Annotated in this window: 405 protein-coding genes, 14 tRNA genes and 8 pseudogenes (1 of these 427 cut by a window edge); 210 read left to right on the top strand and 217 right to left on the bottom strand. The window is 59.3% G+C overall.

From position 1 onward, the window contains the following. Positions 1-83 precede the first annotated feature (83 nt). The 13 genes from BLU01_RS03420 to ccoN (BLU01_RS03360) form a co-directional block, all read right to left on the bottom strand. Complete coding sequence (locus BLU01_RS03420; RefSeq protein WP_092270835.1) at positions 84-767, bottom strand: sulfite exporter TauE/SafE family protein; 684 nt, start codon at positions 765-767, stop codon at positions 84-86. Continuing rightward, positions 760-978 carry a cbb3-type cytochrome oxidase assembly protein CcoS gene (gene ccoS / locus BLU01_RS03415; RefSeq protein ID WP_077183979.1) on the bottom strand — a complete coding sequence of 73 codons (219 nt, stop codon included), beginning with the start codon at positions 976-978 and terminating at the stop codon, positions 760-762. Before ccoS ends, BLU01_RS03420 begins: the two co-directional genes overlap by 8 nt. Positions 979-1,002: 24 nt before the next feature. Continuing rightward, on the bottom strand, positions 1,003-3,453 hold the full coding sequence (locus BLU01_RS03410; RefSeq protein WP_092270832.1) for a heavy metal translocating P-type ATPase: 2,451 nt from the start codon (positions 3,451-3,453) through the stop codon (positions 1,003-1,005). A 189-nt stretch (positions 3,454-3,642) separates the two neighbouring features. After that, positions 3,643-4,182 carry a FixH family protein gene (locus BLU01_RS03405; protein WP_092270828.1) on the bottom strand — a complete coding sequence of 180 codons (540 nt, stop codon included), beginning with the start codon at positions 4,180-4,182 and terminating at the stop codon, positions 3,643-3,645. A gap of 11 nt (positions 4,183-4,193) precedes the next feature. Continuing rightward, on the bottom strand, positions 4,194-5,609 hold the full coding sequence (gene ccoG, locus BLU01_RS03400; RefSeq protein WP_092270825.1) for a cytochrome c oxidase accessory protein CcoG: 1,416 nt from the start codon (positions 5,607-5,609) through the stop codon (positions 4,194-4,196). A gap of 279 nt (positions 5,610-5,888) precedes the next feature. Further along, positions 5,889-6,872: a cytochrome-c oxidase, cbb3-type subunit III gene (ccoP, locus tag BLU01_RS03395; protein WP_092270822.1), complete on the bottom strand. Its 984-nt coding sequence runs from the start codon at positions 6,870-6,872 to the stop codon at positions 5,889-5,891. Continuing rightward, positions 6,869-7,054, bottom strand: a complete 186-nt coding sequence (locus BLU01_RS03390) for a CcoQ/FixQ family Cbb3-type cytochrome c oxidase assembly chaperone (protein WP_003175465.1) — start codon at positions 7,052-7,054, stop codon at positions 6,869-6,871. The genes ccoP (BLU01_RS03395) and BLU01_RS03390 overlap by 4 nt, the downstream gene beginning before the upstream one ends. 5 nt (positions 7,055-7,059) lie before the next feature. Next, on the bottom strand, positions 7,060-7,668 hold the full coding sequence (gene ccoO / locus BLU01_RS03385) for a cytochrome-c oxidase, cbb3-type subunit II (RefSeq protein ID WP_018925301.1): 609 nt from the start codon (positions 7,666-7,668) through the stop codon (positions 7,060-7,062). Next, a complete protein-coding gene (gene ccoN, locus BLU01_RS03380; RefSeq protein ID WP_092270819.1) occupies positions 7,668-9,110 on the bottom strand; it encodes a cytochrome-c oxidase, cbb3-type subunit I in 1,443 nt (480 codons plus the stop codon). The genes ccoO (BLU01_RS03385) and ccoN (BLU01_RS03380) overlap by 1 nt, the downstream gene beginning before the upstream one ends. Positions 9,111-9,592: 482 nt before the next feature. Then, on the bottom strand, positions 9,593-10,546 hold the full coding sequence (gene ccoP / locus BLU01_RS03375; protein ID WP_092270816.1) for a cytochrome-c oxidase, cbb3-type subunit III: 954 nt from the start codon (positions 10,544-10,546) through the stop codon (positions 9,593-9,595). Continuing rightward, a complete protein-coding gene (locus BLU01_RS03370) occupies positions 10,543-10,743 on the bottom strand; it encodes a cbb3-type cytochrome oxidase subunit 3 (protein WP_092281452.1) in 201 nt (66 codons plus the stop codon). Before BLU01_RS03370 ends, ccoP (BLU01_RS03375) begins: the two co-directional genes overlap by 4 nt. Positions 10,744-10,764: 21 nt before the next feature. Continuing rightward, positions 10,765-11,373: a cytochrome-c oxidase, cbb3-type subunit II gene (gene ccoO / locus BLU01_RS03365; RefSeq protein WP_092270813.1), complete on the bottom strand. Its 609-nt coding sequence runs from the start codon at positions 11,371-11,373 to the stop codon at positions 10,765-10,767. 10 nt (positions 11,374-11,383) lie between these two features. Further along, entirely contained in the window at positions 11,384-12,808 is a 1,425-nt protein-coding gene (gene ccoN, locus BLU01_RS03360; RefSeq protein WP_092270808.1) for a cytochrome-c oxidase, cbb3-type subunit I, read from the bottom strand. Positions 12,809-12,917: 109 nt separating this feature from the next. On the opposite strand from ccoN (BLU01_RS03360), the gene BLU01_RS03355 reads away from it, so the two are divergent. Then, positions 12,918-13,595: an alpha/beta family hydrolase gene (locus tag BLU01_RS03355; protein WP_092270805.1), complete on the top strand. Its 678-nt coding sequence runs from the start codon at positions 12,918-12,920 to the stop codon at positions 13,593-13,595. Between the two features lie 196 nt (positions 13,596-13,791). On the opposite strand, the gene BLU01_RS03350 is transcribed toward BLU01_RS03355, so the two are convergent. Together BLU01_RS03350 and acnA are read right to left on the bottom strand one after the other, a co-directional pair. After that, a complete protein-coding gene (locus tag BLU01_RS03350; protein WP_092270802.1) occupies positions 13,792-15,357 on the bottom strand; it encodes a methyl-accepting chemotaxis protein in 1,566 nt (521 codons plus the stop codon). Positions 15,358-15,950: 593 nt separating this feature from the next. Further along, complete coding sequence (gene acnA, locus BLU01_RS03345; RefSeq protein WP_092270799.1) at positions 15,951-18,692, bottom strand: aconitate hydratase AcnA; 2,742 nt, start codon at positions 18,690-18,692, stop codon at positions 15,951-15,953. A 222-nt stretch (positions 18,693-18,914) separates the two neighbouring features. Between acnA and rlmM the strand changes: the two genes are divergently transcribed. Together rlmM and tusA are read left to right on the top strand one after the other, a co-directional pair. After that, the gene (gene rlmM / locus BLU01_RS03340) at positions 18,915-19,988 is read left to right on the top strand and encodes a 23S rRNA (cytidine(2498)-2'-O)-methyltransferase RlmM (protein ID WP_092270796.1); all 1,074 of its coding nucleotides are present in this window, start codon (positions 18,915-18,917) and stop codon (positions 19,986-19,988) included. Positions 19,989-20,174: 186 nt separating this feature from the next. Beyond that, entirely contained in the window at positions 20,175-20,426 is a 252-nt protein-coding gene (gene tusA, locus BLU01_RS03335; protein WP_045062389.1) for a sulfurtransferase TusA, read from the top strand. Here tusA and BLU01_RS03330 read toward each other — a convergent pair. Further along, the gene (locus BLU01_RS03330; RefSeq protein WP_092270793.1) at positions 20,423-21,829 is read right to left on the bottom strand and encodes an MATE family efflux transporter; all 1,407 of its coding nucleotides are present in this window, start codon (positions 21,827-21,829) and stop codon (positions 20,423-20,425) included. The genes tusA and BLU01_RS03330 overlap by 4 nt on opposite strands. A gap of 536 nt (positions 21,830-22,365) precedes the next feature. Here BLU01_RS03330 and pdxB point away from each other — a divergent pair. After that, positions 22,366-23,508 (top strand): 4-phosphoerythronate dehydrogenase PdxB, encoded by a 1,143-nt coding sequence (gene pdxB / locus BLU01_RS03325; protein WP_092270790.1) that lies wholly within the window; start codon positions 22,366-22,368, stop codon positions 23,506-23,508. 176 nt (positions 23,509-23,684) lie between these two features. Here the strand turns inward: pdxB and BLU01_RS03320 are convergent, their stop codons facing one another. Beyond that, complete coding sequence (locus BLU01_RS03320; RefSeq protein WP_092270786.1) at positions 23,685-23,864, bottom strand: PA1571 family protein; 180 nt, start codon at positions 23,862-23,864, stop codon at positions 23,685-23,687. A gap of 316 nt (positions 23,865-24,180) precedes the next feature. Between BLU01_RS03320 and BLU01_RS03315 the strand changes: the two genes are divergently transcribed. Beyond that, on the top strand, positions 24,181-25,968 hold the full coding sequence (locus BLU01_RS03315; protein ID WP_092270783.1) for an ABC transporter transmembrane domain-containing protein: 1,788 nt from the start codon (positions 24,181-24,183) through the stop codon (positions 25,966-25,968). Between the two features lie 118 nt (positions 25,969-26,086). On the opposite strand, the gene BLU01_RS03310 is transcribed toward BLU01_RS03315, so the two are convergent. Continuing rightward, positions 26,087-28,015: a transglycosylase SLT domain-containing protein gene (locus tag BLU01_RS03310; RefSeq protein ID WP_092270780.1), complete on the bottom strand. Its 1,929-nt coding sequence runs from the start codon at positions 28,013-28,015 to the stop codon at positions 26,087-26,089. A 213-nt stretch (positions 28,016-28,228) separates the two neighbouring features. Here BLU01_RS03310 and BLU01_RS03305 point away from each other — a divergent pair, with 213 nt between their 5' ends. Further along, entirely contained in the window at positions 28,229-30,145 is a 1,917-nt protein-coding gene (locus BLU01_RS03305) for an ATP-binding cassette domain-containing protein (RefSeq protein ID WP_092270776.1), read from the top strand. A 194-nt stretch (positions 30,146-30,339) separates the two neighbouring features. Here the strand turns inward: BLU01_RS03305 and BLU01_RS03300 are convergent, their stop codons facing one another. Next, on the bottom strand, positions 30,340-30,777 hold the full coding sequence (locus BLU01_RS03300; protein WP_092270773.1) for a universal stress protein: 438 nt from the start codon (positions 30,775-30,777) through the stop codon (positions 30,340-30,342). 104 nt (positions 30,778-30,881) lie between these two features. Here BLU01_RS03300 and BLU01_RS03295 point away from each other — a divergent pair, with 104 nt between their 5' ends. The 7 genes from BLU01_RS03295 to BLU01_RS03265 all read left to right on the top strand — a co-directional run bounded on the left by BLU01_RS03295 (position 30,882) and on the right by BLU01_RS03265 (position 39,445). Further along, the gene (locus tag BLU01_RS03295) at positions 30,882-31,319 is read left to right on the top strand and encodes a hypothetical protein (protein WP_092270770.1); all 438 of its coding nucleotides are present in this window, start codon (positions 30,882-30,884) and stop codon (positions 31,317-31,319) included. Positions 31,320-31,960: 641 nt separating this feature from the next. Continuing rightward, a complete protein-coding gene (gene fadB / locus BLU01_RS03290; protein ID WP_092270767.1) occupies positions 31,961-34,108 on the top strand; it encodes a fatty acid oxidation complex subunit alpha FadB in 2,148 nt (715 codons plus the stop codon). A 32-nt stretch (positions 34,109-34,140) separates the two neighbouring features. After that, complete coding sequence (gene fadA / locus BLU01_RS03285) at positions 34,141-35,316, top strand: acetyl-CoA C-acyltransferase FadA (protein WP_007944141.1); 1,176 nt, start codon at positions 34,141-34,143, stop codon at positions 35,314-35,316. A 99-nt stretch (positions 35,317-35,415) separates the two neighbouring features. Continuing rightward, a complete protein-coding gene (locus BLU01_RS03280) occupies positions 35,416-35,652 on the top strand; it encodes a DUF1653 domain-containing protein (RefSeq protein ID WP_092270764.1) in 237 nt (78 codons plus the stop codon). A 114-nt stretch (positions 35,653-35,766) separates the two neighbouring features. Further along, complete coding sequence (gene topA / locus BLU01_RS03275; RefSeq protein ID WP_092270761.1) at positions 35,767-38,394, top strand: type I DNA topoisomerase; 2,628 nt, start codon at positions 35,767-35,769, stop codon at positions 38,392-38,394. A 142-nt stretch (positions 38,395-38,536) separates the two neighbouring features. Beyond that, entirely contained in the window at positions 38,537-39,061 is a 525-nt protein-coding gene (locus BLU01_RS03270) for a DUF6586 family protein (protein WP_092270758.1), read from the top strand. A gap of 150 nt (positions 39,062-39,211) precedes the next feature. Next, positions 39,212-39,445 carry a hypothetical protein gene (locus BLU01_RS03265; RefSeq protein WP_092281450.1) on the top strand — a complete coding sequence of 78 codons (234 nt, stop codon included), beginning with the start codon at positions 39,212-39,214 and terminating at the stop codon, positions 39,443-39,445. A 92-nt stretch (positions 39,446-39,537) separates the two neighbouring features. Here the strand turns inward: BLU01_RS03265 and sulA are convergent, their stop codons facing one another. Together sulA and lexA are read right to left on the bottom strand one after the other, a co-directional pair. After that, positions 39,538-40,011, bottom strand: coding sequence for an SOS-induced cell division inhibitor SulA (gene sulA / locus BLU01_RS03260; protein WP_092270755.1), 474 nt, complete (start codon positions 40,009-40,011; stop codon positions 39,538-39,540). A gap of 10 nt (positions 40,012-40,021) precedes the next feature. Further along, the gene (gene lexA / locus BLU01_RS03255) at positions 40,022-40,630 is read right to left on the bottom strand and encodes a transcriptional repressor LexA (RefSeq protein WP_092270751.1); all 609 of its coding nucleotides are present in this window, start codon (positions 40,628-40,630) and stop codon (positions 40,022-40,024) included. 229 nt (positions 40,631-40,859) lie between these two features. On the opposite strand from lexA, the gene BLU01_RS03250 reads away from it, so the two are divergent. From BLU01_RS03250 to BLU01_RS03235, 4 genes are all read left to right on the top strand, one after another. Beyond that, a complete protein-coding gene (locus BLU01_RS03250; protein WP_092270749.1) occupies positions 40,860-41,567 on the top strand; it encodes a TetR/AcrR family transcriptional regulator in 708 nt (235 codons plus the stop codon). 158 nt (positions 41,568-41,725) lie between these two features. Next, the gene (nagZ, locus tag BLU01_RS03245; protein WP_092270746.1) at positions 41,726-42,736 is read left to right on the top strand and encodes a beta-N-acetylhexosaminidase; all 1,011 of its coding nucleotides are present in this window, start codon (positions 41,726-41,728) and stop codon (positions 42,734-42,736) included. A 12-nt stretch (positions 42,737-42,748) separates the two neighbouring features. After that, entirely contained in the window at positions 42,749-43,486 is a 738-nt protein-coding gene (locus BLU01_RS03240; protein ID WP_092270743.1) for an S-methyl-5'-thioinosine phosphorylase, read from the top strand. A 56-nt stretch (positions 43,487-43,542) separates the two neighbouring features. Next, positions 43,543-46,839, top strand: coding sequence for a DEAD/DEAH box helicase (locus BLU01_RS03235; protein ID WP_092270740.1), 3,297 nt, complete (start codon positions 43,543-43,545; stop codon positions 46,837-46,839). A 132-nt stretch (positions 46,840-46,971) separates the two neighbouring features. On the opposite strand, the gene BLU01_RS03230 is transcribed toward BLU01_RS03235, so the two are convergent. The 3 genes from BLU01_RS03230 to mfd are packed head-to-tail and all read right to left on the bottom strand — an operon-like array spanning position 46,972 to position 53,706. Further along, complete coding sequence (locus BLU01_RS03230; RefSeq protein WP_092270737.1) at positions 46,972-49,665, bottom strand: DEAD/DEAH box helicase; 2,694 nt, start codon at positions 49,663-49,665, stop codon at positions 46,972-46,974. 11 nt (positions 49,666-49,676) lie between these two features. Next, positions 49,677-50,246 carry a CsiV family protein gene (locus BLU01_RS03225; RefSeq protein WP_092270734.1) on the bottom strand — a complete coding sequence of 190 codons (570 nt, stop codon included), beginning with the start codon at positions 50,244-50,246 and terminating at the stop codon, positions 49,677-49,679. 10 nt (positions 50,247-50,256) lie between these two features. Next, positions 50,257-53,706, bottom strand: a complete 3,450-nt coding sequence (gene mfd / locus BLU01_RS03220; protein ID WP_092270731.1) for a transcription-repair coupling factor — start codon at positions 53,704-53,706, stop codon at positions 50,257-50,259. A gap of 378 nt (positions 53,707-54,084) precedes the next feature. On the opposite strand from mfd, the gene BLU01_RS03215 reads away from it, so the two are divergent. After that, complete coding sequence (locus BLU01_RS03215; protein WP_092270728.1) at positions 54,085-55,533, top strand: glyceraldehyde-3-phosphate dehydrogenase; 1,449 nt, start codon at positions 54,085-54,087, stop codon at positions 55,531-55,533. 176 nt (positions 55,534-55,709) lie between these two features. Here the strand turns inward: BLU01_RS03215 and tcuC are convergent, their stop codons facing one another. Continuing rightward, positions 55,710-57,011 (bottom strand): MFS transporter, encoded by a 1,302-nt coding sequence (gene tcuC / locus BLU01_RS03210; RefSeq protein ID WP_092270725.1) that lies wholly within the window; start codon positions 57,009-57,011, stop codon positions 55,710-55,712. Positions 57,012-57,366: 355 nt separating this feature from the next. Between tcuC and BLU01_RS03205 the strand changes: the two genes are divergently transcribed. Next, complete coding sequence (locus tag BLU01_RS03205) at positions 57,367-58,356, top strand: FAD:protein FMN transferase (protein WP_092270722.1); 990 nt, start codon at positions 57,367-57,369, stop codon at positions 58,354-58,356. 208 nt (positions 58,357-58,564) lie between these two features. Then, positions 58,565-59,959 (top strand): Si-specific NAD(P)(+) transhydrogenase, encoded by a 1,395-nt coding sequence (sthA, locus tag BLU01_RS03200; RefSeq protein WP_092270719.1) that lies wholly within the window; start codon positions 58,565-58,567, stop codon positions 59,957-59,959. Positions 59,960-60,001: 42 nt separating this feature from the next. On the opposite strand, the gene BLU01_RS03195 is transcribed toward sthA, so the two are convergent. Beyond that, on the bottom strand, positions 60,002-60,724 hold the full coding sequence (locus BLU01_RS03195; RefSeq protein WP_092270717.1) for a glycerophosphodiester phosphodiesterase: 723 nt from the start codon (positions 60,722-60,724) through the stop codon (positions 60,002-60,004). A gap of 13 nt (positions 60,725-60,737) precedes the next feature. Further along, positions 60,738-61,319 (bottom strand): PilZ domain-containing protein, encoded by a 582-nt coding sequence (locus BLU01_RS03190; RefSeq protein WP_092270715.1) that lies wholly within the window; start codon positions 61,317-61,319, stop codon positions 60,738-60,740. Between the two features lie 94 nt (positions 61,320-61,413). Here BLU01_RS03190 and BLU01_RS03185 point away from each other — a divergent pair, with 94 nt between their 5' ends. The 3 genes from BLU01_RS03185 to BLU01_RS03175 all read left to right on the top strand — a co-directional run bounded on the left by BLU01_RS03185 (position 61,414) and on the right by BLU01_RS03175 (position 64,666). After that, a complete protein-coding gene (locus BLU01_RS03185; RefSeq protein ID WP_092270712.1) occupies positions 61,414-62,664 on the top strand; it encodes a lipoprotein-releasing ABC transporter permease subunit in 1,251 nt (416 codons plus the stop codon). A 7-nt stretch (positions 62,665-62,671) separates the two neighbouring features. Next, entirely contained in the window at positions 62,672-63,355 is a 684-nt protein-coding gene (lolD, locus tag BLU01_RS03180; RefSeq protein ID WP_167370415.1) for a lipoprotein-releasing ABC transporter ATP-binding protein LolD, read from the top strand. 66 nt (positions 63,356-63,421) lie between these two features. Beyond that, positions 63,422-64,666 carry a lipoprotein-releasing ABC transporter permease subunit gene (locus BLU01_RS03175; protein WP_092270706.1) on the top strand — a complete coding sequence of 415 codons (1,245 nt, stop codon included), beginning with the start codon at positions 63,422-63,424 and terminating at the stop codon, positions 64,664-64,666. A 124-nt stretch (positions 64,667-64,790) separates the two neighbouring features. Here BLU01_RS03175 and BLU01_RS03170 read toward each other — a convergent pair whose 3' ends face one another. Both BLU01_RS03170 and BLU01_RS03165 read right to left on the bottom strand, forming a co-directional pair. After that, on the bottom strand, positions 64,791-66,140 hold the full coding sequence (locus BLU01_RS03170; protein WP_092270703.1) for a heavy metal sensor histidine kinase: 1,350 nt from the start codon (positions 66,138-66,140) through the stop codon (positions 64,791-64,793). Continuing rightward, entirely contained in the window at positions 66,140-66,820 is a 681-nt protein-coding gene (locus tag BLU01_RS03165; RefSeq protein ID WP_092270700.1) for a heavy metal response regulator transcription factor, read from the bottom strand. Before BLU01_RS03165 ends, BLU01_RS03170 begins: the two co-directional genes overlap by 1 nt. Positions 66,821-67,007: 187 nt before the next feature. Here BLU01_RS03165 and copI point away from each other — a divergent pair, with 187 nt between their 5' ends. Both copI and queF read left to right on the top strand, forming a co-directional pair. Beyond that, positions 67,008-67,544 (top strand): copper-resistant cuproprotein CopI, encoded by a 537-nt coding sequence (copI, locus tag BLU01_RS03160; protein ID WP_092270697.1) that lies wholly within the window; start codon positions 67,008-67,010, stop codon positions 67,542-67,544. Between the two features lie 61 nt (positions 67,545-67,605). Next, the gene (gene queF, locus BLU01_RS03155) at positions 67,606-68,436 is read left to right on the top strand and encodes an NADPH-dependent 7-cyano-7-deazaguanine reductase QueF (protein WP_092270694.1); all 831 of its coding nucleotides are present in this window, start codon (positions 67,606-67,608) and stop codon (positions 68,434-68,436) included. Positions 68,437-68,607: 171 nt separating this feature from the next. Here queF and BLU01_RS03150 read toward each other — a convergent pair whose 3' ends face one another. Beyond that, positions 68,608-68,871 carry a DUF4404 family protein gene (locus BLU01_RS03150; RefSeq protein ID WP_092270691.1) on the bottom strand — a complete coding sequence of 88 codons (264 nt, stop codon included), beginning with the start codon at positions 68,869-68,871 and terminating at the stop codon, positions 68,608-68,610. Positions 68,872-68,996: 125 nt separating this feature from the next. After that, positions 68,997-69,617: a phosphatase gene (locus tag BLU01_RS03145; protein WP_092270688.1), complete on the bottom strand. Its 621-nt coding sequence runs from the start codon at positions 69,615-69,617 to the stop codon at positions 68,997-68,999. A 199-nt stretch (positions 69,618-69,816) separates the two neighbouring features. Here BLU01_RS03145 and BLU01_RS03140 point away from each other — a divergent pair, with 199 nt between their 5' ends. Then, positions 69,817-70,506 (top strand): MlaA family lipoprotein, encoded by a 690-nt coding sequence (locus BLU01_RS03140; RefSeq protein WP_092270685.1) that lies wholly within the window; start codon positions 69,817-69,819, stop codon positions 70,504-70,506. Positions 70,507-70,567: 61 nt separating this feature from the next. On the opposite strand, the gene BLU01_RS03135 is transcribed toward BLU01_RS03140, so the two are convergent. Then, positions 70,568-70,867 carry a PilZ domain-containing protein gene (locus tag BLU01_RS03135; RefSeq protein WP_092270682.1) on the bottom strand — a complete coding sequence of 100 codons (300 nt, stop codon included), beginning with the start codon at positions 70,865-70,867 and terminating at the stop codon, positions 70,568-70,570. A gap of 276 nt (positions 70,868-71,143) precedes the next feature. Between BLU01_RS03135 and rssB the strand changes: the two genes are divergently transcribed. After that, complete coding sequence (gene rssB, locus BLU01_RS03130) at positions 71,144-72,325, top strand: two-component system response regulator RssB (protein ID WP_092270679.1); 1,182 nt, start codon at positions 71,144-71,146, stop codon at positions 72,323-72,325. Further along, positions 72,325-72,807, top strand: coding sequence for an anti-sigma factor antagonist RssC (rssC, locus tag BLU01_RS03125; RefSeq protein WP_092270676.1), 483 nt, complete (start codon positions 72,325-72,327; stop codon positions 72,805-72,807). Before rssB ends, rssC begins: the two co-directional genes overlap by 1 nt. A 164-nt stretch (positions 72,808-72,971) precedes the next feature. On the opposite strand, the gene tal is transcribed toward rssC, so the two are convergent. From tal to BLU01_RS03110, 3 genes are all read right to left on the bottom strand, one after another. Further along, on the bottom strand, positions 72,972-73,898 hold the full coding sequence (gene tal, locus BLU01_RS03120; protein ID WP_092270673.1) for a transaldolase: 927 nt from the start codon (positions 73,896-73,898) through the stop codon (positions 72,972-72,974). A gap of 178 nt (positions 73,899-74,076) precedes the next feature. Then, positions 74,077-75,072, bottom strand: coding sequence for a tRNA dihydrouridine(20/20a) synthase DusA (dusA, locus tag BLU01_RS03115; protein WP_092270670.1), 996 nt, complete (start codon positions 75,070-75,072; stop codon positions 74,077-74,079). Positions 75,073-75,167: 95 nt separating this feature from the next. After that, complete coding sequence (locus BLU01_RS03110) at positions 75,168-75,872, bottom strand: murein L,D-transpeptidase catalytic domain family protein (RefSeq protein WP_092270667.1); 705 nt, start codon at positions 75,870-75,872, stop codon at positions 75,168-75,170. Between the two features lie 77 nt (positions 75,873-75,949). Between BLU01_RS03110 and BLU01_RS03105 the strand changes: the two genes are divergently transcribed. Then, the gene (locus tag BLU01_RS03105) at positions 75,950-77,683 is read left to right on the top strand and encodes a L,D-transpeptidase family protein (RefSeq protein ID WP_092270664.1); all 1,734 of its coding nucleotides are present in this window, start codon (positions 75,950-75,952) and stop codon (positions 77,681-77,683) included. A 49-nt stretch (positions 77,684-77,732) separates the two neighbouring features. Here BLU01_RS03105 and BLU01_RS03100 read toward each other — a convergent pair whose 3' ends face one another. Further along, positions 77,733-78,218: a hypothetical protein gene (locus BLU01_RS03100; RefSeq protein WP_092270661.1), complete on the bottom strand. Its 486-nt coding sequence runs from the start codon at positions 78,216-78,218 to the stop codon at positions 77,733-77,735. Positions 78,219-78,376: 158 nt separating this feature from the next. Here BLU01_RS03100 and BLU01_RS03095 point away from each other — a divergent pair, with 158 nt between their 5' ends. The 5 genes from BLU01_RS03095 (at position 78,377) to BLU01_RS03075 (ending at position 82,710) form a co-directional block, all read left to right on the top strand. Beyond that, positions 78,377-78,988, top strand: coding sequence for a ribonuclease T2 (locus BLU01_RS03095; protein WP_092270658.1), 612 nt, complete (start codon positions 78,377-78,379; stop codon positions 78,986-78,988). A 189-nt stretch (positions 78,989-79,177) separates the two neighbouring features. After that, on the top strand, positions 79,178-79,675 hold the full coding sequence (locus tag BLU01_RS03090; RefSeq protein WP_092270655.1) for a PAAR domain-containing protein: 498 nt from the start codon (positions 79,178-79,180) through the stop codon (positions 79,673-79,675). 3 nt (positions 79,676-79,678) lie between these two features. After that, positions 79,679-80,407 (top strand): alpha/beta hydrolase, encoded by a 729-nt coding sequence (locus tag BLU01_RS03085; RefSeq protein WP_092270652.1) that lies wholly within the window; start codon positions 79,679-79,681, stop codon positions 80,405-80,407. 1 nt (position 80,408) lies between these two features. Next, complete coding sequence (locus BLU01_RS03080; RefSeq protein WP_092270649.1) at positions 80,409-80,939, top strand: hypothetical protein; 531 nt, start codon at positions 80,409-80,411, stop codon at positions 80,937-80,939. A gap of 202 nt (positions 80,940-81,141) precedes the next feature. Continuing rightward, positions 81,142-82,710 (top strand): sensor domain-containing diguanylate cyclase, encoded by a 1,569-nt coding sequence (locus BLU01_RS03075; protein WP_092270647.1) that lies wholly within the window; start codon positions 81,142-81,144, stop codon positions 82,708-82,710. Between the two features lie 58 nt (positions 82,711-82,768). On the opposite strand, the gene BLU01_RS03070 is transcribed toward BLU01_RS03075, so the two are convergent. Next, on the bottom strand, positions 82,769-83,110 hold the full coding sequence (locus BLU01_RS03070; RefSeq protein WP_092270644.1) for a hypothetical protein: 342 nt from the start codon (positions 83,108-83,110) through the stop codon (positions 82,769-82,771). Positions 83,111-83,349: 239 nt separating this feature from the next. Between BLU01_RS03070 and xth the strand changes: the two genes are divergently transcribed. Both xth and BLU01_RS03060 read left to right on the top strand, forming a co-directional pair. Continuing rightward, positions 83,350-84,144 carry an exodeoxyribonuclease III gene (gene xth, locus BLU01_RS03065; protein ID WP_092270641.1) on the top strand — a complete coding sequence of 265 codons (795 nt, stop codon included), beginning with the start codon at positions 83,350-83,352 and terminating at the stop codon, positions 84,142-84,144. 111 nt (positions 84,145-84,255) lie between these two features. Next, a complete protein-coding gene (locus BLU01_RS03060) occupies positions 84,256-85,092 on the top strand; it encodes an arylamine N-acetyltransferase family protein (RefSeq protein ID WP_092270638.1) in 837 nt (278 codons plus the stop codon). Between the two features lie 21 nt (positions 85,093-85,113). Here the strand turns inward: BLU01_RS03060 and BLU01_RS03055 are convergent, their stop codons facing one another. Beyond that, positions 85,114-85,455, bottom strand: coding sequence for a BrnA antitoxin family protein (locus BLU01_RS03055; RefSeq protein ID WP_219930933.1), 342 nt, complete (start codon positions 85,453-85,455; stop codon positions 85,114-85,116). A 2-nt stretch (positions 85,456-85,457) separates the two neighbouring features. Then, positions 85,458-85,739, bottom strand: a complete 282-nt coding sequence (locus tag BLU01_RS03050; protein WP_092270633.1) for a BrnT family toxin — start codon at positions 85,737-85,739, stop codon at positions 85,458-85,460. 255 nt (positions 85,740-85,994) lie between these two features. Here BLU01_RS03050 and BLU01_RS03045 point away from each other — a divergent pair, with 255 nt between their 5' ends. Continuing rightward, positions 85,995-87,512, top strand: a complete 1,518-nt coding sequence (locus tag BLU01_RS03045; protein WP_092270630.1) for a nucleobase:cation symporter-2 family protein — start codon at positions 85,995-85,997, stop codon at positions 87,510-87,512. A gap of 174 nt (positions 87,513-87,686) precedes the next feature. On the opposite strand, the gene BLU01_RS03040 is transcribed toward BLU01_RS03045, so the two are convergent. Then, positions 87,687-87,762 (bottom strand) — tRNA-Asn (locus BLU01_RS03040). A gap of 227 nt (positions 87,763-87,989) precedes the next feature. Between BLU01_RS03040 and BLU01_RS03035 the strand changes: the two genes are divergently transcribed. Then, positions 87,990-88,220, top strand: a complete 231-nt coding sequence (locus BLU01_RS03035) for a hypothetical protein (protein ID WP_092270627.1) — start codon at positions 87,990-87,992, stop codon at positions 88,218-88,220. On the opposite strand, the gene BLU01_RS03030 is transcribed toward BLU01_RS03035, so the two are convergent. Beyond that, positions 88,217-88,420: a hypothetical protein gene (locus tag BLU01_RS03030; protein WP_092270624.1), complete on the bottom strand. Its 204-nt coding sequence runs from the start codon at positions 88,418-88,420 to the stop codon at positions 88,217-88,219. The genes BLU01_RS03035 and BLU01_RS03030 overlap by 4 nt on opposite strands. Positions 88,421-88,656: 236 nt before the next feature. Continuing rightward, a complete protein-coding gene (locus tag BLU01_RS03025) occupies positions 88,657-89,853 on the bottom strand; it encodes an amino acid aminotransferase (protein ID WP_092270621.1) in 1,197 nt (398 codons plus the stop codon). Between the two features lie 337 nt (positions 89,854-90,190). On the opposite strand from BLU01_RS03025, the gene uvrB reads away from it, so the two are divergent. From uvrB to BLU01_RS02960, 13 genes are all read left to right on the top strand, one after another. After that, positions 90,191-92,206 (top strand): excinuclease ABC subunit UvrB, encoded by a 2,016-nt coding sequence (gene uvrB / locus BLU01_RS03020; RefSeq protein WP_092281448.1) that lies wholly within the window; start codon positions 90,191-90,193, stop codon positions 92,204-92,206. A gap of 274 nt (positions 92,207-92,480) precedes the next feature. Continuing rightward, positions 92,481-93,962, top strand: a complete 1,482-nt coding sequence (gene gltX / locus BLU01_RS03015; RefSeq protein WP_092270618.1) for a glutamate--tRNA ligase — start codon at positions 92,481-92,483, stop codon at positions 93,960-93,962. Between the two features lie 273 nt (positions 93,963-94,235). Beyond that, positions 94,236-94,311: transfer RNA gene (locus tag BLU01_RS03010), tRNA-Ala, on the top strand. Positions 94,312-94,391: 80 nt separating this feature from the next. Beyond that, positions 94,392-94,467: transfer RNA gene (locus BLU01_RS03005), tRNA-Glu, on the top strand. Between the two features lie 68 nt (positions 94,468-94,535). Beyond that, a tRNA-Ala gene (locus tag BLU01_RS03000) sits at positions 94,536-94,611 on the top strand. A gap of 79 nt (positions 94,612-94,690) precedes the next feature. Next, a tRNA-Glu gene (locus tag BLU01_RS02995) sits at positions 94,691-94,766 on the top strand. Positions 94,767-94,949: 183 nt separating this feature from the next. After that, a complete protein-coding gene (locus tag BLU01_RS02990) occupies positions 94,950-95,489 on the top strand; it encodes a TetR/AcrR family transcriptional regulator (protein WP_092270615.1) in 540 nt (179 codons plus the stop codon). A 58-nt stretch (positions 95,490-95,547) separates the two neighbouring features. After that, positions 95,548-96,381, top strand: a complete 834-nt coding sequence (locus BLU01_RS02985; protein ID WP_092270612.1) for an alpha/beta fold hydrolase — start codon at positions 95,548-95,550, stop codon at positions 96,379-96,381. Positions 96,382-96,429: 48 nt separating this feature from the next. Beyond that, on the top strand, positions 96,430-96,867 hold the full coding sequence (locus BLU01_RS02980) for an acyl-CoA thioesterase (RefSeq protein ID WP_092270609.1): 438 nt from the start codon (positions 96,430-96,432) through the stop codon (positions 96,865-96,867). 201 nt (positions 96,868-97,068) lie between these two features. Then, a complete protein-coding gene (locus tag BLU01_RS02975) occupies positions 97,069-98,028 on the top strand; it encodes a tRNA dihydrouridine synthase (protein ID WP_092270606.1) in 960 nt (319 codons plus the stop codon). A gap of 121 nt (positions 98,029-98,149) precedes the next feature. Continuing rightward, positions 98,150-98,596, top strand: coding sequence for an Hsp20 family protein (locus BLU01_RS02970; protein ID WP_092270603.1), 447 nt, complete (start codon positions 98,150-98,152; stop codon positions 98,594-98,596). A 190-nt stretch (positions 98,597-98,786) separates the two neighbouring features. Beyond that, positions 98,787-99,485 (top strand): DUF1266 domain-containing protein, encoded by a 699-nt coding sequence (locus tag BLU01_RS02965; RefSeq protein WP_092270600.1) that lies wholly within the window; start codon positions 98,787-98,789, stop codon positions 99,483-99,485. After that, the gene (locus BLU01_RS02960) at positions 99,482-102,163 is read left to right on the top strand and encodes a J domain-containing protein (RefSeq protein ID WP_092270596.1); all 2,682 of its coding nucleotides are present in this window, start codon (positions 99,482-99,484) and stop codon (positions 102,161-102,163) included. Before BLU01_RS02965 ends, BLU01_RS02960 begins: the two co-directional genes overlap by 4 nt. On the opposite strand, the gene BLU01_RS02955 is transcribed toward BLU01_RS02960, so the two are convergent. The 3 genes from BLU01_RS02955 to BLU01_RS02945 form a co-directional block, all read right to left on the bottom strand. Continuing rightward, positions 102,160-103,851, bottom strand: a complete 1,692-nt coding sequence (locus BLU01_RS02955) for a molecular chaperone HscC (RefSeq protein ID WP_092270593.1) — start codon at positions 103,849-103,851, stop codon at positions 102,160-102,162. The two genes, BLU01_RS02960 and BLU01_RS02955, sit on opposite strands and share 4 nt — an antisense overlap. Before the next feature lie 239 nt (positions 103,852-104,090). Next, a complete protein-coding gene (locus BLU01_RS02950; protein ID WP_092270590.1) occupies positions 104,091-107,369 on the bottom strand; it encodes a sensor domain-containing protein in 3,279 nt (1,092 codons plus the stop codon). A 70-nt stretch (positions 107,370-107,439) separates the two neighbouring features. After that, a complete protein-coding gene (locus tag BLU01_RS02945) occupies positions 107,440-108,330 on the bottom strand; it encodes a LysR family transcriptional regulator (RefSeq protein ID WP_092270587.1) in 891 nt (296 codons plus the stop codon). A 154-nt stretch (positions 108,331-108,484) separates the two neighbouring features. On the opposite strand from BLU01_RS02945, the gene leuC reads away from it, so the two are divergent. The 26 genes from leuC to BLU01_RS02815 all read left to right on the top strand — a co-directional run bounded on the left by leuC (position 108,485) and on the right by BLU01_RS02815 (position 138,976). Then, positions 108,485-109,903, top strand: coding sequence for a 3-isopropylmalate dehydratase large subunit (leuC, locus tag BLU01_RS02940; protein WP_092270585.1), 1,419 nt, complete (start codon positions 108,485-108,487; stop codon positions 109,901-109,903). Between the two features lie 10 nt (positions 109,904-109,913). Then, complete coding sequence (leuD, locus tag BLU01_RS02935) at positions 109,914-110,555, top strand: 3-isopropylmalate dehydratase small subunit (RefSeq protein WP_092270582.1); 642 nt, start codon at positions 109,914-109,916, stop codon at positions 110,553-110,555. Between the two features lie 157 nt (positions 110,556-110,712). After that, entirely contained in the window at positions 110,713-111,480 is a 768-nt protein-coding gene (locus BLU01_RS02930) for a class I SAM-dependent methyltransferase (protein ID WP_092270579.1), read from the top strand. Between the two features lie 107 nt (positions 111,481-111,587). Then, the gene (gene leuB / locus BLU01_RS02925; RefSeq protein WP_092270576.1) at positions 111,588-112,670 is read left to right on the top strand and encodes a 3-isopropylmalate dehydrogenase; all 1,083 of its coding nucleotides are present in this window, start codon (positions 111,588-111,590) and stop codon (positions 112,668-112,670) included. A gap of 69 nt (positions 112,671-112,739) precedes the next feature. Beyond that, on the top strand, positions 112,740-113,852 hold the full coding sequence (gene asd / locus BLU01_RS02920) for an aspartate-semialdehyde dehydrogenase (protein WP_092270573.1): 1,113 nt from the start codon (positions 112,740-112,742) through the stop codon (positions 113,850-113,852). Between the two features lie 260 nt (positions 113,853-114,112). Beyond that, the gene (locus tag BLU01_RS02915; RefSeq protein ID WP_092270570.1) at positions 114,113-115,123 is read left to right on the top strand and encodes an aspartate-semialdehyde dehydrogenase; all 1,011 of its coding nucleotides are present in this window, start codon (positions 114,113-114,115) and stop codon (positions 115,121-115,123) included. Positions 115,124-115,294: 171 nt separating this feature from the next. Next, on the top strand, positions 115,295-118,048 hold the full coding sequence (locus BLU01_RS02910; protein ID WP_092270567.1) for a FimV/HubP family polar landmark protein: 2,754 nt from the start codon (positions 115,295-115,297) through the stop codon (positions 118,046-118,048). A 927-nt stretch (positions 118,049-118,975) separates the two neighbouring features. Then, complete coding sequence (truA, locus tag BLU01_RS02905; RefSeq protein ID WP_092270564.1) at positions 118,976-119,800, top strand: tRNA pseudouridine(38-40) synthase TruA; 825 nt, start codon at positions 118,976-118,978, stop codon at positions 119,798-119,800. A 63-nt stretch (positions 119,801-119,863) separates the two neighbouring features. After that, positions 119,864-120,493, top strand: coding sequence for a phosphoribosylanthranilate isomerase (locus BLU01_RS02900; RefSeq protein WP_092270561.1), 630 nt, complete (start codon positions 119,864-119,866; stop codon positions 120,491-120,493). Positions 120,494-120,681: 188 nt separating this feature from the next. Continuing rightward, positions 120,682-121,602, top strand: a complete 921-nt coding sequence (accD, locus tag BLU01_RS02895; protein WP_092270558.1) for an acetyl-CoA carboxylase, carboxyltransferase subunit beta — start codon at positions 120,682-120,684, stop codon at positions 121,600-121,602. Then, positions 121,599-122,906 carry a bifunctional tetrahydrofolate synthase/dihydrofolate synthase gene (gene folC / locus BLU01_RS02890; RefSeq protein WP_092270555.1) on the top strand — a complete coding sequence of 436 codons (1,308 nt, stop codon included), beginning with the start codon at positions 121,599-121,601 and terminating at the stop codon, positions 122,904-122,906. Before accD ends, folC begins: the two co-directional genes overlap by 4 nt. Further along, complete coding sequence (locus tag BLU01_RS02885) at positions 122,890-123,567, top strand: SPOR domain-containing protein (protein WP_092270552.1); 678 nt, start codon at positions 122,890-122,892, stop codon at positions 123,565-123,567. Before folC ends, BLU01_RS02885 begins: the two co-directional genes overlap by 17 nt. 264 nt (positions 123,568-123,831) lie before the next feature. Beyond that, positions 123,832-124,392: a CvpA family protein gene (locus tag BLU01_RS02880; RefSeq protein ID WP_092270549.1), complete on the top strand. Its 561-nt coding sequence runs from the start codon at positions 123,832-123,834 to the stop codon at positions 124,390-124,392. A gap of 41 nt (positions 124,393-124,433) precedes the next feature. Then, the gene (gene purF, locus BLU01_RS02875) at positions 124,434-125,939 is read left to right on the top strand and encodes an amidophosphoribosyltransferase (protein WP_092270546.1); all 1,506 of its coding nucleotides are present in this window, start codon (positions 124,434-124,436) and stop codon (positions 125,937-125,939) included. A gap of 173 nt (positions 125,940-126,112) precedes the next feature. Beyond that, complete coding sequence (locus BLU01_RS02870) at positions 126,113-127,324, top strand: O-succinylhomoserine sulfhydrylase (RefSeq protein WP_092270543.1); 1,212 nt, start codon at positions 126,113-126,115, stop codon at positions 127,322-127,324. Next, positions 127,321-128,097: an SDR family oxidoreductase gene (locus BLU01_RS02865; protein ID WP_092270540.1), complete on the top strand. Its 777-nt coding sequence runs from the start codon at positions 127,321-127,323 to the stop codon at positions 128,095-128,097. Before BLU01_RS02870 ends, BLU01_RS02865 begins: the two co-directional genes overlap by 4 nt. Positions 128,098-128,324: 227 nt before the next feature. Then, positions 128,325-128,400, top strand: a tRNA-Val gene (locus BLU01_RS02860). A gap of 55 nt (positions 128,401-128,455) precedes the next feature. Next, positions 128,456-128,532, top strand: a tRNA-Asp gene (locus BLU01_RS02855). Positions 128,533-128,625: 93 nt separating this feature from the next. After that, positions 128,626-128,702 (top strand) — tRNA-Asp (locus tag BLU01_RS02850). A gap of 261 nt (positions 128,703-128,963) precedes the next feature. Continuing rightward, positions 128,964-129,473: a sigma-70 family RNA polymerase sigma factor gene (locus BLU01_RS02845; RefSeq protein WP_092270537.1), complete on the top strand. Its 510-nt coding sequence runs from the start codon at positions 128,964-128,966 to the stop codon at positions 129,471-129,473. 35 nt (positions 129,474-129,508) lie between these two features. After that, positions 129,509-130,420, top strand: a complete 912-nt coding sequence (locus BLU01_RS02840) for a FecR domain-containing protein (RefSeq protein WP_092281446.1) — start codon at positions 129,509-129,511, stop codon at positions 130,418-130,420. 67 nt (positions 130,421-130,487) lie between these two features. Then, positions 130,488-132,911 carry a TonB-dependent receptor gene (locus tag BLU01_RS02835; protein ID WP_092270534.1) on the top strand — a complete coding sequence of 808 codons (2,424 nt, stop codon included), beginning with the start codon at positions 130,488-130,490 and terminating at the stop codon, positions 132,909-132,911. Between the two features lie 490 nt (positions 132,912-133,401). Then, positions 133,402-136,233, top strand: coding sequence for a xanthine dehydrogenase family protein molybdopterin-binding subunit (locus tag BLU01_RS02830; RefSeq protein ID WP_092270531.1), 2,832 nt, complete (start codon positions 133,402-133,404; stop codon positions 136,231-136,233). Then, positions 136,226-136,765, top strand: coding sequence for a (2Fe-2S)-binding protein (locus tag BLU01_RS02825; RefSeq protein ID WP_007982256.1), 540 nt, complete (start codon positions 136,226-136,228; stop codon positions 136,763-136,765). The genes BLU01_RS02830 and BLU01_RS02825 overlap by 8 nt, the downstream gene beginning before the upstream one ends. Before the next feature lie 2 nt (positions 136,766-136,767). After that, positions 136,768-138,003, top strand: a complete 1,236-nt coding sequence (locus tag BLU01_RS02820) for a c-type cytochrome (RefSeq protein ID WP_092270528.1) — start codon at positions 136,768-136,770, stop codon at positions 138,001-138,003. 1 nt (position 138,004) lies between these two features. Then, on the top strand, positions 138,005-138,976 hold the full coding sequence (locus BLU01_RS02815; RefSeq protein WP_092270525.1) for an XdhC family protein: 972 nt from the start codon (positions 138,005-138,007) through the stop codon (positions 138,974-138,976). A 113-nt stretch (positions 138,977-139,089) separates the two neighbouring features. Here BLU01_RS02815 and BLU01_RS02810 read toward each other — a convergent pair whose 3' ends face one another. Beyond that, positions 139,090-140,373 carry an NAD(P)/FAD-dependent oxidoreductase gene (locus tag BLU01_RS02810; RefSeq protein ID WP_092270522.1) on the bottom strand — a complete coding sequence of 428 codons (1,284 nt, stop codon included), beginning with the start codon at positions 140,371-140,373 and terminating at the stop codon, positions 139,090-139,092. Between the two features lie 183 nt (positions 140,374-140,556). Here BLU01_RS02810 and BLU01_RS02805 point away from each other — a divergent pair. After that, positions 140,557-140,633: transfer RNA gene (locus BLU01_RS02805), tRNA-Val, on the top strand. Positions 140,634-141,252: 619 nt separating this feature from the next. Then, complete coding sequence (locus tag BLU01_RS02800) at positions 141,253-141,621, top strand: DUF6124 family protein (RefSeq protein ID WP_092270519.1); 369 nt, start codon at positions 141,253-141,255, stop codon at positions 141,619-141,621. Positions 141,622-141,830: 209 nt separating this feature from the next. Here the strand turns inward: BLU01_RS02800 and BLU01_RS02795 are convergent, their stop codons facing one another. From BLU01_RS02795 to BLU01_RS02785, 3 genes and pseudogenes are all read right to left on the bottom strand, one after another. After that, on the bottom strand, positions 141,831-142,175 hold the full coding sequence (locus BLU01_RS02795) for a hypothetical protein (protein WP_231987128.1): 345 nt from the start codon (positions 142,173-142,175) through the stop codon (positions 141,831-141,833). 156 nt (positions 142,176-142,331) lie between these two features. Next, a protein-coding gene (locus BLU01_RS02790) for an IS3 family transposase (RefSeq protein ID WP_092270516.1) occupies positions 142,332-143,482 on the bottom strand; the annotation gives its coding sequence in 2 pieces (ribosomal slippage) (positions 142,332-143,248 and positions 143,248-143,482; 1,152 coding nt in all). A 234-nt stretch (positions 143,483-143,716) separates the two neighbouring features. Further along, positions 143,717-144,268 (bottom strand): annotated as a pseudogene (locus tag BLU01_RS02785) (U32 family peptidase); the annotation flags it as partial. Between the two features lie 163 nt (positions 144,269-144,431). Between BLU01_RS02785 and BLU01_RS02780 the strand changes: the two are divergent. After that, a complete protein-coding gene (locus BLU01_RS02780; protein WP_092270513.1) occupies positions 144,432-145,496 on the top strand; it encodes an AI-2E family transporter in 1,065 nt (354 codons plus the stop codon). Here BLU01_RS02780 and BLU01_RS02775 read toward each other — a convergent pair. The 3 genes from BLU01_RS02775 to BLU01_RS02765 form a co-directional block, all read right to left on the bottom strand. After that, on the bottom strand, positions 145,493-145,675 hold the full coding sequence (locus BLU01_RS02775; RefSeq protein WP_092270510.1) for a hypothetical protein: 183 nt from the start codon (positions 145,673-145,675) through the stop codon (positions 145,493-145,495). The genes BLU01_RS02780 and BLU01_RS02775 overlap by 4 nt on opposite strands. A gap of 100 nt (positions 145,676-145,775) precedes the next feature. Then, positions 145,776-145,970, bottom strand: coding sequence for a hypothetical protein (locus BLU01_RS02770; protein WP_092270506.1), 195 nt, complete (start codon positions 145,968-145,970; stop codon positions 145,776-145,778). A gap of 251 nt (positions 145,971-146,221) precedes the next feature. Continuing rightward, entirely contained in the window at positions 146,222-146,584 is a 363-nt protein-coding gene (locus BLU01_RS02765) for a hypothetical protein (protein ID WP_092270503.1), read from the bottom strand. A gap of 243 nt (positions 146,585-146,827) precedes the next feature. On the opposite strand from BLU01_RS02765, the gene BLU01_RS02760 reads away from it, so the two are divergent. After that, a complete protein-coding gene (locus tag BLU01_RS02760) occupies positions 146,828-147,646 on the top strand; it encodes a shikimate 5-dehydrogenase (protein ID WP_092270500.1) in 819 nt (272 codons plus the stop codon). Positions 147,647-147,794: 148 nt separating this feature from the next. Here BLU01_RS02760 and BLU01_RS02755 read toward each other — a convergent pair whose 3' ends face one another. Beyond that, on the bottom strand, positions 147,795-148,442 hold the full coding sequence (locus BLU01_RS02755; protein ID WP_092270497.1) for a YceH family protein: 648 nt from the start codon (positions 148,440-148,442) through the stop codon (positions 147,795-147,797). A gap of 142 nt (positions 148,443-148,584) precedes the next feature. Between BLU01_RS02755 and BLU01_RS02750 the strand changes: the two genes are divergently transcribed. Continuing rightward, positions 148,585-149,094, top strand: coding sequence for a DUF1993 domain-containing protein (locus BLU01_RS02750; protein ID WP_092270494.1), 510 nt, complete (start codon positions 148,585-148,587; stop codon positions 149,092-149,094). 139 nt (positions 149,095-149,233) lie between these two features. On the opposite strand, the gene sstT is transcribed toward BLU01_RS02750, so the two are convergent. Further along, positions 149,234-150,460: a serine/threonine transporter SstT gene (gene sstT, locus BLU01_RS02745; RefSeq protein ID WP_092270491.1), complete on the bottom strand. Its 1,227-nt coding sequence runs from the start codon at positions 150,458-150,460 to the stop codon at positions 149,234-149,236. A gap of 373 nt (positions 150,461-150,833) precedes the next feature. Between sstT and BLU01_RS02740 the strand changes: the two genes are divergently transcribed. Beyond that, the gene (locus tag BLU01_RS02740; protein WP_092281442.1) at positions 150,834-151,994 is read left to right on the top strand and encodes an MFS transporter; all 1,161 of its coding nucleotides are present in this window, start codon (positions 150,834-150,836) and stop codon (positions 151,992-151,994) included. A gap of 34 nt (positions 151,995-152,028) precedes the next feature. On the opposite strand, the gene nhaR is transcribed toward BLU01_RS02740, so the two are convergent. Then, positions 152,029-152,925 carry a transcriptional activator NhaR gene (gene nhaR, locus BLU01_RS02735; RefSeq protein WP_092270488.1) on the bottom strand — a complete coding sequence of 299 codons (897 nt, stop codon included), beginning with the start codon at positions 152,923-152,925 and terminating at the stop codon, positions 152,029-152,031. Positions 152,926-153,060: 135 nt separating this feature from the next. Here nhaR and BLU01_RS02730 point away from each other — a divergent pair, with 135 nt between their 5' ends. Together BLU01_RS02730 and BLU01_RS02725 are read left to right on the top strand one after the other, a co-directional pair. Continuing rightward, positions 153,061-153,303: a hypothetical protein gene (locus BLU01_RS02730; RefSeq protein WP_092270485.1), complete on the top strand. Its 243-nt coding sequence runs from the start codon at positions 153,061-153,063 to the stop codon at positions 153,301-153,303. 30 nt (positions 153,304-153,333) lie between these two features. Further along, a complete protein-coding gene (locus BLU01_RS02725) occupies positions 153,334-154,083 on the top strand; it encodes a TerC family protein (RefSeq protein ID WP_092270480.1) in 750 nt (249 codons plus the stop codon). Between the two features lie 246 nt (positions 154,084-154,329). On the opposite strand, the gene BLU01_RS02720 is transcribed toward BLU01_RS02725, so the two are convergent. Further along, positions 154,330-154,524 carry a hypothetical protein gene (locus BLU01_RS02720; RefSeq protein WP_092281440.1) on the bottom strand — a complete coding sequence of 65 codons (195 nt, stop codon included), beginning with the start codon at positions 154,522-154,524 and terminating at the stop codon, positions 154,330-154,332. A gap of 202 nt (positions 154,525-154,726) precedes the next feature. On the opposite strand from BLU01_RS02720, the gene BLU01_RS02715 reads away from it, so the two are divergent. The 3 genes from BLU01_RS02715 to BLU01_RS02705 all read left to right on the top strand — a co-directional run bounded on the left by BLU01_RS02715 (position 154,727) and on the right by BLU01_RS02705 (position 155,955). Beyond that, positions 154,727-155,398, top strand: coding sequence for a peptidase C39 family protein (locus tag BLU01_RS02715; RefSeq protein WP_092281438.1), 672 nt, complete (start codon positions 154,727-154,729; stop codon positions 155,396-155,398). A 111-nt stretch (positions 155,399-155,509) separates the two neighbouring features. Next, entirely contained in the window at positions 155,510-155,731 is a 222-nt protein-coding gene (locus BLU01_RS02710; protein WP_092270477.1) for a DUF6021 family protein, read from the top strand. 8 nt (positions 155,732-155,739) lie between these two features. Continuing rightward, positions 155,740-155,955, top strand: a complete 216-nt coding sequence (locus tag BLU01_RS02705) for a hypothetical protein (RefSeq protein WP_092270474.1) — start codon at positions 155,740-155,742, stop codon at positions 155,953-155,955. Between the two features lie 71 nt (positions 155,956-156,026). Here the strand turns inward: BLU01_RS02705 and pbpG are convergent, their stop codons facing one another. Next, positions 156,027-156,965, bottom strand: coding sequence for a D-alanyl-D-alanine endopeptidase (gene pbpG / locus BLU01_RS02700; RefSeq protein ID WP_092270472.1), 939 nt, complete (start codon positions 156,963-156,965; stop codon positions 156,027-156,029). Positions 156,966-157,211: 246 nt separating this feature from the next. Further along, positions 157,212-158,066, bottom strand: a complete 855-nt coding sequence (folD, locus tag BLU01_RS02695) for a bifunctional methylenetetrahydrofolate dehydrogenase/methenyltetrahydrofolate cyclohydrolase FolD (protein ID WP_092270469.1) — start codon at positions 158,064-158,066, stop codon at positions 157,212-157,214. Positions 158,067-158,340: 274 nt separating this feature from the next. On the opposite strand from folD, the gene BLU01_RS02690 reads away from it, so the two are divergent. The 4 genes from BLU01_RS02690 (at position 158,341) to BLU01_RS02675 (ending at position 158,820) form a co-directional block, all read left to right on the top strand. Further along, positions 158,341-158,417: transfer RNA gene (locus BLU01_RS02690), tRNA-Arg, on the top strand. A gap of 32 nt (positions 158,418-158,449) precedes the next feature. Then, positions 158,450-158,525: transfer RNA gene (locus BLU01_RS02685), tRNA-His, on the top strand. Positions 158,526-158,581: 56 nt separating this feature from the next. Continuing rightward, a tRNA-Leu gene (locus BLU01_RS02680) sits at positions 158,582-158,666 on the top strand. A 78-nt stretch (positions 158,667-158,744) separates the two neighbouring features. After that, positions 158,745-158,820, top strand: a tRNA-His gene (locus BLU01_RS02675). 20 nt (positions 158,821-158,840) lie between these two features. Here BLU01_RS02675 and BLU01_RS27495 read toward each other — a convergent pair. Continuing rightward, the gene (locus tag BLU01_RS27495; RefSeq protein WP_157720139.1) at positions 158,841-159,077 is read right to left on the bottom strand and encodes a hypothetical protein; all 237 of its coding nucleotides are present in this window, start codon (positions 159,075-159,077) and stop codon (positions 158,841-158,843) included. A 145-nt stretch (positions 159,078-159,222) separates the two neighbouring features. Here BLU01_RS27495 and tig point away from each other — a divergent pair, with 145 nt between their 5' ends. The 7 genes from tig to BLU01_RS02640 all read left to right on the top strand — a co-directional run bounded on the left by tig (position 159,223) and on the right by BLU01_RS02640 (position 168,885). Beyond that, positions 159,223-160,533: a trigger factor gene (gene tig / locus BLU01_RS02670; protein WP_092270466.1), complete on the top strand. Its 1,311-nt coding sequence runs from the start codon at positions 159,223-159,225 to the stop codon at positions 160,531-160,533. A 93-nt stretch (positions 160,534-160,626) separates the two neighbouring features. Beyond that, complete coding sequence (gene clpP, locus BLU01_RS02665) at positions 160,627-161,262, top strand: ATP-dependent Clp endopeptidase proteolytic subunit ClpP (RefSeq protein WP_092270463.1); 636 nt, start codon at positions 160,627-160,629, stop codon at positions 161,260-161,262. 112 nt (positions 161,263-161,374) lie between these two features. Then, positions 161,375-162,658: an ATP-dependent Clp protease ATP-binding subunit ClpX gene (gene clpX / locus BLU01_RS02660; protein WP_007901798.1), complete on the top strand. Its 1,284-nt coding sequence runs from the start codon at positions 161,375-161,377 to the stop codon at positions 162,656-162,658. Between the two features lie 161 nt (positions 162,659-162,819). Further along, positions 162,820-165,216, top strand: a complete 2,397-nt coding sequence (lon, locus tag BLU01_RS02655; protein WP_092270461.1) for an endopeptidase La — start codon at positions 162,820-162,822, stop codon at positions 165,214-165,216. A 150-nt stretch (positions 165,217-165,366) separates the two neighbouring features. After that, positions 165,367-165,639: an HU family DNA-binding protein gene (locus BLU01_RS02650; protein WP_002552737.1), complete on the top strand. Its 273-nt coding sequence runs from the start codon at positions 165,367-165,369 to the stop codon at positions 165,637-165,639. 234 nt (positions 165,640-165,873) lie between these two features. After that, on the top strand, positions 165,874-167,745 hold the full coding sequence (locus tag BLU01_RS02645) for a SurA N-terminal domain-containing protein (protein WP_092270458.1): 1,872 nt from the start codon (positions 165,874-165,876) through the stop codon (positions 167,743-167,745). Positions 167,746-167,973: 228 nt separating this feature from the next. Continuing rightward, positions 167,974-168,885: a DUF2242 domain-containing protein gene (locus BLU01_RS02640; RefSeq protein WP_092270455.1), complete on the top strand. Its 912-nt coding sequence runs from the start codon at positions 167,974-167,976 to the stop codon at positions 168,883-168,885. Positions 168,886-169,242: 357 nt separating this feature from the next. On the opposite strand, the gene BLU01_RS02635 is transcribed toward BLU01_RS02640, so the two are convergent. After that, positions 169,243-170,283 (bottom strand): AraC family transcriptional regulator, encoded by a 1,041-nt coding sequence (locus BLU01_RS02635; RefSeq protein ID WP_092270452.1) that lies wholly within the window; start codon positions 170,281-170,283, stop codon positions 169,243-169,245. A 3-nt stretch (positions 170,284-170,286) separates the two neighbouring features. Continuing rightward, a complete protein-coding gene (locus BLU01_RS02630) occupies positions 170,287-171,417 on the bottom strand; it encodes a carbon-nitrogen hydrolase family protein (RefSeq protein WP_092270449.1) in 1,131 nt (376 codons plus the stop codon). A gap of 208 nt (positions 171,418-171,625) precedes the next feature. On the opposite strand from BLU01_RS02630, the gene BLU01_RS02625 reads away from it, so the two are divergent. The 3 genes from BLU01_RS02625 (at position 171,626) to BLU01_RS27840 (ending at position 175,451) form a co-directional block, all read left to right on the top strand. Beyond that, positions 171,626-173,665, top strand: coding sequence for an NADPH-dependent 2,4-dienoyl-CoA reductase (locus tag BLU01_RS02625; protein WP_092270446.1), 2,040 nt, complete (start codon positions 171,626-171,628; stop codon positions 173,663-173,665). A 51-nt stretch (positions 173,666-173,716) separates the two neighbouring features. Beyond that, positions 173,717-174,640 (top strand): 1-aminocyclopropane-1-carboxylate deaminase/D-cysteine desulfhydrase, encoded by a 924-nt coding sequence (locus BLU01_RS02620; protein ID WP_092270443.1) that lies wholly within the window; start codon positions 173,717-173,719, stop codon positions 174,638-174,640. A gap of 181 nt (positions 174,641-174,821) precedes the next feature. Beyond that, a complete protein-coding gene (locus BLU01_RS27840; RefSeq protein ID WP_197675579.1) occupies positions 174,822-175,451 on the top strand; it encodes a hypothetical protein in 630 nt (209 codons plus the stop codon). Positions 175,452-175,517: 66 nt separating this feature from the next. Here BLU01_RS27840 and phnX read toward each other — a convergent pair whose 3' ends face one another. Together phnX and BLU01_RS02605 are read right to left on the bottom strand one after the other, a co-directional pair. Then, the gene (gene phnX / locus BLU01_RS02610) at positions 175,518-176,345 is read right to left on the bottom strand and encodes a phosphonoacetaldehyde hydrolase (RefSeq protein ID WP_092270440.1); all 828 of its coding nucleotides are present in this window, start codon (positions 176,343-176,345) and stop codon (positions 175,518-175,520) included. 215 nt (positions 176,346-176,560) lie between these two features. Further along, positions 176,561-177,670 carry a 2-aminoethylphosphonate--pyruvate transaminase gene (locus BLU01_RS02605; protein WP_092270437.1) on the bottom strand — a complete coding sequence of 370 codons (1,110 nt, stop codon included), beginning with the start codon at positions 177,668-177,670 and terminating at the stop codon, positions 176,561-176,563. A 109-nt stretch (positions 177,671-177,779) separates the two neighbouring features. Between BLU01_RS02605 and BLU01_RS02600 the strand changes: the two genes are divergently transcribed. Both BLU01_RS02600 and BLU01_RS27920 read left to right on the top strand, forming a co-directional pair. Next, the gene (locus BLU01_RS02600; protein ID WP_092270434.1) at positions 177,780-178,643 is read left to right on the top strand and encodes a LysR substrate-binding domain-containing protein; all 864 of its coding nucleotides are present in this window, start codon (positions 177,780-177,782) and stop codon (positions 178,641-178,643) included. A 142-nt stretch (positions 178,644-178,785) separates the two neighbouring features. Then, a pseudogene (locus BLU01_RS27920) lies at positions 178,786-178,890 on the top strand (hypothetical protein); the annotation flags it as partial. Between the two features lie 159 nt (positions 178,891-179,049). On the opposite strand, the gene BLU01_RS02590 reads toward BLU01_RS27920, so the two are convergent. Continuing rightward, the gene (locus BLU01_RS02590) at positions 179,050-180,447 is read right to left on the bottom strand and encodes a type VI secretion system Vgr family protein (protein WP_092270428.1); all 1,398 of its coding nucleotides are present in this window, start codon (positions 180,445-180,447) and stop codon (positions 179,050-179,052) included. Positions 180,448-180,679: 232 nt separating this feature from the next. Here BLU01_RS02590 and BLU01_RS02585 point away from each other — a divergent pair, with 232 nt between their 5' ends. Next, positions 180,680-181,387, top strand: coding sequence for a YebC/PmpR family DNA-binding transcriptional regulator (locus BLU01_RS02585; protein WP_092270425.1), 708 nt, complete (start codon positions 180,680-180,682; stop codon positions 181,385-181,387). A 172-nt stretch (positions 181,388-181,559) separates the two neighbouring features. Here BLU01_RS02585 and BLU01_RS02580 read toward each other — a convergent pair whose 3' ends face one another. The 17 genes from BLU01_RS02580 to BLU01_RS02500 form a co-directional block, all read right to left on the bottom strand. Beyond that, positions 181,560-182,252 (bottom strand): GNAT family N-acetyltransferase, encoded by a 693-nt coding sequence (locus BLU01_RS02580; RefSeq protein ID WP_092270422.1) that lies wholly within the window; start codon positions 182,250-182,252, stop codon positions 181,560-181,562. Positions 182,253-182,368: 116 nt separating this feature from the next. Further along, positions 182,369-183,160 (bottom strand): ChbG/HpnK family deacetylase, encoded by a 792-nt coding sequence (locus BLU01_RS02575; protein ID WP_092281436.1) that lies wholly within the window; start codon positions 183,158-183,160, stop codon positions 182,369-182,371. Beyond that, positions 183,132-184,337 carry a GNAT family N-acetyltransferase gene (locus tag BLU01_RS02570; RefSeq protein ID WP_092270419.1) on the bottom strand — a complete coding sequence of 402 codons (1,206 nt, stop codon included), beginning with the start codon at positions 184,335-184,337 and terminating at the stop codon, positions 183,132-183,134. Before BLU01_RS02570 ends, BLU01_RS02575 begins: the two co-directional genes overlap by 29 nt. A 3-nt stretch (positions 184,338-184,340) precedes the next feature. Continuing rightward, positions 184,341-185,030, bottom strand: a complete 690-nt coding sequence (locus BLU01_RS02565; protein WP_092270416.1) for a GNAT family N-acetyltransferase — start codon at positions 185,028-185,030, stop codon at positions 184,341-184,343. Positions 185,031-185,116: 86 nt separating this feature from the next. Then, complete coding sequence (locus BLU01_RS02560) at positions 185,117-187,072, bottom strand: hypothetical protein (protein WP_092270413.1); 1,956 nt, start codon at positions 187,070-187,072, stop codon at positions 185,117-185,119. Next, a complete protein-coding gene (locus BLU01_RS02555; RefSeq protein ID WP_092270410.1) occupies positions 187,069-188,373 on the bottom strand; it encodes a lipopolysaccharide biosynthesis protein in 1,305 nt (434 codons plus the stop codon). Before BLU01_RS02555 ends, BLU01_RS02560 begins: the two co-directional genes overlap by 4 nt. After that, on the bottom strand, positions 188,370-189,371 hold the full coding sequence (locus BLU01_RS02550) for a polysaccharide deacetylase family protein (RefSeq protein ID WP_092270407.1): 1,002 nt from the start codon (positions 189,369-189,371) through the stop codon (positions 188,370-188,372). The genes BLU01_RS02555 and BLU01_RS02550 overlap by 4 nt, the downstream gene beginning before the upstream one ends. A gap of 12 nt (positions 189,372-189,383) precedes the next feature. Further along, positions 189,384-190,520, bottom strand: coding sequence for a glycosyltransferase (locus tag BLU01_RS02545; RefSeq protein WP_092270404.1), 1,137 nt, complete (start codon positions 190,518-190,520; stop codon positions 189,384-189,386). After that, positions 190,513-191,481 carry a glycosyltransferase gene (locus BLU01_RS02540; protein WP_092270401.1) on the bottom strand — a complete coding sequence of 323 codons (969 nt, stop codon included), beginning with the start codon at positions 191,479-191,481 and terminating at the stop codon, positions 190,513-190,515. The genes BLU01_RS02545 and BLU01_RS02540 overlap by 8 nt, the downstream gene beginning before the upstream one ends. Further along, on the bottom strand, positions 191,478-192,845 hold the full coding sequence (locus tag BLU01_RS02535; protein ID WP_092270398.1) for an O-antigen ligase family protein: 1,368 nt from the start codon (positions 192,843-192,845) through the stop codon (positions 191,478-191,480). Before BLU01_RS02535 ends, BLU01_RS02540 begins: the two co-directional genes overlap by 4 nt. Further along, positions 192,842-193,936: a glycosyltransferase family 4 protein gene (locus BLU01_RS02530; protein WP_092281434.1), complete on the bottom strand. Its 1,095-nt coding sequence runs from the start codon at positions 193,934-193,936 to the stop codon at positions 192,842-192,844. Before BLU01_RS02530 ends, BLU01_RS02535 begins: the two co-directional genes overlap by 4 nt. Then, entirely contained in the window at positions 193,933-195,525 is a 1,593-nt protein-coding gene (locus BLU01_RS02525) for a GumC family protein (RefSeq protein ID WP_092270395.1), read from the bottom strand. Before BLU01_RS02525 ends, BLU01_RS02530 begins: the two co-directional genes overlap by 4 nt. Positions 195,526-195,542: 17 nt before the next feature. Beyond that, the gene (locus BLU01_RS02520; RefSeq protein WP_092270393.1) at positions 195,543-196,568 is read right to left on the bottom strand and encodes a polysaccharide biosynthesis/export family protein; all 1,026 of its coding nucleotides are present in this window, start codon (positions 196,566-196,568) and stop codon (positions 195,543-195,545) included. A 22-nt stretch (positions 196,569-196,590) separates the two neighbouring features. Beyond that, complete coding sequence (locus BLU01_RS02515; RefSeq protein WP_092270390.1) at positions 196,591-197,238, bottom strand: CpsD/CapB family tyrosine-protein kinase; 648 nt, start codon at positions 197,236-197,238, stop codon at positions 196,591-196,593. Next, positions 197,239-197,985, bottom strand: coding sequence for a sugar transferase (locus BLU01_RS02510; RefSeq protein WP_092270387.1), 747 nt, complete (start codon positions 197,983-197,985; stop codon positions 197,239-197,241). It lies immediately after the preceding gene. Positions 197,986-198,003: 18 nt separating this feature from the next. Further along, a complete protein-coding gene (locus BLU01_RS02505) occupies positions 198,004-199,050 on the bottom strand; it encodes an NAD-dependent epimerase (protein ID WP_092270384.1) in 1,047 nt (348 codons plus the stop codon). Beyond that, on the bottom strand, positions 199,047-200,399 hold the full coding sequence (locus BLU01_RS02500) for a UDP-glucose dehydrogenase family protein (RefSeq protein ID WP_092270381.1): 1,353 nt from the start codon (positions 200,397-200,399) through the stop codon (positions 199,047-199,049). The genes BLU01_RS02505 and BLU01_RS02500 overlap by 4 nt, the downstream gene beginning before the upstream one ends. A 389-nt stretch (positions 200,400-200,788) precedes the next feature. Here BLU01_RS02500 and BLU01_RS02495 point away from each other — a divergent pair, with 389 nt between their 5' ends. Further along, positions 200,789-202,486: a sulfatase-like hydrolase/transferase gene (locus BLU01_RS02495; RefSeq protein ID WP_092270379.1), complete on the top strand. Its 1,698-nt coding sequence runs from the start codon at positions 200,789-200,791 to the stop codon at positions 202,484-202,486. A gap of 73 nt (positions 202,487-202,559) precedes the next feature. Here the strand turns inward: BLU01_RS02495 and BLU01_RS02490 are convergent, their stop codons facing one another. Beyond that, positions 202,560-204,500, bottom strand: coding sequence for a PDDEXK family nuclease (locus tag BLU01_RS02490; protein ID WP_092270376.1), 1,941 nt, complete (start codon positions 204,498-204,500; stop codon positions 202,560-202,562). A gap of 118 nt (positions 204,501-204,618) precedes the next feature. Continuing rightward, on the bottom strand, positions 204,619-205,572 hold the full coding sequence (locus BLU01_RS02485; protein WP_092270373.1) for a YncE family protein: 954 nt from the start codon (positions 205,570-205,572) through the stop codon (positions 204,619-204,621). Positions 205,573-205,750: 178 nt separating this feature from the next. Here BLU01_RS02485 and BLU01_RS02480 point away from each other — a divergent pair, with 178 nt between their 5' ends. The 4 genes from BLU01_RS02480 (at position 205,751) to BLU01_RS02465 (ending at position 210,274) form a co-directional block, all read left to right on the top strand. After that, complete coding sequence (locus tag BLU01_RS02480) at positions 205,751-206,419, top strand: ABC transporter ATP-binding protein (RefSeq protein ID WP_092270370.1); 669 nt, start codon at positions 205,751-205,753, stop codon at positions 206,417-206,419. Position 206,420: 1 nt separating this feature from the next. Then, positions 206,421-208,892: an ABC transporter permease gene (locus tag BLU01_RS02475; RefSeq protein WP_092281432.1), complete on the top strand. Its 2,472-nt coding sequence runs from the start codon at positions 206,421-206,423 to the stop codon at positions 208,890-208,892. After that, on the top strand, positions 208,882-209,970 hold the full coding sequence (locus tag BLU01_RS02470) for a lipocalin-like domain-containing protein (protein WP_092270368.1): 1,089 nt from the start codon (positions 208,882-208,884) through the stop codon (positions 209,968-209,970). Before BLU01_RS02475 ends, BLU01_RS02470 begins: the two co-directional genes overlap by 11 nt. 61 nt (positions 209,971-210,031) lie before the next feature. Then, entirely contained in the window at positions 210,032-210,274 is a 243-nt protein-coding gene (locus BLU01_RS02465; RefSeq protein WP_092270365.1) for a hypothetical protein, read from the top strand. Positions 210,275-210,740: 466 nt separating this feature from the next. On the opposite strand, the gene BLU01_RS02460 is transcribed toward BLU01_RS02465, so the two are convergent. The 8 genes from BLU01_RS02460 to BLU01_RS02425 all read right to left on the bottom strand — a co-directional run bounded on the left by BLU01_RS02460 (position 210,741) and on the right by BLU01_RS02425 (position 215,631). Then, positions 210,741-211,184 carry an immunity 22 family protein gene (locus BLU01_RS02460; RefSeq protein WP_231987127.1) on the bottom strand — a complete coding sequence of 148 codons (444 nt, stop codon included), beginning with the start codon at positions 211,182-211,184 and terminating at the stop codon, positions 210,741-210,743. Between the two features lie 139 nt (positions 211,185-211,323). Next, entirely contained in the window at positions 211,324-211,659 is a 336-nt protein-coding gene (locus BLU01_RS02455) for a DUF7716 domain-containing protein (RefSeq protein ID WP_092270360.1), read from the bottom strand. 261 nt (positions 211,660-211,920) lie between these two features. Continuing rightward, positions 211,921-212,193: a hypothetical protein gene (locus BLU01_RS02450; RefSeq protein ID WP_092270356.1), complete on the bottom strand. Its 273-nt coding sequence runs from the start codon at positions 212,191-212,193 to the stop codon at positions 211,921-211,923. A gap of 10 nt (positions 212,194-212,203) precedes the next feature. Beyond that, a complete protein-coding gene (locus tag BLU01_RS02445; RefSeq protein ID WP_092270353.1) occupies positions 212,204-212,455 on the bottom strand; it encodes a polymorphic toxin type 46 domain-containing protein in 252 nt (83 codons plus the stop codon). A gap of 272 nt (positions 212,456-212,727) precedes the next feature. Next, positions 212,728-213,153, bottom strand: coding sequence for a hypothetical protein (locus tag BLU01_RS02440; protein ID WP_092270350.1), 426 nt, complete (start codon positions 213,151-213,153; stop codon positions 212,728-212,730). 374 nt (positions 213,154-213,527) lie between these two features. Next, positions 213,528-214,055: a CPCC family cysteine-rich protein gene (locus tag BLU01_RS02435; RefSeq protein ID WP_092270347.1), complete on the bottom strand. Its 528-nt coding sequence runs from the start codon at positions 214,053-214,055 to the stop codon at positions 213,528-213,530. 790 nt (positions 214,056-214,845) lie between these two features. Then, the gene (locus BLU01_RS02430; RefSeq protein WP_092270344.1) at positions 214,846-215,118 is read right to left on the bottom strand and encodes a hypothetical protein; all 273 of its coding nucleotides are present in this window, start codon (positions 215,116-215,118) and stop codon (positions 214,846-214,848) included. A 144-nt stretch (positions 215,119-215,262) separates the two neighbouring features. Further along, on the bottom strand, positions 215,263-215,631 hold the full coding sequence (locus tag BLU01_RS02425) for a polymorphic toxin type 46 domain-containing protein (protein WP_231987155.1): 369 nt from the start codon (positions 215,629-215,631) through the stop codon (positions 215,263-215,265). A gap of 408 nt (positions 215,632-216,039) precedes the next feature. Here BLU01_RS02425 and BLU01_RS02420 point away from each other — a divergent pair, with 408 nt between their 5' ends. Continuing rightward, positions 216,040-216,468, top strand: a complete 429-nt coding sequence (locus BLU01_RS02420) for a hypothetical protein (RefSeq protein ID WP_092270338.1) — start codon at positions 216,040-216,042, stop codon at positions 216,466-216,468. A 116-nt stretch (positions 216,469-216,584) separates the two neighbouring features. Beyond that, positions 216,585-216,989, top strand: coding sequence for a hypothetical protein (locus tag BLU01_RS02415; RefSeq protein ID WP_157720136.1), 405 nt, complete (start codon positions 216,585-216,587; stop codon positions 216,987-216,989). A gap of 73 nt (positions 216,990-217,062) precedes the next feature. On the opposite strand, the gene BLU01_RS02410 is transcribed toward BLU01_RS02415, so the two are convergent. From BLU01_RS02410 to BLU01_RS02355, 12 genes and pseudogenes are all read right to left on the bottom strand, one after another. Then, complete coding sequence (locus BLU01_RS02410) at positions 217,063-218,925, bottom strand: hypothetical protein (RefSeq protein WP_092270332.1); 1,863 nt, start codon at positions 218,923-218,925, stop codon at positions 217,063-217,065. Positions 218,926-219,046: 121 nt separating this feature from the next. Then, positions 219,047-219,733: a hypothetical protein gene (locus tag BLU01_RS02405; protein WP_092270329.1), complete on the bottom strand. Its 687-nt coding sequence runs from the start codon at positions 219,731-219,733 to the stop codon at positions 219,047-219,049. Between the two features lie 102 nt (positions 219,734-219,835). Continuing rightward, positions 219,836-220,876, bottom strand: a complete 1,041-nt coding sequence (locus BLU01_RS27910) for a hypothetical protein (RefSeq protein ID WP_231987126.1) — start codon at positions 220,874-220,876, stop codon at positions 219,836-219,838. 12 nt (positions 220,877-220,888) lie between these two features. Next, complete coding sequence (locus tag BLU01_RS27905) at positions 220,889-221,941, bottom strand: DUF6708 domain-containing protein (protein ID WP_231987125.1); 1,053 nt, start codon at positions 221,939-221,941, stop codon at positions 220,889-220,891. A gap of 735 nt (positions 221,942-222,676) precedes the next feature. After that, positions 222,677-223,620, bottom strand: a pseudogene (locus tag BLU01_RS02390) (DUF6708 domain-containing protein). 44 nt (positions 223,621-223,664) lie between these two features. Beyond that, positions 223,665-224,582, bottom strand: coding sequence for a DUF6708 domain-containing protein (locus BLU01_RS02385; RefSeq protein WP_092270323.1), 918 nt, complete (start codon positions 224,580-224,582; stop codon positions 223,665-223,667). Positions 224,583-224,794: 212 nt separating this feature from the next. Then, on the bottom strand, positions 224,795-225,424 hold the full coding sequence (locus tag BLU01_RS02380) for a hypothetical protein (protein ID WP_408003137.1): 630 nt from the start codon (positions 225,422-225,424) through the stop codon (positions 224,795-224,797). Between the two features lie 596 nt (positions 225,425-226,020). Further along, positions 226,021-229,293, bottom strand: a complete 3,273-nt coding sequence (locus tag BLU01_RS02375) for a hypothetical protein (RefSeq protein WP_092270320.1) — start codon at positions 229,291-229,293, stop codon at positions 226,021-226,023. Next, positions 229,290-231,383, bottom strand: coding sequence for a type VI secretion system Vgr family protein (gene tssI, locus BLU01_RS02370; RefSeq protein ID WP_092270317.1), 2,094 nt, complete (start codon positions 231,381-231,383; stop codon positions 229,290-229,292). The genes BLU01_RS02375 and tssI overlap by 4 nt, the downstream gene beginning before the upstream one ends. A gap of 132 nt (positions 231,384-231,515) precedes the next feature. Next, positions 231,516-232,031 (bottom strand): Hcp family type VI secretion system effector, encoded by a 516-nt coding sequence (locus BLU01_RS02365; RefSeq protein WP_054051032.1) that lies wholly within the window; start codon positions 232,029-232,031, stop codon positions 231,516-231,518. A gap of 311 nt (positions 232,032-232,342) precedes the next feature. Continuing rightward, a complete protein-coding gene (locus BLU01_RS02360) occupies positions 232,343-232,648 on the bottom strand; it encodes an ArsR/SmtB family transcription factor (protein ID WP_092270313.1) in 306 nt (101 codons plus the stop codon). A 97-nt stretch (positions 232,649-232,745) separates the two neighbouring features. After that, positions 232,746-233,876, bottom strand: a complete 1,131-nt coding sequence (locus tag BLU01_RS02355) for an alkene reductase (RefSeq protein ID WP_092270310.1) — start codon at positions 233,874-233,876, stop codon at positions 232,746-232,748. Between the two features lie 253 nt (positions 233,877-234,129). Here BLU01_RS02355 and BLU01_RS02350 point away from each other — a divergent pair, with 253 nt between their 5' ends. Next, on the top strand, positions 234,130-234,810 hold the full coding sequence (locus BLU01_RS02350) for a type 1 glutamine amidotransferase domain-containing protein (protein WP_092270307.1): 681 nt from the start codon (positions 234,130-234,132) through the stop codon (positions 234,808-234,810). Positions 234,811-234,967: 157 nt separating this feature from the next. Here BLU01_RS02350 and hglS read toward each other — a convergent pair whose 3' ends face one another. From hglS to BLU01_RS02320, 6 genes are all read right to left on the bottom strand, one after another. Beyond that, entirely contained in the window at positions 234,968-236,356 is a 1,389-nt protein-coding gene (gene hglS, locus BLU01_RS02345) for a 2-oxoadipate dioxygenase/decarboxylase HglS (protein ID WP_092270304.1), read from the bottom strand. Positions 236,357-236,443: 87 nt separating this feature from the next. Further along, positions 236,444-237,664 (bottom strand): glycolate oxidase subunit GlcF, encoded by a 1,221-nt coding sequence (gene glcF, locus BLU01_RS02340; RefSeq protein ID WP_092270301.1) that lies wholly within the window; start codon positions 237,662-237,664, stop codon positions 236,444-236,446. Position 237,665: 1 nt separating this feature from the next. Next, positions 237,666-238,715, bottom strand: a complete 1,050-nt coding sequence (glcE, locus tag BLU01_RS02335) for a glycolate oxidase subunit GlcE (RefSeq protein ID WP_092270298.1) — start codon at positions 238,713-238,715, stop codon at positions 237,666-237,668. After that, positions 238,715-240,214: a glycolate oxidase subunit GlcD gene (gene glcD / locus BLU01_RS02330; protein WP_092270295.1), complete on the bottom strand. Its 1,500-nt coding sequence runs from the start codon at positions 240,212-240,214 to the stop codon at positions 238,715-238,717. Before glcD ends, glcE begins: the two co-directional genes overlap by 1 nt. A gap of 218 nt (positions 240,215-240,432) precedes the next feature. Further along, on the bottom strand, positions 240,433-241,359 hold the full coding sequence (locus tag BLU01_RS02325) for an alpha/beta fold hydrolase (protein ID WP_092270292.1): 927 nt from the start codon (positions 241,357-241,359) through the stop codon (positions 240,433-240,435). A gap of 21 nt (positions 241,360-241,380) precedes the next feature. After that, positions 241,381-242,835, bottom strand: a complete 1,455-nt coding sequence (locus tag BLU01_RS02320) for a flavin-containing monooxygenase (RefSeq protein ID WP_092270290.1) — start codon at positions 242,833-242,835, stop codon at positions 241,381-241,383. A gap of 265 nt (positions 242,836-243,100) precedes the next feature. On the opposite strand from BLU01_RS02320, the gene BLU01_RS02315 reads away from it, so the two are divergent. Further along, on the top strand, positions 243,101-244,174 hold the full coding sequence (locus BLU01_RS02315) for a diguanylate cyclase (RefSeq protein WP_092270287.1): 1,074 nt from the start codon (positions 243,101-243,103) through the stop codon (positions 244,172-244,174). A gap of 253 nt (positions 244,175-244,427) precedes the next feature. After that, the gene (locus tag BLU01_RS02310; protein WP_092270283.1) at positions 244,428-245,669 is read left to right on the top strand and encodes a M20/M25/M40 family metallo-hydrolase; all 1,242 of its coding nucleotides are present in this window, start codon (positions 244,428-244,430) and stop codon (positions 245,667-245,669) included. Between the two features lie 75 nt (positions 245,670-245,744). On the opposite strand, the gene BLU01_RS02305 is transcribed toward BLU01_RS02310, so the two are convergent. The 8 genes from BLU01_RS02305 to BLU01_RS02270 form a co-directional block, all read right to left on the bottom strand. Continuing rightward, positions 245,745-246,614, bottom strand: a complete 870-nt coding sequence (locus tag BLU01_RS02305; RefSeq protein ID WP_092270280.1) for an isocitrate lyase/PEP mutase family protein — start codon at positions 246,612-246,614, stop codon at positions 245,745-245,747. Positions 246,615-246,963: 349 nt separating this feature from the next. After that, positions 246,964-247,998: an arginine N-succinyltransferase gene (astA, locus tag BLU01_RS02300; protein WP_092270277.1), complete on the bottom strand. Its 1,035-nt coding sequence runs from the start codon at positions 247,996-247,998 to the stop codon at positions 246,964-246,966. A 61-nt stretch (positions 247,999-248,059) separates the two neighbouring features. After that, entirely contained in the window at positions 248,060-249,076 is a 1,017-nt protein-coding gene (locus BLU01_RS02295) for an arginine N-succinyltransferase (protein ID WP_092270274.1), read from the bottom strand. Between the two features lie 120 nt (positions 249,077-249,196). Continuing rightward, positions 249,197-250,546 (bottom strand): APC family permease, encoded by a 1,350-nt coding sequence (locus tag BLU01_RS02290; protein ID WP_092270271.1) that lies wholly within the window; start codon positions 250,544-250,546, stop codon positions 249,197-249,199. Positions 250,547-250,624: 78 nt separating this feature from the next. Further along, positions 250,625-251,377 carry an N-formylglutamate amidohydrolase gene (locus BLU01_RS02285; protein WP_092270268.1) on the bottom strand — a complete coding sequence of 251 codons (753 nt, stop codon included), beginning with the start codon at positions 251,375-251,377 and terminating at the stop codon, positions 250,625-250,627. After that, positions 251,361-252,692, bottom strand: a complete 1,332-nt coding sequence (locus BLU01_RS02280) for a glutamine synthetase family protein (RefSeq protein ID WP_092270265.1) — start codon at positions 252,690-252,692, stop codon at positions 251,361-251,363. The genes BLU01_RS02285 and BLU01_RS02280 overlap by 17 nt, the downstream gene beginning before the upstream one ends. Further along, on the bottom strand, positions 252,689-253,333 hold the full coding sequence (locus tag BLU01_RS02275; protein ID WP_092270262.1) for an isochorismatase family cysteine hydrolase: 645 nt from the start codon (positions 253,331-253,333) through the stop codon (positions 252,689-252,691). The genes BLU01_RS02280 and BLU01_RS02275 overlap by 4 nt, the downstream gene beginning before the upstream one ends. A 2-nt stretch (positions 253,334-253,335) precedes the next feature. Continuing rightward, positions 253,336-254,190: a MurR/RpiR family transcriptional regulator gene (locus tag BLU01_RS02270; RefSeq protein ID WP_092270259.1), complete on the bottom strand. Its 855-nt coding sequence runs from the start codon at positions 254,188-254,190 to the stop codon at positions 253,336-253,338. Between the two features lie 316 nt (positions 254,191-254,506). On the opposite strand from BLU01_RS02270, the gene BLU01_RS02265 reads away from it, so the two are divergent. Both BLU01_RS02265 and cobF read left to right on the top strand, forming a co-directional pair. Then, positions 254,507-255,079 carry a histidine phosphatase family protein gene (locus tag BLU01_RS02265; RefSeq protein ID WP_092270256.1) on the top strand — a complete coding sequence of 191 codons (573 nt, stop codon included), beginning with the start codon at positions 254,507-254,509 and terminating at the stop codon, positions 255,077-255,079. Then, complete coding sequence (gene cobF, locus BLU01_RS02260) at positions 255,079-255,834, top strand: precorrin-6A synthase (deacetylating) (RefSeq protein WP_092270253.1); 756 nt, start codon at positions 255,079-255,081, stop codon at positions 255,832-255,834. Before BLU01_RS02265 ends, cobF begins: the two co-directional genes overlap by 1 nt. A 108-nt stretch (positions 255,835-255,942) precedes the next feature. Here cobF and ftrA read toward each other — a convergent pair whose 3' ends face one another. Beyond that, positions 255,943-256,917 (bottom strand): transcriptional regulator FtrA, encoded by a 975-nt coding sequence (gene ftrA / locus BLU01_RS02255; protein ID WP_092270250.1) that lies wholly within the window; start codon positions 256,915-256,917, stop codon positions 255,943-255,945. Between the two features lie 101 nt (positions 256,918-257,018). Between ftrA and BLU01_RS02250 the strand changes: the two genes are divergently transcribed. Both BLU01_RS02250 and BLU01_RS02245 read left to right on the top strand, forming a co-directional pair. After that, a complete protein-coding gene (locus BLU01_RS02250) occupies positions 257,019-257,444 on the top strand; it encodes a rhodanese-like domain-containing protein (protein WP_092270247.1) in 426 nt (141 codons plus the stop codon). Between the two features lie 428 nt (positions 257,445-257,872). Beyond that, on the top strand, positions 257,873-258,652 hold the full coding sequence (locus BLU01_RS02245; protein ID WP_092270244.1) for an ABC transporter substrate-binding protein: 780 nt from the start codon (positions 257,873-257,875) through the stop codon (positions 258,650-258,652). 109 nt (positions 258,653-258,761) lie between these two features. Here the strand turns inward: BLU01_RS02245 and BLU01_RS02240 are convergent, their stop codons facing one another. After that, the gene (locus tag BLU01_RS02240) at positions 258,762-260,075 is read right to left on the bottom strand and encodes a leucine-rich repeat-containing protein kinase family protein (protein ID WP_092270241.1); all 1,314 of its coding nucleotides are present in this window, start codon (positions 260,073-260,075) and stop codon (positions 258,762-258,764) included. Between the two features lie 126 nt (positions 260,076-260,201). After that, entirely contained in the window at positions 260,202-261,359 is a 1,158-nt protein-coding gene (gene zapE / locus BLU01_RS02235; protein ID WP_092281426.1) for a cell division protein ZapE, read from the bottom strand. A 319-nt stretch (positions 261,360-261,678) separates the two neighbouring features. Here zapE and BLU01_RS02230 point away from each other — a divergent pair, with 319 nt between their 5' ends. From BLU01_RS02230 to BLU01_RS02200, 7 genes are all read left to right on the top strand, one after another. Then, positions 261,679-262,173: a Csu type fimbrial protein gene (locus BLU01_RS02230; RefSeq protein ID WP_092281424.1), complete on the top strand. Its 495-nt coding sequence runs from the start codon at positions 261,679-261,681 to the stop codon at positions 262,171-262,173. Positions 262,174-262,368: 195 nt separating this feature from the next. Further along, positions 262,369-262,863 carry a Csu type fimbrial protein gene (locus BLU01_RS02225; RefSeq protein ID WP_231987154.1) on the top strand — a complete coding sequence of 165 codons (495 nt, stop codon included), beginning with the start codon at positions 262,369-262,371 and terminating at the stop codon, positions 262,861-262,863. Positions 262,864-262,883: 20 nt separating this feature from the next. Then, positions 262,884-263,420, top strand: coding sequence for a Csu type fimbrial protein (locus BLU01_RS02220; RefSeq protein WP_092270235.1), 537 nt, complete (start codon positions 262,884-262,886; stop codon positions 263,418-263,420). A gap of 4 nt (positions 263,421-263,424) precedes the next feature. Next, a complete protein-coding gene (locus BLU01_RS02215; RefSeq protein WP_092270232.1) occupies positions 263,425-263,925 on the top strand; it encodes a Csu type fimbrial protein in 501 nt (166 codons plus the stop codon). A 42-nt stretch (positions 263,926-263,967) separates the two neighbouring features. After that, positions 263,968-264,741 carry a fimbrial biogenesis chaperone gene (locus BLU01_RS02210; protein ID WP_092270229.1) on the top strand — a complete coding sequence of 258 codons (774 nt, stop codon included), beginning with the start codon at positions 263,968-263,970 and terminating at the stop codon, positions 264,739-264,741. A gap of 136 nt (positions 264,742-264,877) precedes the next feature. Further along, a complete protein-coding gene (locus BLU01_RS02205; protein WP_092270226.1) occupies positions 264,878-267,235 on the top strand; it encodes a fimbria/pilus outer membrane usher protein in 2,358 nt (785 codons plus the stop codon). 20 nt (positions 267,236-267,255) lie between these two features. Beyond that, positions 267,256-268,224 carry a Csu type fimbrial protein gene (locus BLU01_RS02200; RefSeq protein WP_092270223.1) on the top strand — a complete coding sequence of 323 codons (969 nt, stop codon included), beginning with the start codon at positions 267,256-267,258 and terminating at the stop codon, positions 268,222-268,224. A gap of 204 nt (positions 268,225-268,428) precedes the next feature. Here BLU01_RS02200 and BLU01_RS02195 read toward each other — a convergent pair whose 3' ends face one another. The 4 genes from BLU01_RS02195 to BLU01_RS02185 all read right to left on the bottom strand — a co-directional run bounded on the left by BLU01_RS02195 (position 268,429) and on the right by BLU01_RS02185 (position 270,984). Further along, positions 268,429-269,253 (bottom strand): IS3 family transposase, encoded by an 825-nt coding sequence (locus tag BLU01_RS02195; RefSeq protein WP_231987151.1) that lies wholly within the window; start codon positions 269,251-269,253, stop codon positions 268,429-268,431. 8 nt (positions 269,254-269,261) lie between these two features. Further along, positions 269,262-269,564 (bottom strand): transposase, encoded by a 303-nt coding sequence (locus tag BLU01_RS27900; RefSeq protein WP_231987094.1) that lies wholly within the window; start codon positions 269,562-269,564, stop codon positions 269,262-269,264. 164 nt (positions 269,565-269,728) lie between these two features. Further along, positions 269,729-270,481 carry an anti-sigma factor family protein gene (locus BLU01_RS02190; protein ID WP_092270221.1) on the bottom strand — a complete coding sequence of 251 codons (753 nt, stop codon included), beginning with the start codon at positions 270,479-270,481 and terminating at the stop codon, positions 269,729-269,731. After that, positions 270,478-270,984, bottom strand: a complete 507-nt coding sequence (locus BLU01_RS02185; protein ID WP_092270218.1) for an RNA polymerase sigma factor — start codon at positions 270,982-270,984, stop codon at positions 270,478-270,480. The genes BLU01_RS02190 and BLU01_RS02185 overlap by 4 nt, the downstream gene beginning before the upstream one ends. Before the next feature lie 157 nt (positions 270,985-271,141). Between BLU01_RS02185 and BLU01_RS02180 the strand changes: the two genes are divergently transcribed. Together BLU01_RS02180 and BLU01_RS02175 are read left to right on the top strand one after the other, a co-directional pair. Beyond that, positions 271,142-272,227, top strand: a complete 1,086-nt coding sequence (locus BLU01_RS02180) for a catalase family peroxidase (protein ID WP_092270215.1) — start codon at positions 271,142-271,144, stop codon at positions 272,225-272,227. Then, a complete protein-coding gene (locus BLU01_RS02175; RefSeq protein WP_092270212.1) occupies positions 272,224-272,769 on the top strand; it encodes a cytochrome b in 546 nt (181 codons plus the stop codon). Before BLU01_RS02180 ends, BLU01_RS02175 begins: the two co-directional genes overlap by 4 nt. A 92-nt stretch (positions 272,770-272,861) precedes the next feature. Here the strand turns inward: BLU01_RS02175 and BLU01_RS02170 are convergent, their stop codons facing one another. Further along, positions 272,862-274,058 (bottom strand): MFS transporter, encoded by a 1,197-nt coding sequence (locus BLU01_RS02170; protein ID WP_092270209.1) that lies wholly within the window; start codon positions 274,056-274,058, stop codon positions 272,862-272,864. Positions 274,059-274,153: 95 nt separating this feature from the next. Here BLU01_RS02170 and BLU01_RS02165 point away from each other — a divergent pair, with 95 nt between their 5' ends. Continuing rightward, positions 274,154-274,600, top strand: a complete 447-nt coding sequence (locus BLU01_RS02165; RefSeq protein ID WP_092281422.1) for a winged helix-turn-helix transcriptional regulator — start codon at positions 274,154-274,156, stop codon at positions 274,598-274,600. A gap of 54 nt (positions 274,601-274,654) precedes the next feature. On the opposite strand, the gene BLU01_RS02160 is transcribed toward BLU01_RS02165, so the two are convergent. Together BLU01_RS02160 and BLU01_RS02155 are read right to left on the bottom strand one after the other, a co-directional pair. Then, positions 274,655-275,806 (bottom strand): M14 family metallopeptidase, encoded by a 1,152-nt coding sequence (locus tag BLU01_RS02160; protein ID WP_092270206.1) that lies wholly within the window; start codon positions 275,804-275,806, stop codon positions 274,655-274,657. Between the two features lie 481 nt (positions 275,807-276,287). Then, positions 276,288-276,629 carry a DUF6124 family protein gene (locus BLU01_RS02155; RefSeq protein WP_092270203.1) on the bottom strand — a complete coding sequence of 114 codons (342 nt, stop codon included), beginning with the start codon at positions 276,627-276,629 and terminating at the stop codon, positions 276,288-276,290. Positions 276,630-276,758: 129 nt separating this feature from the next. On the opposite strand from BLU01_RS02155, the gene BLU01_RS02150 reads away from it, so the two are divergent. Continuing rightward, positions 276,759-277,409, top strand: a complete 651-nt coding sequence (locus BLU01_RS02150; protein ID WP_092270200.1) for a LexA family protein — start codon at positions 276,759-276,761, stop codon at positions 277,407-277,409. Between the two features lie 44 nt (positions 277,410-277,453). Here the strand turns inward: BLU01_RS02150 and BLU01_RS02145 are convergent, their stop codons facing one another. From BLU01_RS02145 to BLU01_RS02130, 4 genes are all read right to left on the bottom strand, one after another. Next, complete coding sequence (locus tag BLU01_RS02145; protein WP_092270197.1) at positions 277,454-279,403, bottom strand: acetyl/propionyl/methylcrotonyl-CoA carboxylase subunit alpha; 1,950 nt, start codon at positions 279,401-279,403, stop codon at positions 277,454-277,456. Continuing rightward, the gene (locus BLU01_RS02140) at positions 279,403-280,215 is read right to left on the bottom strand and encodes a gamma-carboxygeranoyl-CoA hydratase (RefSeq protein ID WP_092270194.1); all 813 of its coding nucleotides are present in this window, start codon (positions 280,213-280,215) and stop codon (positions 279,403-279,405) included. The genes BLU01_RS02145 and BLU01_RS02140 overlap by 1 nt, the downstream gene beginning before the upstream one ends. A 107-nt stretch (positions 280,216-280,322) precedes the next feature. After that, entirely contained in the window at positions 280,323-281,930 is a 1,608-nt protein-coding gene (locus tag BLU01_RS02135) for a carboxyl transferase domain-containing protein (protein ID WP_092270191.1), read from the bottom strand. Positions 281,931-281,941: 11 nt separating this feature from the next. Further along, complete coding sequence (locus tag BLU01_RS02130; RefSeq protein ID WP_092270188.1) at positions 281,942-283,105, bottom strand: isovaleryl-CoA dehydrogenase; 1,164 nt, start codon at positions 283,103-283,105, stop codon at positions 281,942-281,944. Positions 283,106-283,443: 338 nt separating this feature from the next. On the opposite strand from BLU01_RS02130, the gene BLU01_RS02125 reads away from it, so the two are divergent. Next, complete coding sequence (locus tag BLU01_RS02125) at positions 283,444-285,162, top strand: AMP-binding protein (protein WP_092270185.1); 1,719 nt, start codon at positions 283,444-283,446, stop codon at positions 285,160-285,162. A 1,118-nt stretch (positions 285,163-286,280) separates the two neighbouring features. On the opposite strand, the gene BLU01_RS02120 is transcribed toward BLU01_RS02125, so the two are convergent. The 3 genes from BLU01_RS02120 to BLU01_RS02110 form a co-directional block, all read right to left on the bottom strand. Continuing rightward, a complete protein-coding gene (locus BLU01_RS02120) occupies positions 286,281-287,180 on the bottom strand; it encodes a hydroxymethylglutaryl-CoA lyase (RefSeq protein ID WP_092270182.1) in 900 nt (299 codons plus the stop codon). 140 nt (positions 287,181-287,320) lie between these two features. Then, entirely contained in the window at positions 287,321-287,722 is a 402-nt protein-coding gene (locus BLU01_RS02115) for a MerR family transcriptional regulator (RefSeq protein WP_092270179.1), read from the bottom strand. A 188-nt stretch (positions 287,723-287,910) separates the two neighbouring features. Continuing rightward, the gene (locus BLU01_RS02110; protein ID WP_092270176.1) at positions 287,911-288,840 is read right to left on the bottom strand and encodes a LysR family transcriptional regulator; all 930 of its coding nucleotides are present in this window, start codon (positions 288,838-288,840) and stop codon (positions 287,911-287,913) included. A gap of 193 nt (positions 288,841-289,033) precedes the next feature. Between BLU01_RS02110 and BLU01_RS02105 the strand changes: the two genes are divergently transcribed. Next, positions 289,034-290,263 carry an acyl-CoA dehydrogenase gene (locus BLU01_RS02105; RefSeq protein ID WP_092270173.1) on the top strand — a complete coding sequence of 410 codons (1,230 nt, stop codon included), beginning with the start codon at positions 289,034-289,036 and terminating at the stop codon, positions 290,261-290,263. 156 nt (positions 290,264-290,419) lie between these two features. On the opposite strand, the gene BLU01_RS02100 is transcribed toward BLU01_RS02105, so the two are convergent. Both BLU01_RS02100 and xthA read right to left on the bottom strand, forming a co-directional pair. Continuing rightward, positions 290,420-291,760, bottom strand: coding sequence for a substrate-binding domain-containing protein (locus tag BLU01_RS02100; protein WP_092270170.1), 1,341 nt, complete (start codon positions 291,758-291,760; stop codon positions 290,420-290,422). A gap of 192 nt (positions 291,761-291,952) precedes the next feature. After that, positions 291,953-292,765, bottom strand: coding sequence for an exodeoxyribonuclease III (gene xthA / locus BLU01_RS02095; RefSeq protein ID WP_092270166.1), 813 nt, complete (start codon positions 292,763-292,765; stop codon positions 291,953-291,955). A 293-nt stretch (positions 292,766-293,058) separates the two neighbouring features. Here xthA and BLU01_RS02090 point away from each other — a divergent pair, with 293 nt between their 5' ends. The 7 genes from BLU01_RS02090 (at position 293,059) to BLU01_RS02060 (ending at position 304,291) form a co-directional block, all read left to right on the top strand. Continuing rightward, positions 293,059-293,709 carry a GNAT family N-acetyltransferase gene (locus tag BLU01_RS02090; RefSeq protein WP_092270163.1) on the top strand — a complete coding sequence of 217 codons (651 nt, stop codon included), beginning with the start codon at positions 293,059-293,061 and terminating at the stop codon, positions 293,707-293,709. 65 nt (positions 293,710-293,774) lie between these two features. Then, positions 293,775-295,502, top strand: coding sequence for an autotransporter assembly complex protein TamA (locus BLU01_RS02085; protein WP_092270160.1), 1,728 nt, complete (start codon positions 293,775-293,777; stop codon positions 295,500-295,502). Then, positions 295,499-299,167 (top strand): translocation/assembly module TamB domain-containing protein, encoded by a 3,669-nt coding sequence (locus BLU01_RS02080; protein ID WP_092270157.1) that lies wholly within the window; start codon positions 295,499-295,501, stop codon positions 299,165-299,167. Before BLU01_RS02085 ends, BLU01_RS02080 begins: the two co-directional genes overlap by 4 nt. Positions 299,168-299,423: 256 nt before the next feature. After that, complete coding sequence (locus tag BLU01_RS02075; RefSeq protein WP_092270154.1) at positions 299,424-299,897, top strand: MarR family winged helix-turn-helix transcriptional regulator; 474 nt, start codon at positions 299,424-299,426, stop codon at positions 299,895-299,897. Then, positions 299,894-301,363, top strand: coding sequence for an efflux transporter outer membrane subunit (locus BLU01_RS02070; RefSeq protein WP_092270151.1), 1,470 nt, complete (start codon positions 299,894-299,896; stop codon positions 301,361-301,363). Before BLU01_RS02075 ends, BLU01_RS02070 begins: the two co-directional genes overlap by 4 nt. Before the next feature lie 15 nt (positions 301,364-301,378). Further along, the gene (locus BLU01_RS02065) at positions 301,379-302,581 is read left to right on the top strand and encodes an HlyD family secretion protein (protein WP_092270148.1); all 1,203 of its coding nucleotides are present in this window, start codon (positions 301,379-301,381) and stop codon (positions 302,579-302,581) included. Between the two features lie 180 nt (positions 302,582-302,761). After that, positions 302,762-304,291, top strand: coding sequence for a DHA2 family efflux MFS transporter permease subunit (locus tag BLU01_RS02060; protein WP_092270145.1), 1,530 nt, complete (start codon positions 302,762-302,764; stop codon positions 304,289-304,291). Between the two features lie 590 nt (positions 304,292-304,881). Here BLU01_RS02060 and lpxH read toward each other — a convergent pair. Next, positions 304,882-305,634 (bottom strand): UDP-2,3-diacylglucosamine diphosphatase, encoded by a 753-nt coding sequence (lpxH, locus tag BLU01_RS02055; RefSeq protein WP_092270141.1) that lies wholly within the window; start codon positions 305,632-305,634, stop codon positions 304,882-304,884. Continuing rightward, positions 305,631-306,137 carry a peptidylprolyl isomerase gene (locus BLU01_RS02050; protein ID WP_092270138.1) on the bottom strand — a complete coding sequence of 169 codons (507 nt, stop codon included), beginning with the start codon at positions 306,135-306,137 and terminating at the stop codon, positions 305,631-305,633. The genes lpxH and BLU01_RS02050 overlap by 4 nt, the downstream gene beginning before the upstream one ends. 265 nt (positions 306,138-306,402) lie before the next feature. On the opposite strand from BLU01_RS02050, the gene BLU01_RS02045 reads away from it, so the two are divergent. Both BLU01_RS02045 and cysS read left to right on the top strand, forming a co-directional pair. After that, positions 306,403-308,103: a glutamine--tRNA ligase/YqeY domain fusion protein gene (locus BLU01_RS02045; RefSeq protein WP_092270135.1), complete on the top strand. Its 1,701-nt coding sequence runs from the start codon at positions 306,403-306,405 to the stop codon at positions 308,101-308,103. A gap of 18 nt (positions 308,104-308,121) precedes the next feature. Then, the gene (gene cysS, locus BLU01_RS02040) at positions 308,122-309,504 is read left to right on the top strand and encodes a cysteine--tRNA ligase (protein ID WP_092270132.1); all 1,383 of its coding nucleotides are present in this window, start codon (positions 308,122-308,124) and stop codon (positions 309,502-309,504) included. Between the two features lie 213 nt (positions 309,505-309,717). On the opposite strand, the gene BLU01_RS02035 is transcribed toward cysS, so the two are convergent. Beyond that, entirely contained in the window at positions 309,718-311,550 is a 1,833-nt protein-coding gene (locus tag BLU01_RS02035) for a sigma-54-dependent Fis family transcriptional regulator (RefSeq protein ID WP_092270129.1), read from the bottom strand. 362 nt (positions 311,551-311,912) lie between these two features. Here BLU01_RS02035 and BLU01_RS02030 point away from each other — a divergent pair, with 362 nt between their 5' ends. From BLU01_RS02030 to BLU01_RS02005, 6 genes are read left to right on the top strand one after another with little or no spacing between them, the layout of a single operon-like run. Continuing rightward, positions 311,913-313,007, top strand: a complete 1,095-nt coding sequence (locus BLU01_RS02030) for an ABC transporter ATP-binding protein (RefSeq protein ID WP_092270126.1) — start codon at positions 311,913-311,915, stop codon at positions 313,005-313,007. Beyond that, positions 313,007-314,155 (top strand): ABC transporter ATP-binding protein, encoded by a 1,149-nt coding sequence (locus BLU01_RS02025; RefSeq protein WP_092270123.1) that lies wholly within the window; start codon positions 313,007-313,009, stop codon positions 314,153-314,155. The genes BLU01_RS02030 and BLU01_RS02025 overlap by 1 nt, the downstream gene beginning before the upstream one ends. Then, the gene (locus tag BLU01_RS02020) at positions 314,152-315,018 is read left to right on the top strand and encodes a carbohydrate ABC transporter permease (protein ID WP_092270120.1); all 867 of its coding nucleotides are present in this window, start codon (positions 314,152-314,154) and stop codon (positions 315,016-315,018) included. The genes BLU01_RS02025 and BLU01_RS02020 overlap by 4 nt, the downstream gene beginning before the upstream one ends. Positions 315,019-315,026: 8 nt before the next feature. Beyond that, positions 315,027-315,827 carry a carbohydrate ABC transporter permease gene (locus tag BLU01_RS02015; protein WP_003232361.1) on the top strand — a complete coding sequence of 267 codons (801 nt, stop codon included), beginning with the start codon at positions 315,027-315,029 and terminating at the stop codon, positions 315,825-315,827. A 10-nt stretch (positions 315,828-315,837) separates the two neighbouring features. Continuing rightward, a complete protein-coding gene (locus BLU01_RS02010; protein ID WP_027925091.1) occupies positions 315,838-316,110 on the top strand; it encodes a DUF2160 domain-containing protein in 273 nt (90 codons plus the stop codon). A 48-nt stretch (positions 316,111-316,158) separates the two neighbouring features. Then, positions 316,159-317,901 (top strand): ABC transporter substrate-binding protein, encoded by a 1,743-nt coding sequence (locus tag BLU01_RS02005; RefSeq protein ID WP_092270117.1) that lies wholly within the window; start codon positions 316,159-316,161, stop codon positions 317,899-317,901. A gap of 288 nt (positions 317,902-318,189) precedes the next feature. Here the strand turns inward: BLU01_RS02005 and BLU01_RS02000 are convergent, their stop codons facing one another. The 25 genes from BLU01_RS02000 to BLU01_RS01880 form a co-directional block, all read right to left on the bottom strand. Next, on the bottom strand, positions 318,190-318,972 hold the full coding sequence (locus tag BLU01_RS02000) for a hypothetical protein (protein ID WP_092270114.1): 783 nt from the start codon (positions 318,970-318,972) through the stop codon (positions 318,190-318,192). Positions 318,973-319,304: 332 nt separating this feature from the next. After that, positions 319,305-319,619 (bottom strand): helix-turn-helix domain-containing protein, encoded by a 315-nt coding sequence (locus BLU01_RS01995; RefSeq protein WP_092270111.1) that lies wholly within the window; start codon positions 319,617-319,619, stop codon positions 319,305-319,307. Further along, entirely contained in the window at positions 319,609-319,959 is a 351-nt protein-coding gene (locus tag BLU01_RS01990) for a type II toxin-antitoxin system RelE/ParE family toxin (RefSeq protein WP_092270108.1), read from the bottom strand. Before BLU01_RS01990 ends, BLU01_RS01995 begins: the two co-directional genes overlap by 11 nt. 251 nt (positions 319,960-320,210) lie before the next feature. Continuing rightward, positions 320,211-321,674 carry an NADH-quinone oxidoreductase subunit NuoN gene (gene nuoN, locus BLU01_RS01985; protein ID WP_092270106.1) on the bottom strand — a complete coding sequence of 488 codons (1,464 nt, stop codon included), beginning with the start codon at positions 321,672-321,674 and terminating at the stop codon, positions 320,211-320,213. 7 nt (positions 321,675-321,681) lie between these two features. Next, the gene (gene nuoM, locus BLU01_RS01980; protein ID WP_092270103.1) at positions 321,682-323,214 is read right to left on the bottom strand and encodes an NADH-quinone oxidoreductase subunit M; all 1,533 of its coding nucleotides are present in this window, start codon (positions 323,212-323,214) and stop codon (positions 321,682-321,684) included. Positions 323,215-323,254: 40 nt separating this feature from the next. Next, the gene (gene nuoL, locus BLU01_RS01975; RefSeq protein WP_092270100.1) at positions 323,255-325,108 is read right to left on the bottom strand and encodes an NADH-quinone oxidoreductase subunit L; all 1,854 of its coding nucleotides are present in this window, start codon (positions 325,106-325,108) and stop codon (positions 323,255-323,257) included. Next, positions 325,105-325,413, bottom strand: coding sequence for an NADH-quinone oxidoreductase subunit NuoK (nuoK, locus tag BLU01_RS01970; RefSeq protein WP_003223790.1), 309 nt, complete (start codon positions 325,411-325,413; stop codon positions 325,105-325,107). Before nuoK ends, nuoL begins: the two co-directional genes overlap by 4 nt. A gap of 2 nt (positions 325,414-325,415) precedes the next feature. Beyond that, complete coding sequence (nuoJ, locus tag BLU01_RS01965) at positions 325,416-325,919, bottom strand: NADH-quinone oxidoreductase subunit J (protein ID WP_092270096.1); 504 nt, start codon at positions 325,917-325,919, stop codon at positions 325,416-325,418. A 9-nt stretch (positions 325,920-325,928) separates the two neighbouring features. Continuing rightward, complete coding sequence (gene nuoI, locus BLU01_RS01960; RefSeq protein WP_178076584.1) at positions 325,929-326,474, bottom strand: NADH-quinone oxidoreductase subunit NuoI; 546 nt, start codon at positions 326,472-326,474, stop codon at positions 325,929-325,931. Positions 326,475-326,486: 12 nt separating this feature from the next. Beyond that, positions 326,487-327,494: an NADH-quinone oxidoreductase subunit NuoH gene (gene nuoH, locus BLU01_RS01955; protein WP_028623953.1), complete on the bottom strand. Its 1,008-nt coding sequence runs from the start codon at positions 327,492-327,494 to the stop codon at positions 326,487-326,489. After that, positions 327,491-330,205, bottom strand: coding sequence for an NADH-quinone oxidoreductase subunit NuoG (gene nuoG, locus BLU01_RS01950; protein ID WP_092270090.1), 2,715 nt, complete (start codon positions 330,203-330,205; stop codon positions 327,491-327,493). The genes nuoH and nuoG overlap by 4 nt, the downstream gene beginning before the upstream one ends. A 137-nt stretch (positions 330,206-330,342) precedes the next feature. Then, entirely contained in the window at positions 330,343-331,698 is a 1,356-nt protein-coding gene (gene nuoF / locus BLU01_RS01945; protein WP_092270086.1) for an NADH-quinone oxidoreductase subunit NuoF, read from the bottom strand. Continuing rightward, entirely contained in the window at positions 331,695-332,192 is a 498-nt protein-coding gene (gene nuoE, locus BLU01_RS01940; RefSeq protein WP_092270083.1) for an NADH-quinone oxidoreductase subunit NuoE, read from the bottom strand. Before nuoE ends, nuoF begins: the two co-directional genes overlap by 4 nt. A gap of 2 nt (positions 332,193-332,194) precedes the next feature. After that, entirely contained in the window at positions 332,195-333,979 is a 1,785-nt protein-coding gene (nuoC, locus tag BLU01_RS01935; RefSeq protein ID WP_092270080.1) for an NADH-quinone oxidoreductase subunit C/D, read from the bottom strand. Positions 333,980-334,051: 72 nt separating this feature from the next. Next, positions 334,052-334,726 carry a NuoB/complex I 20 kDa subunit family protein gene (locus tag BLU01_RS01930; protein WP_008146035.1) on the bottom strand — a complete coding sequence of 225 codons (675 nt, stop codon included), beginning with the start codon at positions 334,724-334,726 and terminating at the stop codon, positions 334,052-334,054. A 10-nt stretch (positions 334,727-334,736) separates the two neighbouring features. After that, the gene (locus BLU01_RS01925; protein ID WP_003223812.1) at positions 334,737-335,150 is read right to left on the bottom strand and encodes an NADH-quinone oxidoreductase subunit A; all 414 of its coding nucleotides are present in this window, start codon (positions 335,148-335,150) and stop codon (positions 334,737-334,739) included. Between the two features lie 680 nt (positions 335,151-335,830). Then, positions 335,831-337,156 (bottom strand): isocitrate lyase, encoded by a 1,326-nt coding sequence (aceA, locus tag BLU01_RS01920; RefSeq protein WP_008032724.1) that lies wholly within the window; start codon positions 337,154-337,156, stop codon positions 335,831-335,833. A gap of 472 nt (positions 337,157-337,628) precedes the next feature. Beyond that, positions 337,629-338,390, bottom strand: coding sequence for a secretin N-terminal domain-containing protein (locus BLU01_RS01915; RefSeq protein WP_092270077.1), 762 nt, complete (start codon positions 338,388-338,390; stop codon positions 337,629-337,631). 215 nt (positions 338,391-338,605) lie between these two features. Then, positions 338,606-339,031 carry a GNAT family N-acetyltransferase gene (locus tag BLU01_RS01910; RefSeq protein WP_092270074.1) on the bottom strand — a complete coding sequence of 142 codons (426 nt, stop codon included), beginning with the start codon at positions 339,029-339,031 and terminating at the stop codon, positions 338,606-338,608. After that, positions 339,024-340,193 carry a ribosomal protein uL16 3-hydroxylase gene (locus BLU01_RS01905; RefSeq protein ID WP_092270071.1) on the bottom strand — a complete coding sequence of 390 codons (1,170 nt, stop codon included), beginning with the start codon at positions 340,191-340,193 and terminating at the stop codon, positions 339,024-339,026. The genes BLU01_RS01910 and BLU01_RS01905 overlap by 8 nt, the downstream gene beginning before the upstream one ends. A gap of 86 nt (positions 340,194-340,279) precedes the next feature. Then, positions 340,280-341,650 carry an adenylosuccinate lyase gene (gene purB / locus BLU01_RS01900; protein WP_092270068.1) on the bottom strand — a complete coding sequence of 457 codons (1,371 nt, stop codon included), beginning with the start codon at positions 341,648-341,650 and terminating at the stop codon, positions 340,280-340,282. 127 nt (positions 341,651-341,777) lie between these two features. Further along, a complete protein-coding gene (gene hflD / locus BLU01_RS01895) occupies positions 341,778-342,401 on the bottom strand; it encodes a high frequency lysogenization protein HflD (RefSeq protein ID WP_092270065.1) in 624 nt (207 codons plus the stop codon). Next, a complete protein-coding gene (gene mnmA / locus BLU01_RS01890; protein WP_092270062.1) occupies positions 342,398-343,543 on the bottom strand; it encodes a tRNA 2-thiouridine(34) synthase MnmA in 1,146 nt (381 codons plus the stop codon). Before mnmA ends, hflD begins: the two co-directional genes overlap by 4 nt. Before the next feature lie 59 nt (positions 343,544-343,602). Next, entirely contained in the window at positions 343,603-344,049 is a 447-nt protein-coding gene (locus BLU01_RS01885) for an NUDIX hydrolase (protein ID WP_092270059.1), read from the bottom strand. A gap of 233 nt (positions 344,050-344,282) precedes the next feature. Next, positions 344,283-346,508 (bottom strand): NADP-dependent isocitrate dehydrogenase, encoded by a 2,226-nt coding sequence (locus tag BLU01_RS01880; RefSeq protein WP_092270056.1) that lies wholly within the window; start codon positions 346,506-346,508, stop codon positions 344,283-344,285. A 493-nt stretch (positions 346,509-347,001) separates the two neighbouring features. Here BLU01_RS01880 and icd point away from each other — a divergent pair, with 493 nt between their 5' ends. Next, positions 347,002-348,258, top strand: coding sequence for an NADP-dependent isocitrate dehydrogenase (gene icd / locus BLU01_RS01870; RefSeq protein ID WP_092270050.1), 1,257 nt, complete (start codon positions 347,002-347,004; stop codon positions 348,256-348,258). An 88-nt stretch (positions 348,259-348,346) separates the two neighbouring features. Here icd and cspD read toward each other — a convergent pair whose 3' ends face one another. Further along, a complete protein-coding gene (gene cspD / locus BLU01_RS01865; protein ID WP_231987124.1) occupies positions 348,347-348,652 on the bottom strand; it encodes a cold shock domain-containing protein CspD in 306 nt (101 codons plus the stop codon). Between the two features lie 224 nt (positions 348,653-348,876). Between cspD and clpS the strand changes: the two genes are divergently transcribed. Both clpS and clpA read left to right on the top strand, forming a co-directional pair. Beyond that, the gene (gene clpS, locus BLU01_RS01860) at positions 348,877-349,260 is read left to right on the top strand and encodes an ATP-dependent Clp protease adapter ClpS (RefSeq protein ID WP_092270045.1); all 384 of its coding nucleotides are present in this window, start codon (positions 348,877-348,879) and stop codon (positions 349,258-349,260) included. 30 nt (positions 349,261-349,290) lie between these two features. Continuing rightward, on the top strand, positions 349,291-351,561 hold the full coding sequence (clpA, locus tag BLU01_RS01855) for an ATP-dependent Clp protease ATP-binding subunit ClpA (RefSeq protein WP_092270042.1): 2,271 nt from the start codon (positions 349,291-349,293) through the stop codon (positions 351,559-351,561). Between the two features lie 376 nt (positions 351,562-351,937). On the opposite strand, the gene infA is transcribed toward clpA, so the two are convergent. The 4 genes from infA to BLU01_RS01835 all read right to left on the bottom strand — a co-directional run bounded on the left by infA (position 351,938) and on the right by BLU01_RS01835 (position 353,929). Then, positions 351,938-352,156: a translation initiation factor IF-1 gene (infA, locus tag BLU01_RS01850; RefSeq protein WP_002553999.1), complete on the bottom strand. Its 219-nt coding sequence runs from the start codon at positions 352,154-352,156 to the stop codon at positions 351,938-351,940. Between the two features lie 111 nt (positions 352,157-352,267). Next, positions 352,268-352,975 carry an arginyltransferase gene (locus BLU01_RS01845; protein ID WP_092270039.1) on the bottom strand — a complete coding sequence of 236 codons (708 nt, stop codon included), beginning with the start codon at positions 352,973-352,975 and terminating at the stop codon, positions 352,268-352,270. A gap of 58 nt (positions 352,976-353,033) precedes the next feature. Further along, the gene (gene aat / locus BLU01_RS01840; RefSeq protein ID WP_092270036.1) at positions 353,034-353,714 is read right to left on the bottom strand and encodes a leucyl/phenylalanyl-tRNA--protein transferase; all 681 of its coding nucleotides are present in this window, start codon (positions 353,712-353,714) and stop codon (positions 353,034-353,036) included. Further along, positions 353,708-353,929, bottom strand: a complete 222-nt coding sequence (locus BLU01_RS01835; protein WP_092270034.1) for a hypothetical protein — start codon at positions 353,927-353,929, stop codon at positions 353,708-353,710. The genes aat and BLU01_RS01835 overlap by 7 nt, the downstream gene beginning before the upstream one ends. A 307-nt stretch (positions 353,930-354,236) precedes the next feature. On the opposite strand from BLU01_RS01835, the gene BLU01_RS01830 reads away from it, so the two are divergent. The 6 genes from BLU01_RS01830 (at position 354,237) to cysG (ending at position 361,865) form a co-directional block, all read left to right on the top strand. Further along, complete coding sequence (locus BLU01_RS01830; protein WP_092270031.1) at positions 354,237-356,642, top strand: DNA translocase FtsK; 2,406 nt, start codon at positions 354,237-354,239, stop codon at positions 356,640-356,642. A 70-nt stretch (positions 356,643-356,712) separates the two neighbouring features. Next, the gene (gene lolA, locus BLU01_RS01825) at positions 356,713-357,336 is read left to right on the top strand and encodes an outer membrane lipoprotein chaperone LolA (protein WP_092270028.1); all 624 of its coding nucleotides are present in this window, start codon (positions 356,713-356,715) and stop codon (positions 357,334-357,336) included. Between the two features lie 139 nt (positions 357,337-357,475). Beyond that, entirely contained in the window at positions 357,476-358,798 is a 1,323-nt protein-coding gene (locus BLU01_RS01820; RefSeq protein ID WP_092270025.1) for a replication-associated recombination protein A, read from the top strand. Beyond that, positions 358,799-359,173 carry a fluoride efflux transporter CrcB gene (gene crcB, locus BLU01_RS01815; protein ID WP_092270023.1) on the top strand — a complete coding sequence of 125 codons (375 nt, stop codon included), beginning with the start codon at positions 358,799-358,801 and terminating at the stop codon, positions 359,171-359,173. It abuts the gene before it with no gap. A 16-nt stretch (positions 359,174-359,189) separates the two neighbouring features. Next, positions 359,190-360,470: a serine--tRNA ligase gene (gene serS / locus BLU01_RS01810; RefSeq protein WP_092270021.1), complete on the top strand. Its 1,281-nt coding sequence runs from the start codon at positions 359,190-359,192 to the stop codon at positions 360,468-360,470. Further along, positions 360,471-361,865 (top strand): siroheme synthase CysG, encoded by a 1,395-nt coding sequence (gene cysG, locus BLU01_RS01805; protein ID WP_092270017.1) that lies wholly within the window; start codon positions 360,471-360,473, stop codon positions 361,863-361,865. A gap of 169 nt (positions 361,866-362,034) precedes the next feature. Here cysG and BLU01_RS01800 read toward each other — a convergent pair whose 3' ends face one another. The 9 genes from BLU01_RS01800 to BLU01_RS01760 form a co-directional block, all read right to left on the bottom strand. Beyond that, complete coding sequence (locus BLU01_RS01800) at positions 362,035-363,036, bottom strand: glutathione S-transferase family protein (protein WP_092270014.1); 1,002 nt, start codon at positions 363,034-363,036, stop codon at positions 362,035-362,037. A 90-nt stretch (positions 363,037-363,126) separates the two neighbouring features. Beyond that, positions 363,127-364,128 carry a glycosyl transferase family protein gene (locus BLU01_RS01795; RefSeq protein WP_092270011.1) on the bottom strand — a complete coding sequence of 334 codons (1,002 nt, stop codon included), beginning with the start codon at positions 364,126-364,128 and terminating at the stop codon, positions 363,127-363,129. Beyond that, positions 364,125-364,460, bottom strand: a complete 336-nt coding sequence (locus BLU01_RS01790; RefSeq protein ID WP_092270008.1) for a TusE/DsrC/DsvC family sulfur relay protein — start codon at positions 364,458-364,460, stop codon at positions 364,125-364,127. Before BLU01_RS01790 ends, BLU01_RS01795 begins: the two co-directional genes overlap by 4 nt. Then, positions 364,457-364,750 carry a sulfurtransferase complex subunit TusB gene (tusB, locus tag BLU01_RS01785; protein ID WP_092270005.1) on the bottom strand — a complete coding sequence of 98 codons (294 nt, stop codon included), beginning with the start codon at positions 364,748-364,750 and terminating at the stop codon, positions 364,457-364,459. Before tusB ends, BLU01_RS01790 begins: the two co-directional genes overlap by 4 nt. Beyond that, entirely contained in the window at positions 364,750-365,112 is a 363-nt protein-coding gene (tusC, locus tag BLU01_RS01780) for a sulfurtransferase complex subunit TusC (protein ID WP_092270002.1), read from the bottom strand. The genes tusB and tusC overlap by 1 nt, the downstream gene beginning before the upstream one ends. 1 nt (position 365,113) lies before the next feature. Next, positions 365,114-365,506: a sulfurtransferase complex subunit TusD gene (gene tusD, locus BLU01_RS01775; protein WP_092269999.1), complete on the bottom strand. Its 393-nt coding sequence runs from the start codon at positions 365,504-365,506 to the stop codon at positions 365,114-365,116. Between the two features lie 202 nt (positions 365,507-365,708). Next, positions 365,709-366,413 (bottom strand): YoaK family protein, encoded by a 705-nt coding sequence (locus BLU01_RS01770; RefSeq protein WP_092269996.1) that lies wholly within the window; start codon positions 366,411-366,413, stop codon positions 365,709-365,711. 35 nt (positions 366,414-366,448) lie between these two features. Then, positions 366,449-366,778: a DUF6388 family protein gene (locus BLU01_RS01765; protein WP_092269993.1), complete on the bottom strand. Its 330-nt coding sequence runs from the start codon at positions 366,776-366,778 to the stop codon at positions 366,449-366,451. 21 nt (positions 366,779-366,799) lie between these two features. Beyond that, positions 366,800-367,045 carry a hypothetical protein gene (locus BLU01_RS01760; protein WP_092269990.1) on the bottom strand — a complete coding sequence of 82 codons (246 nt, stop codon included), beginning with the start codon at positions 367,043-367,045 and terminating at the stop codon, positions 366,800-366,802. Positions 367,046-367,206: 161 nt separating this feature from the next. Between BLU01_RS01760 and BLU01_RS01750 the strand changes: the two genes are divergently transcribed. Next, positions 367,207-367,557 carry a hypothetical protein gene (locus BLU01_RS01750; protein ID WP_092269987.1) on the top strand — a complete coding sequence of 117 codons (351 nt, stop codon included), beginning with the start codon at positions 367,207-367,209 and terminating at the stop codon, positions 367,555-367,557. A 117-nt stretch (positions 367,558-367,674) separates the two neighbouring features. Here the strand turns inward: BLU01_RS01750 and BLU01_RS01745 are convergent, their stop codons facing one another. Further along, the gene (locus tag BLU01_RS01745) at positions 367,675-368,106 is read right to left on the bottom strand and encodes a GNAT family N-acetyltransferase (RefSeq protein ID WP_092269984.1); all 432 of its coding nucleotides are present in this window, start codon (positions 368,104-368,106) and stop codon (positions 367,675-367,677) included. Positions 368,107-368,264: 158 nt separating this feature from the next. Between BLU01_RS01745 and BLU01_RS01740 the strand changes: the two genes are divergently transcribed. From BLU01_RS01740 to BLU01_RS01725, 4 genes and pseudogenes are all read left to right on the top strand, one after another. Continuing rightward, complete coding sequence (locus BLU01_RS01740) at positions 368,265-368,702, top strand: hemerythrin domain-containing protein (protein ID WP_092269981.1); 438 nt, start codon at positions 368,265-368,267, stop codon at positions 368,700-368,702. A 222-nt stretch (positions 368,703-368,924) separates the two neighbouring features. Continuing rightward, complete coding sequence (locus BLU01_RS01735) at positions 368,925-369,566, top strand: lytic polysaccharide monooxygenase auxiliary activity family 9 protein (protein WP_092269977.1); 642 nt, start codon at positions 368,925-368,927, stop codon at positions 369,564-369,566. A gap of 54 nt (positions 369,567-369,620) precedes the next feature. Continuing rightward, positions 369,621-370,667, top strand: a pseudogene (locus tag BLU01_RS01730) (chitinase); the annotation flags it as partial. 96 nt (positions 370,668-370,763) lie between these two features. Continuing rightward, positions 370,764-371,357 carry an NUDIX domain-containing protein gene (locus BLU01_RS01725; protein ID WP_092269971.1) on the top strand — a complete coding sequence of 198 codons (594 nt, stop codon included), beginning with the start codon at positions 370,764-370,766 and terminating at the stop codon, positions 371,355-371,357. Between the two features lie 146 nt (positions 371,358-371,503). Here BLU01_RS01725 and BLU01_RS01720 read toward each other — a convergent pair whose 3' ends face one another. Further along, positions 371,504-372,019: a methylated-DNA--[protein]-cysteine S-methyltransferase gene (locus BLU01_RS01720; RefSeq protein ID WP_092281420.1), complete on the bottom strand. Its 516-nt coding sequence runs from the start codon at positions 372,017-372,019 to the stop codon at positions 371,504-371,506. 150 nt (positions 372,020-372,169) lie between these two features. Between BLU01_RS01720 and ggt the strand changes: the two genes are divergently transcribed. From ggt to BLU01_RS01690, 6 genes are all read left to right on the top strand, one after another. Continuing rightward, positions 372,170-373,897: a gamma-glutamyltransferase gene (gene ggt / locus BLU01_RS01715; RefSeq protein ID WP_092269968.1), complete on the top strand. Its 1,728-nt coding sequence runs from the start codon at positions 372,170-372,172 to the stop codon at positions 373,895-373,897. A gap of 80 nt (positions 373,898-373,977) precedes the next feature. Further along, on the top strand, positions 373,978-374,553 hold the full coding sequence (locus BLU01_RS01710) for a cysteine hydrolase family protein (RefSeq protein WP_092269965.1): 576 nt from the start codon (positions 373,978-373,980) through the stop codon (positions 374,551-374,553). Between the two features lie 94 nt (positions 374,554-374,647). Beyond that, a complete protein-coding gene (locus BLU01_RS01705; protein ID WP_092269962.1) occupies positions 374,648-375,268 on the top strand; it encodes a YajG family lipoprotein in 621 nt (206 codons plus the stop codon). Between the two features lie 501 nt (positions 375,269-375,769). Continuing rightward, complete coding sequence (locus tag BLU01_RS01700; RefSeq protein ID WP_092269959.1) at positions 375,770-376,138, top strand: DUF6124 family protein; 369 nt, start codon at positions 375,770-375,772, stop codon at positions 376,136-376,138. A 116-nt stretch (positions 376,139-376,254) separates the two neighbouring features. Beyond that, complete coding sequence (locus BLU01_RS01695; protein ID WP_092269956.1) at positions 376,255-376,713, top strand: GNAT family N-acetyltransferase; 459 nt, start codon at positions 376,255-376,257, stop codon at positions 376,711-376,713. Positions 376,714-376,812: 99 nt separating this feature from the next. Beyond that, a complete protein-coding gene (locus BLU01_RS01690) occupies positions 376,813-378,258 on the top strand; it encodes a SulP family inorganic anion transporter (protein ID WP_092269953.1) in 1,446 nt (481 codons plus the stop codon). A 21-nt stretch (positions 378,259-378,279) separates the two neighbouring features. On the opposite strand, the gene BLU01_RS01685 is transcribed toward BLU01_RS01690, so the two are convergent. The 5 genes from BLU01_RS01685 to BLU01_RS01665 all read right to left on the bottom strand — a co-directional run bounded on the left by BLU01_RS01685 (position 378,280) and on the right by BLU01_RS01665 (position 388,180). After that, positions 378,280-379,308 carry a hypothetical protein gene (locus BLU01_RS01685; protein ID WP_092269950.1) on the bottom strand — a complete coding sequence of 343 codons (1,029 nt, stop codon included), beginning with the start codon at positions 379,306-379,308 and terminating at the stop codon, positions 378,280-378,282. Beyond that, entirely contained in the window at positions 379,305-380,363 is a 1,059-nt protein-coding gene (locus tag BLU01_RS01680; protein ID WP_092269947.1) for a hypothetical protein, read from the bottom strand. Before BLU01_RS01680 ends, BLU01_RS01685 begins: the two co-directional genes overlap by 4 nt. Next, positions 380,360-385,744 carry an AAA domain-containing protein gene (locus BLU01_RS01675; RefSeq protein ID WP_092269944.1) on the bottom strand — a complete coding sequence of 1,795 codons (5,385 nt, stop codon included), beginning with the start codon at positions 385,742-385,744 and terminating at the stop codon, positions 380,360-380,362. Before BLU01_RS01675 ends, BLU01_RS01680 begins: the two co-directional genes overlap by 4 nt. Positions 385,745-385,850: 106 nt before the next feature. Further along, the gene (locus tag BLU01_RS01670) at positions 385,851-387,257 is read right to left on the bottom strand and encodes a M15 family metallopeptidase (protein ID WP_092269941.1); all 1,407 of its coding nucleotides are present in this window, start codon (positions 387,255-387,257) and stop codon (positions 385,851-385,853) included. A 29-nt stretch (positions 387,258-387,286) separates the two neighbouring features. Then, complete coding sequence (locus BLU01_RS01665) at positions 387,287-388,180, bottom strand: AraC family transcriptional regulator (protein WP_197675578.1); 894 nt, start codon at positions 388,178-388,180, stop codon at positions 387,287-387,289. Positions 388,181-388,340: 160 nt separating this feature from the next. Here BLU01_RS01665 and BLU01_RS01660 point away from each other — a divergent pair, with 160 nt between their 5' ends. After that, entirely contained in the window at positions 388,341-389,084 is a 744-nt protein-coding gene (locus BLU01_RS01660) for an SDR family NAD(P)-dependent oxidoreductase (protein WP_092269935.1), read from the top strand. Here BLU01_RS01660 and BLU01_RS01655 read toward each other — a convergent pair. Further along, a complete protein-coding gene (locus tag BLU01_RS01655; RefSeq protein ID WP_092269932.1) occupies positions 389,081-389,596 on the bottom strand; it encodes a GNAT family N-acetyltransferase in 516 nt (171 codons plus the stop codon). The two genes, BLU01_RS01660 and BLU01_RS01655, sit on opposite strands and share 4 nt — an antisense overlap. A gap of 188 nt (positions 389,597-389,784) precedes the next feature. Between BLU01_RS01655 and BLU01_RS01650 the strand changes: the two genes are divergently transcribed. Then, positions 389,785-394,557 carry a DUF3320 domain-containing protein gene (locus BLU01_RS01650; RefSeq protein ID WP_092269929.1) on the top strand — a complete coding sequence of 1,591 codons (4,773 nt, stop codon included), beginning with the start codon at positions 389,785-389,787 and terminating at the stop codon, positions 394,555-394,557. Between the two features lie 79 nt (positions 394,558-394,636). On the opposite strand, the gene BLU01_RS01645 is transcribed toward BLU01_RS01650, so the two are convergent. Beyond that, positions 394,637-395,953, bottom strand: coding sequence for an MFS transporter (locus BLU01_RS01645; RefSeq protein WP_092281418.1), 1,317 nt, complete (start codon positions 395,951-395,953; stop codon positions 394,637-394,639). A gap of 238 nt (positions 395,954-396,191) precedes the next feature. Continuing rightward, positions 396,192-396,545, bottom strand: a complete 354-nt coding sequence (locus BLU01_RS01640) for a DUF7693 family protein (RefSeq protein ID WP_092269926.1) — start codon at positions 396,543-396,545, stop codon at positions 396,192-396,194. 200 nt (positions 396,546-396,745) lie between these two features. Between BLU01_RS01640 and BLU01_RS01635 the strand changes: the two genes are divergently transcribed. Next, a complete protein-coding gene (locus BLU01_RS01635) occupies positions 396,746-397,126 on the top strand; it encodes a RidA family protein (RefSeq protein WP_054048905.1) in 381 nt (126 codons plus the stop codon). An 82-nt stretch (positions 397,127-397,208) separates the two neighbouring features. Here BLU01_RS01635 and msrA read toward each other — a convergent pair whose 3' ends face one another. Together msrA and BLU01_RS01625 are read right to left on the bottom strand one after the other, a co-directional pair. Beyond that, positions 397,209-397,715 carry a peptide-methionine (S)-S-oxide reductase MsrA gene (gene msrA, locus BLU01_RS01630; protein ID WP_092269923.1) on the bottom strand — a complete coding sequence of 169 codons (507 nt, stop codon included), beginning with the start codon at positions 397,713-397,715 and terminating at the stop codon, positions 397,209-397,211. Positions 397,716-397,721: 6 nt separating this feature from the next. Then, on the bottom strand, positions 397,722-398,228 hold the full coding sequence (locus BLU01_RS01625; protein ID WP_157720135.1) for a hypothetical protein: 507 nt from the start codon (positions 398,226-398,228) through the stop codon (positions 397,722-397,724). A gap of 349 nt (positions 398,229-398,577) precedes the next feature. Between BLU01_RS01625 and BLU01_RS01620 the strand changes: the two genes are divergently transcribed. Next, positions 398,578-399,057 carry a VOC family protein gene (locus tag BLU01_RS01620; protein ID WP_092269920.1) on the top strand — a complete coding sequence of 160 codons (480 nt, stop codon included), beginning with the start codon at positions 398,578-398,580 and terminating at the stop codon, positions 399,055-399,057. A gap of 7 nt (positions 399,058-399,064) precedes the next feature. Here the strand turns inward: BLU01_RS01620 and BLU01_RS01615 are convergent, their stop codons facing one another. Continuing rightward, a complete protein-coding gene (locus BLU01_RS01615) occupies positions 399,065-400,456 on the bottom strand; it encodes an aldehyde dehydrogenase family protein (RefSeq protein ID WP_092269916.1) in 1,392 nt (463 codons plus the stop codon). 100 nt (positions 400,457-400,556) lie between these two features. Between BLU01_RS01615 and ptrR the strand changes: the two genes are divergently transcribed. The 4 genes from ptrR to map all read left to right on the top strand — a co-directional run bounded on the left by ptrR (position 400,557) and on the right by map (position 403,431). Further along, entirely contained in the window at positions 400,557-401,435 is an 879-nt protein-coding gene (gene ptrR / locus BLU01_RS01610) for a putrescine utilization regulator PtrR (protein ID WP_092269913.1), read from the top strand. A 97-nt stretch (positions 401,436-401,532) separates the two neighbouring features. Continuing rightward, positions 401,533-401,871, top strand: a complete 339-nt coding sequence (locus BLU01_RS01605; RefSeq protein WP_092269910.1) for a hypothetical protein — start codon at positions 401,533-401,535, stop codon at positions 401,869-401,871. A 511-nt stretch (positions 401,872-402,382) separates the two neighbouring features. Next, positions 402,383-402,634, top strand: coding sequence for a ParD-like family protein (locus BLU01_RS01600; protein ID WP_092269907.1), 252 nt, complete (start codon positions 402,383-402,385; stop codon positions 402,632-402,634). Continuing rightward, positions 402,631-403,431 carry a type I methionyl aminopeptidase gene (map, locus tag BLU01_RS01595; RefSeq protein WP_408003127.1) on the top strand — a complete coding sequence of 267 codons (801 nt, stop codon included), beginning with the start codon at positions 402,631-402,633 and terminating at the stop codon, positions 403,429-403,431. Before BLU01_RS01600 ends, map begins: the two co-directional genes overlap by 4 nt. A 65-nt stretch (positions 403,432-403,496) precedes the next feature. Here map and BLU01_RS01590 read toward each other — a convergent pair whose 3' ends face one another. From BLU01_RS01590 to BLU01_RS01575, 4 genes and pseudogenes are all read right to left on the bottom strand, one after another. Beyond that, positions 403,497-405,182 (bottom strand): sensor domain-containing diguanylate cyclase, encoded by a 1,686-nt coding sequence (locus BLU01_RS01590; RefSeq protein ID WP_092281414.1) that lies wholly within the window; start codon positions 405,180-405,182, stop codon positions 403,497-403,499. 126 nt (positions 405,183-405,308) lie between these two features. Continuing rightward, positions 405,309-406,082, bottom strand: a complete 774-nt coding sequence (locus BLU01_RS01585; protein ID WP_092281412.1) for a nucleotidyltransferase domain-containing protein — start codon at positions 406,080-406,082, stop codon at positions 405,309-405,311. A gap of 26 nt (positions 406,083-406,108) precedes the next feature. After that, entirely contained in the window at positions 406,109-406,582 is a 474-nt protein-coding gene (locus BLU01_RS01580; protein WP_092269904.1) for a hypothetical protein, read from the bottom strand. Positions 406,583-406,685: 103 nt separating this feature from the next. Then, a pseudogene (locus BLU01_RS01575) lies at positions 406,686-406,898 on the bottom strand (LysR substrate-binding domain-containing protein); the annotation flags it as partial. Here BLU01_RS01575 and BLU01_RS01570 point away from each other — a divergent pair. Together BLU01_RS01570 and BLU01_RS01565 are read left to right on the top strand one after the other, a co-directional pair. Further along, positions 406,899-407,303: pseudogene (locus tag BLU01_RS01570) on the top strand (agmatine deiminase family protein); the annotation flags it as partial. It lies immediately after the preceding pseudogene. An 87-nt stretch (positions 407,304-407,390) separates the two neighbouring features. Next, a tRNA-Gln gene (locus BLU01_RS01565) sits at positions 407,391-407,465 on the top strand. A 77-nt stretch (positions 407,466-407,542) separates the two neighbouring features. On the opposite strand, the pseudogene BLU01_RS01560 reads toward BLU01_RS01565, so the two are convergent. Beyond that, positions 407,543-407,803, bottom strand: a pseudogene (locus BLU01_RS01560) (helix-turn-helix transcriptional regulator); the annotation flags it as partial. Between the two features lie 188 nt (positions 407,804-407,991). Here BLU01_RS01560 and BLU01_RS01555 point away from each other — a divergent pair. Together BLU01_RS01555 and BLU01_RS01550 are read left to right on the top strand one after the other, a co-directional pair. Then, positions 407,992-408,393 (top strand): VOC family protein, encoded by a 402-nt coding sequence (locus BLU01_RS01555; protein ID WP_092269899.1) that lies wholly within the window; start codon positions 407,992-407,994, stop codon positions 408,391-408,393. Beyond that, the gene (locus BLU01_RS01550) at positions 408,390-408,587 is read left to right on the top strand and encodes a hypothetical protein (RefSeq protein ID WP_092269896.1); all 198 of its coding nucleotides are present in this window, start codon (positions 408,390-408,392) and stop codon (positions 408,585-408,587) included. Before BLU01_RS01555 ends, BLU01_RS01550 begins: the two co-directional genes overlap by 4 nt. A gap of 30 nt (positions 408,588-408,617) precedes the next feature. Here BLU01_RS01550 and BLU01_RS01545 read toward each other — a convergent pair whose 3' ends face one another. Then, a complete protein-coding gene (locus tag BLU01_RS01545; protein ID WP_092269893.1) occupies positions 408,618-409,502 on the bottom strand; it encodes a LysR family transcriptional regulator in 885 nt (294 codons plus the stop codon). Positions 409,503-409,637: 135 nt separating this feature from the next. On the opposite strand from BLU01_RS01545, the gene BLU01_RS01540 reads away from it, so the two are divergent. The 8 genes from BLU01_RS01540 (at position 409,638) to BLU01_RS01505 (ending at position 417,029) form a co-directional block, all read left to right on the top strand. Further along, a complete protein-coding gene (locus BLU01_RS01540) occupies positions 409,638-410,951 on the top strand; it encodes an NAD(P)/FAD-dependent oxidoreductase (protein WP_092269890.1) in 1,314 nt (437 codons plus the stop codon). Positions 410,952-410,996: 45 nt separating this feature from the next. Then, positions 410,997-412,085: a polyamine ABC transporter substrate-binding protein gene (locus BLU01_RS01535; RefSeq protein ID WP_092269887.1), complete on the top strand. Its 1,089-nt coding sequence runs from the start codon at positions 410,997-410,999 to the stop codon at positions 412,083-412,085. A gap of 213 nt (positions 412,086-412,298) precedes the next feature. Continuing rightward, on the top strand, positions 412,299-412,592 hold the full coding sequence (locus tag BLU01_RS01530; RefSeq protein ID WP_092281410.1) for a hypothetical protein: 294 nt from the start codon (positions 412,299-412,301) through the stop codon (positions 412,590-412,592). 74 nt (positions 412,593-412,666) lie between these two features. Further along, positions 412,667-413,053 carry a c-type cytochrome gene (locus BLU01_RS01525; protein ID WP_092269884.1) on the top strand — a complete coding sequence of 129 codons (387 nt, stop codon included), beginning with the start codon at positions 412,667-412,669 and terminating at the stop codon, positions 413,051-413,053. 152 nt (positions 413,054-413,205) lie between these two features. Beyond that, on the top strand, positions 413,206-414,633 hold the full coding sequence (locus tag BLU01_RS01520) for an iron-containing redox enzyme family protein (protein WP_092269881.1): 1,428 nt from the start codon (positions 413,206-413,208) through the stop codon (positions 414,631-414,633). Further along, positions 414,630-415,604, top strand: coding sequence for a methyltransferase (locus tag BLU01_RS01515; RefSeq protein WP_092269878.1), 975 nt, complete (start codon positions 414,630-414,632; stop codon positions 415,602-415,604). Before BLU01_RS01520 ends, BLU01_RS01515 begins: the two co-directional genes overlap by 4 nt. Before the next feature lie 49 nt (positions 415,605-415,653). Then, a complete protein-coding gene (locus tag BLU01_RS01510; protein ID WP_092269876.1) occupies positions 415,654-415,929 on the top strand; it encodes a hypothetical protein in 276 nt (91 codons plus the stop codon). A gap of 101 nt (positions 415,930-416,030) precedes the next feature. Then, a complete protein-coding gene (locus BLU01_RS01505; RefSeq protein WP_092269873.1) occupies positions 416,031-417,029 on the top strand; it encodes a bile acid:sodium symporter family protein in 999 nt (332 codons plus the stop codon). 42 nt (positions 417,030-417,071) lie between these two features. On the opposite strand, the gene BLU01_RS01500 is transcribed toward BLU01_RS01505, so the two are convergent. Continuing rightward, positions 417,072-417,719: a TetR/AcrR family transcriptional regulator gene (locus BLU01_RS01500; protein ID WP_092269870.1), complete on the bottom strand. Its 648-nt coding sequence runs from the start codon at positions 417,717-417,719 to the stop codon at positions 417,072-417,074. Positions 417,720-417,848: 129 nt separating this feature from the next. On the opposite strand from BLU01_RS01500, the gene BLU01_RS01495 reads away from it, so the two are divergent. The 3 genes from BLU01_RS01495 to BLU01_RS01485 all read left to right on the top strand — a co-directional run bounded on the left by BLU01_RS01495 (position 417,849) and on the right by BLU01_RS01485 (position 420,378). Then, positions 417,849-419,066 (top strand): MFS transporter, encoded by a 1,218-nt coding sequence (locus tag BLU01_RS01495; RefSeq protein WP_092269867.1) that lies wholly within the window; start codon positions 417,849-417,851, stop codon positions 419,064-419,066. A 62-nt stretch (positions 419,067-419,128) separates the two neighbouring features. Beyond that, positions 419,129-419,356, top strand: a complete 228-nt coding sequence (locus BLU01_RS01490) for a hypothetical protein (RefSeq protein ID WP_092269864.1) — start codon at positions 419,129-419,131, stop codon at positions 419,354-419,356. Positions 419,357-419,451: 95 nt separating this feature from the next. Then, complete coding sequence (locus BLU01_RS01485; protein ID WP_092269860.1) at positions 419,452-420,378, top strand: Gfo/Idh/MocA family protein; 927 nt, start codon at positions 419,452-419,454, stop codon at positions 420,376-420,378. Between the two features lie 3 nt (positions 420,379-420,381). On the opposite strand, the gene BLU01_RS01480 is transcribed toward BLU01_RS01485, so the two are convergent. After that, a complete protein-coding gene (locus BLU01_RS01480) occupies positions 420,382-420,849 on the bottom strand; it encodes a metallophosphoesterase family protein (RefSeq protein ID WP_092281408.1) in 468 nt (155 codons plus the stop codon). A gap of 240 nt (positions 420,850-421,089) precedes the next feature. Between BLU01_RS01480 and BLU01_RS01475 the strand changes: the two genes are divergently transcribed. Next, positions 421,090-421,785, top strand: coding sequence for a tRNA (adenine(22)-N(1))-methyltransferase (locus tag BLU01_RS01475; protein WP_231987123.1), 696 nt, complete (start codon positions 421,090-421,092; stop codon positions 421,783-421,785). Here the strand turns inward: BLU01_RS01475 and BLU01_RS01470 are convergent. After that, positions 421,766-422,674, bottom strand: a complete 909-nt coding sequence (locus BLU01_RS01470) for a LysR family transcriptional regulator (RefSeq protein WP_092281406.1) — start codon at positions 422,672-422,674, stop codon at positions 421,766-421,768. The genes BLU01_RS01475 and BLU01_RS01470 overlap by 20 nt on opposite strands. Before the next feature lie 143 nt (positions 422,675-422,817). Here BLU01_RS01470 and BLU01_RS01465 point away from each other — a divergent pair, with 143 nt between their 5' ends. Continuing rightward, the gene (locus tag BLU01_RS01465; protein WP_157720133.1) at positions 422,818-423,975 is read left to right on the top strand and encodes an aldo/keto reductase; all 1,158 of its coding nucleotides are present in this window, start codon (positions 422,818-422,820) and stop codon (positions 423,973-423,975) included. A 459-nt stretch (positions 423,976-424,434) separates the two neighbouring features. Continuing rightward, positions 424,435-425,838, top strand: coding sequence for an MFS transporter (locus BLU01_RS01460; RefSeq protein WP_092269854.1), 1,404 nt, complete (start codon positions 424,435-424,437; stop codon positions 425,836-425,838). Positions 425,839-426,014: 176 nt separating this feature from the next. Here the strand turns inward: BLU01_RS01460 and BLU01_RS01455 are convergent, their stop codons facing one another. Next, positions 426,015-427,238: a zinc-dependent alcohol dehydrogenase gene (locus BLU01_RS01455; protein ID WP_092269851.1), complete on the bottom strand. Its 1,224-nt coding sequence runs from the start codon at positions 427,236-427,238 to the stop codon at positions 426,015-426,017. 273 nt (positions 427,239-427,511) lie between these two features. Here BLU01_RS01455 and BLU01_RS01450 point away from each other — a divergent pair, with 273 nt between their 5' ends. Genes BLU01_RS01450 through BLU01_RS01440 form a run of 3 tightly spaced genes read left to right on the top strand, consistent with a single transcriptional unit; the run spans position 427,512 to position 429,423 of the window. Then, on the top strand, positions 427,512-428,162 hold the full coding sequence (locus BLU01_RS01450) for a hypothetical protein (RefSeq protein WP_092269848.1): 651 nt from the start codon (positions 427,512-427,514) through the stop codon (positions 428,160-428,162). Continuing rightward, on the top strand, positions 428,162-428,593 hold the full coding sequence (locus BLU01_RS01445; protein WP_092269845.1) for a phage holin family protein: 432 nt from the start codon (positions 428,162-428,164) through the stop codon (positions 428,591-428,593). The genes BLU01_RS01450 and BLU01_RS01445 overlap by 1 nt, the downstream gene beginning before the upstream one ends. After that, the gene (locus BLU01_RS01440; protein ID WP_092269843.1) at positions 428,590-429,423 is read left to right on the top strand and encodes a DUF3618 domain-containing protein; all 834 of its coding nucleotides are present in this window, start codon (positions 428,590-428,592) and stop codon (positions 429,421-429,423) included. The genes BLU01_RS01445 and BLU01_RS01440 overlap by 4 nt, the downstream gene beginning before the upstream one ends. Before the next feature lie 246 nt (positions 429,424-429,669). Here BLU01_RS01440 and BLU01_RS01435 read toward each other — a convergent pair whose 3' ends face one another. From BLU01_RS01435 to BLU01_RS01420, 4 genes are all read right to left on the bottom strand, one after another. Continuing rightward, complete coding sequence (locus BLU01_RS01435) at positions 429,670-430,848, bottom strand: cystathionine gamma-synthase (protein ID WP_092269840.1); 1,179 nt, start codon at positions 430,846-430,848, stop codon at positions 429,670-429,672. Further along, a complete protein-coding gene (locus BLU01_RS01430) occupies positions 430,845-432,221 on the bottom strand; it encodes a pyridoxal-phosphate dependent enzyme (RefSeq protein WP_092269837.1) in 1,377 nt (458 codons plus the stop codon). Before BLU01_RS01430 ends, BLU01_RS01435 begins: the two co-directional genes overlap by 4 nt. A gap of 212 nt (positions 432,222-432,433) precedes the next feature. Then, entirely contained in the window at positions 432,434-434,734 is a 2,301-nt protein-coding gene (locus BLU01_RS01425) for an FdhF/YdeP family oxidoreductase (RefSeq protein ID WP_092269834.1), read from the bottom strand. A 143-nt stretch (positions 434,735-434,877) separates the two neighbouring features. Continuing rightward, on the bottom strand, positions 434,878-435,276 hold the full coding sequence (locus BLU01_RS01420) for a RidA family protein (RefSeq protein WP_092269830.1): 399 nt from the start codon (positions 435,274-435,276) through the stop codon (positions 434,878-434,880). Positions 435,277-435,413: 137 nt separating this feature from the next. Here BLU01_RS01420 and BLU01_RS01415 point away from each other — a divergent pair, with 137 nt between their 5' ends. After that, on the top strand, positions 435,414-436,340 hold the full coding sequence (locus tag BLU01_RS01415) for a LysR family transcriptional regulator (RefSeq protein ID WP_092269827.1): 927 nt from the start codon (positions 435,414-435,416) through the stop codon (positions 436,338-436,340). Between the two features lie 506 nt (positions 436,341-436,846). Here the strand turns inward: BLU01_RS01415 and BLU01_RS01410 are convergent. The 3 genes from BLU01_RS01410 to punR all read right to left on the bottom strand — a co-directional run bounded on the left by BLU01_RS01410 (position 436,847) and on the right by punR (position 438,402). Continuing rightward, a complete protein-coding gene (locus tag BLU01_RS01410) occupies positions 436,847-437,044 on the bottom strand; it encodes a helix-turn-helix transcriptional regulator (protein ID WP_092269824.1) in 198 nt (65 codons plus the stop codon). Continuing rightward, positions 437,041-437,415 (bottom strand): hypothetical protein, encoded by a 375-nt coding sequence (locus BLU01_RS01405; protein WP_092269820.1) that lies wholly within the window; start codon positions 437,413-437,415, stop codon positions 437,041-437,043. Before BLU01_RS01405 ends, BLU01_RS01410 begins: the two co-directional genes overlap by 4 nt. 66 nt (positions 437,416-437,481) lie before the next feature. After that, positions 437,482-438,402, bottom strand: a complete 921-nt coding sequence (gene punR, locus BLU01_RS01400) for a DNA-binding transcriptional activator PunR (protein WP_092269817.1) — start codon at positions 438,400-438,402, stop codon at positions 437,482-437,484. A gap of 122 nt (positions 438,403-438,524) precedes the next feature. Here punR and punC point away from each other — a divergent pair, with 122 nt between their 5' ends. Beyond that, positions 438,525-439,724: a purine nucleoside transporter PunC gene (gene punC / locus BLU01_RS01395; RefSeq protein ID WP_092269812.1), complete on the top strand. Its 1,200-nt coding sequence runs from the start codon at positions 438,525-438,527 to the stop codon at positions 439,722-439,724. A 156-nt stretch (positions 439,725-439,880) separates the two neighbouring features. Here punC and BLU01_RS28245 read toward each other — a convergent pair whose 3' ends face one another. Together BLU01_RS28245 and BLU01_RS28240 are read right to left on the bottom strand one after the other, a co-directional pair. Then, a complete protein-coding gene (locus BLU01_RS28245) occupies positions 439,881-440,381 on the bottom strand; it encodes a methyl-accepting chemotaxis protein (RefSeq protein WP_231987152.1) in 501 nt (166 codons plus the stop codon). Between the two features lie 372 nt (positions 440,382-440,753). Next, a pseudogene (locus tag BLU01_RS28240) lies at positions 440,754-441,908 on the bottom strand (FIST signal transduction protein); the annotation flags it as partial. Between the two features lie 199 nt (positions 441,909-442,107). Between BLU01_RS28240 and BLU01_RS01385 the strand changes: the two are divergent. Both BLU01_RS01385 and BLU01_RS01380 read left to right on the top strand, forming a co-directional pair. Next, a complete protein-coding gene (locus tag BLU01_RS01385) occupies positions 442,108-444,693 on the top strand; it encodes a bifunctional diguanylate cyclase/phosphodiesterase (protein ID WP_092269804.1) in 2,586 nt (861 codons plus the stop codon). A gap of 126 nt (positions 444,694-444,819) precedes the next feature. Continuing rightward, the gene (locus BLU01_RS01380) at positions 444,820-445,185 is read left to right on the top strand and encodes a hypothetical protein (RefSeq protein WP_092269801.1); all 366 of its coding nucleotides are present in this window, start codon (positions 444,820-444,822) and stop codon (positions 445,183-445,185) included. Positions 445,186-445,260: 75 nt separating this feature from the next. Here BLU01_RS01380 and BLU01_RS01375 read toward each other — a convergent pair whose 3' ends face one another. Continuing rightward, positions 445,261-445,740, bottom strand: a complete 480-nt coding sequence (locus BLU01_RS01375) for a phage infection protein (RefSeq protein ID WP_092269799.1) — start codon at positions 445,738-445,740, stop codon at positions 445,261-445,263. Positions 445,741-445,958: 218 nt separating this feature from the next. Here BLU01_RS01375 and BLU01_RS01370 point away from each other — a divergent pair, with 218 nt between their 5' ends. Both BLU01_RS01370 and BLU01_RS01365 read left to right on the top strand, forming a co-directional pair. Continuing rightward, positions 445,959-447,497: a DUF2235 domain-containing protein gene (locus BLU01_RS01370; protein WP_092269796.1), complete on the top strand. Its 1,539-nt coding sequence runs from the start codon at positions 445,959-445,961 to the stop codon at positions 447,495-447,497. Further along, positions 447,497-448,153, top strand: a complete 657-nt coding sequence (locus BLU01_RS01365) for a DUF2931 family protein (RefSeq protein WP_092269793.1) — start codon at positions 447,497-447,499, stop codon at positions 448,151-448,153. The genes BLU01_RS01370 and BLU01_RS01365 overlap by 1 nt, the downstream gene beginning before the upstream one ends. A gap of 82 nt (positions 448,154-448,235) precedes the next feature. Here BLU01_RS01365 and BLU01_RS01360 read toward each other — a convergent pair whose 3' ends face one another. The 4 genes from BLU01_RS01360 to BLU01_RS01345 all read right to left on the bottom strand — a co-directional run bounded on the left by BLU01_RS01360 (position 448,236) and on the right by BLU01_RS01345 (position 449,699). Next, entirely contained in the window at positions 448,236-448,637 is a 402-nt protein-coding gene (locus BLU01_RS01360) for a GFA family protein (RefSeq protein WP_092269790.1), read from the bottom strand. A 156-nt stretch (positions 448,638-448,793) separates the two neighbouring features. Then, positions 448,794-449,150 (bottom strand): DUF7079 family protein, encoded by a 357-nt coding sequence (locus BLU01_RS01355; RefSeq protein WP_092269787.1) that lies wholly within the window; start codon positions 449,148-449,150, stop codon positions 448,794-448,796. Between the two features lie 67 nt (positions 449,151-449,217). Beyond that, positions 449,218-449,325 carry a GFA family protein gene (locus BLU01_RS28445; protein ID WP_456238996.1) on the bottom strand — a complete coding sequence of 36 codons (108 nt, stop codon included), beginning with the start codon at positions 449,323-449,325 and terminating at the stop codon, positions 449,218-449,220. 101 nt (positions 449,326-449,426) lie between these two features. Further along, positions 449,427-449,699: a hypothetical protein gene (locus BLU01_RS01345; RefSeq protein WP_092269784.1), complete on the bottom strand. Its 273-nt coding sequence runs from the start codon at positions 449,697-449,699 to the stop codon at positions 449,427-449,429. 343 nt (positions 449,700-450,042) lie between these two features. Between BLU01_RS01345 and BLU01_RS27485 the strand changes: the two genes are divergently transcribed. The 5 genes from BLU01_RS27485 (at position 450,043) to BLU01_RS01325 (ending at position 455,318) form a co-directional block, all read left to right on the top strand. Further along, on the top strand, positions 450,043-450,402 hold the full coding sequence (locus BLU01_RS27485; protein WP_149086457.1) for a hypothetical protein: 360 nt from the start codon (positions 450,043-450,045) through the stop codon (positions 450,400-450,402). A gap of 248 nt (positions 450,403-450,650) precedes the next feature. Then, on the top strand, positions 450,651-452,009 hold the full coding sequence (locus BLU01_RS01340) for an MATE family efflux transporter (protein ID WP_092269781.1): 1,359 nt from the start codon (positions 450,651-450,653) through the stop codon (positions 452,007-452,009). A gap of 150 nt (positions 452,010-452,159) precedes the next feature. Next, the gene (locus BLU01_RS01335) at positions 452,160-453,572 is read left to right on the top strand and encodes a saccharopine dehydrogenase C-terminal domain-containing protein (RefSeq protein WP_092269778.1); all 1,413 of its coding nucleotides are present in this window, start codon (positions 452,160-452,162) and stop codon (positions 453,570-453,572) included. A gap of 359 nt (positions 453,573-453,931) precedes the next feature. Beyond that, the gene (locus BLU01_RS01330) at positions 453,932-454,495 is read left to right on the top strand and encodes a YceI family protein (RefSeq protein WP_092269775.1); all 564 of its coding nucleotides are present in this window, start codon (positions 453,932-453,934) and stop codon (positions 454,493-454,495) included. Positions 454,496-454,595: 100 nt separating this feature from the next. Then, positions 454,596-455,318, top strand: a complete 723-nt coding sequence (locus BLU01_RS01325) for a GNAT family N-acetyltransferase (RefSeq protein ID WP_092269772.1) — start codon at positions 454,596-454,598, stop codon at positions 455,316-455,318. Between the two features lie 643 nt (positions 455,319-455,961). On the opposite strand, the gene BLU01_RS01320 is transcribed toward BLU01_RS01325, so the two are convergent. Next, positions 455,962-456,903, bottom strand: coding sequence for a class I SAM-dependent methyltransferase (locus BLU01_RS01320; RefSeq protein ID WP_092269769.1), 942 nt, complete (start codon positions 456,901-456,903; stop codon positions 455,962-455,964). 218 nt (positions 456,904-457,121) lie between these two features. Here BLU01_RS01320 and BLU01_RS01315 point away from each other — a divergent pair, with 218 nt between their 5' ends. From BLU01_RS01315 to BLU01_RS01305, 3 genes are all read left to right on the top strand, one after another. Further along, on the top strand, positions 457,122-457,529 hold the full coding sequence (locus tag BLU01_RS01315) for a response regulator (protein WP_092269766.1): 408 nt from the start codon (positions 457,122-457,124) through the stop codon (positions 457,527-457,529). 105 nt (positions 457,530-457,634) lie between these two features. Then, entirely contained in the window at positions 457,635-458,303 is a 669-nt protein-coding gene (locus BLU01_RS01310; RefSeq protein ID WP_092269763.1) for an HAD-IA family hydrolase, read from the top strand. A 265-nt stretch (positions 458,304-458,568) separates the two neighbouring features. Further along, complete coding sequence (locus BLU01_RS01305; protein ID WP_092269761.1) at positions 458,569-459,507, top strand: cyclase family protein; 939 nt, start codon at positions 458,569-458,571, stop codon at positions 459,505-459,507. Positions 459,508-459,914: 407 nt separating this feature from the next. Here BLU01_RS01305 and BLU01_RS01295 read toward each other — a convergent pair whose 3' ends face one another. Further along, on the bottom strand, positions 459,915-460,246 hold the 3' end of the coding sequence (locus BLU01_RS01295; RefSeq protein WP_092269756.1) for a LysR substrate-binding domain-containing protein. It continues 571 nt past the right edge of the window; 332 of the gene's 903 nt are visible here — the last part of the coding sequence; its start codon lies beyond the right edge, outside the window — the gene reads right to left on this strand; it ends in the stop codon at positions 459,915-459,917.

Here is a 460,246-nt window from a genome sequence, read left to right as displayed (position 1 = left end):
GACACACCGCACTGCCTGATTTCACGACGGCTGCGCCGCCGAACGCAGCCTCGCAGGCTCGGCAGCTGCTACAGGGCTGGGAGTTAGTGACCCATCAACCAATGCTGATGCGGGCCGGGCAGTGTCCAGATGCCGAAGATAATCACCAGCAACCCGCCCGCCATGCGCACGCTGCGTTTGCGCAGCAGCGCCGTCACCCGTTCTGCCGCCAGCCCGGTGGCCAGTAACACCGGCCATGTACCGAGCCCGAACGCCAACATCAGCAACGCACTGTCGAGCGCATTACCCTGGCTCGCCGCCCACAGCAACGTGCTGTAAACCAGCCCGCACGGCAACCAGCCCCAGAGCGCGCCCAGCAGCAAGGCGCGGGGCAGGCTCGACACCGGCAGCAGTTTGTTCGCAACCGGCTGAATATGCCGCCACAAGCCGCGACCGAGGCTTTCGATGCGGGTCAGGCCGCTCCACCAGCCGGCCAGGTACAAACCCATGGCGATCAGCAGCAGCCCGGCAAGCACGCGCATGAACATCGCCGCCGGGCTGTTGGCCACCGCCCAACCGGCCAGACCGATAAGCAGGCCGGCGGTGGCGTAGCTGAGAATCCGTCCGAGGTTGTAGGCCAGCAGCAAACGGAAACGGCGGCTGCGTTGTTCCTTGGGAATCGCCAGGGTCAACGCGCCCATCAAACCGCCGCACATGCCCAGGCAATGGCCGCCGCCGAGCAGGCCGAGGATCACCGCAGACACCAGCAATGGCGCCAGTTCAAGCATGGGGTGGCGCCTTGTCGTCGGGTTTTGTCGGGTGGCCGCTGGCCTCGTCGACGGCGGCGGTGTGGTTCGGGTCCTGGTCGTCGAACAGGATGCTATGGGCCGGACCGTCGAGGTCGTCGTACTGGCCGCTGTCGACCGCCCAGAAGAAAATGTACACGGCGATGGCCACGATCAGCAGCGCGGCCGGGATCATCACGTAAAGAGCTGGCATCGGTAGACTCCATGCCCGCGCGGCTCAGGCCGGCAGCGGACGGGTTTCAGGCGTGGCGCCGGCGCCGGGCGCGCTCGGCATCCGAGTCAGGCGCAGGGCATTGAGCACCACGGTCAACGAACTGATCGACATGCCGACTGCGGCCCACACAGGAGTGATCCAGCCGAGGGCGGCGAACGGCAACATGAGGCCATTGTACAACCCGGCCCACAGCAGGTTCTCGATGATTACCCGACGTGTGCGCCGCGCGAGGCTGAAGGCTTGCACCAAGGCATCAAGACGATTGGACAGCAGCACCGCGTCGGCGCTGGTTTTCGCCAGATCGGTGGCCGACCCCATCGCCACGCTGATGTCGGCGGCGGCCAGCACCGGCACGTCATTGACGCCGTCGCCGAGCATCAACACCTTGCGACCTTCTTTATGCAGTTGCTGCAGCACCTGCAACTTGTCGTCGGGACGTAAGCCGCCACGGGCTTCGTCGATGCCCAATTCGGCGGCGACGCTGGCGACCATCGGCGAACTGTCGCCGGACAGCAACAACGTGCGCCAGCCACGCGCCTTGCACGCGGCCAGCAGCGCCGGGGCGTCGGCGCGCAAACGGTCGTCGAGGACAAACCACGCCAGCGGCCCGAAGCTGTCGCCGAGCAGCAGCCATTGGCCCGCTTCATTCGGCATCAGCGGCACCGTGGCGCCACTCAGTTCACAGACAAAACCCGGCTGGCCGATGCGCAGACGTTGCTCGCCGACTCGACCTTCAAGGCCCAGTCCCGGCGTGCTCAGCACCTCTTCGGCGGCCAGCGGCGCACGACCGAATGCACGTGCGATCGGGTGTTCGGAACGGTTTTCCAGGGCGGCGGCGAGGCCCAGGCACTCATCGCTGCCGAGTGGCCCGAGCGGGCGAATCGAGCGCAACGCCAAGCGTCCTTCGGTGAGCGTGCCGGTCTTGTCGAAAATCACCGTGTCGATCTGGTTCAGGCCTTCCAGCACATGGCCGCGAGTCAGCAGCAAACCGAGTTTGTGCAACGTGCCGGTGGCGGCGGTCAGCGCGGTCGGCGTCGCCAGCGACAAGGCGCACGGGCAGGTCGCTACCAGCATCGCCAGCACAATCCAGAACGCGCGCGACGAATCCAGCTCCCACCAGAGCAAGCCGATGACGGCGGCGGCAATCAGCGATAACAGCAAGAACCACTGCGCGGCGCGGTCGGCGATTTCCGCCAGGCGCGGTTTTTCCGCCTGCGCGCGGTCGAGCAGGCGGACGATGGCGGACAGTCGGGTGTCGTGGCCCAGCGCGAGGACTTGCACGGTCAGCGCGCCTTCGACGTTCAAGGTGCCGGCGGTAACCGCATCGCCCAAGGTGCGCGGTTGCGGCAGGTATTCGCCGGTGAGCAGCGATTCGTCGATGCTCGACTGGCCGTCGAGGATCTTGCCATCGGCCGGAAGAATCGCGCCGGGGTGCACCAGCACTTTGTCGCCGAGGCGCAATTCGCTGAGCAGGATACGTTCGCTTTGGCCGTCGGCAGTCAAGCGCAGGCACGACGCTGGCAACAGATTGACCAGTTGCGCAGTGGCGGCGGCGGTGCGTTCGCGGGCGCGGCGTTCGAGGTAGCGCCCGGCCAGCAGAAACAACGCGAACATGCCGACCGCATCGAAATACAACTCGCCAACCCCGGTGATCGAGGTCCAGATCCCGGCGAGGTAGGCGCTGCCAATTGCCAGTGACACCGAGACGTCCATGGTCAGGTGGCGGGTGCGCAGGTCGCGCATGGCACCCTTGAAAAATGGCGCGCAGCTGTAGAACACAATCGGCGTGGTCAGGAACAGCGCAACCCAGCGCAGGATCGTGTGCAACTCGGGGCTGAGGTCAATGTTGAATTCCGGCCAAGTGGCCATGGTTGCCATCATTGCCTGGAACCACAGCAGCCCGGCGACGCCGAGCTGGCGCAGGGCCAGGCGATTTTCACTGGCCAGTTGTTCGCTGGCGCGATCGGCTTGATAAGGATGCGCTACGTAGCCGATGTGGCGCAGTTCGCTGAGCACTTGGCTCAGCGGCAATTGCGCGTCGGCCCAGCGCACATGCAAGCGATGGTTGGACAGATTGAGTCGCGCCTCGGCCACGGCCGGTAACGTGCGCAGGTGTTTCTCGATCAGCCAGCCGCACGCCGCGCAACTGATGCCTTCCATAAGCAGGGTGGTTTCGGCGAGTTCGCCTTCGTGGCGGACGAAGGGCTTTTGCACGTCGGCGCGGTCGTACAGCGCCAGTTCATCGACCAGTTGCACCGGCAGCGACTCGGGGTTGGCCGAGGCTTCGCTGCGATGCTGGTAATAACTGTCCAACCCGCCCGCGACAATCGCTTCGGCCACAGCCTGACAACCCGGGCAGCAGAACTCGCGGGTTGCACCGAGGACGACAGCGGTGAAGCGGCTGCCGGCCGGTGAGGGCAGGGCGCAGTGGTAGCAGGGGGTTGGGGTGGTCATGTCTGTCGCCATGGAAACGATTGTCGCTGATTCAACTCGGACCCTGTGGCGAGGGGGCTCGCCCCCGTTGGACCGTGAAGCGGTCCCAAACCCTGAGACCACGATTTACCGTCGATCGAGTGCACAGTTCTGGTGGCTGCTGCGCAGCCAAACGCGGGCAAGCCCGCTCGCCACAAGGGATCGCAGTAATTACTTGTTCAAATCTTCGGCACCTTGCAGCGGCTCATCGCCCAGCAGCAGGTCTTTGTCCTGGCTGATCTGTTCTTCTTCGAACATGCGCCAGGTCTTGTCGTCTTGCACACCGAGCAGTTCGACAAACCGGCGGCCTTCAACCTGGTCGCTCATCTGGCCAATGTACCGGCCCTGTTCGGTTGCGCTGCGGGTCAGGGTGATCTTGCGATCCTTCTCAGGCTGGGTCGGCGAGATCAGGTTCAGCTCCAGCGTCTGCGGCTGGCTGTTGCCTTTGAGGCGCAAATCGACCTCGCCGGTGACGTCGTCCAGGTGCACGCTGGCGCGCAGCAACAGGGTTTGCGCCAGCAATTCGCGGTCCAGCGAGCGGTTGATGCCTTTGCCGGCCTCGTAGTAGTTATCGTTGACCAGATTGTCCGGGTTGTTCACCGCGATGGTCACCATCGACAGGGTCAGCGTCACCGAACAGGCGAGAATCGCGATGATGATCCACGGCCAAAGATGTTTGTACCAAGGGCTTGCGCCAGTTGCTGCGGGCATGATCACTTCTCTCAACGAATTTGTGGGCCGATGAATCGGCTCTTGGCTTCAACGTGAATGCTGTCGTCATCGGCGTCCTTGAGGATGAATTTCACCTCGTTGGTGCTCGATGGCAATTGCTCCGGCGCGCTCGACAGCTCGACCGGCTGGCTGAAAATTTCCCCGGCGGCGACTTTGATCTCGCGTTTGCCTTGCAGCTTGAGGTCCGGCAGGCCGCTGGCTTCGAGCAAGTAGGTGTGGTCGCGCTGGTCCTTGTTCATGATTTTCAGGCTGTAGACGTTTTCGATCCGGCCTTCGGCGTTCTCGCGATACAACACACGGTCCTTGCTGACGTCGAATCCGACCAGCGAACGCATGAAGAATGCCGCCATCAGCAAGCCGATCATGGTCAGCAGCACCAGTGCATAGCCGATCAGGCGCGGCCGCAGTTTATTGGTTTTCTGCCCGGACAGGTTGTGTTCGGTGGTGTAGCTGATCAGGCCGCGCGGGTAATCCATCTTGTCCATGATGGTGTCGCAGGCATCGATACACGCGGCGCAACCGATGCACTCGACTTGCAGGCCATCGCGAATGTCGATGCCGGTCGGGCAGACCTGCACGCACATCGTGCAATCAATGCAATCGCCGAGGCCGAGTGCTTTGTAATCCACACCTTTTTTACGCGGGCCGCGGGATTCGCCACGGCGCGGATCGTAGGAAACGATCAGCGTGTCCTTGTCGAACATTACGCTCTGGAACCGCGCATACGGACACATGTAAATGCACACTTGCTCGCGCAACCAACCGGCGTTGCCGTACGTGGCGAGGGTGAAAAAACTGACCCAGAAGTACGACCAGCCATCGGCCTGGCCGGTGAAGAAATCAATGGTCAAGTCGCGGATGGGCGAGAAGTAACCGACGAAGGTCATGCCGGTGGCGAAGCCGATCAACAGCCACAACGTGTGTTTGCCGAATTTGCGCACGAACTTGTTGGCGCTCATCGGCGCCTTGTCGAGCTTGATGCGCTGGTTGCGGTCGCCTTCGGTGACCTTCTCGCACCACATGAAGATCCAGGTCCAGACGCTTTGCGGGCAGGTATAACCGCACCACACGCGCCCGGCGTACACGGTAATGAAGAACAGGCCGAAGGCACTGACGATGAGGATGCCCGAGAGCAGGATGAAATCCTGGGGCCAGAAGGTCGCGCCAAAAATGAAGAATTTGCGCTCCGGCAAATTCCACCAGACGGCCTGGTGACCGCCCCAGTTCAGCCAGACGGTACCGAAGTACAGCAGGAACAATCCGGCGCCGCCCATCATCCGCAAGTTGCGGAACAGGCCAGTGAAAGCGCGGGTGTAGATCTTTTCTCGAGAGGCGTAGAGGTCGACGCTGTTATTCGCGTTTTTGCCAGGCGGAGTAACGTCGTGTACCGGAATCTGATTGCTCATCATTGCATCCCACGGCAGTGGAAAAATGCCTCGGTCAGTACATGCCGACCGCGGTCAGAAAGGGTGTTGCAGTGGCGCAATGATACGCCTGTAGCTCTGGCGCAAGGGTGCGACCTTTGGTCGCGTTGGGGGATTTCAATTGATGGTGTAATGACTTGAATCAATTGACTTATGAATTATGGACGGTTTTTCCCAGCATGCTGGTCAGTCTCGCCGAACAAAACGGCCCCGCCAATTCTCATTGGCGGGGCCGTTTTTTTGTTGCCTCAAGCGTTTGCCTTACTGGGCGTCTTCCGCCGGAGCCTTCTCGCCGTGCGACAGGCTGTAGACGTAAGCGGCCAGCAGGTGAACCTTATCGTTGCCTTGCAGCTGTTCTTGCGCAGGCATCTGGCCCTGACGGCCGTAACGGATGGTCTGCTGCAGTTGAGCGAAGCTCGAACCGTAGATGAACGCTGCCGGGTGCGTCAGGTTAGGTGCGCCCATGGCTGGCGTGCCTTTGCCTTCCGGACCGTGGCACACCGCGCAGTTGGCGGCGAACAGTTTCTGGCCGTTGACCGGATCTGCCTTGGTGCCTTCCGGCAGCTTGCGGCCGTCGAGGTTGGTCAGGACAAACCCGGCCACGTCCGCCACGCCTTGCTCGCCGATCACTTCAGCCCAAGCCGGCATCACGGCGTGACGACCGCCCATGATGGTGGTCTTGATGGTTTCCGCTTCACCGCCCCAGCGCCAGTCAGCGTCGGTCAGGTTAGGGAAGCCATAAGCGCCCTTGGCGTCAGAACCGTGGCAAACCGAGCAGTTGGAGGCGAACAGACGGCCACCCATCTTCAAGGCTTGCGGGTCTTTGGCGACTTCTTCAATCGGCATCGAAGCGAATTTGGCGAAGATCGGGCCGAAACGCGCGTCCGACTTGGCCATTTCCTTTTCCCACTCGTGAACGCCGGTCCAGCCAGTCTGGCCGTTGGCGAACGCGGTCTGCTTTTCGGTATCCAGATAGTTGTAGCCCGGCAGCAGGCCTTTCCAGTTACCCAGACCCGGGTACAGCACCAGGTAGCCCAGCGCAAAAATGATGGTGCCCACGAACAGCATGAACCACCATTTCGGCAGTGGGTTGTCGTACTCCTCGATCCCGTCGAAGGAGTGGCCAACAGTCTCTTCGGTGGCTTCGCTGCGCTGGCCCTTGCGGGTCGACAGCAACAGCCAGGTCAGGGCGAAAATTGTGCCCAGACTGAGGACTGTGACGTACAGACTCCAGAACGTACTCATTCTTTGTTACTCCTAGAAGCTTGCTCGACGTGCTTGATGGCTTCGGGATCATCCGCGAAAGGCAGCAAGGTCGCGTCTTCAAACTCCGACTTGCGCTTGGGGCTGAACACCCACAACGCCAGACCGATAAAGGCCACCATCACAACAACGGTGCCCAGGCCACGAATCATCCCGATATCCATCTAAATCACCGTTTGCTTTTGATGATGGTGCCCAGGCCTTGCAGATAGGCCACCAGCGCGTCCATTTCGGTTTTGCCCTTCACAGCATCCTTGGCACCGGCGATGTCTTCGTCGGTGTAAGGAACGCCGAGCGTGCGCAAGACTTCCATTTTCTTCGCGGTGTCTTTGCCGTCGAGCTTGTTTTCCACGAGGAACGGGTAGGCCGGCATTTTCGACTCAGGCACGACGTTGCGCGGGTTGTACAAGTGCGCACGTTGCCAGTCATCGGAGTAACGACCGCCGACACGGGCCAGGTCCGGGCCGGTACGCTTGGAACCCCACAGGAACGGGTGATCCCAGACGCTTTCACCGGCGACCGAGTAGTGGCCGTAACGTTCGGTTTCAGCACGGAACGGGCGGATCATCTGCGAGTGGCAGCCGACACAACCGTTGGCGATGTAGATGTCGCGACCTTCCAGTTCAAGCGCGGTGCGAGGCTTCATGCCTTCGACCGGCTTGTTGGTGACGTCCTGGAAAAACAGCGGAACAATTTGTGTCAGGCCGCCGATGCTGACGGCGATGACCATGAAGAAGGCCAGCAGGCCAATATTCTTCTCGACTGCTTCATGCTTCATCAGTGAGCTCCAACTACAGCAATCTGAGCGGCGGCTTCGGCTTCAACCGGGTTCGAGGCACGTACGGTACGCCATACGTTGTAGGCCATGAACAGCATGCCGCTGGCAAAGAACGCACCGCCCAGGGCGCGAACGATGAAACCTGGATGGCTGGCTTGCAGCGCTTCCACGAACGAGTAGGTGAGGGTGCCGTCGTCGTTGATTGCACGCCACATCAGACCCTGGGTGATGCCGTTGACCCACATCGAAGCGATGTACAAAACGGTACCGATGGTCGCGAGCCAGAAGTGCGCGTTGATCAGGCCGATGCTGTGCATCTGCGCGCGACCGAACAGTTTCGGGATCATATGGTAGATCGCGCCGATCGAGATCATCGCCACCCAGCCGAGCGCGCCGGCGTGTACGTGGCCGATGGTCCAGTCGGTGTAGTGCGACAGCGAGTTGACCGTCTTGATCGCCATCATCGGACCTTCGAAGGTCGACATGCCGTAGAACGCCAGCGAGACCACGAGGAAGCGCAGGATCGGGTCGGTGCGCAGCTTATGCCAGGCGCCCGAGAGGGTCATCATGCCGTTGATCATGCCGCCCCAGCTTGGCGCGAGCAGGATGATCGACATCGCCATGCCCAGCGACTGAGCCCAGTCCGGCAGAGCGGTGTAGTGCAAGTGGTGCGGACCGGCCCAGATGTACAGGGTGATCAGCGCCCAGAAGTGCACGATCGACAGACGATAGGAGTAGATCGGGCGTTCGGCCTGCTTCGGTACGAAGTAGTACATCATCCCGAGGAAACCGGTGGTCAGGAAGAAGCCCACCGCGTTGTGCCCGTACCACCACTGGATCATCGCGTCAGTCGCCCCGGCGTAAGCCGAGTAGGACTTGAAGAAACTCACCGGCAGGGAGGCGTGGTTGACGATGTGCAGCATCGCCGTCACGACGATGAAGGCACCGTAGAACCAGTTGCCGACGTAGATGTGTTTGGTTTTGCGCTTGGTGATGGTGCCAAAGAACACCAGACCGTAGGAAATCCAGACAATGGCCAGCAGAATAGCCAATGGCCATTCCAGTTCCGCGTATTCCTTGGTGGTGGTGTAACCCAGCGGCAAGGTAATGATCGCGCCGACAATGACCGCTTGCCATCCCCAGAAGGTGAAGGCTGCGAGGCTGTCGGAAATCAGTCGCGTTTGGCAGGTTCGCTGCACGACGTAATAAGAAGTGGCAAACAATGCACATCCACCGAAGGCGAAAATCACCAGGTTGGTGTGCAACGGGCGTAAGCGTCCAAAGCTCGTCCACGGTAAACCGAAGTTCAATTCCGGCCATACCAGTTGCGAGGCGATGAAGACACCAAGCCCCATGCCAAGGATCCCCCAGACCACCGTCATGATGGCGAACTGGCGGACTACCTTATAGTTATAAGCAGTCGGACTGATTGCTGTGCTCATTCTAAGGTTCCACGGTTTGGGTGTTTTATTAGGAGTAAAAATCGGCCGCAAGTATGGATAAAGAAGGGGGTCATTGCAACGCACCATGACCTGGGTCAATGCTTTCAAAAGCTGATTCTGCGGCCTTTCCATGCGCCGCGTAAGGACAAAATTGCCCCCGGACAAAATGCCGCAGCGGATGAAAAAGGTAAGGGCTTCAGGTCAGTTGTTACGGGGTGTGTTCAAACCCGACAAATTGCCGATCGAGGGCATTTCGCATGACAGCCGGTATCTACCAGCCTTTGCGGCCTGTCACCGAGCAGATTTGTCTGACACATCGGCTGATTTCGACCTTGAACCGGTACTTTGCCAGTCCACATCGATCAAGCGTAGACCCGAATCCGGGTAACCGAAAGGACGACGGGGGGAGGGTGCGACAATGGGTCGCAAAGAAGCAGGGAACTGCCGCATCCGGGAGAATGCGGCAGCAGAGCGGTCGAGAATTATTCGCTTTTGCTTTCAGCCTGCAAGCGCTCGGTGCTGACACCCTGCGAGAGGCTGTACACGTAAGCCGCGAGCAGTTGAACCTTGTCGTTGCCTAGCAGCTCGTTCTGCGCCGGCATATGGCCCTGACGACCATGGCGAATGGTCTGCTGCAATTGCGCCAGGCTGGCGCCATAGATGAAGCCGGCCGGGTGCGTCAGGTTTGGCGCGCCCATCGCTTCAGTGCCTTGGCCGTTGGCGCCATGACAGGCGACGCAGGTGGTGCTGAACGCTTGCTGACCGGCGAGCAGATCGGCAGTGCTGTCAGCCGGCAGCGGCAGGCCGGCCAGTTCGTGACGCACGTAAGCGGCGACGTTTTTCACCCCGGCCTCGCCGAGAATCTCGCCCCAGGCCGGCATTGCCGCTATCCGCCCACCCATGATGGTGGTCTTGATGGTGTCGGCGTTACCGCCCCAGCGCCAGTCGCTGTCCGCCAGGTTGGGGAAACCGAAGGCGCCCTTGGCATCCGAGCCGTGGCACACCGAGCAGTTGGAGGCGAACAGGCGACCGCCCATCTTCAACGCTTGCGGGTCCTTGGCCACTTCTTCCACGGGCATTGCGGCGAACTTGGCGAAGATCGGGCCAAATCGCGCGTCAGCCTTGTCCATTTCCTTTTCCCATTCGTGAACGCCGGTCCAACCGTCCTCGTAGCCGGGCAGGATGCCTTTCCAGTTGCCCAGGCCCGGATAAAGCACCAGGTAACCGATGGCAAACACCAACGTGCCGGCGAACAGCATGAACCACCACTGCGGCAACGGGTTGTCGTACTCCTCGATGCCGTCGAAGCTGTGGCCCATGGTCTGGTCGACGCTGCCCTTGGTTTCGCCCTTGCGCGTGCCGATCAGCAGCCAGGTGAGGCCGATCAGGCTGCCGATGGTCAGTACGCAAATCCACGCACTCCAGAAGGTGGTCATGGGCGGGTGCTCCTTGTTTCAGGTTCTTGAGTGGCGTCAGCGGACAACGGTTCATCGGCGAACGGCAGCAAACGCGCTTCGGCGAATTGCGCGCTGCGCTTGCCGCTGAATACCCACAGCGCCAGGCCGACGAAGGCCAAAAACACCACGACTGTGCCGAGGCCGCGGATCATCCCACTGCTCATCACGCTGACTATTTCAAAGGGAATGGCCATGGCTCACCTCTTGCTCTTGATGGCAGTGCCGAGCACTTGCAGGTAGGCGACCAGCGCGTCCATTTCGGTTTTGCCCTTGAGCGAAGCGACGGCACCGCTGATGTCATCGTCGCTGTACGGCACGCCGAGGGTGCGCATTGCCTTGATCTTGGTTTCGGTGTGGCTGCTGTCGAGCTGATTAGCGACCAGCCATGGGTAGGCCGGCATTTTCGATTCCGGCACGACGTTGCGCGGGTTGTACAAGTGCGCGCGGTGCCAGTCTTCCGAATAGCGACCGCCGACCCGCGCCAGGTCCGGCCCGGTGCGCTTGGAGCCCCACAGGAACGGGTGATCCCAGACGCTTTCACCGGCCACCGAGTAGTGCCCGTAACGTTCGGTTTCGGCGCGAAATGGCCGGATCATCTGCGAATGGCAGCCGACGCAGCCTTCGCGGATATAGATGTCGCGACCTTCCAGTTGCAGCGCGGTGTAGGGCTTCATGCCTTCGACCGGTTTATTGGTCACGTCCTGGAAGAACAGCGGCACGATCTGTGTCAGGCCGCCGATGCTCACAGCAAAGATCATCAGCAACAGCAGCAGGCCGACGTTTTTCTCGATTGTTTCGTGTTTCATGGCGGACTCCTCAGGCCATCTGCGCGGCAGCGGCGGCTTCGGCAGGCTGCGAGGCCCGCACGGTGCGCCAGGTGTTGTAGGCCATCAGCAACATGCCGCTGAAGAAAATCGCCCCGCCGACCAGCCGCACGACGAAGCCCGGATGGCTGGCCACCAGGGTTTCGACGAAGGAATAAGTCAGCGTGCCGTCTTCGTTCACCGCACGCCACATCAGGCCCTGGGCGATGCCGTTGACCCACATCGAAGCGATGTAGAGCACGGTGCCGATGGTCGCGAGCCAGAAGTGCGCGTTGATCAGGCCGATGCTGTGCATCTGCGCGCGGCCGAAGATTTTCGGGATCATGTGGTACAGCGCGCCGATGGAAATCATCGCCACCCAGCCGAGCGCGCCGGCGTGGACGTGGCCGATGGTCCAGTCGGTGTAGTGGGAGAGGGCGTTGACGGTTTTGATCGCCATCATCGGCCCTTCGAAGGTCGACATGCCGTAGAACGCCAGCGAGACCACGAGGAAGCGCAGGATCGGGTCGCTGCGCAACTTATGCCAGGCGCCCGACAGCGTCATCATGCCGTTGATCATCCCGCCCCAGCTCGGTGCCAGCAGGATCAGCGACATCACCATGCCCAGCGACTGCGCCCAGTCCGGCAGCGCGGTGTAGTGCAAATGGTGCGGGCCGGCCCATATGTACAACGTGATCAGTGCCCAGAAGTGCACGATCGACAGGCGATACGAGTACACCGGGCGCTCAGCCTGTTTCGGCACGAAGTAATACATCATCCCGAGGAAGCCTGCGGTCAGGAAGAAACCTACCGCGTTGTGCCCGTACCACCATTGCACCATGGCGTCGGTGGCGCCGCCGTACAGCGAGTAGGACTTGGTCCAGCTGACCGGGATTTCCATGTTGTTGACGATGTGCAGAATCGCCACGGTGACGATGAACGCCCCGAAGAACCAGTTGCCGACGTAGATGTGCTTGGTCTTGCGCTTGGCCAATGTGCCGAAGAACACGATGGCGTAGGCGACCCAGACGATGGTGATCAGGATGTCGATCGGCCATTCCAGCTCGGCGTATTCCTTGGAGCTGGTGTAACCCAGCGGCAGGCTGATGGCCGCCAGCAAGATGACCAACTGCCAGCCCCAGAAGCAGAATGCGGCGACTTTCGGTGCAAACAGTTGAGTCTGGCAGGTGCGTTGCACCGAATAGAACGAACTGGCGAACAGGGCGCAACCGCCGAAAGCGAAGATCACCGCGTTGGTGTGCAACGGACGCAGGCGCCCGAAACTGGTCCACGGCAAATTGAAGTTGAGTTCGGGCCAGACCAATTGGGCCGCGAGAAAAACCCCGAGCCCCATGCCGACGATGCCCCATACCACCGTCATAATGGCGAATTGGCGGACCACCTTGTAGTTGTAGGCGGTACTGATAGAAGTGTTCATGGTTCCCCATCCACGGTTCAGCCGAAGTGAAGGCGCGTCTTCGCAACCACGTCGCGAGGCAAGCGCTTCCTTCGCCTGGAGTTATAGGCAGACTAAAAGCGAGGCAAGCATGGACAAACAGCACAAGGCCAGTATTGACGGGGATCAATGGGCGCGGTGCGTGGCCGAACGTGGTTGGCTTTGGGATGCGGCGCTGAAGCCGTCATCGACCACGTTGATCCTGGCCCACGGTGCCGGTGCGCCGATGGACAGTGCCTGGATGAACGACATGGCTGCGCGCCTTGCGGCGTCTGGGGTCAACGTGTTGCGCTTCGAGTTTCCATACATGGCGCAACGGCGGGTGGATGGCGGTAAACGCCCGCCGAATCCGGCGCCGAAACTGCTCGAATGCTGGCGCGAGGTGTACGCCGAGGTGCGACGCCATGTCACTGGGCGTTTGGCCATCGGCGGCAAGTCGATGGGCGGGCGGATGGCCAGTTTGCTCGCCGATGAGTTGGGCGCCGATGCTTTGGTGTGCCTGGGTTATCCGTTTTACGCGGTGGGCAAACCGGAGAAACCCCGGGTCGAGCATTTGGCCGGGCTGCAGACGCCGGCCTTGATTGTCCAGGGCGAACGCGATGCGCTGGGCAATCGTCAGGCGGTCGAGGCTTATGACTTGTCGCCGAGTATCGAGGTGTTCTGGTTGGTGGCCGGGGATCATGATTTGAAGCCGTTGAAGGCTTCGGGATTCAGTCATGAGCAGCATTTGGCGGCTGCGGCGGGGCGGGTGGTTGCGTTTCTTCAGTGATTTTTCCGTGTGGCGAATGGCCCCTTCGCGGGCAAGCCTCGCTCCTACAGGTTAATAGTGTCTGCATGAGTGGCGCATAACCCGTAGGAGCGAGGCTTGCCCGCGAAGAGGCCCGCACAGACATCTGCATTTTCATAGGTGGCAATAAAAAACCCGGAAGCTCTCGCCCTCCGGGTTTTTGTTATCGCCAGTTCAATCAGCGGTTAAACCGCTCCACCAGCGAATACTGGGTATTGGCGGTCTTGGTCAGTTCTTCACTCAGCAACGCCGAGTGCTGTGCCTGTTCCGACGTCTGGTCCGCCAGGTGCGAGATGTTGCTGATGTTGCGGCTGATCTCTTCCGCTACCGAGCTCTGCTCTTCGGTCGCGGCAGCAATCTGCGTGGTCATGTCGGTGATGTGCGCCACCGCTTCGCTGATCCCGATCAACGCCTGATCCGCTTCCAGCACCCGCGCCACGCCTTCTTCAGCCTGACGATGGCCGGCATCCATGGTTTGCACGGCAGTGTTGGCGGTTTGCTGCAGCTTGGCGATCAGCGCATGAATCTGCCCGGTCGACTCGCTGGTGCGTTGCGCCAGTTGCCGCACTTCGTCAGCCACTACCGCAAAACCACGGCCCATTTCACCGGCACGCGCCGCTTCGATGGCCGCGTTCAACGCCAGCAGGTTGGTCTGGTCGGCGATGCCTTTGATCACATCGACCACGCCACCGATTTCGTCGCTGTCCTTGGCCAGTTGCGTCACGGTCATCCCGGTTTCACCGACCACCACCGACAGGCGCTGAATGGCTTCGCGGGTTTCCCCGGCAATGTCGCGACCGCGACCGGTCAGGCGATTGGCTTCCTGCGTGGCATCAGCGGTGCGCTGCACGTGGCTGGCGACTTCCTGAGTGGTGGCGGCCATCTGATTGACGGCGGTGGCCACTTGCTCGGTTTCGACGCGCTGGCGTTCCAGGCCGCTGGAGCTCTTGTGCGCCAGCGAGTCGGATTGCTTGGCTTGCTCGGTCAAGTGCTCGGCGGTGTCTTGCAGCCGGGTCAGGCAGGTTTTCAGGCGTGCTTCCTGGCTGAGAATCGACATCTCCAGACGCGCCTGGGCGCCGCGACTGTCGGTGTACATCTGCGCAATCAGCGGATCGGACGTGGTCTGCCCGGCCAGCACCAGCAACCGCTTGAGGCCGCGCTGTTGCCAGGTCAAACCGAGCAAGCCCAGCGGCACCGACAGCGCCGCCGCCAGGGCAAAACCCCAATGCGAGTTGAGCGAGGCGCCGATCATGAAGCTCAGTTGGCTGACCAGAATGAACGGCACCCAATCCTGCAGGATCGGCAGCCATTTATCCGTCGAAGGAATCGCCGACTTGCCCTGATTGATGCGTTGGTAGAGCGCTTCGGCCCGGCGGATCTGCTCGGCGGTGGGTTTGACCCGCACCGACTCGTAACCGACCACTTGATTGCCTTCAAACACCGGTGTGACGTAGGCGTTAACCCAATAGTGGTCACCGGTCTTGCAGCGATTCTTGACAATGCCCATCCATGGCAAGCCTTGTTTCAAAGTGCCCCACATATGCGCGAACACCGCTGCCGGCACGTCGGGGTGACGTACCAGATTGTGCGGGGCACGGATCAGCTCCTCACGGGAAAACCCACTGATTTCGACGAAAGCGTCGTTGCAGTAAGTGATCACGCCTTTGGCGTCGGTCGTCGAAATCAACCGTTGCTGAGCCGGGAACGTCCGTTCGCGTTGTGTCGTGGGTTGGTTATTACGCATGGCTTTTTCAATCCGTGAGGCTTTGACAGGGTGTCGGCATCGAGTCGGATTTGTTGAAGTTTATTTTTCAATAACCGGCGGTGCGTCGCAGAAATGAGCATTGCGTTGGATTGGATTTCCGTTAAACGCATAACCCCCTTGTAGGAGTGAGCCTGCTCGCGATAGCGGTGGGTCAGTCAACATTTGCAGCGGCTGACGCACCGCCATCGCGAGCAGGCTCACTCCTACAGAGGGCGGTGTTGCACGCATAAACCTTGTGGGAGCGAGCTTGCTCGCGATGGGGCCATTACATTCAGCATCAATATCGCCTGATCCCCCGCCATCCCGAGCAAGCTCGGTCCCACAGTGGATTGGCGGTATTCAGAGAGTTTGTGCTCCACGCAAAACCCCCTTGTGGGAGCGAGCTTGCTCGCGATGGGGCCATTACATTCAGCATCAATATCGCCTGATAAACCGCCATCCCGAGCAAGCTCGGTCCCACAGTGGATTGGCGGTGTTCAGGGAGTTTGTGTTCCACGCATGACCCCTGCGGGCTTAGCGCTCGGCACACACAAAAACACCGCCCGAGGGCGGTGTCTGGTTTGGCGCGTTGGTTAGGAGGCGATCAACTGCCGCAACACGTAATGCAGGATCCCGCCAGCCTTGAAGTATTCCACTTCGTTCAGCGTATCGATCCGGCACAACACGTCGACTTTCTCGCTGCGCCCGTCTTCACGGGTAATCACCAGCGTCAGGTTCATCCGTGGCGTCACTTCCACCCCGGTCAGGCCGAGGATATCCACAGTTTCCTTGCCGGTCAGGTTCAGGCTCTTGCGATTCTGATCCAGTTTGAATTGCAGCGGCAGCACGCCCATGCCCACCAGGTTGGAACGGTGAATACGCTCGAAGCTTTCGGCGATAACCGCTTTTACCCCCAACAAGTTAGTACCTTTCGCCGCCCAGTCGCGGCTGGAACCGGTGCCGTATTCTTGCCCGGCGATCACCACCAGCGGCGTGCCCGACGCTTGATAACGCATCGCCGCGTCATAAATCGGCAAACGCTCGCCGGTCGGAATGTAAATGGTGTTGCCACCTTCCTCACCGCCAAGCATTTCGTTGCGAATCCGGATGTTGGCGAACGTCCCGCGCATCATCACTTCGTGGTTGCCGCGCCGCGAACCGTAGGAGTTGAAGTCGCGCGGCTCGACGCCTTTCTCTTGCAGGTAGCGCCCGGCGGGGCTGTCGATCTTGATGTTGCCGGCCGGCGAGATGTGGTCGGTGGTCACCGAATCGCCGAGCAGCGCCAGCACATTGGCTTTCCTCACGTCCTGAATCACCGGCAACGGCCCGCCGATGTCATCGAAAAACGGCGGATGCTGGATGTACGTCGAATCTTCCTGCCAGACATACGTCGCCGCTTGCGGCACTTCGATCGCTTGCCACTGCTCGTCACCGGCAAACACTTCGGCGTATTCCTTGTGGAACATCGACGTGTTGACCTGACTCACCGCATCCGCAATCTCTTTGGTGCTCGGCCAGATGTCGCGCAGATAAACCGGATTACCGTCCTGGTCATTGCCCAGCGGCTCGCTGCTGATGTCGATGCGCACCGTGCCCGCCAGCGCGTAAGCAACCACGAGAGGCGGGGAGGCCAGCCAGTTGGTTTTCACCAGCGGGTGCACCCGGCCCTCGAAGTTGCGGTTGCCGGACAACACCGACGCCACGGCCAGATCGGCTTTCTGAATGGCTTTCTCGATCGGCTCGGGCAGCGGCCCGGAGTTGCCGATACAGGTGGTGCAGCCGTAACCCACCAGGGCAAAACCCAACTGATCGAGGTATTGGGTCAGACCGGCGGCGTTGTAATAATCGGTGACCACTTTCGAACCCGGTGCCAACGAACTCTTGACCCACGGTTTGCGCGTCAGGCCTTTCTCGACGGCTTTTTTCGCCACCAGACCGGCCGCCATCATCACGCTCGGGTTGGAGGTGTTGGTGCAGGAAGTGATCGCAGCGATCACCACCGCGCCGTTTTTCAGGCGATAGGTGTGGCCATCCGATTCGTATTCCGCTTCGCCGACCAAATCCGCGTTGCCGACCGCAACACCGCCGCCGCCCTCACTTTCCAGGCGACCTTCTTCTTTACTGGTGGGTTTGATTTGCAAGCCAAGGAAGTCACTGAAGGCCTGGGCGACGTTCGGCAGCGACACGCGATCCTGCGGGCGTTTCGGCCCGGCGAGGCTGGCTTCGACGCTGCCCATGTCCAACTCGAGGCTGTCGGTGAAAACCGGTTCCTTGCCCGGCAGGCGCCACAGGCCTTGGGCCTTGGTGTAAGCCTCGACCAGTTTCACCACTTCCGGCGGACGGCCAGACAGGCGCAGGTAATCCAGCGTCACGTCGTCGACCGGGAAGAAGCCGCACGTCGCGCCGTATTCCGGGGCCATGTTGGCGATGGTCGCGCGGTCGGCGAGGGGCAGGTCAGCGAGGCCGTCGCCGTAGAATTCGACGAATTTGCCGACCACGCCTTTCTTGCGCAGCATCTGCGTGACGGTCAGTACCAGGTCAGTCGCGGTGATGCCTTCCTTGAGTTTGCCGGTGAGTTTGAAACCGATCACTTCCGGGATCAGCATCGACACCGGTTGGCCGAGCATCGCTGCTTCTGCTTCGATCCCGCCGACACCCCAGCCGAGTACGCCGAGGCCATTGATCATGGTGGTGTGCGAGTCGGTGCCGACCAGGGTGTCGGGGAACGCGTACGTGCGGCCGTCCTCGTCCTTGGTCCAAACGGTGCGGCCGAGGTATTCGAGGTTCACCTGATGGCAAATCCCGGTGCCCGGTGGCACCACGCTGAAGTTGTCGAAGGCGCTTTGGCCCCAGCGCAAAAAGGCATAACGCTCGCCGTTGCGCTGCATTTCGATGTCGACGTTCTGTTCGAAGGCGCTGGAACTGGCGAATTTATCGACCATCACTGAGTGGTCGATCACCAAGTCCACCGGCGACAACGGATTGATCCGCTGCGGGTCGCCGCCGGCCTTGGCCATCGCGGCGCGCATGGCGGCGAGGTCGACCACCGCCGGCACGCCGGTAAAGTCCTGCATTAATACCCGGGCCGGGCGGTATTGAATTTCGCGGTCGGAGCGACGCTCCTTGAGCCACGCGGCAATTGCCTTGAGGTCGGCGCCGGTGACGGTTTTTGCGTCCTCCCAGCGCAGCAGGTTTTCCAGCAGGACTTTCAACGACATCGGCAGTTTGTCGAGGTCACCGAGGCTTTTGGCAGCGTCGGGCAGACTGAAATAGTGGTAAGTCTTGTCGTCGATTTGTAGGGTTTTAAGGGTTTTCAGGCTATCGAGGGACGGCATTTGAAATGACTCCTTTAAGTCCGCACGGCTACGGACTTGGGGGACGGACAGAGCATTAAACCTAGCCCTGTTTTAAGTAGCTGGCTAATAACTGGACTCTATCGACAAGTCCAAGGTTCCGAACTCGGCTATCATGCGCCGGTTTTCGTGACAGGCTTTGCTTCAACGCAAGCCTGGGCATCGCGCAGTGGCTGAATTCTCGCCATCTGCCCAGGAGTAAGAATGAACACCCTATTTATGCATTGCCGGCCGGGCTTCGAAGGCGAAGTCTGTTCCGAGATTTCCGAACACGCCGCGCGGCTGAATGTGGCCGGTTATGCCAAGGCTAAAACCGCCAGCGCCTGCGCCGAATTCATCTGCACCGAAGAAGACGGCGCTGCGCGCCTGATGCGTGGCCAGCGTTTCGCCGATCTGATCTTCCCGCGCCAATGGGCGCGCGGGATCTTCATCGATCTGCCGGAAACCGACCGCATCAGCGTGATCCTTGCGCACATTGCCGACTTCCCGGTGTGCGGCAGCCTGTGGCTGGAAATGGTCGACACCAACGATGGCAAGGAGCTGTCGAACTTCTGCAAGAAGTTTGAAGTTCACCTGCGCAAGGCCCTGATGGCTGCCGGCAGACTGGTGGAAGACGCAAGCAAGCCGCGCCTGTTGCTGACGTTCAAAAGTGGCCGTGAAGTGTTTGTCGGTCTGGCTGAGTCGAACAACTCGGCGATGTGGCCAATGGGCATTCCGCGCCTGAAGTTTCCGCGTGACGCGCCAAGCCGTTCGACGTTGAAGCTGGAAGAGGCCTGGCACCATTTCATCCCGCGCGATCAGTGGGACGAGCGTCTGCACAGCGACATGACCGGCGTCGACCTCGGCGCGGCACCGGGCGGCTGGACCTGGCAACTGGTCAACCGCGGCATGCTGGTAACCGCCATCGACAACGGCCCGATGGCCGAAAGCCTGATGGACACCGGCCTGGTGCAGCATTTGATGGCGGACGGTTTTACTTTCAAGCCGCGTCAGCCAGTGGACTGGATGGTCTGCGACATCGTCGAGAAACCGGCCCGTAATGCGGCGATGCTCGAAGAGTGGATTGGCGAGGGACATTGCAGCGAAGCGGTGGTCAACCTCAAGTTGCCGATGAAACAGCGTTACGCCGAAGTAAAACGCTTGCTGGAACGGATTGCCGAAGGCTTCAAGGAGCGCGGGATCAAAGTCGAAATCGGCTGCAAACAGCTGTACCACGACCGCGAAGAAGTGACCTGCCATTTGCGCCGGATAGACGTGAAGAAACCTAAATCCCGCTGAGTCGCGCCCGTATTGCGGCGCGCCACCCAACCTTGTGGGAGCGAGGCTTGCCCGCGAAGCTTTTAGCGTCTTCAAGGACGCCTTCGCGGGCAAGCCTCGCTCCCACAAGGGCGGGGCGGTGTTATGAGACAGATGACCGAACACCCGGCAATGCGCGACAATGCCGGCCAGTTTCAGGAGTGAATCATGAGTGAAATGCTTGATACGCCGGTAGACGGCACCCTCGACGCTACCGGCCTCAACTGCCCGGAACCGGTGATGATGCTGCACCAGCACATCCGTGATCTGGTGCCCGGCGGCTTGCTCAAGGTGATCGCCACCGACCCGTCGACCCGGCGCGATATCCCCAAGTTTTGCGTGTTCCTCGACCATGAACTGGTCGGCCAGCACGAAGAGGCGGGCACCTACCTCTACTGGATCCGCAAAAAACTCGCTTAACCGGCCGACTTGCTGATGCGGATCCGCTTGCGTGCACTGCGCGCCAGGCGGATCGACAGCATCAGCGCCGCGCAACTCAGGCCAACGATCAAACCCTGCCACAGCCCGCTCGGGCCACTTGGCGCACCGAACCAGTCGGTCAGGCCCAACGCGTAACCGACCGGCAGGCCAATGCCCCAATAGGCAAACAGGGTCAGGATCATCGTCACCCGCGTGTCCTGATAACCGCGCAATGCGCCGGCCGCCGTGACCTGGATCGCGTCGGAAAACTGGAACAGCGCCGAGTACACGATCAGCATCGCCGCGATATGAATCACCGCCGGGTCCGTGGTGTAAATCGTCGCAATCTGCTCGCGCAGCAACAGCATCATGCTGGCCGACAGGCAGGCATACGCCAACGCACTGCCCATGCCGACGCCCGCCGCGAAACGCGCTTCCCGCGGTTCATTGCGCCCCAGCGCCTGGCCGACGCGCACGGTCACGGCCATGCCCAGCGAATACGGAATCATGAACACCAGCGAACTGACGTTCAGCGCGATTTGATGCCCGGCGACCACGGTCGCGCCGAGGCTGCCGATCAGCAGCGCAATCACTGCGAAGATGCTCGATTCGGCAAACACCGCGATGCCGATCGGCAGACCGATACTCAGCAGGCGTTTGATCACCGCCCACTGCGGCCAGTCGAAGCGGCTGAACAGTTCGCTCGCCTTGTACGCCGGGGCCCAGCGCGTGTACACGGCCATGCCCAGCGCCATGAACCACATGACAATGGCGGTGGCCCAGCCGCAACCGACGCCGCCCATCGCCGGCACACCGAAGTGGCCATAAATGAACACGTAGTTGAGCGGGATGTTCATCGCCAGCGCACACAAGCCCAAAACCATCGCCGGACGTGTGCGGCCCATGCCGTCGCTGTAGCAGCGCAGCACGTGATACAGCGCCACGGCAGGCAAACCGCAAGCGATTCCGCGCAGGTATTCCATGCACGGGCCGATCAGTTCGGGATCAACTTTCATGACGCGCAGGATCGGTTCGGCGCTGAACAGGATCAGCGTCGCCAGCAACCCGACCACCGTCGCCAGCCACAATGCCTGGCGCACCAATGGGCCGATTTCAGTGTGCGTGCCGGCGCCGAAGCGCTGGGCGACTTTCGGCGTGGTCGCCAGCAGCGTGCCGGTCATCAGCAAAAACACCGGCACCCAGATCGAGTTGCCCAACGCCACCGCCGCCAGATCCCGCGAACTGACGCGACCGGCCATCACCGCATCGACGAAGCCCATGGCGGTGGTCGCCAGTTGCGCGATCATGATCGGCAGCGCGAGGGCGAACAGGTTCTTCAGCTCCAGGCGAATCCGCGCGGGGCGGGTGAGGGTGATGGCAACGGGGCGGGTAACGGAAGTCAAGGGCGTAGCGTCCAGGAAAATATGATGCGCAAGGGCCGCGCATTCTACCCGTTGACGCACTGGTCAGGAAAACAGCTGTGTTGGGGATTTGTAATCGTCTTTTGAACGCGACGGGATTCCCGATGCTGAGGTTGTTTCCTGGGACCAAGCTTCCGTTTGATGAAGTTTTTCCCGGGAGAAGGATTCCCTGTAGTGAGGTTATTTGCTGGGACAAAGCTTCCGTTTGATGAAGTTTTTGCCGGGAGAAGGACTCCCTGTAGTGAAGTCATTTGCTGGGACGAAGCTTCCTGTGGCGAGGGGGCTTGCCCCCGTTGGGTCGCGAAGCGGCCCCAGCGTCCTTTCAGAAACCGAGGGGTTTGAATCAGCGACTGCTGCGCAGTCGAACGGGGGCAAGCCCCCTCGCCACAGCAAGCCCTCTTCTCCACAGCAAGCCCCTCTTCCACAGGTGTGGGTGCAGTCTTTGCAGATCCGCAATGCTTGCTGGCTCAGCATGGTCTTCTGCAACTACACTGCCGATCCGCCTAAGGAGCCTCGCCATGCTGATTGTTGCCGACGAAAATATCCCGCTGCTCGATGCCTTTTTCCAGGGTTTCGGCGAAATCCGCCGGGTGCCGGGGCGTTCCATCGACCGCGCCACGGTCGAGCAGGCTGACGTTTTGCTGGTGCGTTCGGTGACCAACGTCAACCGCGCATTGCTCGAAGGCAGCAACGTCAAGTTTGTCGGCACCTGCACCATCGGCACCGATCACCTCGATCTGGATTACTTCAAACAGGCCGGCATCACTTGGTCCAGCGCTCCTGGCTGCAACGCCCGTGGCGTGGTCGATTACGTGCTCGGCAGCCTGCTCACCCTCGCTGAAATCGAAGGCGCCGACCTGACCCGCCGCACGTATGGCGTGGTCGGTGCCGGCGAAGTTGGCGGGCGTCTGGTCAAAGTGCTGCAAGGCCTGGGCTGGAACGTGCTGGTCTGCGATCCGCCACGACAAGCGGCGCAGGGTGGCGATTTTGTCAGCCTCGAGCAGATCATCGAGCAGTGCGACGTCATCAGCCTGCACACGCCGCTGAAGAAACACGGCGCGCAATCGACGTGGCACCTGTTCGATCACGCACGTTTGAATCAACTCAAGCACGGCGCCTGGCTGATCAACGCCAGCCGTGGCCCGGTGGTCGACAACGCGGCGCTGCGTCGCGTGTTGCTCGAGCGCGAAGACCTGCAAGCGGTGCTGGACGTCTGGGAGGGCGAGCCGGAAGTCGATGCGGCGCTCGCCGAGCTGTGCGTGTTGGCGACGCCGCACATTGCCGGTTACAGCCTCGACGGCAAGCAGCGCGGCACGGCGCAGATTTATCAGGCGTATTGCGAGTTTCTCGGTCAGGCGCCGCAGGTCAGCCTCGCCGATTTGCTGCCGGCGCCATGGTTGTCGCAGGTGACTGTGCACGCTGACAGCGACCCGGCCTGGGCGCTGGCGATGATTTGCCGTGGGGTCTACGACCCGCGCCGCGATGACGCCGATTTCCGGCGCAGCCTGGTCGGCACGGTGAGCGAACAGCGCGCGGCGTTCGATGCGCTGCGTAAACATTACCCGGCGCGCCGGGAGATTGATGGGTTGCAGGTGCGGATTGAAGGCGATTCGCCCGTGTTACGGAATATTGTGGCGGCATTGGGTGCAACGGCTGTCTGAGATCGGGTTAGCCCAATCGCGGGCAAGCCTTGCTCCCACAGGTTTTGCGCTGTAGGAGCGAGGCTTGCCCGCGAACGGCCGCACCACAATTCCCAATGTCCACCCATAAAAAACCCGGCCAACCTGGGCCGGGTCAAGAAGACGTTGGCTATATCACTTTTATTCGGCAGGCTTGATCACTTCTGTTCGGCAGGCTTGACTAAGCGCTTTTCCAGTTCGCGGCACGCGTCCTGGATCATGCCTTCAGTGATCGGTACTTCGCGGCCCTGCTCATCGATAATCGAGCAACCCAGAGACTGGTCGGGCTGTGTGCGGATCACTTCAATCTTGTCTTCGCTGCAGTGTTGCAAGGACATGGCCTGTCTCCTCATCAGGTTGTGTGCTTACTCTAAAACCGCCAAGTGACCGGGCTGTGACAACTCCCTGAGGTCCTTCCAGAGCGGCATTGACAGTCCACCAGAAATGCTCCGGCGTTACCACCGGCACTTTAGACCGATAGCATCTAGCCGCTAGCGTCGGCGGGCATAATTAACCTGACTCATTGTGATTTACAGAGTTCCACCTAGTTAATAGTTCCGCCTAATTAATAGCTGCTCCTGATTGATGGTCCTTAGGAACTGTCCGTAACCGCTGGCCCCTGAAACCGCTGCAACCGCGAATCTGGATAACCCAATGCTCTCTTCCCGTCACCGCCGCGCACTTCGCCTGACCAGTCACTTCCTCGCGCCGTATCGCTGGCCGGCGGTTGGCGCGTTGCTCGCGCTGATCGTCACGGCCGGCATTACCTTGTCGATGGGGCAGGGCATTCGCCTGTTGGTCGATCAGGGGTTCATGACGCAATCGCCGCATCTGCTCAACCAGTCCATCGGCTTGTTCATGGTCTTGGTTGCAGGGCTGGCAGTCGGCACATTTGCACGGTTTTATCTGGTGTCGTGGATCGGCGAGCGGGTGGTCGCGGACATTCGTCGCCAGGTGTTCAACCATTTGGTGTACCTGCATCCGGGCTTCTATGAAGACAACCGCAGTTCCGAGATCCAGTCGCGGCTGACCGCCGACACCACGCTGTTGCAATCGGTGATCGGCTCCTCGCTTTCGCTGTTTCTGCGCAATCTGCTGATGGTGATCGGCGGGATCGTGCTGCTGTTTATCACCAACCCCAAGCTCAGCAGCATCGTCGTGATTGCGTTGCCGTTGGTGATCGCGCCGATCCTGATCTTCGGCCGGCGGGTGCGCAGCCTGTCGCGCGAGAGCCAGGACAGGATTGCCGATGTCGGCAGCTACGTTTCCGAAACCCTCGGCCAGATCAAAACCGTGCAGGCCTACAACCACCAGGTTCAGGATGAAAAACGCTTCGCGCTGACTGTGGAAGAAGCGTTCGTCACGGCGCGCAAACGCATCGTCCAGCGTGCGTGGCTGATCACGCTGGTGATCGTTCTGGTGTTGGGTGCGGTCGGCGTGATGCTCTGGGTCGGCGGCATGGACGTGATCGCCGGGCGAATCTCCGGCGGTGAACTGGCGGCGTTCGTCTTCTATAGCCTGATCGTCGGCAGCGCCTTCGGCACCCTCAGCGAAGTCATCGGCGAGTTGCAGCGAGCCGCCGGTGCGGCCGAGCGAATCGCCGAACTGCTGCGCTCGGAAAACATCATCCAGCCACCGAGCACGGGGCTGGTGACGTTGCCCGAACGCGTGCAAGGCAATCTGCAACTGCAAGAAGTGCGCTTTTCCTACCCGTCGCGTCCCGAAAGCTTCGCCGTCGACGGCTTGAATCTGACCATCAATGCCGGCGAAACCCTTGCGCTGGTCGGGCCGTCCGGCGCCGGAAAATCCACCGTTTATGATCTGCTGCTGCGATTTTATGACCCCGCCGAAGGACGCATCCTGCTCGACGGCGTGCCGCTGACCCAGCTCGATCCACTCGACCTGCGCCGCTGCTTTGCGCTGGTCTCGCAAAACCCGGCGCTGTTTTTCGGCAGCATCGAAGAAAACATCCGCTACGGCAACCCGTCCGCCAGCCTCGCCCAAGTCCAGGAAGCGGCAAAAATCGCTTACGCCCACGAGTTCATCGAGCAAATGCCCAACGGCTACCAGACCCACCTCGGCGACGGCGGCCTCGGTCTGTCCGGCGGCCAGCGCCAACGCCTGGCCATCGCTCGCGCGCTGCTGGTCGACGCGCCGATCCTGCTGCTCGACGAAGCCACCAGCGCGCTCGACGCACAAAGCGAACACCTGATCCAGCAAGCCCTGCCAAGCCTGATGAAAAACCGCACTACGCTGGTCATTGCCCACAGACTGGCCACCGTGAAGAACGCTGACCGCATCGCGGTAATGGACCACGGGAGACTGGTGGCGGTAGGCACGCATCAGGAGTTGGTGGCGAGTAATGCGTTGTATGCGCGGTTGGCGGCGTTGCAGTTCAGTGATGGTCGAGATGCGCAGCCCGACCCGCTAGCGACCAAGTAACCGACCAAGTAACCGACCAAGTAACCGTCTAAGTAACCGACCAAGTAGCGCCACAAACAAAAATGCCCGCATCAACCGATGCGGGCATTTTTTTGCGTTGCCGCGTCAGATCAAAACATCATTGATCGTCGAAGTAGCGTTCATGCCAATCCACCAGCGGCTGCGGCGAGTTGAGTTTCTGGCCGTAGATCACTGAGTACGACAACACGTTTTGTACGTATTGGCGGGTTTCGTCGAACGGGATGCTTTCCACCCAGACGTCGAAGCTCAGGTGGTCGGCGCCGCGCAGCCATTGGCGCACGCGGCCGGGGCCGGCGTTGTAGGCGGCGGAGGCGAGGACGCGGTTGCCGTTGAATTGGCTGTGGACCTGGCTCAGGTAGGCGGCACCGAGCTGGATGTTTTTGTCCGGGTCGAGCACTTGCTGCGGCGAGGCCAGGGGAATGCTGAACTTGCGTGCGGTTTCCTTGGCGGTGCCGGGCATCAGTTGCATCAGGCCGCTGGCGCCGACGCCGGAGCGGGCGTCGTCCATGAAGGCGCTTTCCTGGCGAGTGATGGCGAACACCCAGCTCGAATGCAAACCACGAACCTTGGCTTCACGCACCAGTGTTTCGCGGTGAGCCATCGGGAAACGAATATCGAGGTCGTCCCAATACTGCGCCTGACTGATGGTACGGATCGCCGGGAAATACCATTTCAGGTCGTAAGCCAGTTTGGCCTGCGCGACCATCTCGTCACGGTTGAAATGACGGCTGACGTGATACCACTCGCGACGGCCATCGACGATCTGCCCGCGCGCATGGAACTCCAGCGCGCGGCGCACGCCCGGCGTGTTGCGCACTTTATTGATCAGTGCCTGGCTGAGCACCAGCGGTTTGTTGTTCAGCGAATAAGACGATTGCGAGCGGTCGGCGGCGAGGAAACCGTAGAAATCACGTTCGCGCGCCAGGCCCTTGTACAGCGTCTGCGCTTCCGGGTTTTGCGGTTGCGCCAATTCCAGACTGCGGGCCTGCCAGTAGCGCCAGCGGTTGGTCGTGGCGAGGTCTTGCGGCAAGCGCCGGGTCAACTGATAAGCGTCGTCCCAACGGGCGAGGCGCAGCAGCAGGCGCATGCGCCATTCGGAAACGGTGTTGTCGCGCAGTTCCGGGTCGTACTTGGTCATCATGTCCAGCGCGCGCGGGTCGAAACGCTTGGCCAGGGTCAGGCCGATTTCCCGGGCGATCGCGACTTTCTCGTCGCGGGAGAAATGCATGCTGCTGGCATAGCCGTCGAGCATGGCCATGGCTTTGTCCGGATCCTGGCGCGCGAGACGGCGCAGGCCGAGGCTGACAATGTCGGACATCGGCTCGTCGGCCGGGATAAAACGCGAAGGCTGATTGAGCTGTTCCGGTTTTTGCGCCACGTCCACCAACAAGCGTCCGCGCGGGGCGAGGGTGGTCAGGCCACTGACCAGGCTGTTGGCCAACGGATAGTTGCGTGCCTGAGCGGCAAGCTTGGTGCGTTCCCAGCGTTTCTGTTCAGTCAGTTGACCTTCGGCGGCCCAGATGCCGAACAGGCCATCGCAAGCGGCGGGCAGCGATTTGCCGGTCAGCCAGAGTTTTTCTGCACTGGCATAACCAGCGGTTTTCTGGTTATGGCCAATCTGATACTGCGCGTTTAGGCAGTCGAGCTCGGTGAAGTTGAGCTTGGGATCGTAGTACTTGACGAAGGTCGCCCAGTCGCCGCGATCGGCCAGCCAGCGCAACCAGCGCAGCTTCATCCAGTTGGCCTGGGGCAGGTCACCGTGCTCGGCGAGGAATTTCTCGATTTCGGCGTTGCTCGCCGATTTCAGGCGCGCCGTCAGTTCGTCATAGGCCAGGTACGGCTCCAGCGGATAATCGCTGAGCGCCTGGCTGTAACGGAAATACGGGCCTGTGTCGCCCTTGGCCAAGGCACGCTTGGCTTCATCGTAATACTGGCGTTGGGTAGACAAATCCACGGCCTGGACTGATTGGGCGGCAGTGGCGGAAAGAAGCAAACACGAAAAAAGACTGAAAAGGCGACTGCGCATGAGACATCCGGGCAGAAAAATCATGACAAGTGCCGACATCATCAGCACTGAATAATCTGTAGCTTAGCCTTTTGCCAGCAACGGGCGAAAGCTTTGCGGGCCTGTCAGCGCAAGATCGCAACATTTGTTATGCAGAGTGCTTCTAAGGTGAAATTGCCGGCCTTCTGAAGCCTCAAGTCAGGTAGAATGCGCGCCCGGTTTTTGGAGAAGCTCATGACCCTGCTCAAATTCAGCGATGTGTCCCTTGCTTTCGGCTCTACGCCGTTGTTGGACAAGGTGTCCTGGCAGATCGCCCGTGGAGAGCGGGTGTGCATCATCGGCCGTAACGGCACTGGCAAGTCCAGCATGATGAAGCTCGTCAAGGGCGACCAGAAGCCCGATGACGGCTCCGTTTGGCGCGCACCCGGTCTCAAGATTGGCGAATTGCCGCAAGAATTGCCGGTAGCCGACGAGCGGACCGTGTTCGACGTAGTGGCTGAAGGCCTGGACGGTGTTGGCGAACTGCTTGCGCAGTATCACCACCTGAGCCAGAACATCGTCACCGACGCCGACCTGGACAAATTGATGCACGTCCAGCACGACCTCGAAGCCCGCGACGGCTGGCGTTTACAGCAATTGGTCGACAGCACTCTGAGCCGTCTGCAATTGCCTGCCGACAAGACCCTCGCCGAATTGTCCGGTGGCTGGCGTCGTCGCGTCCTGCTGGCGCAGGCGCTGGTTTCCGAACCTGACCTGCTGCTGCTCGACGAACCGACCAACCACCTCGACATCGGCGCAATCGCCTGGCTCGAAGAAGCGTTGAAGGATTTCCAGGGCGCCGTGCTGTTCATCACGCACGACCGTTCCTTCTTGCAGAGCCTCGCCACGCGCATCCTCGAACTGGATCGTGGCGGCCTGATCGACTGGAACGGCGACTACGCCAGTTTCCTCGTGCACAAAGAAGCCTCGCTGGCGGCTGAAGACACCGCCAACGCGCTCTTCGACAAAAAGCTGGCCCAGGAAGAAGTCTGGATCCGCCAGGGCATCAAGGCGCGTCGCACCCGTAACGAAGGCCGCGTCCGCGCCCTGAAAGCATTGCGCAATGAGCGCAGCGAACGTCGCGAGCGCACCGGCAAAGCCAATATTCAGCTGGACACTGCCGACAAGTCCGGCAAGCAGGTCATGGTCCTCGAGAACGTCAGTTTTGCTCATCCGGGCGGCCCGTTCCTGATCAAGGATTTCTCGATGGTCCTGCAGCGCGGCGACCGTATCGGTCTGCTCGGCGCCAACGGCACCGGCAAGACCACCTTGCTGAAACTGATGCTCAACGGTCTGCAACCGACCAGCGGCACAGTGGAAGAGGGCACGCGCATCGACGTCGCTTACTTCGACCAGTTGCGTCATCAGCTCGATCTGGAAAAAACCGTGATCGACAACGTGGCTGAAGGTCGCGACTTCATCGATATCGATGGTCAGAGCCGTCACGTGTTGAGCTACCTCGGTGACTTCCTGTTCAGCCCGCAGCGTGCCCGCACGCCGGTGAAAGCCTTGTCCGGTGGTGAGCGCGCGCGTTTGTTGCTGGCCAAATTGTTCAGCAAACCGGCGAACCTGCTGGTACTCGACGAACCGACCAACGACCTCGACGTGGAAACCCTCGAACTGCTGGAAGAGGTCTTGCTGACCTTTAACGGCACTGTGCTGATGGTCAGCCACGACCGGGCATTCCTCGACAACGTGGTCACCAGCACTCTGGTCTTCGAAGGTGAAGGCAAGGTTCGCGAATACGTCGGTGGTTATCAGGACTGGCTGCGTCAGGGCGGTTCGCCGCGTCTGTTGGGCGTCACCGAGAGCAAATCCGGCAAGGCTGACTTGAACTCCGCAGTGGTCACGGCCGAAGTGGCGCCGGTGGCTGCAGTGGAAGCGCCAGTGGCGAAGAAGAAGCTCAGCTACAAGTTGCAGCGTGAGCTGGAAATGTTGCCGGCGCAGATCGAAGCAATGGAACAGCAGATTGCGGCGGTTGAAGCGCAGATGGCCGATGGCGGTTTCTACCAGCGCCCGGCCACCGAGACAGCGGCAGTGATTGCTCAGCTTGAGCAATTGCAGGCTGAACTCGAAGTCATGGTCGAGCGTTGGGCCGAGCTGGATGCCTGATTGACCCTGCAATAAAAAAGCCCGGCGTTCAGAGATGAACGCCGGGCTTTTGCTATGCAATGCAATCTACAGATTGTTGCAAATCCCTTGTGGGAGCGAGCTTGCTCGCGATGGCGGTCTGTCAGCCAACGTTGATATCGGCTGACAGGGCCTCATCGCGAGCAAGCTCGCTCCCACAGGGGAAGGTGGTGTTATCAGCTTTTGACCAGGCGCACCGCGAGCACATCGCAAGGCGCACCGTGCAGCACGTCGTTGGCGGTGGAGCCAAGCAGCAAGGCCAGGCCGTGTCGCCCGTGGCTGCCGACCACGATCAGGTCGCAGGTCTGTTCCTTGGCCAGATGATGGATTTCCTGGCGCGGCTGGCCGTAAGTCAGGTGGCTGTACTCTTTGGACAGTTCCGGGTATTTCACGATCAGCCGGTCAAGGCGTTCCTTGGCCTGATCGAACTGTTGCTGTTGCAGTTGTGACAGGTCCATCGGTACGTCGCCGCCGAAGGCCATCGCCATTGGCTCGACAATGTGCACCAGGGACAATTTCGCGCCGTTGCTCACCGAGAGCTCGCGAGCGCGGTGGATTACAGGATCGCACTCTTCGGTTAGATCTACGGCGACCAGAATATGGTGGTAGGGCATGAGGTGCTCCTCCTGAGGATTGCAATGTTGGTAAGTATGGCTGGTTTCAAGCGCAATGGTTCCAAAGTGACACATCGCGCTCATCAAGAATCGGGAGTACAGATATGACGGTCTGGATAGTGGTGTCAATCCTGCTGGTAGTACTGAGTCCGCTGGCATGGTTGCGTCCGTCCCGCCATCAGAGCGGCCGCATGGCGTTGCGCATGGAAGCACGGCGCATCGGGCTAGCCATGCAACTGGCGCCGCAGGAGTGGCCGCACTGGCTCAGCCAGGAGCCGCCGAGCCCGTGCGCGCAGTACCACCGGCCGCGTCGGGGCAACCATCCGAAGTGCTGGAGTTATTGGCAGAAAGCGCCGGGCGTGTGGGTCAATCAATGGCAGGAAGCCTGCGAAGATCCGCTGCTGCTCAATCATTTCGAAAAATTGCCGGACAACGTCTACAAGGTCGAAGCCGACAAGCAAATGATCACGCTGTACTGGGGCGAGAAGGGCGAAGCCGAGGTGTTACAGCACATCGATGCAACGCTGAAAGCCCTCGCCTGACATGGTAGCAATCTGTAGCAGCTGCCGAGCCCGCGAGGCTGCGTTCGGCGACGAAGTCGTCGTAATCTCGGAGCACGATGACGACTGCTGCGCAGCCGAACGCAGCCTCGCAGGCTCGGCAGCTGCTACAGGGTTTTGTCCATTTTGTGGGCAATAAAAAGCCCGACATCATCATCGGGCTGGGTTGGCCAGGCAGGCCGGAAACCTTTTTGTGGCGCTGATCTTGCGCCAGGCATTCGCCATTCGCGCTCAGTTTTTGCTGATCGTCCCGCCAGCGTAGCTGCTTCCTCACCGCTTGCCGCGAATTAGGGCGACTTTTCTAACTATTGATTCAATGAATGGCTTGGCATGCGACAGGCTGTCGCAGACGCTGCGGTTGTGGAAGTGACCGGAAAGTCGCGTTTCAACCCGCATTTTGGGCGATTGACAATTGCCGGAAATTCCGTGAAGGTGGCGTACCCAAATCAAACGGGCGTATGAATTGAGCGTTTGTCTGTCAGAGCGCTCCTACAGAATCCCGACTATCGCGTTGGCGGGTGTGCCGGGTGGATTGGCGTTAGCATCGACGAAAAGCGTCCTGCCAAGCCATTCGCCTGCGTCCGACGTGTACTGTTCAGCTTCCATATCGTGGAGATCAGTTGATGATTTACGAAGGTAAAGCCATCACGGTTAAGGCTCTTGAAAGTGGCATCGTCGAACTGAAGTTCGATCTCAAGGGTGAGTCCGTCAACAAGTTCAACCGTCTAACCCTGAATGAATTGCGTCAGGCCGTAGACACCATCAAGGCAGATGCTTCGATCAAGGGTGTGATCGTCAGCAGTGGCAAGGACGTGTTCATCGTCGGCGCCGACATCACCGAATTTGTCGAGAACTTCAAGCTGCCTGATGCAGAGCTTGTCGCTGGCAACCTCGAAGCCAACAAGATTTTCAGCGATTTCGAAGACCTCAACGTCCCGACGGTCGCCGCGATCAACGGTATCGCCCTCGGTGGCGGTCTGGAAATGTGCCTGGCGGCGGACTACCGCGTCATGTCGACCAAGGCCAAAATCGGTCTGCCGGAAGTCAAACTGGGCATCTACCCAGGCTTCGGCGGCACTGTGCGCCTGCCGCGCCTGATCGGTGCCGACAATGCCATCGAGTGGATCGCCGCCGGTAAGGAAAACCGTCCTGAAGACGCGCTGAAAGTTGGCGCCGTCGATGCCGTGGTTGCTCCTGAGAAATTGCAGGAAGCCGCTTTGGAGCTGATCAAACGCGCCATCTCCGGCGAGTTCGATTACAAAGCCAAGCGTCAGCCGAAACTTGAAAAACTCAAGTTGAACGCCATTGAGCAGATGATGGCCTTCGAAACCGCCAAAGGTTTTGTAGCGGGTCAAGCTGGCCCGAACTACCCGGCGCCGGTTGAAGCGATCAAGACGATCCAGAAAGCTGCCAACTTCGGTCGCGACAAAGCGCTGGAAGTTGAAGCCAACGGTTTTGTGAAGCTGGCCAAGACCTCTGCCGCGCAGAGCTTGATCGGCCTGTTCCTGAACGATCAGGAGCTGAAGAAGAAAGCCAAGGTCTACGACGAAATCGCCAAGGACGTGAAGCAGGCTGCCGTATTGGGCGCCGGCATCATGGGTGGCGGTATCGCTTATCAGTCGGCCTCCAAAGGTACGCCGATCCTGATGAAGGACATCAACGAGCACGGCATCGAGCAGGGTCTGGCAGAAGCCGCGAAACTGCTGGTGGGCCGCGTTGATAAAGGCCGCATGACCGCGGCGAAAATGGCTGAAGTGCTCAACGGCATTCGTCCGACCCTGTCCTACGGTGACTTCGGTCATGTCGACCTGGTTGTTGAAGCCGTTGTCGAGAACCCGAAGGTCAAGCAAGCCGTACTGGCCGAAGTTGAAGACAAGGTCAAAGAGGACACCATCCTCGCGTCCAACACCTCGACCATTTCCATCACCTTGCTGGCCAAAGCCCTCAAGCGTCCGGAAAACTTCGTCGGCATGCACTTCTTCAACCCGGTGCACATGATGCCGCTGGTTGAAGTGATTCGTGGCGAGAAGTCCAGCGAGTTGGCCGTTGCCACCACCGTTGCCTACGCGAAGAAAATGGGCAAGAACCCGATCGTCGTCAACGACTGCCCGGGCTTCCTGGTCAACCGCGTGCTGTTCCCGTACTTCGGCGGTTTCGCCAAGCTGGTCAGCGCCGGTGTCGACTTCGTACGCATCGACAAGATCATGGAAAAATTCGGCTGGCCAATGGGCCCGGCATACCTGATGGACGTGGTCGGCATCGACACCGGTCACCACGGTCGTGACGTGATGGCTGAAGGTTTCCCGGATCGCATGAAAGACGATCGCCGCTCGGCCATCGACGTGCTCTACGAAGCCAAGCGCCTGGGCCAGAAGAACGGCAAGGGTTTCTACGCTTACGAGACCGACAAGAAGGGCAAGCAGAAGAAAGTCGCCGATCCTTCGGTGCTGGAAGTGCTCAAGCCGATCGTTTACGAGCAGCGCGAAGTCACTGACGAAGACATCATCAATTGGATGATGATCCCGCTGTGCCTGGAAACCGTGCGTTGCCTGGAAGACGGCATTGTCGAAACCGCCGCCGAAGCCGACATGGGTCTGGTCTACGGTATTGGTTTCCCTCCATTCCGTGGCGGCGCGCTGCGCTACATCGATTCGATCGGTGTTGCCGAGTTCGTTGCCCTGGCTGACCAGTACGCTGATTTGGGCGCGCTGTACCACCCGACCGCGAAGCTGCGTGAAATGGCCAAGACTGGCCAACGGTTCTTCGGTTAAGCGTCCCAACTTTTGAGCGAGAGTGAAATTTTATGAGCTTGAATCCAAGAGACGTCGTGATTGTCGACTTCGGTCGTACTCCGATGGGCCGCTCCAAGGGCGGCATGCACCGCAACACCCGCGCCGAAGACATGTCGGCGCACCTGATCAGCAAATTGCTGGAACGCAACGTCAAGGTTGACCCGAACGAAGTCGAAGACGTGATCTGGGGCTGCGTCAACCAGACCCTGGAGCAGGGCTGGAACATCGCGCGCATGGCGTCGTTGATGACACAGATCCCGCACACCGCTGCCGGCCAGACCGTCAGCCGCCTGTGTGGCTCCTCGATGAGCGCTTTGCACACTGCTGCGCAAGCGATCATGACCGGCAACGGTGACGTGTTCGTCGTCGGCGGCGTCGAGCATATGGGTCACGTGAGCATGATGCACGGTGTCGATCCGAACCCGCACATGTCGCTGTACGCGGCAAAAGCCTCGGGCATGATGGGCCTGACCGCAGAAATGCTTGGCAAAATGCACGGCATCACTCGCGAACAACAGGACGCTTTCGGCGTGCGCTCGCACCAGCTCGCTCACAAGGCGACCCTGGAAGGCAAGTTCAAAGACGAAATCATTCCGATGCAGGGTTACGACGAGAACGGTTTCCTGAAACTGTTCGACTACGACGAAACCATTCGTCCGGAAACCACCCTGGAAAGCCTGGCGGCTCTGAAGCCAGCGTTTAACCCTAAGGGCGGCACCGTGACAGCCGGTACTTCGTCGCAGATCACCGATGGTGCTTCGTGCATGATCGTGATGTCGGCGCAGCGTGCACAGGACCTCGGCATCCAGCCGATGGCGGTGATTCGCTCGATGGCAGTGGCGGGCGTGGACCCGGCAATCATGGGTTACGGCCCAGTGCCAGCGACGCAGAAAGCACTGAAACGTGCGGGCCTGGGGATCAACGATATCGACTTCTTCGAGCTCAACGAAGCTTTCGCCGCACAGGCTCTGCCAGTGCTGAAAGATTTGAAAGTGCTCGACAAGATGAACGAGAAGGTTAACCTGCACGGCGGCGCAATCGCCTTGGGTCACCCGTTCGGTTGCTCCGGTGCACGTATCTCCGGCACGTTGCTGAACGTTATGAAGCAGAATGGCGGCACCTTCGGGGTAGCTACCATGTGCATTGGTCTCGGCCAAGGCATCTCTACCGTCTTCGAACGCGTTTAAGCGTCTCGTTGATGGAAGCCGGGGCCAAGTGCCCCGGTTTTTGTTTTTCTGAAATTATTTTTTATTTTTATTTGAAAAGATTTGAGCGAGGGCCGAAGCATGCCGATACAACCTGGGCTCTACCAACATTACAAAGGTCCGCAATACCGTGTATTTAATGTCGCGCGGCATTCCGAGACCGAAGAAGAAGTGGTGTTCTACCAAGCCCTGTATGGCGATTACGGCTTTTGGGTGCGTCCCTTGAGCATGTTCCTGGAGTCGGTCGAGGTTGACGGCGAACAGGTCCCACGCTTTGCTTTGGTGCAAGCCGAACCGAGCCTTTTTTCCAAGCCATAAGCTGAGTGCGCGCGATACCCTGCGCTTGACCTCACCTTGTAGCCACTATATATAGCGGTGCCGCGTCAGGCGCCAACCGCCTTTCACTTCTAGAATTCAGGAATTTTCTGATCCATGGGCAAATCGCTGGTCATTGTGGAATCCCCGGCTAAGGCCAAGACCATCAACAAGTATCTGGGTAACCAATACGTGGTGAAGTCGAGTATCGGCCATATCCGAGACCTGCCCACCAGCGGTTCGGCTAGCGCCAGCAAAGAGCCAGCCGCCAAGCGCGGCAAGGCTGCCGCGGGTGAAGGTCCGGTGCTCACGCCGAAAGAGAAAGCGCGCAAGCAGCTGGTCTCGCGCATGGGCGTCGATCCCGATCAAGGCTGGAAAGCCAAGTACGAGATCCTTCCGGGCAAAGAGAAAGTCATCGAAGAGCTGCGCCGGCTCGCCAAAGATGCTGACACCATCTATCTCGCAACCGACTTGGATCGCGAGGGGGAAGCCATTGCCTGGCACCTGCGCGAAGCCATCGGTGGTGACGACAGCCGCTACAAGCGCGTGGTGTTCAACGAAATCACCAAGAAGGCGATTCAGGAAGCCTTCTCCAAACCGGGTGAGCTCGATATTGATCGCGTAAATGCCCAGCAGGCGCGTCGTTTCCTCGACCGCGTGGTGGGTTACATGGTTTCGCCACTGCTGTGGGCCAAAGTCGCTCGCGGCTTGTCGGCCGGCCGTGTGCAATCGGTTGCGGTGAAACTGGTGGTTGAGCGTGAGCGTGAAATCCGCGCGTTCAACCCGGAAGAGTACTGGGAAGTTCACGCTGATCTCGGCACCGCGAAAGGCGCCACCGTGCGTTTCGACGTGGCTCGCGAGAAGGGCGAGGCGTTCAAGCCGCTCAACGAAACCCAGGCCATGGCCGCGCTGGAGAAGCTCAAGTCTTCCAGCTACAGCATCGTCAAGCGTGAAGACAAACCGACCAGCAGCAAGCCGTCGGCGCCGTTCATCACGTCCACCCTGCAACAGGCCGCGAGTAACCGCCTGGGCTTCGGGGTGAAGAAAACCATGATGATGGCTCAGCGTTTGTACGAAGCGGGCTACATCACTTACATGCGTACCGACTCCACCAACCTCTCGGTTGATGCCGTGGCGATGGCGCGTACTTATATTGAAGGCGAGTTCGGCAAGAAGTACCTGCCGGAGAACCCGAACGTCTACAGCAGCAAGGAAGGCGCACAAGAGGCTCACGAAGCGATTCGTCCCTCCGACGCCAACACCGAGCCAAGCAAGCTGTCGGGCATGGAGCGTGATGCCGAGCGGCTCTATGAGCTGATCTGGCGCCAGTTCCTCGCTTGCCAGATGCTGCCAGCGCAGTACCTGTCGACCACAGTGACCGTGGGTGCCGGTGATTTCGAGCTGCGTGCCAAGGGCCGCATCCTCAAGTTCGACGGTTATACCCGCGTGATGCCGCAAATCGCCAAGCCGGGTGATGACGACGTGCTGCCAGACATGGCCCAGGGCGACGCGATGAAGCTGATCAAGCTTGATCCGACCCAGCACTTCACCAAGCCGCCAGCGCGTTACTCGGAAGCGAGCCTGGTTAAAGAAATGGAAAAACGTGGCATCGGTCGTCCTTCGACTTATGCGGCAATCATTTCGACCATCCAGGACCGCGGCTATGTCGCGCTGCACAACCGTCGTTTCTATTCGGAAAAGATGGGCGACATCGTCACCGAGCGTCTGGCCGAGAGCTTCTCCAATCTCATGGACTACGGCTTCACCGCCGGCATGGAAGAGAACCTCGATGACGTGGCTCAGGGCGAACGCGACTGGAAAAACGTGCTCGACGAGTTCTACGGCGACTTCAAGAAGAAACTCGAAGTAGCCGAGAGCGCTGAAGGCGGGATGCGCGCCAACCAGCCGGTCATGACGGATATTCCATGCGTGGTGTGCGGCCGTCCGATGCAGATTCGTACCGCATCGACTGGCGTGTTCCTCGGCTGCTCGGGCTACAGCCTGCCGCCGAAAGAACGCTGCAAGGCCACCGTCAATCTGGTGCCGGGCGATGAAATCGCTGCGGACGACGAGGGTGAATCGGAATCGCTGGTCCTGCGCGGCAAGCACCGTTGCCCGATCTGCAGCACGGCGATGGACGCTTACTTGCTGGATGAGAAGCGCAAGCTGCACATCTGCGGTAACAACCCGGATTGCGACGGCTACGAGATCGAAGAAGGCAACTACCGGATCAAGGGCTACGAAGGTCCTAGCCTGGAATGTGACAAGTGCGGCAGCGAGATGCAGCTCAAGACTGGCCGTTTCGGCAAGTTCTTCGGTTGCACCAACCCGACGTGCAAGAACACCCGCAAACTGCTGAAGAGCGGTGACGCGGCGCCGCCGAAGATGGACCCGGTGAAGATGCCTGAGCTGAAATGCGAAAAGGTCAACGACACCTACATCCTGCGCGACGGCGCTTCCGGCCTGTTCCTGGCGGCGAGCCAGTTCCCGAAAAACCGCGAGACGCGTGCTCCGCTGGTGATCGAGATTGTGCCGCACAAGGATGAGATCGATCCGAAGTACCACTTCCTCTGCGAAGCACCGAAGAAAGATCCGGACGGCCGTCCAGCGGTTATCCGCTACAGCCGCAAGACCAAAGAGCAATACGTACAGACCGAAGTCGACGGCAAGCCTACTGGCTGGAAAGCGTTCTACGACGGCGGCAAGTGGACTGTTGAAGACAAGCGGACCCCCGCGAAGGCGTAAACAGCCGCTGCACTGAAAAGGCCGCATGATGACCCTCGGGTTTTCATGCGGCCTTTTTGTTTTGGGCTTGCGGTCGGCAGAGCTGATCCACGACACTGTCCGACCTGCGTGAAGCAATTATTTCGTTGTGGAGGCTGCCGTCATGGCCCACGAACTCTATACACGTACCAACCAGAAGATTTATTTCGCCGGCCTTTCGCTTGAAGCGCTGGCCAGGGCCGAAGAGGGGCGGGCGATGAACTCGCTGGCGCTGATCCAGGCCGGGCGCGAATCCGCGCTGTTTCACCTGTACGGTGCATTGCTCGGGTTGTGCCATGAAATCGCCGGTTTCTACCGTTTACCTCAAGCCAATGCGCCCCGGGCCGAGATGCTGTTGACCCGAGAAGTGCTGGACGCCATTGCCATTCCGGAAATGGCCGAGATGATCGAGTTGGCGGGTAATTCGGAAACCTGGCTGGCCAAATTGCTCGCGGCCCACGCCGCTCTTTTCCAGCCGCCACGGGTGCCACACAAACCCAAGGGCGATGTGACGCAGCCGCTGATCATGGCAGTCAATTTGGACGAAGAAGAAACACCGCAAGAGCTGAGTCGCGAGGAGTTGGAGAGCTGGCGTCAGAACCTCAAAGGTCTGGCAATTCGCTTCCGTGAAGGTTTGAACGAGTGCTAAGGGACTGACGATGTAATGGAGCAGCCGTTCGGCTCTCCATTCAGGGATGAGCGCAACAGATATTTCTTCGCAATGACTGCTGGTCAAGATACCGAGCGAAGCCTGGCCGATGCCTATATAATCCCCGCCTTTCGTGGAGAACAGACCTTTATGCCAACGTCCTTTCTAGAAATTGTCGAGTTACCAGACGGCCGAATCGAGCTGCGCAGGGCCGAGGACGAGGGTTCTCTGGTTACTTTGGATTTCTCCGAGGATGCCAAGGCGTTCCTGCAAGGTAATCATGTGGAAGTCGCCAAGGCAATGCTGAGTGTCGGCGTGCAGATGGCCGGTCGCATGGTTGATGGTGAATTCAACAAAGATGAAGAGCCGCGGATCCTGCACTGATCCCGCTCGTCGGTTACTGCTGATCCCGTCTCAAGTCGGCTTCTCTATCCCTGGAGAAGCCCGGCGCCGTTCCAGGCGCGCATGCTGGTCAATCAACCCAAACGAATATTCAGGCTCTGAGCGTCCCCAATGCGGGCGGCGCTGATCAACTGCTGCCGTGTGGCTGTGTTCAGCGGGTTGAGCCAGCTGACCACCGTGTGACTGCGGCCCAGTCGCAACGCTTCGCACGTCAGCTGTTGCGCACTCTGAGCGCCGCGCGGTTGCAGCAGCAGAATGCGTTCGCGGTTCAGCCCGGCGTCCCGCAGCCAGGCTTGGGTCAGGCTGGCGGGCGGGGCGATCAGAGTCAGCCATCTTGCGTCCTGGTCCTGGCTCAATTCTCGGAGAATCGGCGCCAGAAGGTTCAGGCAGCTCCCCGCTGCACCACGCAGCGACAGTTCGCTGAAAACATCGGGCTCGGCGCTCCAGGGCGACTCGACCACGTCTTTCAGGATCGGCGCCAGCGGTTGGGCCATGAACGCCTCGAACAACGGCAATTGGGCTTGCTGTGGTGTATGTGGGAACTGCATAAAGCCTCCTTTAGCGGCGAATCACGCCGACACTCAAGCCTTCGATCACCAGTTCCTGATCTTTCAGGTTGACTTCAATTGGGGCGAACTCAGGGTTTTCGGCAATCAGCCAGACCTTGCTGCCATCACGCTTGAAGCGCTTGACGGTGACTTCATCGCCAATCCGCGCTACCACGATCTGGCCATTGCGGGCTTCACGAGTGGTGTGCACGGCCAACAGATCGCCGTCGAAAATGCCGACGTCTTTCATGCTCATGCCGTGGACCCGCAACAGGTAGTCGGCACGGGGATGGAAGAAGGTCGGATTGATGTTGCAGGACTCTTCGATGTGTTGCTGCGCGAGGATCGGCGCGCCGGCGGCGACACGGCCAATGATCGGCAGGGTCGATTCGTCAGCCTTGGCTTCGAAACCGGGAATACGAATACCGCGAGAGGCGCCAGGCGTCATCTCGATCGCGCCCTTGCGAGCCAGGGCCTTGAGGTGTTCTTCGGCGGCATTGGGCGACTTGAAACCCAGTTCCTGGGCGATTTCCGCACGAGTAGGCGGGTAGCCGTTATCGTCGAGGCAGCGTTTGATGAAGGCCAGAATCTCTGCTTGGCGTGGCGTCAGCTTTAGCATATTGATCGCTCTGTCTTTTTATACAGTGACTGGGATTATATACAGTGAATTGCGCTTGGCAATGCCCGTTTTTTTGCGCGCCGCTGGACGGTCGTTTACCCGGCCCGTTGAAGCGTTCCGGTTGTATGGTTAAATAGCTGACCGACCATTCCCAAAACGAACCCTCAGGCTTGACAATGCCTGGGCTGAAACGTATGTTTCAAACAAGTGTTTGTCAGGCGGAGTAGCCATGGCCCAGTCGGAAACCGTTGAACGCATTCTCGATGCTGCCGAGCAGTTGTTCGCGGAAAAAGGTTTTGCTGAAACCTCGTTGCGTTTGATTACCAGCAAGGCTGGGGTCAATCTGGCGGCGGTGAATTATCATTTCGGCTCCAAGAAGGCGCTGATCCAGGCGGTTTTCTCGCGCTTCCTCGGACCTTTCTGCCTCAGTCTCGATAAAGAGCTGGAGCGCCGTCAGGCCAAACCGGAAAACAAACCGACCCTCGAAGAGCTGCTGGAAATCCTCGTCGAGCAAGCCCTCGTCGTGCAGCCGCGCAGCGGCAATGACCTCTCTATCTTCATGCGTTTGCTCGGTCTGGCGTTCAGTCAGAGCCAGGGCCACTTGCGGCGTTATCTGGAAGACATGTACGGCAAGGTGTTCCGTCGCTACATGATGCTGGTCAACGAAGCCGCGCCGCGTATCCCGCCGATCGAACTGTTCTGGCGCGTGCATTTCATGCTCGGCGCTGCCGCGTTCAGCATGTCCGGGATCAAGGCTTTGCGCGCGATTGCCGAGACCGATTTCGGCGTCAACACCTCCATCGAACAAGTGATGCGTCTGATGGTGCCGTTCCTCGCGGCTGGCATGCGCGCCGAAACCGGCGTGACCGACACGGCCATGGCCACCGCGCAGCTCCGTCCGCGAAGCAAATCGGCACCGCTTGCCGCCAAGGTTTAACCGCACACGGGTGGGCGCGGCAGCTGACATCCGCTAAGCTAGCCGCCCATGCCGACTATCGTTCTGAACCCGCTTTCCATTGTTGTCGCCGACCTGCCGGGCACCGCCCAGGGTGGCGATTGCGTGCGAACCGGGTTTTTCGTTTTCAAGGAATATCTATGACTGCTGGCCTGCAAGGCTCGTTGATGGTGGACGTCGCCGGTACCTGGCTGACGGCCGAAGATCGCCAATTGTTGCGTCAGCCCGAAGTGGGCGGCCTGATCATTTTCGCGCGCAATATCGAGCATCCACGCCAGGTCCGCGAATTGAGTGCGGCGATCCGCGCCATTCGTCCTGACCTGTTGCTCGCGGTGGACCAGGAGGGCGGTCGGGTTCAGCGTCTGCGTCAAGGCTTCGTGCGTTTGCCGGCGATGCGCGCGATTGCCGACAATCCCAATGCCGAATACCTCGCCGAACAATGCGGCTGGATCATGGCCACTGAGGTTCTCGCCGTCGGCCTCGACCTCAGCTTCGCGCCGGTGCTGGACCTCGATTATCAACGCAGCGCCGTGGTCGGCACTCGTTCGTTTGAAGGCGATCCCGAGCGCGCAGCGTTGCTCGCTGGCGCCTTTATTCGCGGGATGAACAGCGCCGGCATGGCCGCCACCGGCAAGCATTTTCCGGGGCACGGTTGGGCGGAAGCGGATTCACACGTCGCTATTCCGAACGACGAACGCAGCCTCGAAGAAATCCGCGCCAACGATCTCGTGCCATTCGCGCGCCTGAGCAAACAACTGGCCGCCGTCATGCCGGCCCACGTCATTTATCCACAAGTCGACGCTCAGCCGGCCGGTTTCTCCCGGCGCTGGTTGCAGGACATCCTGCGCGGCGAATTGCAGTTCGATGGCGTCATCTTTAGTGACGATCTTTCCATGGCCGGCGCCCACGTGGTCGGCGATGCTGCGAGCCGCATCGAAGCCGCGTTAAGTGCCGGTTGCGACATGGGCCTGGTGTGCAACGACCGCGCCGCCGCAGAACTGGCATTGAGTGCCGCGCAACGAATGAAGGTCAAGCCATCGCCGCGTATCGCGCGGATGCGCGGGCAATCGTTCGCCGGCACTGAATACCGCCAGGACCCACGCTGGCTCGCCGCTGTCGGCGCGTTGAAAGAAGCTCAATTGATTGAATAAGGACTGCACGTTATGACGGTTTACGCGATTATCGGTGGCACCGGCCTGACCCAGCTCGAAGGCTTGAGCATTCGTCAGTCACTGGCGGTGGACACCCCGTACGGCGCGCCTTCAGCCGAGGTGCATATCGGCGAATACGCCGGCAAGGAAGTGCTGTTTCTCGCCCGCCACGGCCACCCGCATCGTCTGCCGCCGCATCAGGTCAACTACCGCGCCAACCTCTGGGCGCTGAAGCAGGCCGGCGCCGAAGCGATTCTCGCGGTAAACGCCGTTGGCGGCATCCATGCGGCGATGGGCACCGGGCATTTCTGCGTGCCACATCAATTGATCGACTACACCAGCGGACGCGAACACACGTTCTTCGCCGGCGACCTCGATAACGTCACCCACATCGATTTCAGCTACCCGTACAGCGAGCCACTGCGCCAGCAATTGATTGCCGCGCTGGCCGCCGAAGGCGTTGGCTACAGCAGTCATGGCGTGTACGCCTGCACCCAGGGTCCGCGTCTGGAAACCGTGGCGGAAATCGCCCGACTGGAACGCGACGGCTGCGACATCGTCGGCATGACCGGCATGCCGGAGGCGGCATTGGCGCGTGAGCTGGACCTGGCTTACGCCTGCCTGGCGCTGGTGGTCAACCCGGCAGCGGGCAAGTCCACGGCAGTAATTACCATGGCCGAAATCGAGCAGGCATTGCACGATGGCATGGGCAAGGTCAAATCGACACTGGCTCGCGTTCTGGCAGGTTGAGTCTGCACGGCCGGGGGCAATCTGCCGGCCGCTCCATTTCCAGCGGCGTTGATCCAATGACCACGTTAGTAGAGCATCTGCAAGCACGGCCCTGGACGCGGGCGTTCAGCCACAGCGCGCTGGAAAAGGCACGTCGCTACGTCGCCGAGGGGCGGGTATCCATCGAGCAGTCGGTTGATCGTCTGGTGCTCGCGTCCTGCGAAGGCTCGAAATCCCTGCCGTATGACCAGTGCATCCAGCTTGAGCGCGATGACGATGGCACCCACCAGCTCTTGTGCGTTTGCAGCTGTCCCGTTGGCAGCCATTGCAAACACTGCGCCGCCGTCATTTATATCCTCACCGGCGATAACCTTGAGGCATCAGACGGCAGCGCTCAGGTTCAATTGAACCGTGAATTGCAGCGCTGGCTCGACGATCTTCCAGACGCCAGCAAAACCACTGATGAACCCTCGCAAAACACTGGCACGCGCCTGGTTTACAAGCTCAGACCGACAAAAGTCGCCGGCAAATTCACCCTCCAGGTGTTCCGGGTTCGTCAACTCAAAAGCGGTGTGATGCAAGACATCACCGCGTTGTATTCGCTGTCCGATCTGTTGCTGCGTCAGCCTGGCTACTTGACCGAACTCGACCTGCGAATCGCCCGATTGGTGGTTGCCGTTCACTCCCATCACGCCCATTACGACGGCTATCCGTTACAGGGCAGCAGTGGTGCAGAGCTGCTGGAGCTGTGTCTGCGTACCTCGCGACTGTTTTTTGATGTCGAACAACTGCAGGTCTTGTCTCCGGGGCAGCCGCGCACTGGCCAGTTCGCCTGGGCGGAACAATCCGACGGCAGTTTCCGTGCGCAGTGGAGCAGCGAAGAGGCGCCGGCGGAGACCATTCTGGCGCTGGAGCCTTTGTATTATCTGGATCGCGAGCGGCTGCAAGTCGGGCCGCTGCGCAACGAAATGGACGAAAAACTCGCCTGCCACTTGTCGTTGGCCCCGGACATTCCGGCGCTTCAGGCGATGCAATTCAGCCACCGACTCAACGCCGTTTCGCAGTTTGTGACGCCACCGCACGCGCTGACCGAACGCGTCATCGATGACGTATTTCCTCAACCTCACCTGACCCTCGCCAGCGGCAAACGCTACGTGCGTTGGCAGCATGAGCCCGAACACCGCGCCGCGTTGGCGTTCACCTACAACGGCCACCCGGCGTCGGACCGAAACCCCGAAGTGCTGGTGCTCGCGGGCACGGAAACCCAGCGCATCCAGCGCAAACCTGCGGTAGAAAAAGTGCTGCGCAGCGCCTTGCAGAAATACGGTTTCAAAAAGGCTACGCGCAAAAGCAACCTGGACCGTCCCGGTGAAATGTTTGCGTTACCGGATGATTCGGCATGGCTGACGTTCGTCCAGGACGGGCTGCCGCTGTTGCGCGCGAAAAACTGGCTGATCGATATCGCCGATGGCTTCGACTTCAATCTGCAGGCAGTGGACGATTGGTACGCCGAGGTCGAGGAAGAGGCCGGGCATCAGTGGTTTGATCTGCAACTGGGCATCGTCGTCAACGGCGAGCGGCACAGCCTGTTACCCATTTTGCTGCAACTGATCCGTCGTCAGCCGCAACTGCTCGACCCCGCGAGCCTGGCCAAGCGCAACGATGACGAACAGCTGTTGATTGAGCTGGGCGGTGTCGGCTTCGGCGCCAAGTCGCTGAGCAAAGTTGCGTTGCCTTACGGCCGAATCAAACCGCTGATGGCCACGCTCGGCGAGTTGTACCTGGGTTCGCACGACGGCGATTCATTGCGTCTGACCGCGCCGGATGCGGCGCGCCTCAGCGGGCTCGAAGGGTTGCCGCTGGTGTGGCAGGGCGGTGAGCGGCTGCGCAGCTTTGCACAGAAGTTACGTCAATCGACCCATGCGCACGTACCGGCGCCCGCCGGGCTCAACGCGACGTTGCGCCCGTATCAGCTCGAAGGGCTGAACTGGATGCAAACCCTGCGCGAGCTCGAAGTCGGCGGCATTCTGGGCGACGACATGGGGCTGGGCAAAACCCTGCAGACCCTCGCGCACCTGCTCACCGAGAAGCATGCCGGTCGCCTGGATCGCCCGGCGCTGGCGGTCATGCCGACCAGTCTGATCCCCAACTGGCTCGATGAGGCGCAGCGTTTTACCCCACAGTTGAAAGTCTTGGCGCTGCACGGCGCGGCGCGGCAAAAAGACTTCGATCACCTCGCCGAATACGATCTGGTATTGACCACCTACGCGCTGCTGCCGCGCGATTTGGAGATTCTGCAAACGCAGGTCTGGAGCGTGCTGATCCTCGACGAAGCGCAGAACATCAAGAACCCGCTGAGCAAAGCCGCACAGGCTGCCCTTGATCTGCAAGCGAGCCAGCGTTTGTGCCTGTCCGGCACGCCGCTGGAGAATCACCTCGGCGAGTTGTGGTCGCAGTTTCACTTCTTGCTGCCCGGCTGGCTGGGCGACAGTAAAACCTTCACTCGCGACTACCGCACGCCGATCGAGAAACACGGCAATAGCCAGCAGATGCAGCACCTGACAGCGCGAATCAAACCGTTTCTGTTGCGCCGCAAAAAAGACCAGGTCGCCACCGAATTGCCGTCGAAAACCGAGATTGTGCATTGGGTCGATCTCAGTGACGGCCAACGCGATGTCTATGAAACCGTGCGCGTGGCGATGGATAAAAAGGTTCGCGACGAAATCGCCCGCAGCGGCGTCGGGCGCGGCCAGATCATCATCCTCGATGCGCTGCTGAAGTTGCGTCAGGTCTGCTGTGATCTGCGCTTGATCAAGGCACCGCTGAGCGCCAAAGCCCTGCGTTCCGGCAGCGGAAAACTCGTCAGTTTGATGGAAATGCTCGAAGAGCTGCTCAGCGAGGGTCGCAAGATTCTGCTGTTTTCGCAGTTCACTTCGATGCTCGCATTGATCGAGGAAGAGCTGCAGCAACGCGCTATCGGCTATTCATTGTTGACCGGCGATACCAGCGATCGGCGCACGCCGGTGAAGGATTTCCAGAGCGGTAACGTGCCGCTGTTTCTGATCAGTCTGAAGGCGGGCGGTACCGGTTTGAACCTGACGGCGGCGGACACGGTGATCCATTTCGACCCGTGGTGGAATCCGGCGGTGGAGAATCAGGCCACCGACCGCGCCTATCGGATCGGGCAGAACAAACCGGTGTTCGTCTATAAGCTGATCGCGCGCGGCACCGTGGAAGAGAAAATTCAGGCGCTGCAGCAGGAGAAAGCTGCACTGGCCGGCGCGGTGCTCGAGGGCGGGACGACGGGAGGCTGGAAGTTGGAGCAGGGTGATATCGAGGCGTTGTTTGCGCCGTTGCCGGTTGCCAAAAGTTGACTGGGTTATTTCAGTGATGGCCTGTTCGCGGGCAAGCCTTGCTCCTACAGGGTATGCGCCAATTTTGAAACCGCACATGGCCTGTAGGAGCGAGGCTTGCCCGCGAAGGCAATCTCCCCCGCGCCGCAAATCTCAACGCTTCTCCAGCTTGTCCGGCAACGGCGCAAACAGCGCTTCAATATCATCGCTCTGCAGTTTCCAGTCGCCCGCCGAACGTCCATCCAGCACGCCCGCCGCGAGGTCGGACTTTTCCTTTTGCAGGTGCTGAATCTTTTCTTCGACGGTGCCACGCGCGATCAGCTTGTAAACGAACACCGGTTTTTCCTGGCCAATGCGATACGCGCGGTCAGTCGCCTGATTCTCTGTCGCTGGGTTCCACCACGGATCGTAATGGATCACCGTGTCTGCTTCGGTCAGGTTCAGGCCGACGCCACCCGCCTTCAAACTGATCAGAAAAATCTGCCGCTTGCCGCTCTGGAAGTCCTTGACCGGCGCGCGGCGGTCACGGGTTTGTCCGGTCAGAATCGCGTATTCGACACCACGCTTTTTCAGCTCTTCTTCGATCAACGCCAGCATCGAAGTGAACTGCGAGAACAGCAGAATCCGCCGTCCTTCTGCGAACAGTTCTTCGAGCATTTCCATCAAGCTGTCGAGCTTGCCTGACGTGCCACCGCGCACCGGCAGCACGGCGTCGTTGACCAGACGCAAATCGCAACACACCTGCCGCAACTTCAGCAGCGCTTCCAGAATGATGATCTGGCTGCGGGCCACGCCTTTGCGGGTGATCTCGTCGCGGACTTTCTTGTCCATCGCCAGGCGCATGGTTTCGTACACGTCGCGCTGGGCTTCGTTGAGGTCGACCCAGTGGATGATCTCGGTTTTGGGTGGCAATTCCGTCGCGACTTGTTCTTTGGTCCTGCGCAGCAAAAACGGTTTGATCCGACCGTTGAGGTGCTGCAGCCGCACTTCGCTGCCGCGCTTTTCGATCGGCACGCGGTAATCGCGGTTGAAGCTTTTCACATCGCCGAGCCAGCCGGGCAGCAGGAAGTGGAACAGCGACCACAGCTCGCCCAAGTGGTTTTCCAGCGGTGTGCCGCTCAGGCACAAACGCTGCCGCGCGTTCAGCTCGCGAGCAGCCTGGGCAGCCTTGCTGTTGGGATTCTTGATGTACTGCGCTTCATCCAGCACCAACACGTGCAGCGGCACGGCGGCGAGGGTTTCGACGTCCTTGGGCAGCAGCGCATAGGTTGTGAGGATCAGGTCGTAATCGGCCAGATTGTCGAAATGCTTTTTGCGCGTGGCGCCGTACAACGCCAGTACTTTGAGCTGCGGCGTAAAGTGCGCTGCTTCATCGAGCCAGTTGGGGATCAGGCTGGTCGGCATCACCACCATGCTCGGCCGATCGAGCCGCCCGGCGATTTTCTCGCTGAGAATATGCGCCAGGGTCTGTAGGGTTTTTCCCAAACCCATGTCGTCCGCCAGAATCCCGCCGACTTCCAGTTGCCGCAGCGACTGCATCCAGCTCAAACCTTCGAGCTGATAGGGCCGCAACGTTGCGTTCAAGCCTTGCGGAGCGGTCGAGGTGAAGTCCTTGATGTCGCGCAGGCGCTGGGCAAAGGTGCGAATCTGCTCGCCACCTTCCCACAACAGCGGCATGCCTTCGAGCGGGTTCAGGCGTATCGCGTCGGCCTTGCTCAGGCGTAGCGTGGTTTCGCCCGGGCCTTGCAGATAGAACTCGCCGAGCGTCGCCAGCACTGGTTTCAAGCGACCGAAGGGCAGGGCGACTTGCAGCGGGCCGTACTCGGAATTCGGCCGATTGGGGATGTTCACCAGAATCAGCTCGTCGTCGCGACGCCGGGCAAGACGTTCCGGGTTGAGGATTTCGGTGTGCGAGCGCATCAGGTTCAACAGGATCGGCAGCAGGCTCAGGCGCTCGCCGTTGACGATGATGCCCAGTTCCAAATCAAACCAGTCGCGCTCCGGCGCTTGTTCGACGGTGGCGTACCAGTCGTCCACCGCGGTCAGGTCGAAACCGAAATCCTCGTCGATCTGCAGTTCCCAACCCTGGCTGCGCAGCTTCGGCAAGTCATTGAGGGTAAAGGTCAGCCAGGCACTGTCGTTGACCATCTCGAACAATTCGCCAGCGCTTTCCGGCAGGGCTTTGCTCTGCCGGGTGGCGATCTTGAAGCCGAGAATTCGCAGCTGTTCCCGGTAGGCCTGTTCGACTTCCGGCTGGCGTTTTATCCGTAAGGTCTGGGTTTCCTGGCGAATCAGCACGTCGGCATTCTTCTGCCCGGACACGTATTCATCCAGATAACTGAACGACAGCGCCGCGCGATGCTGGATGTAGCGCTGCATCTTGCCGTTGCGCGGCTCGAACGCGCTGAACTCGATGCTCGCCAGCCACAGGCGCGGTAGCGGTTGCACGTTTTCCACCAGCACTTGCGGCGGCGCTTTCGGGCTGCGGTTTTCCAGAACCGCCTGGAGTTTTTCCAGCAGTTCGGCGTCTTGCGCGGCGGCGGGGTAGGCGAGGGTTTCCTGCACTTTGAGCAGCACCGCCGCGCAGTGTTTGCAGTTAGTGCGCACCGGGCACGAGCACGTCGCGTCGACCATCAGCAATGTGGCTTTGGCTGACTCGCGCAAGCGAATGGTCTGACGGTAGACGTTGCCGCCCGAGCCTTCACACGCGGCGACGATGGTCGCGTCGCCGGCCTCGACGATCCTGACGCGATTTTCCAAAGCGTAGCGGCGGCCACGCTCCAGGCTCTGCTCCTTGAATCGGCTGACCCAGGAAGGTGCCAGGGGTTTGCTCAGGGTCGCGGCCATAAAGAAGTCAATCAGTCCGGAATTTCATCGGGGACTGGCCGAGGTGCCGGGGCGGTCAACGAGGTGATCTTGATCAGCAGGCCGAGGTGGCCGTTATCGAGGAAATTCAGCTGGCCGTTCTTGGTGTGGCTTTCCTGTTTCAGGCGTTCGCTGGCGGTGACCAGGCCGTTGGCGTCGATCTGATTGACCCAGAAATCGGCATCGACGTCGGTGAAACGCCCGAGTTTCAGGCTCAGCGTGCCCTCGATCGGGAATTGTCCGAACTGTTCCGCGCCGTCGCTGATCGCAATCTTGCTTGGTTGTTCGCCGAGCGTCTGTTGCCAGGCCTTGTGCAGCAACACTGTGTAATCGTTGCTCGCGGTGAGCTTTTCCACTTCGCCGTTCAGGCTCGGCGTGCGCACGTTGTCCGGGCTCAGGCGTTGGGCGCCGCCGGACCAATCTTCCGGGGCGGCACGGCTGACAATCGCCGGCACGGCGTTTTGCCGGACCAGAATCATTTCGACTTGATACAAGTCGTCGGCAAACGCCGTGGGTGTGGCGACCAGTGCAACCAACAAGGTCAGTGAGCGAAACAGGCGCATGCGGCGTCCTTCAAGCAGTTTTCGGGAGAAGGCGCTCGAACAGCGCCTCAACAGTATTAAAGCGCTCTTCCGGGCGCTCCATCGGCACCATGAACTTGAACATCGTGGCACCCTCGAACTTGTAGCGTTTCGGTTGGCTCTGGATCAGTTTGATCAGGGTCAACGGGTCGACCGGTGTCTGCGCAGCGAACTCGATCCGCCCGCCCTGTGGGCCGCCATCGACTTTCTTGATACCCAGCTGTTCGGCCTGCAGTTTCAGCAAAGTGATGCGCACCAGATTCTTGGTCGGCTCCGGCAGCAAGCCAAAACGGTCGATCATTTCTACCTGCAAGTCCTTCAGGCCTTCCTCATCGGTGGCCGAGGCAATGCGCTTGTAGAGAATCAGTCGGGCGTGAACGTCCGGCAGATAATCCTCGGGAATCAGCGCCGGAACCCGCAAGTTGACTTCCGGGCCACCGCCCAGCGGTTGATCGAGGTTGGGCTGCTCGCCTTTGCGGATCGACTTCACCGCGCGTTCGAGCATTTCCATGTACAGGGTGAAACCGACCGCCTGAATCTGCCCACTTTGCCCGTCGCCGAGCAGCTCACCGGCGCCACGGATTTCCAGGTCGTTGGTCGCGAGGACAAAACCGGCGCCGAGGTCTTGGGTGTTGGCGATCGCTTCCAGACGTTTCTCGGCATCGGAAGTGATTTGCTGGCGCGGCGGCGTCAGCAGGTACGCGTAAGCCTGGTGGTGACTGCGACCGACGCGGCCACGCAATTGGTGCAGCTGCGCGAGGCCGAATTTGTCGGCGCGTTCGATGATGATGGTGTTGGCGCTCGGCACGTCGATGCCGGTCTCGATGATGGTCGAGGCGATCAGCACGTTGAAGCGCTTGTGGTAGAAGTCGCTCATCACCTGTTCGAGTTCGCGTTCGCGCATCTGCCCATGACCGATGCCGATCCGCGCTTCCGGCACCAGTTCGGCGAGGTCAGCGGCGCATTTTTCGATGGTTTTCACATCGTTGTGCAGGTAATAAACCTGACCGCCGCGCAGCAATTCACGCAGCAGGGCCTCTTTGACCGTGCTTTTGTTTTGCTCCATGACGAAGGTGCGCACCGACAAACGCCGCGCCGGTGGCGTGGCGATAATCGACAGATCGCGCATGCCCGAAACCGCCATGTTCAGCGTGCGCGGAATCGGCGTGGCGGTCAGCGTAAGAATGTCGACTTCGCTGCGCAGGGCCTTGAGCTGTTCCTTTTGACGCACACCAAAACGGTGTTCTTCGTCGATGATCACCAGCCCGAGATTTTTGATTTTCACATCGTCGGACAGCAGCTTGTGCGTGCCGATGACGATGTCGATCTTGCCTTCCGCGAGTTCGGCGATCGCCGCATTCACTTCTTTGGCCGACTTGAAACGGCTCATCACTTCCACGCTCACTGGCCAGTCGGCAAAGCGGTCGCGGAAGCTGTTGTAGTGTTGCTGGGCGAGCAGGGTGGTCGGCACCAGAATCGCCACTTGGCGACCGCCATGCACCGCGATGAACGCGGCGCGCATGGCCACTTCGGTCTTGCCGAAGCCGACGTCGCCGCACACCAGCCGGTCCATCGGTTTCGGCGCGAGCATGTCGCTGCGCACGGCGTCGATGGTGGTCTGCTGGTCCGGGGTTTCCTCGAACGGGAACCCGGCGCTGAACGTCGCGTAATCGGCTTTCGGGTCAGCAAACGCATGACCTTCGCGGGCCGCGCGGCGTGCATAAATGTCGAGCAATTCGGCGGCGACGTCGCGCACCTGTTCGGCGGCTTTGCGTTTGGCTTTTTGCCAGGTTTCGGAGCCGAGCCGGTGCAGCGGCGCCAGGGCATCGTCGCTGCCGGTGTAACGCGCGATCAAATGCAGGTTGGCCACGGGCACGTAAAGTTTGGCGCCCTCGGCGTATTGCAGCATCAGGAACTCGGCGGCCTGATCGTCGATTTCCAGCGTGGCCAAGCCGAGGTAACGGCCGACACCGTGGTCGATGTGCACCACCGGTGCGCCTTCGCGCAGTTCGGTGAGGTTCTTGATCACCGCGTCATTGTTGCCGTCAGCGCGTTTTTCGCGACGCCGACGCTGCATCACCCGTTGCCCGAACAGCGGGCTTTCGGCGATCAATGCCAGCGCCGGATCATCGAGCACCAGGCCTTCATCCAGCGGCGCAATAGTGATCGCCAGGCGATCCTTGCTCGCGACAAAGTCCGGCCAGCTGTCGACGGTTTTCGGTCGCAGTTTCAGGCGTTCGAGCAGTTCCAGCAGCACTTCGCGACGACCGGCCGATTCGGCGGTAAATAGCACGCGACCGCGGAACTCGCTGAGGAAACCGGCCAGCGCCGCCAACGGCTGAGTCGCCTTGGCTTCGATGGCCAGGTCCGGCAACGCATGCGCCGGGAAGCGCTCGCGGCCGACGCCGGTTTCGACGTCCTGTTGACTGGCGACCACGCGCGGCCAGTTTTTCAGGCGCGCGAAGCAGTCTTCCACCGGCAGGAACAACTCGGCTGGCGGCAATAAAGGACGCGATGGATCGACGCGGCGCTCTTCGTAGCGATTGCGCACGTCGTTCCAGAAGTTCTCGGCAGCTTGCTCGATGCCCGGCAGCGAAAACACTTGGGTGTCTTGCGGCAGGTAGTCGAACAGCGTCGAGGTTTCATCGAAAAATAGCGGCAGGTAGTACTCGATCCCGGCCGGGGTAATTCCGCTGCTCAGATCCTGAAAGATCGGGCAACGGCGGAAATCGACGTCAAACCGCTCGCGGAAGCGCGCCTTGAAGCGGGTGACCGCATCCTTTTGCAGCGGGAATTCCCGCGCCGGCAACAGCCGCACCGTGTCGACTTTGTCGATGGAGCGCTGGTTGTCCGGGTCGAAGGTGCGCAGTGTTTCGATTTCGTCGTCGAACAGATCGATGCGGAACGGCAGTTTGCTGCCCATCGGGAACAGATCAATCAGCGAGCCGCGCACAGTGAATTCGCCGTGCTCGTACACCGTGTCGACGTAGCGATAGCCACTGGCCTCAAGGCGCGTGCGCATCTGCTCGACATCGAGCTTCTGCCCGACGTCCAGCACCAGGCTGCTGCCGAGCAGGAACTTGGTCGGCGCCAAGCGATGCAGGGCGGTGGTGATCGGCACCACCAGTACGCCATGCGTCAGTTCGGGCAGCCGATACAGGCTGGCGATGCGCTGGGAAATGATGTCCTGATGCGGCGAGAACAGGTCGTAGGGCAGGGTTTCCCAATCGGGAAAATGCAGTACGGGCAAATCCGGGGCGAAGAAACTCAGCTCCTGTTCCAGCCGTTCGGCACTTTGGCTGTCGGCGGTCAGCAGCAGGGTAAAGCGCTTGGCAGCGCTGGCAGCCTCGGCGATGGCCAGGCTGAGGGCGGCACCGGGCAGGTTGCCCCAGTGCTGTTTACCTGCCGCAGCAGGGAGTAGCGGTAGACGCAGAACGGGCACGGAAGGTTGAGCTCCAAGCGTTGCGACAAAGTCGGTAATTGTAGCGGCCTCGGGTGCCGGCTGTCAGTTGCAGATCTGTCTATATCGCGGGTTGGACGAAATGTAGTGGTAAAGACAAAATCGAGCGGTTTTTCGTTCAAAAATGCTGATTATGTAGTGGCTAAAACAACACGCGTTACGGAAGGTTACGGACAAGGCAGCGCTGTCCCCAAAAAATTGACTACGCTGGAGGCCGCGGTTTTATTGGGCTTCAGGGCAGCGTAATTTTTTTGAACGGGATTTTGTTACTGCTTGCGCGACAGGCGCGCATTGCTACGAGAGGCAGTCGGCGGCATAATGTAGCCCCTTTTTTCTGCCCCTACATAGTGGAAGGTTCCCGTGACTCAGAAGCCCGACCAGTGTCTTGGTGAATGGATCGACCGTGAAGCACTCGCAGAAGCGATGATTCCGCTTATCGGTCAGCTCTACCGCAATAACAACGTGGTGAGCTCGATCTATGGCCGCAGCCTGATCAACCAGTCTGTCATCGCGATTCTCAAAGCTCACCGCTTTGCTCGCCATCGCTCTACCGACGACAGCGAACTCTCCGTCCACGAAACATTCCCTCTGCTGAAAGCCATGAGCGAGCTCAAGCTCGGCGCGGCTTCGGTAGACTTGGGCAAGTTGGCGTTCAAATTCCGTAACGATGGCAATGGCCGCAGCGCCGAGCAGTTCGTGCGTGAAGAAATGGCTGACGTTGTTGGCCAGCAAAACGCTACGGCGCGCAAAGGCACCGACGTTGTCCTGTACGGCTTCGGTCGTATCGGCCGTCTGCTGGCGCGCATCCTGATCGAGAAAACTGGTGGTGGCGACGGCCTGCGTCTGCGCGCCATCGTGGTCCGCAAGGGCGCCGAAAATGACCTGGTCAAGCGCGCCAGCCTGCTGCGTCGCGATTCGGTTCATGGTTCCTTCAACGGCACCATCACCATCGATGAAGAAAACAACACCATTACCGCCAACGGCAACCTGATCCAGGTGATCTACGCGAAAAACCCGACTGAGGTGGATTACACCCAGTACGGCATCAAAGACGCGCTGCTGGTGGACAACACCGGTGTGTGGCGTGACGCCGAGGGCCTGGGCCAACACTTGGCTTGCCCGGGGATCGACCGCGTTGTGTTGACCGCGCCTGGCAAAGGCAAGCTGAAGAACATCGTTCACGGCATCAACCACGGCGAAATCACTGCTGACGACAAGATCGTTTCTGCCGCTTCCTGCACCACCAACGCCATCGTGCCGGTGCTCAAAGCAGTCAACGACAAGTTCGGCATCATCAATGGTCACGTTGAAACGGTTCACTCGTACACCAACGACCAGAACCTGATCGACAACTTCCACAAGGGCGATCGCCGTGGCCGTAGCGCCGCGCTGAACATGGTCATCACCGAAACCGGTGCTGCCACCGCTGCTGCCAAGGCCTTGCCTGAGCTGGCCGGCAAGCTGACCGGTAACGCGATTCGTGTTCCAACGCCTAACGTGTCGATGGCCATTCTCAACCTGAACCTTGAGAAAGCCGCGACCCGCGAAGAGATGAACGATTACCTGCGTTACATGGCGTTGCACTCCGATTTGCACAAGCAAATCGACTACGTCAACTCGCAGGAAGTGGTTTCCACCGACTTCGTTGGCTCGCGCCACGCAGGCGTGGTGGACGCTGAAGCGACCATCACCCAAGACAACCGCGTTGTTCTGTACGTTTGGTACGACAACGAATTCGGTTACAGCTGCCAGGTGGTTCGTGTGATGGAAGACATGGCCGGGGTCAACCCGCCAGCCTTCCCGCGCTAAGCCTTAGCCGCACATGAAAACGCCCCGATCAGTCGGGGCGTTTTTGTTTGTGGCGTTTGTCTGGCTAGGGTGTGTCGCCTCGGCGGGCCTCTTCGCGGGCAAGCCTCGCTCCTACAGGTTATGCGCGAATATTGATATTGCACGCTACCTGAGCGAGGCTTGCCCGCGAATACGATCTACCTGGCGCCACCAACCGCCGCCGCTTGCGCAGTCCGCAGTTCATGTCGATTGCCTTTGAATAGCACCAACGTCGCAATCAACCCCAACACCGCCGCGCCACTGAGCCAGATCCCCGGCGCAGCCTTGTTGTCCAGCACGTGAATCAGGTAGGTACACGCCGCCGGGGTGAAACCGCCGAACGTTGCGGTCGCCAGACTGTAGGCCAAAGAGAAACCGGTGGTACGCACTTCTACTGGCATGATCTCGGTCAGCGCCACGACCATCGCGCCGTTGTACGAACCGTACAGGAACGACAACCACAACTCGACGATCAGCAAATGGCTGAAGCTCGGGTTCGCCACCAGCCACGACAGCGCCGGATAAGCCGTGAGGATCGCCAGAATGGTCGCCGCGAGCAGTAAGGGTTTACGCCCGATCTTGTCGGACACCGCCCCCATCACCGGCAACCAGAAGAAGTTCGAAAGACCAATGCACACCGTCACCAGCAGCGCATCCAGGTCCGACAGGTGCAGCTCGGCTTTGCCGAAGGTCGGCGTGTAAGCCGTGATCAGGTAGAACGACACCGTGGTCATGACCACCAGCGCCATGCCGGCGATGACGATGCCAAAGTTCTGACCGATCGAGCGGATGATTTCCTGCAGGGTAGGGCGATGTTTGCGCGCCTCGAACTCAGGTGTTTCCTCCAGCGAGCGGCGAATCACGAAGATCACCGGCACGATCATGCAGCCGATCAGGAACGGCACGCGCCAGCCCCATTCGCCCATTTGGTCGGGGCTGAGCCAGTGGTTCAAACCAACGCCAATCAAACCGGCAAACACCACCGCCGCTTGTTGGCTGGCGGACTGCCAACTGACGAAGAAACCTTTGCGCCCCGGCGTGGAAATCTCCGCCAGGTACACCGAGACACCGCCCAGTTCGACGCCCGCCGAGAAGCCTTGCAACAAACGCCCGAACAATACGAGCAAAGGCGCGGCCACGCCCAACGTCGCGTAACCGGGTACGCAGGCAATCAGCACGGTGCCGGCGGCCATCATCGCGAGGGTGATGATCAAACCTTTGCGGCGGCCGTGACGGTCGATGTAGGCGCCGAGGAAAATCGCGCCCAGCGGACGCATCAGGAACCCGGCACCGAAGGTCGCCAGGGACAGCATCAAGGATGCAAATGCGCTGTCGGCAGGGAAGAAGGTCTTGGCAATGGCCGTGGCGTAGAAGCCGTAGACCATAAAGTCGAACATTTCGAGGAAGTTACCGCTGACAACGCGAAAGATCGCTTTGCCTTTGCCCGTTTCGCTGGACATTTGAACGCTCTCACTTTGGCTGTCTTATTGAAATCCCTGGTCTTGACGCCTCCTGACTGCCGGGTTCAAGCACGCAGGCGCTTACCGAACAGTTTTGTAACGATATGTGTATGAAGATAGATAGGCAACCACTAGTTAGCTTGCTGCTTAAACGTTATAGCCATTACGCGGCATGGATTCAGCAGCTGAGCGCATTAGCCCCTGTAGGAGCGAGGCTTGCCCGCGAAGGCGGCGTGTCAGATTGAGCGCCTTCGCGGGCAAGCCTCGCTCCTGCAGGACGGGCATAATGGCCGGCCTTGGCGTTGTGTCTGGGTATTGAGGGGAAGTGAGTGTGTTGAAACGGAAGGGTATTTTCATGGTGCTGTGCGTTGCCCTGTCCGGCTGCGGCAATGGCGATTCCATGGAAAGCCTCAGCGGCCCGACCATGGGCAGCACCTATTCGATCAAGTACGTACGAAAAAGCGACTCGCCGGCGCCGAAACACGTCCAAACCGAAGTCGAAAAAATTCTCGCCGAGGTTGACCGGCAAATGTCCACCTACCGCAGCGACTCGGACATCGAACGCTTCAACGCTCTGCCCGCCAACAGCTGTCAGACAATGCCCGCGCCAGTGCTCGAATTGGTCCGCGTCGCCGAACAGCTGTCGCGCCAAAGCGAAGGCTCCTACGACCTGACCGTCGAACCTCTGCTTAACCTCTGGGGGTTCGGCCCGCAGGCTCGTGACGAAAAAGTCCCGACCGCTGAAGCGCTCGCTGAGGTGATGCAGCGCGTCGGCTACTCGCACTTGCGCATCAGCGGCGATCAGCTGTGCAAAGACGCCGCCGTCGAAGTCGATTTCAACAGCATCGCCGCCGGCTACGCAGTCGATACCATCGCGGCAAAACTGCAAAGCCTCGGTATCCACAATTACCTCGCCGAAGCCACCGGCGAGCTTAAAGCTGCCGGGAGAAAGCTCGACGGTTCAGCGTGGAAGATTGCCCTGGAAGAGCCTCGCGACGATCAGCAAGTGGCGCAACGCATCATCAACGTCGACGGTTACGGCGTCTCGACTTCCGGCGGTTACCGCAATTATTTCGAGCGGAACGGCCGGCGTTATTCCCACACATTCGACGCCCGCAGCGGCGCACCGATTACGCACAATCTGGCGTCGGTCACGGTAATTAATCCTTCAACGTTGATGGCCGACGGCCTATCGACGCTGTTGCTGATTCTCGGCCCTGAACGTGGTTGGGACTACGCGCAAAAACATCAGATTGGTGCATTCTTTGTGATTCGTGCCGATACAGGTTTTGTCACCAGGACCAGCCCGGAATTCGAACGCCTCAGCGGCGGTAAAAGCGAATGATCACGGCGATTTGCGCATTGAAGACTGGCGTTGTAGCGCCGGCAAAAGTAGCCTGTGACGCGACCAAGGGTTAATGTGCGCGGCGTTGACGCTTCTATAGACTGTGTCCCGGGTTCTGCACTGGCCCAAAATTGTTCCTTCACGCCGCAGATCGGCGTGATTTAGCCGCAGGTGCCGATGGCGCCGCGGCCTGTTCTGAGGAGTACGCATGGCTGTCTACAACTACGACGTGGTGGTGCTGGGTTCCGGCCCGGCAGGAGAAGGCGCGGCAATGAACGCCGCCAAAGCAGGGCGCAAAGTGGCGATGGTCGACAGCCGTCGCCAGGTCGGCGGCAACTGCACCCACCTCGGCACCATCCCGTCCAAGGCATTGCGTCACTCGGTCCGGCAGATCATGCAGTTCAACACCAACCCGATGTTTCGGGCGATTGGTGAGCCGCGCTGGTTCTCGTTTCCGGATGTGCTGAAAAGCGCTGAAAAAGTCATTTCCAAACAAGTCGCATCGCGTACCGGCTACTACGCCCGCAACCGCGTCGACGTGTTCTTCGGCAGCGGCAGTTTTGCCGACGAGCAAACCATCGAAGTGGTTTGCGCCAACGGTGTGGTTGAAAAGCTTGTCGCCAAGCACATCATCATCGCCACCGGCTCGCGCCCGTATCGCCCGGCGGACATCGATTTTCATCACCCGCGTATCTACGATAGCGACACCATCCTCAGTCTCGGCCACACCCCGCGCAAACTCATCGTTTACGGCGCTGGCGTAATTGGTTGCGAGTACGCCTCGATCTTCAGTGGTCTGGGTGTGTTGATTGAATTGGTAGATAACCGTGGGCAGCTGCTGAGCTTCCTCGACTCGGAAATCTCCCAGGCGCTGAGTTACCACTTCAGCAACAACAACATCACGGTTCGCCACAACGAAGATTACGAGCGTGTCGAAGGCGTGGACAACGGTGTGATCCTGCACCTCAAGTCCGGCAAGAAGATCAAGGCCGACGCCTTGCTCTGGTGCAACGGCCGTACCGGCAACACTGATGCGCTGGGTCTGGAAAACATTGGCGTGAAGGTCAATGGCCGTGGGCAGATCGAAGTCGATGAAGCCTATCGCACCTGCGTGCCGAACATTTACGGCGCCGGTGACGTGATCGGCTGGCCAAGCCTGGCGAGTGCCGCGCACGACCAGGGTCGTTCGGCAGCGGGCAGCATCGTCGATAACAACAGCTGGCGCTTTGTGAATGACGTGCCAACCGGGATTTACACGATTCCGGAGATCAGCTCGATCGGCAAAAACGAGCAAGAGCTGACCCAGGCCAAAGTGCCGTACGAAGTGGGCAAGGCGTTCTTCAAGAGCATGGCGCGCGCGCAGATTGCCGGCGAGCCTCAGGGCATGCTGAAGATTCTGTTCCACCGCGAAACGCTGGAAGTGTTAGGCGTGCACTGCTTCGGTTATCAGGCGTCGGAAATTGTTCACATCGGTCAGGCGATCATGAGCCAGCCGGGCGAACTGAATACGCTGAAGTATTTTGTGAACACCACGTTCAACTACCCGACCATGGCCGAAGCCTATCGGGTAGCGGCGTACGATGGCCTCAACCGGCTTTTTTGAGCGGCTCCGGCCGGTGGCCTGAGCCGGCCGGGGAGACCGATTTCAGCAATTCTCGAGCGTGGCAGTGGCCAAACCGGGAAAGTCTGTAATCAGGCTGTCAACGCCGAAGTCGGCGAGTCTGCGCATCAGCGCGGGCTCGTTGACTGTCCACACCGACACATGCAGGCCCTGGCGCTGCGCCTTCTGCAGGCGTTCCGGGGTACACAGCGTCCAGTTCAGCGCAAGAAATTCACAGCCGTAGCTTTGCGCGACCTTCAACGGGTCGAGCCAGGCGTACTCGGCAACCAAACCGCGCGACACATCCGGCACCAGATCCAGCGCCGCTTTCAACACTTCGCGTGAACTGGAGGTGATGGTGACTTTGTCGAGCAAGCCATGACGCACGGCCATTTCGCGGATCGCCAGCACCGTAGTCGCGGCGCGCGTGCGTGAAGCGCTTTTGACTTCGAGCTGCCAATGCTCGAAAGCGCATTTCTCGAACAATTCTTCCAGCGTCGGAATCGGGCACGGCTTGATCCAGCCCGGGCCGCCCTTGCGCGCGTCGTAGGTCACCAGATCCTTGGCCGAATGCTCGACCACTTTGCCGCGGCGGTCAGTGGTGCGCTTGAGTGTCGGGTCGTGAATGACCATCAACTCGCCGTCCATGGACAGGTGCAGGTCCAGTTCGCAACGGCGCACGCCGTGCTTGAGACATTCCTGAAAACTGGTCAGGGTGTTTTCCGGTGCTTCGCCTTTGGCGCCGCGATGGCCGTAGATGAGGGTCACGGTTCTTCCTTAATTAAATGCCGGATTCGTTTTGTTCACGGGCCAGGCGTCGTTCCTGGGCCTGCTTCTGCAAGATGTAGCGCGCGAGCAATTGGCGTTGGGCATCGGTCGGGTACTCGAATTCGGTGCCGACGTCGTAACCATCGCCCTTGCTGTCGCAATGCGTGACGCGCGCGCGCAGCAGCAAACCAAGCGCTTGCGGCATCAGCACCATTTTCACTGACAGATGCGCGCCGACCGCAATGGGCGTCGGGTGCTGAAAGTCGATGCCGCCCTCGGAGATAATCACCGGTTGCGGTTCGCCGATCTGCCCGAGCACGGTCAATGCGACTACTTGGCTGAGCAGGTCGATGCGTTTGTTCTGGGATTTCAAGAATGCCGCAATGGCGCGGTCGCGCTCACTGATCTGGCGCAACAGGTGCTGCGACTCGAATTCACTCAGGTGCAATTCACTGAGCAAGTTGAAGAGCGGGGAAGCATCCTGCAACACTTCCTGGCCTGCGGCTTCGGGAGCGGACAGGGACCGAATTTCCAGTGCGATCGCATCTTCGATACGGTAGTATTCGCGGCGATCTTCTTCATCTAATGTCGACATGGCGAACCCATGGTAGCGGCGGTGGTCTGAGTGTAAAGCTGGTTACCGACCCCCGCCACAAGGACGTTCCTTTTCCCTCCGAACAAGCCCCGACATGTTCAGACCTCTCTTCGTATTTATTGGCACGCGTTATACCCGTGCAAAGCGTCGCAATCATTTTGTGTCGTTCATTTCCCTGACTTCAATGATCGGGCTCGCCCTCGGCGTGGTCGTGATGATTGTCGTGCTGTCGGTCATGAATGGCTTCGATCATGAGATGCGCACCCGCGTGCTGGGCATGGTGCCCCACGCGACCATCGAGTCCGGTGAACCGATCAACGACTGGCAGGCCCTGGCCACCAAGGTCAAACAGAACCCGCAGGTGACGGCCGTTGCGCCATTCACCCAGATGCAGGGGCTGCTGACCAATAACGGCAAGGTCTCCAAGGTGTTGCTCAATGCCATCGACCCGACGCTGGAGCGTCAGGTTTCGATCATTGATAACTTCATGAAGCAGGGCAAGCTCGACAACCTAACGCCTGGCAGCTTCGGCATCGTCATCGGTGACAAAGCGGCGGCCAAGCTCGGCGCGGCCATCGGCGACAAGCTGACGTTCGTTGCGCCGGAAGTCACCGTGACCCCGGCCGGGATGTTCCCGCGGATGAAACGCTTTACCGTGGTCGGCATTTTCCATGTCGGCGCTGGCGAGCTGGACGGTTACCTCGGCGTGACCAATCTGCAGGATCTGGCCCGGCTGCATCGCTGGAAACCCGATCAGGTGCAGGGCATTCGCCTGAAGTTCGACGACCTGTTCCAGGCGCCGCGCACTGCGTGGAACATCGCCCAGCAACTTGGCGAAGACCATTACTACGCGCGTGACTGGACCCGCACCCACGGCAATCTGTATCAGGCGATCCGCATGGAAAAAGCCATGATCGGCCTGCTGCTGTTGCTGATCGTTGCGGTCGCCGCGTTCAACATCATTTCCACGCTGGTAATGGTGGTGAATGACAAGAAAAGCGACATCGCGATTCTGCGCACGCTTGGCGCCACGCCCGGTTCGATCATGGCGATTTTCATGGTCCAGGGCACGGTGATCGGGGTGGTCGGAACGCTGATCGGCGCGGTGGTCGGGATCTTCGCGGCGCTCAACGTCAGCGCGGCGATCTCGGCCCTCGAAGGCTTGATCGGGCATAAATTCCTGAATGCCGACGTGTACTTTATTGATTACCTGCCGTCGCAAGTGCAGAGCCAGGACGTGTTGATGGTCTGCGCCGCCGCGTTGGTTCTGAGTTTCCTCGCCACCCTGTATCCAGCCTGGCGTGCCGCGCGCACCCAGCCTGCGGAGGCGCTACGTTATGAGTGAGTCGGGCATGAGTGAAAAAGCAATCTTGAGCTGCCGCAACCTAGGCAAATCCTACGAGGAAGGCCCGGAGTCGGTAGAAGTGTTGGCCGGTCTGCAACTGGAGTTGCACCCGGGCGAACGCGTGGCCATCGTCGGCACCTCGGGCTCGGGCAAAAGTACTTTGCTCAACCTGTTGGGCGGCCTCGATACGCCGACCAAGGGCAGCGTTTGGCTGGACGGCGAAGAGCTTTCGGCGCTGAGCGAGAAAAACCGTGGCCTGCTGCGTAACCGATCCCTCGGGTTCGTCTACCAGTTTCACCACTTGCTGCCGGAATTCACCGCGCTGGAAAACGTCTGCATGCCGCTGCTGATCGGCAAGACCGCCATCCCGGAGGCGCGTCAACGTGCAACGGCGTTGCTGGAGCGGGTAGGGCTGGGTCATCGCTTGCAACACAAACCGTCCGAATTGTCCGGCGGCGAACGTCAGCGTGTGGCCATCGCCCGCGCCCTGGTAAACAAGCCCGGGCTGGTGATGCTCGATGAGCCGACCGGCAACCTCGACTCGCACACCGCGCAGGGCATTCAGGATTTGATGCTGGAACTCAGCACCTCGATGCGCACCGCGTTCCTGGTGGTGACTCACGACATGAACCTGGCTCGCCAGATGGATCGCGTCCTGCATTTGCAGGAAGGTCGCCTGACGCCCATCTGATTGACCGAAACCCGGCGCGGCTGAAAAGCCCGTCGGGTCTTTTATTTTTATACGGTGCCCCAGCGAATGTTCAGACCGTTATCGATCTTCATCGGCGCGCGCTATACCCGCGCCAAGCGCCGCAATCGCTTTGTTTCCTTCATCTCGATGACCTCGATGATCGGCCTCGCCCTCGGTGTGCTGGCGATGATCGTGGTGCTCTCGGTGATGAACGGTTTCCAGCGCGAAATGAGCTCGCGGATCCTCGGCATGGTGCCGCACGCGACCATCGTCGGCGTCAACCCGATCGACGACTGGCGGCCGGTTGCAGCCGCAGCGATGAAAAACCCCGAAGTCACCGCTGCCGTGCCGTTCACCGAAATGGAAGGCATGTTCTCCTACAAAGGCTCGATGCAGCCGATCCAGATCAGCGGCATCGATCCGGCGCAGGAAGGCAAGGTGTCGATCGTTACGCAACATATCGTCCAGGGTCGTCTCGACGATCTGAAGCCGGGCGAGTTTGGCGTGGTGGTCGGTGAAATCACCGCGCGGCGTTTTCGCTTGAATGTCGGTGACAAACTCACCCTGATCGTCCCGGAGATCAGCAGCGCACCGGGCGGCATCACGCCGCGCATGCAGCGCCTGAACGTAGTGGGCGTGTTCAAGGTCGGCGCCGAGCTTGATGGCTCGATGGCGCTGATCCACATGGCCGACGCGGCGCAGATGCAGCATTGGCAGCCGAATCAGGTGCAGAGCGTACGCCTGGCGGTGAAGGACCTGTACGCTGCGCCGCAAGTGTCACACAACGTTGCCACGGGCCTCGGCGCCGCTTACAAGGCTGACGACTGGACCCACACCCAGGGCAGCCTGTTCAGCGCGATGAAAATGGAAAAAACCATGATCGGCCTGTTGCTGCTGATGATCGTCGCGGTAGCGGCGTTCAACATCATCGCGACGTTGATCATGGTGGTGAACGACAAGGGCGCGGACATCGCGATTTTGCGCACCATCGGCGCGACACCACGCCAGATCATGGCGATATTCATGGTGCAGGGCACGGTGATCGGGATTGTCGGCACATTGATCGGCGGCGTGCTGGGCGTGATTGCGGCGCTGAATGTCAGTGAACTGGTGGGTTGGCTGGAGCGCGTGAGCGGGCAGCATATCTTCAGTTCGGACGTGTATTTCGTCAGCAATCTGCCGTCGGAATTGCAGGGCGGCGATGTGTTGTTGATCTGCTCGGCGGGGTTCATTTTGAGCTTTCTGGCGACGGTGTACCCGGCGTGGCGAGCGGCGAAAATCGAACCGGCTCACGCGTTGCGGTATTCGTAAGCCTTAACAGCGCTTTCGCAAGCAAGCTCGCTCCCACAGTTGATCGAGTTGGGCCGCAGATTCATGGCCAACTCCTATCCCTGCGGGAGCGAGCTTGCTCGCGATGAGGCCGGCCCAGCAGGCCTCAATCCTTCCTTGGCAACTCAATCACAAACCGCGTCCAGCCATTTGCCGATTCGCAACGAATCAACCCGCCGTGCGCGCGAATGATTGACTGAGTAATCGCCAAACCCAACCCTGCATGCTCGCTACTGCCTTCCTGCCGCGCCGGATCAGCCCGGTAAAACCGGTCAAACAGGCGCGGCAACAATGCCGGATCAATCCCGCTTCCAGTGTTTTCGACCAGCAACGTCAAGCCTTCGGATTGCTCGACGATCCTCACTCGAACCTCGCCGCCAACCGGGGTAAACCGCAACGCATTGTCCAGCAAATTAGACAGCGCCCGGCGCAACATGCTGCGGTCCCCGAGCATTCGCGCCGAGCCCTCGCGGCTCAACCGTACCTGCGCGTCCTCGGCCAGCGGCGCAAAAAACTCCAGCAACACATCAGTTTCTTCTGCCAATTCCAACGGTTCACGTTTGGGCATCAGCAAACCGTGGTCTGCCTTGGCCAGGTACAACATGTCGTTGACCAGTTGCGCCATCCATTGCAGTTCTTCGAGGTTGCTGTGCAGCGCTTCGCGGTAGTCCTCGAGAGGTCGGGGGCGGGTGAGGGTGACTTGCGTGTGTGTCAGCAGGTTCGACAGCGGCGTGCGCAGTTCATGGGCGATGTCGGCCGAGAACGCTGAGAGCCGCTGAAAAGAGTCGTCGAGACGTCCGAGCATGGCGTTGAAGTTGTGGGCCATTTCCGCAAGTTCCGGCGGCATGTTCTCTTCGGGCAAGCGTGCGTTGAGCGATTGAGCGGAAACCCCACTGGCAACCACGCTCATGCGCCGCAACGGACGCAAACCGCTGCGCGCCGCCCACGCTCCAAGTAGCGCCGTGGCCAACGCCGACAGGCCGACCGTCAGCCAGATCAGATTCTGCATGCGCTGCAGGAAGTGCTGGTGATGCGTGATGTCCAGCAGCAGGGTCAATTGCGGCGAATCGGCTTTGTCCGCAAACAGCGGCGCGTTGAGCACGCGATAGTCGGTGCCGGCATCGTTGACCGTGGACAAACCAAGCTTCTGCGGGAGTTTTTGCGGCAATTTCGACGAGCTGTCAAACCAGCTCTGGCCATCGCTGCCGGTAATGCGCAGCGACAAATCAGCCTGGCGGCTCAGCTCATCCTGCAATTTGACTTCGCTTTCGCTGGACTGGATATCCTGCAAGGCGCGGCGTAAACCGATCAATTTGCCATCGAGTAATTGCTGATCCAGTTCGACAAAATGTGCCTCGCTGGCGCGGCTGAACAGCACCCCGGCGAACAACGAAACCACCGCTGTACACGCCGCGAACAGCAGTGCCAGGCGATTGCTCAAGGACAATCGGCGCATCAGGCGTCACGCTCTTCGAGGACGTAACCCATGCCGCGCACGGTGTGGATCAGTTTGTTCGGGAAGTCGTCGTCGATCTTCAAACGCAGGCGACGGATCGCGACTTCGATGACGTTGGTGTCGCTGTCGAAATTCATGTCCCACACTTGCGAAGCGATCAGTGACTTGGGCAGCACTTCGCCCTGGCGGCGCAGGAGCATTTCCAGCAGAGCGAATTCCTTGGCGGTCAGGTCGATGCGCTGGCCACTGCGTTCGACGCGGCGGCGGATCAGGTCGAGGCGCAAATCGGCGAGTTGCAGCGAGGTTTCCTGCGGCGCGGCGCTGCCCCGGCGCAACAGACTGCGGACTCGCGCGAGCAACTCGGAGAAGGCAAACGGCTTGACCAGATAGTCGTCGGCGCCGAGCTCGAGGCCGTGGACCCTGTCCTCCACCGCGTCGCGCGCCGTCAGAAAAAGTACCGGCGTATCTAGGCCAGCGCCGCGCACCGCTTGCAGAATCTGCCAGCCATCGCGACCGGGCAACATTACATCAAGGATCAACAAGGCATATTCACCGCTCAGCGCCAGTTGCTGGCCGCTGTTGCCGTCAGCCACCAGCTCGGTGGTAAAACCGGCCTCGGTCAGGCCTTGGCGCAAATAATGGCCGGTTTTCGCTTGGTCTTCGACGATCAGCAGTTTCATTGATAGCTCTGTTTATTGATGGCTCTGTTCATTGGTAAGTCGGTTTAAGTGGAACGAGCGCTTTATACCGTGGCTGGCCGAGATGCTGGCCAACCTGACAAAGTTGTAATCTGGCCGTCAGGTTGCGGGCAGGCGTGTCAGTTTAGAGTTTTCCACAGGCTGAACCTTATCTTGTTGGAGTACGACTATGTTTTTGCGCAATCGTCTGGTGCTGGGCGCGTGCTTGCTGGCGCTGAGCTTCGGGCTCGAAGCTTCACCCGCGCAGACTTACGACTTCGGTCAACCGGCGCCAGCGGCCAAAGCCCAGCGCAGTGTCGAGGTGGTAATGGGCGATATGTCGTTCGATCCGAAGGCCATCGATATCAAGGCCGGTGAGACGATTCGCTTTGTTCTGGTGAATAAGGGGCAATTGCTGCACGAATTCAACCTCGGAGACGCGACGATGCATGCCGCGCACCAGCAGGAAATGTTGAAGATGCAGCAGAGCGGCATGCTGACGCCTACCGCCATGAAGGAAATGGACCACAGCGCGATGGCTGGTATGGACCACGCATCGCCAGAGCACGGCATGCAGCACGACGACCCGAACAGCATATTGGTGCCGCCAGGTAAGACGGCCGAGCTGACCTGGACTTTCACCAAGGCCACCAGCCTCGAATTTGCCTGCAACATCCCGGGACACTATCAGGCGGGCATGGTCGGCAAATTGACTGTCAGTCAGTAAGCACTCAAAGGCGCGCGCAAAGGCTGATAGAATCCGCTGATTCTTCAGTCAGGTTTCCGCCATGCATCCCGCAGCCGAACACTCGCCGCTGGGCAAATCCAGCGAATACATCGCCACGTACACGCCGTCCTTGCTGTTCCCGATTCCGCGCACCGCGAAATGGGCGGAGTTGGGGCTGACCGCAGAAACCCTGCCTTATAAAGGCGTGGATTTCTGGAACTGCTTCGAGCTGTCGTGGCTGCTGCCGTCGGGCAAGCCGGTGGTGGCCATTGGTGAATTCACGATTCCGGCGGATTCACCAAACATCATCGAATCCAAGTCCTTCAAGCTGTACCTCAACTCGCTGAATCAGACGCCGTTTGCCGAAACAGCGGGCCTCGAAGCGACGCTGGTCAAAGACCTGTCGGCCGCTGCCGGCAAGCCGGTTGGCGTGCGTATTCGCAGCTTGCGCGAAGTTGAAGCGGAGGGCGTCGTGGCGTTGCCGGGCGTGTGCATCGATGACCTGGATATCAGCGTCAGCAACTACGAGCAGCCGCGCCCGGAACTGTTGCGTTGCGATGCTTCGCGGATCGTCGAGGAGAGCGTGCACAGCCATTTGCTCAAATCCAATTGCCCGGTCACCAGCCAGCCGGACTGGGGCAGCGTAGCGGTGGAATACCGTGGCGCGGCGCTGGATCATGCGAGTCTGCTCGAATACATCGTCAGCTTCCGCCAGCATTCGGACTTCCATGAACAGTGCGTGGAGCGGATTTTCCTCGACTTGCAGCGTTTGTTGAAACCACAGAAATTGACCGTGTATGCGCGGTATGTGCGTCGTGGTGGGCTGGATATCAACCCGTATCGCAGCACTGAAGACGTGCAGTTGCCGAACCATCGTCTCGCCCGTCAATAACAGATCACGGTAGGGGCGAGCCTGCTCGCGATAGCGCTGGGTCAGTCAGAATCTTTGCTGACTGGAAGAACGCTATCGCGAGCAGGCTCACTCCTACGAGGACTGCGTCGCGCCTTCCGGATATGAGAAAGCCCCGCTATTGCTAGCGGGGCTTTTTTGCATCTGGCGGGTTCAGATCCCGATGTTGCCCAGCGTCAGCACGATGTTGCGCAAGGTGCCGGCAATGGCGGGGTGTTCGAGTTCGAAGCGCTCGACGGCCAGATTTACTCCGTCAGACAGGCTTGAATCCTGAGTTTTGGTTTCCAGTTCGATCTCGGCTTCAATTTGCTGCATCAGCACATGAAGGTCCTCGCGCTCGGCTTCGGTCAGCGGCGGATTCTGTTCCAATTGCTCGCGCAGAGTATTGAGCTGTTCTTGCAGTTCGCGGGCAGGCATGGCGTTCTTCCTTTTATCGATAGGCACTGGCATAGACCGCAGCAGCGTGCCAAAGGTCTATGGCTGGGCCCTAGATTAATCCAGTCGCCGGCAAGCTGCATGCTTTCATCGGTATAAGCCTGAAGTCAGGGCTTTTCACCTTTGAGCCGGCGCAGGCTGATGTCCGCCAGACAGGTGTCGAGCTCGCCGAGGTGATCGATGACCGAATGCACGCCGAGGCTGAATAATTGCACGGTCGCTTTGCCGCGCCGTTGTTCGCGATCCTTTTGGCTCAGCGCTTGCCATTCGTTCGGCGCCAACCCGCACAGCGAACCGCAGGACGCCAGGCCAATGGTCCACAAGCCGGCATTCAAACCCGCTTGGAGCAATTGCGGTTCGCCGCTGACCAGCACGCAGCCATCCAGACGATCGACGTTCAGCGCCATCAACGCTTGCCAGCAAGCATTCGGCGCGGGCCACGGATTGATTGTTGCTGGATGTTGCGATGGCTTGATCCACGTCGGCAGGTGAGCCGCCAATGAGTGGCTGAGGGCAGGGGAGAGTTCATCGAGCCAGGCACACGGTATTTGTTGGCGCTGCAGACTGCGCAGGCTCTCCAGCGCACCAGGCGTGACCTCGGCAAACTCTTCGCCAGGCAAACCGGACTGCTGCGTGCGGGCGCCGAAATCCACCAGGCAACCACTGAGGCCAAACAGCACGGCGGTCAGGTTTGGCGCGGTGACTGGCAATGCTTCGGCTTGCGGCATATCAGCGTCCCTGAAATAGCGACAAGCCTAGGGAAGGACGGTGACAGTTGAGTGACAGTTCGCCGAATTGCTGGCCGTCGGCGGCGACTTCTGCACGCCGACTCGCGTGGTGCTGCCTAAACCGACTTTTCCGTCTTATACTAGCCGCCTTAACGCTTGGGCCGCGCGCCCGCGCTCGTACAAATCCAAGGAGTTTTCTATGCGCTGGAGCAATCAATTCGCTCAGCTTTGTGTGTGTGCCAGCGTGTTGCTGGTTCCGTTTGCTGCCCAGGCGGCTACGGAAGAGGATCCTTGGGAAAGCGTCAACCGCCCGATTTTCCAGTTCAATGACTTTGTCGATACCTATGCGCTGAAGCCTCTGGCTCAGGGTTATCAGTTCGTCACGCCGCAGTTTCTCGAAGACGGCATCCACAACATGTTCCGCAACGTCGGCGACGTGACCAACCTCGCCAACAACGTTTTGCAGGCCAAACCGGCTGCGGCTGGCGTTGACACTGCGCGTCTGATCTTCAACACCACGTTCGGCCTGCTGGGCTTCTTCGATGTCGGCACCCAGATGGGCTTGCAGCGCAGCGACGAAGATTTCGGCCAGACCCTCGGCTACTGGGGCGTCGGCAGCGGTCCTTACGTAATGCTGCCATTGATGGGCCCAAGCACGCTGCGTGATGCGCCGTCCAAGTACGTCGACAGCTACACCAGCCCGTACCGCTACATCAACGACGTGCCAGTGCGTAACTCGATTTTCGGCCTGAATATCGTTGATACCCGCGCGAGCCTGCTGTCGGCCGAGAAGCTGATGAATGGCGACAAGTACATTTTCATCCGCAATGCGTACTTGCAGAACCGCGAATTCAAAGTCAAAGACGGCCAGGTCGAAGACGATTTTTGATTCTGTGCGTTAAAACGAAGAAGGCGGCCAATTGGCCGCCTTCTTCATTTGTGCTTCGGGCTTATTTCATCTTCAAGATTGTAAGGCCGAGTTTCTGACTGCCGCCGTCCTGCGCCTTGACCCATACCACTTCGGTGTCGGCTTCAAGGCCGGTCAGCGCCGCGTGATCGGAATCGATTCGCACGCTCAGCCGGTCGCCGACCTTTAACAGGCGGGGCGCCTCCACCTGTATGCCACTGCTGGAAAGGTCGATGCAGACGGCTGGCACCTCATCGCCCTCGTGAATCAGCGACACATCGGCATCGACTCGCATGCGGATGAAATCGCGCTTTTCGCTGTAGTCCCGATCGGTTTGACTCATGGGCTCGATCCTTCCATTGGGTTACGGTTTAGCCTGTTCTTATAACTCCCGGTGATTTGAGAAGTAAAGACGTCAAGCGACCATCGGCGTGTGCTTGAAACGCCCCGCGGATGGGAGTACCGTCTGCGCCTTAGAAGGGCACCTCTGGTGGACTTGTCTGTAGGGCGAACGCTCGAAAACAGTGCAACAGAGAGGCTAGAAAGCGAATCCAGTAGTGAGAGCCGGGTTAAATCCCCTGCCTGCTACGCCAACCTAATTCTGGCGCCGTTTGCCCACATGCCAAAAACCAGTGCCACGCTGCTGATAATCGATGATGACGAAGTAGTGCGCGCGAGCCTCGCCGCCTATTTGGACGACAGTGGTTTCAGCGTCCTGCAGGCCAGCAATGGTCAACAGGGTCTTCAGGTATTCGAGCAAGACAAGCCCGACTTGGTCATCTGCGATCTGCGCATGCCGCAGATGGGCGGACTCGAACTCATTCGCCAGGTCACCGAGCTGTCGCCGCAGACGCCGGTCATCGTGGTGTCGGGTGCCGGCGTGATGAACGACGCGGTCGAGGCGTTGCGCCTGGGCGCGGCGGATTACCTGATCAAGCCTCTCGAAGATCTGGCAGTGCTCGAGCATTCTGTACGTCGAGCCCTGGATCGCGCGCGCCTGATGCTGGAAAACCAGCGCTATCGCGACAAGCTTGAACGAGCCAACCGCGAACTCGAAGCCAGCCTGAACCTGCTCCAGGAAGACCAGAACGCCGGTCGCCAGGTGCAGATGAACATGCTGCCGGTCAGTCCCTGGACCATCGACGAGTTCCAGTTTGCGCACCAGATCATTCCGTCGCTGTACCTGTCGGGTGATTTCGTCGACTACTTCCGAGTCGATGAGCGCCGGGTCGCGTTTTACCTGGCGGACGTTTCCGGTCACGGCGCCTCTTCAGCCTTCGTTACCGTGCTGCTGAAGTTCATGACCACGCGCTTGCTGTTCGAATCCAAGCGCAACGGCACGTTGCCTGAATTCAAGCCTTCAGAGGTACTTGGTCATATCAACCGAGGCCTGATCAGTTGTAAGCTGGGCAAACACGTCACAATGGTCGGTGGTGTCATCGACGAGGAGACAGGTTTGTTGACCTATAGCATCGGCGGTCATTTGCCGTTGCCTGTGTTGTACACGCCAGACAGTGTTCGTTATCTGGAAGGGCGGGGTCTGCCGGTCGGCCTCTTCAATGAAGCCACCTACGAAGATCACGTAATGGAGTTGCCGCCGACGTTCAGCCTGACGCTGATGTCTGACGGTATTCTGGACCTCTTGCCAGAACCTACGCTCAAAGAGAAAGAAGCAGCGTTGCCCCAACGGGTCAAGGCTGCGGGCGGCACCCTGGATGGGTTGCGGCAGGTTTTTGGATTGGCCACGCTAGGGGAGATGCCGGATGATATCGCCCTGTTGGTGTTGAGCAGGAATCTTTAATGAGTACCGGTAGAATCCAGTTCGCCGAGCAGGACGGCACCTTCGTCCTGAAGTTCGTCGGTGAAGTTCGCCTGACCCTGTGTTCGGCGTTGGATGCGACTATTGAGCGGATCTTCACGGCGTTGAACTTCAACGCGATCGTGATCGACCTGACCGAAACCCGCAGCATCGACAGCACCACGTTGGGCCTGCTGGCCAAACTGTCGATCCTGTCGCGGCAAAAGGTCGGACTGCTGCCGACCGTCGTCACCACCCACGAAGACATCACCCGTCTGCTGCAGTCCATGGGCTTCGAGCAAGTGTTCAACATCGTTGACCACCCTGTGCCGTGCCCTGAGTGCCTGGACGATTTGCCGGATCAGGATCAGTCCGAAGAAATCGTGCGGATCAAAGTGCTGGAAGCGCACAAGATTCTGATGGGGTTGAACGACTCCAATCGTGAGGCGTTTCATGATCTGGTGAATGCTTTAGAGCGTCACTGATTCCGAAATCGATGAGTCGTCGACCCCTTACGGTGTTCGACCCAAATCCTGTAGGAGCCGAGCTTGCTCGCGAAGGCGTCCTCAAGACCGCCAATCACACCACGAACACACAAAAAAGGGCGAACCCGTAAGGTTTCGCCCTTTTTGTATGGCGCTGAACTAGATCACAGCTTGGCTTGCAGCAACGCCTCAAGCTTTTCCTGATCGCGGGCAAACTGACGTATGCCCTCGGCCAGTTTCTCGGTAGCCATCGCATCTTCGTTGGACAACCAACGGAACTGCGCTTCATTCAGGCTCAGACGCGCTTCACCGGCATGACCTGGCGCCAATTTACGCTCAAGCTTGCCGTTGTCCGCCGCCAGTTTCTCCAGCAGGTCAGGGCTGATGGTCAAGCGGTCGCAACCGGCCAACTGCTCGATCTGATTGAGGTTACGGAAGCTCGCGCCCATCACGACGGTTTTGTAGTCGTTGGCCTTGTAGTAGTTGTAGATGCGCGTTACCGACTGCACGCCCGGATCATCCGCGCCGGTGTAGTCGTTGCCGTTGGCCTTCTTGTACCAGTCGTAGATGCGACCCACGAACGGCGAAATCAGGAACACCCCGGCGTCAGCGCAAGCGGCTGCCTGGGCGAAGGAGAACAGCAGGGTCAGGTTGGTCTGGATGCCTTCCTTCTCCAGAATTTCGGCGGCGCGGATGCCTTCCCAGGTCGAGGCGATCTTGATCAGTACGCGGTCACGACCAACGCCGGCCTTGTCGTACAGTTCGATCAAACGGTGCGCGCGCTTTAATACGGCGTCAGTGTCGAACGAAAGACGCGCGTCCACTTCGGTGGAAATGCGCCCCGGTACCACGTTGAGGATTTCTTTGCCGACAGCGACACCAAAACGGTCGCTGGCCAGGCCTACATCACCCTTGCAGTCGTGAACGCAAGCGTTCAGCAACTCGGCATAACCGGTGATGGCCGCAGCCTTCAGCAGCAGGGAAGGGTTGGTGGTAGCGTCCACGGGTTTAACGCGAGCGATTGCTTCGAAGTCGCCAGTGTCGGCAACGACGGTAGTCATTTGTTTAAGTTGTTCCAGCTTGGAAGTCATGGGCGTGCTCTGTCCTATGGGTCTGATGACATTACCCGAGCGCTGACAGCCACTCAAGGGCGTACGTGCGTATCGAAGGGCCCAGCGGCAACAACCGGGAAACGGCTGTTTGAATGGCGAGGCGCGGTATCGGTAAATACGATGCCAAATCGGCGCACAGGTTCAAGTCAACTGACGGTTAACGCCCCTCAAGCAACTCTGCCGCTTGATCCAGCAACGCCAAAGGCTCCTTGGCCTTGTGAATATCCACTGACAACAACTGGCGAAACTTGCGCGCCCCCGGGAACCCGGTGCCCAGGCCCAACACATGGCGAGTGATGTGGTGCATCGAACCGCCGGCCTCAATGTGCGCGGCAATATAAGGACGCAATTGCGCCAGCGCCTCTGCGCGCGTGATGACCGGCGCCGTGCTGCCGAACAACTGCTGATCCACTTCGGCCATTACGTAAGGATTGTGATAAGCCTCGCGGCCGAGCATCACGCCGTCGAACGTCTGCAAGTGCTCGTGGCAGGCTTCCAGGGTCTTGATTCCGCCGTTGAGAATAATCTCCAGCTCCGGGAAATCCTTTTTCAACTGCGCCGCCACGTCATAGCGCAGGGGCGGAATGTCGCGATTTTCCTTCGGCGACAGGCCTTCCAGAATCGCAATTCGCGCATGCACGGTAAAACTGCTGCAGCCGGCATCGCGAACCGTGCCAACAAAATCACACAACTGCTCGTAGCTGTCCCGGCCGTTAATGCCGATGCGGTGCTTCACCGTCACCGGAATCGACACCGCATCACGCATCGCCTTCACACAATCAGCGACCAACTGCGGATGCCCCATCAACACCGCGCCGATCATATTGTTCTGCACCCGATTACTCGGGCAACCGACGTTCAGATTGACCTCGTCGTAGCCGTGATCCTCAGCCATGCGCGCGCAGGCTGCCAAGTCGAGAGGCACGCTGCCGCCCAGTTGCAACGCAAGTGGGTGTTCGGCTTCGTTGTGCCGCAGGAAGCGCTCGTGGTCGCCATTGAGGAGCGCGCCAGTGGTGACCATTTCGGTGTAGAGCAAGGCATTCTTCGACAGCAGTCGTAGGAAAAAACGGCAATGTCTATCGGTCCAATCCATCATCGGCGCAACGGAAAAACGTCGTGACAGCGGGGCGGGCGTGGCGGTGATTGGGTGCATTGGGATCTGGGATTGGGGTATGGCTGAGAGGCGCGCAGTTTATCAGGATTGAGTCGCTGAAGCGGGGGCTCTGTTCAGCGACATCCTCAACACGCTTAACGAGTCGTCGATGGCCCGGACGCGTCGGCTACCGTCGAACTGCCGCAATTGACAAAGGAAGACGTCTTCAACCAACGCTGATCCGGATAATACGAAAACAGCAATTGCCCGCCCTTCATCGAGTCAATCAACCGATGAGCAATCGCCGGTCGCACTGCCGGGCAACCCAGGCTTCGGCCGATACGACCATTGGCGCGGGCCAGCACTGGGCTGACGTACGGCGCACCGTGAATCACGATTGCGCGGTCGAACGCGTTGTCATTGAAGCCAGGTTCCAGGCCTTCCATGCGCAACGAGTAGCCGTTTTGTCCGACGTAGCTCGATTGGGTGCGGTATAAGCCAAGGCTGGTGGCGAAGCTTTCGTTCTGATTGGAGAACTTAACTGCCATGTTTTCGCCGCTGTTGCGGCCATGGGCGACGAGTTCATGAAAGAGCAACTTGCGCTTCTTTAAATCGAACACCCAAAGGCGTTGTTCGGTCGAAGGCAATGAATAGTCGATGACGGCGAGTCGCTGGACTGGCGCGGCGCCTCGGGCGATGCTGCATTGGGAGGCGCGTACGGCCAGGCCAATGACTTTTGCGTTAGCGCCAGGGGCCGCTTTGGCGAGGGCGGCGGCGAGAGAATCGGCGTAGGCTGCTGGTATTGACGTTGCCGCCAACAGCAGGACCGAGCATAGAAAGCCAAAGCGGTTTAGCGCCATAGAGATGTCTCATCAAGTTATTTCGAGTTTAGCAGTGCAGACGCCATGTGCTGAGCGCAGGAGATTAAGAATTATCCATGGGGCAACTATCAAGGTTATTCGTCATAAGCCATGCCTTTTTTATGGTCTTTCTGATCGGCGGCACGGCGCACGCGCAAACTTCGTCGATTGAGGGGCAAAATCCGCCGATCAGCATGATCGAGGCGATACCGGACGATAACGTCGCTCAAGAGATTCGCGCGACGCTGGAGCCGCTGATTTCCGCGTTCCCGCCGCTGCAAACACGGCCGAAGCATCAGCGCATCGACGTTAACCGTGTAGTCCTGGATTTCTATACGCATCGCCAGTTTCGCGCGGCGTGGACTAATCCTGACGATGTAGCGCAGTTGTTGAAGAACCTTGACGATACGCAAATCGACGGACTAGAGCCTGCGGACTTTCGAAGTAACGATCTGGTCATGGCGCAGGCGTCGATGCAGAACACTGCGCCAACACCTGCGCAACAAGCCGCTTTCGATCTTGCGGCGACTCGCACTTACCTGACGGCGTTACTGCAATTACGCCGCGGCAAAGTTGATCCGGCGCGGTTGGACATGCACTGGAATTTCGACATTGCCGGTGCCGATCCTCGGGATGACGTGAACAACTTCTTCAACGCGCTGGACACTCACGATGTCGCCCGAGCGTTTGCCGAGGCGCCGCCGCAAGAAGCGGTTTATGTAGGGCTGCGTCAGGCATTGGCGCAGTTGCGGCAGATTCGTGACCGCGGTGGTTGGCCGAAAGTTACTGACGGGCAATCGCTCAAACCAGGCATGGATGGCGCAGCCGTTGCGCAACTTCGAGCGCGTCTGGCAGCGGGCGGTTATCTGGACACCAGAACCAGCAAGAACAACACGTACGACGATGCGGTTATCGCTGCGGTGAAGAAGTATCAAACGGAACAATATCTCGGCGCGGACGGTGTTGCCGGGGCGGCCACCCTCGCTGCGTTGAACGTGCCGGTACAAGCGCGTATCGATCAAGTCAGGGTCAACATGGAGCGCGCGCGTTGGCTGCTGTACAAGCTGCAGGGCACTTTTGTAATCGTTGATATTGCCGGGTACAAAGTGGCGCTGTATCGCGATGGTCAACCCATCTGGCGTTCACGGGTTCAGGTAGGCAAGCCGTATCGAAGTACGCCGATCTTCCAGGCTGAAATTACTTACGTCACGTTCAACCCGACCTGGACCGTTCCGCCGACGATTCTGAAAGAAGACGTGTTGCCGAAAATTCTGAACAACCCGAACTACCTCAGTGCCAATCGGATTCGGCCGCTGGATCGGGAAGGTAACTTGCTGGACCCATCGACCATCGATTGGAGCAACCCGCGCGGCATCACTTTGCGCCAGGACGCCGGGCCGGAAAACTCGTTAGGCCAAGTGGTTATCCGCTTCCCCAATGATTACGCGATCTACTTGCACGACACCCCGCACCGCGAGCTGTTTGCGAAGAATGTTCGCGCCACCAGTTCGGGCTGTATTCGGGTAGAAAACCCGTTGCAGTTGGTTGAGTTGCTGTTCAATGACCCGGTGCGCTGGAGCAGTGCCGGTATTCAAAAGCAATTGGCCAATGGCCGGACGGAAAATATTCGACTCCCGGTGAAAGTGCCGGTGTTGTTGGCCTATTGGACGGTGGATATGGGCAGCAATGGCCGCGTGGCATTCAAGCCGGATGTGTATGGCTACGACAATCCAGTGCTGAAGGCGCTGAACTTGCCAGCGAAGTTACCGCCTCTGGATTTGCAAGCAGCAGTAGGGCAGAACACCCACTAAACCTTGTGGGAGCGAGCAGGCTCGCTCCTGCATTGAAGAGCGTTCGGGCTTAGAGCTCCAAGCCTTCTTGCACTACCGAAAGCAAGTTCACTTCCGTCAGCGCAACCGCATCAGTCTGTTGCCCGGTTTGTTCGATCGATTGCAGCCACCAATGCGACCCGCCGTGTTCGTCAACTGTTCTCAGCAGAGGGATTTCCTTGTCCTTCAAATGAATTTCGACACGACCCTGACCGTCGGCGGTGAACCGCACAATCGGCACGAACGTAATGTTGTGGTGATTACCTTCAATCACCAGTTGGTCGATCGAATAAGCATAAGTTGCGCCGTTGAGATGACGTTCAAACACGTGCGTAGGATTGCGCCGCATGCTCAGGCCGGCTTCAAGCAGAGGCTTCAGCCAGGCTTCGATCTGGTGATACATTTCGTACACTTGGCCGGGCCAACTGTCGATCGCCTGATCGGTAGCGGTGGTCGCGTCCGCGTCGGTGTGCCGGGTTTCTTTCAGTTTTGCGGCGAGTTCTTCTGCCTTGCTCATGTCGATTCCCTGTTGTGATCCAAGTGTGATCATAGCGTTACCAAGGTAATCCACGTTTTGCCTTGCGTCATGCGATTGAAACACCGACATGGCAAAAACCCCTGTGGTCGATCGTCGGCCAAGGATCAAAACCATCATTATTCCCAAGGAGTGGGTCTATGAAAAAGCTGTATGCAGTTGTCGCCATGTTGGCAATCACGTTCGGGCAGATTGGCCTGAGCCAGGCGCGGACGTCGCAACATGGCAAACCTCAGGCTGAGTCAGTGGCGGGGGTGTTTGATTACTACTTGCTGACGCTGTCCTGGTCGCCAACGTTCTGCCTGACCCACAAAGACGATTCGCAGTGTTCCGGTAAAGGCTACGGTTTTGTGCTTCACGGGTTGTGGCCGCAATACGCGAATGGCGGCTGGCCCGAGTCGTGCCCGCCAAAAGTTGCATTGTCACCTGCTGAACAAAAGCGCGGCCTGACGTTATTTCCGACACCAAAGTTGCTTGAACACGAATGGGCCAAGCACGGAACATGCAGCGGTCTTGGTGCCACGGGTTATCTGGACGCGGCAGACAAGGCGGTTGGCGCGGTGAAAATCCCGGAAAAACTGCAGCCGTTCAGTGGCACGGTTTACTTGCCTGCGCAGAAAATCTCCGACCTGTTTCGCGAAAGTAATCCGGGCATTTCAGCGGACGGTATCGCGGTTATTTGCAGCGGCCCAGAGTTGTCGGAAGTGCGCGTGTGCATGGGCAAGGATCTGCAATTCGGCGCGTGTGGCTAAGGTGTGAAAACTCAATGTCGCGCGGGCGATATCCGCGTTCCGCCATCGCGGTAATCGGTTGTTCGGATGGATAGATGGGCGTTATCGGACGGCCATTTTTTGCATTCAGATTTGAACATCTTCGCGGCATCCCTCATCCTTGCGCGCTTGTTCAATGGATTGTCAGAAAAGCCTGCAAGGAGCTTGTTCATGAGCGGAAAACCCGCCGCCCGCCTCACCGATCCCACCGCGTGTCCACTGCCGGGTCACGGCACCAATCCCATCGCCAGCGGTTCTCCCAACGTCAATTTCGACGGCCTTGCGGCTGCGCGCCTGACGGACAAATCGGCATGCGGCAGCCCGATCACCGGCGGCGTATCGGCGACGGTATTCATCAACGGCCTGAACGCCGCAACACTCGACAGCACCGGCGGCCACGGTAATGTGGTGATCGGCGGCTCGGGCACGGTAATCATTGGCGATACGGTGGTCACGGCGCCGTTTACCGGCCTGGTGCCGATGCCGGTCAATTTTACCGACAAGTTGAAACTGGTGAACGCTGTCACTGGCGCCCCGATGCCCGATCACCCGTACATGATCCTGCGCGCCGATGGGCGCCAGGAGCACGGGGTTTCCGACGCAGCCGGTTTCACCCACGCCATCAGCTCGCACCTGCCTGAAAGCGTCAAACTGTTTTTGGAGGAGTGAGGCATGTGTGCTGAAACAGTGACCTGCGCGAAGGGGAAGACTTACAAGCTGCAGGGTGAACATACGCTGACGGACAAAAAAGATGTCAGTGAGAAGACGGTGCCGATTGAGAGTACCAAGGCGATTGTTATATTCGTCGGTGGTGCAGGAGATAAAGAGCGTTATTATTTTTCCGGTCCCTACGAGAATATAAAATTTGCCTGGCAGGATTTTGATGTGCGTGCCCAACCGTTAATAGCTGAAGGAAAATATACCTCTCAATGGTTGGGCTACAACGAAATAAGAGGCAAGCAGGATATTCAAAGGCATGTGTTGAGTCTTATTCCATATAAGAGCTGCCCGGTCTTTATAGTGGGGCACAGTCTAGGCGGGTGGAATAGCGGACATCTGACCAGAATAATGACTGAATGGGGATACAAGGTAAAACTGTTGATTACACTGGATCCGGTTGGGGAAGGCGCTTTGGTTTGGCTGGGTTCGGATATCTATCTGAATCGGCCGGAGCCGGTTTCTGAAGACTGGATCAACGTCAGAGCCACTCCGTCCAGACCTGATGCCTCCGATGGTGTAGCGGACTTTGGAGAAAAATGGTTGATCACCTGCGGGCCGTCGATCAATGCGAACGTTGATACTAACCATGCAAACGCTCCTGACTTATTTAGCGCCAAAATCTCTGGTGGAAAATCTGCGAGTGATCTGCTGTTCGATTCGATTATGAAAGAGTTCTCTTGATATGAAGAAGTCGATTGTCTTATTGCTCATGGTTGTTTGTTCGGGATGCGCGCGGGAGCATGTAAAACCTGAGGCTGATTTGAGTTACATGTCTGTAGAGAGAGACAATCGATATCCTATTTATGATGTCAGTTATAGTTCTAATATTAATCTTCTGGATTTATTTGATCGAGGCGAAGGTGTTGGTTATGCTGCGGCTTTTCTGGTTTGCGCATTGGGAAATGATCAAGATTTTTCGATAGGTCATCATATGCAGTTTGCCGCGCTCGGCTCCATCAAGGGCGACGGGCAGAGTCAGGAAAAAGGAACATTTAACTATGTAACAAGTGCTCTGTTGAGTGAAGTCAGTAACAGTGGCGGATCGAGACGAAACCTTGCTTCAAATGAGTTAAATGAAATTCTGGCTGACAAGAGCAGCATTCCTTGCAGGGTCCGTATCACCGCATACGGCTACGAAACCTACTACTCCAACGCAATGTATATCCCGACCGCGGACCTCCTGCGAGAAATAAACAAACCCAGACTCAAATAGAGAGAGTCGTCCTGCTGGCGAATAAAGACCCGCTGAAACAATTTTCCGAGGAGTTTTTTGTAAGGTTTCTACGCTCGCGGCGGATAACTGGAGGGCGACGCCAAACTGTTTGCCCATTGGCCCCGCTCAACACCGTAGACTACGCTTACAAAAAATAAGGGCTTTGGGCCGTCGCCCATGCCGTGCCCTCCAGGAAACACTTTTGCCTATCCCCATTCACGAATCGCACCACGCACCCGGCGCACTGAAACGTTTGCCCTTGCTCAAGGCTGCGGCGTTATTTATTGCGGCGGTTTGCCTATGCCTGTGCGGCTTGCTGTACTTGCAACTGGAGCAGTCGCGGCGCCACGATCTGGCGTTGGCCGAAGTCGCTTCATCAAACCTCACCCGGGCGATGGCGCAGCAGGCCGAAGACACGTTCATGAAAGCCGATCTGGTGCTGACCAGTCTGGCGGACTGGATTCAGGCCGACGGTTATGACCAGATGCAGTTATCGCGGCTGCAGAAGACCTTCTCTCGGCGCGTGCAATCGCTGCAGCAGTTGCACGGGATTTTCCTGTTCGACCGGCAGGGCCAATGGGTTATCACTTCGTTTGACGATTTGCCTCACGGATCCGGTGTGGCCGATCGCGAATATTTCCAGTTTCATCAACAAAACGTCTCGTCGCTGGCGCACATCGGCCCAGCTATCCGCAGTCGCAAAAACGGCGAGTGGATTATTCCTGTTTCCAAACGCGTCAATGATGATCACGGCAATTTTACCGGTGTGCTGCTGGCCGGGATCAAAATGGCCTACTTCGACGAATTCTTCAAAAGCTTCAGCATCGATGAGCATGGCGCGATGTTCCTCGCGCGCACTGACGGCACGCTGCTCGCTCGACGGCCATTTGTGGAGTCGCAAATTGGTACGTCGGTGGCCCAAGGCGCGATTTTCCAGAAGCACTTGCCGCTGGCGAACGCGGGCAACGCGATGATCAATTCGGTGGTCGATGACACGGTGCGGTTGTACGGCTACCGACAGTTGGAGGCCTATCCATTGGTGGTGTCGGCGGCATCGTCCAGGGACGCGATTCTCAAGGACTGGTACGCCAATGCGTTTCAGGCCAGCGTCATCGTTGCGCTGGTGATTTTGGGGATCGGTTTGTTTGGCTGGGTATTCATTCATCAGGTGCGCGATGGCGGACGAATTGAAGCCGATCTGCGCGCCGCCCAGGAAGCGCTGGAGCTGATCGCCACCCACGACAGCCTCACCGGACTGGCCAATCGGCGCCTGTTCGAGCGCGCGCTCGACATCGAGTTCGGACGCGGCGCGCGGCAGGGCAGCGCGCTGAGCCTGATCATGCTCGATATCGATTTCTTCAAAAGTTACAACGACAACTACGGCCACGTCGCCGGGGATCACTGTCTGGCAGAAGTGGCGCGTGCGCTGAAGAGTTGTTGCCAGCGCAACGCTGATCTGGCGGTTCGTTACGGCGGGGAAGAGTTTGCAGCTTTACTGCCGAACACCGACATTCACGGCGCGATGGTAATTGCCGAGCAGATTCGCCGTAGCGTCATCGACAAAAACATCTCGCACAGCGGTTCGCCGACCGGGCAGGTGACCGTCAGCCTGGGATGTTATTCGTTTGTACCGAGTGGCCGCGACAGCGTGGAAGTGTTCATCCAGCGCGCGGACGCCGCCCTCTACCAAGCCAAACACTCCGGACGTAATCGCACGGCGGTGCTGTCGATGGAGGGCGGCGTCGAGACGCTGATGCGTTCGGATCGATAGAAGGGCGAAAGGGCAGTCCTGATTTTAAATAACCGAATCAGAAACTGCCTTTTCGCGTTCAGCTGCCTGTCCCGCCGCCAGCGCCACCGGTTCCACCGCCCGGCGCACCTGTGCCGCCGCCCGCGCCGGAACCGCTGCTGCCACCGTTACCGCCCGCGCCGCTATTGACGCCAGTTCCCGAACTCGATGAGCCAGAACCGCCGCCAGTGGTGCCCGAACCGTTGCCCGAACTGTTGCCGCCAGAAGGCGCGCCAGGCGTGCTGTTAGGTGGCAACGTCGACCCGCTGACCCCGCCGGATTTAGTCCCGGTGGCATCCGGCGCATCGTTGGCCGCATAGACTGCCGATGCGCTGCAAAGCAAACCTGCGAGCAGCAGCGAAGTAATTTTTTTGGTGATCATGGTACGTCTCCAGAAATGAGTCGTTACCTGATATTGGTGTTTGAGGCTGCGCGGTTGGTGCCGGTCAGGTGACGAATGGTTCACGACTACCCTGGTGAGCGTGCAGTCACATCCACGTCCGACATATCAGCTTTCGCCAACAGTTCCGCTCCCACCCAGGTCCGCCCGCAACGCCAACGCAACCACCGCAATTGCCCGATGTCACACCCTAGACACCTCGCCGCCGGGAGCACGGGTTGATGAAAAACTTGCGAATCGCCACGTTCAACGTCAATGGCCTGCGGGCGCGTTTGCCTAATTTGCTGGCGTGGCTTGAGCGGGAGAAACCGGACGTTGTTTGCCTGCAAGAGCTCAAGTCGGTCGACAGTGCATTCCCTGCTGCCGAACTGGAGGCTGCCGGTTATGGGGCGATCTGGCAGGGCCAGTCTTCGTGGAATGGCGTGGCGATTCTGGCGCGGGACGCGCAACCGCTGGAGAGTCGGCGCGGTTTGCCCGGTGACGAGGCGGACACGCAAAGCCGTTATATCGAAGCCGCGGTGCACGGCGTGTTGGTCGGTTGCCTGTACTTGCCCAATGGCAACCCGCAGCCGGGCCCGAAGTTCGACTATAAACTGGCGTGGTTCGAACGGCTGATCAACTACGCGCAGGCGCTGCAAGCCAGTGATCACCCGGTGGTGCTGGCCGGCGACTACAACGTGGTGCCGACCGACATGGACATCTACAACACGCGCTCCTGGCTCAAGGATGCGTTGCTGCAACCCGAGAGTCGCGAGTGTTACAAGCGATTGCTCGACCAGGGCTGGACCGATTCCCTGCGTCATCTCTATCCGGAAGATCGGCTGTACACCTTCTGGGATTATTTCCGCCAGCACTGGCAGAAAAACTCCGGTTTGCGCATTGATCACTTACTGCTTAATCCGGCGCTAAGCCCTTATCTGCATGAGGCCGGCGTCGATGCCTGGGTGCGCAACGAGCCGCATGCCAGCGACCATGCGCCAACCTGGATCCGCCTGAGTTCGCGCAAGCGGCGTTGATTGTTCGCGGGCGCCGATTGGCGAAATCAATTGTCGGCCCAAGCACTTTGTCCCTTATAAATGGCGACCATCAGCGGAGCGATCCGCGGCCCCGCGCATAAGGACTGAGCCATGAGCGAGCCACGCCTGAGCAATCTCGATCTGTACCTGCAACGACTGGGTTTCAGTACGCCTCCAGCGCCAACCCTGGAAACCCTGCGCCAACTGCAACTGCGCCACACCGGCGCTTTTGCGTTCGAGAATATCGCGACTGTGTTGGGCGAGCCGGTGCTGATCGACTTGCCTTCCATCGAGCAAAAAATCTTCCAGCAGAATCGCGGTGGTTACTGCTATGAGCTGAACGGGATGTTCCTGGTGTTGCTGCAGACGCTGGGGTTTGACGCTCGCGGCATCACCGGCCGTGTGGTGATGGGCCAGCCTGAAGGTGCGTGGACCGCACGCACTCACCGTTTGAGCCTGGTGACCCTGGACGGCGTGCGCTATATCAGCGACGTCGGCTTCGGCGGCATGGTGCCCACTGCGCCGCTGCTCCTCGATACCGAGGCCGAACAACCGACACCGCACGAGCCCTATCGTATCGAGCAGCACGTCGATGGTTACACCTTGCGCGCCAAGGTCGGAGAAGAATGGCGGGCGATGTATATCTTCGATCTGCAGCGTCAGGAGGACATCGATTACACCGTCGGCAACTGGTATGTCTCGACTCATCCAGAGTCGTCTTTCCGTAAACAATTGATGGCGGCGCGTACCGGCGACGGCTGGCGGCGCACGCTGAACAACGGCAGCTTTGCGATCCACCGGATCGGCGAGGAGAGCCAGCGGCGCCAAGTAGCGGACGCCGATGATTTGATCGCGCTGCTGTGGGATGAGTTCGGTATTCGGCTGTCGGTGGATGCCGGAATGAAGCAGGTATTCGAGCAGTTGATCGAGCCGAAACAACCCAACTGACTAGCGCCGCCGCGTCCGGGTTTAAGGCCTGACATCCAACTCCATCACCCGCCGAATTTCGCTCAGCGCGTCGGCGAGTTTTCTCTCGAGATTGTTCAGGTCCATCGCCGTGACGCCCTTTTTCAGATGCCCAAAAGTGGTGCCGCCGTTTGCGTCGGCGCTTGTCGCGTGCCCTCTATCGGTGAGCAATGCCTGGCGCAAAGTGTTGTTGATCACCGTCTGATAACCGAACCCTTCGTTTTCTGCGACCGCGCGGGCCGCTTCGATCACGGCGTCGTCGAGCATGATGGTGATGCGGGTTTTGCCCTTGCTGGAGGCAACTGGCCCACGCTTGGCGTTACTGAAGTCGTACTCATCTTTCATGGTCATGCCTCCCTGTATTGCCGACGCTCGTCTTTGCTGGCGACGCGTGCGGAAATGATTCGAACGAAATTCGGGTCGCGCCACGTGTAGGCAACCACCAGTAAACGACCTTTGGCGTCCTGCCCCATAGTGATCCAACGCTGCTCGTCGTGATCGCGGTCTTGCAGGGTCAGGGCTCGCTCGTCTTCGAACACTGGCTCGGTTTCTGCAAGGCTGATCCCTCGATGCTTGAGTTTGTTAGCCGCGTTTTTGGCTCTGTCGAACTGTATTTCGAATGGCTTCATTATGCATACTTTATATGTATAAGAAAGAGGGCATCCGTGCCGGCGGTCGCCATGAAGACGAAAGGTTAGCGGTAGAAGGGGAATGTGCCGGAATGGATGTATTGCAAGGTTTTAGGGGGCTGGGGCGGACCGCCCGTTGGCGAAAATGGCCAGATGTCCATAATCTGACCGTTCAGTTGTATACAACTCTATAGACATTTGTCCTGAGTCTTGCATACAGTGTGCGCATAACAAAAACCAGGGACTCCCCCAACCATGAAAACGCCCCATGTTTCACACCAACGGCCCGAGGACGAAAATCTTGGGATCGGCGCGAATATGGCTTACGGCCTGCAACACGTTCTGACCATGTATGGCGGCATCGTCGCGGTGCCTTTGATCATCGGTCAGGCTGCCGGGCTGTCGCCGGCGGACATCGGTTTGTTGATTGCTGCTTCATTGTTCGCGGGGGGCTTGGCAACGCTCCTGCAAACGCTGGGTTTACCGTTTTTTGGCTGTCAGTTGCCGCTGGTTCAGGGCGTGTCGTTCTCTGGCGTCGCAACCATGGTGGCGATTGTCAGCAGCGGCGGGGAGGGCGGGTTTCAGTCGATCCTCGGCGCGGTGATTGCCGCTTCATTGATCGGTTTGCTGATTACCCCGGTGTTCTCGCGGATCACCAAGTTCTTCCCGCCGCTGGTGACGGGCATCGTGATTACCACGATCGGCTTGACGCTGATGCCGGTAGCGGCGCGCTGGGCCATGGGCGGCAATAGCCATTCCCCGGAGTTCGGCAGCATGTCGAACATTGGTCTGGCGGCGTTGACCCTGGTGCTGGTGTTGCTGCTGAGCAAAATCGGCAGCGCGACCATCTCGCGTCTGTCGATCCTGCTGGCCATGGTCATCGGTACGGTGGTCGCGGTCGTTCTCGGCATGGCGGACTTCTCCTCCGTCACCCAAGGCCCGATGTTCGGCTTCCCGACACCGTTCCATTTCGGCATGCCGACCTTCCACTTCGCCGCGATCCTGTCGATGTGCATCGTGGTGATGGTGACATTGGTGGAAACCTCGGCGGACATCCTCGCCGTCGGTGAAATCATCGACACCAAGGTTGATTCCAAACGTCTGGGCAACGGCCTGCGCGCCGACATGCTGTCGAGCATAATTGCGCCGATCTTCGGTTCCTTCACCCAAAGCGCCTTCGCCCAGAACGTCGGGCTGGTCGCGGTGACGGGCATCAAGAGCCGATTTGTCGTGGCCACCGGCGGCGTGTTCCTGGTGATCCTCGGACTGTTGCCCTTCATGGGTCGGGTGATTGCCGCAGTGCCGACCTCGGTCCTCGGCGGCGCCGGTATCGTGCTGTTCGGCACCGTCGCGGCCAGCGGCATTCGCACGCTGTCCAAGGTTGATTACCGCAACAACGTCAACCTGATCATCGTCGCCACCTCGATCGGCTTCGGCATGATCCCGATCGCTGCGCCGAACTTCTACGATCAATTCCCGAGCTGGTTTGCAACCATCTTCCACTCCGGCATCAGCTCCTCGGCGATCATGGCCATCGTGCTCAACCTGGCGTTCAACCACTTCACTACCGGCAACTCGGACCAGCAGTCGGTGTTCGCGGCGGGGACCGAACGTGTGCTGCGCTACCAGGATCTGGCAGCGCTACGTGAAGGCGATTACTTCAGCGAAGGCAAACTGCACGACTGCGACGGCAATGAAATTCCCGTGGTGGAAGTGGAGCACGGACATGCGGAACCGCGAGTGGTGCATTCGAAAAGTGGGGAGCATGTTTGACCGCGGCAATTCTTTGATACGACTGTAGATCAGAGGATCGCAGTCTTCGGCAATTACTACAGGTGAATACGAAATCTGTGTAGTTACTGCCGAAGGCTGCGATCTTTTGCATTTCTACCGCCCACAAAAAAGCCCCTGAACCTTTCGATTCAGGGGCTTTTCGTTATTACAGTCTGGCTCCACGACCTGGACTCGAACCAGGGACCCAGTGATTAACAGTCACTTGCTCTACCAACTGAGCTATCGCGGAATGGCGTGTATGTTACTGATTCAAAAAGAGAAGTCAAGCATCTGTTGATGATTGGGTGGATTCGAGGGTGTCAGTGGCAGTTTATCGGTGATTGGCGGTTACCAGAATCGTGCCGGAGGTCTACCATAGTCGCCCGGAAGTGGTTACACGCGCTGCCGGCCATTCGCCGAAAAGGTACGCGCCATGAATCATTCAGCACTTACATCGCACCATTACGGGGTGTTCGCATGAGCATTGCCCAGATCAGCTTGCCGAAAGGCGTCGGTCCTCACGCCGAGAAATTGCTCGACGCTATCACCCAGGCCAGCACCGCCGACGAATTGAACCGCGCTGGCGGCAAGGCTGAAGGTTTCGTCCTTGGCCTGGAAAGCGCCAAGGCGATCAAAAGCCAGATTGCCGAATCGCTTTACGTGGCTTACGACGACGCCGCCAGCCAGCGCGCCACCGAACTGGCTTAACCGCCGAAGGTGAAGGTGCCGAGCATCAGCTTGGCATACAGCGCTGTCGCCGCCAGTTGCACGATCCACAACGCGAGGCCGCCGAGGAACACGCCGGCGGCTACTTGCATCACTAGATTGTTACCGCGTTTGGCCGGCGGGGTGCGGGGCACGAAATCGTCCAGTTCATCCCGGTCAGCGCGTAGGTCATCAATTTTCATGTGGGCTCTCGTAGAAATCCTGGGGTGTACATGAGACCCGCAGGAGTGAAGCTTGCCCGCGAAGGCGTCATTACTGACGCTGAAAGCTTCGCGGGCATGCCTCGCTCCTGCAAGTGCATTGTGCAGTGCATCGCTGCGTGGAGTTTAGAGGGCAGGCACTGCGCTTTGACACATATCTGAGACAAATAAAAAACGGGAAGCGCATTGGCTTCCCGTTTTTTATAGCAATTGCAGACTCAGATCACCGCAACGATGGCCTTGGTCACTGCATCAATGTTGCTCTGATTCAACGCGGCAACGCAGATGCGCCCGGTGTCCAGCGCGTAGATGCCGAACTCGCTGCGCAGGCGCGTCACTTGCTCAACGGTCAGGCCGGAGTAGGAAAACATGCCGCGCTGACGACCGACAAAACTGAAATCCCGATGCGGGGCTTCTTTCGCCAGTTGCTCAACCATCTGCACGCGCATGCCGCGAATGCGCAAACGCATTTCGGCCAGTTCTTCTTCCCACTGTGCGCGCAATGTCGGGCTGTTCAGCACAGCGGCGACGATGCTTGCGCCGTGGGTTGGCGGGTTGGAGTAGTTGGTGCGGATCACGCGTTTGACTTGCGAGAGCACGCGCGCGCTTTCTTCTTTCGATTCGCTGACGATCGACAGGGCGCCAACGCGCTCGCCGTACAGCGAGAACGACTTGGAGAACGAGCTGGAGACGAAGAAGGTCAGGCCCGATTCGGCGAACAGACGCACAGCTGCGGCGTCTTCGTCGATGCCATCGCCAAAACCCTGGTAGGCCATGTCGAGGAATGGCACGTGGCCCTTGGCTTTCACCACTTCCAGCACGTTGTTCCAGTCCGCCGGGCTCAGGTCGACGCCGGTCGGGTTGTGGCAGCAGGCGTGCAGCACGACGATCGAACCGGACGGCAGCGCGTTGAGGTCTTCAAGCAGGCCGGCGCGGTTGACGTCGTGGGTCGCGGCGTCGTAGTAGCGATAGTTTTGGACCGGGAAACCAGCGGTTTCGAACAGCGCGCGGTGGTTTTCCCAGCTCGGGTCACTGATCGCGACGACGGCATTGGGCAGCAATTGCTTGAGGAAGTCGGCGCCGATTTTCAGTGCGCCGGTGCCGCCAACGGCTTGGGTGGTGAGGACGCGGCCGGAAGCGATCAGCGGCGAATCATTGCCGAACAGCAGTTTTTGCACAGCCTGGTCGTAGGCGGCGATACCGTCGATTGGCAAGTAGCCACGGGAAGCGTGTTGAGCGACGCGAATCGTCTCGGCTTCGACAACGGCGCGCAGGAGTGGAATTCGCCCCTCCTCGTTGCAGTAAACACCGACGCCCAGGTTGACCTTGTTGGTACGGGTATCGGCGTTGAATGCTTCGTTGAGGCCCAGGATTGGATCGCGTGGTGCCATTTCGACAGCGGAGAACAGGCTCATTTTTGCGGCGGCTCTGAATGGAGTGTGGAGGGACGTGTCGCGCTCCAGCCGAATGCACTAGAGCGGTGCACAAACGGGGAGCTAGTATAGAGGCCATCTGCGATCGAAGGCGACAGCCGATTCGGTTTTTCCCGCAAGTTTTTCCGATTATTTTTCGACCGTTAGTCGAATGCTGTCGTCAAAGACTTCAAGGGATGTAGGACGTTTGCCTTGAAAGCGACGGCAATCGACTCCACATTGAATGCAATCCAGTTTTTTCCTCGGGCGGCTTCAGCCGTTTGCGGTCTTTCTCGTTGCTGTGCGTTTCACCGTGCAGGCGCGACCCAGAGGTTTTTTCATGTCTGAATTCCAGCTAGTTACCCGCTTCGAGCCCGCCGGCGATCAGCCGGAAGCCATCCGCCTGATGGTCGAAGGCATCGAAGCCGGGCTGGCGCACCAGACGTTGCTCGGTGTGACCGGCTCGGGCAAGACCTTCAGCATCGCCAACGTGATCGCCCAAGTGCAGCGGCCGACGTTGGTGCTGGCGCCGAACAAAACCCTGGCCGCGCAGCTATATGGCGAGTTCAAGGCGTTCTTCCCGAACAACGCCGTCGAATATTTCGTTTCGTATTACGACTACTACCAGCCCGAAGCGTACGTGCCGTCGTCGGACACCTTCATCGAGAAAGATGCCTCGATCAACGACCACATCGAGCAGATGCGCTTGTCCGCGACCAAAGCGTTGCTCGAGCGCAAGGACGCGATCATCGTCACCACGGTGTCGTGCATCTACGGTTTGGGCAGCCCGGAAACCTACCTGAAGATGGTTTTGCACGTGGATCGCGGCGACAAGCTCGATCAGCGTGCATTGCTCCGTCGTCTGGCGGACCTGCAATACACCCGCAACGACATGGAATTTGCCCGTGCGACGTTCCGCGTGCGCGGCGATGTAATCGACATTCACCCGGCAGAATCGGACTTCGAAGCGATCCGCATCGAGCTGTTCGACGATGAAGTCGAGAAGATATCCGCGTTCGATCCGCTGACCGGCGAAGTCACCCGGCAATTGCCGCGTTTCACTTTCTACCCGAAAAGCCACTACGTGACGCCACGTGAAACCCTGCTCGGCGCCATCGAAGGGATCAAGGTCGAACTGCAGGAACGCCTCGATTACCTGCGCACCAACAACAAATTGGTGGAAGCGCAGCGCTTGGAGCAGCGCACCCGGTTTGACCTCGAGATGATTCTCGAGCTGGGTTACTGCAACGGCATCGAAAACTATTCGCGCTACCTCTCGGGCCGCGATTCTGGCCAGGCGCCGCCGACCTTGTTCGACTATCTGCCGGCCGACGCCTTGCTGGTGATCGACGAATCCCACGTCAGCGTGCCGCAGGTCGGCGCCATGTATAAGGGCGACCGTTCGCGCAAGGAAACACTGGTGGAATACGGTTTCCGCCTGCCGTCGGCGCTGGATAACCGGCCGATGCGTTTCGATGAATTTGAAGCGATCAGCCCGCAGACGATTTTTGTTTCGGCGACGCCGGGCAATTACGAAGCCGAACATGCTGGCCGTGTGGTCGAGCAACTGGTGCGTCCGACCGGTCTGGTCGACCCGCAAATCGAGATTCGTCCGGCGCTCACTCAGGTCGACGATCTGCTCTCGGAAATCGGCAAGCGCGTGGCGCTGGAGGAGCGGGTGCTGGTCACCACGCTGACCAAACGCATGTCCGAAGATTTGACCGATTACCTGGCTGATCACGGCGTGCGCGTGCGTTATCTGCACTCGGACATCGACACCGTGGAGCGCGTCGAGATCATCCGCGATTTGCGCCTCGGCACGTTCGACGTGTTGGTGGGCATCAACTTGCTGCGAGAAGGCCTGGACATGCCGGAAGTGTCGCTGGTGGCGATTCTCGACGCCGACAAGGAGGGCTTCCTGCGTTCCGAGCGCTCATTGATTCAGACCATCGGTCGGGCGGCGCGTAACCTCAATGGCCGGGCGATTTTGTATGCCGATCGGATGACCGGTTCGATGGAACGGGCGATCGGCGAAACCGAGCGGCGTCGCGACAAGCAGATTGCGTTCAACTTGGCTAACAACATCACGCCCAAAGGTGTGTTCAAGGACGTCGCCGACATCATGGAAGGCGCGACGGTGCCGGGTTCGCGTAGCAAGAAGCGCAAAGGCATGGCCAAGGCTGCCGAAGAAAGCGCCAAGTACGAAGCCGAATTGCGCTCGCCGGGCGAGATCGCCAAGCGCATCAAAGGGCTTGAAGAGAAGATGTACGCCTTGGCGCGCGATCTTGAATTCGAGGCGGCGGCGCAGATGCGTGATGAGATCGGCAAGTTGCGCGAGCGCTTGATTGAGGTTTGATGTTCAAGGCTTGAGAGTTGCGGTGTCTGGGCGGGCCTCTTCGCGAGCGGGCTCGCTCCTACAGTTGACCAAGTTGTCCGTCCGGACACGGTCTAATGTAGGAGTGAGCCTGCTCGCGATGGCAATCGCCAAAGCACCGCAAAACGACCTGATGCCACGCCGGAATAAACCCAATCCCCGTTAAATCCCCCACTCACTGGAGCCGGGCGGGCATGCCCTGTTACCATTCGCCCCTTGTCTGATCTTCGCTTTCCATTCTTTGTTGAGACTTTCCATGACCACCGTCCGCACGCGCATCGCGCCATCGCCTACCGGGGACCCCCACGTAGGTACCGCTTACATCGCATTGTTCAACTACTGCTTTGCCAAGCAGCACGGCGGTGAGTTCATTCTGCGCATCGAAGACACCGATCAATTGCGTTCCACCCGCGAGTCCGAACAGCAGATTTTCGACGCCTTGCGCTGGTTGGGCATCGACTGGAGCGAAGGCCCGGACGTCGGCGGCCCGCACGGTCCGTACCGGCAGAGCGAGCGCGGCGAGATCTATCAGAAGTACTGCCAGCAACTGGTCGAAATGGGCCACGCCTTCCCGTGCTTCTGCACCGCCGAAGAGCTGGACCAGATGCGCGCCGAGCAAATGGCCCGTGGCGAAACCCCGCGTTACGACGGCCGTGCGCTGTTGCTGTCGGCGGAAGAAGTGGCCCGTCGTCTGGCCGCTGGCGAACCGCACGTGATCCGCATGAAAGTGCCGAGCGAAGGCGTTTGCGTGGTCCCGGACATGTTGCGTGGCGACGTCGAGATCCCGTGGGATCGCATGGACATGCAAGTGTTGATGAAGACCGACGGCCTGCCGACGTACTTCCTCGCCAACGTCGTCGATGACCATTTGATGGGCATCACCCACGTTTTGCGCGGCGAAGAATGGCTGCCATCTGCGCCAAAACTGATCCTGCTTTACGAATATTTTGGCTGGGAACAACCAGAGCTGTGCTACATGCCGCTGCTGCGTAACCCGGACAAGAGCAAGCTGTCGAAGCGCAAAAACCCGACCTCGGTGACGTTCTACGAGCGCATGGGTTTCATGCCCGAAGCGATGCTCAACTACCTGGGCCGCATGGGTTGGTCGATGCCGGACGAGCGCGAGAAGTTCTCGCTGCAGGAAATGGTCGATAACTTCGACCTGAAGCGTGTTTCCCTCGGCGGGCCGATTTTCGACGTCGAGAAGCTGTCGTGGCTCAATGGCCAATGGCTGCGCGATCTGCCGGTCGAAGAGTTCGCTTCGCGCCTGCAGACCTGGGCGCTGAACCCTGACTACATGATGAAAATCGCGCCACACGTGCAGGGCCGGGTTGAGACGTTCAGCCAGGTTGCGCCGCTGGCCGGGTTCTTCTTCGCAGGCGGGGTCAACCCGGAGGCGAAGCTGTTTGAATCGAAGAAGCTCTCGGGTGATCAGGTTCGGCAGTTGATGCAATTGATCCTGTGGAAACTCGAAAGCCTGCGTCAGTGGGAAAAGGACAGCATCACCGCGACCATTCAAGCGGTAGTCGAATCCCTCGAGTTGAAATTGCGTGACGCGATGCCGCTGATGTTTGCCGCGATTACCGGGCAGGCGAGTTCGGTGTCGGTGCTTGATGCGATGGAAATCCTCGGCCCGGACCTGACGCGTTTCCGTCTGCGCCAAGCCATCGACCTGCTCGGTGGCGTGTCGAAGAAAGAAAACAAGGAATGGGAAAAACTGCTGGCCAATATCGCCTGACCCCGACCGTCCTCCTGTAGCAGCTGCCGAAGGCTGCGTTGGGCTGCGCAGCAGCCCTGTAAGGTCGCCACGCGTTCGCCTGAAAGGGCGAGGGCGAGCGCTTCGCACTCGAACGCAGCCTGCGGCAGCTGCTACAGGGATGGGACGGACCTCGGATTTACGGGGTTTGGCGGTAAGTGATTGTTATGTCGGCAAAAAACTTTGAAATATTTTAAAAATAAGTTTGACAGCCTTTCGATGCGCCATTAAGATTCGCCCCGTCCTCAGCGATGAGGGGCTATAGCTCAGCTGGGAGAGCGCCTGCATGGCATGCAGGAGGTCAACGGTTCGATCCCGTTTAGCTCCACCAATTTACATCTTCAAGGTCTGGCCACACCGGCCTTGAAGCGATCAACACTCAGCGTTGATCAGTTGTATAGAAGGGTTTGCGTCCCCTTCGTCTAGTGGCCTAGGACACCGCCCTTTCACGGCGGTAACAGGGGTTCGAGTCCCCTAGGGGACGCCAGTTTTACGGTAGCAATGTTTTACAGAAGCAGTGTCGCAAGATGCTGCTCCGCCGCCAGGCGATAAATCGGGGCTATAGCTCAGCTGGGAGAGCGCCTGCATGGCATGCAGGAGGTCAACGGTTCGATCCCGTTTAGCTCCACCAATTTTACATTTCAAGGTCTGGCCACACCGGCCTTGAATCGATCAGCTCTCAGCGCTGGTCAGTGTATAGAAGGGTTTGTGTCCCCTTCGTCTAGTGGCCTAGGACACCGCCCTTTCACGGCGGTAACAGGGGTTCGAGTCCCCTAGGGGACGCCACGATTACCCGCTCTGCGGGATTTTATAAGGGTCATTCAATTATTGAATGGCCCTTTTGTTTGTCTGGCGTTTGGCCAATTCCTCTCTTTCTTCAAAACTGTTCTTCAGACCAGCGGTCACAGCCATGACTTGCGCAAATTTATTATGTGAATAATATTCTAGTCGTAATATTCGGAGGCAACGATGAACGATAAAAAAGCTCAAACCCGCGAACGCATCCTCAAGGCTGCCAGTGCTGCGCTGATCCAGCGTGGCCCGGCTGAACCGAGCGTGGGCGAAGTGATGGGCGCGGCCGGCCTGACGGTTGGCGGATTCTACGCACACTTCGAAAGCAAGGACGCGATGATGCTCGAAGCGTTCAAGCAACTGCTCGGCCATCGCCGTGGCTTGATTGCCGACATGGACGCCGAATTGACTGGCGAAGAACGTCGCGCGCTGGTGGCTGCGTTTTATCTGTCGCGCAAACACCGTGACTCATCTGATTCAGCCTGCCCGATCCCGGCTTCGGTCGGTGAGTTGGGGCGTCTGCCCGATGAATTCCGGGTTGCGTTGAATGAGCACGTGGAGCTGATGGTCGCGCAGTTGGCGGCCAGCCCCGAAGACACCGATAAAGCCCTGGCCGACATGGCGTTGATGATCGGTGGTCTGGCCCTGGCGCGCGCGCTGGGCCCTGGCGAGTTGTCCGATCGAATGCTGCGCGCCGCCAAGTCGGCGGTCCTGTGAATTGAGCGTTATTAACTGAGTGTTATGTCCTGAAGGCAGCGGCCCGAGGAGTGAAGCGATGAGCACGTTGAAGTGGGTTCGTGGCGTTAATGGCACCTTGGGCTGGTTCGCGCCGAAACTGGTCGCGAGCAAAATGCGTCTGGCCTTCATGACGCCGCGCGAGTTTGCCCCGCGTGACTGGGAATTGCCGCTGCTGGCGAAATCCGAGCGAATTACCTTGCGCTTCGGCCTCTCGGCGTTGCGCTGGGGCCAAGGCCCGACGGTGCTGTTGATGCACGGTTGGGAAGGTCGGCCAACGCAATTCGCCAGCCTGATCACCGCGCTGGTGGAGGCCGGTTATACCGTGGTGGCGCTGGATGGCCCGGCCCACGGTCGTTCGCCGGGCCGTGAAGCCAACGTGGTGTTGTTCGCCCGTGCCATGCTCGAAGCCGCCGCTGAGCTGCCGCCACTGCAAGCGGTGATCGGCCATTCCATGGGCGGCGCCAGTGCGATGCTCGCGGTGCAACTGGGTTTGCGCACCGAGACCTTGGTATCGATTGCCGCGCCGGCGCGGATTCTTGGGGTGCTGCGAGGGTTCGCGCGCATGGTCAAGTTGCCGCCCAAAGCGCGCTCGGCGTTCATCCGCCAGGTCGAGCAAGACGTTGGCATGCGCGCCGCGACCCTCGATGTTGCGCACTATCAGCTCGATATGCCCGGTTTGATCGTGCATGCCGAGGACGACAAATTTGTCTCGGTCAAAGAGTCGCAGATCATTCACGAAGCCTGGTTCGACAGCCGTTTGCTGCGGCTGGAGGAGGGCGGCCATCAGCGCGTGCTCGCCGACCCTCGGGTGATTGATGGGGTGTTATCACTGCTGTCCGGTCGCAGCCTGCAAGCGCGGCAATCGGCCTGAGCATCCGTTACACTGCCCCGGTCGAATTTATCTGACCGGGAGTGGGGCATGGGCTGGGATCGGGCAACGCCATTTATCATTGATCTGGAAGTCGGCGCCGAGGACATCGATGGCCTCGGCCACGCCAATAACGCGGTGTACGTGACTTGGCTGGAACGCTGCGCCTGGCGCCACTCGCAACGCCTCGGTCTGGATCTGGTGGAATATCGGCGGCTGGATCGGGCGATGGCCGTGGTGCGTCACGAGATCGATTACCTCGCCGCCGCCTATGAAGGCGAGGCGCTGCAATTGGCGACATGGATCGTCGATTGGGACCAGCGCCTGAAAATGACCCGCCACTTCCAGCTCAAACGCCCCAGCGACAACACCACGCTGCTACGCGCGCAAACCACGTTTGTGTGCATCGAGTTGTCGACCGGCAAGCCTAAGCGCATGCCGGCTGAATTCATTGAAGGTTATGGCCAGGCGTTGCCAATCTCTGTTTAGGTATCTGCGCGGGCCTCTTCGCGGGCAAGCCTCGCTCCTACATATGTGTCGTGCGCCTAATGTGCATACGCCGCAAAACCTGTAGGAGCGAGGCTTGCCCGCGAAGGCGTCAGCACAATCGCCGCCGCCCCGTCTGAGGAAATACCTTCTGCGCGCCGAAACCTATAAACTGCCGCACGTTTTTCGTTGAGTGTGTTTTCCATGCAAATTGCTTTGGCGCCCATGGAGGGGTTGGTCGACAACATCCTGCGGGACGTGCTGACCCGTGTCGGCGGTATCGATTGGTGCGTGACCGAATTCATTCGGATCAACGATCAACTGCTCACGCCTGCCTATTACCACAAGTTCGGTCCGGAACTGTTGAACGGCGCGCGCACTGCGTCCGGCGTGCCGTTGCGCGTGCAATTGCTCGGCTCCGACCCGGTGTGCCTGGCGGAAAACGCCGCGCTCGCTTGTGAACTCGGCTCCGAAGTCATCGACCTCAACTTCGGCTGCCCGGCCAAAACCGTCAACAAGTCCCGTGGCGGCGCGGTCCTGCTTAAAGAACCCGAATTGCTCAACGAAATCGTCGAAACCGTGCGCCGCGCGGTGCCTGCGCACATTCCGGTTACAGCGAAAATGCGCCTCGGCTTCGACAGCCCGGACGGCGCGCTGGTCTGCGCCACGGCGTTGGCCGAGGGCGGCGCGGCGCACATCGTGGTGCATGCGCGGACCAAAACCGACGGCTACAAACCGCCGGCGCATTGGGAATGGATTCCGCGCGTGCAAGAAGTGGTCAAAGTCCCGGTGTTCGCCAATGGCGACATCTGGAGCGTCGAAGACTGGCGCCGTTGCCGCGAAATCAGCGGCGTCGAAGACATCATGCTCGGGCGCGGCCTCGTGTCCCGCCCGGACCTGGCGAGGCAGATCGCTGCCGCACGCGCTGGCGAAGAAGTCGTCGAAATGACCTGGGCCGAGCTGCTGCCGCTGCTCCAAGACTTCTGGCTGCAAGCCAAGGCACAAATGACCCCGCGCCAATCGCCGGGTCGCTTGAAGCAATGGCTGGCGATGCTCACGCGCAATTATCCGGAGGCGGTCGAGCTGTTTACCGTCCTGCGCCGCGAGACCGAACTCGACCATGTCTCGCGTTTACTGGGTCTGAAGGTCGCCGAAGCGGCCTGAAAAAAATCTGCAGATAATCTCTTGAAATGCAATCAGCGGTCCCTATCTAAGGGTTACGCGATGCCGAATTCGGGTCGCGGAGACAAAAAAACTTGCTGATTGTTTTCAGGAGATTTGAACCATGAGTACTGCATTTTCCCTCGCACCATTGTTCCGTTCCTCGGTTGGCTTCGACCGTTTTAATGACCTGTTCGAAACCGCCCTGCGCAACGAGCCTGGCAGCAGCTACCCACCGTACAACGTCGAAAAGCACGGTGATGACCAATACCGCATCGTCGTTGCGGCCGCTGGTTTCCAGGAAGAAGACCTGGACCTGCAAGTCGAGAAAGGTGTGCTGACCATCAGTGGTGGCAAACGCGACGCCAATGACAGCGTGACGTACCTGCACCAGGGCATCGCCCAGCGGGCATTCAAATTGTCGTTCCGGTTGGCCGATCACATCGAGATCAAAGCCGCCGACCTCAGCAACGGTCTGCTGAGCATTGACCTACTGCGCATTGTTCCGGAAGAGGCGAAAGCCAAACGCATCCCGATCAACGGGACGCAAAAGCCAGCGTTGCAGCACTGATTCATTCGAAGACACACATTCGTCTGAACAGGCTATAACCCGCTGAATGAAGGCCCCGACCTGTCGGGGCCTTTTTGTATCCGGGCGAAAAAACGGCCTCGCAGGCTTTGCCGCCTGGTGACGGTTTCTCTACAATCCGCGACAGTTTTGCCGACTCCCATCCTGCCTGGTCGGCCCGGAGCTTTTTTTCATGGAAGAGATACAACAGCGTTGGCTGTGCGGTCTTTCTGCGCCAATGGTGGCCCTCAATCCTCGTGCCGAATACGACGAGCCCGCTTTCTATTCCAATCCGGAATTTATCGACCTGCAATGCAGCTGGGGCATCAATGACCGGTCGCAGTTGTTGGGCATGCTCGAAAGAATGACCGATAACGGTCACGCCACCCACCTCAAACAGGCGTATCACTCATGGCAACGCTGTTTGCCCGGTGAGTGGCAGTTGTTGCTCGAGACCCTGGAACCCCGTGAGCGCATCTTGCACGAGTTTGCCAGCCGTACCTTCGAGGGCTGCGGTTCGGGCGGTATCCTGGCGTGGGATCTGGGGCGCATGGGGTTTCTGTTGCGGTGTGGCGTGCGCAACGAGTGGATAGATCTTCGCGAAAGTCTCTGGCTGCATTGGCGCCTGGCCGTCAGGGCGCAATATCACTACGACGACTGGTTTTCCTATTTCAACGGATTTCTCACCGGCCGCGCATTCTGGGGCTGCCAGAACAGCAGCGACGAAACGCTTGCTTACGAACTGGACCGACAAGGGGAGTGTTCGAGCAGTCTGCGCATCGCTCGCGGGCTGAGCCGTAACCTACCGACTTTCCTGGCCGGCTTGCCTTGGCACCTTAAGCTTGATCCGCCGCAACGCCCGGCATCCTTAGGGGAGTTCGACTGGTCATGAGTTGCTGGATACGTCTGGGCATAGAGCCCACCACAGACCAGGCACTGATTCGGGATGCCTACCGCGCGCGCCTGCCGCAGCATCATCCGGAAAGTGATCCCGAAGGCTTCCAGGCACTGCGTGAAGCCTATGAAAGCGCCAACCGTTTCGCCCGGCAGGAAGAGGACGAAGTCGACGAAGAGGATGCAGGCGTCCCGGAGATGCCGCAGACCCTGGTGGATTTCTACGCGCTGCTCGAAGACCCGGCGCGGCGTTTCAATCCGCAGGCCTGGCAAGTCTTTGTCAAAGCGCTGGACCAATTACCGCTGGACGCCCTCGATGACCTCAGTTGGGGGCTGTTCCACCCATTGGCCAACGCTGGTCCATTGTCGTACCGCTGCGCGAATCTGCTGGCGCAACGGCTGGCCTGGGAACAGCAGTTGCTGGACCTGGAGTTCGACCAGGCGAAAGAAGTCGAAGCGTTCCTGCAACGCATCAAGGGGCCCGACCCGTTCGACACCACGCTGATGGGCGATTGGCCCGGGCCTGCGCAGATGGAAACCCTCTGGTATGCCCGCAGCCTCGACTACATCTTCCAACATCGTCCTCTGCATGAGTTCGAAGACTTCGCCAGCCACCACACCTGTTTGCCGCTGCCGGCGGACGACGCATTTATCCAGCGTCTGCTGGTGCAGTTCACTCAGGCGGGTATGGGTGGCCCGGGGTTGCGGCAAGTGTGTGTCGAACAACAGGCGCAAGCCCCCGACGATGTCGACTGGCTGTATTTGCTGGCGTGCCAAAACAGCTTGCTGGGCCTGGAGGATCAGGCGTTGCCTTGCTGGATCCGGCTGTGGCAGGAGCATCACCATCCGAAGGCCGAAGGCCGTTTACTGGAGCTGTGCGCCAAGCGTCAGCCGGACTTCTTGGCGCTGCTGATCCAGGCATTTGACCATCAGGAGAATTTCCGCGATTGGTCCGCCGACCTCGCCGATGTCAGCCAAACCTTTGGCAGCCCTGCACAACGTCCCGAGACGCTGGTGCGCTGGCTTGGGGTCGGGCAACTCAACCTGCAAGGCTTGGCGGCTGCGTTTGTCGATTGGCGGATGACCGGGGATGAGCTGCCGCTGCTGGCCTTGCTGCTTGGGCAATCTGCGGATTGCCGTTTGCAGCAGCTGTACCGGCATGCCTGGGCCTTGCACCGTGGCGATGTCGGATTGCTGCAACACATACTTGACGAACCGCAGCCGGTCGATGCCCTTGAAGGCATGGTGCTGAGCGGGTTCAAGTATCAGGCTGCGCAGCAACTCCGCTGGCTGCATCAGGCGCCGATCCCCTTGGCGCTGAAGGCTTTCCTCAGCAGTCGTTCGGTGCAGCCGCAACTGGCCGAGGAGCTGAGAAAGGCCGAACCACACACCATTTGCCGTCTCTGGTTGCGCAGGCTGCGGCCTTACGATCAGGCCGCGCTGGTGCGGATCGATCAGGCGTTTGACCTGCAAGACGCGCAAGCGGACGTGGACTTGCGCGGTCTGAGCCTGTTGGTCCAGTTGGAACAGCGCGGTGTGCTGTTGCCAGCCATGGACCAAGGCGCGACGCCGTGGCAATGGCACGCTCAAACGATGTTCCTGCTGGCATTGCTCGATCAGCCGGAACGTTGGCTATCGTTGATCGATTCGCCCTGCCTGGATCAGCTGGAGGTCAACCCGGCTCATCCGCTGAGTCGGCTTCAACCCTTGCTCCAGCGTTTGCAGCGCGAGCAAGGGAGTTGCGCCGGTTTACTGGGCTGGTTGCAAGCCAGCGATCCGGTGCATGGCTTGCTCGTGCAAAAGCTGTTCAATGTGCAACAGGCCCTCGACAGCGCGACGCTGCCGGGCAACGCGCAACTCTATACCTGCATTGAAAGCGATCCTGACGCCTGCGGCGAAGATGTATTGGGGCTGATGCTGCTTTGGGGTGTGCTGTATCACGATCCGACCCTGAATGCCGAACAGCACCGCGCGCTGTTGCAATCCATCGCCGCCGTCAGTTGCGAAGATGACTGGTTTGAAGGGTTTCGCAATGGCTTGATCAAAGGCGATCCGGTGTGGCCGCCCGAGAAAGTGTTGAAGGATTTCGGTGTCGAGAAACTGGTGGTCTATTCACTCCTCGATACGCTGAAAAGCCTGGTCCGTCATGGCGCGGCCGGGGTGCCGCGGAACAAGGCGCTGAGCATCTTGCAGTACGGCAAAGATAACCCCGAGAACAGCGTGGGCCTGCGTCTGGCGCTAACGGCGCTGTTGTCGTGGAACGAACGCCTGCTGCTGGCCAACGGCGACAAACGTCCCGTGCCGGCCATGGCGTTCTGGCGCTTGGGTTCCCGACTTGGGCGCAAGGCGTTTATCGGGCAAGTGCTGGGGTGTGTGCTACTCACCCCGTATCTGGCGTTGATGAGCGGCACTGCGCTCTCGGGCATTGGCGTGCTGTTGCTGGGCGCCTTGTTGTTGCTCGGCGCGATTCTGCGTCGACTGCATGACATGGGCCGCGGGATTCCCACGTTGCTGATTTTTGGCTGCCTGTCGCTGGTGCTGCCGTTCATGCCTTTGCTGTTGTTTGGCTTTCCCGGCGACAAACTGCCCAACCGTTACGGCGTGCCGCCGGACAGCGGCGGTGAAGACACCTTGTCCGGCGGTTTGCAAACGGCCTTGCGGCGGCTTAACGGCTAGAGGCGCAGTTCATCCAGGGCTTTATTGAGCTGTGACCGATGGCTGGCAATCTCCACCGATTGCTGGCCACCGAGCACGGCGGTAAAGGTATCCAGCCAATCGGCAATCTGCTCGCGCTCATCACCCAGGCTTTGTGTCCAGGCCCGTTCCAGGCGCGCCAGCAAGGTGCGATTGGGCAGGGTGTCGCGGGGGTGAATCTTCAGGGCGCTGAGCCGTTCATGGCTGTTTTGCCGCGATTGCGGGTCGAGCCCGGTGGGGCTGCGATCGATGCTGTGGCTGTGGCGTTCGCCGCTGGCCAGCAGGGTGACGTCGACTTCGAGCAAACCGTTGATGTCGTAGCTGAAGCGCACATCCAGCGCCTGGGTCTGCTCGCTAGGTGTCAGCGCGACGTCGAAGGCATCAATGTAAATGTTGTCGCGCACCCATGGCCGCTCGCCCTGATAAACCTCAATGCGGATCAACGTTTGCTGGGGATGACTGGTGAAAAAGCGCTTCACCCTGGACGTCGGGATCACCGTATTGCGCTCGATGATCGGTGCGAAAGCGCCGCTGACGTCTTCACCGCGATTGGTCGAGATGCCCAGGGTGTAGGGGCAGACGTCGGTCAGGATCAGTTCTTCGATGGCGCTGTCCCGGGCCTTGCAGGCCGCTTGGGTGGCGGCGCCCAGCGCGACAATCGTGTCCGGATCGAGATGGCGATAGGGCAGGCGCCCGAACAGCGTCGCGACCATTTGCTGCACGGCTGGCATTCGCGTGGCGCCGCCGACCATCACCAGGCTGTCGAGGTCCCGTGGCTTGAGTCGCGCATCGCGCAGGGCTTGCTCGATGGGGGCGCGCAACCGCCCAAGCAACGGTTCCCAGATTTTCAACGCCCCGGCTTCATCCAGCGACCATTCACGCAACGCGCCGGCCCCGTTCCAGCTCAGGTGCTGGGTACCTTCGTTGAGTTTGCATTTGAGTTGTTCCAGGGCATCGCCGAGGCTGGCCAAACCCTGGCCGTCGATCATCTGCGAAGTGAGTTGCCAGTCTTTCAGGCAGGCTTGCAGCAGCGCGGCGGTGAAGTCTTCGCCACCGAGGAAGTTGTCGCCGGTGGAGGCATGCACTTCGATCAGCGGCAGGGCGTATTCCAGCACCGTGACGTCAAACGTGCCGCCGCCCAGGTCGAAAATCAGCGTGCGCTCGAACTTCTGCTCATGCAGCCCGTACGCCATGGCGGCGGCTGTCGGTTCGTTGATCAGCCGCGACACGCTCAGGCCAGCCAGCTCGGCGGCAAACAGTGTGCGTTTGCGTTGTTCGTCACTGAAATAGGCCGGAACCGAAATCACCGCCTCGTGCACCGGGTGGCCGAGAAAGGCTTCGGCGTCCTGTTTGAGCGAACCGATCACCAGCGCCGAAAGTTCTTCCGGGCTGAACTGGCGTCCACCCAGTTCAAATTGCTTGTCGCTGCCCATAAAGCGTTTGAATGCCGCCACCGTGCGTTGCGGGTGAGTGGTCAAGCGCGCGCGGGCGGCCTTGCCCACCAGAATGCTGTCGTCTTCATCGAGGCTGACCACGGACGGCGTGAGGACATCGCCGAGGGCGTTGGGAATCAACTGTGCCTGACCGTCCTGCCAGACGGCGATCAGGCTATTGGTGGTCCCGAGGTCGATACCCAGCAAGGCCGGGCGGGGGAGGGTTGCATCCTGCATGGTTGATCTCTTTGAGGCGGCGCAAAAAAAGCGACCCTACAGGCTGAGAGAAAAACTGGCAATTACCGTAAACCTGTAGCAGCTGCCGAGCCCCAGCGAGGCTGCGTTCGGCGGCGAAGCCGTCGTAAACCCAGCGCACGCGGTTTGCCTGATCCACCGCGTCGTCTGATTTCACGACGACTTCGTCGCCGAACGCAGCCTCGCTAGGGCTCGACAGCTGCTACGGAGGGGGCGGTGATTTATTTGAGCAATGTCTGGAAGTCCTCCAACGGCAACGGCCGGCTGTGCAAATAGCCCTGATAAAAATGGCAGCCAAGGCCCTGCAAAAACTCCAATTGCTCCGGCGTCTCAACCCCTTCAGCAATCACTTTCAGCGCCAGGCTGCGCGCCATGGCGACGATGGCGCGGATGATTTCGGCGTCGTTGGGGTCGGTGGTGGCGTCGCGGATGAATGACTGGTCGATTTTCAGCGTGTCCACCGGCAGGCGCTTGAGGTAGGTCAGCGAGGAATAACCGGTGCCGAAATCGTCCATCGCGAAACTGACGCCGAGTTTTTTCAGTCGACGCATTTTGCCGATGGTGTCTTCGAGGTTCTGGATAACGATGCCTTCGGTGATTTCAAGTTTCAGCAGCGAACAAGGCAATCCGTGGTGGCTGAGGCTGCGTTCGATGCGTTCGACGAAGTCGTTCTGGCGGAACTGCCGTGGGCTGATGTTGACGCAGAGGCTGAACATCAGCGGGTCGATCAAGCCCTTGGCGATCAGCTGTTTGAAGGCATCGCAGGCTTCATCGAGGATCCACGTGCCAACCTCCAGAATCAGCCCGCTGTCCTCCAGCACCTTGATGAACTCGGTCGGCGATTGCGCACCGAGCTCCGGGTGGTGCCAGCGCACCAAGGCTTCGGCGCCAACAATGCTGTTGTTGCGGGCATCGATTTGCGGCTGGTAATGCACGCTGAACTCATTGCGCGAGAGCGCCAGACGCAAGTCGGTTTCCATGCGCAAGCGCTCGCTGGCGGCCTTCTGCATGGTGTTGTGATACATCTGCGTGGTGTTGCGCCCGGAATCCTTGGCCCGATAAAGGGCAATGTCGGCGCGCTTGAGCAGGTCGGTCGGGGTCGAGCCGTGATCAGGAATCAACGCGATACCGATGCTCGGCGTGACTTGCAGGCGCTGGCCGTCGAGAAACATCGGTTCCGAAAGCAATTCGCGCAAGGTGTCGGCCAATTCCCGCACCTGTTCGCTGACCTCGCCGCGCGAACCTTCCAGGCCACTGAGCAGCACCACGAACTCGTCGCCACCGAGCCGCGCCACGGTGTCTTCCATGCGCACGCTGGCTTCGAGCCGCGCGGTAATGATCTTCAGCACCGTGTCGCCGACCGGGTGGCCGAGTGAGTCATTGATGTGCTTGAAGTGGTCGAGGTCGAGAAACATCAGGGCGCCGCGCAAGTTGTGGCGCTTGAGCAGGGCGATCTGCTGGCTCAGGCGATCCATCAGCAGCGCGCGGTTCGGCAGGTTGGTCAGCGGGTCGTGGTAGGCCAGATGCCGAATCTGCGCCTCGGCGTTTTTCAACAGGCTGACATCGCGCGCGGTCAGCAGCAGGCAGGCGGTTTCGTTAAGGGTGATTGGCTCGACCGAGACCTCGACGGTGAGCAAATCCCCGCGTTTGTTGCGCCCGAGCATTTCCTGGTGATGCACGCGGCCCTTGATCTGCAGTTCGGCGAGCAGTGCCGAGCGCTGTTTCTCTTCGGCCCAGATGCCCACCTGATACACGGTTTTGCCAACCACCTCGTCGGCGCGGAAACCGGTCAGGCGACAGAAACCATCATTGACCTCCAGATAACGCCCGGTATCGCGTTCGGTGATGGTGATGGCGTCGGGACTTGAGTGAAACGCCTTGGCGAATTTCTCCTCGCTGGCCTTCAGCGCGGCTTCCGAGCGCTGCTGCTGGGTGATGTCGCGCAGGGTGGTGACGATGCACGGCTGGTCGCCGACGCTGATCTGGCGGCTGGAAATCACGCACGTCAGGGATTGGCCGTTCTTGTGCTGGACGATGATCGCGACGTTGCTCAAGCCTTGTTCGCGGATCACCTGTTCAATGCGTTGCAGGCTTTTCGCCGAGGCGTCCCACAAGCCGATCTGGTCGGCGCTGCGGCCAATCACGTCGGCGGCGCTCCAGCCGAAAATCTGGGTGAAACTGGAATTGATCTCGATGAACTGGCCGCTATCCTGGCGAGTGACGCAGATCGGGTCAGGGCTGACCTGAAACAGCGTGGCGAATTTCTCTTCGGAGGCGACCAAACGCTGCTCGCGCTCGACCTGATCGGTGATGTCGAGCAACGTCCCGGCCATGCGCAGCGGCAGGCCGTTGTCGTCGCGGTAGAGGCGGGCGCGGCTCTCGAGGTAACGCGAACTGCCGTCGGGCAATTGCACGCGGTAGGTCAGTTGATAATTGCCCGCCGGGCCTTCGCGCAGGCTGCGGTAGGCGTTGCGCATGCTGTCGCGTTCTTCGCCAGGCACGCCTTCGAAGAACTCGTCGAACGCCTCATGGAATGGTTTGGGTTCCAGGCCATGCAACTGCGCAGCGCGCGCCGAGCCGTAAAGCATGCCGCTGGGAATGTGCCAGTCCCAGGTGCCGAGTTGCGCTGAATCGAGCGCCAGATCCAGCCGTTCCTGACTGTCCTTGAGCGCGTGTTCGGCAGCTTTGCGCTCGGTGGTGTCGAGGAATGTGCTCAATAAATACGGCTGGCCTTCGAGCTCGACCTTCTGCGCGCTGAGAATGCCGTCATGGACCTGGCCGTTGCTCGCACGAAACTGCACCTCCATGCTGATCAATTCGCCCTTGGCTTTGGTTGCCTTGACCAGTACCGCGCGTTGCTCGGGATGAACCCACAGGCCCAGTTCCAGCGTGGTCCGGCCAATCGCGCTTTGCACCGGCCAGCCGAACAGGCTTTCGAAATATTGATTGGCTTCGCTGATCAAGCCGTCTTCCTGGCGGGTCAGCAGCACCATGTTCGGGCACAGGTGAAACAGCGTGGCGAAACGTTTCTCCGAGCTGCTCAGCGCTTGTTCGCGCTGGCGCTGGTGGGTGATTTCGCGGATGACGCCGATCATCCGTGGCCGGCCGTTCTTGTCCGGCAACAGGCTGCCGTTGATTTCCAGCCAATGCAGGCTGCCGTCGGGCCATCGAATGCGGTGATGCATTGCCTGCGCCAGTGGCGCCCCGGCGATCACCTGATGAAACGCGCGAATGGTTTTCGCGCGGTCCTCGGGCGGCAGCAGGTCGAGGTATTCGAGGTCTTTGGGCAGCGGCTGACGCGGATCGAAACCGAACAATGCCTGCGTGCCCCGCGACCAACTGATCTGGCCAAGTTCTATGTCCCAGTACCACGCCCCGAGGCGCGCGCCGTTGAGTGCGGCGAGCAATTGCGGCGCACTTTCCCAGCTCTGCTCTGACCGCTGCGGGTCAATCGCCTGAATACGCGGCATCGGCGGAGTACGGTCAACAGATTTGGGCATTGGCAACAGGCCTTTGGCTGAATGGGGGCGTTAGGCACAGGGGTTTGCAGCTCTATAGATGTAGCACAACTCAGCCGTGGCTCCCTGGCAGATCAATTTGTGCATCCAGCAAGGCCATAAAGGCCCGTGCCGCATTCGATAGCGTCCTTTCCGTGTGCAAGATATAGCCTAGCTGGCGAGTGAGCTGTATGCCCGGCAAAGGTATGCGCGCCACTTGTTCATCGAGCATGGTGCGCGGCAAAACGCTCCAGGCCAGGCCGATCGAGACCATCATCTTGATCGTTTCCAGATAATTCGTGCTCATCGCGATGTTCGGCGTCAGGCCCTGAGCCTCGAACAGGCGCTGCACGATGTGATGGGTAAAGGTGTTGCCGCCGGGGAAGACTGCCGGGTGCAGGGCAATGTCGGCGAGGCTGACCGGGCCGTTGCTGATCAGCGAGTGTTCGGGTGCCACCACGAAATCCAGCGGGTCGTCCCACACTGGCGTGGCTTTGACCAGCGTGTGTGGCTCCGGCGCCAGGGTGATCACCGCCAGTTCGGCGCGGCCATGGAGAATTTCCTCGTAGGCCACTTCCGAATCGAGGAACTGAATATCCAGCGCCACTTGTGGGTAACGGCGGGTGAACTCCCGCAACAGCGGCGGCAAACGGTGCAGGCCGATGTGATGACTGGTGGCCAGCGTCAGACGACCGGTCACTTCGCCGGTCAGGTTGGTCAGCGCGCGGCGGGTGTCGTCCAGCACATTGAGAATCTGATAAGCGCGCGGCAGCAGCGCGCGTCCGGCCTCGGTCAGGCCGACTTCACGGCCCAGGCGGTCAAACAGCCGCACCTTCAATTGCTGCTCCAGCCCGGCGATGCGTTTGCTGATTGCCGGTTGTGTCAGGTGCAAACGTTCGCCGGCGCCGGAGAAACTTCCGGTCTCGGCAATCGCGATAAAAGCGTTGAGGTTGGCCAGGTCCATTGTGGTATTCCAGTTGGTTATCCAAAGCATGAAAAATATGAATTTGAGTTATTTAATGTAACCCCCTAGGATCAGCCTCACAAGCCAAGGGGTTATTGAACCGCTGCACGACCCAAGGCATAGAAAATAGAAACAAGCTGATGAGGACCGTCTGATGGCCGGCAAAACGCTTTACGACAAGCTCTGGGATTCGCATGAAGTGAAACGGCGCGACGATGGCTCGTCGCTGATCTACATCGACCGCCACATCATCCATGAAGTGACTTCGCCCCAAGCTTTCGAAGGCCTGCGTCTGGCCGGGCGCAAGCCTTGGCGCGTCGATTCGATCATCGCCACCCCGGACCACAACGTGCCGACCACCCCGGATCGCAAGGGCGGCATCGAAGCGATCACTGATCAGGTCTCGCGTTTGCAGGTGCAAACCCTTGATGACTATTGCGACGAATACGGCATCACCGAATTCAAGATGAACGACGTGCGTCAGGGCATCGTTCACGTGATCGGCCCGGAGCAGGGCGCAACGTTGCCGGGCATGACCGTGGTTTGCGGCGACTCGCACACCTCGACCCACGGCGCATTCGGTGCCTTGGCCCACGGCATCGGCACATCCGAGGTCGAGCACGTGTTCGCCACGCAGTGCCTGGTCGCGAAGAAAATGAAAAACATGCTGGTCTCGGTCGAAGGCACCTTGCCGTTCGGCGTCACCGCCAAGGACATCGTCCTCGCGGTGATCGGCAAGATCGGCACCGCCGGCGGTAACGGCCACGCCATCGAGTTCGCCGGCAGCGCGATTCGCGACTTGTCGATCGAAGGCCGCATGACCATTTGCAACATGTCGATCGAGGCGGGTGCCCGTGTTGGTCTGGTCGCCGCCGACGAAAAAACCGTCGAGTACGTCAAGGGTCGTCCATTCGCCCCGAAAGGCGCGGAATGGGACATGGCGGTCGAAGCCTGGAAAGATCTGGTGTCCGACGCGGACGCGGTGTTCGACACTGTGGTCAAGCTCGACGCGGCGCAGATCAAGCCGCAAGTCAGCTGGGGCACCTCGCCCGAGATGGTCTTGGCGGTGGATCAGAACGTGCCGGACCCGGCGAAGGAAATGGACCTGGTCAAACGCGGTTCCATCGAACGCGCTTTGAAATACATGGGTTTGAGCGCCAATCAGGCGATCACCGACATTCAGCTCGACCGCGTATTCATCGGCTCCTGCACCAACTCGCGGATCGAAGATTTGCGCGCTGCGGCGGTGATCGCCAAGGGCCGCAAAGTCGCTTCGACGATCAAGCAAGCTATCGTGGTTCCGGGCTCGGGCCTGGTGAAGGCGCAAGCCGAGGCGGAAGGCCTGGACAAGATTTTCCTCGAAGCCGGTTTCGAGTGGCGTGAACCGGGTTGCTCGATGTGCCTGGCGATGAACCCGGACCGTTTGGAGTCGGGCGAGCACTGCGCTTCGACCTCCAACCGTAACTTCGAAGGGCGTCAGGGCGCCGGTGGCCGTACCCACCTGGTCAGCCCGGCGATGGCCGCTGCGGCTGCCGTCAACGGTCGTTTCATCGACGTTCGCGAACTGATCTGAGGAACCGCACATGAGAGCTTTTACCCAACACACCGGTTTGGTCGCGCCATTGGATCGAGCCAACGTCGACACTGACCAGATCATTCCGAAGCAGTTTCTGAAGTCGATCAAACGCACCGGTTTCGGCCCGAACCTGTTCGACGAGTGGCGTTATCTGGACGTCGGGTATGCCTATCAGGACAACTCCAAGCGTCCGTTGAACAAGGATTTCGTGCTCAACGCCGAGCGTTACCAAGGCGCCAGCGTGTTGCTGGCCCGCGAGAACTTCGGTTGCGGCTCCAGCCGTGAGCACGCGCCGTGGGCGCTGGAAGAATACGGTTTCCGCAGCATCATCGCGCCGAGCTACGCCGACATCTTCTACAACAACAGCTTCAAGAACGGCTTGCTGCCGATCATCCTCACCGACGCTGAAGTGGATGAGTTGTTTCAGCAGGTTGAAGCGAATCCGGGTTACCAGTTGACCGTCGATCTGGAGGCACAAACCGTGACCCGTCCGGATGGCAAAACTTACAGCTTTGAACTGGACGAGTTTCGCAAGCATTGCCTGGTGAATGGTCTGGACGATATTGGCCTGACCTTGATGGACCATGAAGCGATTGCGACGTTTGAAAGCAAGCACCGGGCGAGCCAGCCGTGGTTGTTCCGCGATTGATTTTCGGTAGTTTTCGGTAGGCAGTGCCGGCCCCATCGCGAGCAAGCTCGGCTCCCACATTGGATTTGCGTCGCTCACAAAACCCTGTAGGAGCGAGGCTTGCCCGCGAAGAGGCCCGCCAACACACCACAAGGCTAAACCCCAAAAAGGATGTCCCATGACCAGCACCGCCCAGCACTCCCAAGTCGTGCAAAAGCAATTCGGTGAGCAGGCCTCGGCCTACTTGAGCAGCGCGGTCCACGCGCAAGGCACCGAATTTGCCCTGCTACAGGCCGAACTGGCCGGGCGCGGCGATGCGCGGGTGCTGGACCTGGGTTGCGGCGCCGGTCACGTGAGTTTTCACGTGGCGTCGCTGGTCAAGGAAGTGGTCGCCTACGACCTGTCCCAGCCAATGCTCGACGTGGTTGCTGCAGCGGCGAGCGAGCGCGGTTTCGGCAACGTCACCACGGTCAACGGCGCCGCCGAGCGCCTGCCGTTTGCCGATGGCGAGTTCGACTTCGTGTTCAGCCGTTATTCGGCGCACCATTGGAGCGACCTCGGCCTGGCCCTGCGCGAAGTGCGCCGGGTGCTGAAGCCGGGCGGCGTGGCGGCGTTTGTCGATGTGTTGTCGCCGGGCAGCCCGTTGTTCGACACCTACCTGCAAAGCGTCGAAGTGCTGCGCGACACCAGTCACGTGCGCGATTACGATGCCGGTGAGTGGATGCGCCAGGTCAGCGAGGCGGGGTTGCATGTACGCAACTCCAGCCGCCAGCGCCTGCGCCTGGAATACCGCAGTTGGGTCGAGCGCATGCGCACCCCCGAAGTAATGCGCGCCGCGATCCTCGAATTGCAGAAATCGATGGGCAACGAAGTGCGCGAATATTTTGAAATTGAGGCCGATGGTTCGTTCAGTACAGATGTGCTGGTGCTGTTTGCAGAACGCTAAGCGTTGAACGATATCAGCCGCACGATATCAGCCGCACGATAGCGGCCGAACAATAGAATTTTTCCGGGCGTGCCCACGGGCGCGCCGACTGATGACATGAGGAAAGCATGAGCAAGCAGATTCTGATTCTCCCAGGTGACGGTATTGGCCCGGAAATCATGGCCGAAGCGGTCAAGGTGTTGGAGCTGGCCAACGACAAGTACGCGTTGGGCTTTGAACTGAGCCACGACGTCATCGGCGGCGCCGCCATCGACAAACACGGCGTGCCACTGGCCGACGAAACCCTCGATCGCGCCCGCGCTGCCGATGCAGTGTTGCTCGGCGCCGTCGGCGGCCCGAAATGGGACACCATCGAGCGTGACATCCGCCCTGAGCGCGGTCTGCTGAAGATTCGTGCGCAACTGGGCCTGTTCGGCAACCTGCGCCCGGCGATCCTTTATCCGCAACTCGCCGAAGCTTCGAGCCTGAAACCGGAAATCGTCGCCGGCCTCGACATCCTGATCGTCCGTGAGCTGACCGGTGGCATCTACTTCGGCGCGCCGCGCGGCACCCGAACCCTGGAAAACGGCGAGCGTCAGGCGTACGACACGCTGCCGTACAGCGAAAGCGAAATCCGCCGCATCGCTCGTGTCGGTTTCGACATGGCCATGGTTCGCGGCAAAAAGCTCTGCTCGGTGGACAAGGCCAACGTGCTGGCGTCCAGCCAACTGTGGCGTGAAATCGTCGAGCAAGTGGCCAAGGATTACCCGCAAGTCGAACTGAGCCACATGTACGTCGACAACGCCGCCATGCAACTGGTGCGCGCACCGAAGCAATTCGACGTGATCGTCACCGACAACCTGTTCGGCGACATTCTGTCGGACCAGGCGTCGATGCTCACCGGTTCGATCGGCATGCTGCCGTCGGCCTCGCTCGACACCAATAACAAGGGCATGTACGAGCCGTGCCACGGTTCGGCGCCGGACATCGCCGGCAAGGGCATTGCCAACCCGTTGGCGACTATCCTGTCGGTGTCGATGATGCTGCGTTACAGCTTCAACCAGCAGGCTGCGGCCGATGCCATCGAACAAGCCGTCAGTCTGGTCCTCGATCAGGGCCTGCGCACCGGCGACATCTGGTCGAACGGTTGCACCAAAGTCGGTACGCAGGAAATGGGCGACGCAGTAGTCGCCGCGCTGCGGAATCTGTAATCTCTCCGGCCCGCTGCCACTTTCACCCATGAAAGCAGCGGCCCACTTTTTCAAGAAGGTGTAGTTGCGATGAAACGTGTAGGTCTGATCGGTTGGCGCGGTATGGTCGGTTCCGTGCTCATGCAGCGGATGCTGGAAGAGCAGGATTTCGATCTTATCGAACCGGTGTTTTTCACCACTTCCAATGTCGGTGGCCAAGGCCCTTCCGTGGGCAAGGACATTGCTCCGCTCAAGGACGCTTACAGCATTGAAGAGCTGAAAACCCTCGACGTGATTCTGACTTGCCAGGGCGGCGACTACACCAGCGAAGTGTTCCCCAAACTGCGTGAAGCCGGCTGGCAGGGTTACTGGATCGACGCCGCTTCCAGCCTGCGCATGCAGGATGACGCGGTGATTGTGCTGGACCCGGTGAACCGCAAGGTCATCGACCAGCAGCTCGACGCGGGCACCAAGAACTACATCGGCGGCAACTGCACCGTCAGCTTGATGCTGATGGGTCTGGGCGGCCTGTTCGAGGCCGGTCTGGTCGAGTGGATGAGCGCCATGACGTATCAGGCGGCCTCCGGTGCCGGCGCGCAGAACATGCGTGAACTGATCAAGCAAATGGGCGCGACCCATGCCGCGGTCGCCGATCAACTGGCAGACCCGGCCAGCGCGATCCTCGACATCGACCGCCGTGTCGCCGAGGCCATGCGCAGCGACGCGTACCCGACTGAAAACTTCGGCGTACCGTTGGCCGGCAGCCTGATCCCGTGGATCGACAAGGAACTGCCGAACGGCCAGAGCCGCGAAGAGTGGAAGGCCCAGGCCGAGACCAACAAGATCCTCGGTCGCTTCAAGAGCCCGATCCCGGTCGACGGCATCTGCGTGCGCATCGGCGCCATGCGTTGCCACAGCCAGGCGCTGACCATCAAGCTGAACAAAGACGTGCCGATCGCCGACATCGAAGGGCTGATCAGCCAGCACAACCCTTGGGTCAAACTGGTGCCAAACCACCGTGACGCGAGCATTCAGGAACTGAGCCCGACGAAAGTCACCGGCACTCTGAACGTACCGGTTGGGCGCCTGCGCAAGCTGAACATGGGCACGCAGTACGTCGGCGCGTTCACCGTTGGTGACCAGTTGTTGTGGGGCGCGGCCGAACCGCTGCGCCGTATGCTGCGGATCCTGCTTGAGCGTTGATCGACTGAAGTAATGAAAAACCCGCGCCTTGAAAGAGGTGCGGGTTTTTTTATGGGTGATGTGTCGCTGGGGAAGGCCTCTTCGCGGGCAAGCCTCGCTCCTACGGTTGGTATTCATATCCCGCGTGCGACAAAAAAACTGTAGGAGCGAGGCTTGCCCGCGAAGAGGTCGGCACGGGCGCCACAAATCCCCAGTCGAATTGCCTGCACGCCAACCACCCGGTAAAGTGCCGCTCCCCCCGTTTCGCCTGAGGTAGAACCATGAGCCAGTCCTTTGATATTGCCGTGATCGGCGCCACCGGAACTGTCGGCGAAACGCTCGTGCAGATTCTCGAAGAACGCGATTTCCCGGTCGGCAACCTGCACTTGCTGGCCAGCAGCGAATCGGCCGGGCATTCGGTGCCATTTCGCGGCAAAAACGTGCGCGTGCGTGAAGTCGACGAGTTCGATTTCAGCAAGGTGCAACTGGTGTTCTTCGCCGCCGGTCCTGCCGTCACCCTGAGTTTCGCCTCGCGCGCCACGGCAGCCGGCTGCTCGGTGATCGACCTGTCCGGCGCCTTGTCCGCCGAACAAGCGCCGCAAGTGGTGCCCGAAGCCAATGCCCACGTGCTCGCCGGTCTGAAAAAACCATTCATGGTCAGCAGCCCGAGCCCATCGGCAACCACCTTGGCCGTGGTACTCGCGCCGTTGCTGGCAGTGATCGACTTGCAGCGCGTCAACGTCACCGCCAGCCTCGCCGTGTCCGCCCAGGGCCGCGAAGCCGTGACCGAGCTTGCCCGGCAGACCGCCGAACTGCTCAACGTGCGCCCGCTGGAGCCGACTTTTTTCGATCGGCAAATGGCTTTCAACCTGCTCGCCCAAGTCGGTAAACCTGACGAACAGGGCCATACGCTGCTGGAAAAACGCCTGGTGCGCGAGCTGCGTCAGGTCATTGAGCTACCTTTATTAAAGATTTCCGCCACTTGCATTCAAGCCCCGGTGTTTTTCGGCGATAGCTTTAGCGTGACCCTGCAGTCATCCAGCGCCGTCGATCTGGCAAAAGTGAATGCCGCGCTCGAAGACGCGCCGGGCATCGAACTGGTGGAAGCGGGTGATTATCCGACGCCGGTAGGTGACGCGGTGGGGCAGGATGTGGTCTACGTGGGGCGCGTGCGCTGCGGAGTCGACGACCTGTCGGAACTTAATGTCTGGCTGACGTCAGATAACGTACGCAAAGGCGCGGCCCTCAATGCTGTGCAGGTGGCCGAATTGTTGATAAAAGACCTGCTGTAAAAGATACTTGGCAACAATTTGTCGAATGATTCTAGCCGAGCGCTATGCTTGGCGCAGCAGCACCGAAACGATCGCGCGCGACGACCCTTCGCCGCCGCGCGCAATGCCTTACGGCAGCGACTATCAATACCTTCTCGCTGGCCGAGGAATGTTCAAACAAAGGATGAGGCTATGGTTCAAGTTCGCAAACTGGTGTTAGCAATAGCGGCCGCCTCGGCGCTGTCCTCCGGTATGGCGCATGCCCTCGGGCTCGGGGAGCTGACCCTGAAGTCGCAGCTGAACCAGCCGCTGGTAGCCGAAATCGAGCTGCTCGACGTCAAGGACCTCACCGCTGCCGAAGTGGTGCCGAGCCTGGCCTCGCCGGAAGATTTCGCCAAGGCCGGGGTTGATCGCCAGGCCTTCCTCAACGACCTGACCTTCACCCCGGTGCTCAACGCCAGCGGCAAAAGCATCCTGCGCGTGACGTCGAGTCAGCCGCTCTCTGAACCGATGGTGAAATTCCTGGTTCAGGTGATGTGGCCGAACGGTCGCCTGTTGCGCGATTACAGCGTGCTGCTTGATCCTTCGAAATTCTCCCCACAAACCGCCGAAGCGGCTGCGCAACCTGCGCCGGCTCAAACTGTGATCGCGCCATCCACCGGCGCCACGCAATCGCAGACCTACACCACGACGCCGCGCGACACCCTTTGGGAAATCGCCGCGAAGGCGCGCAACGGCGGTTCGGTTCAGCAAACCATGCTGGCCATTCAGGCGCTGAACCCGCAGGCGTTTATCAACGGCAACATCAACTTGCTGAAAACCGGCCAGGTCCTGCGCATGCCGGATCAGGTGCAGAGCACCAGCCTGCCGCAGCCTAAAGCCATCGCCGAAGTCGCCGCGCAAAACGCCGCGTGGCGCGAAGGTCGCCGCTACGTGGCCAAGCCTGGCACTGGCCAGCAGCAACTTGATGCGACCAATCGTGGTCGCGGCGATGCACCTTCGACTCAGGAAGCAAAAGACAACCTGAGCCTGGTCTCGGCCGATGCCGCGAAGAAGGGCGCCAAGGGCGCTGCTGGCGACGCGAAGAATCTCAGCAATAAACTTGCGGTCACTCAGGAAAGCCTCGACACGACCCGTCGTGACAACGCCGAACTGAAAAGCCGCATGACCGATCTGCAAAGTCAGCTGGACAAGCTGCAACGCCTGATCGAGCTGAAAAACAACCAACTGGCCAAGCTGCAGGCTGATGGCGCGGCGGGTGGAGTAGGTGCGGCAGGTGCCGCTGGTGCGGCAGGTGCGCCGGTTGATCCGGCGATCCCGGTCACGCCGGAAGTGGCGACTGCTCCGGCGATTTCCGCTGAGCTGACGCCAGCGCCCGGCACTGCACCTGCTGACGCCTCGACGGCTGAAACGCTGCCGACTGAAGCGGCACCGGGAACGCCGGCGCCGGTAGTGACCGCGCCTGAAGCAGCGCCGGAAGCTTCACCGGTGCCGGCCACTGGCGAGACGCCGGTCGTGCCGACCCCTGCGGTGGACGATGAGCGCACATTCAATGACCTGCTGACCAACCCGATTCTGCTGGGGCTGCTCGGCGGCGGCGCGATTGTGCTGCTGTTGTTGCTATTGCTCCTGGCCCGTCGCCGCAAAGCCCAGCAAGAAGCTGAAAAGCATGTGCGCATGGCCCGCGCGCTGGCGGAAGAGCAGGAGTTTTCCCCTGAGCAAGACCTGCCGGAAAGCAGCTTTGAAGGTCTGGAAGTTCCGCCGCCAGCGGTGAAACTGGCCAAGGCGCCATCACCGATTCCAGCGCCGATTACCCAACCTGTGCCGGCCCCGGCGCCTGTTATTGCACCGGTCATCGTTACGCCACCGATCGCTGCGCCGCTGGTCGCGCCTGCCGGTGAACGCAATGACGACGTGCTGGCCCACGCGCAATCGCACATCAACGCCGGTCGCTTTAATCAGGCCGCCGCGTTGCTCGAAGACGGCATCAAGCAAGAGCCGCAACGCAGCGACCTGCGCCTGAAACTGATGGAAGTGTATGGTCAGCAGGGCGATCGCGATGCGTTCGTCGCTCAGGAGCGTCAACTGGTGGCCACGGGTGATAACTTCGCCCAGGTCGAGCAGTTGAAAAGTCGTTTCCCGGCCATGGCCCTGGCCGCAGCCGGTGGCATCGCAGCCGCCGCCATCGCCGCCGAACTGGACGCGCAGTACGTCAAGGAACTGCTGCTGGATGAGCCAGAAACGCCGGCCCCGGCTGAGGATGATCTGGACAGCGCGTTCGATCTGAGCCTGGATGATCTGGAAAACGCTTCGCCAGCCGTGGTTGCGCCGATCCCGGAACCGACGCCTGCGGCCGAGCTGGACGAATTCCCGCTGGACGACGATTTGAGCTTTGAGTCGGTGCTGCAACAGCAGACTGAAATCAAGGAAAACCTCGACGACCTGTCGGACTTCGATCTGGACCTGGACCTCGGCGCCGAAGCGTCGCCAGCCACTTTGGCCGAAGATGACTTCCTGCTCGACCTCGACGACGGCGTGAAAGACCTGCCCCCCGTCGAAACACCAACGCCGAACGAAGCTGCCCTCGACGATCTGGAATTGCCTGCGGATTTCGACTTGTCGCTGGCCGATGAAATGGACGTCGCTGAACCGAAAGACGCGTTCACCACTGAGCTCGACGACGTCAACGCCGAGCTGGATCGTCTGTCCCAAAGCATCGGCGAACCGAGCTTCACCGAAGCCGACGCCGCGGCATCGATGGATGACGAGCCTGAGTTCGACTTCCTCTCGGGCACCGACGAAGTCGCCACCAAACTCGACCTGGCCCAGGCCTACATCGACATGGGCGACAGCGACGGCGCCCGCGACATCCTCAACGAAGTCGTGACCGAGGGCGACGCCGGGCAAAAGACAGAAGCGCAGGAAATGCTCTCGCGCCTGATCTGATGCAACGGTGAGATGGAAAAAAACGGCAGCCCATAGAGGCTGCCGTTTTTGTTTGCGCGCGAATGCGAAGGCGTCAGGCCTATCGCCATCGCGAGCAGGCTCACTCCTACAGGGGCGAGGCTCACCCCAATCCCCTGTGGGAGCCGAGCTTGCTCGCGATGGCGGTCCATCAGCCACCAAATTTGCTGAATGTGCCACCCCCATCGCGAGCAAGCTCGGCTCCCACAGGTCATCTGTCGGACGGAATTCCAAGCCCCACCACAAACCCCCTGTAGGAGCTGAGCTTGCTCGCGATGGCGGTCCATCAGCCACCAAATTCGCTGAATGTGCCGCCCCCATCGCGAGCAAGCTCGGCTCCCACAGGTTATCTGTTGCACAGGAATTCCAAGCCCCACCACAAATCCCCTGTAGGAGTGAGCCTGCTCGCGATGGCGGTCTATCAGCCACCAAATTCGCTGAATGTGCCGCCCTCATCGCGAGCAAGCTCGGCTCCCACAGGTTATCTGTTGGACGAAATTCCAAGCCCTGCCACAAATCCCCTGTAGGAGTGAGCCTGCTCGCGATGGCGGTCTATCGGCCAACAAATTTGCTGAATGTGCCGCCCCCATCGCGAGCAAGCTCGGCTCCCACAGGTTATCTGTTGGACGAAATTCCAAGCCCCACCACAAACCCCCTGTAGGAGTGAGCTTGCTCGCGATGGCGGTCTATCGGCCAACAAATTTGCTGAATGTGCCGGCCACTTCGCGAGCAAGCTCGGCTCCTACAGTTGTTCTCCCGCAGGTTTTGCTTTGCCTCAACAATCGCCATCAACACCAGCGCAATCCCACTCACCTCTGGCGTCGCGAACCGGCGGCCTTATAATGCCCGCCTTTGCGTTTATCAGCAGGCTGTCACCCCTTGGCAAATATAGATAATCCGGCCGCCGAAATGGCGGCTGACGGTTTTTACCGCATCGCGTTGGGCGTCGAGTACAAAGGCTCGCGTTATCGCGGCTGGCAGCGGCAGGCTTCCGGTGTGTTGACCGTGCAGGAAACCCTGGAAAATGCCCTGTCCAAAGTCGCCGATTCGCCGGTGTCGCTGCATTGCGCCGGGCGGACCGATGCGGGCGTGCACGCCTGCGGGCAGGTGGTGCATTTCGACACCCAGGTCGAGCGCTCGCTGAAAGCCTGGGTCATGGGCGCCAACATCAATTTGCCGCACGACGTCAGCGTCAGTTGGGCCAAGGTCATGCCTGCGGATTTCCACGCGCGGTTCAAAGCCATCGCCCGCCGCTATCGCTACGTGATCTACAACGATCAGATCCGCCCGGCGCACCTCAACGAAGAAATCACCTGGAATCACCGCCCGCTCGACGTCGAGCGCATGGCCGAAGCTGCGCAATATCTGGTCGGCACCCACGACTTCAGCGCCTTCCGCGCCGGGCAATGTCAGGCCAAATCGCCGATCAAGCAATTGCACCATTTGCGCGTGAGTCGTCACGGCAAAATGATCGTGCTCGACATCCGCGCCAGCGCGTTCCTGCATCACATGGTGCGCAACATTGCCGGCGTGCTGATGACCATCGGGTCCGGCGAGCGCCCGGTGGAGTGGATGAAAGAAGTATTGGAGAGCCGCATTCGGCGTTCCGGCGGCGTGACCGCTCACCCGTACGGCCTGTATCTGGTGCAGGTCGAATATCGGGACGAGTTCCCGTTGCCCGAGCGCTACATCGGCCCGCACTTCCTGACCGGCTTCAGCGAACTTGACGGCTGACGCCCTCGAACGCATTTGTTACCATCCGGGACTTTCTCGGATTAGCCCTGAGGTTTTATCGACATGTCAGCCGTTCGCAGCAAGATTTGCGGGATTACCCGCATCGAAGACGCGTTGGCGGCAGTCGAGGCCGGGGCCGATGCCATCGGATTTGTGTTCTACGCCAAGAGCCCACGGGCAGTGACGTTCCAGCAGGCGAGGGCGATCATCAAAGCCTTGCCGCCATTCGTCACTACCGTGGGTTTGTTCGTCAACGCCAGCCGCTGCGAGTTGGGCGAAATCCTCGACGCCGTGCCGCTGGACCTGTTGCAGTTTCACGGTGACGAACCGGCCGAGGACTGCGAAGGCTGGAACCGCCCGTACATCAAGGCGTTGCGGGTCAAGGCCGGAGACGACATTCGCGCGGCGTGCGAGGCCTTCCCGGGCGCCAGCGGCATTCTGCTCGACGCTTATGTAGAAGGCGTGCCGGGCGGAACCGGCGAAGCGTTCGACTGGTCTTTGATACCGCAAGGCCTGAGCAAACCGATCATCCTCGCCGGCGGTCTCAACCCCGGCAACGTCGCCGCCGCCATCGCTCGGGTCCGGCCGTATGCCGTGGACGTCAGCGGCGGGGTGGAGGCGAGCAAGGGCATCAAGGATCACGCAAAGATTCAGGCATTTATCAAAGCGATACGTGATGTGACGGCTGGCTAACTGCCGCCGTCCCAAAATGCACTGCGCTGCACAAAGCAGGCACGGCTGAGGGTTTTTGAGCGGTACGCAGGTCAGTCTCGCTGACCCGGCAACTCAACGATCATCGCCACACACATGAATTTAGCTCAAGGGCATACGCGGGGCTGCGAACCAAAGCGTTCGGGCCGCCGGTACTGGAGAAAGAAAGCATGAGCAACTGGTTAGTAGACAAACTGATCCCTTCGATCATGCGTTCCGAGGTCAAGAAGAGCTCGGTGCCTGAAGGTCTGTGGCACAAATGCCCGTCGTGCGAGGCGGTGCTGTATCGTCCGGAGCTGGAAAAGACCCTGGACGTATGCCCCAAGTGCAACCACCACATGCGTATCGGCGCGCGTGCGCGTATCGACATTTTCCTCGACGCTGAAGGCCGTGCCGAACTGGGCGCGGACCTGGAGCCGGTTGACCGTCTGAAATTCCGCGACGGCAAGAAGTACAAGGATCGCCTGACCGCCGCGCAGAAGGCTACCGGCGAGAAAGACGCACTGATCTCCATGAGCGGCACTTTGCTGGGCATGCCAGTGGTGGTTTCGGCGTTCGAATTCTCCTTCATGGGCGGCTCGATGGGCGCCATCGTCGGTGAGCGATTTGTTCGCGCCGCCAACTACGCGCTGGAAAACAAATGCCCGATGATCTGCTTCGCCGCCTCCGGTGGTGCGCGGATGCAGGAAGCGCTGATCTCGTTGATGCAAATGGCCAAGACCTCGGCGGTACTGGCGCGTCTGCGCGAAGAAGGCATTCCGTTCATCTCGGTCCTGACTGACCCGGTCTACGGCGGCGTTTCCGCCAGCCTGGCGATGCTCGGCGACGTTATCGTTGGTGAGCCGAAAGCCCTGATCGGTTTCGCCGGTCCACGCGTTATCGAGCAAACCGTGCGCGAAAAACTGCCGGAAGGCTTCCAGCGCAGCGAATTCCTCCTGGAGCACGGCGCGATCGACATGATCGTGCACCGTCAGGAACTGCGCCCACGTCTGGGCAACCTGCTGGCACAAATGATGGGCCTGCCGACGCCGAAGTTCGTCGCCGCGCCGATCGAGCCGATCGAGATTCCGCCGGTACCTGCCAACATATGACCCAACGTACCCTTGGCGAATGGCTCGCCTACCTTGAGCAGTTGCACCCTTCGGCCATCGACATGGGCCTGGCGCGCTCGCAAGAGGTAGCGTCCCGCATGGGACTGGGCAAGCCGGCGCCACGGGTGATTACGGTCACGGGCACCAACGGCAAGGGTTCCACGTGCGCATTCGTCGCTGCATTGCTGCGTGCGCAAGGCCTCAATGTGGGTGTCTACAGTTCTCCGCACCTGCTGCGTTACAACGAGCGGGTGCAGGTCAACGGCGTCGAAGCCACTGACGCCGCGCTGTGCGAAGCGTTTGCGGCAGTCGAAGCCGGTCGGGGCGCAACGACCCTGACCTACTTTGAAATGGGCACGCTCGCGGCGTTCTGGCTGTTTCAGCAAGCCAACCTCGATGCCGTGGTGTTGGAAGTCGGCCTCGGCGGACGTCTGGACACGGTCAACGTAGTGGATGCCGACATCGCGCTGGTCACCAGCATTGGCGTCGATCACGTCGATTACCTGGGCGATACCCGCGAGTCCGTCGCCTACGAGAAGGCCGGCATTTTCCGCCAGGGCGCGCCGGCGCTGTGTGGCGATCTCAATCCCCCGCAACCTCTGCTGGACAAGGCGCGCGAGCTGGCTTGCCCGTTGTTTCTGCGTGGGCGCGATTTTGACCTCGGCATCACCGATCACCACTGGCAATGGCGCGGCGTTGACGCACAGGGCCAGGTGGTCGAGCTGCGTGATCTGCCGTTGCTCGATTTGCCGATGGAAAACGCCGCGCTGGCGTTGCAGGCCTATTTGCTGATCGGTTTGCCGTGGCAGCACGCGCAGATTGTTCAAGCGCTGCAAGCGACGCGCATCGTCGGCCGACTCGATCGCCGCCAGTTCAACTGGCACGGCAAGTCGCTGAATGTGTTGCTGGATGTTGGGCACAACCCGCACGCAGCGCAGTACCTGGCGCGGCGTCTGGCCAGTCGTCCGCCGAAGGGCAAACGCCTGTCGGTGTTCGGTTTGCTTGCCGACAAAGACCTCGATGGTGTTGTCGGCGAATTGAATGCTAGTGTCCAGTCGTGGGCCGTGGCGCCGCTGGATTCACCGCGAGCGCGGCCGGTCGAGGATTTACACGCGGCGTTGCAGAACCTTGGCGCGTCGGTAACGTCCTATGGCAGTGTGGCGGCCGCCCTGGAAGGGCAGTGCGCACTGGCGACGAGCGACGACGAGATTCTGTTGTTCGGATCATTTTATTGTGTTGCCGAGGCCCTTGAATGGCTGGCCCGGCGCTCCACGGAGGAAGCGGCAAATGGCTTTGCTGGATAAGTCGTACAAACAGCGCATGGTCGGAGCCCTGGTTCTGGTGGCGCTAGCAGTGATTTTCTTGCCGATGCTGTTCACGCGTCAGGATGAACAGCGTCAGGTCACGGTCGAGGCGCCATCCGCGCCGCAGGCCCCGGTGATGCCGCAAGTGCAGGTCGAACCGGTAGTTGTTCCCGAGCCGCAAGCCTTGCCGCAAGAACCAGTGCCGAGCGACGACGAGATTGCCGATCAGCAAGCCCCGTCGATGCCGATCGCGCCTGCGGCACCTGCCGCACCTGCTGCGCCCGTGGCTGCGGCCCCGGCACCGGCGGCCAAACCGGTTACGCCGCCACCGGCACCTGTCGCCAAACCGGCGCCAGCCCAGCCGATCGCCGCCGCCCCGGCAAAACCCGACACCACGCAAAGCCGCGTCGATGCCAATGGCCTGTCGGTCAGCTGGTCGGTGCAACTGGCCAGCCTGACCAGTCGTGCCAGTGCCGAAAGCCTGCAGAAATCCCTGCGTAGTCAGGGTTACAACGCCTACATCCGCACGGCTGATGGCAAGAATCGGGTGTTTGTCGGTCCGCTGATCGAGCGTGCCGAGGCTGATCGCCTGCGTGATCTGCTCGGCCGCCAGCAAAATCTCAAAGGTTTTGTGGTGCGCTTCCAGCCCGAACGCGGCTAACAGCCGCCCCGCGCCTGATGTAGCAGCTGCCGAGCCTGCGAGGCTGCGTCCGGCTGCGAAGCGGCCGTAAACCGGCACCTGCGGTCAACTTGATAGATCGCGGTGGCTGATGTTGCTACCGTTGCGCAGCCGGACGCAGGCTTCGCCAGCTGCTACAAAGGGTTGTGGCTATCACGCCGATTTGAAATGCACTGACAATCGCAGCTTACCGATAAGCATGGGCTCTGCTAAAATGCGCCGCCTTATCCGTCTGTAGGCTGCACTGTGCCATTTACCTGGGTTGACTGGGCGATCGTTGCAATCGTCGCCATCTCCGCATTGATCAGTCTGAGCCGCGGCTTCGTCAAAGAAGCATTATCGCTGGTGACCTGGATCATCGCAGGAGTCGTTGCCTGGATGTTCGGTGGTTCATTGTCCGAGTACCTCGCCGGATACATCGAAACGCCTTCGGCTCGTGTGATCACGGGCTGCGCCATCATGTTTGTCGCCACGTTAATCGTAGGCGCAATGATCAATTATCTTATCGGCGAATTGGTTCGCGTCACCGGGCTCTCCGGGACTGATCGATTCCTCGGCATGGCCTTCGGCGCCGCGCGTGGCGTGTTGCTGGTGGTCGTGGCGGTCGGGCTGTTGAGCCTGGGGCCGGTACAGCAGGACAGCTGGTGGAAAGAATCACAGCTAGTGCCAAAATTTTTATTGGTCGCAGATTGGTCCAAAAACCTGATTCTGGGGTGGAGCAGTCAGTGGCTTGCCAGCGGTATCAGCGTACCCGCTGAGATACCGTTCAAGGAGCAACTCTTGCCGTCGGCGAAAACGCCACAGTGAGTGTTGTTCAGTTCAGATCCATTAAGTAGGGGTTGCGTCGCATGTGTGGCATCGTCGGTATCGTCGGTAAGTCGAACGTCAATCAGGCGCTGTATGACGCGCTAACCGTGCTCCAGCACCGCGGCCAGGACGCTGCCGGTATCGTCACAAGCCATGATGGCCGCTTATTCCTGCGCAAGGACAACGGTCTGGTGCGTGACGTGTTTCATCAGCGTCACATGCAGCGCCTCGTCGGCCACATGGGCATTGGCCATGTGCGCTATCCGACCGCAGGCAGCTCGACGTCGGCCGAAGCTCAGCCGTTTTACGTCAACTCGCCTTACGGCATCACCCTGGCGCACAACGGTAACCTGACCAACGTTGAACAGTTGGCCAAGGAGATTTACGAATCTGACCTGCGTCACGTCAACACCAACTCCGATTCCGAAGTGTTGCTCAACGTGTTCGCGCACGAACTGGCCCAGCGCGGCAAGTTGCAGCCGACTGAAGAAGACGTGTTCGCCGCCGTGACTGACGTGCACAACCGTTGTGTTGGTGGTTACGCCGTTGTCGCGATGATCACCGGTTACGGCATCGTCGGTTTCCGCGACCCGCACGGTATCCGCCCGATTGTGTTTGGCCAGCGTCACACCGACGAAGGCGTCGAGTACATGATCGCTTCCGAAAGCGTCTCGCTGGACGTGCTCGGTTTCACCCTGATCCGCGACCTGGCACCGGGCGAAGCGGTCTACATCACTGAAGACGGCAAGCTGCACACCCGTCAGTGCGCGAACAATCCTTCGCTGACGCCGTGCATTTTCGAACACGTGTACCTGGCGCGTCCGGACTCGATCATCGACGGCGTGTCGGTCTACAAGGCGCGTCTGCGCATGGGCGAAAAACTCGCCGAGAAGATCCTGCGCGAGCGTCCCGAGCACGACATCGACGTGGTCATCCCGATTCCGGACACCAGCCGCACGGCGGCACTGGAACTGGCGAACCACTTGGGCGTGAAGTTCCGCGAAGGTTTCGTGAAGAACCGCTACATCGGCCGCACGTTCATCATGCCGGGCCAGGCAGCACGGAAAAAATCCGTACGCCAGAAGCTCAACGCCATTGAACTGGAATTCCGCGGCAAGAACGTGATGCTGGTCGATGACTCGATCGTGCGCGGCACCACTTGCAAGCAGATCATCCAGATGGCCCGTGAAGCCGGCGCGAAAAACGTCTACTTCTGCTCTGCGGCCCCGGCCGTTCGTTACCCGAACGTCTACGGCATCGACATGCCGAGCGCCCACGAGCTGATCGCCCACAACCGTTCGACCCAGGACGTGGCTGACCTGATCGGTGCCGATTGGCTGATCTATCAGGACTTGCCTGACTTGATCGAAGCGGTCGGCGGCGGCAAGATCAAAATCGAAAACTTCGATTGCGCGGTGTTCGACGGCAAGTACGTCACTGGCGACGTCGACGAGGCTTACCTGAACAAGATCGAGCAGGCTCGCAACGATGCCTCCAAGGTCAAGACTCAGGCAGTCAGCGCGATCATTGATCTGTATAACAACTGAGTAACCACCGGCCTGTAACTGTGGGAGCGAGGCTTGCCCGCGAAGGCGGTGTCACAGGCAACAGTGATGTTGAATGTGGCGACCCCTTCGCGGGCAAGCCTCGCTCCTACAATAACGGGTGTTCCCTCCAGGCCGGTTTTGTATCTATCAAGAGCAAGGCAAGGAGTGACAGCATGAGTCAGGATTGGGATGCCGGTCGGCTGGACAGCGACCTCGATGGCGTAGCGTTCGATACCCTGGCCGTACGCGCCGGTCAGCACCGTACGCCGGAAGGCGAACACGGTGATCCGATGTTCTTCACTTCCAGCTACGTATTCCGCACCGCTGCCGATGCGGCGGCGCGCTTCTCCGGCGAAGTGCCGGGCAACGTCTACTCGCGTTACACCAACCCGACCGTGCGTGCGTTCGAAGAGCGCATCGCCGCGCTGGAAAGCGCCGAGCAAGCGGTCGCGACGGCCACTGGCATGGCCGCGATCATGGCGGTGGTGATGAGCCTGTGCAGTGCCGGCGACCACGTGCTGGTTTCGCGCAGTGTGTTCGGTTCGACCATCAGCCTGTTCGAAAAATACTTCAAACGCTTCGGCGTCGAAGTCGATTACGTGCCGTTGGCCGACCTGTCCGGCTGGGATGCGGCGATCAAATCCAACACCAAATTGCTCTTCGTCGAATCGCCGTCCAACCCGCTCGCCGAGTTGGTCGATATCGCCGAACTGTCGAAAATCGCTCACGCCAAAGGCGCGATGCTGGTGGTCGACAACTGCTTCTGCACCCCGGCGTTGCAGCAGCCGCTGAAGCTCGGTGCAGACATCGTTGTGCACTCGGCGACCAAGTTCATCGACGGCCAGGGCCGTTGCATGGGCGGCGTTGTGGCCGGTCGCAGCGAGCAGATGAAAGAAATCGTCGGTTTTCTGCGCACTGCCGGGCCGACCCTCAGCCCGTTCAACGCGTGGATCTTTCTCAAAGGTCTGGAAACCTTGAACCTGCGGATGAAAGCGCATTGCGCCAACGCCCAGCAACTGGCCGAGTGGCTGGAGCAGCAGGACGGCATCGAGAAAGTCCATTACGCCGGCCTCAAGAGCCATCCGCAGCACGAACTGGCGCAGCGCCAGCAGAAGGGCTTCGGCGCGGTGGTGAGCTTCGAGGTCAAGGGTGGCAAGGAGGGCGCGTGGCGCTTTATCGATGCGACGCGGCTGATTTCGATCACCGCCAACCTGGGCGACACCAAAACCACCATCACTCACCCGAGCACCACTTCCCACGGCCGTCTGGCGCCGCAGGAACGTGAAGCGGCGGGCATTCGTGACAGCCTGATCCGCATCGCGGTCGGCCTCGAAGACGTAGCCGACCTGCAAGCCGATCTGGCACGCGGGCTGGCTGCCTTGTGATCGAGTTGTCCACGCCAAGCACTGGCAGCCATGGCCGCGTCGCACTGGTAACCGGCGCTGCGCGCGGCATCGGGCTGGGCATCGCGGCATGGCTGATCAGCGTAGGCTGGCAAGTGGTGCTGACTGACCTGGACCGCGCGCGCGGCTCGAAAGTGGCGAAGGTGCTGGGCGACAACGCCTGGTTTATCGCCATGGACGTGTCCAACGAAAGTCAGGTGGCGCTGGGCGTCGCCGAGGTCTTGGGGCAATTTGGGCGTCTGGATGCGCTGGTGTGCAACGCGGCAATTGCCGATCCGCACAACATCACTCTGGAAAGTCTGGATCTGGCGTATTGGAATCGCGTGCTGGCGGTCAACCTCAGCGGCCCGATGTTGCTGGCCAAGCACTGCGCACCGTACCTGCGCGCGCACAACGGTTCGATCGTCAACCTGGCCTCGACCCGCGCCGGGCAGTCGGAGCCAGACACCGAGGCTTACGCGGCGAGCAAGGGCGGTTTGTTGGCGCTGACGCACGCGTTGGCGATCAGCCTCGGCCCGGAGATTCGCGTCAACGCGGTCAGCCCTGGCTGGATCGATGCGCGCGACCCGAGTGAGCGCCGTGCTGAGCCGCTGACCGAAGCGGATCACGCGCAGCACCCGGCGGGTAGGGTAGGGACGGTCGAAGATGTGGCGGCGATGGTGGCGTGGTTGCTGTCGAGGAATGCCGGGTTTGTTACCGGGCAAGAGTTTGTGGTCGATGGTGGCATGACCAAGAAGATGATTTACACCGAGTGATTCGCATAGGCGCATACAGGTATTGAATGTGCCGCCGCCTTCGCGAGCAAGCTCGCTCCCACATTGAAACGCAATCCACTGTGGGAGCGAGCTTGCTCGCGAAGGCGGTCCCACCGTGCTGATGCTGTTGCGAATGACACGATTTTGTCTTTTTCAGAAAAACTTCAATCCTGCTATTGACTTAGGTTCGCTACCTGCGTAAATTTCGCGGCCTCGGAGATGCAAACGGGTGATTAGCTCAGCTGGGAGAGCGTCTGCCTTACAAGCAGAATGTCGGCGGTTCGATCCCGTCATCACCCACCACTTCCGAGAGTCTTGCGCAAGCAAGATGGAAGCCTTTAAAAGCCTCCACCGACGCGCAGCGGTAGTTCAGTCGGTTAGAATACCGGCCTGTCACGCCGGGGGTCGCGGGTTCGAGTCCCGTCCGCTGCGCCATATTTTCCGAATCAGAGTTTTTTCTGGTTCGAGATTGAAAGCCTCGAAGCTTCCAGTCAGACGAGTTACTTGGACGCAAGTCCAAAGCGATACGCAGCGGTAGTTCAGTCGGTTAGAATACCGGCCTGTCACGCCGGGGGTCGCGGGTTCGAGTCCCGTCCGCTGCGCCATATCTGCCTCAAGGCCCACTGAACGCCTTGGAGCTACGAAGAAAAGCAGTTGCTAATACCAGCGCTTGATTCGAGTCGATAGCAAAGACCCTGGTCGAAAGACCGGGGTTTTTTGTGTCTGCGATTTGGCTTTTCCCTCCTTCAATTTCCCTCTGCTCAATCTTTCTGCCCCACCAACGCATAAAGCGCTTCCTTCGCTGCGCCGACATTAATTAGAATCACTCTCATTTGCGCTAACTCCTTGGTACAGGGCTTCTTGAAATGAGTGATGCAGCGATGCCGACGGGACACACTTTCCACGACCTGTACCGCGACCATCGTGGCTGGCTCGAAAGTTGGTTGAGACGCCGCATGGGCAATGGCCATGACGCGGCGGACTTGAGCCAGGACACCTTCCTGCGCCTGCTCGCCAGCTCGCAAAGCATCGCCGACCTGCAAGAACCCCGCGCCTATCTGGCCACCGTCGGCAAGCGCCTGCTGAGCAACTTCTACAAACGCCGCAGCCTCGAACAAGCCTATCTGAATGCATTGGCGCTGTTGCCCGAAGACTGCGTGCCGTCCCCGGAACAGCGCTGGATACTGCTGGAAACCCTGCAAGCGCTCGACGAATTGCTCGACGGTCTGCCACGCCCGGTCCGCCGCGCATTTCTCTGGAGCCAACTCGAAGGCCTTGGGTATCAGGAAATCGCCGAACGCCTGCAAGTCTCCGAACGCACGATCAAACGCTACATGGCCCAAGCGTACGAACATTGCTTGCTGGTGGAATTGTGAATGGTTCTGCACCCTTGGCCGAAACTCGCCAAATCATGCGGGCGGCTGCACGCTGGCTCGCGCTGGTCGAATCCGGTTCCGCCAGTGACCAGGATCGCGCCGAGTTGCAGCGCTGGCGCGACAGCCACAGCACCCACGAACAGGCCTGGCAGAAAGCGCAAATGCTCCGCCAGCGTTTCGCCGATCTGCCGTCAGCCCTCGCCATGGCCAGCCTCGACCGACCGCAGCCAAGTCGGCGCACGGTGATCAAACGCGCGGTCGGTGCGGTGGCGCTGGTGCCGGCAGCGTGGCTGATCAGCCGGCAATTGCCGCTGGACGTCTGGAGCGCCGACCTGCGGACGGCGACCGGGGAAGGCAAAAAAGTCCAATTGACCGATGGCAGTTCGCTGCAACTGAACACCGCGAGCGCCGTAGATATCGATCTGAGCAAGCGTCTGCTGAAACTTGTCGAGGGCGAGATCGCGCTGAATGTGCCGGGGACTAAGCCGCTGACGATCCAGACGCACTTCGGGCAGATTGTCGTCAGCCAAAGCGAAGTCTGCGTGCGCCAGGGTGCAAGCGGCTGCAAGGTTTCGGTGCGCAAGGGCGCGGTGCAATTGCAGCCTCTGCGCGGTCCGGTGTTCTCGCTGCGCGGTGGCCAGCAGGTCAGCCTGCGGGCGGCCGGTGCCGGCAACGTCGAGCCGTTTGATGTGCTGGCTCCCGGCTGGCGCGACGGTGTGCTGATGGCGCAGAACCAGCCGTTGGGCGATTTCCTGCGCGAACTCAGCAGCTATCGACCGGGCGTGCTGCGTTGGGAGCCGGAGCTGGAATCGCTGCGGGTCACTGGCAGTTTTCGTCTCGACGACACCGACCGCATCCTCGCGCTGCTGGCGGCGAGCCTGCCGATCGAGGTGCACTCGCGCACGCGCTATTGGGTAACGCTGCTGCCGCGCAAAAATAGTGTTTAACGCATGTCCCCTTTTTTCGCGTCGCTGGTCATTCAAGGCAAGTGAAACGAAATCAGAGAGACTTTCAATGCCCGCAGTGATGCCCAGCAGTACACGTTCGGCTCCATTCCGCCTGCGCCCGTTGGTGCACTTGAGTCTGTTGCTGAGCCTGAGCGCCAGTCCATTTTTCATCGCCACCGCGTGGGCCGACGACGGCTCCAAACGCAGTTATCAAGTTCCGGCGGGTAGCCTCAGCGCGGCGTTGACGCGGTTTGCCGGGTTGGCCGGGGTCAACTTGTCGGTCGACCCGGCACTGGTTGGCAGTCGCACCAGTCCGGGGCTGTCCGGTGATTTCGCGGTTGAGGAGGGTTTCGCGCAGTTGTTGCAGGGCTCGGGCCTGCAATTGCAGGCCGTCGGCGATCAGGCGTACATCCTGACCCCGGCGCCGGAGGGCAGCAGCCTGCAACTGGCGCCCACCTCGATTCTCGGCGCGACTGGCGGTGTCGAGGGCGAGCCTTACGCTGGCGGCCAGGTTGCGCGGCGCGGTTCGCAGGGGTTGCTCGGCTCGAAAGATTTCATGGAAACCCCTTTCAGCATCACCACTTACACCGCTGAAGCGGTGAAGAATCTGCAGGCGCGGACCTTGGGCGATCTGGTGGCCAGCGATCCATCGGTTCGAGCGACCAACCCGGCGGGCGGGCGCTACGAGCAGTTCACTATTCGCGGGCTCAGCCTGTTCAATAGCGATGTTTCCTACAACGGTCTGTATGGCATCCTGCCGACTTATACCATCGACATGGAAATGGCTGACCGCGTCGACATTCTCAAAGGCCCGAGCCAGTTGATTAACGGCATCTCGCCGCGCGGCAGCGTCGGTGGCGGCATCAACGTGGTGCCGAAACGCGCGACCGATGCGCCGATCACCTCGTTTGCCGGCAGCTATGCGTCGAACAATCAGCTCGGCGGCGCCGTGGATATCGGCCGGCGCTTTGGTGAGGATGACAAGTTCGGCATTCGTTTCAACGGCGTGAAACAGTCCGGCGACACCGAGTGGGATCACCAGAGCGTCGACCGCGACATGGCTGTGTTGGGCCTGGATTTTCGCGGTGAACGGCTGCGCCTGTCGACGGATGTCGGGCACACCGAGCGCGACACCGACGCCCCGCAGGAGCGGGTGATTGTCGGCGCCAACGCCCAGGTGCCACACGCCAGCGACGTGCGCCGCAACTATGCGCAGGCCTGGAGCCAGGCGCGGACCAGGGACACGTTCGGCACGGTCAACGGTGAGTTCGACGTCAGCGATTCGGTGATGCTCTACGGCGGCGTCGGCGCGCGCAAAAGTAACCACGATTTTCTTCGGCATGCGGTTTCGATCACCAATGACCGTGGCGATTTCAGCGTGCAGCCGCGTGATTTTACCCGTGACGAAAACGTGCGCACCGCCAACGCCGGCGTGCGCAACTGGTTTCACACCGGCCCGGTCAGCCATGAGGTGAATCTGGCGGCCAGTTATTTTTATATGGATTTCGAGAACGGTGGCGCCCGTTATGCCGCATCTCCGAGCAATCTCTACAACCCGGTGGCCACGCCGACGCCGAACAATCCGACGCGCCAGGACGCGAAGGTCTACACCGAAAACCGCTTCAGCGGCGTGGCGTTGTCCGACACCCTCGGCTTTTTTGATGACCGCGTATTGCTGACCCTCGGCGCACGCTGGCAGCGGGTGAAGGTCGACGACTGGTCGGACAACGTCAAGGGCGACACCGCTTACGACGAGGAAAAGGTCTCGCCATCGGGCGGCATTCTGTTCAAGGCCACCGACAAGCTGTCGCTGTACGCCAACTACATGGAAGGTTTGAGCCAGGGCAAAATCGCGCCATCGACTTCGGTGAACGAGGACGAAATCTTCCCTCCGTTCATCAGTCGTCAGGTCGAAGTCGGCGCCAAGTATGACGCGGGGCCGTTCGCGGTGACCGCGGCGGTGTTCCGCATCAAGCAACCGGCTTACGAGACCAACGCCAACACCCGCGTGTTCGGCCCGAACGGCAAACGCGAAAACACCGGTGCGGAAATCAGCATGTTTGGCGAGCCGCTCAAAGGTGTGCGCCTGCTCGGCGGCGTGATGTACATCGACAGCGAACTGAAGCAGACCACCAACGGCACCTTCGACGGCAACCGCGCGCCGGCCACGCCGAAATACAACGTCAATCTGGGGGCCGAATACGATATTCCGAACGTTGAGGGCCTGACGCTGACCAGTCGCGGGATCTATTCGAGTTCGCAATATCTGGACCAGTCCAACGTCAAGGAAATCGATGCCTGGACACGCCTGGATGTCGGCGCGCGGTATGCGTTCAAGGTCGACGATAAGCGCATCACCTTGCGCGGCAATATCGAGAACGTGGCGAACAAGCGCTATTGGAGTTCTGCGGGCGCGTCGGATGACAGCGAGCCAGGGTTGACGCTGTCGACACCGCGCACGTATTTGCTGTCGGCGACTGTTGATTTCTGAGTTGGTTGGGTTTTTTGGGGGAGAGGTTTGCTGGCGGGAGTGGTGGTTCAGGGAGCAGTTCAAGGCTGGTCTGACGCCTTCGCGAGCAAGCTCGGCTCCCACAGTGTCAGCGGCGCTTCTCAGGCAGCATGCAGTCCCTGTGGGAGCCGAGCTTGCTCGCGATGAGGCCATCAGCCGCTACATCATAATCACCTGACACACCGCCTTCGCGAGCAAGATCAGCTCCTACAGGGTTCGGTGGTTTCGGGACATGCGCAATCTCTGTAGGAGTGAGCCTGCTCGCGATGGCTTCACCTCGGTTTCTGATTCTTTGGTCAGATATTTGTAACGAGTTGTTTTCTAAAACAGCGCAAACCTTTAAAGTTAACCTTTCGGTCAGCTTTGCACTGTCAATTCAGCCCTTTGCTTCGTCAAGAAGGGCTTCTGCAAGACTCGAGATCCCCAGAAAATAACCAGAAGGGCGGACCTATAACCGTCCAGAGGATGATCCATGTCCAACCGTGATATCTCCCGGCGCTCGTTCCTTCAGGGCGGGTTGGTGGCAGGTGTGAGCGTGACGCTTGCGCCGCTCAGCTCCCAGGCGCTGGCTGCCTTGATGGAAAACAGCGTGACCGTGCCGTCCGAGCAATGGCTCGGCAACAACGGCAAGGCGCGCCAACGCAACGATGCCTTGTCCAAAGTCTGCGGCAGCAAAGTGTTTGCCCGCGACATCCGCGCCAAGGACATGCCGGGCTGGCCGCAGCAGCAGGGCCACGCCATGTTGCTGAAAATCACCAAGGCTGACCGCATCTACGCCGGCTACGACCTGAGCTGGCTCGGCGCCGATTTGCAGCCCGACCGCATCGTCACCGCCGCTGACCTGGACAACGACGGCATCGTCTTTCCGGAAGAGCACGCGCCTGATCCGCTGCTGCCCGAAGGCAAAGTGCCGATGTTCATCGGTCACCCGGTGGCGATCCTGATCTGGAACGATTTCGAGCGATTCCGCCAGGCCAAAGCCAAACTCAAATTCAATGACAAAGCCATCCGCTACGGCGCCCAAGTGCCGTTTTACGAGGGCGATCCCTACGGCAGTTTCCGCTACGTGCGCGTCGGCGGCGCGACGTCGGCGGACGAAGACGAATTCGCCAGCCTCAAGGATTCGATCCTCTTTCCGATGCTGAAAAACCGTCGCCCGGTGTGGAATTCCCAGCCCGACCTGCACGGCAACCTGACCGAGCGCGGATTGTTCTACGCCGATCGCATGAAGCAGCAAATCGACACGCCGCCGGACAACTGGCTGGTCTTCGACGAGCGCTACAAAACGCCGTCGATCGAACCTGCCGCGATGGAGCCGGACAACGGCAACGGCTGGTACGACCCGGCCACCAAAACCCTGCACTTTGTCGTCGCTACCCAATGCCCGCTGGAAACCGCAACCGACACCGCGAAGATGATCGCGCCGTCGCGTTTCGGCCTCGCCAACCTCAACCTGCACCCGGGCTACACCGTGGGTTACGGCTCCAAGGACCACAATATTTTCGTCTACTACGCTGCGCTGGCCGCGTTGTACGGCGCCGGTGTGCCGGTGCGTCTGGCGAATGATCGCTACGAGCAATTCCAGAGCGGCATCAAGCGTCACCCGTTCGACATCCGCTACCAATTGGCCGTGGACAAGACCGATCACAGCTTCAAGATTTTCCGCGCCGAAATGAGCGTCGACGGTGGCGGGCGGATCAACTACAGCCCTTCAGTGGCAGCGGTTGGCGCCACAGCGGCGCAGTCGATCTACTACATGCCGCAGAACGATTTGCAGGTCACGGCCTACCATTCGCGCGCCGTGGAAGCGGGCTCGATGCGCGGTTACGGCACCCTGCAAAGCATGGCGTCGACCGAGATGATGGTCGATGAAATCGCCGGTCGCCTCGGCATCGACGCGATTGATCTGCGCAAGAAAAACGCCATGCTGTCGGGCATGAAGAACACCCAGGGCGCGATCCCTGCCGGTGCTTTGCGTCTGCACGAAATTCTCGACAAGGCTGCGGTCCACGAAGTCTGGAAAAACCGCGACGCGATCAAAAAGCAACGTGAGGCGGCTGACCCGGATCACTGGTATGGCGTCGGTTTCGCGATCTGCCAGAAAGACTTCGGCACCGGTTCCGAAGCGCCGATGGCGAGCATCGAATACACCGCTGACGGGCACGTGACGTTGCGCCATATCGGCATCGAAATCGGCACCGGCATGTCCACCTCGCAAGCCTTGGTGGTGGCTGATTTCATCGGCATCCCGGCGACCGAAGTGAAGACCGGCGAAACCGAGTGGAAAGAGTTGCAGCTGTTCACCGGCGGCAACCCGTACACCATGAGCCAGGCTGAACAGGATGGTTACCTGCGCAACCCGCGCTGGGTCGGCAAACTGGCGTCGGCCTCATCGGCGACCAACTCGGCTTACTACTTCAGCCACGCCACCCGTGAAGCGGCGCGCGTGCTGTTCAACCACGGCTTGTGGCCGGCGGCGTTGCAGATCTGGGGCCAAGGCCCTTACGGCGGCCAGGCCAACCCTTACGTGGTGCGCCGCGAAGACGCGCATTGGGTCGACGGCAAACTCACCGCCAACGGCATGCAACCGCTGAGCTTCGAACAACTGGCCAAACACGCTCACGAAAAAGGTTTGGTGACCGGCGCGACCGTGCACGGTTTCAACCGCTGGAGCTGGGCCGAAGCCGAGTTCAGCATCGACGGTGTGCGCGAGCGCCTGCCACTCGATGGCCTCGCCGTGAAGTACGGCGACGGCGCGCCGAACGCGAAAAAAGCACAGATGACCAGCGCTGGTTTCCATCTGCTCGATCGCCAAAACGCGCATTACCCGGACATCCAGTTGAACAACGCGGCGGTGACTTACTACAGCCCGGTCGCGACGCTGGTGGAATTGAAAGTCAACAAAGGATCGGCCGAAGTGCAGGTGCTCAACCATCACTCATGGGTCGAGTGCGGTCGGGTGCTGGTGGAAGAATTGGTCAGGGGCCAGCTCGAAGGCGGGATCGCCATGGGCATCGGCCATGCGCTGCTCGAAGAAATGCCGCTGTACGAAGGCGGGCCGGGGGAGGGTGACTGGAACTTCAACCGTTACCGTCTGCCGATGGCGCGGCACGTGGCGGTGTGGACGCAAACGGCGGAAATTCTGCCGCCGCTGTCGCCAAGCGACCCGTCCAAAGGCATCGCCGAAGTGGTGATGATCCCGGTGGTCGGCGCCATCGGTAACGCCGTGGCCCATGCCATCGGCAAACGCGTTCGCGACCTGCCTATCACTTCTGCGCGCATCAAGGAGGCCCTCAATGGCTAACCGTCCGCTTCAACTGACCCTCAATGGTCAATCCGTCGGCCCGGTGGACATCCCTGATGACCTGCCGATGATCGACTATCTGCACGAATACAAAAACCTCACCGGCTCGCGCCTCGGCTGCGGCCAAGGCATTTGCCATGCCTGCGTGGTGATCGTCGACAACCCCGACGGCACCAGCGAAGAAGTGCGCACCTGCATCACCGGCGCGCACTATTTCGAAGGCAAGAAAGTCCGCACCATCGAAGGTCACGCGACCCGCGATGAGCAGGGCAAAGTCACCGAACTGAACCCGATCCAACAGCGCTTCGTCGATGAATTCGCCTTTCAGTGCAGCTACTGCGCGCCGGGTTTCGTCAACGCCGCGACCGTGCTGGTGGAGAAGCTGCAACGTCAGCCAATCGTCAAAAGTCAGCTGGAAAAAGTCATCGAGGACAGCCTCGGTCACCACATTTGCCGCTGCACTGGCTACGTGCGTTATTACAGCGCGACGCGCAACGTGCTGACCGATCTCGGCCTGGTCAAGGAGGGTTAACCATGAAGCATTTACTCTCCCGTCTGACCTTGGCGGTCGGCCTGGCTGCGCCGGTGTTGCTGGCGCACGCGGATGATCAGATCAAGCGCGGCGAATACCTCGCCCGCGCCGCCGATTGCGTGGCGTGCCACACCGCACCGGGCGGCGCGCCGTACGCGGGCGGTCTGCCGATCGTCTCGCCGTTCGGCACGATCTACGGCACCAACATCACCCCGAGCAAAGAACACGGGATCGGTTTGTACAGCGACGAAGAATTCTTCGCCGCGCTGACCGAAGGCAAGCGCCGCGATGGCGCAAATTTGTACCCGGCGATGCCTTACACCTCGTATCACTTGATGCCGCGTGCCGATTCCGACGCGATTCACGCGTACCTGAAAACCGTCGAACCGATCGAGCGTGCAGCACCGGTGACCAGCCTGAGCTTTCCGTTCAACGTGCGTTTGGGCCTGATGGGCTGGAACATGCTCTATGGCAAAGACCTGAAACTGGCGCCGACCGACGGCAAAAGCGACGAGTTCAAGCGCGGCGAATACATGGTCGAAGTGCTCGGCCATTGCGGCGAATGCCACACCCCGCGCGGTTTGCCGGGCGCCATGCAGCAAGACAAACGCCTGACCGGCGGCGTGCTCAACGGCTATCTGGCGCCGAGCCTGTTGGCCACTGACCTGGCCGCGCGCGGCTGGAATCATCAGGACTTGAGCACCTTCCTCAAGCACTGCATGAGCGCGCAAGGGACGATGTTCAACGAGATGTTCCCGGTGTTCCACAACAGCACCCAACGCCTCAGCGACCCGGACCTGGCGGCGATGGCCACGTATCTGCTTGGCGATCCGGCACCCGCGGCGAAAGTGTTGACCGAAGTGCCGCTGGCGCAGATGAGCCCGAGCGCCCAGCGCGGTCGTCAGGATTACCTCAACGTTTGTGCCGGTTGTCACGCGCCGGACGGCGAGGGCAAACCGCACATCGCCGTGGCCATGCGCGGCAACACCACGCTGCGCCTGGAAGACCCGCGCAACCTGTTGCGAGTGATCGAGGACGGCATCGGCGAACAGCAATTCGCCGGGTTCGAACGCATGCAACCGATGCCCGGTTTTGCCGACAAACTCAGCCACGAGCAACTGACTGATCTGCTGAATTATCTGCGTCAGGGTTGGGGTGGTCAGCCGGGTGAACTGGCGGTCGGCGATGTGCAGAAGCTGCAGGCTGACGCGCCGCCGGCCGAGCACAAGGCGCACTGACATGCAGCATCTCGATCTGCAAGTGGTGCGCCGCGCGCTCGAATGGTCTTGCGCCGGTCAGCGCGTGTGGTTGTGCACGGTGCTCGCGACTTACGGCTCGGCGCCGCGTGCGCCGGGTTCGTTGCTCGCGGTGAACGTTGACGGGCAATGGATCGGCTCGCTGTCCGGCGGTTGCGTCGAGGAGGATTTCCTCGAGCGCGTTGCCGAAGGTGGGTTCGATCAAGCCGTCAGCGTCGTGCGATACGGCGAGGGCGACGATCCGCGTTCGCGGGTCAGCCTGCCATGTGGCGGCGTGCTCGATGTGCTGGTGGAGAAGCTAGAGGCGGATTGCGAGGTTCAGGGGCACCTGCGCGAATTGCAATCGGCGTTGCTCGGCCAGCGTCGATTGATTCGCGAGGTCGATCTGGCCAGCAGTGCGCGCAGCGTGTTTGCCGACAGCGAGCAGGGCGCGCGCATCGAACGTGAGATCGATCGAGTGCGCGTGCGCATCGGCGCGGCTCAGCGTTTGCTGCTGGCCGGTTATTCCAGCGTCGCCCAAGCGTGCGCGGAGTTTGCCGTGGGTCTGGGGTTCGAGGTGATTCTGTGTGATCCGCGCGATGAAGTGCTGGAAGGCGTGGAGTTGCCGGGCGTCGAGATTCGGCGGCAACTGCCGTCGGTGTTCATCGCCGACGGCGGCTGCCACAGCGACACCGCCGTGGTGGCACTGACGCACGACCCACGCATTGATGACCTGGCGATGATGGAAGCGGTGCGCACCGATGCGTTCTATATCGGCGTAATGGGCTCGATGCAAACCTCGCAGAAGCGCTTTGAGCGGTTGCGTCGGATTGGTGGATTAGGTGATGCCGAATTGGCGCGGATACACGCGCCAATCGGCCTGAACCTGGGCAGCAAAACCCCCGCAGAAATCGCCCTCGCAGTCCTGGCCGACATCCTGCGAATCCGCAGCGGCATCCCCCGCGATCGCCTCTGATCCTTGTAGGAGCGAGGCTTGCCCGCGAAAGCGGTGCGTCAGGTAAAAATGATGTCGTCTGGCACGACCTCTTCGCGAGCAAGCTTCGCTCCTACACGGAACCGCGGTGTTGGTCAGTACCCAAACCTATCTCGCAACCCGTAATACCAAGCCCCCAACGCCGCAAACGGCGTGCGCAGCAGTTGTCCGCCTGGGAACGGGTAGTGCGGCAGGTCCGCAAACGCATCAAAACGCTCAGCCTGCCCGCGCAACGCTTCGGCCAGCACCTTGCCCGCCAGATGCGTATACGTCACGCCATGGCCGCTACAGCCCTGCGAATAATAAATGTTATCCCCCAGCCGTCCGACCTGCGGAAGACGCGACAACGTCAGCAGGAAATTTCCGGTCCAGGCGTAATCAATCTTCACGTCCTTCAACTGCGGGAACGCCTTAAGCATCTTCGGCCGAATGATCGCTTCAATGTTCGCCGGATCCCGCGCGCCATACACCACGCCACCGCCGAACACCAAACGCTTGTCGCCAGTCAGCCGGTAATAGTCGAGCAAATAATTGCAGTCCTCGACGCAGTAATCCTGCGGCAACAAACTCTTCGCCAGCGCCTCGCTCAACGGCTCAGTCGTAATCACCTGAGTGCCGCACGGCATCGACTTCGCCGCCAGCTCCGGCACCAGATTGCCCAGATAAGCATTGCCCGCCACGATGATGAACTTGGCCCGGACCTTACCCTGCGGCGTATGCACCACCGGATTCGCGCCGCGCTCGATGCGCACCGCTGGCGACTGCTCATAAATAGTGCCGCCCAACGATTCCACGGCCGCCGCTTCACCGAGCGCCAGGTTCAGCGGATGAATGTGCCCGCCGCTCATGTCGAGCAAGCCGCCGACATAGTGCTCACACGCCACCACGTCACGAATGCGCGTCTGATCCAGCAACTCAAGCTGCGTATGCCCGAAGCGCTCCCACAAGCGCTTCTGCGATTCCAGATGCCCAAGCTGCTTGGCCGTGATCGCAGCGAACACGCCGCCGTCCTTCAAGTCGCACTGGATATTATATTTGGCGACCCGCTCACGAATAATCCGCCCGCCCTCGAACGCCATCTGCCCGAGCAACTGCGCCTGCCTGGGCCCGACACTGCGCTCGATCACATCAATGTCGCGGCTATAACTGTTAACAATTTGCCCGCCATTACGCCCCGACGCGCCAAACCCGACCTTCGCCGCCTCCAGCACGGTGACCTTGAAGCCGTTCTCCAGCAGAAACAGGGCAGAGGACAGACCGGTGTAACCGGCGCCGATCACGCAGACATCAGTCTCCACGTCATCCTGCAACGCCGGGCGCGGCGGAACCGCATTGGCCGATGCGGCGTAATAGGACTCTGGGTAAGGGGTGTTCGCCATCCTGCTGCCTCTGTTTAATATATTTTACGAGTGCCCTGATCCTACCCGACTTAAAAAACCGCCGCCAGCCACCGGAAAATCCTGGTCGCGGCAGCAAAATTAAATATTTTGCATATTCATAGGGTTAGCTCGAAAAAAGGTGTTGACACCCCTCCGGAATTCCGTAGAATGCCGCCACACAGCAGGCACGTAGCTCAGTTGGTTAGAGCACCACCTTGACATGGTGGGGGTCGTTGGTTCGAGTCCAATCGCGCCTACCAAACAAAATCCGCTCTGCTGGGCGGTCTAGAAGGGCTCACCGAAAGGTGGGCCCTTTTTTGTTGTCTGGGGTTTGCGAAATAAAGGGAACCGTTCTATTTGCCTTTTGGCGGAATTGGCAAACCTTAACGCACTCTCTGTTGGACCCGACTCATTCCGTGCGCTGAAAAGGGACTGAATGAGCGGGGCGGATAACGCGAGATCAACGCCACGTTTGCCGCGATGAGCTAGCAAAATCAATGGAAGCCTTTCTGCGCGTTTAACCATTGCCAGCTTCATGTTTAACGACACCATCTGTTACGTCCCAATGCCTACAAAACCTTGTGCCTTTGCCTACGGGTAAGACAGAATCCGCTGGCTTGTGCGTCTCTGGGGCGGGCTATATCGTCTCCTTGTCACTGAACAGCAGTGATCGGGTTTGGTAGCCCGCTTCTAAGTAGATGCATGGCGACACTGTATGTAGTCCTATTCCTCGGACTCGACTTTATGGTGGTTATGCGTGGGGCTCATTCGTGAGCGCCGGGTTTCCCGCTTAGACCGGTCTACCAACCCACGCATGGCCGCCACCTCTCGTTTGGTAGCGAGGGTGATGGCTCCGTTTATCTAAGTGGAGTTTCATCAATGTTCAAAGTAACCCCGAATCCGCCGCAAACCGATCCAGTACCCTACGACGCCTCTTTCGATCTCGACCCCGAAAAGATCAAAGCAGCCGCCGACCGCGCGCTCAAAATCTACCTGAACCCCGGGGCGACGAAAGCGCAGATAGCGCCCCGCAAACCCAGCAGCATTTTCGCCATCGACCCGTCGGCAGATGACGAGACCTTACTCGTCGATGCGTGCGATGCATTTGCGTCCGCGAGCATCATCGTCAACGACCTTGTCGGCCTGACAGAGAATCCACGACGGCAAACGCTGCTGGTGCTGCAACGGGTGATTACGATGGGCGAGTTAGCGGTCAATCGCGTACTGGATAACCACAAGCCCGGCTAGTCGCCAGGCGATTAACGAGGGGATCGCCCCCTCGTTATTTCGATCAATCAACTATCCCTCCAACACCCGCGCCGGAAAAAACAACTCAAAACACGTCAATCCGTCCGCGCTGGTCACGCCATATGTTCCGCTGTGCATCTGCAAAATCGTATACACAATCGCCAACCCCACTCCGTTCACTTATAGATGGCCGTTCTCTATTCCCCGATTTATTCTTCTCGTTCAAGACGCTCGAAATCCCAAGAGTAGATCTTCATGTCTTTAACCTCTTCACCCACGGTCCCTACGCCAAGACAGGTTTTATCCTTTGTGTAATTAAATCCGCAATACTGAACGCCCATCGTGCAGGATTCGATCTCTATGAAGCCTGCCCTTAAGATTATGTTTTCTACTCCATACTCCCCGGTGTAAGTAGGATTGGGCTGCCAACCATCTTTGATCAGCAGTTTTCGGGCTTTTACAAATGCCATTCCTTCCTTTATCGGCACATCCATAGCGTTCGCATGAAGGCATACGAAACACAGTGAACTGATGAAGATTTTAGTCAGTGTCATTTTTCCGTTCCGCCAAAACCCTTGTAGATATTCGTGACTTCTTCGTATTTGGTGTAAGGCTGACCTGATGGTTTTCCTTTAACTGGACGATTTGCCATGCCCGGCCCCATCGGTAGAGCGTCCCACCTTCGGGAAGCCTGAATCGCCCCGGGTTTTCTAGTCACTCTCCAGGCTCGCTGCGTAACGCTTTTCAAACTCTACCGGTGACAGCTGATTGTTGAAACTGTGGCGTCGTTTTGGGTTGTAAAACATCTCGATGTAATCGAACACATCATCCCGAGCATCCTGGCGTGTAGTGTAGATTTTACGCTTGATCCGTTCCCGCTTTAGCAGCTGGAAAAAGCTCTCCGCCACAGCGTTGTCGTGGCAGTTACCTCGACGACTCATGCTGGCCACCAGGTTGTTAGCTTTCAAGAAGCTTCGCCAGTCTGAGCTGCTGTACTGACTGCCTTGATCTGAGTGGATCATCACCTCTTGCTTCGGCTTACGTCTCCAAACCGCCATCAGCAGTGCATCAATGGCTACGTCGCTGGTCATCTGCGACTTCATTGACCAACCAATGATCTGGCGTGAAAACAGATCGAGCACCACGGCCAAATACAGCCAGCCTTCATATGTTCGGATGTAGGTAATGTCTGTGACCCAGACTTTGTTGGGTTCTCTGACATCGAATTGGCGCTTCAGTAAGTTCGGTGAGGCAACGGCTGGTTTACCGCCATATTTTCCCGGCCTCCGTCGATACCCAGTCTGAGAACGTAAACCCTCAAGGCGCATCAACCTAGCCACCCGGTGACGGCCACAGCTCTCACCAACCTCTCGCAGGTCATCATGGATCTTGCGATAGCCATAAACGCCACCGCTTTCCAGCCAGGAGTGTTTGATCAATCCAAGCAGTCGCTGATCGTCCTTGGCTCGCGCAGATTTTGGTTCTGATAGCCACGCGTAGTAGCCGCTGGGATGAACCTTGAGCGTCAGGCAAAGCCGTCGAATCGCGTAATGACCCGATTGCTGCTTAATAAAGGCGTACTTCAGCCGCACTCCTTGGCAAAGTACGCGGCGGCCTTTTTTAAGATGTCTCGCTCCTCCGTCACCCGTTTCAGCTCGGCACGTAGACGACGAACCTCAGCGCTTTGATCATCCTCCTCAACGCGCTGTTCTTGGGGCTTGGTGTAGCGCTTAACCCAGGCATAGAGGCTGTGCACGGACACACCCAATCGTGCAGCCACCTCCGAGACAGGAAGCTGCTTTTCGGTCACTTGCTTGACCGCCTGGATTTTGAATTCTTCGGGATATCGCTGGTTGCTCATGGCACCTCCTAATGGGCCTCATTTTAAGGCTTGGAGGTGTCTACGAAACTAGGGGCGATTCACTGTTTACCGACCTCATCGTAATAGCTGGCCGTAAGCTTGCCTTCGGCTTCCTTTAAGGTGATGCCCATTTTCCACCTCGCGCGATGTCAATGAGAGGTTGTCAAAAACAGGTATAGAAGATACTGCCGTGAATGCAAGCCTTTGTTTTTTTTGTTTTTTTAACACAGATCTATACGCTGACAGTATTCGATGCTTGGAAAAGTCGCTATGGACGAACACTTCCAGTTCCATGGCCGGCACTTGCTGGCGGATCTCGGCGATTTCTTCCAGCGACAGTTCACGCGAGAGGATGATCCGGCTCAGCCCCTGCTGCTGCCAGAACTCGACGCTCGCCCAATTCACCGTGTTGGCCTGCACCGACAGGTGAATCGGCATCTGCGGGAAGTGCCGGCGCACCAGCATGATCAGGCCCGGATCGGACATGATCAGCGCGTCGGGCGCCATCGCGATCACCGGTTCGAGGTCTTTGAGGAAGGTTTTGAGCTTGGCGTTGTGCGGCGCGATGTTCACCACCACGTAAAAACGCTTGCCCTGTTGCTGCGCTTCGCGGATGCCGAGGGCAAGGTTGGCGTGGTCGAACTCGTTATTGCGCACCCGCAAGCTGTAGCGCGGCTGCCCGGCGTACACCGCATCGGCGCCGTAGGCAAAGGCGTAACGCATGTTTTTCAGGGTGCCGGCGGGGGCGAGCAGTTCTGGGCTGGAGGGCGGCGGCGCTAGGGTCATGGTCGTGTCGATCGCAAAAGTCGGCGAGGTTAAGCGTGTTGCTCCGGGGCTTTATTGATCTGGATCTATGCTTGTTTAACAAACGGATGGCACTCGCGCGAACCGTGGCGGACTAAGCATCTGACGCGAACTTGCGTCCTCTGCGCACTGACATGGATCGGACATGAAAGAAACGACGGTACAAAAAAGAGCACTGCTGTTTTTACTGGGAGCAGTGACGCTGGCCTTTATCTGGATTCTGCTGCCGTTCTACGGCGCGGTGTTCTGGGCGGTGATTCTCGGGATTATCTTTGCGCCCATGCAACGACGGCTGCAATTGAAGTTCGGCTGGCAGCGCAACGTGACGTCGCTGTGCACCTTGAGCGTGTGTCTGGTGATCGCGATTTTGCCGGTGATCATCATCAGTGCGTTGCTGGTTCAGGAAGGCGCGGTGCTTTACGAGAGCATCGAAAGCGGCAAATTGGACATCGCCGGTTACATCACCCAGTTCAAGCATGGCTTGCCTATGTCTTTCCAGCATCTGCTCGACCGCTTTGGTATCGGCGAGTTGAATGGTCTGCAGGACAAAGCCGTGAAAGGCGCGATGCAGGGCAGTCAGTTCTTCGCCTCGCAAGTGGTGACGTTCGGCCAAGGCACGTTTGAGTTCATCGTCAGCTTCTTCATCATGCTGTACCTGCTGTTTTTCTTGCTGCGCGATGGCGCCGAACTGGCGCGTAAGGTCCGTACCGCAGTGCCGTTGCAAGAACAGCAGAAGCGTCGTTTGCAGCTCAAATTCAACCGCGTGGTGCGCGCTACCGTCAAAGGCAACCTGTTGGTGGCGGTTAGCCAAGGTGCGTTGGGCGGGTTTATTTTCTGGTTTCTGGACATCCCGAGCGCGTTGCTCTGGGCGGTGGTGATGGCGTTTCTGTCGCTGTTGCCAGCGGTGGGTGCGGGGATTGTCTGGGCGCCGGTGGCCTTGTACTTCCTGCTCAGCGGTTATATCTGGCAGGGCGTGGTGCTGGCGCTGTTCGGGGTGTTCGTGATTGGCCTGGTGGACAACGTGCTGCGCCCGATTCTGGTGGGCAAGGACACGAAAATGCCCGACTACATGATCCTCATTTCGACCTTGGGCGGCATGGCCGTCTTCGGTCTGAACGGGTTTGTGATCGGGCCTTTGATCGCCGCGCTGTTTATGTCGAGCTGGGCGATCTTCGTCGAAAGCAAGCCACGTATTCAACTGCCTTCTTAAGCGCTGAACGAGCCGTCGCCCATGCGCTGCGACAAGGCCTGGGCGGCGGTCAGCGAAGTGAGCGGGCCGCTGACCGGTTCGCCGTTGAGCACCAAATACCAGCAGGCGAGCAACCCGCACGCTCTGAGCGATGCCGGAACGGCGCTACCAATAACTGACATGATCTGGACCTGATTCATAAGTACCTCCACCAAACGATGGGGCTACCTTACTTATCGTGCCGCGCGACGGACAATCAACGTTCTCGATAGTGGTCATTGATGCGACTGAGCTTTGCGCTCAATCGACCACCAGATCGAGCATGTGCACGACTTCCTGCTCATTGAGCAGGCCTTTGCGCACCAGGTTTTCCGCCAGCAGCGAGAGGAACTTGGCGCTGCGATGGCCTTCCAGGTGCTTGAGTTCAGTCAGTGCGTCATAAACCTTGCTGGAAGTGCACAAGCCGACATTGCGGTGCGGGTTTTGCGTGGGCATGAGCTCGTCCTTCTTGTTATTAGTGGCGGTGATCAACGTTGCTGTACGCCTGCAGATGCAGATTGCGCACCTGTCATGACACAAATATGACGGTTTGCCCCAATGTCAGGGAAGGGCACTCAAGGCATCTTGCCAAAATCGCCGGCGCGCGCTGTCTCGATAACGACCTCGACGCGGTCTATCCAGACCTCGTACACCTCGCGCTCATAAAAAAGCCCCGCGGTTGAGGCGGGGCCTGGTGATTCGATCAATCAGTAGCGCGGGCCGCCGTAATAGCCATGCGGGCGACCGTAATAGCCGCGTGGCGGGCCGTAATAAACCGGCGCCGGGCGGTAATAGATCGGTTGCTGCACGTAGACCGGGGCTGGTTGGTAATAAACCGGTGGCGGCGGTTGTTGTACGTAAACCGGTTGTGGCTGGTAGTAAACCGGCTGCGGCTGTTCAACATAAACCGGTCGATTGGCATTGATCAGGGCCGAGCCGACGATGGCCGAGCCGACAATCGCACCGAACACCGCGGGACCTTGCCAACCGCCACCGCCATGCGCTTCGGCCTGTCCGGCGACTGCCAGTACACCAATCAACAAGGCCACTGTGGGGATTTTACGGATCATGATAATTCCTCGGTTCTTCGACCCGGCGCCTGAGTCTGCAATAGACCCGGGATTGGCGCGGGGATACTTCTAAGACAGCGCTTTTTTGAAAAACTGCACAGCCGCTGGGTAAATTTTGTGTAAGGTCTGTACCGGCTTCTTTACCGTCCTGCAGCGCCGTTTGCAGACCGGATCATGATCGAACAGAACAGGATGGAATGGCTAATCCCGTCCATCTGAAAGTGCATTGAGAGGAGATGTTTCATGCAGATGAACCCCAACAAAGACACGCAGTTGTGCATGTCGCTCTCCGGGCGCCCCGGCAACTTTGGCCTGCGATTTCACAATCATCTGTACGAACAGTTGGGGCTGAATTTCTATTACAAGGCGTTCAGCAGCAAAGACCTGAACGGCGCCGTCGGTGGTATTCGCGCGCTGGGCATTCGCGGTTGCGGCGTGTCGATGCCGTTCAAGGAAGCGTGCATTGCACTGGTCGATGAGCTGGATGCGTCGGCGGCGGCGATTCAATCGATCAACACCATCGTCAACACTGACGGCCATCTCAAGGCCTATAACACTGATTACATTGCCATCGCCCAGTTGCTGGAAACGCATCAGGTGCCGAAAGACTCGACATTCGCCCTGCGCGGCAGCGGCGGGATGGCCAAAGCAGTGGCCAGCGCGTTGCGCGATGGCGGCTACGCAAACGGCGTGATCGTCGCGCGTAACGAGCGCGCCGGGCGGGCGCTGGCGGATGCGCTGGGTTATGAATGGCAAGCGGATTTGGCTGCGCGGCGTCCGCAGATGCTGATCAACGTGACGCCGATCGGCATGACCGGTGGACCGGAAGCGGATCAGTTGGCGTTTGATGCAGAGGTTATTGCGGCCGCGGAAACGGTATTCGATGTGGTGGCGATTCCGTCGGAGACGCCGCTGATCGTGCGCGGGCGCGCGGAAGGCAAACGCGTGATCACCGGGCTCGAAGTGATCGCGATCCAGGCGCTGGAGCAGTTTGTGCTGTACACCGGCGTGCGGCCGACGGATGAGCAGTTTCAGGCTGCGGTGGCGTTTGCACGGAGTTGATAGCCGGGTTTTTGGATGGGCAGTGCCGGCCTCATCGCGAGCAAGCTCGCTCCCACAGGGAAGCTCATGAACGCTGAAATCCTTGTAGGAGTGAGCCAGCTCGCGATAACGGAGTGTCAGCCGACATCGTTTGATCTGTCGCGTCGGGTTATTCCAGGCGCGACAGGCGTTCTTCCAGCGCTGCAATCCGCGCTTCGAGCTCTTCAATGCGCTCCACCGAAACCCCGCCGCTGGCACCACGTTCCGCCGGATGCTGGCGGGCCGCAAGAATCGTCTCGATGTCTGCCGGATCGCCCAGCGCGTGCATGTAGCGGTCTTCGCGCTGCCCGGCCTGACGCGGAATCAACAGCGCCAATCCCCGCGCAATCAGCCGTTCGAGCTGATGAACCACTTGCTCGGCATCTTCAAATTCATGCATGCGGCCGCTGCGGGTCAGCAGTTCATTGACCGTTTGCGGACCACGCAAGAACAGCAAACCGGTCAAAATCACCTGCGCCGGCACCAGTTCCAGCGCCTTGTCGACTTTGTGTTCCCAGCGATCGGCGCGGCTGCCCATCACCAGTTTGCTGAAGCCGCGACCTTCGAGGGCGCGCAGGCTCTGACCAACCTGGCCCTGAGTCAGGTTCATCACCGGTTCGCGGCTGGTTTTCTGGTTGCAGGCAATCACCAGCGCATTAAGGGTCAGCGGGTAGGTTTCCGGGCTGGTCGCCTGTTTCTCGATCAGCGAGCCCAGGATGCGGATTTCCGTGCTGTTGAGGCGCGGCTCGTCGAAGGTCGTCTCTTGCTCAGTGCTCATTCGCGCTTTTCCCTTTGCTGTCGATGCGTGCAGTCGAAGCCGCCTAGCGTAATCCTTGCCAAACAAAAGGCAAGCCGCCCGATGCGCAAAGCATGGCTATAATCGCTCCACGTTTTTACACCCGCCACAACACGAGACTGCCATGACTATTTCCCTGTACGCCGCTTCCGTCCCGGTTTTCAAGCAAATGCTCAACGCCCTGAGCGATGTGCTGAACAAGGCTGAAGCCCACGCCACTGCGAAAAACATCGACCCGAATGCGTTCCTGCAAGCGCGTTTGTACCCGGACATGTTCCCGCTGGTTCGCCAGGTACAGATCGCCGTCGATTTCGCCAAAGGCGTTTCGTCGCGTCTGGCCGAGCTGGAAGTGCCGAAATACGAAGACTCAGAAACCACCTTCGCCGACCTGCAAGCGCTGATCACCAAAGTTCTGGCCTACATCGGCGAGATCAAGCCTGAGCAGATCGATGGCAACGAAGGCATCGAAATCGTCACCCGCCCAGGCACGCCGAAAGAGAAGCGCTTCAGCGGCCAGGCTTACCTGCTGAGCTACGGCTTGCCGCAGTTCTTCTTCCACGTCACCACCGCTTACGCGCTGCTGCGTCACAACGGCGTAGAAGTGGGCAAGCGCGATTACATGGGCGCGTTCTAAACCGTCCGGCAATAAAAAAAATCCCGCCACGGTTAGCGCCGTGGCGGGATTTTTTTGCCTTTGTAGGAGCCAGGCTTGCCGGCGAAAGCGATTTCAAGGACGCCTTCGCCGGCAAGCCTGGCTCCTACAGGAGCGGGGGTTATGCCGGGTTTTTCTGTTCTTCACCCAGACAGGCCGCTGCGGTAAACAGCACGTCGGTGGAGGAATTCAGCGCTGTCTCGGCCGAATCCTGCAGCACGCCGATGATGAAACCGACCGCCACCACTTGCATGGCGATTTCGCTCGGAATGCCGAACAAGCTGCACGCCAGCGGAATCAGCAACAACGAACCGCCGGCCACGCCCGAAGCACCACACGCGCAAATCGCCGCGACGACGCTGAGCAGAATCGCGGTCGGAATGTCCACGGCAATCCCAAGCGTGTGCACGGCGGCGAGGGTCAGCACGGTAATGGTGATCGCCGCGCCAGCCATGTTGATCGTCGCGCCGAGCGGGATCGACACCGAATACGTGTCTTCATGCAGGCCCAGGCGTTTGCTCAATTCCAGGTTGACCGGAATGTTCGCCGCCGAGCTGCGAGTGAAAAACGCGGTAATGCCGCTTTCGCGCAGGCACGTCCACACCAGCGGATACGGGTTGCGGCGCAGTTTCCAGAAAACGATGATCGGGTTCATCACCAGCGCCACGAACAGCATGCAGCCGAGCAACACCGCCAGCAGATGCACATAACCGATCAGCGCGCCGAAACCGGAAGTGGCCAGCGTCGATGCCACCAGGCCAAAAATCCCCAGCGGCGCAAAGCAGATCACCATGCGCACAATCAGCGTGACGCCGTTGGACAAGTCGCCCAGCACCTCGCGCGTGGTGTCACCGGCATGGCGAATGGCTACGCCCATGCCGATCGCCCAGGCCAGAATGCCGATGAAGTTGGCATTCATCAGCGCGCTTACCGGGTTATCGACCACGCTCAGCAGCAGGCTTTGCAAGACTTCGCCAATCCCGCCCGGCGCGCTGATCGCGACGTCGTGGGTCGTCAGCACCAGGTTCGAGGGGAACAGCGTGCTGGCCACGACCGCGACCACCGCGGCGGCAAAAGTACCCAGCAGATACAGATACAAAATCGGCCGAATGTGCGTTTCCTGGCCGACCTTGTGGTTGGCAATCGAAGCCATGACCAGCACGAATACCAGAATCGGCGCGACCGCTTTCAACGCCGTGACAAACAGCTTGCCGATGAGCGTGGTCGACTTCGCCACTTCCGGCGCCAGCAGCGCAAGGGCGATGCCGGCAATCAGGCCGATGATGATTTGCGTAACCAGGCTAATACGTTTCAAACGATGTAATAGGGCAGGGGATGCAGCACTCATAGCGGTATCTCTGATTTTTTTGGGTGCAGGGTTGCGCGTCACGCGGCAATAAACAGGGCAGGCCACAGGAAGGAACCACTGGTAGAAGCTACGGATAGAAACTACGGTTAAGAACTACAGGTTAGTGCGCCATCAGAGCCGCAAAGTGGCCGATGATCAGGGTGTACGAATCGCAGGGCGCGAACTTTATCACAGGGTAGTCCGCATCCTTCAGACCTGTGACGATCTGCCGCCCGTGACGCCCGGGCAATTTGCAGGTTCGTGCAACCCGGCTCGGACACACTCTGTTAAGATTCGCCATCCTCATTTTCAGTTTCTGCCAGTGCGCCCTCGGGCTGTCGCTGCTGTCGTCGTTTTTCTGGAGTTTTGCATGCTGTTGCTGCCCATCATTCTGTTGTCCGCTGCCGGCTTCACGGTGCTGACCACGGAGTTCATCATCGTCGGCCTGTTGCCGGCGATCGCTCGAGACCTTGAAGTCACGATTCCCCAAGCCGGTTTGCTGGTGACGTTGTTCGCGTTCACCGTGGCCGCGTTCGGCCCATTCCTGACCGCCTACTTCGCCCGTTTCGAACGGCGCAAACTGTTTATCTCGGTGTTGATCATGTTCGGCGTGGCCAATACGGTCGCGGCGTTTGCGCCGAATATCTGGGTGATGGCCGCCGCGCGGTTGATCCCGGCGCTGGGCTTGCCGGTGTTCTGGGCCTTGGCCAGCGAGACCGCGGTGGACATCGTCGGACCGGACCACGCCGGTCGCGCCATCGCCAAGATCGGTTTCGGCATCGTCTGCGCCACGGTGTTCGGCATTCCGGTCGGCACGCTGATTTCCGATGCATTCGGCTGGCGCAGCGCCTTCGGCATTCTCGCGGTAATCGCGTTTGCCAAGGCTCTGCTGCTGTTTATCTACCTGCCGAAAACCAGCTTGCATCAGCATCAAGTGAGCTTTCGCTCGCAATTCAAAATCCTCCACAGCCCGTTGATGATTGGTCATGTGCTGTTGTCGATTCTGGTCTTCAGCGGCATGTTTACCGCTTACACCTACCTGGCGGACATCCTTGAACGCCTTGCCGGTTTCAACGGCACCGTGGTCGGCTGGTGCCTGATGGGCTTCGGCGCGGTCGGTTTGATCGGCAATTCGCTGGGTGGCCGCGCGGTGGACCGTCATCCATTGATCGCGTCGATGATGTTTTGCGCGTTCATGATTGCCGGCATGGTCGCGCTGGTGCCGAACATTCACTCGCCGCTGGGTCTGGCGGCGGCGATGGGCATTTGGGGCGTGACTCAAGCCGCGCTGTTCCTGGTCAGCCATGTGCGTTTGATGAAAGCTGCGCCGGAAGCGCCGGCCTTCGCTGCGTCGCTGAACATCGCCGGGGCCAACCTCGGGATTGGCCTGGGCGCGATGCTCGGTGGTCGGGTGATCGACAGTTTTGGCCTGCAAGGGCTGGGTTTTGCCGCCGCCGCGATCATCCTCGCCTCGGTGCTGCTGGCCATGGCCCTGATGACCATGAAGCCGCGCGAGATTCTCACCGTTCAGTAAACAGCTGTTCAGTAAGCAGTCAGTCAGTAAACAGTCAGTCAGTAAACAGCTCGCGTCGGGCACCTTCGGCAATCGCAACGATGCCGGGGTGCTTGACCTTGCGTTCGACGGAAATGGCGTAGAACGACTCGGTGACCGCGTCGGTCTGGCCGATCAATTCGACGCCGCACTGGCGTTGCACCTCGTCGGCAATCACGCTCGGGCCGATGAAAATCCCGCTGCCGGATTGCCCAAACGCTTGCATCAACGCGCTGTCATCGAACTCGCCGACAATCCTTGGCTGAATCTGCTGCTCGGCAAACCAGCGCTGCAAACGGCTGCGCACCACGGTTTCCGGCCCGGGAATCAACAATGGCGCGCCGTGCAGGCTGCGGGGGAAATCCTCGCCGTACTGCGCCGCCAACGCCTTCGTCGCAAAAAAACTGATCCCGCATTCGCCGAGTTTCTGGCTGTAGCCCTTGATGTCGAGGTGCGACGGCATTGGGCTGTCAGAGATGACCAGGTCGAGGCGCTGAATTGCCAGGTCGGCGAGTAACCGTTCCAGTTTGTCCTCGCGACAACTGATGCGCAGCGGCTCGCTCAATTCCATGGTCGGCGCGATCAGGCGATAGACGATGGATTTTGGCACCACGTCTGCGACACCGACGCGAAACAGAATCTGTTGCTCATTTGGTTGGGCGCGCAGCATCAACTCCAATTCGCCACCGAGCTGAAACATCTGCTCGGCAAAGGGCAGCGCCTGGCGCCCGGCCTCGGTGAGCTCAAGATTGCGCCCGACGCGGCGAAACAATTCGATACCGAAAGTTTGTTCAAACAGTGAAATCTGCCCGCTGATGGTCTGCGGTGTCAGGTTAAGTTGCTCGCACGCGCGGACGATGCTGCCGGTCTTGGCGACGACCCAGAAGTAATGCAGCTGTCGGTAATTGAGCATGGCGGCCTGTCAGTTCGTAAAAAACGAAGTATAGCCGCTGAAAATACGAATTTTCCTGAAGTATCTACTTACATAGAATGCCTCGCTATCGACCGCGCGCCGCTGGGCGTTGGTCCGTTATACAAGGAGAGCGTCATGAAATTTACCGCTACGGCCCTGCTGTTCACGTCTTTACTGGTACTGGCCGGGTGTGATCAGGCTGAAAAGAGTGCGCAGCAACTGATGGGCAAGGCTGCCGAATCCGCCAAACAGGCGATTGACGACACGCATAAGGCCGCTGAACAGGCGCTCAGCGATGCCACTGGCGGGCTGATCAGCAAGAAACCATCCTCGGCCGAAGATGAAGAGCAATCGACGTCTTCGTCTCAGGAAATCTAACCCCGAATCACAACGAGTCAGGACTGACCCATGGAATACCTTTTAGAGCTAGCCGCCAGCCCAACTGCCTGGATCGCCCTGGCGACGTTGGTGGTAATGGAAATCGTGCTCGGCATCGATAACCTGATTTTCATCTCGATCCTGACCAACAAACTGCCCGAGCAACATCGGCAGAAAGCGCGGCGCATCGGGATCGGCATGGCGCTGATCCTGCGATTGGGCCTGCTGAGCACCATCGCGTTCATCGTCCAGCTGACCACCCCGGTGATCGAGCTGCTCGGCCACGCGTTTTCGTGGAAGGACATTATCCTGGTCGCCGGTGGCCTGTTCCTGTTGTGGAAAGCGACCACCGAGATTCACCACAGCATGGACCCGGCGCCGGAAGATCCGAAGTCGGCGACGTCTACCGTGACGTTGGGTTTTGCCGCCGCGATCGGGCAGATCCTGTTGCTCGACCTGGTGTTCTCGATCGACAGCATCATTACCGCTGTCGGCATGACCGAGCATTTGCCGATCATGATCATCGCGGTGGTGGTGTCGGTGCTGGTGATGTTGTTGGCGGCTGACCCGCTGGCCAAGTTCATCAACGACAACCCGACGGTGGTGATGCTGGCTCTGGGCTTCCTGATCATGATCGGCATGACGTTGATTGCAGAGGGCTTCGGCGCTCACGTACCGAAAGGCTACGTATATGCCGCCATGGCGTTCTCGGCGACGATCGAGTGCTTGAACATGATGTCTCGACGGGCCAAGCAGAAGCGCAGCGCCGCTAAAGTCTGATCCGCGCCAGAAACCAACGGCCGCTTGTACTCGCGAGAGTTCAGGCGGCCGTTTTGTTAATTGGGTCAGCGTTCTCAAAGAAATCTAGATAAATAAAGATCTCTTGTAGCAGCTGCCGAGGCACGAGGCTGCGTTGCGGTCCGAAGGAGCGCCCTCGGGGGGCCGCTTCGCAGCCCAACGCAGCCTCGCAGGCTCGGCAGCTGCTACATACGCAAAATGCACCTATGGGATTTTGCTAAAGAATGATCAGTGCGCGGTGGCGGGGCGGGGCGGTGTTTGCTCGGTTTTCGCGTCGGGCATCGCTTGTTCTTGCGGGTGATGGTGGCGGCGGGTAATGCGCAGCACGCCCCACAGCATGGCGGCGGCCACGGCCAGCCAGCCACATACGAGCATTATGATTGTCATTGTCAGGCTCATCGGTGCCTCCTCTTCGCCCTGCATCGGGCCCACCACGTCTTTCAAATGACAGTCTAGTCGTTAGCGTGTTTCAGGCTATTGACCAAAGGTCGACTGTCTCCAGCCAGTTCGCTCTATCGAATGCAAACAACTGCCGGTTTAGGCTATACCGCTGCGTCATGGCGACCTATGATCGGTGGCCCAAGCCAGGGGCGTGATTGCCTGGCGTCTGAACAAGCGAGTGATGATGGTGCGGGTAATGTCTGGAATTCGATCTTTAATGCTGGCGATCGGTTGCGTTGCCGCGCTGGCAGGATGCGCGGGCAGCGTGGCGCCAGAGGTTCGGCAACTGCCGGAACGCGTGGAACTCAGCGGTACGTTTTATCGCGGGCAGGCCAATCAGAGTGGGCCGCAGGTGCTGGCCAGCATGTTGTCGCAACAAGGCATCGTGATCACCCCGGGGCTGCTCGAAAAACCGCTGAAGTTACCGGGCGCCGAGGCGCAGTTGCAGCAGAACATGCAGAACCTTGCCCGTGAATACGGCATGGTCGTGTACCCGCTCGACGGCAATCTGTCGGCGCTGCTGACCCAAGTCGCGGCCGGGTATCCGGTGATGGTGCGGTTCACCGAAGGCTCGGCATTCTGGGCCGAACCGCGTTACGCGATCCTCGCCGGTTACAACCGGCAGAAGCAGACCGTGCTGCTGCGTGCCGGGATGAATCGGCGATTGCTGATGGACTTCAATTCGTTTGAGTCTGCCTTCAAGGATGCTGGCGGCTGGGCGGTTTTGATCCAGAAGCCGAATCAGCTGCCGGCCAAGGTCGACGGGCCGCGCTGGCTCAAGGCCGCCAACGATTTAGGCCAGGCCGGGCAGGAACAGGCCGCCGCGCGGGCAAGCAAAGCATTGCAGGCTCAGTAGCTGCTATTTGCGCTGAAGGCTCCGTTCGTCATGTTTCGGGCACCGTCGCGTGCCGCGCGCCTCATATGAGTAAGGCCCGGATTCCTCCGGGCCAGACCCAAGGAGGCGTCCATGGCACATTCCAATTCCCCAGATGGCCCACATTCGTCCGAGCATTCGTCTGGCGATGATCTGGGTTTCGATCCCGATTCGCCCGATGTTGCGGACCCGCAGGTTGACCCTATCGGGCCAGCCAAGGCCCCGAGAGACATCAAGCCGGGCGAGGACGAAAAGAAGCCGGCCAAGCCTTACGATCCGCTGGGTGACCTGAAACCTGACGCGCAATCGCAATGAGGTGACTCATGTCTACCGATTCGAGTTTCAATGACAAACGTCCGGACAGTGTTCCAACCACTCCCGAAGAGGACGTGGGCGGGGCGATGGACCCGAACAGTCCGCTGCGCGATCCGCTGGCCCGGCCGTTGGTGACACCGACTGATCCTGCGCATGGTTCGAAACATCCGAGCGATGGCGATGGCATTCCCAATGACGATGAGATGCCGTTGCCCAACGACTGATCTTTCGTCCACCTGCAAAAAGCCCCGAATGTTCGGGGCTTTTTGTTGGGGGTCTATTGGCGGACGCCCGGCTATTTCGAGGCTTCAACCACGCCGCTCTGGCGCTGTTTGAGATTTTTCGCGGCTTTGTATTGCAAGGCCACCGATGGTGCGTCGACGCTGCGGCCAGTTTCGACCCAACTGCGGATGCGGCTGGCGTCGGCGAAATGCGTGTATTTGCCGAAGGCGTCGAGAATCACCAGGGCCACCGGGCGATTGCCCATGCTGGTCACCAACACCAGACAATGCCCGGCTTCATTGGTGAAACCGGTCTTGGTGATCTTGATGTCCCAGTTGGGCTTTTTCACCAAGTGGTCGGTGTTATTGAAACCCAACGTGTAGTTGGGTTTGCGGAACGCGACGGTGGCTTCCTTGGTGGTGGTCAGCTCGGTCAGCAGCGGATATTTGCGCGCGGCGATCAGCAGCTTACTCAAGTCGCGTGCCGTCGAGACGTTGCGCGGCGACAGGCCGGTGGGTTCGACAAAGTGCGTGCTGGTCATGCCCAGCGCCTTGGCTTTGGCGTTCATCGCGGCAATAAACGCCACGTATCCGCCCGGGTAGTGGTGAGCGAGGGTAGCAGCGGCGCGGTTTTCCGAAGACATCAACGCAATCAGCAGCATCTTCTTGCGCGGCAATTCGCTGTTGAGTTTGACCCGCGAAAACACACCTTTCATTTCCGGCGTGTGGCTGATGTCGACGTTAATGTATTCGTCCATGTTCTGGCGGGCTTCAACCACCACCAGGCCGGTCATCAGTTTGCTCACTGAAGCAATCGGCACGACAACGTCGGGGTTGCTCGAATAGATGACTTTGTTGGTTTGCAGATCCAGCAGCAGTGCGCTGCCGGAAGCGATTTTCAATTGCGAAGCGTCTCGGGGCGCGGCAGTGGTTTCTGCGGCGCTGGCCATTGGCGTGATGAACGTCCCTGTAAATGCAAAAAATAGACTCAGGATGGAAAGACGGATTTTCACGCGGGCGAACTCATAAAGGGTGGATATGCCGTTTTGTTACGGGCTGTTTCATCAAAACGACGCATTTTATGAGTATGAGCCAATAAAGCGCCACACGCCTGTGCGGCACGGGCTTTAGATGAAGAAAATTTAATCTCTGGTGAGGGCGGGGTTGGCGCAATTGATGCGTTTGTTCGCTAAAAATACACACCGCGAAAACAACAAAGCCCCGCACTGGTCGGGGCTCTATGAGCGCAGCAAAACAACTCAGTCGTGCAGGGTTTCTGCCGCGTACAAAGTGTTTTCCAGCAGGCAGGCGCGCGTCATCGGGCCAACGCCGCCCGGCACTGGGGTGATCCAGCCTGCGCGGGGCAGGGCGGTTTCGTAAATCACGTCGCCGACCAGCTTGCCGTCGTCCTGACGGTTGATGCCGACGTCGATCACGATCGCGCCTTGCTTGATCCACTCACCTTTGACCAGGCCTGGCTTGCCCGCAGCGACAACGACCAGATCGGCGCGGCCGACGTGGCCGGCCAGGTCTTTGGTGAAACGGTGGGTGACGGTGACGGTGCAGCCGGCCAGCAGCAGTTCCATCGCCATCGGGCGGCCGACGATGTTGGACGCACCGACGATCACTGCGTCCATCCCGTAAAGGTCGGCGCCAGTGCTTTCGAGCAAGGTCATGATGCCTTTTGGTGTGCACGGGCGCAGCAGTGGAATGCGCTGTGCCAGACGGCCGACGTTATAAGGGTGGAAGCCGTCGACGTCTTTGTCCGGGCGAATGCGCTCAAGCAATTTCGAAGCATCGAGGTGCGCAGGCAATGGCAGCTGCAGCAGCACGCCATCGATGGCCGGGTCGTCGTTGAGGCGATCGATCAGTTCGGTCAGTGCTTGTTGAGTGGTGTCAGCAGGCAGGTCGTAGGCTTGGGATAGAAAGCCGACCTCTTCACAGTCTTTACGCTTGTGCGAGACATAAACCTGAGAGGCAGGATCGCTGCCGACCAGGATCACCGCGAGGCCGGGCGTGCGCAGACCTTGCTGGCGACGCTCGGCAACTCGTTTGGCGATCTGCTGGCGCAGGCTGGCGGCGATTGACTTGCCGTCGATTAGTTGTGCAGTCATTGCGCGTGATTAACCATCGAGAGGGGAAAAAAAGAGGGCGCATTCTCGCATGTCAGGCGCCGAGGGCAAAGGCGCTTGGTCTGCAAATTCCTCTAAGCCCTTTAATTAAATGAATTTTTTTTAAAAAGGATTTGACGGACTTTAGGCCGCTCTATACTATTCGTCGCACTTGTCGGGCACAGCCTAGCACTGGATGAGAAGGTCAAGCGGGATTACGGTTCTGCGAGACTGGAAGCACTTAGTTTGTAGTCCTCCAAGAGTACAGATTAATAAGGCGCCCGTAGCTCAGCTGGATAGAGCATCCGCCTTCTAAGCGGATGGTCGCAGGTTCGAGTCCTGCCGGGTGCGCCATTAGGCAACTTTGGCACAAGTAGCGCAATATGGTGGGCGTAGCTCAGTTGGTAGAGCACGGGATTGTGACTCCCGTTGTCGAGGGTTCGATCCCCTTCGTCCACCCCATATTTCGAAAGGCGCCAGATTAACAGTCTGGCGCCTTTGCTTTAACAGCTTCAAACGCGGATGTGGTGGAATTGGTAGACACACTGGATTTAGGTTCCAGCGCCGCAAGGTGTAAGAGTTCGAGTCTCTTCATCCGCACCAAATAAAGCTTCACTCGGGCCATTGGCCTGGTTGGGGCGCAGCAAGGAAGGTTGTTTGGCTTCTTTGTCAGGCTATATGGTGGGCGTAGCTCAGTTGGTAGAGCACGGGATTGTGACTCCCGTTGTCGAGGGTTCGATCCCCTTCGTCCACCCCATATTTCGAGAGGCGCCAGATTTAACAGTCTGGCGCCTTTTTTGTTTTAGCGGTTCGAGTATTCAGCGGCTGCAATTCCGGGTCGCAGTGGTGGGGTGCTTCGTCGTATTTATGTTTCCCGATGATGCCGCGCCGCCCGCCGGCCTTGCTCGCAAGGTCGGTTGTCAGGGAGATGACTGGCAACTTCTTCTTTATATAGAAGGGTTGGCGCAGAGCCCTGGCTTGATTGGCTGTATTTGCGAACAGGGCGAGGCGCAACCGTTTGTCCCTCGCCTATAAATTGCCTGCTGTTTTTTTACCCTTTTTCAGTAGGGTGACTTCTTGAGTTTGACCCACTAGAATGCATGCCCTTGATTCTGGGGTCGGAAACGGCCGGCTAACGTCTGTGCAACGAGGAATATCCATGCAAGTTTCTGTTGAAAATACTTCTGCTCTTGAGCGCCGCATGAGCATCACCGTGCCGGCTGAGCGCATCGAGACTCAGGTCAACAAGCGTCTGCAGCAGACCGCCCAAAAGGCCAAGATTGCTGGCTTCCGTCCAGGCAAAGTGCCAATGAGTGAAATCAAGCGCCGTTTCGGTGCTGATGCACGTCAGGAAGCTGTTGGCGACGTCATCCAGTCCTCCTTCTACGAAGCTGTAGTCGAGCAGAAGCTGAACCCGGCTGGCGCTCCTTCGATCGAGCCTAAATCGATCGAAGCTGGCAAGGATCTGGAATACGTTGCAGTTTTCGAAGTGTTCCCTGAGTTCACCGTTGCCGGTTTCGAAGGCATCAACGTTGAGCGCCTGAGCGCTGACGTGGCTGACGCTGACCTGGACAAAATGCTCGAAATCCTGCGCAAGCAGAACACCCGTTTTGAAGTGGCCGAACGCGCTGCCCAGAACGAAGACCAACTGAACATCGATTTCGTTGGCAAGGTTGACGGCGAAGTGTTCGCTGGCGGTTCCGCCAAAGGCACTCAGCTGGTACTGGGTTCGGGTCGCATGATCCCTGGTTTCGAAGACGGTCTGGTTGGCGCTAAAGCTGGCGAAGAACGCGTTCTGAACCTGACTTTCCCAGAGGACTATCAGAACCTCGACCTGGCCGGCAAAACTGCCGAGTTCACCGTTACCGTGAACACTGTTTCCGAGCCAAAACTGCCTGAGCTGACCGAAGAATTCTTCGCTCAGTTCGGTATCAAGGAAACTGGCCTGGAAGGCTTCCGCACCGAAGTTCGCAAGAACATGGAGCGCGAGCTGCGTCAGGCGATCAAATCCAAGGTCAAGAATCAGGTAATGGACGGTCTGCTGGCCACCAACCCGATCGAAGTGCCTAAGGCTCTCCTGTCCACCGAAGTTGACCGTCTGCGCGTGCAGGCTGTTCAGCAGTTCGGCGGCAACATCAAGCCTGACCAACTGCCTGCCGAGCTGTTCGAAGAACAGGCCAAGCGCCGCGTTGTACTGGGTCTGATCGTGGCTGAAGTGGTCAAGCAATTCGACCTCAAGCCTGACGAAGCCCGCGTTCGCGAAATGATTCAGGAAATGGCTTCGGCCTACCAAGAGCCTGAGCAGGTTGTGTCCTGGTACTACAAGAACGACCAGCAACTGAACGAAGTTCGTTCGGTTGTGCTGGAAGAACAAGTTGTGGATACTGTTCTGCAGAAAGCTAGTGTGACCGATAAGTCGGTCTCTTACGAAGAAGCAGTCAAACCGGTTGAAGCTCCACAAGCCGACTGATCGTTTTAGCGTTAAGAAGTAATCACCATAAGCCAGCCTTCGCGCTGGCTTATGCGTATTCAAGACATAACTATTTGGGAGTGACTGCAGAGCATGTTCCGTAATTCGTATATTCAGCAGAACTCAGATATCCAGGCCGCTGGCGGCCTGGTCCCGATGGTTGTCGAGCAGTCTGCTCGTGGCGAGCGCGCTTACGACATTTATTCGCGTCTTCTCAAGGAGCGAGTGATTTTTCTGGTTGGCCCGGTAGAGGACTACATGGCTAACCTGATCTGTGCGCAACTGCTGTTCCTTGAAGCGGAAAACCCGGACAAGGACATCCATCTCTATATCAACTCCCCGGGCGGTTCGGTGACAGCGGGCATGTCGATCTACGACACCATGCAGTTCATCAAGCCAAACGTATCGACCACCTGCATCGGCCAGGCCTGCAGCATGGGCGCGTTCCTGCTGACCGCAGGTGCTGCCGGCAAGCGTTTCTGCCTGCCGAACTCGCGTGTGATGATTCACCAGCCATTGGGCGGTTTCCAGGGTCAGGCTTCGGATATCGAAATCCATGCCAAGGAAATCCTCTTCATTCGTGAGCGTCTCAACACGCTGATGGCCAAGCATAGCGGGCACACCCTTGAAGAAATCGAGCGCGATACCAACCGCGACAACTTCATGAGTGCACAAGCCGCGCGTGAGTACGGGTTGATCGATGAAGTGATCGAACAGCGCCCGGCTTAAAATAAGCAGCTCAAAATAAGGCTGGTCGGTTGCTCCGATCACCAGCGGGCTTGAAAAAGCCCGCAATAGCCTTCATCTTGTGTTGCAAGCCTATCGGATTTGGATCGAACGAATGACTGACACCCGCAACGGCGAGGACAACGGCAAGCTGCTCTATTGCTCCTTCTGTGGCAAAAGCCAGCATGAAGTGCGCAAATTGATTGCCGGCCCCTCGGTCTTTATCTGCGACGAGTGCGTCGACCTGTGCAATGACATCATCCGCGAGGAGGTGCAGGAAGCCCAGGCCGAAAGCAGCGCGCATAAATTGCCTTCGCCTAAAGAAATCAGCGGCATCCTTGACCAGTACGTCATTGGTCAGGAGCGTGCGAAAAAGGTTTTGGCCGTAGCGGTGTACAACCACTACAAACGCTTGAACCAGCGTGACAAAAAGAATGACGACGTCGAACTCGGCAAAAGCAACATCTTGCTGATCGGCCCGACAGGCTCGGGTAAAACCCTGCTTGCCGAAACACTGGCTCGTTTGCTGAACGTTCCGTTCACCATCGCCGACGCAACCACCCTCACCGAGGCGGGTTATGTCGGCGAAGATGTCGAGAACATCATTCAGAAGCTGCTGCAGAAGTGCGATTACGACGTGGAAAAGGCCCAGATGGGCATTGTCTACATCGATGAGATCGACAAGATCTCGCGCAAGTCTGATAACCCGTCGATCACCCGGGACGTTTCCGGTGAAGGCGTGCAGCAAGCCTTGCTCAAGTTGATCGAAGGCACGGTCGCTTCCGTCCCGCCGCAAGGTGGTCGCAAGCATCCGCAGCAGGAATTCCTGCAGGTCGACACCCGTAACATCCTGTTCATCTGCGGTGGTGCGTTCTCCGGTCTGGAAAAGGTTATTCAAAACCGTTCCACCAAGGGCGGCATCGGTTTCAACGCAGAAGTGCGCAGCAAGGAAGAAGGCAAGAAAGTCGGTGAATCCCTGCGTGAAGTCGAGCCTGACGATTTGGTCAAGTTCGGTCTGATCCCGGAATTCGTCGGTCGTCTGCCAGTTCTTGCAACGCTGGACGAGCTTGATGAAGCTGCGTTAATGCAGATCCTCACCGAGCCGAAAAATGCTTTGACCAAGCAGTACGCCAAGTTGTTCGAGATGGAAGGCGTGGACCTGGAATTCCGGGCCGACGCACTGAAATCGGTCGCAAAACGTGCCCTGGAACGCAAAACCGGTGCCCGTGGCTTGCGCTCGATTCTCGAAGGTGTGTTGCTCGACACTATGTATGAAATCCCCTCGCAGTCCGAGGTGAGCAAAGTAGTGATCGATGAAAGCGTGATCGAAGGCAAGTCCAAGCCACTGTATATCTACGAAAACAGTGAGCCGACTGCCAAGGCAGCGCCAGACGCTTAAGCGTCACGCTGCTGGAATAAAGAAGGGGCCTTCGGGCCCCTTTTCTTTTAAAGCGTTTTAACACCCTCTTTACGCTTGTTTTTTTTGAAAGCAGCCCCCATCTTGGTTTCAAGCTTACATCCATCTGTTTACGGCCTTATGGCCGCCGTAGAGGCGAAATCATGAAGACAACCATCGAATTGCCTCTCCTGCCATTGCGTGATGTTGTGGTTTATCCGCACATGGTTATCCCGCTGTTCGTGGGGCGCGAGAAATCCATCGAAGCCCTTGAGGCAGCGATGGCCGGCGACAAGCAGATCCTTCTGCTGGCTCAGCGCAATCCTGCTGACGACGATCCCGGTGAAGAAGCACTTTATCGCGTAGGTACCATCGCCACTGTTCTGCAACTGCTCAAGCTGCCTGACGGCACCGTCAAGGTTCTGGTCGAAGGCGAGCAGCGGGGCGCCGTGGAGCGCTTCAGCGAAGTGGACGGCCACTGCCGTGCCGAAGTCTCGTTGATCGACGAAGTCGACGCGCCAGAGCGCGAGTCGGAAGTGTTTGTCCGCAGTCTGTTGGCTCAGTTCGAACAATATGTACAGCTGGGCAAGAAAGTCCCGGCTGAAGTCCTGTCGTCGCTCAACAGCATCGACGAGCCAGGCCGCCTGGTCGACACCATGGCCGCACACATGGCCCTGAAGATCGAGCAGAAGCAGGAAATCCTCGAAATCATCGATTTGTCGGCCCGGGTCGAGCACGTCCTGGCGTTGCTGGATGCCGAGATCGATCTGCTGCAAGTCGAAAAACGCATTCGCGGTCGCGTCAAAAAGCAAATGGAGCGCAGTCAGCGCGAGTACTACCTGAATGAGCAGATGAAGGCCATTCAGAAAGAGCTCGGCGACAGCGAAGAAGGCCACAACGAAATCGAAGAGCTGAAAAAGCGCATCGATGCCGCTGGCCTGCCCAAAGATGCCCTGGCCAAGGCCAACGGTGAGCTGAACAAACTGAAACAAATGTCGCCGATGTCCGCCGAAGCGACCGTGGTTCGTTCGTACATCGACTGGCTGGTTCAGGTGCCTTGGAAGGCTCAGAGCAAAGTGCGTCTGGACCTTGCCCGCGCCGAAGACATTCTCGACGCCGACCACTATGGTCTGGACGAAGTCAAAGAACGCATCCTCGAATACCTCGCCGTGCAAAAGCGCGTGAAGAAGATTCGTGGTCCGGTGTTGTGCCTGGTCGGCCCTCCTGGCGTGGGTAAAACCTCGCTGGCGGAGTCGATTGCGCACGCCACCAACCGTAAATTTGTCCGTATGGCCCTCGGTGGCGTGCGCGATGAAGCGGAAATTCGTGGTCATCGCCGTACTTACATCGGTTCGATGCCGGGAAGATTGATTCAAAAGATGACAAAAGTCGGGGTCCGCAACCCGCTGTTCCTGCTCGATGAAATCGACAAGATGGGCAGCGACATGCGTGGCGATCCGGCGTCGGCGTTGCTGGAAGTGCTCGACCCCGAGCAGAACCACAACTTCAACGATCACTATCTGGAAGTCGATTACGATCTGTCCGATGTGATGTTCCTGTGCACCTCGAACTCGATGAACATTCCGCCAGCGCTGCTGGACCGGATGGAAGTCATTCGCCTGCCGGGCTACACCGAAGACGAGAAGATCAACATCGCGGTCAAGTACCTGTCGCCGAAGCAGATTCAGGCCAATGGCTTGAAGAAAGGCGAGCTGGAATTCGAATCCGAAGCGATCCGCGACATCATCCGCTACTACACCCGCGAAGCCGGTGTACGGGGGCTTGAGCGCCAGATTGCCAAGGTGTGCCGCAAGACGGTCAAAGAGCACGCACTGGAAAAACGCTTCTCGGTGAAGGTCACCGCGGACATGCTCGAGCACTTCCTCGGCGTGCGCAAATACCGCTACGGTCTGGCCGAATCGCAGGATCAGATCGGCCAGGTAACTGGCTTGGCGTGGACTCAGGTGGGCGGCGAATTGCTGACCATCGAAGCCGCTGTCGTACCCGGCAAAGGCCAGTTGATCAAGACCGGTTCGCTGGGTGATGTGATGGTCGAATCGATCACCGCTGCGCTGACCGTGGTGCGCAGCCGTGCGAAAAGCCTGGGGATCCCTCTGGACTTCCACGAGAAGCGCGACACGCACATCCACATGCCGGAAGGGGCGACCCCGAAGGACGGCCCTAGCGCTGGTGTAGGCATGTGCACGGCGCTGGTATCGGCGTTGACCGGGATTCCGGTGCGCGCAGACGTCGCCATGACGGGTGAAATCACCCTGCGTGGCCAAGTGCTGGCCATCGGCGGTCTGAAGGAAAAACTGCTCGCGGCTCACCGTGGCGGGATCAAGACTGTGATCATTCCGGAAGAGAACGTGCGTGATCTGAAGGAAATTCCTGACAACATTAAGCAGGATCTGCAGATTAAACCGGTTAAATGGATTGACGAGGTCCTGCAAATTGCGCTGCAATACGCGCCGGAGCCCTTGCCGGATGTGGCTCCCGAGATAGTTGCAAAGGATGAAAAACGCGAGTCTGACTCTAAGGAAAGAATTAGCACGCATTAGTACGCATTTGCCTGGGGGGCTTCCTTGACAGCTTTTTAGAGCCCTTGTTATAAAGCGGCTCTTAAGTGTCTGTAGGCCATTCAGCACTCGTTTTTTTGCTTTCACCAAAAAACTTAGAATCATACTCAAATAGATATAAGGGGACTTAGAGTGAACAAGTCGGAACTGATTGATGCTATCGCTGCATCCGCTGATATCCCGAAAGCTGCTGCTGGCCGTGCGCTGGACGCTGTAATCGAATCCGTCACTGGCGCTCTCAAGGCTGGCGACTCTGTTGTTCTGGTTGGTTTCGGTACGTTCTCCGTTACCGATCGTCCAGCTCGCATCGGTCGTAACCCACAGACTGGTAAGACACTGGAAATCGCTGCAGCCAAAAAACCAGGTTTCAAAGCCGGTAAAGCACTGAAAGAAGCTGTCAACTAAGTCAGATTCAGGTTTTTGCCTATCCGGGTCGGGGTCATGCCTGACCTGGCAGCGGAGCGGTAGTCCAGTCAGCACATTGCTGGTCTGAGACACCGAGGGTCGCAAGTTCGAACCCCTCGGTCCGCTCCGCCAGTTACGAGAAGGCGCATCCCCGGATGCGCCTTTCTTCTATCCGGATTCTACCCACGCTCCACGGTTGCCTAATTTTGAAGTTCAACCGTTTCTGGGGGACGCATGCTGCAGAATATCAGGGACAATTCACAAGGCTGGATTGCCAAGACCATTATCGGAATCATCGTTGTATTGATGGCTTTCACCGGTATCGAGGCCATTTTCCAGGCGACGACCAACAGCCAGGATGCGGCCAAGGTCAACGGTGAAGAAATCAGTACCAACGAGCTGAGCCAAGCTGTTGACATGCAACGCCGTCAGCTGATGCAACAGCTGGGCAAGGATTTCGACGCTTCGTTGCTCGACGAAAAAATGCTCCGCGAATCGGCCCTCAAAGGCCTGATCGATCGCAAACTGCTGCTGCAAGGCGCAGAAAAATCGAAATTCGCTTTCTCCGAAGCCGCTCTGGACCAAGTGATCCTGCAGACGCCTGAGTTTCAGGTGGATGGCAAGTTCAGCCCTGAGCGCTTCGACCAGGTGATTCGTCAACTGGGCTACAGCCGTATGCAATTCCGCCAGATGCTGGCTCAGGAAATGCTGATCGGTCAGTTGCGCGCCGGTCTGGCGGGCAGCGGTTTTGTTACCGACGCCCAGGTTCTGGCGTTCGCCCGTCTGGAAAAACAGACGCGTGATTTCGCTTCGTTGAACATCAAGGTTGATCCGTCTGCGGTGAAAGTGACCGACGACGAGGTCAAGGCTTACTACGACGAACACGCCAAGGAATTCATGACGCCGGATCAGGTAGTCATTGATTACCTGGAATTGAAGAAGGCTTCCTTCTTCGATGAAGTCAGCGTCAAGGACGAAGAGCTGCAAGCGGCTTATCAGAAAGAAATCGCCAACTTGGCCGAGCAACGCCGGGCTGCGCACATTCTGATCGAAGCGAACGACAAAGTGACCGAGGCGCAAGCCAAGGCGAAAATCGAAGAAGTTCAGGCGCGTCTGGCCAAAGGCGAGAAGTTCGAGGCTCTGGCCAAGGAATTCTCCCAGGATCCGGGTTCGGCGAACAACGGTGGTGACCTCGGTTACGCCGGTCCAGGTGTCTACGATCCAGCGTTTGAAAAAGCCCTGTACGCGTTGACCAAGGACCAGGTATCGGAACCGGTTCGCACTGATTTCGGTTTCCACCTGATCAAGCTGCTGGGCGTTGAAGCGCCTGAAGTTCCGACGTTGGACAGCCTCAAGGCCAAACTGACCCGTGAACTGAAAACCCAGCAAGTCGAGCAGCGTTTCGTCGAGGCGACCAAGCAATTGGAAGACTCCTCGTTTGAAGCTTCCGATCTGGCTCAGCCGGCACAAGACTTGAAACTGACCGTTCACACTTCCGCGCCGTTCGGCCGTGAAGGTGGCGAAGGTGTTGCGGCCAACCGTGCCGTGATCACTGCGGCGTTCAGCCCTGAAGTGCTGGATGAGGGTGCCAACAGCACCGCCATCGAGCTCGATCCGGAAACCGTGATCGTGTTGCGCGCCAAGGAGCACTTGAAGCCTGCGCAGTTGCCACTCGAAAGCGTTGCCGCCAACATCCGCACGCAATTGGCCAAGGAGCACGCGATTGCTGCCGCCAAGACCAAGGCTGATGAGCTGATCGCCAGTTTGCGCGACGGCAAGACGCCGCTGGATCAGGCCATTGACGGCCAGACCTGGAAAGTCACCGCAGCAGCTACTCGCGCTCAGGAAGGGGTTGACCCGACTGTGCTGCAAGCGCTGTTCCGTATGCCCAAGCCTGCCGCCAAGGACAAGCCGACGTTCAACAGCGTGACCCTGGCCGATGGTAGCCTGGTGATCGTGCGTCTGAATGCCGTGAACGAAGCCGCAGCGCCGACCGAAGAAGAGAAGACTCAGTACCGTCGCTTCCTCGCTTCGCGCATTGGCCAGCAAGACTTTGCGGCCTACCGCAAGCAGTTGGAAAGCGAAGCGGACATCAAGCGTTTCTGATGGCTGACTGAGCTGCTCGCTACACAAGAACCCCGGCCGAAACGCCGGGGTTTTTTGTGCATGAAGGAAAAGCTCGGCGCCGGTTTATCGGTAATCCGCGAGGTTGTGCGACTTTTCCGGCTTATCAGGGTCAACTTCCTGTAACAGGTTTAAGACATCAATGGATGCGACGCTAAGCATCGTTCTGTTGCACAATACGCCCCGGACCGTTTTCTCTCAGGATGTTCAATGTTCAGATCAATTCCCATGCGTGTTGTCGGGTTGGCTTTAGTGCTGGCCGTTGCTGCCGGTTGTTCGTCGAAAAAAGCCGCCATCTATGAGCATGAGAACTTCGACGATTCCGGAACGTTTTCGCGCAATTACCCAGTGACCGATGTGCAGACCTGCGAAGCCGCGCGTCGCGCGTTGCTCAGCCAGGGTTACATCATCACCAGCAACGATCCGAAACTGATCAGCGGCCATAAAAGCTTCCAGCAAACCGGCGAGACGCACATGGAGATCAGCTTCAGTGTGGTGTGCGCCGATGATGGTTCCGAAGGGCACCACGCGACCATGTTCGCCAACGCCTTGCAGGACCGTTATGCGTTGAAGAAGACCAACAACTCCGCCAGTCTCGGCGTCGGTGTGTTGGGCTCGGTGTCGATGCCGATCGGCTCGTCTGACGATTCGATGGTCAAAGTGGCCAGCGAAACCGTGTCGTCGGCCAAGTTCTATGAGCGATTCTTTACCCTGGTCGAGCTGTTCCTGCCGGCAGAAGCGAAGAAAGCCGCGCACATCGTCGAGAAGCCAAAAACCGATCTGGGCGTGCCGGAAACCAAACCTGCGCCAGCCGCACCGGCAGCACTGGCGCCCGCACCAGCGGCAGGCACACCGGCCGCAGCAACCCCAGCAGCCGCGCCGACACCGGCCGCAGCACCTGCCGCAGAGCCGGCAGCCGCGCCAGCCGCCGAACCCGCCGCAGTCGACTTCGCGCCTGGGGCCTCGGAGCCCGTCGCGCCGCCCGCGGAATCTGCACCGATCACCCCGGCACAAACCACCGAACCGGCGCCCGCCACGGAAACCAACACCACGCCGTCGCACCCGGACAACATGCCCGCACCGAGCGAGCCGATTCCGGCGATGCCATCCTCGGGCCAGTAACCGACCCTGCCGCAAAAGAGCGGGAACGTGTCAGACGCAACGCTTCCCGCCGCCAACCGACCAATTGATCGACGTCAAAGCAGTGCGTTTTCCTACGCACTGCGGCGAAAAAATCCTGTGATAAATCCCTGATCGACTGCTACGTTTTATTGAGTAGCGGTCAAGTGCGGTGTGAGCGTCATTTTTCTTTCACGCGGGCACTTTATGCTCAAGACGCTGGTCAGTTGATCAGGCCTTTTTTAATGAGCAATCGAGGGGAGATCACCATGGACGATTATCAAGAAGAGTTGCTGGAGTATTCGGCATTTGAACTGGATCCGCTGGAACCAGCCGAAGACGCTACCGAGCTTTAAGCCTTCACGCGGTTTGGCGATGACTTCGGCGAAATTCGCCGGGCGTCTGGCCGTTCCAGCGTTTGAAGGCCCGTTGAAAAGCTTCGGCTGAGGCAAAGCCCAGCAGATAGGCGATTTCGCCGAACGCCAGTTCGGTGTCGCGAATGTACGTCATGGCCAGGTCGCGGCGAGTGTCGTTGAGAATTGCACGAAATTGCGTGCCTTCCTCGGCGAGTTTGCGACGCAAGGTCCAGGTTGGCAGCTTCAGGCGTGCCGCCACTTCTTCCAGGTCGGGTTCCCGGCCACCGTTGAGCAACGGCCCCAACAGCTGAATGATCCGTTCACGCAGGCTGCGGGTGCGCGTCAGTTGTTCCAGCTCGCGTTCACATAATTGCAGCAGGTGCCGCCAAGTGCTCGGGCAATGCTCCGGGTTGCGCTGGGCGAGGCTGGTCAGGCTCAGGCGCAGTTGATTGTGCTCGGCGCCGAACTGGATCGGGCAATCGCCCAATACGCTGTAAGCCTCGCGATACTGCGGTGCTTCAAATTCGATGTCGATGCGTTCGGCTGGCAACGCGGTAGCGCTGACGCTGGACAACTGCCGCAACCAGCCGGAAATGATCGAATCGACGACGAAGCGGTTGTAGGCGTTGTAGGGATTGATCGAATAAAACCGCAACCAGGCGCCGCGTGGGTCTTCGTGAAAGCTCGATTGGCCGCGATAGTTGGAGCCGTACAACGCTTCGAAGCGAATCAGGCAACGCGCCGCCTCGCGAACCGTCGGTGCCTGCGCGGCGGTGACCCCGGCGAGGCCGGCCTGGCTCAACCGACTCAACTGGCCCATGCGCAAACCCAGTGCTGGGTCGGCGGTCAGCTGGATCGCGCCGTGGCCAAGGCGCATGTACCGCGGAATCGACAACCGCGCACCGGCCTCACCGAGGCGGGCCGCGTCCAGGCCGTATTGGTCGAGCAACGGCTGTGGATCGGCGCCGTGACTGCGCACCGCATCGGCCAGGCTGTTAACGAAGCCGACCGACAGATCCCCGAGGCGCATCGGCAGCGGTTTCATGTTTTAAAACCACAGGTTCAACAAACGCGCGCCACGCTGATCGCCGTCAGCGGCGTGCTGGCCATTGCTGCTGAGGAAACTCTGCCCGGCGCTGGCCTTGTCCCAGAATTGCCCGCGCATGAACACACTGACCCCGGCAATCGCCTGACTGCTCGGCGGCTGCGCGATCAGGGTCAAACGATGCCAGGCCTGGCCTTCACTGAGCTCGCCGGCCTTGAGGCTGACCGAACTCGGCGTCGACAGACCTTTATAGCCGCGCCACGGTTTGTCCCACGCGCCGTGGCCGACCACGAAGGCCGGGACTGCCACCAGTTGCACGTTCTGTTCGTCGAGCTTGCGGTAATTGTCCGGATACCAACTGTCGCTGCCGATCAACACGCCAAGGCGCCCGGCCGGTGTGTCGACGACGCTGATGGTGTGCTCGGTGTTGGCGGCGAGGGTGTCCTGATCGGTGAAGATCGGGTGCATCTGCCGCTGCGGCTGGCCGATCGGCAAACCGTCGCGACCGAACACCACGGTGCTGTTGAATAGCGCGCCGTGGCCGATTTTCAGCTCGCCGTCGCGCACACTTGGCTCCGGCAGCACGATGGTGCCGGCCACCAGTGTCACGTTGAATTCTTTCGCCAGGCCACCAAACAACGCCTGGTAATCCTTGGCCATGCTTTTGGCTTTCATGCGCAGATGCGCGTCATCGAGACGGCTGGCGCCCTTGGCACGCAGCAGCGCGCGCGCGAACTGCAGTGGATTGCTCGCCGCCAGCCAGTTCATCGCTTCCTTGAGGGTGCCGGCCTGATACAGCTCGTCTTTTTCGCCGCTGATCATCAGCCATGTGCCCACATGCTCCGGCAGCACGACGACGGTTTTCTCGCTGAGCAGGCCTTGTTCCTGGGCCTTGTGCAGATAGGCGCCGAGCTTGCGCCGCAGGCGTTCGGGGCTTTGGTAATCAGTCGGGAACAGTTCGGGCTGGATGCCGAGCAAGTTGCCGCGATCGGCCGGCGTGCCTTGATCGACCGCCAGATTGATGCGCAGGTCGGACAAATAATGCCCCACCGGACGGTCCGCGGCCCACATCGCGTAGGTCGTCAGGGCGGCGATCAACGCCATGGAAAAGGTCAGGTAGAGAAGTTTGCGCATGGGAAAACAGTCGACAGCCGTGTGCAGGATTCACCGACTAGGGTAGGGCGCATGCCGGCGCTTGCCAAGGGGCGCTGCGCATTTGGATCAATAAGTTGTCAGTTTGGGTCATTGAGTGACACGAGTGCGACTCTTAGTCTGTGCCACATGACTGACGGGGGCCGCAGAGCTTCCGCAATTTCCGTGATCGCTCGATGTGGAGTTACCGATGGCCGCCGCTCATTACCCGCACCTGTTGGCCCCGCTGGACCTGGGTTTTACCACGCTGCGCAACCGCACCCTGATGGGGTCGATGCACACTGGCCTTGAGGAAAAGCCCGGCGGTTTCGAGCGCATGGCGGCGTACTTTGCCGAGCGTGCACGCGGCGGGGTTGGCCTGATGGTCACTGGCGGTATCGGTCCGAATGATGAGGGCGGCGTGTACTCCGGCGCGGCCAAATTGACCACCGAAGAAGAAGCGCTCAAACACCAGATCGTCACCCGCGCGGTGCACGAGGCGGGCGGCAAGATTTGCATGCAGATCCTCCACGCCGGGCGTTACGCCTACAGCCCGAAACAAGTGGCGCCGAGCGCGATTCAGGCGCCGATCAACCCGTTCAAGCCAAAAGAGCTGGACGAGGAAGGCATCGAGAAGCAAATCAGCGATTTCGTCACCTGTTCGGCTCTCGCGCAAAAAGCCGAATACGACGGCGTCGAGATCATGGGTTCCGAAGGTTATTTCATTAACCAGTTCCTCGCGGCCCACACCAACCACCGCACCGACCGCTGGGGCGGCAGCTACGAAAACCGCATGCGCCTGCCGGTGGAAATCGTCCGCCGCGTGCGCGAAGCGGTCGGTCCGAATTTCATCATCATTTTCCGTTTGTCGATGCTCGACTTGGTCGAGGGCGGCAGCTCCTGGGAAGAAATCGTCACCCTCGCCAAAGCCATCGAGCAGGCCGGCGCGTCCATTATCAACACCGGGATTGGCTGGCACGAAGCGCGGATTCCGACCATCGCCACCAAAGTCCCGCGCGCGGCGTTCAGCAAAGTCACGGCGAAACTGCGCGGCTCGGTGAGCATTCCGCTGATCACCACCAACCGCATCAACACTCCGGAAATCGCCGAGCAGATCCTCGCCGAAGGTGACGCGGACATGGTCTCGATGGCGCGGCCATTTCTCGCCGACGCCGATTTCGTCAATAAGGCTGCGGCCGGTCGCGCTGATGAAATCAATACGTGCATTGGCTGCAATCAGGCGTGCCTCGACCACACCTTCGGCGGCAAATTGACCAGTTGCCTGGTCAACCCGCGCGCCTGCCATGAAACCGAACTCAATTACCTGCCCGTGCAACGAATCAAGAAAATCGCCGTGGTCGGCGCCGGGCCTGCGGGTCTGGCCGCTGCCACCGTGGCTGCCGAGCGCGGGCATCAGGTGACCTTGTTCGATTCGGCCAGCGAAATCGGCGGCCAGTTCAACATCGCCAAACGCGTGCCGGGCAAGGAAGAGTTCTTCGAAACCCTGCGTTATTTCAACCGCAAGTTGCAGACCACCCACGTCGAGGTCTGCCTGAATACTCGCGTCGACGTCGCACAACTGGTCGCCGGCGGCTTTGACGAGATCATCCTGGCCACCGGCATTGCGCCACGCACGCCGGCGATTCCGGGCGTCGACAATGCCAAAGTGCTGAGCTATCTCGACGTGATCCTCGAGCGCAAACCGGTGGGCAAACGCGTGGCGGTGATTGGCGCCGGCGGCATCGGTTTCGACGTCTCGGAATTTCTTGTGCATCAAGGCGTGTCGACCAGCCTCGACCGCGCCGCGTTCTGGAAAGAGTGGGGCATCGACACGCACCTTGAAGCGCGTGGCGGCGTCGCCGGGATCAAGGCTCAACCGCATGCGCCGGCCCGCGAGGTGTTCCTGCTGCAACGCAAGAGCTCCAAGGTCGGCGATGGCCTGGGCAAAACCACCGGCTGGATTCACCGCACCGGGTTGAAGAACAAACAGGTGCAAATGCTCAACAGCGTCGAATACCTGAAAATCGACGATGAAGGCTTGCACATTCGCATCGGCGAAACTGGCGAGCCGCAGGTGCTGGCGGTCGACAACATCGTGATTTGCGCCGGGCAGGACCCGTTGCGTGAGTTGCAGGACGGTTTGCTCGCGGCCGGGCAGAATGTGCACTTGATCGGCGGCGCAGACGTGGCAGCCGAGCTCGACGCCAAACGTGCGATCAACCAGGGTTCGCGTTTGGCCGCCGAACTCTAAACCGGCCAGCGTGCTGATAAGATGCCGGCTCTTTATCCAGAGCCGGCATCGATGTTTCTCCCTCCCAGCGACTGGCAAGCCATCGCTCCCCTCGAAACGCTGCACCTCGACTGGCTGACCCGCGCCGGCGTCGACGTGGCGATCCTGCGTCTCGACCAGATCGACCCGCTGATCAGCGGCAACAAGTGGTTCAAACTCACTGAGCACCTCAATGCGGCTGATCTCGCCGGTGCCGAAGGCATCATCAGCCTCGGCGGCGCGCACTCCAATCATCTGCATGCGCTCGCTGCAGCGGGCCAACGTTTCGGTTTCAAAACCGTCGGTTTGCTGCGCGGGCATGCGCAAGACACGCCGACCGTCATCGATTTGCGCGAGTTCGGCATGCAGCTGCATTGGCTCGGTTACGGCGGCTATCGCGCGCGCCACGAGCCGGGTTTCTGGCTGCCATGGCAGACGCAATACCCGACGCTGCACGCGGTGCCGGAGGGTGGTGGCGGGTTGCTGGGGGCGCTTGGCTGTCGGCAGCTCAAAAGTCAGGTGCAGCAACAATTGAGCGGTCTGGGCTGGCGCGATCACGACGGCTGGTGGCTGGCCTGCGGAACGGGCACCACGCTCGCGGGATTGGTTCTGGCCGAGGCCGGCGAGCATCCGGTTTACGGCGCGCTGGCCGTGCCCGACGATCATGGCGTGGCGCAACAGGTTGAGGCGATTGTGCGCGAGGCGGGGTTGGCTGAGTCGCGGTATGAACTGGTCGACGCCAGTCGTGGAGGTTTTGCCAAGGTTGATCCGCTGTTGCTGGCGTTTATACAACAGACTGAACAGCAAAGCGGCATTGCTCTGGAACCGCTGTACACCGGCAAAGCGTTGCTGGCACTCAAACAACATATTGAATCAGGAAGATTTGCGCCGGGTTCGCGTTTGATCTTTATTCATACTGGCGGTTTGCAGGGGCGTCGTGGATTTGCTGTTGCTTAATGAGCTTTTGTTCTGCTAGTTGATAGTTGTTAATTAAACGTTACTCATGTTTTGTATCGCTTGCGGTTTTGCCTTTCCATGCCGGTTATATACTCTGTCGCCAGGCCCTCACTTGTTTAATTCAATTTACTGGTGGCTTTAGTAAAAGTTGATACACCTACTTATATAACTGGAGAAGTTCATGAAAGGATTCATTTTCACCCAAGCACAGAAACAAGGCCCGGCGCGAAAAATGATGGCGGCCAAACCGCCTGCGCCGAAACCCAAACCAGCGCCAAAACCTGCGCCAACCCCGAAACCGGCACCAACACCCAAGCCGGCGCCAAAGCCTGCTCCAAAACCAACGCCGAAACCGGCGCCAAAACCGGCCCCCAAGCCAGCTCCTAAACCAGCGCCAAAACCTGCACCGAAACCGGGTCTGACCCCTAAGCCTGCGCCGAAACCAGCGCCGCGGCCGAGCCCGCGTCAGCCGTTGCCGTGGCCGACCTTCAACATCACGATTGACCCGCTGGGCTGGTACAACCTGCTCACTGCTCCGGGCCTGATCCGCAATGCTGACGGCCGCGGTCAACTGCCGGATGGCAGCCTGATCAGCGAAGATGAGCAATCGGTGACTCGCCCGGACGGCATCGTGCAGTATGCCGATGGCCGAATCGGTTATCCGGATGGTCGTATCGAATGGCCGGACGGTACTGTTGAGTACCTGGATGGGCGAATCGTCTGGGCGGATGGCACCGAACTTCGCGCGGATGGCAGCACCGTTTATCCCGACGGCGTAATCATTGACGCTGACGGTGTGCAGATCAACTAAGCGGTTGTCGATAGTTGCTATAAAAAAATGCCGCGACATCATCCGATGTCGCGGCATTTTAGGTTGTCAGAAACTTTGTGGCATTTCACCATTGGCCAAACGCTTATTGATATCCGCGATGACTTCCGGCAAGTCGGTAATGGTGTCGATCATGTAATGCGGGCGCGAACTTTCGAACAACGCGTGAATCCGTTTGCGTTCGCTGGCCAGTTCTTCACTGCCGAGCGCTTTATAACCGTTGTAGTCCAGCCCCAGCGCGTTGCCGGAGCAGATCAACGCCACGGTCCACATGCCGGCGCGGCGACCCTCAAGAATGCCCGGCACGGTGTCATCGATTTTCACGCAGGCGCCGACGTCGTCGATTCCCAGCGCGATCACGTTGGCCAATGCCTGCGCTGGCCATGGGCGACCGTTTGGCACTTCGTCGGTGGCGACTACGTGGTCGGCGACGTAGCCGTTGGTGGCGGCCAGTTCGACGACTTTGTCCATGACCTGTTTCGGATAACCGGAGCACGAACCGATCTTGATCCCTTGTTCGCGCAGCGCGGCGATGGTTTCCAGAGCGCCGGGGATCAGTGCCGAGTGCTCGGCGATTTTCTCGATCTGCAACGGCATGAACCGTTGATAAATCGCGGTGACGTCATCGTCGGTCGGCGTGCGTCCGAAAGCCATGCGATAACGCTCGGCGACTTGCGGCTGATCGCACAGCGTGCGGATGTGGTCCCACTTGCCCATGCCCATCGGTCCACGGGCTTCTTCGATGGAAACCTGCACGTCAAATTCGGCGAACGCCTCGACAAAAATCTGCGTCGGCGCGAACGAACCGAAATCGACCACGGTGCCAGCCCAATCGAGAATGGCCGCCTGGAGTTTGCTTGGGTTGTTGTAATTCATGTGATGTGATCCTTTTAAATGAGCAAATTCGAGAATGTGCAACGCTGATTTTCTGTAGCAGCTGCCAAGCCCCGGCGAGGCTGCGTCCGGCGGCGAAGCCGTCGTTTACTGGCCACGCAGTCCACCTGAAACACCGAGGTGGATGGTTTTACGACAGCTGCGCTGCCGGACGCAGCCTCGCCGGGGCTCGGCAGCTGCTTCAGGGCCGTAAGTGGTCAGATGTCGAGGACTTCCATTTCGCGCAGCACTTGGGCAATCGCTGCCACGGCCGCATGCATCTCCGCCTCGTTGACGTGGCCGATGCAGCCGACGCGGAAGGTTTCGACCTGGGTCAATTTGCCCGGATAGAGGATGTAACCCTTGGCTTTGACCCGTTCGTAAAACTCCTTGAATTGGTAGCGCGGATCTTTCGGTGCATGGAACGTAACGATGATCGGTGCCTGGATCGCGGCAGGCAGAAAACTGCGCAAACCGAGTTTGGCCATGTCATCAAGCAACACCTGGCAATTGTTCGCGTAGCGCTGATGACGCGCGGGCAAACCGCCTTCTTCGTTGTATTGCAGCAGCGCTTCGTGCAGCGCGGCGACGACGTGGGTCGGCGGGGTGAAGCGCCACTGGCCGGTCTTGGCCATATAGCTGTGCTGGTCGAACAAGTCCATCGCCAGCGAGTGCGAATTGCCCGCGGCTTGCGCCAGCGACTCTTTGCGAGCGAAGACAAAACCCATGCCCGGCACACCTTCCAGGCACTTGCCAGAGGCGGCGATCAGCGCGTCGAACGGCACCTGTTGCGCGTCAATCGGCAGCGCGCCGAACGAGCTCATCGCATCAATGATCAGGCTTTTGCCATGCTGCGCGATGACGGCGGCAATCTCCGGCAAAGGGTTGAGGATGCCGGTGCTGGTTTCGCAATGGATCAGCGCGATGTGGCTGATGCTCGGATCGGCGCGCAACAGGCGATCGACATCGGCAGCGGTGGTCGGCTCGTCTTCGGCGGTTTCGAAGGTGCTGAACGGGCGGCCGAGCACTTCGCAAATCTTCGCCAGGCGTTTGCCGTAGGCGCCGTTGATCAGCACCAGGACTTTGCCGTCGCGCGGCACCAGAGTGCCGATTGCCGCTTCAACGGCGAAGGTGCCGCTGCCCTGCAGAGGCACGCAATGGTGGCTGTGCGCGCCGTTGATGATGGTCAGCAATTGTTCGCAGAGGCTGGCGGTCAGTTGATTGAAGCGGTCATCCCATGAACCCCAGTCGACCATCATCGCCTGGCGGGTGCGGGCCGAAGTGGTCAGTGGGCCGGGGGTGAGCAGGATGGGTTCGGCAATACTCATTCTCGTGTCCTCGCAATCGATGGGATGAAGCTACGGGGCTTAAATTGCAATTTGCCGTTGCATCAATCAAATTGTTTGTTGTTATGCCAACCATCAGCGAGGGTTATTCATGAACCTGTTCCAGCTCCGCGCGTTCGATGCGGTGGCCCGCGAGGGCAGCTTTACCCGGGCGGCTGCGCGGTTGTTCATTAGCCAACCGGCGGTCACTGGGCACATCAAAGCGCTGGAGGAGCATTACCAGATCACCTTGTTGCGGCGCACCGCGCGCCGGGTCGAATTGACCGAGGAGGGCACCAAACTCGCGGCGATCACCCGCGCGATGTTTGGTTTGGCCGAAGAGGCGCAAGTGCTGCTCGAGGCCAACCGGCAGTTGCTCACCGGGCGCCTGGAAGTTGCGGCGGACGGCCCGCACATGGTCATGCCGATGCTCGCCAGTTTGCGCGCGCGGTATCCGGGAATAACGGTGAACCTGCGCCTGGGCAACGCGCAGGAAACCTTGGGCGCGTTGTTGTCCGAACACGCGGATGTCGCGGTGCTGACCGAGGTCGAACCGCGCAAAGGCTTGCATCTGCAAGCGCTGAGCGAATCACGGATTTGCGCGTTGGTGCCGGCCGCGCACCCGTGGGCGCATCGGGTCAAGGATGTGCCGCTGAAGGAACTGGATCAGGTAATCATGGTGCTGCGCGAGCCGAGTTCGATTACGCGGCGCACGTTTGATCAGGCGTGCGCTCAGGCCCGGGTCAGTCCGCGGGTGTTGCTGGAACTGGACAGTCGTGAGGCGGTGACCGAGGCCGTTGCTGCGGAACTGGGGGTTGGCGTGGTGTCGTCGGTGGAAGTCAGCCATGACCCGCGGGTGGTGGCGGTGCCGATTGTCGGCGATGGGCTGGTCAACCGGCACATGATCGGGTGCATGCAGCGGCGGCGGGATTTGCGATTGATTCAGGCGTTTTTTGATTTGGCTCCGGCCAGCTAGACCGAGGCGCGACCCTCGCGGGCAAGCCATGCTCCCACAGGGATTTATGCCAGACACACATTTGGTGCACGACACAAAACCTGTGGGAGCGAGGCTTGCCCGCGATGGGGCCAGACCTGCCTACACCAAACTCTCGCGCACCATCCGCCGCAAGGAACGCGCCGAGGATCACGGACGCCGGCCAAGGCATCTCGACGTGCGCCTGGCGAAGTTCGCGGCAGCGGCGGGCAAGGCTGACAAGGGCTGAGCAACTCTGTAGATCAGACACATAACCCTGTGGCGAGGGGGCTTGCCCCCGTTCGGTCGCGCAGCAACCGTCGCTTTTCCAGGCTCGCTGCGCCGTCCAACGGGGGCAAGCCCCCTCGCCACAAGGGCGGACCTTGCCGCGACCTTCGGCACTCAGTTCTCAAGGGTTATCCGGACAATTGACCAACCAATCCAGCAGCAGCCGCGTATCGCCACGCGGTGTTGCTGCCGGCGGTTTTCGGCGTTTCTGCGGATTAACCTCTGCGCAGACAATCGGCCGATCCGGGTCGCTGTCGAGAAAACTCACGTACACCTCGCTGCCGGCCAGCGGCATGCCGGCCGCGCCCAGCGCCACCGGCAACCATATTCCCTGCGAAAGCTGCGCCGCCGATTCCGGCCACAGGCTGACCTCAATTCGTCCCAATTCATCCAGCGTCGGCGCTTGCCCCGGCACGCCCATCACGCGCCCCGGTTGATAGCCGGGGATAATCGGCCGCGGTTGTTTCAACGCTGGCCTGAACACACTTGACCAGACAATCGCGCTGAACTCATTGCAATAACCTGCCGGCCGCGAGGCACTGTCCCGCGCCAGAATCGACGACTGCCGACCTTGATGGCGAACCTCGGTGAGCAGCCATTGATCATTGAAACTCGCCAGCGGATGTTGTTCGACCTGCACGACACGGCCGCTGAGCAGCGCGGTCTGATCGCTTTTGCCATGCATTTGCCGATGCTGGCAGCGCAACTGCTGCAATGTTCGGCGGCTGCGTTGTTCGCTGTGCATTTGCCCGGCGCCGGGATGCCCGATCAGTCTGGGTTTTTCGCTCGGCGGATGATTGGCCGCGTCAGCGCTGAGCACCTGCATGCCCCGATCATTGGCGCCAGGCAGCGGTGGAATCGGCGGCGAATCCAGGCGCTGGAACATTTCGCGGATTGCAACAAATGACGGTTCATCAAAAGCGTCGCCATGAAACGGCGTGATCACCGGCGCTTGAGGAAAACTCGAACTGTCATCGGCGAACACCACGACATGCCCGGCGATGCTGTGTTCGAAGTGATAGTGAATGCCTTCCTCCTCGCAGAGCCGTTGCAGCAACGCCAGGTCACTTTCCTCGTACTGAATGCAAAACGGCCGCACGGGGTAGTGCCCGGTATTCAGTTCGAGGCGATAGCTGTCCTCGGGCAGGGCGTGTTCCGAGAGCAATTGGCGAACAATCGCTGGCACGTCGAGCTGCTGAAATACCCGTCGCTTGCGTGGTTGCTCGAGCCGTTGCAGGTTCGGCACTAGGACCTGTCGGTAACCGATGCGCTGCGCGCCGCGCTGCTCGCGACTGGCGCTGTGCACCACGCCATGAAAACCCTGGCCATCGCCCAGGCTCAAATAGGCCGGTTGCTGCAACACACGGTCGAGGTTCATCGCCGGGGCGAGGCCGATCACTTCGATGTCGAAGCGGTAAGGCTGGTTGAGGGCTTCGTGGCCGCTGAACTGCAACACTTGCCAACTCAAATCATCCTCGACCAGCGTCAGGGTGAAGGGACTTTCCTTGTCGTTGTGCATCGAGTGCGCTTCTGCCATGGATTACGGGGCGCAGAGGGTACGTAACCGCGCGCAGGAATAGACCCTGCAAAGCGACTTTTCAGATTTGCCCTACAAGCACTGTTGAATAAGTCGACGCGGCTTGGCTAAACAGCATGGAATTTTTGGTCGATTGCCGACTTTAGGCCGTATAAACTTGCCGCCATGCGTCGGCCAATAGATGTCTCGGCGCCACAGATCAAGAGAGTGAGTAATGGGCGCACAGTGGAAGGTTAAACACAAAGAAGCGGCATCCAATGCCAAAGGCAAGATCTTCGGCAAATTGGTGAAAGAAATCACCATTGCTGCGCGTAACGGCGCCGATGTCACCACCAACGCCCACTTGCGTCTGGTTGTTGAGCAGGCCAAGAAGGCTTCGATGCCGAAAGAAACCCTCGACCGCGCGATCAAGAAAGGCGCGGGCCTGTTGGGCGAAACCGTGCAATACCATCGCGTGACCTATGAAGGCTTCGCCCCGCATCAGGTGCCGCTGATCGTGGAATGCGTGACCGACAACATCAACCGCACCGTCGCGGAAATCCGCGTCGCGTTCCGCAAGGGCCAATTGGGTGCTTCCGGTTCGGTCGCCTGGGATTTCAACCATGTCGGCATGATCGAGGCGTCCCCGGACAGCCCTGACGCCGATCCGGAAATGGCCGCCATCGAGGCCGGCGCACAGGATTTCGAGCCGGGCGAAGAAGAGGGCACGACCCTGTTCCTGACCGAGCCTGCGGACCTTGATGCCGTGCAGAAAGCCTTGCCAGAGCAGGGTTTTACCGTGTTGGCGGCGAAGTTGGGCTACCAGCCGAAAAACCCGGTCAGCGGTTTGAGCGATGAGCAAATGGCTGAAGTCGAAGCCTTCCTCGAAGGCCTCGATAACCACGATGACGTGCAGGACATGTTCGTCGGTTTGGCGGGTTAATCTGCTTTCGCAGTGAGACTGCTATCGCGAGCAAGCTCGCTCCCACAGGTGATTTGTTGCGCACACGTAATCAGTGACCAATACAAATCCCCTGTGGGAGCGAGCTTGCTCGCGATGGCGCCAAGCGCCATCCCCCCCTCTCAAGCATTTACCTACCCTTAATTACCACCCCTTAAACAGCCGCCGATACCACCACTGGCCGGCCCGGTTTGCGCAGTGGGTCGAGGCGCGAGCCTTGGTAGCGGGTTTCGCGGAAGAAGCGCCAGCGCCCGCCGAAAAAGCCGTAGACGTGGGTCACCCGACCTTGTTCTTGATAGCCCATGCGGATGTGCAATTTCAGCGCTGGAATGTTGTGGGTTTCGCACACGTCCACCACTTTGTTGCAACCTTGCGCCGCCATCGTTTCCCACAACGCAATCTGCACGTCCACCGACAGGCTGGTGCCGAAGTAGGTGCGGATCATTTCGCCGCCGAATTCGAAGAACTCGCCCGGTTTCACCGGAAACCAGCAACCGTAATAGTGGCGGTCGTGGTAGTTGCGGGTGCTGGCCCAAATGAAGCCGACCGCATCGTCCTGCTCGTCGAGGTACATGTGCCCGGTGTGGCCCTCGGCGGCGAGTTCCGCCATGGTCCCGACGCGGTCGCCAAAATGCTTGGCGAACGCCGTCGCGTTTTCCGGTGTGATGTCGACCTTGCGCAAACCGGAATAGGGCCGCAGTTTGTGCGGCGGCACCGGGCTGACCAGGTCACGTTCCATCCACAACAGCTCCCAATGGAAGAACACATAGCGCTTCCAGAATGCCTTGAAGAGGTTGCCCAAGCCCTTTTGCCTGATGCGTTCGCGAAGCTTTTCGATGACGTTCATGGAGCCCTCCGTGGCCGAAGCCAGGGTGTGGTGTGGTGGTTCTTTTTATGGGTATAGATCAAGGCTGTCGGTTCATATCAAAACGCCAGCTTTGAATATGTTGCAACTTATGTTGCTCATTCCAGTACTGCAGTCCGGGTGGCCAGGTCCCGATGAAACACGCCGTACGACACCCGCTCGATACCCGCAAGGCGCCGCTCTAGCACCTGCGTCAACGACTCCCCGGGGTTCAAATAGGCGTCACCAAAATCGGCGCCCAACTGGTTCGGATGAGCGACGATTTCCAGCAGGCCGTCAGTCGGCATCGGCTGATTTCGCAGGTCCACGGGCGTGCATACATAGTCCGCCGAGGCACCGGCCAAACTGTGCAAACGACGATTGAGCAAACCCTTGAATACCCGCTTCGGCAAACTCAGGTTTTGCCCCAGATTTCGCGCCAGGCGCACCGCCACCCCTTGACTCGCGGCGAACCGCGCGACGATCTCGCCAATCGGCCAGATGTTGTGCACGTGCTGGTGCGAATCGATGTGGCTGGGGCGCATGTCGCGGTCGACGCAGCGCTGCCATTGAGCTTGCAGTTCCTCCAACACCGCCGCGCGGTCCTCGCGACTGAGCCAGAAGCTGTGGCGCCGCAGGTTCAGATCAAACCCGCCCTGGCTGTCGCAAAACGTTGGGCGCGCGCGAATGCTCTGGCTCAACGGCCGGCCATACGTCAGGTTGAAATGCAGGCCGATGCGTCCCTTGAGCAGCGGGTGCTGGGCCATCTGGCACGCAGCTTCGAATGCCGGCATGTTGGCCATGGCTGTCGCCGAACTGATGACCCCGGCCTGAAACGCGCCGAGAATCACCGCGTTTTCGCACGGGCTGAGGCCGAAATCGTCAGCGTTGACTATGACTTGCTGAGGCATGCTCGCCCTCCATTGGTTTCTCGATAATCGCCGCAGGCTTGGCCACCGCAGGTGTGGTCACCACAGCGGCTGCCGCACGTTTCGCCCGCCATTTGTGCAAGGTCGGTTTCAGCTGCTGCCAGACGCGCAACGCCAGCCCCAACACGAGGCCGCTCGGGCGCCAGGAATAGAAACTCCAGCGCCAGTGTTCGAGTTGCCCGGTCATGCGCTCGTGGAGTTGATGACTGGAGTTTTCCAGGCTGACGCGCGAGGCATCGATCCAGCGCCAATTGTCGTCCAGGCCCCAGCGAATCCACTCTTCGAGCAAGACCCGGCCGCTGCCCAGATCAGCGTATTGCGGCAGGAACGCGAGGTTGTAGTCGTACAGCCGACCCTGCTCGAGCAAACCGAGGCGATAGCTGATGCAGCGGCCGTCGAGTTCCAGCACCACCACACGCACCAGACCTTGGGCGGCGAGGGCGGTGAAGGCGCGATTCATCCATTGGCGATGGCGGTCGTCGGCGAAAATGCCCACGCCCTCATCTCCTTTCCAACTCACCGCTTCGACTTCGCTGATGGCCTGCAACAGCGGGCCCATGGTCAAAGCGTCCGGGGTGATGCGCCGCACTTCAGCGCCGCACGCAGCGATACGCTTGCGCGCGCGGCGCAGTTTGTAGCGCGGATCGCCGGACACTTCCTGGCGATCCGCTTCACTGATCAGGTGCACCGGCACCTTGCAACTCAGGCGCCGTTCTCCGGTGGAGCTGTGCGCCATCCACACCGTCAGGGCACTTTCTTCGCCGGTCGGTTCGGACAGCTCGTTAAGTTGCAGCAATGCGTAGGGCAAGCGGCGACGGATCACGATCAGCGCTTTGCGGATGCTCTCGGCATCGAGGCAGGCGAGCAGCGCCAGACGATCAGTCAGCGGGTAGCCGAGGTGATGCACCACCCGAAACGACAGACCGCCGAAGCGTTCGCGGGTGGTCACCAACGGCAGGCACAGCGCCAATTCATCGCCCTGCCAGCCGAGCAGCACGTGCAATTGCTCGCCGGGGTTGAGGACCTTTTCGGCGGCGCCCAGCCAGGCCAGGGTGTTGAACGGCGTGTGGTCGGTCACACGCAGACGCAACGCCTCGTAAGCCGCTGCCGGAAAGTCCGCGGCGCACAGCGAAGTGCGCCATTCGAATCGCGCCGCCATCGGTCAGGCCGCCGACGCGGTGACAGCGGCGGACGCCGGTTTGCGCAAGGCATCCAGGCGCGAACCGCTATAGGTCGTTTCCCGGTAGAAGCGCCAGCGGCCAAACAATGTATAGACGTTCATGATTCGACCTTGCTCCTTGTAGCCCATGCGAATGTGCAATTTGAGGGCGGGAATGTTCTGGTACTCGCAGACGTCGACGACTTTGTTGCAGCCCTGAGCGGCCATGGCTTGCCACAGATTCAGTTGCAGATCGACCGACAGCGTCGTGCCCCAATAGGCGCGAATCTGCTCGCCGCCGAACTCGAAAAACTCGCCGGGGCGCACCGGGAACCAGCAACCGTAATAATGGCGGTCGTGGTAATTGACCTTGCTGCCCCAGATGAAGGCGACCGCTTCGCCCTGTTCATTGAGGTACATGTGCCCGGTGTGACCCTCGGCGGCCAGTTCGGCCATGGTGCCGACGCGGTCGCCGAAGTGTTTGCTGAAGGCCAGCGTGTTGTGCGGCGTAATCGTCTCCAGGCGCAGCGGCGCGTAGGGTCGCAGCTTGTGCGGCGGCACTGGGGTCACCAGATCGCGCTCCATCCATAGCAGCTCCTGGTGGGCAAAAAAGAAGTGCTTCCAGATCTTGGCAAGGGTGGCGCGCAGGCCTTTTTGTTTGATGTGCTCGCTGAGTTTGCGAAAAATACCCATGTGCTGAACTCCTGACGGGATGGTCCGTGGGTGGAGTAATGCGTCGCGCGGCGCAAGACCGGCGCGGCAATTCAATCGACAACTACTCATTGGGCGCTCCAGCTCAGCGCGAACAGGGTTTCACCCGGCAAATCGAAACTGAGGCGACCGTTATCACAGCTGAACGGTGCGTCGCGGCTGCGGTTATCGGCGCCGAAATAGCGCAGCGAACCGTTGGCCAACGGGCACTTCGCCCCGGCCAGGCTGACCCGCTGCAGACGCTTGGCTTTGTTGACGCCGAGCACGCTGCGTTGCAGTTCGCTGGCCATCGCCAACGCATCGACTTCAAACGCGCTGTTCTCCAGGCGCATCACGCTGTGCAACCAATGTTCCTGAATAAACTGCTGCGCCCAGCCGACCGGTTTCATCACGAACTGGTTGTCATTGATGACTTTGAACATGCCCTTGGGGTAGTTCGGCTCGTCGGCGGCCTGGAAAAAATTGAGCATTTCCAGCAAGCCGTCCTGCGATGAATTGATCACCACCGACGCCCACCACAGCGAGGCGTAATGGGTTTCCTGATCGTAAGGGCTGAGGCTGGAGCCGCTGGACATGTTGGTCTGATCGAGCAGCAACGCCTTGCGCGGCCGGCCCTTGGCGTCGAGCCCGACGAGGTCGGCGGCGCGGCGCACGCTGTCGCGGTAGACCCGGGTGGCGAGCAAATCGCGAATCATCCATTCGTGCCACGCCAGCGCATCGACCTGATCGGCGGATTCGGCGAGCAGGCGTTTCGCCCAGTCGATGCCACGCTTGTCCGCCGCGTTGTCGGCGAACGGCCCGTTGACCAGCCGCGAGGTGGCCGGCATGGCGATGCGCACGCCAGCCTTGGCGTTGGCCGGGTTGCTTCGCACTTGTTTGGCCATGCTGTTGAAGATGCTTTGGTAGCTGGCGTAGTCCGGGTAATTGAGGTTCGGCTCGTCGGCGAAACCGATGTAATGCGTGCCTTTGCCGCCGAGCGCGCGGGTGGCGGCGAGCCAGGCGTCGAGGCCGGCATTGCTCATGGTGTCGGCGCGCAAATCGGCCTGGCGTTGGCTGCCGGCGAGCAACGTGATGTCGTGGGTTATGCCAAAACGCTGCTGATAGAGCTGGCGAAATTTGTTCTCGTATTTCGGTTGTTTCTGAGTGACGTCGACAAAGCTGTAGTAGCTCGCCGAGCGTGCCTTGAGCGCATCGAGCACGGCAAAACTCGACGGCGGCGGCATCACGTAGGGCAGGGCGACACCCAGGTTCGGCGTCGGCCCGAGCAGCTCGTTGTGCAAGGTCAATTGGGTCTGGCCAGCGTCCTCGCGCAGCGGCTTGAGTTGCTGCGGATTTTGCGCGAACAGATTAGCCGTGCCGTCGAGCCAGAACGCCGCTTTGCCGCTGCCGCGTAACCGCAGGCGCCAGACTTGTTCGGTCACAGCCACCGGCAGTTCAACCTCATCGAATTGCCAATAAGCGCGATACGGTTTGAGCGGCAGCAGCAATTGCAGTTTGTCGCTCAGCCGTTGCGCTTGCAGGGTGCTGACGCCGCCATGGAACTTGCCGGCAAGCACCGCGCGTTCTCCCGGCGCGACTTTGAAATACAACTCGGTGCCGTCATGGGTTTCGGCGCTGAAATGCACCTTGGCCGGGGCGAATAGCGCGACTGTGCTGTCGTCGTGTTCGACCTTGTAGTGGCGGAAGCTGTAGCCGGGAATTTCCAGTCGATAACTCGCCGCGCCGGGCAGCAACGGCCAGCTCTGCTTGCCGCGCGATTCGGTCGCGGCGATCAGGCGTTCGCCCTGCAGTTTGCCTTGGCCGTCAATCAGATAAATCCGTTCTTCATTGGCGTCGGCCTGCCACGCCGGCGCCCAGCGTACGGTCACCGTGTCAGGGCGATTGGCTTGCAGGTACAGACTGCCGTCACGAATCTCGCCCCAATGCATCGGCGCCGCGTGAGAGCCCAGCGCCCAGCCGAGCAGCAGCCCGAGCGTCAGCCCGCGCGCCAGTCTGCGCGGCAACCGTCGGGCGACGGATTTCATGCCGATTTCCGTTGCAGCATCAGCAGCATCGGCGTGATGTCGCTGGGCAGAATAATCAGGGTTTGCCAGACCGGCACGCCGCTCAAGCGGCAATACAGCACCAGCATCGCCACAGTCACCGCCAGGTAGGCGACGGATGAAGCAGCAGCGGCGCCGACGATGCCGTAAGTCGGGATCAACAGCAGGTTCAGCGCGAGGTTGAGCACCGCACCCAGGCCCATCATCAGCGAGATCGTGCCGGGACGATTTTTGCCCAGCAGGTCGAGGCGCAGGATGCTCGCGTAGCACAAGCCGAACAGCCCCGGCAGCAGCGCCAGCAACGCCGGATACGCCGGTTGATAGGCGGCGCCGAACAACGTGACGATCAGCCATTCGCCAATCACCGCCATGCTCAGGCACGCGCCGAGCATCACCGTCGCGGTCAGGCGCAGCGCCAGTGGCGTGACTTTTTCGATCCCGGCCTCTTGCTGCAACAGGCGTTTCATCAGTGGCGTGGTCACCGCTTCCGGGACGATCAGCAGCAGTTCGGCGGCGGCGCTGGCCATCGCGTAATGCCCCAGCGCGGTGCTGCCGAGCAGGGCGCCGATGAACAGGTAATCGGAACGCAGGATCACTTGTTGGAACAACAAGTCGGGATGGCTGCGCGCGCTGTAGCGCAGCAGTTCATTTTGACTGGCGCGGTCCCATTGCAGCGTCACCGGTTGACTGCGTTTGAGCCAGATCCAACCCGCCAGCACCACCAGACTGATGCCGGCCAGCCAACTGATCACCGCCGCTTCGAGCGCCGCTTCTTTCCACATCCAGAACAGGGCGAGAAACAGCAGCAGCGGCGCCAGCGATTCGATCAGGCGCAAGACGTTGAACGCAACCACGCCGCCGGAAGCATTGTGCAGTGTGAGCAAACCACTTTTGAGCACAGTCAACGGCACCGCCAGCAACAACAGCCAGGCGAGCAAACCGAGCTGCGTGGTGATGTCCAGTTCGCTGCCGAATTCACGGGTCAACGCCACCACCAGCAATGTCAGCAACAGCGCCAGCAGGCAACCGAACACCAATACTTGGCTCAGCAGCAAACCCATCGGCCGTTGCTTGGCGGCTTGATAACCGACCGCCGAATTCAAGCCACCGCTGGTGGCGGCGCTGATCAGGTCGGGCAGGGTGCTGAGCAGGGCAAACAGACCGCGCTCGCTTGGCCCGAGGATCCGCGCGAGCAAAACGTTGCGCAGCAAGCGCAGGCCGATCATTGCCAGTTTGGTGCCCATGCTCAGGGCCAGGTGTTTGAGGTAATGGCTGCGGCTCATGGCCGTGCTCCGCGATAAATGCGCCACGAGAGCAATTCCGGGTTACGCGCGGTGCGTTGGCTGACGCCGAAACGCGGCAAGGCCAAGGGGTCGCTGGCGCCGCGATAAATACCGGTGCCGGTGCCGAGGGCGAACGGAAAATCATGCCCGGCGACGTGCTGGCGCACCCGCGCGTCGTGGTCGCCGTTGGGGTAGCAGTAGACCGGCAACGGCCGATTGCAGCCGAGCAACAACGCCTCGCGGCTGCGGCTGAGTTCTTCGTCGAGGCGCCGATCACTGAGGCCGGTGAGGATCGCGTGACTGGCGCCATGCGGGCCGAAACGCACCAGCCCCGAAGCTTCCAGCGCGCGCACTTGTTGCCAGTCGAGCGCCTGGGGCATCGACTCGTCTGGGCATTCGTAGGTCAGCCGGTTCAAGTCGTCGGGCGACAGGCTTTTCAGACTTTGCAGGTAGTGCAGCAACGTCAGGCTGCGGCGCTCGACGTCGAGGTCATCAAGCAACACCGGCAGCGCTCGACCGACCTGCAGCAGGCTTTCGATCAGATGATGGCGGGCGATTTCGCCATAACTGCCCCACAGGGTTTCGCCGATGCTTTCCCACCAGAAACGCTGGCGGCTGCCAATGAAATCGGTGGAGAGAAAAATGCTCGCCGGCACCTGGTATTTCTGCAGCAGCGGGAAGGCATTGATGTCGTTATCGCGCCAGCCATCGTCGAAGGTCAGGGTGACTTTCGGCCGCTCCGAACGCTGGGTGCCGGGTTGCAGAATGTCCATCAGCGGCACGCAGTCGAAGTGTTTTTTCAGCCACGCCAACAAGTGCTCGAAGGCCTTCGGGCCGACGCACAATTCATTGCGATGCGGCAGGTCGGCGGCGCGGTCGCTGGCCAGCACCCGGTGCAGCATCAGGATCACCCCGGCGCCGTGCAGCTGATTGCGCCCCACCGGTGAGTTGAGGTACAGCCAGCCACTGGTGCGTTTTAATAATTGTTTGATCGCCATGGCGCGCGCCTCTCAACGATTTTGCTCGGGGTTCCACTGGCTGTACCGCTGGCCACGCAGAAACTGCCACAGACCGATGCTCATCCCGGCGAGAGTCACCAGGAGGAACGCGGCGAGGCGAAAGGGTTTCGGTAAACGGTGTTGTGAATCGAGCAGACCGGCGATGGCCACCGCGTAACCGAGCAGTTGCGCCACCAGGCAGAATTGATAAAAACCGTGGTCATCCCACAGCCACAGGTTGCTCAGGAGCAACGGCAGCAAGAGGATCGGCGCCAGACGCCGGATCAGTTTGTGGCTGATCAACGCAATCGAATACAAGCCGTGCTTCAGCGGATTCAGCAGTTCGCGGCGCTGCGCCAGGCTTTGCAGGCCACCGACGGTGACGCGCTGGCGGCGGCGAAATTGCTTGTCGGCTTCGTCGACGCCGTGGTCGATGACTTGCGCCTCGGGCACATAGACGATGCGTTTGAACGCCACGGGCGCGCAGGTACTGATGAAGAAATCGTCGTTGACCTCGGCCGGTACGTTTTCGAACAATTCGCGGCGCAACGCGAGCAGCGCACCGTCAGCGGACACCATGCAACCGGTGCGATTTTCCACGCGGCGCAACCAGCCTTCGTAATGCCGATACAGGCTGTCGCCGACGCTCAAGCCACCGCCGGTCACCGGGATCACCATGTGCCCGGCGCAGGCGCCGACTTTCGGGTCAGTCAGCGGCGCGAGCAAATGCCCGAGGGTGTCGCGCGACCATTGGTTGTCGGCGTCGGTGAACACCAGAATGTCGCCGCTGCTCAAGGCTACGCCGGCATTCAGGGTCGCGGCTTTGCCCTGGCGCGGCAGGTCGAGCACACGAATGCGCGGGTCAACGACTTTATGCGCGCAGGCCACGGTGTCATCGGTGGAGCCGTCGCTGACCAGAATGATTTCCAGCGTCGCCGGTTGATAATCCTGGGCGAGCAGGGTGCGCAACTTGTGCTCGATGTGCCGCGCTTCGTTGTGCGCGGCGATCACGATGCTGATGTTCAGCGGCGGCGCAGCGTCGTGACGGCGCGCGGCGAACAACGGCGCGAGCAGCGTCAGCAGCAGCGGATAACCGAGGTAGGCGTAGACCGGCAAGAGCAGGCACGTCCAGAAAATGAATTCAGCCACGGGCAGGCCTCCTGGCATTCCAACGACACAGACTGAGGACAAACGCGGCGCCGGCCAGGTGCAGGCGCACCCAATGCAGGCCCCACAGTTGCAAGGTCAACAGCACATCGCGATGTTTGATGCTTTGGCGCAGGCTGAGCGCCAGACTCGGCAGCACGGTGATGGTGACCATCACGGCAGCGTGGTGCGGGAAGCCATCAAGCAACGCCGAGATCGCCAGAAAATCCAGCAGCCAGACCAGCAGCGACAACATCGGAAAGCGCAGCAGCCGCACGCTGTAGCCGTGGGTGCGGAGCAATTGCAGATGACTGCCCTGGCGCCACATCTCCTTGCCCATCCATTCGCGCCACGTGGCTTCATATCCCCAATGCAGCGCGACGCTTTGATTGACCGAGAGCAACCGTGCACCGGCGGCGCGCACGCGCATGGTGAAATCCTTGTCTTCTCCGGTGCGCAGGTTTTCATCAAAACCGCCGACCTGATCGAACCAGCTGCGGCGCATCAGCAGATTGGAGGTTGGCAGCCATTGCGCCGCGTAGAGTTTCTGCGTGGTCGGGCGCAAGGTGCGCCGTTGCCAGGCATCGGCATACCACGGCGCCTGGGCCGGGGCGTGCAGGTCGAGACCGAAGACATCGGCCTGCGCGGCGGATTCGAGATTGAACAACAGGCTCAGCCAGTCTTCGGGCATTTCCACGTCGGCGTCGATAAACGCCAGCCAATCGCCGGTTGCAACGGCGGTGCCGCGATTGCGCAATGCGCCGATCAGCACACCCGGTTGCACCAACACCTGCGCGCCGAACTGCCGGGCAATCTGCGGGCCGTGATCGTCGGAGCCGTTATCGACCACGATCAACTCGCACTCGACACCGGCCGCCACCGCAGCTTTTCGCGCGGCGAGCAGGGTGCGGCCAATGTGCCGGGCTTCGTTGTACATCGGGATAACAATGCTGATCCGATTCATGCCTTGGCCCCCGTCAGTGGTGCTTGCTCGGCTTTGAGGCGCAACACGCTGGTCAGCGCGAGCATGATCCACACGTACTTCTGGTTGGGCGCGCTGAGAAACATCAGAAACAACGCCAGCGACAGGAAACTCATGCCCAGGTGCGTCATCAGGTCAGCCTGGTTGCCGTTGTTGCGCAGCATCCACGCGCGCCGGGCGCGGATCATGTTGTAGACGCCGAGGGCGAGCATGCCGACGAACAACAGGCCGGCAGGAATCCCCAGTTCGCTGAAGATTTCCAGGTAGGTGTTGTGCGCGCGGCGATAGAGGTCGCCGACCTTGCGGTTGGCGGAAAACGCCTTGGCATAACCGGTGGTTGCGTAGTGCAGCGGGAAGGTGCCGGGGCCGGTGCCGAGCAGCGGGTTTTCGCTGATCATCTGGCCGCCGACGACGATATAAGAGGCGCGACGGCCGAGGGATTCGTCCTGGCTTTTGGCACCAGCGCTCAAGATGCTCAGCGACTGGATGCGTTCGACGTAACCGGCCGGCATCGCGTAAATCGCCAGCGGAATCACAATCACCAGCCCGAGCATGGCAAAACCCAGATGCCGAGGGCGGATGCGCGTTAGCTCGCTGCGGTAGTGCCAGACGCCAATCATCAGGCTGAGGAACAACACCACCAGCCCGGAACGCGATTCGGTTTTGGTCATGCCGCCCAGCAGCAGCACGAAGCACGCGCCCCAGAACAACCGGTGCCACAGGTTCGGGCTGCGGATCACCAGCAGCAAAGCGAGCGGCACGGCGAAGGCGATCAGCATGGCGAAGGCGTTCGGGTCTTCGAGCAGGCCGGCGGCGCGGCCCTGATCCTGATACTTGCTGGAGAACATCGCCAAGGCGCACGTCGCCGTGACGCTGAGGGTCGCCAGGCGGGCGAACAGGTCGAGGTTCAGTTCGCGGCCGATCAGCAGCGTGATCACGAACAACACCAGGCCGACGCTGAGTTCACGCAGATGCCCCAGCGACATGCCCATGTCATCGGTGTTCAGCGTGCTGAGCAGGTACAAAACCATGAACCAGATCAGGAAACGCCAGATGTTGCTGCGCAGGCGTTCCGAGGGAATCTGGTGCAGCGCCAGTTGCAGCATCAGGATCAGCGCCAGCGAGGCGCCGATGAACTTGGTCCCGGAGAGCGCGTTGTCCTTGAAGAAACCTTCAAAGGGCACCAGCGCAATAATCCCCAACAAACCCCAGGCCGGTTTGCGGTACAGCACCGCGAAGCCGACCAGGCCGAGGACCGCGCCGGGGGCGAGGAATGGATAAGGGCTGGCCAGCAGAGCAAGGCAGACCAGGCCGAAAAGACTGATGATCGAGAGTGGAAAGATCATGCGCGTGCTTCCCGTGCAGTACGGATATAAAGCTGCGACCAGCGTTCGGCGAGGGCCTTGAGGTCATAGCGATCCAGTTGTGTACGTTTTGCGTTGTCACTCAATTCACGGGCCAGTGCCGGTTCGCTCAGCAAGGTGCCGATCTGCCGGGCGAGGGCGGCGCTGTCGGTCGGCGTGGCGAGCAAGCCGTTGTGCCGTTCTTCGAGCACATCGGGAATTCCGCCGACACCAAACGCGACCACGGGCACGCCGGCCTGCATCGCTTCGAGCAAAATCATCGGCGTGCCTTCGGTGCGCGAGCTGATCACCAGCGCATCGAGGCGGCGCCACCACAAGCCCATGTCCGTCTGATAGCCGGGCAGGGTGATGCGGTTTTGCAAACCGGCGGCGTTGATCCTTTCCAGCAAACTCTCGCGTTCCGGGCCGTCGCCGAGCATCACGGCGTCCAGTTGCGGGTGTTGCTGACACAGCGGAATCAGCGCGTCGAGAAACAGGTCGGGGCCTTTTTCACTGCTCAGGCGCCCGACGTAACCGGCGATCCAGCGCTGGCGGTTGATGCTCTGCGGCAACACCCCGTTGGCCGCCGGCAAGCCGTTGGGAATCACCTGCAATTTCTCCGCCCGCACACTGGCCTGACGGCACAGCGTGGCGATGCTTTCAGCGACGCAGACCACCCGGTTCACCGAGGCAGTGCGGCACAGTTGCAGGCTCAGCCAGGTGTAGAACTTCTGCTTGCGACTGCGCGGCGTGAAGCCGTGCTGGGTAATCACCAGCGGCAGACGCAACAGCGTCGCGCCGACCCAGCCAAACAACAGGCCTTTGAAATTGTGCGTATTGATCAGCGGCTGTTCCGCCCGGCGCTGACGCAAATGCGTCAGCAGCGCCCCCAACCCCGCGACGCCCTGGCAATCCACCCCGGCATCGCGGAACCGTGCAATCAGGGCTGGCGGCGCATCGAGAAACAGCACTTGGTGCTGCCCCGGCGTCGCCAGGCAGTGGTCCAGCAACATCCGCTCAGCCCCATAGAAGCCGCCGCTGCTGAGCAAATGAATGATCGGCAGGGCGCTGGTCGGGTTGAGCGGCGCGTTCAATTGCGCACCCAATGCACGAAGCGTGGCACGCTCCAGCTCTTGTGCGGGTTGGTCGGCAGCAGGTGTTGATCGTTGATCACCAGCAGCACCGGCAAGCCCAGTTCGTGGCTGATTTGCGCTGGGTGCTTGAAGCGATGATCAAAGAACTCACGCACGTAGACCAAGGCAATCGCCAGCAACAGACCGGTGAGCAAACCGAACGGAATGATCAGGAACGGCTTGGGAAACGCCGGCGCCGTCGGTTCGAACGGCGGGCTGAGCACCCGGGCGTTGGACAGGTCGTTGTTCAGCGAACTGGTCGCGGTGCTTTCGGCAAAACGCTGGGCGTAGGTGCCGAACGCCGCGTGCAGGGCGTTGATCTCGGTGTCCATCTGACGCAGTTTGCTTTGGGTTTCCTGCAACTGGTGGATGCGATTCTTGAACTCGGCGATGCGCGCGGTTTTCTGGTCGATCACCGAACTGACAATCGCCAGGTCGTTGGTGCGTTCCTGAATCCGGTTGCTCACCACTTTCAAGAACTGCTGACGGGTGCGGGCAATCTGCTCGCGGGTCAGCAGCATCGGTTCGCTGCTTGGCTGGAAAATCGCCAGGTCGTTCATGTAGCGACTGACTTGCGAGGTCAGCGCTTCGCCCATCTGCTTGATCTCGCGATCTTCGAACGCCACGTTGTCGACGGTGGTGGTGAAGGTGTACGGGAAGGTGTAGTCGTTGAGTTTCGAGGCACTCGCGGCGGCCAGGCTGGTTTTCAGGTATTCGAGCCAGCGTTGGCTTTGCAGGCGACGGTCCTGGTACAGGTTGAGCGCTTGTTCTTCGGTGTTGATCGCGTTGAGGCGGAAGGTGATTTCCTCTTTCGGATCAGACGAACCGATGGCTTCGAGCAGCGCCAGGCGATTGCCTTCCAGACCATCGAGGCGCACTTCGTATTGCTGCTTTTTGGTTTCATAGAAACTTTGCGGCAATTCGATCGACTGCAACTGCTGACGGCTGACCAGGTAGTTTTGCAGCAGCGCCGCAACGAACTGCGTGCCCTGATGCGGATCGCCGAAGCTGTAGATGATCGAAATCACGTTGGAGCCCGGCAGGGTCTCGATTTTCAGCTTGGCGATGGCTTCTTCAGTCAGCGCGTCCAGCGTGGTGTCGCGCACTGGATCGGTTTCCATGCCGAGCGCGGCTTTCGCCGGGTTGATCACATACTCGCGCAGCGGCGTGGTGACATAACGCGTCCACGGCTCGGACACCAGTTTGTTGAACGCACCGGGGCTGGGCGTGTACTCGCCTTTTTCCCGCAGTTCGCTGATGGTCTGACGAATCAGCGCCGGCGAACGCAGGATGTTGCTCTCGGTTTCCATGTCGGCCAGTGACGGCGGAATGAAACTGGCGTTTTCCTGGGTCAGCGAGGTGGTCGCGTCGCCCTGGGAGAGTTTTTTCGACTGGACGATGACTTGCGCGGTGATGTCGAAGCTTTGCTTGAGCACCATTGGCAAGATCAGCGCGACGACTGCAAAGATCAGGAAGACTCGTTTCACCAATTGCTTGTTGGCGAAGAAGATCCTGAAGAACTCGTGCAGGTAGTTTTCCTTTGGATTCATGTCAGATCCCCCAAGCGTTAGTTGCTGTCGCTGTCTTTGTTGTCGACGCGGTAGCCGAAGCTGAAACCCACACCCTGGAACAACACGACGTCTGCCAGTTGCCGCGCGAGCTCACCGGCGCTGGCCAGTTTGGTCTTCGGCACATAGAGCATGTCGTCCGGTTGCAGGTAGGCGAATTGCGAAGCGTCACCCGACAGGGCTTTCTCCACGTCGTAGCGCCGGGCCTGAACCTGATTGCCGTTGCGGCGCATGATCACCACCGAATCGAGGCGTGCCTTGATGTTGGTGCCACGGGCCAGGGTCAACGCTTCGAGCACTGAAACCGGCCGGCGAATCGGGTAGGAACCCGGTTGCGCGACTTCGCCCAATACGTAGATTTCGTTGCCTGCCGTGGATTTGAGCAGCACGTCGACGGTCATCCGTCCTGGCAGTTGCGCGTAGCGTTTGTTGAGGAAGGTCTCCAGTTGATTGACGGTCATGCCTTGCAGCGGCACGGCGCCGATTTCCGGGAAACTCGCGTAGCCGTCGGTGCCCACGGTGATCTCCCGGCTCATGCCGGTAGCAGGGTGGTTGAGCGCACTTTTCAGGTTCGCTTCGTTGCTCAGCGGGCTGATGATTTGCACCGTCAGCTGATTGCGGTTGGGCTGGAACAGTTGTTTGCGTTGGTAGACGCGCTGAATTTCGGTGCGCGCTTCCTCGGAGGTCAGCCCGGCGATTTTCACCGAAGTATTGGCCCCCGGCAGTTCGATGGTGCCATCGGGCAGCACCAGTTGATTGCCGTTGAGCTGGCTGGCAGCGGTGAAGTTCAGGCCGATCTGGTCACCGGACTGCACGCGGTAAGCGTCCGAGCCGCTGGTGCTGATGTGGAAGATCACGTCCAGCACATCTTGCGGACGCAAGGTCTGTTCGACGCGGGGCATGTCGGTGGCCTGCGCATTGGCCGGCGATGCGGTGAGGATATTCACCGGCATGTTCTGGGTGTCGGAATTGCTGGAGCAACCTGCAAGCGGCAGCAACAGCAGAAGCAGCATTTTGGCGTTCATGGCGTCATCCTTTTCTGCTGGCTTAGAGGTTTTTGTAGAGCCACTTGGGCATGTAGTACTTGCGTCGGTTGAACACGCTGCCGACCAGTTTTGCCCCGGCCTGAGTCAGGCGCTGGACGGCGGCCTGGGCCACTTCCCAACGCGTGTCTTCGGCGCGAACGACCATGATCACGCCGTCCACCTGGGTGCTGATGACCAGTGTGTCGGCGGCCGAATACACCGCGTCGCCGTCAATCACGACAAAGCGGTAGCGGCTGCCCAACTGGTCGAGCAACGGGCTCAGGCGTTCGGCGGTGAGGTGTTCGGTGCCGCGGATTTGCCGGCCGTTGGGCAGCACGTCGAACGGCAGGCTGGAGGTTTGCACCACGCAATCCTGCAGCAGTGGCGGGGTGCCGCTGCTGAACAGCAGGTCGCGGAAGCCGCGTTCTTTCTGCAAGCCGAGTTGCGCGGTGAAGTTGGTCGCCGACTGGCTGGCGTCGACCAGCAGCACTTGGCCGCTGCTCATTTGTGCCAGTTGGCTGGCCAGCACCAGGGCGCTGGTGGTGGTGCCTGCGCCGGGGTTGGCGGCAGTCAGGAATAGGATCCGCAGATCTTGATCGAGCACGGTCGATGTCAGGTTGGACTCGCTCGGGTTGGCAATGCTCAGGCTTTTATTGGTTGAACCGTCCATTTAACTTGCTCCGTGGCCGCTGAATACTTTGAAGGGGGTTTTCAACAGAATCTTCAGATCAAGCAACAGGCTCTGCTCGGCGATATAGCTGAGGTCCAACTCAACGCGCTGGTCGAAGTCAATGTTGCTGCGCCCGGAGATCTGCCACAGGCCGGTCATGCCGGGGTAGATGCTCAGGCGGGCAAGGTGGTTATCCTTGTAGCGGTAGGCGTTGAACGAGGTAGGCCTGGGGCCGACCAGGCGCATGTCGCCGGTAAAGACGTTGATCAGGTTCGGCAGCTCATCGAGGCTGCTGCGCCGCAGGAACCCACCGATACGGGTGATGCGCGGGTCCTTGTCGATCTTGAAATCAATCGCGTCGGCGCCGTGCTTGTTCAGGTGCCGCAAGGATTCCTTGAGCTCCTCGGCGTTGGCGACCATGGTGCGAAACTTGTACATGCCGAACACGCGGCCGCGATAACCGGTGCGCTTCTGCACGAACATCACCGGGCCCGGGCTGCTCAACTTGATCGCCACCGCGAGACCGAGCAACAGCGGCGAAATCGCTAGCAGAATCACCAGAGCGCCGATGCAGGCGACCACCCGATTGGTGCGCGACAAGGTCCAGGGCCGGCCGCCGTCACGCCCGGTGATCCAGCCGCGACCCTGCATGTGGATCGCGCTGTCGAGGCGCATTCGGTGTTCGGGGTCCAGGCGTTTGTCGCGCCGCAGGTTTTGCAGTGGCACACCTTTTTCATGTCCAGTCATAGACGCCTCCGCTCAAGTTCAGCCCAAAAGCTCAGCCGCAAGCGGCGCGTGGGCAGGCAGTGGGTAGTAATCGCGAAACCAGGCGACGAACCGGCGAAGGCCCTCGTCAAGCTCGATACGCGGGTGGAAACCAGTGTCGCGTTCCAGCTCGTGGACATCGGCACAGGTGTTGAGCACATCCCCCGGTTGCAGGGGAAGCAGCTCGACATTGGCTTTGCGGCCCAGATGTTTTTCCATCAGGGCGAGGTAATCCTTGAGTTCCACCGGGTGTTCGCCACCGATGTTGTAGAGCCGCCACGGCGCCATGCTGGTGGCCGCGTCCGGTTGCTCGCGGTCCCACTGCGGCGAGGCAACCGGTGGCCGCTCGACCAGGCGGGCAATGCTTTCGACGATGTCGTCGATGTAGGTGAAATCGCGTTGATGCTGACCGTAGTTGAACAACTTCAGCGGGCTGCCTTCGACGATCGCCTGGGCGAAGCGGATCGGCGACATGTCCGGCCGGCCCCACGGCCCATAAACAGTGAAAAAGCGCAGGCCGGTGCAGGGAATGCCGAACAGATGGCTGTAACTGTGGGCCATCAGCTCATTGGCTTTTTTCGTCGCCGCGTACAACGACAGTGGGTGATTGACGCCGTGGTGCGTCGAGTACGGTGTTTGTTGATTGGCGCCGTACACCGAACTCGACGAGGCGTAGATCAGGTGTTTGACCGGGTGGTGTCGGCAGCTCTCGAGAATGTTCAGGAACCCGCAAAGGTTGCTGTCCAGGTACGCCTTCGGGTTATCCAGCGAATAACGCACACCGGCCTGGGCCGCGAGGTTGATCACCACCTCTGGTTGTTCACGGGCAAACAAGGCGTCGATGGCCGCAGCGTCGGCGAGGTCAATCTGTGCGAGCGGGAAACTGCCGACTTGCGACTGCACCCAGCGCACCCGATCGTGCTTGAGTTGCGGGTCGTAATAGTCGTTGAAGTTGTCCAGCCCGCAGACCTGATGCCCGTCGCGCATCAGCCGCAACACGCAATGGGCACCGATGAATCCCGCCGCTCCCGTCACCAGAATCTTCATGGGCGCAGCACCTCGGGAACCACGTGGCGCAGGCCGATGCCGCTGTAATGCAGACCGGCGGCGGCGACTTGTTCAGGGTTGTAGAGGTTGCGTCCGTCGACGATCACCCGCGAGCGCAGCTTGCTCGCGAGCACGTCGAAGTCGACCACGCGAAAGTTCTTCCACTCGGTGCAGATCACCAATGCATCGGCGTCTTCCAGGGTGTCGTCGCGGGTCGCGCACAAATGCAGGTCGTTGCGATAACCGTAGATGCGCCGGCATTCGGACATGGCTTCCGGGTCGTAGGCCTGCACGCTTGCACCCTCGGCCCACAGCGCTTCCATCAGGTAACGGCTCGGCGCTTCGCGCATGTCATCGGTGTTCGGCTTGAACGCCAGACCCCAGATCGCGATGGATTTGCCGGCCAGGCCTTGAGGAAATTGCGCTTTGAGTTTGCTGAACAGGATGTGCCGCTGGGTATCGTTGACGTCGGTTACGCTGCGCAACAGCCGCAGCGGCATGCCGTTGTGTTCGGCGGTATGCAGCAGGGCGCGCAGGTCTTTGGGGAAACACGAGCCGCCGAAGCCGCAACCGGGGTAGATAAAGTGATAACCGATGCGCGGGTCGGAGCCGATGCCTTTGCGCACCGCTTCGATGTCGGCGCCGAGCAATTCGGTGAGGTTGGCCAGTTCGTTCATGAAGCTGATGCGCGTGGCGAGCATCGCGTTGGCGGCGTACTTGGTCAGTTCGGCGCTGCGGTTGTCCATGAACATGAGTTTTTCGCGGTTGCGGCAGAAGGGCGCGTAGAGCTCGGTCAACTGGTCGCGCGCCACGTCGTCGTTGGTGCCGACGATGATCCGGTCCGGGCGCATGCAATCGGCAAGGGCGCTGCCTTCCTTGAGGAACTCCGGGTTGGACACCACGCGCACCGCCAGCGCAGCTTTGCCGCGGCGTTGCAGTTCTTCATTGGCGGTGACGATGACCTTGTCCGCCGTGCCGACCGGCACCGTCGACTTGATGATCAAGGTGCGATCGGCTTCCATGAAATTGGCAATCTGCCGCGCCACGTTGAGCACGTGGCTGAGGTCAGCGGAGCCGTCTTCATCGGCCGGCGTGCCGACCGCGATGAAGATCAGCTCGGCGTGCTCGACCGCGTCGCTGGCCTGAGTGGTGAACAGCAAACGACCTGCCTTGATGTTCTCTTCCAGCGTGCTGGAAAGTCCTGGCTCGCTAATAGGCGGAACAGCTTGTTGCAGCTGTTTAATCTTGTTCGGGTCAATATCGACACACAACACTCGGTGTCCGACATCGGCAAGTGCTGCTGCTTGAATCAGGCCGACGTAGCCCGTACCAAATACGCTCACGTCCATATTGGCGTGCCTCGTAAGACGGTTAAAAAATCAGGAATTAGACTGTCAAAAGGGGTATAGCCCAGCCGCAGAAAAACGTGTCAGCAAAATGACATGTTGCACTGTTAGTACACCGCGATATTTACGGGCGAATTGCCATCAAAGGCTTGATGTAGCTGGATTTGCCGCGGTTTTGACGGGTTTTTCACATTTAAAAGAAAACGATAAACGGTCGAAAGCCCCGGCGGGCAAGGGCTGTAGCGCCTTGAGTGTGTCAGATTTGAGTCAACAATTTTTTGACGCTTTTTGAAAATGTCGGACATTTCTTGCGGTTTGATGGCCCGGTGCTAGTGTCAAAAAATGGCCGACAATCTATTGGCCAGACGCCCTCCACGAGACGTGCAAATACTATGAATCGATACCTTAAAGAACTGCTCTTAGTTTTGTACTTACTAAAGAATTATGACTATTACCTCGAACGTCTAAGTGCGTTGGGCATTGGTATTCCATTACTTTTATTTGGCGCCATGTTTGCGGCGCTGGTTATTGCGTTGTTTATGACGGCGTATATCCGTCAAACATTGATTCGGCATCTGTTCGCAGGGGCGATGTTTGCTTCGGCAGTGTTCTTCGACGTCTATACGCGGGTGACCGCTGACTACCTGACGTACAGCAGTTTTGTCTCGCTGGTGTACTCGGGCGGGTTCATTCAGGAAGCGGCGTACCAGTACCGCGATCCGCTGATCAGCGGTTTGCTCGGTGGTTTGCTGCTGCTGTTCGGCATCGGCCTCAAGCCGCGTCGGCGCCTGCGCTTGCCGGGCGCGGTGCTGGTGGCGGCGCCGCTGATGGGCGTGTTGCTATTGAGCGCGGTGCTGTTCGTCAGGGCGGGCGAGGGCGCGCGTGGCTTGCCGATCATGTACACGCCGCTGGCGTATCTGAACCTGTTTACCTACGAGGCCCTGCAAAACACCGTCGGCCCGCGCGAACCGGTAAAACTGGCGCGCAACGAGCAACCGGTCGGCCACGACATCGTGCTGATCATCGACGAAAGCATCTCCGGCAATTACCTCGACATCAACGCGCCGTTCGGCGTGCACAGCAACCTCAAGCAAGCGCGGCCCGGCGTCGATATTTTCAATTATGGCTACGCCGCTTCCATCGCCAATTGCAGCGCCGACACCAATATCACCCTGCGCTACGGCGGCACCCGCGCCGACTACATGCGCATCAACACCACGTTGCCGTCGATCTGGCAGTACGCGAAAAAAGCCGGGCTGCGCACCGTCTACATTGACGCCCAGCGCACGGGCGGCAACCTGCAGAACCTGATGAACGATGCCGAGAAAAAAGACATTGACGAATTTGTGCAATTCGACAAAACCAGCGTGCTCGACCGCGACATGGCGGCCGCGACCAAGCTCATCGAATTGCTCAACGACGGCACGCCGCAATTGGTGGTGATCAACAAGGTCGGCGCGCATTTTCCGGTCCACGACAAATACCCGGACGCCTTCATGACCTATCGCCCGACCTTGCCGCGCGGGCAATTTGTCGAAGTGGCGGATACCAGCAAACGCGATGGCTTCAATGGTCAGCCGGACGATTGGATGCTCTACCGCAACGCCTACAAAAACACTTTGCTGTGGAACGTCGGGGAGTTTTTCTCGCGGCTGTTTGCCCAGGCTGACCTGAGCAATGCGGTGCTGATCTACACCTCGGATCATGGCCAGGATCTGCATGAGCGCGGCAATCCTGGGCTCAATACCCACTGCGGCGGTGATCCGGTGGAAGAAGAAGGGCTGGTGCCGCTGGTGGTGATTCAGGGCAGCGATTTGCAGACGCTCGACTGGTCAGCGCAATTGACCGCGAACAAGGATCGCTCCAGCCACTACAACATCTTCCCGACGATGTTGCAGTTGATGGGTTACGACCTGGCGGGCGTTGAAGCGGTGTACGGCAAACCGCTGAACGTGGCGACGGCGGATGACTTCACTTTCAACTACCGGTTCAACGCGCGGCTGGGGGCGAAACCGCAGTGGAAGCACATCGACCTGAAAACGATTGTCACGCCGGCCGAGTCGGCGACGAGTGTGGCGGCGGGGCAGTGAGGGAATGATGAGCGGGGCGGGCCTCTTCGCGAGCAGGCCTGCCCATTCAACTCAATCTCCATTGGTTGTGCGATCAACGAAACATATCGCAGAGCATGTCTTCGCGCATCCTGAGCCAGACCGGCATCAAGCTGTGAGTCAGCCAGCGGTAATCGGTGTCGGACAAATCATGCGTCGTCTCACAACAACAAATGATCGAGCGCAACGTCATCTCCAGTCTTGCAGCACCGGCGCGACCTTCGAGATTGGCCAGCAGGTGCAAAATCCCTTCGCCCAGCGGGCGGCTGTCCAGGCCTAAATTACCCCTGACATAGTCGTGGTGGCATTCCGGGAGCTTGTGCGCGAGTTCTTCGACACATGCCGTAGCGACCTGAACCAGCGCCGGCTCAATGGCGGCGTCGCGCTGATAAACGCTGAAGTGTGATTGCATCTGATGCAGGCTCTGGATGGTTTCCCGGGCGGAGCGGAACTCATTGAAAGCGCGGGTGGCCATGCCGGCCTTGGAGTAGAAGTGACCCTCAAGCTGATGTCGCGCGGGAGCTACGTTTGATGTAGCTACGTTTGATGTAGCTCCGTTCAAGTCAGCGCCGTTCAAGGTGTGGCGCAGCTTGTTCAGCCACGACAGATTCTGGTACTGCTGGCGTTCATACCAGCGCAGAACGCGCGGTATCAACTGCTCGGCGAACCACTGATGGGTGATCTCGGCATTCCACTGTTTGCGCGGACTGAACTGTACTGCGCCGCCGTGGATTTTTGTCGGTGACCAGCCCAGCGTGATCATGTCTTCACCAAAGCCATTGATGTGGCCACCCTCCTGGAAGACGTAGGCAATAAGGTGATGGCCGGCATCCAGATCGCTGGTTTTACGCGGCACGTACACCTTCAACATGCCACTTCCCGATGATTCAAAAATATGCTCGGGCGAGTCACCGTCATCGGATTGATGCTGCCGGGTGTAATCGCAAATCAAACGCCACAGCGCGCGCGAGATTCGATAGAGGCCATAGGTATTTCCGGCGTCACGGTGCAGGCGTTTGAAACGCAGTACCTGCCATTTTGCTTCGAGGGTTTCGATGGCTGCGCGATAGGGTCCCCAGGCTTGTTTCAATGCCCAGATCAAATCATCCAGCTCCTGTTTCTCCAGAGTCAGCCGCGATTGCTGCGTACTCAGGATATATTTTTGATCATTGTTATAACTGCGATGCCCAAATGGCACCGCATCACCTTCTTGGTAGTGACTCACCCACTGCAGCCACGCCACCACTTCGTCGCGATCCAGACCGAGAATGATGCCGCTGAGGTCGGCTCGCCCAAACGACAAAATGGCTGACGGCCTTGGATTTTCTTGCGTTGGCGTCAGCAGTTCGAGGCGGATCGTGGTGTTTTCCAGCGTGACGAGTGAGTCCTGGATGGAGACGTAACGCGGGCGGAACGTCTGGCTGTCCGGCTCGGGCATCGGCAGCTCGTTGCAAAAACGCTCCTTGATCGCCTTGGAAAAGAACGTTTGCACCAGATGCGGCGCTTCACGCAGAAGCTCGACGATGCAGCTTTTGTCCCACAGTTGCGCGTCAATGCCTTGCGCGGCGAGGCTTTGCTCAGCGGCATCCCAGGCGTGGTAGGCCTTGCGGTCATCATCGACGTCGATCGACAGGCACAGGATGTACTGCTGCGTTTGCGTCGCGAGTTTGCCGTTGCAAAAGTGCGCGACCCACTGCTTGATGTCGCTGGCCTTGATCTGCTTCCAATGCTTGACCTGCGCCACGTGCCTTTTTTGTGCTGCGGGCAAGCGCCAGGTGACATCGATGCCTTCCTGGGCCTGGCCGGGTCGTCCGTATTTGAACGAGCGCACGTCGTAGCGATGCTGGATCAGCCGGGCACAGAGCTTTTCGAAGTTCGGCCACGTCAGATCGTGCAATGGCAACGTTTCGATTTGCGGGTCCAGCACATGACCTTCGAAGGGCGTCGGTTCGGCCAGAAGGTCATCCGGGGACAGGGGATCAAAGGGGGCGGACATGATTGGATCCAGCAATATGAGTGCGCCGATTTAACGACACCTGCCAGCCCTCGCACAACCCGCGGCTCAGTGCGGGGTGGCGGCGACGCTGCAATGCGAGGTCATCGATTAAAACTTCTCAGTCCAGCGCCACCACCCAAACCGCATTGCCAAACGAATCGCAGAGGTACAACCGCGTGCCATCGGCGCTGAACACCGGGCTTTGCGGATAAAGACCTGCCTGAAAGCGGCTGACCACTTGCCAGGTTGCGGTGTCGATGATCGTGACGTTGCGTTCAGCCGCGCTACAGCAACACGCGAGTGCACCATTCGGGCTGAACGTCAGGCCGTGCGGCAGCGGCGGAACCGGCAGCAGGTCGACCACGTCGTAGCTTGCCAGATCGATCTTGGCGACGATCCGCTCATCCGTCCGGTAAGGCGCGTAGCCGAAATCCCCCGCAGGGCTGAGCGCGAATTCCTCGAAGGGATCGGGCAGTGACAGCACCGTAGTGATCTCACCGGTTACGCTATCCAGCACGTTCAGCGCGTGGCGCAGGTAATCGCAGATGAACAGGCGTCCATCGCGACTGAGCACCGCAGCGCTGGCGAACGGACCGGTGATGAAGCGCTTGATCAGCCTGTCGCTCGCGGTATCGATAATGCACAACTGGCCATTGCCGGCGCTGTTGGCGTGCACGTAGAGGCGTTGACTGTGGGTATCGATGGTCATCGCATGCCCTTCGCTGGCAGCGATTTCGCCGACGATTTTGCGCGCCGAAATATCAATCACAATGACTTTCGATTGCCCCAGTCCGCCGACATATGCGCGATTTCTTCGGGCATCGACAACGATCGCCAGTGGTCGGATCGGCAGCGCTATCACCGCGATCACGCACATCGCATCAGTGTCGATCAGCGACAGCGTGCGGTCCTCGGTATTGCACACGAGGGCCAGACAATCGTTGGCGGCCAGCGCGAGGCTGTTGGGTTCCCGACCGACTTCGACCACGCCGATGACCAGCGGCTTGCGCAGGAATTTGCCGACGGTTTTGGCGTCGGTCTTGCGGCTGATGTGCAGTGACGTTTTCATCATTCGAGCCTCTTTCCTGCGCAGCGCTGGTGGGCAAAGCGATGACCATCCCCGGTATCAGACACTCCTTGCATGACATTATTAGATACCCGCGCCTGCGCGCCCGCTACTGTTAGAACTGTCAGGTAACCTGCGGTCGCGTCCGCTATCCTTGCCCCACGCTTATCAAACGGGTTTGCCCATGTTGTCTGTCCAAGGTGTCTACAAAAGCTACGCCACCCCGCAAGGTCCATTGCCAGTGCTGCAAGGCATCGACCTGACGCTGAAACCCGGCAGCAGCCTGGCGCTGATGGGCGAGTCGGGCAGTGGTAAAAGCACCTTGCTGCACCTGATTGCCGGGCTGGACAAGGTCGATCGCGGCAGCATCAGCAGCGGCGAGCATCGGCTCGATCAGATGAACGAAGCGCAACTGGCCAACTGGCGGCGCACTGAAATCGGCTTGGTGTTCCAGCAGTTCAACCTCATCGGCAGTTTACGTGTGGAAGACAACCTGGCGTTTCAGGCGCGGCTGGCCGGGCGTCACGATCCGCGCTGGCAGGCGCATCTGGTGCAGCGGCTGGGTCTGGGCGATTTGCTCCGGCGCTATCCGGAGCAACTGTCCGGCGGCCAGCAACAACGGGTAGCCCTCGGCCGCGCACTGGCCTCGCAGCCAAAATTGCTGCTGGCCGATGAACCGACCGGCAGCCTCGACGAAGCGACCAGCGACGAGGTGTTGAAGTTGTTGCTGGAGTTGCTCGATGACACGCCGACGACCTTGTTGATGGTCACGCACAGTCCGCGGGTGGCCGCGCGGCTGGCGGAAAAAGTCGTGCTGCACCGTGGCCGTCTGGCTGACGCGGACGTGCGCTGAGGTGCGGGTCTTTGCTGAAACCTTGCGCGCGCTGCTCAGCCATTGGCGCCAGCACCCGGTGCAGTTCTTCAGTGTGTTGACCGGGTTGTGGCTCGCCACCAGCCTGCTCACCGGCGTGCAGGCACTGAACAGCCAGGCGCGAGAAAGCTACGCCAAGGCCAGCCAGTTGATCGGCGGCGAACCCCAAGCCAGCCTGAGTGCGCCGAGCGGCGCGGTGTTTTCCCAGCAACTGTTCGTCGACTTGCGCCGCGCCGGTTGGCCGGTATCGCCGGTGCTGCAAGGCCGGTTGACGCTCAAGGAGCACGACGATCAGCGCTTGCAACTGATGGGCATTGAGCCGGTGTCATTGCCGGCCGGTTCGGCGGTGGCGGGGCAGGCCTTGGCAATAGAAGCAATCGTCGAGTTTTTCACCCCGCCGGGCAGCACCTGGATCGCGCCGCAGACGTTGCAGGCGCTGGGGTTGCGCGAAGGTGACCGGCCAGTTGCAGAGAGCGGGCACAGCTTGCCGCCGCTGCACGCGCAACCGGAAATGGCGCCCGGCGTATTGCTGGTCGATATCGGCTTCGCCCAGCAGATCCTCGATCAGCCGGATCAGCTGTCGCGCCTGCTGCTGCCGAAAGACTTCAACGCGCCTTTGCCGGACCAATTCAAAGGCCAGTTGCAGCTCAAAAGCAGTGGCGAAGAAAACAATCTTTCGCGCCTCACCGAAAGCTTTCACCTGAACCTTGATGCCTTGGGATTTCTCTCGTTCGTCGTCGGCCTGTTCATCGTCCACGCGGCGATCGGTCTGGCGCTGGAGCAACGCCGAGGTTTGCTCAGAACCTTGCGCGCTTGCGGGGTCAGCGCGCGGATGTTGATCGCGTGTCTGTCGGTCGAGTTGGGTGGTCTGGCGCTGATCGGTGGCGTCGCCGGGGTCGCCAGCGGTTACCTGCTGGCGAGCGTATTGCTGCCCGATGTCGCCGCCAGTTTGCGCGGTTTGTACGGCGCCGAAGTGGCGGGGCAGCTGAGTTTGAGTCCGCTGTGGTGGCTCAGCGGCGTCGGCCTCAGCCTGCTCGGCGCGCTGCTGGCCGGCGCTAACAGTTTATTGCGAGCGGCGCGACTGCCGCTGTTGGCGCTGGCCAATCCGCAGGCCTGGCATCAGGCGCATGCACGATGGTTGCGTCGCCAAGGTTGGGTCGCTGGCATTGCCGGGCTGATCGCGCTGTCGGCGTGGATCTGGGGTGACAGCCTGGCCAGCGGTTTTGTGCTGATGGCAACGATGCTGCTCGGCGCCGCGCTGGCGCTCCCGGTATTGCTCAACGGCGTGCTCAACCTGGTGCTGCGGCGCAGTCGGTCGGTGCTTGGCCAATGGTTCCTCGCCGATTGCCGCCAGCAATTGCCGGCCCTGAGCCTGGCGCTGATGGCGTTGCTGCTGGCGCTGGCGGCGAACATCGGCGCCGGCAGCATGACCGCCGGTTTCCGCCAGACCTTCAGCGACTGGCTCGAACAACGCCTGACCGCCGAGCTCTACATCAACCCACAAAATCCGGCACAGGCGCGCGAGTTGCAGAGCTGGCTTACACAACAACCGCAGGTCACGGCGGTGCTGCCCAATTGGCAGGTTTCGGTGCAACTGCAAGGTTGGCCGGCGGACGTCTACGGCGTGATCGACCACCCGAGTTATCGTGAACACTGGCCGCTGCTCGAAGCGCTTGGCGACAACCCTTGGCAACGTCTGGCCAGCGACGATACGGTGATGCTCAGCGAACAATTGGCGCGGCGTTTGAAGGTGCGTTTGGGCGATCACCTGGCAATTCCCACGCCGGACGCCACGTGGAGCCCGCGCATCGTCGGGATCTACGCCGATTACGGCAATCCCAAAGGCCACCTGCTGGTCAACGTCGAACACTTGCTGCGCGGCTGGCCGCAGCTCACGCCGAACCGCTTCAATCTGCGCATTGATCCGCCGGCCGTCGCGCCGTTCCTGACTGAGTTGCAGAAGCGCTTCGAATTGGACGACAGCCACATCGTCGATCAGGCGCGGCTCAAGGGTTGGTCGACGCAAGTGTTCGAGCGCACATTCGCCGCCACTGCCGCGCTTAATAGCCTGACGCTGGGGGTCGCTGGCGTGGCGCTGTTCATCAGCCTGCTGACGCAGAGCCAGAGCCGCCTCGGCCAACTCGCGCCGCTGTGGGCGCTGGGTGTGACGCGGCGACAATTGATGCTGCTCAACCTCGGGCAAACCTGGCTGCTGGCGGTGCTGACGCTGATGCTCGCGCTGCCACTGGGCATCGCATTGGCGTGGTGCCTGGACACGGTGATCAATGTTCAGGCGTTTGGCTGGCGCCTGCCGTTGCGGGTGTTCCCGCTGCAATTACTGCAGTTGATGGGGCTGGCGCTGCTCGCCACGCTGCTGGCGTCGGCGTGGCCGTTGTACACGCTGTACCGCACACGCCCGGCGGATTTGCTAAGGACTTTTGCGCATGAGGACTAAGGTTTTCCGGCCGTTATTGGCTTTGTCATTGGCGTGGTTATTGGCGTTGTTAAGCGGCTGCGATAATTCCGCGCCGGTCGAAAAAGGCTTCGCCGGGATGGGTGGCGACGCGGCGGCGTTCACTCCGGTGGTGGCGGGGCGGCCGTTCAGTTTTCCGGCAGACCACGGACCGCACGATGGTTTTCGCATCGAGTGGTGGTACGTCACCGCCAACCTCAAGGACGATCAGGGCGAGGAATTCGGCGTGCAATGGACGCTCTTTCGCAGCGCGTTGAAAGCCATGCCCGAGGCGGCGGGCTGGGCCAACCAGACCATCTGGCTCGGCCACGCAGCGGTGACCTCGGCGACCGCGCATCACGCTGCTGAACGCTACGCCCGAGGCGGCGTGGCGCAGGCCGGTGTAAGCGTGGCGCCGTTCAATGCGTGGATCGATGACTGGCGCTTCAGCAGCGCGAGCGCCGATCCATTGGCTGACATGCAACTCAGTGCCCGCGACAAGGCGTTCAGCTATCAACTACGCCTGACATCCTCTCGACCGCTGGTGCTTCAGGGCGACAAAGGCTTCAGTCAAAAATCCGAACAAGGCCAGGCGTCGTACTACTACAGCCAACCGTTTTTCCAGGCGAGCGGCACGTTGCAAATCGATGGCAAAACCTTCACCGTCAGCGGCCCGGCGTGGCTCGATCGCGAGTGGAGCAGCCAACCACTGACCGCTAATCAAACCGGCTGGGACTGGTTCTCGCTGCACCTGGACAGCGGCGAAAACGTCATGCTCTACCGCATGCGGCAAAAGGACGGCGCGCCTTACCTCACCGGCACCTGGATCGACGCCCAGGGGCAAACTCAATCGCTGCACGGCGACGACATCAGCCTCACGCCGCAAGACACCGCGAAGGTCGCCGGACATCAAATGCCGGTGCGCTGGACCATCAAAATCCCCAGCAAAAACCTCGACATCAGCACCACCGCGCTCAACCCCAACGCGTGGATGGATTTGCGCATTCCCTATTGGGAAGGCCCGGTACGTTTGAGCGGCAGCCACGCGGGGCAGGGCTATCTGGAAATGACCGGGTATTGAGTCGGAACTCTCGCCATCGCGGCGCCCTCCTAAGTTAAGAAACCGATTACTGGAGTGCGCCATGAGCGACGACCTCAAAGCCCCGGACCTCGACACCTGGCAACGTCTGTTCGAGGACAAAGCCTACTGGCAACAATCCCCCGACGCGCATTACAGCGAACTGCTGCGCGTCGCCGACGACTTGCTGGGGCAGGGCGCCATCGACCTCCAACAATGGCAAACCCTGAAAGCCAAAGCCGAGCAATCCCATAAGGATTCGCCGGCCATCAACGTCGCCGAAGAAGTCGACGACCCCGAAGCGTGAGGAGACTCGAATGAAACCGATTAACCAAAGCGAACACCCCGACGAACCACGGCCACCGGGTGAAGTCGAGCGTGATAACGATGCGTTGCGCCCGACTGATCCGAAGAAGCGTGAGGACAGCGGGAAGGGGACTGAGAGTGGAGAATCTACTGCTCAGGAAACTGCGAATACTCCCTGATCAGGGTTTTTGGTCATCGGCGCGCACGGTACTTGACCTTGGTCCGGAGCTGTGCGCTGCCATTCATCACGGGGAATTGTGAGCTCAACGCAGTGGCACACGCCATCACCTAAGGCACCCGTCTGTTCACTGCCTTTGGGGCCTGGGCCGACTTTATCGTAGATGCCAGGATAGGAAATTTCCATATACTTTTATAAGTCGGATTACTGTTCATAGGGAATTCCAAAAGACAGATTTATTTAAGAATGCAGAAATATATCTATTCCTTACGTTCTGTTCTCTGAGAGTTTAGTCTTGGTATTCAAAGCTTCCTCGGTATGTAAAGAGCTTGTTTCTGATTTTAGTATTTTGAGTAGTGCCTGAGAAGGAGTAGTCGTAGATTGCAACTATGGTGTCTATAGCCGCATCGATCAGAGGAGCTTTTTTATCTTTCATGTCAGCCGCGATGTCAAGGTCGTATGAGCATCCGTCAATTGCATTAATTAGAGAATTGGTTGGCTCGATTTTATCTGCTTCGACACTGTCATCGTCAACAAAGCCAAGTGAGAAAGCCTTATCGAACTCAGAACCAAGATAGTCTCCGTCGTCAGAATACTCTGCGCTCATCACATCTCGAAGAGTAGACGGTTCCCAATCGGTATTGGCCGTCCAAATAGAAACGATTTTTTTCGACCCCATTTTTTGTTTCCTCAGTTTTAGTCCTGAAGGTAGAGCATCGGAACCGCCTTCCAATCGCCGTCCAGCCTACTAATTTATGTGTGCAAGTTTATGGGAGCCTATCGTTTCGGCGGGGCAATTTCCGAACCTTGTCTAGCTGCATTCCCATTCAGCAAGCAAAAAGGGAAAGCGGTTATTTTTGTGTGCTGTATTTTCATGGTTTCATGAAGCTGTCGTGCTCATTATAATGTTTAATGGCTTTTAGTATTTCCTCATTTGTAGCAGACATTTTTTGCTTCAGTGCGTTGAATGTAACATCCTCCAAGAGTTCGTCGGTAAACCAAAACTCAAGATTGTTTTGAGTGATGTACTTTGGGAAAATCTCTTCGTCGTCATCGGTAATCTCCGAATATTCATCAATCACGCAGTCGGTTTTCAGCGTCGCTTGGTCCGATGATCCTTTCCCATAAACACAATAGGTCAGTTCTTTTTTCTGAGCCTTTAAGAAATCGATCAGGTCGTTTATCTTGATAGATTGATTGTGTTTCATATCAGTGCTCCAATTATTCCGTTTTTATTTTCCCTTCGCGCCCTTCTCGGCCTCCACCCCAGATGTCTCGTTCGCCTTTGCCAGGGTGCCTCTGCGGCTGTCGTCGATGCCGGCGAGGTTGCCATTGGCATCGTAGGTGTAGCGGCGCTGGAACAGGTTGCGATCCTGCTGGCCAACACTGAGAGAAAAGGGGACAGATTTATTTTCAAACAGAAAATAAATCTGTCCCCTTTTTGTTGACGTCTCGCGGGACTTTACTTTTTAAACGCTTAACAGCCAAGACTCGCACTGGTTCATTTTTTCATTGTCGTCCATGGCATGAGATATTTTCTTATCAATTTCTTTGAATTTATTTGGTTCGTTTTCTTGGTAGAACATCAGCCAGCCGTCTCTACCGTCGTTCTCTATCATGTATTTTTTATCGTCTTTTCTGATGTTTAACGACCAAGATGAAAAGAAGTCTGGATGGTCCGAAAACACCGTTACCTTAAAGCCGCAACGACTTGCCATGTTATATAAATTAGTTTGCTTCATTCGTAGTCTCTTAGATTTTGATAAATAACTGGGTTTTTTCAAAGTTACCTTTAGCGCTGCTAAAGACTTGAGTACCCCCACCTGATGACGGTTGCGTCATTCCTTTTACAGACCACGTATCATCAATCGATTTGGCTGTCGATTTCAATACTGGCGTTTTTTCTGTCGTTCGATAAATGCCTTGCAGTTTTAGTTCCACCGTTCCTGCTGCGCGATTATCTCTGCGAAAAGGGGACGGATTTATTTTGAGAATGGAAAACAAATCTGTCTCCCTTTGTTGGTAAAAGTGTACTGTTTCTCGGTCCTTGCGTTTTACAGTCGGAAGGTAAGTTTACGACTTGGCTTAAAAAGGTACTTTTCCATTTTTGTCTTAAGTAGTGCAACTGTAGCTGTTGAGGAACCGCATCTTTCATTATGTAATGATGCTGCCTTCTATCGCTTTATCCCGATTCGACATGCGTTTAAACGAAATAGAAACACCTTAGCCTTGACTGGAGACCGGTTCGTGCATGGGTGTGCCGTTTCATAAGGGTTTTAGGTGTCTTTTTGGGCGTTGTATGTTCGTAGCATTTCCTCTGAGCCATCCCAGTTTGGGGGCGTCTCCCAATCTTTATTTTTCTTTTTTCCAATTATTGCGCCAATGAGCGTATTTTTCTCATCATAAAAAATGCGACCGTCCCAACTAGTGCTATCAATGAAACGCATTGATAGTATTGCGTCAGGCGCCATATTTGAAATCGCACTTATAAGCTCTTCAAATCCTAGCATTTCCGATGAGGTTGTATTTGCAATTTCTTTTTGAATAGTGAGTTCTTTTTTATACGTGTCGCTAGTTTTATTTATTGTGTAAGCATTTTTAAAAACGAAACTTTCTTTAGCTGATTTTTTTAATAGTTGGGCCGATTTCATCCCGCCGTCTGCGAGATGAAAATGCTGCTGTAAGAAATCTAATATGTTCATGGTTTAAACACCTCAATATCCCCGCTGCGGGGTCCTTTCAAGAGAACTTCTTGCTCCCCCCAACGATCTTCCGAATACTGCCATGACCACTTATCCCCTTCTTTTGGGGCGCCAATTGTACTTCTCAGAATAAGTCCATCCTCTTTGAAAAGAGGGGGCGAATCTATTTTCGAGCGTAGAAAATAAATCTGTCCCTGTTTTTGTTATTATTCGATTTTTTTAGGTTGAATGCCTCGTAGATTTAGGTGTTTTCTTTCCTTGGGAACGAGAGGGTCATACACTCTAAGGTACACCCGTTTGTGTCTTCAACTAAACTTAGTTTTAGTTCAGGACTAAACATTGTATAAAAATAAATCTCAACCTCTCGGTCGTTATCAGATAGCCCATTTATATAAAGGCAGTGTGCACATGCTCTTCGCAAATATCGCTTTCGCTTCCCCGAGTGTCATATGATTTGGGCCGCTGTACTGCTCAGGATCAACTACTCCACTATCTTCCCATCTGCATAGATCACAAATTTCATAGTTTGCCCTTGACGATATCGTTCGGTAGCCACAGCAAGGGCAAGTCTCCAATGGTTCGATAAACCCAACTACCTCATGTTCGCCAAGTCCCATTTTTTTCATGGAGGTAGATAAATATGAGTTTGTCACGCCTTTGTACTCTGAGTACAAAGCAATCAAAAGCAATTCGTCATATAGAGGATTCTGCACATCGCTTGGAGGTTCTTCGTTTGAAACAAGTAGTTCTTGCATCTCTTTTGAAAGTAAGGAGAATTCTTCGTCGCTATCATCAATTCCCCACCAGTTCAGTAGCACTAATTCACGTGTATTATTGTCAAGGGACGCTAAAGCTTGTTTGCTCAGCATGTAAGTCGCATCGGATCGAGATGTTTTTTTCATATTAAAGACCTTTAGCTAAATCAATTGTTGACTTGACGCAACGACGCTTCTTTATCATCTTTATAAAAGTTTTTATTTCTCGATATTTAACGTGGGCGACAAAAACTCTTCCAAACGCTGGATGGTGTTCGATTTTTTATTTTAGTGTTCGTTTTCGTATCACTCCCACTGTATCGTGAATCTGTCCGGGCGTTCTGGTGGGATTTTTACCTTTGTGCCGTTAGAAGAAGTCACATAAATAAAATCTTCGTGGAGTTCTATTTTTTCGAAAGGAATTGTTGTGCTTAATACAATTATGCAAACCAATTCGTCATTGCTTTTTTTGTCAGTGATATGAATCCATCCTCTCCGGATGCTAGACATTCGCCGCACTTTATCTCGTGGCCCTTAAATTTTTCTACCATGTCAAGGGTCGCCAACCCCTCACAGAGCTGATTTCCTCTAATGCATAATCTAGTGCTGGTTGCCAAGATTTGCTTTGTAATGACTGACTTTGCTCAGATATCTCGAATAGGCAGTAAAATCCATTGTAGGACATTATGGAGTTGTTGCGAGGATATATTTCATCCTCCCAGTCATTTTGTATTTTTTGTTTGTCTTCACCAAACATATTATTTTCCTATTCGTTAATTCTTATTTGCTGCGAAAAGGGCGCATGTTTATTTTCTAGGGACCGGAAAGGGGACAGATTTATTTTCGAGCATAGGAAATAAATTTGGCCACTTTTGTTCCCTCTTTTGTTCCTTTTGTTCCTTTTTTCTCTTGTTGATCTCTCGCTGGAATTTGCTTTTTAAACGCTTAACAGCCAAGACTCGCACTGGTTTATTTTTTCATTGTCGTCTATGGCATGAGATATTTTCTTATCAATTTCTTTGAATTTATTTTTTTCGTTTTCTTGGTAGAATATTAGCCAGCCGTCTCTATTGTCGTGCTCTATCATGTATTTTTTATCGTCTTTTCCAATATTTAATGACCAAGATGAAAAGAAGTCTGGATGGTCCGAAAACGCCGTTACCATAAAGCCGCAACGACTTGCCATGTTATATAAATCAGTTTGCTTCATTCGTGGCCTCTTAGATTTTGATAAATTATTTGGTTTTTTCAAAGTTAGCCTTTAGCGCTGATAAGGACTTGAGTGCCCCCACCTGATGACGGTTGCGTCATCCCTTTTACAAACCACGTATCATCAATCGGTTTGGCTGTCGATTCAATACTGTCGTTTTTCCGGTCGTCGATAAATGCCTTGCAGTTTTAGTTCCACCGTGCATGTTGCGCGATTATCTTCGAGCGGACCAATGCCGAGCATTGATTGGCTTGTAGCAGGGTTCAGAGAATAATAGTTGCCTTGTGGGGCTCCGGGTGATTGAAATTGATAAACCGTTTTACCTCGATTCAACGTCTCTACATTTACTGGCTGATTAAAGTCGATTCCGCTCAAGTGGCCCGGAATGTTAGTCTCTTCAAAAACTTGTGTTCGATAGAACTCTGTCGCAGTCTCTTTTCTTCCACCGGCGTTGATATCGTTATTGATATTCCCTGTCCGACAAGAGAGAAAATGGGATGGATTTATTCTCAAATAAATAGAAATTAAATCTGTCCCCTTTTGATGAGGCGGATACGCTGAGTACCCCTCCAACAGAGTAAGAAGCTACCAGGGCGGCCAAGTAGAAATTCAGGTTTGTGGAAGTGGTTTCGGTAAACCCGATGAAGGGGACTTCAAGGCTCGTGGGCCAAGCATTGAATCGCCTCTGATTTCACCACGAACCTGCGCGCCCAAGCTGACGCTTGTGGATTTTTGTTGTATCTCATTAGTCCGGCACGTCGAAAAAGGAAACAGATGTAGTTCTCGCGATTAAGGCGGGCAACTCTGGCATTAAGGAGACTCGCTGTGCAACTCATATAAGGTAAACTGCTCGGCCTTTTTTGCCGATGCCACGCTACGTTTAAAAGACGCGGCTCGGCAGATTGATATGGATATCAGAAGATGAAAAGACTGAGTCGACGTCAACGTTTTTGGCTCTGTATGCCCCTGTTCTGCGCCGGGCTGTGGGCCGCGTCGCAGTGGTGGGAAAAGGGCCTGGCGAAACCAGTCGGCGCCCCTGACATCAGCCCCAACGGGTGTTATCGGGTTCAGCAGTTTCAACCTTTCTGGCTCTTGCCTTGGTTCTTGCACCCAATGGCTTTCCCGGACCCGGAAGCAGAAGTCTATTGGTTTGCACGCTGGGAAATTCCGGCTTTTTTTCGTCTGTACGATCATCGCAACGGCCAACTGATTGGCGAAAGCGAAATCTACGACCTGGTCAATGCTGGCGGGCCTCTGGATTGGGGTGGCCGAACCTACCCCACGGTGTCGGCGGCCATGATCGAGATCGGCCCCAATCTGCCTGATTGCATAGGTGATCAGCCGAACTAATTATTGAGAAACGGACGACAGCTAAGCCTGTTGGCCTTGCTCAAACATGCAACAATCCGCCGCCGCGCACCTGCAGCTGCCGGCGGCGATGTTTTCCGCCAATCTTAAGGATCAAGATGAGCTCCTCTCGCGCAAATATCATTGGCATGAAAGTCCACTGCAACGCCTGTGAAAAGGAATTTCCCATCGGCAAGAAACAGCAAACGCTGTTGCGCGAAGACCACTCCATTGTGTGCAAGGGCTGCAAGGCCGCACTGGTGATATCCGCCGTGGAAAAGCAGCGCTTCCTGAGTTTCGATAACCCTGCTAAACCCATGATGCTGGCCATGATGCTCAGTGGCTTGCTATCGGTGTGTGTGTTCGGCGGTACTTTTCTCGGTTTCCTGAAGTCCGACACCCTGGTGCTGGTGGCCGTGATGATGCTGATCGGCAGTAACCTGATATTGGGGCCGATGATCAGAAGTGCGACCAAGCCTCTGATTGTCAATCTTGACCCCCAAGGCACGCCAGCAGCCGTTTGATATTTGGCTTGCCGGCCTGCCGATGCGGGCTGGACGAAGAGCAGAAGGGTTTTGAATAAGCTGTCGTCTGGCGCTACCAGAACAGCGCTTGTGCGATCTGATTTGCCTCATTCCTGGTTTGCTCACCGCCCATGATTGGCGCCCTTAGCAACGACCGTTCCCCCTCGCGGTCCACGATCCAGAACGCCATCTTTATGGGCGTTTTGCGCTGGACGCCAGCAACGAAGTCGTCGGATACGGCCGCTTCATCGCCAGGCAGCTTCGTAACATCGAACTCCCATTTCTCGCCGGTTGCTGGCGACTTTGCGGGCTCGGCCGACTTGGGCGAAAACTTCGTCCTGCGCACATCCCCGGCTTGCAGTCCCAGCGTTTCCGACATGAACGAACGCAGTATTGATTCAAGCTTTTCGTCCGATGTCTGGGCCGAACCCACGGTGAGGCCAAGTTGTGCCCCTGTTTGCAGATTTTCGTAATAGAAGCGATATTCCGTACCCAATCTCAGGCGGTAGTCGCCCACGCGCAAGGGTAGATGTATGCCCATCGAGCTGTTAACCAGCGCATTTTCATCCTTCGGCACTATCCAGCCGAGCGTAGCATCGCTTTTCTGCCATTCGATGAGCGTCCGGTTCAGGGCGACGGCCTCCTGAGTTCTGCCTTGGCGGTAGGCGATATCAGCGGCGTAATCCAGCGCAGTTCCATAGAGAAGTTGATAGGTAAAGCCATACTCCCAGGCAGGCACGGCCAAACCCAGCGAGCGGCGCGCGGCATCCAGCGCGCCGTGACGGTACTGCGACACGCCGATAAGTGTCTGCACGCGCGCCACTTCCTCCGGGAAAATGGCGTCGGGCAACGCCTGTTTCGCCAGTTCCGCAGCCTTGGACTCGCCGCCCGGAAGCTCCCAGGTTGAATCCATGTATTGGGTCTGCTCGGCCATAGTGCGTTCGCGGAACAGCGGTGGTGCGCTTTGCCAGTTCAGCGCAGCGAACAACTTTTGCATCTGCTCAACGGCCTGGGCCTTGTCCCGCGATTTGAACACCACATCGATGTCCATGCGCCAGTCGCCGCGAAGCGCCGTCCAACGAATATTGGTGCATTGCTCGCCGTCACACTCCTCTTGCCTCCCCAGTTTGACGGCGGCCAGGTCGTCGAAGGGGAGGTCAGGCATCGCCGATGCAACCGCCCGAACTTCACGCTGTTCCTGATAGGGTTTGAGCCAATCCTGGCGTTGCGATGCCGTGTATTTGCGTTGAGCTTCGTCATAAGCCAGCGAAATCTCGGCGCTCAGGCGGCCGTTTGCCAACTCCTGCGTATAGAGGAGGAGGGTGGTGGCTTCGCGTTTTTTTGCGGGTTCAAACTTCGCCAGTTTCCACCGCCCCAGCAGGAGTGGCATCGAGAAGTCAGCTAATTCGTAACGCAAGCGCGGCTCGTCCGGCGACAAGCGCCATAGACCGGGATAGGGACTGACGGCCGCAAAAAGCTTTTCCTCTAGGCGTACGACCTCGGCTCTTTCACCCGCCAGCATGCTTGCCTCGATGGCCAGGCCCAGCATGTTTGTGATGCGCGGGTCGCGCCTGTTAGTCGACCCGACAGAGGCTGCTCGCTGCTCCCAATACGCGATCTGCTCTTCGGCGGCTTTCCGGGCCTCGTCGTATCTCTTCTGCTGATGCAGCAGATTGACGAGCAACACACCCGCCTCGAGGTCCGTGAAATCCATTGCGCCACCCTTGCGGCCTGCCTCCATGGCCGCCCGGGCGGCGACCGTGGCCTCTGGCAGTGAATTTTCACTGCTCAGACGTTGTGCCTCGTGCATCAACTGAGCTGGACTGGGTGGCCGAGCTTTTGCCTGATCTGCTGGCACTGCCCAGGCGGCGGTGCCGGTCGATAGCAGGAAGGCGGCAAAGAGGGCGCAGTGTCGGCGTCGTATCGAGTTCTTCATGGTTGACTCTCTGGCACATGTCTAATGGGCGTCCCGCACAGACACGTAGAAATGCGCTGCTCGGCGTGAGGGCGCCTCGCAATCGGAATGGACCTAACGCTCAGGGTGACGAGCCCCGAACTCACAGGGGCCGTTTGACACCCCATTTTTTTATCGCGGGATCAATAGACTCGTCCGCTTCAACCTGCGCCGGCGTTTGATGGAACGCCATGCCATTGCCACAGAACGCAGTAAACACATCCCCGTTGAAACTGTAGAGCTCGACACTCGTGACAGTCTCACAGGCATCACTCGCCACTACCTTTCGGGCGAGCTTGACCCGAGACGATTGATAAGTGTCGTACCAGTCTTTGAAATAGGCTTTGGATCGGGCCGCGGATGCACCGGGACTCAGGATATTGTTGGCAATCCGGGCGTCGAGCGGGCTCGTCGCGAAACTCGAATATGGCTGGATATCCTGGGGGCTGACAGGGTAGACACGCGCATACCCTTTTTGGATGTCGAGTTTAACCACCTGCAACTGGGCTTCTTCTGGATAAACCTTGTAGACGACATCCAAAATTCCCAGGAGTGGGTGGGGTGTTTCTTTGTCGACGTAGATGAACTTCTCTTCAATGTTCAGGTTAAAGCGCTGGACTATTTCGTCGATTTGGTTGAGCCGCTTTTGTTCTTCCAAGCTGCTTTCCGCAATGGTGACTGGCTTCAGGTTTTTCAGTTGTTCGGGTATTGGCGAGATCTGGACCTGGATATCTGCCTGGGCGCTGAGGGCGGTGGCTGCCAAGATCAATGGGATTATGGGTTTCAACATGCGTCCTGCTCCTTGTGGGAAATCTTCCTGGTTTTGCTGTGTAAGTGTTTACGTCGAAGGGGTGCGCTGGGCAGCTCCGTCAAAGAAAAAAATCTGTCTGCTTTATGTTGGTATTTCGTTCGACTCGCCAAGCTTAATCTTGAAGTAGTCCACCAGGTTCTGTCCTTCTGAAAATGCCTTTCTGATCTCAGCACTTTCATTAATCAGTTCCTTGCTAGGTACTGCATGTTCTTCAATTGGGCGCGGTAGCGACCACTCAAGAACTTCCCTTGGGAAGCCTGTCTTAGGGCGGTTATTGATCCAAGCGGCAAGGTAACAAGGAATCGTCCAACCACTGAAAAATTGAATGATCAGGAAGCCGAAGAGATATCGAAGCAATGAATGATGGGAGCGATAACCTTTTCTACACATATGAAAGTAGGCGACCGAGCCTGCTTCGAATTCATCCGATTGCCCCTCGGGCAAGGCTCGCGGTCCATCTTCCATATAGACACGGATTGCCTCCCACTCAGCGATAGCCTGATTCAAATTTCCACTTGGAACACTGATCCAGAGCACATCGCCATTTTTCGTCTCACGTAGCCCAATCATTAATTTGAATTCAGGAATGACAGCATATTGAGTGATCAATTTGCTGATCGAGACACTCGCAATGACTTCCTCCCACTGTACATAACGTGGGGTCATGCCTTTTTTGGGAACAAAGACGACCTCGCGAAGCTGACGATTGAAGCGTACAGGAGGTTGATGGCTTACCCGACGAATTGCAAAGAAAAAAACGCAAAGGTAGAGAGTGGCCAGCGCCCCCACAAAGCCCCAAACGGCAATGCTTGTGAAGAAGTCCAGCCAGCTACTCCAGAAAGGTTCTATGTCACGTCTTATCCAGGATCCGAAACCCGTTGTGAAAAACAGAAAAATCAACAGGAACATTACCGCCCCGATTCCGGCTCGAGTCATAAACTCAAAGCTTCCTCTAGAAACGGCAAAGTCTAGGACTACTTCATCGGCATAGCGGTGTAGTTGGCGAGCACTGAAGGGTTGCACTCCAGTTGGTACTGGCTTTGGTGATAAATAGATTGTCTCAGTGCCTGATTCTCTCTCGATATCACCTGCGCGGGGCAGTCGGTCGTATCTATTTTCCAAGGGTATTACTCGTCAAGTGGCGGATTCAGACTTTTGAGTCGTTTCGGCAAACTTCACCTTGAAGTAATCCAGCATGTTTTGGCCTTTGGCAAAAGCCTTCCGTATTTCAGTGCTTTCCCGGAGCAGTTCTTCACTAGGCATAGCATGTTGCTCAGTGGGAAGAGGTTGTGACCATTTTTGAACTTCTTTGGGGAAGCCCGCCTTGGTGCGGTTATTGACCCAGCCGGAAATGTAGCAAGGCAATGTCCAGCCGCTAAAAAACTGTATTGTTAAAAATCCCCAAACGTAACGTACAAAGGAATAATTTGCGCGATAGCTCCGACGACTCAGATGGAAAAATTCCACTGTGCCTTCTTCTAGTTCGTCCGGTTCATCGGTTGGTAGGGCAGATGTGCCATCCTCCATATAGGCGCGAATTGCCTCCCACTCAGAAATGGCAAGACTTAAATTTCCGCTCGGTATAACAGACCACAATACGTTGCCGGATTTAGCATCACGTAAGCCAATCATTAGCTTGTAATCTGGCGTTGCCGCATACTGGTTAATATGAGTTCCAGCTGACACGCAGGAAATAACGTCTTCCCATTGCGCATAGAGGGGAGTATCACCTTTTTTTGGTACAAATACGACTTCTCGGCGCTGCCTGTTGAAGCGAATGGGAGGATGTATGGAAACCTGTCGGGCAGCTTGCGTGAAATAATAAAGATATGTCGTCGCGATGGCAGCAATGATCAACCAAAGCACTGGGTTGAAGAAAAAATTTGACCACCCACTCAGGAAAGGCTCAGCGTTGCGTCTTAGATAGGAGGCAAATCCCGAAAAAAAGAATAACAAAGTAATAATAAAATTTATTGATCCAATTCCTGTTCGAGCAAGAAACTCAAAGTTTCCTTGTCCGATAGAGATGTCTAAATATGTTTCATTAATATAACGGTGTAACTGGCGGGTACTAATGGGTGGCATGCCCGTAGGTACTGGCCTGGGGGACAAGTAGACTCTCTCAACACCCGACTCTTTTTCGAAGTCTCCAGCGTGCGGTAATCTCTCATAAGTATCTTTAGACATGCGCGTTCTCCGGCTTAATGTCGATCCATTTAGCTCCGTCCCAGGATTCTCCTTTGAGTCGGTTGTTGCATTCCGAAAAACGGAATGCAACAGCACCCAAAAGGACGAATTTGCTTTTTGCGATTTCATGCCAAGGTAATGCCAACGAGGTAGGCTAAGTTCTTCATATGCTATAGACGCTTTGGTCTGTCCTAGTTTGCCCTGAGTACTACGGTGGTGGTGACGAACACTAATCGAGGGTTTTGTAGGCGCAGGCTTCGAGGTGAGTGCATAACTTAATATCTAGCTCTCTCTCGGAGTCTGCTTGTAAAAAGTCCAGCCAGCTGCTCCAAAATGGTTCTGAATTTCGTCTTATACAGGATCATATCCCTGTAGTAAAAAAATAAAAATCAACAGGAACATTACCGCGCCGACTCAGGCTCGTTCCATCAACTCAAAGCTTCCTCGGGAAATGACAAAGTCTGAGACCACTTCATCGGCCTAGTGGTGCAACCGGTGTGCACTATAGGGCTGTACTCCAGTCATCACTGGCTTTGGCGATGAGTAGATTATCTCAGTGCCCGGTTCTCTCTCGATATCACATGCATGAGGCAACCGATCATATTTTTTCTTAGGCACGTAGATGCTCGGTTCCAAGAGCAAAAAGGGGGCGGATTAATTTTCGAATAAACGGAAAATAAATCTGTCACCTTTTGTTGTTGTCCCCTTTCTTTTCCAAGTTTCTCGACTTTTAATTTAGGGTGTTGCGGACCTTGCTTTGTTTTTCAATTCTTCCTCACGCTTAATAATGGCTGCTTCCAGCTCCGGAGAGCGTTTGGCCCACTGCTCGGCCGGGAGTGCTCGGGACCATTCTTTTATTTCCGGGGCGGTCAAGTCAGGTGGCGGAACCAGCTTGCGTTCTTGCAAATAAAAACCTAAGGGAGCACCTAAAAGACGGTGAAGAAAACATCTTTAATTGCCGATTTAAAGTCGCCCTTGACAGCGGACTTCAATGCGTCGGACAAAATACTAAAGGTCCAGCCGGTCAAGCCTTTTTGGCTATTCTCGCCCTCAAAATTGCACTTCGGAACGGCTTCAGGCCCAACCTCCATGTAGCTGCGCATGCACTCCCAGAGACACATGGCCGTTTCGCCGCCGCCGCAATTGAATCCCAAGCTGAAGTCTCGTTCCTTCTCGGGGGCATCTGGATCTGGGTTGTGAAAGCCCACGACCAATAGGCCTTGGGTGGTTTTACCGTGCTGACCGACGGAGTCCATTGCTACTGCTTGAGCAGTAATCTGCTCCCAAGGGACGATCCAGTAACGGCCGTCATTGAATGCCACACAGACCTCGCGGCGCTGGCGGTTGAAACGCACTGGGAGAGGGACCGGACGGCTCAACATGTAGATGAGGATTAAGATTGGCACCCCACAGAAACACATGAACCCATACCAGTAAGCAGCATTCAGTCCCTCAAAACCAACCGCCTGGGTTAACCATATAAAGATAAGCAGTGCAGGCCAAAGCACGATGACGAAAGAACCGATGCTGTAGGAGCCTATGTCAAGAAATACCTCGTTCTTGCGCCAGATCGTATTGAGTACATCCTTGGGCGTTTGTCCTGTCGGAACGGCCAGTGGTGCCAGGCAGTCCTCTCGTGAGAGCGGTCTGTTGCGGCTACCGGGTTTGGCTGAGTTCATGCCTTATCCTTGGCTTTCTAATAGTTTGGTTCCCAAGTTGGGGGTCACGCGACTTGTGCTTCGATCTCCAGCTCTGTCTCCCGCTGAGCTATGGCCGACTCCAACTCTGGTGAGCGTTTGGCCCATTGGTCGGGGGGAAGCGGTTGGGACCATTCGACGATGGCGGGATCGGTCAGCTCAGGTGGTGGGGCGAGCTTCCAGTTTTGCAATTTTTCGGCCCAGTATGTTCCTAGGAAAATAACGAAAAATAACCCGTGCAATACGTCTAGAAAGTCGCCTTTGAAAAAGCTGGTTACGATGGAGCCGATCTGTGTCTCGGCGTATGGCTTTCGTCCCAATCGGCTATCCGGGATCGCATGTGGCCCCTTCTCCATGTAGCTGCGCATGCACTCCCAAAGGCTCATAGCCGTTTCGCCACCGCCGCAGTTGAATCCTAGACTGAAGTCGCGCTCCTTCTCCGGCGCATCAGGATCGGGATTGCGGAAGCCCACTACCAATAGACCTTGAGTGGTTTTGCCGTGCTGCCCCACCGAGTCCATCGCTACTGCTTGGGCAGTAACCTGCTCCCAAGGCACGATCCAGTATCGGCCATCTTTGAATGGCACACATACTTCGCGGCGTTGACGGTTGAAGCGGATTGGAGGCGGTACGGGACTCATTAAACCTTTCAGTACTAGGAGAATGGGAATGCCAACTATGAAAAGCGAAAGGGCCAATGCTTCCCAGAAAATTACGGAATTGCGCTCGTGATGAATAAGCCAGATACAGAAAAGCAGTACCGGCCAAATGACCATCACTGCCGAGCCAATACTGTAAGAACCGATGTCAAGGCAAACGTCGTTCTTGCGCCAAATGGTGTTTAGGACATCCTTTGGCGTTTGCCCTGTAGAAACGGCCAGTGGTGCCAAATAGTCCTCTCGCGAGAGCGGTCCTCTGCGGCTGCCGGATGTGGCTGAGGTCATGCCTTGTCCTTGGGTTTCAAATAGCAGGGGTTCTGTTGCGGACCTAGGCGGTGAATGCTGGCCCGATCAAGTTCTGGGGTTGGTTCGCCGGAGCGCAAGGTGACGATTTCACCATCGGGGCTCAATAATTCGCCATTGGGTGCCAGCAAAAGGGGGACAGATTTATTTTCTAGTGTAGGAAAATAAATCTGCCCCCTTTGAGCTTTTACTGTTCAACCGCGATGAACATCATCAAAGTCGTCGGCCTTCGGCGTCGCCTGAATGCCTTTGGCTTCTTGGGCTCGGTAGTAAGTTTCGATGCTCAGCGACGGATCAATACGGGCCTTGATGATGCAGGGCTGTTTTTGCCAAGGGTATTGCTGCAATTGTTGGGTCAATTGTTTGAAGCCTGTCGCCAGCCAACCCTTTTCCGATTGGTCGCGCCAGCGTCTCGGGTTACGGCCCGTTTTGCCGTCGTAGGCGGAAGTTACCGGGTCGAGGTGGCGACTTTGCTCCAGCACTGGCAGGTCGGGCAGCGGTTGCGTGACGTCCATGTAACGTTGCAGGCAATCCCAGAAAGCCAAGGCATTCGCCTGGTCGAGGCCCAAGGAGTGGACTTTGGTGGCCAGACAAATCTTATTATCGGTATAGCGGTGGTGTAGCCAGAGGGCGTAGTCGTGGGAGCCATAACCGCTGGGTAGCAATTGCAGCACTGGGTCGAACTCTTCAAAGGGTGCAACGAATTGGCGGCGGAACCGACGTTTGAAGCGAAGCATGCCGTCGATGCGGTTGAATTCGCTGCCGTCATAGGTGCTTATTTTGCTGTGGAGCCAGAGCAGAGCATCTGATCCGATGGTCGCGATGAAATAAAGGAAAGCACCGGCCCATAACGCAGTCTGCATACTGCTGTTGCCCAAGAGAGACCCCTTAAGCCAAAGCACAATGGTGGCACTGGCAATAAATCCACTAACCTGTAGGTAGTGGACTATTTTTTTTCCTGTCATATATAGCGTTAGAGAAGTTAGCATTAAAGCAACAGCGAGAAGCGCAATTAAAAGTGCGACGCCACTTTCCGGTGCTCCATGGCCAAGCTCCGGCTTGATTGATCCGAAGATCCAAACGGTCCACGGTACCCATATAAACGAAATACACACTATCTTAAGTACGAAAAGTAGATGTGGGATCTTACTTGAGTTTTGAAAGCACCAACGCCTAGCATCGCAATATACCTCTTCCCTTTTTCCTTGCTCCTGCTGTCGCTGGTAAATCGTCTGTTCTTCACCTTGAACCTGGGTGGTGACCTCCATCGCCGGTTCCAAGTTGGCATAATTACCAAAAGCAAGGTGGGTATCAAATGCCCCTGAGCGATTCGAATCTTCCGGCCACTTTGGAGGAGGCAAGGGCTCATGACTGTTGCTGCGGTAGGCACCGACAGCGTAAGGAGTATCCATTTGCGTGGTCATACAGAGAGCTCAGTGGTTTCGATCTGCCAATAGGGTGGCGCCTTATCTGTCGGCAGATTGTCTGGTGGCAGGCGGCGGTTGGTTGGGGTGAAGGCTGACCAGCTTTTAGGGCTAGGTTGAGGCAAAACCAACAATTCGCTTGCTTCATCTGCACTTAGTACAAACTGAGCACTGACTTTCAGGCCCTGAGTCACGCGCACATTGTAGCGATCCAGAGGGCTGAGTTGAGCAACGGGTAGACGGGCTGGAAGAATATAAAGCACGCTAGTGGCATCCAGTGAAAGCGCTGCTATCTTGGGGGCAGCAGCGGGGACACGATGATAGCGTTTTACATCGAATAGGCCATTTATGCGCAGACTGCTCTGGAATTCCTGGGCGATTAACTGAAATTGTTGGTCATTCTCGAACATCGACAGAAGGGGAGAAGAGAGAACTATGACCCAGTCTTGCTCTGTTAGGGGTTGTTTTGCGGGCATTACGCATTGCATCCCCGAGTCGGGCAGTGGCGCACGATCGCTATCAGCTTTTTGCAATGTCTTGCGGTGAGCGGCTGGTGCTTTTTTTTGCCAGTCGGCCAATCTCTGTACGAATATTTGCGGTTTGCCAATAATGCCGAGCAATTGCTGGTAGGCAATCTGCTGGTCTTTCAAGTGAGCGAAACGTAGGCTATTGCCCAAGGCCTGATCCAGTATTCCTGCTTCGGCAAACTGTCGACCGAATGGACCTTTTTTTACTACGATTTCCATGTCGCTGTCGGTCAATATATTGGCTGCGATGGTACCACCGATAGTTAACACAACACCTGCCACAAGGGCGTAAGGATTAACAATTAGTCCAAAGCCATATGCACTCCATAGGCCACTTCCGACAGCGGCTACGCCATAGGCTGCGGCTGCATCCGTATCTCCCTGATTCAGCGACCGGTAGCTGTCCCAGCCGCTCAATATTGCTCCCCCAAGGGTTGCAACACCTCCTACAGTTCGAAGTAGCGGTAGTTTCGGGCTGCCAGTCTGCATTTTGAGATTTTTCGCCCAACGAGTAGAAATTTTCTCTACGTTAAAGCGGGGTTTGGTCAGTTGGTGTTCAAAGGTTGGGCCGAACAGTAATTTACTATGGCTACCGAGGGCTGCCAGCAAGTCCAACGAGGCACTTATTTCCCCGACTATCCCACGACCCCATTCGCCCCCCGCCTTAAGATCGTCATATGCTTTAATCTGCACCCACAGGTTATAAGCCGCAAACGCCACCATCAACGTCGGTACAGCTTTGTTCTTCTCCATCGTCTCGGTCACAGCCCCGAAACGAACCCGGAATGTACTGTAGTTGGCCAAGTCTGCATTCCCTTTAGGGATAGCAATGACCGTGACATCGCGCAACGTAGGGCGCCCTGCGCCAGAACCGCGTGGGCTGGTACTGCCCACGGTTGTGCCGGACTGGTCATGCAGCGTCGCATAACGGTAGCTTTTACGGGTCAGGGCCTGCCGTTCAACGTCGGTGAGTCCGCCGCGCAGTCCTGCACCTTCGACCCCGACAACCACGTAGTTCTGAGCCAGTGCTTGGCCCTGCGGCATTAACTTGATCTCGGCCAGTTTTGGCGAGAGCGCAGCCAGGGTCACGAATGTGGGGGAGAATAATCGATCAAGCTGAATTTTCGACGCATCCTGCGACAAACGGCCGATCTGGGCCACGACGCTGGCACCGAAGTTATCGAGTAAGTCGGCGAGAAAATACGCAAAGCCTTTGCCGGCGCTGGGTTGGTCGACTTCACCCGTCAGGGATGCCGTCAGCATCAACGTGCTTAAGCCCATAGCTTCCGGCATTGGCTCTTTACCGCTGTCGCGCAGGGTTTTCAGACGTTTAACCAGGTCGGGTAGCTGGTCGGCGGTTTTTGCCAGCATCAGGGCGCCCAACGGGTGCTGACCCTGGAGCAGGCCTTGTACGAGACGATTGATAGGGCCGATCAGCTCTGGGTAGCCCTTGCCGGTATACATGGCGTCACTGCGGTTGGGGACCTGGTTCAGCGCATCAAGCGCTTCGGTCAGCAGGCAATAAGGTTCCAGCAGCGCTTCGTTGCGACTGTAGCTCCAGTCGAGCAGCACCGGGTGCAGTTTCTTGTCTAGAAGGTCTACGAGGGTAGTTAATCGTTGCGCCAGTTTTTCACGACACTTCTCACGAGCTTCTTCGAAGACGGCTTTCTGCAATTTGGGCAGGTCGACCTCGTCGCTAAGTTTGGCGAGTGGACCGGCGAGGGTGCTGTAGAGCACCTGTGCATAGCGCCCATGAGGTTCGTGGGGTACCAACGCGTTTAGCGTCTGCAAGTAATCAACGCAATCACGAATTCGAGAAGTTGTATGGCGCAAGGCGAACAATGGATCATCGAGAATCATGCCCACCAAATGAGGGTAGTCTCGCAATTTGTTCGGGGCCAGCACGTCTGTCCCGGCTTCAGCAGTGGGTAGCGCCGCTGGCGGAGGGCGCTTGAGTTTCACCGCCAGCTCCTGTTTGCGTTGTTGCAGTTGCAGAATCAGGGCATCAGGTTTGAACGCGGAGAACTCAGGGGTGAAATCTGCAGGATCTTCCAGGGCGCTTTCGATGTTGAAGTCGCGCGCTCGCAACCCTTTGACCAGACTCTTCACAGGCGTCGCTGGATAAATCAAAGAAGCTTTCCAGTGCTGCGTCTCACCCGCAGTCGCCGCCCAGGCCGGCGCCATGTTTTGACTGCGCGCCTTGATCCGTCCCGAGTCCTTTTCAAGCCACTCGATGTATTCCCAGGTCCACGGCACTTCGCTGTAGGCCATGCTCAGTTGGTCGCCAACGAATCGACCCTGTAGAAACATAGGCACCAGAATCAAATGCTGTTTGATACATACCGGATCGCGCTTGTCTGCATCGCCCTTTTTCTCAGCTATTTTGCGCCAGTGGGCCACGTCTACTTCGAACAGCTGGCCTTTACCGTCTGCTTCCAGTTCCCGCCACAATTTATTCTTCAGGAACACGTAGATGCGACCGGGGCGCGGCAGAGCACCTTGTAACGTTTCATTTAGCTTGTCATGTCCCGGCAGTCGCGCCAGCGGAGTGACGGCCAACATCGTATTGTGCTGATACTTTTCTTCTTCTTGGGTGGTCTTGGCGTCGACCATTATCTGAATTTGCAGAATGCTGCCATCGGTGCGTTGAACGTTCAGCGCCAATCGCGATTTCTGCTTGTTCTCGTATTCGGTTTTTTTGCGAGTCCCTTCGCTGATGGGCTTGTCGTTAAAACTGCTCATGCCTTGCCCTCCGGGCCCAGTAGTTGCAATTGGCTGCCCAATTCAGGGTCACCCCAGACATCGACGATTAGAGCTTCTGCGCCTTTTTCACCTGGGGTTTTTCTCGGTGCGGCATCGTTTACCGGTGCATTGCCCAACGTCTGCCCGACCGGCGCGGTGTCTGCGGGTTTAGGTGGTGTCGGGAGAATCGGTGCAGCGCCTGTGCCATTACCGGCGCTGCCGCCAGAATTCATATTTATCACCGGCCCGCTCAGCGTTACACCGCTGCCGTCGATCTTGATGAAGCTTCCCCCGCCAATCAGGGTTAATTCAGTGCCCGCTTCCATCACCACTTTCAGGCCGCTGTCGAGATGGATTTCCTGACCAGCATCGATGAACTGGCCGGTGCCGACCTTGATGTGTTGGTTAACGCCGACCGTGAGGTGGTCGTTGGCGCGCGCCTCGACCTTGCGATCCGCATAAACCGTGTGATGCTCTTCAGCCTTGAATTCCGTGTAGCTGTTCTGCTCAACCGTATCGTGCCGCTCGTTCCCGACGCGAATCTTCTGGTCGTGCTCGACGTTCTCATCCCAGTCGCGCTGGGCGTGCAGGAAGATTTGTTCCTGACCTTTCTTATCCTCGATGCGCAGTTCGTTGTAGCCGCCGCCACCCTTGGAGCTCAGGGTTTTGAAGGTGCTGCGGGTTTTGTTCGCCGGCAGTGGATAGGGGACGAGGTTTTCCTTGTGGTACAGGCAGCCGCTGATTAGCGGTTGGTCGGGGTCGCCTTCAAGGAATGTGACGAGCACTTCCATGCCGATGCGCGGGATGGCGATGCCGCCGTAGTGGGCGCCGGCCCAGGCGGAGGAGACGCGTAGCCAGCAGCTGGTTTTGTCGTCGGCCTGGCCTTCGCGGTCCCAATGGAACTGGACTTTGACGCGGCCGTACTGGTCGCAGTGGATCTCTTCACCTTTTGGCCCAGTGACCACGGCGCTTTGGCTGCCGAGGATTCGCGGTTTCGGGTGGTTCAGCGGCGGGCGGTTCGGCACGTCCCACGGGGTGGCCTGGAAGCGGTTGCGATAACCCTGGTGGAAGTCATCTTTAAGCGCGGTGGTGTCGCTGGTGACCGACTCTTCCAGCACTTGTGGCTGTTTGCCTTCGTGGAAGATTTCGGTGAGCAGCCACAGGTCGTTCCATTTGGCTTTTGGATGTTCGGTCAGGGCCAGGAAGTGGCCGCTGACGAGCAACGGTTGATCGCTTTTGCCTTCGGCGAGCCGGAAGTCGCTGCGGTGGCGTTCGAGGGCGCGTTTGGCCAGATGTTTGCCGCGCTCGCGGTCGATGAAGCGACCTGGATAGTCGTAATCTTCGAGGTCGGGCAGGGCGTCGCCACGGTTTTCCGCTTCGAGGGTCAGGCGTGGTTTTTCGAAGTCGTAGTCGCGGCGGGTGGTGCGGCTGGTGCGGGTTTCCAGGCGCAGGTCGAAGCGCTTGATTACCGGGTCGTTGGCGACCATGCCGGAGTCTTGCAGGTAGGCCAATGGCGCAAGTTTCGGGAACACCGTCTGGTCATCGCCGAACACCAGTTTGTGCGCGGTGGTGCTGTGCTGAAAGTGGTAGTGGATACCTTCTTCCTCGCACAGACGCTGGATGAATTGCAGGTCCGACTCATCGTATTGAACGCAGTAGATGCGCTCGGGATACGTCGCCCCGAGGGTGAACTCGTAGGCGTTGCCCTGCAGGCCGTGCTCTTCGAGGACCTTGCCGATGATTTTTGGCACGGTCATGTTCTGGAAGATGCGCTGGTTGACGCGGTGCGCCAGGTAGGACAGTTGCGGGCGCAGGGTCACCGCGTAGCGGGTCAGGCGTTTGCCGGAATCACCCTGGGCGGCGCGATAGATCTGGCCGTGGATGCCGCTGCCATCGGGCGAAAGCTGCAGGAAAGCCGGTTTGTGCAGCAGGGTTTCGAGGTCCAGCGACGGCTGCTCACTGACCAGATCCACCTCAAACACAAACGGCTGGCTGATACCTTCCCGGCCTTGCAGGGCAAGAACCTGCAGATCGTTGGAAAGGCCTTCGATAGTCAGGGCAAAGTGAGTCTGATTGGCCGGCGCGAACATCCCTTGTTCCTTGTGCAGTGCTTACTGCGCTCGTCGACACCCGGAAACCGGGTCAACGGACGCGAAATTCTGGAGGGGCGTAAACAACATCGACCAGCAGAGCTGGCCGATGCTTGAAGCGGTCAGCCGCGATTAAGCGACTGGTTGACGCCAGTCATCGGAACCCGAAGTACCGGATACTTCGTGGGTCCAGGTGATTTTGCGGTAGGTGAACTGTACTTCTTCCAGGTGCGTGAAGTGCGAGTTCGACGGATCCTGGCAGTTGTGCATTTTGTTGTTGATGGCGACGATGATCGCGTCTTCCAGTTTGGTGGTGTAGTAGTGCTCTTGGGTCCCTTGGGCCGAAGTGCGATACCACTGGATAACGATTTCGCTCATGCGCTCGCCGGATGTCAGAGCGGCTTGCAGCAGTGGCGAAGCCTTGTCGTAGACCTTGGTGATCACAACTGGCTTGTGAACGCGCTGACCAGTAGGTTGGCCGGACTGCGGGTCACGCGGGATGATGACGTCGTGGCTGAAAGCCTGAACCATGACCTGGTCTTCGTGACCTTCCTGGTAGGTGTTGCCAACCGAATCGGCAGTGAAAGCGCCGGCGGTGATCAGACCTTGTTTTTCGCCAGTGACGGACATGTACGCTGGTGTAGCCATGGAGGTGCTCCTTGCTAAAAATTTAGGGTGCCCGGGAGGCGATATCGCCCGGTGGGTGCCTGACTGTTATCAAGGTCCGTGCCAGAAACTTCAGTGGCCAGTGAAACCGGGGTGTTGCGGCAGCCCAGTCGGCTATTTCGCAGATTCCGCAAAGGATTCACCCGGCAAAGTGCGCAACTTCTTGCGCAGTACTGCGCAACTTCTTGCGCACTCGGCTGCAGGGCCTGACGGGGCGGTCGCTCAGCGGCATTGACGGCTGATTTGGCAAACCAAGTGCGCAACTTCTTGCGCATCAAGGCCATGCGCCATCATCAAAGACTGGCGCCGATCTGCTCGACGAACTGGGCAATGGTCTTTTCGTTGCGCCGGTAATACGTCCACGGCCCGAGTCGCTGCGAGGTCACCAGATCAGCACGTTGCAGCGCCGTCAGGTACAGCGACACGGTGGACTGCGACAGGCCGACCTTTTCCTGAATGATGCTGACGCACACGCCGATTTCTTCCGGATCGCGTTCCTGGGTCGGGAAGTGCACGCGCGGATCCTTCAGCCACAGCATGATTTGCAGGCGTGTGGGGTTGGAAAGGGCTTTGATGATGTCGTTCAGATCAAGAGTCATGGTCGAGCCTGGCGCCTGTTTGCTGCGTCGAAATAAGCCGAAACCTTATGGCCGGCAGATCGCTGCCGAAATTCCACGGCGCGATCTGCGGCGCAGTTTACAGGCTCGGCTGGTAACGCGGGTAATCGCTGTAGCCGACAGCAGTTCCGCCATAGAGGCTGGACGCGTCCAGTTCGTTGAGCGGCCATTGATTGAGCAGGCGCGCCGGCAGGTCCGGGTTGGCGATGAACCAGCGGCCGAAACCGATCAGATCGCCCCAGTCATTGTCCAGAACCTTGTCGGCACGCGCGCTCGAATACTTGCCGGCGTACATCAGCAGCCCGCTGAATGCCTCGCGCACAGCCTCGCGGAAGGTCGTCGGCAACTCCGGCGCGTTGTCCCAGTCGGCTTCGGCCAGCGACACGTAAGCGATGCCGATTTGCTCCATCAACTTCACCGCTTCGAGGTAGGTCTCGTGCGGGTTTTCTTCGACGAGGCCGAGGTACACGCGGGCTTCGTCAGTGCTGGCGAACAGCGGTGCAAACCGCACGCCGACGCGATCCTTGCCCACCACCGCCGCAACGGCTTCGGTGATTTCGCGCAGAAAGCGCAGGCGATTGCTCAGCGAGCCGCCGTATTCGTCGGTGCGCTGGTTACTGTGCTCGGAGATAAATTGATTCACCAGGTAACCATTGGCGCAATGCAACTCGACACCATCAAAACCGGCCGCCAGAGCATTGCGTGCGCCCTGAGCGTAAAGCTCCACCAGTTCCTTGACTTGCGCGGTGCTCAGCGCTTGCGGCACGGACGGTTCGGCCAGTGCGCCGGTGCCCGGGCCGGTTTCGATAAACACGCTGACCGCCGTCGCCGGGATTGCCGACGGCCCGACCGGCGCCGCGCCACCCGGTTGCAGCGAGGTGTGCGATACCCGGCCGACATGCCACAGCTGCGCAAATATCGGTTTTCCCTCGGCGTGCACCGCCTCGGTCACCAGTTTCCAGCCGTCGATTTGTTCCTGACTGTGGATGCCCGGGGTCCAGGCGTAGCCCTGACCGCGCGGTTCGATCTGAATGCCTTCGGTGATCAGCAGACCGGCGCTGCTGCGCTGGCGGTAATACTCGGCCATCAAGGCGTTGGGGATGTTGCCCGGTTGGCTGCTGCGCGAGCGCGTCAGCGGTGGCAGCACCAGACGATTTTGCAGGGTGAATGGGCCGAGGCGGATGGGGGTGAAAAGGGCGGAGCCGGTCATCGGTAAAGTCCTGTAGTGCGGAATGAGTGCGTTCGTGCGCCGTCAGCCGTGGGCTGAGCAGGGTGCGCTGTGAACGCCTTTATAGGAGTATCACAATATTGCGATATTTCAATATCTAAATTTGGAAGGCTTGCGTATGATCCGGCTTCACCGCCCAGCGCTGAGTGAAACAAACGGCACGGCGCGGCAGTCAATGACTCTGTACCTGAACGCCGCAGGCGTATGAACATTCCTGAAATCAAGTGAGTACGACATGAAAATCCTGATGGTTTTAACGTCCCACGATCAATTGGGAAATACCGGCAAGAAAACCGGTTTCTGGCTGGAAGAATTCGCCGCGCCGTATTACACGTTCAAAGACGCCGGCGCGCAGTTGACCCTGGCCTCGCCGAAGGGCGGTCAGCCGCCGCTGGACCCGAAAAGCGACGAGCCGGACGCGCAAACCGCCGCCACCGAGCGCTTTCGCAAGGATTCGGCAGCGCAGTCCGCATTGGCTTCGACGGTCGTGCTGAGCAGCGTGAAGGCTGAAGATTTCGACGCCGTGTTCTATCCGGGCGGCCATGGTCCGCTGTGGGATCTGGCTGAAGATCAGCACTCGATCGCGCTGATCGAAGCGCTCTACCAGGCCGGTAAACCCGTTGCCACTGTGTGCCATGCGCCGGGTGTGTTGCGCCACGTCAAGGACGCGGACGGTCAGCCGTTGGTCAAAGGCAAACGTGTGACTGGCTTCAGCAACAGCGAAGAAGAAGCGGTGCAGTTGACCGATATCGTGCCGTTTCTGGTTGAGGATGAGCTCAAAGCCAAGGGCGGGATTTATTCGAAGGGCGAGGATTGGGCAAGCTACGTGACCACCGACGGGTTGTTGCTGAGCGGGCAGAACCCGGCGTCATCGCAAGCTACGGCTGAAGCGTTGCTGGCGAAACTGGCCAACTGACAAACTCCGTTCCCGGAGCCGACACCGTCCTGTAGCAGATGGCGCAGCCTGCGTTCGGCTGCGAAGCAGTCGTTTATTCAACCGCCGCAATTTGACTGAAACATCGCGTGCAGAGGTCAACGACTGCTGCGCAGCCGAACGCAGGCTGCGCCAGCTGCTACAGGGGTTGGGTGGTGGACGATCTGGCGTAGCACTGATCAATCGAGCGCTGTTGGGTCTCGGCGTACAGCTGCAACTCATTAATGGTCTTGCGCCCCAACGCCTGCTCGAACGCTTGCTGATTCGAATGCTCGCCATAATGCGTTTGCGCCGCGTCCCCGAGGTTCGACTGGAAAATCCCCGCCGCACTCACCGGCAAAAAGTCCTCGTACACCAGCGGCTCGGCCCGCACCAGACCTTGATCCAGCAAGTCCTGCAACGCCCCGCTCAATCCTTCCATCGCCAAGCCTTTTTCCGTCACGAAGTAGCGAAAGTACGCCAGTTCTTGTCGGCGCATGCCGTCGAGCGTGTCAGGGAATTCGCCAAAGTGCTGGGCCATCAATTCGTTGTAGCGGTCGGCGTTGGCTTCATTCGGAAAGTCCTTCAGTTCATCGCGCGCCGCGTTCAGCAGCCGGTCGTACAGCGCTCGACCCTTGGGCGTGAGCGCCGCGCCGCGTTGTTCGATTTCGCCGAAACGCGCGCTGTGGCTGCCGCGTGCATTGTCCTGATCGGTGAAGGCAATCGGCTCGTCGAGCGCTTTGAAACTGGTCTGGCGCAGCAGGATCGGGCACTGGCGGCGCGGCGGGCCTTCGATCACCGCTTTGGGCGTGATGCCATGCTCAGGCATTTGCGCCTGGACCATGTCGATGTCCAGCGTGCGCGGGGTCAGGTGATTAATGTGCGGGCCTTTGAACGCGACGACATCGGCGATCAATCGATGCTGGGCGCTGAGTTGCTGATATTGCGCGGCAGTGACGGTGGCGGTGTGATGCCAGCGAAACGTCTCCAGCGCCTGCTCGACAAATTGCCATGCCTGTTTGTCGCTGAGCCCGCCCTGGGTTTCGGCCAGTTCGATCAATTGCAGCGCAGTCGGGGTGAAAATCGAACGTTGCGCCAACACCGATTCGGCGAACGCGCGCAGTTCCAGATCTTCGATCAATTCCAGGCGCAATAACGAGGTGAACACCCGAAACGGGCTGACCTGCAACGCCGCTTCATGCACTGCGCGAAACGCCGTCGAATGCACCGGCACGCCCGCCGGCGTCAGGTCGTAATAACCCACCGGTTGCATGCCCATCACCGCGAACAAACGGGCGAGGGTGGCGAGTTCGGCAGCGCTGCCGACGCGGATTGCGCCGTGGCGCTCCAGGTCCAGACGCTGAATTTCGCCGGTGCTTTCGAGCTGCCGGGCGATCTGCGGGTCGCTCGCTAAAACGTCGCGGTTGGTCTGTTCCACCAATGCCATCAGCGCGCCGTACAGCGGCACTTCTTCGCGGTACATGTCGGACATCGCTTTGGAAAAGCGCTGGCGGATCAGGTCGGGGCTGACGAAGCTCGGCTGGCTCATGAAAAGTGTTCCTGGCGTAGGACTGATCGGATGAGGGGCAAGATCGCAGCCTTCAGCTACGCCGACAAACGAAGAATCCTACGAACTTCATTCTCCCAGCGACTGGTCCACCAGTTCGATCCAGTGCCGGACCGGTGTGCGCGCGGCACTGGCGAGGTGGCTCTGGCAACCGATGTTGGCGGTGACGATCAGATCCGGGCGAGCACTTTCCAGCGCGTTGAGTTTGTTGTCGCGCAGTTGCCGGGCCAGTTCCGGTTGGGTCAATGAATAAATACCGGCCGAGCCGCAACACAAATGACTGTCCGGCACCGCGCTGAGGTTGAAACCCAAGCGGCTGAGCAGCGCTTCCACCGTGCCGCCGAGTTTTTGCGCGTGCTGCAAGGTGCAGGGGCAATGAACAGCGATGCGCTGAGCCGTCGCCGAGCAGACGCGCTCCAGCGGTTCCTCGGCCAGCACTTGCACCAGATCCAGTGCCAGCGCGCTGACCCGCTGCGCTTTGGCGGCATATGCCGGATCGTGTTCAAGCAGATGCGCGTAATCCTTGATGAACGCGCCGCAGCCGCTGGCGGTTTGCACGATGGCTTCGGCGCCGCTTTCCAGGTGCGGCCACCACGCATCAATGTTGTGGCGAGCGCGGTCGAGGCCTTTGGTTTGCGCGTCGAGGTGATAATCCAGCGCGCCGCAGCAACCGGCCTCGGGCGCCGCAATCACGCTGATTCCTACGCGGTCGAGCACCCGCGCCGCCGCCGCGTTGGTGTTCGGCGACAGACCCGGTTGCACGCAGCCTTCGAGCAGCAACACCCGGCGCACATGCCGAATGGCGGGGCGTGTGCCGGTCACTGGCAGACCGTGAGGCAACTTCGCTTCGACATTGCGTGGCAATAAAGGACGAAACGTCGCACCGATTCGCAGCAGCGATTTGAACAGGTTCGGATTCGGCGCCAGCGCCCGCAAACCTTCGCGCAGCAGGCGTTGACCGGGCGTGCGCGGCACCGCTTGATCGACTACGGCGCGGCCAATGTCATACAAATTGTGATAATCGACGCCGGACGGGCAGGTGGTTTCGCAGTTGCGGCATGACAGGCAACGGTCCAGGTGCAATTGGGTTTTGGCGGTGGCAGGCGCGCCTTCGAGCACTTGCTTGATCAGATAGATGCGCCCGCGCGGGCCGTCGAGCTCGTCGCCGAGCAGTTGATAGGTCGGGCACGTGGCGTTGCAGAACCCGCAATGCACGCAAGTACGGAGGATTTTTTCCGCTTCGGCGGCCCGTGGCAGTTTGCGCGATTGTTCGCTGAGGGTGGTTTGCATGCTAGAACTCCGCGTACATCCGGCCAGGGTTGAACAGCCCTTGCGGGTCGAGTTGCGCCTTGAGTTGCCGGTGATAACGCAGCAACGCCGGGGCCAGTGGCTGGAACGGTGTTTGACTGGTGCCGTGGCTGAAACAGGTCGCGTGGCCGCCGAGTTCGTGGGCCAGCGCTTGAATATTGTCGGCATCGGATTTCAACCAGCGTTGCGCGCCGGCCCAGTCGATCAATTGTTCGCCGGGCAGCGCCAACGGTCCGAGATTGTTCGGCAAGGACAACCGCCACAGCGGCAATCCCTCATCAAAAAAAGCCAGGCGTTGTTCGTTCAGTTGCGCCCAATAACCTGAGTCCAGCGGCTCGCCGCCGAGGCGTTGATGGGCCGCCGTCACCGAGCCTTCGCCACCCTCCAGGCGCAGATGCAACCGCTGGCCATCGTGGCTGGCGGCGCTGATCGGCAGCGGTTGCTGGCCCCATTCGGCGAGTTTGATCAGGGCGCGGGCGCTGTCGATTTCCAGGCTGATGCTCAGGCATTGCCGCGGTTTGGGCAGCACTTTGAGCGAGACTTCGGTCAGCACGCCGAGGCAACCGTAACTGCCCACGAGCAAGCGCGAGAGGTCATAACCGGCGACGTTTTTCATCACTTCGCCGCCAAAGCGCAGGTGTTTGCCGAGGCCGGTAATCACCCGCGTGCCGAGGACAAAGTCGCGCACCGAGCCTGACCAAGGGCGCCGTGGGCCGGAGAGCCCGGCGCCGATCATCCCGCCGACCGTGGCGCCGTCGCCGAATGACGGCGGTTCGCACGGGAGCATTTGCCCCTTGGCGTCGAGCGCGGCCAGCAATTCGCTCAGCGGCGTGCCGGCGCGCACGCTGACCACCAATTCTGTCGGGTCGTAGCTGACGATGCCGCGATGGGCGCGGGTATCGAGCACTTCGCCGGCCACCTCGCGTCCGAGAAACGCCTTGCTGTTACTGCCCTGGATGCGCAGCGGCGTGGCGTCGTCGCGGGCCTGATTGACCTGCGCGAGCAACGCTTCGCTGGCATCGAAATCGCTCATCAGAAACGCTCCAGCTCAGGAAACGGCAGTTGCCCGGCGTGAATGTGCATCGCGCCGAATTCCGCGCAGCGGTGCAGGGTCGGGATATTTTTGCCGGGGTTGAGCAGGCCTTGCGCATCGAACGCGGCTTTGACCGCGTGAAACAAAGTCAACTCGTCGCTGTTGAACTGCGCGCACATTTGATTGATTTTCTCGCGGCCGACCCCGTGTTCGCCGGTGATGCTGCCGCCGACTTTCACGCACAGTTCGAGGATTTGCCCGCCCAGCGCTTCGGCGCGCGCCAGTTCGCCGGGCTGGTTGGCGTCGAACAGGATCAGCGGGTGCATGTTGCCGTCGCCGGCGTGGAAAACGTTGGCGACGCGCAACCCGTGTTCGACGCCGAGACGGGCAATGCCCTCAAGCACGCCGGGCAATTCGCGGCGCGGAATCGTGCCGTCCATGCAGTAATAATCCGGCGACAGGCGACCGATCGCCGGGAACGCATTTTTGCGCCCGGCCCAAAAGCGTACGCGTTCCGCCTCGTCCTGCGCCTGGCGAACTTCGCTGGCGCCGGCCTGTTGCATGACCTCGCGCACGCGTTGGCAATCGTCGTGAACATCGGCTTCGACGCCGTCCAGTTCACACAACAAAATCGCCTCGGCGTCGATTGGGTAACCGGCGTGGATAAAATCTTCGGCGGCGCGGATCGCCAGGTTGTCCATCATTTCCAGGCCGCCGGGGATGATCCCCGCGGCGATAATGTCGGCGACCGCGCGGCCAGCCTTTTCCACGGAATCGAAACTCGCCAGCAAGACCTTCGCGACCTGCGGTTTGGGCAGCAGTTTGACCGTGACTTCAGTGATGATCCCGAGTAAACCTTCCGATCCGGTGAACAGCGCGAGCAGGTCGAAACCGGGCGAATCAAGCGCTTCAGAGCCCAGCGTCAGGCGTTCGCCCTCGACCGTGAGCACTTCGAGTTTCAGCAAGTTGTGCACGGTCAAACCGTATTTGAGGCAGTGCACGCCGCCAGCGTTTTCGGCGACGTTACCGCCGATGGAACAGGCGATTTGCGACGATGGGTCCGGCGCGTAATACAGACCGAACGGCGCGGCAGCCTGGGAAATCGCCAGGTTGCGCACCCCGGGCTGGACCCGTGCGGTGCGTGCCGCGGGGTCGATATGCAGGATGTTGTTGAAGCGTGCCATTACCAGCAGCAGGCCTTTTTCCAGCGGCAAAGCACCGCCCGACAACCCGGTACCGGCGCCGCGCGCGACCACCGGTACGTGTTGCGCGTGGCAGATTTCGAGGATTTTCTGCACTTGCTCCAGACGCCGGGGCAGGGCGACCAGCATTGGCGTGGTGCGATACGCGGAGAGGCCATCGCATTCGTAAGGCTTGAGTTCTTCTTCGCGCCAGAGCAGGTCGAGGTCGGGGATCTGCTGGTTGAGCTGATTGCGCACGGCAGTTTTGTCCACGTCTGGCAGGACACCGTCGATACGCTCGTCGTAAAGAATGTTCATCGCAATGCCCCTTCCAGAAAGCCTTCTTGAGCTGTTGCCGAATCTTTTTGTACCTGATGTAACGCCCGCCGCAATTTGCCTTTGCTCCATGTAGCAGCTGCCGAAGGCTGCGTTCGTCTGCGCAGCAGACGCCAAATCCTTGCCCACCTGAAATAGCGCATTTACCAATTTACGACTGCTGCGCAGCCGAACGCAGCCTCCGGCAGCTGCTACAAGGGTTATGCGCCCGGTTTCAGAAACTCTTGATACAACCGCGCCGCGCGCACCGGTTGCTCGACCATCGGCATATGGCCGATGCCTTCCCAGATATCGACGCGCAAATTGTCGATGCCCTTGCTCCACACCGCGACGCTGCTGACGTCGATCAGCCGATCCTTGCGTCCCCACAACAACAGCGCCGGGCATTTGATGTCGGGGAGTTTCGGCTCCATCGGTGGGCTGGTGCGAAAATCCTCAAAGATTTCCGCCAGTTCCTCACGGTTCTGCTCGTAGCGCTGGGCGACCGCGTCGAGCACCACGCCGGGCACCCACGGCGGGTTGGCCATGGTCATCGCGTAGAACTGCTGAAATTCTTCCTTGGAATTGATCAAAAACGGATTGTGGCCCTTGGCCAATTGGCGCTCCAGGTCGCTGATTTCCGGCGCGGTCACGCCCGCCGGGTCGATCAGCGCCACCGAGGCAATCCGCTCGGGGTAGGTGGCCGCGAGCCACGCTGCGATGTAGCCGCCCATGGAATTGCCGATCACGTGGACCTTCTCGACCCCGCAGACATCGAGCAACTGAATCATGCGTTTCGCTTGCAGCGCGATGTCGTAGCCGCCGCCGGCCTTGAACCCGGTTTCGCCATGGCCGGCGAGGTCGGGAATGATTACCCGGTAATCGCCGACAAAGTGCCGGGCAAAACGTAGCCACAGGTTCTTGTCGGCGCTGTAGCCGTGCAGCATCAACACCGCACTCGAGGCTTCGTAAGGCCCGCCCTGCCAGGTCGAAACAGTCATTTCGCTGATCGGCACGACAATCTTGTGCAACCGATACAACTTGGCCTCCAGGGCCATGCTCAGGTCATACAACCAATGGCCGATGGCCGGGTAACTCAACCAGCTCCAGGCTATAAACACCGCAATCGCGACTACCAACACAAGCATCAGGCGCTTCCTTTTACGTGATCAGGACAGAATGTGGTCAGCGGGTTTCAGCGTTCGGGTCAAACGGTGATAGCTGAAACTGAACCCCGGAAACATGGCGATCACATGACCGCTCTTGCTTTGATACCAACTGTTGCAGCCACCGGACTTCCACACCGTGCGTTCCATTTCCCGGTGGATCATTTCAGTGTAGGTACGTTCTGCTTCGGGGCGCACTTCAATGCTGCGCAGACCCTGTTCTTTTAGTGTGCGAATACAACCGAGGATGTAATTCATCTGCGATTCGATGATGAACAGCGCCGAGGTATGACCGATGCCGGTGTTGGGTCCGGTGACGATAAACAAGTTGGGAAAGTCCGGCAGGCTGGTGCCCAGATAGGCCCGCGGGTATTGCGCCCAGACGTCTTTGAGGCGCGTGCCGTTTTTGCCGGTGACCGGGTAGGAAATCACCCCGTCGGTGGCGTCGTAACCGGTCGACCAGACGATCAGGTCGACATCAATGTGCTGGCCGTCGAGGGTATTGATTCCGCTTGCATCAAGTGTGGCGATGGCCTGTTCGCGGCTGTGCAGCGTGACGTTCGGCCGGGCCAGCGCCGGATACAGGGTGCTCGAGACGATCACCCGCTTGCAGCCGATAGTGAAATCCGGAGTCAGTTTGCGGCGCAGTTCCGGGTCAGGCACTTGGCGTTTGAGAAAACGTAGCGCGTGTTGCTGCACCAGATGAATCGCCGGTCGGGAATATTTGAACGCAATCACCCGGGTTTCGAATTGCCAGTAGATCATCCAGCGCAGCAGTTTGTAGGCCGGTTTCAGCCCCAGTAGCCAACGCTGAAAGCGCCCGAACCTGCGGTCGGCGCGCGGCAACACCCAGTGCGCCGAGCGCTGGAATACGTGCAGGTGCGCGACATCGGGCGCAATCGCCGGGATGATTTGGGCGGCACTCGCGCCGCTGCCGATGATCGCGACCCGTTTACCGCGGTAGTCGTAGGAATGATCCCAATGATTGGTGTGAAAGGTCTTGCCTTGGAAAAGATCCTGGCCATCGAAGCGTGGGATAACCGGTTGGCTGAGCGGCCCCGTGGCGTTGATCAGGAACTGCGCGTAGAACGTGCCTTTGCTGCCGACGTGCACAGCCCAGCGTTTATTGGCGTCGTCCCATTCGATGGCTTCGACGTTGGCCTCGAGTTCGACCTTGTCGCGCAAACCGAATTGCTCCACCACATGCTCGGTGTAGCGCTGCAGTTCAGCTTGTTCGGCGAACATTTGCGTCCATGGATAAGGCGCGAAGGACAGCGAATACAAGGGCGAGGGCACGTCGACGGCGGCGCCGGGGTAGGTGTTCTGGCACCAGGTGCCGCCAAAAAAATCCCGCCGCTCCAACAGGCGAAAATCGCTGATGCCGGCCTTGAGCAAATTCACCGCCGCACACTGTCCGCCAAAACCGCTGCCGATGATCAACACCTGAAAAGTTTGCATGCGCCTCCTCGTTTATTGAACCCACCCAACATGTATAGCCTGCTTTTGTGGGAGCAAAGCTTGCTCGCGATAGCGCCGCCGCGGTTTTCCAGAAGTCCGCGTCAGCATTCTTCGCGGGCAAGCCTCGCTCCTACAGGGGGTTGCGGCGTAATCGGGGCCGGGGGATTCACCGCCAGCCGGTGATGGCTATTTGACGTCGCCCTGATAGACTGCCAGCACCCCCGCAAGCCCGGGTATCAGATTCCGTTCAGTGATCGAGGCCTTTATGGCAAAAACTGGAGGAAAGGGACTTTCGCTCGCCAAGCGTCTCTACACGTCGCGCACCTTGGGTCTGGTCCTGGGTTTACTGTGCGTGAGTGCAGCGATGTACCCGCTCGATCCGGCGCCGTGGGTCTGGGCGCTGATGCTGTTCAATGGCTTGCTCTGGCCGCATCTGGCCTATCAATGGGCGCGCCGGTCTCCAGTGCCTTATCACGCCGAATACCGCAACTTGCTGGTCGACGCCTTTCTCGGCGGCTTCTGGGTCGCGGCCATGCAATTCAATCCGCTGCCCAGCGCTACCACGATCTCAATGATGGCGATGAACAACGTCGCCATCGGCGGCCTGCGTTTTCTGCTGGTCGGCACGGTGGTGCAGATCTTCGGTATGGGCGCCGGCATGCTGATTTTCGCCCCGTTGTTCATCGCGCAAACCAGCCAATTACAGCTGTACGCCTGTTTGCCGTTGCTGTGCCTGTACCCGTTGGCACTGGGTTGGATCTGCTTTCGTCAGGCCGACACCCTCGGCCGACGCAAACGTGAACTGTTGGCGCTGAGCCGCACCGACAGCCTCACCGGCCTGCTGAATCACGGCGCCTGGAAGGATCAGCTCGAGGTCGAATTCCAGCGTTGTCATCGGCAGCAGCAGGGCGGGGCGATTGCGCTGATCGACATCGACCACTTCAAATCGATCAACGACACCTATGGCCACGTCGCCGGGGACATCGTTCTGCGACAACTGAGCAAAATGCTCAAGCAAAACCTGCGCGCCACGGATGTTGCCGGGCGTTACGGCGGCGACGAATTCTGCGTGATCCTTCCCGACTTGCCGCTGAGCAGCGCCGCGATGGTCATGGATGCCTTACGCGATCGTTTCGCCACCCTCGGCTACGAGCAGAGCCCGGCATTGAAAGTCAGCCTGAGCATTGGCCTCGCCGCGTTCAACCCGGCGCACAGCGATGCGACGTTGTGGCTCAACGACGCCGATCAAGCGCTGTACGAAGCCAAGAGCACCGGGCGCAACCGGGTAATCTGCTGCGGCGACGGCAAGCCCCGGCATGAATTGCTCGATCCGGTCTGATCATAATCGCCCTATGTAGCAGCTGGCGAAGCCTGCGTTCGGCTGCGCAGCAGTCGCCAATTTAAACAACACCACCGTTTCAGAGAAATCACCTACTGCGGTTTTGCGACTGCTGCGCAGCCGAACGCAGCCTTCGGCAGCTGCTACAACAGATGTGTGTCGTTGCGGGCGGTCGATGTCGCATCCGGTATAGAGCCTCGCGGCCCAGTGCGGTAGGGTTCGACGACCCCCGACGAGAAACAAGGATCGATTCATGACGTTCAAACTCGCTCGCTCCCCGCTGGCCAGCAGCCTCGCACTGACCTTCGCCCTCGGCGTTTTCGCCCCCGCAGCCTTCGCCGAACCGCACAAACAAGTGCTTGCCGATTCCGAGCAGTACAAGGCCGAAGCGCTGAAACTGCTGGAAAAACTGGTCAACATCGACTCCGGTTCCGGTTATGAACCGGGCCTGACCCAAGTCAGCGACATCGCCGTCGACGAGCTGAAAAAACTTGGCTTCAGCATCGAACTGGTGCCTAACACTCCGGACAAAAGCAGCCACGTAGTTGCCACGCTCAAAGGCACCGGCAAAGCGAAAATCCTCCTGATGGCGCACATGGACACGGTGTTCAAGGAAGGTTCGGCCGCCGAGCGTCCGTTCCACATCAAGGACGGTCGCGCCTACGGGCCTGGCGTGATGGACGACAAGGGCGGCATCGTTGCCGGGATCTACGCGCTGAAAGTCTTGAAAAATCTCGACTTCAAGGACTACGCGCAGATCACCTTCCTGCTCGATGCCAGCGAAGAGTCCGGCTCGGACATCGCCACCGACCTGATCAAGAAAACCGCCAAGGCCCACGACGTCACGCTCAATCTGGAACCCGGTCGCCCGGCCGATGGTTTGGTGGTGTGGCGCAAGGGCAGCGCCACTGCCGTCGTCGAAGTGAAGGGCAAAGCCGCCCACGCCGGGGTTGCGCCGGAGCTGGGGCGCAACGCTGCGATGGAAGCCGCGCATCAGATTCTGCAATTGGGCAAATTGGGCGACGAAGCGAAGAAAACCACGATCAATTTCACCGTGCTCAAGGCCGGCGACCGCACCAACGTGATCCCGGATCAGGCCACCGCCAAGGCCGATGTGCGCGCAGCGGTGCCGGAAGAGTTCGACCGGATCGAGAAGGATCTGGCGCGGGTGTCGAAGGACAAGTTGATCGCCGACACCGAGGTCACCACCACGCTGGAGCGCGGTTTGCCGCCGATGCCGCAAACGCCGGAGTCGGATCGGCTGATGGCCATGGCGCAGGGGATTTACGGCGAAATCGGCCGCAAACTCACCGAAGAAGGCAGCGGTGGGGCGGCGGATGCGAGTCTTTCGGCAGGCGTTGGTACGCCGACGCTCGACGGTTTCGGGATTGTCGGCGGCAACATTCATACACCGGAGGAATACGCCGAAGTCGAAAGCGTCGCGCCACGGATCTATCTGCTGTCGCGGATGATCATGGAATTGACCAAGCGCTGAACCACACCGCCAAAGGTCGTTCCCATGCTAGGCGTGGGAACGATCAGATGAGCGGTGTCGCGGCTGGCGCCGTACTCACTCTTTAACGCGCATAAACTCTTCGGCGTAGCGAATGTATTCTTCTGGCTGCGTGTAGGTGTGGGTCAGTTCGGTCGCGCTCAGGTCCGAGGCCTGGGTGAAGATTTGGCGTTGTTCGCGCAGGCTGTCGTAAGTTGCCTTGATCGCCGCAAAGTACGCGCCGTGGCCGTCGATCGTCACCCGCACACCCAGTTCCGCGAGGCGTTTGTCGTCGCGCAGCGCCGGGTTGCCATAGGTCACCAGCATCAACGGCACGTTGAGGTTTTCGGCGATTTTTTCCAGTTGGTCGAAATCCTGCACGCCCACCATGCAAATGCCGTCGGCGCCGGCGTTCTGGTATTGCTGGGTGCGGTTGATGATTTCCTTGATCGGCAGAATCCCCGCGTTGGTGCGGGCGATGATTGCCATTTCCTTGTCGACCCGGGCTTCGAGAGCCGCGCGGATCTTGCCGACGCCTTCGGCAACCCCGATCAGATCGGTGGATTTACGGCCGAATTGTGCGGGCAGCAACGTGTCTTCGATGGTCAGCGCGGCGATGCCGGCGCGCTCCAGTTCAACGATGGTGCGCATCACATTGAGCGCGTTGCCGTAGCCGTGGTCGGCGTCGGCGATCACCGGCAATTGGGCGACGCGGCCGATGCGCGTGGCTTGTTCGGCGAATTCACTGAGGGTGATCAGGGCGAAATCGGGGGCGCCCAGCACCTGCAACGAGGCGACCGAGCCGCCAAGAATGCCGACTTCAAAACCCAGGTCAGCGGCGATGCGCGCGGACATCGGGTCGAACACCGAGGCGGTGTGATAGCAGGTATCGGAGGCCAGCAATTGACGAAAGTTACGGCGCAAATCTTGATGGGAAAGCCTGGACATATAGTTCCACCACTGCATTGGAATGGAAGGGCTTGAACAAAACTGTCAACGCCGAAGGAACAAAAGGCTATCACGCGAGCGCGGCAAAGATGATGACGAATTTAAACTCGGGTGAAACGATACCGCTCTCGGCGGGGTTGGGCTTGGCTGGATTTTGGTCAGTTTGCCGAGCTCCTTGTAGCAGCTGCCGAAGGCTGCGTCCGAGTGCGCAGCGCTCGCAGTTGGATAAACCTGCATAAACAAATTCACTCAATCGAGTGAACGAAGTGTACCGGGTCGGTAATTTTAGGGCCGCTTCGCAGCCCGACGCAGGCTTCGCCAGCTGCTACAGGGGCGTATGGTGATGCAGTCAGGCCGCCACAGCCTGCTGCTCCTGATTCGGCAACGGCACCGCGCGCACCGAGTTGCCCGGTTGCAGTTGCAGGCGTTTCGCGGTCAATCGATCAACGATCAGGCTGTTACCTACCAACCGTGCCTGGGCCGTAGTGATCCGGCAGTTCTCCAGTCGTCGGTTGTGGATCAGCCACACCGGCGCCTGATCATCCGGCGTACCGATGCCGAGAATCAGCGGCTGACTGTCGCGTACCGTGCGAATCTTCGCCACCGGCGCTTCAATCACTGGCCCGCCGTCGAAGATGTCGATGTAGTCCTTATGCGCAAAACCCTCGGCATTGAGAATTTTCAACGCCGGTTGCGTGTTCGGGTGGGCCTGTCCAATCACCGCTTGCGCCTGTTCGGTCAGCAGGCAGGTGTACAGCGGCTGGCGCGGCATCAGTTCGGCGATAAAGGATTTGTTGCCGAGCCCCGACAGTTGATCGGCATAACTGAAATCCATCTGGAAAAAGTGCCGGCCCAGGCTGTCCCAGAACGGCGAACGCCCTTGCTCGTCGGCACTGCCGCGCAGCTCGGCGATCATCTTTTCGCCGAACAACTGGCGGAACTCGGCGACAAACAGCAAACGCCCCAGCGACAACAAACGCCCGTTATAACCCTGACGCTGATCCGGTCGCAGAAACAGCGAGCACAGCTCCGATTGCCCGGTCATTTCATTGTTCAGGAACAACGTCGGGATCTGCCGCTGAATGCCCAGGTCCGGCGACGAATTCACCGTCAGCCCGACCCGATAGTTGTACCAGGGCTCGCGAATGCCGACGGCGCCGGTCAGCGCACTGACCCCGACCACTTGCTGATCATCGTCCTCGAGCACGAACAGATAATCGGCGTCGGCGCGCTCGACTTGTTCGGCGAACGTGCGTTGCGACCAGCGCACCCGATGGCCGAGCCGTTCCTCGTTGGCCGGCAGGGTGGTGTACCCCGGACCGGCCTGTTGCACCAGCGCCAACAAGGCGGGCAGGTCGGCGACGCTAACCGGGCGGACAATCATGATGCAGCTCCTTTTGCGCACGTGCTCGGGCGCTGTCGTTGGGCGCGGGGCCGGGTGATGCTCACAGGGCGATCAGCCGGATCGGGCTGCCGTCAGTCACGTGCAACGCGGCGCACATCTCGGCGCTCAGACCCACCGTCTGCCCATCGTTGAATGCCAGTTCGGCGACAATCGCCCGATAGTCCCTGAGCGAATCATTGCTCAGCAGATAACTGCCACGCGCCTCGATGACCTCAACCTGCTGCACCCGCGCCGTGTGGCTGCGAGTGATCGAATTGATCGTCGAAGTGCGCGCGAAGAGCGTCGGCCCGCCGTCGAACAGGTCGATGTAACTGTTGGTTTCGAAGCCTTCACGCTCAAGAATGTCGAACGCTTCCTGGCCATCGGGGTGAACCCGGCCAATGCATTCCTGCGCCGCTGGCGGCAGCATCGGCACGTAGATCGGGTAATGCGGCATCAATTCAGCGAGAAACGTCCGGCTCTGCAGCCCGCACAGCCTTTCGGCCTCAACGTAGGGCAGATCGAAAAAGTGTTTGCCCAAGGCATTCCAGAACGGCGACTGGCCTTGTTCATCGCTGTAACCAACGATTTCGGTAATCACCGCTTCGGAAAAACGTGCCGTGTGCGCCGCGATAAACAGCAGTCGCGCGCGCGAAAGCAATTCGGAAAACGGCGTGCGCACCAGCGCCGCGTCAATGTGAAAGCCGCGCAGCAAGGTGTGGCCGCTGAGGTCGTGGCACAACGACAGCGCCGGCACGCCGTGTTCGATGTTCAGTTCGCGCGAGGCGCTGGTGAAGTGCCGGTTGCGCAGGCTGTAGAACGGTTCGGCGAACCCGGCAGTGGCGAGGATTTCCGAGCAACCGGTCAGGCGCTCGGTGGCCAGGTCTTCGAGGACGAAGAAGTAATTTTCCGGGCCATTGCTTTCAACGTCCCGGTTAAACGAATCGTTGGAATCGAGGATCTTTTCCCGCAAGCGTTCGCTGTCGTCCGGCAGCGAGGTCACGCCCACCAGGCTGTCGCGGGCCAGTTGCTGCAACTGGGGCAGGTCGGTCAGTTCGACTGGACGTAAGACCAGCATGGATGCACTCCTGTATCAAAGGGTTCGACGGTTTTCCGCCGAACCTGACTATCACTGTCGGTTTCCACGCGTTAAAGCAGCGGTCGCCTGATTTGTTGTCAGACGCCGCCCTTTTTATTGTCAGACGTTGCTCGGGTCCGGCAGCGTTGTGCTGGCGCCCAGTTTGTTGAGGAAGAACAGATAGACCAGACCCAGCGCGATCCAGATCAAGCCAAGCTTCTGCGCATCAACGCCCATGTTGTACATGATGGCCGCGACGATGATGAAGCCGATTGCCGGGCACAACAGGTGACGAATCACCTGGCCGGATTTCTGCCGGCGCCAGTAGTAATTGATCACGGTCAGGTGCAGCAGCATGAAACCGCTCAGCGCGCCGAAGTTCACCAGCGAGGTCAGGGTGTCGACCGAATTGATGAACAAGTAGCAGATCACCAGCGACAGCACCGCCACCAGATAAATGCTGATGTACGGCGTGTTGTGTTTCGGATGGACTTTGGCCAGCACCTTCGGCAGTTTGCCGTCGCGCGCCATGCCGAACAGCAGCCGCGACACCGCCGCTTGCGAAGTGATGGCGACCGCCACGCCCCAGGCCAGCGCGGTGGCCACGCCGGTCAGCGTTGCGAGCCAACTGCCAGCGGCGATTTCGGCGATTTCATAAAACGCAGTGTCCGCCGAGGTGAAACCCATGCCCGCCGCGAGGTCGGTGGCGATCCAGGTTTGCACGACAAAAATCACGCCCATCACCACCAGCGTAATCAACGCCGCTTTGCCGACGCTGCGGCCCGGATCGCCCTTGATCTCTTCGGCGAGCGTGGAAATCGCATCGAAGCCAAGGAACGACAACACCGCAATCGACACTGCTTGCATCAGCAGGGCGAAGTTGAATGTTTGCGGGTTATACAGCGGCGCCAGAGTCAGTTGGCCGTTGCCGCCACCGTTGTGCAGGGCGTTCCAGGCGTAGAACAGGAAAATCCCCAGCACCACCAGTTGCGCGAGCAGAAACACAATGTTCATCCGCGCGGTGAAAGTGATGCCGCGCAGGTTTACAAACGTTGCGCTGACCAGGAATGCGAGGATGAAGCCGACTTTCGGAATATCCGGATACAGATGATTCAGCGCCATCGCCGCGTAGACGTACAGCAGCGGCGGGATCAGCAGGTAATCGAGCAGCATCAACCAACCGGCGATAAACCCGACATGTTGATTCAAGCCGCGTTGCGCGTAGGAATACACCGAGCCGGCGATAGGAAAAGCCCGGGCCATGCTGCCGTAGCTGAGCGCGGTGAACAGCATCGCAATCATGCCGATGATGTACGCCAGCGGCACCATCCCCGGCGCCTCGGCGTTGACGTAGCCATACACACCAAACGGTGCGATCGGGATCATGAAGATCATCCCGTACACCACCAGGTCCGTGAGCGTCAGGCTACGTTTCAACTCCTGCTTGTAGCCGAATTCTTCTATTTCCATGAAGCGTTTCTCCTTATCAGTCGTTCGGACAACTTTTAGTTTTTATGCGGGCAGAGCTTTTTTATGTAGAGCTTTTTCCTACAGCAGCGGGGCCAGATATCCGGCCCAGCGAGCAACGTTTTCAGGCGTGCGCAGCAGGTCGTTGCGCACCTCGATCAACAGTGCTTGCAAGCCGCGAGCATCGCCGTGCACCGGCACGGTCATGTCGCCCAACGGGTCGATTTTGTACGGCTGATTACCTGCAACTTTCAACGGATGTCGGGCCAGACCGTCGAGCACGTTTTGCGCGTATTGCCGCGCTTCGCCGAACAGCACACCGGCCTCCAGCGGCCGCTGCTGTCCGTAATAAACCGGGGTGAAACTGTGAATGCCCACCACCCGCACCGGGCGACCGTGCGCCACACGCTCATCGATCAGGGTTTGCAGGCGCGTGTGAAACGGCTTGAACAACATCTGCCGACGATGCTCGCGCGTCGCTTCATCGAGTTGCTGGTTACCCGGCACTTGGTAGATTTCGCTTTGCCCGGGAATGCTGTCCGGGGCATGGCGCGGGCGGTTGAGGTCGATCAGCAAACGCGAATAGTTCGCCGCCAGCAGGGTCGCGCCGAGGGTCTCGGCCAAACGTTCGGCCAGCGCCAGGGCGCCGATGTCCCAGGCAATGTGCTGGCGCGCGGCTTCGGCGTTCAGGCCCAGGTCATTCAGGGCCGGCGGGATAAACCGGCTGGCGTGTTCGCACACCAGAATCAACGGGTGCTCGGAGTCTTCCCGGCTCAAGGTGTACGCGGGGCGGGTGTAAAGCCCCTGTTCAACGGATTCAGTACAGGCGCGCATAGTGCTCACAAAGTTCGGCGGGCGAGAGCTGTTCCGTCAGCGTCAATTCCTCGGTTTTCAGGGCGAAATAGGTGTCGAGCAAGGCCTGCGGCAAGGCTTCGATCAGCGCCTCGCTGTTGCGCAGGCAATCCAGCGCCTGGGTCAACGAAGCGGGCAGGGCGACGATGCCGCGCGATTGGCGTTGCTCCTCATTCAAGGCATCGGGGATTTCATCGGTGATCGCGTTCAGTGCCAGGCGTTGCTCAATGCCCAGGCGCCCGGCGATCAGCAGCGCGGCCATTGCCAGATGTGGCGAGGCAGTGGCGTCCATCGCGCGAAATTCCAGGTTGTACTGCGCCGCGACCGATTTGCCGCCGAGGCTGACTGTCGGGCAAATCCGTAACGCCGCTTCCCGGTTGCGTTGGCCGAGGCAGGCGTACGACGCGCTCCAGTGATGCGGCTGCAACCGTTCGTAGGACACCGGCGTCGGCGCGGTAAACGCACACAGTGCCGGCAAGTAATGCAGCACACCGGCGGCCCAATGCTGGCCGAGCGTCGACAAGCCGTTGCTGGTGCCGGCGTCGTACAGCAGCGGTTGCCCGGCCAGGTCCTGCAGGCTGACGTGCAAGTGCACGCCGTTGCACACAGCAGTTTCGGCGGTTTTCGGCGCGAAACTCAGGTCAAGGCCCATTTGCCGGGCGACCTCGCGGGTGATTTCACGCACATTGACCGCGCGGTCGGCGGCAGCAACGCCGAGGGTCGGGCGGCAGGTGATTTCGTATTGATGCTTGCCGTATTCCGGCAGGAACATTTCCGGTTCGACGCCGCCCGCGCGCAGTGCGCTGAGCAGCCAGCCGCCAAACTCGGCGCCCTGGCGCTGCGCTTCAAGGGAAAATGCCAAGTGTTCGGTAGCGCCGCTGGCGAGGTTGAACTCGTGTTCGAACGCCGCGTTGACCTGCAAACCGAGCTCGGCGCGATAACGTTCCACTTCATTGCGCAGCAGCGTGCGCGGGCAAGCGCTCCACGGCCGGCCATCGGTTTCGCAAAGGTCGCCGTGGATGAAATCGAGCGTCGGGGCGTTGGCGTCCGGGCCATTGTTGACGGTCACCCGGCTGCTCAGGTCAGGAATCAGCCGCAAATCACCATAAGCGCCCCACGGGTTGGTCGAGGCGATCACATCTTGCGGGGTCAGCGCGCTGTTGGCCGGCACCCAGCCGCAACCGGCGGCTTGATAGTGCTCCAGCTCATCGCTGGGAAACGAGCGGCCACGGGTCACGCCGATCAGGTCGGTGGTGACAATCGTGGTCATCGGCACCGGCAACAGGCGCGCGCTCATGGCTGCATCTCCTGCAAACGACGGAGCACGGTTTGTGTGTCGGTAATCCAGCAATAACCCTTGATCGCGTTGAGGCAGGCCTGGTGACGTTGCTCGGTATAGGTCGCGCAGGCGTCGGCGACCAGCGTCACCAGATAGCCGCGGTCGGCAGCGTCGCGCACCGCCATGTCCACGCATTGGTCGGTGACGATGCCGGCAATGATCAAGTGCCGCGTTTCGAGATTGCGCAGCACGTAATCGATGTTGGTCGAGTTGAACACCCCCGAAGAAGTCTTCGGCAGGACGATTTCGTTTTCCTGCGGCGTCAGTTGTTCAATCACCTGCGCCTGCGGGCTGCCCTTGGGCAAATGCATGTCCGAGAGTTTGTGGTCCAGCGAGCGGTCGCGGCCATCGGCGGTGAGGCTTTCGATCAAGGTGTGCAAAACGTTCTGCCGCGCGCCGCGAAAGGCTTCGAGCAAGCGCTGTTGATTGGGCACCACCTGCTGGCGCGTGCGGCTGAGGAAATACTCGGCGTCAGGCTCGTTGAGGTGCGGGTCGAACTGCGGTTCGAGCCAGGCGCGTTGCATGTCGACCAGCAATAGCGCGGTGTGGTCGGTGACAAACGGCAAGTCGCGGGGCGAGCGGTGAGGGAGCGTCAACATCCTTATTTTTCCTCAAGCAAATGGGTATCGAAGTCGGAGCGCACGGCATCGATGCCTTCGAGCCGATCGGCGAGGTCCGGGCTGCGCAAGGTCAGGCAGGCGATCAACGCCTCGATTTGCGCCAGTGCCGGGACCATGCTGTCGAACGCGGAAACCGATTCCACCGGTGCGCTGATGATCAAGTCGGCCATCTCGCGCAGCGGCGACGCATAAATGTCGGTAAACAGCACAACGCGGGCATAACGGTTTTTCGCCGCGCTGGCCACGCGCAAGGCCTGGGTCTGGTAGCGCCGATAGTCGAACACCAGCACCACGTCCTGGCGCTGCACATCGAACAAACGGTCGGGTAACTGAGCGTTGTCTTCCATGGCAAAACAGCCGGGGCGCAGCAGGCGCAGGTGATTGAGCAGGTAATTGGCGAGGAAACTGCTGAAACGCCCCCCGAAGCAATGCACTTGATGGCGCACGTCGAGCAGCCATTCGACCAGAATGCGCACGTCTTCGGGTTGGGTCAGGGCTTGGGTTTCGATCAGCGAGCGATGCGTCTCGGCCAGGTAGTGGCTCCACGGATCGTCTTTTTGCAAATGAGCGCGCGGTTGCAGCAGGGCGCTGGGGGAGCGTAAGCGGTGGTCCATGTCGCTGAGCAGGGCGTCCTGGAATTCAGCGTAACCACCAAAACCGAGTTTCTTCACCAGCCGCACAATGGTCGGATCGCTGACACCGGCATGTTCGGCCAGACGCGACATCGGCCCCAACCCGTTACGCGGGTATTGGTCGAGCAAGGCGCGGATGACTTTGCGCTCCGACGGCGTCAATACGAGGCCGGGATCGGTGATCAAGTCTCTGAGAGGCGGCATCCGGGCTCCTGCTGGATGGGTGTGTCGGTTTTATTTCACAATTCGCCAAAACAGTATTTATGTAATACACGCTACATGTCTAGCGGATTTTTCACGCAATCGGATTTGCGCATGAGATGGGAGCAAACACCCGTGTTCCGGGGGCTACGTAGATGTCGACACAGCGTGTAGGACATTGACCATAGGCATGTCGGAGATCATCCTTTCAGCCACTGAATTTGCCAAAGGTTTGTGGGTTGCGGGCACTTCTTGCGGCACAATCCCCCGATCGTTGGCGGCGTGTTGCCGTTTGGTTTTCCATCAAGAGTAATCACCCGTGCAGGCGACCCGTTTGACCCTGATCTGCCACGCCCGAACCGTCGCACAGAAACTCGCGCGTTTTCCTACGGACGAATCGGTGGAAATCGATTGGCAATCGGCGAAGTCTTGCCGTCGCGATGCATCCGACGTGGCACCAATTCTCTTGTGCGGCCCCGAGGCCCGGACCCGGCAAACCGCCGAGCTGTATGGCAACGATGCGCAAGTCGTCGAAGCCCTGCGTGATTGTGATTTCGGTCGTTGGCAGGGCCAGCGCCTCAGCGATCTGCAAAAGCATGAGCCTGAAGCGCTCAGCGCTTGGCTCGACAACGCGGATTCGGCGCCGCACGGTGGCGAGTCGGTAAACCAACTCGGCGCACGTGTTGCGGCATGGCTTACCACGCTGGAGGCGCAACCGGGCCAGGTGATCGCGGTCACTCATCCTTATGTTATTCGCGCCGCACTGGCGCACGTGCTGCAAAGCCCGGCGACCCACCTGATCGATGTCGAGCCGCTCTCGGCGCTCGAATTGCGTTTCACCGGGCGCTGGCGGCTACGCTTGATGGGCACTGCTTTTGAAGGAGCAATTTGATGAAAACCTTGCTGGTCATCGGCATTGGCGCCGGCAACCCGGACTACATAACCATGCAAGCGGTGAAAGCGCTGAACCGCGCCGACGTGTTTTTCCTCATGGACAAGGGCCAGAGCAAAGACAAGTTGATCGACCTGCGCCGCGAGATCTGCGAACGCTACATCACCGATCACGATTATCGTTTTGTCGAAGCCCACAGCCCCGAGCGCGAGCGTGGCGATGTGGACTACAAGACCAGCGTCGAGGAGCTGAACCTGGCCAAGCAAAACACCTTCGAACGGCTGATCAACGAGGAAATGTCCGACGGCCAATGCGGCGGTTTCCTGGTGTGGGGCGACCCGGCGTTGTACGACAGCACCGTACGCATCCTGCAATCAATCCTCGATGCCGGGCGTTGCACCTTCGAGTTCGAAGTGATCCCCGGCATCACCAGCGTCCAGGCGTTGGCGGCGCAACACAAAGTGCCGCTGAACCGCATTGGCCGCTCGATTGAAATCACCACCGGCCGGCGACTGGCGGCGGGGCAGGTGAGTGAGGCGGACAGCGTCGTGGTGATGCTTGATGCCGAAGATTCCTACCATCACGTGGCGGATCCGGAGACGCAGATTTACTGGGGCGCCTACCTCGGCACGCCAGATGAAATCCTCATCTCGGGCAAGCTCAAAGACGTCGCGCCGGAGATCGAGCGGGTACGTAAAGCGGCGCGGTTGGCGAATGGCTGGATCATGGACACGTATTTGCTGCGCAAGCTTTGAAACTTCAGGTGTCTGCGCGAGGCTGTTCGCGGGCAAGCCTCGCTCCTACACGGGAATGCGCTGACTCTGTAGGAGTGAGCTGCTCGCGATTGGGCCAATAAGGTCACCTCAGGAAATCGTCGTGACCTCCCGCCCGAACCGCTCTCGATACACCGACGGCGGCACCCCGACCACGCTGCGAAACGCCACCCGAAAACTTTCCACGGACCGGTAGCCACAGCGCTCGGCGATCTGTTCGGTGTTGGCGCTGGTGCTTTCGAGCAATTCCCGCGCTCGGGCCAGGCGTTGGTGTTGCAGCCAGGTTTTCGGCGACAGGCCGCTGGCCTCGGTAAAACGCCGCAGAAAGGTGCGTTCGCTCATCGCGGCTTCACTGGCGAGGTCGCGCACTTCCAGCGGTTGGTGCAAACGCTCGCGCGCCCATTGCATGACCCGGGACAAATCGCTGCGGGGCGAAGCGCTGACCGGCGCCGGAATAAACTGCGCCTGACCGCCGGTGCGTTGCGGCGACATCACCAGGCGCCGCGCCACCGAGTTGGCGACTTGCGTGCCGAAGTCGCGCGCCACCAAATGCAAACAAGCATCGATGCCCGCCGCGCTGCCGGCCGAGGTGATCAACTGGCCCGAATCGACATACAGCACGTCCGGGTCCACCAGAATGTTCGGAAAACGTTCCGCCAATTCGCCGGTGTAGCGCCAGTGGGTGGTGGCGCGGTGACCGTCGAGCAGGCCAGTGGCCGCCAGCACAAACACCCCTGAACAGATCGACAGCAACCGCGCGCCGCGCGCATGTGCCTGGCGCAACGCAACCAGCAACACCTCTGGCACCGGCGCCTGGCGGTCGCGCCAACCGGGGACGATGATGGTGCGCGCGGTTTCAAGCAATGGCATGCCGCCGTCGGCCAGCACCTGGATTCCACCCATGGCGCGCATCGGCCCGTCATCCACGGCAACGATCTGGTGCTGGTACCACGGGAAATCGAACTCCGGCCGGGTCAGGCCGAAGATCTCCACGGCGATGCCGAACTCGAATGTGCAGAGGCCGTCATAGGCCAGAATCGCGACCAGTCCTGGGGTGTTGGGCATTTGGCGGAAACTTCCCGGTAAGTGTCTTGTGCGCCACTGTAGCGGCAAGTGTCTGGCAGATAAAGTTTGCCTACACCTACCGCTACCAAGGACTACACACCATGACCAGTCTGGTTCGCCAAATCCCCGCCGCCCCGTCCGCGATTGCCCTCATGCATTTCAGCAATCGTCTGACGTTTGAAACCGATTGTTCCGACGTCTATGGCAGCCAGGAGGCTGGCGAGGTGGATTTCGTGCTGGTGGATACGCGCGGGCCATCGGCCTACCAGCGCGGGCACGTGCCGGGGGCGATCAACATTCCGGGGCGATTGATGACCGCCCAGACGCTGGCGGCTTATCCCGCGTCCACGTTGTTTGTGGTGTATTGCGCCGGCCCGCATTGCAACGGCGCAAACAAAGCCGCAGTCAAACTCGCGGCGCTGGGTTACCCGGTCAAGGAAATGATCGGCGGGGTTACCGGGTGGCTGGATGAAGGGTTTGCGCTAAGCGTTGACGCGGTTAGCGGGGCGATTGGCTGCGAATGCTGACCTGCCAATAAACGATGACCTGCCATAAAACGATAACCCTGTAGGAGCGAGGCTTGCCCGCGAAGAGGCCGTCAGATCCAACACCAATGTTGGCTGACACAACGCCTTCGCGGGCAAGCCTTGCTCCTACAGGGGCTCGTCGTGTTCGACATTTATGTTGGCTGACACACCGCTTTCGCGGGCAAGCCTTGCTCCCACAGAGGCTGGTCGTGTTCAACACCAATGTTGGCTGACACACCGCCTTCGCGGGCAAGCCTCGCTCCTACGGGTGTGTGGGTAATACTTGGTTTTTTCTATAAGTATTTGTCGCTTATAGATAATTGGCTGGCCCAAAGCCACTCTAGACTGCGGCCACTTTCGATCTTCATCCATCGAAACTGCCACTCTAAAGCTGCCAATAAAAACCTCCGCACACCATGGAGTTATAAATGAACAAGCTAGTGATGTTTGGTGCCCTGGCACTGTCGATGTTGTCCCTCAGCGCTGTGGCTGACGATGCCAAGCCGATCCGCATCGGCATTGAAGCCGGGTATCCGCCATTCTCGATGAAAACCGCTGACGGCAAACTCGCCGGTTTCGACGTGGACATCGGCGATGCGCTGTGTGAGCAGATGAAAGTCAAATGCGTGTGGGTCGAGCAAGAGTTCGACGGCCTGATCCCGGCGCTGAAAGTGAAGAAAATCGACGCCATCCTGTCGTCCATGACCATCACCGATGACCGCAAGAAAAACGTCGATTTCACCATCAAGTACTACCACACGCCGGCGCGCTTCGTGATGAAGCAAGGCACCGACGTCAAAGACCCGCTGACCGAACTCAAAGGCAAGAAAGTCGGCGTACTGCGCGCCAGCACCCACGACCGTTTTGCCACGGAAGTGCTGGAACCCAAAGGCATCATCCTGGTGCGTTACGGCTCCCAGCAGGAAGCCAACCTCGACATGGTCTCCGGTCGCCTCGACGCAATGCTGGCCGACTCGGTCAACCTTGACGACGGTTTCCTGAAAACCGACGCCGGTAAAGGTTTTGCATTCGTCGGCCCGACCTACGAAGACGCCAAATACTTCGGCGGCGGCGCGGGCATTGCCGTGCGCAAGGGCGATAAGGAATTGGCGGACAAATTCAACACCGCCATCACTGAAATCCGCGCCGACGGCAAGTACAAGCAGGTTCAGGACAAGTACTTCGATTTTGATGTTTACGGCCAATAATCCAGCCGTTTAAACCAGCCTTACCAGGCGTATAGGGTTTGATGAAAAGTGGCAATCGTTGAGGCGATTGCCACTTTTTTTTGCCCGCTGGCCCATCAATGTGCAGCGGTTACAGGTCCTTCAGTTCGCGCACGATCTCGCTGAACCCCGGCCGCGCCAGCACATCCGGCTGACAGCAACGCTGTTGCAAATCCTCCAGCGCCAGACGCTGTTCAGCACTCAACCCCGAATCAATCCGCGCCAGCAATTCCCCCAGCAAGACGCCAAACGCGCGCACTTCGATGCGTTGCAGCGCGCGGCTCTCAACGCTGTCGCCAGTGGCATGAAAAGACGCCGCACCAAAGTCCCCCAACAGACAATCACCGTGCTCATTGCACAAAATGTTGTGGCCGTACAAATCGCCGTGGGTGATGCCTTGCCGGTGTAAATGCGCGGCCACCGCAGCAATGCCACCGGCGATGCGCAACGCCACTGCTGCGGTAAAACGTGTGTCGTCGCGGTAAACATCCCGCGAACACGACGCCAGGCTCGGCAGCCCCGCGAGATTGCGATAACTCGGGTCGATCAACTGCATTACCAACCCAGCCTGCGCCTGCGGATGCTCGACAATTCGCCCTTCAACACGGATCAGGTTGGGGTGCAGGCCGGCGGTGATACAGGCATTCATCTCGTGCAGCGGCGAGCCATCGCTGGTCATCTCACCTTTATAGAGTTTGACCGCGACCTCGCTGGCCGGTTGATCCGGGCGCTGCCAGGTGGCGCGATGAATTACCCCCGACGCGCCTTCACCCAATTGCTGTTCCAGACGCAACTGCGACCAGGCAATGCTCGATGTCTCTTCGAGCGCAGCGGCGTTGGCTTCGGTTTCCAGCGGATTGCCGGCGTACGCCAGCCAACTCAGCGCCGGCAGAGTCAGCAGCCATTCAGGCAGTTCGCCGAGTTGGTTGGCGGCGATGCGGATCAGTTCGAGCTGATGGCAATCGCGCAGACTCTCGGGCAACTGTTGCAAGCGATTGCCGGCCAGCATGAGTTTTTGCAGGTGCGGGCGCTGGCCCAGTTCGCTCGGCAACTCGCTGATGCGATTGTCGGTCAGGATCAACCAGCGCAGCAGCGGCGGCAGGGCGGCGCCGGGCACGTGTTCGATGCGATTGGCCTTGAAGCCGACCATGCTCAGCGCCGCGCATTGGCCCAGACACGCCGGCAGTTCGCTGAAGAGGTTTTCGGAGCAGAAAATGATGCGCAATTTGTGCAACCGATGCAGGTCGTCCGGCAGGCTGCGCAAGGCGTTGCCACTGAGGTTGAGCACTTCCAGCGAATCGGCGAGGTCGAAGATTTCCCGGGGGAATTCGCTGAGGCCGCAGGACAAGTCGAGGCGGGTGATGCCGGCCAGTTCACCGGCCTGCAATTGGGCAAGGGTATTCATCAACGGGATTCGCTATTGATCGTGGCGTCGGGCGCGCGGCCCGGAGAATGGGCTGCATGATAGCGGGAAGTTGGTTTGCCGGTCAGGCCGGTTTCGCGAGCAGCCATCCCGCAAAAAACCGCTCAGTCAAACAACCTCGCGAACCTCGACCAACTGCCCCAACCGACTGCGCGTGCGCGCCAGATCAATCGCATCGCCGCCCAGGCTTTCATGCAAGGAGCGCTGTCCGAGCAACACCAGGTGTTTGTCCTGATCGTACAAAACGTCGATCAGGTTGATGAATCGCTGCTGCGCTGCAATCGAACACTCGGCCAGGCAGGGCAATTGATCAATCACCCAGTGATCGAAACGCCGACACAATTGCAGATAATCCATCACCGCGGTCGGCTGATCGCAGAGGTCGCTGAAGCTGAAGCCGACCGTGCTGCCGTGGCAAAACCACGCCGGCATTTGTCGCGTGCCGACCGTCAGTTCCAGGGGCTGCGCGCGGTCCGGCAGGTGCAGCGCTTGCCGCTGCTGCGGCGTCGCCGGCCAGACATATTGGCCGTGGGTAAACACCTGCAAATGATCGGTGCACACCTGGCTGCGGTAATCATGCGGGCCGCCGACTTCCAGGACTTGCATGCGCGTGTTGATCAGGTCGATCACCGGTTTGAAACGCGCGTGGTACAGCGGATTCGGCAACAGGCCTTCGGGCGGGTAGTTGGACGTCACCAGCAGCAGAATGCCGCGGCGGAACAAGGCTTTGAACAGCCGGCTGATCAGCATCGCGTCGCCGATGTCATGCACGTGAAACTCGTCGAAACACAACACCCGGCAATCCTGCAACAGCGTGTCCAGCGTCGTTGCCAGGGCATCGTTGTGCTCGCGATTGTCGAACATGCCTTGATGCAACCGGGCGAAGAATTCATGGAAGTGCAGACGTTGTTTTTGTTCGATCGGAAGGGCCTGGAAAAATCCGTCGAGCAACCAGCTCTTGCCGCGCCCGACTGCACCATGCAAGTACAGCCCGGGCAGGGTTTTCGCCGACGATCCGAGCAAATGGGTGGCGTGCTGCGCCATGCAGTCGATCACTCGTTGCTGGCTGTGGCTGAGGGTGTAGCCCTGCGCAAACGCTTTGTGCTGAAAGTAATCGTGAATCAACCGTGGGTTGCCGGGCGACGCCGCTTTGCCAAATAGTTTTTTGCCCAACACCTTATCGCCGAGCAGCGCTTTGCCGAACAAGCGGCGCAACGCGGGCCAGCGCGGTGTCTTTTGCGGACGGTTTGGCGGTCGAACAGCCACGATAAATAGCACCCCGGAAATCAGCAGACCGGCGCTTGGAGCGTCGGCGGCGTAGTTTAACCAAAGGGTGAATTGTCCTGCCACGCGCGCAGGGGTAAACGATGCCTGGTTGTACGAGAAACTGCGGTGTGGACAGCTATTTTCCCGCCGTTGTACCGCAGCTTCTTCAACAAATCGAAACAAATCCCCGCCACTTTGCTGGATCCAATTGCCGCGAATAACTGGCGAAATTTCGTTCGCTGGCTAACCTGATTTTCAGGAGCCACCCCTTACAAGGATTGGGGCAGTGAAAGGATTTTGGATTTTCGTGGTGTTGGGCATGCTGCTCGGCACGCCGATATTGGCCGCAGAAATGCAGGTGCAAGTGCGTGTCGATGTGCTGCGCGGCTGTCAATTGGTCGGCCAGCAACGCAGCGCGGGCATCGAGCAATTGGGTGTGCTGGATTTCGGCAGCACGGCGCGTCTCGACGACCCCGCCGGCCCGTTGAGTGCCGCCCTGATCAGTTCGCGCCTGCCGCGACTGGAGTGCAATCCGGACACTCCGTATCAATTACGCGTCGATGGCGGCCAGCATGGCGGCGTCGGTGACGTGCGCTACATGGCGGGAGCCAACCAACAGAGCAAACCCATCCCCTATCGGCTCTACCAAGACCCGGCGCGGCGCATTCCGCTGGCGGTGGATGTGCCGGTGAGCGGGCGCGTACCGGACAGCGGTTCGGTGGATTTGCCTTTGTATGCACGGATCGAACGGCTGGCGGAAATTCCGCATGTCAGCCGTTACTCAGACTTGGTGAAGGTGACCGTCACCTGGTAGCAGGCGCTGTTTTGATTGCTCCCGCCGAGTCGGGTAGCGCAGGGAAGGGGACGATGCCGGTTGATCGTCCGGGGTTCGACACCAGAGGGAACTGGGTTTGGCGCTGACTGACAAGCACTGGAAAATTTTCGCCGCAGGCGCGTTTACGCCACAGGCGCTCTTTTTGCCGCATGCGCTCTTCTTGCCGCAGGCGCACTGTCGTTGCTGGCCGAGCCTGCGTATGCGCTGGTCAGCGGGCAGATCCAGGCGCGGCTGACGATCATTGCCGGCTGCGAAGTCAACAATGGCACGCGTCCCGACCTGCCGGTCGGCGACCTCGGCAGCCTCGATTTCGGCCAGCAGGGGCCGACCTGGACCAATCCGATCAAGGCCAGCCTCAGCGACAACGGCAGCGGCACGCTGAATGTCGCCTGTAACCCTTCGGTCACCGGGTTCACCGTCACCATCGACGGTGGCGCCCACGGCGACGGCGCCACCCGACGCCTGAGCAACGGCCGCCAGACCCTCATTTATCAGTTGTTCCTCGATGCTTCCGGCACACAGGGCTACAGCATCGGCCAACAACACAATTTCGCCGTGACCAACGCAGAGCAGATACCGATCCCGGTATATGGCGCGGTGGTGGCGAATACCCGCGCGGTTCCGGCCGGTGTCTATACCGACACCCTCACGGTAACGCTCGATTGGTAACCCCGTAGAGGACGGACACCATGCACATGTTTGCATCAAGGATCGGTTTGTCATTGCTCAGCCTGACGCTGGCCTCCAGCGCCATCGCGGCCACCACGGTCACCGGCCAGATCACCTCCAGCCTGACGCTGATCAGCAGTTGTCAGGTCAACGGCGCCGGTGGCACCACGGGGCTGAACTTCGGTGCGCTGGACTTCGGCGTCGCCAACAGCCTGTTCACCGAGGCTGACGCGCAGGTGTTGGGCGGTGGCGGCGGAGGGCTGTCGATTCTGTGCTCCAGCGGCACTATCCCGGCGGTCAAAGTGCGCGCCGGCAGCCATGACGGACAGTCGCCCGGCGGCACCCGCGCGCTGGCCGATGGCGGCGGCAACTTCGTGCCTTACGACCTGTACACCGACGCCGGGCACTCGCAGATTCTTGCCATCGACGGCGTGATCAACCTCGCCGCCAGTACCGGCGTGGCGCAGACCGTGAATATCTACGGCAAGGCAGTCGGCAAGGCCGGTTTACCCGCCGGCACCTACACCGACACTGTTGCCGTCGAACTGACGTTCTAGTGCCATGGCTCGCCAGGGATGGCCGACGCTGGTTTTGCTGTGTGCGGGCAGCCTGCCGTTGCCGCTGGCGGCGGTGACCAGTCAGAGCTTTCAGGTCAGCGCGACGGTGACGGCCGGGTGCCTGGTGGTCGGCGGTGTGTCGAATTACGGCAGCCTCGACTTCGGCAGTCGTTCGGCGCTGGCCACCGGTGCGGTGCAAGTGGCGTTGAGCGGTGGCGTGCAGTTGCAGTGCACGCCGGGCGTAACCCTGAACATGAGCGTCGATGGCGGCCAGTACAACAGCAGCGGTCGCCATTTGCAGCTGAGCACCGGGAGCAATCGCGTGGCGTATTCGTTGTTTCGCGATGCGGCATTCAGCCAGGCGCTGGGCGTCGGCCAGAGCGTGGCGGTGGCTTACACCGATGCCAACAACATCCGCTTGCCGATTTACGGGCAGGTGCAGTTGCCGGGCAATCAGCCCGGTGGAACGTACAGCGATGTGTTGCAGGTGCAGCTGTCGTGGTGATGCAGTCTTGGTAGTGCAGTGATTTCAACAAGGAGCAGGCACATGGCTTCACAGGTTTTGCGCGCGGCAGCAGTGGCGCTGATGTTCTTCGGGATTGCCAGGGCGCAGGCCGCCAGCTCGGTGCTGATCTGGCCAATCGATCCAGTGCTGGAGGCCGATCAACAGGCTAGTGCGTTGTGGCTGGAAAACCGTGGCAGCGAGACGGCCAACTTGCAGATACGCGTATTTGCCTGGAGCCAGAACGGCTTCAACGACCAGTACCAGAACCAGCGTGATGTGATTGGCAGCCCGCCAGTGGCGAAGATCGAACCGGGGCAAAAACAGCTGGTACGGCTGACCCGGACCAAGGACGTCCCGCCGGGGCAGGAACTGGCTTATCGGATCATCATCGACGAGATTCCTTCGGCCACGCCGCCCGCCGCCGAGGACGGCAAGACGGCTGCGGCGATTCGCTTCCAGATGCGTTATTCAGTGCCGTTGTTCGCTTACGGCGCAGGGTTGTGGAGCAAGGAAGACGCCAATCGCCCGCGTGATCCCAAGGGGGTCGGTTTGCCCGACTTGAGTTGGCGCACGGTGGCGGTCGATGGCCGCTCGTATGTCGAAGTGCGCAATCAGGGCGCGGTGCATGCGCGGTTGACCGATGTGGCGCTGAAGCAGGGCGGGCAAAGCAAACCGCTGGTGGAAGGGTTGCTCGGTTACGTGCTGCCGGGCGCGGTGATGCGCTGGCCGGCGCCGGGACCGCTGGCCGGGGAATCGGCGTTGCTGGTGCGGGTAAACGGGGCGAGCCAGGTGCAGAGCATTTCGCCACTGCGCTGATATCACGGCGTTCGAGCTGTTGTGGCGAGCGAGCCTGCTCGCGCCGGGCTGCGAAGCGGCCCCTGCACTGACGACCCGGTTTCGCCAGACAGGCTGAACAAGGAGGACAAGGTCCATTGACGGACGTAAAACGCGAATGAGCCCCGCTTGGGCTCGCAGTTTGCAAAGTCCGATCCGGGCGGCAATCTGCGTGTGTTGGCTGCTGATCGTCCCGCGCACCGAGGCCGGCGATTTGCCGCCGCCGCCCAGCGGCATGGAGGCCGTGGCCGATGCACAGTTGTTTCTGGAGTTGGTGGTCAATCAGATGAATACCGGACGCGTGGTCGCCGTCGATCAGCGTGGCGGGCGCTTCTTTCTCCCGGCCTCGGCCTTAAGCGCGAGCGGCATCAAGCTGCCGGAAAACGTCGATGCCGACGTCGATCTCGACAGCTTGCCGGGCCTGCACAGTGAGTACGACAGCACCGGCCAGCGGCTGCTGGTCAACGTGCCGCCGGAGTGGTTGCCGGAGCAATTTGTCGGCAGCCGCGAAGCCTACCCGCGCACCCCGGCGCTGAGCAGTTTCGGCGCGTTGCTCAACTACGATCTGTACCTCAACGACACCGACGATGCCGGCACCTACCTCGCGGCATGGAACGAACTGCGGCTGTTTGACGGTTGGGGCACGCTGTCCAACACCGGGCAATACCGCCAGACCTTGTCGGGCAACGCCGTCAGCACGCTGAATAACGGCTACCTGCGCTACGACACCACGTGGCGTTATTCCGATGACGAGCGACTGCTGACCTACGAGGCCGGCGATCTGGTCAGCGGCGCCTTGCCCTGGAGCAGTTCGGTGCGCCTCGGCGGTTTGCAACTGTCGCGCGACTTTGGCGTGCGCCCGGACCTGGTGAGATACCCGCTGCCGCAATTTGCCGGGGAAGCGGCGGTGCCGTCCTCGGTCGATCTGTTCATCAACGGCTACAAATCCAGCAGCGCCGACCTGCAACCGGGGCCGTACACGCTGACCAATATCCCGTTCATCAACGGCGCTGGCGAGGCTGTGGTGGTTACCACCGACGCCTTGGGTCGCCAGGTTTCGACCACGGTGCCGTTCTACGTCACCAGCAGTTTGCTGCAAAAAGGTCTGAGCGATTTTTCCGTGGCCGCCGGTACGTTGCGGCGCAACTATGGCCTCAAGGATTTCGGTTACGGTTCCGGCGTCACGTCCGGCAGTTTGCGTTACGGCGTCAGCGACAACTTCACGCTGGAGAGCCACGCCGAAGCATCGCAAGCCCTGACCCTCGGTGGTCTCGGCGGTAATGTGCGCCTGGGCAATTTCGGCGTGCTCAACACCGCACTCAGTCAAAGCCAGTTCGACGGCGAAAACGGCCAGCAGTTGAGCCTTGGTTATCAGTACAGCAGTCAGCGTTACAGTTTTTCTTATCAGCGGCTGCAACGGCATGAAAACTACGCCGACCTGACGGTGGTCGACAGCCCGTACGCGACCCTCAGCAAGCGCAGCGAGCAAGCGACCCTGAGCCTCAATCTCGACACGTGGGGCAGCCTCGGCGTCGGTTATTTCGATGTGCGCGCGGCGGACGATTCGCGCACCCGTCTGCTTAACCTGACGTGGAGCAAACCGCTGTGGCGCAACACCAGTTTCTACCTGTCGGGCAACCGCGAGATCGGTGACAGCAACTGGGCGCTGCAGGCGCAACTGGTGATTCCGTTCGACCTGCGCGGCAGTCTGGCGATCAGCAGCGAACGCAGCAAAACCGGGCAGAGTCAGCAACGCGTCAATTACAGCCGCGCGGTGCCGACCGAAGGCGGGGTCGGTTTCAACCTCGGTTATGCGCAGGGCGACGGCCCGGCATACCGGCAGGCCGACCTGACCTGGCGCCTGCAATCGGTGCAATTGCAGGCTGGCGTTTACGGCACCAGCGAGGCTGAAACCCGCTGGGCCGACGCCAGCGGTTCGCTGGTGTGGATGGACCGTCAGGCGTTCGCCGCCAATCGCATCGACGACGCGTTTGTGGTGGTCAGCACCGACGGCTACGCCGATATTCCGGTGCGCTACGAGAATCAGCAGGTCGGCCAGACCGATCGCAATGGCCATCTTCTGGTGCCGTGGAGCAGCGCTTATTACCGTGGCAAATATGAAATCGATCCGCTCAACCTGCCGGCCAACGTGCGCAGCCCTAATGTCGAACAGCGGATTGCGGTGCGCCGCGGCAGCGGTTATCTGCTGGAGTTTCCGCTGCAACGGGTGGTCGCCGCGAGCATTGTGCTGGTGGACGCGCGGCAGCAGGAATTGCCGCTGGGCAGCGGCGTTGTGCATGAGCAAAGTGGCGCGCAAACCGTGGTCGGTTGGGACGGGCTGGTGTACCTGGAAAACCTTCAGGCGCAGAACCGTTTGCGCGTGACGCTGGCCGATGGCAGCCACTGTCAGGTGCAATTTGCCGTGGACATGCAGCAGGCGCAGATCCCGTTGATCGGGCCGCTGGTGTGCCAATGATCAGGCCAATGATCAGGCCAATGGTCAGGTGTTTCTTCGCGTTGCTGGCGCTGTGCTTGCCGGGTTCGGCGTGGGCGCTGTGCTCGGTGGTCAGCACCACGCCGGTCGCGTTCGGTTCGCTGAGTTCGATCGCGGTGCGCACCACGGTGCAGAGCAGTTCGAGCCTCAACGCCGGGTTGAGCTGCACCGGTTCTTTGTTGTCGTTGCTGTCCGCCAATGACCATTTCTACACCACCGTCACCTCCAGCCAGAGCGGCCTGCGCGGCCCGACCGGCGACATCATCAACTACACGCTGTACGCCAACAATTCCACCAGCTACCCGCTGACCCGAGGCGTTGCCTTCGATTTCGCCCGCAATGGCATCATCGACGCGCTGGGGTTGCTCGGCAGCGTGGTGCCCAAGACTGTGCCGATTTTTTTACGCACGACCATCGGCAGCAACGTCGCAGCGGGGATCTACAGCGAAACCCTGAGCATTGCCTGGAGCTGGAATTATTGTTCCGGCCTCGGCATTGGCAATATCTGCGTGGGGCGCGACATCGGCAGCGGCAACACCACGTTGACGGTCAACCTGACTGTGGCGAATGACTGCACGATCACTGCGCCGAACATCAACTTCGGCAGCGCCCCGGTGATCAGCGCGTTTGCCCCGGTCACCGGCCAGACCATCAACCTGGCCTGCACCAAGGGCAGCGCCTATACCGTGGGGCTGAGCGATGGCCAGCAAGCCGTCAGCGTCGGCGGGCGCCGGCGGATGATTTCCGGGGGGAATTATCTGGCCTATGACATTTTCAAAAGCGCCGGCACCACGCGCTGGGGCAGTGTCGGCGCAGCGCGGCGAGCCAGCACCGATGCCGAGGTCAATCCCGGTAACGGCCTCGGCACCGGCAGCCAGGTGTTCAATTACAACGCGAAAATCTACAGCGACCAAAACACCCCGCCGGCCGGGACCTATCAGGACAGCGTGGTGCTGGATGTCGGATTTTGACTACCGCCCAAACTCAATGCAGGAGTGAGCCTGCTCGCGAAAGCGCCGGTTCATTCTCCGGGGATGGCGGCTGACAAATTGCTATCGCGAGCAAGCTCGCTCCCACAGTGGATTGGGTTGATTGCAATATTTATGAACGACGCTGCCCCCTGTGGGAGCGAGCTTGATCTGGTCAAGTAATCCTGGACACCAATTACGGTTTTTTCACGCCGCCATTTTCTCCATGGCGACCGGTGAACGGTAATCGTTGTAGCTATGGAGCCTGAAGTTGTTGTAGCGCACCACGTAGCGCTGCAAATCAGCCCGGGCTTCATACTCCGAGCGGTAACCGGCTTCAGGCACCCACTCTGATTTCAGACTTCCAAAGAAACGCTCCATCGGGGCGTTATCCCAGCATTCGCCTTTACGACTCATGCTTTGCCGCAGTCCATTCGCCAGCAACTCATTCCTGAACTTATGGCTGGTGTACTGGCAGCCTTGATCGGAGTGAAACAGCACGTCTTTGGGTTTGCCTCGCAGCTCAACCGCCATCCGTAGGGCCTCGCAGGTCAGCTCCGCATCCGAGATCATCGAAAACGCCCACCCCACGAGCCGGCGGGCGAACAGATCCAGAACCGCTGCAAAATACATCCACCGCGTGCCGACCTTGATGTACGTCACGTCCGCGCACCACACTTGGTTGATCGCCGTGACATCAAACTCGCGCTTAAGCACGTGCGGCGCCACCAAGGCTTCAACGCCAGATGACTTGTATTTGTGACGTCGGCGCTGACGACTGACCACGCCGGCTTCTCGCATCAAGCTGCGAGCCATGTGCCTCCCGACGCGATGCCCCTTGGCTTGCAGCTCCCTGGAAAGGGTGCGCGCCCCCGCGGAAGCTCTGGATTCCTTGTGATGCTCGACCAGCATGGCTTTGAGTTTCTCCCGCTCAGGGTTCACCTTGCCTTGGCGCTGACGCCAGGCATAAAAACTGCTGCGGCTGACTTCAAACACCCGGCAGCAGTCGTTAACGCCGTATCGCTCACCCAGCTCATTGATCAGTGAGAATGATCTTTGGCGTCCAAAAGCAGGAGAGCACTGGCCTTTTTTAGGATTTCGATATCCCGGTCTTTTTGCCTGAGCAAGGCTTTGAGTTCCTGGATTTCTCGCTGGTCAGCCGTGATCGCTTTGGCTCCCACCGGGGTCGAACCCTGGCGTTCTTTACGCACCTGATCGACCCAGCGACGCAAGGCGGTAGGGCCAATATCTAAACTGGCGCAAACCTCGGGAACCGATATCCCCTCATCCAGCACCATGCCAGCAGCCTTGAGTTTGAACTCAGTTGAATAAGAATTACGCATATCCAAAAACACCTCAGATTTGGGCGCCATCATAGCGCCCGATTGAAGTGTCCAAAATCATTAGGCCAGTTCAGCTTGCTCGCGATAGCGGTGTTTCAGTTACATCAATTTCGGCTGACACACCGTAATCGCGAGCAGGCTCGCTCCTACAGGGTTTTGTGTGGCTAAAACTGCTGTGTTTGCTTGAGCAGTTGCGCCGCTGGCGTGTCGTTCGGGCTGACCATTGCGTAGTTGTACCCGGCGCCCGACCAGTACTCGGCCTGCAACTCGCCATCGCTGCGACTGCCGCGCGGCAGCAGGTAGTTTTTTGGTCCCGGTGGGCGCACGTAGAAACTGATCTTGTGCCCGCCCGCGTCCTCATAAACCACCATCGCCGCCGGCCCTTGCTCGGTGCTGAGCAAGCGCCCGCTGACCGGTTTGAACCCTGCGTTCGCCAGGTCCGGCAGACGATTGGCCTGGGTGAAATAGCGGTCGAGCCAACGCTGCATATCGCCGTCATCGCTGACTTTGTAATCCGCCGGCATCACGCCTTGCTGCGCAAACAAGCGGTACGCCTGCATCGCATCGGCCATGGGCGGCTGGGCGCTGACGAGGGCGATCTCGCGTGCTTTCCAGCCACCAAAACCGCCGACACTGACTGCAATCAGCAACACCGCCGCGCTGGCCAGATTGCGTCGGGACTGACGTTTCAGGCGCTGGCGAACCAGCGCCGAGTCAAGCTGCGGATTAGCCGTCTGCTGCAACGCGCCACTCAGCGCCGCGCGCAGTTGCTGGGCGTCCTGTTGCCAGGCGCGTACCTGTGCGCAAACGTCGGCGTTGCTTGTCAGAAAAGTCTCCACCAGACGTCGGTCGGCGTCGCTGAGTTGGTGATCGACGTAGGCGTGCAGGTCACGCTCGCTTGGGGGCATGCTGATCATTTGAGTCTCCGCAGGGAAGGGCGGCTGATTTCGCCGTCGCTGAGTTCGCGCAAGGCCTGGCGGGCGCGGGACAGGCGGGACATCACGGTGCCAGTCGGGACGCCGAGAATCTCGGCGACCTCTTTATACGTCAGGCCTTCGACCGACACCCAGAGCAGCAACGCGCGCTGTTCGGTGTTGAGCTGGTCGAAGGCTTGCAGGGTCGATTGGGCGATCACCGTGCGCTCGACCGAAGGCTGCGCATCGTCACGTCCGGTAAAGAATTCGAGCATGCGCGCGTAACGCCGGGAGCGCCGGTGCGCGTCGAGAAACTGCCGATACAGAATCGCAAACAGCCAGGCGCGCAGGTCTCCGTCGGGGCGTTTGTCGCTCCAACTCGACAGCGCTTTTTCCAGACTGGCCTGGACCAGATCGTCGGCGCCGCTGGCGTTGCGCGTCAACGACACGGCAAACCGGCGCAGTCTGGGAATGATTTCCCGCAGTTGTTCGTCGATATCGTGCATGAAGTTCCGGCCAGTCACTACGCTAGGACTAGGAAGACGTACGGCATTCGAGGTTATTCCACGCCCGCAAAAATAAATACCGGGCGATGGAATAAACCTGCGCGGGGTGCGTCTGGCTGATTCTTCTCACTTGTGGCCGCTGGCCCTGGAGTCTTTCATGGTAGATCGCTCAACACCGCCCAACCGGCCGCCGCTGAGCAGCGCCAGCCTGATTGCGCGCCTGGCTGGCATCGGCGTGATCGTCGCGGCAGTTGCCGGGGCTTTTGCCTACGTCAACGGCACTTTTGACCCACAACGGCTGACCCCGAAAAAATTGATCAACGTGCTCGAAACCAACAACGGCGTGCACCCGGGTTTCCGCCGTAATCACTCGAAAGGCGTGTGCGTAATCGGTCATTTCGAGAGCAGCGGGGAAGCGCGCAGCTATTCCAGCGCGCAAGTGTTCAACGACCCGCAGACCCCGGTGGTCGGCCGTTTTGCGTTACCGGCGGGCAGCCCGTACGCGCCGGACAGCAGCGTGCCGATCCGCAGCCTGGCGTTACGTTTTACCCAAGCCAATGGCCAACAGTGGCGCACCGGGATGAACAGCATGCCGGTGTTCCCGGTGGGCACGCCCGAGGCGTTTTATCAGTTGCAGCAAGCGCAATCGCCGGACCCGGCCACCGGTAAACCGAACCCGGCGGCGGTCCCGGCATTCTTTGGTTCGCATCCGGAAGCGGGGCCGTTCCTGGCCTGGATCAAGACGGCCAAGCCGTCGGCGAGCTACGTGACGGAAACCTACAACAGCGTCAACGCGTTCTATCTGGTGAATGCGGCGGGGCAAAAGCAAGCCGTGCGCTGGAGCATGGTTCCGCTGGCGCAGGACGCGGCCGGGGCGACGGCGCCTGAAGGCGCGGATTTCCTTGAGAAAGACTTGGTGCAACGGATCGGCGCAGGTCCGCTGCGTTTCCAGTTGAACCTGACGTTGGCCAACGCTGACGATCCGGTGAACGACGCCAGCAAATCCTGGCCCGCCGGGCGCAAAGTGATCAACGCCGGGACGTTGGTGCTCAACGCTACCCAGCCGCAACTGGACGGCGAGTGCCGCGACATCAACTACGATCCGCTGGTGTTGCCGGCCGGCATCGAAGGCTCCGCCGACCCATTGCTCGCTGCGCGCTCGGCCGGTTACGCGAGTTCCTACTTGCGCCGCACCAGCGAAGTCAGTCAGTTGCCCGCCGCTAAACAGGAGGCTAAACAATGAGCGCCCAACCGAAACATTTCGCCCCGCTGGCGCGCCTGTTGCACTGGCTGATGGCGCTGATGATTATCGCGATGCTGTTTATCGGCGCCGGCATGGTGGCCTCGGTGTCCGAACGTCATGAATGGCTGATTCACCTGCACAAGCCGTTGGGCATTGCGATTTTGTTGCTGGTGATCGTGCGCCTGGTGGTGCGTTTCTCGACGCAACAGCCGCCGCTGCCGGCGGATTTGCCGAGTTGGCAAGCGCTGGCGGCCAAGGCATCGCACGTGTTGCTGTATGCGTTGATGCTGATTTTGCCGTTGCTCGGCTGGGCGATGATTTCCGCTGCTGGCGACCCGGTGATGCTCAGCAGTTCGTTGCAATTGCCATCGATCATGCCGGCTGATGCCCAAGTATTTGCTTTGCTGCGCAAGGCGCACGGGTATCTGGCGTACCTGCTGTTTCTGACGGTATTGCTGCACTTGGCGGCGGCGCTGTTCCATGGCTGGGTGCGCCGCGATGATGTGCTGGACAGCATGTTGCGGGGTAAGGATCACATCTGATTCGCGCATCTTCGCGCATCTTATGTAGCAGCTGCCGAGCACCGCGAGGCTGCGATTGGCGCCAGTCGCAGCCTCGCGGTGCTCGGCAGCTGCTACAGGGGATGGGGAAGTGTCTGGGGTTTGGCGGCCAGGGTCAGCCACCAATACAGCAACGCCACGCTGTTGATTCCGGCGCCGAGCCAACACACGCCAATCCATCCGGCCCACGCATACATCGCCGTCGAGCCGATCGACCCCAGCGCGCTGCCAATCGAGTAAAACAGCATGTACCCGGCAGTCAGGCGACTTTGCGCTTCGGGCCGCACGCTGTAGATCATGCTTTGGCTGGTGACGTGCACCGCTTGCAGACCCAGATCCAGGGTAATAACCCCCAGCAGCAGCGCCCACAGCGAAGATTGCGTCAGCGCGATGGGCAACCACGACGCGAGCATCAACAGCAGCGATAACCCGCTGGTCCATTGCCCCAAACCGCGATCCGCCCAATGCCCCGCGCGCGCCGCCCCGAGTGCGCCAGCGGCACCGGCGAGTCCGAATAATCCGATTTGGGTGTGGGACAACGACAGCGGCGGCGCGCTCAGCGGCAAGACCATCGGCGTCCACAACACCATCGCGCTGGCGAAGGTCAGCAACGCGAGGATCGCCCGTTGGCGCAGCACCGGTTCTTCTTTAAACAGCGTAAACACCGAGCCGATCAGCGCCGCGTAAGAATGTGCCGGTTGCGCGGCTTCGTGCTTCGGCAACACGCGCAATAGCAGCAGCGCCATCAGCAAGGTCAAAGCTGCCGACAGCCAATAAATCGAGCGCCAACCGGCCAGATCGGCCATGCCGCCGGCGACCGTTCGCGCGAGCAGAATGCCGACGACGATGCCGCTGGTGACCACGCCGACCACGCGCCCGCGCTGAGCGGGAATGGCCAGGGTCGCGGCGTAGGCGACCAAAACTTGGGTGACCACCGCGAGCAATCCGGTCAACGCCATGCCGATCAGCAGCCAGACGCTGCTTTGCGCCAACGCGATTATCAGCAACGCCAGCGCCGACAACAGCGTTTGCGTGACGATCAAGCGCCGACGATTGAGCAGATCCCCCAGCGGCACCAGCAACAACAGCCCCACGCCGTAACCGACCTGGGTCAGCGTGACGACGATGCCGATGGTCGCTGGGTTCATGCCGAAGGCGTCGGCCATCGCGTCGAGCAGCGGTTGCGCGTAATACACGTTGCCGACAGCGAGACCGCAGGCGACAGCGAACAGCAACACCACGCCGCTGTTCAAGGATTGATTGGGCTTCATGCCAGGCTCCTGATGTGGTTTCAAAATAAAACCAGTTGTACGGTAAGGAGACTGGTTTTATATTGCAACCACATTTGCAGTCTGCGAGCGCGATCATGGTCAAACGTACAAGCATGCAAGACGCCGAATGCCCGGTGGCACGGTCGCTGGACGCGATTGGTGATTGGTGGTCTTTGCTGATCGTGCGCGATGCGTTCGATGGCATCCGCCGGTTCGGCGAGTTTCAGCGAAGTCTGGGCATGGCCAAGAACATCCTTTCGGCGCGCCTGCGCACCTTGGTCACGCATGGGATTTTCGACTTGGTGCCGGCGTCGGACGGCAGCGCTTATCAGGAATACGTGCTGACGGAAAAGGGCCAGGGCCTGTTCCCGTTGATCATCGGTTTGCGCCAGTGGGGCGAGGCGTTTTTCTTTGCGGCGGGGGAGGCGCGTTCACAAGTGGTGGATCGTCAGCACGGCAAACCGATACGCGCGCTGGAGTTGCGCGCCGAGGATGGACGATTGTTGGGGCCGGAGGATTGCGTGCGGTTGCCCGCAAACTGAAAGATCGCAGCTTCTCAGGACTCGAAGGCTGCGATCTTTGTGTTTGAAGGATGATCAGCGGACGCTTTCGATCATCTCGGCAACAGTGGTCAGTACGTCTTTACCCAACTGTTTCGAGCGTTTGCCCGACCAGCCTGTCAACGGGTTCGGCGCGTCGTTGTTGTCCTTGAAGGGCATTTCCAGGGTCAGCGACAGGCAATCGAATTTCTGCCCGACGCTGTTACAGGCCAGGGTCATGTTGGCCTGGCCCGGCAGGTCGCGGGTGTAGCCGTATTTGGTCTGGAAGTCCTTGGTCAGATGCTTCAAGTGATTGCGGAAATGCGTCTCCAGCTCTTCGATGCGCGGCGTGTAACCTGGATTGCCTTCGCATCCAGCGGTGAAGATGTAGGGGATTTCCTCATCGCCGTGAATATCGAGAAACAGATCGACGCCGTACTGCTCCATCTGTTGCTGGACAAAATACACTTCCGGGCTGATTTCCGGCGTGGCGTTTTGCCAGGCGCGGTTTAGGTCCTGGCCCATGGCGTTGGTGCGCAAATGGCCGTAGAACGCGCCGTCCGGGTTCATGTTCGGCACCAGGTACAGGTCGGCTTTGGCCAGGAGTTTTTGCAGCACTGGGTCGTCGTGTTTTTCCAGGCGTTCGATCACGCCTTCCATGAACCACTCGGCCATGTGCTCGCCGGGATGTTGCTGCGCGATGATCCAGACTTTGCGCTGGCCAGCCGCGCCGGTGCCTTTGCGCAGTAATTGAATGTCGCGACCTTCAACGCTTTTGCCGGTGGCCAGCACCTCGGTGCCAGCCTTGGTCAGCGCCTGCTCGATCAGCCAGTCGTGACGACCACGGCTGTACGGTTCGAAATAGGCAAACCAGGCGTGAGTGGCCGTCGCTTCGAGGCTGAAGCGCAGGCAATCGCCTTCAAAAATGGTCGGTACGCGGAACCAATTGACGTGGTCGTAGGACGCCACCGCCTGATAACCGTCCCAGGCTTTGTTGTACGAGGATTTGCTCGCATTGTTCAGGCGAAACCAATGCTCTTGACCGACATGCAGGCCGCTGGCCTTGAAGTGGAACCACTGGAAATGTTGGCTGCGTGTGTCCGGCTTGATCGCCAGAAGGGCCTGCAACGGGTTGCTGATGTCCAGCACTTCAATGTTGCCGCTGTCAAAATTGGCGCTGATGTCGAAAGAGGATTTAGCCACGGTCATAGTCGGTTCCTGATTATGATTTTATGGCTGCTACTTTACACGCAAGGAGGGGGGGAATCGGCGGAAAAATTGGGGGTGGAGCGGGGGCGTCCTCCATGACGCGCAGGCAGCTTAGAGAGTGTGCGATTGATTCTCAAGTGCTAATTGGGATTAGTTTGGCCCAATGCCGGCGGGGTTCTCTTGCCAACGGACATTCTTTTGATATGATGCCGGCCATCGAATTAGCAGCACCTACAGTCTTCATTAGCCTGAAGCCAAAGCCAGAATAACTGGCAAAAAAAGACCCGGCAAAAAGCCGGGTCAAAAACCGTGATTAGCCTGATGAGGAGATAGTCCAGGAGACCGACCTAAGGTCCTCTGGTCCATCGACTGATCTCGCGACCAGCTGCATGCAATAATAATCATTCTCGTTTGCAAGTCAAATGATTTTATCTGCGCGATTGGAAAACTCTTTCCTGTCCTCCGTCAAACCTCGTGTTCTTCAATCTTCCTGATCGCCATCCAGCGAGCGGTCGACCATGGCCTGCGCCATATCAATCATGTGCACCACTGAAAACGCCAACGCGCGATGCGAGCCTTGCAGGTTGTCTGCCGATTCCTGCGCGGTGGCGGCGGCACAGCGCAGCAGGTCCGAGGCGTGCACCAAGGCCTCCTCGCAGCTGACATTGCGATTGACGTCGAAGAAACGCGACTGGATGACCACCTCTGAAACAGCTGGTTTCAAGTAATAATCCAACGCTCGTTGCGCGGCGGCGCAGCCTTTTGGCGAGGTGAATGTGGTGTCGATTTGCTGCTCTGGCGTGTCCTGGCTGGGGATTGTCATGATGCTGGTGAACTCCGTGATAGATTCAGATCCGTGATTCCATCTTAATACGTGCTGTATTTGTGACGAATATTTAAATACTACAATTTGTGTTTTGCGGGTCGGAGAGCCCCACGTATCGTGCCGCACATGGATAAATGGATTGAATTGGTCAAGGCCAAAATGAGTGAACTCAAAATCACTCAAGAGATACTCGCAGAGCGCCTCGGGATGTCCCAGGGCGGCGTCGGCCACTGGCTCAACAAACGTCGCGACCCTGGCGTCGAGAACATGAACCGCGTGTTGAAAGCGCTGGGCATGGAGTTTCTCGAAGTAGCGCTGGTGATCCGCGAACGCGTGGAATCGGAAGAGGACGAGATGCCGCTGGCGCTCAAATACAACCCATACTTCCGCTACCCGGTCAGCGATTGGCGGGAGCCGGCGCAATTGCGCGACGGTGAACTGACGGTGTATCGCAAGAACGAGCGCTACGAGCTCACCGACTATCACGCGCAGGGCCCGGCGTTCTGGCTCTCGGTAGTCGGTGACGCGATGACCGCGCCCAGTGGTTTCAGTGTTGCCGAAGGGATGATGATTCTGGTCGACCCGGCCATCGTTCCGGAGCCCGGCAAACTGGTGATCGCGCAGTGGCCGGATACCGACGAGGCGACCTTTCGCAAACTGATGGAAGAGGGCGGCCAGCGTTACCTGGTCCCGCTCAATCCCACCTACCCGAAAGCCCTGTTTACCGAGGATTGCCGAATTATCGGCGTAGTGGTTCAGGCAACCGCAAAATTCTGATCAGATCGGTCCGCGCAAGGTGATGCGCAGGACCGATCTCCATTTCACCCTTCTTCCAGCTCGACCAACGCACTGCCTTCGCTGACCATCTCGCCTTCCTGGCAATACAACGCCTTGATCACCCCGGCATGTGGCGCACGAATGCTGTGCTCCATTTTCATCGCTTCGAGCACCACCAATTGCGCCCCGGCTTCGACCGTTTGCCCGGTCTCGACCAACACCCGGACAATGCTGCCGTTCATTGGCGCGGTCAGACCGCCCTGATGGCTGTGGCTGGATTCAACCGCTGCGATCGGATCGTAAGCCTCGACCCGACGCAATTCGCCTTGCCATTGCAGATACAAACTGTCGCCGCGGCGGATCGCCCGATGCTGGCGGCGCACGCCGTTATCGTCGATCAGCAACTGTTCGCCGCTGATCTGTGCGTTGCTCACATCGCCCAGGGTCAACGCGCGATCTTGACCTTCGCAACTCAAATGCACGCTGATTTCTTTCGGCAGTCCTGAGCGAAAACCACTGTTGATCGCCCATGGCGAACCCGGATCGTCGCTGCGCGTCAGCGATGGCTGACCTTGCGCGAACGCTTGTGCCGCCGCTTGCCAGAATGGGTCGCTGAGCTCGGCGGGCGCCGGCAGCAATTGCTCCTGATAACGCGGGATAAACCCGGTATCCAGCTCCGCCGCGGCAAACGCCGGATGAGCGATGATCCGCCGCAGGAAATTGATGTTGGTCTTCAGCCCGCCAATCGCGAACTCATCGAGCATGCTCAACAAGCGCAGGCGCGCCTGTTCACGGTCCTCGCCCCACGCGATCAGCTTGCCGAGCATCGGGTCATAGAACGGCGAAATCTCGTCACCTTCCTCAACCCCGCTGTCCACCCGGCGCCCCGGCCCAGCGGCCGACTCGCGGTACAACTCCAGCCGTCCGGTCGCCGGTAAAAAGTCATTGCCCGGATCTTCGGCGTACAGCCGCACTTCGATGGCATGGCCGATCAGCGGCACTTCAGCCTGGGTCATCGGCAACGCTTCACCGCGCGCCACGCGAATCTGCCACGCCACCAGATCGAGGCCGGTGATTGCTTCGGTCACCGGGTGCTCGACTTGCAGGCGCGTGTTCATTTCCATGAAGAAAAACTCGCCGCGCGAATCCAGCAAAAACTCGACGGTGCCGGCGCCGACGTAACCAATCGCTTGCGCCGAACGCACCGCCGCTTCGCCCATCGCCCGCCGCAGTTCCGCGCTCAAGCCTGGCGCCGGTGCTTCTTCGACGACTTTCTGATGGCGGCGCTGGATCGAGCAATCACGTTCATTCAGGTACAGGCAGTTGCCGTGTTGGTCGGCAAACACCTGAATTTCGACGTGGCGCGGCTTGAGCAGATACTTCTCGACCAACATCCGCGAATCGCCAAATGACGATTTCGCTTCACGTTGCGCCGAGGCCAGGGCTTCGGCCAGTTGGCTGACGTCCTCGACCACTTTCATGCCTTTGCCGCCGCCGCCCGCCGTGGCTTTGAGCAACACCGGATAACCGATGCGCTCGCAGGCGTCGCGGAAGGTGTCGAGGTCCTGGGCTTCGCCGTGATAGCCCGGCACCAGTGGCACGCCAGCGGTTTCCATCAAGGCTTTGGCCGCCGATTTACTGCCCATGGCGTCGATGGCCGAGGCGGGCGGGCCGAGGAAAATCAGCCCGGCGGCTTCGATGGCGCGGGCGAATTCGGCGTTTTCCGAGAGAAAGCCGTAACCCGGATGAATCGCCTGAGCGCCACTGGCCTTGGCCGCAGCGATCAGCTTATCGATCTGCAAATAGCTCTCGGCAGCCTTGCTGCCGCCGAGGTCGACGCGGATATCCGCCTCGCGGCTGTGCCGGGCGTCGCGGTCGGTGGCGCTGTGTACGGCAACGGTGGTCAGGCCCAGGGCTTTGGCGGTGCGCATCACGCGGCAGGCAATTTCGCCGCGGTTGGCCACCAGCAGGGTGGTGAGAACAGGTGCGCTCATCAACGCGGCTCCTTGGTGGATTCGGCTTGCCAGTTCGGCGGACGTTTTTGCAGAAAGGCGCGCAGACCTTCCTGACCTTCAGGGCTGACCCGAATGCGCGCAATCGCGTTTTCGGTGTAGCGGCGCAGCGCCGGCGTCAGCGCACCGTGGCCGACTTCGCGCAGTAAATCCTTGCTCGTGCGCATTGCCGCCGGGCTGTTGAGCAGCAGGTTGTCGATCCATTGCTCGACCTTCTGGTCCAGTTCGGCGAGCGGATAACTCTCTGCCAGCAAACCGATTTCCCGCGCTCGTTGCCCGCCGAAACGTTCGGCGGTCAGCGCATAACGCCGCGCCGCACGCTCGCCGATGGCTTGTACGACGAACGGGCTGATCACCGCTGGCGCCAAGCCAATGCGCGCTTCCGACAGGCAGAACTGCGCGTCATCGGCGCCAATCGCCATGTCGCAGCAACTGATCAGGCCCAGCGCGCCTCCGTACGCCGCGCCTTGCACCACGGCCAGAGTGGGGATTTTCAGTTTGGCGAGGTTGTACATCAGCTCCGCGAGTTCGCGCGCGTCGTCGAGGTTGGTGTGGTAATCGAGCTCGGCGGATTGCTGCATCCAGGCCAGGTCGGCGCCAGCGCTGAAATGCTTGCCGCGTCCGCGAACCAGCAGGAAACGCAGGCTCGCATCGCCGCCAACCTTGTCCAGCGCGAGGATCAGTTCGCGGATCATTTCGGCGTTGAAGGCGTTGTTCTTTTCTTCACGGCTGAGCCACAGGGTGGCGAAACCCCGTGGGTCGGTCAGCAGTTCGAGGGTGTTGAAGTCGCTCATAATTGTCCGTCTCCACAACTCATCTCATTTGTGGGATTGCTTGCGCTGCGATTGCCTTGCAATCGACGGGGGCAAGCCCCCTCGCCACACAAGCCTGCTCCCACAAATCACATCCGGAACACGCCGAAGCGGCTCGGTTCGATTGGCGCGTTCAGCGACGCGGACAAGGCCAGCGCCAGCACGTCGCGGGTCTGCGCCGGGTCAATGACGCCGTCGTCCCACAAGCGCGCGCTGGAATAATACGGATGACCTTGCTCTTCATATTGGTCGAGGATCGGCTGCTTGATCTGCGCTTCCTGCTCGGCGCTGAACGCCTGGCCACTGCGTTCGGCCTGCTCGCGTTTGACCTGCACCAGCACGCCCGCCGCTTGCTCGGCGCCCATCACGCCGATCCGCGCGTTCGGCCACATCCACAGGAACCGTGGATCGTAGGCGCGGCCGCACATGCCGTAGTTACCGGCGCCGAAGCTGCCGCCGATGATCACGGTGAATTTCGGCACTTTGGCGCAGGCCACGGCGGTCACCAGTTTGGCGCCGTGCTTGGCAATGCCGCCGGCCTCGTATTTCTGCCCGACCATGAACCCGGTGATGTTCTGCAAAAACAGCAGCGGAATCCCGCGCTGGCAGGCCAGTTCAATGAAGTGCGCGCCTTTTTGCGCGGCTTCGGCGAAGAGAATGCCGTTGTTGGCGAGGATCGCGATCGGGTAACCGTGCAGGTGGGAAAAGCCGCAGACCAACGTGGTCCCGAACAGCGCTTTAAATTCGTCGAACACCGAACCGTCGACCAGTCGCGCGATGACTTCGCGCACGTCGAATGGCTGTTTGGCGTCGGCCGAAACCACGCCATACAACTCATCGCTGGCGTACAGCGGCGCGATCGGCAAGCGTTGTTGCAGTTCGCCGAGCTTGCGCCAGTTGAGGTTGGCGACACTGCGGCGGGCGATGGCCAAGGCGTGTTCATCGCTTTCGGCGTAGTGGTCGGCGACCCCGGAAATCTTGCAATGCACATCGGCACCGCCAAGATCCTCGGCGCTGACCACTTCGCCGGTCGCGGCTTTTACCAGCGGCGGACCGGCGAGGAAAATCGTCGCTTGCTGGCGCACCATGATCGCTTCGTCGGCCATTGCCGGCACGTAAGCGCCGCCAGCGGTGCACGAGCCCATGACCACGGCAATCTGCGGAATGCCCATGGCGCTCATGTTGGCCTGGTTGAAAAAGATCCGGCCGAAGTGCTCGCGGTCCGGGAACACTTCATCCTGACGCGGCAAATTGGCGCCGCCGGAATCCACCAGATAGATGCACGGCAGGCGGTTTTGCTGGGCGATGGTCTGGGCGCGCAGGTGTTTTTTCACGGTCAACGGATAGTACGAGCCACCTTTTACCGTCGCATCGTTGGCGACGATCATGCATTCGACGCCTTCGACGCGGCCGATTCCGGCAATCACGCCCGCCGCTGGAACCTCTTCGCCATACACTTCGTAGGCCGCCAGTTGGCTGATTTCGAGGAACGGCGAACCCGGATCAAGCAGCCGGTTGATGCGCTCACGCGGCAGCAATTTGCCGCGCGAGGTGTGCCGTTCTTGCGCCTTCGGGCCACCACCTTGCTGCACTTGGGCAAGAATGGTGTGCAGGGCGTCGACCTGTTGGAGCATCGCCGCGCTGTTGGCCGCGAACTCCGCCGAACGCGGGTTGAGCTGGGTATGCAGGATAGCCATGGACAGCTCCGTTAGCGGGTTTCGTTGAACAGTTCGCGACCGATCAGCATGCGACGGATCTCACTGGTGCCGGCGCCGATTTCGTACAGCTTGGCGTCCCGCAACAGGCGTCCGGCGGGGAATTCGTTGATGTAGCCGTTGCCGCCGAGAATCTGGATCGCGTCGAGGGCCATTTGCGTGGCGCGTTCGGCGCTGTAGAGGATCACCCCGGCGGCGTCTTTGCGCGTGGTTTCGCCACGTTCGCAGGCTTGCGCGACCGCATACAGGTAGGCGCGGCTGGCGTTGAGTTGGGTGTACATGTCGGCGACTTTGCCCTGGATCAGCTGGAATTCGCCGATGCTTTGGCCGAACTGTTTGCGGTCGTGGATGTACGGCACGATCAGGTCCATGCATGCCTGCATGATCCCGGTCGGGCCGCCGGAGAGCACGACGCGCTCGTAATCGAGGCCGCTCATCAGCACTTTCACGCCGCCATTGAGCACGCCGAGGATGTTTTCTTCCGGTACTTCGACGTCGTCGAAAAACAGTTCGCAAGTGTTCGAACCGCGCATGCCGAGCTTGTCGAATTTGTTGCTGCGGCTGAAGCCCGGCGAATCGCGTTCGACGATGAAAGCAGTGATGCCGTGCGGGCCTTTTTCCAGGTCAGTCTTGGCGTAGATCACGTAGGTGTTGGCGTCGGGACCGTTGGTGATCCAGGTTTTGCTGCCGTTGAGCACGTATTTATCGCCGCGTTTGTCGGCGCGCAGTTTCATCGAAACCACATCGGAACCGGCGTTCGGCTCGCTCATGGCGAGGGCGCCGACGTGTTCGCCGCTGATCAGCTTGGGCAGGTATTTGGTTTTCTGCTCGTGATTGCCATTGCGGTTGATCTGATTCACGCAGAGGTTGGAATGCGCGCCGTAGGACAGCGCCACCGAGGCAGAGCCGCGGCTGATTTCTTCCATGATCACCACGTGCGCCAGGTAACCGAGGCCAGCGCCGCCGTACTCTTCCGGAACGGTGACGCCGAGCAGGCCCATGTCTCCGAATTTGCGCCACAGGTCAGCGGGAAACAGGTTGTCGATGTCGATCTGCGCCGCGCGCGGAGCGATCTCCTTGGCAACGAAGGACTGAACCTGATCGCGCAGCATGTCGATGGTTTCACCGAGGGCGAAGTTCAGGGATGGGTAGCTCATGGGTCACCTTTTGGCTTTTTTGTCGGTTGGGGAGGGCAGTGAATCGGCTCTCACCTTTACGTTAACGTAAGCCTGCGGCAGATGACTGTCAATCACCCTTTACGTTAACGTCAACTTGAGCGAGAGTAGGGCCGTTCAAGATTGAAAAGCGGACCATCCCTGTGGGATCTGTGGCGAGGGAGTTCGCCCCCGTTTGTGTGCGTGGCACTCACAAAATCTTTGGTGCATCGGAAATTTTGGGGCTGCTTCGCATCCCAACGGGGGCAAGCCCCCTCGCCACAAATGCAGTCCCGCAAGTGACCGTCGGCAACCCATCAATAAAGACAATAGGGGTCGTCATGGATCAACCCAGAGCAAACCCGCAGCGCCGCGTCATTCCCAGCACGGCCCGCAGCTACACGCGCGGTTCCCAGGAAAAAGCCTTGCTGGCGATGACCATCGGCGAGGCCTTCGACCACACCGTCGGGCAGTTCCCGGACGGAGAGGCGCTGGTCGTGCGGCATCAACAGCTGCGTTACACCTGGCAGCAGCTGGCCGATACCGTTGACCTGCACGCGAGGGCGCTGCTGGCGCTGGGGCTGCAGGCCGGCGACCGCCTAGGGATCTGGGCGCCAAACTGCGCGCAATGGTGCATCAGCCAGTTCGCCAGCGCTAAGCTCGGGGTGATCCTGGTCAACATCAACCCGGCCTACCGCAGTTCCGAACTCGAATATGTGTTGAAACAATCCGGCTGCCAATGGCTGGTCTGCGCCGGGGCGTTCAAGACCTCCGACTATCACGCGATGTTGCAAGGCCTGGTGCCCGAATTGGCGGAGCAATCCATCGGTCAATTGCGCAGCGAACGCCTGCCGGAGTTGCGCGGCGTCATCAGCCTCGACGCTCGCCCGCCCTCGGGTTTTCTGCCGTGGACGCAACTGGCCGATCTCGCCGCCAGCGTCACTGCCGAGCAACTCGACGAGCGCCATAGGAGTCTGCATTTCGACCAACCGGTGAATATCCAGTACACCTCCGGCACCACCGGTTTCCCCAAAGGCGCGACCCTCAGCCACTACAACATTCTCAACAACGGTTACATGGTCGGCGAAAGCCTGGGCCTGACTGCTGCTGATCGGCTGGTCATTCCGGTGCCGCTCTATCACTGCTTCGGCATGGTCATGGGCAATCTCGGCTGCATCACCCACGGCAGCACAATGATTTACCCCAACGATGCCTTTGATCCTTTATTGACCCTGAGCACCGTGGCCGAAGAAAAAGCCACCGCGCTGTACGGCGTGCCGACCATGTTCATCGCCATGCTCGATCAGCCGCAACGCAGCGAATTCGACCTGTCGACCCTGCGCACCGGGATCATGGCCGGGGCGACGTGCCCGATCGAAGTGATGCGCCGGGTCATCAAGGAAATGCACATGAGCGAAGTGCAGATTGCCTACGGCATGACGGAAACCAGTCCGGTGTCACTACAGACCGGTCCTGCAGACGAACTGGAATTGCGCGTGACCACGGTCGGCCGCACTCAGCCGCAGCTGGAAAACAAGATCATCGACGAGGCCGGCAACCTGGTGCCGCGCGGCACCATCGGCGAGCTGTGCACGCGCGGTTACAGCGTGATGCTCGGTTACTGGAACAATCCGCAAGGCACGGCGGAGGCCATCGATGAGGCCGGCTGGATGCACACTGGCGATCTGGCGAGCATGAATGACGAGGGTTTCGTGTGCATCGCCGGGCGCAACAAAGACATGATCATCCGTGGCGGGGAAAACGTTTATCCGCGGGAGCTGGAGGAGTTTTTCTTCACGCATCCGGCGGTGGCGGACGTGCAGGTGATCGGCATTCCGTGTTCGCGTTACGGCGAGGAGATTGTCGCGTGGGTCAAGTTTCATCCCGGCCACAGCGCTACCGAAGAAGACTTGAAAACCTGGTGCAAGTCACGCATCGCGCACTTCAAGACGCCGCGCCACTTCAAGTTCGTCGAGGAATTCCCGATGACAGTGACCGGCAAGATCCAGAAATTCCGCATGCGCGAGATCAGTATCGAGGAGCTCAAAGCGATACCGTAGGAGCAAGGCTTGCCCTCGATGGCGGCTTGTCATCCAGCATTGATGGTGGCCGGGCTGGCGCCATCGCGAGCAAGCTCAGCTCCCACAGGGTTTGGTGTTTTGGCAAGAGCCTGCAACTTGCTGGAGATCCTGTAGGAGCAAGGCTTGCCCGCGATGGCGGCTTCTCATCCAGCATTGATGGTGGCCGGGCTGACGCCATCGCGAGCAAGCTTAGCTCCCACAGGGTTTGGTGTTATGGCAAGAGCGTGCAACCGCTGGAGATCCTGTAGGAGCAAGGCTTGCCCGCGATGGCGGCCTGTCATCCAGCATTGATGGTGGCCGGGCTGACGCCATCGCGAGCAAGCTCGGCTCCCACAGGGTCTGGTGTTTTGGCAAGAGCCTGCAACTTGCTGGAGATCCTGTAGGAGCAAGGCTTGCCCGCGATGGCGGCCTGTCATCCAGCATTGGTGGTGGCCGGGCTGGCGCTATCGCGAGCAAGCTCGGCTCCCACAGGTTTTCTGTGGGATCGTGGCGTTGCCTTCGCGGGCAAGCCTCGCTCCCGCAGAAGCAGGTGTCGTCGGTGAATCGCAGAAAGCACAAAGGGGAGCCGAGGCTCCCCTTTAATTTGTCGTTGCGCGTGCTCTTTTTTTATTATTGAGGGTCGGTCTGTTGTTGTTTTTGGCAACCGTGGCCCTTTACCGCTTTTCTTGTCGATCCCCATCCGGGATCAAGAGCAAACGTATTTTTTTGAGCGCTGATCTGCTTTTTCGCCGAGCGATCCAACCAGTTCGGGAGCTACCTGAAGGTAGTTTTATTGTTCTCTGCCCGGTTGCGGGTTACTCCGAAAAGCACCCTGAAAAGCACATCCTCTCCAAAAAAATCTGTTAGCTGCGTCTCTGCCGTGTTGTTCTTGTTATGTCAGAGTCGTTTCGTCTTATTTTTATTGGTTTGCTGCTTTTTATTCTTGTTATGCCATAGAGATAGCAGAAGCCGTGCCAACTTTAAAAATCCCTTTAAAATCAACGTGTTGTGATTTATCAGGATTTTGCCCTGCGTTCAGAACTGACAATTTGTTTCCGTGTTACTCGTTTATCCCCGCACAAACGCGGTTGCGGTAACACCCTGACTCATTTGCGCGTTTACTGCGCGCTGCGCGCCTTGGCCACTCGGGAACCGGTGGGGCGTCCGAGCACGCTGGAAATCTGTTGGCCCGCGAGAATCAGGGCGTCCAGGTCGATTCCAGTGTCGATGCCGAGGCCGTTGAGCAGGTACACAACGTCCTCGGTCGCAACGTTACCGCTCGCGCCTTTGGCATACGGGCAGCCACCGAGGCCGGCGATAGAGCTGTCGAACACCGCAATGCCTTCCAGCAGGCTCGCATAGATATTGGCCATGGCCTGGCCGTAAGTGTCGTGAAAATGCCCGGCCAGTTTGTCTCGCGGCACCTCGGCTGAAACCACCTCGAACATTTTCCGCGTTGCCCCCGCGGTGCCGGTGCCGATGGTGTCGCCCAGCGAAACCTCGTAGCAGCCCATCGCATAGAGCTCGCGGGCGACCATCGCGACCTGCTCCGGCGCCACCGCACCCTCATAAGGGCAGCCCAACACGCAGGAAACGTAACCGCGCACGCTGACGCCGTGTTGCTTGGCGGCTTGCATGATCGGCACGAACCGCGCGAGGCTTTCGCTGATCGAGCAATTGATATTGCGCTGCGAGAACGCCTCGGAAGCTGCGGCGAACACCGCGACTTCCTTGACCCCGGCGGCGATCGCGTCTTCAAACCCGCGCAGGTTCGGTGCCAGGGCGCCGTAGGTTACGCCGGGCTTGCGCTGGATCTGCGCGAAGACATCGGCGGAACCGGCCATTTGCGGCACCCATTTCGGCGAGACGAAACTGCCGACTTCTATATAGCCGAGACCGGCGGCGCTCAAGGCATCGACCAGCCGCACCTTGTCCGCGACGCTGATGGGCTGAGCTTCGTTTTGCAGACCGTCGCGAGGGCCGACTTCGACCAGGCGTACGTGGGTGGGGAGGGACATGGCGATGGACCTTTTAATGGTTCAGATAACCCTTGTAGGAGCAAAGCTTGCTCGCGATAGCGGTAGGTCATGCAACATCGATGTCGACTGACCTGACGCTATCGCGAGCAAGCTTTACTCCTACAGGGGATTTGCAGTGTTTATTGGACCGGTTGCTGGCTCTTGATCGTCTGTTCCAGCGCCTGGGTGCAGCGCTCTTGCGCGGTGTCGAGTTCGAGTTTCATCTGTTCGATGTCGAGCATCTGCTGCTCAAGCTGTTCGCGGCGTTCGGCGATTTTGCTGAGCATGGTTTGCAGCTGTTTCTGATTGCCGCCGGTGGGGTCGTAGAGTTCGATCAACTCACGGCATTCGGCGAGGGAAAAACCGATGCGCTTGCCGCGCAAAATCAGCTTCAGGCTGACCTTGTCACGCGGCGAATAAATCCTTTCCTGGCCCCGACGCTCGGGGCGGAGCAGGCCTTGCTCTTCATAAAAACGAATCGCCCGGGTGGTGATGTCGAGCTCGCGGGCGAGATCGGAAATGCTGTAAGTCTGGCTGCTCATGGGCGCGCTCGAAGAAAGTCATGGCGCTAAGCTAATGGCAGGTTGACGTTTACGTCAAGCAGCTTGGATCTTCTGGGTTCTTGCGGGCCTCATCGCGAGCAAGCTCGCTCCCACCCTGGAGCGAGGTGAACGCAAATCCAATGTGGGAGCGAGCTTGCTCGCGAAGAACGACAACGCGGTCATACGTCCTACGCCTTATCGAGCTTTTTCTCATGCGCCGTCACCTGCTGGCACAACTCAATCATCTGCTCGCGCATCCAGCGGTTGGCCGGGTCCTGATCGGTGCTTTCGTGCCAGTACAAATGGGTTTCCACCGGCGGCACATCGTTGACCGGCAGATTGAACGCCTGCAACTCATGCCGGCGGGCAAAGCGCTCCGGCACCGTCATGACCATATCGGTCTGCTGCAACACCTGTGACGCCATCAAATAATGCTGGGAACGCAGGGCGATCTTGCGCTGAATGCCCATTTTCCCCAGCGCCAGATCGACATGCCCGAGCCCGTTGCGACGGCTGGAAATGTGGATGTGGGTCAGTGACAGGTAATCGTCGAGGCTGAATTTTTCCTTGCCGGCCATGGGGTGACCTTTGCGCATCGCGCATACGTAACGGTCTTCCATCAGTTTGACATGGCGCACTTGCGGGTCGGTATTGAGCGGCGCATCCACGGCGAAGTCGAGGCGACCGGCCGCCAGTTCCTTGGTGGTCTCGCGGCGTTTCGACAGGAAGCTTTCGATGATCACTGTTGGCGCCAGGCGTCGCAGGCGCTGAAACAGCGGCGGCAGAATCACCGCTTCGGTGAGGTCGGTCATGCTGATGCGGTAGGTCTTGACCGCCTGCAACGGGTTGAAAATGCGGCTTTCCTGCACCGACACGCGCAGCAGCGAGAGGGCGTTGCGCACCGGGCCGATGATGTTCTGCGCCATCGGCGTCGGCACCATGCCTTGCGCGGTACGCACGAATAACGGGTCGTTGAAGGTTTCGCGCAAACGCGCCAGGGCGTTGGAAACCGCAGGCTGGGTAATGCCGACAATTTGCCCGGCGCGCGTCAGGTTGGCTTCGGTGTAGATCGCGTCGAAGACGATAAAGAGATTGAGGTCGACCTTGCTCAGATTCATTGCGCGCTCTCTTGTTTTTCTGGAGTGTTGTCAGGGCTGGCAGTCAGGGCGATTTTGCCCTTGATAATTGGCCGATCATATATCGGTGATGAATGTTTATACACGCCGAGAATAGGCTAGGTAAATTATCAACGCTGTTCTAGCATCGATTGCATGCCCCAAACAACCTCCCTGAAAGAGAAGGTAGCTGCCCATGGATTTCGCTTATTCGCCCAAGGTGCAAGAACTGCGTGAGCGCGTGACCGCGTTCATGGACACCTACGTTTATCCCGCTGAAGCCGTGTTCGAGCGCCAGGTCGCCGAGGGCGATCGCTGGCAGCCGACGGCAATCATGGAAGAGCTGAAACTCAAGGCCAAGTCCGAAGGCTTGTGGAATTTGTTTCTGCCTGAGTCCGAACTCGGCGCCGGCCTGACCAACCTCGAATACGCGCCGCTCGCCGAAATCATGGGCCGCTCGCTGCTCGGCCCGGAGCCGTTCAACTGCTCGGCGCCAGACACCGGCAACATGGAAGTGCTGGTGCGTTACGCCAACGAAGAACAAAAACAGCGTTACCTCGAGCCCTTGCTGCGCGGCGAAATTCGCTCGGCGTTCGCCATGACCGAGCCTGACGTGGCTTCTTCGGACGCCACCAACATGGCCGCCCGCGCTGTGCGTGATGGCGACGAATGGGTGATCAACGGGAAAAAATGGTGGACCTCCGGCGCGTGCGATCCGCGCTGCAAGATCCTTATTTTCATGGGCCTGAGCGATCCCGACGCGCCGCGTCATGCGCAGCACTCGATGATTCTGGTGCCGGTGGACACACCGGGGGTGAAAATCGTCCGGCCATTGCCGGTGTTCGGTTATGACGACGCGCCGCACGGTCACGCCGAAGTGCTGTTTGAAAATGTCCGGGTGCCGTACGAAAACGTCCTGTTGGGCGAAGGACGGGGCTTCGAAATTGCTCAGGGTCGCCTCGGCCCAGGGCGCATTCACCACTGCATGCGTTCAATCGGCATGGCTGAACGCGCGCTGGAATTGATGTGCAAACGCGCGGTGAGCCGTACTGCATTCGGTAAACCGTTGGCACGGCTGGGCGGGAACATCGACAAGATTGCCGACTCGCGGATGGAAATCGACATGGCGCGGCTGCTGACGTTGAAAGCCGCGTACATGATGGACACGGTGGGTAACAAGATCGCCAAAAGCGAGATCGCGCAGATCAAAGTGGTCGCACCGAATGTTGCCTTGCGGGTGATCGACCGGGCGATTCAGATTCATGGCGGCGCCGGGGTTTCCAATGATTTCCCGCTGGCCTACATGTACGCCATGCAGCGCACCCTGCGCCTGGCCGACGGCCCGGACGAAGTGCACCGCGCGGCGATCGGCAAATTCGAAATCGGCAAATACGTGCCGAAAGAAATGATGCGCAGCGGGCAGTAAAAGCGCATTGGCAGCCATCGCGAGCAAGCTCGCTCCCACAGTTGGAATGCATTCCCCTTTGAGAGCGAGCTTGTTCCTACATTTGGAATGCATTCCCCTGTGGGAGCGAGCTTGCTCGCGATGACGTCGGAAGCCTCGACGCAGTAACCTCCAGAATCAATACACCCAAACCTCAACCCGCCGATTTTTGATCCTGCCTTCATCCGCGCTGTTTGCCGCCACCGGCATCTCTGCGCCAAAACCGCGAATCTCGCGGAACACCACGCCGTTTTTCGCCAACTCCCGGCGTACCGCCATCGCCCGCAACTTCGACAGCAGATCAGCGCGCGCCGGATCGCTTTTGGCGTCGCCAAATCCCACCAGCGTCACCTCGCGATTGCGCTTGCCGTGCTGCTTTATATAGTCGAGCACCCGCGACAGGTCTTGCCGCGCCTTGTTATCCAGCGTCGCACTGCCTTCCTCAAAGCGAAAATTCACGGTCAAACGCTGCGCATGCCGACTTAACGCCTGATAACCCTCAGGCATCAGCGCGTTCGGCGTCACCGCCATCGCCTGCACGGTTTGCGCGATAAAACCGTTGGCCGCGACAATCGCCTGGCCCTGGCTGCTTTGCGCAAACCCCACCAACGCCTCGGCCCAAGGATTTTTGCCATTCGGCGGCAGATAAAAGAACAACCGCCGCGACAGCGGATAGTCCTCGGTCGCGATCAAACTGTTCAGCGGCAACATGGCTTGCGACTGGCCATCGGCAATCGCCACGGCTTTGGCCTGACGCACATAGGGCAGGCCGATAAAACCGATGCCTTGCCGGTCGAGGCTGACCGCGTCGGATAATTGTTCGCTGGACTCGAAACGTTGCGCCGTTTTGCTCAGCGTTTTCCCTCGGCCATTGAGGACAATTTCCTTGAAGGTGTCGTAGGTGCCCGACTGATCATCCCGCGCGTACAAATGAATTTTCCCACCGACACCGCCGATGTCTTCCCACGTCTGGGCCTCGCCACTGAAGATCCGCGCGAGTTGTTCGGTGTTGAGCTGATTTAACGGGTTTTGCGGGTGCAGGATGATCGCCAATCCATCGATGGCAATCACTTGCTCGGCACCGGGGCTTTTCAGGTCGCCGAGGGATTTGAGCTGCGCCAATTCGTTGTCCTTGATCGGACGTGATGAGGCCGCGAGGTCGGCCGAGGCGTTTTTCAAAGAAGTGAAACCGGTGCTCGAACCGTGCGCCGCGACTTCGACGACTACTCGCCGACCGTCCGACGTTTGCCCGATCACCCGTTGTTCGTTGGTTGTGTCCGAGGTTTCGCGATGGACTTTGAGCAGGCCTTGTTCGCGCAGCAAGCCTTCGACCAGCGCCGGGCCGAGCGCCGCGCCGATGGTGTTGGAGCCCTGAATGCGCAGCGCCGGGCCGTTTTCGGCGATCGGCAAGACATCGGCCGCCGCCGTAAATGGCAGGCCGGCGCAGAGCAGCATCAGGAACAACACGCGCAGGGTCATGCCGGCACCTTATAGAGGACAAGGAAAGTGCCGGGAGAATAAGTCAGTAAGATTTCAGCCAGATGACAGAGAACCCTGTGGGAGCGAGCTTGCTCGCGATGACGTCACCCGCTTCAACACAGATGTTGAATGCAAGACCGTCATCGCGAGCAAGCTCGCTCCCACAAGGGATTTGCGTGAATTCGTGCGGGATCAGCTCAATTCAAGCCAGATCGGCGCATGGTCCGAGGGTTTTTCCATTGCGCGCAAATCGTAATCCACGCCTGCATCCTTCACGCGCGGCAACAAACCGTGCGAGGCCATGATCACGTCGATCCGCAGTCCACGCTTCGGCTCGTCTTCAAAACCACGGCTGCGGTAGTCGAACCAGCTGAACCGGTCGGCGACGTCCGGGTTCAAGTGACGGAAGCTGTCCACCAGGCCCCAGTTTTTCAGGCGGGCCATCCACTCGCGCTCTTCCGGCAGGAAGCTGCATTTGCCGGTTTTCAGCCAGCGCTTCATGTTGTCGGCGCCGATGCCGATGTCGCAGTCTTCCGGGGAAATATTCACGTCGCCCATCACCACAACCGGCTGATCATTGCTGAACTGGCTTTCCAGCAGGTGCTGCAAATCGTTGTAGAAACGCTGCTTGGCGGGGAATTTGGTCGGGTGGTCGCGGCTTTCGCCCTGAGGGAAATAGCCGTTCATGATCGTCACCGGCAGGCCATTCGCGTCTTCGAACGTGCCCCAGATAAAGCGCCGCTGCGCGTCTTCTTCATCGGTGACGAAACCTTTGTGCAGGGCAATCGGCTCCTTGCGCGAGAGCAGGGCGACGCCGTAATGGCCTTTTTGCCCGTGGAAATACACGTGGTAGCCAAGGGCCTGGACCTCGGCCAACGGGAACTGGTCGTCGTGGACCTTGGTTTCCTGCAGGCCGATGACGTCCGGTTGATGCTTTTCAATCAGCGCCGCCAGCTGATGCGGGCGAGCACGCAGCCCGTTGATGTTGAAGGAGACGATCTTCATGGTCGGCAGTCCTGGGAAAAAGGGCGATGCTAGCTGACATGTAGGAATGGGGCCAGTGTCGGGGTAGGGGGATTCGCCTTTTGCCGCAGAAGATCTGTTGGCAGAACTGGCGCCATCGCGAGCAATCTCGCACCCTCAGGGTTATCGGCTATACCTTGTGGGAGCGAGCCTGCTCGCGATGGCGTCATCAGCGACGACGCTGATTCGGATCAGCACGGAACTGTGCCAGCGCTGTAGGCTCGTAACCAGAAGAGTGCCGTCGTTTGAACGGCGCCCCGGGGAGAAATACCGATATGCCTGAAACCTCGACTGCCATTGCCGATATTCACATGCTCGACAGCGGCTATTCCCGCGAAGCGCGCTCCTTGCTGTACCAGGCTTACCGCCACGAACCGACTTTCGGTTATCTGTTCGAAGCCGAGCGCCCCGGCTATGAACAGCGGGTCCGCGCCACTGTGCGTGAACTGGTCAAGCAACATTTCCTGCAGGACTTGCCGGCCATCGGCCTGTTGGTCAACGACCGTTTGATCGGGATTGCCCTGATCGCGCCGCCGCAACGACGCCTGGGCATCACCGAAAGTTGGGCCTGGCGCCTGCGCATGGTGCTCAGCACCGGTTTCCGCTGCACTCGACGTTACCTCGAATACCACGATGCGGTGACCGCCTGCGTGCCGACCGATTCGGTCCACGTGTTGCCGTTGCTGGGGATTCATCCGCAGTTCCAGGGCAAACATTTTGGTGAGCAACTGTTACAAGCGGTGCACAACTGGTGTGCGGTCGATGAACACTCCCAAGGTGTAGTCCTCGACACCGGAAACCCTCGATATCTCGAGTTCTACAAGCGACAGGGTTATGAGGAAATCGGCGAAGTGGCCGTAGGACCGATCCGCGAGCACGTGTTTTTTCACGCCAATCCGCAGGTCCTGCAAACAGCAACGGCATAGAGGTCGAACTTTACCGGCACAGCAGGCTCTATCACGCTCCCAAGCTCGTGATAGCATCTGCGCCTATGAAGTTTCCAGGAAGATTTACCAGTGGCGTGCTCATGCTGTTATCCAGCTGCACGGCGCTGGCGCAAAGTGAATTGGCTGTGCGGATCAAACCGTCCAACGATGAACTGAAAGCCAATATAGAGGGCTATATCGGCAGCCTCGGCGATCGTGACGAGGAAGCGTTGCTGCGCTTCAGTCGGGGTGCCGAGGAACAGGCGCGCAAGGCCGCCCAGGCCTTGGGTTATTACCAGCCGCAGATCGACAGCGAAGTGAAGGGCGGCAAGAACCCGCGCCTGACCCTGAATATCGACCCCGGCGAACCGATCCATTTGCGCAACGTCACGGTGCGCATCGACGGCCCGGCCGGCGCGCTGAAGTCCTTTCGCAAACCGCCACCGGAACTGCTCAAGCCCGGTGCAGTGCTCAATCACGGTCATTACGAAGACGCCAAGCGGCTGATCCAGAATCAGGCTTCGCGCTTCGGTTTCTTCAGTGGCCGCTTCACCAGCCAAAAACTGCTGGTCGACCCGCGCGCCGGGGTTGCCGACGTCGAACTGATCTACGACAGCGGCCCGCGTTATGCCTTGGGCAAAGTGACATTTGAAGGCGACACGCCGTTTGACGAAGACCTGCTGCAACGCATGGTGCCGTTCAAGGAAGGTGCGCCTTACGATTCCGAACTGATCGCCGAGCTCAATCAGGCGCTGCAATCGAGCGGCTATTTCGAAGGCGTGCGCGTCGATGCGGCACCTACCGCGTCCAAGGACGACGTGATTCCGGTGGCGGTCAAACTCGACACGCGCAAGCCGCGCACCATGGGCCTCGGTCTGGGTTATTCGACCGACGTCGGCCCGCGCATCAAAGCCAACTGGACGCGTCACTGGGTCAATCCGCAAGGCCACAGTTATGGCTGGGAAGCCGAATTGTCGGCGCCACGGCAGAACGTCGGGGTGTTTTACGACATTCCGCTGGACCCGCCGCTGACCGACAAATTGCGCTGGGCCGCTGGTTATCAATATGAAGAAATCGCTGACACCGATTCCCTGAGCAAGCTGCTGACCCTCGGCCCCGAGTGGCACAGCAAGCTGCCGAGCGGCTGGCAACGGGTGATTTCGCTGAAGTGGCAACGCGAGGAATACACCCTCGGCGATGACTCGGGCCTGAGCACCTTGCTGATGCCCGGCGTCAGTTATTCGTACCTGAAAAGCGACAACCGCATCGATCCGCACAACGGTTATCGCCTGACCTTCGAAACCAAAGTCGCCAAGGAAGGGCTCGGTTCGGATACCAATCTGTTGTACGGCACCGCGCTGGTCAAAGGCTTGACCACGGTGTTCGACAAACACCGTTTGCTCGGTCGGGTGCAGGTCGGCGGCAGCGCCACCAACGGTTACAAATCCGTGCCGCCGTCGCTGCGCTTCTTCGCCGGTGGCGATCAGAGTGTGCGCGGCTACGACTACCAGAGCCTGTCCCCGGAAAACTCCGACGGCGACCGCATCGGTGGCCGCTACATGATCGCCGGCAGCGTCGAGTATCAATATTCGGTTGCCGAGAAATGGCGCGTCGCGACGTTCGTCGATCAGGGCAACTCCTTTAATACACTCGAACTGCCGAACCTCAAGACCGGCGTCGGTATAGGCGTGCGCTGGGTGTCACCGGTGGGGCCGATTCGCCTCGACCTCGCCCATGCGCTGGATGACGACGGCGGCATTCGATTGCACTTTTCCATGGGGCCTGAGCTGTGAAGCGTGGTTTGAAAATAACCCTGGCGGCGATTGCTTCGCTGCTGTTGCTGAGCGTGCTGGCCGTGGCCATTGTGCTTGGCACCGCCGCGGGCAGCCGCTGGGCGCTCGGCTGGGTGCCGGGTTTGAGCGTGGACAATTTCCAGGGTCGATTGGCCGGGCAGTGGAGCGCCGATCATCTGCTGTGGCAGCAAGACACTAGCCGAGTCGAGCTGAGCAAAGTGATTTTCGCCTGGTCGCCGTTGTGCCTGACGCGCATGACCTTGTGCATCGACCAGTTGCAGGCCGATCAAGTCAGCCTGCAATTGCCGCCGGGCGCCGATGAAGAAAGCAGCGGCCCGATCAGCCTGCCGGATCTGGATCTGCCGCTGGCCATCGAACTGGGCGACGTCAAGGTCGGCAGCCTGCTGTTCAATGGCAGCGAGGAACTCAAGGGTTTGCAACTGGCCGCGCACTGGACGACTCAGGGTTTGCAGATCGACTCGGTGCAATTGCAGCGCGACGACCTCAGCCTGAACCTGTCCGGGCTGCTCAAACCCAGCGGCAACTGGCCGCTGACCGCCGCCGGCAAGCTGACAATGGCCACGCCCGCGCCGTGGACGCTCGACCTCAAAGTTGACGGCGACTTGCTGAAAACCCTCAACTTGAAGGCCGACAGCAGCGGTTACCTCAATGGACAACTGACCGGCGAGTTGCAACCGCTGGTGGAAAACCTGCCGGCCAAGGTGCGCATCACCGCTGACGGCTTCAAACCCGCCGCTGATCTGCCCGACACGCTGCAACTCAATCAGCTGGAATTGACCGGTGTTGGCGACCTGAAAAACGGTTATCAATTGCTCGGCAAAGCCACGCTGCCCGCCGAAAAAGGCCCGGTGGCGCTGTTGCTGCAAGGCAAGGTCGACGCCAATGGCGCGCAGATCGCCGGCCTCGACCTCACGGCCAACGACAAACAAAGTCTGAAACTCACCGGCAACCTCGACTGGAGCAAAGGCCTCACGGCTCAGGCGAAAATCGATTGGCTGGACTTCCCGTGGCATCGCCTCTATCCGCTGATCGACGAGCCGCAAGTGGCGCTACGCAGCTTTAATGGCGAAGTTTCCTACACCGATGGCAAATACCTCGGCAACTTCAAAGCCGCGCTGGATGGCCCGGCCGGGGCGTTCAGCCTGACCAGCCCATTCGCCGGCGACCTGACAAAAATCTATCTGCAACAGCTGTCCCTTGAAGCCGGGCAGGGCAAGGCTCAAGGTCACCTGAACCTGCAATTCGCCGACGGCATTGCCTGGGACACTGCGCTGGATTTGTCGGCGCTCAACCCTGCGTACTGGATGGCGGAATTGCCGGGCACGCTGGCCGGGCCGTTGCGCAGTAAGGGCGAGATGAAAAACCAGCAGCTCAGCCTCAGCGCCGACCTCGATCTGAAGGGCAAACTGCGCGGGCAACCGGCGGTGATTCAAGCCAAGGCTGACGGCGCTGGCGAGCAGTGGAATTTGAACGCGCTGCAGATTCGCCTCGGCGACAACAGCATCAACGGCAAGGGCAGCCTGCAGCAAAAACTTGCCGGACAGATCGACATCAAGATGCCGCGCCTCGCCCAGCTCTGGCCACAGTTGCGCGGTCAGCTCAACGGCAGGGTCGATGTCGCGGGCACGCTCAAAGCGCCGCAGGGCAAGCTCGGCCTGCAAGGTTCGCAACTGGCGTTCGCCGACAATCGTCTGCAAAGCCTCAATCTCGACGCCACGCTGGACAACGCGCAACGGGCAAAGATTGATCTCAAGGGCGGCGGCATTCAGGCCGGCGAAACCAATCTGGGCACGCTGACCGCCAGCGGTCAGGGCGACATCAAAAAGCAGCAACTGGCCCTCGACCTGCAAGGGCCGAAGCTGAAACTGGTGTTGGGCCTCGACGGCGCGCTGGATCAGGGCAATTGGCGCGGACGCCTGGCCAGCGGCGATATTCAGGCCGGTGGTCAGGATTGGCGGCTTCAAGGGCCGGCGAAACTAGAACGCCTGGCGGACGGCAAAATCAACTTCGGCGCGCATTGCTGGATGTCCGGTCAGGCCAGTTTGTGTGGCGAAGACCAGCGCCTGATGCCGGAGCCGAAGCTGCGTTATCACCTCAAGCAATTCCCGATCGACAGTCTTGCGCAATGGTTGCCCAAGGACTTTGCCTGGAAGGGCAAACTCAACGCCGACCTGCAACTCGACTTGCCGGCCAGCGGCCCGAACGGCCAGATCAGCGTCGATGCCAGCGGCGGCACGTTGCGCATGAAAGACAAGGATCAGTGGCTGGACTTCCCTTATCAGACGTTGAAACTCACCAGCAAACTCACGCCCAAGCGCATCGACACCGACCTCAATTTCGTCGGCGGCAAGCTCGGTGAGTTGATGGTGCAAGCGCAGATCAACCCGCTGCCGGCGAACAAACCGCTGACCGGCTCGTTCCGCCTCAATGGCCTAGACCTGTCGGTGGCGCGGCCGTTTTTGCCGATGGTCGAGAAGATCAACGGCCGCTTGAATGGCAGCGGCACTTTGTCTGGCGGGCTGACGGCGCCGCTGGTCAACGGCAACCTGATGCTCAGCGACGGCGAAGTGTCCGGGCCGGAACTGCCGATGGAGTTGCAGGATTTAAAAGTCCAGGCATTGATTGCCGGTGAAACCGTGCAGTTGAACGGTGGCTGGAAAAGCGGCAAGAACGGGCAGGGCAGTTTGAACGGCAATATTGCCTGGGGTCAGGCGCTGGTCGTTGACCTGGCGCTGAAAGGCTCGCAATTGCCGGTGACCGTCGAGCCCTACGCCAAGCTTGAAGTGGCGCCGGACCTGAAGATTTCGATGAAGGGCGATGAGCTGGCGATTGCTGGCAAAGTGCAGGTGCCGCGCGGTGAAATCACCGTGCGCGAACTGCCGCCCTCGACGGTCAAGGTCTCGGATGACACGGTGATCGTTGGCGCGCAAACCGAAGAAGGCAAGCCACCGGTGGCGATGAAAATGGACATCGACGTGGTGGTCGGCGATGACAAACTGAGCTTCGCCGGGTTCGGTCTGACCGCGAATCTGCAAGGTCATGTGCACATCGGCGACAACATGGACACGCGCGGCGAGCTCTGGCTCAACGACGGTCGTTACCGCGCGTATGGCCAGCGCTTGACGGTGCGCCGGGCGCGGTTGCTGTTTGCCGGGCCGCTGGATCAGCCCTATCTGGACATCGAAGCGATTCGCCAGACGGATGACGTGATTGCCGGTATTCGCTTGAGCGGCAGCGCCGAGCAACCCACTACGCAGATCTTCTCCGAACCGGCGATGAGCCAGGAGCAGGCCCTGTCTTATCTGGTGCTCGGGCGTCCGTTAAGCACCAGCGGCGAAGACAACAACATGCTCGCGCAAGCGGCGCTGGGCTTGGGCTTGATGGGCAGCGCCGGGGTCACCAGCGGTTTGGCCAACGACTTGGGGATTCAGGATTTCCAACTCGATACCCAAGGCAGCGGCGACAACACCAGCGTGGTCGCCAGCGGCAATATCTCCGAGAAACTCAGTCTGCGCTACGGCGTCGGCGTGTTTGAGCCGGCGAGCACCATTGCCCTGCGCTACAAACTGAGCAAAAAAGTCTACGTCGAAGTCGCCAGCGGCGTCGCCAGCTCACTGGACATCTTCTACAAGCGGGATTTCTAAAGCCCGCCCGTTACAGCCCCTGCCCGATGTTCCCACGCTCTGCGTGGGAATGCCTCTTGGGACGCTCCGCGTTCCGCTTTTGAATGGTGACGCAAAGCGTTACTGGCTGCATTCCCACGCAGAGCGTGGGAACGATCAGTCACGTTGCCATTTATCCGCCAATTACAAAGCTTCCTAACTATTACGTTGACATTCGCTGCCTAGGCAGTAACATCTCGACATACATTCTCTGCCTAGGCAGCTAATCGGTGGACAGATGAAGCATTTCACCCCGGAACAATTCAAGCATTGCCATCTCGGCCTCTTGCTCGGGCGCGCGGCGCTGCTCAAGGACCGGATCATTGATACGCACATGGAACCGCACGGCATCACCGCCGCGCAGTTCAAAGTGCTGATCATCATGGCCCAGTTCGGCGTCGATACGCCGGCCGAGCTGTGCCGGCACCTGTCGCTCGACAGTGGTTCGATGACACGCATGCTTGATCGTCTGGAGCAGAAAAACTTCCTCGCCCGCCAACGCTCCGAAGCTGATCGCCGTCAGGTGCAACTGGTGCTGACCGCGCAAGGCCAGCAGTTGGCCGACCGCCTGCCGGACATCGGCGCCGACGCGATGAATGAGTTGGCCGGGGCCATCACCCCGCAAGAGTTGAGCGCCCTGGAACAGATCCTGAAGAAAATTTTGGTAGCGGCGGGTGATCCCATCACGCTGCTGCGGGTAGGTGACAAATGAGCAGTAAAACCCTGCGTACCGGCCTGAGCCTGGTGCTGTCGGCGATGGTCCTGGCCGGTTGTGCCAACTACAGCGGCCTCGACACCGAAGGCCAAAGCCTCGACGCAAAAACCCTCAAGGCCGGGCAATCGCTGACCGGCGTGACCCTGTCGCCAGCGGCCTGGCCGAAAAGCGACTGGTGGAAAAGCCTCGGCGACCCCCAGCTCGACGGCTTGATCCGCGAAGCCCTGCACGACAGCCCCGACATGCAAATCGCCGCCGCCCGTGCCCATCAGGCCAGTGCCGCAGCGTATGCCGCCGATGCCGCGCGCATGCCGACGCTCGACGCCAGCGCCGGCATCAGCCGTTCACGTCTGGCCAAGGACCAGGATCCGCGGGGGCAGGGCGATGCTTACGCCACCGTGCGTAACGTCAGCGCCGGTTTCAATTACAACTTCGACCTCTGGGGCGGTCAGCGTGACGCCTGGGAAGCCGCATTGGGCGAGGCGCGTGCCGCCGAAGTCGATCGGCAGGCTGCGCAACTGACCCTGGCCGCCGACGTTGCCCGCGCCTACAGCGATCTGGGGCAGGCGCACATCGTTTATGACCTCGCCGCCGAAGACCTCAAACGCACCCGGCAAATGCTTGATCTGAGCCAGCGGCGCTTGAGTTCGGGGATCGACAGCCAGTACCAGTTCCAGCAAACCGAAAGCCTCGAAGCCAGTTCCCAGGCCAGCCTGATCGACGCTGAAAAGCGTTTGAACAGCGCCAGAATTGCTTTGGCCGTGCTGCTCGGCAAAGGCCCGGACCGCGGCAACGAAATCGCCCGGCCGAAGATTCTCCAAGCCAGCGCCGTGGCATTGCCGTCGGTGCTGCCGGCCGAATTGCTCGGTCGTCGCCCGGATCTGGTCGCGGCGCGCTGGCGGGTCGAAGCGGCGAGCAAAGACATGGACGCGAGCAAAACCCAGTTCTACCCCAACCTCAACCTCAGCGCCGCTGCGGGCGCCGAGTCGCTGTTGGGCGACGCGATGTTCGGTTCGGCCAGTCGCTTTTTCAACATTGCCCCGACCCTTTCGGTGCCGATTTTCGACGGTGGGCGCCTGCGCGCCAACCTCGATGCGCGCGATGCCGACTATGACCTCGCGGTCGCGCAGTACAACAAGAACCTGGTCAAGGCCCTCGGTGATGTCAGCGACACGATCAACCAGTTGCGCGATATCGGCCGGCAGATCGGCGCCCAGCAACACGCCACCGAGATTGCTCAGAATTCTTACAACACCGTGGTCGAGCGCTACGGATCCGGCATCGGCAATTACCTCGACGTGCTCAGCATCGAACAGCAATTGCTCCAGGCCCAGCGTCAGTTGGCCAGCCTGAATGCCGAGCAGATCGACCTGTCGATCCAACTGATGCAGGCGCTGGGCGGTGGTTTCCAGACTGAAACCTTCGCCTCGGCCAACCCAGCTCCAGCCAAGCTGAACAACTAATTCAAGGTATTTGTCATGGCCACTGCCGAAACAACCAAAGCTCCCGACAACGCGCAAGACACCAGCAACCCGCGCAAACGCAAAATCATGCTGACCGTGCTGGCGGTTCTGGTAATCCTCGCCGGCCTCGGCGTCTGGGCTTATCACGAACTCTACGGTCGCTGGAATGAAAGCACCGACGACGCCTACGTGAACGGCAACGTGGTGGAAATCACCCCGCTGGTCACCGGCACCGTGGTCAGCATCGGCGCCGACGATGGCGATCTGGTCCACGAAGGCCAGGTGCTGGTCAACTTCGACCCGAACGACGCGCAAGTCAGTTTGCAAAGTGCCCAGGCCAATCTGGCCCGCACCGTGCGCCAAGTGCGCGGCTTGTACAGCAACGTCGATGGCATGAAAGCCCAGGTCAACGCACAACAGGCGAACGTGCAAAAGGCTCAGGACAACTTCAGCCGTCGGAAGAATCTCGCCGCCGGCGGGGCGATTTCCCAGGAAGAACTGTCCCACGCTCGCGACGACCTGACCTCGGCGCAAAACGCCTTGGCCAACGCCCAGCAACAACTGAAAACCACCAGCGCGCTGGTCGATGACACGGTGGTTTCGTCGCACCCGGACGTGATGTCGGCCGCCGCGCAATTGCGTCAGGCCTACCTGAACAATTCCCGCAGCACCTTGATTGCGCCGGTCACCGGTTATGTCGCCAAGCGTTCGGTGCAACTCGGTCAGCGGGTTCAGCCGGGCACGGCGTTGATGGCGGTGATTCCGCTGGATCAGTTGTGGATCGACGCCAACTTCAAGGAAACCCAACTGCGCGACATGCGCATCGGCCAACCGGTGGACATCGAGGCTGACCTGTACGGCAGCGACGTGAAGTACAGCGGCACCATCGACAGCCTCGGCGCCGGGACCGGCAGCGCGTTTGCCCTGTTGCCGGCGCAGAACGCCACCGGTAACTGGATCAAAATCGTCCAGCGGGTGCCGGTGCGGATTCACATCAACGCCGAAGAACTGGCCAAACACCCGTTGCGCGTGGGCCTGTCGACTCAGGTTGAGGTCAACCTGCACGACCAGAGCGGCCCGGTGTTGGCGCAACAGCCGCCGCAAAAGGCTTCGTTCAGCACTAACGTCTACGACCGTCAATTGGCCGAGGCGGACGCGATGATCACGCAGTTGATCCACGACAACAGTGCGGCGGCCAGCAAGACCGCCAAGCGCTGATTCGTAACCACACCAACCCGGTGGGAGCAAAGCTCGCTCGCGATGGCGGTGGATCAGTCAGCAGAGGTTTTGAAGGTCTGTTGCTGAATGTCAGTCCGTCTTCGCGAGCAAGCTTTGCTCCTGCAAGGGCAGCGGTGTCTTTAACAGACACCGCGCACACCCCGTTTCAAAGGATTCGCGATGAGCAATAACGCGTCTTTCACCCCGCCCAGCCTGCTGCTCAGTACCATCGGGCTGTCGCTGGCGACTTTCATGCAAGTGCTCGACACGACCATCGCCAACGTCGCGTTGCCGACGATTTCCGGCAACCTCGGCGTGAGTTCGGAGCAGGGCACCTGGGTGATCACTTCGTTCGCCGTCAGTAACGCGATCGCGCTGCCGCTGACCGGGTGGCTGAGCCGGCGTTTCGGCGAAGTGAAGCTGTTTCTCTGGGCAACGATTCTGTTCGTGCTGGCTTCATTTCTCTGCGGCATCTCGACCTCGATGCCGGAATTGATCGGTTTCCGTGTGCTGCAAGGTCTGGTGGCGGGGCCGTTGTACCCGATGACCCAGACGCTGCTGATCGCGGTGTATCCGCCAGCCAAACGGGGGATGGCCCTGGCACTGCTGGCGATGGTCACGGTGGTCGCACCCATTGCCGGGCCGATCCTCGGCGGCTGGATTACCGACAGCTACAGTTGGCCGTGGATCTTCTTTATCAACGTGCCGATCGGGATTTTCGCGGTGATGGTGGTGCGCCAGCAGCTCAAGGAGCGCCCGGTGGTTACCAGTCGCCAGCCGATGGATTACGTCGGTTTGATCACGCTGATCATCGGCGTCGGGGCGTTGCAGGTGATCCTCGACAAGGGCAATGATCTCGATTGGTTCGAGTCGAATTTCATCATCATCGGCGCGGCGATTTCCGTGGTGGCGCTGGCGGTGTTTGTGATCTGGGAGATGACCGATGCGCATCCGGTGGTTAATTTGCGGTTGTTCGCGTATCGCAACTTCCGCATCGGCACCATCGTGCTGGTGCTGGGTTATGCCGGGTTCTTTGGTATCAACCTGATTCTGCCGCAATGGCTGCAGACGCAGATGGGCTATACCGCGACCTGGGCCGGTCTGGCGGTGGCGCCGATCGGGATTCTGCCGGTGTTGATGTCGCCCTTCGTCGGCAAATACGCGCACAAGTTCGATCTGCGTTTGCTCGCCGGTGGCGCGTTCCTGTGCATTGGCCTGAGCTGCTTCATGCGCGCCGGGTTCACCAATGAAGTGGACTTCCAGCACATCGCGTTGGTGCAGTTGTTCATGGGGATTGGCGTGGCGCTGTTCTTTATGCCGACGCTGAGCATCTTGATGTCGGACTTGCCGCCGAGCCAGATCGCCGATGGCGCGGGCCTGGCGACGTTCCTGCGGACCTTGGGCGGCAGTTTCGCGGCGTCGCTGACGACGTGGATCTGGATTCGCCGGGCCGATCAGCATCATGCGTATCTGAGTGAAAGCATCACCACCTATGAACCGGCCACGCGCGATGCCTTGCACGCGCTGGGCGGGGCGAGTACGCCAGCCTATGCGCAACTCGATCAGGTGCTGACAAGCCAGGCGTACATGCTCTCCACCGTGGATTACTTCACGCTGCTGGGCTGGGGTTTTGTCGGTTTGATCCTGATTGTATGGCTGGCGAAACCACCGTTTGCGGCGAAGGCCGGGCCAGCGGCGTCTGGGCATTGAGTGCACGGCTTGAGATCGACCCCTCTCCCTAACCCTCTCCCCAGAGGGGCGAGGGGACTGATCGAGGCGTTCTTTGGAGCTACATCGACCTGAAAGTTCGAGCCGAACTCAGGTCTGGAAAACGATGGAGATCGGCTCCCTCTCCCCTTTGGGGAGAGGGCTGGGGTGAGCGGTGGCCCTTAGCCGTTAGGCAATGCAAGCTGCGCGGTGTCCCAACCTGAAAGTTCGAGTCGAACTCAGGTCTGGAAAACGATGAAGATCGGCTCCCTTTCCCCCCTTCTACCCATTGGGGAGAGGGCTGGGGTGAGGGGTGGCTCTTAGCCGTTAGGCAATGCAAGCTGCGCGGTGTCCCAACCTGAAAGTCTGAGTCGAACTCAAGTCTGGAAAACGATGGAGAACGGCTCCCTTTCCCCCTCTCCCCTTTGGGGAGAGGGCTGGGGTGAGGGGTGGCTCTTAGCCGTTAGGCAATGCAAGCTGCGGCGGTGTCCCGACCTGAAAGTCTGAGCCGAACTCAGTTCTGGAAAACGATGAAGATCGGCTCCCTTTCCCCCTCTCCCCTTTGGGGAGAGGGCTGGGGTGAGGGGTGGCTCTTAGCCGTCAGGCAATGCAAGCTGCGGCGGTGTCCCGAAGTCGAACGGTGCCAAGGCAAATCCGTTCTCATCCACCTGCAGCGCCCAGCCCTGGCGATCCCAATCCCCCAGCACAATGCGCCTGGCCGCTTGTTCGCCGATCTGCAACTTGTGGATCGCCGGGCGGTGGGTGTGCCCGTGGATCAGCGTTTTCACGCCGAATTCCTGCATGATCCGCGGCACTTCCTCGGGCGTGACATCAACAATGTCGTTGGCCTTCATCCGCGTCTGCGCACGGCTTTCGCTGCGCAGTTTGCGCGCCAGTTTGTGCCGGGTGCTCAGGGGCAGGTGCCGCAGGATAAACAGAGTGATCGGATTGCGCAGATAACGACGCAGCTTCATATAGCCAACATCGCGAGTGCACAGGCTGTCGCCGTGCATCAATAGCACCGGCTCGCCTGCGAGTTGCACGACGCTCGGGTCTCTCAACAACGTGCAGCCGGCCTGTTTGCAGAAGGCCTTGCCGAGCAGGAAGTCGCGATTACCGTGCATCAGAAAAATTGCCGTGCCGCTGTCGCTGAGATCGCGCAGGGCCTGGCCGATGGAGCGCTGGAAAGGCGTCATGGCGTCGTCGCCAATCCATGCCTCGAAAAAGTCGCCGAGAATGTACAGTGCACTCGCCGAGCGGGCGCGTCCGGCGAGCAAATCCAGAAACGCCCGGGTTATGTCCGGGCGCTCCTCTTCCAGATGTAAATCTGAAATCAGCAGTATCACGCTTCGATGATCTCGGCTTTCTCGATGATCACGTCTTCTGCTGGCACGTCCTGGTGGCCGGATTTCATGGTGGTGGAAACACCTTTGATCTTGTCGACAACTTCAGTACCGGAAACCACTTTGGCGAATACCGCATAGCCCCAGCCCTGAGTGGTCTTGGCGCTGTGGTTGAGGAAGCTGTTGTCAGCAACGTTGATGAAGAACTGCGCGGAGGCCGAATGCGGCTCCATGGTACGGGCCATGGCGACGGTGTACTTCTCGTTCGGCAGACCGTTGTCGGCTTCGTTCTGGATGCTTGGGCGCTTGTCTTTCTTTTCTTTCATGCCTGGCTCGAAACCGCCGCCCTGGATCATGAAGTTACCGATGACGCGGTGGAAAACGGTGTTTTCGTAGTGCCCGGCTTTGACGTATTCGATGAAGTTGGCAACGGTCAGCGGAGCCTTTTCAGCGTTCAGTTCCAGGACGATGTCGCCATGGTTGGTGGTCAGTTTGACTTGGGTCATGATCGGGACTCTTTATAAAAGAAGCGTTTGAAAGGAATTCGTGGTTTGCCGCGCGTTCGCCGGCAACCGCTCTGGTCAGTTTCGACCAAGGTGCGCAGTTTAGCGCGACAGGCGTTAATTTCGAGGCAGTTTTTCAAAACAGGTCGATTAAACGCAGCTGATTTAAGGCCTGCTCTGTCAGCGGCTTGACAGCATCGGCTATGATAGCGGCTTTGTTTTGTCAGGCCTTTAGTTCCGGCCGCGCACTCGTACGTTCAAGGATCCTATGAGCAAGCCCACTGTCGACCCTACCTCGAATTCCAAGACTGGCCCTGCCGTGCCGGTCAATTTCCTGCGCCCGATCATCCAGGCGGACCTGGACTCGGGTAAGCACACGCAGATCGTCACCCGTTTCCCGCCTGAGCCCAACGGCTACCTGCACATCGGTCACGCCAAGTCGATTTGCGTGAACTTCGGCCTGGCCCAGGAATTTGGCGGCGTCACGCACCTGCGTTTCGACGACACCAACCCGGCCAAGGAAGACCAGGAATACATCGACGCGATCGAAAGCGACATCAAATGGCTGGGCTTCGAATGGTCCGGTGAAGTGCGCTACGCCTCGCAGTATTTCGACCAGTTGCACGACTGGGCCGTCGAGCTGATTAAGGCCGGCAAGGCTTACGTCGATGACCTGAGCCCGGAGCAAGCCAAGGAATACCGCGGCACGCTGACCGAGCCGGGCAAGAACAGCCCGTTCCGTGACCGCTCCGTGGAAGAAAACCTCGACTGGTTCGCCCGCATGAAGGCCGGCGAATTCCAGGACGGCGCACGCGTGCTGCGGGCCAAGATCGACATGGCCTCGCCGAACATGAACCTGCGCGACCCGATCATGTACCGCATCCGCCACGCCCATCACCACCAGACCGGTGACAAGTGGTGCATCTACCCGAACTATGACTTCACCCACGGTCAGTCGGACGCCATCGAAGGCATCACGCATTCGATCTGCACCCTGGAATTCGAAAGCCATCGCCCGCTGTACGAATGGTTCCTCGACGCGCTGCCAGTGCCGGCGCACCCGCGCCAGTACGAATTCAGCCGCCTCAACCTGAACTACACGATCACCAGCAAGCGCAAGCTCAAGCAACTGGTCGATGAAAAGCACGTGTTCGGCTGGGACGATCCGCGCATGTCGACGCTGTCGGGTTTCCGCCGCCGTGGCTACACGCCTGCGTCGATTCGCAATTTCTGCGACATGGTCGGCACCAACCGTTCCGACGGCGTGGTCGATTTCGGCATGCTCGAATTCAGCATCCGTCAGGACCTTGACCAGAACGCTCCGCGCGCCATGTGTGTGCTGCGTCCGCTGAAAGTCGTAATCACCAACTACCCGGAAGACCAGGTCGAGAACCTCGAACTGCCGCGTCATCCGCAGAAAGAAGAACTCGGCGTGCGCCAGCTGCCGTTCGCCCGTGAAATCTACATCGATCATGATGACTTCATGGAAGAGCCGCCAAAAGGCTACAAGCGCCTGGAGCCGAATGGCGAAGTGCGTCTGCGCGGCAGCTACGTGATCCGTGCCGACGAAGCGATCAAGGACGCCGACGGCAACATCGTCGAGCTGCGTTGCTCCTACGATCCGGAAACACTTGGCAAAAACCCTGAGGGCCGCAAGGTCAAAGGCGTTGTGCACTGGGTGCCAGCAGCGGCCAGCATTGAGTGTGAAGTGCGTCTGTACGATCGCCTGTTCCGCTCGCCGAACCCTGAAAAGGCTGAGGACAGCGCCAGTTTCCTCGACAACATCAACCCTCAATCACTGCAAGTTCTCACTGGTTGTCGTGCCGAGCCTTCGTTGGCCAATGCACAGCCGGAAGACCGTTTCCAGTTCGAGCGCGAAGGTTACTTCTGCGCGGATATCAAGGACTCGAAACCGGGCGCTCCGGTCTTCAACCGTACCGTGACCTTGCGTGATTCGTGGGGCCAGTGATTCAAGGAAACCACTAAAGTGCTGACGATCTACAACACGCTCACCAAGAGCAAAGAAGTTTTCAAACCGCTGGATGGCAACAATGTGCGCATGTACGTCTGCGGGATGACCGTTTACGACTACTGCCACATTGGCCACGGCCGCAGCATGGTCGCTTTCGACCTGGTAACCCGCTGGTTGCGCTTCAGCGGTTACAACCTGACGTATGTGCGCAACATCACCGACATCGAAGACAAGATCATCAATCGGGCCAAGGAGAACGGCGAACCGTTCGACGTGCTGACCGAGCGCATGATCACTGCGATGCACGAAGACGAAGCGCGCCTGAACATCAAGAAGCCGGACATGGAGCCGCGTGCCACCGATCATATTCCGGGCATGCTCAGCATGATCCAGACCTTGATCGACAAGGGTTACGCCTATGCCGCGAACAATGGCGACGTGTATTACCGCGTCGCCAAGTTCATGGGCTACGGCAAGCTGTCGCGCAAGAAGATCGAAGACCTGCGCATCGGCGCGCGGATCGAAGTCGACGAGTCGAAACAGGACCCGCTGGACTTCGTGCTGTGGAAAGCCACCAAACCGGGCGAGCCGAGCTGGCCTTCGCCGTGGGGCGACGGGCGTCCGGGCTGGCACATCGAGTGCTCGGTGATGTCGACCTGCTGCCTCGGCGAGACTTTCGATATTCATGGCGGCGGCAGCGACCTTGAGTTCCCGCACCACGAAAACGAAATCGCCCAGAGCGAAGCGGCCACCGGCAAGACCTACGCCAACGCGTGGATGCATTGCGGGATGATTCGCATCAACGGCGAGAAGATGTCGAAGTCGTTGAACAACTTCTTCACCATTCGCGACGTGCTGGAAAAGTATCACCCGGAAGTCGTGCGTTACTTGCTGGTGTCGAGCCATTACCGCAGCGCGATCAACTATTCGGAAGACAACCTCAAGGACGCCAAAGGCGCACTCGAGCGTTTCTACCATGCGTTGAAAGGCCTGCCGAGCGTAGCTCCGGCGGGCGGCGAAGGGTTTGTCGAGCGCTTCACCCAGGTGATGAACGACGACTTCGGTACGCCGGAAGCCTGCGCGGTGCTGTTCGAGATGGTCCGCGAGATCAACCGTCTGCGCGAGAGCGATCTGAACGCGGCGGCCGGTCTGGCGGCGCGTTTGAAGGAACTGGCCAGCGTGCTCGGCGTGTTGCAGCTTGAAGCCGATGACTTCTTGCAGGCTGGCGCTGAAGGGCGGGTCGATGCAGCTGAAGTTGACGCGCTGATTGCTGCGCGTCTGGCGGCTCGCAGCAACAAGGACTGGGCCGAATCCGACCGCATCCGCGACCAGCTCACCGCCATGGGCGTGGTGCTGGAAGACGGCAAGGGCGGCACGACCTGGCGCTTGGCTGACTGATTGCTGCGCTCGCTACGAACAAAACCCGCCTTGTGCGGGTTTTTGTTTATGTGCAGGTTCCAAGTCCGGTGGTGACAGGGCTGACGCCTTCGCGGGCAAGCCTCGCTCCTACAATGTTGTGTCGTTGGCGATATGGCGTACGACTCGGCCCTGTAGGAGCGAGGCTTGCCCGCGAATGGTCTGGAGCCAAACACCGCTAATAGGGCTTACTGGTCACTCCGTCTGGCGCAACCGCTTGTACAGGGTGTTGCGGCTCACCCCGAGCCTGCGGGCCAGATGCGAAATATTGCCCCCAGCGGCCTGTAACAGCCGATTCAAATCCTCGGCATCATTCAAATCCACCGCCAACGGTTCCGGCGTCTCTACCGGTTCCATCTCCAGATCGACAAAAAAATCATCCGGCAAATGCTCGGGTTTCACCGGTTGCTCCTCAGCCATCGCCAGTGCAACCTGCATCACGCTGCTCACCTGACGCAAATTCCCCGGCCACGGATGACGGTTGAACAACGCCATTACCTCGCGGCTCAACCCGGCCCATTGCGCCGGTTCGCGGTGCTGTTCCCACAGGCGTTTGAACAAGGCTTCTTTATCACTGCGCTCGCGCAATGGCGGCAGCTCGAGGGTCAAACCGCCAATCCGGTAATACAAATCCTCGCGGAAACGCCCCAACTGCACCTGTTCGCGCAACGAGCGGTTGGTCGCCGAAATAATCCGGATATCCACCGCAAACAACTCACTGCTGCCCACCGGTTGCACGCAACGCTCCTGCAACACCCTCAACAGTCGGGCCTGCGTCGGCAGCGGCATGTCGCCGACTTCATCGAGGAACAGCGTACCTTTGTCAGCCTTGCGGATCAGGCCGATGCTGCCCTTTTGATTGGCACCGGTGAACGCGCCTTTCTCGTAGCCAAACAGCTCGGATTCCACCAGTTCGGCGGGGATCGCTGCACAGTTGACGGCAATGAACGGTTGTTTGCTGCGCGAGCTGGCCTGGTGCAACGCTTTGACAAACACTTCCTTGCCGACCCCGGTCTCGCCGTGGATCAGCAGCGGAATGTCTTTCTCCAACAAACGCTCGGCCTGGCGCACGGCTTTTTCGACGCGGCTGTCGCCGAAGTGCAGGGTGCTCAGGCTGATCGCGGCGGGGGGCGAAACCGTCGGTTCAGCGAACACTCTCGCTTGAATCGGCAGCTGTTTCGGCCGCTTCAACAAACACTGAAAACGGTTGCGCCCGGACGCTTGCAACGCAAACGGCAAGCCCTCCGGTTGGTTGAGCAATTCCAGTAATGACACCTTGAAGAGGCTCTCGACGCTGACCCGCGACAGGCTGATGCCCAGCAGATTATCGGCCCGGCGATTGGCCGAGAGCACTTGCCCGGTCTCGTCAAAGATCAGCAAACCGGCCCATTGGCTGTCGAGGTTGTTTAGCCCGGTGTTGAAGGTCAGTTGAAAATGCTGGCCATGGAACAGGTTGAGAATCAGCCGATTCTCCACGGTCTGGCTCATCATTTTGACCATGCCCAACGTGTGCGACGGCGGCAGATAGCTGTCGCTGGACACGTCGAGCACCGCGATGACTTTGCGCTCGGCATCGAAAATCGGCGCGGCGGAGCCGGTCATGAAACGGTTGGCTTTCAGAAAGTGTTCGTCGTGCTCAATGTGCACGGCTTGCTCGCAGGCGAGGGCGGTGCCGATCGCATTGGTGCCGCTGCAACGCTCGATCCAACTGGCGCCGGCGCTGAAACCGCGGGTCAGGCTCGGCTCGATAAAGCGCTGGGTGCCCCAGGACGTGAGCACTTGGCCCTGATTGTCGGCGAGCATGATCAGGCAATTGGAGTTGCTGAGGATATTTTCGTAATACGGCAGCACTTCCTGATGCGTGGTCTGCACCAGCGAATGCTGGCTCTCGAGCAATTGCGCGATGCCGGCGGCGGGTAGCTGATCGAAGGTCGGCACGCTGTGATGGTCGAGGCCGAACGCACGACAGCGCGACCAGGAGTCCTGAATGATGGCGTCGTGGGAGAGCGGCGAGGCGGGTACGGCCATGGCAGTCGATCTCTGAGCAAAGCTTTTATTGTTTTTATGGGTGTTACACAACGTTCGAGGCGCCACATTACCCGGTGGGAGCGAGGCTTGCCCGCGATGGCGATTTCGATAACGCCATCGCGGGCAAGCCATGCTCCTACAGGGTCAAAATGCGTTCGTAGAGTGTTGTTCACTATTGTTCATTGTCAACCGCCCGACTGTTCAATTGTTCAGCCGCGATTGTTCATTTCTGTTCAGCAACGAACGCCATTTTTCGCTCATTTCACGGATTTGCGAAGCGCATCAAGCACTTGCATTTTCTGGCACGAATGTCGCTCTATCGTTTCGGTCGCTTGACTCCAAATAATAAAAAAGGCCGAGCCATGTCACTCACCCTGGAGCACGTCAGCCGTACCGTCGAGGGCCAGACCTGGATCGACGATGCGTGCCTGGTTTTCGAACCCGGATCATTCAACGTTTTGCTCGGGCGCACGCTGTCCGGCAAGACCAGCCTCATGCGCCTGATGGCCGGCCTCGACAAGCCTGACAGCGGTCGCATCCTGATGAACGGCGTGGATGTTACGCAACGCCCGGTGCGTTTGCGCAACGTCTCGATGGTTTATCAGCAGTTCATCAACTACCCGACCATGACGGTGTTCGAGAACATCGCTTCGCCGCTGCGGCAGGGCGGGGCGTCCAACGAACTGATCCAGAGCAAAGTGCTCGAAACCGCGAAAATGCTGCGCATCGAGAAATTCCTCAAGCGCTATCCGCTGGAGCTTTCTGGTGGTCAGCAGCAGCGCACGGCCATGGCGCGGGCGCTGGTCAAGGACGCCGAGCTGATCCTCTTCGACGAGCCGCTGGTCAACCTCGACTACAAGCTGCGCGAAGAGCTGCGCCAGGAAATGCGCGAGCTATTCAAGGCGCGGCACACCATCGCGATCTACGCCACCACCGAGCCCAACGAAGCGTTGGCGCTGGGCGGCACGACGACGATTCTTCACGAAGGCCGGGTGATCCAGAGCGGCAAGTCCTCCGAGGTTTATCACCAGCCACAAACCGTATTGGCCGCCGAGTTGTTTTCCGAGCCGCCGATCAACTTGATGCCGGGACGCATCGCTGGCAACGAAGTGAGTTTCGCCAATTTTGTGCACTTCCCGCTGAACGTCGATCTGCGCCCGGTGGGCGAGGGCGAATTCCGTTTTGGCGTGCGCCCGAGCCACATTTCGCTGGTGCCGAGCAACGACGATGACCTCGAATTGGCGGTCACCGTCGAAGTCGCCGAGATCAGCGGTTCGGAAACCTTCCTGCACGTGCGCAACGAACATTTCCTGTTGGTGCTGCACCTGCCGGGCGTGCACGAATACGACGTCGATGCGCCGATCCGCATCTACATCCCGACCCACAAACTGTTTGTCTTCGATATGCAGGGCCGGCTGGTCCAGGCGCCCGGTCGCCGTATCGCGAGGGTTGCCTGATGGCCGAAATTCGTTTGCAACACCTCGCCCACAGCTACACCCGCACGCCGAGCGGGCCCGAGGATTACGCGATCCGCGAGATGAACCACATCTGGGAGCAGGGCGGTGCCTATGCGTTGCTCGGGCCATCGGGTTGCGGCAAATCGACGTTGCTCAACATCATTTCCGGGTTGCTCAGCCCATCGCAGGGCCAAGTGCTGTTTGACGGCAAAGAGGTCAACGACCTGACTCCGGAGAAGCGCAACATCGCCCAGGTTTTCCAGTTTCCAGTGGTCTACGACACCATGACGGTGTTCGACAATCTGGCCTTCCCTCTGCGAAATCAGGGAATGAACGAAGCGAAAGTGCACAGCAAGGTGCAGGAAATTGCCGAGGTCCTCGACCTGCAGGCACTGCTGAGCAAAAAGGCGCGCAACCTCACCGCCGACGAAAAACAGAAAGTCTCGATGGGCCGTGGACTGGTGCGCGACGACGTCTCGGCGATCCTCTTCGACGAACCGCTGACGGTGATCGACCCGCACCTGAAGTGGAAGCTGCGGCGCAAGCTCAAGCAGATTCACGAGCAGTTCAACATCACCATGGTCTACGTCACCCACGATCAACTTGAAGCGTCGACGTTCGCCGACAAAATCGCGGTGATGTATGGCGGCCAGATTGTGCAATTCGGCACACCGCGCGAGTTGTTCGAGCGGCCGAGCCACACGTTTGTCGGCTATTTCATCGGCAGCCCGGGGATGAACCTGATCGACGTGCAGCCGCAGCCGGGTGGCGTTGGGTTTGCCTCGACGCACTTGCCGCTGTCCGAGGCGATGCAACAGCAAATCGCCGACAAGCAATGGCAAACCCTCAAAGTCGGGATCCGCCCCGAGTTCGTGCATGTCTGGGACGAGCCGTTTGACGACGCGATGCAGGCAAACGTCTTACACGTCGAAGACCTTGGCACCTACAAAATCATGACCCTCAACCTCGACGGCGCACCGTTGAAAGTACGTTTGGCCGAAGACAAACCGGTGCCGGAAGGCACGGCGTATATCAGTTTTCCGGCGCAATGGCTGATGGTCTACGCCGACGATTATCTGTTGCCCGCGCAGGCCAATAGCCCTGCGCAAGGCAGCCCCGTGCAGGCAAATAACGGAGCGCAGCCATGAACAAGGTGCAGAACAACAAGGCCTGGTGGCTGGTGTTGCCGGTGTTTTTGCTGGTGGCGTTCAGCGCGGTGATCCCGATGATGACCGTGGTCAATTACTCGGTGCAGGACATCTTCGACCAGTCCAGCCGCTACTTCGTCGGGGCCGACTGGTACAAGCAGGTGCTGCTCGACCCACGTTTGCACGACTCGCTGCTGCGCCAGTTCATCTATTCGGCGTGTGTGCTGCTGATCGAAATCCCGCTCGGCATCGCCATCGCCCTGACCATGCCGACCAAGGGCCGCTGGTCGTCGCTGGTGCTGATCATCCTCGCGATTCCGCTGCTGATTCCGTGGAACGTGGTTGGCACGATCTGGCAGATTTTTGGCCGCGCCGACATCGGCTTGCTCGGTTCGAGCCTCAACGCGATGGGCATCAACTACAACTATGCCTCGAACACCATGGACGCCTGGGTCACGGTGTTGGTGATGGACGTGTGGCACTGGACCTCGCTGGTGGCGCTGTTGTGTTTCTCCGGATTGCGCGCGATTCCCGATGTGTATTACCAGGCCGCGCGGATTGATCGCGCATCGTCCTGGGCGGTGTTCCGACACATCCAGTTGCCCAAACTCAAGAGCGTGCTGCTGATCGCGGTGATGTTGCGCTTCATGGACAGTTTCATGATTTACACCGAGCCGTTTGTGCTGACGGGCGGCGGTCCGGGCAATGCCACGACCTTCTTGAGTCAGACGTTGACGCAAATGGCTGTAGGGCAATTCGACCTCGGCCCGGCGGCGGCTTTCTCGCTGGTGTACTTCCTGATCATCCTGTTGGTGTCCTGGCTGTTCTATACCGCCATGACTCACTCTGACGCCAACCGCTGAGGTCTGCCATGAGTAAAAGAAAGCTCATCCCATTGCTGATCTACATCCTGTTCCTGCTGGTGCCGATCTACTGGCTGCTGAACATGTCCTTCAAGAGCAACACCGAAATCCTCGGCGGTTTGACCCTTTTCCCACAGGATTTCACCTTGGCGAACTACAAGGTGATCTTCACCGACCCGAGTTGGTACACCGGTTACCTGAACTCGCTGTATTACGTGAGCCTGAACACGGTGATCTCGCTGAGCGTGGCGTTACCGGCGGCGTATGCGTTTTCGCGTTATCGCTTTTTGGGCGACAAACACCTGTTCTTCTGGTTGCTGACCAACCGCATGGCGCCGCCGGCAGTGTTTCTGCTGCCGTTCTTCCAGCTCTATTCATCGATTGGTCTGTTCGACACGCACATCGCTGTGGCACTCGCGCATTGCCTGTTCAACGTGCCGCTGGCGGTGTGGATTCTGGAAGGCTTCATGTCCGGGGTTCCCAAAGAAATCGACGAAACGGCCTACATTGATGGCTATAGTTTTCCGAAGTTCTTCGTGAAGATTTTCATCCCGTTGATTGGCTCGGGGATCGGCGTCACGGCATTCTTCTGCTTCATGTTTTCCTGGGTCGAATTGCTCCTGGCGCGCACGCTGACTTCGGTCAACGCTAAGCCGATCGCGGCGGTAATGACCCGCACGGTTTCGGCGTCCGGCATCGATTGGGGCGTGCTGGCAGCGGCGGGTGTGTTGACCATCCTCCCGGGCATGCTGGTGATCTGGTTTGTTCGCAACCATGTGGCCAAGGGCTTTGCCCTCGGTCGGGTCTGAGGAGCTGATGATGGAATGGATGAGTTGGACGGTTCCGACCGCAGCGTTTTTCATCGTCATCGGCCTGATCCTGGTCGGCATGACGACGTGGGAATTGCGTTCGCCGAGCATTCTTCGGCGGGGTTTATTGCCGATTGCCACCACCCGTGGCGATCGCTTGTTTATCGGTCTTCTCGGCAGCGCCTACCTGCATTTGCTGGTAATCGGCGTCACCGACTGGAGCATCTGGGTCGCGTCCGCGTTGTCCCTGGTGTGGCTGTTGGCTGTGATGCGTTGGGGCTAGTCGAATCGCTCGGCAAAGTTGCTCCCAAAAACTCAACAGGAGGTCTCTATGTTCGACAAAAACAATAAGCTGCGACATAGCATTTCATTGGCAGCCATGCTGGCACTCAGCGGTTTGAGCGCATCTGCCTGGGCGGATGCCTACGAAGACGCGGCGAAAAAGTGGATCGGCAGCGAATTCAAGCCGTCCACCCTCACGGCCGATCAGCAGCTCGAGGAATTGAAGTGGTTCATCAAAGCGGCCGAGCCGTTTCGCGGGATGAACATCAAAGTGGTTTCGGAAACCCTGACCACCCACGAATATGAGTCGAAAGTGCTGGCCAAGGCGTTTTCCGAAATCACCGGGATCAAGTTGACCCACGACTTGCTGCAAGAAGGCGACGTGGTGGAAAAGCTGCAAACCCAGATGCAATCGGACAAGAGCATTTATGACGGCTGGGTCAACGACTCGGACCTGATCGGCACGCATTTTCGCTACGGCAAGACTGAATCGATCACCGATCTGATGGCCAACGAAGGCAAAGACTTCACCTCGCCAACGCTGGACCTCAAGGACTTCATCGGGATTTCCTTCACTACTGCGCCGGACGGCAAGATCTATCAATTGCCCGACCAGCAGTTCGCCAACCTGTACTGGTTCCGCGCCGACTGGTTCGAGCGCGCGGACCTTAAAGCCAAGTTCAAGGAAAAGTACGGTTACGAATTGGGCGTCCCGGTGAACTGGTCGGCCTATGAAGACATCGCCAAATTCTTCAGCGAAGACGTCAAGGAAATCGACGGCAAACGTGTCTACGGGCACATGGACTATGGCAAGAAAGACCCGTCGCTGGGCTGGCGCTTCACCGATGCCTGGTTCTCCATGGCCGGTGGCGGCGACAAGGGTTTGCCCAACGGCTTGCCGGTGGACGAGTGGGGGATTCGCGTCGAGGATTGCCACCCGGTCGGTTCCAGCGTCACCCGCGGCGGCGACACCAACGGCCCGGCGGCTGTGTTCGCTACGCAAAAATACGTCGATTGGATGAAAGCCTACGCGCCACCGGAAGCGGCGGGCATGACATTCTCCGAGTCCGGTCCGGTGCCATCGCAAGGCAACATCGCCCAACAAATCTTCTGGTACACCGCGTTTACCGCCGACATGACCAAGGCTGGCCTGCCGGTCATGAACGCCGATGGCACGCCGAAGTGGCGCATGGCGCCGTCGCCGCGTGGCCCGTATTGGGAAGAGGGCATGAAGCTCGGTTATCAGGACGTGGGTTCCTGGACGTTCCTCAAGTCCACGCCTGAAAAACAAAAACTTGCCGCGTGGCTGTACGCGCAGTTCGTGACCTCGAAAACCGTCTCGCTGAAGAAAACCATCGTCGGCCTGACACCGATCCGCGAATCCGACATCAACTCGCAAGCGATGACCGACCTCGCACCAAAACTCGGTGGCCTGGTCGAGTTCTACCGCAGCCCGGCCCGCGTGCAATGGACCCCGACCGGGACCAACGTGCCGGATTATCCTCGGTTGGCGCAACTGTGGTGGAGCCACATCGCCGAAGCCGCCAGCGGCGAGAAAACCCCGCAACAGGCGCTCGACGGCCTGGCCAAGGATCAGGACGCAATCATGGCGCGCCTCGAACGCTCCAAAGTGCAACCGGTCTGCGGACCCAAAATGAACCCGGAACGCGATGCGCAGTACTGGTTCGACCAGCCGGGAGCACCGAAACCTAAACTGGCCAATGAGAAGCCAAAAGGGGAAACCGTGAGCTACACCGAACTGCTGAAATCGTGGGCAGATGCACGCAAGTAAGCGGGTTATATTTTGAAAGGCGAACGGCACCGGGAGGTGCCGTTTTTTTTGGGCCCTGCTACTGAAAGCAAGTGCGCAAGGAGGATATCAGCGAATCTCTAACGCTATTTCCCTGCTATTGATAACTTTCTCGTTCACGACTCGCCGTACAACCGGCGCCGACGGCCTCTTCGGCGGTGTGGGCTTGGTAGAATTGTTTGGTTTGGATTGACCGTCGTTGGGTTTCATTCTTATTCCTGCTGGAGCCACCATGGGGCTCATCGTACATTATTTTCGAGGATGAAACAGTCAGTGCGATTCACGCAGATTTTTGATTACGATATTAACGTGTTCAATTAGGTTTGAATCAATTGTTGATCTTTCCGAGAGCCCGCTCTCAATAATTTGGATCCTTCTTTCCAATTCTGCGATATCGCCATTCTTGGTAATATTTAATAGATGGTTTTTTAATGAGGCGATTTCCCCGCCTACATAGGCATCTTTAGTTGCGAAATTTTTCCTGGGGGAAGATGTATCCATGTCGAAGAGCACAAAAAGCAGGCTGGCGAATGCGAGAGGAATGCAGGCTAACAAGAAAGCCACAATAGCCTGGAAAAGCCATCTTGAACGCTTTTCATTGGCCAGCGCGTTATGCGTCGAGCACGAAACGTAAGTGTTCGATATAAAGTTTTCAGTTTCTTTGGTTGGATCAATCAAAGATATTCTTTCATGCTGAGTAACTTTGGCGTTATAGCGATCGAGCTCAATATTGTATTGGATTTGCTCGTCGTAATAATCTTTGACCTTTGCGGCATACGGCATTCGTTTGAATTCTGACCCACTAAAAGCTTTGAAGTTGAAATACGTTGAAATCATCGCGGTTGTTACGACCAGAGTGATCATTAATGAAATAGCTAAAGCAATGTCGGGTCTGGATGAGAAATCTAAAAAGCGAGCAAGATAAATTGTTGTCGAAACGAGGGCGAATATGGCTGTAAAAATCACTTGGGTTTTAATCGCAAGACTGTTTTTTATTTCCTCTTCATGCAGATACATTTTTTCGTAGGTTGCTCCTATATCGTTATTGCTCACAAAGTTTCTCCTCACGTGCTGCGCAGCCTATTAACCGTAGATCACGATAGAGCGGATGGCGTACTTCTGGCTGTAGGACGAAGCGGTAAATCCAGCCGGAGCTTTCGGTGATTGGGAGGTGTGCGTGATTGGCGGTAATAAATCCCACAATCTCAAAAAAGGCACCAGTAGGTGCCGTTTCTGTTTTGCGTCTGATGTGATCACAGCCTCATGAGGGCAACTCTTCTCTTGAATTGCCTGCTTGCATTAAAGTTAGGCGCAACGCTGAGTGCGCGGGATCTACCGTCTTCGCGAGCCTGCTCGCGACGACGTCACAAGCCGTCGCGCTGCTATCAGGTCAATGCCGCCAATTGCTCGACCGTCTCCGGAAAGCGCTCGACCAGGCGGATCAGGGTAGTTGCCTGTGCATTTGGCTGGGCTCGGCCCTGTTCCCAGTTTTCCAGGGTGCGGGTGTTGGTGCGCAGGTACATGGCAAACACCGGACGGGACAGGTTCAGTTGCTGACGTACAGCCACCACTTCTTCTGCCGTGATGGGGGCAAGCTTGGCCAGCTTTACTTTGTGGGTGCGCAGTGTGATTTTGCCTTGGCGCTCATCGGCCAAGGCGTCGAAGCCCTCTACCAGCTCGGAAAAGATCTCACGTTTCATCGTTTATTCTCGCGTTGATTTCTCGATGCAGCATTTGTTTGAGCAGTTGTTTCTGGGATGACGTCAGATCGTCCTGCTCGTTTTTGCCATACAAGGTAAACAGCCAGAATTGGTTGAAGCCGGACCACCAGTAATAAATCACCCTCAACCCGCCACGCTTGCCCTTGTTTCGTCGTTGATCGATAACACGAATCTTGCGCAGACCTCCGGTGCCTTCAATAACATCCCCAGCTTCCGGGTTTTTCAGCAGCTCCTGTTGAAACAGCCCGAACAGGTCATCGTCCAGGTAGTCGCTACGGTGTTTTGCAAATACGGGTAATTCGATAAAGAGAGCATCCATGTTCTGTACGTTACCTGCGTATATTTCTATCACAAGAATCGGATTGGTCAAAGCATCTGTTCCGGCCAATTCGGTCAAGTCATTACGGTAAGTTGCGTATCGCGAAAAGGATGTAGGACGCGGCGGATTTGCCTGCGGGGCATTTCTGCATATGGGCGAGGAGGAGGGCGAGGTGTCTTGAATTTTTAGCCCAGACGCAAAAACGGCACCCGTAGGTGCCGTTTCTGTTTGCTGCTTTTACTGCTAAACCATCAACCCGCCAACACTGCCTGCTGCACCAGTACCAGCAACGGTTGCGGGTACAGGCCGAGGAAGAACGCCAGGGCGGCGATGGCCAGCAGCATCACGCCGCCAGCCTTTTGTTCCCAGTGCAGTTGGGCGTCGTGGCGACGCAGGTTTGGCTCGATCAGGTACAGAGTGACCATCACGCGCAGGTAGTAGAAGACGCCGATGGCGCTGCCCAACACCAGCGAACCGACCAGCCACCATTGGTGCGACTCGACGCCGGTGGCGATGATGTAGAACTTGCCGATGAAGCCAGCGGTCAGCGGGATACCGGCCAGCGACAGCATCATCACGGTCAGCACGGCGGTCAGGTACGGACGGCGCCAGAACAGGCCGCGGTATTCGTACAGAGCGTCGGCGTCACGGCCGTTGTACGGCGAGGACATCAGCGTGATCACGCCGAATGCGCCGAGGCTGGTGATCACGTAGGTGACCAGGTACACGCCGATGGCTTCCACGGCCAGGCCTTTGCTCGCCACCAAGGCGATCAGCAGGTAACCGAAGTGGGCGATGGACGAGTAGCCGAGCAGACGCTTGAGGTTGCTTTGGGTCAGTGCCAGCAGGTTACCGAACAGGATCGACGCGATGGCGATGACGGTCAGTACGTCGCTGAGGACACCGCTGCTTGCCGCTGGCGAGATCTGGAACAACCGCACCATCACCGCAAACACCGCCACTTTGGAAGCGGTCGCGAGGAACGCTGCAACCGGCGCCGGAGCACCTTCGTAAACGTCCGGGGTCCAGAGGTGGAACGGTACCAGCGACAGCTTGAACGCCAGACCGATCAACATCATGCCCAGGCCCATTTGCGCCAGCGAGCTTGGCAGGCCGGTGGCCGCGAGGGCTTGACCGATACCGACGAAGCTCAGGCTGCCGGAGTCGGCATACAACAGCGCCATGCCGAACAACAGGAACGCAGAACCGGCGGCCGACAGCACCATGTACTTGATGCCGGCTTCCAGCGAACGCTTGTTGAAGAAGGCATACGCCACCAGACCGTAGACCGGCACCGACAACAGTTCCAGACCGATGAACAACCCGGCCAGGTGTTGCGCGCTGACCAATACCAGACCGCCAAGGGCCGACATCAGGATCAGCAGGTAAAGTTCTTCACGGTTGCCCGGGTAACCCGAACCGCCATCGCCGAGGTAGGCGTGGGCGAGGGTGACACACGCGAGGGTGGCGACCAGGATCAGCGCCATATAAAGACAAGCGAAGCTATCGATTTGCAGCAACGGGGTCACGGCCAGGGGCGCGACTTTCAAGGCTGGCAGGATCGACAGCAATGCCAGGTTCAAACCCGCCACGGAAATCAGGAAGGTCTGCGAGTGGTTGCGACGCCACGCGATGGCCAGCATCACCACGATGATCGTGGCGGTGGTGATCAACAACGGCGCGAGCGCGATAAAGTGTTGAGTCGTGAATTCCATAGCGCTCTTACCGGGCCGAAGCGAGTTGAGTGAAGGCGGTACCGAGCCACTGCTGCACGCCATGCATCGTCGCGGCAGAAGTGTCGAGGAACGGCTGCGGGTACACGCCGATGTAGATCAGCAGTACCGCCAGACCGACCACCATGATCAGTTCGCGAGCATCCATGCCATGCAACACCGCGTCCGACTTGGACGGGCCGAAGTAGGCGCGGTGAATCATGATCAGCGAGTAGACCGAACCGAACACCAGGCCGGACGTTGCAATCGCGGTGATCCATGGCGCTGCGGCGAAGGAGCCGAGCAGGATCAGGAACTCACCGACAAAGTTACCAGTGCCCGGCAAGCCCAAGGACGCGGCCGCGAAGAACAGGCTGATGGCCGGCAGGTAAGCGATCTTCGACCACAAGCCACCCATCTGACGCATGTCGCGAGTGTGGGTGCGCTCGTACAACTGACCGCTGAGGATAAACAGTGCGGCGGCGGAAACACCGTGCGCCAGCATCTGCATCACCGCGCCCTGCAGCGCCAGTTGGCTGCCGGAGTAGATGCCGATCAGTACGAAACCCATGTGGGAAACGGACGAGAAGGCGATCAAACGCTTGATGTCGGTTTGTGCGAATGCGAGGAACGCGCCGTAGAAAATCCCGATCAGACCGAGGGTCATGGCAATCGGCGCAAACTCGGCCGAGGCATTCGGGAACAGCGGCAGGGCAAAACGCAGCAGGCCGTAGGCAGCGGTTTTCAGCAAGATACCGGCGAGGTCGACCGAACCTGCGGTTGGCGCCTGGGCGTGAGCATCAGGCAACCAGGAGTGGAACGGCACGACCGGCAGCTTCACCGCGAACGCGATAAAGAAGCCGAGCATCAGGATGTACTCGGTGGTGAGCGACATCTTGGTTTTCAGCAGGTCGGCGTAGTTGAAGGTGATCACGCCGGTGCTGTTGAAGTTGACCAGCACCAGACCGAGGATCGCCACCAACATGATCAGGCCGGAGGCCTGGGTGAAGATGAAGAACTTGGTCGCCGCGTAGATCCGGGTCTTCTTGCCGTCCGAAGAACTGTGACCCCAGAGCGCGATGAGGAAGTACATCGGCACCAGCATCATTTCCCAGAAGAAGAAGAACATGAACAGGTCGAGGGCGAGGAACACGCCGACGACACCGCCCAGGATCCACATCAGGTTCAAGTGGAAGAAACCGACGTGACGCTGGATCTCTTTCCACGAGCAGAGTACCGAGAGGATACCCAGCAGACCGGTCAGCAGGATCATCAGCAGCGACAGGCCATCCAGCGCCAGGTGCACGCTGATGCCGAAGCGCTGGATCCAGATGTGCTTGAACTCAAGCGCCCAGGTCGGATCGGCGCCAGGCGCCGGAGCAAATGAATAATCACCGTGGGCCCACAGCCAGAGGCCGAGTGCGAGTTCCAGGGTCATGGTCAACAGCGCAATCCAGCGCGGGAGGGTAGCGCCGAAGCGCTCACCCATCCAGCACAGCAGGCCGCCGATGAAGGGGATCAGGATTAGCCAAGGCAGAATCATGACGGGCTCAATTCCTTTCGCAAGTTCGCAAGGTTCATATTCAGACCGCTACCAGCACGATGGCGCCGATGACCAGCACGGAGCCGGCTGCCATCGATGCCGCGTACCAGCGCAGTTGACCGGTTTCGGTACGGCTGAGGGCGGTGTGACCACCCTTGGCCATCCGTGGGATCAAACCGATGGTCTGATCGAGCGGGTCTTTGCGCAGTACGTGGCTGATCGCAAGGTATGGCTTGACGAACAGTTTGTCGTAGATCCAGTCGAAGCCCCAGGCAGCGAACCACCAGGCCGAAAGGAAGCGGCCGATGCCGCTGTTGGCGATTGCCGTGACGAAACGACGCTTGCCGAGGAACAGCAGCGCGGCCAGCAGGATACCCGCCAGGGCGATGGCGCCCGAAGCGATTTCCAGACTGTGCTTGGCTTCGCCGCCGGCATGGCCGACGCTTTGCGGCAACACGCCGTGCAGCGGTGGCACGATCATCGCGCCGACGAAAGTCGACAGTACGATCAGCACCGACAGTGGCAGCCAGTGGGCGATGCCATGACCGGCGTGCGCTTCGGTCTTCGCTTCACCGTGGAACGCGATGAAGATCAGGCGGAAGGTGTACAGCGAAGTCATGAACGCGCCGACCAGACCTGCGTAAAGCAGAGCGTGGTTGCCGCTGGCGAACGCTTCCCAGAGGATTTCGTCCTTGGAGTAGAAGCCTGCAGTCACCAGTGGCAGGGCCGACAGAGCCGCGCCGCCGACGATGAAGCTGGCGTAGGCCAGTGGCAGTTTCTTCCACAGGCCGCCCATCTTGAAGATGTTCTGCTCGTGGTGGCAGGCAACGATCACCGCACCGGAAGCAAGGAACAGCAGCGCCTTGAAGAACGCGTGAGTCATCAGGTGGAAAATCGCGCCATCCCAGGCACCGACGCCCAGCGCCAGGAACATGTAGCCGATCTGGCTCATGGTCGAGTAGGCGAGGATACGTTTGATGTCGGTTTGCACCAGTGCGGCAAAACCGGCCAGCACCAGGGTCACGCCGCCAACGATGCCGACGAGGTGCAGGATGTCCGGCGCCAAGGCAAACAGACCGTGGGTACGGGCGATCAGGTAAACGCCTGCGGTCACCATGGTTGCGGCGTGGATCAGTGCCGAAACCGGGGTAGGACCGGCCATCGCATCCGCCAGCCAGGTTTGCAGCGGCAGTTGCGCGGATTTACCAACAGCGCCACCCAGCAGCATCAGCGTCGCCAAGACAATCCAGAAGTCGCCGACCTGGAATTTCTGCGGCGCCAGCACCAGCAGTTCCTGGACGTTCAGCGTGCCCAGTTGCTGGAACAGAATGAACAGGCCGATGGCCATGAACACGTCGCCGATGCGGGTGACGATAAAGGCTTTGAGTGCGGCGTTACCGTTGTTGCGGTTGCTGTAGTAGAAACCGATCAACAGGTACGAGCACAGGCCCACGCCTTCCCAGCCGAAGTACAGGAACAACAGGTTATCGCCGAGGATCAGGAACAGCATGCTGGCGATAAACAGGTTGGTGTACGCGAAGAAGCGCGAGTAACCGTCTTCACCGCGCATGTACCAGGACGCGAACAGGTGAATCAGGAAACCAACGCCCACCACCACGCCAAGCATGGTCACCGACAGGCCATCCAGGTACAGCGCGAAGTTCGGCGTAAAGCCTTCAACCGCCATCCACTGCCACAACACCTGGGTGTAGTGACCGCCTTCTGGCGGGGCGACGTTGAATTGCCAGATCACGTAAGCGGTGACGATGGCAGACAGGCCGATGGAACCGACGCCAATCAGCGCCGACAGGTTTTCCGAGAAGCGGCCGCGTGAGAACGACAGCAACAGGAAACCGATGAGAGGGAATACGAAAGTCAGATAGAGAAGATTCATCCGCGCATCTCGCTGGCAGCGTCGATATCGAGAGTGTGGAAGCGGCGGTACAGCTGCAACAGAATCGCCAGGCCAATACTGGCCTCGGCGGCCGCGAGGCTGATCACCAGGATGAACATGATCTGTCCATCCGGCTGACCCCAACGGGCACCGGCAACGATGAACGCCAACGCGGAGGCATTCATCATCACCTCCAGGCTCATCAGCACGAAAAGAATGTTGCGCCGGACCATCAGGCCGACCAGACCGAGGCAGAACAGGATGCCGGCGACCGCCAGACCATGCTCCAGAGGGATAGCAGGCATCGTCATTGCTCCTTGGCTTCGTTACGGCCCAAGTGGAACGCCGTGACCGCTGCGGCAAGCAGCAACATCGAGGCGAGTTCGACCACCAGCAGGTACGGGCCGAACAGGCTGATGCCCACGGCTTTCGCGTCTACGGTGGTGTGGCCGATGGCCTGACCGCTGGCATCGCTGAACAATACGTACAGCAGTTCCGCCAGCAGCAGCGCGCCGAGCACTACCGGGCCGATCCAGATGCCGGGCTTGAGCCACACGCGTTCCTGCTGAACCGAGGCTGGGCCAAGGTTCAGCATCATCACCACGAACACGAACAGCACCATGATGGCGCCAGCGTAGGCGATCACTTCCAGCACACCGGCAAACGGTGCGCCGAGGGCGAAAAACGTCATCGCCACGGCAATCAGCGAAATGATCAGGTAGAGCAGGGCGTGCACAGGGTTGGTGTTGGTGATCACGCGAAGCGTGGACACCACAGCGATACCCGATGCGAAATAGAAAGCGAATTCCATCTTTCTTCCTTAAGGCAGCAAGCTCTTCACGTTGATCGGTTCGGCTTCATTCTGCGCGGCGCCTTTCGGCTTCCCGGCAATCGCCATACCTGCAACACGATAGAAGTTGTAATCAGGGTTTTTGCCGGGGCCGGAGATCAGCAGATCTTCTTTCTCGTAAACCAGGTCCTGACGTTTGAACTCGGCCATCTCGAAATCCGGTGTCAGCTGGATCGCGGTGGTCGGGCAGGCTTCCTCGCAGAGGCCGCAAAAGATGCAGCGCGAGAAGTTGATGCGGAAGAAGTCCGGGTACCAGCGACCGTCTTCGGTTTCGGCTTTCTGCAGCGAAATGCAACCGACCGGGCAAGCCACGGCGCACAGGTTGCAGGCTACACAACGCTCTTCGCCATCCGGGTCGCGAGTCAGGACGATCCGGCCACGGTAGCGCGGCGGCAGGTAGACCTGCTCTTCCGGGTACTGCAGCGTGTCACGCTTGCGGAAGGCATGGCCGAAGATCATCACCAGGCTGCGAAGCTGGGTGAAGAAGCCATGCACGATGTCAAATATGTACTTCATGATTCTCTATCCTCACTGAGCCGCGACGGCGGGCGTGTTGAGCAACACGATCGCAGCGGTCACCAGCATGTTGACGAGGGTCAGCGGCAGGCAGAACTTCCAGCTGAAATCCATCACTTGGTCATACCGTGGGCGCGGAATCGAGGCGCGCAACAGGATGAAGATCATGATGAAGAACGCGGTCTTGAGCGCGAACCAGATGAACGGGATCTGCGGCAGAATGCCGAACGGGCCGTGCCAGCCACCGAAGAACAAGGTCACCAGCAACGCCGAAATCAACACGATGCCGATGTACTCGCCAACGAAGAACATGCCCCATTTCATGCCGGCATATTCAATGTGGTAACCGTCGGCCAGTTCCTGTTCCGCTTCCGGCTGGTCGAACGGGTGACGGTGAGTCACGGCGACGCCAGCGATGAAGAAGGTCAGGAAACCGAAGATCTGCGGAATGATGAACCACAGGTTCTGCGCTTGATATTCAACGATGTCGCGCATGTTGAACGAGCCGACCTGAATCACGATGCCCATCAGCGACAGGCCCATGAACACTTCGTACGACACGGTTTGTGCCGAGGCCCGCAAGCTGCCCAGCAGGGCGAACTTGTTGTTGCTCGACCAACCGGCGAACAACACCGCGTACACCGAAAGACCGGCCATGGCGAAGAAAAACAGGATGCCGATGTTGATGTCCGCGACGCCCCAGGTCGGGGTGATCGGGATGATCGCGAAGGCAATCAGCAGGGCGCTCATGGCGACTACCGGTGCCAGGGTGAAGATCATCTTGTCGGCGAACGGCGGCGTCCAGTCTTCCTTGAAGAACATCTTGATCATGTCGGCAGCGATCTGGAACGCGCCGAACGGGCCGACACGGTTCGGACCGTAACGATCCTGCCAGAGGGCGAGCAGACGACGCTCGACCCAGCTCAGCAGCGCGCCGCACACCACCACGGCGAGCAGAATCACGATGGCCTTGAGGACCGCGATGATCACGTCAATCACTTCAGGCGTGAACCAGGTCATTGAGCTGCCTCCTGCAGACCGTCAACGGTTTTGCCAAAGATCGCCGCTGGAATGCCGGCGATACCTGCCGGCAAGGCCACCAGGCCGGCACCGAGTTCTTCGTTGATGCGCAGCGGCAGACGCAGGGTCTGGCCGGCAACATTGAAGCTGAGCAGGGCACCGTCATTGACGCCAAGACGATCGGCTTCAGATTTGGCCAAAGCAACGTAAGGCGCCGGAATGCGTTCCTGAACCGGTGCGGCTTTTGCCGAGGTCTCTTCACTGCCGAGCAGGTGGAAGAACGGCACCACTTGCCAGGTTCCCGGCGCCGGGTTGAACGCGCGCGGAGCACTGGCGAACCAGTTCAGCGAATCACCGGTGCTTTCGATCAGGCGGGTGCCCGGGTCGCCAGCGCGGATGTGACCACCGACTTCGTCCTGGAACTTGTTCCAGGCTTGCGGCGAGTTCCAACCCGGCGACCAGGCGAATGGCACTTGCTGACGCGGTTCGGCCGAGCCCGAGTAACCTTCCATCGAGAAGTTGAACGCGGTGTCGTTGTCCTGCGGAGTACGCGGTTCGTGCACGCTGATGTCAGCGCGCATGGCGGTACGCCCGGAGTAACGCAGCGGTTCGCGCGCCAGTTTCATGCCTTTGATGCGGAACGCGGCGGACGGAGCGGCATCGACGATGCGCGCCAGTTGTGGCCGGCTCGCCGCGACGGCTGCGGTGACGTGGTCCAGTTGGGTCCAGTCGATTGGCTGGTCCAGCAGGGTCGCGCGCAGGGCATGCAGCCAGCGCCAGCCTTCGTGCACCAGAATGCTCGCGTCCATGTATTTCGGATCGAAGACCTGGAAGAAGCGCTGGGCGCGACCTTCCTGGCTGACCAGGGTGCCGTCGCCTTCAGCAAAGCTGGCAGCGGGCAGCACCAAGTGCGCACGATCGCTGGTGGCGGTCTTCTGATGGTCGGCGACGATCAACACTTTCGCAGCGTTCAGGGCGGCATCGACCAGGGCTTTGTCAGTGCGCGTGTACAGATCGTTTTCGAGCACGACGAGGGCGTCGGCGCGGCCATCGATCACTGCTTGCAGCGCGTCGTCGACCGAGTCGCCACCGAGCATGGCCAGGCCGAGGCTGTTGGCCTCTGGCACGATCAGGCTGATGGAACCGTTCTTGTCGCGCAGCTTCAAGGCTTTGGCGATGTTCGCCGCGGCTTCGATCAGCGCTTTGGAACCCAGCGAAGTACCGGCAATGATCAGCGGACGCTTGGCCGCGAGCAGGGCGTCGGCAATGCGCTGGGCCAGGTCAAGGGCTTCAGTATCCAGGCCTTCAACCGCTGGCGCGCTGGCGTCGAGGGCGTGAGCCACGGCGAAACCGATGCGCGCGAGGTCGTCCGGCGCGGCGTGCACGCATTCTTCGGCGATGTCGTCGAGCTTGGTTTCAGCGAGGCTGGCGATGAACAGCGGGTTCAGCTCGTGCTGGCCGATGTTTTTCACCGCAGCGTCGAGCCACGGCTGGACGCGCATCGCATCGGCCATGTCTTCAGCCTTGCCCTTGACCGATTGGCGCAAGGACAACGCCATGCGCGCAGCGGTCTGGGTCAGGTCTTCGCCGAGGACGAAGATCGCGTCGTGGTCTTCGATGTCGCGCATGTTCGGAACCGGCAGCGGGCTGTCGTTCAGGACTTGCAGGACCAGGCGAATACGTTCCAGCTCGGCGGCTTCGATGCCGGAGTAGAAGTGCTCGGCGCCGACCAGTTCGCGCAACGCATAGTTGCTTTCGAGGCTGGCGCGCGGCGAGCCGATACCGACGATGTTGCGACCACGCAGCAGATCAGCCGCTTTATCCAGCGCTTCGTCGAGGCTCAGCTTGGCGCCGTTGGCCAGCAGTGGCTGACGCGGGCGGTCTTCGCGGTTGACGTAGCCGTAGCCGAAACGGCCACGGTCGCACAGGAAGTACTGGTTGACCGAACCGTTGAAGCGGTTTTCGATTCGACGCAGTTCACCGTAGCGCTCGCCCGGAGAAATGTTGCAACCGCTGGAGCAGCCATGGCAGATGCTCGGCGAGAACTGCATGTCCCACTTGCGGTTGTAGCGCTCGGAGTGAGTCTTGTCGGTGAACACACCGGTCGGGCAGACCTCGGTGAGGTTGCCGGAGAACTCGCTTTCGAGGGTGCCGTCTTCAACGCGACCGAAGTACACGTTGTCGTGGGCGCCGAATACACCGAGGTCGGTGCCGCCGGCGTAATCCTTATAGAAACGCACGCAGCGGTAGCAAGCGATGCAGCGGTTCATTTCGTGGGAAATGAACGGGCCCAGTTGCTGGTTCTGGTGAGTGCGCTTGGTGAAGCGGTAACGGCGCTCGTTGTGGCCGGTCATTACCGTCATGTCTTGCAGGTGGCAGTGACCGCCTTCTTCACAGACCGGGCAGTCGTGAGGGTGGTTGGTCATCAGCCATTCGACGACGCTGGCGCGAAACACTTTCGCTTCTTCGTCTTCGATGGAGATCCAGCTGCCGTCAGTGGCGGGTGTCATGCAGGACATGACGATCCGACCACGGGTGTCGTTGGCGTCGGTGTACTGCTTGACCGCGCACTGGCGGCAAGCGCCAACGCTGCCGAGGGCTGGGTGCCAGCAGAAATAAGGGATATCGAGGCCTAGCGACAGACATGCCTGTAACAGGTTGTCTGCCCCATCGACTTCGAGCTCGTTGCCGTCTACGTGGATAGTGGCCATGGTTCAAAGGTCTTCGTTGGCCCGGTGTCAGCGGGCGTGGCTAATGGAATCTTGTTATTCGAGTGAATCAACACAGCCGCTTGCGGCGTCATCACACGAGAAAACGAAGGGCACGGACCCTTCGTTTTTTTAAGCGTTTACGCGCCGACTACGATCGGCCTTGCCAGAGGCGGGACGACGGCGCTGGTGGGCGCGATGCCGGCTTCGAACTCTGAACGGAAGTATTTGATTGCGCTGCCCAACGGCTCCACGGCGCCCGGTGCGTGAGCACAGAAGGTCTTGCCCGGGCCGAGGAAACCGACCAGACCCAGCAGGGTCTCGATATCGCCGGCCTGTCCTTCACCGTTTTCGATTGCGCGCAGCAGCTTGACGCTCCACGGCAAACCGTCGCGGCACGGGGTGCAGAAACCACAGGATTCGCGGGAAAAGAACTCTTCCATGTTGCGCAGCAAGGACACCATGTTGACGCTGTCGTCGACCGCCATGGCCAGGCCGGTACCCATGCGGGTGCCCACTTTGGCGATGCCGCCGGCGTACATTTGCGCGTCGAGGTGTTCCGGCAACAGGAAACCGGTACCGGCGCCGCCAGGCTGCCAGCACTTGAGCTTGAAGCCGTCGCGCATGCCGCCGGCGTAGTCTTCGAACAACTCGCGACCGGTGACGCCGAATGGCAATTCCCACAGGCCCGGGTTCTTGACCTTGCCGGAGAAGCCCATGAGCTTGGTGCCCATGTCTTCACTGCCTTCACGCGCCAACGATTTGTACCAGTCGACGCCGTCGGCAATGATCGCCGGCACGTTGCACAGGGTTTCAACGTTGTTCACGCAAGTCGGCTTGCCCCACACGCCGACGGCGGCAGGGAAGGGCGGTTTGGAGCGCGGGTTGGCGCGGCGGCCTTCGAGGGAGTTGATCAGCGCGGTTTCTTCACCGCAGATGTAACGCCCGGCGCCGGTGTGGACGAACAGCTCGAAATCGAAACCCGAACCGAGGATGTTCTTGCCCAAAAGGCCTGCAGACTTGGCTTCTTCCACGGCACGGGTGAGGTGCTTGGCGGCGGTGGTGTATTCGCCACGCAGGAAGATGTAGCCACGGTAGGTTTTCAGCGCGCGGGCACTGATCAGCATGCCTTCGATCAGCAGATGGGGCAGTTGCTCCATCAGCATGCGGTCTTTCCAGGTGTTCGGCTCCATTTCATCCGCGTTGCACAGCAGGTAGCGGATGTTGATGGATTCGTCTTTGGGCATCAGGCCCCACTTCACGCCAGTGGGGAAGCCTGCACCGCCGCGACCCTTGAGGCCGGCGTCTTTCACGGTCTGGACGATGTCGTCCTGGGCCATGTCGGCGAAGGCTTTGCGCGCAGCGGCGTAACCGTTCTTGGCCTGGTATTCGTCGAGCCACACGGCCTCGCCGTCGTCGCGCAGACGCCAGGTCAGCGGGTGAGTCTCGGCCGAACGCTTGATGCGGTTGGCAGGACCGAAGGAAGTCAGGGTCATACGTAGCCCTCGAGCAATTGGGCGACGCCAGCAGGCTGCACGTCACCGAATGTGTCGTCGTCGATCATCAACGCCGGCGCCTTGTCGCAGTTGCCGAGGCAGCAGACCGGCAGCAGGGTGAAACGACCATCGGCGGTGGTCTGACCCAGGCCGATCCCCAGATTGCTCTGGATTTCGCTGACCACCGACTCGTGGCCGCCGATGTAGCAGACCATGCTGTCGCAGACGCGAATGATGTGGCGGCCGACCGGCTGACGGAAGATCTGGCTGTAGAACGTCGCCACGCCTTCAACGTCGCTGGCCGGGATGCCGAGGATCTCGCCGATCGCGTACAGGGCGCCATCCGGCACCCAGCCGCGTTCCTTCTGGACGATCTTCAGGGCTTCGATCGACGCCGCGCGCGGGTCTTCGTAGTGATGCAACTCGTGCTCGATGGCCGAGCGCTCGGTTTCACTCAAAGTGAAACGGTCTGTCTGGATAAGCGTGCTGTTCATGCTTAGCGGTCCACGTCGGCCATAACGAAATCGATACTACCCAGGTACGCGATCAAGTCCGCGACCATGCTGCCTTTGATCACCGAAGGGATCTGCTGCAAGTGCGGGAAGCTTGGGGTACGAATCCGGGTGCGGTAGCTCATGGTGCCGCCATCGCTCGTCAGGTAATAACTGTTGATGCCCTTGGTCGCTTCGATCATCTGGAAGGATTCGTTGGCCGGCATGACCGGGCCCCACGAAACTTGCAGGAAGTGTGTGATCAAGGTCTCGATGTGCTGCAACGTGCGCTCTTTGGGCGGCGGCGTGGTCAGCGGGTGATCCGCCTTGTACGGGCCTTCCGGCATGTTACGCATGCACTGCTCGATGATTTTCAGGCTCTGGCGCATTTCTTCGACACGCACAATGCAGCGGTCGTAGGCATCGCCGTTGGCCGCCAGCGGCACTTCGAATTCGAAGTTCTCGTAGCCGGAATATGGACGCGCTTTACGCAGGTCGAAATCGCAACCGGTCGAACGCAGGCCGGCACCGGTGACGCCCCATTCCAGGGCTTCTTTGGTGTTGTAGGCAGCGACGCCGATGGTCCGGCCCTTGAGGATGCTGTTGTCGAGCGCAGCTTTCTGGTATTCGTCCAGACGCTTGGGCATCCATTCGACGAAGTCTTTAACCAGTTTTTCCCAGCCGCGCGGCAGGTCGTGGGCGACGCCACCGATGCGGTACCAGGCCGGGTGCAGACGGAAACCGGTGATGGCTTCGATCACCGTGTACGCCTTCTGGCGGTCGGTGAAGGTGAAGAACACCGGAGTCATGGCGCCGACGTCCTGGATGTACGTCCCGAGGAACAGCAGGTGGCTGGTGATCCGGAAGAACTCGGCCATCATGATGCGGATGACGTCGACCTTCTCGGGCACCTTGATGCCAGCGAGCTTCTCGACCGAGAGCACGTAGGGCAGGTTGTTCATCACGCCGCCGAGGTAGTCGATACGGTCGGTGTACGGGATGAAGCTGTGCCACGACTGGCGTTCTGCCATTTTCTCGGCACCACGGTGGTGGTAACCGACGTCCGGCACGCAATCGACGATTTCTTCACCGTCCAGTTGCAGGATGATGCGGAATGCACCGTGCGCCGAAGGGTGGTTCGGGCCGAGGTTGAGGAACATGTAGTCCTCGTTCGCCCCGGAACGCTTCATGCCCCAGTCTTCAGGCTTGAAGCGCGCGGCTTCTTCCTCAAGCTGTTGCTTGGCGAGGGTCAGGGTGAACGGATCGAATTCGGTGGCGCGCGCCGGGAAGTCCTTGCGCAGCGGGTGACCTTCCCAGGTCGGCGGCATCATGATGCGGGTCAGGTGCGGGTGACCTTTGAAGTCGATCCCGTACATGTCCCAGACTTCACGCTCGTACCAGTTGGCGTTGGGCCAGATGCTGGTAACGGTCGGCAGGCTGAGGTCGCTCTCGGACAAGGCGACCTTGATCATCACGTCGCTGTTACGTTCGATCGACATCAGGTGATAGAACACGGTGAAGTCGGCGCCGCTTGGCAGCCCTTGACGCTTGGTGCGCAGGCGCTCGTCCACGCCGTGCAGGTCATAGAGCATGACGTACGGCTTGGGCAGGTTGCGCAGGAACGTCAGGACTTCGACGAGTTTGGCGCGGGCAACCCAAAGCACCGGCATGCCGGTGCGGGTCGGCTGGGCGGTGAACGCCTCGGGGCCAAAACGGTTGTTCAGTTCGACGACCACATCCTGGTCGTCTGCCTTATAAGGCGGGATGTACAGAGCACTGCCTGTAGTCATGGTTATTTATCGCTTTCGGTCAACGTAAAGAATGAAGCCAGGTTCTCGTTCTATTTAAGAAGGGGAGCTGGATCAGACTTCGTCGGGGCTGCGCAGGTTGGTGACTGCGATTCGCTGTTCGCGGCGCTGTTCCTTTTGCGAAGGCATCTCGGCGCGATACACGCCTTGATCACCGACGACCCAGGAAAGCGGACGACGCTCCTGTCCAATCGACTCTTGCAAGAGCATCAAGCCTTGCAGAAAAGCTTCCGGACGGGGCGGGCAGCCAGGCACGTAGACGTCCACGGGCAGGAACTTGTCCACCCCTTGAACGACGGAGTAGATGTCGTACATGCCACCGGAGTTGGCGCACGAACCCATGGAAATAACCCATTTAGGCTCGAGCATTTGCTCGTAGAGACGCTGAATGATCGGCGCCATCTTGATGAAGCAGGTACCGGCGATAACCATGAAGTCCGCCTGACGTGGCGATGCCCGGATAACTTCGGCGCCAAAGCGCGCGATGTCGTGGGGCGCCGTGAAGGCGGTGGTCATTTCCACGTAGCAGCACGAAAGACCGAAGTTGTACGGCCACAGGGAGTTCTTGCGCCCCCAGTTGATCGTGCCGTTAAGCACGTCTTCGAGCTTGCCCATGAAGATGTTTTTGTGAACTTGATCTTCTAACGGATCGGAAACGGTTTCCCGTTCGCCAATCGGATACTGCTCGTTAGGAGCATCGGGGTCGATCCTGGTGAGATTGTATTGCATTGCCAAAGCCTCATTGTTTCAGCTTCGCCTGCCGCTTGCGACGAGCTTCCGGAGCCCAGTCAAGGGCGCCCACTCGGAACAGGTAGACAAGACCTGCCAACAGAATTGCTATGAAAACGAGAGCTTCGACGAATCCGGTCCAGCCGCTTTCGCGGACGGACACAGACCAGGCAAAGAGAAATAGGGCTTCGATATCGAAGATCACGAAGAGCATCGCGACCAGATAGAATTTGGCTGAGAGCCGCAAGCGGGCGCCACCTGTAGGTAGCATGCCGGACTCGAACGGTTCGTTTTTGCTGCGGCCCCAGGCTTTTGACCCGAGGAGGCTGGAGACGCCGAGCATGAAGGCGCAGAGGCCGACGACGCCCAGAAGGAAAATGGCAAAGCCCCAGTTGTGGGCCATGAGTCCTGTCGCTTCGGGCATGCTGGTAATCCTTAACAGAGAGCAAAGGTCTCTGAGCTTGATAGAAACAAAGCAGTGACGATATGTCGCAGCAATCAATCGCGGTGATTTTATGGCACAACACCGTGCAAGTAAAATTCCTGTGGCGAAATTATTTAGCGGAATAAGGACATAGCGTACCTCCACAGCCCTGCGACCCATGCGCTCCGGGCATTAGCCGGCATTTCATCAATATTGTTTTGTGGCAAATGTAACGAACAAAGTTGTGGCTAAATGATAATCAATATTGTTTGCGGCGGTTTTCAAAGTGTTTAACGGGCGAGTGAGTGGGAAGTTGTCTTATATAGCCGTTACTGCAAGTTGCACGTGGGCAGGTTTTACCCGGTTTTGGCGATCGCGATACCGCTCTGGATCAATGTTTTTTCGCGCAAGGTCCGCTACGCGCACATCCCTGTAGCAGCTGCCGAAGGCTGCGTTCGGCTGCGCAGCAGTCGTTAATCAAGCGGTGATGTTTTTCAGGTGAGTTCAATTCGTGGGATCAGCGAGGACTTCGTCCTCGAACGCAGCCTTCGGCAGCTGCTACAGGGAAGGTGGGACGGAAGAAATCCCACGCAAAAAAACGCCCCGAACCTGTCGGGGCGTTAGATGTGCGGCGTTGCGGTTAGCTTTTTATCGGTACGCAGCGGCCGTTTGCTCAGCTATCAGTGGAACTGTTCTTCTTCAGTCGAACCGGTCAGCGCGGTGACCGAAGACGAGCCGCCCTGAATCACGGTGGTCATGTCGTCGAAGTAGCCGGTGCCCACTTCCTGCTGGTGCGCAACGAAGGTGTAACCCTTGGCGGCGTCAGCGAATTCCTGCTCTTGCAGCTTCACGTAAGCAGTCATGTCGTTGCGGGCGTAGTCGTGCGCCAGGTTGAACATGCTGTGCCACATGTTGTGAATGCCGGCCAGGGTGATGAACTGGTGCTTGTAACCCATGGCGGACAGTTCGCGCTGGAACTTGGCGATGGTCGCGTCGTCCAGGTTTTTCTTCCAGTTGAAGGAAGGCGAGCAGTTGTACGACAGCAGTTGGTCCGGGTATTCCTTTTTGATCGCTTCAGCAAAGCGACGAGCTTCGTCCAGATCCGGCTTGGCGGTTTCGCACCAGATCAGGTCGGCGTACGGCGCGTAGGCCAGGCCGCGAGCGATTGCCTGGTCGAGACCGGCGCGCACTTTGTAGAAACCTTCCTGGGTGCGTTCGCCAGTCACGAATGGCTGGTCGTACGGGTCGCAATCGGAGGTCAGCAGGTCAGCTGCGTTAGCGTCGGTACGCGCCAGAATGATGGTCGGTGTGCCGGCAACGTCAGCCGCCAGACGAGCAGCGGTCAGCTTCTGTACGGCTTCCTGGGTTGGCACCAGAACCTTGCCGCCCATGTGCCCGCATTTTTTCACGGAAGCCAGCTGGTCTTCGAAGTGAACGCCGGCGGCGCCTGCTTCGATCATGCTTTTCATCAATTCGTAAGCGTTCAGTACACCGCCGAAACCGGCTTCGGCGTCAGCCACGATTGGTGCGAAGTAGTCGATGTAGCCTTCGTCGCCCGGACCTTTACCGGCTTTCCACTGGATCTGGTCAGCACGACGGAACGAGTTGTTGATGCGCTTGACCACGGTTGGCACCGAGTCCACCGGGTACAGCGATTGGTCCGGGTACATCGATTCGGCGGAGTTGTTGTCCGCAGCCACTTGCCAGCCCGACAGGTAAATAGCCTGGATACCGGCTTTGACTTGCTGAACAGCCTGGCCGCCAGTCAGGGCGCCCATGCAGTTGACGAAATCTTTCTCAGGACGGAAGGACGGCTTGGCACCTTGGGTGACCAGGTTCCAGAGCTTTTCGGCGCCGAGTTTTGCAAAGGTGTGCTCAGGTTGAACCGAACCGCGCAGGCGGACGACGTCAGCAGCGGAGTAAGCGCGTGTCACGCCTTTCCAGCGTGGGTTTTCAGCCCAGTCTTTTTCGAGGGCTGCAATTTGCTGTTCGCGTGTCAGTGCCATGGAGTTAAACCTCGTCGCGTCTTGTATGAAAAGTCGTCTTGGGTGAAAAATTCATGCTCGCTGACCAGAAGCTTAGGTGCTCAAGTCGGATTCGGCGGGGGTGGCGACGGGATGAACGATGGGCTCGAGGGGAAGTGAGCAGGTAAGGGCGAACTGGCGAGCGCATTCGGGCGTCGTGGGCCTTCATACAAACATCAGTGTGGAGCCGGGTTACCTAATTACGCTTCCGTCCCTCGGGACAACTTCGTTCCAGTCGGCAACCTCGTCAAACACACCTTGTGGGCGGTACAGACACGAATCGGCTTGCGGGGTAGATGCAGGCGTCGATCCGAAGGCCCTTTCCAGGGCCCCTGATTAGCGGGAGCGAGGCCATCATGCCTTTGCTTTTTTAGCCCGTCAAACGTTTTGTAGTGCTTTTTTTCAAGCACTACATCTTTAGTCTAATACGACTAATCAGTCAGTTTTCGGTGCTTTAGTCCAGCGTGTCGACTTTCACTCGCAGCGTCATGTCATCGCGGCCCTGAGTAGAGTAGCTGCGGGTCAGGCCCTGTTTGTCGGCCTGAGTCTGCCGGTTCACGCCGGCGAGGGTGATCCACTCGCCCAGGCGCCCGGTGACAGTTGTGTCGGTACTTTGCACATTCACTACATCGGGACGTTCCTGGCTCATGCGGTCACGATTGGTACCGATTGCCAAGTGAACGATGTCACCGGTGACGCTGGCAGTGACGTAGAAACCCTGTGTGACGTTGCGATATTCGGTCTGGCTGCGCAAATCACCGTAGGAATCGGTCTGGCTGCTGGTCAACGGCACGCTTTGGCCGACCTGGATCAGCGCCGGTGAACCTTCGCTGGCCTGGATTTGCTGGACGCCGCCATCACGGCTGTTGGTGCTGCGGTTGATGATGCGGGTCTGGCTCGGCTTGACGCCATTCACCGAATAACCCTGATCGCCCTGGTAATTGTTTTCGTTGGTGTCGACGGTGATCAGCAGGCGCTTGGGTTGGGTATCCAGCTGCGCGATCAGCGCTTTGAGTTCGTCGATCTTGCGTTGGTCAGCGTTGACGATCAGTTGATTGCCGTAGGCGCTGACCTGGCCGTCCTTGCCGATGAAATCCTGCGCCATCGGCAGCATGTCGGCGCTGGTGTGGTAGCTCAGGGGCACAATTTCGGTGGCGGCCATGACCGAAAAACTGCAGGTCAGCAGCAGCGTGGTGAGCAGGGTGCGTAGGGACATGTCCGTTATCTCCGCTTTCGAAAGGCTTGATATTGCCAGTTTGTCGGCACGGGGTGGGGCAAGTTGAATCGCGCACAGCAAAACGCCCCGGCATCCGAAGATGGCGGGGCGTTTTGTGGTGTTCTTGAAGCCCCTATCGCGAGCAAGCTCGCTCCCACAGGGGAATGCATTCCAATTGTGGGAGCGAGCTTGCTCGCGATGGGGGCTACTCGGTCTCAGACCGAATGCCGGACCATGTCGACATGTGGAATCCCGGCTTCGAGGAATTCCTCACTGACCAGGCTGAAGCCCAAACGCTCATAGAACGCCGTGGCCTGCACCTGCGCGCTGAGCATTTGCTGCTTCAACCCGCGTTTTTCAGCTTCGCCGATCACTGCTTGCATCAGCGCATCGCCCACTTTCAAACCGCGCCAGTCCTTGAGCACCGACACGCGACCAATGTGCCCATCGGGCAACAGGCGCGCGGTGCCAATCGGAAAGTCGCCTTCGTATGCGAGGAAATGCACCGCTGTGGCGTCATCGGCATCCCATTCCAGTTCAGGTGGAACGGATTGCTCGGCGATGAACACCGTCTCACGAATGCGCCGGATCTCGGCGATATCCTTTTGCCAGTCTGCGACACGAACGTGGATTTTATTCATCAGCAAACCCCAGGCTGCCTTGCTTGACCAATTCGCACAGCAAGCCGCGACCGTCTTCATCGCTCAGCCATGCGCCGAGGTTATCGCTGTGCAGAGCGTCAGCCGCGCAGATCAGCTTCAGCAGCTCGCGCAGTTTGCCCGGCAGGTAACGGCTCTGGCCGCTGGCGAACAACAGCAAGTCGTCATCGACTTCGGACCACGCCATGCGCGCGCTCGGGTTGCGGATCAGCACTGCGCCTTCTTCGAGGCTGGCGAGGAAGTCTTCTTCTTCGATTTCTTCCGGGCCAACCACCAATTCCGGGTAGCGCGGTTCGGTCATGTACTGGCCGAACCAGGTCAGCAGCAGACGCTCGTCGCTCATGTGCTCGGCCAGCAAGGCTTTCAAGCGATCAAGCGCGTCGTGCTGAATTTGGTGCGGATCGACTGCCGGCAGGGCGTCGGCATCGGTGTAGCGCTCTTCGTCAGTCAGGAACTGGCTGAGGAAGTCGGTGAAATGCGTCAGCACTTCCGAGGCGCTTGGTGCGCGGAAGCCGACCGAGTAGGTCATGCAGTCGTCAACCGCAACGCCACAATGGGCCAGACGCGGCGGCAGATAAAGCATGTCGCCCGGCTCCAGAACCCACTCATCGGTGGCTTCGAAGTCGGCAAGAATGCGCAGGTCTGCGTGCGGCAGCAGGGTGCTCTCGGAATCGCACATCTGGCCGATTTTCCAATTGCGCTTGCCGTGACCTTGCAGCAGGAACACGTCGTAGTTATCGAAGTGCGGACCAACGCTGCCACCCGGTGCAGCGAAGCTGATCATCACGTCATCGACGCGCCAGCTCGGCAGGAAACGGAAGTTTTCCAGCAGTTCGCTGACTTCCGGCACGAACTGATCGACCGCTTGCACCAGCAAGGTCCACTCGGTTTCCGGCAATTTGCTGAACTCGTCTTCAGCGAACGGGCCGCGACGCATTTCCCAGGGACGCTCGCCGTGCTCGATCACCAGACGCGATTCAACTTCTTCTTCCAGCGCCAGGCCGGCCAGTTCGTCCGGGTCGATCGGGCTTTCGAAATCAGGCATTGCCTGGCGGATCAGCAGTGGTTTTTTCTGCCAGTAGTCACGCAGGAATTCGCGCGCCGTGATGCCGCCCAGAAGTTGAAGAGGAATGTCAGGATTCATGTGTAACCTATTGAAAAAAAGCACTTTTCAGACGGGAATAAAAACGCCCGGCGCTGCCGGGCGTCTCAAACGGGTACAGCGTTGGATCAGATGCGTTTGGCTTGCTCTACAGCGTTGCCGATGTAGTTGGCCGGGGTCAGCAATTTCAGCTCGGCTTTGGCCGCGGCTGGCATGTCCAGGCCGTCGATGAAAGTTTGCAACGCTTCAGGGCTGATGCCCTTGCCACGGGTCAACTCTTTCAGCTTCTCGTACGGGTTTTCGATGTTGTAGCGACGCATGACAGTCTGGATCGGCTCGGCCAACACTTCCCAGCACGCGTCGAGGTCAGCGGCAATCTTCTGCGCGTTGAGCTCAAGTTTGCTGATGCCTTTGAGGCTGGCTTCGTAGGCAATCACGCTGTGGGCGAAGCCGACACCGAGGTTGCGCAATACGGTGGAGTCGGTCAGGTCGCGCTGCCAGCGGGAAATTGGCAGTTTGCTCGCCAAGTGCTGGAACAGTGCGTTGGCGATACCCAGGTTGCCTTCGGAGTTTTCGAAGTCGATCGGGTTGACCTTGTGCGGCATGGTCGACGAACCGATTTCGCCAGCGATGGTGCGCTGTTTGAAATAACCCAGGGAAATGTAGCCCCAGATGTCGCGGTCGAAGTCGATCAGGATGGTGTTGAAGCGCGCAATCGCGTCGAACAGCTCGGCAATGTAGTCGTGCGGTTCGATCTGCGTGGTGTACGGGTTGAAGCCCAGGCCCAGCTCGTCTTCGATGAAAGCGCGGGCATTTTCTTCCCAGTCGATTTCCGGGTAGGCCGACAGGTGCGCATTGTAGTTGCCGACTGCGCCGTTGATCTTGCCCAGCAGCGGCACCGCAGCAACCTGAGCAATTTGACGCTCCAGACGGTAAACCACGTTCGCCAGCTCTTTGCCCAGAGTGGTCGGGGAGGCTGGTTGACCGTGAGTGCGCGAAAGCATCGGCACGTCAGCGAAACGCACGGCCAGTTCGCGGATGGCTTCGGCGGTCTGGCGCATCAGCGGCAGCATTACATCATCACGGCCTTCGCGCAGCATCAGGGCGTGGGACAGGTTGTTGATGTCCTCGCTGGTGCAGGCAAAGTGGATGAATTCGCTGACCTTGGCCAATTCCGGCAGCTTGGCCGCTTGCTCTTTGAGCAGGTATTCGATGGCTTTGACGTCGTGGTTGGTGGTGCGCTCGATCTCTTTGACACGCTCGGCGTGCTCCAGAGCGAAGTTGTCTGCCAGGGTGTTCAACACCGCGTTGGCTTCGGCGGAGAACGCCGGCACTTCGCTGATGCCTGGGTGAGCGGCCAGGCGCTGGAGCCAGCGCACTTCAACCAGAACGCGCGCACGGATCAGACCGTATTCGCTGAAAATTGGGCGCAGGGCCTGGGTTTTGCCGGCGTAGCGGCCGTCAACAGGGGAAACCGCAGTGAGCGAAGAAAGCTGCATGGGGTGTTCTCGGACAGTCGGGCAACGAAATGGGGCGCGTATCATACATGAAAAAATCCGCCGGTCCGTTGCCAACTGACCGGCGTATTACGCGTTACAGATCTGAAACAGTCTTGCGGGCGCGGGTTCAGCTGCTGCGCATCAGCGGGTAAAGCTCTTTCAGTAACTTGCGACGACTGATCACCAACTGCCAGCGATGGCCACCCAACTGCCGCCACAGCCGCGCCGAGCGAATCCCGGCGAGCAACAGCGCGCGGATCTTCGAAGCGTTGCTCGGTTGCTGCAGGTTGCGCATGTCGCCGTGCACCTGAATGCGTTGGCGCAGGGTGCTCAGGGTGTCCTGGTACAGCGCGCCGCACGCGGCAATCACATTTTCGTGGGCCGGGCCGAAATGCTCGACCTGTGACTGAATCTGCGGCAGACGCTTGCCGATCACGTCGAGCATGTCGTCGCGTTTGGCCAGTTGCCGCTCCAGACCGAGCATCGCCAGGGCGTAACGCAGCGGTTCGCGCTGCAGCGTGCTCGGGTCGCGTTCGAGGGCGCCAATCAACGCGCGATAACCTTCGCGCAAATTGAGGTCGTCGCCACCGTAGACTTCCAGCGTGTCCTTGGGGTCGCGAATCAGCAGACTGCCGAGCATGCAGGCCAAACCGGCTTCGCTGGTCTGGCCGGTCTTGGCGATCTTGTCGACCAGCACCGCAGCGAGAAATACGCCGCCGAGTGCCGTCAGTTGCTCCTGAGTCGGGCTCATTGTGCCGCGCCTTGAGCAGTGTCTTGGCGCGTCCACGGTTCGGCAACTTCGATCACGCCGCCGCCGAGGCAGATTTCACCGTCATAGAACACCACGGATTGCCCCGGAGTGACCGCGCGTTGCGGGTCATCGAAAGTCGCGCGGTAGCCGCTGGCGGTTTTTTCCAGCGTGCACGCCTGGTCGCTCTGGCGATAACGCACTTTGGCCGTCAGGCGTCGCGGCTGGCTCAGGTCGATCGGGTTGACCCAATAGATGTCCGAGGCGAGCAGGGCGCGGGAGAACAGGTAAGGGTGATCATTGCCCTGGCCGACGATCAGCTCGTTGTTGACCAAGTCCTTGATCAGCACGTACCACGGCTCGTCGCTGGCGTCTTTCAAACCGCCAATACCAAGGCCCTGACGCTGGCCGATGGTGTGGTACATCAAGCCGTGGTGGCGGCCGATGACTTCGCCTTCGGTGGTTTTGATTTCGCCCGGTTGCGCCGGCAGGTACTGCTTGAGGAAGTCGCTGAAACGGCGTTCGCCGATAAAGCAGATGCCGGTGGAATCCTTTTTCTTCGCGGTCGCCAGATCGTGTTTCTCGGCAATCGCGCGCACTTCCGGTTTTTCCAGCTCGCCGACCGGGAACAGGGTCTTGGCGATCTGTTCACCGCCGACGGCGTGCAGGAAATAACTCTGGTCCTTGTTCGGATCGAGGCCCTTGAGCAGTTCGGTGCGGCCATCGATGTCGCGGCGACGCACGTAGTGGCCGGTGGCGATCAGGTCTGCGCCGAGCACCATGGCGTAGTCGAGGAACGCCTTGAACTTGATCTCGCGGTTACACAGGATGTCCGGGTTCGGCGTGCGGCCGGCCTTGTATTCGGCCAGGAAGTGCTCGAACACGTTGTCCCAGTACTCGGCGGCGAAATTGGCGGTGTGCAGCTTGATGCCAATTTTGTCGCACACAGCCTGCGCATCCGCCAGGTCGTCCATGGCGGTGCAGTATTCCGTTCCATCGTCTTCTTCCCAGTTCTTCATGAACAGGCCTTCCACCTCATAACCCTGCTCGATCAGCAGGAGAGCGGAAACGGAAGAGTCCACGCCGCCGGACATGCCGACAATGACGCGCTTCTTTTGTGTGTCAGAAGGGGCTGGATCACGCATAGGGATTCAATGAGTGTCTTTAAAAAGGACGCGATTCTAGCAGGCCGAAGCCCACAAGGCTAAAGAGAAGGGCGGATCAGTTCGAGACCGAAGTGCTTGCCGTCCAGATAATCATCGATACAGCGGATGATCAGCTCACTGCGCCAGTTTGCGCGCTGGGCCAGCAGTTCGTCACGGGTCAGCCATTTGGCGCCGAGAATGCCGTCGTCCAGTTGATAGTCGGGGTTGTGTTTGAGCGCTTTGGCGATGAAGCAGACGCGCTGATAAGTCACGCCGTTGCTCGGTGCGGTGTAGAGGTACAGGCCGACGATGGCGGTTGGCTCGACGTCCCAGCCGGTTTCTTCAAGAGTTTCGCGCACGGCGGCTTCGATCAGGGTTTCATTCGGGTCGAGGTGACCGGCGGGCTGGTTGAGCACCGCGCGGCCGCCCTTGAGTTCTTCGACCATCAGGAAGCGACCGTTGTCTTCGACGATGGTGGCGACGGTGATGTGGGGTAGCCAAGTCATGAAAATACCTCGTGTGGTCTGTAGCAGCTGCCGAGCCTGCGAGGCTGCGTTCGGCTGCGCAGCAGTCGTAAACCCTATGCCCGCGGTCAGTCTGAAACACCGCAGGGCCTGATTCTACGACGGCTCCGCCGCCGAACGCAGCCTCGCAGGCTCGGCAGCTGCTACAAGTGTTGCGCATGACAGAAACACAAACCCCGGCACGGGGCCGGGGTTTGTGATGTTCCCTTACAACCTTAAACCAACGCTGCAATCGCAGCGTTGAAGGTGTTGCTCGGGCGCATGGCCTTGCTGATCAGCTCGGCATTGGCGTGGTAGTAACCGCCGATGTCCACTGGTTTGCCCTGAACGGCGTTGAGCTCGGCGACGATGGTCGCTTCGTTCTCGGTCAGGGTTTTCGCCAATTGGCCAAACTGCGCTTGCAGTGCAGTGTCTTCGGACTGGGCGGCCAGGGCTTGAGCCCAGTACAGCGCCAGGTAGAAGTGGCTGCCGCGGTTGTCGATGTTGCCGACTTTGCGCGATGGCGACTTGTTGTTGTCGAGGAACTGGCCAGTGGCCTGATCCAGAGTTTTAGCCAACACCAGCGCTTTAGGGTTGTTGTACGTCACACCCAGATGCTCAAGCGAAGCAGCCAACGCGAGGAACTCGCCCAGCGAATCCCAACGCAGGAAGTTCTCTTCCAGCAGCTGTTGAACGTGCTTTGGTGCCGAACCGCCAGCGCCGGTTTCAAACAGACCGCCGCCATTCATCAGCGGTACGATCGACAGCATCTTGGCGCTGGTGCCCAGTTCCATGATCGGGAACAGGTCAGTCAGGTAGTCGCGCAATACGTTGCCGGTCACCGAGATGGTGTCCTTGCCTTCGCGAGTGCGGTCCAGGGTGAACTTCATCGCGTCGACTGGCGACATGATGCGGATGTCCAGGCCGGAAGTGTCGTGATCCTTCAGGTAAGCCTGAACTTTCTCGATCACTACGCCATCGTGAGCGCGCATTGGGTCCAGCCAGAAAATCGCCGGGGTGCTGCTGGCGCGAGCACGGTTGACAGCCAGTTTCACCCAATCCTGGATCGGTGCGTCTTTGGTCTGGCACATGCGGAAGATGTCGCCGGTTTCAACCGACTGTTCCAGCAGCAGGGCGCCTTTGCTGTCGGTAACGCGAACGACACCGTTGGCCTTGATCTGGAAAGTCTTGTCGTGCGAGCCGTACTCTTCGGCTTTCTTCGCCATCAGGCCAACGTTTGGCACGCTGCCCATGGTGGTCGGATCAAACGCGCCGTTGGCCTTGCAGTCTTCGATGACCGCCTGGTAAATGGTCGCGTAGCAACGATCCGGGATCACAGCCTTGGTGTCGTGCAACTGACCGTCAGTGCCCCACATTTTGCCGGAGTCACGGATCATCGCCGGCATCGAGGCGTCGACGATAACGTCGCTTGGCACGTGCAGGTTGGTGATGCCTTTGTCGGAGTTGACCATGGCCAACGACGGACGCACGGCGTAAACCGCCTGAATGTCCGCTTCGATCTGCGCTTGCTGCTCGGCCGGCAAGGCCTTGATGCGAGCGTACAGGTCGCCGATGCCGTTGTTCAGGTTGAAGCCGATCTGTGCCAGCACGTCAGCGTGCTTGGCCAGTGCGTCTTTATAGAACTCGGCAACGATCTGGCCGAACATGATCGGGTCGGAGACCTTCATCATGGTCGCTTTCAAGTGCACCGACAGCAGCACGCCTTTGGCTTTGGCGTCTTCGATCTCGGCGGCGATGAAGCTGCGCAGAGCGTTTTTGCTCATGACCGCGCAATCGAGGATCTCACCAGCTTGCACGCTGGTCTTTTCTTTCAGCACGGTGGCGGTGCCGTCCTGAGCGATCAGTTCGATTTTCACGGCGTCAGCGGCGTCGATCAAGGCAGCTTTTTCGCTGCCGTAGAAATCGCCGGTGCTCATGTGCGCAACGTGGGATTTGGAGTCTGCAGCCCAGGCGCCCATTTTGTGCGGGTGCTTGCGCGCATAGTTCTTGACCGACAGCGGTGCGCGGCGATCGGAGTTGCCTTCGCGCAGTACCGGGTTCACGGCGCTGCCCTTGATCTTGTCGTAACGCGACTTGGCTTCTTTGTCGGCGTCGCTGCTCACGGTTTCCGGGTAGTCCGGCAGTGCGAAGCCCTGGGCTTGCAGCTCTTTGATCGCGGCTTGCAGTTGCGGAACCGAAGCACTGATGTTCGGCAACTTGATGATGTTGGCTTCAGGCGTAACGGCCAGGTCGCCCAGTTCGGCGAGGTGGTCGGCTACGGCTTTGTCACCCAATTGCTCGGGGAAGCTGGCCAGGATGCGCCCTGCAAGAGAGATATCGCGGGTTTCCACGGCGATATCAGCGGAGGCGGTGAAAGCCTCTACGATAGGCAACAGTGAATAGGTGGCGAGGGCTGGGGCTTCGTCGGTGAAGGTATAGATGATCTTCGAGCGGGTGGGCATATTCGGATTAACTCTCTTCTTTGCTAAAGCATGCGCAGAAAACTCGAGGGGCGCCGGATAAGCGCGTTCGTTCAAAGTCGTCCATGAGCCGAATGTCGAGATTTGTGCGCGGTGATGTTGGGTGCATCAGTCGAGCGTCAAGCGGGTGGGCTGCGATAACAACCCGGCTTCAATCTGGCTGAGAGTCTCGTAATAGAGAGCTCGGCCTGTGTGACCCTTCGGTCAGCGGCGGCATTATACATAGGTGGCTGGCAATCTGCCGATGGTTCATACGCAACGAATCTCGTCCATTGGTCTAAAGGTCGCAGGGGCGAGTGGGGCGTAGAGTCTTGCACCGTGCTTGAGTTTGGCGCTTTTCCCTTTGCTTTCAGGCTTGTAGAACATGAACTGCGCAGCTTTGCCGCAGATGGGTGGAACATAGGGTTTTCGCGCCGATTTAACTGGGGTACGCTCGAACGAAGCCAGATGTTCAATCCAAACAATGGAGTTCAGCATGGGATACAAGAAGATTCAGGTGCCAGCAGTCGGCGACAAAATCACCGTCAACGCGGACCATTCTCTCAATGTTCCTAACAACCCGATCATCCCCTTTATCGAAGGCGATGGTATTGGCGTTGATATCAGCCCGGTCATGATCAAGGTTGTCGATGCTGCTGTGAAGAAGGCTTACGGCGGCGAGCGCAAAATTTCCTGGATGGAAGTCTTCGCCGGGGAGAAAGCGACTCAGGTTTACGATCAGGACACCTGGCTACCTCAGGAAACCCTGGACGCGGTCAAAGATTACGTGGTTTCCATCAAGGGCCCTCTGACCACCCCGGTCGGCGGCGGCATCCGTTCGTTGAACGTGGCCCTGCGTCAGCAACTCGACCTCTATGTCTGCCTGCGCCCGGTGCGCTGGTTTGAAGGCGTGCCGAGCCCGGTGAAAAAGCCTGGCGACGTCGACATGACGATCTTTCGCGAGAACTCGGAAGACATTTACGCCGGCATCGAGTGGAAGGCCGGTTCGCCGGAAGCCACCAAAGTCATCAAATTCCTTAAAGAAGAAATGGGCGTCACCAAGATCCGTTTCGACGAAAACTGCGGCATCGGCGTCAAGCCGGTTTCGCTGCAAGGCACCAAGCGTCTGGCGCGCAAGGCTCTGCAGTATGTGGTCGACAACGATCGCGACTCGCTGACCATCGTCCACAAAGGCAACATCATGAAGTTCACCGAAGGTGCCTTCAAGGAATGGGCCTACGAAGTGGCGGCTGAAGAATTCGGCGCAACGCTGCTCGACGGCGGGCCGTGGATGCAGTTCAAGAACCCGAAAACCGGCAAGAATGTCATCGTCAAGGACGCCATCGCCGATGCCATGCTCCAGCAGATCCTGCTGCGCCCGGCCGAATACGATGTGATCGCGACCCTAAACCTCAACGGCGACTACCTCTCTGACGCCCTCGCGGCCGAAGTGGGCGGTATCGGTATCGCGCCAGGTGCGAACCTGTCCGACACCATCGCGATGTTCGAGGCAACCCACGGGACTGCGCCGAAATACGCCGGCAAGGACCAGGTCAACCCGGGTTCGCTGATCCTTTCCGCCGAAATGATGCTGCGGCACATGGGCTGGACCGAAGCTGCTGACCTGATCATCAAGGGCACCAACGGCGCGATTTCCGCCAAAACTGTGACTTATGATTTCCACCGTTTGATGGACGGCGCGCAATTGCTGTCTTCTTCGGCATTCGGTGATGCGCTGATTTCGCACATGTAAGCGATTTGCAGCAAATAAAAAACCGCCCGGCTCATATCCTTGAGTCGGGCGGTTTTTTTATGACTGGATGTCTGAAGTCTTGACGTGTTCAGGCGAGTACTTTTGCTGATTCGCCAGATTTTGTTTCACCCGCACTGGCAGTCGTCGCGGCGCCGTGGGTGTGAACCTCGTGCTTCTCGCATTGAGCGCAGATCGCCACCGCGTGCAGGCCTTTGGGGCCTTGAATGATCTCGAAGTCCACCGGCTGCCCGGCCTTCAGGGTTTTATAACCTTCCATGGTGATCGCGGAAAAATGAGCGAAGAGGTCTTCGTTCTTTCCGTCCTCAATGATAAAACCGTAACCCTTGGCATTGTTGAACCATTTGACCTTGCCGCTGACCTTGACGCCTGACATACCCATATCCCTCTGCAACAGACTCCATCACTGGAGTATCATCCAGTTCATCCGCAATCTATCTGATAAATAAGATTGACTCCGCGGACCTTTTTTACCCACTGTGGGCTCTATTGGTTGTAACACCGTTTCCCCGATAGTCAAGGTGACCGGGCAGTCGGAGTTGAAATCGTTGATAGCTGCCCCCACCACTGTATTTGCACAACTGACGAACCTTTCTTTCCATGCATGCAATTAGCCAGATTCGACTAACATTCAATCAGGATCGCCCGACTCTCCAGAAAGAACACCCGGAGGAACACGACGACGATTCCGCAGGCATTGCTGTTCAGGAGGCCAAGCCTGCTTTACAGGCGCCGCCGATGTACAAGGTGGTTTTGTTCAATGATGACTACACACCGATGGATTTCGTCGTCGAAGTGCTCGAGGTGTTTTTTAACCTGAATCGCGAGCTGGCGACCAAGGTCATGCTGGCCGTCCACACAGAAGGACGGGCAGTATGTGGAGTGTTTACCCGCGACATCGCCGAGACTAAGGCCATGCAGGTCAACCAGTACGCCAGGGAAAGCCAGCATCCGCTACTCTGTGAAATCGAGAAGGACGGTTAATCGCCGACCACTTGGGTATGAGGTGAAGCTATGTTAAACCGCGAGCTCGAAGTCACCCTCAATTTAGCCTTCAAGGAGGCTCGTTCGAAGCGTCATGAGTTCATGACCGTCGAACATCTCCTGTTGGCCCTATTGGATAATGAGGCTGCCGCCACCGTTTTACGGGCCTGCGGCGCAAACCTCGACAAACTCAAGCATGACCTGCAGGAGTTCATCGACTCCACCACGCCGCTGATTCCCGTCCATGACGAGGATCGCGAGACCCAACCCACACTGGGCTTCCAGCGTGTTCTGCAGCGTGCTGTCTTTCACGTACAGAGCTCGGGCAAACGCGAAGTGACAGGCGCCAACGTGCTGGTCGCAATCTTCAGTGAGCAAGAAAGCCAGGCAGTGTTCCTGCTGAAACAGCAGAGCGTTGCGCGCATTGATGTCGTCAACTACATCGCCCATGGCATTTCCAAGGTGCCGGGGCACGGCGATCACTCTGAAGGTGAGCAAGATATGCAGGACGACGAGGGCGGTGAGTCTTCATCTTCAGGCAATCCTCTGGATGCTTATGCCAGCAACCTCAACGAACTCGCGCGCCAGGGTCGAATCGATCCGCTGGTAGGCCGTGAGATGGAAGTCGAGCGTGTCGCGCAGATTCTCGCGCGTCGTCGCAAAAACAATCCGCTGTTGGTCGGCGAGGCTGGCGTGGGTAAAACCGCGATTGCCGAAGGCCTGGCCAAGCGCATCGTCGACAACCAAGTGCCGGATCTGCTGGCCAACGCCGTGGTTTATTCGCTGGATCTGGGCGCTTTGCTGGCCGGGACCAAATACCGTGGCGATTTCGAGAAGCGCTTCAAGGCGTTGCTCAATGAACTGAAAAAACGTCCGCAAGCGATTCTGTTCATCGACGAGATCCACACCATCATTGGTGCGGGTGCCGCTTCCGGTGGCGTGATGGACGCTTCGAACCTGCTCAAACCGCTGCTGTCGTCTGGCGACATTCGCTGCATCGGTTCGACCACGTTCCAGGAATTCCGTGGCATCTTCGAGAAGGACCGTGCCTTGGCGCGTCGCTTCCAGAAAGTCGATGTGTCGGAGCCTTCGGTGGAAGACACCATCAGCATCCTGCGCGGGTTGAAAGGGCGTTTTGAAACGCACCACGGCATCGAATACAGCGATGAGGCCCTGCGCGCAGCGGCTGAGCTGGCTTCGCGCTACATCAATGATCGGCACATGCCGGATAAAGCCATCGACGTGATTGACGAGGCGGGCGCCTACCAGCGTCTGCAGCCAGTCGAAAAACGCGTGAAGCGCATTGATGTGCCTGAGGTTGAGGACATCGTGGCGAAAATCGCGCGGATTCCGCCTAAGCACGTCAACACCTCCGACAGAGAGTTGCTGCGTAACCTTGAGCGTGACCTGAAACTGACCGTGTTTGGTCAGGATGCGGCGATCGATTCGTTGTCGACTGCGATCAAATTGTCGCGTGCCGGGCTCAAATCGCCTGACAAGCCTGTTGGTTCGTTCCTGTTCGCAGGGCCTACCGGTGTCGGTAAAACCGAAGCGGCGCGGCAGTTGGCCAAGGCGCTAGGCATCGAGCTGGTTCGCTTCGACATGTCCGAGTACATGGAGCGCCACACCGTATCGCGTCTGATCGGTGCGCCTCCAGGTTATGTCGGGTTTGATCAGGGCGGTTTGCTGACCGAAGCGATCACCAAGCAACCGCACTGCGTGCTGCTGCTCGATGAAATCGAGAAGGCGCATCCGGAAGTCTTCAACTTGCTGTTGCAGGTAATGGATCACGGTACGTTGACTGATAACAACGGGCGCAAGGCGGATTTCCGCAATGTGATCGTAATCATGACGACCAACGCCGGCGCCGAGACTGCGGCGCGTGCCTCGATCGGTTTCACCCATCAGGATCACTCGTCTGATGCGATGGAAGTGATCAAGAAGAGTTTCACTCCAGAGTTCCGCAACCGTCTGGACACCATTATTCAGTTTGGTCGCCTCAGTCATGAGGTTATCAAGAGCGTGGTGGACAAGTTCCTTACCGAGCTTCAGGCGCAGTTGGAGGACAAGCGTGTGCAGCTTGAGGTCACGGACGCCGCGCGTAGTTGGTTGGCGGCGGGCGGTTATGACTCGGCGATGGGGGCTCGTCCGATGGCGCGTTTGATTCAGGACAAGATCAAGCGTCCGTTGGCTGAGGAGATTCTCTTCGGTGAGTTGGCTGATCATGGTGGGGTGGTGCATATCGATCTCAAAGATGGTGAGTTGACCTTTGAGTTTGAGACGACTGCTGAGATGGCCTGACGGTTGTTGATCTGTTGTAAAGCGAAAGGCGCCTTCGGGCGCCTTTTTTGTTGGCTGGTTTTTTTGGGTATGTATCCGTTGCTGCGGTAGCGGCTGATCAGGGTTTCGCACTCACGGCGACTCATCAGCTGGCCCACCGCTTTCGCGAGCAAGCTCAGCTCCTACGGGAGCGGTGCAAGGCCCAAACCCACCACCATTCCCCTGTAGGAGCGAGGCTTGCCCGCGAAGGCGTCATGCCTGCTGGCACATCCATCAACTGACCCACCGCATTCGCGGCAGCCGCCATCAACGCAGCGACGGATAAGCGCTCAAAGCAAAACCCCAAACCCCAGACACAAAAACGCCCGGCATAACCGGGCGTCTTGTATTGACTTGATTAACGAGCGCGGTAGGTAATGCGCCCTTTGCTCAAGTCATAGGGCGTCAGCTCGACGCGCACTTTGTCACCGGTAAGAATACGAATGTAGTTCTTGCGCATCTTGCCGGAAATATGCGCGGTTACGACGTGCCCATTTTCCAACTCCACACGAAACATGGTGTTGGGCAGGGTGTCGACGACAGTGCCTTCCATTTCGAAGCTGTCTTCTTTCGACATGCAGTAAAGCCCTCGGTATCCAATGAATGGCCCGGTGCAACTGCGCCAGGCAAAAGCGGCGTGCATTGTGCCCGAAAAATGGGGTTTACGCCAAGTGGTTTACGGATTGTCCTAGTTCAGGACGACCCAACGCTGATTAATCAGCAGTTCGATAGGCCGATATTGCGTCTTGTAGTTCATCTTTTTGCAGTTTTTGATCCAGTAACCGAGGTACACCGCTTCCAGTCCCAAGCGCTGGGCTTCGGCGATTTGCCAGAGGATCGCGTAACGACCCAGGCTGCGATGGTCTTCGGCCGGCTCGTAAAAGGTGTAGACCGCCGACAAGCCGTTGGGCAGCAAGTCGGTCACCGCGATGGCTACCAATCGCCCGTCGAGGCGAAATTCGTAGAAGCGCGAAAACGGCAGGTCACGTACCAGGAAAGTCGAAAACTGATCGCGGCTCGGCGGGTACATGTCGCCGTCGGCGTGGCGCTGTTCGATGTAGCGTTGATAGAGATCGAAATATTCTTCGCTGAATCCGGGGCGCGCCGGGCGCACCTGCAAATCGGCGTTGCGCTTGAAAATGCGTTTCTGCTGACGATTCGGTGTGAACTGCGCCACCGGAATGCGCGCCGGCACGCACGCATTGCAATTCTGGCAGTGCGGGCGGTAGAGGTGATCGCCACTGCGCCGGAAACCCATTTCCGACAGGTCTGCGTAGACATGCACATCCATGGGCTGACTAGGATCGAGAAACAGCGTAGTGGCCTGCTCCTCGGGCAGATAACTGCAAGAGTGGGGCTGAGTGGCATAGAACTTCAAGCGCGCCAACTCGGTCATGATCAACCCTCGGGATAAGCGTTTGCATTAAGTGTAAGCCACGCGCGCAAAAGTCGCCTCAGCAAACCCAAGTCGCGCGATTGGGCTGATCCAGGTGATGCGCCAGATAGCCGGCAAACTCGCGTCGCGGGATCGCGCGTGCGCCGAGACTGTGCAAGTGGTCCGTGGGCATTTGGCAGTCGATCAGCACGAAGCCTGAGTCTTTCAGATGTCGCACCAGTGTGGCAAAGCCAAATTTGGAAGCGTTGTCGGCGCGACTGAACATCGACTCGCCGAAAAACAGCTGACCCATCGCCAGGCCATACAAACCGCCGACCAACTCGCCCTGATCCCAGACTTCAACCGAATGGGCAAACCCGCGTCGGTGCAATTGCAGGTAAGCCTCCTGCATCGCGTCGGTGATCCAGGTGCCGTCGGCGTAATCCCGAGGCGCAGCGCAGGCGCGGATGACCGCGGCAAAATCCTGATCGAAAGTCACCTGATAGCGCTGCTGGCGGAGCAATTTATTCAGGCTGCGGGAAACGTGCAGTTCGTCGGGAAATAACACCGTGCGCGGATCCGGCGACCACCACAGAATCGGCTGGCCTTCGGAAAACCACGGAAAGCAGCCATGGCGATACGCCTGGATCAGCCGGTCGGCGGACAAATCGCCGCCCGCCGCGAGCAAACCGTTGGGCTCGCGCATGGCTTTTTCCAGCGGCGGAAAAGTCAGGGAATTGCGTTGTAACCAAGTCAGCATGGCGTTTGGGCTTGCAGAAGGGGAGGGTGGTGGCGGGCTTGGCGGCTCGCCGTGAAGTCGCGTGTTGTGCGCCGCTGCAACTTGGCGCTGCGGGCGTGGTCGTAGACGATCTCTGGAACAAAGCGCATGGCGTGTTTTTGCATGCTTTCCATCTGCGTCGTGCCGCCAGGGCCGAATGCTGGAATGCCATGGAGTGAAAGCTTAGCCTCGCTCATAAAAACACCTCATAAGCCTTTGTCACAAAAGACAATGCGTGCTCAAATTGAGCCGTGCGTCCTGCGCCGTGGCTATGCTACATCACGGGGCGCGAAGCATGGCAACGGGCGAACAAACCCGTACAATGCCCGCTTGTAACGGCGCGTGTAGCAAAAAACTGCTACGTGCGCTGTTTTGCAACACGGGGGCGCAGTGTTAAAAGTAGTCCCGGATACGCCTGTTAACTTTTTTACCTGCCTGGATTGGGCAGTTTTTTTATAGTCATTCAACAGATGGACGCGCCACAGGCGCAGGAAAAGTAGCGTTTTGAAGAAATCCACCGCAGCACCTAAACCATCCGTCGTGCCGCTCTGGCGCCAGCAATTGCACTACCGACTCAAGGAAGGTGCGTTGATCGCCATCGGCGCCTTGTGCCTGTTCCTGATGATGGCCTTGTTGACCTATGGCAAGGACGATCCGGGCTGGAGCCATAACAGCAAGATCGACGACGTGCAGAATTTCGGCGGTCCGGCCGGTTCCTACAGCGCCGATATCCTGTTCATGATCCTCGGCTACTTCGCCTACATCTTCCCGTTATTGCTGGCGGTCAAGACCTACCAGATCTTCCGTCAACGCCACGAACCGTGGCAGTGGAGCGGCTGGCTGTTCTCCTGGCGCCTGATCGGTCTGGTGTTTTTGGTGCTGTCGGGCGCTGCTCTTGCGCACATTCATTTTCACGCCGCGACCGGTTTGCCGGCCGGCGCGGGCGGGGCGTTGGGCGAAAGCCTTGGCGATCTGGCGCGCAATGCCCTGAACATTCAGGGCAGCACGCTGCTGTTCATTGCCCTGTTTCTGTTCGGCCTGACGGTGTTCACCGACCTGTCATGGTTCAAGGTCATGGACCTCACCGGCAAGATCACCCTCGACCTCTTCGAACTGTTCCAGGGCGCCGCCAACCGCTGGTGGGCCGCGCGCACAGAGCGCAAGCAACTGGTCGCGCAATTGCGCGAAGTCGATGATCGAGTGCACGACGTGGTCGCGCCAACCGTCACCGACAAACGCGAACAAGCCAAGGTCAAGGAACGCCTGATCGAGCGCGAGCAAGCGCTGAGCAAGCACATGTCGGACCGCGAAAAGCAGGTGCCGCCAGTGATTGCCCCGGCCCCGGTCAAACCGGCCGCGCCGAGCAAGCGCGTCGAGAAAGAGAAACAGGCGCCGTTGTTCGTCGACAGCGCCGTCGAAGGCACCTTGCCGCCGATCTCGATTCTCGACCCGGCAGAAAAGAAACAGCTCAATTACTCGCCCGAATCCCTGGCTGCGGTTGGCCACTTGCTGGAAATCAAGCTCAAGGAATTCGGCGTCGAAGTCACCGTGGATTCGATTCACCCAGGCCCGGTCATTACCCGTTACGAAATTCAACCAGCGGCCGGGGTCAAGGTCAGCCGCATCTCCAACCTGGCCAAAGACTTGGCGCGTTCGCTGGCCGTGACCAGTGTGCGGGTGGTTGAAGTGATCCCGGGCAAGACCACCGTTGGTATCGAGATTCCCAACGAAGACCGGCAGATCGTGCGTTTCTCCGAAGTGCTGTCGTCGCCCGAGTACGACAATTTCAAATCGCCAGTCACGCTGGCGCTGGGTCATGACATCGGCGGCAAACCGGTGATCACCGACCTGGCGAAGATGCCGCATTTGCTGGTGGCCGGTACGACCGGTTCCGGTAAGTCGGTGGGCGTGAACGCGATGATCCTGTCGATCCTGTTCAAGTCTGGCCCGGAAGACGCCAAGCTGATCATGATCGACCCGAAAATGCTTGAGCTGTCGATCTACGAAGGCATTCCGCACTTGCTCTGCCCGGTGGTCACCGACATGAAGGACGCGGCCAACGCTCTGCGCTGGAGCGTGGCGGAGATGGAGCGTCGCTACAAACTGATGGCGAAGATGGGCGTGCGTAACCTGTCCGGCTTCAACCAGAAGGTCAAGGACGCCGAGGACGCCGGCACGCCGCTGTCCGATCCGCTGTACAAACGCGAAAGCATTCACGACGAAGCGCCATTGCTGCACAAGTTGCCGACCATCGTTGTGGTGGTCGACGAATTTGCCGACATGATGATGATCGTCGGTAAAAAGGTTGAAGAACTGATCGCACGTATCGCGCAGAAGGCGCGTGCGGCCGGTATTCACTTGATCCTCGCGACCCAGCGTCCGTCGGTTGACGTAATTACCGGTCTGATCAAGGCCAACATCCCGACGCGCATGGCGTTCCAGGTGTCGAGCAAGATCGATTCGCGGACCATCATCGACCAGGGCGGCGCCGAACAATTGCTTGGCCACGGTGACATGCTCTACATGCCGCCGGGCACCAGCCTGCCGATTCGTGTGCACGGCGCGTTCGTTTCCGATGACGAAGTTCACCGCGTGGTGGAAGCGTGGAAACTGCGCGGCGCTCCGGAATACAACGACGAGATTCTCGCTGGCGTCGAAGAGCCGGGCAGTGGTTTTGAGGGTGGCAGCAGCGGCGATGACGACAGCGAATCCGACGCGCTGTACGACGAAGCCGTGCAGTTCGTGCTGGAAAGCCGTCGCGCTTCCATTTCGGCAGTTCAGCGCAAACTGAAAATCGGCTACAACCGCGCCGCGCGCATGATCGAAGCCATGGAAATGGCCGGGGTCGTGACGTCCATGAACACCAACGGTTCGCGTGAAGTCCTGGCCCCGGGCCCGGTGCGCGACTGATTTGATTGAAACACTGCGCTGGCGCAATGACGCGCCGGCGCACTCCCCACGAATGTTCAAGAGGACTCCCATGCGTCTTATCCGCATGCTGTTGCTGCCAGTTCTGGCGTTGACCACACTCTCGGCGCACGCCGATGACAAGGACGTGGCGCGCCTGACCCAATTGCTCGAAACCTCCAAGACCCTGACCGCGCGCTTCTCGCAACTGACGCTGGACGGCGGCGGCACGCAGTTGCAGGAAACCACCGGTGAAATGTCGCTGCAGCGTCCGGGCCTGTTCTACTGGCACACCGACGCCCCGGCCGAAACCACCGTGGTCTCCGACGGCAAGAAAGTCACCCTGTGGGACCCGGACCTGGAACAGGTGACCATCAAGACCCTCGACCTGCGCCTGAGCCAGACCCCGGCGTTGCTGCTGTCCGGTGACGTATCGAAGATCAATCAGAGCTTCGACATCAGCGCCAAGGAAGCTGGCGGCGTGATCGATTTCACGCTGAAGCCGAAGACCAAGGACACCCTGTTCGACAGCCTGCGTTTGTCGTTCCGTAATGGCCTGGTCAATGACATGCAACTGATCGACAACGTCGGTCAGCGCACCAACATTCTGTTCACCGGCGTAAAAGCCAACGAATCGATTCCGGCGTCCAAGTTCAAGTTCGACATCCCGAAAGGCGCGGACGTGATTCAGGAGTGATACTCAACCCCCTGTAGGAGCAGAGCTTGCTCGCGAAGAGGGCGTGTCAGTCACCATCAGGTTGCCTGGTCCACCGCTTTCGCGAGCAAGCTCCGCTCCTACAGGGGCTCGAGAACCAAAGAGGTTTCAAAACGTTTTGATGGACCTGTTTCGCAGTGCCCCGATAGCTCAACCCTTGGCCGCTCGTTTGCGTGCTACCAATCTGGATGAGTACGTCGGTCAGGAACATCTGCTCGCTCGCGGCAAGCCTTTGCGTGAAGCGCTGGAGCAGGGTGCCTTGCATTCGATGATCTTCTGGGGACCGCCGGGCGTGGGCAAAACCACCTTGGCGCGGTTGCTCGCAGAAGTTTCCGATGCGCACTTCGAAACGGTTTCAGCGGTATTGGCCGGCGTGAAAGAAATCCGCCAGGCGGTGGAAATCGCCAAGCAGCAGGCCGGGCAGTACGGCAAACGCACCATCCTGTTCGTCGACGAAGTGCACCGCTTCAACAAGTCGCAGCAGGATGCGTTCCTGCCTTACGTTGAAGACGGCACGCTGATTTTCATCGGCGCAACCACCGAAAACCCTTCCTTCGAACTCAACAACGCTTTGCTCTCGCGGGCGCGCGTCTATGTGCTCAAAAGCCTCGACGAAGCGGCGCTGCGCAAATTGGTGCACCGCGCACTGACTGAAGAGCGCGGCCTCGGCAAACGGCAACTGACCCTCAGCGATGAAGGCTTCCAGATGTTGCTGACCGCCGCCGATGGCGATGGCCGGCGTCTGCTCAACCTGCTGGAAAACGCCTCGGACCTCGCCGACGACAACAGCGAAATCGGCATCGACCTGCTGCAAAGTCTGCTCGGCGACACCCGTCGCCGTTTCGACAAGGGCGGCGAAGCGTTCTACGACCAGATTTCTGCGCTGCACAAATCGGTGCGCGGCTCCAATCCCGACGGCGCGCTGTACTGGTTCGCGCGCATGATCGACGGCGGTTGCGATCCGCTGTACCTGGCGCGGCGCGTTGTGCGCATGGCCAGCGAAGACATCGGCAACGCCGACCCGCGCGCGCTGAGCCTGTGCCTCGCGGCGTGGGAAGTGCAGGAACGCCTCGGCAGCCCCGAAGGCGAATTGGCCGTGGCCCAAGCCATTACTTATCTGGCCTGTGCGCCGAAAAGCAACGCGGTGTACATGGGTTTCAAAGCGGCGATGCGCAGCGCCACCGAACACGGTTCGCTGGAAGTGCCGCTGCACCTGCGCAACGCCCCGACCAAACTGATGAAACAACTCGGTTACGGCGACGAATACCGTTACGCCCACGATGAGCCGGATGCCTACGCCGCGGGCGAAGACTACTTCCCGGAAGAACTCGAGCCACAGCCTTTCTATCAGCCGGTGCCGCGAGGCCTGGAGTTGAAGATCGGCGAGAAACTCAACCACCTCGCCCAACTGGATCGTCTGAGCCCTCGCCAGCGGAGAAAATAAGTGATTCGAACAATTCTTGCGGTGTCGGTGGCCGGTATCGCTGGTACATTACTGCGTTTCGCCGCCAGCACTTGGGTCAGCGCAAACTGGCCAAAGCATTTTTACCTGGCAACGCTGGCCGTCAATCTTGTGGGCTGCCTGATCATCGGCGTGCTGTACGGCTTGTTTCTGACACGCCCGGAAGTCCCGATCGAAATTCGCGCCGGCCTGATCGTCGGTTTTGTAGGCGGTCTGACGACCTTTTCATCCTTTTCACTGGATACGCTGCGCCTGCTGGAAAGCGGGCAGGCACCGATAGCCTTCGGTTATCTGGCCATCAGCGTGTTCGGCGGGCTGCTCGCCACCTGGGCTGGCCTGTCCTTGACCAAACTTTGATAAACGAGAGACCGACATGCTCGATTCCAAACTGTTACGTAGCAACCTTCAGGACGTAGCGGACCGCCTGGCATCCCGTGGCTTTGTACTGGATGTTGCGCGCATCGAAGCGCTGGAAGAACAGCGCAAGACCGTCCAGACCCGCACCGAAGCACTGCAGGCTGAACGTAATGCGCGCTCCAAATCCATCGGTCAGGCCAAGCAGCGCGGCGAAGACATCGCACCGTTGATGGCTGACGTCGAGCGCATGGCGAACGAATTGAGTGCCGGCAAAGTTGAACTGGACCAGATCCAGACCGACCTCGACTCGATCCTCTACGGCATTCCGAACCTGCCGCACGAATCCGTGCCGGTCGGCGCCGATGAAGACGGCAACGTCGAAGTGCGCCGCTGGGGCACGCCGACCGCGTTCGATTTCCCGGTTCAGGACCACGTCGCGCTCGGTGAGAAATTCGGCTGGCTCGACTTCGAAACTGCCGCCAAGCTGTCCGGCGCCCGTTTCGCCCTGCTGCGTGGCCCGATCGCGCGCCTGCACCGCGCCCTCGCGCAATTCATGATCAACCTGCACACCACCGAACATGGCTATGAAGAGGCGTACACGCCTTATCTGGTCCAGGCACCGGCGCTGGTCGGCACCAGCCAATTGCCGAAGTTCGAAGAAGACCTGTTCAAGATCACCCGCGAAGGCGAGGCCGATCTGTATCTGATCCCGACCGCCGAAGTGTCGCTGACCAACATCGTTTCCGGGGAAATCCTCGACTCGAAACTGCTGCCGATCAAATTCGTCGCACACACGCCGTGCTTCCGCAGTGAAGCCGGTGCCTCGGGCCGTGACACTCGCGGGATGATCCGCCAGCACCAGTTCGACAAGGTTGAAATGGTCCAGATCGTCGAGCCGTCGACGTCGATGGAAGCGCTGGAAGGCCTGACCGCCAACGCCGAGAAAGTCCTGCAATTGCTCGAGCTGCCGTATCGCACCCTGGCGCTGTGCACCGGCGACATGGGCTTCAGCGCGGTCAAGACTTACGACCTCGAAGTGTGGATTCCGAGCCAGGACAAGTACCGCGAGATTTCCTCGTGCTCCAACTGCGGCGACTTCCAGGCCCGGCGCATGCAAGCGCGTTTCCGTAACCCGGAAACCGGCAAGCCTGAGCTGGTGCACACCCTCAACGGTTCCGGCCTGGCGGTCGGTCGCACCTTGGTTGCGGTATTGGAAAACTACCAGCAGGCCGACGGTTCGATCCGCGTGCCGCAAGTGCTGAAACCGTACATGGGTGGCCTCGAGGTCATCGGCTAAATGGACTATCTGCCGCTGTTTCACAACCTGCGCGGCAGTCGTGTGTTGGTCGTCGGCGGCGGGGAAATTGCCTTGCGCAAATCCCGCCTGCTGGCCGAAGCCGGTGCGCTGCTGCGGGTGATCGCGCCTGAAATCGAACCGCAATTGCGCGAACTGGTCACCGGCAGCGGCGGCGAGTGCCTGTTGCGCGGCTACGTTGAAAGCGATCTCGACGGTTGCGGGCTGATCATTGCCGCCACCGACGACGAGCCGCTGAACGCGCAAGTCTCCGCCGACGCTCATCGGCGTTGCGTGCCGGTCAATGTGGTCGATGCGCCAGCCTTGTGCAGCGTGATTTTCCCGGCGATTGTCGACCGCTCGCCGCTGATCGTCGCAATCTCCAGCGGCGGCGATGCGCCAGTGCTGGCTCGGCTGATCCGCGCCAAAATCGAAACCTGGATTCCTTCCACTTACGGGCAACTCGCCGGTCTGGCTGCGCGGTTTCGCAGCCAGGTCAAAGGTCTGCTGCCGGATGTGCAGCAGCGCCGGGCGTTTTGGGAAGACGTATTTCAGGGCCCGATTGCCGACCGGCAACTGGCCGGGCAGGGCGGCGAAGCCGAACGTTTGCTGCTGGCGAAAATTGCCGGCGAGCCGCCGAAGAAAACCGGTGAGGTGTATTTGGTCGGTGCCGGCCCGGGCGATCCGGACCTGCTGACGTTCCGTGCCTTGCGCCTGATGCAGCAAGCCGATGTGGTGCTGTACGACCGCTTGGTGGCGCCGGCGATTCTCGATTTGTGCCGTCGCGATGCGGAACGCGTTTACGTCGGCAAGCGTCGTGCCGAACACGCCGTGCCGCAGGATCAGATCAACCAGCAACTGGTCGATCTGGCCAAGGCTGGCAAACGTGTGGTGCGCTTGAAGGGCGGCGATCCTTTCATCTTCGGCCGTGGCGGCGAAGAAATCGAAGAACTGGCGGCGCACGGCATTCCATTTCAAGTGGTGCCGGGTATTACCGCAGCGAGTGGTTGCGCGGCGTATGCGGGGATTCCGCTGACGCATCGCGATCACGCGCAGTCGGTACGTTTTGTCACCGGGCATTTGAAGGACGGTTCGACCGACTTGCCGTGGGCCGATCTGGTTTCACCGGCGCAAACCCTAGTGTTTTACATGGGGTTGGTCGGGTTGCCGATCATCTGCGAGCAGTTGATCAAGCACGGTCGCGGCGCGGATACACCGGCGGCGTTGATTCAGCAGGGCACCACGGTTAATCAACGGGTGTTCACCGGCACCTTGGCCGATCTGCCACAAATGGTCGCGGACCACGAAGTGCATGCGCCGACGCTGGTGATCGTTGGGGAAGTGGTGCAACTGCGCGAGAAACTGGCGTGGTTCGAAGGCGCGCAAGCGCAAGTCTGACCTGTGGCGAGGGGGCTTGCCCCCGTTGGGGCGCGTAGCGGCCCTGAAACGGCGAGCGAGTTCTGGCTGAAAAGACCGCGCTCGCTGTTTTGCGACTGCTTCGCTGCCGAACGGGGGCAAGCCCCCTCACTACAATTGATCGTGCCCACGCTCGGGTTGCAGCGGCCTATCAGGCCTTGCGCCAAACCCCTTTCCCGCTCAACCGCGCCCGATCATGGCTGGCGGTGAAATCCTGCTCCGGCCCTTTCGGCACAACGCCCGTCGGATTGATGGTCTTGTGGCTGCCGTAGTAGTGATGCTTGATGTGCTGGAAATCCACGGTTTCAGCGATCCCCGGCCACTGATACAACTCGCGCAGCCAGTTCGACAGATTCGGATAATCGGCGATCCGCCGCAGGTTGCACTTGAAGTGCCCGTGATACACCGCGTCAAAACGGATCAACGTGGTGAACAAGCGAATGTCCGCTTCAGTCAGGTATTCGCCGACCAGATAGCGGTTCTCGCCCAGCAATAACTCCAGACGGTCCAGCTCGGCAAACACCTCATCAAACGCTTCTTCATAAGCGTTCTGCGAAGTAGCAAACCCGGCGCGGTACACGCCGTTATTCACCGCCGGATAAATCTGCTCATTCAGCGCGTCAATCTCACTGCGCAGCGGCGCCGGATAGAAGTCCAGATCATTGCCAGTCAAATCATCAAACGCGCTGTTGAACATGCGGATGATTTCCGCCGATTCATTGTTGACGATGCGATTTTGCTGCTTGTCCCACAGCACCGGCACTGTCACGCGCCCGGTATAGTTAGCGGTATCGGCGGTGTAGCGTTGGTGCATGAAGTCGAAGTGATCGAGTTTGTCGCCGGTCGAACCGAGGTGCTGGTCGAAGGTCCAGCCGTTTTCCAGCATCAACCAACTGACCACCGACACATCGATCAGGCCTTCGAGGCCTTTGAGTTTGCGCAGGATCAACGTGCGGTGCGCCCACGGGCAGGCGAGGGAAACATAGAGGTGATAGCGCCCGGCTTCGGCCGCGAAACCGCCGACACCGGTCGGGCCCGGTTGACCGTCAGCGGTCAGCCAATTGCGCCGCTGCGCCTGTTCGCGCTGGAATGCGCCGTCCTTGCTACTTTCGTACCACTGGTCGTGCCACTGGCCTTCAACTAATAAACCCATGATCAAGACTCCTCAACATATAAGCGTTGGAGAGGAGTCTATGCCGATGAGTTCGAACAAAAAGCGCAAAGCTTGGGCAGATATGATCGGTTAAATCGATCTGTTTCGCGCCGCCCAGTATTGTTCGGCGGTGGCGAACGCTTGCTCGCGCGTCTGGCCGAGGCCGCGCAAGGCCAGGGCCATGGTCGCAATCAGGGCCATTTGCGGGTAGCTGTCGATCACGTCGCCGCGCCACACGGCTTTCAAATGCTCGGGATCGAGCGATGCCGGTTTGACGTGGCGCTGCGCCGATAATTGCGGCCATTCCTCATCCCAACTGACACCACCGGTAGTGCCGTACAAATGGCTGTCGGCGTCCGGGTTGATCTCGATTTCGCCGCCATCGCCCTTGACCACAATTGCCGTGTCGCCCAGCAGACCGCTGGCATCGCGATGCACGGCCTGGTAGCCCGGATGGAAGATGCTTTGCAGACCGCAGCGAGCGCCCAGCGGATTGAGAATCCGCGCCAGCGAATGAATCGGCGAACGCAGGCCCAAGGTGTTGCGCAGGTCGATCATGCGCTGCAATTGCGGCGCCCAATCGACCAGCGGCATGAACGCCAAGCCGCCATTATCGAGCGCATCGCCCACCTGTTGCCAATTGCGACACAACGGGATGTTCAACGTGTCCAGCAGTTGCTCGCTGTACAGCCGACCCGCCGTGTGCGCGCCGCCGCCGTGCATGAAAATCCGCACGCCGTTCTGCGCCAGGCATTTGGCCGCGAGCAGATACCACGGCAAGTGGCGCTTCTTCCCGGCGTACGTCGGCCAATCCAGATCGACATGCAGCGCCGGCGCTTGCAGGCGTTCGCGCAGGGCCTCGGTGAAACCGGCCATCTCCTCGGCGCTTTCTTCCTTGTGCCGCAACAGCATCAGGAACGCGCCGAGCTGGGTGTCTTCGACCTGATCATCGAGCACGAAACCCATGGCTTGCCGGGCTTCTTCGCGCCTCAAGTCGCGGGCGCCGCGTTTGCCTTTGCCAAGGATTCGCACAAATTGGGCGAACGGATGTTCAGCCGGCGTTTCGAGGGTCAGTGCGGGGTAATCGGTCATAAGCAATTCGTCGGTTTGGGCAGGCCCGCCAGTTTCGCGGCGAGTTTGGCAGGGGTGCCTTTGAACAGTCGATTGAGGTGCAGGCTGTTGCCTTTTTCCGTGCCGAGCTTCAACGCGGTGTATTTGATCAGCGGGCGGGTGGCCGGCGACAGCTGGAATTCGGCGTAGAAACTGCGCAGCAATTCGAGGATTTCCCAGTGTTCCGGGCTCAACTCGATGTCTTCGGCGGCGGCCAGAGCGCTGGCGACGTCGGCCGACCAGTCGCTGAGTTCCACGAGGAAGCCGTCCTTGTCGAGTTCGATGGCGCGCGCGCCGACGGTCAGGGATTTCATAGCCAACTGTTGACCTTGTCGTAGGCAATCGACAGTTCGACGAAGGCCGGATAGTCGAGCGCTTGCGCCCAATCCGGCACTGGCAGTGCGCGGGCCTGAGCGTCTTCGGCGAGTACCAAAAGCTTCACGCCACGGCTGCTCAGGGTCTGGAACGGCGCGGTGCCGGGTTGCAACGCATATGCCGCGTCGCCGCAGAGCAGCAAGGCATCATTGGCGCCGATCACGCGCAGGCAACTGTTGAGGCGATCGTCGCCAAACGGTGAATGAGACAACACATGCAAAGTCGACATCAGAGGGTGATCACCTGGTCGTAACGGTCGATAAGGGCGGTGATTTGTTCAGCGCTCAGCACTTGAACTTCCTGCAGCGCCAAGCCGTTCGGGTCCAGACCGCGTTCGGTGGCGCTGTCGGCGCAGGCGAACAGGTCTTCGACGCCAAACATCGGCAAGGCTTGCAGATTGGCGCTGAGGTCTTTTTGTTGCAGGGCCTTGGCGTCCTGTTGCGCGGCGAGCTGAAACACCCCGTCATCCAGAAACAGCAGGCCGATCGGCAGGTCGAACGCGCCGCCGGCCAGCACGATGTCCAGCGCTTCGCGGGCACTCGGGCCGGACCACGGCGCCTGACGGCTGATGACTAACAAGGATTTGGGCATGTCACGCGCCTCCGAAACAGATCAAACGGTCGGCATCCTGCACCGCGTCATGCAACTGGCCGAGGCCGGACAATTCCCACGGCGCGTCGACAGCCACGGCTTCGCGCTGATAGCGCTTGGCTTCTTCTGCGTTCAGAACGCCACGGCGCAGGGCGGCGGCGATGCACACGACACCGTCAAGTTGATGTTCGGTGACGAAGGCGCGCCATTGTTTGGGCAGGTCTTGTTCGTCCTGCGGCGTGACCACGCTGGCGGCGGCGTTGTAGACGCCATCCTGATAGAAAAACAGCCGGACAATCTCATGCCCGCCGGCCAGCGCAGCCTGGGCGAACAGCAGGGCTCGGCGCGAGGAGGGCGCATGGGCGGCGGAAAACAGCGCGATGGCGAACTTCATGGCGGACTCGATCAGCAAAACTGCGGGCAATGATAAAGCTTTATCGTGGATGCGGCGAAGGGGGATTAGTCAAAGACCGAGGCGCGGCTTTCGCGAGCAGGCTCACTCCTACGGGGATCTGATCTGGGCGCAAATAGTCTGCTGGACGACATCCCATGTGGGAGTGAGCCTGCTCGCGATGACGGACTGCCAGCCAACCCGGTCAGCGCGGCATATACCCCAACTGCCAACGCCGCGGAATCTTCAGCGACACCAGCCCGATCACCCCGGCCAGCAGCCCGCTGACAAACAATGCTTTCAGGCCCATTTGCTGTTCCAGCAGCGCGCCAATCACCGCGCCGGCAAACATGCCGGTCCAGGGAATCAACTGCACCCGCCAGCCATTACGCCGCTCGCCGAGCATCCAGCGGCCCAATCCACGACCAAATCGCGACAGCGCGCCGGTGACATACGTCAGGCCCACTGGCAGCCCATTCACCTCTTCCACCGCCGCATTGAGCATGCCCATGGCGATAATCGCCGCCAGCAGCGCCGGCAATTGTTGCTCGGATGGCCACGCCGCCGCGCCGCAGAGCAACGTGGCGATGCACAACAGCAATGGCAGCGCCCGTCGCCCGCCGAGGCGGCTGACGACGATGCCCAGCGCATTGCCGAGGATAAACGTGGTCACCAGAATCAGCAGGCGCGTGGTCAGACCGAGGTCGCCCTCGCTGATCGCCACGGCGAGGCGCGTGGTGTTGCCGCTCATGAAGGAGACGAAATCGCCGCTGGCCATGAAACCGATGGCGTCGGTCATGCCGGCGAGCACCGAGAGCGCCGCCACCAGCGACATGCCAATGCGCCCGCGCCATTTTTGCCGGTGCAGATGGCCGGGGCTGGCGCGGTGGGTGGAAGCGGATGGCAGCATCGGCGTCGGTCGTCCTCAGGCAGCAAGCGTTTTGATTACGGGGTCAGGCGGTACAAGTCGCAATATTCCAGCCAGTCCATGCCGGCCATTTCCGCCACTTCCCGGTGCACTTCCATGCGCTGCGCCTGATAGTCCTCAGGCGTGGCGGAGGTCAGTTGCAACGTCAGTTCCCAGGCGAACAAGCCTTGGCGCTCCGCTTCGGCCTCAAAGGCTTCATGCAAACGTTCGTCGCGGTACTGCGCCGCCGTTTCGCCCTTGGCCTGCGCCAACAACGGATTAAGGTTGTCGAGTTCGTGGCGCAATTCGGGGCGCTCATCGAGAAACTTGTTCAGTGCCTGTTCGTGTTGCTGTTCGGTGGCTGCCATGGTCGCTCCTTGCCGGTCAGGTTACGCAGACTGTTTCTTGGCTTTGGCCGCTGCGGCCAGGCATTCCAGAGCGAACTGCTCCGGATAGGTCATCTGGATCGGCGTGGTTTCGCCCTTCACGGTTCTTTCGCCGTCGAGAATGTAGCGAATGCGCTTGTCGGTAACGCCGATTCGCTTGGCGATCCAGGACGGCGTCTGGCCGATCTGGCTGATCAGTTTGTCCGCGTATTCGGCGGTCGGTTTGTAGAATTCGGCGTTGGGGGTCATAGCGTCTCCAAAATAAAGCGCCGGGCAAAAGCCTGATGCGCTGTTTAATGCGCGACAGGGTGCGCGAATCGTCACGCGGTGTCTCGCTATAAATGCAGTAAAGCAGAACGATACGCCGCGCCACGGTGATACAGTCCGCTTTTTCCCGATGAGCGAACACAATGCGAATTCTGATGGTGGCGCTGGCCGCAAGCATGCTGGCCGGATGCGCCGGGTCGTTGATGGACGACTCCCGCACCAAGGCCCCGACCCAAACCCTGACCTCGGACAAACCGGAAAAAGTCGTCGCCCAATGCGTGCAATTCGCCTGGCAGGACGAAGCGGTGTTCGGCGTCGATGCCGGGGCTTACCTGCAACCAGGCAAGAAAAGCGGTTCGACGGTGTACACGCGCTCCGCAGAATCGTTTGTCGACCTGACCACCGGTGTGACCGGCACAGAATTGAGCTACTACGCGCAGCGCGATGACTTCGTGGCGAAGCGCCGGTTGGCGGCATTGGCTACGTGTTTGTAAGCATGCAATACCCGTAGGAGCGAGGCTTGCCCGCGAAGGCGATTTAACGTTCAGCGCTGATGTTGGCTGAAAGATAGCTTTCGCGGGCAAGCCTCGCTCCTACAGAGGGGCGGTGTTTCAGAGAGCGTTAATCAAGCGTTTCTGAAAGAAGTGGCGCTTGTGCCCCGGCGGGTAATCGGCAATCTGGCCGATCTCGCTGTAGCCATGCTTGCGGTAAAAGTCCGGCGCCTGAAAGTCGAACGTATCCAGCCAGATCCCCACGCACTCCTTGTCCCGCGCCAACTCCTCGGCCATTTGCATCAGCTTCGAGCCCAAGCCCTGGCCGCGCGCCTGCTCCGGCACGGACAGCAACTCGATAAACAGCCACTGATAAAACACCCGGCCATACAAACCGCCGAGAATCTGCTCGTGCTCGTCGCGCACCAACAGAGCAATCGGTTGCGGGTTACCCGGCCCGGCCTGCGCGGCGTTGTAGGCGCGCAAAGGGGCGAGGATGGCCTCGCGCTCTGCATCCGTGGGGTGTTGCGACTGCTCGATACGCAATGTCATGGCGATGTCCTTATGGCGGTGAGCCGAAAGACTATCCGGGCTCTGCTGAATGTTCCATCCATCACGCCAGCGGAACCGCTGCTCGCACGCAGATGTCTAGGCACTTGAGCGTTATTTAAAAAAGAGCGTCAATTCAGAACGCGGCCATGAGGAGTGCCATGAACATTTTCGAAGCTTTGCGCGAGAGCCACGACCGCCAGCGCGGTTACGCCGATGCACTGATCAAGACCAGCGGCGACACCCCGGAGCGGGCCGAAGCCTATAAACAGCTGAAAGCCGAACTGCAGGCCCACGAAACCGCCGAAGAACGGCATTTCTACATCCCGTTGATGGCCTTCGATAACGGCGTCGACCTGAGCCGTCATGCCATTTCCGAACACCATGAAATGGACGAGATGATGGAAACCCTCGACGAGACCGAGATGTCCAGCCCGGCGTGGCTGGCAACTGCCAAGAAGCTCTCGGAGAAGGTCCATCACCACTTGAAGGAAGAAGAACAGAAGTTCTTCCAGATGGCCGGCAAACTGCTCGACGACAAGCAGAAAGAAACCCTCGCCAGCCAATATGAAAAGGAATACCAAGCGCAGCTGTCCTGAGGTAACAAACCTCCAGATCGATGCTTCGCGGTGTAATCCTTCGCCCATACGAAACGTACGACTCAGCTCAAACCACTGGTTGTATATCCAGTATTCGCGGTGATTTGCTCGTGCAGGCATCGACCGAAGCGCAAATTGGCTCGGTGGACAAAAAAACCAGCTCCGTTAGTTTGAAGACCTCTCCTCAGGAAGGAGAGATCTCAAATCAATGGAGTGAAAAAGATGAACCAACCACAGATTCAACCGCAAGCCGAACTGCGTCACGGTCGTGTGACATCCCCGTCCAGCCGTGGCGCAGTTGCCATGGAACTGGGCCTGTTGGAGGGCTGGCAAGTCAACGAAATGGAGGGTGGCAAAAACTTCCCTGCGCTGACTGCTGGCCCGTTCCCGGCGCCGTATCAAACCGACAGCGACAGCGTCGCTCCCCCCGCCGACGGCCACATTCTCAGTGGCGGTAAAGTCGATCAGCGTGATTGCGTCAATTTCACCAATGAAGAACTGAGCGAAAGACTCGGTCGTCCGTTCGCCTGGCCGTTGCTCAACGTCACCCCGGGCCAGAACTTCAAAGTCACCTGGAAATACACCGCGCCGCACGTCACCCGTGGTTACAGCTGGTTTATCACCAAGGATGGCTGGGACCCGCAACAGCGCATCAGCCGTGCGCAACTGGAACCGAAAGCGTTCTTCGACGACTTCTACACCCAGGTCCCGTACTACAGCCATTCGGCGGAGATGGTGGCCAAGGTCAATCACGAGGTGAAGTTGCCGAGCAACAAAAAAGGCCCTCACGTAATCGTGCTGATGTGGATCGTCGCCAACACTGGCAACGCCTTCTATCAAGCGTTTGACGTCGATTTCAAGTAATCCGACGCCGCGAAACCATTCGCAAACCCTCCACACGTTCTGAAGGAATAGAACATGTCTGATATCGACTTTACGTTAATGAAATCGCAACTGAGCGACGCCGCTTCGTTGATGCCGAGCATTGCCGGCAAAAAGATCCTGATGGGTTTCTGGCACAACTGGCCGGCCGGCCCGAGCGACGGCTACCAACGTGGCCAGTTCGCCAACATTGCGCTGCAGGATGTGCCCAAGGATTACAACGTGGTCGCCGTGGCGTTCATGAAGGGCAACGGTATACCGACCTTCAAGCCGTACAACCTGAGCGACGCCGAGTTTCGCCGTCAGGTCGGCGTGCTGAACAGCCAGGGCAGAGCGGTGCTGATTTCCCTTGGTGGCGCCGACGCGCATATCGAGTTGCACAAGGGCAACGAACAACCGCTGGCCAATGAAATCATCCGGCTGGTGGAAACCTACGGCTTCGATGGCCTGGACATCGATCTTGAACAGAGCGCGATTGATTTCGCCGACAACAAGACGGTCCTGCCGGCCGCGCTGAAACTGGTCAAGGACCATTACGCCGGTGAGGGTAAACACTTCATCATCAGCATGGCGCCGGAATTCCCGTACCTGACCACCAGCGGCAAATACGTCGGTTACCTGCAGGCACTCGAAGGTTATTACGACTTTGTCGCGCCGCAGTATTACAACCAGGGCGGCGACGGTATCTGGGTTCAGGAAGCCAACAATGGCAATGGCGCGTGGATCGCCCAGAACAACGACGCGATGAAAGAGGACTTCCTGTTTTACCTGACAGAAAGTCTGGTCAGCGGTACGCGCGGCTTCACCCGCATCCCTGCGGACAAGTTCGTCATCGGCCTGCCAGCCAACGTCGACGCAGCCGCCACCGGTTATGTGATTCACCCGGCAGCGGTGGTGAACGCCTTCAAGCGCCTCGACGCCAAAGGCCTGTCGATCAAAGGGCTGATGACCTGGTCGGTGAACTGGGACAACGGCGTCAACAAGGACCACGTGCCGTATAACTGGGAGTTCAGCCGTCGTTACGGGCCGTTGATCAACGGCAAGCGTCTGTCCGCGCACGACGAACAAGGCGCGGCACCTGAAGTGGCGAGCCAGCAGTAAAAAGAAGCCCGGCAGAGATGCCGGGCTTTTTCATTTTCGCCTACCATGGCGCTCTTTGGATTTGAAGGATATGTCGTGATGGTGAACACAGCCGAGCGGGTCAACCTCATCGAAACCCAGGTGTTGTCCCACGACTGGTACTTGCTGAAGAAAATCACTTTCGACTACCAGCGCAACAACGGCGACTGGCAGCGTCAGACCCGCGAGGTCTACGACCGGGGCAACGGCGTGGCGATTCTGCTGTTCAACCGCGAGAAAAAAACCGTGGTGCTGACGCGGCAGTTCAGGTTGCCGGTGTTCGTTAACGGTCATGACGGTCTGCTGATTGAAGTGGCAGCCGGTTTGCTCGACGGCGCAGCGCCAGAAGAGCGTATTCGCGCCGAAGCGGAAGAAGAAACCGGCTACCGCGTGCACCATGTGCAGAAAATTTTCGAGGCCTACATGAGCCCGGGATCGGTGACGGAAAAGCTGCACTTCTTCATCGCCGAATATGACGCTGCGGCCAAAGTCAGCGACGGCGGCGGTCTGGAGGAAGAGACCGAAGAACTGGAAGTGCTGGAATGGACATTCGACGAAGCACTCGAAGCGTTCTATCGCGGCGAAATCTGCGACGCGAAAACCATCATGCTGCTGCAATACGCGGCGATGAAAAACATCTTCACCGTTGCTTGAGCGGCGGGGAAACCGCAACCCCCTGTGGGAGCGAGCTTGCTCGCGATGGCGGATCGTCAGACACCACAGATGTCGGTTGTCAGATAGCTATCGCGAGCAAGCTCGCTCCCACAGGTTTTGTATCTGGGTGGATAGTGTGGGAAAACTCAAAACAACTCACCCGTCCGGCCAGCCCCCGCCCAGTCGCAGCCTTCCAGCCGCAACAACCGCTCCTTCGCCGCCAGCCCTCCGGCAAACCCGGTCAACTTACCCGACATGCCGATCACCCGATGACACGGCGCGACGATCGAAATCGGATTCTTGCCATTCGCCGCACCCACCGCCCGCACCGCGCTGGGACTGCCGATCTGCCGGGCGATATCGCTGTAACTGCGCGTTTCGCCAAACGGAATGGTCAACAGCGCCTGCCAGACACGTTTCTGAAACTCGGTCCCGGTGAAATCCAGATCCAGCTCGAATCGGCGCCGACGACCAGCAAAATATTCCTCCAGTTGTGCAACCGCCAACAGCAGGATCGGCGCGTCCGCCGACTCGATCATCGCCCCCAGCCGCACACGATTCGGTTTGTCGTTTTCCCAGAGGATGGCCGCCAGTCTCGAACCGTTCGCGACCAGCTTCAACTCGCCGACCGGCGAGGCCATGGTGGTGAAGGTGTAGCTCATGCCGGCGAACCCCGAAAACGGCTGCAAAGAGCGCCAGCATACTGCCTCGCCGGGGAGGCGCAAACCGCAATCCCAGCCATACTGGCTACTGCTCTTGCAGCGCTCCCTCTGTTTTTGTACAGAGCCAGAAAAACAAAAAGAGACCGAATCATGAAGTTCGAACCTTTAGCCAAATCGCTGATTGCGACCTCCTTGGCGCTCAGCTGCCTCAGTGCTTACGCCGCTTCCGTGGCCCCGGTCGCCGCCGAAAACGGCATGGTGGTCACGGCACAACACTTGGCCACTCACGTCGGTGTCGATCAACTGAAAAATGGCGGCAACGCCGTGGACGCCGCCGTCGCGGTAGCCTACGCGCTGGCGGTGGTCTATCCCGCAGCGGGCAACCTGGGTGGCGGTGGTTTCATGACCATCCAACTGGCGGACGGGCGCAAGACCTTCCTCGACTTCCGCGAAAAAGCGCCGTTGGCGGCCACCGCGAACATGTACCTGGACAAGGACGGTAACGTCGTCCCCGAACTCAGCACCCGTGGCCACTTGGCCGTCGGCGTGCCCGGCACCGTGTCCGGCATGGAACTGGCGCTGAGCAAATATGGAACCAAACCGCGCAAGGAACTGATCGCCCCGGCAATCAAGTTCGCCGAAGAAGGCTTCGTGCTGGAGCAGGGCGACGTCGATCTGCTGGAAACCGCCACCGACGTGTTCAAGAAGGACATGCGCGATTCCGGTTCGATCTTCCTCAGCAACGGCGAGCCGATGCAGGTCGGGCAGAAACTGGTGCAGAAAGACCTCGGCAAAACCCTCCGCGAGATTTCCGAGAAGGGCGCCGATGGCTTCTATAAGGGCTGGGTGGCCGACGCCATCGTCACCTCCAGCCAGGCCAACAAAGGCATCATCACCCAAGCCGACCTCGACAAATACAAGACCCGCGAACTGGCGCCGGTGGAGTGCGACTATCGCGGTTATCACGTGGTTTCGGCGCCACCGCCAAGCTCCGGCGGGGTAGTGATCTGCCAGATCATGAACATCCTCGACGGCTACCCGATGAAAGACCTCGGTTACCACTCGGCGCAGGGCATGCATTACCAGATCGAAGCGATGCGCCACGCCTACGTCGACCGCAACAGCTACCTCGGCGACCCGGATTTCGTGAAAAATCCGATTGACCACCTGCTCGACAAAAACTACGCAACCAAGCTGCGCGCCGCCATTGATCCGCAAAAGGCCGGCGTCTCCCGCGAGATCAAACCCGGCGTCGCGCCGCACGAGGGCAGCAACACCACGCACTTCTCGATCGTCGACAAGTGGGGCAACGCGGTGTCGATGACCTACACCCTCAACGACTGGTTCGGCGCAGGCGTCATGGCCAGCAAAACCGGGGTCATCCTCAACGACGAAATGGACGACTTCACGTCGAAAATCGGCGTGCCGAACATGTACGGCCTGGTGCAGGGCGAGGCCAATGCCATCGCGCCGGGCAAAGCGCCGCTGTCGTCGATGAGCCCGACCATCGTCACCAAGGACGGCAAAGTGGTGATGGTGGTCGGCACGCCCGGTGGCAGTCGGATCATCACCGCGACGTTGCTGACCATCCTCAACGTGATCGACTACGGGATGAACATCCAGGAAGCCGTCGATGCGCCGCGTTTCCACCAACAATGGCTGCCCGAAGAGACCAATCTGGAGACCTTCACCACCAGCCCCGACACAGTGAAAATGCTCGAAAGCTGGGGCCACAAATTCGCCGGGCCGCAGGACGCCAACCACGTCGCGGCGATCCTCATCGGCGCGCCGTCGCTGGACGGCAAACCGGTGGGCAAAAACCGCTATTACGGCGCCAACGATCCGCGCCGCAATACCGGGTTGTCGCTGGGTTACTGACAGCGTAAAAAGGGGACGGATCTATTTCCGCTCGGTTTATCTCCGTCCCCTGTATTGCCGACTATCAAGGAAGGACCCTCATGACCACCGCACTGCTGATCATCGACGTACAGCACGCTTTGTGCACCGGCGAATACCAATGCTTCGACATCGAACGCGTCATCGACAATATCAATAACCTCAGTGCGAAGGCGCGCGACGCCGGAATCCCGGTAGTCCTGATCCAGCACGAAGAGAAGGGTGATTTGTTGCAACACGGCTCCGAAGGCTGGCAACTGGCGCAAACCCTGAACACTTCCGAGCACGACCTGCGGGTGCGCAAAACCACCCGTGATTCGTTTTACCGGACGCATCTGCAAGCCTTGCTGCAAGACCAAGGCACTGACCGATTGATCATCTGCGGCCTGCAAACCGACTACTGCGTCAACGCCACCGTGCGCCAGGCGCTGAACCTGAGCTACGACGTGGTCCTCGCCGCCGACGCGCATTCGACCGTCGACAACGGCAACCTTGCTGCTGAAGACATCATCGCCGAACACAACGCCGACCTCGCGCGCCTGACCGGCCCGGTCGCGCGAATCGATGTGCTGCCGAGCGCCGAAATCCGCGTCTCAAGCGCTGATTTTTATCAAAAAAACACCCGTGGCGACTCATGAATGTCGCCACGCGGCCGATTCCTTGTGGTCGCGCTGGGGGCAAAACCGCTTTGCCTGCCAGTAACGTGGACTGATCACAATGAACGGAGTCGTCATGAAACACCTGAAACTCGCCTGCCTGCTGCTCGCAACCACCGCATTGTTTGGCTGCGCCACCAGTCGCTCGGTCGTGGACATTGCCACGCCTCCCGTCGCCAACGGCAACGGCCAGAAAGTCTTCATCAGCGTGCTGGACGAGCGCCGCTTCGAACTCAAGCCGCAAGTCCCGGAAATTCCGTCGCTCAAAGAAGGCGAAATCACCGACAAAAGCATCACCGAACGCGCCATCGCCCGTAAACGCAACGGCTACGGCATGGGCCTGGGCGACGTATTGCTGCCGGAAGGCACCAAAGTCAGCGACCTGATCGCCAAAAGCATCGCCACCGCCTACGGCCAGGCCGGTTATCGCGTAGTGCCAAGCAGCGAAAAAACCGTCGACACCCAAGCGATCACCGTGCACGTCATCGAATTCTGGTCATGGATGTCGCCAGGCTTCCTGACCGTCGGCGTCAACAACAAAGTGCACCTGAAAGTCGACACCGGCACCTCGGCAGCACCCATCGAAATCCACGGCCAGAACCGCGAAGGCGTGCAAGCCGTGACCGATAACGACTGGAAAGAAAGCACCGAACAAGCGCTGAAAACCATCACGGACACCATGGCTAAAAATCTGTAAAGCCACGCGTTAAACGAAAACGGGCGCCCGCAAGGCGCCCGTTTTCTTTGGGAATCTCAAAACCCAAGATTTGCCAAATCCCCCTGTGGGAGCGAGCTTGCTCGCGATGGCGTCAGGTCTGGCAACCCGCAATAAACATGTTTAACGATGGGTGTTTAACGACACTCTCTGTAACGTCCTGAAGGCTACAAAACCTTGTGCCTTTGCCTACAGCTAAGACAGAATCCGCCGGCTTGTGGGTCTTTCGGGCGGGCTATATCGTTTTCCGGTCACTGCAAAACAGTGATCGGGTTTGGTAGCCCGCTTCGAAATTCTGACATGTAACACCTTATGCAGTCCTCTTCCCGGGACTCAGCTCTATAGGGTGGGCATGCGTGGGGCTCCTCGTGAGCGCCGGGTTTCTAGTTTTCGAACGGTCTACCAACCCACGTATGCCCGCCACCCTTCGTTTGGTAGCGAAAGTGGCGGCTCCTTAATATTCGAAAATTAGTGAGTCTTTCCATGTTCAAAGTAACCCCGAATCCACCGCACACCGATCCAGTACCCTACGACGCCACTTTTGATCTCGACCCCGAAAAAATCAAAGTGGCCGCCGACCGCGCGCTCAAGATTTATCTGAACCCCGGGGCGACGAAAGCGCAGATAGCGCCCCGCAAACCCAGCAACATTTTTGCCATCGATGCAGCGGCGGACGACGAGACCTTACTCGTCGATGCATGCGACGCGCTGGCGTCCGCCAGCAGCATCGTCAACGACCTTGTCGGCCTGGCCGACAACCCGCGACGCCAAACATTGCTGGTGCTGCAACGGGTCATCACGATGGGCGAGTTAGCGGTCAATCGCGTACTGGATAACCACAAGCCCGGCTAATCACCCGGCACCCAAGTGAGAGGCATCGCGCCTCTCACTTGCGCAAAATCACCTCGCAACAGCTTGCCGGCCGCCAGCTATGCTGATTTTTCCTCAAACTGCACGGAAACATCGCCATGGCCCTCCACGTGCAACGCGCCGACGCCAGCCACCTCGCCCAAGTCGCCAAACTGTTCGACGCCTACCGCGGCTTCTACGGCCAACCCACCAACCTGCAACAATCCCAGGATTTCATCGCCGAACGCCTCGCGCAGAATGAATCGGCGATCTTCCTCGCCCTCGACGAAAACGCCGAGGCGCTGGGTTTCGTCCAGCTCTACCCATCGTTTTCCTCCATCGACGCTTTCCGCACCTGGCTGCTCAGCGACCTCTTCACCGACCCCGCCGCCCGCGGCCGCGGAGTTGGCACCTTGCTGATGAACACCGCCCGCGACTTCGCCCTGTCCACTGGCGCAAAAGGCCTGGTGCTGGAAACCGCGACAGACAACGTTGACGCCCAACGTTTGTATGAATCACTGGGCTACGTGCGCGACACCGGTTATTACACCTATTGCCTGGATTTGAAGCGGGGTTGAGACCACTGGCCCAACCGCCGTCAATTCCGTAACATCCGCAACCCTCTTTTCCCGCAACTCCCAGCGGCCAGCTCCTCCGGCCCGTTTTCCAGGTAAGTCATGAAACCACAACGTCTGCGCGCCGATGCCTTGGCCGGGCTCACTACTTCTTTTGCGTTGCTGCCCGAGTGCATTGCATTCGCCCTGGTCGCGCACCTCAATCCGTTGATGGGCCTGTACGGCGCTTTCATCATTTGCACGTTGACCGCGTTGTTCGGCGGGCGGCCGGGCATGGTGTCTGGCGCGGCGGGGTCGATGGCGGTGGTGATTGTTGCGTTGGTGGTGCAGCACGGCGTGCAGTATTTGCTGGCGACGGTGTTGCTCGGCGGGTTGATCATGATGGCGTTCGGGCTGTTGCGGCTCGGCAAACTGGTGCGCATGGTGCCGCATCCGGTGATGCTCGGGTTCGTCAACGGCCTGGCGATCATCATTGCGCTGGCGCAACTGGAGCATTTCAAAAGTGGTGAGAATTGGCTCAGCGGTTCGCCGCTGTACTTGATGATCGGCCTGGTGGCGCTGACCATGGCCATCGTCTATGTACTGCCGCGCCTGACGCGTGCAGTGCCGCCGGCGCTGGTGGCGATTCTCGGTGTTGGCCTGGCGGTGTACCTGCTTGGGCTGCCGACCCGCACATTGGGCGACATGGCGCACATTGCCGGCGGCTTGCCGACCTTGGCGTTGCCGGACATCCCGTGGACTTTCGAAACACTGCGCATCGTCGCCCCTTACGCGATTTTGATGGCGCTGGTCGGCCTGCTGGAAACGTTGCTGACGCTGAACCTTACCGACGAAATCACCGAGAGCCGTGGCTACCCGGACCGCGAGTGCGTGGCGCTGGGCGCGGCGAACATGGTTTCGGGCGTGTTCGGTGGCATGGGCGGTTGCGCGATGATCGGCCAGACCGTGATCAACCTCAGTTCCGGTGGTCGCGGTCGGCTGTCGGGGGTGATCGCCGGGGTGATGATTTTGCTGTTCGTGTTGTTCCTGTCACCGCTGATCGAGCGTATTCCGCTGGCCGCGCTGGTCGGCGTGATGTTCGTGGTTTCGCAACAAACCTTTGCCTGGGCGTCGTTGCGGGTGATCAACAAAGTGCCGCTCAACGATGTGCTGGTGATCATCGCCGTAACCACCATCACCGTATTCACCGACCTCGCCACCGCCGTGCTCTGCGGCATCATCATCGCCGCGCTCAACTTCGCCTGGCAGCAGGCCCGCGAGCTGTACGCCGACACCTATGTCGAGAACGACGGCAGCAAACTCTATCGCCTGCACGGCACCTTGTTTTTCGCCTCGACCGCGCCGTTTCTCAACCAGTTCGACCCGGCCAACGACCCGGCGCACGTGACGCTGGATTGCCGCCACTTGAGCTTCGTCGATTATTCGGCGATCGCTGCGCTGAAGACCTTGCGCGAACGCTACGACAAGGCCGGCAAACACCTGCGGGTGTTTCACTTGTCGGAGCGTTGCAAGCAAATGCTCAAACGCGCGGGTGTGCGGCACGATTGAGTCCGCTGGGTTGCAGGTGATTCAGGACCGGCAGATCACCTGCGTCACCCAGCGATCCATCGTTCGCGAGCGCAGCCACACGTGGATCGCCGCTGTGCCCAGCTCATCGGGCTCGGCATCAAAGGCAACCAGTGCGATCCCCGCGTCGATGGCCCGGCCCATCACCAACCCATCCTTTACTAACGTCGCGCGCCCGTCAGAGAACACTTGATAGCAGCCGTCGAGTGTCGACACATACCGCTCGCCTTGAAAACCGGTAATGCCCAACGGCTCGGCGGGCAGTGAGGCGAGAGGGCGGAGTACATCGCCCTCACTGGCAATCACTGAGCCGCCCGCGACGATCGCCCATAAATCGTTGTTCAGTCCTTGGGCCGCGCTGACGACGTTAACGAACGGTGCGGCTTCCTGTGGCCAAGGCCCTTGCAGCGGTGACCATTGGCCGCGCTGCTCGCGATGCAGCACTGTGCCGCCATAACCCACGGCAAACACACCTTGGTCGGTGGCGACGATGTCGTTGATGCCGCCCAATTTTCCTGGCTGATGGCCGTCATCTTCCAGCACGGCCATCGCGCCTTCGAGGCGATACAGGCGTCGGCTGAAGGTGCCGATCAGCAAATCTTCGTTGTACCAGAGCAGGCAGCCGGCTAACTCTGCTGCAGGCTGGCCTTGAAGTTCGAACCTCAGCCGGCGCTGAAACCATTGGCTGGATTGCTGCAGATGCGGGTGCGGCTCGATGCTTGTCCAGCCATCGTTGGTGGCCACCGGGCTGTTGGTGATGAGTTGGTCGTTGACCGTGATTGCCCAGACAAACCCTTTGGCATCGCCGGCCAGCGCCTGAATGGCTTCAGGCACCCAGACTTGCAGTTGCGCATTGAATTGCTCGCCCTCAAGCGTGGCGCTGATGATCCACGATGACTTGCGGCCCTCGCTATCGGTTGAATGCACGCTGAACCACGGATTCGCGCCAACCATCGTCAGGCTCGCGAGCTGGTACTGCGGGCTCGGCGTTGGCGCTTCGGTGGTGTTCAGGTTGTCGTCAATTTCGGTCATGTTGGGCTCGACGTGTTGGGCACAGGCTGTTGAGTGACGGTGGGCGGGATGTCGCTGAACAACGGCAAGACGTAGTCCTTGTTCATGTTGATGGAGGCGTAGAACTCCAGAGCGTCGATCATCAGCACCGTCGCCACGGCTTTACCGATCAATTGGCGTTCGGGCCAAGTCATGAAACCCGCTTGAGCCAAGGCAAAACCCTTGACGGCGTATTGCTCGAAATGCTCGCCACTGCCCAGATGCGTGTCGTGAATGGCGATGTCCACCGACAGATCGGCCATCGTATAAATGTCGGTCATCCATTCAAAGACGTATTCCATGTACTGACCCAACGTGGGGTTATCCTGGTTGCCTTGCGCTATTTCTATCTTCTTTTTGGCCTCGTTTTGCGCGTTGGTGGCGAACCTGTGCTGCGAACCTTCGTTCTGCGAGTCCTGCAGCCATGTAGCGTAGCTACCCGCTTTCGTCGCCGAATTGTTGCGTGTACAACTGCCGCGCAACACTTGATCGGGAATCAGATGGTCGGCGTCATAGCCAATCAAAGGTTCGTCATAAGGTCGTTGTTGGTCTTTTGCTTTGCTCCTGCGTCGCCCGGCGGCGGTTTTGGCTTTTTGCATGGTCTTGTAGCTGCCACAGTCGGTGGGCATGCGCAGCAGCGCGCGAACCTTGGTTTTGGTGACATCGTCGATGACATCTGTGCGCCAGTTCAACGCAACGATGTCCTTGGCCAACGCGACCATTTCCACCACTTCCTGTCGTACCACTTCCTCCGGCAACGGGTAGGCGGCCCTGATCACCGATGGGCGAAAATCCATTGCAGTGGAGCCCGACGCCAGTAAGCGGCTAATCGCGCCACGTGCCTCGCGTTCGCTGAGTTTGTGCCCGTCGGTGCGTGGATATGTCACGCCGCCGACGTCGAACGCTTCGACATAGGTGTTGGCATGTGCCTGATGCGCGGCGGCAAATGTCGCTATTGCCACGGGATCATTGGGCGCGAGCACTACCGCATCGTAGGCTGCACGCACATCTTTCATCGCCGAAAAAGCGTCAGTCATTCGTCAGCTCCCGGCGCCGTTTGCAAAGCTTGGCCTTGCAGCAGGCCCTCGATGTGCGCGCCGAATGTCGAAGGGCGGCCCAGCCCGTGGGCTTCCATCCATGCCAGCAGTCGATCCACAGTGGGTTCCAGTAATGAGCGCGTGCGGATAGCGTTATCGATGACCTGCACCAGCAGAGTCGGAGGTGGCGTTTGCCGGACCAGTAGTTGCTCGATGTCGGCATCACCCCAGTGTTTGAGCTGCTGTTGCAGACCTTCAGGATCGATATCGAACCAGCCACGGTAGTCTCCGGGTACGGCGGTGATGACTTCGAGACCGATTTCCACGGGGCGCACGGTCTCTTTGTCAGGCCAACTCAGCGGATAGATACGGCGCGTGGTGTGCACCGAACCGTCGCGCAGCACCGAGGCCAACGCCAATTTTTGCATCAAGTCATACAGCTGTTTTTGCGCTTCGCTGTAAAGCGCCATGGATTCGTGGTCGCGATCGATGTCGATGGACAACGGCACCAGCGCGCCGTGAGCACCGTCGCGTGAACCTGCATCCTGATTGTCCTGCGGCGGCGAAACGACTCTGTCGGGCTCCTCTGTTTTGCGCTCGCTTGCCCGCAAATCTGCAGTGGTTTCAGTACTGCGCAGCGGCGCGACACTCACGGCGTGCCAGGCACTGCGGGCAACTTGAGGTTGCTCGTCGAACATGCGGATTTCGACTTTTTCGCGATCAATCGTCGGGCCATCAGGCAGGCGGATGTCCAGGTCGAAGTAGCGATGCGCGCGCTGCCCGTCGAAACGCGCGGCCCAGGTGCGCAGGAACGTTTGGTAGTCCTCGGGTTGCGCATCCGGGCACTGCGAAAGTTCGCCCAGCGCCTGGTCCAGTTGCCTGAGCAGCGCGTGGGCGCTGATGGTTTTCAGCTCGCTTGAGCGCAATTTCCTGGCCCGCGCCTTGCCGTAGGTGCTGAGCACGAAGCGGCCGTCCGCGTTCAATGTCGCCCAGGCGTCTGTGTTGCCGGGCGCAGGCAGCGGATCGAGCGTATCGGGCGACGCAGGTTTTTTTTCATACAAGCCCTGGAGCACGCGTTGGGTATGCGAGGGCAGCCAACCGAAGCGCTTGAATGCTTCCTGTAAAACTCGGTTGGTGCCGATGTCATCGGCGGGGGCGAGGGCACGGGTTTGGTGTTCCACCAGGCAGGGCTCAGGCCCGACCTGTGCATCGGCCAACGCTTTCAGGAGTTTTTTTGTGGCGCCTCGGTGATCGCTGCCCCAGTAATTCCAGTGTCCACCGGCACGGCTGAGCATCAGGCGTGCAGGGGTTGGCTGGCCGTCGACGAGCAATTTCACGGCGATGCCAAACCGTCCTTCCGGCGCACCTGGGTCGTCGCCGTAACCGGCCAAGGCGCGCAACAACGGTCCTTTGACCCGTCCGCCACGGGGTAGGCCAAGCCCCCCATAGACCGTGCCGATCAGATTGTCCAGCACGCGCATGGCGAGGGCACCGTAGGCCAGGCCCATGTTCAACGCTTTGAGCGCACTCGCGGCGCGGCTGTTGTTGTCAGCTCCGCTCAACTCGGTGAGCTGGCCGTGATCGATTGCGCGTTGCAGTTCCGGTGCGGTCAGGGCATGAAAACGTACGCGCCGCACGCGTTTGACGTGGGCGAACCACGGCGCTTCCTGAAGCACTTGCAACAAGTGCCAGGCAATCGCCTCGCCTTGCGCATCGTCATCAGTGCCGAGTATCAATTCATCACATTGCAGCAGCCGGTTCGCGGCGCGTTGCAATGGCAACTGGAGGTTTTCGCCCTCGCGGCCGCTCAGCAGCCAATGCGGTTTGAGACCATCTTCAAGACTGATCGCCCCCGCGCCGGCCAACTCGCGAATGTGTCCGCCGCAGCCGAATACCTGGGTGTCATCGTTCAATAACGCCTGGATGATTCCAGCCTTGTGCGCCGACTCGACGATCATCAGCGTCGTCGGCCCGAGCTTGCGCGCCGGATGGCGCGGTGCACCGGTAAGGGCTTCGTGCGCCGCTTCGCGCACACCGGCCAGGCAGCGACCGACGATGGCGGAAGGCAAATCGTTGTTCGGGTTCAGCGCCTGATGGGAAAAGAACAGGTCCGAATGCCCGAACAGGATGAAGCTTTTTTGTGCGCGGCTGATCGCCACGTTCAGCAATCGGCCATCGTCGCGATCGATGAAGACCCGTTCGCGATGATTGTCGGCAGTTCGCTTGATCGCGAGGCTGTCCTTGTTGACAGCGCTGAACAGCACAACAGGCTTCTCGGCGCCCTGCAGGGTGTGCACGGTGCCGACAGTCATGCGCTCGCTCAGGCCGGGGTCGTCGCCATCGAGGTGTTTTTTTATCGACTCTTTGATCGCCTTGGCTTGCCCACGAAAGGGTGTGACGATGGCGACCAGACTCGCCAGATCCGCTGATTCACCGGGGCGACCTGCGGCGCGGGCGGTCCATTTGGCGAGTTGGCGTCCCTGGGTTTGCAACCAGCGAACGATGGCCTCGACTTCGCCGGGGTTGGACCAGGATTCCTGCTTGACCGGTTCGTCGTTGGTCCCGCCGGTCTGGTAGAACGCCAGTGGCGGCAGCGGGAATGTGTCTTTCATTTGCTCCAGCAAATGCCTTTCCTGCTCGGCATCGAGCAGCGCAATATCGGCGTCGGCGAGGTCGCCGGGCCGAGGGTCGGGAATTACCGGGATCAACTCGCGTTCAATCAACGCCCCGCGAAGATCGCGGTCGTGATCGTGGTAAAGCAAATCGATGCACACGTTAATGATCGATCGCGCGCAGCGGTAGTGCTCGCGCAGCAGCAAACCGTCGCGAATCTTGCCATTGGGCGCCAGCTCCGCACGCGATGCGCCGGTGGCGGCGAGTTTCATGATCGAACCGGTGGCCACGTCCGCGCCGCGCGCCTGCAATTGCGCGAGCACGCTGGCGGCGTTGCTCCAACGATCGGCGACGTTGCGCGCGTCTACCTCTTCGGTCACCGCAGAAACAGGGGCGAGTTGCTTCATGTCCCCGACGATCACCGCTTTGTGCGCCAGGCTCAACACGGGCACGCCGAGCTCCGGCGCAGCCTGACCCGCCTCATCGATGATCAGCAAATCGAGAAAATCGAACAACGGTTGGTCGTTTTCCTTGAGCAAGCGTGGTGCGCTGTGCAGGGTCGAGACGATGCATGGAAACAACATCGCCAGGCTGCGCAGCTGTTCTGTGCGGGAGCGTCCGGCAGTAGTTTGCAATGACGCGAGAAGCCAGCGCGCCTCCCAATATCGGGCGGCGAGATGGAAGGCAACGGGGCGCCAGACGACGTCAACCAACTTGTGCCGCACGGTGTCTTTTTGTTGGTCATCGTCGCTGTTTTGCAACTCCTGCAACCCGGCGAGAGCCCATTTGGTGGTCCAGTGGCCGGAAGGCAAATCCTGTTTGAGCTCGTTGGCCGAGTATCGCGAGGATCGCAGCACCTGGTTTTGCCGATCGACCGCCGCCACCAGACCACCGCGCAGAATCTGCGTCAATGTCGTCAAGTGGTGCGCTACTTCATTGATCGACGGCTTGGGTGTGGCATTCGTGTTGGCCGATGACTGGTTTTTATCAAGACTCTTGAAAGCATTCATCACCTTGCGCAGTTGTCCGGTGATTGAACCCACCTGGATTTTCTGCTCGGCGGTAAACAACAGTTCGGTCAGCGGTTTTTGGTCGGTGCGGAACAGCAGATCGTCAAAACACTTGGCCCAGTGAAATGCATCGTCGGGCGTGGCAATGTGGGAAAACCCCTCAGGCACTCCCACGCCTTTGAGCAGCAAATCCTTTTCCGGGTTTTTGCCGATTTCGATCACCGTGAACAACGGCAGGTGCTTGTTGATTTTCCCGGACGACGGCGCGCTCGCGGTAAACCCCAGCAATGCGTCTGCCGCGTTGCGTTTGAGCCAGCGTCGGGCGTAGGGGTGACTATCACTCACGGCGCCGTCGAAGGTGCCCATCACGTTTTCAACGCTTTGGTTGGTTGCGCCGCACACCAGCGTCACCGGGCATTCGGGCTTGTCGTCGAGCGCGGCGAGCACCCACTGATTGGCGATCATCGCGCGCAACATTGCGGTTTTGCCGGTGCCCGGTGGACCGCTGACGGCAATGATCCCGGTGTCGTCGCCAAGCTCGATGAGGTTGTGCAATGCGCGGCGCTGCGAAGGATTGAGCGGGTCGGCAGTGCGTTCCAGGTCGGGCGAGCCGACCTTGGCTTTGTCGACCATCGCCACATGACGGGCGACGCTCGCCGCTACTGGTTGCGCCCGAGGGTCAACCACGATTGTTTGCTGGTCGGCGCCGATCAACTGCCCAAGCGCGCCGAGGGTGTCGGTAGCCGAGCGGGTTTGCAGCGCCTTGTACACCGAGTTCAGCGCGAGGGTGGCGTACCCCGGATTACGCTCGACCGCAATCCATTGGGTTACCCCCAGTGCGGTCAGGCCTGAGGCCTCGCCTTCTTGCTGCAGGTCTTTACAGAACATTTCGCAGGCTTTGGCGTAGGCGGAAAAGGTCACGCTGCCATCGACTTCGCGAAAAAATTTGCCCAGCGCTTTTTGGTAGTCGTCGTAATGGCCAATGGCGTTGGGCAAATCTTTCGAGGCGCTCAGGGGTTGTGGCTCCAGCCACTGACGGACGAACCGGGGCCAGCGATCCAGCTCGTTGCGAGGCAGACACACCGCGCCGTTGGTATCGAGCTCAAATGGAAACCACGCGACGATGTTGAGTTTCAGCGGATTCAGTTTGGGCTTGTCGCTTCCGGGCGGTTTCGCTCGCTTGGGATCGGGCCACGTTGCCCGGACAGGATCTTTTTTGACTTTATGCAGCACCAACGCCATCGGAATGCGCAGGTCCTGCGGCGCCGCTTCGGCTTCTTGATCGGCGCCGTCGGCCGAGTCAGGGAGCGCGATGGAGTCCGAGCCTGTTGCTGGTTCGGCCGAGGCTGCTTTTGATTTGCGGGCCTTTTCTACTGCGCGCGTGGTCAGGAAAGCCAGCGCAGCGGTGGGGACATCCCCGTAGCCAATTTCGTATTTGGCGTGATCATTCCAGAAGAACTTTTTTTGCGGCATCCGGACATCTGCGGTGCGCATGCTTTCGACATCGTCGCTGATCAGGACTTTGTGCCAGTAATCGAGAATTTCCTGGCGCGCCGGCAGGGCGGCGACGGTGCGACTGGTGGGGGCGCAGGCCTCTTCAATTTCATCTGCGTCCTCCTGCTCATCCTGCTCATCCTGCTCATCCTGCTCATCCTGCTCGTCGAGTTCATCGAGCTCATCCAGACCTTCCTGGCTGCCAGACGCCAAAGGTTGCTCGAGGTTGCGCAGTTGCCACCACTCTTTCATACGCCAGGACATCGATCCCACTCCATAAACAACAAGCCCTTCGTTCCGTGATCAGAACGAAGGATTGGTCCGTCGAAAGCTCCAATGATGGCTCAATGATGCTAGTGACACAACGTTGTCAAAGCGATGGAAGATTCCAGTCTTCGCGCAACTGCGCATATTCCGCCTCCGGCAACTGAATCAACAACGGCTGCTGACGCGGGTCCAGCCAGGCGAACAGTTGCTGGATATTCGCCGGCTCCATCGCTGTACAGCCCAACGTTCCCGAGTCCGGCGCACGCCAGATGTGGAAGAAAATGCACGAGCCGGCACCCGCAGCCGCCGGGGTGTTGTGTTCAATGAAGATGCCTTTGCGGTACATGTCGTCCTTGCGGCGCATGGTTTCCGAGCTGTTCCAGTCTTTGCTCACCGTCGCGCCATCGACCAACTCGTTGTAGCGCTCGGACTTGCCGTCGTCGACGCATTCCACGGTCGGGCTCAGCGGCAGGTAAGGCAGGCGGGTGTCGGCGCGGTTGTCGTAACCGAACGCGGTGCCGAGTTTGAAGATCCCGGCGGGTGCCTTGCCGTCGCCTTCGCGTTTGACCGGTCCCGCAAGACGCTCGACCACGGTCAACCCTTTACCCCACGCCAATCCGCTTTTGCCGAGCACCACGGCGAACGGCTCGCCAGTTTTTTCAAAGGTTTTGCCGTGGCGCTGGTAGCGCTGCGCGGTGCCTTGGATGTCGGTCCAGTTTTTGCTGGTGACGACGATCAACTGCTGGCTGCTTTCCAGCGCCAACGGCGTGATCGGGAAATTCATCACCTCTGTTAACGCTGGATTGCCGTTGTAGCTGAAGTGCCACCATTCCTTCGAATAACCGACAAAGCCTTCTTTTTCCATGGCCGCCGTGAGCCGCAGGCGATTGGCTTTGGCGGTCGCGTTGATCGCCGAGTTGGCGGTGTGTGCGCGCTCGTCGAAGCAATCAAAACCGCTGCCCATGTCGAGCCCGCCATCCTGCCAGCGCTGACCGTATGGCGCGGTGCAATCGACCTGCTTCGCCCGCGGCATGCCGACGGCGGCGGGCAGGGCGCCCGGGCCGGTCAAGGTCAGATCGACGGTGCTGCCCTTGGAATGGCCCGACACCCGCGCCACATAACCCAATTTCCAGAAGTCCTGTTTATTCACGCGCGGATAGAATTCGGCTTTGGTTGGATCGCCCGGCAACGTCGCGAATCGGCCCATGTCAGCGACGGCGCGGCTCGGGCGATAGCAATCGAACACTTTCAAACCGTAGCCTTGCGCTCGCAATGTGCTTTGCACGCGGGCCAGCGCCTTGGCTGCGTCTTCGGCCAACAGGCACTCGGGCGCCTCGTAACCGTCGAGCGCGTGGCCGGTGAAATTGTGCGCCGTGGCGTAGCGAATATCCTGCTCGATGCTTGGGGCGATCGAGCGCACGTACACCATGTGTTCGGGCCGCGGTTCGGCGCCGGCCAGGCACGGCGCGATCAGGCACAGGGCGGCGATTGTCTTGTGCAAAGTGGGCATCCATTGCCTCCGGTGGGTAGTGAAGATGTTCAACGCGGCGCACCTCGGACATTGGCCATGATCCGCGCGGCATCTCGCGCCGGTGGCAAACCAAATACCCGAGCGTAGTCGCGACTGAATTGGGTGGCGCTTTCGTAACCGACGTCCAGCGCCGCGCTGGTGACGCTGTGGGCGTTGGCCACCAGCAGTGTTCGCGCGTGCAGCAGCCGCACGCGCTTTTGATATTGCAACGGGCTGAAGTTGGTCACGGCTTTGAAATGACGGTGAAACGCTGAAACGCTCATGGCCGCTTTCTGCGCCAGAGCCTCGACCCGCAGCGGCTCGTTGAAGTCGCGGCGAATCCACTGAATCGCCAGGCTCACGCGGGCCATTGCCGAATCCGGCGCGGCGATCTCGCGCAGCATGCCGCCGTGCGGGCCTTGCAACACACGGTAAAGAATCTCGCGTTCATACACCGGAGCCAGCGCGGCAATGTCCGCCGGCCGCTGCATCAAGCGCAGCATGCGCACCCAGGCGTCCATCAGCTCGGGCGTGACCGCCGCCACCGAGAAACCGCAGTCCTTTTCCTGACCACCGGCAGTCCCCGGAAGGTCGGCCAGCAGATTGGCGACTACGCTTGGGTCGAGCGTCAGGCTGACCGCCAGATAAGGTTCGCCGGTCGCCGCCGGGTGCACCTGACCCACGGCGGGCAGTTCGATGGACATCACAAAGTAGGTCGCCGGGTCGTAGCGCAGCGTGCGGTCGCCGACGGTCATCGATTTACTGCCCTGCAGGATCAGGTTGATCATCGGGTCGTAAACCGCCGCCAATTGGTGTTCCGGGATCGCGCCCTGAACCATCGCCACGCGCGGAATACCGGTCTCGGTGCGGCGGTTTTCAGCCTTGGCGGCCAAGGATCGAAGCTCATCTAGTTGACTGTTCATGGGGCGACATCTGATCCCATGCCAAACGGCGGCGCAAGCAAAAAGCAGAAACAGGCAGTTTTCGAGTAGAAACGGCTGCGCTCGTCAACCGTTCAATCGCTACCGTGGTGACTCACCTCATTCACCCCTGATCCACCCCCAATCCACATCGGAGCAACCCATGAACATCATCATCATCACCGGCGGCAGCCGCGGCATCGGCGCCGCCACCGCGCAATTGTGTGCAAAACGCGGCATGGGCGTGATCCTCACGTACAAGAGCAATCCGCAAGCGGCGCAGTCAGTTGTCACGCAAATCAACGCCGACGGCGGCCAAGCGCTGGCGCTGGAATTGAACGTAAGCGATGTCGGCACGTTCGGCGGGTTTGCCGAGATGGTTAAACAGGCGCTGCAAACGACGTGGCAGAAAACTACCCTGCGCGGCCTCGTCAACAATGCCGGCCACGGTCTGTTCAACCCGATTGAAACCGTCAGCGAGGCGCAATTCGATGGTCTGATGAACGTCCACCTCAAAGGCCCGTTCTTCCTTACCCAAGCGCTGTTGCCGCTGCTGGAAGAGGGCGCAAGCATCGTCAACCTGACCAGCGCCACCAGCCGGGTGGCCACCGCCGGCGTCGCACCTTACGCCGCCGCCAAGGGTGGCCTCGAAGTGCTGACGCGCTACATGGCCAAGGAATTCGGCGACCGGCGAATTCGCGCGAATGCGGTTTCCCCCGGCGCGATTCGCACCGAACTGGGCGGCGGCCTCAACGACGAATTCGAAGCGCTGCTGGCCGGGCAAACCGCACTCGGCCGGGTCGGCGAAGTGGACGACGTCGCGCGCGTCATCGCCACGCTGCTGTCCGACGACAGCGGCTGGATCAACGCGCAGAGCATCGACGTGTCCGGCGGCTACATGATCTAAGGCCGATCCGCCCGATAAACCAGACTCTGCGCTTGCCCCGGCACATCATCCAGCAGCTCGATGCGCTGCATGCCGAGCTTCTCCAGCACGCCGATGGACGCCTGATGATTGGGCCTCACCAGCGCAAACACCTGCTCGGCGTCGAGCTCGGCGAAGGCAAATTCCAGCGCCGCACGTCCCAACTCGGTGGCAAAACCCTTGCCCCACGCGGCGGTCGCAAAGCGATAACCGAGGTTCAGACGCGGCTCGGTGAGGTAGTTGTACCGCGCAACACCGCCGAAACCAATCACCTGATCCGGCGCCTCACGCCTGGCAATCGCCCATTGCCCATAGCCGTGATCACGCCAGTGCGTGAGCCAGCCATGCAACAGGGTTTGCGCCTGATGAAGCTCGTTCAACGGCCCGGCAGGGTTGAACTGATTGGTCGCCGGGTCACCGTAGATTGCGAACAGGCGTGGCAAGTCGTCGGCGGTGGGCGGCCGTAAAATCAGGCGCTCGGTGGTTCGGTTCATGGGTGGGCAGTTCCTATCAATACGATGGGCGGTCAGCATTTGTAGTTTCAGTGAAAATAAAGTTTACAGATCCCATTAGTACGTTGTGATAGCGCTGATCGTCGTTCATGATCCGAAAGCGCCGCCGTTGAGTGATGGCCATATGGTCTCATCGTCTTCAGTCTCGATCACGTTTCAAGAGAGTCATCATGAGTTCAGGGATTAGTCAAAAGCTGCAGGGTAGCCGCAAGGAACTGCTCGATATCGGCCTTCGAAACACCATGTTGAATTTTCGTCCGTCAGCCAGGACATTAGCGGTGGTGGATGAGCTGTCCGAATCGGTGTTCGACTTGCTTTATCGGCAAGAGAAGACGATGACTTTTTCTCCGAAAGCGCCTCAGAGAATGGTGACTTTGGCGAGATTCGAGCTGCCGGATGATGATGACGCCGAGGACGCGGCCACTGACGAGTTGCTGTTGCAAGAGCTCGCAGGTTTGCGCGAGTCGTATGCTGCCAACAATGAAGTGGACGATACGGGCCGAGCTCGCAAGCATTCGGATACTCGGTTGCAGACAGTTCTGGAAGAAGAACGGCTTTTCCTGCAACTACTGAAGATGCACGCCGAGGCCCGCGCTTTTGTAGAGGAGCAAGGGGTCAATACGCTGTTTCTGGCGCTTGGATTCCTTCATTGGTACGAAGCCGATAGCTCAGACAATTTGAGAAAGGCTCCCTTGATGTTGTTGCCGGTGACCTTGGAGCGAGGCGGTGCAAAGGACGCCTTCAAACTGAAGTATTCCGGCGATGAGTTGATGCCGAACTTGTCATTGATTGCCAAGCTCAAGACTGATTTCGGCCTTGATCTGGCAGTGTGCGAGTTCAGTGAAGAGCGCTTTGAAACTACCGACGGCAGCCTCGGCAGCTTCTATACAGAAGTCGGCGAGCTGATCGGTAAGCAGCCGCGCTGGAAAGTGTCGGCAAATGAGGCGGCTCTCGGATTCTTCTCGTTTGGCAAGTTCCTGATGTTCAAGGATCTGGATCCCAAGAGCTGGCCGCAAGACCAGCAACCCGATGCCCACCCGGTAATCAATCGACTTCTTGGCTCCGGTTTTGGTGATCAGCGTCCGGCTTATGCCGAGGATATAAACATCGACTCGGTGCTTCAGCCAGGTGAAGTACGATTCGTCAAGGATGCCGACAGTAGCCAGACTGAAGCGATTCTAGAGGTGCGCGAGGGCGCCAACCTGGTTATTCAGGGGCCTCCAGGTACTGGTAAGTCGCAGACCATTACCAACATCATCGCTGAATTGATTGCCCAGAAAAAAACCGTGTTGTTCGTGGCTGAAAAAATGGCGGCTTTGGAAGTGGTTAAACGTCGACTCGACGAGTGCCACTTGGGCGATGCCGTTCTGGAGTTGCACAGTCACAAGTCCACCAAAATATCGGTGCTCAAAGAGCTGGGGCGTACGCTTGACCAAGGTCGTCCGGTCACTAAAGTGGGCGAAGATGACCTCGCCAATCTGGCGCAGTTGCAAGGCAACTTGAACCAATACTGCGCGGCAGTCAGTGCGCATGTTGGTTCCAGCGGAATGGATTTTGTCGAGGTGTTGGGGCGTTACTTAAGACTTCAACGAGACTACGGCGCATTGCCAACTATCGCCTTCGCACCGATGGCGTCATGGACTCAAACTGACCAGCGAAAACGCCGCGAACTGGTTGAGGAACTGGCACTTCATCTTAAGGAGATGGGGCGTGCGGACCTGAATCCGTTTTGGGGTAGTAAACGGACCTATTTTTCTCCCATCGAACAGAACGCTGCTAACGATGCGCTGCTGCGGGCAAGTGGGCATCTTGCGGCACTTGATGCAGCGGCCAAGGCGCTCTCTTCGCGATTGATGTTGACCCAACCGGCAACTCTCGCGGATGTTGCCGTTATTTGCCGCGCCGCCAAGCGGGCGGCCGAGGCGCCTCGTCTGCAAGGCGTGGAACTGAGTACCGGAGACTGGCAGTTACGTCGCGATGCGATTCGCGAGTTACTTGATGCCGGTCAGCGCATGAGTACGTGCAAGTCCAGCCATGGCAGCCAGTTGATTGAAGCCGCTTGGGAGCAGGATTTGTTGGAAGTCCGCCAGAACTTGCTTGCCTATGGTGACAAGTGGTGGAAAGTATTTTCGGGGCGTTATCGCGCTACCAAAGCTCGTTTGCAAGGACTTGCACAAGGTGCGCTGCCGAGCACTAACGCCGAGCAACTCACACTGGTCGATTCCGTTCTGAGTTATCAGCAAAGCCAAAAAATCTACAACCAGCACGAGGCCTTGGGCAGTGCTCTCTTTGGTGCGCAATGGCAGCGTCAACAGTCCGACTGGGCAGTGCTGGAGCGCGTCAGTGCCTGGGTTGTACAACTTTATGAAGATTTGGGTAATGGCCACGTTCCTGAAGGAATTATTGCGTTCCTGGCGGGGCACACCGACGCCAGTGGTCTTGGGGAAACGGTGAGTGACATTGAGGAACATCTGGCCGGCCTTGCTCAATCTTTGCAGACGGGCCTTGAGGTCATCGAAATGCAAGATGACACGGCGCAAACTCTGCAAAGCCTTGATCTTTCTGCTCTCGGTACCCGCTTACAGTTGTGGCAATCCAGTTTAGGTGCGCTTTATCAATTAGCTCGCCTCAATGTGCTGTCGGGCGAGATGCATCAGGCCCAATTGGGCGAGTTGTTAAGCATCGCTCTGCGAAGCGAAAATCCTGATCAAATACCCGCGATTCTCGACTTCTCATGGTATTCGGGGCTGGTGCAGAAAGCCTATGCCGAGAAACCAGCCCTGCAGCAGTTCGATAGGATCAAACACGAACATCAGATTGCCCGGTTCAAGTCACTTGATGGAGCCTCGTTGAATCATGCCCAGACCTATCTGGCACGTCAGGTCTGGGAGAGCATGCCTAATCTGAGCCAGCCGGGTGAAATGGCATTTCTGCGCGCAGAGCTGAATAAGAAGCGCCGCCATGTTCCTATACGCAAACTCATCGAAAATGCTGGTCGGGCGATCCAGCAGATCAAACCTGTATTCATGATGAGTCCAATGTCCATCGCCAACTTTCTTCCGCCGGGCAAGTTGGCGTTTGATGTCGTGGTATTCGACGAGGCATCCCAAGTTAAGGCGGTTGATGCCTTCGGTGCGATCCTGCGCGGCAAACAAGTGGTGGTAGTGGGTGATACCCGCCAGATGCCGCCGAGCGATTTGTTCAGCAGGGACATCGCGCCTGATGACGAAAACGACGTCACCGCGGACATCGAAAGTATCCTCAGCATGTTCAAGGCTGCAGGTAGCCAAGAGCGTTACTTGCGCTGGCACTATCGGAGCCGGCACGAATCACTTATCGCGGTCTCCAACGTGGAGTTCTACGAAAGCAAACTGGTGGTGTTTCCCTCCGCTGGCCAGCATGTCCACGCGAAAGGTGTGACCTTCGATTACTTGCCGCAAGCCCTCTATGATCGTGGGCGCACGCGGACCAACAAGGATGAAGCCAAAGCGGTCGCTCTTGCAGTAATGAAACACGCCTTGGAGACGCCGGAGCTTTCGTTGGGTGTGGCCGCATTCAGCGTTCCCCAACGTGACCTGATCAACGTTGAAGTTGAACTGTTGCGACGTAATACTCCGCAAGCCGAGGTTTTCTTCACGGCGCAGGGCGGTGAACCGTTCTTTGTAAAAAACCTTGAAAATATTCAGGGGGATGAACGCGACGTCATTTTCATCAGCATCGGTTATGGCCGCAACGAATCCGGGCGTATTGCCCGTGATTTCGGTTTGCTCAATAAAGACGGCGGGCATCGCAGGCTCAACGTTCTTATTACGCGAGCCAAATTGGCGATGCGCGTGTTTTGTAACTTCCGAGGCGATGAACTGGAGGTTGATGCAACCGCAAAACATGGCGTCCGTGCTCTGAAAAACTTCCTCAAGTACGCGGAAACGGGCGAATTGGAAGTCGCTAAGGAAACCGGAAAGGCTACAGACTCACCTTTTGAGGACGAGGTAATCCGCTCGTTGCGCGATCTTGGCTATTTGGTCGAGCCGCAAGTAGGTACTGCAGGTTATTTCATCGATCTTGCCGTGAAGGATCCCGAGTTCCCGGGTCGATACGTACTGGCAGTCGAGTGCGATGGCGCTGCTTACCACAGCTCTCGATCTGCTCGCGATCGCGACCGTTTGCGTCAAGGAGTGCTTGAAGGGCTGGGTTGGAACTTTCATCGCATCTGGAGCACCGATTGGTTTCGTAACCCGCAACAGGAAATCATTCGGACAGTGGCAGCAATTGATGCGGCGCGTGAGCGGATCACTACCCGCCGCAGTGCTTCTTCAATCAATGAAGTAGTGATTGAATCTCTGCACGAAATTGTACGTGACGACAATGTGTCTGATGTCGCGCCAATTGCCAGCCTGCCTTACGAAAAGGCTCGGCTGGCCGCAGTGACCAATCATGTGGAATTGCATCAGCACCAGACTGAACAACTGCTGCAACTCATACGTAGGGTCGTCGAAGTTGAGTCTCCCGTGCACACAGTTGAAGTTACCCGTCGGCTGATGGAGGCATTCGGCGTAACGCGCCAAGGCACGAGAATTACTACCGCTGTGGAGAACGCCATTGGCTTGGGCATCAGACAGCGGCACTTCGCACGTCGGGGCGAGTTTCTTCATCCAGTCGAGTACCGGCCTGTAGTCATCCGCAGTCGGGCACACATGGAATCCGCCGAGCGCAAACTTGAGTGGGTCGCTCCTGAAGAACTTGATCAGGCACTCATGGAAATCATTACTTCTGGATTTTCCATGAGTCCTGACGATGCAATATCCGGCGCGCTCCGGCTCCTCGGTTTTGGTCGCGCCACGGCTAAAGTCACTGCGCTTTTGGAAGAACAAATCGATCAGTTGACTCGCAACGGGCGGCTGGAACTCAGAGAGGGCCGATTGATGGTGACCAGTTCAGTTTGAAGGGCGCGGTTGGCGCCGGGTAGCAGCTGGTTTATGCGCAGAGCGGGCGAAACAGGTTCGCTCTGCGTCTTCCTATGCGTCAGTTCACCGCCCCCCGCGTCACCAACCGCAATCCGCTAGCCAAACTTCCCACCGCCGCGAACCCCGCGCCAATGCTTAGCGCCAGCACCGGGCCGTGCTTGCCGGACAGCCCGAAACTCAGGGCGACCAGTGCGGCGCCGGTGGCTTGGCCGATTAGTCGGGCCATGGCGATAGTGCCGCTGGCTCCGCTGGCACGTTCGCGTGGGGCGCTGGTCATCAGGGCTTTCTGATTGGGGGCCTGGAAGAAGCCGAAACCGATGCCGCAGATGATCATGCGAGTGACGATGCCGGTGGCGCTGGGGTCGCTCGGCAGCAATGCGAACGAGAGCATGCCGGCGCTGAGAATGGCCAGACCGATGCCGCCGAGCAAGCCGGGCGGGTAGGTGTCGGACAGGCGCCCGGCCATTGGCGCGATGAGCGCGACGACGATCGACCATGGCGTCATCAGAAAACCGGTCTGGATCGGGTCGCGACCTAGCGTAGTTTCGAAAAAAAACGGCAGTGAGGCGAAAGCCAATCCCTGGGTCGCAAACGAGCAGAACGCGGTCAGCGCTGACAAGGCGAACATCGGTCGCTTGAGCAAATCCAGCGGAAACATCGGCGCTGGATGCCCGGCCTCGCGGCGCAACAGCAATGCTCCGGCGATCACCGCGACGACGAGAGCGATCACCACGCTGCTGGTGGAGCCGAGTTGTGCGGCCTGGCTCAGGGCGAAAATCAACGCGCCGAAGGTGAGGACGTTGAGCAGCGCGGTCAGCGCGTTGAACGCCAGGGCGTTGGGTTTGCTGATCGGCAATGAGCTCCAGGCGAATGCCAGCGCAAACAAACCCAGCGGCAAATTGATCGCGAACAGCCACGGCCACGTCGCGACTGACAGCACCAGCGAGGCGATAGTCGGGCCGGCGGCGAAGCACGTGCCGACCACCAGCGCGTTCATACCCAAGCCGCGACCGATGCGTTGCGGCGGGAAAATCAGGCTGATCAGCGCCGCGTTGACGCTCATGATCGCGGCGGCGCCGATGCCTTGCAGCACTCGCGCGAGAGTCAACGTCGGGAGCGACCATGCCAGCGCGCACAACGCCGAAGAGGCGACAAACACGATGATCCCACCAAGAAAAACCTTTCGATGGCCGACGATGCCGCCCAGTGCCGCAAATGGCAGCAGCGTCGCCACGGCGGCCAGTTGGTAGGCGTTGATGATCCACACTGAGGCCGCGGGCGAAGCATTGAGGTCAGCGGCGATGGTTGGCAACGCGGTGTTGGCGATGGCGGTGTCGAGGGTTGCGAGGGCGATCGCCACGAGGATCGCCACCATTCCGCGCAGCTCCCGCGAGGTGAGTTTGCCGGAACGGTCGGTCGGCAGGTCTTTGGCGAATTGAGTCATCGGGTGGTCATTGGCCGGGCACGGGTTGGGTGAAAAGGTCCCTCAGACCTGCGGCGCACTGCCGCCGGATCATAACCCGAGATTTTCGATGTGTGCCGCCACAGGCCTACGTCGTCGATGAAACGATGATGTCGACGAGGTTGACCGGCACGTAGACCAGCCCTTCGGCTCACGCGGAGCAGCAGCCCTCTGACAGCAGCCGTTCGATTTGCGCCAGTTCCCAGGTGCTGAGCAGGCTCACGGGGTCGGTGCCGTAACGCTGCCAATCTTCAAAAAAACCTTCGCGGCCATCCGGGCAGACGCAGCTTTGGCAGTGGCGCAGATGCTTGCCGTCGAAGTCGAGGGTCAGGCGCCAGCCTTCGATATCGACTTGCACCGGGCCGCGGGTGTCGAGGCATTGCAGGTGGCGGGTTTGCAGCGCCGCATCGCGCAATATCTGGCAGACCTCGCGGGCGCTGAGCGCGGGGCGTGGCTGGCTCAGTGGGTTGGTTTGCAGAAAAAGTGTTTCGCCAGTGGGTTTCATCAGCAGCCTCGTGCGCCGGAGGTTTTCGGTGCGAAGCCGTGAAGATACCTTGTGCGCGAGGGCGCTGGTAGTGCGCCAAACCGGGAGGCGCAGGCGGTTTTGCCGGGTTTGGGTGCAATTCGGCAACAGTTCGGCGCGGGCGCGGTAAAATGCGCGCCGGTGGGCGACAGCCCGTTAACTTTCCAAGCGAAGAGAGCCCCATGGCCAACCAAGACATCACTTTTATTCCGGACCCGGACGCAGACTCGATTTCCTCCGACGTCGCCGGTTTCGGCGGCCTGCTGGTTTCCACGCAGATCCCGACCCGCGCCGATGGCAGCCTGGAACTGGGCGGCATCGTCGAGCAAAGCGAATGCACGTTGCAGGCGCTGAAAGTTGCGTTGGAAGGCGCGGGCAGTTCGATGGATCGGGTGTTGCACCTGACCATCTATCTCACTGACATGGCTGACCGCGCGGCGTTTAACGAGGTGTACCAGCGTTTCTTCGCCAAACCGTGGCCGGTCCGCGCTGCGGTGGGTGTGGCGGCGCTGGCCGTTGAAGGCATGCGCGTTGAAGTGACGGCGATGGCTGCCAAGGGTTGATGGGGGGATGGTGGCCGTTGAGGCGTTCGCCATCCAGGCACATATAAAAGAGGCGGCTCAATTGAGCCGCCTCTTTCAATGTTCAACCGCGCTTCGGCAGTTTCCAGTTCGGGCGGATGAAGTGGCAGGTGTAGCCGTTCGGCACGCGTTCGAGGTAGTCCTGGTGTTCCGGTTCGGCTTCCCAGAACGGGCCGGCCGGGGTGATTTCGGTGACCACTTTGCCCGGCCACAACCTCGATGCCTCGACGTCGGCTACGGTGTCTTCGGCGACCTGTTTCTGCTCTTCGCTGAGGTAGAACAGCGCGGAACGGTAGCTGGCGCCGAGGTCATTGCCTTGGCGATTGGCGGTGGTCGGGTCGTGGATCTGGAAGAAGAACTCGAGAATCTGGCGATAGCTGATCTGCTCGGGATCGAACACGATTTCGATCGCTTCGGCGTGGTTACCGTGATTGCGATAGGTCGCATTCGGCACTTCGCCACCTGAATAACCGACCCGCGTGGACAGTACGCCGGGGTAGCGTCGCAGCAAATCCTGCATGCCCCAGAAGCAGCCACCGGCCAGGATGGCGGTTTCGGTTTGCGTCGTCATGGATGGTCATTCCCCTCGGTGAAATGGTGCGTTACTGATTGATGATCGGGCTGTTGAACTGGTCGGAGTAACTGCCGCCCATGAGCGAGGATGCCACTCGATCAGAACCGATGCCACTGCGCGAGTAAGCGAGGCGGGCTGCGTTGACCCGGTCGGAGCCGTCGGCGGCGACTGCACCAGCGCCAACGCGGTCAGAACCATCCGCCGCAACAGCCCCAGCGCCAACGCGATCAGAGCCATCTGCCGCAACTGCTCCGGCGCCGACTCGATCCGAACCATCCGCAGCAACTGCACCCGCGCCGACCCGGTCGGAGCCATCCGCCGCAACTGCACCTGCGCCGACGCGGTCAGAACCATCCGCAGCAACTGCACCAGCGCCGACGCGGTCAGAACCATCCGCCGCAACTGCACCCGCGCCGACTCGGTCCGAACCATCTGCCGCAACTGCACCCGCTCCGACTCGATCCGAACCATCCGCCGCAACCGCTCCAGCGCCAACTCGATCCGAACCATCCGCCGCCACCGCCCGCGTTTCCGCAGCCCACGCACCCGGCACCACCACAGCTGCCGCAAGCACCAAAACAACGCCTGAAATAAACCTGTATTTCATGATGTTCTCCACGACCCGTCAGCGACGCACATTGCGGCTGAATTGATTGCGATTGGCACGGGTGCGCGGCACAGCGCACGGGTGTCGACGTGTTGCGTGACTTCGAGATATCGAACTGAACAGTATAGATCGCTGATTTTCACCGGTTCGGCGCGACGACCACCGGTGCCGACATGCGGTGGCAAAGTCGGGCGGACGGAGCGCGTGGCCCGGCTAGAATCAATGCGTCATTCCCCACTTTGGAGCAGCGAAATGCTCAGCAAAAACACCGTGTGCATCTGGTACGAAAGCGCCGCACTGGACGCCGCCGAGTTCTACGCCGCGACGTTTGCCGACAGCAGCGTCGGCGCCGTTCATCGCGCGCCCGGCGATTATCCGGCGGGCAAACAGGGCGACGTGTTGACCGTCGAATTCAGCGTGATGGGCATCCCGTGTCTGGGGCTGAACGGCGGCGCTGGGGTCAAACACAACGAGGCGTTTTCGTTCCAGGTCGCCACCGAAGATCAGGCTGAAACCGACCGCTTGTGGAACGCAATCGTCAGCAACGGCGGCAAGGAAAACGTCTGCGGCTGGTGCCAGGACCAATGGGGCCTGTCCTGGCAAATCACCCCGCGCGTGCTCACCGACGCCATTACCAGCGCCGATAAAGCCGCGGCCAAACGCGCGTTCGAAGCGATGATGCAAATGGGCAAAATCGACGTCGCGGCCATCGAAGCGGCGGTGCGCGGCTGATAGGTGATCAGTGACGATCCAGCCACACAGTCTGCGCGTTGCAGAATTCGCGGACGCCGAAGTGCGACAGTTCGCGGCCGAAACCGCTTTTCTTCACGCCGCCGAAAGTCACGCGCGGGTCGCTGGCGCAGTAGCCGTTGATGAACACGCCGCCGGTTTCGAGTTCGTCGGCGAAGTGTTTGGCGAGTTCGAGATCGCGCGTGTAGACCGTCGCGGCCAGGCCGAATTCGCTGTCATTGGCCAGCGCCAAGGCGTGTTCGGCGTCGCGCGCGGTGATGATTGAGGCGACCGGGCCGAACAGTTCCTGTTTGAACGAGGTCATCTGGTCAGTCACTTGGCTGAACACGGTCGGCTCGTAAAAGTTGCCCGGGCCTTCAGCCTTCTTGCCGCCCAACAACAGAGTTGCGCCTTCTTCCAAGGTGTCGCGCACTTGTTGATCGAGTTCATCGCGCAGATCAAACCGCGCCATCGGGCCGATGTACGTGTCGTTCGACAGTGGGTCGCCGACCTTCAATTGCTGGGTCGCTTCGACGAACTTGCGGGTGAATTCCTCGACCACGCCTTGCTCGACAATCAGCCGCTTGGCCGCTGCGCAGACTTGCCCGGTGTTCTGGTAACGACCGATCACCGCCGCTTTGACCGCTTCATCGAGGTCGGCGTCGTTGAGCACGATGAACGGGTCGGAGCCGCCCAGTTCGAGCACGCATTTTTTCAGCGCAGCGCCGGCCTGAGCACCGATGGCCATGCCGGCGCGCACGCTGCCGGTGAGGGTCACGGCGGCAATTCGCGGGTCAACGATGGCACTGGAAACACCTTCCGGCGTGACGTTGATTACCTCGAATACACCTTCGGCAAACCCGGCGCGCTTGAACGCGTCGCGCAGCAGATAAGCGCTGCCCATCACATTCGGCGCGTGCTTGAGCACGTAGGTGTTGCCGGCGATCAACGCTGGAACCGCGCCGCGCAGCACTTGCCAGATCGGGAAATTCCACGGCATCACCGCGAGAATCGGGCCGAGCGGGCGGTACTCGATGCGCGCCTTGTTGCCTTCGACCAGCGTCGCTTCGGCGCTGAGCATCGCCGGGCCGTGTTCGGCGTACCACTCGCACAGTTGCGCGCATTTTTCCACTTCACCGCGCGCCTGGGTGATCGGCTTGCCCATTTCCTGGGTAATCATTTGCGCGAAGTTCTGCGCGTCGTCCCGCAATGCCTTGGCCAGTGCGATCAGCGCTTGCGCGCGCTGCTCCAGTGGCGTGCGGCGCCAGGTTGCGAAGCCTTTGGCGGCGCGGGCGAGGGCGGCTTCCAGTGCCGCGGCGGATTCAAACGGGTACTGGCCAATCGTTTCGCCGGTGGCGGGATTGATCGAAAGCGCGTGGGTGAGGCTGGAGACCTGAGTCATGACACCGTCCTGCTGGGTGGGAATTCGCTCAGGTTAAGGCGATGGCTGTTTTCTGGAAACTGAATAATACTGAGCGTATCGTTCACGTTTGGAGAATGTCTTGGATCTGGTTCAGCTGGAAATTTTCAAAGCTGTCGCCGAGCACGGCAGCATCAGCGCGGCTGCGCAACACATCCACCGAGTGCCGTCGAACCTGACCACGCGGATCAAACAACTGGAGCTGGACCTGGGCGTTGACCTGTTTATCCGCGAGAAAAGCCGCTTGCGCCTGTCGCCCGCCGGCTGGAGTTTTCTCGATTACGCGCGGCGCATTCTCGACTTGGTCCAGGAAGCACGGGCGACGGTGGCGGGCGAAGAGCCGCAAGGTGCGTTTCCATTAGGTTCGCTGGAAAGTACCGCAGCGGTGCGCATTCCCGAACTGCTCGCGGCGTACAACCAGAAACACGCCAAAGTCGAGCTGGATCTGTCCACCGGACCTTCCGGGACCATGATCGACGGCGTGCTTGCGGGGCGTTTGGCTGCCGCGTTTGTCGACGGCCCGGTGTTGCACCCGGCGTTGGAAGGCGTGCCGGCGTTCGAGGAGGAAATGGTCGTCATCGCGCCGCTCAACCACGCGCCGATCCGGCGCGCGCGGGACGTCAACGGCGAAAACATCTACGCGTTTCGCTCCAATTGTTCGTATCGGCATCACTTCGAACGCTGGTTCAGCGAGGACGCTTCGGTGCCCGGCAAGATTTTCGAAATGGAGTCCTATCACGGCATGCTCGCCTGCGTCAGCGCCGGCGCCGGTTTGGCGTTGATGCCGCGCAGCATGCTCGAAAGCATGCCCGGCTGCAGCACGGTGAGTATCTGGCCGCTGACCCCGTCGTTCCGGTTTTTGCGCACCTGGCTGGTGTGGCGCCGCGGTACGGTGTCGCAAAGTTTGACCATGTTTGTGCGTTTGCTTGAGGAGCGCGGCGTGGTCGAAGCGGTGAAGTGAAAACAGCGCCTGTGGCGATACCAATTTGCCATCACTTCCATTAGAGTGTGCGCCGCTCGGGAGACGGATCCCGGGCGTTTACTAATGGAGTTTCACCTTGAATTACCTCAGCAAGATGGTTGCCGTTGCAGTATGTGGTCTGGTTTTGGCCGGTTGCACAGGCGCGCCGATGAAGACCCAGCAATATGACGCCAGCCAATACACGGTCCTCGGTCACAGCGAAGCAAGCGCCACTGGCATGCTGCTGTTCGGCTGCATCCCGATCCAGCACAACAACCGTTTTGTTCGCGCCCAGACCGCCGCGATCAAAGCCAAGGGCGGCGACGCGCTGATCAACACGCAAGTGCAGGAAAACTGGTTCTGGGCCTACGTGCTGACCGGTTACACCACCCATGTGTCGGGCGACGTGATCAAGCTGAACAACAAGATTCAGTAAGTGATCCAGTGGGGGTGAGCGAGCTTGTGAAGTCGGTTCTACAGGCAACATAGCTGTTGAATGTCAGGGCCATTTCGCCAGCAGGCTCGCTCCCGCAGTTTCAGTTTTGCGCAGTATTTGCCGACGAAAAAGCCCGCACTAGGCGGGCTCGGTATTCGAGTAGGTGGCCGGTGCTGGTCTCCGGCTTACGAGATTTATCAGGCTTCTCACAGCAAAGTTTTTTACTTTGCTGCTTCACACGGCATAAGGGCTGGATCTCAGCGCGGAGATCTTTCTAACCGTGTACCCTTCGGAGCGCGCCCCACGCCTCCTCGCTATCCTCTTGCGCATCAGTCTGCGTCTTCACCTACAACTTCAGAATAGTCAAAAGCCGAAATCCCCGCGCAGTCTTTTTAGATCGATTGCGCGCAAGCGCGTGGGCGGCAGGATGGAAAAACGCTATGCATTTGCAGTCACCCGAGACGTTGCAGTAGTATACGATTCATATGCATTTCATATCGGATGGTTGTTCATGGGTATCGTCAAAATTTCAGAAGACATGCACGAGAACCTGCGGGTTGCGAGCAATGCGCTGAGCCGCTCGATCAACGCCCAGGCTGAGCACTGGATGCGCGTTGGCATGCTCGCCGAGCTGTATCCAGACCTGGACCACAACGCGATCTGCCGTTTGCTGATTCGCGCCGAACAGGCCGGTGGTCTGGATCTGCAACAGGTCTGCGCAATGGCCGATGGCGTGAAGATCCCCGCAGGAGCTGCCGTATGAACCGCGCCGTGAGGGCCATCGTGCCGATCAATACGCCAGCGCAAATCGCTCAGTCAGGCGTCGCCGGCAAAATGGCCGCCGAGGTGTTGGCGATGATCGGCCAGCACGTCAAGCCGGGTGTGACCACCAATGAACTGGACCGGATCTGCAACGACTACATCGTCAATGTGCAGAAAGCCATTGCCGGCAACATCGGTTATCACGGCTTTCCGAAAACCGTGTGCATTTCAGTCAACGAGGTGGTGTGCCACGGGATTCCTTCGGACCAGGTGCTGAAGGATGGCGACATCGTCAACATCGACATCGCCGTGGTGCAGGATGGCTGGTTCGGTGACACCAGCCGCATGTACTTTGTCGGCGAGCCGCGCCCGGAGGCGCTGCGGCTGGTGCAGACGACCTATGAAGCGATGTGCGCCGGCATCCGCGTAGTGCGCCCCGGCGCGACATTGGGCGATATTGGTCATGCGATTCAAAGCGTCGCCGAGCGTGATGGTTTCAGCGTGGTGCGCGAGTATTGCGGGCATGGCATCGGCAAGGTTTATCACGATGAACCGCAGGTGCTGCATTACGGTTATCCGGGGCAGGGCCTGACGCTCAAAACCGGGATGATTTTCACCATCGAACCGATGCTCAACGCCGGCAAACGCCACGTCAAAACCCTCGCCGATGGCTGGACTGTGGTCACTAAGGACCTGTCGCTGTCGGCGCAGTGGGAGCACATGGTCGCGGTGACCGACGATGGTTTTGAAGTGCTGACCGCGTGGCCGGATCAGGTCGAAGGTTATCCGGCGCCGTAGCGAACGGCGGGGTGGGCGACGAGATTAGCGTCGCCCGCATCCAGCAACAATCCAGCGCAAAAAACTCACTCGGCGCTCAACGTCTGCGTGGTGCTGAACACCCGATTACGCCCCGCAGCTTTCGCCTGATACAACCGCTCATCTGCGCGTTTGATCAGCGCCGAGGCATTGCTATCCGACAACTCCGCCACGCCGACCCCGATACTCACCGTCACCTGACCCACTGCAGCAAACTGCGCTTGGGCAATCGCCGCGCGGATCTTCTCCGCCACGACTTCGGGGCTTTCCGGCTCTTCCAGCTCGGGCAGCAACACCGCGAATTCCTCACCGCCAAACCGCGCGACAAAGTCAGTCGCGCGGGTGTTGCGCTGAATCAACTGCGCCAGTTGCACCAGCACGTCATCGCCGGTCGCGTGTCCGTAAGTGTCGTTGATTCGCTTGAAGTGATCGGCGTCGATAAACAGCAGTGCAAACGTGCGGCCGGTGCGCTGGAACAACAGGCTGCATTCGGCGAGTTTTTCATCAAAACGCCGCCGGTTGAACACCCCGGTCAGCGCGTCGTGAGTCGCCAGTTTCAACAGGTCGGCATTTGCCTGGGTGAGGGCGGCGGTGCGCTGCGCGACGGTGGCTTCGAGCGAGGTATTGGCCTCCAGCAGCTCATGCTCCTTGCCGAGCAATGACTGGGTCATGCCCTCGATCGAGGACACCAGTTGGGCGATTTCCAACACCGGATGATGCTGCGGAAAAACCACATTGGGCTGCTGCTCGCCGACCTGCTTCGCCGCGCGCGCCAGTTGCTCGATCGGCCGACTCAGGTACAGCGCCAGGTAATACGCAACCAATCCGAAAATCACCGCCGCGAGTACACCCAGCAACAGCAATTTGTACAACAGCACCCGCGCCGGTTGCAGTGCGATGTCCAGCGGCTGACGCACCGCGATGTACCACGCCAGACCGGTGCTGGAAGGCGTCGGCACGGCAACGGCGCTGGTCAGATAACCGTTGCCGACCGTCCAGCCCGGCGTGGCGCCGGACTGTTGCGAAGCCATCGGCAAGTTCGGCAACTGCTCGCCGGCCAGTTGTTCCGGGTACAGCACCTTGCCATCGTTATCGACAATCAACGCCTCCACGGCCGGCGTCGTGCCTTTTTGCAGCACCGCCGCGTCGACAATCTTCGTCACCCAGCTCCAGTGCGCGTGCGCGCCCAATACCCCGACCACCTGGCCTTGGGCATTGCGAATCGGTGCCGCGAAATCAATGAAGCGCAGAGGCTCGCCGTTCGGACTGCCCGGCAGCAATTTGGCGAGCAACACCGCTTCGTGCGGATCGCCGGTGTAATCATCACGCAACCCGGCCTGAAACCACGGTCGTTGCTTGACCGACTGATTGACCAGCAGATTATTCACCGCTTGGCGCACCCGGCCATCGCCATCGGCCACGCCCATCCAGGCATATTCGGCGCGCGATTGGGTGCGCAACTCCATCGAAGTCAAAATGTCCGGGTCATCAAGATTGCCGCGCTTCAACAGCGGCGCGCGGCTGAGCAGCGACACTTCGAGTTGGCGTTCATGCAGTTGCGCGCCAAGCAACTCGGCGGCGGATTTGGCCGTGCTCAGCAGCGCATTGCCGCTCGCTTGGCGCATCTGCGCGGTGGCGATGTGGCCCACGTAAAACCCGACGCTGAGCAGCGTGAGCAACGACAAACCGGCAAACCAAAGGGTCAGGTGACTGCGCAGACTTGCTTTGAACATGAAGTGGCTGCCGCTTTTTAGAGTGCGGGCATGGTAGGCGTTATGGCCGGTTTGGAAAAGCCAATGGGCGAAATCGTCGGACAAAAAAATGTGATCCAATTCAAATATAAGCGTGTCGCCAAGCGCTTAATGAACTCGGACACCTGCCATCCACTGGACAAAATTGCGCAACTGCGTCGAGAACTCCTTGACCGACGTGGTCGGCGTTTTTGCCAATACCAGAAAGGATTCGATCTGCGTCTTCATCGACGGATAATGCCGGGCAAACTGCTCGGCATGCTCGTCCAGCGTGCGCGGCCAATTTCGGTCTTGATCATATCGCAAGATATTGGTCGCGCGGATGAGTTTGCGCGCTGCTTCGCGTTGCCAAAGCGACTGTTCATTTATGTCGATCGTTTGCTCGATGCGTTCGGCATAACGGTTCAACACCGCTTCGAAATCACCGTTGACCGCAACGGCTATGGCGCGCGAAGGTCTGAACGGTGCAAAGCGTTGACCCAGATCATTGCCCCAGATGCAGCGGCAGTGGTGTTTTAGCCAGTAGCCCCAACTGAACAAGTTATCCGCTGCGAGCACTTCTGCGCGATGGCCAATGTCGAAGTCAATCTTCACGACTTCGGGATGCCGGGCTGCCAGCGCTTTGCGTAGGGCCTCTATGTTTTCAAGGTCGGGCGAGGAGCCCTCGTGGCTAAGGACCAAGGTCACGTCCAGGTCTGAAACCCTTGGAACGGCTTCGCCTCTTGCGACACTTCCATACAGGTAAATGCTGTCCAGCAGCAGCGGCGCCTCAGCGACCAGCGTGCTGCACAGGTCGCGCAGCAGCTCCTGGAAATCAGACTGAACGGGAGCGTCGGGTACCTCGAGGATGAAGCCGTTTGCATCTATACCGTTTTGCGTCATGAAATCCTCCTCACTTCGCGCGACCATCAACCCGCCGAACGCGCAGACCCCATTCCCAGCCCTGCCGAGTAATCCGTGCGCGTATTCCCCAGCCGATCACGGAAGGCAAAATGGCTGACCACGACGCATAAACCCAGGCCCAACATATCCGCGACGAAGTTCTGATAAGCCGCGCTGAACGCAATCCCGTTCTCCAGAGGATCGACGTACATCTCGTTATATGCCGAGAGAAACAGCACGATGATCAAGCCGCCCCACGGGCTCCACGGCATGCCTGTTTGCAGCGTGCGCAAGTTGTCGCGCAGCGATTGCTTGAACAATCTCGTCGGAAGGGTCACGTAACCGAGCAGCAACGCGGCGCAGAAGCCATAGAGGAAATGGCAGAAGTTGTAGCTCCAGACGATGATGTTGAAGGCGTTGAGCTGGATCAGCCAGAACGTGGCGAAGATCGCCAGGCACAGCAAAAACGGTGTGTGGGTCGAGCGCGTGGTGAATAGCATTGAAGCTTCCTTGGGAGAGATTTGATCCTTGGGCGGCAATGCTACCGGACTCGCATAGGGATCCGCGCGGCTTTATAAGCGCGGACTGACAGCCAACCCACCATCAGCGCTGCAATTGCCCCACCAACCACTCACTGAAACTGCGCGCATTGTTTTCACTGTCGCGATGAGTCAACAGCGCCCAGTTCGGCCCGCGAATGGTTTGCTCGACCAAGGGTTGCAGCTGTCCATCCGTGAGCGCCTTGCGGCTCAATAACTGGCTGACCAAAGCGATCCCCAACCCGGCGCACGCCGCGTCCAGCAGCAAACCCGGCTCGCCATTTGGGGCGATTTTACCCCGGACGTACAAACCGCGTTGGGCCTGCTTGCGCGGGCCATCGCGCGTTATCAATCGGTGACTGTGTTTTGCCGTCACCGCGAGCGCGATTTGGCGGAGAAACACTGCGGCACGGCCAACATCACCTACGTCACCTGCAAACTCGACGACATTTGGATGCGTGATATCGGCGCCAATTTTGTCGTCGACGGCGCGGGCGGGTACTTCCTGGTCAACGGCGCGGTGATCGCGCCTGAATTTGGCGACAAAATTGCCGACGCCAAGGCCCTGAAACTGCTGACCACGCTGTATCCGGGCCGGGAAGTCGTGCAGCTGAATATCGACGCGATCAGCGCTGGCGGCGGCGGGATTCACTGCGTTACCAGCCATCAACCGAGGGTCTAGGGACAAGCGGCTGATTTAAAACGCATTTATTCGAAAAGAACACTTCCCTAAAGCGAGGGAAGTTGTTACATTTCCGCGCGTTGTTACAGGGGCGTCGCCAAGCGGTAAGGCAGCAGGTTTTGATCCTGCCATGCGTTGGTTCGAATCCAGCCGCCCCTGCCATCTTCTGAAAAGGGGACAGATTTATTTTCCAGCTCGCGTCCAGCGGCTGAATAAATAAATCTGTCCCCTTTTTGCTTTCAGCGAAACCGCGCCGCATCGCGCATGGGCGGCATGCCGAACAGCCGCGCGTATTCGCGGCTGAATTGCGAAGCGCTTTCATAGCCCATGGTGAAAGCGATGGACGCCGCATTGCGAGGATCGAACAACAGCAACCAGCGCGCGCGGATCAGGCGCAGACGTTTCTGATACTGGATCGGCGTCATCCCGGTGATGATTTTGAAGTGACGGTAAAACGCTGCGACGCTCATGTCGCACATCGCCGCCAGTGATCGCCCGCGCACTTTGCCTTCGTCGCTGGGCAGCGTGGCGATCACGTACGGGTTTAGCGTCAGGCTGTTACCAGGCGGTTATCCGTCACCAGGCAAAAGCACAAACAGGCAGGTTTGCGCCAGAAACCACGGCGCTTGTGATCGGTTTCAAGCGTACGGTGGTGGCACTACTCAGTCAGCAGCAGTGAGGCCACCACATGCTTGATCATATTTTTCTGTCGGTCAGCGACGTCGCTCGTTCCATCCGTTTCTACAGCGCCGCGCTGACGCCGTTGGGCATTACCGGACGCCTCGATTACGACGGCAAAGACGGCCCGCCGGGGCATCCGGACCTCAAGGGTTTCGGCGCCAATGGCCGGGTGTTTTTCTGGTTGCGCGAAGGTGTGGTCGAGGGCCGCGCGGTGCATGTCGGTTTCGTCGCCAACAGTCGCGCCGAGGTCGAAGCCGCCTACGCCGCCGCCATCGAAAATGGCGCTGTAGACAACGGCGCACCGGGTGCGCGTCTGCACTACGACCCCAATTATTACGCCGCAAACGTGCTGGACCCGGACGGGTACAGCCTCGAATTCGTCTATAAAAACTGGCAGCACGTGCAATGAAAACCTTGATGATCTACGGCGCGACCGGCTACACCGGACGCATGGCCGCCGTACACGCCAAAGCAGCCGGTCTGGACTCAGCGGCGCGCCGGGTGCTCGATGGCGAACGCCAGACAGGCTTCGCCACGCCGGGCCAAGTGTTCGGCGCCGGGTTTGCCGAGACGATTGCTGGCACGACGATTACTGATTTCTAGCGCTGTCTATAAAGAGTCAGCGCGGCAGGTTCATGCAGAACCCGGCTGCGCCTGCTCCGCAAACCATTCCATCACCACCGCACACGCCGGATGCAGCGCCGCCGACGCTTGCGGGCACAACGCATACACTCCGCGCGTCATCAGTGGCTGCCCAAATGGCACCACCAAAACCCCGCGATCCAGCGATTCCTGGGCCAGGGTCAAATCGGTCATCGCCACACCCAGTCCGCGCGCGGCTGCGTCCAGCGCCAGTTCGTCGAGATTGAACGGAATGTGCCGGTAATCCTCTAGCGATTTGCCGCCGTTCGCCGCCAGCCAATCGATCCACGCTTGCTTGTCCGCCGAGCGGTGCAGCAGCGCAAAACCCACCAGCTCATCCATCGAATCCAGCGGACCGACGCCGGGCGCGCAGACCGGCACCAGCGCTTCCTCGAACAGGGTCAGGCTGGCGGGATCGTTCGACGGTTCTGGCAAGTAAAGAATGTAAGCGTCGCTGTCACTGGCCGGCTCGACGATCTCGGTGGCCACGGTTTCGATTGACAGCGAAACGTCCGGGTGACGCCGGTAAAAGTCGCTGAGTTTGGGCAGCAACCAGCGCACCGCCAGCGAGACGTGCATGCGGATCCGGAACGGGCGTTTTTGCGGCGAGAGGCGGTCTTCGAGGGTTTTCAGTTGTTCGAGGATCGACCGTGCGCTGGCCAGAACCTGTTCGCCTTCAACAGTCAGCTGAATGCTGCGGCTGCTGCGCACGAAAAGCGGCACGCCGAAATGGCTTTCCAGTTGCTGGATTTTTCGGCTGACCGCGCTCTGCGTCAGGCACAGCTGCTGCGCGGCTTGGGTGAAACTGCCGCAATCGGCAACCTCCACCAACGCCTGAAGACCCTGAAGCGAGGGCACGTGACGAATCTTATCCATGCGTTTTATGAATGCCAGAATGAATTTATAACGTTGGTTGTATCACCGTCGGCCCTATAAATTCCAGTCATGGCTGTGATGGCTCTCATGCGTTGAGAGCATAGAGGAGCCGAATGACAGTCAACCGAGGTGACCATGGAAAATCTATGTGGCTGGATCGCACAGGCGGGCAATTCGCCGTTGCGTGGTCGCCTGAGCGGCACGCAAAAAGCCGATTGGCTGGTGATCGGCGCCGGCATTACCGGTTTGTGCGCGGCGCATTCGCTGGCCGAACTGCACCCTCAGGCACGCATCGTGATTGTCGATCGGCAGCGTGCGGCGCAAGGCGCATCGGCGCGTAATTCCGGGTTTGTGGTGGCGCATGAACACCCGAGCGTGGATGAATTGATCGGGCACCACGGCTTTGCCGGATACGAAACAGACACGGCGATTTCCCGTGCCGCCAGCCAGGAAGTGCGCCAGCGCATCGCCCGTCATGGCATCGAGTGCGACTTGCGCGAGGCCGGTTATTTCTTTGCGGTCAGCGACCCGGCGAAGCTCACGCACGTCGAGGAAAAACTCCAGACCCTGCACGCCGTCGGCGCTTCTGCTGATTTTCTTCAAGGTGAGCAACTCAAGCAAAAACTCGGTACGGCGCACTACCAAGCGGCGATCTGGTGTGGCGGCAGCGATGGCAGCGGCAACGCCTTGCTGCAACCGGCGAAGTACGTGAAGGGTTTGCTTGATGCGTTGCCGCCGAACGTCACCCTTTACGAAAACACCGACATCAGCGGTTTGCAGCGCTTGAGCGGCGCACGCATTCGCGCGCAAGGCGTTGACGGCTGCGTCGAGGCCGGGCAAGTGCTGGTGTGCCTGAACGCGTTTATCCCGCGCGCCGGGATTGCCGACAGCGGCACCTTCCCGATGGAGCTCAGCGCCAGCCTGACTCGGCCGTTGACCGAGGCGGAATTTGACGCCATTGGCCGCGTTGAGCCGTGGGGCGTATTGTCGACGCGGCCATTGGGCGCCACGGTGCGCTTGACCCCGGACCGTCGAGTGATGATCCGCAACACCGCCGAATACCGCTCGCGGGATCTGTCCACCGCTGAATTGTCAGTGCGCAGAAAACACCATGTACTCGGGTTGCAGCGGCGTTTTCCGTTTTTGCAGGAGCAGGATATTCAGTACACCTGGACCGGCCATCTCAGCGCCTCGCGCTCTGGCCAGGCGTATTTCGCGAAAGTCGAGGAGGGCGTGTTTGCCGTGGCCGGCTGCAACGGTTCCGGCGTGGCGCGCGGCACGTTGTGGGGGCGCTTGCTCGCGCAAATGTCCTCGGGCATTGATTCGCCGCTGCTGGCCTCGGTGATGCAACGCGCCCAACCCGGCTGGCTGCCGCCCAAACCATTGCTCGATATCGGTGCCATGCTGCGAATGCGCGTGGAGGCGGTCAGGGCCAGAACAGAAATCTGAATCGCGGTTCTCCTACAACAAAATTATTAAATCGGGTGATCAAACATGCGCGTCAATCCTGTTTCCCTCGCGGTTGTGCTTACGACGTTCTCGGCAATCAGTTACGCCGACGAACAGGTGAATATTTCCAACTGGAGCGGTTACATCGCCGAAGACACTTTGCCCAGTTTCACCAAGGCCACCGGGATCAAGGCAACTTACGACATTCACGACAGCAACGAAGTGCTTGAATCGAAGTTGATGACCGGCAACACCGGGTATGACGTGGTCAGCCCGTCGAACCATTTCATGTCGCGGCTGATCAAGGCCGGGGCGATTCAGAAACTGGATAAAAGCCAACTACCGAACTGGCAGAACCTCGACCCGGCGCTGCTGAAAAAACTCGAAGTCAATGATCCGGGCAACCAGTACGGTTATCCCTACATGTGGGGCACAGCGGGGATCGGTTACAACGTCGAGAAGATCAAGGCGATCTTCGGCACCACCGACGTCACGCATTCCTGGAAGCTGTTTTTTGACGAGGACAACATCAAGAAGTTGAGCCAGTGCGGCGTGGCGATTATCGATAACCCGACACAGATCCTGCCGATTACCCTCAACTATTTGGGGCTGCCGCACCACAGTCACCAAGCGGCGGATTACGCCAAGGCTGAGCAGGCGCTGCAGAAGATTCGTCCTTACGTTCAATACTTCCACACCTCTAAGTACGTCAGCGACCTGGCCAACGGCAATATCTGCGCAGTTATCGGGTTTAACGGCGACATCGTGCAAGCCGCCGCCAGTGCCAAGGAAGCCAATAACGGCATCAACATCGCTTATTCAATTCCTGACGAAGGCTCGACGTTATGGATGGACATGGTGGTGATGCCCAAGAGCGCGCCCCACGAGAAGAATGGCTACGCCTACATGAACTATCTGCTGGAACCGAAAGTAATCGCCAACATCAGCAGCAGCGTGCATTACGCCAATGCCAACTTGGCGGCGGACCCATTTGTCAGCGCCGAAGTAAAACAGGACGCGGCGATCTACCCGCCGAAAAACGTGCTGGAAAAACTCTTCACCGTCGAAGACTTGCCGCCGACCATTGCGCGGCTGACTACGCGGTTGTGGAACAAGTTGAAAACCGGTACTTGATCTGACCGAAGTCCAGGGCGCGGACCTCGTCGCGCCTTGCGAACCTGCCTTATATGCCTCGTGAGGCCGGGGTTCTGATCTGGCGTGGGCAAACAAGGCAATTTGCTGGCCCCCAAGAGGCCGCGCAATCGCCAGAATCGCCGCACTTTCAGATGCTTGGGTGAAATTCAATTGCGCAAACTAGTGATCTCGCTGGCGGTGGCGGGCGTAGCAATGTCGGTCGAATCAATGGCGGTCGAGGCCAAAGAGCTGAAGCCCAATGACCGGTATATGTGCAGCTGGGGGGCGGGGACCGCGGCGCGGGCGCAGGAACTCAAGTTGCAGGGCGTCTCTTTATATGCCGCGCGGCAGAAGATCCAGAGCTACAAGTTCAGTAAGACGTGGATGCGCATGATGGCCATGGGCATTACCGAACAGACTTACGACAGCCAGTCGCGCTTCAAGCCCGAGGCGATTCGCAAGAGCTTTTACGACGATTGCGTCCGCTACAAGTTGGCGCGCAAATGAAGTTTCGGTGCAGACGCGCGGCGTGATGAAATAGCCGCCCGTTTCTGCAAGTCCATCGGATAGAGAGCCGCTAGATGAACCACGCCGCTGTAATGACCTCCGCGCTGGTGCTGTGCGCCGCACTTTTCGGCAACCCGGCGCATGCCGCTGGCGATGCCGAAGCGGGAGGCAAGTTGTTCAGCCGCATGTGTGGCGGCTGTCATCAAGTTGGCGAATCCGCGCGCAACGGCTTCGGCCCGCAGCTTAACGGAGTAATCGGGCGCACGGCGGGCAGCGCTGAAGGTTATCAATACTCGGAGGCGATGAAATCTTCCGGTGTGATCTGGGACCGGGAAACCCTGGCCAAGTACATCGAAGACCCGAAAGGTGTTGTCTCCGGGACCCGCATGATCTTCTGGGGCATCAGCGACCCGGAAAAAATCGAAAACCTGCTGACGTATTTGCAGACTTTCCAGCCCTGAAGCCTTGAGTGAAATCAGGGTTCAAGGCGCGCAATGTGCCGTCTACCGGGCAGTCGTGAAATTCAATGAATCTTCCGAACTGGCGTGAATCGTAAGAATTAGAGCGGCACAAAGCCGCGATTCTTTTGGATTTGATACTGCCAGGTAAACCTATGACACTCCTTCAGACCCTTACAGGCACGCCAGTAGGTCATCCGGTGGTAGCCGACGCCAACCAGACCAAGGCCATTTACGAAGCCTTGATGCAGCCGAGCGAAAAACTGCGCGAGGTCGATGTGGTGGATTTCCTGCAACAGCAGTTGGCCCTCGCTGACCACGAAACCTGTGACGTGCCGGCCATGCCGGAACACCTTGAAGACTGGATCGGCCAAGGTGTCGGCAAAGTCGCCGAGCAATATGCCGCTTACTTGAAAGAACGCCATGCCGGCGCGCCGCGCCGATTCTTCGCCGGCCGCAGCCATGCGATGTACTTCCTGCAGCATGTGGCCCCGACCAAACTGGTTGATGGCGCCTGGCTATATGGGATGTTGCCGCATTGGGCGGACTATCGTTTTCACGGCTTGATTCGCACTTACCTCGAAGAGCTGGGCGATGGCGATCCGGCGCTCAATCATGTGTCGTTGTATAAAAAGTTGGTTGCCGACGTTGATTGCGACCCCGGCTACACGCTGGAGGACGAGTATTACCTGCAAGGCGCGATTCAACTTGCGCTCGGCCAGCACGGCACCGAATTCCTTCCTGAAGTCATTGGCTACAACCTCGGTTACGAACAACTTCCGCTGCACTTGTTGATCACTTCTTTCGAGCTGAATGAACTGGGAATCGACCCGTATTACTTCAGCCTGCACGTGACGATTGATAACGCCAGCACCGGGCATGCGCGCAAAGCGGCGCAGAGTGTGTTGTCGCTGATGCCGATGGGTGCCGAGCGCGACGACTTCTATCGTCGGGTGATTCAGGGCTACAAACTTAATGAATTGGGGGTTTGTTCGACCTCGATCATCAAGTCGTTCGATCTTTATCAAGAAGTGGTGGCGATGCTGGAACGCAAGCGGACGTTCGGCCAGCACATGCATTCCGACTATTGCCGTCTCGAAGGCCTGACCATAAACGAGTGGCTGGCCAAACCCGAGCAGATCCCCGGTTTCCTTGATGCTTTGCTGAAGAAAGGCTGGATCCGCCGGCATGAAGACCCGGCCAACAGTCGTTTCTGGAAGTTGATCGATGGCGCCGGTGCGCCGATGTTCGGGGTGTTCTCCGAATACGAAAAACAATTGCTCTGGGATTGGATCGCGGGCGATCGCCTCGTTGAGGAAAGCGCTGGCGTTACGTCCAATGCATTCCGCTTCCAGTTCCGCAGCAAGAGTGCCGCGCAACAGGAATTGCCGTCCTCGGTAGAGCAAATCGACCCGGACTTGCAGGGTTTGATCAGCGCGCTGAAACGCTGTGCGGCTGGCGAGAAAATGTCGTTGCTCAAGGACTTCATGTGTCCCGCCATGCACGCCACACCAGCGGGGCTGTATGCCACGCGCGAGTTCGTCAAAGTGATGAGCGAGAACATCAAAGGACTGCACGCATGAGCGGCCAGGATCCAGCGCTAGTGCAAAGTTCGACTGACTTGCGGGCATCGTTGTTGCAGTTGGGTCAGCTGTTAAAGAACAGCGGCTATACGTTCGTCACGCCGACGCCATTAACCCATCAGCGGGTCAACGAGCGCCCGGAAAATGCCCTCGGCGAAACCCTTCGAGACGCGTTTGGCTGGAACAGGTTCTTTGAATCGGGCTTGTTGAACCGCGAAGAAGAGGGCGCGCTGATTGAAAATGGGCTGCTGCAATATGACGGCTCGCGCCTGAAGAGTGCAGTCAGATGGTCGTCGCTGGATGGCTTGTTACTGGTGCATTCGGCATTCCCGACCACGGCGGAAGACTCGGTGTTCTTTGGTCCTGATACTTATCGATTTGCCCAGTCTATTCAGCGTCATCTCGCCAGCAATCGCCACGCAATCAAACGTGCGGTAGATATCGGTTGCGGAACCGGCGCCGGGGCGTTGTTGATTGCCAAAGCTGAAACCCAGGCCGAAGTGCTTGCGGTAGATATCAATCCGAAAGCGCTGGGTTTCACCGAAGTGAATGCAGAACTTGCCGGCCTGAGCAATGTGCGTTGCCGCTCCAGCAATGTGCTTAACGACGTGGACGGCGAATTTGATCTGATTGTCGCCAATCCGCCTTACATGAAGGACGCGAAAAAACGCGCTTATCGCCATGGTGGTGATTCGCTCGGCGCGGACTTGTCTGTACGCATAGTTCGCGAGTCGATCGAGCGCTTGTCCGTCGGCGGTTCGTTGTTGCTGTATACCGGCGTCGCCATCGTCAACGGTGAAGATCCGTTTCTCGCTGCGATGCACGAGTGCCTGGATAACCAACAGCTCGATTGGAGTTACCGCGAACTCGACCCGGATGTGTTTGGCGAAGAATTGCTGGTGCCAGGTTATGAAGTTGTCGATCGAATCGCCGCTGTGGAGTTGATCGTCACGCCACGCGGGAAACATTAATTATTGGTTTAGCGCTGTCAGTGCAGTTGCTCTTTTACTGGATACCGTCATGAACTCATTCAAGAACCTGCTGACCCCGGAACAAGAACACAGACTTTGTGCGCTGGATGCGTGGCACCAAGCGCTGGATAACTGTTCGCTGCGCAGGGAATGCCCGGATGCTTATCATGAAGAATTGCTGCGCCAGGCTGATGAAATGGATCGTCAGGGCATTGTTAACTGGGAAGAGTGGCGTGATTTGCGCGTAGAAGCGGATGCCGCTTACATGCGCGCCGTGGCGGGCGGCGATTATCACGGGGTGGCGAATTCGGTCACTTCGATTTAGGCCTGTCCGTTTGGCGCTATACCCTGGGTTATTGGCGTTAGTCGGTCATGTTACTGGCGCGTAGAGTGAGCGCACTGTTCCCGGCGCCCGGATAAACCCAGATGACCCGTCCCCGTTTTTTACCCGATAACTTCACCCTTACGCTGATTGGCGTGGTGCTTCTGGCCAGTTTCCTGCCCGCCAGTGGTCAAGTAGCCGTCGGTTTTGGCTGGTTGACCAACATCGCCATTGCGCTGTTGTTCTTCCTGCATGGTGCCAAACTGTCGCGTGAATCGATCATTGCCGGGGCAGGGCATTGGCGCCTGCATTTGCTGGTGTTCAGCCTCACTTTTATCCTGTTCCCGATCATCGGGTTCGCCCTTAAACCGCTGCTTTCGCCGCTGATCGGCGACGATCTGTACATGGGCATGCTCTACCTCTGCGCGCTGCCCGCGACGGTGCAGTCGGCGATTGCCTTTACTTCACTGGCGCGCGGTAACGTCCCTGCGGCGATCTGCAGTGCGGCGGCATCGAGCCTGTTCGGGATCTTTCTCACGCCGTTGCTGGTGACGTTGCTGCTGGACGTGCACGGCGACGGCGGCTCGACCATCGACGCCATTCTGAAAATCAGCGTGCAATTGTTGCTGCCATTCGTGGCCGGACAAATCGCGCGGCGCTGGGTCGGCAACTGGGTGGCGCGTAACAAGGGTTGGCTGAAATTCGTCGATCAAGGCTCGATCCTGCTGGTGGTCTACGGCGCGTTCAGCGAGGCGGTGAACGAAGGCATCTGGCATCAGATTCCGCTGTGGCAACTCGCCGGGCTGGTGCTGGTGTGCTGCATCGTGCTGGCGCTGGTGCTGCTGGCGTCGTCCTTGCTGGGCAAGGTCTTCCGCTTCAATCAGGAAGATCGCATCACCATTCTGTTCTGCGGCTCAAAGAAGAGCCTCGCGACCGGCGTGCCGATGGCGCAAGTACTGTTCGCCGGCAGCACGCTGGGCGTGTTGATCCTGCCACTGATGCTGTTCCACCAAATTCAGCTGATGGTGTGCGCGGTGCTGGCGCAGCGTTACGCCAATCGCCAAGAGTCGGTGGCGGAAATGATGGGGCAGGTGGATCCGTGATGGCGCTTTAGGTTTCTGGTTGATTCATCAGGTTTCAGGCACTTATACGGCGACTACCGGCGTCACCTCTGGCTGCACGGTTGCTGCGGTGATATCCCATGTCTGCAGAATCTGCGTGATGGCCGCGTCGATGACTTCATGCGCGACATTGTCCCGGGCGAGAATCGAAATGCCCTGCAAGAAGCTGTCGAACACCGTGGCCATCGCCGGCGCGTGGACAGTGGCGGGCAGATCACCGGCCGCGATCCCGCGCTCGACGCACGATTGCAGGCCTGCACGAGTGCGCTCGCGGGACTGCGTCAGGGCATCGGTGACCCGCGCGTTTTCCGGGCTGGGCGCGCTCATGACACCCAGAGCGACCATGCACCCCTTCGGATGCCCATCCTCACATTGCATACGCGCGGACTGGCGCAACGCGCGCTCGATTGCCTGCCGGGGTGCAAGGCTTTCGTCCCACAAACATTGCGTGACCTGGGCGAAGGTCGTCAGATAACGCTGCACGCACTCGGCGAACAATGCCTCTTTGGAGCCGAACGCCGCATAAAAACTCGGCGCGGAAATACCGCCACCCAGCCCGGCCTTCAACTGGGCGAGGGACGTCGCGTCATAACCATGCTGCCAGAACAGGTGCAACGCCTGCTCCACGGCTTGATCGCGGTCAAAATTGCGGGGGCGACCCATCTGCGCCATGTCCTGACTCCTGTGAAAGTTGAGATAAATACTAGTCGATACATAAGTCGTTGACAACGAGCGACGTCTTCCCGCAACATTTATATCGATCAGTATTTAAGTCTGAACAACTTTAATCAGGAGCACCCCTTGACCGCCTCGATAACGTTATCCGCAACGCCCGACCGGCTACCCATCGGCGCTTTGCTCGCGCTGGCCATGACCGGTTTCATCTGCATCGTCACCGAAACATTGCCCGCCGGCCTGTTGCCGCTGATCAGTGAGGGCCTGGCGATCTCGCCCTCGATGGCCGGACAAATGGTTACTGCTTATGCGTTGGGATCGGTGGTGGCGGTCATCCCGATGACCATCGCCACGCGCGGATGGCGCCGACGCAACGTGTTGCTGCTGACCATCGTCGGTTTCTTGCTGTTCAACTCGATCACCGCGTTGTCGTCCCACTACGGCGTGACGCTGGTGGCGCGCTTCTTCGCGGGTGTCGCAGCGGGGTTGGCCTGGAGCCTGTTGGCCGGCTACGCCCGGCGGATGGTTGCGCCCGAGCAACAGGGCAAGGCGCTGGCGCTGGCGATGGTCGGAACGCCGATCGCCCTGTCGCTGGGGGTGCCGCTGGGTACTTGGCTGGGAGGGCTCGTCGGTTGGCGCACGACGTTCGGGATGATGTCCGGATTGACCTTGGTGTTGATCGCCTGGGTGTTGCTGAAAGTCCCGGATTACCCGCCGCAAGCCGCGCATCAGCGCCGCTCGCTGCGCGCAGTGCTGACCACGCCGGGCGTGCGGCCCGTGCTGGCCGTGGTGATCAGCTGGATGTTGGCGCACAACATTCTGTACACCTTCATCGCACCGTTCGTGGCTCCGGCGGGTTTGGGCAGCCAGGTTGATCGGGTGTTGTTGGTGTTTGGTGTCGCCGCGCTGGCAGGCATTTGGCTGACCGCAAAACGCGTCGAGCTGTCGTTGCGCGCAACCGTGCTGGCGAGCCTGGCCGCACTCGCGGCCGTGTGTCTGGCGTTTGCTTTGGCAGGCAGCGGGCCGCTGGTGATCTATGTTGGCGTGGCAGTGTGGGGGCTGAGTTTCGGCGGCGCGGCGACGTTGTTGCAGACGGCATTGGCGGACGCTGCAGGTGATGGCGCGGATGTCGCGTTGTCGTTGAATGTCGTGGCGTGGAACAGCGCAATCGCAGGGAGCGGCGTAGTCGGCGGCGTCATGCTCGACAAGTGGGGCGCAGGTTCTTTTCCGTGGACGATGTTGCTGCTGACCGGGTTGGCATTTGCGATTGTCTGGTGCGCGCGAGCCCACGGGTTTCGACCGGGTCCACGTGCATCACGTCATGCCAAACAGCCGCTGGGTTGAACTATAAACTGACCGACAAGTCAGGATAATCAGCTGCATTCCTTCCACATCGAGGATCAACCATGCATACCTTCACCCTGGAATACCTGTTTAACGGCGAGCCGCGCACCCAGGCTTTTGAATTCAAGCAGTCGCAGTTGTCCGTGCATGACGCGGCGATGCACTTGCTGCAACTGCATTTCGGGGACAGCGAAAACAGCCTGATCATGCCGACTGCCGACGCGACACCGGAAGAGATTCTGGCCCAGGCCGAGTTGGTCGGAATCACCCGCATACGGGTCGTCGACTGACCGCAGGAACGGCACCTGATCAATCGCCCCATCTGGCGACGTGGGGCGATTGCCTGTTAGCTTAGCCGGCTAAAACAAAAAATCAGGAGTCATCGATGCATCCGATTCGTCTAGGTCTGGTGGGCTACGGCAAGATTGCCCAGGATCAACACGTTCCCGCCATCCATGCCAACCCGGCGTTTCAGTTGGTGGCTGTCGCAACGCAAGGACAGCCGTGCGCCGGGGTAGAGAATTTTCTGTCCCTGAGCGAGTTGCTTGAGAAAGGTCCGCAGGTCGATGCGATTGCCTTTTGCACGCCGCCGCAAGGGCGATTCGCGTTGGTCCAACAAGCGCTGGCCGCCGGCAAACATGTGCTGGTAGAAAAGCCGCCCTGCGCCACGTTGGGTGAGGCCATGGCGCTGGTCGATCAGGTTGCAGCGCAGGGCGTCAGCGGCTTGTTCGCCTGGCATTCGCGTTACGCGCCGGGCATCGAGACTGCGCGTGACTGGCTCGCTTCGCGCACCCTGCAAAGCGTGCAAATCGACTGGAAAGAAGACGTGCGCAAGTGGCACCCCGGCCAGACCTGGATCTGGCAACCGGGTGGTCTGGGCGTGTTCGATCCGGGCATCAATGCCTTGTCGATCGCCACGCATTTGCTGGCGCTGCCGCTGTTCGTCGAGTCCGCCGAACTGCGCGTGCCGAGCAACTGCCAGTCGCCGATCGCCGCATCGATCAAAATGTCCGACGCGCGCCAACTGGATGTCCGCGCGGAGTTCGATTTCGATCACGGTCACGACGAACTCTGGAGCATCGAAATCCGCTGCACCGAAGGCGTCCTGCGCCTCGACAACGGCGGTGCGTTGTTGAGCATCGACGGCGTACGCCAAGCGGTGTCGGAGGAGGGCGAATACGCCGCGGTGTACCGGCATTTCCAACAGCTGATCAGCGACCAGGCCAGCGACCTCGATGTGCAACCATTGCGCTTGGTAGCGGACAGCTTTTTCGTCGGCAGTCGTGCGGCGGTTGAGCCGTTTTACGACTGAGCTTCAGTCCGCAGGGTCGAGCAAATGCACCAGGCGCGGCTCGATGGCGTCGTCCCGAACCTCCAGTAATGCCAGCGTCACCGGCAACTTGAAGCGTCGCGGCCCGGCGCTTCCGGGGTTGATGTAAAGGCGTTCACCGCGCCACTCGATGCAGGGTTTGTGCGAGTGGCCGGTGATCACCAGTCGCGTCTCGGGCGCAAGATTGGCCGGGACGTCGGCGATGTCGTGAACCAGCAAGGTCTGCCAGCCGTTGAGATCGAAAGTCAGCACGTCAGGGATCTCCGCCGCCCACGCCGATTTCAAATCGTTGTTGCCGCGCACCACGTGGACCGGGGCGATGGCGACGAGTTGCGCGAGGATCTCGGCATTGCCGATATCACCGGCGTGGATGATCTGCTCGCAGCCTTGCAGCGCGGCAATCGCTTGCGGCCGGAGCAGGTTGTGCGTGTCGGAAATGATCGCGATTTTCATGAGATGCGCAATACCTGGCTGGAAACTCTGTAGGAGCAAAGCTTGCTCGCGATTGGCATTCGACATCGATGCTGAATGTTCAGCCGTCATCGCGAGCAAGCTTTGCTCCTACAGGGACTGTGTTTCGGTGCCGAAATTCAAGGCGTTTGTCGCATAAAGTTGACACGCCCGACATTGCTCGACAGAGTCGCGCCCCGATCCGGCCGGTGTGTCGGCGTCCGTGGTGAAAAGGAATTGCAGTTGAACGAACACACATTGTCGATGCGCCTTGAGCGTGTCGCGGCGCATGTGCCTGCGGGGGCGCGGCTGGCTGATATCGGCTCGGATCACGGCTACTTGCCGGTGGCGTTGATGCGCCGAGGTCTGATCGCGGCGGCGGTGGCGGGAGAGGTGGCGTTGACGCCGTTCAATGCAGCGCAGCGCACCGTGCGCGAGAGCGACCTCGATGCGCAGATCAGCGTGCGCCATGCCAGCGGCTTGGCGGCGATCGAGCCCGGCGATGCGATCAACGCGATCAGCATCTGCGGCATGGGCGGCGAGACCATTCGCGACATCCTCGACCGCGGCAAATCGCGCCTCAGCGGCAATGAACGGCTGATCCTCCAACCCAATGGCGGCGAGCAGCCGTTGCGCCAATGGCTGATGGACAACGGCTACCGAATCCTCTGCGAAGAACTGCTGCGGGAAAACCGATTCTACTACGAAATCATCGTCGCCGAACGCGCCGAACCGGTGACCTACAGCGCCGAAGAACTGTACTTCGGACCTTTGCAAATGCAGGCCCGCCGCCCGGAATTTCTCGACAAGTGGCAGCGCATCCTGCGCGAGAAGCACAAGACCTTGAGCGGTTTCGCCAAGGCGCGGCAGGCCGTGCCGGCGTCGACGCTGGAAGAAATCTCGCTGCAGGCGCGGTGGATTACCGCGCTGCTGGCGTGAGATTAGAACGCAATATTTCCAGCAACAGCCTGAACGCCGGTTTGGACTGGCGGCGGCTCGGATAATAGAGGTGGTAGCCGCTGACCATCGGGCACCAGTCTTCGAGGACGCGCACTAGCCGGCCGGCCTCGATATGTTGCTCGACGATATCTTCCGGGAGATGAGCAAGTCCGACTCCGGCAAGGGCGAAGTCCAGCATCAGCGGCACCGTGTTGCAGATCAGCTGACCTTCCGCCCGGACTTTCAGCTCATGCCCATTCTTGGCAAACGGCCACGACCACAATCCCCCCGATGTCGGCAAACGCAGATTGATGCCGATGTGCGCGGTCAAATCGTGCGGCGTTTTTGGTGGCGGTCGACGCGCAAAATACGCCGCAGAACCGACCACCGCTTGACGAAAGTCAGGGCCGATGCGCACCCCGATCATGTCTTTGGCCACCTGTTCGCCAAGGCGAATTCCTGCGTCGTAGCGCTGTTCGACAATGTCGACCAAACCGTAGTTGTCGTTGATTTCGACGCTCACCTGCGGGTAGTCGAGCATCAGTTGGCCGACTGCCGGCGCCAGAATAGTCGCCGAGGCGTGCTCGACGGAAGTGATGCGCAAGTTGCCCGCCGGTTTGCCGCTCAATTCTTCAAGGTCGGCGAGCCCGGCTTCAATCCCGTCGAAGTGCGGCGCGATGGTCCCGATCAAGCGCTCGCCGGCATCGGTGGGCGAAACGCTGCGGGTGCTACGGGTCAGCAATTGCACGCCTAATCGGCTTTCGAGCTTGCGAATGGTGCGGCTCAGCGCCGGTTGCGATACGCCCAATTGGGCGGCGGCTTTGGTGAAGCTGCGCTCGCGTGCCACCGTCAGGAACGCTGCCAGATCGTTGACGCTGTCCCGCATGATTGATACCCCAGGGTTATAAGTACGTTCCGAACATATCATCTAATCATTTGTGGGAGGCACTGTTAGATTGGCCGCACATTGACGTCGGGGCGCATTTGACCGCACTCGGCTCGGCCAGCGGCAGCACAGATTCAGGAGTGATTATGGGCAGCGATAAACCGGTTGGCGTATGCACTTTGCTGGGACGCCGCGACTTCATCACCAAAGCCGCACTCGCGGGGGCGGCTTTGGCCGTTGGACATTCAGCCTGGGCAGGGTCTGCTGTCCAGCCCACCGTCATCACCGAGGCCAAAAACCCCAACCCAGGAACAGCAAACATGAACAAGCGTCATTTGGGCAATTTGCAGGTGTCGGCCATCGGCGCCGGCTGCATGAGTATCAGCGCCAACTACGGCCCGCCCGCCGACATCGAGCAAGGCATCCACACCCTGCGAACGGCGTTCGAGCAAGGCGTGACCTTCTTCGACACCGCCGAGGTGTACGGCCCTTACACCAACGAAGAATTGCTCGGTAAAGCGCTCAAACCATTCCGCGATCAGGTGAAAATAGCCAGCAAATTCGGCTTTGCGATTGACGGCACCATCGGGCTCGATAGCCGTCCGCAGCACATTCGCAAAGTCGTCGAGCAATCGCTAAAGCGTTTGCAGACCGATCGCATCGACCTTTACTACCAGCATCGCGTCGATCCGAATGTGCCGATCGAAGACGTCGCCGGAACGATCAAGGATTTGATCGCCGAAGGCAAAGTCGTGCATTTCGGCCTGTCTGAAGCCAGTGCGAAAACCCTGCGCCGCGCCCATGCCGTGCAGCCGGTGACGGCCATTCAGTCCGAATATTCGTTTTTCTGCCGTGACCCGGAGCGCAACGGCGTGCTCGCCGCGTGCGAAGAATTGGGCATTGGTTTCGTGCCGTGGGCGCCGTTGGGGGAGGGCTTCCTGACCGGCACCATGGACGCCAATACCCGATTCGATCCGGCGACCGATTTCCGTGGCAGCTTCCCGCGCATGTTCCCCGAGAACATGACCGCGAACATGCCAGTGGTGGAGATCCTGCGCCAAGTCGCCGCTGCCAAGGGAGGCACGCCGGCGCAAGTGGTGCTGGCGTGGTTGCTGGCGCAGAAACCCTGGATTGTGCCGATCCCCGGCACGCGCAGAGTCGATCACCTGACGGAAAACCTCGGCGCACGGGGTGTGCAGTTGACCGCCGCAGATGTGGCGGCGATGGAGGAGCAATTCGCGCAACTGACGGTGCACGGCGAGCGCATGTCCGAAATGCACATGCAGCAAATCGACCGTAGTTGATATGCGTCGTCGTACAACAAATTTTTTGTTTTCGATGCGTGTTCAGGGACTGAAGACTGCACCAGTTAACGCCTTGCAGCCAATGCCTGGCATGCGCAAAGTCAAATAATCCGATGGCCGTTCGATGACGAACGGCCATTTTTCCAATTGACAGCCGACTATTCATCTCGATATAAAAGGCGCAGTTGTACGACGATAGACGATATTGAGTCTGTTACACACTAAAAATAAAAAAGAGTGTCGGCCTATCATGAATCCAACCTGCGTCCTCGCCTCGCTGAACGCCGCCCCCAGCGGTTCGCACCTGACGGCTTGCCACTGCGCCCAGTCAGGCCCGCCCCACACGCCATAGCACTTGCACCGCATCGACTCCGGCCATTGCGCCTGGAGCGCCTGTGCCTGCACGCTCTCACCGGTTGTCGAGAGCTCATCACCCTAGTCCAATAATAAAGTGATGCTATGAATCTGAACGAGCCCATCAATGCGCAACGCGTCGGCCAAGCCGTAGGCAACTATCGCTGGACGATCTGCGCGCTGTTGTTTTTTGCAACCACCGTCAACTACCTCGACCGCCAGGTGCTCAGCCTGTTGGCGCCGGGTTTGTCGACGGAATTTGGCTGGAGCAACTCCGACTACGCCAACATCGCGTCGGTGTTCCAGTTTGTGTATGCGATTTCCATGTTGTTCGCCGGTCGCGTGGTCGACAGAATCGGCACCAAAACCGCGTTTGTCGTGGCGATCGGGATCTGGTCGACGGGTGCGGTCATGCACGCGTTTTCGGTGCCGATGGGCGAGGGCATTGCCGCGGTGTGCAGCGCGTTCGGCCTCGCGGTGATTCCGGTGTCGATTGCCGGTTTCATGTTGTCGCGGGCGGTGCTGGCGATTGGCGAGGCGGGTAATTTTCCGATCGCGATCAAAGCGACTGCCGAATATTTCCCGAAGAAAGAACGCTCGTTCGCCACCGGCATTTTCAACTCCGGGGCCAACGTCGGCGCGATTCTGGCACCGATTTGCGTACCGTTGATTGCCGGCCTGTGGGGCTGGGAAGCGGCGTTTATCGTGATCGGCATGTTGGGTTTTGTGTGGTTGGCGGTGTGGATCGCGCTGTATCAGAAACCTGAGCAGCAGAAGCGCTTGTCGGCGGCAGAACTGGCCTACATCCGCAGCGACGAACCGGTGCAAGTGATCGCCACCCCGGTGTCCGATGCGCCGGCGAAAAAAGTCTCGTGGTTCAAGTTGCTGACCTATCGCCAGACCTGGGCGTTTGCTTTCGGCAAGTTCATGACGGACGGCGTGTGGTGGTTTTTCCTGTTCTGGCTGCCGACGTACCTGTCCGCGCAATACGGCATGAAAGGCCCGGACATCGTTATTCCGTTGGCCGTGCTGTACAGCATGACCATGGTCGGCAGTATCGGCGGTGGCTGGTTCCCGAGCTACTTCATGTCACGCGGCGACAAACCGTATGACGGCCGCATGAAAGCCATGCTGGTGATCGCACTGTTCCCGTTGGTGGTGTTGCTGGCGCAGCCGTTGGGCTATATCAGCTTCTGGATTCCGGTGTTGTTGATCGGTATCGGCGCCTCGGCGCACCAGGCGTGGTCGTGCAACATCTTCACCACCGTGTCCGACATGTTCCCGCAGAAAACCGTGGCTTCGGTCGTCGGCATCGGCGGCATGGCCGGTGGTTTGGGTGGTGTGGTGATGACCAAGATCGGTGGCTGGGTGTTCGACTATTACAAGTCGATCAACGACATTCATACCGGCTACATGATCATGTTTGCGATCTGCGCCGTGGCGTACCTGGTGGCGTGGAGCGTGATGAAAACGCTGGTGCCGCGTCACAAGGAAATTACTGATCTCTGAATGAAGTTGGCGGTGATGGCCTGATCGCGAGCAGGCTCACTCCTACATGGGTCGGTGGTGTGCACGAAATCTGTGAACGGCACCGATCCCCTGTAGGAGCGAGGCTTGCCCGCGAAGCTTTTGGCGTATTTGAAGGCACCTTCGCGGGCAAGCCTCGCTCCTACGGTTCGGCGTTATCAGGACGCCAGCGCCCCAAACGGGCCGTCGCTGTCCGGCAAGGCAATCGCCGCATCCCCCGGCGTGAGGATGACTTTGCGGCACTCGTCCTCTTTCTTGTCGAACATCTTGTAGCCTTCAGCCGCCTGTTCCAGCGACATCCGGTGGCTGATGATGACCTCCGGCGCGAGTCGCCCGGTCTCGATGTGTTCAAGCAATTCCGGCAAGAATCGCTGCACGTGCGTCTGGCCCATTTTGAACGTCAGGCCCTTGTCGAACGCATCACCAAACATGAAGCCGTGGATAAACCCGGAATAAACCCCCGGCACACTCACCGTCCCGCCACGCCGCACGGCAGCGATGCACTGACGCAACGCCTTGCCGCTGCCACCCTCGAGTTTCAGCGTCGCGAGCACCGTTTCGGTGGTGCTGCCCTTGGCTTCAAAACCCACCGCATCCACCACGCCGTCGACACCGCGCATGCCTTTGGTCTGGCGAATAATCGTGTCCGCCGGGTCATTGTCTTCATCGAAGTTGATCGGGATCACCCCGTAGGTTTTCTGCGCATACGCCAAGCGATACGGGTGGTGATCGACCATGAAAATCTGCTCGGCACCGAGCATCCGCGCGCACGCGGCGCTCAACAATCCCACAGGCCCGGCGCCGAAAATCGCCACGCTGGAGCCGCTGCCGATACCGGCGTTGGTCACCGCTTGATAGGCCGTCGGCAAGATGTCCGAGAGAAACAAAACCTTCTCGTCGGATAACGTCCCCGGCACTTTGAACGGCCCGGTATTGGCTTTAGGCACGCGCACGTATTCAGCCTGGCCGCCGGGAATCCCGCCGTACATATGGCTGAAACCAAACAGCGCGGCGCCGGACGGAATCGACTTTTTATTGATGATCGCGCCGCGCCCGGTGTTGGTGGTTTCACACGCGGCGAACAGGTCCATTTCGCAGAAGAAACAACTGCCACAGGCAATCACGAACGGGATCACCACGCGGTCGCCGGGTTGCACGGCGGTTACCGCGGAACCTGCTTCCTCGACGATGCCCATGAACTCGTGGCCGAAGATATCGCCGTGTTCCACCGTGGGGATTTTCCCGCGATAGAGGTGCAAGTCCGATCCGCAGATCGCCGTCGCCGTGACCCGCAGAATGATGTCATTGCTGTCGAGGATTACCGGGTCGGGAACAGTGTCAACTTTGACGTCGTTCGCACCGTGGTAGGTGAGTGCTCTCATGATGTCCTGCTCCCTTCATTGCGGATTTCTGGATGGTAAGTGGGAGAGGCGCATTGGCGATTGGAAGTTCAAGCCAGTTGCCGACAACTGGGACTAGCGGTCCTCCGTGACCAATTTCGCCAACCGTGAAGGGTCATGCGTCCGACTTGTTGTGTCGCTCATCATTTTCTTGGAACTCCCGGCAACGGCGCTTCGTCATCATCAATAAGGGCAGCTGCGGCTGATTCGTGGCAGACCCGAAAACGCTTGTTAAATCGCAAGGCGAGGGTAGCCATGAATACTTCAGATAACAGGGCTGGGACGCAGGCCGAGGGTCAGGGCAATGCAAAGCCTGAACAGCAATTTGATCACTTGAAAGAGGATGTCACCGAGGTGCTCGGCAATGCCCGGCAACAGGCGGATGCGCAATTCGGGCAATACCGCGACAGCGCTGCGGAGCAAATCGAGGCCTTGGCCCAAGGGGCAAAATCCTTCGTTTCCGGCATGGAAGACAAGGACGCTTTGGGCATGTCCGACTACCTCGCGGATGTCGCCGAGTCGATGAGCGGGCTGGCGAAAAATCTGCGCGGCAAGAGCGCCGAACAACTGCTGCACGACGGCGCCGAACTGGCGCGCAATAACCCGGCATTGTTTGTCGCCGGCAGCATTGCGCTGGGCTTCGGTTTGTCGCGTTTCCTCAAAGCAGGCACCAGCGCAGCGGCGACGACGACCAGTGAAAAGGATCCGGCTGCCGGGCATTCCGTGCCGCCCGCATCGGGCTTCGGCGCCCAGCGCCCTTATGAAACGTCCGTGCCTTCGCGCGCCGAGCCAAACCCCGGTCTGGCCACCGGCGGCACGCCCGCAGCACCGAGCGAGTACGAACATCCGTCGGACTTCGCGACAACCCAGCCACCGATCTCGCCAGCCAATCGAGGAGAACTGTGATGAACAAGCAAGATACCGAATTGCCGGGTTCAAGACCGCTGCCAGCGGCGGAACAGGACGCTTCGATTGTCGGGTTGTTGCGACAGTTGTCCCACGAAGTGCCGGTGCTGTTTTCCAAGGAACTGGCGTTGGCCAAGGCTGAATTCCAGGCCAGCCTCACCACGCTCAAGGCAGGCGTGGCGGCGGTCGCCGGCGGCGCGATTGTGTTGCTTGCCGGTTTGATCATCTTGCTGATGTCGGCGGTGTACGGGCTGAGCATGTTCATGGCGCCATGGCTGGCTGCGCTGATCGTCGGCGTGGTGGTGATGATCATTGGCTTCACCATGTTGCAGTCGGGCAAGAAGCAATTCGAGCCGTCCCATTTCAAGCCGGATCGCACGCTGGATGCCTTGAATAAAGACCAGGAAGCGCTGCGCAGGAGAGTGTCATGAACCGCGAATTTGAAGCTGAAGCAGGCAAGAGTCCGGAAACCATCGAGCGCGAAATCGATGCGCAACGGGCAAGCATTGGCCACATCGTCGACGCGCTGGAAAGCAAGTTCACGCCGGGGCAGATGTTCGATCAGGCGCTGGGCATGATGCAAAGCAACGGCACCACGTTCCTGACCAATCTGGGCACCAGCGTGCGCAATAATCCGGTGCCGGCGGTGCTGACCTCGGTGGGATTGTTATGGCTGATGGTCAGCCAGAATCGCCCGCCAACCGCGCGGCCCGGTTATCGCGTCGGGCCGGATCAAAACACTGCCAGCGAATGGGCCGACGGCCTGGCGGACGGCATTGATGGCGCGCGCGACCGACTGCATCAGGCAGGCGATTCGCTGAAGGACGGTTATCAATCGTTGAAGGACAAGGCCGCCAGCACGGGTGATCGCCTCGGCGCTGCCAGCGAAAACTTCAGCCATGCCGCGCACGATGCCGGCGAAAAACTGCGGCGCAATTCGCAGGTGGTGGGGCAACAATTGACCAACCTGCTGCAGGAACAACCGCTGATGGTCGCGGCCGCAGGCATCGCGTTTGGCGCGCTGCTGGGCGCGGCGTTGCCATCGACTACGGTTGAGCGTCGTTATCTGGGCAAGACCAGCGCGGACTTGGCCGATAAGGTCAAACATCAGGCGCAGGAGGGGTTTGAAGCGGTGCGCGATACGGTGACAAGGACCACCGAACACACCGATCCCGAAGCGAAACCGCAAACGGAGCCTCGGGTGAATCCAGTTAATCCGGGTAATCCGGCGGATTTGTCGCAAGGGCTGGGTACTTCATAAAGCCAAAAAAAGGGGACAGATCACTGTCCCCTTTTCACCTACTGACAAACCATTCTCCCAGCCAACACGAATCCCCTGTAGCAGCTGGCGAAGCCTGCGTTCGGCTGCGCAGCAGTCGCCATTTGTTTTGCGCGAGTTTTTTCTGACACACCACAGTGACTGGTTTCGCGACTGCTGCGCAGCCGAACGCAGGCTCCGCCAGCTGCTACAAGGTGTTGTGGTGGGGCTTGTCTATTTCACTTTTGCTTAAATCGTCGCCAACGCCTGCGCCAGATCTGCGCGCAGATCTTCTACGTCTTCGACGCCCACCGACAGGCGCACCAAGCCGTCACCAATGCCCAACTGCGCCCGGGTTTCCGCCGGAATACTTGCGTGGGTCATGATCGCCGGGTGCTCGATCAAACTCTCAACGCCGCCCAGACTTTCCGCCAACGCGAAAATCTTCACGTTCTCCAGAAAGCGTTTCGAACCGGCCAAGTCTGTGTTCAGGTCCACCGAAATCATCCCGCCAAACCCGCGCATTTGCCGCTTAGCCAACTCGTGCTGCGGATGCGACGGCAGCCCCGGGTAATAGACCCGCGACACCTGCGGCTGAGATTCCAGCCATTGCGCCAGTTCCAGCGCGTTGCTGCAGTGGCGCTCCATGCGCAGTGCCAACGTTTTCACGCCGCGCAAGGTCAGAAAGGCGTCAAACGGACCGGAAATTGCGCCGACCGAATTCTGCAAAAAGCCCAGGCGTTCAGCCAGGTCCGGGTTGTTGCCGACAACAGCGATGCCGCCGATCACATCAGAGTGGCCATTCAGGTATTTGGTGGTCGAGTGCACGACGATGTCGAAACCCAACTCCAGCGGCCGCTGAATCCACGGGCTGGCGAAGGTGTTGTCGGCGACGCAGATAATGCCGCGGGCGCGGCAGACGCGGGCGATGGCGGCCAGATCGGTCAGGCTCAACAGCGGGTTGCTCGGGGTTTCGACCCAGACCATCCGCGTGTCGTCCTGCAGCGAGGCTTCGAACGCCGACAGGTCGGTCAGGTCAACGTAGCTGAAACTGTGCCCGGCGCTGCGTTGGCGCACTTTGTCGAACAGACGGAAAGTGCCGCCGTACAAGTCATTGCCGGAAACGATGTGCGAACCGGCATCGAGCAGTTCGAGCACGGTGGAAATCGCTGCCAGCCCGGAAGCAAACGCGAACGCCTGGGTGCCGCCCTCAAGGTCGGCGACGCAGCGCTCCAAAGCAAAGCGCGTCGGGTTGTGCGAGCGCCCGTAATCGAGGCCTTTGTGCACGCCGGGGCTCGATTGCAGGTACGTTGAGTTAGCGTAGATCGGCGGCATCAGCGCCCCGGTCGACGGGTCTGGAACCTGGCCCGCGTGGATCACCCGAGTGGCGAAAGCGCGTGGCGCGCCGGTTTCATCGTGTTGACTCATGTAAGGGATCTCCGTAAATGGTTGAGCAAATCGACGCGCGTAATCAAACCGTGGAAGCCCGCCGCGTCGGCAATGATCGCCACCAGTCCGCGATCAAGTTCGGCTTGCAGTTGTGCCAGACTGGCGCTCGGCGGCAAGGTTTGCAACTTGCCGGTCATGGCGCTGGCGACGGTCATGCGAAAGTGCGAGGCGTCTTCCTGCATGCCGAGGAGGATATCCGACTCGTCGATCACCCCGACCAGTTGCTGCCCGTCGACCAGCACCGGCAGTTGCGAAACGTCCGCCAGGCGCATGCGCTGGAACGCCGTGAGCAAGGTGTCATCCGGGCCGACGCTGATTACCCGGCCGTCCTCGAAACGCCGCGCGATCAAGTCGCGCAAATCGCCGTAATGTTTGTATTTGAGCAGGCCCTGATCGTTCATCCATTGGTCGTTGTAGACCTTCGACAGATAACGCGTGCCGGTGTCGCAGACGAACGTGACCACGCGCTTCGGCTCGGTCTGCTCGCGGCAATAACGCAGGGCTGCGGCGAGCAACGTGCCGGTCGATGAACCGCCGAGAATGCCCTCGGCGCGGAGCAATTGGCGCGCGTGATCGAAGCTTTCTTCGTCGCTGATCGAGTAGGCGTGGCGCACGCTGGAGAGGTCGGCAATCGACGGAATAAAATCTTCGCCAATGCCTTCCACCGCCCACGAACCGGGCGTGCCGAGGGTGCCGGTGCGGCTGTATTCGGCCATCACCGAGCCGATGGGGTCGGCGAGAACCATTTGCAGATTCGGTTGTACGCGCTTGAAGAAACGGGTGAGGCCGGTCAACGTGCCGGCCGACCCGACGCCGACCACAATCGCATCGAGGTCATGCTGGGTTTGCGCCCAGATTTCCGGCGCGGTGCTGCATTCGTGGGCCAGCGGGTTCGCCGGGTTATTGAATTGGTCGGCGAAAAACGCGTCGGGAATGTCCTTGGCCAAACGCGCGGCGACGTCCTGGTAATACTCGGGATGACCCTTGCCGACATCGGAGCGGGTGATGTGCACTTCGGCGCCCATGGCTTTGAGGTGCAAGACCTTCTCGGTGGACATCTTGTCCGGCACCACCAACACCACCCGATAACCCTTGGCGCGCCCGACCAGCGCCAGGCCCAAACCGGTGTTGCCGGCGGTGGCTTCAACGATGGTGCCGCCGGGTTTGAGGCGACCGTCGCGCTCGGCGGCGTCGATCATCGCCAGGCCGATGCGGTCCTTGATCGAACCGCCGGGGTTCTGCGATTCGAGTTTGAGAAACAGCGTGCACGGCCCGGTATCAAAGCGGCTGACGCGCACCAGCGGCGTATTGCCGATCAGTTCGAGCACGGCGGGGCGGGTGTTGTTTGGCATGTCTTCACCTCCTGTGGATTTGCACTGGATGGCCAGCCATTGATAGCAAAACGCTGCTGATCACTGCCTGGCAAATCTGCCTACGACCATAGGCCGGGATGTCCTCAGCCGCAAGCAACTGCACCCTGTAGGAGCGAGGCTTGCCCGCGAAGGCGCCGTGTCAGTCAACATCATTGTTGCCGGTAGAACGCTTTCGCGGGCAAGCCTCGCTCCTACAGGGGTTGGGTGGATGCCGGGCTCAGGCGGATCGGCACGGATTTCGCGGCGGGGACTTTGCTGCGTTCGGCGTGGTGCCACAGCGGCACCAGCGGATTGCATTCGGGGTAATACGCTGCCGCGCAGCCCTCGGGAATGTCATACGCGACGATCTCCAACGGCCCGACCTGACGCTTCACTTCGGGCTCTATCGCCGTGGTCAGCAACACCCGTTGGCCGACCTTGAAGCCCAGCCGCGCGATGTCATTGCAGTGCATGAAAATCACTTCACGCGTGCCGCTGATCCCACGGAAACGGTCTTCATAGCCATAAATGGTCGTGTTGAATTGATCGTTGCTGCGCAGCGTCATCAGTTGCAGGACATCGCGCGGGATGTCGCCGGGGCTGACGTCGTCATCCTCATTCAGCGTGCTTGGATTGATGAACTGCGCCTTGCCGCTCTCGGTCAGCCATTCGCGTTTGGCCACCGCAATGGGTCGATGGAAACCGCCGGGTTCGGCCATGCGCGTTTCCATGTCGTGGAAGATGTGCGGGTAGGTTTTGGCGATGGCCGAGCGCACGCGCGAATAGTCGCTGCTCCAGCCCAGCCAGTCGATGGAACTGGCGGAGGGCAGGGCGGCCGTGGCCAGGCCGGCGATGATGCTCGCCTCCGCGCGCACGTGCGGGCTGACCGGCTCGGCGCTGCCATGCCAGCCGTGGATGCAACCGGTGCTGTCCTCGGTGGCCCAGGTTTGCGCGACGCCGTTTTGCCGGTCGATCTCGATGCGGCCCAGGCACGGCAGCAACCATTGATTCTGCGCGGGGACCAAGTGCGTACGATTGAGTTTGGTGGCGATCTGCACGTTCAGTTCAAGCGATTGCCACGCCGGCTCCATGCGCGAAGTGTCGGGAATCGCCCGCAGGAAATTACCGCCCAGACCAATAAAACCGCGCACTTGCCCGGCGAGAATGCCTTCGCAGGCATCCACCGTGCATAAGCCCATTTGCTCCGGCACCTTGAAACCGAATTGCTCCTCGATCAAATCGACCGGGACTTTTTTCGGGTCTTCGGTAATGCCCACCGTGCGTTGACCTTGCACATTGGAATGCCCGCGCACCGGGCAAATCCCGGCGCCCGGTTTGCCGAAATTGCCGCGCATCAGCAGCAGGTTCACCAGCATTTGCACGTTCTGCACACCATGCCGGTGCTGAGTCATGCCCATGCCGTAAATAAACATCACCCGTTCACTCTGCGCGTACACCGTCGCCGCCGCTTCCAGCGCGCCCCGGCTCAAGCCGGATTGGCGTTCGATCTGTTGCCAGTGACAGCCGCGAACCATGCTCGCGAAGGCGTCGAAACCCTGGGTGTGTTCGGCGATAAAAGCGTGATCGAGAATGGTCGACGGCGCGCGATCCTCCATGTCCAGCAACACCTTGGCCAGGCCGATCAGCGCTGCCGTGTCGCCGCCAATCGCCACTTGGTGGTATTGGGTGCTGATGAGGGTCGATGCCGGCGTGAGCATCTCGATGGGGGACTGCGGATTGACGAAACGCTCCAGGCCGCGCTCGCGCAAAGGGTTGAAGGTGATGATCGGCACATCGCGTTTGCGCACGTCCTGCAATTGATGAAGCATGCGCGGCGCGTTGCTGCCGACGTTCTGGCCGAAGAAAAACAGGCAATCGGTGTGCTCGAAATCGTCCAGCGTCACCGTGCCGACCGGCACGCCGATGCTTTCCTGCAAACCCACCGAAGTGCTTTCGTGGCACATGTTCGAGCTGTCGGGCAGGTTGTTGGTGCCGTAGGCGCGGGCGAACAACTGGTACATGAACGAGGTTTCCAGCGAGGCGCGCCCGGAGGCGTAAAACACCACGCTGTCGGGCTGCATCGTCTGCAACTGCGCGCCGATCTCGCGATAAGCCTCGTCCCAGGATGTTTCCTGATAACGGTCGCTGGCCGCGTCGTAACGCAGCGGATGAGTCAGCCGCCCGTGCTGCTCCAAATCGTAATCGGGCCATTGCCGCAGTTCGGTGAGGGTGTGCCGGGTGAAGAACGCCGGGTCGGTTTTCAGCGACGTCAGCTCCCATGCAGTGGCCTTGGCGCCGTTCTCGCAAAACTCCAGCGCGTGCGGCCGGCCGGGCTTGGCCCAGGCGCAACTGACACAGGCGAAACCATCCGGTTTGTTCTGTTTGAGCAACGCCACCGAACCTTTGGCAAACGCCTGTTCGCGCCAGAGGATTTTCATCACCGATTGCGCCGAACCCCAGCCGCCGCTCGCGTGGGTGTAGGGGTGAAAATGTTTTTTCGGATGAATGAGCATCGGCCACTCCGGCAGGCTTTATCGGCAAGTTGATAGAGCTAGGACGGGGGCGCGTTTTAAAAGGTTCGAGAAGAATTATGAAAGCCGCCTGCGGCCGATTGGGCGGGGGAGCAGGCTCCCTCGCCGTGGGTTTTGCCTGCGGGTCAGGCGGTTTCCGGCAATTTGGCGATGACCTTGATCTCGAAATCGAAGCCGTACAGCCACGTCACGCCGATGCAGGTCAGTGTCGGGTGCGGCGCGTTACCCCAAAACTCCGGCACCACGGCCCAGACTGCTTCGAAGTTTTTCGCTGGATCGACGATAAATCCCGTGACGTCGATCACGTCGTCGAACGTGCAACCGGCCGCTTCGAGGATCGCATTGAGGTTGGTGAACGCGCGCCGCACTTGGGTTTGCAGGTCCGGTTCCGGCGAACCGTCCTCGCGGCTGCCGACTTGCCCAGAGACGAATAAAAAGCCATTGGATTTGATCGCTGGCGAGTAACGGTTGATGTCGTAAAGTGCCTGGCGTCCAGCGGGGAAAACTACATCGCGCGGTGTCATAACGGTGCCTCCAGAAGTGCATCAGGGTCAGGTCCGACCCGGGTTAACGATGAACCGACTCTAGGCACTTGCGCCGACCCGATAAACCGGCAACCTTAGCCATCACTGTTTGCCAATCCCAAACAATCCGAGGCGATATGGACCGTTTTGACGCGATGCAGGCCTTTGCGCGAGTGGTGGAAACCGGCAGTTTCACCAAGGCTGCCGAGACGCTGCACATGAGCAAAACCAGCGTGACGCAACTGGTGCAGCAATTGGAGGCGCGGCTGCGGGTCAAACTGCTCAACCGCACCACGCGCAAGGTCAACGTGACTGCCGACGGCGCGGTGTTTTACGAACGGGTTCTGCGCCTGCTGGCTGACATGGACGACGCCGAAACCAGCCTGTCGAGCGCCGCCGTATTGCCCCGGGGGCGATTGCGCGTGGACGTGCCGAGCCCGTTGGCGCGGATGATTCTGATGCCGGCATTGCCAGCGTTTCACGCGCGTTACCCGGACATCCAGATCGACATGGGCGTCAGCGATCGCATCGTCGATATCATCGGCGAGAACGTCGATTGCGTGGTGCGCGGCGGCGAGCTTATCGATCAGTCGTTGATGGCGCGGCGAGTCGGCGACCTGCAGCTCGGCGTATTCGCCGCGCCGAATTACCTGGCCCGGCTCGGCACGCCGCTGCATCCACGAGAACTGGAAGATTCCGAACATCGGGTGATTGGTTTCCTCTGGGCCCGCACTGGCCGGGCGTTGCCGTACGCGATGCGCAGCGCCACGGAGCAGTTGCAGATCACCGGCCGCTACGTGCTGGCGGTGGATGACGGCAACGCCTACCTGGCAGCGGGCCTGGCCGGGATGGGGGTTTTCTGGTTGCCGGATTACATGTCCAAGGCGCACGAAGAACGCGGCGAGCTGGTGCGATTGTTTGGGGATTGGCGGCTGGATTCGATGCCGTTGTACGTGGCATTTCCGCCGAACCGGCACATCAGCCTCAAGGTGCGAGTGTTCATTGATTGGATCGCGGAATTGATGGCGCAACACGCACCGATCGTTGCGCCGGACAAGCGCTAGAAAACACATCGCAGGCACGCCAAACCCAAAACCTGTGATCGGGGTGTGTCAGGTGTACCGCGAACGCTGGTTTTGCGACTGCTGCGCAGCCGAACGGGGGCAAGCCCCCTCGCCACAGGGGTTGTGGTGTGGCTGGCTGACTTTGGAGGGCAGGATGGTCCCAACTATCTGTCAATCCTTATCGCAAGCACGCCAAACCCAAAAACCGTGGCGAGCGAGCTTGCTCGCGCTGGGCTGCGCAGCGGCCCCAAAACCTGTGGTCGCGTTTTGTCTGGAGTACCGCGAGCGCTGGTTTTGCGACTGCTGCGCAGCCGAACGGGGGCAAGCCCCCTCGCCACAGAATTTCTGGCAGGCACACAACTGTTTTTGATCTTGTAGGAGCAAAGCTTGCTCGCGAAGCAGGCGCCGCGAAGCATCAGGCTCAGCGCATTACCGCCCATCGCGGGCAAGTCCTGCCCCCGCAGCTATCCGATTCTGCCGACGGTGATTGAGAAGCCTGGTTTCAATCAAAGTGCCTCATCATCAAAGATGCTTTCAATCGGCAATTGAAAAACCCGCGCAATCTGAAACGCCAGCGGCAGGCTCGGATCGTAGCGACCGTTTTCAATCGCATTGATCGTCTGCCGAGAGACGTTCAACAGCGCCGCCAGATCAACTTGCGACCACTTGCGTGCGGCGCGCAGTTCCTTGAGCTGGTTTTTCATTGATAACGACGTCTGGCAACTTGCAAGCCGATGATCCACATCAAACCCATTACCGGCCACACCAGTGTCCATGACAGATGCGGAAAGCCGACATTCTCCAGAAAGCCATAACTGAAGGTCAGCAACGCGGAAGCTGCGAAAGCGAAACCGAGCGCTTCAAGTTGGATGCGCAAGTGCATTTCATCCATCTGCCGAAGATTGCGCACGATCGCCCAGCACATCAGGACCGCCGGCAATACCGGCATCAGCGTAATAACAATGCGCAATGGCATGCCGGCGTTTTCCAGGTGTTGAAGCAGCATTATCGAGCCGATCAACATAATCACGTAGATCGTCAGTGCCGCGCCCAATTCGGTGTAATAGCGTTTCATTTCATCGTCCTGATGTAAAAGGTGCTTTACATACTCGCCGAAGACTTAAAAGATGTAAAGGGAGCTTTACGTATCAGCGCGCTCGCCGTTTAACCATTCCTGATTCATCGTCTCGGCGTCCCCCAGGTAATCGAGCAACCAGGCCATCGCTGGCGAATGCTTGTTCTGGTTCCACGCCACGCACGACGGGCTGGCGGCGAAGGGTCGCTCCAGATTGAGCGCGACCAATTGACCTTGCTCGATCAACGGCATCACCAAGTGCGCCGGCGCCATGCCAACGCACAAACCTTCACCCAGACAATCCAGCGCCGAGGCCCAGTTCGGCGCGACCAGCCGTCGTTGATTGTCCAACGCCCAGGTATCGCGTTTGGGCAGCTGGCGAGAAGTGTCGTTCATGCACAGCGCGGGGTAGGGGCGTAGTTGATCGTCATTCAACGGACCGTTTAGCGCCGCCAGCGGATGGCGGGCGCTGGCGACACACAGCCAATTCAACAGGCCCATGTCGCGGAAGCTGTAGTGACTGGCCACCGGCACCGCGCTGGTGGCGCCGATGACAATGTCGGTGCGCTCGTCGGCGAGGGCATCCCATACGCCGTTAAACACTTCGTAGCCGAGCAGCAACTCGACGTCGGGAAACTGTTTATAAAAATCCAGCACCAATTGCCGGCAGCGCTGCTGTTTAACGATGGCATCCACCGCCACGCGCAGCTGACCGCTCCAGCCATTGGCCACTTGCTGGCAGCGGCGACGGGTGTCAAGCATGGCTTTCATCACGCCGCGTGACTGCTCGATAAACAATTTGCCGGCCGGCGTCAGCTCGACATCGCGATGACGCCGCACAAACAGCGGCACCGCCAGCCATTGTTCGAGCTGGCGCACCGTGTAACTGACCGCCGACGGCACGCGATGCAACTCCTGCGCCGCCGCGCTGAAGCTGCCGTGCCGGGCCACGGCATCAACCACATCGAGGGAATATTCAGACCACATTCACTTGCCTTCAAAAATATTGATAGAAACGTCCAATTATTATCGCTTCACAGTAAAAGCGCATTGCCGATAATGACACGCTGCTAACAAATTATTTGATTGAAGATTCAGTTAGGGCATTGATGAAAAACTCGTTTGGATTCACCTGTTACTTGATTGGGCTGAGCATGCTCGGCTATTTGGGCATGGACATGTACCTGCCGGCGTTCGGCGTGATCGGCAGCGACCTGCATTTATCCGCCGGCGCGGTGGGCGCCAGCCTGAGCATTTTCCTCGCCGGTTTCGCCGTCGGCCAACTGTTGTGGGGGCCGATGTCCGACCGCATCGGGCGCAAACCGGTGCTGTTGATGGGTCTGAGCCTGTTCGCCGTCGGTTGCCTCGGCATGTTCTGGGTCGAAACCGCGGTGCAACTGTGGACTCTGCGCTTCATTCAGGCGATCGGCGTGTGTTCGGCGGCGGTCAGTTGGCAAGCGCTGGTGATCGACCGCTACCCGCCACATCAGGCCAATCGCCTGTTCGCCGCGATTATTCCGCTGATGTCACTGTCACCCGCGCTCGCGCCGCTGCTCGGTGCCTTGCTGCTTAATCACTTTGGCTGGCAGGCGATTTTCACCGTGTTGCTGTGCATCAGCGTCGGTTTGCTGTTGCCCACCGCGCTGCTCAAAGCCACGCCGAAACGTCTGACAGCCAACGGCGAACGTTCACGCATCAGCTTCGGACAAATCCTCAAATCACCGGCGTTCAGCGGCAACGTATTGATCTACGCAGCCAGCTCGGCGGCGTTTTTCGCTTGGCTGACAGCGTCACCGTTCATCCTCGGCGGTATGGGTTACAGCCCCAACGACATCGGCCTGAGCTACGCCTTGCCGACCCTGGGTTTCCTCATCGGTGGCTTCAGTTGCCGCAGCCTGCTGCAACGCATCAGCGGTAACCTGATGTTGCCGTGGCTGATCCTCGCGTACTGCGTGAGCCTGGTCGCGCTGTACCTGGTCGCGACGCTGACCACGCCGACATTGACCACCTTGCTGATCCCGTTTTGCCTGATGGGATTGGTCAACGGTGCCAGTTTCCCAATCATCGTGACGAATGCTCTGACGCCATTCTCGGAAAACTCCGGCAAAGCGGCGGCTTTACAGAACGCATTGCAACTGGGTCTGTGCTTTGCCGCGAGCCTGCTGGTGTCGACGTGGATCGAGCGGCCGCTGGAAATCGCCGTGGTAGTGATGCTCGCGACCGTGCCGATGGCGCTGTTGGGCTATTGGATTCAGCGGCGCAAATGCGTCCAGGTTCAACAGTTCGGGCAACCCGAAAAAACCCACTGACAAACCTGTAGCAGCTGGCGCAGCCTGCGTCCGGCTGCGCAGCAGTCGTAAAATCAGCAAACGCGGTGTTTCAGAAAGACTACGCGTTGAGGGTTTACGACTGCTTCGCAGCCGGACGCAGGCTTCGCCAGCTGCTACAAAAGGTTGTGTTATGGGTCAAAACGTCGCGTGGGTCAGCCCGGTCAAGGTGTCGGCGATGGATTTGGTCCGTTGCGCCGTGCCTTCGGTGGTGCGGCTTGACTCTTCCAGCACGTCGAGCATTTCGCGCAAGGCTTCCACCGCAACGGATTGGTCCTCGATTTGCTGCGCCACCAGCTGGATCTCGCCCGACAGTAAATCAATATCGACGCCAATCTCCGCCGCATTCTTGCGGGTGATTTCCGCCAGTTTGCGCACTTCGTCCGCCACCACGGCGAAGCCTCGGCCCATCTCGCCGGCCCGCGCCGCTTCAATGGCGGCGTTGAGCGCGAGCAAATTGGTCTGCCCGGCGATCTGCTGGATCACTTGCACAATCGACTGAATTCGCAGGCTCGAACCGGCCAATGCGCGGGCGCCGACCACCGCTTCACCTGCTTGTGTGGCCAAGTGCTCAACCGTAGTCCCGGCCTGCGTAGCTACCGTGTTCTGCCGGTCGATAGTGCCGGCCAAGTCATCCATCGAATGGTGCAACTCGCCCGAGTAATGCTTGATTTGCGTCGACATCTGCTCTTGCTGCGCACGGGCCTGGGCCAACACTTGACCCAAGTCCGCGAGGCCGTCAAACACCGGCAGAATCGTGCTGTCGAGGCCACGAGTTTCCAGCGCGCTGCTGAAATCCTGTTCCTTGAACGCCATGATTTGCTTGACCACGACGTGGTTCAAACCGGCGAGTTTCTTGATCTGCCGGCGCAGGAAAAACGCTTTGAATTCGCCATAGTGCGCGATGAAATTGTCGACGTATTCATCGGCAAACGTGGCGCCCTTGGCCACGCGAAAGAAGAAAATCGCGGTCAGCGTCTGGTTCAGGTTCAACCCCAGAATCTCGCCGAACGTCGAAAAACCTGCCAACGGCACATCACCGAAAATCCCGGTCATGCTCGCCAGATCGCTGCCGTTATTCAGTCGGCGCAAGATGCAGTCGTTGAGAATCGCCGCCAGCGGCTGACCCCCTTTGCCGCGCAGGAATTTCTGGTAATCGGAGCGCGTGGCTTCGCGCAACGGCGTGCGCTTGACCATGACCATTTCTTCGCCGGGTGCGACGTCGCAAAACAACTGAACGATTTGCTGTTGATAGTCGATGCGCGCAATCGAGCGCACAAACAATTCGTCGCCCACGCGGATCGCAAACGAGTAATCGGCCAGCTTCTTTTCCAGCGCCTGAGCGCTGCACTCGAAGGCGTCGCACAGTGCCTGGACCATGCTTTTGATATTGCCGCGACTGTCGATCACCTGGTCGATGGTGCGATCTTCCACCGACGCCGTCAGCACGCTGAAACTCAGCCCGGCCGGTTGGAAATTCTGACTTTTGAACACGCCGAAACGCACATCCGCTGCGGTTTTCAGGAACACAATCTGCGCGTGATTCTGGTAGCTGCGCTGGCCGTCGTGGATCAGCGTTTGCTTGAAGTCGGACTTGCCACCCGCCGATCCGCCGACGAACAGACAAGGGAAACGCCCCGACTCATAAAGCGCTTCCATAAAGAACGATTCGGACGCCGACAGGCCGTCGAAAACCACGTAAGCCAAGGTGTCGCGATGATCAATCGGTGTACGCACCTGAGCGTGTTTGATGTTGTTCACCAGTTTCGCAATCCGCTCGCGCATCGCCATGCGCGGCCCACCGCCGCGAATGTCCTCGCACTCCAGCGGCACCATCACCACCTCGGCGGAGGCAATCACACTGGCGTCGAACAACTGCAACACCAACCGATCCCAACGCTCGCCGGTCGCGCAATACAACGAACTCGCGCCGTTGCTCAACTCCCCCGACGTCGTGCAGAGGCTGATCGCACAGTTGGCAAAACGCCGTTTCAACTTGGCGGCGACTTGGTCAATGTCCAGATGCGGTGAGACAAACCCGGTGACCAACACCGGCGCAATGCGCAGCGCGGCCAAGGCATTGTCGAGTTCGCCAGCGCTGCAAGACACGCTCGCGGTGCCTTGGGCATGGGCGCGGGCCTTGGTGAAAAGGTTCAGAGGGTTCATGAGGGAGCTCGTTTTAAAGGAAGGCGTGACGTGACGTATGTTCGGCGCGATGTGATGTATCGGCAGCTTGCATCTCGGCTGAAGCGTTTCAGCAGGTTTTTTTGCGACCACTTGTCCGTTAGGTCAATAAACTCATAATTCTGCGACCCCGGCCGATAACTTCAGATACAACAACTCGCCTCTACGATTGCGGGAATCTATGCCGACCAATCTCGCCTCAATTGCCAATCGCCTCACTGATCGCTCAAGCCTGTCGCTGGCCCGCGCTTCTTTGTTCAAGTTTGTCGCGCTGCTGGCAGGGGTGTTTGTGCTTGCCAGCGTTTCACTGGTGTATCTGGCAAATGACCTGGATCGCACGGAAGAAGTTGAAAGTGCGTTTTATGCGAAGAAGGCAATGCAGTCGCTGGAAAAGTCGATGCTTTCGACTGTCAGGGATTATGCGTTCTGGGGCGATGCCTACAGGCACTTGCACGTTGAAGTAGACGTCGATTGGGCCTTCGTTCAACAAAATATCGGGCCAACTATCTATTCCGATTTTGGCTTTCAAGGCCTGTTCGTGGTCAACGACACCAATCGCACGGTGTATTCGGTGGTCAAGGGAGAGTTGAAAGCGGTTGAAGTATCGCAATGGCTCGGTCAGTCGATTACCGCGATAGTCGATAAAGCGCGCGCAGGTGCAGAAACGGAAACACCGACAACTGCGTTTATCAATGTTAATGGCGCGCCGGCGCTTGTCGCCGCGGCGGCCATAACACCGGGCACTGACCCAACAGCCGTGGCTGATGATCGGCCCGCGTCGGTGTTGATCTTCGTCAACTTGCTGAACAGCGCCAAGCTCGAGTTGATGGGAAATGACTTCGGAGTGACGCGCTTACATGTCGCGACGCCCGATGAAATGAGTGCAGCGTTTGCTGTTCCCCTAAGTGATAACGCCGCAATTGGCAGCCTCTACTGGACTTCATCCAGGCCAGGCCTGCGTTTGTTGGGAATAGGCTTGCCGTTGATCGGTATTGCCGCGTTGTTAGTGTGTTTGATGACATGGGCCATTTTGCGTCGTACAACCGCCGGGGCGCTGGTGCTCGACGCCAGTTACGCCTCGCTGCAAAGCAGTCAACAGGCGTTGGCCACCAGTGAAGCGCGTTTTCGTGACGTGGTTGAAGCCAGTTCGGATTGGGTCTGGGAAATAGATGCTGATTGGCGTCTGACCTTCTTGTCCGAGCGATTCGAAGCAGTGACGGGACTTTCCAGAACTGCCTGGACCGGCGCATCAATAGACGATCTGTTGAGCACTGAGTTAGGCACTTTGTCGCAATGGCTGAGCATTCCCAATCGTCGCCCGGATATCAGCGTTCAATGCCGTTACGTCGATATAAAAGGACGGGAACGCATCACGCGCCTGTCCGCTCGAGAAATGTCCGGTGAAGGATTTCGCGGCACGGCGACGGATGTTACCGAGGAAGTAGAAGCGCGCCGCCGGATTGAATTTCTGTCACAACATGACGCGCTGACCGGGCTACCTAACAGAACGCGTCTGCAGGAGTTTCTGGACGGCAAACTCAAGGCGTTGCCGACAGTTGAGCAACCGTTGGTAATGCTCAGCCTGGATCTTGATCGATTCAAACCGGTCAACGATTTACTCGGGCACGCGGCCGGCGACCTGGTACTTAATGAAGTTTCCAGCCGTTTGGCAGATTGCGTACGCGAGGGGGACTTGGTAGCACGGATCGGCGGCGATGAGTTTGTACTGATCCTGACCGACATGAACTCATCGGTAGAAGTTGAAGCGCTCTGCCGTCGATTGATTGATTCCATTGAGCGGCCGATAGCGCTGGATGAACAGGAAGTGTTCGTCAGCGCCAGTATTGGCATTGCGATGGCGCCAACCGACGCGCTTGAAGCCGCCGAGTTACTGCGTTATGCCGATATTGCGCTGTATGAAGCCAAGGCCGCCGGGCGTAATACCTGGCGCTACTATGCCGGCGATATGAACGTCAGGATCATCGAGCGCCGGCGTCTGGAAAGCGATTTGCGCTTCGCCATCAAGAACAACGAACTGCGGCTGTATTTCCAGCCACGTTATTCCATCGCCGATGGACGCATGGTTGGCGCTGAGGCGCTAGTGCGGTGGCAGCATCCCGAACGCGGCTTGATATCTCCCGACACGTTCATCCCGATTGCCGAAGAATCCGGACTGATCCTGGCTTTAAGCAACTGGGTGCTGAACACCGCTTGCAGTCAAGCCGCGCAGTGGCCGCAAAATCTTTTCGTCTCAGTCAATCTTTCGCCGATCGAATTCAAGACCGGCAACTTGTTCGAACGCATCCAGAAAACGCTTCACAACAGCGGAATCGATCCGGCCCGCGTAGAGTTGGAAATCACTGAAAGTGTGATGCTGGACGATGCCGCTGGCGCATTGGAAGTCATGAAAAACCTCAAGCGCCTCGGTGTGCGCATTTGCATGGACGACTTCGGCACCGGGTATTCCTCGTTGAGTTACTTGCGCGCCTTCCCGTTCGACGGCTTGAAAATAGACCGCAGCTTTTTGAATCGACTGGAAGAAAGTGCCGACGACAACGCGATCATCCACGCCATTGTCGGCCTCGGACGCGCTTTATCCCTCACTGTTACAGCGGAAGGCATTGAAACAGCAGAACACTTGAAGATGCTTAAAGCGGTGTCTTGCGATGAAGGGCAGGGTTACTTCTTAAGCCGACCGCTGGACATCGACGCGTTTGACGCGTTGGTCGAAGCCGCTGACATGAGTGCCGTTAAGAGCAGTGTTTGAATTTAGTCGCGGTGTAGATGCTGTAAATCAGATCGAGAAAGTGTTTTTGACAAAGATGTCAGTCATGTCAGCCTGTTAGGTAATTGCCAACCCAATGGTAACTACCAACTAAAGGACACGAAATTTATGGACGACCATTTTTCCCCAGTCAGCGAGCGTTTGCACAATCGTCGATTCGCCGTAGCGGGCAACGCCCACGGGGTTTCCGGTGCGGGCACGGTTTTCCATTACTACGTCGACGGGCATGTCATTTCGAGCACGTATCAGGGCGGCAGGATTCGCACGGGAAATCAGGTCGGCCACGTAACCGGGCCTGACACGATCGAGTTGCTTTTCCAATGCCTGACCACGGATGGCGAGATGCTTGCCGGTTGGTCCCGAGGCACGGTTGGCGTTGATGATGCTGGCCGGACGACGCTGGCGTTCGTTTGGGGTTGGTTGTCGGGGGCGACTGGAGGAGGGGAGTCGAGCTATGTTGAGGTGTGCGATTAGCAGAATTCCAAGTGCGAATAAGCCCGGCTGATTAGGCCGGGCTTTTTGTTGGCGCACTGCTTTAGAACTCTTCATTCATGCGATGCGGTTTTGGTTCAGACGGTCGGAGCCACCTTCAGCGACGCGGTTCTGGTTCAGACGGTCGGAACCACCTTCGGCAACGCGGTTCTGGTTCAGACGGTCCGAGCCACCTTCGGCAACGCGGTTTTGGTTCAGACGGTCGGAACCACCTTCGGCAACGCGGTTCTGGTTCAGACGATCCGAGCCACCTTCGGCAACGCGATTCTGGTTCAAACGATCCGAGCCACCTTCAGCGACGCGGTTCTGGTTCAGACGATCCGAGCCACCTTCAGCCACGCGGTTCTCGATCAAACGATCCGAGCCACCTTCAGCAACACGATTCTGGTTCAAACGGTCCGAACCACCTTCAGCCACGCGGCTTTCAATCAGTCGATCCGAGCCGCCTTCAGCGACAGCCTGGTGAGCAGAGGAAGCGGCGAAAGCGTTAACTGCGAAAACCGAGAAAGCGATGCTGAGAAGGATTTGGCGTTTCATGATCGTGTGCTCCGGGTGTTGTTAGTTGGGTATGGAGCGGATGTTACGCCGCGGATTTTTTATGAGAACTTCATTGACGTGATGGTAACTATCGACGTTGGTAATGGTCGGAATGAAGCGCCTATGGTTTGAGTGATGGCATCTGGCTACACGTTGCCTGAAAGGACCCGCGGTGGCACCCTCGACGCCCGTTGCACCCAGGAGCAGGAAATCAAGGAATGAGTGGCTACGTCCCCAACCCCCCAAAAGACTATCGATACCACGAGGCCAAGCCTGTCGATATCCATGCCCGACGCTGGGCAGAATATGAGAAACACGGAAAGGCGCCGGCTCCTCAAAAAGAAAAAATCAGCATCGCGCTGAGAATTGGCGTGTTCTTCGATGGCACTGGCAACAACGCGAATAATACGGCTGCTGGGTTGTTGTGTGGTGCGCACAACCCCATAGCTGCGGCGGACATTGACCCCAGTTGCAAGCCGTTTATGGCTGATCCTGACAGTAGTTATGGCAATGACGTCAGCAATATAAAAAAGCTGAGTGACCTGTATTACGCACCGCAAAAGACTGAAGGCGAGGGCCCACAAAAACGCGCATCTCGCATGATCTACATGGAGGGTATCGGCACTCTGTCGGGCGAAAAAGACAACCTGGTCGGGCAGGGTACCGGCAGGGGTGATACGGGCGTCGCCGGGCGTGTGCAGCTTTCATTCGCTCAAATACAACAACGAATTGATGACGTGCTCGCGAACCATCCCGGCTGCGAAATCACATCATTGATCTTCGATACTTTCGGGTTCAGCCGAGGTGCGGCGGCGGCTCGCCATTTTGCCAATGAAGTCGTACGCGGCCCACAAGGCCCTTTAGGGAATGTGTTGCGCGGGAGTTCAGAAGCTTTCAGTTCAAACTTCATCGCCCAGTACAAAAGCGGAATCAACATGGGCTTTATAGGTTTGTTTGATACGGTGCCATCGATTGCCGGATGGTCGAATTTGGGCAATATAAAGAGCTCCGTCGCTACGGGGATAAAGCTCTATTTGGATCGAAGGTTTTTCGACGACGTCGTGCAGTTAGCCGCCCGCGACGAATGTCGAGGCAACTTTGCTCTCAGTAGCATCAAGCCGGATTTCCCTGAGATTACCTTGCCAGGTGTGCACTCTGATATTGGTGGCGGTTATCTCGATGAAGCTCAGGAGTGTGTACTGATCAGCCCAATGCAAGCGTTGGAAGTGTCGATCCATACGGATGTAGTGACTACCTCGATCTACCGCGATGCCGTTAAGGTCAGAAGCCAATGGTTAGCCAAGGGGTGGCCCGCAGAGTTTTTAGAGATCGTCACGCCTCCAGCGATTCAGATAAAGGATCAGCAAGACCGGTTCAGTCCTCCCATGAAGCGAGTTTATGCGGCATTGCAGCTCAAACGCCCTATAAGCGGAAAACTGTCGAGGGTCTACTTGCATCTGATGCACAAATTGGCAAAGGAGAAAGGAGTTCAGTTTGACGATATCCCCGATACTTCCGGGCTGGCGGTCCCGCAGGAACTTCAAGCTATGAGCGACAGATTCGTCGCCGGCGACTACAGCACTACGCCTCAAGAAGAACAGGTGCTGGGACTGAAGTACATTCACACGTCGGCGAACTGGAATCATCCCCTGGGTCGAAATGATGGAAGCGGTTTGAAGGCTGTTTACATCAACGCACCTACGCAGGACGGTGTCCGCGTAAAACACCCTCATGTACCCGACTGGACGCTTTGGTAATGAAAATATGGATATCGCTTCTGGGCGCGTTGCTCATTACAGGCTGTCAGTCTGCCTACTCGCTTTCCGCACCAAGTGATACCCAGGCAAAAGCGTGGGAGCTCGCTTTTACCGAGCCTGACTACATGAAGGTCTGGGTTGAAGACAGCTCTGTCCAGGACATTACTGGCAAAGTGTTTTTTAAAACAGGCGGCGGGCGCGCGGCGGGTGGCGAACCTGAAGATGGGAAAGAGTCGGCTCGTGGCTGGACGGGAGTCGGTGGTAGCGGAAAAACCGTCGTAGGTGCGGATTTGCCCATTCGGATATTTGTACGGTGGCAATCGATTGTGGAGCAGAAAACCTACCGGGCATGGGTGGACATACCGGAGAAGGCTCGTCAGATCATGACCTCTTCTACCAGCGAGCGGTGCTCCACAACTCCTGAAAAAGAACCCAGGTTTATGGCCTCTGTTTATTTAGGTCTGGCTCCTGGCGGAGTTGTGCAAGTTTGGGTCAGGGACTCGTGTAACCAACCCGTGAAGGTTGCCAAAGGTTTGGCGGAGATTGAGCCCTTAGGACCCGACCAAGGCAAGAATGAAGGCCGGTACGCCTATCCCGTAAGTGAGAAGGCTAAGCGCTACATCGATCAGTACGGCATCCCTTACGGTAGTTGGTAAGAGCAACGCACAATAAAAAACGGGCACCATCGCGGTGCCCGTTTTCTTCCATCGCAGATTAATCACAACTGACCGAAAACCATCACTGCTCCTGCGGCCACCGATCTTCAATCTCGAACCACGACGCCTTCTCCGATACACACGTATGCCGCTGCTTCGCCGCACGAAACGGCGTATCAAGTGTGCCAACTGCAATCGAAATCCAATCCGCATACGCGCCGTTGGCGTCAGACCAAAACAGCGAAGTCCCGCAGTTAGAACAGAACTGCCGCGTGATGCCGGGCGACGATTGAAAACGCTTGAGCGCCTCGACGCTACTCGAAATCGAAACCGCCGACCTCGGGGCGCTGGCATAAGTCGCAAACGCGGCGCCGTGAGCCTTTCGGCACTTGCCACAATGGCAATGCGAAACGGCTTTCAGCGGCGCCGAAACCTGATATTTGACTGCGCCGCAGAGACAGCTTCCTTGATGAAATTCATCCATGGTCATCGGTTCCTCGACAGAAGTAGGGGAGGGGCAAGGCCCGCAATGCTACGACGATCACGGGCACAAAAAAACGGGCGCCAACACGGCGCCCGTTTTTCGTAACTGGTATTTCATAAAACTCTGCGGGTAAAAATTCGATTGTGCATTGGGGAGTCAAAGCCTCTGAGCAATTTCCTTCCACATGTAGTCGTAGTTGTATTTCAGCCATAGCACCAGCGCCTTATCGAACTGCCTCCGCAGCCAATTACGTTCCTGCGCCGCCAGTCTTTCCTCAATGGTAGTTCTCAGCCAGTCGGGGTCAAAACCTGTCCAGACCGAGGGCAGGACTGCTGCAATATTGGAGAAGCACACGGGCGCTACTTCTGAGTAAAAGATTTCATAGAGGACTTCTGCATCGACCCCTTTGACTTCGCGCGCGATATATTCGTAATCGGTTGGAAAATAATTGAATGGTTCGGACAGCGCGGTTCTGACGTCTGTCAGTTGTGGTTCGGTCAGAAAATGTCCCAATGGGAAAACTCCTCCAGATCACCCGACGAGAACTCATTTGGTGAAGGACGTCCGCAGTCATTAGCACTCATCGTCTGCATTTCCGACATTGGCAGTCCGGAACATCTTTAAGCGGCGCCGAAACCTCATATCTGACTGCGCCGCAGAGACAGTTTCCTTGATGAAATTCATCCATGGTCATCGGTTACTCGACAGAAGTAGGGAAGAGGCAAGACCCGCAATGCTACGACGATCACGGGCAAAAAAAAACGGGCGCCAATACGGCGCCCTTTTTATTTACTCTTTAACCTGCGCTCGCAAGCGCCGGCCGATCACGTCCATCAAGTCGCAACCGTCGCGCAACGAAATGACCAGCAACTTGCAGAAGTCCGCCAACACTACCGTGTCGCAACCAATCTCGGCGCGGTAGGCGATGTTTTCCAACACCTGCGTAACCGAACGAATGCGGTAATCGGCCATGGCTTGCAGGACGTCGAGTGGGGCTTGGGTGTCGATGAGCAGGGAAGCCGGGACCAGGTCGATTCCGGTTAGAGGCATGTAGCGTTCCATAGGTGAAACTCCGAATCAGATTTAAGTAAAGGACTGATCCGATCTGCAGGTCGCCAAACCTGGGTCGCTTTTTGGGGCGACGGGGTGACTCTAGGTTTTATTGGTTTGCGGCGATAGGGGAAAACTCCGAGATTGGTGTAGGAGTATGGGGTCATTTTTTCAAAGACTTGTAGCAAGCAGTCCTCGGCTTATTAGTGGAGCTTCACTAATGCTCGCACTTAGTGGGTAAGGGCTGCTTTCGACCCTTTGCTGCCGGTCGCGACGCGCGACAAGCGGCCATGTTAAGTTGCGATCAGATGCAATCACCCAAGCGATGCCGCTCGTAGGCCCAAATGAAAAGGGAATGATTTCAATGCTGGGATATAGCAAGTTTGAATGGATTTTTGCGGGGGTTTTGGGGGTCGTACTCTTCAGTTGGATTTTATGGCCGGCAGAGAAAAAACCCACCGAACCGAAGCCCGAAAGAGCTAGCTCATCGGAAATAATGAAATGCTCTGAGCTGATCAAAACCTCTGCAACCCACCCATCTACAGTAGTCCTCCACGAGCTGGCAGGCACATCAAGTGACCGGAAAGGCCCGGGCGGATCGTCTAGAGTCAAAATGGATTTCGAAGCCAAGAACGCTTTTGGTTTACAACTGGAATATCAGGCCGTCTGCCAATTCGCTAAAGGAGTGCCGTCGATTCAGATTTTCAACCGTTAGCAGGTCAAGGGCTTGCAGCGATGTAGGCCCTTAGCGACCGGCTGCATTACAGACCCTAGGACTGTAGGAAATAGAACGCTCCTCAATGCCCGCTTTTGGCCGATCTCTGCCCCGCACGAACGGATAAAATCCGCTTCAACTCCCTCCACGCAAACCCAAATCAACCCCAATACATCCAACCCCATCAACCCAGCCTCCCTTAGCGTAGAATCCCCCAAGCCCCACCCGCCACCCGAGACGGACTCTCAATGCAAACCCCAACCACCCAATACCCCCTCTGGAAAACCTACCTGCTTTTCCTCGCCCCCATGGTCCTCTCCAACTTTCTGCAATCCATGTCGGGCACGATTAACAGCATCTACATCGGCCAAATGCTCGGCACTCAGGCGCTCGCGGCTGTGTCGGGGATGTTCCCGATCGTGTTCTTCTTTATTGCTCTGGTGATCGGGCTCGGGGCTGGCGCGGGTGTACTGATCGGGCAGGCCTGGGGCGCGCGGGAGACGCATTTGGTCAAAACTATCGCCGCGACGACGTTGCTGTTGGGCGCGATGATCGGGCTGCTTGCGGCGGTGTTGGGGAGCATTTTTGCCAGGCCGGCGTTGCAGGGTTTGGGCACGCCGGCGGATGTGTTGGACGACGCGGTTTCGTATGCGCACGTGATGATGTGGATCATGCCGTCGCTGTTGGTTTATGTGCTGTTTACGCAGTTGTTGCGCGGGGTCAGCGACACGGTTTCGCCGTTGGTGGCGTTGGTGGTGTCGACGTGTATCGGGTTGGCGCTGACGCCGGCGTTGATTCGCGGTTGGCTTGGTTTTGCGCCGCAGGGGATTCAAAGTGCGGCGTATGCGGGGTTGGTGGGCAATTTGTCGGCGATGGGGTGGCTGGCGTGGCGGTTGATTCGCAAGGGGCATCCATTGGCGCCGGATCGCGAGATGTTTGCGGCGATGCGTCTCGACCTGGCGATTCTCGGCAAGGTCTTGCGCATCGGCTTGCCGACCGGGTTGCAGATGGTGGTGTTGTCGGCGTCGGAGTTGGTGATTCTGGCGTTGGTCAATCAGCATGGCTCGCAGGCGACGGCGGCGTATGGGGCGGTGACGCAGATTGTCAATTACGTGCAGTTTCCGGCGTTGTCGATTGCGATTACGGCATCGATTCTCGGCGCGCAGGCGATTGGCGCGGGGCAACTACAGCGGATTACGCCGATCTTGCGCACGGGCCTGTTGATCAATGTGTGTTTGACCGGTGGTTTGGTATTGCTGGGGTATTTGTTGTCGCACTGGTTATTGGGGTTGTTCCTTACTGAACCGACGACGCAAGCGATGGCCGAGCATCTGTTGCACATCATGTTGTGGAGTTTGTTGGTGTTTGGTTTCCAGGCAATTATCGGCGGGATCATGCGCGCCAGCGGCACGGTGTTGGTGCCGATGGCGATTTCAATTGTCTGTGTGGTCGGCGTGCAGTTGCCGGTCGCGTATTGGCTGGATACGCACTATGGACTGCAAGGTGTGTGGATGGCGTTTCCGGTGGCTTACTTGGGCATGTTGGCGTTGCAGACGGCTTACTACAAGTTCGTCTGGCGGCACCAGAAGATCGAGCGGTTGGTATAGCGCAGTTGTTTGCTGAAGTTGAAAGCTGTCCTTTGGTGGCTGGCTGTCAGATATGACAGTAGTCGCCGGGGCAGGGCGCGAGTAGGTTGATTGCATACCGTTAAGTTGTCGGGCCGTGTAACGGGCAACGGGCATGGAGGCGCAATCAACATGGACAATCACTGCGTATTTTCCGGCAGGTTCGTATTTGTCGGATTTGGTTCTATTGCCCGGGCGACATTGCCATTGTTGCTGAGGCAGGAGCATATTTCGGTCGGCGACATCACCGTACTCGCGCCTATTATTGAAGACCGCGAATGGTTTGCGCAGCAGGGTATTGAGTTCATTGAAGCGCAACTGACCCAAGACAACTATGCAAAAACGCTGGATCGTTACGTCAACCCCGGTGACTTTATCGTCAATGTTTCGGTGGGCGTCAGTTCGGTAGCGCTGATGCACTATGCCGCGCATGTTGGCGCGTTGTACCTCGACACTTGCGTTGAACCTTGGGAAGGCGGTTATGCCAGTCCGGACATGTCGTTGTCCCAGCGCACCAACTATGCGCTTCGGCATAGCGTGCTTGAACTGCGTGAAGTGATTGATAAAGGCCCGACGGCAGTCGTCGCGCACGGCGCCAATCCGGGTTTGATTTCGCATCTGTTGAAGGCTGGTTTGGTGCAACTGGCGGGGCAACTGAAAACTGCGTTGCCGATGACGCGCAAGGGCGTTAATTGGGCGGCGCTGGCGATGGACATGGGCGTGAAGGTCATTCATGTCGCCGAGCGCGATACGCAGAAAACCCGGCAGATCAAGGAGGACGACGAGTTCGTCAATACGTGGTCGGTCGATGGGTTTTTGAGTGAGAGTCTGCAACCAGCGGAGCTGAGTTGGGGCACGCACGAGAAGACTTGGCCGGTGGATGCGCAGCGTCATCAGTTCGGTTCGCGTAACTCGATTTTCCTCGAGCGGCCGGGCGCCAGTGTGCAGGTTTACACCTGGACGCCGCTCGGCGGGCCGTGCCTGGGGCGGATGATTACGCACCACGAAACTGTGTCCACCGCCGATTACCTGACCGTCCGCGAGTTGGGCAAAGAAGTCTACCGACCGACTGTTTATTACGCTTATCACCCGTGCGACGACGCGTTGCTGTCGATTGACGAGTTGATTGGCCGTGGCTGGAAACCGCAAACCCATAAACGAATCATGAACGATGAGATCATTCTGGGCGGCGTCGATGCGCTCGGGGTGTTGCTGATGGGCCACGATTTGAACGCGTATTGGTATGGCTCGCTGTTGCGCATCGACGAGGCGCGGGCCATCGCGCCGTTCAACACGGCGACCAGTCTGCAGGTGGCTGCCGGGGTGTTGTCGGGGATTGTCTGGGCGGTGCGCCATCCGAACGAAGGCATCGTTGAGGCGGAGCAAATGGACTACGAGGAAGTGCTGGAAATCGCCACGCCTTACCTCGGCACGTTGACCGGCGTGCAGACCGATTGGCAGCCGCCGGAGAGGGTGTTGCAGCCATTTTGTGCGCCGGGTAAAGCGCCGGATCCCTGGCAGTTTGAGCAGTTTGTGAGTCGCTGAAGCGCTGGGGAGAATTAGAGATATTGGTGGGGCTGAGCTTGCTCGCGATAGCGGTGGGTCAGGTGATGTATGTGTTGGCTGGGATGACGCTATCGCGAGCAGGCTCACTCCTACACTGGATTTGTGGAGGGTGCGGGGTTTGTGCTCGGCGTTGATCCTGTAGGAGCTGAGCTTGCTCGCGAAAGCGGTGGGTCAGGTGATGTATGTGTTGGTTGGGATTACGCCTTCGCGAGCAAGCTTTGCTCCTACGGGATTTTTGGTGGGGGTGGGGTTTGTGGCTGGCGAATATCGCGGTGGCGCAAACGCGGGTTCTTTGCTTTATTCCTCCTATCCCGGCAATTCGCCGATCGGAGAATCCCATGCGCTTTCGTTTCCCGCATTTCGCCGTCATTGTGGCGGCCATGGTCTTCGCCGTCAGCAGCCAGGCCGCCGAGTTCAGCGAGGTCAATGTCGCCGCCAGCCAGATCAGTTTCACCTTCAGCCAATTCGGCTCGCGGGTCTACGGCACCTTCGGCAAGTTCGAAGGCACACTCGATTTCGACACACAAAACCCCGGTGCAGCGCATTCGACGCTGCACATCGACCTGACCAGCATCGACGCCGGCAGCAGCGACGCCAATACCGAATTGCAGAAACCCGCCTGGTTCGACACTGCCGCGCATCCGTTGGCGATTTTCCAGTCCACCAGCATCCGAGCTCTCGGCGATGACCGCTATCTGTTCAGCGGCGACCTCACGCTCAAAGCCGTCGCCCGCCCGATAGAAGTCCAGGTCCAACTGAGCGCAGAAAGCGGCATCGGCATATTCGTCGGCGAGTTTGCGCTCAATCGGGATGACTTCAAGATCGGCGCCGGGGAGTGGGCCGACAGCGTGGTTTCGAAAAACATCGACATTCGCTTTCGCATCGTCGCGCCCCAGCGCTAGCGGGTGCGAATGCGCAGGCGGCGTAAGGCGGCTGACGCGTTACAATGCGCCGGCCCGCTGCGAACGCGTCAACGCCTTTATCCCCGGAGTCAGCCTTTCGATGCACCAGATCAGCCATTTCAAAACGCCGTGCCCGGAGCACATCAATAGCCAAGTCCTGCAACTGGTGGTCGACAACCTGACCGACATCAGCGCCGTCGCGTTGCCGCCGAGTAACCTGTTGTACAACGTTTACCAATACGCGATCGGCTATGAAGTTCACCTCTATCTGGAGGCGTTGAACGGGGCGAAGGGCGTTGCGGTGGAGTTGATCGTGGCGACCGATGTCGACGACCCGCAGAAGGTCATCGGCTTCGTGTTGTACCTGCCGGTGAAGGACGATCCCGAGGCCTGTGGCGTCGCGTACATGGCGGTGGACGCGAGCCATCGGGGCCAGGGCGTGGCCCGCGCGATGCTGCGCGAAATGGTCGGCCGCTACCCGCATGCCGAACTGACCTGCAGCGTGGCCAAGGTCGGTTATTTCGAAGCGCTGGGGTTTCAAGTGGTCGGCGTGCGCGCCACGCAAGTGCTGATGAATACCCGCGATCACGGCACCGATGGCTTGATGGCGGTGCTGGACACGGCACCGATCTACAGCTCGCTGGAAGTGCGGCAGATTCACCATTACCTGCTGCAGAAGAATGGCAAACGGGCGATGACCGACGCGGAAAAACAGCGCGATCGGCATCTGGACCAACTGACGCGCAAGGCCAACGAATTTGTCCGCGAGCGCTTGGGCGACGCCGCCGTGCCGGCCATCACCCCAAGATTGCGCCTGGTGTAACTCCCGCGCCCCAGCCAAATCCCCTGTAGGAGCCGAGCTTGCTCGCGATGGCGGTGTGTCTGGCACGCACGTGGTGAATGTGGAACTGCTATCGCGAGCAAGCTCGCTCCCACATTGGATTTATGTTGCCCGCAAAATCCAGCATCCACTGAAGATCCCCTGTGGGAGCCGAGCTTGCTCGCGATGGCGGTGTGTCTGACACGCAAATTGTGAATGTGAAACTGCTATCGCGAGCAGGCTCACTCCTACATTGGATCTGTGTTGCCCATAAATCCAGCATCCACTGAAGATCCCGTGTGGGAGCCGAGCCTGCTCGCGATGGCGGTGTGCCTGGCACGCACATGGTGAATGTGAAACCGCTATCGCGAGCAGGCTCACTCCTACATTGGATCTGTGTTGTCCTCCAATCCAACATCCACTGAAGATCCCCAGTGGGAGCCGAGCTTGCTCGCGATGGCGGTGTGTCTGACACGCGAATTGTGAATGTGAAACCGCTATCGCGAGCAGGCTCACTCCTACATGGAATCTCTGTTGCCCATAAATCCAGCATCCACTGAAAATCCCTGTGGGAGCCGAGCTTGCTCGCGATGGCGGTGTGTCTGACACGCAAATTGTGAATATTTAACCGCTATCGCGAGCAGGCTCAATTCCCTTGCTGAAACACCAACGCTTTCAACCCGCGTTCAACATCGGCGTCGGGAAATTCCGGTGGGTTTTCCAGGCGTTCGACGAAGTGCAAACTCGGCGCCTCACGGGTTACGCCGTCGATCAAGAAGTCCGAGCCAAACGCCGGATCGTTCATGCACGCCAGCACCGTGCCTGTCTCGGTGAGCAATTCCGGCAAGCGCCGTAGCACGCGCTGGTAATCCTTGGTCAGGAGAAAACTGCCTTTCTGAAACGACGGCGGATCAATAATCACCAAGTCATAAGGCCCTTTGCCAATCACCTTGCCCCAGGACTTGAACAGGTCGTGACCGAGGAATGTCACTTTGCTCAGGTCATGGCCATTGAGCCGATGATTGTCGCGGCCACGGCTCAGCGCCGAACTGGACATGTCCAGGTTGACCACGTGCGCCGCGCCGCCCTCGATCGCCGTCACGGAAAACCCGCAGGTGTACGCGAACAGATTCAGCACCCGTTTGCCCTCGGCATTTGCCCGCACCCAATCGCGGCCGTAACGCATGTCGAGGAACAACCCGGCGTTCTGTTTGCGGCCCAGGTCCACCCGATAATTCAGGCCACCCTCGGTGATGGTCATCTCATCCAGCGCATCGCCCAGCAGCCATTCGGTGGTGCTTTGCAGCAAATACCTGTGCTGCAGCAGCAAGGTGTGCGCGGCGGATTGCTGCCATTCGGCGGAGCGCGTGAGGTCCATCAGCAACTGCTTCAAATCCTCAAGCTGCTGCGGTTCGGGTTCTTTGAACAACGACACCAGCACCACGCCCTGCAACCAGTCGACGGTCAACTGCTCCAGCCCTGGCCAGCAGCGCCCGCGCCCGTGAAACAGCCGCCGAGTTTCGGCCGGGGCAGTGGCCAGGGCGGTCAGCAGGTGAGCGTGAAGAATGGCGAGGGCGTCAGGGTTCATCGGGCAACGTCGGCAATGTGAGGGGGCGGCATTTTAACCACAAACGTCCTTGAGCAACGTCTGGATATCAACTCGCTGGCAGCGCTGTGCAGCTTTGTTCGGTGATTTCGTCACTTGCTTGTATCAAAAATGAATTTCCTCAGAGTCCGCTGCTCATACCTGATAGGTAGCGTAATTGAGCTGCAAATTCATTTGTGCAATCAGGGAGTGGGACGGTCATGAATCCAATAACAATGGCGGGCGAGCCGGGTCCTGGCGGCTTGATTCTGGTAGTGGAGGACGACCCGTTGATCCTGGAGTTTCTGTGCGAGATTCTGCAGGAAGAAGGTTTTGCCGTAGAGCCGCAGATCAGCGCGGACGCGGCGACGTTGTACCTCGAAGAAAACGCCGATAAGATCAGCCTGTTGCTGACCGACATCACCATGCCCGGCAAGCGCAACGGCGCCGACCTGGCGAATGATTTCGGCGATCGCTGGCCGGAAAAACCGATCATGATCATGTCCGGTTTCGAGACGCCGGAAACTTCCGGGGTGCGTCACGAGGTGTCGTTCATCAAGAAGCCTTGGGCGCTGGGGCAGTTGCTCGATTGCGTTGAAGGCGCATTGAAATCGCGCACCGCGCCTTAGACCGACGCTTTAGCCTGTACGGCGATTTACCCTCTACACAGTCGATTGCGGCCGACCTGCGGTGCTACATTGCCGCACTGGTCCGGCCCGATAGGAAGTTGTCTTTTGTCTGCTCAAAAATCTGTTTTCAACACCTCATACCGCGCGTTTCTGTTCGACATGGACGGCACCGTGCTCAACTCCATCGCCGCCGCCGAGCGCGTCTGGGCCGCGTGGGCCGAGCGTCACGGCCTCGACGTTGTGACGTTTTTGCCGACCATCCACGGTGCGCGCGCCATCGATACGATCAATCGCCAGGCCTTGCCCGGAATTGATGCAGAAGCCGAGGCAAGGTTTATCACCGAAGCGGAAGTCGAGGACGTAGAAGGCATTGTCGAAGTCGCCAACGCGGCGAAATTCCTCAAAACCTTGCCTGCGCAGCAGTGGGCAATCGTGACGTCGGCACCGAGGGCTTTGGCGTTGCGGCGGATGGCGGCGGCGGGGATTCCCGAGCCGGCAATGATGGTCACGGCCGAGGACGTGAAGGCCGGCAAGCCTGATCCTGCGGGTTATCGGCTGGCCGCTCAGCGGTTGGGCGTGGACGTGACCGAATGCCTGATTTTCGAAGATGCGACCGTGGGTATTCAAGCGGCGGAAGCGGCTGGCGCTGATGTGTTGGTGATCACCTCGACTCACGAGCATCCGCTGGAAACGCCGCACGCGACATTGGCCAGTTACGATGCGGTCGAAGTCGTCGTAGATGCGGATGGCCGACTGCGCTTGCAGCCGACTTGACCGACATTGCATTGATTCGCCACCACGCTGGCTGATCCTTGTCTTGTGGGAGCATGGCTTGCCCGCGATGGCGTTGCTGAAATCGCTATCGCGGGCAAGCCATGCTCCCACAAGACAACCACGGCATTCGCGGGCAAGCCATGCTCCCACGCGACAACCAGAGCACTCGTGAGTATCCGGAACAAATGTATTGCCCGCGCCTGTCTGTTTCCGCACAGGCGGGCTGCGTACCGTGGGGTCACTGCCAACCCACAGGGACGCCCCCATGCTCAATCGTTTGATCCTGCCATTCACCTTGCTCTTCTCGTTCAGCGCCGCCCATGCCGCCGATGCCGAAAAATGGTACCCGTCAAAATACGGTGCTGACGACGAAATCGGTGCGCTGAATCTGTTGAACGCCGACTCGGTGCTCAACGCCGCCAAACTGATCAAGACCGGCAAAACCTATCCGCTCGCCGTGCCGATCGACAAAACGCTGCCAGCCTTCCGTCATCGCAGTTTCAACCTGACCAACGTCCAGCCGGGCGAGGCCGGCGGCACGACGATGGGGCCGAACAAATTCACTTTCAACGATGAGCTGGTGGTCGGCTGGACCGGCGTCGGCACGCAGCTCAACGGTATCGGCCATATCGGCATCGATTACGTCTACTACAACGGCAACCGCGCCGCCGATTTCGTCACCGTCGAAGGCGTGAAAAAACTCGGCATCGAGAAGGTGCCGCCGATTGTCACCCGTGGCGTGGTGCTGGACATGACCGCCGTGTACGGCACGCCAATCGTCCCGGAAAAAACCGAATTCAGCGTCGCCGATATCCAGAAAGCTCTCGACCTGCAAGGCGTGACCATCCAGAAGGGCGATGTGGTGTTGTTCAACACCGGTTGGCTGGAACTGCTCGGCAAGGACGACAAAAAATTCCTCGCCGTCGAGCCGGGCATCGGCATGGCTGCCGCGAAATGGCTGGTCGACAAACAGATCGTCGCGTTCGGCGGGGACACCTGGGCGTCGGAGATCTACCCGGCGAAAGACGGCCAGGAATTCCCGGTCAACCAGTACATGCTCGCCAAGAACGGCATCTATAACCTCGAGTTGATCGACAGCCGCGCGCTGGTCAAAGACAAGGCCTGGGAGTTCATGTTCGTCCTCGGCCAGCCGCTGTACAAAGGCTCGACCCAGGTCAACATCAACCCGGTCGCGATTCACTGAATCGACGTTCCCCCTGTAGGAGTGAGCCTGCTCGCGATGGCGGTGGGTCAGCCGGTTTAATGTCACTGACCCACCGCGTTCGCGAGCAAGCTCACTCCTACAAGGGGATTTTTGTGAGTAGCGAAATTGGTGTGGTGCCACCCATCCTTGTGGGAGCCGAGCTTGCTCGCGATGGCGGTGGGTCAGCCAGTTTGATGTCACTGACCCACCGCTTTCGCGAGCAGGCTCACTCCTACAAGGGGATTTTTGTGAGTAGCGAAATTGGTGTGGTGCCGCCCATCCTTGTGGGAGCCGAGCTTGCTCGCGATGGCGGTGGGTCAGCCAGTTTTATGTCACTGACCCACCGCTTTCGCGAGCAAGCTCGGCTCCTACGAGGGATCTTCGCAGGGACGCAGGCTTCATGTTGATCAGTCGGTCGACGAAACCGGTTCAGTCAGCACTTTGCGGAACGTTTCCACCAGCGGTCGCAGGTTGATCCGGTGCCATGCCGCCCACAAGGGTGTGGTGAACGAAATCCACGGCACGTCTCGCAACACTACGCCCGGCGGGGCGTTGCGGCTCAAGCCTTTCTGAATCATCGCGATCCCCAGCCCCGACGCCACCAGCCCCAGCGCGGTAAACGGCTCGGTCGCTTCCATACGAATATCCGGGGTAAAACCGGCGCGGATACAGGCGCTGATAAAGTCTTCGCGGCTCGCACAATTTTGCCGATGCTGCACGCCAATCCATTCCTGATCAG

The organism is Pseudomonas prosekii, assembly GCF_900105155.1.
Lineage (GTDB): Bacteria > Pseudomonadota > Gammaproteobacteria > Pseudomonadales > Pseudomonadaceae > Aquipseudomonas > Aquipseudomonas prosekii.
The sequence above is the reverse complement of the archived record's forward strand: the minus strand, read 5'-3'. Positions and strand labels throughout refer to the sequence as shown.

Excerpts from the sequence above, each read along its gene's own strand:
- BLU01_RS03420 (WP_092270835.1), bottom strand. The coding sequence starts at position 767 with ATGCTTGAACTGGCGCCATTGCTGGTGTCTGCGGTGATCCTCGGCCTG.
- ccoS (WP_077183979.1), bottom strand. The coding sequence starts at position 978 with ATGCCAGCTCTTTACGTGATGATCCCGGCCGCGCTGCTGATCGTGGCC.
- BLU01_RS03410 (WP_092270832.1), bottom strand. The coding sequence starts at position 3,453 with ATGACCACCCCAACCCCCTGCTACCACTGCGCCCTGCCCTCACCGGCC.
- BLU01_RS03405 (WP_092270828.1), bottom strand. The coding sequence starts at position 4,182 with ATGCCCGCAGCAACTGGCGCAAGCCCTTGGTACAAACATCTTTGGCCG.
- ccoG (WP_092270825.1), bottom strand. The coding sequence starts at position 5,609 with ATGAGCAATCAGATTCCGGTACACGACGTTACTCCGCCTGGCAAAAAC.
- ccoP (WP_092270822.1), bottom strand. The coding sequence starts at position 6,872 with ATGAGTACGTTCTGGAGTCTGTACGTCACAGTCCTCAGTCTGGGCACA.
- BLU01_RS03390 (WP_003175465.1), bottom strand. The coding sequence starts at position 7,054 with ATGGATATCGGGATGATTCGTGGCCTGGGCACCGTTGTTGTGATGGTG.
- ccoO (WP_018925301.1), bottom strand. The coding sequence starts at position 7,668 with ATGAAGCATGAAGCAGTCGAGAAGAATATTGGCCTGCTGGCCTTCTTC.
- ccoN (WP_092270819.1), bottom strand. The coding sequence starts at position 9,110 with ATGAGCACAGCAATCAGTCCGACTGCTTATAACTATAAGGTAGTCCGC.
- ccoP (WP_092270816.1), bottom strand. The coding sequence starts at position 10,546 with ATGACCACCTTCTGGAGTGCGTGGATTTGCGTACTGACCATCGGCAGC.
- ccoO (WP_092270813.1), bottom strand. The coding sequence starts at position 11,373 with ATGAAACACGAAACAATCGAGAAAAACGTCGGCCTGCTGCTGTTGCTG.
- ccoN (WP_092270808.1), bottom strand. The coding sequence starts at position 12,808 with ATGAACACTTCTATCAGTACCGCCTACAACTACAAGGTGGTCCGCCAA.
- BLU01_RS03355 (WP_092270805.1), top strand. The coding sequence starts at position 12,918 with ATGGACAAACAGCACAAGGCCAGTATTGACGGGGATCAATGGGCGCGG.
- BLU01_RS03350 (WP_092270802.1), bottom strand. The coding sequence starts at position 15,357 with ATGCGTAATAACCAACCCACGACACAACGCGAACGGACGTTCCCGGCT.
- acnA (WP_092270799.1), bottom strand. The coding sequence starts at position 18,692 with ATGCCGTCCCTCGATAGCCTGAAAACCCTTAAAACCCTACAAATCGAC.
- rlmM (WP_092270796.1), top strand. The coding sequence starts at position 18,915 with ATGAACACCCTATTTATGCATTGCCGGCCGGGCTTCGAAGGCGAAGTC.
- tusA (WP_045062389.1), top strand. The coding sequence starts at position 20,175 with ATGAGTGAAATGCTTGATACGCCGGTAGACGGCACCCTCGACGCTACC.
- pdxB (WP_092270790.1), top strand. The coding sequence starts at position 22,366 with ATGCTGATTGTTGCCGACGAAAATATCCCGCTGCTCGATGCCTTTTTC.
- BLU01_RS03320 (WP_092270786.1), bottom strand. The coding sequence starts at position 23,864 with ATGTCCTTGCAACACTGCAGCGAAGACAAGATTGAAGTGATCCGCACA.
- BLU01_RS03315 (WP_092270783.1), top strand. The coding sequence starts at position 24,181 with ATGCTCTCTTCCCGTCACCGCCGCGCACTTCGCCTGACCAGTCACTTC.
- BLU01_RS03310 (WP_092270780.1), bottom strand. The coding sequence starts at position 28,015 with ATGCGCAGTCGCCTTTTCAGTCTTTTTTCGTGTTTGCTTCTTTCCGCC.
- BLU01_RS03305 (WP_092270776.1), top strand. The coding sequence starts at position 28,229 with ATGACCCTGCTCAAATTCAGCGATGTGTCCCTTGCTTTCGGCTCTACG.
- BLU01_RS03300 (WP_092270773.1), bottom strand. The coding sequence starts at position 30,777 with ATGCCCTACCACCATATTCTGGTCGCCGTAGATCTAACCGAAGAGTGC.
- BLU01_RS03295 (WP_092270770.1), top strand. The coding sequence starts at position 30,882 with ATGACGGTCTGGATAGTGGTGTCAATCCTGCTGGTAGTACTGAGTCCG.
- fadB (WP_092270767.1), top strand. The coding sequence starts at position 31,961 with ATGATTTACGAAGGTAAAGCCATCACGGTTAAGGCTCTTGAAAGTGGC.
- fadA (WP_007944141.1), top strand. The coding sequence starts at position 34,141 with ATGAGCTTGAATCCAAGAGACGTCGTGATTGTCGACTTCGGTCGTACT.
- BLU01_RS03280 (WP_092270764.1), top strand. The coding sequence starts at position 35,416 with ATGCCGATACAACCTGGGCTCTACCAACATTACAAAGGTCCGCAATAC.
- topA (WP_092270761.1), top strand. The coding sequence starts at position 35,767 with ATGGGCAAATCGCTGGTCATTGTGGAATCCCCGGCTAAGGCCAAGACC.
- BLU01_RS03270 (WP_092270758.1), top strand. The coding sequence starts at position 38,537 with ATGGCCCACGAACTCTATACACGTACCAACCAGAAGATTTATTTCGCC.
- BLU01_RS03265 (WP_092281450.1), top strand. The coding sequence starts at position 39,212 with ATGCCAACGTCCTTTCTAGAAATTGTCGAGTTACCAGACGGCCGAATC.
- sulA (WP_092270755.1), bottom strand. The coding sequence starts at position 40,011 with ATGCAGTTCCCACATACACCACAGCAAGCCCAATTGCCGTTGTTCGAG.
- lexA (WP_092270751.1), bottom strand. The coding sequence starts at position 40,630 with ATGCTAAAGCTGACGCCACGCCAAGCAGAGATTCTGGCCTTCATCAAA.
- BLU01_RS03250 (WP_092270749.1), top strand. The coding sequence starts at position 40,860 with ATGGCCCAGTCGGAAACCGTTGAACGCATTCTCGATGCTGCCGAGCAG.
- nagZ (WP_092270746.1), top strand. The coding sequence starts at position 41,726 with ATGACTGCTGGCCTGCAAGGCTCGTTGATGGTGGACGTCGCCGGTACC.
- BLU01_RS03240 (WP_092270743.1), top strand. The coding sequence starts at position 42,749 with ATGACGGTTTACGCGATTATCGGTGGCACCGGCCTGACCCAGCTCGAA.
- BLU01_RS03235 (WP_092270740.1), top strand. The coding sequence starts at position 43,543 with ATGACCACGTTAGTAGAGCATCTGCAAGCACGGCCCTGGACGCGGGCG.
- BLU01_RS03230 (WP_092270737.1), bottom strand. The coding sequence starts at position 49,665 with ATGGCCGCGACCCTGAGCAAACCCCTGGCACCTTCCTGGGTCAGCCGA.
- BLU01_RS03225 (WP_092270734.1), bottom strand. The coding sequence starts at position 50,246 with ATGCGCCTGTTTCGCTCACTGACCTTGTTGGTTGCACTGGTCGCCACA.
- tcuC (WP_092270725.1), bottom strand. The coding sequence starts at position 57,011 with ATGTCCAGCGAAACGGGCAAAGGCAAAGCGATCTTTCGCGTTGTCAGC.
- BLU01_RS03205 (WP_092270722.1), top strand. The coding sequence starts at position 57,367 with ATGGTGCTGTGCGTTGCCCTGTCCGGCTGCGGCAATGGCGATTCCATG.
- sthA (WP_092270719.1), top strand. The coding sequence starts at position 58,565 with ATGGCTGTCTACAACTACGACGTGGTGGTGCTGGGTTCCGGCCCGGCA.
- BLU01_RS03190 (WP_092270715.1), bottom strand. The coding sequence starts at position 61,319 with ATGTCGACATTAGATGAAGAAGATCGCCGCGAATACTACCGTATCGAA.
- BLU01_RS03185 (WP_092270712.1), top strand. The coding sequence starts at position 61,414 with ATGTTCAGACCTCTCTTCGTATTTATTGGCACGCGTTATACCCGTGCA.
- lolD (WP_167370415.1), top strand. The coding sequence starts at position 62,672 with ATGAGTGAAAAAGCAATCTTGAGCTGCCGCAACCTAGGCAAATCCTAC.
- BLU01_RS03175 (WP_092270706.1), top strand. The coding sequence starts at position 63,422 with ATGTTCAGACCGTTATCGATCTTCATCGGCGCGCGCTATACCCGCGCC.
- BLU01_RS03170 (WP_092270703.1), bottom strand. The coding sequence starts at position 66,140 with ATGCGCCGATTGTCCTTGAGCAATCGCCTGGCACTGCTGTTCGCGGCG.
- BLU01_RS03165 (WP_092270700.1), bottom strand. The coding sequence starts at position 66,820 with ATGAAACTGCTGATCGTCGAAGACCAAGCGAAAACCGGCCATTATTTG.
- copI (WP_092270697.1), top strand. The coding sequence starts at position 67,008 with ATGTTTTTGCGCAATCGTCTGGTGCTGGGCGCGTGCTTGCTGGCGCTG.
- queF (WP_092270694.1), top strand. The coding sequence starts at position 67,606 with ATGCATCCCGCAGCCGAACACTCGCCGCTGGGCAAATCCAGCGAATAC.
- BLU01_RS03150 (WP_092270691.1), bottom strand. The coding sequence starts at position 68,871 with ATGCCTGCCCGCGAACTGCAAGAACAGCTCAATACTCTGCGCGAGCAA.
- BLU01_RS03145 (WP_092270688.1), bottom strand. The coding sequence starts at position 69,617 with ATGCCGCAAGCCGAAGCATTGCCAGTCACCGCGCCAAACCTGACCGCC.
- BLU01_RS03140 (WP_092270685.1), top strand. The coding sequence starts at position 69,817 with ATGCGCTGGAGCAATCAATTCGCTCAGCTTTGTGTGTGTGCCAGCGTG.
- BLU01_RS03135 (WP_092270682.1), bottom strand. The coding sequence starts at position 70,867 with ATGAGTCAAACCGATCGGGACTACAGCGAAAAGCGCGATTTCATCCGC.
- rssB (WP_092270679.1), top strand. The coding sequence starts at position 71,144 with ATGCCAAAAACCAGTGCCACGCTGCTGATAATCGATGATGACGAAGTA.
- rssC (WP_092270676.1), top strand. The coding sequence starts at position 72,325 with ATGAGTACCGGTAGAATCCAGTTCGCCGAGCAGGACGGCACCTTCGTC.
- tal (WP_092270673.1), bottom strand. The coding sequence starts at position 73,898 with ATGACTTCCAAGCTGGAACAACTTAAACAAATGACTACCGTCGTTGCC.
- dusA (WP_092270670.1), bottom strand. The coding sequence starts at position 75,072 with ATGCACCCAATCACCGCCACGCCCGCCCCGCTGTCACGACGTTTTTCC.
- BLU01_RS03110 (WP_092270667.1), bottom strand. The coding sequence starts at position 75,872 with ATGGCGCTAAACCGCTTTGGCTTTCTATGCTCGGTCCTGCTGTTGGCG.
- BLU01_RS03105 (WP_092270664.1), top strand. The coding sequence starts at position 75,950 with ATGGGGCAACTATCAAGGTTATTCGTCATAAGCCATGCCTTTTTTATG.
- BLU01_RS03100 (WP_092270661.1), bottom strand. The coding sequence starts at position 78,218 with ATGAGCAAGGCAGAAGAACTCGCCGCAAAACTGAAAGAAACCCGGCAC.
- BLU01_RS03095 (WP_092270658.1), top strand. The coding sequence starts at position 78,377 with ATGAAAAAGCTGTATGCAGTTGTCGCCATGTTGGCAATCACGTTCGGG.
- BLU01_RS03090 (WP_092270655.1), top strand. The coding sequence starts at position 79,178 with ATGAGCGGAAAACCCGCCGCCCGCCTCACCGATCCCACCGCGTGTCCA.
- BLU01_RS03085 (WP_092270652.1), top strand. The coding sequence starts at position 79,679 with ATGTGTGCTGAAACAGTGACCTGCGCGAAGGGGAAGACTTACAAGCTG.
- BLU01_RS03080 (WP_092270649.1), top strand. The coding sequence starts at position 80,409 with ATGAAGAAGTCGATTGTCTTATTGCTCATGGTTGTTTGTTCGGGATGC.
- BLU01_RS03070 (WP_092270644.1), bottom strand. The coding sequence starts at position 83,110 with ATGATCACCAAAAAAATTACTTCGCTGCTGCTCGCAGGTTTGCTTTGC.
- xth (WP_092270641.1), top strand. The coding sequence starts at position 83,350 with ATGAAAAACTTGCGAATCGCCACGTTCAACGTCAATGGCCTGCGGGCG.
- BLU01_RS03060 (WP_092270638.1), top strand. The coding sequence starts at position 84,256 with ATGAGCGAGCCACGCCTGAGCAATCTCGATCTGTACCTGCAACGACTG.
- BLU01_RS03055 (WP_219930933.1), bottom strand. The coding sequence starts at position 85,455 with ATGAAAGATGAGTACGACTTCAGTAACGCCAAGCGTGGGCCAGTTGCC.
- BLU01_RS03050 (WP_092270633.1), bottom strand. The coding sequence starts at position 85,739 with ATGAAGCCATTCGAAATACAGTTCGACAGAGCCAAAAACGCGGCTAAC.
- BLU01_RS03045 (WP_092270630.1), top strand. The coding sequence starts at position 85,995 with ATGAAAACGCCCCATGTTTCACACCAACGGCCCGAGGACGAAAATCTT.
- BLU01_RS03035 (WP_092270627.1), top strand. The coding sequence starts at position 87,990 with ATGAGCATTGCCCAGATCAGCTTGCCGAAAGGCGTCGGTCCTCACGCC.
- BLU01_RS03030 (WP_092270624.1), bottom strand. The coding sequence starts at position 88,420 with ATGAAAATTGATGACCTACGCGCTGACCGGGATGAACTGGACGATTTC.
- BLU01_RS03025 (WP_092270621.1), bottom strand. The coding sequence starts at position 89,853 with ATGAGCCTGTTCTCCGCTGTCGAAATGGCACCACGCGATCCAATCCTG.
- uvrB (WP_092281448.1), top strand. The coding sequence starts at position 90,191 with ATGTCTGAATTCCAGCTAGTTACCCGCTTCGAGCCCGCCGGCGATCAG.
- gltX (WP_092270618.1), top strand. The coding sequence starts at position 92,481 with ATGACCACCGTCCGCACGCGCATCGCGCCATCGCCTACCGGGGACCCC.
- BLU01_RS02990 (WP_092270615.1), top strand. The coding sequence starts at position 94,950 with ATGAACGATAAAAAAGCTCAAACCCGCGAACGCATCCTCAAGGCTGCC.
- BLU01_RS02985 (WP_092270612.1), top strand. The coding sequence starts at position 95,548 with ATGAGCACGTTGAAGTGGGTTCGTGGCGTTAATGGCACCTTGGGCTGG.
- BLU01_RS02980 (WP_092270609.1), top strand. The coding sequence starts at position 96,430 with ATGGGCTGGGATCGGGCAACGCCATTTATCATTGATCTGGAAGTCGGC.
- BLU01_RS02975 (WP_092270606.1), top strand. The coding sequence starts at position 97,069 with ATGCAAATTGCTTTGGCGCCCATGGAGGGGTTGGTCGACAACATCCTG.
- BLU01_RS02970 (WP_092270603.1), top strand. The coding sequence starts at position 98,150 with ATGAGTACTGCATTTTCCCTCGCACCATTGTTCCGTTCCTCGGTTGGC.
- BLU01_RS02965 (WP_092270600.1), top strand. The coding sequence starts at position 98,787 with ATGGAAGAGATACAACAGCGTTGGCTGTGCGGTCTTTCTGCGCCAATG.
- BLU01_RS02960 (WP_092270596.1), top strand. The coding sequence starts at position 99,482 with ATGAGTTGCTGGATACGTCTGGGCATAGAGCCCACCACAGACCAGGCA.
- BLU01_RS02955 (WP_092270593.1), bottom strand. The coding sequence starts at position 103,851 with ATGCAGGATGCAACCCTCCCCCGCCCGGCCTTGCTGGGTATCGACCTC.
- BLU01_RS02950 (WP_092270590.1), bottom strand. The coding sequence starts at position 107,369 with ATGCCCAAATCTGTTGACCGTACTCCGCCGATGCCGCGTATTCAGGCG.
- BLU01_RS02945 (WP_092270587.1), bottom strand. The coding sequence starts at position 108,330 with ATGGACCTGGCCAACCTCAACGCTTTTATCGCGATTGCCGAGACCGGA.
- leuC (WP_092270585.1), top strand. The coding sequence starts at position 108,485 with ATGGCCGGCAAAACGCTTTACGACAAGCTCTGGGATTCGCATGAAGTG.
- leuD (WP_092270582.1), top strand. The coding sequence starts at position 109,914 with ATGAGAGCTTTTACCCAACACACCGGTTTGGTCGCGCCATTGGATCGA.
- BLU01_RS02930 (WP_092270579.1), top strand. The coding sequence starts at position 110,713 with ATGACCAGCACCGCCCAGCACTCCCAAGTCGTGCAAAAGCAATTCGGT.
- leuB (WP_092270576.1), top strand. The coding sequence starts at position 111,588 with ATGAGCAAGCAGATTCTGATTCTCCCAGGTGACGGTATTGGCCCGGAA.
- asd (WP_092270573.1), top strand. The coding sequence starts at position 112,740 with ATGAAACGTGTAGGTCTGATCGGTTGGCGCGGTATGGTCGGTTCCGTG.
- BLU01_RS02915 (WP_092270570.1), top strand. The coding sequence starts at position 114,113 with ATGAGCCAGTCCTTTGATATTGCCGTGATCGGCGCCACCGGAACTGTC.
- BLU01_RS02910 (WP_092270567.1), top strand. The coding sequence starts at position 115,295 with ATGGTTCAAGTTCGCAAACTGGTGTTAGCAATAGCGGCCGCCTCGGCG.
- truA (WP_092270564.1), top strand. The coding sequence starts at position 118,976 with ATGGCGGCTGACGGTTTTTACCGCATCGCGTTGGGCGTCGAGTACAAA.
- BLU01_RS02900 (WP_092270561.1), top strand. The coding sequence starts at position 119,864 with ATGTCAGCCGTTCGCAGCAAGATTTGCGGGATTACCCGCATCGAAGAC.
- accD (WP_092270558.1), top strand. The coding sequence starts at position 120,682 with ATGAGCAACTGGTTAGTAGACAAACTGATCCCTTCGATCATGCGTTCC.
- folC (WP_092270555.1), top strand. The coding sequence starts at position 121,599 with ATGACCCAACGTACCCTTGGCGAATGGCTCGCCTACCTTGAGCAGTTG.
- BLU01_RS02885 (WP_092270552.1), top strand. The coding sequence starts at position 122,890 with ATGGCTTTGCTGGATAAGTCGTACAAACAGCGCATGGTCGGAGCCCTG.
- purF (WP_092270546.1), top strand. The coding sequence starts at position 124,434 with ATGTGTGGCATCGTCGGTATCGTCGGTAAGTCGAACGTCAATCAGGCG.
- BLU01_RS02870 (WP_092270543.1), top strand. The coding sequence starts at position 126,113 with ATGAGTCAGGATTGGGATGCCGGTCGGCTGGACAGCGACCTCGATGGC.
- BLU01_RS02845 (WP_092270537.1), top strand. The coding sequence starts at position 128,964 with ATGAGTGATGCAGCGATGCCGACGGGACACACTTTCCACGACCTGTAC.
- BLU01_RS02840 (WP_092281446.1), top strand. The coding sequence starts at position 129,509 with ATGCGGGCGGCTGCACGCTGGCTCGCGCTGGTCGAATCCGGTTCCGCC.
- BLU01_RS02835 (WP_092270534.1), top strand. The coding sequence starts at position 130,488 with ATGCCCGCAGTGATGCCCAGCAGTACACGTTCGGCTCCATTCCGCCTG.
- BLU01_RS02830 (WP_092270531.1), top strand. The coding sequence starts at position 133,402 with ATGTCCAACCGTGATATCTCCCGGCGCTCGTTCCTTCAGGGCGGGTTG.
- BLU01_RS02825 (WP_007982256.1), top strand. The coding sequence starts at position 136,226 with ATGGCTAACCGTCCGCTTCAACTGACCCTCAATGGTCAATCCGTCGGC.
- BLU01_RS02820 (WP_092270528.1), top strand. The coding sequence starts at position 136,768 with ATGAAGCATTTACTCTCCCGTCTGACCTTGGCGGTCGGCCTGGCTGCG.
- BLU01_RS02815 (WP_092270525.1), top strand. The coding sequence starts at position 138,005 with ATGCAGCATCTCGATCTGCAAGTGGTGCGCCGCGCGCTCGAATGGTCT.
- BLU01_RS02810 (WP_092270522.1), bottom strand. The coding sequence starts at position 140,373 with ATGGCGAACACCCCTTACCCAGAGTCCTATTACGCCGCATCGGCCAAT.
- BLU01_RS02800 (WP_092270519.1), top strand. The coding sequence starts at position 141,253 with ATGTTCAAAGTAACCCCGAATCCGCCGCAAACCGATCCAGTACCCTAC.
- BLU01_RS02795 (WP_231987128.1), bottom strand. The coding sequence starts at position 142,175 with ATGACACTGACTAAAATCTTCATCAGTTCACTGTGTTTCGTATGCCTT.
- BLU01_RS02780 (WP_092270513.1), top strand. The coding sequence starts at position 144,432 with ATGAAAGAAACGACGGTACAAAAAAGAGCACTGCTGTTTTTACTGGGA.
- BLU01_RS02775 (WP_092270510.1), bottom strand. The coding sequence starts at position 145,675 with ATGAATCAGGTCCAGATCATGTCAGTTATTGGTAGCGCCGTTCCGGCA.
- BLU01_RS02770 (WP_092270506.1), bottom strand. The coding sequence starts at position 145,970 with ATGCCCACGCAAAACCCGCACCGCAATGTCGGCTTGTGCACTTCCAGC.
- BLU01_RS02765 (WP_092270503.1), bottom strand. The coding sequence starts at position 146,584 with ATGATCCGTAAAATCCCCACAGTGGCCTTGTTGATTGGTGTACTGGCA.
- BLU01_RS02760 (WP_092270500.1), top strand. The coding sequence starts at position 146,828 with ATGCAGATGAACCCCAACAAAGACACGCAGTTGTGCATGTCGCTCTCC.
- BLU01_RS02755 (WP_092270497.1), bottom strand. The coding sequence starts at position 148,442 with ATGAGCACTGAGCAAGAGACGACCTTCGACGAGCCGCGCCTCAACAGC.
- BLU01_RS02750 (WP_092270494.1), top strand. The coding sequence starts at position 148,585 with ATGACTATTTCCCTGTACGCCGCTTCCGTCCCGGTTTTCAAGCAAATG.
- sstT (WP_092270491.1), bottom strand. The coding sequence starts at position 150,460 with ATGAGTGCTGCATCCCCTGCCCTATTACATCGTTTGAAACGTATTAGC.
- nhaR (WP_092270488.1), bottom strand. The coding sequence starts at position 152,925 with ATGCTCAATTACCGACAGCTGCATTACTTCTGGGTCGTCGCCAAGACC.
- BLU01_RS02730 (WP_092270485.1), top strand. The coding sequence starts at position 153,061 with ATGAAATTTACCGCTACGGCCCTGCTGTTCACGTCTTTACTGGTACTG.
- BLU01_RS02725 (WP_092270480.1), top strand. The coding sequence starts at position 153,334 with ATGGAATACCTTTTAGAGCTAGCCGCCAGCCCAACTGCCTGGATCGCC.
- BLU01_RS02720 (WP_092281440.1), bottom strand. The coding sequence starts at position 154,524 with ATGCAGGGCGAAGAGGAGGCACCGATGAGCCTGACAATGACAATCATA.
- BLU01_RS02715 (WP_092281438.1), top strand. The coding sequence starts at position 154,727 with ATGGTGCGGGTAATGTCTGGAATTCGATCTTTAATGCTGGCGATCGGT.
- BLU01_RS02710 (WP_092270477.1), top strand. The coding sequence starts at position 155,510 with ATGGCACATTCCAATTCCCCAGATGGCCCACATTCGTCCGAGCATTCG.
- BLU01_RS02705 (WP_092270474.1), top strand. The coding sequence starts at position 155,740 with ATGTCTACCGATTCGAGTTTCAATGACAAACGTCCGGACAGTGTTCCA.
- folD (WP_092270469.1), bottom strand. The coding sequence starts at position 158,066 with ATGACTGCACAACTAATCGACGGCAAGTCAATCGCCGCCAGCCTGCGC.
- tig (WP_092270466.1), top strand. The coding sequence starts at position 159,223 with ATGCAAGTTTCTGTTGAAAATACTTCTGCTCTTGAGCGCCGCATGAGC.
- clpP (WP_092270463.1), top strand. The coding sequence starts at position 160,627 with ATGTTCCGTAATTCGTATATTCAGCAGAACTCAGATATCCAGGCCGCT.
- clpX (WP_007901798.1), top strand. The coding sequence starts at position 161,375 with ATGACTGACACCCGCAACGGCGAGGACAACGGCAAGCTGCTCTATTGC.
- lon (WP_092270461.1), top strand. The coding sequence starts at position 162,820 with ATGAAGACAACCATCGAATTGCCTCTCCTGCCATTGCGTGATGTTGTG.
- BLU01_RS02645 (WP_092270458.1), top strand. The coding sequence starts at position 165,874 with ATGCTGCAGAATATCAGGGACAATTCACAAGGCTGGATTGCCAAGACC.
- BLU01_RS02640 (WP_092270455.1), top strand. The coding sequence starts at position 167,974 with ATGTTCAGATCAATTCCCATGCGTGTTGTCGGGTTGGCTTTAGTGCTG.
- BLU01_RS02635 (WP_092270452.1), bottom strand. The coding sequence starts at position 170,283 with ATGAAACCGCTGCCGATGCGCCTCGGGGATCTGTCGGTCGGCTTCGTT.
- BLU01_RS02630 (WP_092270449.1), bottom strand. The coding sequence starts at position 171,417 with ATGCGCAAACTTCTCTACCTGACCTTTTCCATGGCGTTGATCGCCGCC.
- BLU01_RS02625 (WP_092270446.1), top strand. The coding sequence starts at position 171,626 with ATGGCCGCCGCTCATTACCCGCACCTGTTGGCCCCGCTGGACCTGGGT.
- BLU01_RS02620 (WP_092270443.1), top strand. The coding sequence starts at position 173,717 with ATGTTTCTCCCTCCCAGCGACTGGCAAGCCATCGCTCCCCTCGAAACG.
- BLU01_RS27840 (WP_197675579.1), top strand. The coding sequence starts at position 174,822 with ATGAAAGGATTCATTTTCACCCAAGCACAGAAACAAGGCCCGGCGCGA.
- phnX (WP_092270440.1), bottom strand. The coding sequence starts at position 176,345 with ATGAATTACAACAACCCAAGCAAACTCCAGGCGGCCATTCTCGATTGG.
- BLU01_RS02605 (WP_092270437.1), bottom strand. The coding sequence starts at position 177,670 with ATGAGTATTGCCGAACCCATCCTGCTCACCCCCGGCCCACTGACCACT.
- BLU01_RS02600 (WP_092270434.1), top strand. The coding sequence starts at position 177,780 with ATGAACCTGTTCCAGCTCCGCGCGTTCGATGCGGTGGCCCGCGAGGGC.
- BLU01_RS02590 (WP_092270428.1), bottom strand. The coding sequence starts at position 180,447 with ATGCACAACGACAAGGAAAGTCCCTTCACCCTGACGCTGGTCGAGGAT.
- BLU01_RS02585 (WP_092270425.1), top strand. The coding sequence starts at position 180,680 with ATGGGCGCACAGTGGAAGGTTAAACACAAAGAAGCGGCATCCAATGCC.
- BLU01_RS02580 (WP_092270422.1), bottom strand. The coding sequence starts at position 182,252 with ATGAACGTCATCGAAAAGCTTCGCGAACGCATCAGGCAAAAGGGCTTG.
- BLU01_RS02575 (WP_092281436.1), bottom strand. The coding sequence starts at position 183,160 with ATGCCTCAGCAAGTCATAGTCAACGCTGACGATTTCGGCCTCAGCCCG.
- BLU01_RS02570 (WP_092270419.1), bottom strand. The coding sequence starts at position 184,337 with ATGGCGGCGCGATTCGAATGGCGCACTTCGCTGTGCGCCGCGGACTTT.
- BLU01_RS02565 (WP_092270416.1), bottom strand. The coding sequence starts at position 185,030 with ATGGGTATTTTTCGCAAACTCAGCGAGCACATCAAACAAAAAGGCCTG.
- BLU01_RS02560 (WP_092270413.1), bottom strand. The coding sequence starts at position 187,072 with ATGAAATCCGTCGCCCGACGGTTGCCGCGCAGACTGGCGCGCGGGCTG.
- BLU01_RS02555 (WP_092270410.1), bottom strand. The coding sequence starts at position 188,373 with ATGAGCCGCAGCCATTACCTCAAACACCTGGCCCTGAGCATGGGCACC.
- BLU01_RS02550 (WP_092270407.1), bottom strand. The coding sequence starts at position 189,371 with ATGGCGATCAAACAATTATTAAAACGCACCAGTGGCTGGCTGTACCTC.
- BLU01_RS02540 (WP_092270401.1), bottom strand. The coding sequence starts at position 191,481 with ATGAATCGGATCAGCATTGTTATCCCGATGTACAACGAAGCCCGGCAC.
- BLU01_RS02535 (WP_092270398.1), bottom strand. The coding sequence starts at position 192,845 with ATGATCTTTCCACTCTCGATCATCAGTCTTTTCGGCCTGGTCTGCCTT.
- BLU01_RS02525 (WP_092270395.1), bottom strand. The coding sequence starts at position 195,525 with ATGAATCCAAAGGAAAACTACCTGCACGAGTTCTTCAGGATCTTCTTC.
- BLU01_RS02520 (WP_092270393.1), bottom strand. The coding sequence starts at position 196,568 with ATGAACGCCAAAATGCTGCTTCTGCTGTTGCTGCCGCTTGCAGGTTGC.
- BLU01_RS02515 (WP_092270390.1), bottom strand. The coding sequence starts at position 197,238 with ATGGACGGTTCAACCAATAAAAGCCTGAGCATTGCCAACCCGAGCGAG.
- BLU01_RS02510 (WP_092270387.1), bottom strand. The coding sequence starts at position 197,985 with ATGACTGGACATGAAAAAGGTGTGCCACTGCAAAACCTGCGGCGCGAC.
- BLU01_RS02505 (WP_092270384.1), bottom strand. The coding sequence starts at position 199,050 with ATGAAGATTCTGGTGACGGGAGCGGCGGGATTCATCGGTGCCCATTGC.
- BLU01_RS02500 (WP_092270381.1), bottom strand. The coding sequence starts at position 200,399 with ATGGACGTGAGCGTATTTGGTACGGGCTACGTCGGCCTGATTCAAGCA.
- BLU01_RS02495 (WP_092270379.1), top strand. The coding sequence starts at position 200,789 with ATGAATCGATACCTTAAAGAACTGCTCTTAGTTTTGTACTTACTAAAG.
- BLU01_RS02490 (WP_092270376.1), bottom strand. The coding sequence starts at position 204,500 with ATGTCCGCCCCCTTTGATCCCCTGTCCCCGGATGACCTTCTGGCCGAA.
- BLU01_RS02485 (WP_092270373.1), bottom strand. The coding sequence starts at position 205,572 with ATGATGAAAACGTCACTGCACATCAGCCGCAAGACCGACGCCAAAACC.
- BLU01_RS02480 (WP_092270370.1), top strand. The coding sequence starts at position 205,751 with ATGTTGTCTGTCCAAGGTGTCTACAAAAGCTACGCCACCCCGCAAGGT.
- BLU01_RS02470 (WP_092270368.1), top strand. The coding sequence starts at position 208,882 with ATGAGGACTAAGGTTTTCCGGCCGTTATTGGCTTTGTCATTGGCGTGG.
- BLU01_RS02465 (WP_092270365.1), top strand. The coding sequence starts at position 210,032 with ATGAGCGACGACCTCAAAGCCCCGGACCTCGACACCTGGCAACGTCTG.
- BLU01_RS02455 (WP_092270360.1), bottom strand. The coding sequence starts at position 211,659 with ATGAAACACAATCAATCTATCAAGATAAACGACCTGATCGATTTCTTA.
- BLU01_RS02450 (WP_092270356.1), bottom strand. The coding sequence starts at position 212,193 with ATGAAGCAAACTAATTTATATAACATGGCAAGTCGTTGCGGCTTTAAG.
- BLU01_RS02440 (WP_092270350.1), bottom strand. The coding sequence starts at position 213,153 with ATGAACATATTAGATTTCTTACAGCAGCATTTTCATCTCGCAGACGGC.
- BLU01_RS02435 (WP_092270347.1), bottom strand. The coding sequence starts at position 214,055 with ATGAAAAAAACATCTCGATCCGATGCGACTTACATGCTGAGCAAACAA.
- BLU01_RS02430 (WP_092270344.1), bottom strand. The coding sequence starts at position 215,118 with ATGAAGCAAACTGATTTATATAACATGGCAAGTCGTTGCGGCTTTATG.
- BLU01_RS02420 (WP_092270338.1), top strand. The coding sequence starts at position 216,040 with ATGAAAAGACTGAGTCGACGTCAACGTTTTTGGCTCTGTATGCCCCTG.
- BLU01_RS02415 (WP_157720136.1), top strand. The coding sequence starts at position 216,585 with ATGAGCTCCTCTCGCGCAAATATCATTGGCATGAAAGTCCACTGCAAC.
- BLU01_RS02410 (WP_092270332.1), bottom strand. The coding sequence starts at position 218,925 with ATGAAGAACTCGATACGACGCCGACACTGCGCCCTCTTTGCCGCCTTC.
- BLU01_RS02405 (WP_092270329.1), bottom strand. The coding sequence starts at position 219,733 with ATGTTGAAACCCATAATCCCATTGATCTTGGCAGCCACCGCCCTCAGC.
- BLU01_RS27905 (WP_231987125.1), bottom strand. The coding sequence starts at position 221,941 with ATGTCTAAAGATACTTATGAGAGATTACCGCACGCTGGAGACTTCGAA.
- BLU01_RS02385 (WP_092270323.1), bottom strand. The coding sequence starts at position 224,582 with ATGACCTCAGCCACATCCGGCAGCCGCAGAGGACCGCTCTCGCGAGAG.
- BLU01_RS02375 (WP_092270320.1), bottom strand. The coding sequence starts at position 229,293 with ATGAGCAGTTTTAACGACAAGCCCATCAGCGAAGGGACTCGCAAAAAA.
- tssI (WP_092270317.1), bottom strand. The coding sequence starts at position 231,383 with ATGTTCGCGCCGGCCAATCAGACTCACTTTGCCCTGACTATCGAAGGC.
- BLU01_RS02365 (WP_054051032.1), bottom strand. The coding sequence starts at position 232,031 with ATGGCTACACCAGCGTACATGTCCGTCACTGGCGAAAAACAAGGTCTG.
- BLU01_RS02360 (WP_092270313.1), bottom strand. The coding sequence starts at position 232,648 with ATGACTCTTGATCTGAACGACATCATCAAAGCCCTTTCCAACCCCACA.
- BLU01_RS02355 (WP_092270310.1), bottom strand. The coding sequence starts at position 233,876 with ATGACCGGCTCCGCCCTTTTCACCCCCATCCGCCTCGGCCCATTCACC.
- BLU01_RS02350 (WP_092270307.1), top strand. The coding sequence starts at position 234,130 with ATGAAAATCCTGATGGTTTTAACGTCCCACGATCAATTGGGAAATACC.
- hglS (WP_092270304.1), bottom strand. The coding sequence starts at position 236,356 with ATGAGCCAGCCGAGCTTCGTCAGCCCCGACCTGATCCGCCAGCGCTTT.
- glcF (WP_092270301.1), bottom strand. The coding sequence starts at position 237,664 with ATGCAAACCACCCTCAGCGAACAATCGCGCAAACTGCCACGGGCCGCC.
- glcE (WP_092270298.1), bottom strand. The coding sequence starts at position 238,715 with ATGAGCGATTTCGATGCCAGCGAAGCGTTGCTCGCGCAGGTCAATCAG.
- glcD (WP_092270295.1), bottom strand. The coding sequence starts at position 240,214 with ATGAACATTCTTTACGACGAGCGTATCGACGGTGTCCTGCCAGACGTG.
- BLU01_RS02325 (WP_092270292.1), bottom strand. The coding sequence starts at position 241,359 with ATGCTTGTGTTGGTAGTCGCGATTGCGGTGTTTATAGCCTGGAGCTGG.
- BLU01_RS02320 (WP_092270290.1), bottom strand. The coding sequence starts at position 242,835 with ATGCAAACTTTTCAGGTGTTGATCATCGGCAGCGGTTTTGGCGGACAG.
- BLU01_RS02315 (WP_092270287.1), top strand. The coding sequence starts at position 243,101 with ATGGCAAAAACTGGAGGAAAGGGACTTTCGCTCGCCAAGCGTCTCTAC.
- BLU01_RS02310 (WP_092270283.1), top strand. The coding sequence starts at position 244,428 with ATGACGTTCAAACTCGCTCGCTCCCCGCTGGCCAGCAGCCTCGCACTG.
- BLU01_RS02305 (WP_092270280.1), bottom strand. The coding sequence starts at position 246,614 with ATGTCCAGGCTTTCCCATCAAGATTTGCGCCGTAACTTTCGTCAATTG.
- astA (WP_092270277.1), bottom strand. The coding sequence starts at position 247,998 with ATGATTGTCCGCCCGGTTAGCGTCGCCGACCTGCCCGCCTTGTTGGCG.
- BLU01_RS02295 (WP_092270274.1), bottom strand. The coding sequence starts at position 249,076 with ATGCTGGTCTTACGTCCAGTCGAACTGACCGACCTGCCCCAGTTGCAG.
- BLU01_RS02290 (WP_092270271.1), bottom strand. The coding sequence starts at position 250,546 with ATGGAAATAGAAGAATTCGGCTACAAGCAGGAGTTGAAACGTAGCCTG.
- BLU01_RS02285 (WP_092270268.1), bottom strand. The coding sequence starts at position 251,377 with ATGCGCGCCTGTACTGAATCCGTTGAACAGGGGCTTTACACCCGCCCC.
- BLU01_RS02280 (WP_092270265.1), bottom strand. The coding sequence starts at position 252,692 with ATGAGCGCGCGCCTGTTGCCGGTGCCGATGACCACGATTGTCACCACC.
- BLU01_RS02275 (WP_092270262.1), bottom strand. The coding sequence starts at position 253,333 with ATGTTGACGCTCCCTCACCGCTCGCCCCGCGACTTGCCGTTTGTCACC.
- BLU01_RS02270 (WP_092270259.1), bottom strand. The coding sequence starts at position 254,190 with ATGCCGCCTCTCAGAGACTTGATCACCGATCCCGGCCTCGTATTGACG.
- cobF (WP_092270253.1), top strand. The coding sequence starts at position 255,079 with ATGAAAACCTTGCTGGTCATCGGCATTGGCGCCGGCAACCCGGACTAC.
- ftrA (WP_092270250.1), bottom strand. The coding sequence starts at position 256,917 with ATGCCCAACACCCCAGGACTGGTCGCGATTCTGGCCTATGACGGCCTC.
- BLU01_RS02250 (WP_092270247.1), top strand. The coding sequence starts at position 257,019 with ATGACCAGTCTGGTTCGCCAAATCCCCGCCGCCCCGTCCGCGATTGCC.
- BLU01_RS02245 (WP_092270244.1), top strand. The coding sequence starts at position 257,873 with ATGAACAAGCTAGTGATGTTTGGTGCCCTGGCACTGTCGATGTTGTCC.
- BLU01_RS02240 (WP_092270241.1), bottom strand. The coding sequence starts at position 260,075 with ATGAATACCCTTGCCCAATTGCAGGCCGGTGAACTGGCCGGCATCACC.
- BLU01_RS02230 (WP_092281424.1), top strand. The coding sequence starts at position 261,679 with ATGCTGCTCGGCACGCCGATATTGGCCGCAGAAATGCAGGTGCAAGTG.
- BLU01_RS02220 (WP_092270235.1), top strand. The coding sequence starts at position 262,884 with ATGCACATGTTTGCATCAAGGATCGGTTTGTCATTGCTCAGCCTGACG.
- BLU01_RS02215 (WP_092270232.1), top strand. The coding sequence starts at position 263,425 with ATGGCTCGCCAGGGATGGCCGACGCTGGTTTTGCTGTGTGCGGGCAGC.
- BLU01_RS02210 (WP_092270229.1), top strand. The coding sequence starts at position 263,968 with ATGGCTTCACAGGTTTTGCGCGCGGCAGCAGTGGCGCTGATGTTCTTC.
- BLU01_RS02205 (WP_092270226.1), top strand. The coding sequence starts at position 264,878 with ATGAGCCCCGCTTGGGCTCGCAGTTTGCAAAGTCCGATCCGGGCGGCA.
- BLU01_RS02200 (WP_092270223.1), top strand. The coding sequence starts at position 267,256 with ATGGTCAGGTGTTTCTTCGCGTTGCTGGCGCTGTGCTTGCCGGGTTCG.
- BLU01_RS27900 (WP_231987094.1), bottom strand. The coding sequence starts at position 269,564 with ATGCGTAATTCTTATTCAACTGAGTTCAAACTCAAGGCTGCTGGCATG.
- BLU01_RS02190 (WP_092270221.1), bottom strand. The coding sequence starts at position 270,481 with ATGATCAGCATGCCCCCAAGCGAGCGTGACCTGCACGCCTACGTCGAT.
- BLU01_RS02185 (WP_092270218.1), bottom strand. The coding sequence starts at position 270,984 with ATGCACGATATCGACGAACAACTGCGGGAAATCATTCCCAGACTGCGC.
- BLU01_RS02180 (WP_092270215.1), top strand. The coding sequence starts at position 271,142 with ATGGTAGATCGCTCAACACCGCCCAACCGGCCGCCGCTGAGCAGCGCC.
- BLU01_RS02175 (WP_092270212.1), top strand. The coding sequence starts at position 272,224 with ATGAGCGCCCAACCGAAACATTTCGCCCCGCTGGCGCGCCTGTTGCAC.
- BLU01_RS02170 (WP_092270209.1), bottom strand. The coding sequence starts at position 274,058 with ATGAAGCCCAATCAATCCTTGAACAGCGGCGTGGTGTTGCTGTTCGCT.
- BLU01_RS02165 (WP_092281422.1), top strand. The coding sequence starts at position 274,154 with ATGGTCAAACGTACAAGCATGCAAGACGCCGAATGCCCGGTGGCACGG.
- BLU01_RS02160 (WP_092270206.1), bottom strand. The coding sequence starts at position 275,806 with ATGACCGTGGCTAAATCCTCTTTCGACATCAGCGCCAATTTTGACAGC.
- BLU01_RS02155 (WP_092270203.1), bottom strand. The coding sequence starts at position 276,629 with ATGACAATCCCCAGCCAGGACACGCCAGAGCAGCAAATCGACACCACA.
- BLU01_RS02150 (WP_092270200.1), top strand. The coding sequence starts at position 276,759 with ATGGATAAATGGATTGAATTGGTCAAGGCCAAAATGAGTGAACTCAAA.
- BLU01_RS02145 (WP_092270197.1), bottom strand. The coding sequence starts at position 279,403 with ATGAGCGCACCTGTTCTCACCACCCTGCTGGTGGCCAACCGCGGCGAA.
- BLU01_RS02140 (WP_092270194.1), bottom strand. The coding sequence starts at position 280,215 with ATGAGCGACTTCAACACCCTCGAACTGCTGACCGACCCACGGGGTTTC.
- BLU01_RS02135 (WP_092270191.1), bottom strand. The coding sequence starts at position 281,930 with ATGGCTATCCTGCATACCCAGCTCAACCCGCGTTCGGCGGAGTTCGCG.
- BLU01_RS02130 (WP_092270188.1), bottom strand. The coding sequence starts at position 283,105 with ATGAGCTACCCATCCCTGAACTTCGCCCTCGGTGAAACCATCGACATG.
- BLU01_RS02125 (WP_092270185.1), top strand. The coding sequence starts at position 283,444 with ATGGATCAACCCAGAGCAAACCCGCAGCGCCGCGTCATTCCCAGCACG.
- BLU01_RS02120 (WP_092270182.1), bottom strand. The coding sequence starts at position 287,180 with ATGTCCCTCCCCACCCACGTACGCCTGGTCGAAGTCGGCCCTCGCGAC.
- BLU01_RS02115 (WP_092270179.1), bottom strand. The coding sequence starts at position 287,722 with ATGAGCAGCCAGACTTACAGCATTTCCGATCTCGCCCGCGAGCTCGAC.
- BLU01_RS02110 (WP_092270176.1), bottom strand. The coding sequence starts at position 288,840 with ATGAATCTGAGCAAGGTCGACCTCAATCTCTTTATCGTCTTCGACGCG.
- BLU01_RS02105 (WP_092270173.1), top strand. The coding sequence starts at position 289,034 with ATGGATTTCGCTTATTCGCCCAAGGTGCAAGAACTGCGTGAGCGCGTG.
- BLU01_RS02100 (WP_092270170.1), bottom strand. The coding sequence starts at position 291,760 with ATGACCCTGCGCGTGTTGTTCCTGATGCTGCTCTGCGCCGGCCTGCCA.
- xthA (WP_092270166.1), bottom strand. The coding sequence starts at position 292,765 with ATGAAGATCGTCTCCTTCAACATCAACGGGCTGCGTGCTCGCCCGCAT.
- BLU01_RS02090 (WP_092270163.1), top strand. The coding sequence starts at position 293,059 with ATGCCTGAAACCTCGACTGCCATTGCCGATATTCACATGCTCGACAGC.
- BLU01_RS02085 (WP_092270160.1), top strand. The coding sequence starts at position 293,775 with ATGAAGTTTCCAGGAAGATTTACCAGTGGCGTGCTCATGCTGTTATCC.
- BLU01_RS02075 (WP_092270154.1), top strand. The coding sequence starts at position 299,424 with ATGAAGCATTTCACCCCGGAACAATTCAAGCATTGCCATCTCGGCCTC.
- BLU01_RS02070 (WP_092270151.1), top strand. The coding sequence starts at position 299,894 with ATGAGCAGTAAAACCCTGCGTACCGGCCTGAGCCTGGTGCTGTCGGCG.
- BLU01_RS02065 (WP_092270148.1), top strand. The coding sequence starts at position 301,379 with ATGGCCACTGCCGAAACAACCAAAGCTCCCGACAACGCGCAAGACACC.
- BLU01_RS02060 (WP_092270145.1), top strand. The coding sequence starts at position 302,762 with ATGAGCAATAACGCGTCTTTCACCCCGCCCAGCCTGCTGCTCAGTACC.
- BLU01_RS02050 (WP_092270138.1), bottom strand. The coding sequence starts at position 306,137 with ATGACCCAAGTCAAACTGACCACCAACCATGGCGACATCGTCCTGGAA.
- BLU01_RS02045 (WP_092270135.1), top strand. The coding sequence starts at position 306,403 with ATGAGCAAGCCCACTGTCGACCCTACCTCGAATTCCAAGACTGGCCCT.
- BLU01_RS02035 (WP_092270129.1), bottom strand. The coding sequence starts at position 311,550 with ATGGCCGTACCCGCCTCGCCGCTCTCCCACGACGCCATCATTCAGGAC.
- BLU01_RS02030 (WP_092270126.1), top strand. The coding sequence starts at position 311,913 with ATGTCACTCACCCTGGAGCACGTCAGCCGTACCGTCGAGGGCCAGACC.
- BLU01_RS02025 (WP_092270123.1), top strand. The coding sequence starts at position 313,007 with ATGGCCGAAATTCGTTTGCAACACCTCGCCCACAGCTACACCCGCACG.
- BLU01_RS02020 (WP_092270120.1), top strand. The coding sequence starts at position 314,152 with ATGAACAAGGTGCAGAACAACAAGGCCTGGTGGCTGGTGTTGCCGGTG.
- BLU01_RS02015 (WP_003232361.1), top strand. The coding sequence starts at position 315,027 with ATGAGTAAAAGAAAGCTCATCCCATTGCTGATCTACATCCTGTTCCTG.
- BLU01_RS02010 (WP_027925091.1), top strand. The coding sequence starts at position 315,838 with ATGGAATGGATGAGTTGGACGGTTCCGACCGCAGCGTTTTTCATCGTC.
- BLU01_RS02005 (WP_092270117.1), top strand. The coding sequence starts at position 316,159 with ATGTTCGACAAAAACAATAAGCTGCGACATAGCATTTCATTGGCAGCC.
- BLU01_RS01995 (WP_092270111.1), bottom strand. The coding sequence starts at position 319,619 with ATGAAACGTGAGATCTTTTCCGAGCTGGTAGAGGGCTTCGACGCCTTG.
- BLU01_RS01990 (WP_092270108.1), bottom strand. The coding sequence starts at position 319,959 with ATGGATGCTCTCTTTATCGAATTACCCGTATTTGCAAAACACCGTAGC.
- nuoN (WP_092270106.1), bottom strand. The coding sequence starts at position 321,674 with ATGGAATTCACGACTCAACACTTTATCGCGCTCGCGCCGTTGTTGATC.
- nuoM (WP_092270103.1), bottom strand. The coding sequence starts at position 323,214 with ATGATTCTGCCTTGGCTAATCCTGATCCCCTTCATCGGCGGCCTGCTG.
- nuoL (WP_092270100.1), bottom strand. The coding sequence starts at position 325,108 with ATGAATCTTCTCTATCTGACTTTCGTATTCCCTCTCATCGGTTTCCTG.
- nuoK (WP_003223790.1), bottom strand. The coding sequence starts at position 325,413 with ATGCCTGCTATCCCTCTGGAGCATGGTCTGGCGGTCGCCGGCATCCTG.
- nuoJ (WP_092270096.1), bottom strand. The coding sequence starts at position 325,919 with ATGGAATTCGCTTTCTATTTCGCATCGGGTATCGCTGTGGTGTCCACG.
- nuoI (WP_178076584.1), bottom strand. The coding sequence starts at position 326,474 with ATGAAGTACATATTTGACATCGTGCATGGCTTCTTCACCCAGCTTCGC.
- nuoH (WP_028623953.1), bottom strand. The coding sequence starts at position 327,494 with ATGACCTGGTTCACGCCTGAAGTGATTGACGTGATCATCGCGGTCCTC.
- nuoG (WP_092270090.1), bottom strand. The coding sequence starts at position 330,205 with ATGGCCACTATCCACGTAGACGGCAACGAGCTCGAAGTCGATGGGGCA.
- nuoF (WP_092270086.1), bottom strand. The coding sequence starts at position 331,698 with ATGACCCTGACTTCCTTCGGTCCTGCCAACCGCATCAAGCGTTCGGCC.
- nuoE (WP_092270083.1), bottom strand. The coding sequence starts at position 332,192 with ATGAACAGCACGCTTATCCAGACAGACCGTTTCACTTTGAGTGAAACC.
- nuoC (WP_092270080.1), bottom strand. The coding sequence starts at position 333,979 with ATGACTACAGGCAGTGCTCTGTACATCCCGCCTTATAAGGCAGACGAC.
- BLU01_RS01930 (WP_008146035.1), bottom strand. The coding sequence starts at position 334,726 with ATGCAATACAATCTCACCAGGATCGACCCCGATGCTCCTAACGAGCAG.
- BLU01_RS01925 (WP_003223812.1), bottom strand. The coding sequence starts at position 335,150 with ATGCCCGAAGCGACAGGACTCATGGCCCACAACTGGGGCTTTGCCATT.
- aceA (WP_008032724.1), bottom strand. The coding sequence starts at position 337,156 with ATGGCACTGACACGCGAACAGCAAATTGCAGCCCTCGAAAAAGACTGG.
- BLU01_RS01915 (WP_092270077.1), bottom strand. The coding sequence starts at position 338,390 with ATGTCCCTACGCACCCTGCTCACCACGCTGCTGCTGACCTGCAGTTTT.
- BLU01_RS01910 (WP_092270074.1), bottom strand. The coding sequence starts at position 339,031 with ATGAATAAAATCCACGTTCGTGTCGCAGACTGGCAAAAGGATATCGCC.
- BLU01_RS01905 (WP_092270071.1), bottom strand. The coding sequence starts at position 340,193 with ATGAATCCTGACATTCCTCTTCAACTTCTGGGCGGCATCACGGCGCGC.
- purB (WP_092270068.1), bottom strand. The coding sequence starts at position 341,650 with ATGCAGCTTTCTTCGCTCACTGCGGTTTCCCCTGTTGACGGCCGCTAC.
- hflD (WP_092270065.1), bottom strand. The coding sequence starts at position 342,401 with ATGAGCCCGACTCAGGAGCAACTGACGGCACTCGGCGGCGTATTTCTC.
- mnmA (WP_092270062.1), bottom strand. The coding sequence starts at position 343,543 with ATGCGTGATCCAGCCCCTTCTGACACACAAAAGAAGCGCGTCATTGTC.
- BLU01_RS01885 (WP_092270059.1), bottom strand. The coding sequence starts at position 344,049 with ATGACTTGGCTACCCCACATCACCGTCGCCACCATCGTCGAAGACAAC.
- BLU01_RS01880 (WP_092270056.1), bottom strand. The coding sequence starts at position 346,508 with ATGCCCACCCGCTCGAAGATCATCTATACCTTCACCGACGAAGCCCCA.
- icd (WP_092270050.1), top strand. The coding sequence starts at position 347,002 with ATGGGATACAAGAAGATTCAGGTGCCAGCAGTCGGCGACAAAATCACC.
- cspD (WP_231987124.1), bottom strand. The coding sequence starts at position 348,652 with ATGTCAGGCGTCAAGGTCAGCGGCAAGGTCAAATGGTTCAACAATGCC.
- clpS (WP_092270045.1), top strand. The coding sequence starts at position 348,877 with ATGCATGCAATTAGCCAGATTCGACTAACATTCAATCAGGATCGCCCG.
- clpA (WP_092270042.1), top strand. The coding sequence starts at position 349,291 with ATGTTAAACCGCGAGCTCGAAGTCACCCTCAATTTAGCCTTCAAGGAG.
- infA (WP_002553999.1), bottom strand. The coding sequence starts at position 352,156 with ATGTCGAAAGAAGACAGCTTCGAAATGGAAGGCACTGTCGTCGACACC.
- BLU01_RS01845 (WP_092270039.1), bottom strand. The coding sequence starts at position 352,975 with ATGACCGAGTTGGCGCGCTTGAAGTTCTATGCCACTCAGCCCCACTCT.
- aat (WP_092270036.1), bottom strand. The coding sequence starts at position 353,714 with ATGCTGACTTGGTTACAACGCAATTCCCTGACTTTTCCGCCGCTGGAA.
- BLU01_RS01835 (WP_092270034.1), bottom strand. The coding sequence starts at position 353,929 with ATGAGCGAGGCTAAGCTTTCACTCCATGGCATTCCAGCATTCGGCCCT.
- lolA (WP_092270028.1), top strand. The coding sequence starts at position 356,713 with ATGCGTCTTATCCGCATGCTGTTGCTGCCAGTTCTGGCGTTGACCACA.
- BLU01_RS01820 (WP_092270025.1), top strand. The coding sequence starts at position 357,476 with ATGGACCTGTTTCGCAGTGCCCCGATAGCTCAACCCTTGGCCGCTCGT.
- serS (WP_092270021.1), top strand. The coding sequence starts at position 359,190 with ATGCTCGATTCCAAACTGTTACGTAGCAACCTTCAGGACGTAGCGGAC.
- cysG (WP_092270017.1), top strand. The coding sequence starts at position 360,471 with ATGGACTATCTGCCGCTGTTTCACAACCTGCGCGGCAGTCGTGTGTTG.
- BLU01_RS01800 (WP_092270014.1), bottom strand. The coding sequence starts at position 363,036 with ATGGGTTTATTAGTTGAAGGCCAGTGGCACGACCAGTGGTACGAAAGT.
- BLU01_RS01795 (WP_092270011.1), bottom strand. The coding sequence starts at position 364,128 with ATGACCGATTACCCCGCACTGACCCTCGAAACGCCGGCTGAACATCCG.
- BLU01_RS01790 (WP_092270008.1), bottom strand. The coding sequence starts at position 364,460 with ATGAAATCCCTGACCGTCGGCGCGCGCGCCATCGAACTCGACAAGGAC.
- tusB (WP_092270005.1), bottom strand. The coding sequence starts at position 364,750 with ATGTCGACTTTGCATGTGTTGTCTCATTCACCGTTTGGCGACGATCGC.
- tusC (WP_092270002.1), bottom strand. The coding sequence starts at position 365,112 with ATGCCCAAATCCTTGTTAGTCATCAGCCGTCAGGCGCCGTGGTCCGGC.
- tusD (WP_092269999.1), bottom strand. The coding sequence starts at position 365,506 with ATGAAGTTCGCCATCGCGCTGTTTTCCGCCGCCCATGCGCCCTCCTCG.
- BLU01_RS01770 (WP_092269996.1), bottom strand. The coding sequence starts at position 366,413 with ATGCTGCCATCCGCTTCCACCCACCGCGCCAGCCCCGGCCATCTGCAC.
- BLU01_RS01765 (WP_092269993.1), bottom strand. The coding sequence starts at position 366,778 with ATGGCAGCCACCGAACAGCAACACGAACAGGCACTGAACAAGTTTCTC.
- BLU01_RS01760 (WP_092269990.1), bottom strand. The coding sequence starts at position 367,045 with ATGACCCCCAACGCCGAATTCTACAAACCGACCGCCGAATACGCGGAC.
- BLU01_RS01750 (WP_092269987.1), top strand. The coding sequence starts at position 367,207 with ATGCGAATTCTGATGGTGGCGCTGGCCGCAAGCATGCTGGCCGGATGC.
- BLU01_RS01745 (WP_092269984.1), bottom strand. The coding sequence starts at position 368,106 with ATGACATTGCGTATCGAGCAGTCGCAACACCCCACGGATGCAGAGCGC.
- BLU01_RS01740 (WP_092269981.1), top strand. The coding sequence starts at position 368,265 with ATGAACATTTTCGAAGCTTTGCGCGAGAGCCACGACCGCCAGCGCGGT.
- BLU01_RS01735 (WP_092269977.1), top strand. The coding sequence starts at position 368,925 with ATGAACCAACCACAGATTCAACCGCAAGCCGAACTGCGTCACGGTCGT.
- BLU01_RS01725 (WP_092269971.1), top strand. The coding sequence starts at position 370,764 with ATGGTGAACACAGCCGAGCGGGTCAACCTCATCGAAACCCAGGTGTTG.
- BLU01_RS01720 (WP_092281420.1), bottom strand. The coding sequence starts at position 372,019 with ATGAGCTACACCTTCACCACCATGGCCTCGCCGGTCGGCGAGTTGAAG.
- ggt (WP_092269968.1), top strand. The coding sequence starts at position 372,170 with ATGAAGTTCGAACCTTTAGCCAAATCGCTGATTGCGACCTCCTTGGCG.
- BLU01_RS01710 (WP_092269965.1), top strand. The coding sequence starts at position 373,978 with ATGACCACCGCACTGCTGATCATCGACGTACAGCACGCTTTGTGCACC.
- BLU01_RS01705 (WP_092269962.1), top strand. The coding sequence starts at position 374,648 with ATGAAACACCTGAAACTCGCCTGCCTGCTGCTCGCAACCACCGCATTG.
- BLU01_RS01700 (WP_092269959.1), top strand. The coding sequence starts at position 375,770 with ATGTTCAAAGTAACCCCGAATCCACCGCACACCGATCCAGTACCCTAC.
- BLU01_RS01695 (WP_092269956.1), top strand. The coding sequence starts at position 376,255 with ATGGCCCTCCACGTGCAACGCGCCGACGCCAGCCACCTCGCCCAAGTC.
- BLU01_RS01690 (WP_092269953.1), top strand. The coding sequence starts at position 376,813 with ATGAAACCACAACGTCTGCGCGCCGATGCCTTGGCCGGGCTCACTACT.
- BLU01_RS01685 (WP_092269950.1), bottom strand. The coding sequence starts at position 379,308 with ATGACCGAAATTGACGACAACCTGAACACCACCGAAGCGCCAACGCCG.
- BLU01_RS01680 (WP_092269947.1), bottom strand. The coding sequence starts at position 380,363 with ATGACTGACGCTTTTTCGGCGATGAAAGATGTGCGTGCAGCCTACGAT.
- BLU01_RS01675 (WP_092269944.1), bottom strand. The coding sequence starts at position 385,744 with ATGTCCTGGCGTATGAAAGAGTGGTGGCAACTGCGCAACCTCGAGCAA.
- BLU01_RS01670 (WP_092269941.1), bottom strand. The coding sequence starts at position 387,257 with ATGCCCACTTTGCACAAGACAATCGCCGCCCTGTGCCTGATCGCGCCG.
- BLU01_RS01665 (WP_197675578.1), bottom strand. The coding sequence starts at position 388,180 with ATGAACAGTCAACTAGATGAGCTTCGATCCTTGGCCGCCAAGGCTGAA.
- BLU01_RS01660 (WP_092269935.1), top strand. The coding sequence starts at position 388,341 with ATGAACATCATCATCATCACCGGCGGCAGCCGCGGCATCGGCGCCGCC.
- BLU01_RS01655 (WP_092269932.1), bottom strand. The coding sequence starts at position 389,596 with ATGAACCGAACCACCGAGCGCCTGATTTTACGGCCGCCCACCGCCGAC.
- BLU01_RS01650 (WP_092269929.1), top strand. The coding sequence starts at position 389,785 with ATGAGTTCAGGGATTAGTCAAAAGCTGCAGGGTAGCCGCAAGGAACTG.
- BLU01_RS01645 (WP_092281418.1), bottom strand. The coding sequence starts at position 395,953 with ATGGTGGCGATCCTCGTGGCGATCGCCCTCGCAACCCTCGACACCGCC.
- BLU01_RS01640 (WP_092269926.1), bottom strand. The coding sequence starts at position 396,545 with ATGAAACCCACTGGCGAAACACTTTTTCTGCAAACCAACCCACTGAGC.
- BLU01_RS01635 (WP_054048905.1), top strand. The coding sequence starts at position 396,746 with ATGGCCAACCAAGACATCACTTTTATTCCGGACCCGGACGCAGACTCG.
- msrA (WP_092269923.1), bottom strand. The coding sequence starts at position 397,715 with ATGACGACGCAAACCGAAACCGCCATCCTGGCCGGTGGCTGCTTCTGG.
- BLU01_RS01625 (WP_157720135.1), bottom strand. The coding sequence starts at position 398,228 with ATGGTTCGGATCGAGTTGGCGCTGGAGCGGTTGCGGCGGATGGTTCGG.
- BLU01_RS01620 (WP_092269920.1), top strand. The coding sequence starts at position 398,578 with ATGCTCAGCAAAAACACCGTGTGCATCTGGTACGAAAGCGCCGCACTG.
- BLU01_RS01615 (WP_092269916.1), bottom strand. The coding sequence starts at position 400,456 with ATGACTCAGGTCTCCAGCCTCACCCACGCGCTTTCGATCAATCCCGCC.
- BLU01_RS01600 (WP_092269907.1), top strand. The coding sequence starts at position 402,383 with ATGGGTATCGTCAAAATTTCAGAAGACATGCACGAGAACCTGCGGGTT.
- map (WP_408003127.1), top strand. The coding sequence starts at position 402,631 with ATGAACCGCGCCGTGAGGGCCATCGTGCCGATCAATACGCCAGCGCAA.
- BLU01_RS01590 (WP_092281414.1), bottom strand. The coding sequence starts at position 405,182 with ATGTTCAAAGCAAGTCTGCGCAGTCACCTGACCCTTTGGTTTGCCGGT.
- BLU01_RS01585 (WP_092281412.1), bottom strand. The coding sequence starts at position 406,082 with ATGACGCAAAACGGTATAGATGCAAACGGCTTCATCCTCGAGGTACCC.
- BLU01_RS01580 (WP_092269904.1), bottom strand. The coding sequence starts at position 406,582 with ATGCTATTCACCACGCGCTCGACCCACACACCGTTTTTGCTGTGCCTG.
- BLU01_RS01555 (WP_092269899.1), top strand. The coding sequence starts at position 407,992 with ATGCTTGATCATATTTTTCTGTCGGTCAGCGACGTCGCTCGTTCCATC.
- BLU01_RS01550 (WP_092269896.1), top strand. The coding sequence starts at position 408,390 with ATGAAAACCTTGATGATCTACGGCGCGACCGGCTACACCGGACGCATG.
- BLU01_RS01545 (WP_092269893.1), bottom strand. The coding sequence starts at position 409,502 with ATGGATAAGATTCGTCACGTGCCCTCGCTTCAGGGTCTTCAGGCGTTG.
- BLU01_RS01540 (WP_092269890.1), top strand. The coding sequence starts at position 409,638 with ATGGAAAATCTATGTGGCTGGATCGCACAGGCGGGCAATTCGCCGTTG.
- BLU01_RS01535 (WP_092269887.1), top strand. The coding sequence starts at position 410,997 with ATGCGCGTCAATCCTGTTTCCCTCGCGGTTGTGCTTACGACGTTCTCG.
- BLU01_RS01530 (WP_092281410.1), top strand. The coding sequence starts at position 412,299 with ATGTCGGTCGAATCAATGGCGGTCGAGGCCAAAGAGCTGAAGCCCAAT.
- BLU01_RS01525 (WP_092269884.1), top strand. The coding sequence starts at position 412,667 with ATGAACCACGCCGCTGTAATGACCTCCGCGCTGGTGCTGTGCGCCGCA.
- BLU01_RS01520 (WP_092269881.1), top strand. The coding sequence starts at position 413,206 with ATGACACTCCTTCAGACCCTTACAGGCACGCCAGTAGGTCATCCGGTG.
- BLU01_RS01515 (WP_092269878.1), top strand. The coding sequence starts at position 414,630 with ATGAGCGGCCAGGATCCAGCGCTAGTGCAAAGTTCGACTGACTTGCGG.
- BLU01_RS01510 (WP_092269876.1), top strand. The coding sequence starts at position 415,654 with ATGAACTCATTCAAGAACCTGCTGACCCCGGAACAAGAACACAGACTT.
- BLU01_RS01505 (WP_092269873.1), top strand. The coding sequence starts at position 416,031 with ATGACCCGTCCCCGTTTTTTACCCGATAACTTCACCCTTACGCTGATT.
- BLU01_RS01500 (WP_092269870.1), bottom strand. The coding sequence starts at position 417,719 with ATGGCGCAGATGGGTCGCCCCCGCAATTTTGACCGCGATCAAGCCGTG.
- BLU01_RS01490 (WP_092269864.1), top strand. The coding sequence starts at position 419,129 with ATGCATACCTTCACCCTGGAATACCTGTTTAACGGCGAGCCGCGCACC.
- BLU01_RS01485 (WP_092269860.1), top strand. The coding sequence starts at position 419,452 with ATGCATCCGATTCGTCTAGGTCTGGTGGGCTACGGCAAGATTGCCCAG.
- BLU01_RS01480 (WP_092281408.1), bottom strand. The coding sequence starts at position 420,849 with ATGAAAATCGCGATCATTTCCGACACGCACAACCTGCTCCGGCCGCAA.
- BLU01_RS01465 (WP_157720133.1), top strand. The coding sequence starts at position 422,818 with ATGGGCAGCGATAAACCGGTTGGCGTATGCACTTTGCTGGGACGCCGC.
- BLU01_RS01460 (WP_092269854.1), top strand. The coding sequence starts at position 424,435 with ATGAATCTGAACGAGCCCATCAATGCGCAACGCGTCGGCCAAGCCGTA.
- BLU01_RS01455 (WP_092269851.1), bottom strand. The coding sequence starts at position 427,238 with ATGAGAGCACTCACCTACCACGGTGCGAACGACGTCAAAGTTGACACT.
- BLU01_RS01450 (WP_092269848.1), top strand. The coding sequence starts at position 427,512 with ATGAATACTTCAGATAACAGGGCTGGGACGCAGGCCGAGGGTCAGGGC.
- BLU01_RS01445 (WP_092269845.1), top strand. The coding sequence starts at position 428,162 with ATGAACAAGCAAGATACCGAATTGCCGGGTTCAAGACCGCTGCCAGCG.
- BLU01_RS01440 (WP_092269843.1), top strand. The coding sequence starts at position 428,590 with ATGAACCGCGAATTTGAAGCTGAAGCAGGCAAGAGTCCGGAAACCATC.
- BLU01_RS01435 (WP_092269840.1), bottom strand. The coding sequence starts at position 430,848 with ATGAGTCAACACGATGAAACCGGCGCGCCACGCGCTTTCGCCACTCGG.
- BLU01_RS01430 (WP_092269837.1), bottom strand. The coding sequence starts at position 432,221 with ATGCCAAACAACACCCGCCCCGCCGTGCTCGAACTGATCGGCAATACG.
- BLU01_RS01425 (WP_092269834.1), bottom strand. The coding sequence starts at position 434,734 with ATGCTCATTCATCCGAAAAAACATTTTCACCCCTACACCCACGCGAGC.
- BLU01_RS01420 (WP_092269830.1), bottom strand. The coding sequence starts at position 435,276 with ATGACACCGCGCGATGTAGTTTTCCCCGCTGGACGCCAGGCACTTTAC.
- BLU01_RS01415 (WP_092269827.1), top strand. The coding sequence starts at position 435,414 with ATGGACCGTTTTGACGCGATGCAGGCCTTTGCGCGAGTGGTGGAAACC.
- BLU01_RS01410 (WP_092269824.1), bottom strand. The coding sequence starts at position 437,044 with ATGAAAAACCAGCTCAAGGAACTGCGCGCCGCACGCAAGTGGTCGCAA.
- BLU01_RS01405 (WP_092269820.1), bottom strand. The coding sequence starts at position 437,415 with ATGAAACGCTATTACACCGAATTGGGCGCGGCACTGACGATCTACGTG.
- punR (WP_092269817.1), bottom strand. The coding sequence starts at position 438,402 with ATGTGGTCTGAATATTCCCTCGATGTGGTTGATGCCGTGGCCCGGCAC.
- punC (WP_092269812.1), top strand. The coding sequence starts at position 438,525 with ATGAAAAACTCGTTTGGATTCACCTGTTACTTGATTGGGCTGAGCATG.
- BLU01_RS28245 (WP_231987152.1), bottom strand. The coding sequence starts at position 440,381 with ATGGATGACTTGGCCGGCACTATCGACCGGCAGAACACGGTAGCTACG.
- BLU01_RS01385 (WP_092269804.1), top strand. The coding sequence starts at position 442,108 with ATGCCGACCAATCTCGCCTCAATTGCCAATCGCCTCACTGATCGCTCA.
- BLU01_RS01380 (WP_092269801.1), top strand. The coding sequence starts at position 444,820 with ATGGACGACCATTTTTCCCCAGTCAGCGAGCGTTTGCACAATCGTCGA.
- BLU01_RS01375 (WP_092269799.1), bottom strand. The coding sequence starts at position 445,740 with ATGAAACGCCAAATCCTTCTCAGCATCGCTTTCTCGGTTTTCGCAGTT.
- BLU01_RS01370 (WP_092269796.1), top strand. The coding sequence starts at position 445,959 with ATGAGTGGCTACGTCCCCAACCCCCCAAAAGACTATCGATACCACGAG.
- BLU01_RS01365 (WP_092269793.1), top strand. The coding sequence starts at position 447,497 with ATGAAAATATGGATATCGCTTCTGGGCGCGTTGCTCATTACAGGCTGT.
- BLU01_RS01360 (WP_092269790.1), bottom strand. The coding sequence starts at position 448,637 with ATGGATGAATTTCATCAAGGAAGCTGTCTCTGCGGCGCAGTCAAATAT.
- BLU01_RS28445 (WP_456238996.1), bottom strand. The coding sequence starts at position 449,325 with ATGGATGAATTTCATCAAGGAAACTGTCTCTGCGGCGCAGTCAGATAT.
- BLU01_RS01345 (WP_092269784.1), bottom strand. The coding sequence starts at position 449,699 with ATGGAACGCTACATGCCTCTAACCGGAATCGACCTGGTCCCGGCTTCC.
- BLU01_RS27485 (WP_149086457.1), top strand. The coding sequence starts at position 450,043 with ATGATTTCAATGCTGGGATATAGCAAGTTTGAATGGATTTTTGCGGGG.
- BLU01_RS01340 (WP_092269781.1), top strand. The coding sequence starts at position 450,651 with ATGCAAACCCCAACCACCCAATACCCCCTCTGGAAAACCTACCTGCTT.
- BLU01_RS01335 (WP_092269778.1), top strand. The coding sequence starts at position 452,160 with ATGGACAATCACTGCGTATTTTCCGGCAGGTTCGTATTTGTCGGATTT.
- BLU01_RS01330 (WP_092269775.1), top strand. The coding sequence starts at position 453,932 with ATGCGCTTTCGTTTCCCGCATTTCGCCGTCATTGTGGCGGCCATGGTC.
- BLU01_RS01325 (WP_092269772.1), top strand. The coding sequence starts at position 454,596 with ATGCACCAGATCAGCCATTTCAAAACGCCGTGCCCGGAGCACATCAAT.
- BLU01_RS01320 (WP_092269769.1), bottom strand. The coding sequence starts at position 456,903 with ATGAACCCTGACGCCCTCGCCATTCTTCACGCTCACCTGCTGACCGCC.
- BLU01_RS01315 (WP_092269766.1), top strand. The coding sequence starts at position 457,122 with ATGAATCCAATAACAATGGCGGGCGAGCCGGGTCCTGGCGGCTTGATT.
- BLU01_RS01305 (WP_092269761.1), top strand. The coding sequence starts at position 458,569 with ATGCTCAATCGTTTGATCCTGCCATTCACCTTGCTCTTCTCGTTCAGC.